We start from the raw sequence: 458208 nt of genomic DNA, 5'->3' as shown, positions 1-458208 counted from the left end.
CTGGAGGCGGGCTGAGGCTCGCGGCGCCGAGTGTTCAGTCCCAACGGTTGAGGTGTGGCCCAGGCGGCGTGCGCTGCGGGCGGACCACGCAGAAGCGGTGCCCGCTCGGCGCCTCCATCACCCACCACGCGTGGCGCTTTTCGATGCGGCGCGCGCCGAGCTTTTCCAGGCGCGCGACTTCGGCCTCGACGTCGTCGGCCTCGATGTCGAGATGGATGCGGCTGTCGTGGTCGACCTTCTGCAGCAGCAGGACCGGCTCGTCGGCTGCCGTGGCAAGCCTTGCATACCTGCCGTCGCCGTCCTCGTCGGCGCTGGCGACGGCCTTGCTCAGCGCCGCGCTCCAGAACGCGACATGCGGCGCCAGGTCGTCGACCCGGCAATCAAGGACCAAGGTGGAGAGGCGGCTGTGGTGGGCCATGGCGGCGCTCCGGGCGGAAGCGTTCGATGCTCGGCCCGGAGCGTGGGCGGCGGCAAGTGCCGCCGCCGGTACGTCAGTGCGCCAGCGCGAGGTCGTCCAGCAACGCCTTCAGGAAGCGCGCAGCCTCGCCACCGGTCGCGGCGCGGTGGTCGAAGGTCAGCGAGATCGGCATCCGGCGGTGCACTTCGATGCCGCCGATCACCGCGACCACGTCCTGGCTCAGCTTGCCCGCGCCGACGATGGCCACGCACGGCGGCACCACCACCGGGGTCGCGTAGCGGCCGGCGAACATGCCGAAGTTGGACAGGCTGATGGTGTAGCCCGAGAGCTCGCTGGCCGGGATGCTGCGATCCTCGACCTGCTGGCGCAGGCGCTGGATGGCCGAGCGCACGCCACCGGCATCGAGCACGTCGGCATTGCGCAGGGCCGGGACGAACAGGCCGTCGTCGGTGTCCACGGCGATGCCGATGTCGACCTGCGGGTGCATGGTGCGGGTCAGGCTCTCGCCGTCGAACCAGGCGTTGAGCGCGGGCACCGCCTTCGCCGCCACACAGATCGCGCGGATGAGGCGCGCGGTGATGTCCTGCTTGCCCACCCAACCGTGCAGGTCGGCATCGTCCACCAGCGTGGTCGGCACGACCTGCGCGTGCGCGGCGGCCATCACCCGGGCCATGTTGCGGCGCACGCCCTTGAGCTGCTCGGGCTGCCCGGTGGCGGTGACGCCCGGCGGCTGGGTGCGCATCGGCTTGCCGCTGGCGGACAGCGCCGTGCGGCTGGAGGCGTCGCGCGAGGCGGGCATCGGTGCGGCGCCACGGGCGGGAGCCGTTGCGGCTGCGTCGCGGGGCGCAGCGGCGGGCGCGGCCCCCATCACGGCGGAGCCGTCGGCCGCGGCACGCTTCACGTCGGCCATGGTCACCGTGCCGTCGGCGCCGCTGCCGCGCACGCGGCCGATGTCGACCTTGAGCTTGCGCGCCTGCGCGCGCACCGCCGGCATGGCGCGCACGCCACCCACGGCGAGCGCCTCTTCGCTGCGCACCGCGTCGGACGACTGCATGGCACCGACCACGGTGCCGCTGTCGCTGCGCTCGCCGTCGGACGTGACCTTGGGCGCGTCTTCGCCGGCGATGATCGCGCCGCCGTCATCGGACGCGACGACCTTGTGGTCGGGTGCCGGATCCTCGCTGCCCACGCCGTGCCCGCCGCCGTGGTGGTGGCCGGTGTCCTGGCCCTCGGCGCGCTGCGGCAGGCTGGGGTCGATCTCGAACTCGGCCAGCATCGCGCCGGTGATGACGATGTCGCCCGCGGCGCCGGCGAGCCGGAGCACCTTGCCCGACACCGGCGACGGCACCTCGACCACGGCCTTGGCGGTTTCCATCGACACCAGGTTGTCGTCGAGGCGGACCGTGTCGCCCTCCTTCACGAACCACTCGACGATGGTGGCGTCGGGCAGGCCCTCGCCCAGGTCGGGGAGGTGGAAGGTCTTCTTGTCAGCCATGTGATCCTCGTCTTTCCATGTGCCGCGCGTGGCGCGGCGTGCAATTGTTGGTGGCGCGGCGGCGCGTGGCGGCTCAGCCGGCGGCGAGCGCGCGCTTGGCCGCGGTGACGATCTTCTCGACGCTCGGCAGGTACTTCATTTCCAGCCGGAACAGCGGAATGTGCGTGTCGTAGCCGGTGACGCGCTGCACCGGGGCGAGCAGGTCGTACATCGACTCCTCGGCCAGGCGCGCGGCGATCTCGGCGCCGAAGCCCGCGGTCTTGGGGGCTTCGTGCACGATCACGCAGCGGCCGGTCTTGGCCACCGACTCGGCGATGGTCGCGAAGTCGAGCGGCTTGAGCGTGGCGACGTCGATCACCTCGGCACTGATGCCGTCCTTGGCCAGCCCCTCGGCGGCCTCGAGCGTTTCCTTCACCTGCGCGCCCCAGGTCACCAGGGTCACGTCGGTGCCGTCGCGCAGCACGAAGCACACGTCCAGCGGCAGCGCTTCGCCGTCATCCGGCACCACTTCCTTGTACTGGCGGTAGATGCGCTTGGGCTCCATGAAGATCACCGGATCCTCTTCGCGGATCGCGGCCAGCAGCAGGCCGTAGGCACGCGCCGGCGACGACGGCAGCACCACGCGCAGTCCGGGCACGTTGGTGAAGATGGATTCGTTGGCCTCGCTGTGGTGCTCGGGCGCGCGGATGCCGCCGCCCCACGGCACGCGAAGCACCATCGGGCAGGTCAGGCGGCCGCGGGTGCGGTACCGGAAGCGCGCGGCGTGGCAGATGATGTGGTCGACCATCGGGTACACGAAACCGTCGAACTGCGCTTCGGCCACCGGCCTCATGCCCTGCGCGGCCATGCCCACGGTGAGGCCGGCGATGGTGGTTTCATCCAGCGGGGTGTCGATCACGCGCAGGTCGCCGAACTCGGCGTGGAGCCCCGCGGTGGCGCGGAACACACCGCCGTTGACGCCGACGTCCTCGCCCAGCACCACGACGGTCTCGTCGTTGCGCATCTCGTAGGCGAGCGCCTGGGTGATCGCCTCGATCAGGGTGATGGCGGCCGGTGCCGCGTCCTTGGCCACGGCGCTCATGCGCGCTTCTCCAGGGCGATCGCATCGGCACGCTGGTCCAGCAGGTCCTGCGGCGGATCCGCGTAGAGGTAGTCGAACATCGCTTCCACGGGCTGCACCTTGCTCTCCAGGTAGGCGTTGATCTCGATGTCGATGGTGCGGCCGCACTCCTCCAGCCAGGCCTTTTCCTGCGCCTCGTCCCACGCGCCCTGGGCGGTGAGCCAGGTGCGCAGGCGGGTCATGGGCTCGCGGGTCCAGCCGTCCTTGACCTCCTGCTCGCCGCGGTAGCGGCGCGCGTCGTCGGCGGTGGTGTGGTCGTGCAGGCGGTAGGTCATGAACTCGATGACGCTGCCGCCCTTGCCTGCGCGCGCGCGCTCCATGGCGCGACGCATGCCCTCGAGCACGGCGAACAGGTCGTTGCCGTCCACCTGCAGGCAGTACAGGCCGCCGGCCAGGCCCTTCTGGGCCAGGGTCTCGGCGCCGGTCTGCGCGGAACGCGGCACCGAGATCGCCCAGCCGTTGTTGATGATGCACTGGATGAACGGCAGCGCGTAGGCGCCGGCCGAGTTGATGGCGGCGTAGGTGTCGGTCTTGGACGAGCCGCCGTCACCGCAGCAGGTCACGGCCACGCGGTCTTCGCCGCGCAGCTTGAACGCCAGGGCGGCGCCGGCGGCATGCAGGCACTGGGTGGCGATTGGGACGCACCACGGGAAATCGTGCTTCGGGCCGGCGAAATCGTTGCCGCGCTCGTCGCCGCCCCAGTACATCAGCACGTCGCGCGGCTGCACGCCGCGCATGAACTGCGCGCCGTACTCGCGATAGCTGGGGGCGAACACGTCCTCGGGGCGCATCGCCGCGCCGATGCCGACGTGCGTGGCCTCGTGGCCGAGGCAGGCGGCATAGGTGCCGAGCTTGCCGGTGCGCTGCAGGGCGATCGCCTTGGTGTCGAAGGTGCGCACCAGCAGCATCTGCTTGAACAGCGGGACCAGGTCGGCCGCCGAGGGGGCGTCGGGCGGAAGTTCGGCCACCAGGGTGCCATCAGGCCCCAGGTACTGGAGGTATTCGATTTCGAAGGTCGCGGCGACGCTCATGCGGTCACGTGCTCGGTCAACAACGGGGCCGGCCATGATACCCGGTGGCCCGTTTGCGGCCGTTGCGCGCTGCGGCAAGTGCGACGCTGATATGCCGCGGGCCGCGGGCCGCGGGGCGCGGGGCGCGGCGCGGGGCGCCGGGTGCCAATGCCCTTGAGGACTCATGTCCCCCGGCGCTGGCCTTGCGGCCATCACCTCCTCCTTGACTTCGCCCTCAAGGGCATTGGCACCCGGTCCGCCGCACTACGCGTTGGTTTGAGGGCAGAGCCACAGCCCGCAAGTTCGCGAGCGCAGAGCCCCCGAAGTGGGCGTGATGCCTTCGCGGGGAAGTCAAGGAGGAGGCATCCGCCGCCAAGCGGATGCCGGGGGACATGAGCCGCGAAGGCATCACGTCCACCACCGGGCGCTACAGCCGCCCAAAAAAAAGGAGCGCGGCCGAGGCCGCGCTCCCTGGTCACAGCAGGTCGATGGTGCGGATCAGGGCGCGCGCGCACCCTGGACCCGGACCGCCGCGGCGTTGTTGCCGGCAACCGGATCGGTCGCTGCCGACGACACGTCGGCCCGCACTTCGAACACGGGCGCCATGAGCTTGCCGCTGGTGTCCACGGTGAGCGTGAACTGTGCCGTCGCGCTGACCGGCATCGAACCGCCCGACGGGCTGCAGGTCACCGCGAACAGCGACGTCGGCCGGGCCTCGCAGGTCCAGCCCGGCGCCGGCAGCAGGGCAACGCGTGCCTTGGCCAGCGACACGCTGATGCCCACGGCCGCCCCGGCGGCGGGTGATGGCCCCTGGTTCGCCACGGCCACCGCGTACCCCGGGTTGCCCGCGCCACGGACGTAGGTCGCCGGGCCCGACACCTGGATACCGAGATCGGCCTGCGCTTCCACCGAAACCGCGCCGCTGGCGCTGTCGTTGGCGGCATCGGGGTCCTCGGTCTGCGAGGTGGCGGCGGCGGTCAGGGTGACCGCGCTGCCGCCGGTCGCCGGTGTGGCGGTGGCCGTCACCTCGAATGACGCCGACTGCGATGCCGCAAGGCTGTCGGCGCTGCAGGCACCGCTGGTCTGGTTGCCGATCACCGTGGCGGGATCGCAGGTCCACCCGCCTGGCGCGACGATGGCCAGGTCGGGCAATGCCGCATTGACGGCAAAGCCCACGCCCGGCGACTGCGCGGCATCCGGCCCCGCGTTCGACGCCGACACCACGTAGCGCAGCGTGCCGCCCACGGCGATCGCGGGCTGCGGCGTGGTGACCGCCGCCTGCATGTCGGCGAAGGTCAACGCGTTCAGGCGCAGCATCAGCACCGACGGATCGTGGTCGGACAGGCGCGCGGCGCTGTCGACGTCGTTGCGCGCGGTCTCCGGGAAGTCGGCGTTGAGGCGCGCGTGGCTGATGGTCCACGAGTTGATCGCCGAGCCGAGCGCGGCATGGTTCACCAGCACGTGGTCGAGCGACTGCGCGTTGTTGTCGAACACGAACGAGTAGCGCTCGGACGCCGGCAGCATGTGCGTGGCGTTGAACAGGTCCGGCTCGACCAGGTCGGCGCCGTCGCCGTTGACCGCGGTGGTGGCATCCGCCGAGGGCATGCCGATGACGGTGCCCATGATGTCGGCGTACCCGTCGTTGAACTCGAACGCATTGAAGTCGCCGAGCACCACGATGGCGCGCGCCGGATCCGCGGCCTGCATGTCCTGCAGCATGCCGGCGAGGAACTCCGCCTGCAGCTGGCGCTTCTGGCGCACGCGGTCGCCGAGGGTGCCCGTACCCGCCGCGTCCTCGCTGTCCACGTCGTTGAGCGAACGCTGGTGCACCGTGACCACGGTGACCGGCAGCGCGCGGCCATCGGCGAAGTTCACCACCGCGTCGAGCACCAGCGGCGGGCGGTCGTTGAGCAGGCTGGTGGCGCCGGTGCCGGCGTAGGTCCAGGTGGTGTCGGCACCCACCTGCTCGACCGCGAGCACGTCGACGCGCGGCAGCGCCGCGCCGATCTCGCCGGCCTTCACCAGGAAGCCGACGTCGATGCCGCCGACGTCGTTGCCTTCCTCGAGATAGGCGACGTAGCCCGGGTCCGGCTGGCCCAGCGCAACCGTGTCGGCGTTGACCTTGTCGGCCAGCGCCTGCAGCGCGCCGAGGTTCTCCACCTCGCTGACGCCGATCACGTCCGGCGCATGCATGTAGGCACGGATGCCGAGCGACGCCTTGTTGAGCCGGCCCGCGAACGCGCCGGCGGTGAGCACCGGCTCGCTGATGGCCGGGTCGTTCACCGTGTCGAAGAAGCGCTGCAGGTTGTAGGTGGCGAAGGTGGCGTGGTCCTCGCTGGGCACCACCGATCCGCGCGGCAGGTCGAAGCCGTCGCAGGCCGTGGCGAGCGCGCCTTCCGGGTAGATCGTGTAGCGGCGGAACGTGTAGTCCAGCGGGCCGGTCAGCGTGCCGTCGACGATCCGGCAGCCGGCGGCCAGGTCGGCCTGCGGCGCGCCGATCGTGTCGCTGTCGACGGCGATGATCTCGGGGTTGAAGTCCCAGCGCGGGATCGCGGTCGCGGTGGTGCCACTGGGGTCCGGGTCGGGGACCTGGATGCCGGACTCGCGCAGCGGGCGCGGGACGCCCGTGACCACCACCGCGAACTGGCCGTTGCCGGTCGCCGTGGCGTTGGCTTCGCTGGTGTTGCCGCGCGTGGGCGCGACCACCGTGGCGCTGGGGATGCTGACGCGCATGCCCTCGTAGGGCTCCAGCTGGTCGAGGCCGCCGTCGGGCAGCACGCTGTCGGTCGCCAGCACCACCGGCGCCGGCAGGGCATGGCCGGTGCCGAGCTGGGTGACGGTGGCGAAGGTGAGTTCGGTCATCGGCAGCTGCCAGGGATCGGCGGCGGGGATGTATTCCTCCACCGTGGCCTGCACGCGCACGCGGTTGCCGACGGTGGCCGCCGCGGACGGCGCGCCGGCGGTGAACACGAAGATGCCTTCCGAGGTGGCGTCGTCGCCGTCGTCCTGGCCGTCGGCGGTCTGCAGGAAGAAGCCGTTGTTCTTGCGCGCGGTGACGATGCCTTCGGTCACCACCACCTGGCCTGCGAGCGGCGACAGCGCGCCCGGGCCCTGGATCTCCGCGATCGGCACGATCACGAAATCGTCGTTCAGGATGGTGCCGGTGCCCTCGAGCGCGCCGGCCACGGCGCCGTCGAGGTTGGACAGCACCAGCGAGAAGGTCTCGTCAGGCTCCACCGTGGTGTCGCCGTTCACGCCCACCGACAGCGCCACCGAGCTCGCGCCCTCGGCGATCGTGGCGGTGCCGGACGACGCCACGTAGTCGCTGCCGGCGACGGCGCTGCCATCGGCGGTGGCGTAGTCGAACTCCACGCCGCCGGCGCCGGCCGGTGCCGACAGCGTGACCTGGAAGAACATCGGCGAAGTGCCTGCATCGCCTTCGGCCACCGAACCGTTGGAGACGCTGATCTCCGGGTCACCGCCGCCGCTGCCGGTGGCCGTCACGCTGATGTCGTCGATGCCGACCCACTCGTCGTTGCCGGTGGCGTTGGTGGTGATGATCCGCAGCTCGACCAGCGCCTGGTTGTCGACCGCCGCGGGCAGGGTCACCGACACCGGGGTCACCAGGCCCGCGAGGCTGGGGCCGGCGGTGGCGTCGGCCACGAAGGCTTCGGGCACGTTGGTGAAATCGCCGCTGCCACCGACCCGGTACTGGAGGGCGACCGGCTGGGCCGCGTTGTCCGTGGTGCCGTCGAGGTCGCGCAGGTTGTAGGCCACCTTGATGCCGGTGGCGCCCACGGTGGTGAGGTGGATGCGGATGTACGGCGCGTTGGCCGATCCGCTGCCCTGCAGCGCGACCGCCGGGTCCGCGATGTGGAACTCGGCCACGCCGCCGTTGCTGATGCTGGTGCTGGTCTGGTTGGCGATGACGTCGATGACGCCCGGCGCATCCGCGGCCAGGACCGTCTGCGGGTCGACGCTGTTGGCCGCGGTCAACCCCGTGCCCATGTACCCGACGATGCCGGGCACGCCCGACCAGTTGTCGTTCGCCGTGATCTGCGCGATATCAGTCCAGTCCTGGGCAAACGGCAGGGTCTGCGGCGTGGTGTCGGCATGGGCCGCGCCGATGGCGGCGGACAGAGCGATGGCGAGCGCCAGGCGGCGCGGCAGCGGTTGCATGTTGGTTGTTCCCCTGGAGTGGTGATGGCCGCGGCCCCCGCCGCGATCGGCGGATTGTGCACCAGCTCCGCTGCAGTCGAGTGACACGGTTTCCGTGCCGGACCGTACGGTCCGCCTGCGCTACCCTTCGCGCATGAGCATCGAAAAGAATGAACGCGCGCTTGAAGCCGGCATCCACACCGAGTTGGCCGGGCGCATGACCTACGGCGGCTACCTGCACCTGGAGCGCCTGCTGTCGGCGCAGCAGCCGCTGTCGGACCCGCCGCACCACGACGAAATGCTGTTCATCGTCCAGCACCAGGTGTCGGAGCTGTGGCTGAAGCTGATGATCCACGAGCTGCGCGCGGCGGTCGCGCACCTGCGCGCGGACCGGCTGGAGCCCTGCCAGAAGATCTTCGCGCGCTGCAAGGTGGTGCTGCGCCAGCTCACCGCGATGTGGTCGGTGCTGGAGACGCTCACGCCGTCCGAATACGCCGAGTTCCGCGACCTGCTTGGGCCGTCGTCGGGGTTCCAGTCGGCGCAGTACCGCACCATCGAGTTCCTGCTCGGCAACAAGAACGCCGGCATGCTCAAGGTGTTCGCGCATGACCCCGAAGCCCACGCCATGCTCGCCGGCGCGCTCGAGGCACCGGGCCTGTACGACGAGTTCCTGCGCTACCTTGCGCGCCACGGCCATGCCGTGCCGGCCGCGCACCTGGAGCGCGACTGGACCCGCCCGCACGTGGCCGATGAGGCGCTGGTACCGGTCTTCGAGCGCATTTACGCCGATACCGCCGCGCACTGGGAGGCCTACCACCTGTGCGAGGACCTGGTGGACCTGGAAAGCGAGTTCCAGCTGTGGCGCTTCCGCCACATGCGCACGGTGATGCGCATCATCGGCTTCAAGCGCGGCACTGGCGGGTCCAGCGGCGTCGGATTCCTGAAGCAGGCGCTGGAACTGACCTTCTTCCCCGAACTGTTCGAGGTCCGCACGCGCATCGGCGGCGCGCCGGCCGACGCCGCGTACTGAGCACGCGATGGACGCCGGCGCCGCGCTTCCCGCCTGGGCCGTGATCCTGGCGTGGGTGCTGGCGCTGGCAGTGCTGGCGGCCACCACCCGCGGCCTGGGCCTGGCGCGCTACCGGGACGACATGGAGGCACGTCGCGTGCTGCTGGCCGCGACCCTGGCCATCATGGCCATCCGCTGGTTCAACACCGCGGCGCTCGAGGGCGTGGTGCTGCACTTCCTCGGCGCCACCGTCGCCACGCTGCTGTTCGGCGGGCGCATCGCCTGCTGGATGCTGGCGCTGGCCAGCCTGGCCGGCGTGCTGCTGGGTGCGGCCTGGCAGGGCTGGGCCGGGGATTTCCTGGTCGCCGGCGCCTTGCCGGTGGCGGTGACCCTGCTGGTGGAATTCGCCGCGATGCGCTGGGTGCCGGCCAATGTCTTCACCTATGTCATGGCCAACGCCTTCGGCGCAGCCGCCTTGGCCATGGCGGCCTCGTCGCTGGCCAAGGCCGCGGTCATGGCCGCGATTGGCGGTCCGGCCGCCGCCTACCTGGCCGCCACCCCGCTGCTGATGTTCGGCGAAGCCTTTCTCAGCGGCGGGATCATGGTGCTGGTGGTCGTCTACCGGCCGCAGTGGTGCGTGAGCTTCGACGACCGCGTCTATCTGGGGCGTGGGCGGTCGATGTAGGCTTGGCCGCACATCGATCCATCCTTGGGGGAGCACACGTCATGGGTTCAAATCGCGTCGAGCCGGCAGGGCCGGGCATGCAGCCGCCATCCGGCGGCGGCATTCCGGAATTCGCCCAGGTCATGGGCCATCCGCGTCCGCTGTGGATGCTGTTCATGACCGAGTTCTGGGAGCGGTTCGCGTTCTACGGCATGCGCTGGGCGCTGGTGCTGTACATCGTGGCGCAGTTCTACAACGGCGACGCCACCGGCGAGGCACCGGCCAGCCAGCTGTACGGCGCCTACCTGGCGCTGGTGTACGCGGCGGCGATCTTCGGCGGCTACGTCGCCGACAAGCTGATCGGCTACCAGCGCGCGATCCTGCTGGGCGCGATCTTCATGGCCGCCGGCCTGTTCCTCATCACCACGCCCAGCGAACAGTGGCTCAAGCTCGGCCTGGCGACGGTGATCGTCGGCAACGGCCTGTTCAAGCCGATCATCTCGACCATGGTCGGCAAGCTCTACGCCACCGATGACCAGCGCCGCGATTCCGGCTTCACCATCTTCTACATGGGCATCAACATGGGTGCGTTCATCGCCCCCATCCTGACCGGCTGGCTGGCCGAGAAGGTGTTCGGCGCCGACGGCATGCCGGCGTACAAGGTGGTGTTCATCGCCTCCGCGGTGGGCATGCTGCTGAGCCTGGTGTGGTTCTGGTTCGGGCGCAGCCAGCTCAAGGGCATCGGCGCGGCACCGGCGCATGCGCCGGGCATCGGGCGGGTGCTGGTGGTGGCGGCGGGCGCGCTGGTCGCGATCCCGGTGTTCTACTCCCTGCTGACCATCGACGCCGGCGTGTTGAACTGGATCCTGCTCGCGCTGTTCGTGGTGCCGGCGGTCATGCTGCTGGTGGAGGGCATCCGCGAGGGCTCGCGGCAGCGCGACATGGTCATCGCCATGTTGATCATCTTCGGCTTCAACGTGCTGTTCTGGATGTTCTTCGAACAGGCCGGCAGCTCGTTCAACTTCCTGGCGCAGAACATCGTCGACCGCGACCTCAACGGCTGGATCTTCCCGGTCGGCTGGTTCCAGTCGGTGAACTCGATCGCGATCATCACCCTGGCGCCGGTCATGGCCTGGCTGTGGGTCGCGATGGGCCGCGCCAACCCGTCGATCCCGCGCAAGTTCGGCCTCGGCCTGATCTTCAACGGCCTGGCGTTCCTGTTGCTGGTGTTCGCGCTGTCGAGCCTGGTCGACCCGGCGTCGCTCAAGATCCCGTTCTGGACGCTGTTCATGGTCTACGTCATCCAGTCGGTGGGCGAGCTGTGCCTGTCGCCGATCGGCCTGTCGATGACCACCAAGCTGGCGCCCGCCAAGTTGACCGGCCTGGCGATGGGCGGCTGGTTCCTGTCGATCGCGATCGGCAACAACCTGTCGGGCATCTTCGCCTCGAGCGTCAGCGGCGAGGGCGGCATGACCGTCGCCTCCGCGCAGGCGGGCTACACGTTCGGGTTCTGGGCGCTGCTCGGCGCGGGCGTGGTGCTGCTGCTGATCGCGCCGCTCATCCAGAAGCTGATGCACGGCGTGAAGTAAGGGCACGCGCCCTGTTCAGCATGTGTCGGACGGCGGCCCCCGGGCCGCCGTTCGCATTTCCGCGGTGTTCCACGGCTTCCATTGCGGACCCGCATCGCGCTAAGTTCCCCGATTGGCCCGCGCACGTGCGGGCGCAATTGCGGAGTACCGAGTGACCCATCCTGCCCACGTTGCCGGCGCGGAGAAGACCTTCCTGGGTCATCCGCGCGGCCTGTACATGTTGTTCTTCGCCGAAATGTGGGAGCGCTTCTCCTACTACGGCATGCGCGCGCTGCTGGTGCTTTACCTCACCAAGCACTGGCTGTTCTCCGATGGCGACGCCTCGATGGTCTACGGCGCCTACACGGCGCTGGTGTACATCACGCCGGTGATCGGCGGCTATCTCGCCGACAAGTACCTGGGCCAGCGCAAGGCGGTGCTGTACGGCGCCATCCTGCTGACCATCGGCCACTTCCTGATGGGCTTCGAGGGCGAGGGCGGGCAGGGCACGCCGGCGCTCAACGCGTTCTGGCTGGCGCTGGCGTTCATCATCGTCGGCTCCGGCTTCCTGAAGGCCAACATCTCGGTGATGGTGGGCCAGCTGTATCCGCGCACCGACGTGCGCCGCGACGGCGCGTACACGATCTTCTACATGGGCATCAACCTGGGCGCGTTCCTTGGTTCGCTGCTGTGCGGCTACCTGGGCGAGACCTATGGCTGGAAGTACGGCTTCGGCGCCGCCGGCTTCGGCATGCTGCTGGGCCTGGTGGTGTTCGTGATCGGCAAGCCGCTGCTGCAGGGGCGTGGCGAATCGGTCGACCCTGCGCGCCTGCGCGCACGCACCGCCGGCATTCCGTTCGAGTGGCTGCTGTATGGCCTGGGCATCCTGATCGTGCTGGCCTGCTGGTGGATGGTGCAGAACCAGGACGTGGTCGGCTGGGCGCTGGGCATCACCGGCGTGCTGCTGCTGGCCTACGTGGTCTGGACGGCGGTGACCAAGCTCGACCGGCATTCGTCGCACCGCATCTTCGCCGCCATGATCCTGATGATCGGCTCGGTGCTGTTCTGGGCGCTGTTCGAGCAGGCCGGCTCCTCGCTCAACCTGTACACCGACCGCTACGTGGACCGGAACATGCTGGGCTGGGACGTGCCGGCGTCGATGTTCCAGTCGATCAACGCGATGTACATCATCCTGCTGGCGCCGCTGTTCGCGGGCCTGTGGACGTGGCTGGGCCGCCGCGGCCTGGAGCCGTCGGCACCGGCCAAGTTCGGCCTGGCGATGGTGCAGCTCGGCGCGGGCTTCCTGGTGCTGGTCGCCGGCGCGGCCGCGCTGGCCACGGGCAGCCTCACCCCGGTGCTGTTCATCTTCCTGATCTACCTGCTGCACACCACCGGCGAGCTGTGCCTGTCGCCGGTCGGGCTCTCGGCGATGAACCGCCTGTCGCCGGCGCACATGGCCAGCCTGGTCATGGGCTGCTGGTTCTTCGCCTCGGCTACCGGCAACTTCGTGGCCGGCATGATCGCCGCCGCCACGGGTTCGGAAGCGGCGTCGGGCGAGGGTGCCGCGCAGCAGGTCGTGCTCGATGTCTACAGCCAGATCGGCTGGATCGCGATCGCGGTGGGCGTCGGCTTCCTGGTCATCTCGCCGCTGATCAAGAAGCTGATGCACCTCGACACGCTGCGCGACGACGACCTGGCCGGGCAGAAGGAACTGGCCGAGCCGATCGCCACCGGCATCGATGTCACCGAGGAGCGCCGCTGAGCGACGCCCCACTCCCGGCATGCATGAATGACACGCCGCGCCCTTCGGGGCGCGGTTTTTTTTGCGCGACGTGGAGCATCCGGTAGTGGCCGGGAGGCCTTCGCGGCTCATGTCCCCCGCGGCGGACCGGGTGCCAATGCCCTTGAGGGCGAAGTCAAGGAGGAGGCGATGGCCGCCAGGCCATCACCGGGGGACATGAGTCCTCAAGGGCATTGGTACCCGGTGCCATAACCTGCCGAGCCCTTGCTCTGCAAGAAGATCCGCTGCCTGCGCGACGCTCAGTCCAGCTGGATGCCGAGGCCCGCCGCCAGCGGGCCGAGATGGGCGCGGTAGGGCCACCAGTCGGGCCGGCGCGGGGCGCGGATGCCGTCGCGCACCTGCGCCGCGCTTGCGGTGGCAACCGCGCCGCCGGCGCGCTGCGGCTGCAGTACGCCCGGCGCGAAGGCGAGGCCGCAATGCGCGAGCACGCGCCGCAACTCGTGTTCCGGCGCCCGCACCAGATCGGCGTGCGCGACGTCGAGCAGGCGCTCGCCGAGCACGGCGCGCCAATGCGCCATCAGCGCGGCATGGCCCCGGTGCCAGGCGGCAAGTTCCTGCTGCTCGTAGGACCACGGCGCGAAGCCGCCGTAGAGCATGCGCAGGTTGGAGAAGCAGACGTCCATCGGCGGCCGCCACGCGTGCACGAAGCGCGCATCCGGCAGCGCGCGTGCCACCAGACCCAGCAGCAGGGCGTTGGTCGGCAGCTTTTCGGTCCACCACGCACGCCCCTGGGCGCGCCAGGCGTTGCCGGCGATGAACGCGGCGCCCAGTGCGGGCCAGTCGACGCCACCGGTGCGGCGCAGCGTTTCGAGGTCGATGACGCCACGCGCGCGATGGTCCACGGCATGCCGCAGCGCGGCGGCGAAGCCCATGCTCTCGCCGCCTTCGGCGATCGACGCGTGGCCGCCCAGCATGCGTTCCAGCAGCGTGGTGCCGGAGCGGAACATGCCGACGATGAACAGCGGGCGCGGCGCACCGGCCGCATGGTGATGACCGGGTCCCGACACGAATGCGCCGTCGCAACGCGCGCGGATCGCCTCGAACAGGCGCGCGTCATCGGCGGCGTCGTAGCGCAGGCCGGCGCGTCTTGCGGCGGCGCCACGCGCCAGTGCCTGCCACGCGGCCTCGTGTTCGCCGAGGTCATGCAGTTCGTCGAACAGCGCGTGGCTGAAGTGGATGTCGTGCTCGCTGCCGGGCGCGACCCGCGAGCGCTCCTGTAGCAGTCGCTCGACGCGCGCAGCTGCGCCGTCGCGATCCGTGGCGCGCAGCTGCGACAGGCGGCGATGGGCATGGGCGAAATGCGGCGCCAGCGCGATCGCGCGTTCCAGGTCCCTGCGCGCACCGGGCATGTCGCCGAGGAACAGGCGCGTGCCGCCGCGCAGGTAGGCGGCCGGTGCGTGCGCGCGATCACGTGCGTTGGCGCGGTCCAGCCACTCCAGCGCCGCGCGGTGCAGGTCTTCGCCACCGAGCAGGTCGGCGAGCGCCACCATGTCATCGGTCGCGGCTTCGTGCGCGCGCGCTGCCAGCGCGGTGGCAAGCGCGTCGAGTGCGCGCGTTTCGTGCAGGTCGCGCAGCAGGCGTGCCAGTGCCAGCGCATGTGGCCAGGTGCGCGGGCCCGCGGCCGCCGCGCGCAGCGTCGCGGCGTGCATGGCGCGGTATTCGCCGTTGCGGCCGCGTGCCTTGGCCAGGCCGATCCAGGCTGCGGCATCGTCGGGCGTCGCGGCCGCGATGCGTGCGTAGCACGCCGCCGCCGCCGGCCAGTCTGCGGCGGCGGCCAGCGCGTTCGCCTGCTGCCACGCGCCACCGCCGCCGCGCACCGCGCCAGGCGCGGTGGTGGAACTGTCCGCGTTGGTGGGGGGAGGCGTGGTCATGGCGCGATCAGGCGATGGATCGGCCGATTGTGACCGATCGTGCCAGGGGCAGCGGTCGCGACGCGCCGGCGTCAGACGCCGTAGCGTTCGCCGAGGCGATCAAGCAGTTCGGAGAGAACGCGCCGCTCGGACGCGTCGAGCGGTGCCAGCAGGTCGCGCTCGTAGGCCAGCGCCTGCGGCGCGACATCCTCGTACACGCGACGCCCGGCCTCGCTCAGCTCCAGCACCGAGCGGCGGCGGTCGTCGTCGTGCGTTTCGCGATGCAGCAGGCCCCGCTCCAGCAGCCGCGCCACCGCGCGGCTCACCGCCACCTTGTCCATCGCGCTGCGCTCGGCCACGCCAACGGCGGACAGGCCGGGGAAGCGGCCGAGCACGGCGATGATCCGCCATTCGGTGACCGCCAGGCCGAAACGCTCGCCGTAGGCCTGCGCGATCTCCTGGCTGACCAGGTTGGAGAGCACGCTGAGCTGGTAAGGAATGAAGCGGTCGAGTTCGAGCAGCGCGGACTCGTCCGTGGCGTGCGGATCAGGGCGGGTGGGGCCGGTCATGCTGCGCTGCGCCTTGCAAGCGGTTTCACATGAAACTATAACAACAGCCCTCGCACGTCCACTTTTTGCTTTCCCAGGAGCCGCCATGAGCGCCCAGACCACGTCCGCCAGCACCACGCCCAACCTCGGCATGGAGGTCACCACCTTCGAGAACCCGATGGGCATCGACGGCTTCGAGTTCGTCGAGTTCGCCGCCCCGGAAGGGCAGGGCGCGCTGCTGCACGACTATTTCCGCAAGATGGGCTTCAGCCCGGTGCTGCGCCACCCCACGCGCAAGATCACGGTGTACCGCCAGGGCGGGGTGAACTTCCTGGTCAACGAGGATCCCGATTCGTTCGCCGCCGACTTCGCGCGCGCGCACGGGCCGTGCGCTGCCGGCTTCGCGATCCGCTTCCGCCAGCCGGCCGGCGAGGTATACGCCAAGGTGCTGGCCAACGGCGGCGAGGCGATCGACCACAAGGAGTCCACCAAGGCGGTCGACGCGCCGGTGGTCAAGGGCATCGGCGACTGCATGCTGTACCTGGTGGACCGCTATGGCGACGCCGGCAGCATGTACGACGGCTTCGTGCCGGTCGAAGGTGCCGACGCCAACCCGACGGGCTTCGGGCTGACCTTCATCGACCACCTGACCCACAACCTCTACTTCGGCAACATGCAGAAGTGGTCGGACTACTACGAGAAGCTGTTCAACTTCCGCGAGATCCGCTACTTCGACATCAAGGGCGCCAAGACCGGCCTGGTGTCCAAGGCGATGACCGCGCCGGACGGCATCGTGCGCATCCCGCTCAACGAGTCCAACGACCCGAAGAGCCAGATCAACGAATACCTCGACGCCTACAAGGGCGAGGGCATCCAGCACATCGCCTGCTTCACCGACGACATCTACAGCACGGTGGAGAAGATGCGCGACCAGGGCGTTGAATTCCTCGATACGCCGGAGTCCTATTTCGAAGTCATCGACCAGCGCATCCCGGACCATGGCGAGGACGTGGCGCGCCTTGCGCGCAACCGCATCCTGATCGACGCCGACCCGGAGACCAAGCAGCGCAAGCTGCTGCAGATCTTCACCCTGAACTGCTTCGGCCCGATCTTCTTCGAGATCATCCAGCGCAAGGGCAACGAAGGCTTCGGCGAAGGCAACTTCCAGGCGCTGTTCGAGAGCATCGAGCGCGACCAGATCAAGCGCGGGGTGCTCTAGGCGTTGCCGCGGATGGTGTGGGGTTTGGAGCAAGCTTCTCGCACGCAGGAGACATCCGTGGACGGATACATGTCGGGATTTGGCAACGAGTTCGCGACCGAGGCGTTGGCCGGTGCGCTGCCGGTGGGCCGCAACTCGCCGCAGAAGGTTGCGTTCGGGCTGTACGCCGAGCAGTTGACGGGTACGGCGTTCACCGCGCCGCGGCACGCCAACCGGCGCAGCTGGCTGTACCGGATCCGCCCGGCGGCGATGCACGGCAGTTTCGAGCCCTACGCGCAGCCGCGCTTCCACGATGATTTCGGGCACGGGCCGGTGACGCCCGACCAGCTGCGCTGGGACCCTCTACCGATGCCGGCGGAGGGCAGTGCGGTCGACTTCGTCGACGGGCTGTTCACCATGGCCGGAAACGGTGGTTCCTGGGCCGGCACCGGGGTGGGCATCCATCTGTACGCGGCCAATGCGCCGATGCGCGGCCGCTGGTTCTACAGCGCCGACGGCGAACTGTTGGTCGTGCCGCAGCAGGGCCGCCTGCGCATCGCCACGGAACTGGGCGTGCTCGATGTCGAGCCGCAGGAGATCGCGGTGATCCCGCGCGGCGTGCGCTTTGCCGTCGAGCTGCCGGACGGTGCCGCGCGCGGCTATGTCTGCGAGAACTTCGGCGCGCTGCTGCGCCTGCCCGACCTCGGCCCGATCGGGTCCAACGGCCTGGCCAACCCGCGTGATTTCCTCGCCCCGGTGGCGGCGTATGAAGTGGCCGAAGGCGACTTCGAACTCGTCGCCAAGTTCCAGGGCCACCTGTGGCGCGCGCCGATCGGCCATTCGCCGCTCGACGTGGTCGCCTGGCACGGCAACTACGCGCCGTACAAATACGACCTGCGCCGCTTCAACGCCATCGGTTCGATCAGTTTCGACCACCCGGATCCGTCGATCTTCCTGGTGCTGCATTCGCCCAGCGACACGCCCGGCACCAGCAACCTCGACTTCGCGATCTTCCCGCCGCGCTGGCTGGTGCAGCAGGACACGTTCCGCCCGCCGTGGTTCCACCGCAACGTGGCCAGCGAGTTCATGGGCCTGGTGCATGGCGCATACGACGCCAAGGCCGAGGGCTTCGCGCCCGGGGGGTGTTCGCTGCACAACTGCATGACCGGACACGGCCCGGATGCGGCGACGTTCGCCAAGGCATCCGCGGCGGACCTGTCGAAGCCGGACGTGATCACCGACACGATGGCCTTCATGTTCGAGACGCGTGCGGTGATCCGTCCTGCACAGCAGGCACTCGATGCCGCCCATCGCCAGCATGGCTACCAGGCCTGCTGGGCCGGGCTGGAGAAGCACTTCGCGATGGCCTGACGCATTTTGTCGTAGCCTTGGGCACTGCGTTTTTCTTGCCTCAGGAGCCTGCCTCATGCGTCGTGCCGCCCCGTTGATCGCCATCCTCAGCCTTGCCCTGTCCGCCTGCAGCGGGGAGCGTTCGCCGTCCACGCCCGATGTGACGGCCGCGCCCGGCGCCGACGCCGCGCCCGTGGCGGCGGTCGAAGGTCCGCGTGCGATCCCCGACGCCGGCGACGCGCGCATGAACGGCTATGGCGCGCTCGACCTTGGCCTGACCGCGGCGGAGGCGAGCGCGGAATGGACCGGTGGTGCACTGCAAGGCAAGCCCGACCCGCGTGACCCCGCGGCCTGCTTCCACATGAGCCCGGCGGGGCAATCCACACCGGCACAGCTCGCCTTCATGTTCGAGAACGACCTGCTGGTGCGGTACAGCGCCGAGTCGCCCGACATCGCCGCGCCCGGTGGCGGCAAGGTGGGCATGGACGAGGCCGCGCTCCAGGCGCTCTACGGCGGCACGCTGGAAACCATGCCGCACAAGTACGTGCAGGGGGGCAAGGTGCTGAAGTCCGCCGAGGACGGAGGCGGGCTGCCGTCGAAGCTGGTGTTCGAACTCGACGCCGGCGGCAAGGTCACCTCGTGGCGCGTCGGCATGGTGCCGCAGGTCGACTACGTCGAAGGTTGCAGCTGAGTCAGCCGCGTGGCCTGCGGCGCGGCGATGCCCGCTGCCGCGGTCAGATCGCTTCGTCGTCGCCGCCGTCGGGGCGTGGCGGCACGTGGGTGTCCTCGTCCGACTTGCCGGGAAGCTGCGGGCGCTCGTCCATGCGCAGCGAGAGCGCGGCCTTGGACATCAGGTGGGCGCTGATCGGCGCGGTGATGAACAGGAATGCGGCGATGAGCAGTTCGCGCGGCTGCGGGTCGCTGCCGATGAACAGGTGGTAGCCGACCGAGGCGGCGAGCACGCAGCCGACGCCGAGGGTGCTGGCCTTGGTGGGCCCGTGCAGGCGCTTGAAGAACTCCGACAAGCGCACCAGGCTGATGCCGCCCATCAGGATGAAGAAGCTGCCGACCAGCAGCAGCGCGACCAGCAGCAGTTCCCAGAAGACGCTCATTCGACGATGTCCCGGCGGATCACGTACTTGGACAGCACCACGGTACTCACGAAGCCGAGCATCGCGATGATCAGCGCGGCCTCGAAGTACACCGCGGACTTCAGGTACATGCCCAGCAGCATCAGTTCGGCGATGGCGGTGACGTTGAGGGTGTCGAGCGCGAGGATGCGGTCGGGAAGGGTGGGCCCGCGCAGCAGGCGCCACAGCGCGAGCAGCATCGAGGCGCCGACCGCGTACATCGACACGCCGATGGCCACGTCGATCAGGCCATGGCCGAACAGCTGCAGGCCGGCGAGCTCGGCCGTGTTCAAGGGAAGATCTCCATCAGCGGGCATTCGTAGCGGCGCTTGATGTCGGCCACCACCTGCGCCTCGTCGTCGAGGTCGAGCACGTGCACGAGCAGATAGCGGCGGTCATCGGACAGGGCCGCGGTCACCGTTCCGGGTGTCATCGTGATGCAGCAGGCCAGGGCGGTGATGCCGTGGATATTGTCCAGTTCCAGTGGATACCAGATGAACCCGGGGTGGATGTTCCGCTCGGCCCCCAGGACCTGGCGCGCCACGCGCAGGTTGCTCAGCACGATGTCCCACAGCAGCACGGCCATCAGTCGCGGCAGCGGCCGGACGCTGCCGATGCGCGCGAACTCGCGGTCCAGGCGGGTGGCGAACAGCGGGACCACCAGCCCCAGCAGCAGGGCCAGCACGAACTGGGCGAGGTCGAACTCGGACACCATGAGCATCCAGAACGCGACGATGCCGAGCGACAACGGCATGGACGGAAGCCAGCGGCGGCGGTTCATGGCCGCCTCCCCTGCGGCAACGTGGCGCGCAGCTGTTCGACGAGCGCGGCCGGCGCCAGCAGCTGGCCGGCGGCGGCCTGGGTGTAGCGGAGGATGGGGGCGGGTGCCAGCGCCATCGCCACGCCGTAGGACAGCAGCAGCATCGTGGCCAGCGTTTCCGGCAGGCGCGCGCGCCCCAGCCCGCCCGCGCTGGCGGCATGTTCGGCGGCCGCCGCGGCGATCGGCGCCGGTTTCCAGAAAATCCGCGTGCCGGCGCGGGTCATGCCCACCACCACCAGCATGCTGCTGCCGAGGATCACGGGCCAGGCCCATCGCACCGCGGCGTCGGGCACCGCCTGCAGCAGCAGGGTCTTGCCGATGAATCCGGACAGCGGCGGCAGGCCGGCGATCGACACGCCGGCGACGAGGAACATCACGCCAGCCATGGTGCGCACCCCCGGCGCGGGTGCGAACGCGCGCAGGGCGTCGCCGGCGTCACCGCGCCCGCGGCGCACCAGGTCCGCGATCAGGAACAACGCCGCGGCCACGAAGCTGCTGTGCACCAGGTAGTACAGCCCGGCGGCGATCGTGCCCGGCTCGCGCAGCCCGAAGGCGATGAACAGCGTGGTCGCCGACACCAGCACCAGGTACACCACCAGCACCCGCAGACGCGTCGCCGCCATCACGCCCAGCGCGCTCAGCACCAGTCCGGCGATGGCCGCCGGCAGCATCCAGCCCCAGCCGTAGCCGGCGAGCGCACCCGCGGGTTCGCCGAGCAGGAGCGAGCCGACGCGCAGCACCGCGTAGATGCCCACCTTGGTCATGATGACGAACAGCGCGGCCACCGCCGCGGGCGCACGGGTGTAGGTTTCCGGAAGCCACAGGTAAAGCGGCAGCAGCGCGGCCTTGGCGCAGAACACCACCAGCAGCAGGCCCAGCGTGGCCTTGGCGAGCGGCAGGTCGCGCGCCGGCAGCTCGGCCACGCGCACCGCGAGCTCGGCCATGTTCAGCGTGCCGAACAGGCCGTACACCAGGCCAAGCGCGATCAGGAACAGGGTGGCCGATGCCACGTTGAAGACCACGTAGTGCAGGCCCGCGCTCATGCGCACCCCGCGGCCGCCTGACAGCAGCAGCCCGTAGGACGCGATCAGCATCACCTCGAAGAACACGAACAGGTTGAAGATGTCGCCGGTCAGGAACGCCCCGTTGAGGCCCACCAGCTGGAACTGGAACAGCGCATGGAAATGCGGTGCGCGACGGTCCCATCCGGAGCAGGCGTGCAGCAGGCAGGCGGCGGCCAGCAGCGAGGTGGCGAGCACCATCAGCGCCGCCAGGCGGTCCACCACCAGCGCGATCCCGATCCGCGCGGGCCAGTCGCCGACCAGGTACACCATGACCTCGCCGTTGCCCGCGCGTGCCACCAGCATCACCGCGGCGGCGAAGGTCGCCAGCATCGAGATCCAGCCCACCGAACGCTGCACCACGGTGCCGACGCGGCGGTGCTCCACGAACAGCGACAGCGCGCCGCCGAGCAGCGGCAGCAGGATCGGCAGGATCGGGAGCTGGCTCACGCGTCCTTCCCCGGGCGGTCGATCATGTCGCCGGCGTCGACGTGGTCGCTGTCGTTGTCGGCGCGGCTGCGCATCGCCAGCACGATCATCACCGCGGTCATGGCGAACGAGATCACGATGGCGGTCAGCACCAGCGCCTGCGGCAGCGGGTCGGTGTAATTGGCCAGCGTGGCGTCGACGCCCTGGCGCAGCACCGGCGGCTTGCCCACCACCAGGCGACCGCTGGAGAAGATCAGCAGGTTGGTGGCGTACGACAGCATGGTCAGGCCGAGGATCACGTCGAACGAGCGCGCGCGCAGCATCAGGTACACGCCCACGGACACCAGCACGCCGATTCCGCTGGCAATCGCGAATTCCATCAGTTGGCCTCCCCGGTGACGGCCGAGCGCGTGGCCGGATCGATGGTGCCGCGGTGCGCGACCATGGTCTTGGATGGCTTCAGCGTGCCCATCATCGACAGGATCAGCATCGTGCTGCCGAACACCACCAGGTACACGCCGACATCGAACGCCGCCGCGCTCGCCAGCGGGATGACGCCCAGCAGCGGCAGTTCGAGGTCGTAGTGCCCGCTGGCGAGGAACGGCAGCCCGAACACCATGGAGCCCGCGCCCGCGGCCAGCGCCACCATCAGCCCGATGCCGATGGCGCGGATGTAGTCGAAGCCGAAGCGTGACTCCACCGACTCGGCACCCTGGATCACGTACTGGATGAGCAATGGCACCGCCAGCGTCAGGCCGGCGATGAAGCCGCCGCCGGGCGCGTTGTGGCCGCGCAGGAACAGGAAGATCGACACCACCAGCGTCAGCGGGAACATCATCTGCGCCAGGTCGGCCGGCACCGGCAGCTTGACCGGCGGGCCGGGCATGATCTTTTCCGGCGCCATCCGCGCGCGCCTGAGCAGCGCATGCACCACCAGGCCGGCGATGCCGAACACGGTGATCTCGCCGAAGGTGTCGAAGCCGCGGAAGTCGACCAGGATCACGTTGACGATGTTGCTGCCCCAGGCCTCGGGCAACGCGCGCGCGGTGAGCTCAGCGGCGACGCCGTTGGAAGGCGGCCGCACCATCATGGCCCAGGCCAGGCCGGCGGTGCCCGCGCCCGCCACCACCGCCACCAGGCCGTCGCGCACGCGGCGCGGCAGCGATCGCGTCGGCGGCGAATCCTTGGGGAGGTAATGCAGGCCCAGCAGCAGGAGCGCGACCGTCACCAGTTCAACCAGCAGTTGGGTGAGGGCCAGGTCGGGCGCGGACAGCGCCACGAAGGTCATGCTCACCGCCAGCCCGCAGCCACCCATCACCACCACCGCGAGCAGGCGCTGGCGGTACAGGGCCAGGGTGGCCAGCGCGCACCCGACCAGCATCAGCCACAGCACCCAGGCCAGGCGCACCATCGGTCGCGACTCGTACACCAGCGCTTCGCGCGGTTCGCCCCAGCCGGCGACGAACGGCGCGGCGCCCGCGGCGATCGCCACCAGCACCAGCCACAGCAGGCTGCGCTGCATGCTGCCGTTGGCGATGGTGTGGGTGAAACGCCGCGCCAGGCGGAACAGTGCCTCGATGTTGAGGTGGAACAGCCGCCGCCCCTGCGAACGCTGCACGATGGCGTGCAGGTCGAGCACCTTGCGCAGTCCCAGGTACAGCACGACACCGCAGGCCACGCCGCCAAGGCTCATCAGCAGCGGCATGTTGACGCCGTGCCACACCGACAGGCTGTACGCGGGGACCGCGTCGCCGAGCACGCCCCGCGCAGCGGTGGCCAGCAGCGGGCCGATGGTCCACTGCGGCGCCACGCCCACCGCCACGCAGGCCACCACCAGCACCGCGACCGGGACGCGCATGAAGGCCGGAGGCTCCTGGATGTCGTGCGACACGCCCCGCGGCCCGTTGCCGAGGAAGGTGTCATGCACGAAGCGCAGGCTGTAGGCGACGCCGAAGGTGGCGAACAGGAACGCGGCCACGGTGATGAACGTGCGCATCGCACCGTCGCCACCGATCTCCAGCGCCTGGGCGAAGAACATTTCCTTGGACAGGAAACCGTTGAGCAGCGGAATGCCGGCCATCGCCAGCGACGCGATGATCGCCAGCGCGCTGGTGTAGGGCATGAGCCGCCACAGCCCGCCCAGCCGGCGCATGTCACGGGTGCCGGTCTCGTGGTCGATGATGCCCGCGGCCATGAACAGCGACGCCTTGAACGTGGCGTGGTTGAGGATGTGGAACAGCGCCGCCACCACCGCCATCGGCGTCGACAGGCCGAGCAGCAGGGTGATCAGGCCGAGGTGCGAGATCGTGGAGTACGCCAGCACGCCCTTCATGTCGTGCTGGAAGATGGCGTTCCACGCACCGATCAGCAGCGTCAGCGCACCGATGCCGGACACCACGTAGAAGAACAGGTCGGTACCGGCGAGCGAGGGATGCAGCCGTGCGAGCAGGAACACGCCGGCCTTCACCATGGTCGCCGAGTGCAGGTAGGCGGACACCGGGGTCGGCGCGGCCATCGCGTGCGGCAGCCAGAAGTGGAACGGGAACTGCGCGCTCTTGGTGAACACCGCGGCCAGCACCAGGCCCAGGATCCACGGATAGAGCTCATGGGCACGGATCGCATCGCCCGACGCGAGCACGGCGTCCAGCTCGTAGCTGCCCACCACGCGGCCGATCAGCACCACGCCGCCCAGCAGCGCCAGGCCGCCGGCCGCGGTGATGGTCAGCGCCATGCGCGCGCCTTCGCGGGCGTCGTCGCGGTGGTACCAGAAGCCGATCAGCAGGAACGAGCTGATCGAGGTCAGCTCCCAGAACACCACCGTGAGCAGCAGGTTGCCGGACAGCACCATGCCCAGCATCGCGCCCATGAACAGCAGCAGGAAGCAGAAGAAACGCCGGGTCTTCTCCTGCGGCCCGAGGTAGTAGTGCGCATACATCACGACCAGGCCGCCGATGCCCAGCACCATCAGTGCGAACATCCAGGCCAGGCCGTCCAGGCGCAGGCTCAATGCCAGGCCCGCCTGCGGCAGCCAGTCATGCATCGCGCGCGGGATGTCGCCCGCCATCACCGCCGGGGTCATCCAGGCCAGGATCACCAGGCCCAGCAGGGGCGCGAGGCCAGCCAGCCATGCACACGCGCGGGCCGGCGCGTCGCGAAGGATCGCGAGCGCCAGCGCGAGCAGGAACGGCAGGGCCAGCATCAATTCCAGCATCGGGGTCCTTGTCGTCGGAGGATGGCCACGACGCACGCGGCAGCCGTCGATTCTAGCAGCGGGCGACGGCGGTTCCTTCCGCGCGCGCGGCTTCGCCTATGCTTCGGCGATGGAATCCGGAGCCCACGCAGGTGCGCGCGCGCTGCTGTTCGGCGGCAGCGGCCAGATCGGTGCGGCGCTGCTGCCGCGGCTGCTGGCGGCCGGCTGGCGCGTGGATGCGCTGTCGCGGTCGCCGCAGGCCGCGGGCGCCGGCGTGCGCTGGCTGCGCGGTGGTTTCGACGCCATGCCCGCGCTCGAGGCGTGCTACGACGTGGTGCTCGGTTGCGGCCCCCTCGACCACTTCGCGCGCTGGTTCGAAGACGCGCGCATCGACACATCGCGGCTGGTCGCATTCGGCTCCACCAGCCTCGCGGTGAAACAGGATTCGACCGACGCCGCCGAGCGCGCACTCGCGTCGCGCCTGGCGCTTGCCGAAGCCCGCCTGTTCGCCACCGCCGCGGCGCGCGGCACGGCGGCCACGCTGCTGCGCCCGACGCTGGTGTACGGCGCGGGGCGCGACCTCAGCCTCTCGCGGATCGCCGCGCTGGCGCGGCGGCGCGGCTGGTTCCCGCTGCCGCGCGGTGCGCACGGGCTGCGCCAGCCGGTACACGTGGACGATCTCGCGGCCACCGCGATGTGGGCCATCGCGGCCGGGCCGGCCAGTCATGGCCGCGGCTATGACCTCCCCGGGGGTGAAACCCTGGCCTATCGCGACATGGTGGCGCGCGTGCTTGCCGCACTGCGACCGCCGGCGCGGCTGGTCGAGCTGCCCGCGCCGGTCTTCGCCGCGCTCGTGGCGACGGCGCGCGCGGCGGGGCGCCTGCAGGGCTTCAGCGCGGCGGCCCAGGAACGCCTGCGCCACGACCTGGTGTTCGATGCCCGCCCCGCACGGGATGATCTGGGCCACGCGCCGCGCCCGTTCCGGCCGGACGCGGCGATGTTCGAGCCGCGCTGACTCAGATCTCGCGTGCCGGTGGCAGCGGCCGCGCGGTGGCCATCGCGCGCAGCGCGATCGCGACCACGCCGCCCAGCACCAGCGCACCGCCGATCCACAGCTGCGGGCCGGGCCGGTCGCCCCAGAACACGATGCCCAGCAGCACCGCCAGCAACGGCGTCAGCATCAGCCACGGCGTGAGCTGCGCCACCGGATGGCGCTGCAGCAGCAGGAAGTACACGCCGTGGCCGAGCAGCGAGGCCACCAGCGCCGAGTACGTCACCCCGATCCACGCACGCGGCGAGAACGCGGCCAGCGCCGCCACGCCACCGGGTTCGAGCAGCAGGCTGATTGCAAGCAACGGCAGCACCGCGATCAGCGCGCTCCAGCCCTGCTGGGTCAGCATGCCGATGCCGCCGAGGCGCCGCATCAGCACCGTGCCCAGCGCCAGGAAGCCCGCCGACACCAGCATCGCCACGATCGCGGCCGGCTTTTCGACGATCGAGGGATCGAAGCCGATCACCAGCACGCCGATGAAGCTCACCGCGATCGCGGTGCCGGTGCGCCAGGCGAAGCGCTCGCCCAGCACCGCCCAGGCCAGCAGCGCCGACATCGGAACGTAGCTCTGCATCACGATCGCCACCGCGGACAGCTCGCCGGCCAGGCGCAGCGCCCAGAAGCTCAGCCCGAAGTGCAGCACGTTCATGCACAGCGCCACGGCCAGGAAACGCGGCCACTGCGCGCGCGGCACGGGTTTGAGGAACGGCAGCAGCACCAGCGCCACGATGCCCATGCGCAGCGCGGTGTACAGGAATGCCGGCATCTCGAGCAGGGCATACGCCGAGAACAGGAAATTGCCCGCCCACGCCATGCAGATGACGAGGATCAGGACGAGGTCGCGAGGAGACATGCGCCATTGTCGCCCCTGCGGGCGGCCATCGCGCGTGCCGGCCGCCCCGCGTCATGGCATGCAGCGTTGCGCGTTGCCGCGCGGGGCAGGCGCTACCAGCGCCAGCCCAGGCGGCGGTAGAGCTTGGACAGCACCCAGGCCGGGCCGATCAGCAGGTACACCAGGTCGGTGAAGAAGCTGGGCTTGCGGCCTTCGATGCGGTGGCCGATGAACTGCGCGATCCACGCCACCACGAACACGCCCACCGCCAGCGCCAGCAGCCCGCGCGTGCCGAGCGCCGCGTGCAGCCACCAGCACAGCGTGGCCATGGCCACCAGCTGCACCGCCATGCCCACGCCGAGCGGGCGCGAGGCGCGCTGGTAGAACAGCCAGGCCGCGAACATCGCCAGCGCCGCCCACACGCCCTGGCGGAGCGCGGTACCCGGCGACGGGATGCACCACAGCAGGGCGATCACGCTCCACAGGATCGCCGGCACCGCGACCACGTGGATGGCCTGGTTGCGTGCGTTGCGGTGGTCGCCGGAATAGCTGGCGAACCAGCGGTCGATGGGACGGTCGGTCTGGCTTGCGATGTCCATGGCGTCACCGGTGCGCGGATGGGGCGAGGATAAGCCAAGCCGCATTGCCACGCGCCATCGTCAGGCGAGCCCGAGCCGCGCACGCACCTCGCAGGCGATGCGCGCGGTCTCGCGCAGCGGAATGGCGATGTAGGCGTCCAGTCGCTCGTCCACCGCGCGGATGCGCCCACGTGCCAGCAGCTCGTCGACGAAGCGCCTTGGCCGCCCGCGCATGCGTTCCGAGCCGGCAACGAACACCGGGACGGCGGTGGCACAGGCTTCGGACAGCATGTTCACCGAGTCGGCGGTGCACACGATGCGGTCCGCCCAGGCCAGCATGCCGGGGTAGGGGTTGCGGCCATCGGTGTCGTCCACCCAGGCCATCAGTGGCACGCGGCCGCGGTGCGCGCGCAGGGCATCGCGCAGTGCGGGCGGCGTGCGGCGCGAGGCGGTCACCAGCAGGCTGCCACCCTCGCGCGCGGCCACGGCATCGATCCGCGCCAGCAGGGCGTGCAAGGCCGCGAGGTCGAAGCCGGCGTGCGCGCTCGGGCCACCGAGCAGCAGCGTGGTGCGCGGCGACGGCAGCTCCGCGAAGTGGTTGAACGCGGCGCGCGCGCGCGCCAGCCAGGCGTCGTCGACCGGATGCAGGCTGCCCAGCGTGGTGATCACGTTGTCGCCGCGCAGGCCGTCATGCGCGGGCGCGATCACCAGGTCCCAGTGGCGCGGGTCGATGCGCGGATCGAGCACCTGCACCGCGCGTGCGCCGCGTGCGCGCAGCAGTCGCGTGGCCAGCGCCGCCTGCCGACCGCAGCCGACGGCGACCAGCGGTGGCGCGGCCAGGCTCGCCGCGAACGGCGCGCCGAAGGCCTGCGCCGCGCCCGGCAGGCGGCGGGGTGCCACCCACGACCACGGTGCACGCGCGGCCAGCGTCACATCGGCCATGGCGCCGATGGCCAGCGCGCCGGCGAGCGCGGTGGCCTGGCGCACGTTGCCGGCGCGGCCATCGCTCAGCGCCCAGGCGACGGCCGGGTGCGCGCGTTCTGCTGTCGTGACCATCCGTTCCGGGGCCGGGCCTGTGGTTTCTCCGGGCGGACTCTACACTTCCCCGTCCAGCCGAACCCGCGATCGAGAGGACACCTGATGACCGATGCACTGCCCGCCACCGCGCTTGCCCGCCTGTTCCGCGAGGCCCGCACCCACAACGCGATCGGCGGCGAGGTCGGCGACGACACCCTGCGCGCACTCTACGACCTGGTGAAGTTCGGGCCCACGGAGGCCAACGCCTGCCCGGCGCGCTTCGTGTTCGTGAGGTCGGCGGACGCCAAGGCGCGGCTGGCCCCGGCGCTCAGCGACGGCAATCGCGACAAGACCCTGGCCGCGCCGGTCACGGTGATCGTCGGCCACGACCTGGCGTTCTACGACAAGCTGCCGGTGCTGTTCCCGCATACCGATGCGCGCTCGTGGTTCGCCGGCTCCGACGAGGCGCGCCTGGAGCGCGTGGGCCTGCGCGGCTCCAGCATGCAGACCGCCTACCTGATCCTGGCCGCGCGCGCGCTGGGCCTGGACTGCGGGCCGATGACCGGCTTCGACAACGCGATGGTCGATGCGGCGTTCTTCCAGGGCACGGCGGTGCGTTCCAACATCCTGGTCAACCTCGGTTACGGCGACCCGGCGCAGCTGTTCCCGCGTTCGCCGCGGCTGTCGTTCGACGAGGCCGCGAGGATCGAGTGATGCTGCCTGTGGGCACGCTGCTCCGACCCGCCGCCGCACGCGGTCGCATCATTGCCGGCGGCGTGGACGCGTGGCACGCGTTCTCACGCGGCGACGCCATCGATCGCGACTGGATGGGCTGGGGCGCGCTGCGGGTGCTGTCGACCCAGGACTGGGCACCCGGCGCGGTGGCCGAGGCCGTGCGCGTCGCCAACATGGAGCTGGTGCTGCTGGTGCTGGACGGCCGCCTGCGCATCGCGTGCGCCGGCCTGGATCCGCGTGAGGTCACCGCCGGCGGCGTGGCGTGGATCGGCGCAGGCCACGGCATCGAGTGCCGGCTTGAAAATGCGTCGACCGCCGCGCCACTGCGCCTGCTGGAGGCCTGGATCCAGCCGGATCGGGTGAACGCGACGCCCGGCATCGCGGTTGCGCCGGCTCCGGCCGCGGCACGCAACGCGTGGCACACGCTCGCCGCCGGCGGGGTGTTCCACGGGGCCACGCGACGCGCCGGTTCCGCCGGAGCGAACCGTGCAGCACGCGATGGCGGTCCGCTCCTGCTGCGCCAGGACGCGCGCCTGCGTGTCGCACGCGTCGACGCCGGCGCATCGCGCGCGCTCGGCGTGTTGCCTGCACGCCGCGGCTGGCTGCAACTGCTCGAAGGCGCCGCAGTGGTCGATGGCCAGGCCATGTCCGCGGGCGACGGGCTCGCCTGGAACGCGGCCGCGCCCGCGCCTGCGACGCTTGTGGCCGCACCCGACACTGCCGCGCACGCGCTGCTGTTCGAACTGCCGGCCTGATCCCGGGCCGTGCCGCTGGCGGCGCGGTAAACTCCGGTCCCTGCTCTCCACCTGGCATCGCAACCATGTCCACCGCCCCGACGCAGTCCACCGTGGCCAACGCCCAGACGCAGTACGAGGTCCGGCGCGCCGACCTGCCGCTCAGCTGCCCGTTGCCGGCGATGGCGCTGTGGAACTCGCATCCGCGCGTCTACCTGCCGATCGAAGCCGACGGCGGCCAGGCTGACTGCCCGTACTGCAGCGCGCACTTCGTGCTGGTCGACTGAGGCCGGCACGGGCGGCCGCGGGCGCATGCACCGGCCGCTGACGGTCCTGCAGGTGTTGCCGGCGCTGGAGTCCGGCGGCGTCGAGCGATCCACCATCGAAATCGCCGCGGCGCTGGTGCGTGCCGGCCACCATGCCCTGGTCGCATCGGCGGGCGGGCGCCTGCTGCCGGCGCTGCGGGCCACCGGTGCGCTGCACGTGGACCTGGCGCTGGGCCGCAAGGCGCTGGCCACGCTGGGCCTGGTGCGGCCGCTGCGCCGGCTGTGCATCGAACACGGCGTGGATATCGTGCACGCACGCTCGCGGCTGCCGGCGTGGATCGCCTGGCGCGCGCTGCGCGGGATGCCCGAGTCGCATCGCCCGCGCTTGGTGACCACGGTCCACGGCCTGAACTCGCCTTCGCGATACAGCGCGATCATGACCCGCGGCGAACGCGTGATCTGCGTGTCCGACACCGTGCGCGCCTACGTGCTGCGCGCGTATCCCGGCATCGATCCATCGCGCCTGCGCGTGATCCCGCGTGGCATCGATCCCGCATCGTTCCCGCGCGCTCCGTGGCCGGACCCGGCCGCGCGCGCGCGCGCCGCCGCGGCCGACAGCCGCCTGGGCGGCGCCGGCCCGCTGCTGCTGCTGCCGGGTCGCGGTACGCGGCTCAAGGGGCATGGCGATGCGCTGGCGCTGCTGGCCGCGCTGCGCTCCGACGGCCTGGACGCACGCCTGTGGATGCCGGGCGCGCGCGACCCGGCGCGCGCGGCCTACGTGGCCGAGCTCGAGGCGTCCGCGACCACGCTCGGCATCGCCGGGGCGGTGGTGATCGCCGCGCCGACGTCGGCCATCGCCGATGCCTACGCCGCCAGCGACCTGGTGCTGCAGCTGTCGCGCAAGCCCGAAGCCTTCGGGCGCACCGTGGTCGAGGCATGGGCGGTCGGCCGTCCGGTGCTGGGCTGGGACCATGGCGGCGTGGGGGAACTGCTGCGCGAGCTGCAGCCGGAGGGCGCGGTGCCCGCGTTCGATGCCGCGGCGCTTCGCGCGCGCGCGCGCGCGCTGCTCGGACAGCCGTCACGGCGACCGGCTACGATGCCGGCCATTCCCGTGACCTACTTGCTCCGCACCATGCAGGACGCCACGCTCTCGGTCTATGACGAACTCCGCTGACACGCTGCCGGCAGGCGCGCCCGCAACCGCCGGATGGCGCTGGGCACCGCACTGGGTACTGGCTTTCGTCGCCCTCTGGCCTGCCCCGGGTTATGCCGAGGGCGTGATGGTGCTGGGTGCGCTGCTGGCGATCGTCAAACTGCTCGCCGCGCGTTTCCGCGGCGGCGCCGTGCTGCTCAGCGGGCCGGCGTGGGCGCTGACCAGCGTGTTGTTCTTCGCCTACTGGCTGCCGGAACTGCTGTCCGCCCCGGACGCGGTGGATCCGGCGCGCGCGCTGCGCGAAGCCGCGGTCGACCTGCGCTACCTGCCGTTCCTGTGGCTGGTGGCGATCGCCGTGGCCAGCGAGCGCGGGCGTCGGCTGACCTTCATCGGGCTCGCGGTGATCGTGGGCGTGTGGACGCTGGACGCGCTGGCCGAAGTCGCCTTCGGCACCAGCCCGCTGTTCTGGGGGATCGATGCCGCCAAGCAGGCAATCAGCGGGCGGCCGATGTGCAACCTCGACGAACTGGCGCGCGTCGACCGCCTGGGCGGCGTGCTCGGGCCCTGCAACCTCAAGCTCGGCGTGGTGCTGGCCAGCCTGTCGCCGTTTGCGCTGTACGCCGCCGGACGACGCTGGCGCACGGCGGGCTGGGTGGTGGCGGCCGCGGCGATCGGCATCGTGATCGTGTTCGCGGGCTCGCGCGCGTCGTGGCTGACCTACGCGCTGGTGCTGGTGCTGTCCGGCTGGCGCCTGCTCGGCTGGAAGCGCCTGCTGCTGGTGTTCGCGTTCGGCCTGGCCACGGTGCTGGCGCTCGGGCTCGCGTCGCCGGAGGTCCGCGACCGCATCGAACGCACCACCCATGCGCTGTCGGCGGACGAGACCGGCGTCGACAGCGCGCTGTCCGGACGCACGCGGATCTGGGGCGCGGCGCTGTGCATGGCGCGCGCGCACCCGGTCAACGGCGTCGGTGCGCGCGGCTTCCGCGAGGCGTTCCCGGCGTGCGATCCGCAGTCCGGCGAAGTGCCGGCCTGGGGTGAAGGGCCGGCGCTGCACGCCCACCAGATCGTGCTCGAGGTGCTGAGCGAAACCGGCGCCATCGGCCTGCTGCTGTGGCTGGCCGGCCTGGCGCTGGCACTGCGCGCCTGGCGCTTCGCCGACGTCGCCGCGCGCGAGCGCGCGCGGCCGGCGATGCTGGCCCTGCTGGTAACGGTGTTCCCGCTCAACACCCACCTGGCGTTCTATTCGACGTTCTGGGGTGGCCTGACGCTGATGCTCGCCGCGCTGTATGCCGGCAGCCTGCTGGCGCGCGTCAGTACACCGAGCCCCCGTCCGGACGCCGCTTGAAGCGGCGGTGGATCCACAGGTACTGCTCGGGCGCGGCGCGCGCCATGGTCTCGATCGCGGCCATGACCTCGGCGGTGTCGGCCACCGCGTCCGCGGTCGGATATCCGGCGGTCGCGGGGAACAGCCGCAGCGTGTAGCCGCCGTCGTCGCGGCGCGCGTGCTGGTAGAACACCACCGCCGCGCCCGACATCCGCGCCAGCTGGTGGGTGGATTTCAGGCTGTGCGCGGGCTGGCCGAAGAACGGCACGAACACGCTGTCGCCGCGGCTCGGGTCCTGGTCGGGCGCGTACCAGAGCAGCCCGCCGCGCTTGAGGTGGCGCACCGCGCCGCGCAGGTCCTGCTTGGGGAACATCGCCGCGGCATAGCGGGCGCGACCGCGGCGCACCGCCCATTCCATGGCCGCCTGCGCATGCGGCCGGTACATGCCGGCCAGCGGGATGTGGTCGCACATCAGCCGGCCGCAGACCTCGAGCGTGGTGAAGTGCCCGGAGACCACGATCACCCCGCGCCCGTCGGCGCGCGCCGCGTGCACGTGCTCGAGGCCTTCGACCACCAGCCTGCGGCGCAGCGGCGCCACCGAGCCCCACCAGGCGCGCGCGAATTCGAACAGGCCGATGCCGATGGCGGCGAAGTGCCGGCGCAGCAGCGCCTCGCGCGCGGTGGCGTCGAGCCCGGGGAAGCACAGCGCGATGTTGCGCGCGGCGATGTCGCGGCGCCGCGGCAGCGTGGTGCGCAGCAATGCGCCGAGCGCGCGACCCAGGGAACGCTGCAGTGGCCACGGCAGGCGCGCCAGCAGCGCCATCACGCCGATGCCGAGCCAGGTGGGCCAGTGGCGCGGCGCCAGCGGCGGCGAGTGATCGAGGTCGGCCATGCAGGGATTCTACCGGTCGGGGCCGACCGGCCCGCCGCAGGCGCGGCGGCTTCGCTATCCTTGCCGCATGAAGGCCGCCCCTAGCGAACGCGCCGTTGAACGCCTGCTGCGCGCGCTGTATTCGGCCGTGCTGTACCTGCTGGTGCCGGTCACGGTGTACCACCTGATCTGGCGCGGATTCCGCCAGGTCGGCTACCTGCAGCGCTGGGACGAGCGCTACGCGATCTATCGCGCACCACCCGCCGCGGGCGAGTGCGTGTGGGTGCACGCGGTATCGGTGGGCGAAGTGAATGCCGCGGCGCCGCTGGTGAACGCGCTGCTGGCCGCGCGGCCCGACCTTCGCCTGCTGGTGACCACCATCACGCCGACCGGCTCATCCCGGGTGCAGGCGCTGTGGGGCGACCGGGTCGACCACGTGTACCTGCCTTATGACCTGTCCGGTGCGGTGCGGCGGTTCCTCGACCACCACCGGCCGCGACTCGCGCTGGTGCTGGAGACGGAGTTGTGGCCGAACCTCCTGTTCTGCTGCCGCGACCACGGCATTCCGGCCTACCTGGTCAACGCTCGCCTGTCGGAGCGGTCGCTGCGTGGCTACCGCGTGCTGCGCCCGCTGGTGGCGCGGGCGCTGCGCACGCTGGCGCGCGTCGCCGCGCAGTCCGAGGCCGACGGCGAGCGCTTCGTGCGCCTGGGCGCCGAGCCCGCGGCGGTCACCGTGCTCGGCAACCTCAAGTTCGACATCACCGTGGACGACGCGGCGCGCCGCACCGCCGCCGCGTTCGCCGGGCACAGCGGTGGCCGCATGGCGTGGATCGCGGCCAGCACGCACCCCGAGGAGGAAGCGGCGATCATCGCCATCCACCGGCGCCTGCGCGAACGCTGGCCAACGCTGCTGCTGCTGTGGGCACCGCGCCATCCGGAACGCTTCCGCGCCGTCACCCAGGCCTGCGTGGAAGCAGGCTGGCGGGTGGCGACGCGCCAGTTCACGCACTGGCCTGACGGCAACGACGACGTGTTCGTGATCGACACGCTCGGGGAGCTGGCGCAGTTCTATGCCTGCGCGCGCGTGGCCTTCGTGGGCGGCAGCCTGCAGCCGGTCGGCGGACACAACCTGCTCGAGCCGGCGGCGCTGGGCGTGGCCGTGGTGACCGGGCCGCACCTGCACAATTTCAGCGACATCGCACGCCAGCTCGACGAAGCCGGTGCGCTGCGCATCGCCGCCGATGCCGACGCGGTCGGCCTGGCGGTGGCCGGGCTGCTCGCCGATGACCAGGCGCACGAGGCAATGGCCCAGGCGGGCCTGCAGCTGGTGAAGGCCGGGCGTGGCGCACTGGCGCGCACCATGGAGCTGATCGCGCCGAACCTGCCGCCGGCGCCCTGAACGCAACAGGGCGCCGAAGCGCCCTGTTTGCCTTGCCGCCAACTGCCGCGCTCAGCGGCCGTTGGTGCCTGGCGCCTGCAGGCGCGTCTCGGCGTCGACGGTCAGCAGGCGATTGACGTCCTGCACGCTTGCGATGTCGATGGTGCCGGCCGCCTGCTCCAGCAGCAGCCGGTTCTGCAGGAAGTTGTAGCGCGCCAGCGCGTACTCGCGCTCGGCGTTGAACAGCGTCTGCTGGTTGTTGAGAACGTCGAGCACCGTGCGCGTGCCGACTTCCAGTCCGACCTGCGAGGCGTCGTACGCGCTTCGTGCGGAGAACACCGCGGCCTTGCGCGCCTCGACCTCGCTGATGCCGGCCACCAGCGTCTGGTAGGCATTGCGCGTCTCGCGCACCAGCGCGCGGCGCTCGGCCTCGTACTGGTCCTGGCGCACGTCGCGGGTGGCGATGGCCTGGCGTACGCGGGACTGGGTGGCGCCGCCGGCGAAGATCGGCACGTCCAGCGTCAGGCCCACGCTGCGCGACTTCGACTCGGCGTCGAGCCGGGCGATGGCGCCGCCCGGCAACGCCGTGGGGTCGCCCCAGCGGTCGGTGTCGCCGTAGCTGCCGGACAGGTAGATCGTGGGCAGGTGGCCCGCCTTCGCGGTGCCGACATCGTGCCCGGCGGCCTGCAGCTGGTGTTCCAGCGCCTTGAGGCCCGGGTTGTTCTCGACCGCGCTGGAAACCCAGCCGTCGACGGCCTGCTCGGTGGGCAGCGCGGGGCGGAAGTCTTCCGGCAGGCCCTTGAGGTTGCGGACATCGGTACCGGTGATCTGGCGCAGCGCCTGGTAGGCGTCCTCGAGCGCGTTGCCGGTGACGATGGTGTTGGCGCGCGCGCTGTCGTACTGCGCGCGGGCTTCGTGCACGTCGGTGATCGGCGCCAGGCCGACTTCCAGGCGCTTGTCGGCGAAGTCGAACTGCTTCTTCAACGCCGCCTCCTGCGCCTGCGCCGCGGCCAGGGTCTCGATGGCGACCAGCACGTTGAAGTACGCCGCCGAGGTGCGGGTGATCAGCGAGTCGCCGGCCGAGTCGAGCGTGAAGTCGGCCGCGGTGGCCAGTTCGCGCTGCGAGCGAAGGTTGCTGATGCGGCCCAGGTCGAGCACCGCCTGGTTGAGATTCACGCCCAGCGAACGGGACGTCACTTCGGACTCGCTGCGGCCGACGAAGGACTGTCCGGTAAGTTCGTCGATGTCGCGGCCCGAGGTCTCGGTGCGCGAGCGCGACAGCGACGCGCTGCCGCCGATCTGGGGCAGCAGCGACGCGCGCGCCTGCACCGCGCCTTCGCGCGTCGCGAGCCGGCTGGATTCGGCGGCGGAAAAGGTCGGATCGCTGTTGCGGGCCTGCTCGTAGGCCTGCAGCAGGTCTTCGGCCGATGCCGCGGCGGGCAGCAGTGCCAGGAGGAGCGCGAGGACGAGGGGACGACGGGTCATGGAGGATCCTTGGTGTGGACTGGCGTTCAGAACGCGAATGCCGGCACGGGGGCCGCGCCGGCCAGGTAGGCCAGGTCGGTCTCGAACAACGATTCCGTGCGCGCACCGTTGACGTCGGCGTGCATCAGCACCGCCTCCATCACCGGCGCGCGGCCACGGACGATGAACATGCGGCCGCCGGGACGCAGCCAGCCGAGGAAGTGGGGCGGGACCACGTCGACGCCGCCGGTGACGCAGATCGCATCGAACTTGCGGTCGGTGTTCCAGGCGAAGGCATCGGCGTGCTCGACGTCGACATTGTCCAGGCCTTCGGCGTGCAGGGTGGCGAGGGCGGTGGCGGCGAGGTCGCCGTGGCGTTCGATGCTGAGCACCGAACGCGCGAGGCGGCCGAGGCACGCAGCCAGGTAGCCGCTGCCGGTGCCGATCTCGAGCACGTCCTCGCTGCCGTCGAGCGCCAGCGCCTGCAAGGCCCGGCCTTCGACCACCGGCTTCATCATCGACTCGCCTTGGGCAAGCGGGATCTCGAGGTCGGCATAGGCGAGCGCGCGGTGCGCGGCCGGAACGAAGGATTCGCGCGGCAGCCGCACGATCACGTCGAGGACGCGGGTGTCGAGCACCTCCCACGGACGAACCTGCTGTTCGACCATGGCTTCGCGGGCTTTGGCGTAATCAAGGGTCATTGGGAGCCTGGCGGTCTGGGTGACCGGCCATTTTAGGTGAAATCGCGGGAAGGCACGCTGACAGCATGGTGGCGCGGGCGGCGCGGCCTTGAGTGCCGGAAGTCACCGGGACCGCCGGCGGGGCGCTCAGCCGGCCTCGCGGCGGCCTGCGAAGGCGCGCAGGAACAGGTCGACGCAGGACGCGAGGTGCGCTTCCACGTCGGTTTTCGTCGCGGTATCGGGGTAGCCGATGACCAGGCGCGCATGCGCCTCGCCCTTGACCAGCGAGAAGAAATGCCCGGCGGCGCGCGCCGGATCGCCGACGTCGAGTTCGCCGGCGGTCTGCCGCCGCGCCAACAGCGCGGCAAATGCCTCGTGCAGCCGAGCCGGCCCGGCATTCCAGAACTTGCAGGCCAGCGTGGAGTCGACCCGGGGCACGCACAGCATGCGGTGGCTGGCCACCGCTTCCGGCGCCGTGGCCAGCGCGTGGTAGGCCCGACCGATGTCCATCAGCCGCTCGCGCAGCGGGGTATCGGGGGATGGCTCGAACAGCGCCGTGGGCAACTGCTGCTCGCAGGCGGCGTTCACCGCCGCGACGAACAGCGCGTCCTTGTCGCCGAAGTGGCTGTAGATGGTGAGCTTGGACACGCCGGCCAGCGTCGCGATCTGGTCCATGCTGGCGCCGTCGAACCCTTGGCGCGTGAACATCTGCTTGGCGGCATCCAGGATCGCGGCGCGCTTGGCCAGGTCCTTGGGCCTGCCAGGCGCGGGTCGGGGAGGGGGCTGGGCTGCGCAGGCGGACATGTCCAAATACTAGACCATGGAGTTTGATAATTATAGGATGACCGCCGTTTTCCCATGGCCACGCGGCCAACACGGAGAGGCCATGGCAAGGCGGTCCTGGTTGCTGGCGGGTGCCATTGTTTCCAGCCTGGCCGCCTGTGGCGAGCGCACGCCGGCCGAGCCGCCGCCGAGACCGGTGCTGGTGGCGCATCCCGCCGCGTCCGGCGCGGGCGTCGCCGCGTTCGCCGGCGAGGTGCGTGCCCGCGAAGAGAGCCCGCTGGCGTTCAGGGTGGGTGGCATGCTGGTGCGGCGCGCGGTCGATGTCGGCGCCCGCGTCGAGCGCGGCGTGCTGCTTGCCGAACTCGATCCCGGCGATTTCGCGCTTGAGGCCGGTGCCGCGCAGGCCCGGCTTGCCGCCGCCGAGGCCGAACTGGTCCGCGCCCGCGCCGACCGGGCGCGCTACGCCGCGCTTGCCGAGGACCAACTGGTCAGCCGCTCGACGCGCGACGCGCAGGAGGCCACCTACCAGGCCGCCGCCGGCCAGGCGCGTGCGGCGCGCGCGCAGCTGGACGTGGCACGCAACCAGTCCGGCTACGCCACGCTGCGCGCGCCCGCCGCGGGCGTCATCGCCAGCCGCCAGGCCGAAGCCGGCCAGGTGGTCGCGGCGGGGCAGACGGTGTTCACGCTCGCCGGCGACGGCGGCCGCGAGGTGGCGATCGCGCTGCCTGAATCGCGGATCCGCGATTTCACGATCGGCCAGCCGGTCAAGGTCGAGCTGTGGAGCGCGCCGGGCGTGCGCCTGGACGGCACGATCCGCGAGATCGCCCCGGCCGCCGATGCGCAGGCGCGCACCTATGCCGCGCGCGTGGCGCTGGACGCCGATGCCGCGGGCCGCGTCGACCTTGGCCAGAGCGCCCGCGTGTTCGTGCGCGCGGCCGGCGCCGTGCCGCTGTCGGTGCCGCTGCCTGCCGTGCAGCGCGGTGCCGACGGCACGGCCAGCGTGTGGGTGGTGGATGGCGACGCGCGCCTGAAGGCCGTGCCGGTGGAGCTGGGCCCGTTCGGATCGGAGCGCGTACCGGTGCTGGCCGGGCTGTCGGCCGATGACTGGGTGGTGGTGGCCGGCGGGCACCTGCTGCGCGAAGGCCAGGCCGTGGCCCCGGTTGACAGCGACAACCGCCCCGTCAACCCGTCGCCGTGAGCGGCATGCGCTTCAACCTGTCCGAGTGGGCGCTGCGCAACCGCACGCTGGTGCTGTACGCGATGCTGGTGGCGGCGGTGGTGGGCGCATGGTCGTACAGGCAGCTCGGCCAGTCCGAGGATCCACCGTTCACGTTCAAGGCGATGGTGGTGCGCACCGTGTGGCCGGGCGCCACCGCCGAGGATGTCGCCAGCCAGGTCACCGAGCGCATCGAGCGCACGCTGATGGCCACCGGCCGCTACGAGCTGATCCGCTCGTACTCGCGCCCGGGCGAGTCGCAGATCATTTTCATGGCGCGCGATTCGATGCGTTCCAGGGACGTGCCGGCACTCTGGTACGAGGTGCGCAAGAAGGTCGGCGACATGCGCGCCACGCTGCCGGAGGGCGTGGTGGGGCCATTCTTCAACGACGAGTTCGGCGACACCTTCGGCAACATCTATGCGCTGACCGGCGAAGGCTTCGACTACGCGGTGCTCAAGGACTACGCCGAGCGCATCGAACTCGAGCTGCAGCGCCTGCCCGACGTCGGCAAGGTGGAGCTGGTCGGCCTGCAGGACGAGAAGGTCTGGATCGAGGTCGCCAACGCCAAGCTGGCCACGCTCGGCATTCCGCTGGCGTCGCTGCAGCAGGCGCTGGCGGCGCAGAACGCGGTCACCGGAGCGGGCTTCTTCGAGACCGGCAGCGAGCGCGTGCAGCTGCGTGTCGATGGCGCGTTCCGATCGCTGGACGAGATCCGCGACTTCCCGGTGCGCGCCGGCGACCGCACGCTGCGCCTTGGCGACGTGGCCACGGTGAGCCGCGGGTTCGCCGATCCCGCCGCGCCGCGCATGCGCTTCATGGGCGAGGACGCGATCGGCATCGCGGTGGCGATGCGCGATGGCGGCGACATCCTGCGCCTCGGCGGCGCGCTGCATTCGGAGTTCTCGCGCCAGCAGGACGCGCTGCCGGCGGGCATGCAGCTCGCGCAGGTGTCCGACCAGCCACAGGCGGTGCGCGAATCGGTCGGCGAGTTCATGCGCGTGCTGGTGGAAGCGGTGGCGATCGTGCTGCTGGTGAGCTTCTTCTCGCTGGGCTTCCGCACCGGGCTGGTGGTGGCGGTGTCGATCCCGCTGGTGCTGGCGCTGACCTTCGCGGTGATGCAGTACTTCGGCATCGGCCTGCACAAGATCTCGCTCGGCGCGCTGGTGCTGGCGCTCGGCCTGATGGTGGATGACGCGATCATCGCGGTGGAGATGATGGCCATCAAGATGGAGCAGGGCTTCGACCGCTTCACCGCGGCCGGCTACGCCTGGTCGCACACGGCGTTCCCCATGCTCACCGGCACGCTGGTCACCGCGGCGGGGTTCCTGCCGATCGCGACCGCGGCGTCGTCGACCGGCGAGTACACGCGCTCGCTGTTCCAGGTCGTGGGCATCGCATTGATCGTGTCGTGGGTGGTGGCGGTGCTGTTCATCCCGCTGCTCGGCGAGCGCATGCTGCCCGACCTCGCGCATCCGGTCGCGCCGTCGCCGCGCTCCATCGCCGGGCGCTGGCGCGCGCGTCGCCTGCACTGGGCCGACCGCTGGCCGCAGTACGCCGTGCTGCTGGCGCCGCCGCCGCTGGGCGACGGCCATGCAGGCGATCCCTACCAGCGGCCGTTCTATCGCCGTTTCCGGCGCCTGCTGGAGTGGTGCCTGGAGCGTCGCTGGCTGGTGATCGGCAGCACCGTGGCCTTGCTGCTGGTGTCGGTGCTGATCTTCCGCTTCGTGCCGCAGCAGTTCTTCCCCGACTCGCAGCGCCCCGAGCTGATGGTCGACCTGGAGCTGGCGGAGGGCAGTTCGCTGCGCGCCACCGCGGACGAAGTCGCGCGCATGGAGGCGTTGCTTCAGGCGCAGGACGGCGTGGCCAGCTACGTGGCCTACGTGGGCACCGGCTCGCCGCGCTTCTACCTGCCGCTCGACCAGCAGCTGCCGGCGGCGAACTTCGCGCAGTTCGTGGTGCGCGGCGAAGACGTCGACGCCCGCGAACGCCTGCGCGGCTGGTTGCTCGACGAGGTCGCGCCTGCGTTCCCCGGCCTGCAACTGCGCGTGACGCGCCTGGAGAACGGGCCGCCGGTGGGTTATCCGCTGCAGTTCCGGGTATCGGGCGAGCACATCGAGCGCGTGCGCGCGATCGCCCTCGAGGTGGCCGCGCAGGTGCGCGCCAATCCGCACGCCGCCAATGTCAACCTCGACTGGGACGAGCCGAGCAAGGTGGTGCGGCTGGTGATCGACCAGGAGCGCGCGCGCGTGCTCGGCGTCAGCTCGCAGCAGCTCGCGCAGTTCCTCGCCGGATCGCTGTCCGGGCTGCAGGTGAGCGTGTACCGCGACGGCAACGAACTGGTCGGCATGCTGATGCGCGGGCCGGCGGACGAGCGCACGCGGCTCGACATGCTGGGCAGCCTGGCGGTCCCGACCGCCAGCGGCCAGTCGGTGCCGCTGGCGCAGGTCGCGCGCCTCGAGTACGCGTTCGAGGAAGGCATCATCTGGCACCGCAACCGCCTGCCCACGGTGACCGTGCGCGCCGACGTGCGCGGTGTGACCACGCCGCCGACCGTGGTCGCACAGATCCTGCCGACGCTCGACGCCATCCGCGCGGCGCTGCCGCAGGGCTACCTGCTCGAGACCGGCGGCACGGTCGAGGACGCCACGCGTGGGCAGGACTCGATCAAGGCGGGGTTGCCGCTGTTCCTGTTCGTGGTGGTGACACTGCTGATGCTGCAGCTGCGCAGCTTCTCGCGCAGCGCGCTGGTGCTGCTGACGGCGCCGCTGGGGCTGATCGGCGTGGTGCTGTTCCTGCTGGTGTTCCGCGTCGCGTTCGGCTTCGTGGCGATGCTCGGCACCATCGCGCTGGCCGGCATGATCATGCGCAACTCGATCATCCTGGTGGACCAGATCCAGCAGGACATCGACGCCGGCCACGCGCGCTGGGATGCGATCGTCGACGCCACCGTGCGCCGCTTCCGGCCGATCGTGCTGACCGCGCTGGCGGCGATCCTGGCGATGGTGCCGCTGTCGCGCTCGCTGTTCTTCGGGCCCATGGCGGTGGCGATCATGGGTGGCCTGACGGTCGCCACGGTGCTGACCCTGCTGTTCCTGCCGGCGCTGTACGCGGCGTGGTTCAAGGTGCGCCGCGACGAGCCGCTGGCGGTTCAGCTGTCGCCAAGCAACTCCGCGCGCGGACCGGCCACCGGCGAAACGTAGGCGCGCGCGTCGCAGCCCGCATCGAGGAACGCGGCGCGCATCGCCGGCGCCGCCCGCTCCGCGCCTGCGCGGCTGTCGAACCACGCGAAGCAGCTTGGCCCGCCACCGGAAATGCTCGCACCCAGCGCGCCATGGTCCATGGCCGCGGCCTGGACCGCATTGAATCCGCGGATCAGCGGCGCGCGGCGCGGCTCCACCAGCAGGTCGCGCAGTCCGTCGGCGATCAGCGACGCATCACCGCGTGCCAGCCCGGTGAGGAACAGCGCGAGATGGGTGGACTGCGCGACCACCTCGGCGAGCGCGTAGGGCGCGGACAGCACCGCGCGCGCGTCGCGGGTCTCCAGCACCAGGTCCGGATGCACCACCACGCAGTGCAGCCACGCGGGCACGGCGAGCGCCAGCAGACGCGTCGGCGTGGCCATCGCCACGCCGCCGATCAGCATCGGCCCGACGTTGTCGCCCTGGCGGCTGTGGGTGGACGCCCATTCGCCGTCGAGCGCGAACGGATACAGCGCCTCGCGCGGCAGCGGCGCATCGAGCAGCGCGTTGGCGGCGACCAGCGCGGCGACGCACGATGCCGCCGAGCCGCCAAGCCCGGAGCCGAGCGCGATGCCCTTGTCGAGCTCCACTGCGAAGCCGTAGGGCAGCGCCAGCGCCGAGCGCAGCGACTGCAGCGCGAGGCCGGCGGTGTTGGCGGCAGCGTCCAGCGGGATCGTCGCCACGCCGCGCACGTCGCCGCGCACGGCGTCGATGCGCACTTCGGGTGCGTCGATCCGGCGCACGTGGGCGACGTCGCGCGGCCCGTCGATGGTGTGCCCGAGCAGGTCGAAGCCCACGCCGATGTTGCCCACGCTGGCCGGGGCGAAGGCGGTGGCGGAAAGCGGGCGAGCGCGGGTGTCGGTCATGGCCGGCAATTATGCCGCGCGCGGCACGGGCTGGCCCGGGCGCGGGCAACGTGGTGCAATGCCCGTTGAAGCGGGGGTACCGCGGCCGGCACGGCGTGGTTGAGAAACACCCTTCGAACCTGATCCGGCTGATACCGGCGTAGGGAAGCTTCGCGGGAACCACGGGCACGCTCCGTGCGTCCGGCGCCGCCGCTTCGTCCAGCCATCAACCAGGACGAACGCCATGAATGCCGAGCCCGCCAGCCTGCAGCAGCAGGCCGCACAGCTTTCCGACACCGTCACCAGCCCGATCACCGGCTCGCGCAAGATCCATGTGCAGGGATCGCGCCCCGACCTTCGCGTGGCGATGCGCGAAATCCACCAGTCGCAGACGCCGACACTGTTCGGCGGCGAGGACAATCCGCCGATCGCGGTCTACGACGCGTCGGGCCCCTATACCGATCCCGACGCGCGTATCGACCTCTCGGCCGGCCTGGCGCCGCTGCGCGCGCAATGGATCGCAGAACGCGGCGACACCGTGTTGCTGCCGGCGATCAGCTCGGCGTTCGGCCGCAGCCGCGAGTCGGACGCCCGACTCGACGCGGTGCGCTTTCCCAACCGCCGCCTGCCGCGGATCGCCAGGGCCGGCGCCAACGTCACCCAGATGCATTACGCGCGCCAGGGCACCGTCACGCCGGAGATGGAATACGTCGCCATCCGCGAGAACCAGCGCCTCGACGCCGTGCGCGATGCCACGCTGCTGCTGCGACACCCCGGCGAGTCCTTCGGCGCCAGCATCCAGTCGTCCATCACCCCGGAGTTCGTGCGCGACGAGATTGCGCGTGGCCGCGCCATCCTGCCCTGCAACATCAACCACCCCGAGAGCGAGCCGATGATCATCGGCCGCAACTTCCTGACCAAGGTCAACGCCAATATCGGCAACAGCGCCGTGTCGTCCGGCATTGCCGAGGAAGTGGAAAAGCTGGTGTGGGCGACGCGCTGGGGTGCGGACAATGTCATGGACCTCAGCACCGGCAAGCACATCCACGAGACCCGCGAGTGGATCATCCGCAACTCGCCGGTGCCGATCGGCACGGTGCCGATCTACCAGGCACTGGAGAAGGTCGATGGCCGCGCCGAGGAACTGACCTGGGAGATCTTCCGCGACACGCTCGTCGAGCAGGCCGAGCAGGGCGTCGACTACTTCACCATCCACGCCGGCGTGCTGCTGCGCTACGTGCCGCTCACCGCGAAGCGGGTCACCGGCATCGTCTCGCGCGGCGGCAGCATCATGGCCAAGTGGTGCCTGGCGCACCACCGCGAGAGCTTCCTGTACACGCACTTCGAGGACATCTGCGAGATCATGAAGGCCTACGACGTGGCCTTCTCGCTCGGCGACGGCCTGCGCCCGGGCTGCATCGCCGACGCCAACGACGCGGCGCAGTTCGGTGAGCTTGAAACCCTTGGCGAGCTGACCAGGGTCGCCTGGAAGCACGACGTGCAGACCATGGTCGAAGGCCCCGGCCACGTGCCGATGCAGCTGATCAAGGAAAACATGGACAAGCAGCTGGCCGAGTGCGGCGAGGCGCCGTTCTACACGCTCGGGCCGCTGACCACCGACATCGCGCCCGGCTACGACCACATCACCAGCGCGATCGGCGCGGCGATGATCGGCTGGTTCGGCACCGCCATGCTCTGCTACGTGACGCCGAAGGAGCACCTCGGCCTGCCCAACCGCGCCGACGTGCGCGACGGCCTGATGGCGTACCGGATCGCCGCCCACGCCGCCGACCTCGCCAAGGGCCATCCAGGCGCGCAGGTGCGCGACAACGCGCTCAGCAAGGCGCGCTTCGAGTTCCGCTGGGACGACCAGTTCAACCTCGGGCTCGATCCCGACCGGGCCCGCGAGTACCACGACGAGACCATGCCGAAGGACGCGCACAAGCTGGCGCACTTCTGCAGCATGTGCGGCCCGCATTTCTGCTCGATGCGGATCACCCAGGACGTGCGCGAGTACGCGGCGGCCCAGGGCGTCGACGACGCCGCGGCACTCGAGACGGGCATGGCCGACAAGTCGGCCGAGTTCCTCGCCGCGGGGGCCGAGGTCTACCGGCGGGAGTAGGCGGGCGGACCGGCAGCGGGCGCGACCGCTGCCGGCTGTACCGTTAAGCAACGCGGGTGGAACGGACGGTCAGCGGCGGCCAAGGCTCACGCCGGGTCGGCGGACGGCATGCTAGTTTCAGGCCAGACCTGAACGGAGATCCGCCATGACCCGCAAGCGCCCGACGTCAACGCTGCGCTGGCTGCTGCTGGGCTGTGCCTTTGCCCTGCTGGCGGCCTGCGCCACGGGTCCGCGCATCAGCACGGACTCCGATCCCCGCGCCGACTTCTCCGCCTACCGCAGCTTCGCGTTCTATTCGCCGCTGGCGATCGAACGCGAGGGCTATGCCAGCCTGGTGAGCGGCCGCATGAAGGCGGCCGCCCGCGCGCAGATGGAATCGCGTGGCTACCGCTACAGCGAAAACGATCCCGACCTGTGGCTCAACATCAACGCCTACATGCAGCAACGCACCGACGTCAGCAGCATTCCCGACGTCGACTACGCGTACTACTACAGCTACCGCGCGCGTGGTTACGTCGCCATGCCGTACTGGCATGACCGCACCACGGTGCACCGCTACACCGAGGGCACGATGAACATCGACCTGGTGGACGCGCGGCGCAACGCGCTGGTGTGGGAAGGCATCGCGGTGGGGCGCGTATCGCGCAACCTCGACGCGGCAAAGCGGGACGCGGGCATCGACGCCACCATTGCCGACATCTTCGCCGCCTACCCGCATCGCGCGGGTTCGCGCACGCCTGTCGAGTAAGCGCGTCACCGCGATGGGCTCCTGAGACGCCGCATGCCACGACCGTCACTGGCGGGGTCGCGCTGGCCGGCCCTGGCCAGCCGCCATCCTTCAGCGCTCCTGCTCGCGGCGCAGCTGCTGAGCCTGCTGGTGTATCCGGCGATCGACGGCACCCGCGACGGGCGCCTCGCCTTCGGCGCGCTGGCGCTGGTGGTGGTGCCGCTGGCGGTCTGGGTGGTGCGCCGAAGCCATTCGGCCAACTGGATCGCATGGCTGCTCGCGATTCCGGCGATCGCCATGTCGGCGTTGGCGATCGCGCTGCAGCAACCGGGCTTCGCCACCGCCTCGGCGGTGCTGGAGTCACTGCTGTACTTCTATGCGGCCGGCAGCCTCATCCACTACATGCTGGAAGACCACGAGGTCAGCGCCGACGAGCTGTTCGCCGCGGCCGCCACGTTCACGCTGCTGGCGTGGGCCTTCGCCTACGCCTACATCGTCTGCCAGGCCCTGTTTCCCGGGAGCTTCACCGGCATGGTGGAGCCGGATCGCCCGCGCCGGTGGATCGAACTGCTGCACCTGAGCTTTTCCACGCTGTCCGGCGTGGGCAACGGCGACGTGCAAGCGATCGGTGCGCCGGCGCGCGCGCTGTCGATGCTGGAGCAGTTCGCCGGCGTGGGCTACATCGCCGCCGTGGTCGGGCGGGTGATCGCGCTCACCGTGGTCCGCCACCAGCGGCGCACGCGGTGAGCCGCCGGGCTCAGCCCTGCTGGTAGCGCGCCATCGCCTCGCGCAGGATCGCCTTGGCCTCGGCCGCGTCGCCCCACCCGTCGATCTTCACCCACTTGCCCTTCTCGAGATCCTTGTAGTGCTCGAAGAAGTGGCCGATGCGCTCCAGCCAGTGCTTGGAGACCTGGTCGAGGTCCTGGACGTGGGCATAGCCGGCGAACACCTTGGGGTCGGGCACCGCCAGGATCTTCTCGTCCTGGCCGGCCTCGTCGACCATCCGCAGCACGCCCACCGGACGGCAGCGGATCACCGAGCCCGGCACCAGCGGCAGCGGCAGGATCACCATCACGTCGGCGGGATCGCCGTCACCGCAGACCGTGTGCGGCACGTAGCCGTAATTGCAGGGGTAGCGCATCGGCGTGGACAGCACGCGATCGACGAAGATCGCACCGGACTCCTTGTCGACCTCGTACTTGACGGGCTCGGCGTCCTTCTGGATCTCGATGATGACGTTGATTTCGTCCGGCGGATTGTTGCCGGTCTTCACATGGTCCAGGCCCATGGTGGCTCCAGTGGTGGTCGGCGGGGCAGGCGCCCGGGCCGTGGCGGAAACCGTCGATTCTACGCGCCCCTGCTGCGATGCAGCAAAGGCGGCGCGTGCCTGAAGGGCGCCGGGCCGACCCGAGGTGGGGTACGCCCCAGCTTGGTCGCAGCGCCGCGGCGGCGAAACATACGCTCCCGTATCCCCAGCGAGCGAGTGCGTCCATGACCGTCCAGTCCGCCCAGTTTGATCCAGGCGCAAGTGCCGCCGCCCACCTCAACCGCGCGGGCTACTGGAACAACCCGTCGGACCCGGACGACGGACACGACCATGGTCCGGACGCGCTTGGCAGCGAGGCATCGGCGCCGCACGCGAGCGACCTCGACGGCAACGAACCGGTCTCCGAAGCTCCTGGCAATGCGGAGCAGCAGGCGGTCGAGGTCGACGGCACCGCCACCAACAGCGGCGAGCGCAGCCAGCGCAGCACGCCCGATGGCAAGCCGATCCTGGTCGATCCGCTGCACAGGGACGGCCAGGTGTCGATCGCACGCGAGCGCACGAATGCCGACGGCTACATCAGCAGCGACCAGCTGGTGTTCACCACCGGCGCCGGCGACGACAAGGTGGGCGTCAGGCAGCGCGACGACGGCACGCTCGACGTGCAGGTCAACGGTGAGAACTACGAGGTCCGCCTGGGCCAGGGCCAGGAGCTGACCATCCGCGCCGGTGCCGGCGACGACGTGATCGAAGTGGCGTCGAACGTGCAGGTCAACATCGTGATCGAAGGCGGCGACGGCGACGACGCCATCACCACCGGCGCCGGCGACGACCGCATCGATGGCGGCGCGGGCGATGACGTGATCAGCAGCGGTGCCGGCCGCGACGACGTGTTCGGCAACAGCGGCAACGACACCATCACCGGCGGCGACGGCGTGAACATCCTCCACGGCGGCGACGGCGACGACCAGGTCACCGCAGGCCGCGGCACCAACTTCATCGAGGGTGGCGCCGGCAACGACAGCATCAGGGGCGGGGGCGTGAGCGACATCCTGTCCGGTGGCACCGGCAACGATCGCATCACCGTCGGGGAGGACCCCAGCCGGGTGTATGCCGGCGCGGGCGATGATGTCATCGACAACGCGGGCGACAACACCGTGGTGCATGCCGAAATCGGCGACCTGGTGAACGCCGCCACCGGCGCCACGCCGAGCGTGCTCAATGTCGCCATCGACGCCAGCGCCGGCAGCACGATCCGCATCGAGGGCTCGGAAGCCTTCGTGCAGCGCATCCGGTCGGAAATCGACTTCCTGCGCGCGTCGCCCGTCGGCCAGCAGATGCTGGCCGAGTTCGACAAGGCCGCCGACGCCAAGGGCAACACCGTGACGATCAAGGAGCTGGCCAACGAGCAGAACGGCTATGCGCAGACCTTCAGCCGCGACGCCGACATCCGCAATGGACGTGCCGGCGCCGGTGGCGACGTCGACATCAGCTACAACCCCTCCTTCCACATGGATGCGTTCCCGGCACCGGTCGTCGTGCTGTACCACGAGATGTCGCACGCCTACAACGGCGTGAACGGCAGCTTCCAGCCGGGCACCTACCGTGGCGAGGGCCCCGACGGCGCCCCGCGTCGCAACGTGGCCAACGCGGAGCGCCAGGCTGTCGGCCTGGAGACAAGCGCTCCCGCCCATGACTTCGACGGCGATCCGGCTACCGCGCCGACCACCGCCAATCCCGACCACCTGACCGAGAACGGCTTCCGCGAGGAGCTCGGTCTCCCGGATCGCCTGGCCTACACGCTGGCCTGAGTGCGCTCCAGGGTCCATCCTCTCTCCTCCGCATGGTCACAGGTGATCCAGCATGGTGATGAGCGCCACCCCGCGAGCCGCTGCCGCGGTCTTGTGCACAGTCCTCTTCGCTCCGCATGCCGTGGGCGCCCAGGAGAAAACGGAGCCCAGGCAGATGCATGAGGAAGACCACGTCGCGCGTACCGTTGTTGAAGGGGAAGGGGCGCGCCTGGAGGTTGCCTTCGATCCGGAAGGCGACGCACTGGCCGTGCGCTATCGCGTCAGCAACACCGGGCAGGACGCGCTTGCGGTGTTCGATCGCGGTGACCGGCACGCTGTGATGACGAAGAAGCTGGTGGCGGGCGACATCCCCGCCCCGCGCTTCGAGCATGGCGAAGACGGACTGGTCCTGTTGCACGCGGCACGCGCCCTGCCCAGCCCGTCGCCCACGGTGCCCCCGGTGCCCCTGGCGTCGAAGCTTGCCGCTGGGGACAGCCGGGACGGCGCATTTGCCTTCGACCTGTCACTGGGCAGCGCGGGCGCGCGCGTGCGCTGGTGCCTGGGCGTGGAGCCGTTCGATGACGCGGCCTTCGAAGCTGCCGACTCCGCAGGCGATGTCGCCGTGTGGACCGCGTCGTTCGACATGGCCCAAACGCAGCAGATGCTGTGTACGCCGTGGTTCGATCCCGCGACGGGGACGTTCGAGGCCGGCTGACGCGCTGGCCCGGGCCACTGCGCCGGGCGCGCGCACTCAGAGCCAAAAAAAAAGCGGCCCGGAGGCCGCTTTTTTCGTGGTTTCGCCCGCCGTCCTTACAGCAGCGGCACCAGCAGCAGGGCGACGATGTTGGTCACCTTGATCAGCGGGTTGATGGCCGGGCCGGCGGTGTCCTTGTAGGGATCGCCGACGGTGTCGCCGGTGACCGCGGCCTTGTGCGCCTCGGAGCCCTTGCCGCCGTGGTGGCCTTCCTCGATGTACTTCTTGGCGTTGTCCCAGGCGCCGCCGCCGGTGCACATCGAGATCGCCAGGAACAGGCCGGTCACGATGGTGCCCATCAGCAGTCCGCCCAGCGCGTCGGCGCCGAGCGTCAGGCCGACGATCACCGGTATGGCCAGCGGCAGCAGCGAGGGAATGATCATCTCGCGGATGGCGGAGCGGGTCAGCAGGTCCACCGCGCGGTCGTACTGCGGCTTGCCGGTGCCTTCCATGATGCCGGGGATCTCGCGGAACTGGCGGCGCACTTCCTCCACCACCGCGCCCGCCGCGCGACCAACGGCCTGCATCGCCATCGCGCCGAACAGGTACGGGATCATGCCGCCGATCAACAGGCCGATGACCACGTTGGGGTTCTCGATGGAGAAGTTGGTGGCCGTGCCCGACAGCTGCAGCTTGTGCGCGTAGTCGGCGAACAGCACCAGCGCCGCAAGGCCCGCCGAACCGATCGCATAGCCCTTGGTGACCGCCTTGGTGGTGTTGCCCACCGCGTCGAGCGCGTCTGTGGTCTCGCGGATCTCCGGCGGCAGGCCGGCCATCTCGGCGATGCCGCCGGCGTTGTCGGTGATCGGGCCGTAGGCGTCCAGCGCCACGATCATGCCCGCCATCGACAGCATCGCGGTGGCGGCGACCGCCAGGCCGTACAGGCCGGCCAGCTGGTAGCAGGTCCAGATCGCGGCCGCGACCACGATCACCGGTGCCGCGGTCGACTTCATCGACACCGCAAGGCCCGCGATCACGTTGGTTCCGTGGCCGGTCTCGGAAGCCTTGGCGACACCGCGCACCGGCGCGTATTCGGTGGCGGTGTAGTACTCGGTGATCACCACCAGCAGCCCGGTGAGCACCAGTCCCACGATCGCGCACCAGAACAGCGGCAGCGCCAGCGATGCTTCGAACATGTCGGCGGTGATGAACCAGAACGCGATGGCCGCCAGCACGCCGGACACCGCAAGCCCGCGATACAGCGCGTTCATGATCTTGCCGCCGGCGCGCACCTTGACGAAGAACGTGCCGATGATCGAGGCGACGATGGACGCCGCGCCCAGCACCAGCGGATACACCACGCCGGCCCAGCCGTAGGTGGTGAAGGCGATGCCGGCGACCAGCATCGAGGCGATGATCGTGACCGCGTAGGTCTCGAACAGGTCGGCGGCCATGCCGGCGCAGTCGCCGACGTTGTCGCCGACGTTGTCGGCGATCACCGCCGGGTTGCGCGGGTCGTCCTCGGGAATGCCGGCTTCGACCTTGCCTACCAGGTCCGCGCCGACGTCGGCACCCTTGGTGAAGATGCCGCCGCCCAGACGCGCGAAGATCGAGATCAGCGAAGAGCCGAACGCCAGGCCGATCATCGGCTGCAGCGCGGCGACCACCGAACCTTCGTCGCGGCCCTGGCCGATGACGTACATGAAATAGCCGGCCACGCCGAGCAGGCCCAGGCCGACCACCAGCATGCCGGTCACCGCGCCGCCGCGGAAGCTCACCGCGAGCGCGTCATTGAGGCTCACCGTGGCGGCCTGCGTGGTGCGCACGTTGGCGCGCACCGAGACGAACATGCCGATGAAGCCGGCGAGGCCCGACAGCGCCGCGCCGATGGCGAAGCCGATCGCGGTCGGCCAGCCCAGTGCCGGCACGAAACCGATCACGAAGAACAGCACCACGCCCACCATCGCGATGGTGGCGTACTGGCGCCGAAGGTACGCACCGGCACCTTCCTGGATCGCGGCCGCGATCTGCTGCATGCGGTCGTTGCCCGCGGGCCGCGCCAGGATCCAGCGCGCGGAAAGGATGCCGTAGATGATCGCCAGGCCGGCACAGACCAGTGCCAGCCACAAAGCTTGCTGCTCGAGCATGAAACCCTCCCCAGGGTGTGGTCGCGAAACGCAACCGCCCGACTATGGCACAGGGTCATCACCGCGTATTGCCGCGCCGCAGCGCGGCATGTGGGCCGGCTGTGCGGCCGCTGGATCGGCGTGGAGGATCGATTCAGCCGCCGCGTGCCAGCCTGCGTTCCCCCGTTCCATCGGAGTGCGCCATGCGCATCGCCTTGACCGTGCTGCTCGCAGGTGCCGCCGTTGTCGCCGTCCCGGCGGCCGTGTCCGCCGCGCCCTCACGGGCCGCCGACCCGCTGCCCGAAATCACCCGCGGTGCGATTGCGCCGCAGGCGATCGGCGCGGCGCACACGCTGCGCCAGATCCCGGAAGCCTGCGCGCGCATCGAAGGCGTGTTCACTGGCGACGCCGCCAAGCCCTACCGCTTTGCCGTGGTGCGCACCAGCGCCAACTGCCAGCCACGCGCGCGCTTCGTCGACGCCGGGAAGGCGAAACCCTCGGTGGCCACCGGCTGGAAGTTCAACGACCTGATCCGGGTCGCCAGTTCCGCCTGCCCCACGCAACAGGCGGTGGTGCGCGTGTGGCGCAAGCCGGTCGACCAGACGCAGAAGCTCGACGGCCAGGGCCAGTCGCGGATCTACCTTGAAGAATCGAAGCAGGCCGCCGCCGCTGGCAGGATCGCGGCGGTGCCGATGTTCGCCGCCGCGATGTCGGTGGAAGGCAAGGCCTGCGGCGGCTGATCCTGGCGGGCGCTCAGCCCTCCCAGGCCGCCAGCTTCTTCGCCACCGCCACGTTCTTCAGCGTCACGTACTTCGGAATGCCGTCGCGCCCGTACGGCGGATACGCCTCGCCACGGATCAGTGGCTCCAGGTAGGCGCGCGCGGCGGCGGTGATGCCGTGGCCGTCGCGGCGGATGAAGCCCTTGGGCATGGTCTTCTCGCGGTTGGCGATGCGGTCCAGGGGCGCGGGCTCGATCTTCCAGCGATAGGGCGCGTCGGATGTGCGGATGATCGCCGGCATGGTCGCGTTGCGGCCTTCCAGGGCGTAGCGCACCGCCGCCTTGCCGACGGCCAGGGCCTGGTCGAGGTCGGTCTTCGAGGCGATGTGGCGCGCGGAGCGCTGCAGGTAGTCGGGCAGGGTCCAGTGCACCTTGAGTCCCAGGCTGTCCTTGACCCGGCCCGCCAGGTACGAGGCCACGCCGCCGAGCTGGGTGTGGCCGAAGGAATCCTTGCCGCCGCCGGCGTCGGCGACGAAACTGCCGTCGGCGGTGCGGATGCCTTCACTGGCCACCACCACGCAATGGCCGACGCGGTCGACCACCTTCTGCACGCGGGCCAGGAAATCGGCCTCGTCGTACGGGCGCTCCGGGAACAGGATCAGGTGCGGTGCCTCGTCGGGACCATTGCCGGCGAGGCCCGCGGCGGCCGCCAGCCAGCCGGCGTGGCGCCCCATGGCCTCGTACACGAACACCTTGGTGGAGGTGTCGGCCATCGCCGCCACGTCCAGCGCCGCCTCGCGCACCGAGACCGCGGTGTATTTCGCCGCCGAGCCGAACCCGGGGCAGCAGTCGGTCACCACCAGGTCGTTGTCTACGGTCTTGGGCACGCCGATGCAGGTCAGCGGATAGTCGAACTCGCGGGCCAGCTGAGAGACCTTGTTGGCGGTGTCGGCGGAATCGTTGCCGCCGTTGTAGAGGAACCAGCGCACGTCGTGGGCGCGCAGCACGTCGAGCAGGCGCTCGTACTTGGCGCGGTCGGCGTCGAGCGATTTCAGCTTGTAGCGGCAAGAGCCGAAGGCACCGCCCGGGGTATGCCCCAGGGCGCGGATTGCGGCCGCCGGCTCCTTCGCGGTGTCGATCAGCTCCTCGCGCAGGGCGCCGAGGATGCCGTTGCGGGCGGCCAGCACGCGCACCTTGCGTGCCCGGGCCTCGGTGATCACCGCGGAGGCGGTGGCGTTGATGACGGCGGTCACGCCACCGGACTGTGCGTAGAGCAGGGTACCTTTGGACATCGTGGATTCCGTTCTGGGGGTTCGGGCGCCGGGCCCGGATACGGTAAGCTGGCGCGGTCGTCGCCGCGGCTGCCGGATTCTACGCCGCGCCCGGTGCACGCCCTGTACGTTCATGGAGCAATCGATGCGACTGGTACTTCTTGGTGCGCCGGGTTCCGGCAAAGGGACGCAGGCCGCGCGCCTGAAGGACCACCTGCAGGTCCCCCACATTTCCACCGGCGACCTGCTGCGGGCCGAAGTGGCCGCGGGCAGCCCGTTGGGCATGCAGGCCAAGGAGGTCATGGCGCGCGGGGATCTGGTGTCCGACGAAATCCTGCTGGGCATGCTCGAGGACCGCTTCTCACGGGCCGACACCCATCACGGCTTCATCCTCGACGGTTACCCGCGCAACCTGGCGCAGGCCGCGGCCCTCGACGCGCTGCTGGTCCGCATGGGCCAGCCGATGGACGCGGCCGTGCAGCTCGAGGTCGACAACGAACTGCTGATCGAACGCCTTGCCGGCCGTGCCCAGGCCGAAGGCCGTTCCGACGACAACCCGGAGTCGGTGCGCAAGCGCCTGACGGTGTACGACCAGCAGACCGCGCCGGTGATCGGGTTCTACCGCCAGCACGGCAAGCTCACCGTGGTCGACGGCGTGGGCGGCCTGGACGAGGTCTTCAACCGCATCCTCGAGGCGATCGCGCCGTCGCATCCGGTCGGCTGAGCCACGTGAAGCTGCATATCCTCGGCATCGCCGGCACCTTCATGGGCGGCGTGGCTGCGTTGGCGCGCGAACTGGGCCATGAGGTGGAGGGCAGCGACCAGGCGGTGTATCCGCCCATGTCCACCCAGCTGGAGCAGCTCGGCATCGCGCTCAGCCAGGGCTATGCACCGGCCAACATCTCCGCCGGCTGCGACCAGGTGGTGATCGGCAACGCCCTGTCGCGCGGCAATCCGGCGGTCGAGCATGTCCTCGACGCCGGGCTGTCGTACACGTCCGGCGCCGAATGGCTGCGCGAGAACGTGCTGCCGGGCCGCGACACGCTTGCGGTCGCGGGCACCCACGGCAAGACCACCACCACCACGATCCTGGCGCACCTGCTGGAAGCGGCGGGCCGCGCGCCGGGGTTCCTGATCGGCGGCGTGGCCGAGGATTTCGGGGTGTCGGCGCGGCTTGGTGGCGCCGGGGCGGATGCCGCAGCTACGGGGGAGCGCCCGCTGTTCGTGGTCGAGGCCGACGAATACGACACCGCGTTCTTCGACAAGCGCTCGAAGTTCGTGCACTACCGCCCGCGGGTGGCGATCCTCAACAACCTCGAGTTCGACCACGCCGACATCTTCCCCGACGTGGCCGCCATCCAGCGCCAGTTCCACCACCTGGTGCGCACCGTGCCGGGGGGCGGGCGGCTGGTGGTCAACGGCGAGGACGCGCGCCTGGCCGAAGTGCTGGCGATGGGCTGCTGGACGCCGGTGGTGCGCTTCGGGCTGGACCCGGCGGCCGCGGTGGATGGCGCGCCGTTCGACTGGAGCGCGCGGCTGATCGCCGCCGACGGCAGCGCGTTCGCGGTCGTGCACCAGGGGCTCGAGGTCGGCGAAGTGCACTGGCCGCTGCTCGGCCGCCACAACGTGATGAACGCGCTGGCCGCGCTGGCCTGCTGCGATGCGGTGGGCGTGGACGTGGCCGGCGTGCTGCCGTCGCTTGCGGCGTTCCGCAGCGTGAAGCGGCGCATGGAGCTGCTGGGCGAGGCCGGCGGCGTGAGTGTGTACGACGACTTCGCGCACCACCCCACGGCCATCGCCACCACCCTGGCCGGCCTGCGCGCGCGCGTCGGCGGCGGGCGGATCGTGGTCGCCCTGGAGCCGCGCAGCAATTCGATGCGGCTGGGCGCGCACGCCGCGGCCCTGGCGCCGTCGCTGGACCAGGCCGACGTCGTGGTGTTCCTGCACCGGCCCGAGCTTGCCTGGGATGCCGGCGCGGTGGTCGCGGCGCTGCGCGGCAAAGGACACGCGGTGGCCGATGCCGATGCCTTGCTGTCATGCCTCGCCTCGCTGGCGCACCCGGGTGACCACCTGGTGTTCATGTCCAACGGCGGATTCGACGCCGCGCCGCGGCGCTTCCTCGACGTGCTCCGCGCGCGCTGAGCGTCGTGCGCGGCATGCACGCGGCGGCGGTTAGACTTGCCCCATGGACGGCTTGCACGTGCTTCCCTTGTTTCCGCTGCAGGCGGTGCTGGTTCCGGGCGCCGCGCTCGGGCTGCGCATCTTCGAGGCGCGCTACCTCGACCTGGTCCGCGATTGCGGGCGCAGCGGCGAGGGCTTCGGCATCTGCCTGGTCATGGCGGGCGGCGAAGCGGGCGCTCCGGCCACGCCCGCCACCCATGGCACCGAGGCACGGATCGAGGATTTCGGCACCGGTGACGACGGCCTGTTGACCCTCTCCGTCCGTGGCGCGCGCCGCTTTCGCGTGGCGCGCAGCCATGTGCGCGACAACGGCCTGGTGGTCGCCGACGTTGAATGGCTTGCCGATGCGCAAGTGTCCCCGCGGCTTCGTCCCGAACACGCGCTGCTGGCGACGCTGATCGAGCGGATCGTCGACAAGGTGGGCAATCCGGCGCCCGGCAACGCGCGCTTCGACGATGCGGCGTGGGTTGGCTGGCGCCTGGCCGAGATGTTGCCGATGGACGAAGTGCAGCGCCTGGCGCTGCTGCAACTCGACGACCCGCATGCGCGACTCGACGCGCTGCTGGCGGTGATCGGCTAGCGCGGTTCCGTCGCGGCGGCGCCGGGCATGCTGCGCAGCCGGAGCACCGGCTGCTGGGACTCTGCCCGGTCGGCCTCGCGCATGTCGAAGCCGGCCAGGTCGTCGCGCACGCGCTGGTAGGCCACGCCGTCGTACGCCTCGGGCAGCCACAGCCCGAACAGGTCGAACGGCCGCACGTAGGCCAGCGTCTGCGTGGTGCCGATCCAGAGCGGGGTGCCATCCACGAGCTGCCGCGGCGCGCGCCACAGGCGCAGCACCTGCAGGCGGTCGGGGCCGACCCTGCGCCGCATCAGCAGCGATTCGGCGAGCGCGTCGTAGGTGGCCGGCAGCACCTTCTGTGCGTGTGGCGCGGTGTCGTCGTCGAGCAGGCGCAGGGTGTCCTTCCAGTCGGCCTGCTCCTGCACCACCCAGCCGCGCGCGCGCAGGCGTGCCGCCACCGGGGCCAGCGGCCCGGCCAGCTGCACGTCCAGCGGCCAGCGAAGACTGGCGTCGCGTTCCTTGCGTTGCGACGGCAACGTGGCCCAGTCGTCCTGCCACCATGCCGCGGCATCGAGCGTGGCTGGCGCCTGCAGCGGTGCGAACTTGGCGAGCAGCGGGTCGACCGCGCGCGGCGCGTGCCACAGCGCCGCCACCATGAACGCGCCGTAGAACAGGGCCGCCAGCGGACGCATCCAGAACGACCGCGCCACGTGGCGCCGATAGGCGATGCCCAGCACCAGCAGCCACATGATGCCCAGCAGCATCCCGCCGACCAGGTCGGTCAGCCAGTGCGCACCGAGGTACAGGCGCGCGAAGCCAAGGACCGCGACCACCGCGCCGGAGACCAGGTACGGCCACACCCGCTGCCGCCCGGGCAGCTCGCGCGCGATCAGCACCGCGAAGAATCCGAAGGTGATGGTGACCATGGTCAGGCCCACCGAGGGAAACCCGAAGCCGCTGAGCGCGGTCGGCGGGCGCGGCATGTCGATCGCCGCCTCCAGCGCCGCGGTCAGGGCCAGGCCGAAGGCCAGCGCCGCCATCCAGTGGGTGGCGGCCATCCAGCGCCGCCGCCACAGCAGCCACAGCGTCACCAGCGCCACCGGCCACGCCAGCACCGACGGATCGCCGATCGACGCCAGCCCGGCCATGAGCCGGTCGGCCAGCGGATTGCGCAGCGCGTACATCGCGTCATGCACGCGCAGGTCGAGCAACAAGGGGCCGCCGCGCGCCAGCATCGTGGCCAGCAGCGCGAACCAGGCCACGCCGATCGCCAGCAGGCAGGCGGCGAGCAGCGCGAGCGATGCGGACTCCGGTCGCTGCGGCGAGATCAGTGCCACGGCATAGCGCCCGAGCCGCGGGTGCGCGCTGGTCCAGCGCAGCGCGCGCGCCAGCAGCGAATCCGCATGCCGGGCAAACCAGCGGTAGGTGTAGAGCACCCCCGCCCAGGCGGCGGCGATGGCCACCAGCAGGGCGCCGATCACGATCGCCAGGCGGTCGGCCACCGCGGCCACGGCGTCATAGGCCTCGCCCAGCAGCCAGCCCGGGATCAGGAACAGCAGCGCCCAGCTGGCCGCGGCGATCGCGCTCGCCGGGATGTAGCGCCGCAAGGCCATGTGCGCCATGCCCGCGATGGCGGGCACGAACGGCCGCACCGGGCCGACGTAGCGGGCGATGAAGATCGCCTTGATGGCATTGCGCCGGAACAGCTGTTCGCCGCGGTCGAGCAGCTGCGGGTACTTGCGGAACGGCCACACCGTGCGCAGCTGTGGGCCCCAGCGGCGTCCGATCCAGAAGCTGGTGCCGTCCCCGATGAAGGCGCCGAGGGCCGCGCAGGCCACCGCGTAGGGGCCGGAAATCTCGCCCAGGCCGATCAGCACGCCGATCGCGAACATCAGTGGCAGCGCCGGCACGATGGCGCCCAGCACGATCACCGCGTCGCAGAACGCGATGGCGAAGATCACCCAGCCCGCGGCCACCGGGTGGGCGCCGATCCAGGTCACGATGCTGTCGAACCAGGCAGTCACCGGCGGCATTATGGCAGCCGGTGGCGACGGTCGCGCCGCCTACAATGTGTCGATGGACCGCCGTGACGCCATCGAGATCCAGGCCCTCAAGGCCGACAGCTTCGGCCGCATCGCCTTGATGCGGGGCGCGGCCGGATGCTTCGTGCGCCGCGACCTGCGCCACGTGCCGGCGTGGCTGCGCTTGCCGGCGTGGTGGCTTGCGCGGCGCGAGGCGCGCGGGCTCGTCGCCGTGGCCGGGATGGACGCGGTGCCGCAGCTCCTGGGCTGGGACGGCCGCATGCTCGACCGCAGCTACATGGACGGTGCGGCGATGTACCAGCGCCCGCCGCATGGCGACATCGCGTATTTCCGCCGCGCGCGCCGCCTGCTGCAGACGCTGCATCGCCATGGCGTTGCCCACAACGACCTCGCCAAGGAAGCCAACTGGCTGGTGCGCGCCGACGGCACGCCCGCGGTCATCGACTTCCAGCTTGCCGTGCGTGGTGCGCCGCGCTCGCGCTGGATGCGCCTGCTCGCGCGCGAGGACCTGCGCCATCTCCTCAAGCACAAGCGCACCTATTGTCCCGCCCGGATCACGCCCGTCGAGCGGCGCCTACTGAAGCGCACCTCCTGGCTGCGCGACGCCTGGTTCGCCAGCGGCAAGCCGGTGTACCGCTTCGTCACCCGACGGCTCCTGAAGTGGGAAGACAACGAAGGCCAGGGCCCCAAGCCCTGATCCACACCCGCAGCAACGAGATCCCGCATGCACACCCTCGCCGGAAAAACCCTGTTCATCACTGGCGCCTCGCGCGGCATCGGCCTGGCCATCGCGCTGCGCGCCGCGCGCGACGGCGCCAACATCGCCATCGCCGCCAAGTCCGATGTCGCCAATCCACGTTTGCCCGGCACCATCCATACCGCGGCCACGGCGGTCACCGCTGCGGGCGGCCAGGCGCTGGCGCTGAAATGCGACATCCGCGAGGAGGACCAGGTGCGCGCCGCGGTAGCGGCCACGGTCGACACCTTCGGCGGCGTCGACATCCTGGTGAACAACGCCAGCGCGATCTGGTTGCGCGGCACGCTGGATACGCCGATGAAGCGCTTCGACCTCATGCAGCAGGTCAACGCGCGCGGCAGCTTCCTGTGCGCGCAGGCCTGCCTGCCGTACCTGCTCGAAGCGCCGAACCCGCACATCCTCACGCTCGCGCCGCCGCCGTCGCTGGATCCGAAGTGGTGGGGTCCGCACACCGGCTACACCCTGGCCAAGATGGGCATGAGCTTCGTGACCCTGGGCCTTGCCGCCGAATTCGGCCCGCAGGGCGTGGCGGTCAATGCGCTGTGGCCGCGCACCATCATCGCCACCGATGCGCTGAACATGATCCCGGGCGTGGAGCTGGCCAACGGCCGCAGCCCGGAGATCGTGGCCGACGCCGCGCATGCCGTGCTGGTGCGCGAGGCCCGCGGCTTCCACGGCGAGTTCCTGATCGACGAGGAGGTGCTGCGCGAGGCCGGCGCAACCGGCTTCGACCGCTACGCCTCCGATCCCTCCCAGCCGCTGCTGCCCGACCTGTTCCTGGACTGACCGCCATGGCACACACCTCCGACCCCGCCGCATCACACGACCTGATCGCGCTCGGCGAGCGCCACTACCTGCCGGTGTACCGCCAGCGGCAGGTGGTGCTGGAGTGTGGGCAGGGCGCGCGGCTGTGGGACCGCGACGGCCGCGACTACGTGGATTTCGCCGCCGGCATCGCCGTGTGTGGCCTGGGCCACAACGACCCCGACCTGGTCGCCGCGCTGGTCGAGCAGGCCGGCAAGCTCTGGCACACCAGCAACATCTTCCACAGCGAGCCGCCGCTGCGCCTGGCGCAGGAGCTGGTGGAGGCCTCGCGCTTCGCCGAACGGGTGTTCCTGTGCAACTCGGGTGCTGAGGCCAACGAGGCCGCGATCAAGCTGGTGCGCAAATGGGCCAGTGCGCAGGGGCGTGCGCCCGACCGGCGGGTGATCGTCAGCTTCCGCGGCAGTTTCCACGGGCGCACGCTGGCCGCGGTCACCGCCACCGCACAGCCGAAGTACCAGGCAGGCTATGAGCCGCTGCCGGGCGGGTTCCGCTACGTCGACTTCAACGACATCGCGCAGCTGGAATCGGCCATGGCCGGCGGCGACGTGGCCGCGGTCCTGCTCGAACCGATCCAGGGCGAGGGCGGGGTGATGCCGGCGGCGCCCGGCTTCCTGCAGGCGGTGCGCGCGCTGTGCGACCGCCACGACGCGCTGCTTGTGCTCGACGAGATCCAGTGCGGCATGGGCCGCACCGGCGCGCTGTTCGCGCATTGGCAGGACCATGTGGTGCCGGACATCGTCACCCTGGCCAAGGCGCTGGGCGGCGGATTTCCGATCGGCGCGATGCTGGCTGGCCACAGAGTGGCCGAAGCGATGCAGTTCGGCGACCACGGCACCACCTTTGGCGGCAATCCGCTGGCAGCAGCGGTGGCGCGCGTGGCGCTGCGCAAGCTGGCCTCGGCGGACATTGCAGCCAATGTCGAACGGCAGTCACTGGCGCTGCGTGCTGGTCTGGCCGCGCTCGACGACGGCCGCGGCCTGTTCGCTGCGATCCGCGGCCGCGGGCTGATGCTGGGCGCGGTGCTGGCGCCGGCCTTCGTCGGGCGTGCCGGCGAGATCCTTGACCGCGCCGCCGTACATGGCCTGCTGCTGCTGCAGGCGGGCCCGGATGTGTTGCGCTTCGTGCCGTCGCTGAACATCAACGACGAAGAGGTGGCGGACGGACTGCAGCGGCTGGGCGCGGCGCTGCGCGAGATCCACGCGGCCTGACGGAGCGGGTGCGCAGCTGCACCCGGGTGCGCGCCCGGCCCCGGCGCCCGCTGTGCGTCCTGGCCCCGGCGGTGCCGCTGCGTCGACTCAGCCCCTGGCGGCGGCGAACGCCTCGCGTGCGACGGCAATCGTCGCCGCGATCACCGCGTCGTCGTGCGCCGCGGACATGAAGCCGGCCTCGAACGCCGACGGCGCCAGGTACACGCCACGCTCCAGCATAGCGTGGAAGAAGCGGTTGAAGGCCTCGCGATCGCAGGCCATGGCCTGCGCGTAGGTGTCGACCTGTTCGCTGCTGAAGAACATCCCGAACATGCCGCCGACGCGCTGGGTGGTGAACGCCACGCCGGCATCGCGCGCCGCCTCTTCAAGGCCATCGCAGAGCAGGTTGGTGCGACGCTCGAGCGCGTCGTGGAAGCCCGGTGCCTGCACGAGCCCGAGCATCGCAAGGCCCGCGGCCATCGCCACCGGGTTTCCGCTCAGCGTCCCGGCCTGGTAGACGGGGCCGGCAGGCGCGATCAGCTCCATCAGGTCGCGGCGCCCGCCGTAGGCCCCCACCGGCATGCCGCCGCCGATCACCTTGCCGAAGGTGCTCAGATCCGCGGCGACTCCGTAACGCGCCTGCGCGCCGCCGAGGGCGACGCGGAACCCGGTCATCACCTCGTCGAAGATCAGCACCACGCCGTGGCGCGTGCACAGCCTGCGCAGGTGCTGCAGGAACCCCGGGCGCGGCGGCAGGCAGTTGGCATTGCCGACCACCGGCTCCACGATCAGGCCGGCGATGTCATCGCCGCAGGCGTCAAAGAGCGCGGTCGCGGCGTCGAAGTCGTTGTAGGGCAGGGTGAGGGTGAGGTCGGCCAGCGCCTTGGGTACGCCCGGCGAGTCCGGCACGCCGAGGGTCAGCGCGCCGCTGCCGGCCTTGACCAGGAACGAGTCACCGTGGCCGTGGTAGCAACCCTCGAACTTCACGATCCGGCTGCGGCCGGTGGCGCCGCGCGCCAGGCGTATCGCCGAAAGCGTCGCTTCGGTGCCCGAATTCACCATGCGCACCATGTCCATCGATGGCACCAGCCGGGTCAACGTTTCGGCCATGGTCACCTCGAGGGCATTGGGCACGCCGAACGACAGGCCGTCGCGCGCGGTGCGCACCACGGCCTCGAGGACCGCCGGATGGTTGTGGCCGACCACCATCGGGCCCCAGGAGCCGACATAGTCGATGTAGCGGTTGCCGTCGACGTCCTCGATATGCGCGCCCTCGGCACGCGCGGCGAAGAACGGTTCGCCCCCCACCGAGCGGAACGCGCGCACCGGCGAGTTCACGCCGCCGGGCATCAGTGCGCGCGCGCGGGTGAACAGGGCTTGGGAGCGGTCGGTCTTCATCATGGGGTCCTTGTCTGCAAATGTGGCGGTGCATGCGCGTGGCGGGTGCCGGACGCGGATGCGGGTTCAAAGCAGGCGCGCAGGCGCTGCGCGGCGCAAACGGGGTCGGCGGCGTCGAACACCGCGCCGATCACCGCCAGCAGGTCCGCGCCGGCGTCGACCAGCTGCCGCGCATTGTCGGGGGTGATGCCGCCGATCGCGGCACGCGGCAGGCCGAGTGCTGCCGCCTGGGCCAGGAGTGCGGGATCCGCACGGGGCGCACCCGGTTTGGTTGTCGACGGGAAGAAGGCGCCGAACGCGACGTAGCTGGCACCCGCTGTGGCCGCGGCCCCGGCGCGCGTGAGCTCGCCATAACAGGACGCACCGAGGATCGCCCCTGCGCCCAGCGCCGCGCGTGCCTCGCCGATCGCGCCGTCGCCACCGCCGAGGTGCGCGCCATCGGCGCCGATCTCGGCCGCGAGACGCCAGTCGTCGTTGACCAGCAGCGGAACGCCGAGCTGACGGCAAAGCTGCAGGAGTGCCATCGCCTGTTCGCGCCGCAATGGCGCGTCGGCCGCCTTGTTGCGGTACTGCAGCAGGGCGGCGCCGGGCAACACCGCGGCGACGCGCGCGACCAGCCGCGGTGTGTCGATGTCGTCGGGTGTGATGAGGTAAAGGCCTCGCAATGCGCTGCTCCGGTGCTCGGCAATGCGCCGTGGCGCGGCTTCCTGTCACAAGCCGCGGGTGGGACAATGCCGGATTCCTCCAGCCAAGCGCATTATCCGATGAACGACGTCGCCACGCAGACTGCCTACCGCACCTGGATGTGTGTCGTGTGCGGGTTCATCTATGACGAGGCCGTGGGGATTCCCGAGGAGGGCATCGCGCCGGGCACGCGCTGGGACGATGTTCCGGACACCTGGACATGCCCGGACTGCGGTGTGACCAAGGACGATTTCGAGATGATCGTCGCCTGACAGGAACTCAGGGCGCCTCGCCCACGCCGGGGCCCAGGCGCAGCAACGCGCCATCCTGCAGGTCCATGCGCCGTGCCTCGCCGGCATTGAGTTCGAGCACATAGCGCGCCGGCTTGCTGCTCGGATAGGGCGGGCAACGGTCGCCGGCGGAGCAGGGGGGGACATCGCGCTGCTGGGAGACGAGCCGCAGCGAGGCATCGAAGTACAGGATGTCCAGCGCGATCCGCGTGTTCTTCATCCAGTACGCCTGGCGCTCCTCGCGTTCATGGATGAACAGCATGCCGTGGCCGTCGGCCAGGGTGTCACGGAACATCAGGCCACGCGCGCGTTCCTCGTCGTCATCGGCAATTTCCACGGCAATCCGCTCGCCGGCAAGCTCCACCCAGGCGCTGGAGCTCGCGCAGGCAGTCGTGAGCAATGACATGAATGCGACAAGTGACGCTGTGAACAGCTGACGCATGGCGTCTTCGCCCTGAAAGCGGAGTGGAGGCCAACATCTGCCAGCGACGCGTGAGGGTCAAGTGCACCGCTTGCGAAAAACTTCGCTTTTGCCCCTTCCCAAAGCTTCCGCCGCGCTGCACAATGCGCGCCCCGCCAAGGAGCGGCCGGCACACGCCGGCACACCAGGGCGGGGACGAAAGAAACGGCTTCACACGGTGTTGACGTTCTTCGAAACCGCGCTAATATGTGCGGCTCCCCTGACGGAACGGCTTCCGGGCCACGAAGACAAGGGAGGCTGAAATCAACCCCTCACAGGGTGTTGACGGAAGCGGAAACCGCGCTAATATGTGCGGCTCGCTTGACGGAAAGGCCTCCGGGCCACGACGGCAAACGAGGTTGAAATCGGCACCTCACAGGGTGTTGACGGAAACGAAAAACGCGGTAAGATGTGCGGCTCGGTTGACGGAAAGGCCTTCGGGCCACGAAGACAGACGAGGTTGAAATCAACACCTCACACGGTGTTGACGGAAACGAAAAACACGCTACAATGTGCGGCTCACCTCGGCGGAAACGACGAGGCACGGGAAAAGGCGCTGAGGCCTCTCCCAGGATCTTTGAAAGTATGCGCAGGTGACTTGTGCGGGCGTCTGGCAAGTGGATGACTGTCCATTTGTAGATGTTCGTAACAAGAGCAAAGAATGATTCAAATGCAGAAATGCAAGCGAGTGATTTGAGCTCCGGTTCGACTTCTGCACTCAAAGCATTGGCGAGACCTTCGGGTCGGACCGAAAAACTTAAGTGAAGAGTTTGATCCTGGCTCAGAGTGAACGCTGGCGGCAGGCCTAACACATGCAAGTCGAACGGCAGCACAGTAAGAGCTTGCTCTTATGGGTGGCGAGTGGCGGACGGGTGAGGAATACATCGGAATCTGCCTATTTGTGGGGGATAACGTAGGGAAACTTACGCTAATACCGCATACGACCTACGGGTGAAAGCGGAGGACCTTCGGGCTTCGCGCAGATAGATGAGCCGATGTCGGATTAGCTAGTTGGTGGGGTAAAGGCCCACCAAGGCGACGATCCGTAGCTGGTCTGAGAGGATGATCAGCCACACTGGAACTGAGACACGGTCCAGACTCCTACGGGAGGCAGCAGTGGGGAATATTGGACAATGGGCGCAAGCCTGATCCAGCCATGCCGCGTGAGTGAAGAAGGCCCTTGGGTTGTAAAGCTCTTTTGTTGGGGAAGAAAAGCAATCGGTTAATACCCGGTTGTTCTGACGGTACCCAAAGAATAAGCACCGGCTAACTTCGTGCCAGCAGCCGCGGTAATACGAAGGGTGCAAGCGTTACTCGGAATTACTGGGCGTAAAGCGTGCGTAGGTGGTTTGTTAAGTCTGATGTGAAAGCCCTGGGCTCAACCTGGGAATTGCATTGGATACTGGCAGGCTAGAGTACGGTAGAGGATGGCGGAATTCCCGGTGTAGCAGTGAAATGCGTAGAGATCGGGAGGAACATCCGTGGCGAAGGCGGCCATCTGGACCTGTACTGACACTGAGGCACGAAAGCGTGGGGAGCAAACAGGATTAGATACCCTGGTAGTCCACGCCCTAAACGATGCGAACTGGATGTTGGGGACAATTGAGTCTTCAGTATCGAAGCTAACGCGTTAAGTTCGCCGCCTGGGGAGTACGGTCGCAAGACTGAAACTCAAAGGAATTGACGGGGGCCCGCACAAGCGGTGGAGTATGTGGTTTAATTCGATGCAACGCGAAGAACCTTACCTGGCCTTGACATCCACGGAACTTACCAGAGATGGTTTGGTGCCTTCGGGAACCGTGAGACAGGTGCTGCATGGCTGTCGTCAGCTCGTGTCGTGAGATGTTGGGTTAAGTCCCGCAACGAGCGCAACCCTTGTCCTTAGTTGCCAGCACGTAATGGTGGGAACTCTAAGGAGACCGCCGGTGACAAACCGGAGGAAGGTGGGGATGACGTCAAGTCATCATGGCCCTTACGGCCAGGGCTACACACGTACTACAATGGTTAGGACAGAGGGCTGCAAACCCGCGAGGGCAAGCCAATCCCAGAAACCTAATCTCAGTCCGGATCGGAGTCTGCAACTCGACTCCGTGAAGTCGGAATCGCTAGTAATCGCAGATCAGCATTGCTGCGGTGAATACGTTCCCGGGCCTTGTACACACCGCCCGTCACACCATGGGAGTTTGTTGCACCAGAAGCAGGTAGCTTAACCTTCGGGAGGGCGCTTGCCACGGTGTGGCAGATGACTGGGGTGAAGTCGTAACAAGGTAGCCGTATCGGAAGGTGCGGCTGGATCACCTCCTTTAGAGACATAAAGACAGGTAATTGCCTGTCAGGCGTCCGCACAAGTGACCTGCATCCAGGAGTTCCGGCCAATGGCCAGGAACCGACCCCGTTTCGGGGCCATAGCTCAGCTGGGAGAGCACCTGCTTTGCAAGCAGGGGGTCGTCGGTTCGATCCCGACTGGCTCCACCATCTGGCAGGAAACGAATCGGGTCTGTAGCTCAGGTGGTTAGAGCGCACCCCTGATAAGGGTGAGGCCGGTGGTTCGAGTCCTCCCAGACCCACCATTCCTGGATGTTTGATTGCGCATACTTATATAGATTTGAATCGGATCGGCATCGTGGCCGTTCCGTGTTCTTTTAAAACCAAGGACGTAGCGAGCGTTTGAGACGAATATCCAGACGTGTCGTAGAGGCTAAGGCGGGACCCTCGAGGTCCTAATAAATTGAGTGGTTATATTCATGTCCATGCTTTGTACGCATGGGCGTCATATGGCTCCGAGGCGACTTGGGGTTATATGGTCAAGTGAATAAGCGCACACGGTGGATGCCTTGGCGGTCAGAGGCGATGAAGGACGTGGTAGCCTGCGAAAAGTGTCGGGGAGCTGGCAACAAGCTTTGATCCGGCAATGTCCGAATGGGGAAACCCACTCCGCAAGGAGTATTGCATGGTGAATACATAGCCATGCAAGGCGAACCCGGGGAACTGAAATATCTAAGTACCCGGAGGAAAAGAAATCAACCGAGATTCCCCTAGTAGCGACGAGCGAACGGGGAGCAGCCCAAAAGTCGACTTGGTTCTAGAAAAACAGTCTGGAAAGACTGGCCATAGAAGGTGATAGCCCTGTATTCGAAAGGGCCTTGTCGATGAAAAATGAGTAGGGCGGGGCACGTGAAACCCTGTCTGAACATGGGGGGACCATCCTCCAAGGCTAAATACTCCTGACCGACCGATAGTGAACCAGTACCGTGAGGGAAAGGCGAAAAGAACCCTGGTGAAGGGAGTGAAATAGATCCTGAAACCGTGTGCGTACAAGCAGTAGGAGCCCTTCGGGGTGACTGCGTACCTTTTGTATAATGGGTCAGCGACTTACTGTTCGTGGCGAGCTTAACCGTATAGGGGAGGCGAAGGGAAACCGAGTCTGATAAGGGCGCATAGTCGCGGGCAGTAGACCCGAAACCGGGTGATCTAGTCATGGCCAGGGTGAAGGTTGAGTAACATCAACTGGAGGCCCGAACCCACGTCTGTTGCAAAAGACGGGGATGAGCTGTGATTAGGAGTGAAAAGCTAATCGAACCCGGAGATAGCTGGTTCTCCTCGAAAGCTATTTAGGTAGCGCCTCGCACGAATCTTCTTGGGGGTAGAGCACTGTTATGGCTAGGGGGTCATTGCGACTTACCAACCCATGGCAAACTCCGAATACCAAGACAGACTATGCGGGAGACACACGGCGGGTGCTAACGTTCGTCGTGAAAAGGGAAACAACCCAGACCCACAGCTAAGGTCCCAAATTCACTGCTAAGTGGAAAACCATGTGGAAAGGCACAGACAGCCAGGAGGTTGGCTTAGAAGCAGCCATCCTTTAAAGAAAGCGTAATAGCTCACTGGTCGAGTCGGTCTGCGGGGAAGATTTAACGGGGCTAAGCAGTGAACCGAAGCTTGGGGTGCATCACTTTGTGATGCGCGGTAGAGGAGCGTTCCGTAAGCCTGCGAAGGTGGATTGAAAAGTCTGCTGGAGGTATCGGAAGTGCGAATGCTGACATGAGTAACGATAATGGGGGTGAAAAGCCCCCACGCCGAAAGCCCAAGGTTTCCTTGCGCAACGTTAATCGACGCAGGGTGAGTCGGCCCCTAAGGCGAGGCAGAAATGCGTAGTCGATGGGAAGCAGGTTAATATTCCTGCACCTCGCACAAGTGCGATGGAGGGACGGAGAAGGCTAGGTCTACCGGGCGTTGGTTGTCCCGGGGAAAGCAGGTAGGTGGATCCCTTAGGCAAATCCGGGGGGTCATCAACACCGAGCAGCGAGACGAGTCCATTAGGACGAAGTGACTGATGCCACGCTTCCAGGAAAAGCTCCTAAGCTTCAGCTTGTGCAGACCGTACCGTAAACCGACACAGGTGGGTAGGATGAGAATTCTCAGGCGCTTGAGAGAACTCGGGTGAAGGAACTAGGCAAAATGGTACCGTAACTTCGGGAGAAGGTACGCCCTTGTTCGTGGCTGCATGCGCAGCTGAGCGAATGAGGGCCGCAGATACCAGGCCGCTGCGACTGTTTATCAAAAACACAGCACTCTGCAAACACGAAAGTGGACGTATAGGGTGTGACGCCTGCCCGGTGCTGGAAGGTTAATTGATGGGGTCAGCCGCAAGGCGAAGCTCTTGATCGAAGCCCCAGTAAACGGCGGCCGTAACTATAACGGTCCTAAGGTAGCGAAATTCCTTGTCGGGTAAGTTCCGACCTGCACGAATGGCGTAACGACAGCGGCGCTGTCTCCACCCGAGACTCAGTGAAATTGAAATCGCTGTGAAGATGCAGCGTTCCCGTGGCAAGACGGAAAGACCCCGTGAACCTTTACTATAGCTTTACACTGAACGTTGAGTTCGTCTGTGTAGGATAGGTGGGAGGCTGTGAAACCCTGGCGCTAGCTGGGGTGGAGCCAACCTTGAAATACCACCCTGTCGTGCTTGACGTTCTAACCTAGGTCCGTTATCCGGATCGGGGACCGTGTATGGTGGGTAGTTTGACTGGGGCGGTCTCCTCCCAAAGAGTAACGGAGGAGCTCGAAGGTACGCTCAGCGCGGTCGGACATCGCGCACTGTGTGCAAAGGCATAAGCGTGCTTGACTGCAAGATCGACGGATCAAGCAGGTACGAAAGTAGGACTTAGTGATCCGGTGGTTCTGTATGGAAGGGCCATCGCTCAACGGATAAAAGGTACTCCGGGGATAACAGGCTGATACCGCCCAAGAGTTCATATCGACGGCGGTGTTTGGCACCTCGATGTCGGCTCATCACATCCTGGGGCTGTAGTCGGTCCCAAGGGTATGGCTGTTCGCCATTTAAAGTGGTACGCGAGCTGGGTTCAGAACGTCGTGAGACAGTTCGGTCCCTATCTGCCATGGGCGTTGGAGATTTGAGAGGGGCTGCTCCTAGTACGAGAGGACCGGAGTGGACGAACCTCTGGTGTTCCGGTTGTCACGCCAGTGGCATTGCCGGGTAGCTATGTTCGGAAGCGATAACCGCTGAAAGCATCTAAGCGGGAAGCGCGCCTCAAGATGAGATCTCCCGGGGCACAAGCCCCCTAAAGGAACCATCAAGACTAGGTGGTTGATAGGCAGGGTGTGTAAGCACAGCAATGTGTTGAGCTAACCTGTACTAATGATCCGTGTGGCTTGACCATATAACCTCAAGTGGCCTTGGACTCGACGACGCGTCGATGTTCGGCACAAAAGTTCGCTACGTCCTTATTTATTCGCCAAAGGCGCACCTGCTTGCAGGTACGCTCGGAGGCAACCAACGAGAGCGTGTGCGCGTGAAGCCAATACACCGGCCCGCGACCCTCCACCCTCTCCCTGGTGACAATAGCTGTATGGAACCACCCGATCCCATTCCGAACTCGGAAGTGAAACGTACATGCGCCGATGGTAGTGTGCATCTAGCATGCGAGAGTAGGTCATCGCCAGGGTTTTTACCCCAAAACCCCGCAGCCCTCGGCTGCGGGGTTTTTCTTTGTGCGCCGGATGGTGTTTGCTCCTTGCCTGGCGTGCGTTGCTCGGTTAACGTGTGCGGCTCCCTGTTGATTGGACTTGATGCTCATGCGCCGTGCCCGCAACTTGTTGACCCCGGTGTTCCTCGCCCTTGTTGCCAGTGCGGCGGCGGCCGGTGCGGCCGAATTGCCTCGCGTGGATGTGCAGGGTGCCTCCGGCATGTGCAAGGCCGCGACCGCGGCGTTCGCCGCCGGGACCCGATACCGCCCGCTGGGCCTGGCCAACGAGTCCGAAGGCCAGATCTTCGTGACCTGCAACTGGCAGGGCGACGACCACCAGGACTCGGTCCGCGGCTCGAAGCGGCTGTACGTCGCGATCACCAACAACGGAACCACCGCCAAGGACTACACGTGCACGCTGGTGAACGGGCACCAGACGGGTGTTTCTATCTACGCGGTCTATGTGCCAAAGACCGTCAGCATCGCACCGGGTGCCGGCGCGGAGCTCACCTGGGTTCCTTCGGAAGTCTCGAATGCCAAGCCGTCGGGCATCGATCGCCCGTCGCTCAGCTGCATCCTGCCTCCGTCGTCCACCATCCAGTACACCGGTCGCGAGTACAACGAAGATGTCGGCGCCTGAGTCTTGCGGGCTGCGACCCGCCTTGATCGCCGCATCCCTCGCCCTCCTGGCCGCGGTTCCTGCATCCAACTCGCTGTCAGCCGCTGAGATCTACCGCTATGACATCCAGGGCGCGGCAGGAATCTGCCAACCCGCGCTGTCACAGCACGCAGAGTCGCTGCGCGCGCGGCCCCTCGGCCTCGTGAACGAAGGCGCGGGCCCGTCATTCGTGACGTGCACGTTCCGCGGTGATCCACGTGCCGGTGGGCGAGGCGCAACGAGGCTGGTGGCCCACGTGGGCAATGTCGGCTCGGCGACCGCCAACGTGAGCTGCACGTTCGTGGAAGGGAGTCAGCTGGGTGACCAGTCGGATGCGGTCTATCGAACCAAGTCGGTCAGCATGTTTGCCGGGACGGTCGGCACACCACTGCCGTGGGAGCCCAGCGAGATCGCAGGTGGTCCGGAGCTGATCTACCAGCCCGCGGTGCAGTGCATGCTCACCCCGGGTGCCGCGCTGCATTACATCACTGTGGCCTACGACGAGGATGTCGGGGCCTGAGAGGACGCTTTTCCGCAGTCCCCGGGCTGCGGCTAGCGGGAATACCTGTCAGCGAACCAGGACCGGGTCGCCGCCCACGATCACCACGTCGGCGGCGCGCCGGGCGAACAGCCCCACGCTGACCACGCCCGGAATCTGGTTGAGTTCGCGCTCGAGCGCCACCGGGTCGGTGATCGCCAGGCCATGGATGTCGAGCACCCAGTTGCCATTGTCTGTCCGCACATCCTGGCGCCAGACCGGATGGCCGCCAGTGCTCGCGACGATTTCCCGCGCTACCAGACTGCGTGCCATGGGGATCACTTCGATCGGGAGCGGAAAGCGCCCCAGCACATCGACTTCCTTCGACGGATCGATGATGCAGACGAATGTCTTCGCAGCTTCGGCGATGATCTTTTCACGCGTGAGCGCCGCGCCGCCGCCCTTGATCAGGTGCCTGTCCCGGTCGCATTCGTCGGCGCCGTCGACATACAGCGGGATCGGGCCGCAGGCATTGAGGTCGAGCACGTCGATCCCGTGGCCACGCAGCCGCTCGCTGCTCTGCTCCGAGCTTGAGACCGCACCGGCGATGCGATGCCTGATGCCGGCCAGCGCATCGATGAAGTACGCCACCGTGGATCCGGTGCCGACTCCGACGACCATGCCGTCTTCCACGAATTCAATGGCCTTCTCGCCGGCCCGGCGCTTGCCTTCGGACATCATGGTTCCAGGGACAGGATGATTTTCCATTGTGCCGCGGTCACGGGCAGTACCGACAGGCGGGTGCCCTTGCGGATCAGGGCGAAGTCCTCGCCCAGCCCCTCCGCCTGGCCGCGGATGGCGTCAAGCGAAACAGGGCCGGCAAGCTTGCGCACGAAACCGACGTCGACCAGCATCCAGCGCGGCTCTTCATGGCTGGCCTTGGGGTCGAAGTACTTCGACTTGCGCTCGAACTGGGTGGGATCCGGATACGGCGCACTGGTGACCTCGGCCACGCCATAGACCCCGGGCACGTCGCAGTTCGAATGGTAGAACAGCACGCCATCACCGGGTTTCATGCCATCACGCATGAAATTGCGCGCCTGGTAGTTGCGGACACCCGTCCAGGGCTCGGTGCGGACGCGCTCGAGGTCGTCGATCGAGAAGTCTTCGGGCTCGGACTTCATCAGCCAGTAGCGTTTGCGTGCAGTCACGATGCTTCCGCGGGACGGAGGTGGGTGGCGCGTTCGGTGCAGACGGCGTCGAGCTGCACGTCCCAGTCTTCGCGCGGCAGGTCGGCCGCCGACTGCTGGAACGCAAATGCGGCGCCCACCAGCCACGGAGGCGCGGGCGCCTGGTGGCGGAACGCGAAGCTGCGATCGTACCAGCCGCCGCCCATGCCCAGCCGATGGCAACGCGCGTCGAACGCCACCAGCGGCACCACGACCAGATCAAGCTGCGCGGGCATCAGCAGCGCATCCGCGGCGACGTCCGGCTCGGGAATGCCGTGGCGATTCGGCACCACCGGATCGCCCACGCGCCACGGCGCGAAACGCAGCCGGCCGTCTTCGTGAAGCAGAGGCAGGCAGTAGGTGCAATGCGCAGGCAGGCGCAACTGCCAGGAGTGCAGCGGGATCTCGCCGTCGCTGGCCCAGTAGCCGGCGACCACGCGCGCCGAAGTCGGCGTCATGGCGAGCAGCTGTTCCGCGAGACCCGATGCGGCGCCGATGCGCGCCGGCGGCGGTACGCCCCGTCGCGCGCCGCGCGCGTCGCGACGCAGGATCGCGCGGGTGTTGGTCACGGCGAGCGCGGCGCCGGTGCGCCGCGTGGGACCGGAGAAAGAGATACGTCCTCCACCATGCCGATGCGAGCCAAACGACCTTGAACCCGGGGTTCAAGTGGGGACGCTTGGCGGCCTTCGGGCTTTCCGCTCGTGGGCGGACATGCGCGCCAGGCTTCCGTCGCGCCCCCGTGGTCGTCATTAAGGGACAAGGCGTATGTTTGAGCGCGCCGTCGAACACGGCAGAGGACGCGAGCGCAGTATAGCGTGCCGATTTCGCGCCGCGAATCCGCCTGTCGGTTCGCGTTCATGCGCGGGCGCCGCACGATACCGGACACGCGAATTCAGGCATCCAGCAGGCTATCGAGCTTGAGTTGCAGCACCGACAGCACGCGCGCCAGTTCGTGCTCGCGATGTTCACTGGCGGCGCGCAGCTGTTCGAGTTCATGCGCGAGGTTGAGCGCGGCGAGTACGGCGACGCGGTCGACCGCGGCCATGCGGTTGGCGCCGCGCGCCTCGCGCATGCGCGTATCAAGCAGGCGCGCCGCGGACATCAGGCCCTCGACTTCGCCGCTGCCGACGCCGACGGTGTACTCGCGGTCGAGCACGCGCACGGTAACAGCCTCGTTGCTGCTCACGTGTGCTGCTCCAGCGACTTCAGGCGCGCGATCATCGCCTCGACGCGACTGCGCGCCTGCTCGTTCCGGGTCAACAGCTGGGACCGCTCGCCGGCGAGCTGCTCATGCTGCTGGCGCAGGCTGCGGTTCTCCTCGGCAAGCCGGCGCGCGCGCGTGGCGAGTTCGTCGAAGCGTTCGCCAAGCCGCTGCAACTGCGCGATCACGTCGGGGGTCTCCATCAGCGCACGATAGGCAGGCGCGGGTAGGTGGTCAAGGCGCGGCGCTGGAAAGGCGCACCACGTTGCCGCCCGGCGGCCGCCGGTTGCGGATGAAGGCCATGCAGGCGGTCGCCTCGAGCGGCGGCGACAACCAGAATCCCTGGATCTCGTCGCAGCTGTGGTGGGCGAGGAAGTCCGCCTGGGCGCGCGTCTCCACGCCCTCGGCGACCACGTTGAGCCCCAGCGAATGGGCCATCGCGATCACCGTGGTGGTGATGGCGGCGTCCTCCGGGTCTGTAGTCAGGTCGGCGATGAAGGTCTTGTCGATCTTGATGGTGGTGATCGGCAGCCGCTTGAGGTATGCCAGCGACGAGTAACCGGTGCCGAAATCGTCGATCGCCAGTGACACGCCCAGCTCGCGGAACGCCTGCAGCTTGACCACGGTCTGTGCGGCGTTGGCCATGAGCACGCTTTCGGTCAGCTCCAGCTCCAGCGCCGAAGGCGGCACGCCGGTGTCGTCGAGGACGCGGCGGACCACATCGGGGAAATCGCCACGCAACAGCTGCAGCACCGACACGTTCACCGCCACCGTGAGGTCGGTGAGGCCATGCTGGTGCCAGCGGCGCAACGCCAGGCAGGCCTCGCGCAGCACCCACTCGCCGATCTCGAGGATCATGCCGCTCTCCTCGGCCAGCGGGATGAAATCGGCCGGCTGCACTTCGCCGTGCTCGGGGCTGTACCAGCGCAGCAGCGCCTCGGCACCGGTGATCTGCGAGGTGACCAGTGACTGGCGCGGCTGGAACGCCACCCGCAGTTCGTTGCGGTCGAGGACCTTGCGCAACGCGCCGGCGAGCGTGGCGCGCTGCCGGATCGCCGCCTCCATCGTCTCGTCATAGCGCATGAACGTACGGCGCCCCGCGGCCTTGGCCTGGTACATCGCGGTGTCCGCGTGCTTGAGCAGCTCGGTCGGGACCTGGCCGTGGTCGGGGTACAGGCTGATGCCGATGGAAGGCGACACCGCGACTTCCTGGCGGTCGTCGAGGATCAGCGGCGCCTCGAACGACATGATGATCTCGCGCGCGACGCGGTCCGCCTCGTCGGCATCCTCCAGGTTCTCCAGCACCGCGGTGAATTCATCGCCGGCCAGGCGCGCCACGGTGTGGTGCTGGCCGACGGTCTGCTGCAGGCGCGCCGCGGCCGCGCGCAGGATGCGGTCTCCGGCGGCGTGCCCGAGCGAATCGTTGATGTCCTTGAAGCGGTCGAGGTCCAGGAACAGCACCGCGATCCGCGACGATTCGCGGCGCGCGCGCACGATCGCGCGCGACAGGCGCTCCGACAGCAGCGAGCGGTTGGGCAGGTTGGTCAGGGTGTCGAAATTGGCGAGGTAGCGCAGTTCCTGTTCGGCGCGCTTCTGCAGCGTGATGTCATTGAGCACGAACACGTACAGCCGTTCGCCGTCCGCTTCGCTGCCAAGGACCGTCGCCGCCTCTATGGCGCACAGGAACTCCTCGCCATCGCGGCGGCGCTGCCACATCTCGCCGGAATAGCGGCCGTCGCGGGCCACCAGGCTGCGGATGTGACGGTAGAACGCCGGATCGTGCTGCATGCTGTCGAGCAGGTCGGCGCCACGGCCGGCGACGTCGGCGGCCTGATAGCCGGTAATGCGGGTGAAGGCCGGATTGACCGAGATGAAGTTGAAGTCGCCGTCGAGTACGGTGACCGCTTCGTTCATGCTGCGCAGCACTTCGCTGGCGATCTGGCGTTCGCGCTCCACGTCGCGGCTCTTGCTGATGTTCAGCGCGGTGCCGGCGACGCGGACGATGGCACCGCCGGCGTCGTGTTCCACCGCGCGGCCGCGGGCGCGCACCCATACCCAGTCATCGCCGGGCCCATCGGAGCGGACGCGGTGCTCGGACACGAATTCCGCGGTTGCGCCGTCGACGTATGCGCGCATCAGTTCCTCGACACGCGGCAGGTCGTCGCCATGGATCACATCGGCGATGTCACGCGTCGTGCTCGAGACCTCCCGCGACTGGCCACCGGCTTCCTGTGCGAACAGCAGGCGCACCAGCTGCCTGGTCGGCAGGTGGATGTCCCAGTAGCGCTCGCCGGTCGCCCACAGGGCCATCTTGAAGCGCTCTTCGCGGTCGCGCAGCTGCGCGACATGGGCCTGGTTGCGCCGCTGGCGGAGCAGCAGGGCCACGCAGGCCACGGCAAGCGGCAACGCCACCAGCGCCGCGATCAAGAAGCCCGTGTCGGTGAGCATGGTCAAGCCGGTTTTCCCCTCGCGGCCCGCGCGGCAGCTTCGCAGTGTAGGCACGCAGGCGGGGAGGCAACAAGCTTGGCGACGGCGGTATAGTGCGGCGTCCCCCCGACCGTGCTTGCCATGTCCGCAACGCTTCCCACCCTGCCTGAAATCGAACAGGCCTGCCGCGACGCGTCGCTGGGCACCAGCGCACCCGAATTGCACGGCAGCCTCTGTGGCTGGCTTGCCGGTGGTGGTGACAGTGGCGGCCACTGGTTGGCCAAGGTCATGGTGGACGACGCGCTGCCGTCACCCCCACCCGGCGGCGTGCTGGACCGCATGCGCGAGGTCACCGCGGCACAGTTCGAGGACCGCGATTTCGGCCTGGCGCTGGTGTCCCCGGGCGAGGAGGCCACGCTCGCCGAGCGCAGCGGGGCGCTGTTCGACTGGTGCCGGGGTTTCGTCGGCGCGTTCGGGCTGGCGGCCGGGCAGGACCCCAGGCTGTCGGAGGAAGGTGCCGAAGCGCTGTCCGACATCGCCCGGCTGGCACGCGCAAGCGCGCAGGACGACGGCGACGAAGAGGACGAGCAGGCGCTGGCCGAGATCGAGGAGTTCGTGCGCGTGGCCGCGCTGCTGCTGCACGGTGACTGCGCGCTTGCCGCGCGCCACCGCAGTCGCCTCAACTGACCGGTCACGAACAAGCCCGCGCCCGGCAGCCCCGGTCGCCCCGGACGCTGCCGAACATGCCCTCCCCACCCCGGATCACTGCTGCGACCTACGCCCGGCGCCGTCGCCAGTTGATGCGCCTGGCGGGCGACGACGCGATCCTCGTGCTGCCGGCCGCGCCCGAGCGCGTGCGCAGTCGCGACACGCACTACCCGTACCGCCAGGATTCCGACGTCCTGTACCTGAGCGGTTTCGCCGAGCCCGAGGCGGTGCTGGTGATGGTGCCCGGGCGCAGCCACGGCGAGAGCCTGCTGTTCTGCCGCGAACGCCACCCGGAACGCGAAGCCTGGGATGGCCCGCGTGTCGGCCCCGAGGGCGCAGTAGATGCGCTTGGCGTCGATGACGCCTGGCCGATCGACGACATCGACGAGATCCTGCCCGGCCTCATCGAAGGGCGGCGCCGCGTCTATTACCACTTCGGGCGGGATACCGATTTCGACCTGAAGCTGATTGGCTGGGTCAACCAGGTGCGGGCGGAGGTACGCCACGGCGCGCAGCCGCCGCACGAGTTCCTCGAACTCGGCCACCTGCTCGACGAGATGCGCCTCGCCAAGACCGCCGAGGAACTGCGGCTGATGCGGCACGCGGCCGAGGTCAGCGTGCAAGCGCACCAGGCGGTGATGCGCGCCGTGCGCCCCGGCATGCGCGAGTACGAACTGCAGGCCGAGTTGGAGCGCGTGTTCCGCGCGGCGGGTGCCGAGCCGGCGTATTCCAGCATCGTCGGCGCCGGCGCAAACGCCTGCGTCCTGCACTACCGCGACAACAACGCGCCGATCCGCCGTGGCGACCTGGTGCTGGTCGACGCCGGCGCCGAGTACCGCGGCTACGCCGCCGACATCACCCGCACCTTCCCGGCCGATGGCCGCTTCAGTCGCGAGCAGCGCGCGTTGCATGACCTGGTCGGCGCGGCCCACGCGGCCGCACTGGCGCAGGCGCGCCCGGGCGTGCCATACGAGGCCGGACACAATGCCGCCGTCGATGTGCTCGCGGAGGGCATGCTGTCGCTCGGGCTGCTGCAGGGAACGCACGAGGATGTCGTGGCCGGCGGCGGCTACAAGCGCTTCTATCCGCACAAGACCGGCCACTGGCTCGGCCTCGACGTCCACGACGTCGGCGACTACCGCATCGAGGGCGCCTCGCGGCTGCTCGAGCCGGGGATGGTGTTCACCATCGAACCCGGCCTCTACATCCCGCCGGGCGACACCAGCGTCGAGGCGAGGTGGCGTGGCATCGGCATCCGCATCGAGGACGACGTGGCCATCACCCGCGACGGCCACGAGGTGCTGACCGCCGGGCTGGCACGCAGTGCCGACGAGATCGAAGCGTTCATGGCGCCCTGAGGCGCGCCGCTCAGGCGGCGAACGCCTCGCGGGTCAGGTTGCGCGGATCGCCGTCGGTGCAGACCACATTGTCCTCGATGCGGATGCCGCCATACGGGCGGAACGCATCGACGCGGTCCCAGTCGACGCTCCCGGCGTGCGCGCCAGCACGCAGGTCCTCGAGCAGCATGTCGACGAAGTACAGGCCCGGCTCGATGGTCACCACCATGCCGGGCTCCAGCACGCGCGTCAGCCGCAGGTAGGGGTGGCCTTCCGGCTTGTCGATGGTGCCGCCGGCATCGGATGCCGCGAACCCGGCGACGTCGTGCACCTGCAGGCCGAGCCCATGGCCGATGCCGTGCGGGAAGAACGTGCCGCTGACGCCGGTGGCGACAGCCTCCTCCGGGGACACCTTCAGGATGCCGAACTCGCCAAGCACCCCGGCCAGCGCCAGGTGCGCATCGAGGTGCAGCTGCCGGTAATCGAATCCGGCGCGCACCTGGGCGCACATCGCCTGCTGCGCCGTGTCCACGGCCATGACCATGGCGTGGAACTCGCTTTCGCCATCCGCGGCGTGGGTGCGCGTGACGTCGGCCGCGTAGCCGCCATGGCCGGCGCCGGCATCGAGCAGGAAACTGCGCACCGGCTTGGGCGGCAGGCGGTCGAGTTCGGTGTAGTGCAGCACCGCGCCGTTCCGGTTGAGCGCCACGATGTTGCCGTAGGGCAGTTCCGCCGCGTCCTGGCCCACCGCCTGGCAATAGGCGAGGTGGATGCCGAATTCGCTGGCACCGGCACGGAACGCGCGCTCGGCGGCGTGGTGGCCGCGCACGGCCAGGCGCGAAGCCTCGCGCAGCATCGCCAGTTCGTACGGCGTCTTGAAGGCGCGGTGGTAGTCCAGGTAATCCAGCACCGGCTGCGGATTGTTGGGTGCGAACGCACCGTAGCGTCCGAGCGCGCTCTGGGGCTCGCCGAGGATCGCGCAGCGGCTGGCGTTCCTCGGCAGGTGTTCGAGCGCCTCGTCCGGCGTGCGGATGACCACGATGTCGAAGTGTTCCGCCCAGTATCCGGACGGCGCCTCGGGGACCACGTGCCAGTAGTCGCGCGGCTGCAGGTACACCAGCTTCGGCCGCGCGCCGGGCGTGACCACGAGCCAGCTGCCGGGATTGCGCAGCAGCGGTACCCAGGCCTTGAACTGCGGGTTCACCGCGTACGGATAGTCGCGATCGTCGAACACCTGGTAATGCCGGGTACCACTGGGCACGACCAGGTGGTCGAAGCCGCCACGGCCGAGCGCTTCGGCGGTGCGTGCGAACAGGGTGTCGAGGTGGGCGGCGTACAGCGGGGCGAGGGCGACGGACATGGCGGGGGACGGCTCCGGGAAGAACCCGTATTCTGCCGCATCGACCGCGATGCCGCCCTGCGACCGCCCGGTCGACGGCTACTCGTAGTGGCTGCCCGGCGCCTCGATCCAGGCGCGCAGGCGACCGACCTGCGGCTCCGACATGCCGATGAAGCGGAAGCCGGTCCACGCCTGGCCGGGTGCGCTGGCCTGGTCGCGCCACAGCAGGTGCGCGCCCACCTCGACGCTGGCGTCGGCGCCCTCCGGCGTCGGCAGCGCGAAGCGGAACTGGTAGAGCGCGTCGTCCACCAGTGCCTCGTTGGCCAGCAGCAGCATGCCGGTTTCGGACAGGTTGCCGATGCGGCCGACCACGCGCTCGGTCATGGCATCCATGACCAGGATGGTGTCGGGCGCCTTGCGGCGCTTGGCGCGGCGGAACTCGTTGATCATGGCAATCCGTCCCCGGTGATCGCCGGGGCGTCGCCACGGCCGGCAAAGCTGCGCAGGGTACGCATCGCCGCCTGCCAGGCGCGGTCCACCAGGCGGCCGCGCTCGGCGGTGACGATGCGTGCCTGGTCGGCCACGATCATGCGCGCCAGCGCATCCAGCGAATGCTCGCCGACCCGCTGGCCGCGCTGGTTGACGAACAGGGCGTTGTCGGTGACCGGGCTGAACCACGACAGGCGGCGGCGGACCACGTCGCCCTGCTGGTTGGTCACGAACTCGATGAACGTGCCGAACGGCATCACCCGCAGCTGCTCGTAGCGCGCCTGTTCTTCCGGCGTGCGTGGCGGCAGATCCGGCCTGCGCGCGCGGGCGCTGTCCTCGCCCAGTCGCGTCCTGGCCTTCAGCTTCATGGCCAGCTCGGTGCGCGACGCCGGATCGTCCTCGTCGCTGCGGCTGCTGGTCAGGCGGTTGGCGATGATCGCCGCTTCCTCGGCGTGGTAGCCGACCTGCGAAAGCGCGCCCTCGACATGTGTCGCCAACGCGGGGTCGGCCGCGTCCGCGCCATGGCCGCAGGCCTGGATGATCCGCCGCGTGGCGTCCAGCTGGCCCTGCCACTCCTGCGAATCCTCGCCCTGGCGGAGCAGGGTGAGGGTCAGCACGTCAGCCCAGGCCTGGTTGAGCAGCGCGCGCGAGAACTTCGGGATGCGCTGGTCGCCGAGCATGTCGGCGAGCGCCTTGCCGGCGCGCAGCTTCGCGACTTCCAGCTTTTCCTTGCCGCGCGCCGCCTCGACGTGGCGACGCTCCAGCATCTCGGCGCGGCGCACCTGCGCCTGGAGATGCGCCTGCAGCGCGCGGTTGGAATCCTCGAACACCGCGTCGTCGCCATCGTACTTGTCGATGACGTGGCTGACCGCCTGTTGCAGCGGCGGCAACAGCTGTGGATCGAAATCGTCCTTGTCGAGCCATTTCGCCGCCGTCTCGGCGACGGTATTGAGCAGTTGCCGGGCCGGATGCGCGGCGCGCACGAAGAACGCCGGGTCCTGGAGCGCGACGCGCAGCAACGGGAGCTGGAGCCGGCGGAGCAGGGCGCTGGCGGGTGCGTCGCGGCTGATCTCGCCTTCCAGCTGCCCGTACAGCATGTGCAGCAGTTCAAAGGTGTCGTTGTCGCGCTGCGAAAGGCTGGCGCCCTTGCCGCGCTTCTGCCGGGCCTGCGCGAGCAGGGACTGGCGGATGTCCATCAGGTTGCGTGGCGACGCCTCGGGCGCGGCCTGCAGCGTGCCCAGCGCACGGAACACGTCGTCGGTGCTGAGTGGCGGCGCGGCGCTGGCGGCCTGCCCGGGCCGCAGCTTGCCGATCAACGCGCGGCGCCCGGCCATCAGCTGCTGCAGGGCCTGGTAGTCGGCCTGCTCGTCGGAGTTCTCGAAGGCGCTGCTGGTCTCGGCCATCCAGCCGGTATGCGGGCGCTGCAGGTCGGCGTGCGTCGCGCCTGTGCCGTGGCCGTGTGCCGCGCCCGCATCCGCATGGCCGGTGCTGCGGCCGTCGACAGCCGGGCTGCCGCGCTCGCCGTTGCCGGCGGGGCGGCCTGCGCCGGCAGCGGGGCCCGGAGCACCCTGGGCGGCCTCTCCCGTGCCGCGCGCCCGCGGGCGCGATGCCGCCTGTCCCGGGGCGGCGTTCGCCGCGGCCTCGTGCGCCTGCTCGCGTGCGGTTGCACGCACGCGCATCGGCACGTAGGTCAGGCCGGGCAGCACGCCCTCGCGGTCCAGTGCGGCGTCGAGCTTCTCCAGCACGGGCGCGTAGTGGCCCATCACCATGCGGTCGAACAGCCGGAACAGCAGTTCGCGCGATTCGACGCCGATATCGAGTGCCCGGCTGGCGGTGCGCAACGCGCGGCACACCGACTGCGGGCCCAGCGGCAAGCGCGCGGCGTCGATCGCGGGCGAACCCGCCAGCACACCGAAGCGCTGCCCGAGCAGGTGCATCGCCAGGGTGGCGCGGCCCTCCTGGCGGCTGGCGATTTCGCGCAGGATGCCGTCTTCGTCCATCGCCGCGTCTTCGACCAGGGTCAGCAGAAGATGGCTGCCGGCCTCGCGGACGGACGCCTTCCCCTGCGCCGCGGGCGGAGCGCGCAGGGTGGCCAGCGACGCTTCGAGCTCCAGCATCAGCTGCGGGACCAGGTCGGAGCGGTTCAGGCGGAACGTGCGCAGCGCCTGCACGAAGTTGGACTCGCTGCCCGGATTGCGTGCGCGGTCGGCGAGGCGGAACAGCTCCTGCTCGAATTCGTCGAGCATCGCGCCGAGGTAATTGTCCAGCTCCGCGGAGACCAGCGCCAACGCGCTTTCCAGCGCCTTGCGCACGCGTCGCGGCAGACCGGCGGCCGCCAGTGTCCGCGGAGCGGTGGCGTCATTGTTTGGCGTCGTCACTGACATGTTTGCGTCTGGCTCGCTTCCCCTGTGGGGATACTTAGCATGCAGGCATGCCCCGCGGCCAGCACGGGGTTTCCGCCGGCGTCAGGACACGGCGGCCGATGGGCGCTCATGTCAGGAAAAGCGCGACCACGTCGTTGCCCAGGCGCCGGCCCAGCGGGGTGGGCCTGACATGGCCCGCATCCTCGACAAGCCAGCCGCGCGCCGCGGCCTCCGCGAGTTGCGCGTCGATCGTGGCACGCGCCAGGCCGGTCCGGGCCTCGAAGTCGGCCAGCGCGAAGCCTTCGTGCAGGCGCAGCGCGTTGAGCATGTATTCGAACGGCCGCCGCGCGGGCTCGATGTCCTCGTCGCCGCCGAATGCCGCGTCGCTGCCCGCCGTGGCCAGCCACGCCGCCGGGTGCTTGAGCTTCCAGCGCCGGCGGATCGCCTGCCCGGCGCCCAACGTGATCTTGCCGTGCGCGCCTGCGCCAATGCCGAGGTAGTCGCCGAAGCGCCAGTAGTTGAGATTGTGGGCGCACTGGCGCCCGGGCCGCGCGTAGGCGCTGACCTCGTAATGCCCGTAGCCCGCCGCCTCGAGCAGCGCCTGGCCGTGTTCCTGCATGTCCCAGGCAGTGTCCTCGTCGGGCAAACCCGCGGGCGGCCTGGCGGCGAACAGCGTGTTCGGTTCGAGGGTGAGCTGGTAGTGCGAGATGTGCGCCGGCTGCAGCGCGAACGCGCGTTCCAGGTCGCGCGCGGCGCCATCGAGGTCCTGGCCGGGCAGGGCGTACATCAGGTCGAGGTTGATGTTGTCGAAGCCGGCGTCCTGGGCGAGCTTCACGGCCGCGTCCGCCTCGCGGCTGTCGTGGATGCGCCCGAGTCGCTGCAGGCAGGCGTCGTCGAAGCTCTGGATGCCGAAGCTCAGGCGGTTCACGCCGGCCGCGAGGTAGCCCTCGAAGCGTCCGTGCTCGGCGGTGCCGGGGTTGGTCTCCAGGGTGATCTCGCAACCCGGAGCGAACCGCAGCCTCGCGCTGGCCTGCTGCAGGAAGTCGTCGATCGCCGCCGCTGGAAACAGCGACGGCGTGCCGCCGCCGAAGAACACCGAATGCACGGTGCGGCCCCATGCCAGCGGCAGGTCGTGCTCGAGGTCGGCGACCAGTGCGCTGACGTACTCGGCGAACGGCAGCGCGCCGCGCTGCTCGTGCGAGTTGAAGTCGCAGTAGGGGCATTTGCGCACGCACCACGGCAGGTGCACGTACAGCGACAGCGGCGGCGGCAGCAGCATGGTCAGGCCAGTTCGGCGAGGCGTTCGCGCAGCACCGCGAGCGCGCGGCCGCGATGGCTGATGGTGTTCTTGAGTGCGGCGGGCAGCTCGGCGGCGGTCAGGCCGCTGCCCGGATCCAGGAACACCGGGTCGTAGCCGAAGCCTCCCGCGCCGCGCGGCGCGTGCAGGATGCGTCCGCGCCACTGGCCCTCGGCGATGATCGGCTGCGGGTCGTCCGCGCGGCGCAGCACCACGATCGCGCAGTGGAAGCTGGCACCCCGGGCCTCGTCGGCCACGCCGTCAAGCTCGCGCAGCAGGCGCGCGATATTGCGCCCGGCATCGCCGTGGGTTCCGCCGTAGCGCGCGGAATACAGCCCCGGGGCGCCGTCGAGCGCGTCCACGCACAGCCCCGAGTCGTCGGCCAGCGCCGGCAGGCCGGTCGCCAGCGCCGCGTGGCGCGCCTTGAGCAGCGCGTTCTCGATGAACGTCAGGCCGGTTTCGTCAACGTCGGCGACGCCGAACTCGGACTGCGCGCGCAGGTTGAAGCGCGAGCCGTCCAGCAGTGCGCGCAATTCCGCCAGCTTGCCCGCGTTGCCACTGGCCAGCACCAGGTCCATGGCTCAGCCTTCGGCCAGCGCCGCCTGCTGTGCCGCGAACAGTTCCCCGCAGCCCCGCGCGGCCAGGGCGAGCATGGCGTCCAGCTCCTCGCGGCGGAACGCGTGGCCCTCGGCGGTGCCTTGCAGCTCGATGAAGCCGCCGCCGTCGTTCATCACCACGTTCATGTCGGTGTCGCAGGCGCTGTCTTCGGCATAGTCGAGGTCGAGCACCGGGCGGCCGCCGTGGATGCCGACCGACACCGCGGCGATCGCGCCGTGGATGGGGTCGCGCTTGCCGAGCTCGCGGCGACCCTGCAGCCAGCGCACCGCGTCCACCAGCGCCACGTAGGCACCGGTGATGGCGGCGCAACGGGTGCCGCCGTCGGCCTGCAGCACGTCGCAGTCGAGGGTGATGGTGCGCTCGCCGAGTGCGTCGCGGTCCACGCAGGCGCGCAGCGAGCGGCCGATCATGCGCTGGATCTCCAGCGTGCGCCCGCCCTGCTTGCCGCGCGCGGCCTCGCGGTCGGAGCGGCTGTGGGTGGCGCGCGGCAGCATGCCGTATTCGGCGGTCACCCAGCCGGTGCCCTTGCCGCGCAGGAAGCCCGGCACGCGGTTCTCGACCGTGGCCGTGCACAGCACCCGCGTATCGCCAAAGGTCACCAGGACCGATCCCTCGGCATGGCGGGTGTAGCCGCGCTGGATACGCACGTCGCGCATCTGGGCAGGCGCGCGCCCGCTTGGACGGGGAGAATCGCTCATGGAGGGAATTACCGCAGGAATGGCGCGCGAGTTTACCATCGGCACCCCGAACCACCGGATGCACCGCATGATCCGCAGCATGACCGCCTTCGCTTCCGGCGAACGTGCCACCGCCTTCGGCACCCTTGGCTGCGAGCTCCGTGCGGTCAACCACCGCTACCTTGAGCTCGGGGTGCGTGCGCCGGACGAGCTGCGTGCGCTGGAAGCGGTGCTGCGCGAGCGCATCGGGGCCCGCGTCGCGCGCGGCAAGGTCGAGCTCACCCTGCGCCTGCGCGCGCCGGAGGACGCGGGCGCGTTCGTGGTCGACGATGCGCTGGTGGAGCGGCTGGGCGAACTGGCGCTGCGCCTGCAGCCGCGGTTCCCGGCGATGCAGGTCGGGTTCACCGAGCTCCTGCAGTACCCCGGCGTGCTGCGCACCCGGGCCACCGACGCCGACGCCCTGCAGGGCGAGGCGCTCGCGCTGCTGGACCAGGTGCTGGGCGAGTTCATCGCCGCGCGCGAGCGCGAGGGCGGCAAGCTGGTGGCGGTGATGCTGGAGCGCGTCGACGGCATCGCCGCGCGCGCCGCCGAGGTGCGTGGCGTGGTGCCGGCGATCCGCGCCGGGCAGCGCGCCAAGCTCGAGGCGCGCCTGGCCGACCTGGCGCAGCCCGCCGATCCCGGCCGGCTCGAGCAGGAGCTGGTGCTGTCGCTGCAGAAGCTCGACGTCGACGAGGAGCTTGACCGCCTCGACAGCCACGTGGCCGAGATCCGCCGCGTGCTCGGCCAGCGCGAGCCCGCCGGCCGCCGGCTCGATTTCCTGCTCCAGGAGTTCAATCGCGAGGCGAATACGCTGGGTTCGAAGTCGGTCGATCCGCGCACGTCCAACATCGCCGTCGAGCTCAAGGTGCTGATCGACCAGGTGCGCGAACAGGTGCAGAACATTGAATAAGCCCGACGTTCCAACGCGGGGCAGGCTGTTCATCGTCGCCGCGCCGTCGGGCGCCGGGAAGTCGAGCATCGTCAACGCCTGCCTGGCGCGCGACGCCAACATCTGCCTGTCGGTCTCGTTCACCTCGCGACCGCCGCGCCCGGGCGAGCGGCACGCCGAGCATTACCACTTCGTCGACGATGCGCGGTTCCAGGAGATGATCGCCGCCGGCGAGCTCTTCGAACATGCCCGCGTGCACGGCGACTGGAAGGGCACCGCGCGGCAGTCGGTGGAACCGCAGCTGGCGGCCGGCCGCGACGTGCTGCTGGAAATCGACTGGCAGGGGGCGCGCCAGGTGCGCAAGCTGGTGCCCGACGCCGTCGGCGTGTTCATCCTGCCGCCCTCGCGCGCGGCGCTCGACGAGCGCATGCGCAAGCGCGGCCAGGACAGCGAGGAGGTCATGGCCCGGCGCCTGGCCGCCGCGCGCGAGGAGATGTCGCACTATGCGGAATTCGACTACGTGATCGTGAACGAGGATTTCGCCACCGCGGTGGACGAGATGTGCGCGATCTTCGTCGCCAGCCGGCTGCGCCTGGACGCCCAGGCCTGGCGGCACCGCGCCCTGATCGGCGCGCTGCTGCAGGAAGACTGATCCGCCAAGGCTGGCATTACGCCCCAAGTGCCTGATTCGCAACAGCTCGGCTTGCGTGCCGGGCGCGGTATCGCTATCCTTTCCGGTCCCTCGCACTGCATCGACGGCCGGTCGGCCGCCAGGAGATTTATGGCCCGCATCACCGTTGAAGATTGCCTGAAAGTCGTCGACAACCGTTTCGAACTGGTCATGCTGGCCGCCAAGCGCGCCCGCCAGCTTGCCAATGGCGTCGAGCCGCAGATCGACAACAGCGAGAACGACGACAAGCCGACGGTGCTGGCGCTGCGCGAGATCGCCGCGCGCCGCATCAATCCCGAGTACATCGACGCCGTCGAGAAGTCGGAGCGCGAGCGCAAGGAGCGCGAGGCGCTGGAATGGGCGGCCGCCGAAGTCGTGGCCGACGACGACCTGGGCAAGGGCGACGACGCCTGATCCGCGGGCGCCTGCATGGCGCTTGCCAGCTTGACCATGACGGCCCCGGACATCCGGGGCCGTCTGCGTTCACGGCCCGCGTGCATCGACCGCCGCGCGTTGCCGGGCTGCGGGCGCACGCGTAGGCTCGACCCATGACATCCGCAGAGCTCGCGCTGGTGCAGGTACCGGTCCCCGGGGACGAAGACATCCCCGGCTACATGCGCGCGCTGGAGCGCGCGAGCGCGTACCTGCCCGAAGACCAGCGCCGCCAGGTGCGCCGTGCCTGGGCGGTGGGCGCGGCCGCGCACGCGGGGCAGGTGCGCAAGTCCGGCGAGCCCTACATCACCCACCCGGTCGCTGTGGCGCAGGTGCTGGCGGAGCAGAAGGTCGACCTCGAGACACTGGTCGCGGCCATCCTGCACGACACCATCGAGGACACGCCGCTGGGGCGCGACGCACTGGCCGGCGAGTTCGGCGAGGCGGTCGCGGAGCTGGTCGACGGCGTCACCAAGCTCGACAAGCTGCAGTTCGCCAACCGCCGCGAGGCGGACGCGGAGAGCTTCCGCAAGATGATGCTGGCGATGGCGCGCGACCTGCGCGTCATCCTGATCAAGCTGGCCGACCGCCTGCACAACATGCGCACGCTCGGCGCGCAGTCCCCCGAGGCGCGCCAGCGCATCGCCAGCGAGACGCTGGAGATCTACGCGCCGATCGCGCAGCGCCTGGGCATGAACCTGATCAAGGCCGAGCTGCAGGACCTCGGGTTTGCCGCCCTGCACCCGCTGCGCCACCGCATCCTCGAGAAGCGCATCCGCTCGCAGCCGCTGGTGCGGCGCGAGGCACTGGCCAAGATCGAGGCGCAGCTCGCGCAGCGGCTGACCAACGAGGGCGTGGACTACCGCCTGGTGAGCCGGGTGAAGTCGCCGTGGAGCATCTACAACAAGATGCGCGCGGAAGGAAAAACCTTCAGCCAGGTGATCGACGTGTTCGGCTTCCGGGTGATCGTCGGCTCGGTGCGCGACTGCTACCACGCGCTGGGCGTGGCGCATTCGGTGTACAAGCCGCTCGACGGCCGCTTCCGCGATTTCATCGCGATCCCCAAGGCCAACGGCTACCAGTCGCTGCACACGGTGCTGTTCGGCCCCTACGGCTCGCCCATCGAGGTGCAGATCCGCACCGAGGAGATGGACCTGATCGCCGAGCGTGGCATCGCCGCGCACTGGGCGTACAAGCACGGCGGTGGCGCGCCGAACAGCGCGCAGGCGCGCGCGCATTCGTGGATCTCCGCGCTGCTGGAATCGCAGAGCGGCACCGGGTCGTCGCTGGAGTTCCTCGAGAACGTCAAGGTCGACCTGTTCCCGGACGAGGTCTACCTGTTCACGCCCAAGGGCGACATCATGTCGCTGCCGCGCAACGCCACGGCGCTTGATTTCGCCTTCTCGGTGCACACCGACGTCGGCAACAGGGCGGTGGCCGCGCGCGTCGACCGCAAGCTGGTGCCGTTGCGCACCAAGCTGGCCACCGGCCAGTCGGTGGAAATCGTCACCGCGAAGTCGTCGCAGCCGCGGCCGCAGTGGCTGGAGTTCGTGGTCACCGGCAAGGCGCGCACCGCGATCCGCCAGCAGCTCAAGCAGCTCGAGCACGAAGACGCCGTGCAGCTTGGCCACCGCATGCTCGACAGTGCGCTCGAGGATCTCGACAGCTCGCTGGAACAGTTGCCGGCGGAGCATCTCGAAGCCTACCTGGCCGAGCATCGCTTCCCGCGGCTGGAAGCGCTGCTGGCCGAGGTCGCGCTGGGCAACCGCATGCCGTCGCAGGTCGCGCAGTCGCTGGCGCGCAAGACCCCGGGTGCCGACGGCGCGCCGCGCGTGCACCGCGGCGACGACCGCATCCTGATCACCGGCAGCGAACGCGGCGTGGTGACCTTCGCCAACTGCTGCATGCCGATCCCGGGCGACGAGATCATGGGTTACCACACCGCCGGCCGTGGCATCGTGGTGCACAGGATGGAATGCCCGAATGTCGCCGAATACCGCAAGTCGCCGGATCGCTGGGTCGACATCGGCTGGGATCGCGAGGTCGCCGGCGATTACGCAGTGGCGCTGCGCATCGAGGTCGAGAACCGGCCGGGCGTGCTGGCACAGGTGGCGGCGGCGATCGCGCAGGCGGACTCCAACATCGACGGCGTCGAATACCTGGAGCGCGACACCAATGTCGCCGCGATCCGATTCTCGATCGAAGTGCGCAACCGCACGCACCTGGCGCATGTCATCCGCCGCACCCGTCGGCTCGGCGTGGTCCACGGCGTGCAGCGGATCTGAAACCGCGCCGATAGAGAATCGGCGGGGTGGCGGTCATAATCGACCGCATCGCCTTCGAGGACTCGAAAATGCCCAGGACACCCATCACCACCGCCCACGCACCGGCGGCCATCGGTCCGTACTCGCAGGCCACCCGCGCCGGCAACACCGTGTTCGTGTCCGGGCAGATCCCGCTGGACCCGGCCACGGGCGAACTGGTCCCCGGTGATCTTGCCGCGCAGGCGCGGCGCGCATTCGACAACCTGCGCGCGGTCTGCGAGGCGGCCGGCGGGTCGCTCGATGACGTCACGCGCGTCGGCCTGTACCTCACCGACCTCGGCCAGTTCGCGGCCGTGAACGCGGTGATGGCGGAGTATTTCAATGCGCCGTATCCCGCGCGTGCGACCATCGAAGTGTCCGCGCTGCCCAAGGGCGCGCAGTTCGAGGTCGACGCCGTGATGGTCACCGACTGAGGCAGTGGCGGCACCCCGGCGCAAGGCGGGCGCAGCCGCGCCCTCGCTGGCACCCGCCGGCACCGATGTGCTGTCGGCGCTGGCCGGCGTCGGCCCGCGGGTTGCGGAGAAGCTCGCCGCGCGTGGCCTGACCGGCGTGCAGGACCTGTGGCTGCAGCTGCCGCGCGGCTACGAGGACCGCACCGCCATCACGCCGATCCGCATGCTGCAGCCGGGTGTTCCCGCGCAGGTCGAAGGTCGGGTCGAGGCGGTCGAGCGCGGCTTCCGCTACAAGCCGATGTTGCGGGTCGCGATCGTCGACGACTCGCACGGCACGCTGGTGCTGCGCTTCTTCCATTTCCGCGCCGCGCAGGCCGCGCAGTTCACGCCGGGCGCGCGCGTGCGCTGCTTCGGCACGCCGCGGCCCGGGCAGCGCGGGCTGGAGATCGTCCACCCGAGTTACAGCCTGGTCGGCGACGACTGCGTCGCCGGGCTTGGCGATCGCCTCGACCCTGTCTACCCGGCGATCGAGGGCGTCGGCCCGGCGGTGATGAAGCGGCTGATCGCGCAGGCGCTCGACCGCCTTCCCGATGGCGACGTGCTCGAACTCCTGCCGGCCGCGCTGCTGCGCGTACATGCGCTGCCCGGGCTGCGCGAGTCGCTGCTCACGATGCACCGCCCGCCTCGCGACGCCGATGTCGCCGCGTTGCTCGCCGGCACGCATCCCGCGCAGCGTCGGCTGGCGCTCGAAGAGCTGCTCGCGCACCACCTGAGCATGCGCCGCCAGCGCATCGCCCAGCAGTCGCACGCCGCGCGGCCGCTTGCCGACTCGGCACTCGCGCAACGGCTGCGCGAGGACCTGCCGTTCGCACTCACCGCGGCGCAGGCGCGCGTCTTCGACGAGATCCGCGGTGACATGGCGCGACCGGTGCCGATGCTGCGGCTGGTGCAGGGCGATGTCGGTTCCGGCAAGACCGTGGTGGCGGCGATGGCCGCGCTGATGGCGGTCGCCGAGGGCCGCCAGGCGGCGCTGATGGCACCCACCGAGCTGCTGGCCGAGCAGCATCTCGTCAACCTGCGGTCGTGGCTGGAACCGCTCGGCCTTCGCGTCGAGTGGCTGGCCGGCAAGGTCACAGGCCGCGCGCGCGCGCAGGCGATGGCGGCGGTCGCCAGCGGCCAGGCGCAGGTGGTGGTCGGCACGCATGCGCTGATGCAGCAGGGCGTGGTGTTCCACGACCTCGCGCTGGCGATCATCGACGAGCAGCATCGCTTCGGCGTGCACCAGCGCCTGGCGCTGCGCGACAAGGGCGGCGAGGGCGGGCGGGTGCCGCACCAGCTGGTGATGACCGCCACGCCGATCCCGCGCACCCTGGCCATGGCGGCCTACGCCGACCTCGATGTGTCGGCGATCGACGAGCTGCCGCCCGGACGCACGCCGGTGCAGACCGTCGTACTCGCCGCGGGCCGTCGCCCGGAACTCATCGAACGCATCCGTGCGGCTTGTGCCCAGGGTCGGCAGGCGTACTGGGTATGCACGATCATCGACGACTCCGACGAGATCGTGGCGCAGGCCGCGCAGGCGACGTTCGAGGCGCTTTCCGAAGCCCTGCCCGGGCTTCGCGTCGCGCTGGTGCATGGCCGCATGAAGGCCAACGAAAAGCAGGCGGCGATGCGCGCGTTCAAGGAGGGCGCGGCCGACCTGCTGGTCGCCACCACGGTGATCGAGGTCGGCGTGGACGTGCCCAATGCCTCGCTGATGGTGATCGAGAACGCCGAGCGCCTGGGCCTGGCGCAGCTGCATCAATTGCGCGGGCGGGTGGGGCGGGGCAGTGCCGCTTCGAGCTGCGTGTTGCTGTACCAGCCGCCGTTGTCGCGGATGGCGCGCGAACGCCTGGAGACGATGCGCGAGACCGGCGACGGGTTCGTCATCGCCGAGAAGGACCTGGAGCTGCGTGGACCGGGCGAACTGCTCGGCACCCGCCAGACCGGCCTTGCGGCGTTCCGCGTCGCCGACCTGGCGCGCGATGCCGACCTGCTGCCGCTGGTGCACGCGTTGGGCGAGCAGCTGCTGCGCGACCAGCCCGACATTGCCGAACGCCTGGTGGCGCGCTGGATCGGTGGCGCCGTGCGTTACGCGGCGGCCTGATGTCCGCGGCACGAACATGGATAATCGATCGATGACCAATGAACGCATCCCGCTGCTGATCGATACCGACCCGGGCGTCGACGACGCGCTCGCCCTGCTGATGGCGCTGCGCGACGCGCGCCATGACGTGGTCGGGTTGACCGTTGCCGCCGGCAACGTCGGCCTGCGCCATACCGTGGCCAACGCGCTCAAGCTTTGCGAGATCGCGGCGCGCGACGATGTGCCCGTGTTCCCCGGCTGCGACCGCCCGCTGCTTCACGCGGCGCCCGACGCGGCGCACGTGCACGGCGCGGACGGCTTCGGCGATGTCGGCCACGCGCCGGCCACCCGCGGCGCCCAATCCGAACACGCCGTGCAGGCGATCCTGCGCCTCTCCCACGAGCACGCCGGCCGGCTGCTGCTGGTCATGCTCGGTCCGCTCACCAACCTCGCGCTGGCGCTGCGCCTGGATCCCACCCTTCCGCAGCGCATTGGCCGGCTTGTGGTGATGGGCGGCGCGGTCACCGCGCGCGGCAACATCACGCCGTCGGCGGAGTTCAACGTCTATTTCGATCCCGAGGCGGCGCGGATCGTGTTCCAGTCATTCCCCGCTTTCGACCTCGCCGACTGGGAGGCTACCGTCGCCCACGGCATGCACCACCGCGATGTCGACCGGTGGCTGGCCGCCACCGGTCCCGTGGCCGGGTTCTACGAGGCCATCTCGCGGCATACGCGGCTGTGGTCGGAAGACGGTCGTGGCGAGCTCTGGCATGCCGCGGATGCGCTGGCGATGGCCATGGCGCTGGCCCCGCAGGGCGTGCTGCAGGCCGAGTCGCGGCCGATCGACGTGGTGCTGGCGGATCCGGTGGCGCGCGGCACCACGGTGGTCGACTGGCAGCGGCAGCTCGGGCGCCCGGACCAGGCGCGCATCCTGCTTCGCTACGACCAGTCGATGTTCGAGGCCCTGGTGCGCGGGGCGCTCGGCGCCTGAGGCGGCTTGCGGCGCGTATTGGGGCCGGCTATAATGCCGCTCTTTCCTCGCCCAGATACCGGTACCCGTCATGAAGGCCGACATCCATCCTGCTTACCGCGACGTCGTTTTCCAGGACGTGACCTCGGATTTCAAGATCCTCACGCGTTCCACCCTTTCCAGCAAGGAGACGGTGAAGTGGGAAGACGGCAACGAGTATCCGCTGATCAAGATCGAAGTCTCGTCGGCTTCGCATCCGTTCTACACGGGCCAGAACAAGCTCATGGACACCAGCGGCCGCGTCGACAAGTTCCGCAAGCGCTACTCCAAGTAAGCGCCCGGCACCACGCGCCCGAGCCGACGGCCGCCCACTGGGCGGCCGTTTTCGTTTGAGCCGCCGCGTTCCATCGTTGCGGCCGCTGGCGTATCCGTCGCGGCCGGGGCCTATGCGATAATTGCCCGATCGCGCACGCGCGCGACCCCGCCTCATCCGACCCGCCCCCGATGCGCGGGTCCACGCGATACGAAAGGAGTGCGTCTGTGTCCGCCACCCCGTCCAACGTCGGCTCGAACGCCGGCACCGTTGCAGTGCAGGCCGCCGGCAAGTCGGTCGAACTGCCGATCCTCAAGCCTACGCTCGGCAACGACTGCGTCGACATCGGCAGGCTGCCGAAGGAAACCGGCCTCTTCACCTACGATCCCGGTTTCACCGCCACCGCCAGCTGCAAGTCGGCGATCACCTACATCGACGGCGACGAGGGCGTGCTGCTGTATCGCGGCTACCCGATCGACCAGCTGGCAAAGCATTCCTCGTTCCTCGAGGTCGCCTACCTGCTGCTGAACGGCGAGCTGCCCGACGCCGCGCAGATGGGTGCGTTCGACCATGACGTCGCCCACCACACCATGCTGCACGAGGCGTTCAAGAACTTCCTCGGTGGCTTCCGCCACGACGCCCACCCGATGGCGATGCTGGTCGGCATGATCGGTTCGATGGCGAGTTTCTACCACAACGATCTCGACTACGACGACCCGGAAGAGCGCCGCATGGCGGCGATCCGCATGATCGCCAAGGTGCCGACCATCGCCGCCGCCTGCTACCGGCATTCAATGGGCTGGCCGCTTCGGTTCCCGCGCAACAACCTGCCCTACGTCGATCGCTTCCTGCACATGATGTTCGAGGTGCCGAGCGAGCCGCTGGTGCTCAACCCGGTCGCCGCGAAGGCGCTGGACCTGTTGTTCATCCTGCACGCCGACCATGAGCAGAACGCGTCGACCTCGACGGTGCGCCTGGTGGGTTCCACCGGTGCCAACCCCTACGCGTGCATCGCCTCGGGCGTCGCCGCGCTGTGGGGCCCGGCGCATGGCGGCGCCAACGAGGCGGTGCTGAAGATGCTGGCCGAGATCGGCACGGCGAAGAACGTGCAGTCGGCGATCGACCGTGCCAAGGACAAGGAATCCGGCTTCCGCCTCATGGGCTTTGGCCACCGCGTGTACAAGAACTTCGACCCGCGCGCCAAGATCATCCGGGAGATGTGCCACAAGGTGCTGGAGGAACTCGGCATCGACGACCCGCTGCTCGAGGTCGCGATGCGGCTCGAGGAGGCGGCGCTCAAGGACGACTACTTCGTGCAGCGCAAGCTCTACCCGAACGTCGATTTCTACAGCGGCATCATCTACAAGGCGCTGAAGATCCCGACCGAGATGTTCACGGTGATGTTCGCCATCGCGCGCACCGCCGGCTGGATGGCACACTGGCTCGAGCAGCAGACCGATCCGGAGTTCAAGATCGGCCGCCCGCGGCAGATCTATACCGGTTCCGGTGTGCGCGATTACCCGGCCGCCGACAAGCGCTGACGCCACATCAGGCCGCGCGATGCACAACGCCCCGCAATGCGGGGCGTTTTTCTTCTGGTGAGGCCTGCCGCGATGTTCGTCGCCCAGCAGGTACCGGGTCAGCGCGCGTCGGAAACTGGCCCATGCGCCTCGTCACCTTCAGCCAGCAGCCTGCGTAGTTGGTTGGCCGATGCGCGCGGCATCGGTTTTTCGTCCACCGCCGACAACGGCGCCTGGCGCAGGGCCGCGGCGGGCAGGACCGTGAGCTCGATGACGGTGTCGCCGGCGCTGAACAGCCACGCCGGGAACTCGCCGACGCGCGCGCGGTCCAGGCGCACCCGGCGGCTGTGCGATTCCGCGGGGATGCCGGCATCGCCGAGGAAGCGCGGCACGGCATCGGCGTCGTCGCAGTAGAGGTGGAGCGTCACGGGTGCGTGCGGGCCCGCCGTGCCTTCGAGCACCGGACCCACCAGGCGCGCATCGAAGGCAGCGAAGAATTCGAGCGCCTGCAGGGCGGCCTCGCGGCGCACCTGCAACTGGCCGGCGTGCGTGTCACCGAGGAACAGCCGCTGGTACTCGCGCAGCGCGTCCTCGATCTCGTGGTTGCGGGGCAGCGACGCGTCGTCGTGGATGCCGAGCCGCTCGGCGGCCTTGCGCTTGGCGTGGTGGAAGTCGCGGATCCCGCCTTCGGCGATCAACCGCGCCGCCTCGTGGGCGAGGCGGTGGCGGAGCTCACGGCTTCGGGTTCCTGCGTGCTGTCTGGCTCTGTGCATGCGGGCGCTCCATCCGGAGAAGGCCACCACAGACTACCGGATGACGCCTCAGAAGATGTCGAACGCTTCCTCGGTCGGGACCTCGTCGGCCACGTCCTCGTACGTCGACTCCATGCGCTCGAGGTCCTCGGCTTTCACCCACTCGACCAGGCCGCCATCGGAGGTGGTCGGCAGCAGCCGCCCGCTCGCGCTGACCGCAACCTTGACCATGCCGTCCGGTGGCTCGTTGGCCGCGATGGGCATGCCGTCCAGCGCAACGCGCATGAAGTCGATCCAGATCGGCAGCGCCGACTTGCCCCCGTATTCGCGGTAGCCGAGCGAGCGGTTGTCGTCGCGACCGACCCAGACCACCGTGGCCAGGTTGCCGCCGAAGCCGGAGAACCATGCGTCGCGGTGGTCGTTGGTGGAGCCGGTCTTGCCGCCGACGTCCTCGCGGCCAAGCACCTTGGCCGCGGTGCCGGTGCCGCGTTGCACGACGTCGCGCATCATCGACACCAGCTGGTACGCGACGCGCGCGTCGATGGCGCGCGGCGCCACGAGCCTGTCGGGGCCGGCGACCGGGGCCGCGGGTTCGGGCGTGGTGGCGGCAGGTGCGGCGGCGGTTGCCGGCTGGCTCGGGCCGAGGTTGAAGCCATCGACCACGTTCGCGGTCGCGACCGTCGTCCCGTCGGCGCCGCAGCTGCGGCACGCGACTGCCGGGTTCTCCTTGAAGACCACCTTGCCGTCGCGGTCCTTGACCTCGTCGATGAACCAGGGCGTGACGCGGAAGCCGCCGTTGGCGAACACCGCGTAACCGCGCGTGATGTCGAGCGGCGTCAATGACGGCGTGCCCAGCGCGATCGACAGGTTGGGCGGCAGCTCGGACTCGTCGAACCCCATGTGGCTGATGTAGCGGCGCGCGTAGTCGACGCCGATGGCGTCAAGCAGGCGCACCGACACCAGGTTGCGCGAACGCACCAGCGCTTCGCGCAGCCGCATCGGGCCGGCGAACTTGCCGTCGTCGTTCTGCGGGCGCCAGTCCTGGCCGCGGCGCATGCGGAACACCACCGGCGCGTCGACCACCACCGAGGCCGGGTTGAAGCCGCGCTCGAAGGCCGCGGCATAGATGAAGGGCTTGAAGCTCGAGCCCGGCTGGCGGCGCGCCTGGGTGGCGCGGTTGAACTTCTGGCCGGCGAAGCTGAAGCCACCGACCAGCGCGCGCAAGGCGCCATTGTCGGGCTCCAGCGACACCAGCGTGGATTGCGCGCGTGGCACCTGGTCGAGCTGCCACGTCGGCTTCGCCGCCGGGTCCGGGGCGGCTCCGTCCTTGCCCTTGGGCTCGATGCGGCGCACGCGGGTCACGTCGCCGCGCTTGAGCAGGGCCCCCGGATTGCGGCCGGTCCAGCGGCTGCTGGCGGCGTCGAGGGTCACCGTGGTGCCGTCGGTCAGCGCCACGTCGGCGGTACCGTCGCCGGCGCGCAGGACGATCGCCGGCAGCAGTCCGGACTGCGCAGGGATGCCGCGAAGGCGGGCGCCCGCGGTTGCCGCGTCCTCGTCGGCCGCGAGGTCGAAGGCCTGCTCGATCTTCGACCAGCCGTGGCGATGGTCGTATGCGGACAGGCCGCTGCGCACCGCGACATCGGCGGCCAGCTGCATCGTCGGATCGATCGTGGTGGTGACGTGGTAGCCGCGGGTCAGCACGTCGCCGCCATAGCGGGCGATCATCTCCTGGCGCACCATTTCGGCGACATACGGCGCGTACACCTCGACCGGGCGTTCGTGCGGGGTGGCGTGCATGGCCACCGCCTGCGCCGCGGTCGCTTCCGCCAGGCTGATGAAGCCCAGCTCATGCATGCGCTGCAGCACGTAGTCGCGGCGGATGCGCGCGCGCTCTGGGTTGGTGACGGGGTTGCCGCTGGACGGGAACTTGGGGATCGCGGCCAGCGTGGCCAGTTCGTCCAGGTCGAGCTGGTCGAGCTTCTTGCCGTAATAGAACTCGGCCGCGGCGGCGATGCCATAGGCGCGATTGCCGAAGAAGCTCTTGTTGAGGTAGAGCTCGAAGATCTCGTCCTTCGACAGCTCGCGCTCCATCTTCATCGCCAGCAGCATCTCCGACAGCTTGCGCGTGTAGCTGTACTCCGAGCTCAGGAAGAACTGGCGGGCCACCTGCTGGGTGATGGTGGACCCACCCGGCACGCGCTTGTCGTCGGTCGTCGCCAGCAGCCAGATCGCGCGGCTGACACCGCGGTAATCCACGCCGTGGTGCTCGTAGAAGCGGTTGTCCTCGATCGCGATGAACGCCTGCTTCAAGCGTTCCGGCACTTCGGCGATGTCCACCGGGTAGCGCCGCGTCTCGCCGAACAGCGCCATCAGGCGGCCGTCGCGCGCGTAGACATACAGCGGCTCCTGCAGCTCGACGTTGCGCAGGCTCTCCACGTCGGGCAATCGCGAGGACACGACGTAGTACAGTGTGCCCGCTGCGAGCAGGCCGATGACGAAGAAGCCGGCGAACAAGATCAACAGCCAGCGCAGCAGGCGACGGAAGCGGGGCATCGATGGGGTCCTGGGGCCCGGGAGCCGGACCGTTGTGAAGCGCGCAGTATATAGAGAGGGGACTGCGGGCTGATCCTGCCCGGGCACAAGTGCCGCACAGGGTCAGTACGTGACACAGCGCGCAATGCGGGAGGTCGCCGCATGCTGCTTGTTGCCATTCGGTGAAAACTCCGTTATCTAATGCGTCGGGGCACGAAGCGCACGTAAGCGCCCGTGACATGGGGAGAAAAGCGTGGGGCTGATCACAAAAAGCCAGGCACCGCTGGTCGGGGTCGACATCAGTTCGACTGCGGTCAAGCTGTTGCAGCTGTCGCGTTCGGGCGACCGATACCGGGTCGAGCACTACGCGGTTGAACCGCTGCCGCCCAATGCTGTCGTCGAGAAGAACATCGTCGAGGTCGAGGCTGTCGGCGAAGCCATCCGCCGCGCCATGACGCGGTCCGGCAGCAAGGCGAAGCACGCCGCGGCCGCGGTCGCCGGCTCGGCGGTGATCACCAAGGTGATCCCGATGCCGGCCGACCTCGACGAGGACGACCTCGAATCGCAGGTCGAACTCGAGGCGGTCAACTACATTCCGTATCCGATCGAGGAAGTGAACCTCGACTTCGAAGTGCTGGGTGCCATGCCAGGCAACGCCGAGATGGTGCAGGTGCTGCTGGCGGCGTCGCGTTCGGAGAACGTGGAGATGCGCGCGTCCGCGCTGGAGCTCGGCGGCCTCACCGCCAGGGTCATGGACGTCGAGGCCTTCGCGATCGAGAACGCCTTCGCGCTGCTCGCCAATACGCTCAACGTGCCGCGCGACGGCATCGTGGCGCTGGTCGACATCGGCGCCACCATGACCACGCTCAACATCCTCCGCAACGGCCGCAGTCTCTACACGCGCGAGCAGGTCTTCGGCGGCAAGCAGTTGACCGACGAGGTCATGCGCCGCTACGGCCTGTCCTACGAGGAAGCCGGCCTGGCCAAGCGCCAGGGCGGGCTGCCGGAAAGCTACGAGATCGAGGTGCTGGAGCCGTTCAAGGAAGCGCTGGTCCAGCAGATCAGCCGCCTGCTGCAGTTCTTCTACGCCGGCAGCGAGTTCAACCGTGTCGACCAGGTGGTGCTGGCCGGTGGCTGCGCCTCGATCGGCGGCGTGGCCGAGATGGTCGAGGAGCAGCTCGGCGTGCAGACCGTCATCGCCAACCCGCTGGCGCAGATGACCCTGGGGTCCCGCGTCCAGGCGCATGCTCTCGCGCAGGATGCCCCGGCGCTGATGATCGCCTGCGGCCTGGCCATGAGGAGCTTCGACTGATGGCGCGCATCAACCTCCTTCCGTGGCGCGCCGAGCGCCGCAAGCAGCGCCAGAAAGAGTTCGGCGTGATGCTGGCCTTCGCGGCGCTCGCCGGCGTGGTGCTGTGGTTCATGGTCAACAGCTATTACAACGCGCAGATCGACGGTCAGAACGCGCGCAACGCGTTCCTGCAGGAGCAGATCACGCAGGTCGAGACCAGCATCACCGAAATCGACGAACTCGACCGCCAGAAGGCGCGATTGCTGGCCCGCAAGGACGTCATCGAACAGTTGCAGGCCAACCGCTCGCAGATGGTCCACCTGTTCGACTCGCTGGTGCGCACGATCCCCGACGGCGTGGTGCTCACCGGCATCAAGCAGGAGGGCGAGAAGCTGTCGCTCGAGGGCCGTTCGCAGTCCAACGCGCGCGTCAGCACCTACATGCGCAACCTCGAGGGTTCCGGCTGGATGACCAAGCCCGACCTGTCGATCATCGAGGCACGTGACGGCGTCGCCGGCCTGCCATATGCCTTCAACCTGGCGGTGCAGCTGGCCAATCCCAACGCGCCGAAGGACGAGGACGGCGACGGCATTCCCGATGCCGTGCCGCCGGTGGACGCCGCGCCGGCCGCCGATGTCGCGCCTGCTGCCGCCGCACCCGCCGACACAGCCACGCCGCCACCGGCCGATGCCGCCGAAACGGCGCCCGCCGCCGCCCCGGCCGCTGAACAAGGAGCCGCGTCGTGAGCAAGCGCAAGATGTCGCTCAAGGAACTCGACTTCAACAACACCGGCTCCTGGCCGCGCGAATACAAGATCGCGTTCTGCGTGCTGCTTGGGCTGCTGATCTTTGGCCTGCTGTGGTGGGTGCTGACCCGCGACAAGGGCGACCAGCTGAAGGCGCTGGAGGCCACCGAGTCCGGCCTGCGCGCCGATTTCGAGACCAAGCAGGGCCGCGCCGCCAACCTCGAGCCGCTCAAGCTGCAGTTGGCGGAAATGGAGCAGCAGCTGCAGCAGATGCTGCGCCAGCTGCCCAGCCGCACCGAGATGCCCGACCTGATCGTCGACATCTCGCAGACGGCGCTGGCCACGGGCATCACCAGCGAGCTGTTCCAGCCGGGTCCGGAGTCGCCGAAGGAGTTCTACGCGGAGAAGCCGATCGCGCTGCGCATGCTCGGCAGCTACCACCAGTTCGGCGCCTTCGTCAGCGGCGTGGCCTCGCTGCCGCGCGTGGTCATCATGACGATGCACGACATCCAGCTGCGGCCCAAGGGCGGCGGCGACGGCAAGGTCGTCGGCATCCGGCCGAACTCCGCGCTGGAGCTTGCCGGCACGGTGAAGACCTACCGCTATCTGGATGACGAGGAGGCGGCCGAGCAGGAAAAGGTCGCCGCCGATGCCGCAAAGGGGAGCCCCTGACATGGGCACGATTGCCAACGCCAGCCGCGGGTTCGCGTACCTGGCCGTCCTCGTCGCGCTCGCCGGGTGCGGGCGGGGGATCACCAGCGAGCCGGGCACGGCGCCGAACCTCGAGGAGTGGGTCGCCAATGTCCGCGCCCGGCCGGCACCGCCGCTGGATCCGTTGCCGGTGATGCAGCAGTTCGAGAGTTTCGAGTACGCCGCGCAGGGCCTGCGCGACCCGTTCAGCGACGCGTTCGCGAACGAGGGCAACGGCAGCGGGCCGCGCCCGGACTCCAACCGCCGCAAGCAGACGCTCGAGCAGTTTCCGCTCGACAGCCTCGACATGGTGGGATCGCTCGGCGCGGGCAGCAGCCTGACCGCGCTGGTGATGGCACCGGACAAGGTCACGTACCGGGTCGGTCCTGGCGTGTACCTGGGCCAGAACGATGGCCGCGTGACCAGCGTCCAGGAAGATCGCATCGAACTCGTCGAACTCGTGCCTGACGGTGCGGGTGGCTGGCTTGAACGGCCGGCATCGATCGCGCTCGAAGACAATTGATTAGGGGAAGCCAGATGACCTTCACCAACGCGCCACGCCGTTCGCCGATCTCGCGCGCCATGCCCCTCAAGGCTGGTGCCTGCGGTCTCCTCGCCGGCCTCCTCGCGGCATTCAGTGCCGTCCACGCCGCTCCGTCACCGGGTGTCCCGGTCGCGAGCTTTGCGCAGGTCACGCCTGCGGTCGCGATCGACCCCGCCAAGCAGGTCCCGGCGGCGGTGGCGATCACCGGCATCGACTTCAAGCGCGGTGAGGGCGGCTCCGGCAAGCTGATCCTGAAGTTCAGCGGGGACGGCGCCGCGCCCGACCTGCGTACCCAGGGCGGCACGGTGATCCTGGACGTCGGCAACGCCGAGCTGCCGGTCGCACTGCAGCGACCGCTCAACGTCGCCGACTTCGCCACTCCGGTGCAGCGCATCAACGCCAACCAGGGGCCCAAGGGCACGCAGATCGTGCTGAGCACGGAAGGCGCCTTCGAGCCGCTCGCCTACCAGACCGGCCGCGACTACATCGTCGAGATCGTGCCGCGCGCGGCCAACGCCAGCCGCGCGGTGGGCGCCAGCACCGCGGCGGCTGTCGCCACCACGGCCCAGGCGTCGGCCCGACCGGGAACGGAGACACGCAGCTACGGTGGCCGCCCGGTCACGTTCAACTTCCAGGACGTGCCGGTGCGCACGGTGCTGCAGCTGATCGCCGAGCTGTCGGACCTCAACATCGTCGCCAGTGACAGCGTCACCGGCAACGTCACCCTGCGACTGATCAACGTGCCGTGGGACCAGGCGCTGGACATCGTCCTGCAGGCCAAGTCGCTCGACAAGCGCCGCAGCGGCAACGTGGTGTGGGTCGCCCCGCAGTCCGAGATCGCCAAGTTCGAGCAGGACATCGCCAATGCGCGCCTGGCGCTCGAAGAGCGCGCGGAGATGAGCACGGAGTACATCCCGATCTCCTACGGCAGCGCCGAGGACATTGCCAAGCTGCTCACCGATGAGAGCAAGAACAGCCAGGGTGGTGGCGGTGGCCAGGGGGCGTCTTCCAGCCGCGGCTTCCTGTCGTCGCGCGGAAGCCTGAGCTTTGACAGGCGCACCAACACGCTGCTGGTGATCGACATTCCGCAGCGCGTCGAAGAGATCAAGCGCCTCGTGGCCACGCTCGACAAGCCGGTCGACCAGGTGGTGATCGAGTCACGCATCGTGATCGCCAACGAGTCGTTCGCGCGCGACCTCGGTGCGCGGTTTGGCGTCCGCGGCACCAAGGACCGCCTGATCACTTCTGGCTCGCTTGACAGCAACACCGAGCTGATCAACTCCACGCTCGAGTCGATCCGTGACCCGGATGGCGATCTGCCAACTTGGGGCCCCTTGGGGCAGGCACTCAACAGCGATTTCAACATCAACAGCCTGAACCCTGCTTCGATCGCGTTCACCATCCTCGGCAACACCATCGACTGGGACTTCGAACTCCAGGCGCTGCAGGAAGAGCAGCGTGGCGAAGTGGTGTCCAATCCGCGCGTGGTCACCAGCAACCAGCGCGAGGCAATCATCCGCCAGGGTCGCGAGGTCGGTTACTTGACCGTCACCGGCGGGCAGAGCAACAACGTGCCCACCGTCCAGTTCAAGGAAGCGCTGCTGGAGCTGAAGGTCACGCCGACCATCACCGCCGACGGGCGGGTGTTCCTGAACCTCGCGGTCAAGAAGGACGAGATTCAGGACTTCACGACCATCGCGGGCTTCGGCTCGGTGCCCAACCTCGCCAAGCGCGAAGTGACGACGGCGGTGCTGATCGAAGACGGCCAGACCGTCGTCATCGGTGGCGTGTACGAGTTCAGCGATCGCAATTCGATCTCGAAGGTGCCGTTCCTGGGCGACCTGCCGATCCTGGGCAACCTGTTCAAGACCAAGAGCCGCAGCAAGTCCAAGGCCGAGCTGCTGATCTTCGTGACCCCGCGCGTGCTGCGCGTGGCGCCACGCCCGTACTGAGCGGCGATTCCAGACGCGTCAACGACGGGGCCTTCGGGCCCCGTCGGCGTTTCAGTGGGGGGGCGTGTCCACGCTTGAACCAAGTCGGGCCGGAGTGGTCAAACTGCACCCTGGCGCAGCCCGCGCCGTCCCCCGGTCGCCCATGGACACGCCCAACGACGAGATCCCCCGCCTGCATGGCGTCTTCACCGCCCTGCGCGATGCGCTCACGCACGAGATCATCGGCCAGGCGGCGCTGGTTGAACGCCTGCTGATCGCGCTCCTCGCCGATGGCCACCTGCTGGTCGAAGGCGCGCCGGGACTGGCCAAGACCAGCGCCATCCGAGCGCTGGCCGCGCGCATCGAGGCCGACTTCGCGCGCGTGCAGTTCACGCCCGACCTGCTCCCGGCGGACCTCACCGGTACCGAGGTGTGGCGACCGCAGGACGGCCGCTTCGAGTTCCAGCCCGGGCCGATCTTCCATTCGCTGCTGCTCGCCGACGAGGTCAACCGGGCGCCGGCCAAGGTGCAGTCGGCACTGCTCGAGGCGATGGGCGAGCGCCAGGTCACCGTGGGCCGGCAGACCTATGCGCTGCCGCCGCTGTTCCTGGTGATGGCCACGCAGAATCCGATCGAACAGGAGGGCACGTTCCCGCTGCCGGAAGCGCAGCTCGACCGGTTCCTGATGCACGTGCGCGTCGGCTATCCGGAAGTGCAGGCGGAGGCGGGCATCCTGCGCCTGGCGCGCGAACGCGCCCGCGCGACGCTGCAGCACGTGGCCCCCACGACGGGCCGCATACCCGCCGATGACATCTTCGCCGCCCGCAATGCCGTGCTCGACCTGCACATGGCGCCTGCGCTGGAGCGCTATCTGATCGAGCTGGTGCTCGCCTCGCGCAGCGCGGAGCGCTACGACGCGGCGCTGGCGCGGCGCATCGCCTGGGGCGCGAGCCCGCGCGGTTCGATCGCGCTGGAACGCTGTGCGCGTGCGCATGCCTGGCTGGCGGGGCGTGATTTCGTGACCCCCGACGACGTGCGCGCGGTCGCGCCCGACGTGCTGCGCCACCGCGTGCTGCCCAGCTACGAGGCGACGGCCGAGGGCTGGGACGGTGAGCGCCTGGTGCAGGAACTGCTGCAGCACGTGCCGCTGCCGTGAGCAACCAGGCCGCCACCGCAACCGGAGGCGATGGCATCACGCCGTCGTTGGCCGAGCTGATCGGCCTGCGCGGCATCGCGCAGGCGCGCGTCACCGCTCGGCGCGGCGCGGCCGGCGTGGCCGGTCCCGCGCCTTCGACGCTGCGCGGGCGCGGCATGGAATACGCCGAGTCGCGCGCCTACGCTGCAGGCGACGACGCCCGCCACATCGACTGGCGCCTGACCGCGCGCAGCGGCAAGCCGCATACCAAGCTGTTCCAGGCCGAACGCGAGCGGCTGACGCTGCTGGTCGCCGACACGTCGCCGGCGCTGTATTTCGGCACGCGGGTGCGCTTCAAGTCGGTGCAGGCGGCGCGCGCGGGGGCGTTGGCGGCGTGGCGCGCGGTGCGCGACGGCGATCGTGTGGCCGCGCTGCGCGGCAGCATGTCGGAACCTCCGGTGCCGCCCGCGTCCGGCCCGCGCGGCGCGCTGCGCGTCCTCGACGCGCTGGTGCGCTGGTATTCGACGCCACCACCGGATGACGCGGGGCTGGACGTCGCGCTCGACCACGCCCGGCGCCTGCTGCGTCCGGGCTCGCGACTGCTGGTGCTGGCCGATCCCGCCAGCGTGGCCGCCGTCCCGGAACAGCGCTGGCCTGCGCTCGCGGCGCACCACGAGGTGCTGGTGCTGCTGCTCACCGATCCGCTCGAGATGGAGCCGCCGCGCGGAATGCTCGCGTTCTCGGTGGCGTCGACGATCGCAGCGCAAGTCGGCGCCGCTGCGTCCGACAGCGCGCGCCGCGCCCGCATCGAGCTCGACCTCGGCAACAACGGCGAACGCGACCGCTGGCGCCTGGCCTTCGACGGCGGGGTCGAGCAGACCATCGCCACCCTGACCGGGCGCGGCGTGCGCGCCTTGCGCCTGTCCACCGCCGACGAAAGCGACGCCTGGCTGGCGTTGCCCGCCCGGGTGGCGAGGAGCGCGTGATGCAGGACGCACTGCCGCTGCGCGATATCCACCCCTCGTCCGCCCCCGCGTGGTGGCCGCCCGCACCCGGTTGGTGGATGGTCATGGCGGTCGTCGCACTGGCACTGCTCGCGCTCCTGGCCTGGCGCTGGCGGCGGATCCGTCGCCGCCGGCGTCACGAACAGGCGTTCGACCTGGCCGTGGCCGCCGCGGTCGGCCCGGCCCAGGAGATCGCAGCGATGTCAGAACTGTTGCGCCGCGCCGCACGCCTGCGTGACCCGGCCGCCGATCGCCTGCAGGGCGACGCCTGGCTCGCATTCCTCGATGCCGATGACGCCGCGCCGCGCTTCTCCGGCGATGACGCCGCGCTGCTGGTCGACGGCCCGTTCCGGCGCGATGCGGATCCGGTTGCCGTGGACACACTGCGACGCACTGCACGGGCGCGCTTTCTCGCATGGATGGAGGGTCGCAAGTGAACGCGCTGGCAAGCCTCTGGCCCGCGTTCGCCGGTTTCGACTGGCCGTGGATGCTGCTCGTGCTGCCGCTGCCCTGGCTCGTCCGCCGCCTGGTGCCGCCGCTGCCCGATGCCGGTCCGGCGCTGCGCGTGCCGTGGTCCGCGCGCGTGCGCGAGCTGGCCGGTGCTGCGACGCATGCGGGCGGAACCGGCACCCGCGTGCCCGCACTGGCCTGGCTGGGCTGGGCGCTGCTGTGCGTGGCCGCCGCGCGTCCAATGGCCTGGGGCGAGGCGGTGCAGCCGCCGGATGTGGGCCGCGAGCTGGTGCTCGCGGTCGACCTGTCGGCGAGCATGGGCGAGCGCGACATGCTGCTGGGTGGCGACGTTGTCGATCGCCTCACCGCCGCCAAGGCAGTGATCGCCGACTTCCTCGAGCGACGCCATGACGACCGCGTCGGCCTGCTGGTGTTCGGGCGCAGCGCCTATGCGCTGGCGCCGCCGACCACCGACCTCGCCAGCGTGCGCGAACAGCTCGCCGATACCGTGGTGGCGCTCGCCGGGCGCGAGACCGCCATCGGCGACGCCATCGGTCTGGGAGTGAAGCGCCTGCAGGCGCAGCGCGAAGGACAGCGCGTGCTGGTCCTGCTTACCGATGGGGTCAACACCGCCGGCATGCTCGACCCCCTGAAGGCCGCCGGCATCGCCGCCGACGAGGATGTGCGCATCCACACCATCGCCTTCGGGGGCGACGGTGAAGCGTTGTCGGTGTTCGGCTTTCGCCTGCCGTCCGGGGGCAACGAGATCGACGAGGCCACGCTGGTGCGGATCGCCGACATGACCGGGGGCCGCAGCTTTCGCGCCGCGGACACCGAGTCGTTGGCGCAGATCTACGCCGAGATCGACCAGCTGGAACCCATCGAACATCCGGGCGAGGCGCTGCGCCCGCGCCTGGAGCGCTACGTGTGGCCGCTGGCGGCCGCGTTGTGCTGCGGCCTGCTGGCCCTGCCGCTGGCGTGGCGGCGGAGGCGACCCGCGTGACGGCCCTGCTGTCACCGCTGCAGGCCGTGCAGTTCCTGCGCCCTGTGTGGCTGCTGGCACTGCTGCTGTTGCCACTGCTGGCATGGGCGTGGCGTGCGCGCCAGCGTCGGCGCAGCAGCTGGCGCACGGCCGTCGATCCGCACCTGCTGCCGCACCTGCTTGACGCGGGTGCGCGCGGCCGCGGCGCGTGGGGCGGGGGCTGGCTGGTGCTGGCCGGCTGCGCGCTGCTGGTGCTGGCGCTGGCCGGTCCGAGCTGGCGCAGCTCGGCGCAGCCGCTGCAGGCTGGCGGCGCGCCTCTGGTGATCGCCCTCGACCTCTCGAGCGCCACGCTGGCCAACGACCTGCCGCCGTCGCGGCTGCTGCAGGCGCGTGCGCGCATCGACGCACTGCTGCGCGCGCATGCCGGCGAGGTCGCGCTGGTGGCTTATGCGGACGACGCCTACACGATCGCGCCGATGACCCGCGATGCGGGCAACGTCGCGGTGTTCCTCGACGCGCTGGCACCGGATGTGATGCCGGTCGACGGCAGCAAGCCGGCGCGCGCCATCGCGCTGGCGCAGCGCCTGCTGGCGCAGTCCGGACACGCCCGCGGCGACATCCTGCTGCTGGCCGGCAGCGGCAGCCGCTCGGCGACATCCGCCGCGGCGGACGCGCGTGCCGCCGGCTATCGCGTATCCGTGCTCGGCATGGGCACCGCAGCCGGTGCGGCCTACCGCCGCCGCGACGGCGGCATCCACTCCGCGCGCCTGGACGTGGCTTCGTTGCGTGCGATCGCCGACGCCGGCGGGGGCCGTTACCACGCCTGGTCCGAGAGCGTGCCCGGCGTGCTGGCCGCGATCGGCGGCGGTGAGCACAGCGGCGATGCCGATCAGGCTGCAACACCGACGATTGGCGGCACCGGCACCGGCACCGGCGACGGCATGGCGCATGGGCCGCGCGACGCCGCACATGCCTTCGTGCGCGAGGACGGCGGCTTCTGGCTGCTGCCGCCCGCCATGCTGTTGCTGCTGCTCGCGTTCCGGCGCGGCGGCGTGTTCGTCGCGCTGCTGCTGTGCCTGGCGCTGCCGCCGCCACCACTGCTGGCGGCCGAGGACAGCGCCGGCGTCGAAGCCACTGTCTGGCGACGCGCGGACCAGGTCGCGCACGCGCGCAGCGCGGAGGCCGAAGCGGCATACCGTCGTGGCGACTACGAAGCCGCCGCGCGGGGATTCGCGCGCCTCCCCGGTGCGGACGCCGCCTACAACCGCGGCAACGCGCTGGCGCGCCTTGGCCGTTACGAGGATGCGCTCGCGGCCTACGATGCCGCGCTCAAGGCAGCGCCCGGCATGGCGGATGCGGCTGCAAACCGGGCGGCGGTGGAGGCTGCAATGCGCCGCAAGCCGCCACCGGGCGCCAAGGGCGACAGCCGCGGCGATGGCAAGGACACACCGGAACGCGGCAAGCCGCAGCCGGGCCAGGCGGGCGCCGGCCAGGGCGACGCCGATGATCCATCGGGGCAGGGCGCAGCGTCGCAAGAGCCGGCCGACAGCGCACCTGCGCGTCGCGACGGCGAGGCACCGCCGCCACCTTCGACCGGCACAGGCGAACAGCAGCGCAAGGCCGAGGCCGCCCAGCGCGAAGCCGATGCCGCGCAGCGCGAGGCCATGCAGCGCGCGCTCGAGGACGGGCGCCCCGCGACCTCCGGCGCCGACGCCAAGGGTGAACCCGAACAGGCGCGCGATGCCGGCGAAAGCGAGCAGGCGCAGGCCAACGCGGCGTGGCTGCAGCGTGTGCCCGACGACCCGGGTGGGTTGTTGCGCGCGCGCCTGCGCATCGAACACGAACGCCGCCGGGCGGAAGGAAAATGACCGCATGCACACGATGATCCGCGCGCGCTGGATGCTCGCCTTCCTGCTTGGCCTGCTGCCGGTGCTCGCACACGCCGAGGTGCGCGCGTGGCTCGACCGCGACCGCGTCGCGCTTGGCGAGACCGTCACCCTCAACATCGAGACCGACGGCGGCGGCCAGCCGGACTACGCGCCGCTGGCCGCCGACTTCGCGCTGAGCCAGCACGCCAGCAGGCAGCTGTTCGAACGCCGCGCCGGCCAACAGGTGTCGCGCATGCTGTTCGCCGTGGCGCTGGAACCGCAGCGCGCGGGCAGCCTGACCGTGCCGGCACTGCGCGTCGGCAGCGAACGCACCGTGCCGCTGGCGTTGTCGGTGGTGGCCGCTGCGGCCCCGGCGCGCGCGCGCGGCAACGTGTTCATCGAAGCCGAGGTCGATGCGCCCGCGCCGTACGTGCAGCAGGCGGTCGGCTACACCTTGCGCCTGTACTACGCCACGCAGCTGATTTCCGGCCAGCTCGACCTGCCACCGCCGGAGGGCGCTTCGCTGCAGCGCGTGGGCAGCGACGTGCAGTACAACCGCGATATCGGTGGCCGCCGCTACACCGTGGTCGAGCGCCGCTACCTGCTGCTGCCCGAGCGCAGCGGCGCACTGGTGCTGCCCGGCGCGCGCTTCGAAGGGCGCGGTGTCGGCAACCTGTTCGACGACATCTTCAGCGACGGCCAGCGCGCGCTGTCGGCGCGCGGCCCGGACATCACCCTCGATGTCCGCGCCATGCCGGCCACGGCGCCGCGGCCGTGGCTGCCGCTGCGTGCGCTGTCGATGCGCTGGGTGGATCCGCCACGCACCGCGCGCGTGGGCGATGCCACCACGGTCGAACTCGAGATCGTCGCCGACGGTGCGATGGCCGCACAGCTGGCGGCGCCTACCGTGGATGCCGACCAGGGCGCGCAGGTGTTCGCCGAGCCCGCGCAGGTGGATGAAACCGTGCGCGACGGCCGCCCGCACGTGCGCCTGCTGCGACGCTTCTCGGTGCTGCCCGCGCGCGACGGGCGCATGCGCGTGGTCGCCCCGACCATCGCCTGGTGGGACGTCGCATCCGGCCAGGCACGCGAAGCAGTGCTGCCCGACCTCACGCTCGACGTGGCGCCCGCGCCGGGCGCGCGCGCCGATGCGGACGGCGCAGCCGTCGCCGCCGCTCCGGCGCCGGGCGACGGCGACCCCTGGGTGCGCGTGCCGGGCGTCCAGGGCGAAGTGCGCGCCTGGGCCCTGGCCACGGTCGCGTTCGCGCTGCTGTGGCTGGTCACGCTGGGCTGGGCGCTGCAGCAGCGGCAGCGGGCGGCCGGCGTTGCGACGGACGCGTCGACGCGCGTTGCGGCAACCGCCGGGCACACGCCGTCCGCCACGCCGCGCGCCCTGCGCCGGGCACTCGACACCGGCGATCTCGGTGACGTGGCACATGCCCTGTGCGCGTTCGCCACGCCGCCGGCCGCGGACCTCGACGCACTTGCCGACCGCATCGAACCCGGTCCGCAACGCGCCGCCATCGCGCTGCTTCAGCAGGCGCGCTGGGGCGGCGGCGATGCCGCAAGTGCACGCACGGCGGTGCGAGCCGCATTCGCCGCCGGCGCGCGCTGGCAGACGGCATCGACGCCGGCCGATGCCGACTTGCCGCCGCTGTATCCCTCGTGATCCGGGCGTGCCGGGCGCGCTTTGTTAAGCTCGGACGGTCCAGCCACTCCGGAACCACCGCATGACCGAGTCGAACGCGCCTGCCAGGCAACGCATGCCGCTGCACTGGAAGATCGCCATCGGCTTTGTCGCCGGCCTGGGCGCCGGCCTCGTCGCCCACTACGGTTTCGGCGCCGACGCCGGCTGGGTGCAGGCGTTCACGCGCTACGTCACGCAGCCGTTCTCCACGCTGTTCCTCAGCCTGATCTTCATGATGATCGTGCCGTTGCTGTTCTCGGCGCTGGTGGTGGGCGTGTCGGAGATGGGCGACATCCGTTCGCTGGGTCGCATCGGCTGGCGCACGCTGGCCTGCACCGTGCTGCTGTCCGGCATCGCCGTAGTGCTCGGCCTGGTGATGGTCAACCTGTTCCGCCCCGGCGACGGCGTCGACCCGGAACTCGCGCAGCGCCTGCTCAGCGAGGGCGCCGAGCGGGCCGCTGCGATCGTGCGCGACAGCAGCGAGCAGCCCACCGGCGTGCAGATGCTGCTCGACATCGTGCCGCAGAACATCGTTGACGCGGCCTCCAGCAATGCCAGCATCCTGGCGCTGATGTTCTTCGCGCTGATGTTCGGCATCGGTATCGTCATGAGCCCCGACAGCCCCGCGATCCGCACGCTGCGACGCGGCATCGAGGGCATCTTCGAAGTCTCGATGACGCTGATCGGCCTGGTCATCCGGCTCGCGCCCTATGCGGTGTTCTGCTTCATGTTCAACCTCGCCGCGCTGTTCGGCTGGGACCTGCTGTTGCGCCTGGGCGCCTACGTGCTGGTGGTCGTGGGCGCGCTGGCCATCCACATGCTGGTGGTCTATTCGCTGGCGCTGAAGTTCGTCGGTGGCTATTCGCCGCTGCGCTTCTTCAAGGGCGTGCAGGAAGCGATGCTGATGGCCTTCAGCACCGCGTCCAGCAACGCGACGCTGCCGACCGCGCTGCACGTGGCCGATACCCAGCTCAAGCTGCCCAGGGCGGTGTCGCGCTTCGTGCTGACCATCGGCGCCACCGCCAACCAGAACGGCACCGCGCTGTTCGAAGGCGTGACCGTGATCTTCCTGGCGCAGTTCTTCGGCGTCGAGCTCGGCATCGGCCAGCAGGTGGTGGTGATGCTGGTGTGCATCCTCGGCGGCATCGGCACCGCGGGCGTGCCATCCGGCTCGCTGCCGGTGGTGGCGCTGATCTGCGCCATGGTCGGCGTGCCACCGGAAGGCATCGGCCTAGTGCTGGGCGTCAACCATTTCCTCGACATGTGCCGCACCACGGTGAATGTCACCGGCGACCTCGGCATCGCGGCGATGGTGGCGCGCGACATCGAGGACGTGCCTGGCGCGCCCGTGCTGGACGACGCCGCGGCCTGAACGGCGGGCCTGCGCCACAGTCCGGGCAGCGCGTCCGGGACACCGGTCGGCGGGGGTGGGACAATGGCGGCTTCGCCCGCCGCCGCCCCCGAGACATGACCAGCCCCAGCCGACGCGACCTTGCCAACGCCATCCGCTTCCTCGCCGCCGACGCCGTGCAGGCGGCCAACTCCGGCCATCCCGGCATGCCCATGGGCATGGCCGACATCGCCGAGGTGCTCTGGAACGACTACCTGAGCCACAACCCGGGCAACCCGAAGTGGTTCAACCGCGACCGTTTCGTGCTGTCCAACGGCCACGGCTCGATGCTGCTGTATTCGCTGTTGCACCTCTCGGGCTACGACCTGCCGATCGAGGAGCTGCGCAACTTCCGGCAGATGGGCCACCGCACTCCGGGCCATCCCGAAAACTTCGTCACCGACGGCGTCGAGACCACTACCGGGCCGCTGGGCCAGGGCTTCGCCAACGCGGTCGGTTTCGCGCTTGCCGAGAAGCTGCTCGCGCAGCGCTTCAACCGCCCCGAGTACGCCGTGGTCGACCACCGCACCTGGGTGTTCATGGGCGACGGCTGCCTGATGGAGGGCATCTCGCACGAGGCCGCGTCGCTGGCCGGCACCTGGGGCCTCGGCAAGCTGGTCGCGTTCTGGGACGACAACCACATCTCGATCGACGGCGACACCGCCGGCTGGTTCACCGACGACACCCCGGCGCGCTTCGAGGCCTACGGCTGGCGCGTGATCCGCGACGTCGACGGCCATGACGCCAAGGCGGTCAAGGACGCGATCGAGCTGGCCATGCGCCACGACGACCGCCCGGTGCTCATCTGCTGCCGCACCACGATCGGCTTCGGCTCGCCGGCCAAGGCCGGCAAGGAGTCCTCGCACGGCGCGCCGCTCGGCAAGGACGAGCTCGACGCCACGCGCAAGGCGCTGGGCTGGGAGCACGCGCCGTTCGATGTGCCGCAGGCCATCCAGGACGGTTGGCGCGCCACCGGCGCGGGCCTTGCGCGCGAGGCGCAGTGGAACACGATGTTCGACGCCTACGCCGAGCGCCATCCGGAGCTCGCCGCGGAGCTGGTGCGCCGTTCGCACGCGGAACTCCCGGAGGGCTTCGCCGCCGCGGCCGATGCCTACATCGCCAAGCTGCAGGCGGACGGCCCCACCGTCGCTTCGCGCAAGGCCTCGCAGATGGCGATCGAAGCCTTCGCGCCGCTGCTGCCCGAGCTGGTCGGCGGTTCGGCCGACCTGGCCGGCTCCAACCTGACCCTGTGGAGCGGCAGCAAGTCCGTCACCAGCGACGCGCCCGATGCCAACTACGTCTATTACGGCGTGCGCGAGTTCGCGATGACCGCGATCAGCAACGGCCTCGCCGTGCATGGCGGCTTCATCCCCTACGACGCCACGTTCCTGGTGTTCAGCGACTACGCCCGCAATGCGGTGCGCATGAGCGCGCTGATGGGCGCGCATGCGATCCACGTCTACACGCACGATTCCATCGGCCTTGGCGAGGACGGTCCCACGCACCAGCCGGTCGAGCACCTGGCCAGCCTGCGCCTGATTCCCGGCAACGATGTCTGGCGTCCGTGTGATGCGGTGGAGTCGGCGGTGTCGTGGCGTGCCGCCATCGAACGCCAGGACGGCCCCAGCTGCCTGGTGTTCTCGCGCCAGAACCTCGCCCACCAGGCGCGCGATGCCGCGCAGGTCGCCGCCATCGCGCGCGGCGGCTACGTGCTGCGCGACTCGGTCGGCGCACCGGAGCTGATCCTCATCGCCACCGGCTCCGAAGTCGGCCTGGCGATGGACGCCGCCGAGCGCCTGGGCGACGGCGTGCGCGTGGTGTCGATGCCGTCGACCGACGTGTTCGATCGCCAGGACGCCGCGTACCGCGAAGCCGTGCTGCCGCGCGCCTGCCGCAAGCGCGTCGCGGTCGAGGCTGGCGTGACCGACATCTGGCGCAAGTACGTGGGCCTGGACGGCGCGGTGGTCGGCATCGACCGTTTCGGCGCCAGCGCACCGGCCGAGGTGCTGTTTCCGCACTTCGGCTTCACCGTCGACAAGGTGGTCGAAGCGGCGCGCGCGCTGTAGCGCCGCCGGCCACGGCCTGGAGTTGCCATGCCCCAGCGTGACTGGGTGGCGCGTGCCATCCACATCATCGAAGCCGACTTCAACCGTTCGGCCGACACCCACCTGATCCCGCTGGACGTGCCCGGCTATCCGGGCATCGACGTGTACCTGAAGGACGAGTCGAGCCATCCCACCGGCAGCCTCAAGCACCGGCTGGCGCGCTCGCTGTTCCTGTACGCGCTGGCCAACGGCTGGCTGCGCGAAGGGCGGCCGGTGGTGGAGGCGTCGAGCGGATCGACCGCGGTGTCGGAAGCGTACTTCGCGCGGCTGCTGGGCCTGCCGTTCATTGCGGTGATCCCGGCGTCGACCTCGCCGGAAAAGATCGCCGCGATCGAATTCCATGGCGGCCGCTGCCACCTGGTGCAGACCGCCTGCGCATTGGATTCCGAATCGCAACGCGTGGCGGCCGAGACCGGCGGCCACTTCATGGACCAGTTCACCTACGCCGAGCGCGCCACCGACTGGCGCGCCAACAACAACATCGCCGAATCGATCTTCCGGCAGATGGCCGAGGAGCGGCACCCGGTGCCGGAGTGGATCGTGTGCAGCCCGGGCACCGGCGGCACCGCCGCCACCCTGGGGCGCTACGTGCGCTACCGCCGCCATGCCACGCGCGTGCTGTGCGCGGATCCGCAGGAGTCCGTGTTCCACGACGCCTACCGCGCGGCACTGGCGGGGCAGCCCTGGCGCGACTTCACCCATCCCTGCGGCTCGCGCGTGGAAGGCATCGGCCGGCCGCGCGTGGAAGCGAGCTTCATTCCCGGCTGCATCGACGCCATGGTCAAGGTGCCCGACGCGCTGGCGCTGGCGGCGATGCGCCATGTCAGCGCCACGCTCGGCCGTCGCGTCGGCGGCTCCACCGGCACCAACTTCGTCGGCGTGCTGCACGCGGCGCGGCGCATGCGCGAGGCCGGGCAGGGCGGCTCGATCGTCACCATCCTCTGCGACAGCGGGGATCGCTACGCGCACAGTTACTACGCGCCTGAGTGGTACGCGGCCAACAGGATCGACACCGAAGCCGCGGACGCGGTCATCACTTCGGCGGTGGCCGGCGGCCACATCGACGGCCTGGATCCTTTCGGCGACGCCTGACCTCGCCCGCCCGATCCTGCAGGCGGGGCTGCGGGCGCGACCGTTGTGTCAGCAGAAGATTTTCTCTCGCGAAGGCGCGAAGGCGCGAAGTTCTTTCCGGGGTGGGTTTGCTTCGCGCCTTCGCGCCTTCGCGAGAGATCGCTTTGCCTTGGTCGCGGCCCTGACTGGTCGCGTGAGGGGCATGCACAGCGCTTGACAGCGGGATCGTTTACGCATGTAATCGAGCCTTGGGTTTACAGGTGTAATCGACATGTCGATCAGTGATGCCGAAGCGGTGGTGATGGACGTGCTCTGGCGGCAGCAGCCGCTGGCGGCCGAGGACGTGGTGGCGCGGCTGGCCGCCAGCTCGGAGTGGGCGGAACCCACCATCAAGACCCTGCTCAACCGCCTGCTGAAGAAGGGCGCGGTGCGTGCCGAGCGCGACGGCCGGCGTTACCTGTATTCCCCGGTGCTGACCCGCGAGGCCTGGGTGGCGCAGCAGAGCGAAGGCGTGCTGGATCGCCTCTTCGGCGGGCGCGTCGCGCCGCTGGTGGCGCATTTCAGCGAACGCGGCAAGCTCAGCCCGGCCGACATCGCCGAGCTCCGCCGCCTGATCGAAGGCCTTGATGATGATCGCCGCTGAGACGCTGCTGCGCTGGCTGGTGGACGGCAGCCTCGCGGCGAGCGTGGCGCTGCTGCTGGTGCTTGCGCTGCGGCTTCCGCTGCGTCGCGCGTTCGGCGCGCGCGTGGCCTACGCAGCGTGGGCGCTGGTGCCGTTGGCGCTGTTCGCCGCCGCATTGCCGCGGCCCGGTCCCGGCCAGATCCTCGCGCCGACCCTCCTGGCGCTGCATCCCGGCGTGCTGGTGGTGGCGGCCACCGACGCGGCGCGCACCGCGTCGGTGGCCGGCGACGGTCCGCTGCTGCTGGTGGCGGCCTGGCTGCTCGGTGGCATGCTTGTCGCGTTGCGTTTCGGTGCACAACAGCGACGCTACGTCGCGGCGCTCGGCCACCTCGCGCAGGGCGCGGACGGCAGCTGGCGCGGCATCGGCGTCGAGGCGCCGGCGGTGGTGGGCGCGCTGCGGCCACGCATCGTGCTGCCCGTCGATTTCGAAGCCCGGCACGCCGCCGACGAGGCAGCGCTGGTGGTCGCGCACGAGCGTGCCCATCTCGCGCGCGGCGACACCCGCGCCAACCTGCTGGCGGTGGCCTTGCGCTGCCTGCACTGGTTCAACCCGCTCCTGCACCTGGCCGCGCGCGGATTCCGCCTCGACCAGGAGCTCGCCTGCGATGCCACCGTGCTCGCGCGCCATCCCCATGCGCGTCGCCGCTACGCGGACGCGATGTTGAACGTGCAACTGGCCGTCCCTGGACTGCCGGTCGGTTGCCATTGGCAGTCCAGCCAATTCCTCAAGGAGCGCATCCTCATGTTGAAACAACCGCAACCCGGCGCTGTCCGCCGCCGCACCGGCGCCGTGGCCCTGGGCGTCGTGCTCGCCGCCTGCAGTTACGCCGCCTGGGCGGTCCGCCCGGCCGCTGCACCGCCAGAAGCTCCCCTGCCACCGGTGCTCGCAGCGCCTGCGCCTCCGGCACCGCCCGCACCACCCGCACCTTCAAGTGCTCCGCTGCCGCCAAGCCCGTCAACGGCACCGTCGCCCCCGGCAGTGCCGGCGCCGCCCGCACCACCCGCGGCGCCGGTCACGCCCGCGCCGGCTTATCCAGCCGAGGCCCTCGCCGCGGGACAGGGCGGGCGGGTCGTGTTGAAGTTGCGGGTCGGCACCGACGGCAGCGTCATTGACGCGGTGGTGGAGCAGTCGACGCCGCAAGGCGTGTTCGACGCGGCAACGCTCCAGGCCGCGCGCAACTGGCGCTTCGATCCCGCGCAGTCCGACGGCAAGCCGGTCGAACGCTGGATCCGTGTTCCGGTCGACTTCGCGCCGGACTGACCCGCGCGGGAGGGGCCCCGCGGAATTCAGTCGAGGACATGCACCGCGCTGGTCATCCGCCGCACCTCGTCGGCAGCGTGGCTGACATGGACCATCGGCAGCCGCACCTCGTCGCGGACGCGCTGCAGCCACGGGATCAGCTCTTCGCGGCGCGCCAGGTCGAGCGCCGACAACGGCTCGTCGAGCAGCAGGATCGCCGGCTGCGAGAGCAGGGCGCGGCCGATGGCCACGCGCTGCGCCTCGCCGCCGGACAGGTTGCCGGTGCGGCGCGCCAGCAGTGCCTCGATGCCGAGCAGGGCGACGACGTCCTCGAGCCCGAAGCGCGCCGTGTCGCCGCGCCGCGCATGGCGGCCATACAGCAGGTTGCCGCGGACGTCGAGGTGCGGGAACAGCCGCGCATCCTGGAACACGTAGCCGACATGCCGCCGGTGTGGCGGCAGGTCGAGGCCGCGCGCGGCGTCGAACAGCACGCGGCCATCGACGGCGATGCGTCCCGACACCGGGCGCACCAGGCCTGCGATCGCATTGAGCACCGTGGTCTTGCCGGCACCGGATGGCCCGGTCAGGGCCACCACGCGCGCGTCGTCCTCGATGCGAACGTGGCGCGCGAAGCGGCCGCGCCGCAGCTCGACGTCCAGGCTCAGCATTGGCACGCCTCCGGACCCGGCGGGTTCATGCTTCGTCCCAGGCATCGCGGCGCCCGTGCTGGCGGCGCACCAGCCATTCCGACGCCAGCAGTGCCAGCAGCGAGATCGCCACCGCCACCGCTGCCAGGCGCCAGATACCCGTTTCGCCACCTGGCACCTGCATCAATCCGTAGATCGCCGTCGACAGCGTCTGCGTCTCCCCCGGGATGCTGGACACGAAGGTGATGGTGGCGCCGAACTCGCCCAGCGCCTTGGCGAAGCCGAGCACCGCGCCGGCCACGAGCCCGGGCCACGCCAGTGGCAGCGTGACCGTGGCGAACACGCGCCAGGGGTTGGCGCCAAGCGTCGCCGCGGCCTGCTCGAGGCGGCGGTCGACGTTTTCGATGGACAGGCGGATCGCGCGCACCATCAGTGGAAAGCCCATGATCGCGCTGGCCAGCGCGGCGCCGGTCCAGCGGAACGCGACGCCGATGCCGAACTGCTCGGCCAGGAATCCCCCGATCGCGCCCTGGCTGCCGAACAGCACCAGCAGCGCATAGCCCACCACCACCGGCGGCAGCACCAGCGGCAGGTGCACCAGCGCATCCAGCAGCGCCTTGCCCGGGAAGCGGCCGCGCGCCAGCAGCCAGGCGACCGCGACTCCGGCCGGCAGGCTCGCCAGCGCCGCGGTGCAGGCCACTTTCAGGCTCAGCGCGATGACGGTGAGTTCGGCGGCGGTGAAGAGAGGCATGCGCGCAGTGTCGCCGCGGATCAGCGCAGGCTGAAGCCGTGGCGCGCGAAGATCGCCCGCGCCGGCGGCGTGTGCAGCCAGCGCACGAACGCCGCGGCATGCGGGTGACGGCTGGCCGCGACGCGCGCCACCGGATACACGATCGGCGGATGCAAGGCGGCCGGAAAGGTGGCGAGCACGCGCACGCGTGGTTCGACGCGCGCATCGCTGGCGTACACCACGCCCAGTGGTGCTTCGCCACGCGCCACCAGCATCAGCGCCGCGCGCACGTTCACGGTGCCGGCCACGCGCGGCTGCAGCGCGTCCCACATGCCGAGCGACTGGAAGGCGGCGCGCGCGTACTTGCCGGCGGGCACGCTGTCCGGCAGGCCCAGCGCGATGCGGCCGCGTTCACCGAGCAACGGCAGCAGGTCGGTGCCCCGCCCCAGCGTGACGGGGCGTGCGGCGCCGCGCGCCGGCGCGATGAGCACCAGCGCGTTGCCCAGCAACGCACTGCGCGAGGTGGTGTCGACCAGGCCCTGTGCCTGCAGCACGTCCATCCAGTCGAGGTCGGCGGAGACGAACACGTCCGCCGGCGCGCCCCGTGCGATCTGCCGCGCCAGCGCCGGGCTGGCGGCGTAGGACACGCGGACCGGTTGCCCGGTCGCGCGCCGGTAGGCGTTGGCGGCGTCGTCGATCGACTCCTGCAGGCTGGACGCCGCAAACACGGTGAGCGGCATGGCCACCGCGTCGCCGGCGCGCGCGCTGGCCGCTGGCCAGCACGCGGCGAGCGCCAGCAGGGCAAGCACGCGGGCAGCGACGCGGGGCGTCATGCCGCTACAGCGCGTCCGTGGCCGCGACCACGCAGCTCCAGGTGCCGCTGCCGGCATGGTGGAACGGGTGGACGCGCGGTGCGGCGATTCTGTTCACGGTACGGGCGTCGGATCCACCGCAGGCACCACGGCGGGGCTCGCCCCGGGCAGCGCCCCGGGCACCGCGACCGGCGGCGCCAGCGCATGGTTCAGCATAGCCGCGAGCCGCGCGCCGGCCTTGCGCAGGCGCTCTTCGACGATCGGCAGGCGCGCGTCGAGGAAGGTGTCGCCGAGCACGCGCCGGCCCTCCGGCGGGTAGACATCGCCGGCTTCGATGATGCGGCAGGATTCCAGCGCCCAGTCGAGCGCGGGCGTCTGCGACTGCAGTGTCGGGTCCTGCGCCAGCGGCGCGCGTGCCAGCAGCTCCGCCGCGTAGGCGCGGGACTTCAGGCCGCGGCGCTCGAGGATCGTCCCGTCCCAGATGCGGTGCAGGTTGCTGCCGTCGCCCTTGTAGTTGACCTGGTGGCGGTTGCCGCCGGCGTCGTCGCGCAGGCCGGCGTGCAGCGGCTGGTGCGCATCGCCGACGAAATGCACGAGGAACTTCAGCGCATCGCGGCGCTCGCCGTCCGCGCGGCCGTGCTGCGCGAGAAGCAGGTAATTGCGGTTGATGGCGCCGATCACGCAGTCGTTGCCCGCGCAGTCGGTCGCCGCGTCGAACGCACAGCGGCCCTGGAAGTTCACGAAATGCCAGCGCGCACTCGCCTTGGCGGCTTCCGGGTCGGTGTCGCGGAGTTCGTCGGCCCAGGCGGCGATGCCGGCCAGTGTCGGATCGGCCTCGCCCTCGAGCAGGCGGTCGACCTCGACGCGCGCGGCCGGGCTGAGCCCGGCCTCGGCGATGCGGGCCACGATGCGGTGGCCCTCGGCGCTCCAGGCCAGCGCGTCGCCGGGGGCGAACGCGGCGGCGAAGGTGAGCAGTGCAGCGAAGAAAGGCAGGCGGGACGGGATGTGCGGGCGCATGCCGCGATTCTAGCGCGCGCCCGCCGCCACCCGCCCGCCGGTCAGAAGCGCATGACGTAGGCGGCGCCGTACACCAGCGGGTCGATGTTGGCGGTGCCGAGCTTGGCACCATCCAGCGTCACGTCGCTGTCGATGTCCATCCAGCGCACGTCGACGCGGATCGAACCCTTTTCGCCGACCTTGAAGTCCAGGCCTGCGTGCAGCGCGAGGCCCCACGAATCGTCGAGTTCGAGCTTGCTGCCGGCGAGCGCCCCGCGGGCGTCCTCGCTGAAGAAAGTGGTGTAGTTCACGCCCACGCCCAGCAGCGGCGAGACCTTGCCCTGGCCGTTGAAGTGGTACTGCAGGCTGACCGTCGGCGGCAGGTGCTTGGTGCTGCCCACGCGGCCCAGGCCGCTGATGGCGATGTCGTGCTGGAACGGCAGTGCGGCGAGCACTTCGAGGCCCAGATTGTCGCGCACGAAGTACTCCACCGCGATGGTCGGGCGCGTACTCGAGCCGATGTCCAGCGGCAGGGTGCCGGCAGCCAGCTTGCCGTTGTCGGAATCCGGGTTGACCTGGTGCGCGCCGAGCGCGACGGTCCAGTCGCCGGTGGATTGCGCCAGGGCCGCGGGGGCGGCGATTGCGCCACAAAGGGCCAGCGCGACCAGCGGAATTGTCTTGAAACGCATCGTTTGAACCTCGTCATGGGGGTGGATGCGTCCATGGTGCGTTGCGGCAGCGAATGTCACATTGACCTCGGTCAAGGCGGTCTTCGTGGCCGCGGGCTGCTAAAATCACGGGTTCGCGAGTTCCATCCACCCAGCGCCGCGCCGCGCGCGGCCGATCGGAGTCAGCATTCCCATGGCGATCAAGGTAGGCATCAACGGTTTCGGCCGCATCGGGCGCAACGTCCTGCGTTCGGCGCTGGAGAATTTCGGCAGCGACATCGAGATCGTCGCCATCAACGACCTGCTCGAGCCGGATTACCTGGCCTACATGCTGCAGTACGACTCGGTGCACGGCCGCTTCCAGGGCGAGGTGTCGGTGGACGGCGACACGCTGGTGGTCAACGGCAAGCGCATCCGCCTGACCCAGGAGCGCGATCCGGCCAACCTGAAGTGGGGCGAGGTGGGTGCCGACGTGGTCATCGAGTCCACCGGGCTGTTCCTGACCAAGGAATCCGCGCAGAAGCACATCGACGCGGGCGCGAAGAAGGTGATCCTGTCGGCGCCGTCGAAGGACGACACGCCGATGTTCGTGTTTGGCGTGAACGACGCCAAGTACGCCGGCGAGGCGATCATCTCCAACGCCTCCTGCACCACCAACTGCCTGGCGCCGATCGCCAAGGTCATGCACGACAAGTGGGGCATCAAGCGCGGCCTGATGACCACCGTGCACGCGGCTACCGCGAGCCAGAAGGTGGTTGATGGTCCTAGCAACAAGGACTGGCGTGGCGGCCGCGGCATCCTCGAGAACATCATTCCGTCGTCCACCGGCGCGGCCAAGGCGGTCGGCGTGGTCATCCCCGAGCTCAACAAGAAGCTCACCGGCATGAGCTTCCGGGTGCCGACCTCCGACGTGTCGGTGGTCGACCTGGTGGTCGAGCTGGAGAAGCCTGCGACGTACGCCGAGATTTGCGCGGAAATGAAGGCGCAGAGCGAAGGCGCGCTGAAGGGCATCCTCGGCTACACCGAGGACAAGGTGGTCGCCACCGACTTCCGCGGCGATACCCGCACCTCGATCTTCGACGCCGAGGCCGGCATCGCGCTTGACGACACCTTCGTCAAGCTGGTGGCCTGGTACGACAACGAGTGGGGCTATTCGAACAAGTGCCTGGAAATGGTGCGGGTGGTCGCGGCGAAGTAAGCCGCACCGATCACGCGTCCCACCTGAAGCCCCGCACATCGCGGGGCTTCCTGTTTCCGGCGCCGGCCGCTCAGGCGAGCTTGCGCAGCGCCTCGGCGAAGGCGTCCGGCGTCTGCGCACCCTGCATGCCGTGGCGGCCGTCGATGACGAAGGTCGGCACCGCACGGATGCCCAGCGCCTGCGCCTGGCCGATGCCGGCGCGCACCTCGGCAAGGCCCTCGTCGGACGCGAGCAGCGCATGGACCCGGGCTGCGTCGAGGCCGCCGCCGTCGCCGCCGGCGGCAACCAGTACGTCCGGATCGGCGAGGTTGCGGCCCTCGGCGAAATGGGCGCGGAACAGGGCTTCGACGACCGCATCCTGGTTGCCCTCGCGGCCGGCGAGCCAGATGAGGCGATGCGCCGGCAGGGTGGTCACGCGCACCTGGCCACGGCTGAAGTCCATCGGCAGGCCTTCGGCGCGCGCGGCGGTCTGCGTCTGCGCGAGCAGCGCCGCGGCGCGCTCGGCGCCGCCGAACTTGGCGGCGTAGGCCTCGCGCAGCGGCACCGGAGTGGCATCGGCATCGGGATCGAGCAGGTAGGGATGCCAGCGAACCTCGACGCCCGGGGCGTCATCGCCAAGCAGCGCCAGCGCACGCTGGAACCGGTGCTTGCCGATCCAGCACCAGGGACAGACCACGTCGGACCAGATGTCGATGCGCATTGCCATCACCTCGTCTTGGGATCGCGCCGCAGGCGCGTTTGGCTGGCACGGTCGTGCCAGGTGAGGCGGTCGCGGTCGATCCACGCCCACCAGAAGCCGCATCCCGCCGCCAGCAGCGACAGCGTGCCCACCGCATAGCGGAGCCACAGCGCCTGCCATGCTGGGGTGCCGCCGCTTTCCGCGACCACGCGCAGCCGCCAGGGACGCATGCCGAGCGTCTGCCCGCCGCGCTTCCAGCTGACCGTGGCGTAGGCGCCGGCGGCCAGCCAGCAGGCCAGCCACAACAGCCACTGCAGCAGGCTGAAGGGCGGGATGTTCTCGCGCGCGTCGTGGCCCGCCAGCATGTAGCCGTACGCGAACAGCGCCGACAGCGCGAACCACAGCGCCAGCGCCGGCCACAGGTCGTAGAACAGCGCCAACAGGCGCCAGCCGACCAGGGCATGCGGGCGCGAGGGCGTGGTGGCCGCAGCGTGTGCGGCGGCGGTGCGGGAAGCATCGGAAGGCATCGCCACAGGATAGCCGGCGCATCGCGGCGGCGGCTAAGCTGGTGGCGATGACCGCGTCGACACCCGCCGAACGCCGCATGCGCAGCATGCGCCTGCCGCCCCTGCACGACGCCGATGCGCGCGCGATCGCGGCATTCCTCGACGCCTGGTGGGCCGGCTCCGGCGCCGCGCGACAGACGCTGGACGCCTACCGCCGCGACCTGGAAGGCTTCGCCCGCTGGCGCGACCGCGGCGACCTCGCCAGCGCAGACCGCGCCGGTCTGTTCGACTACCTCGCCTGGCGCACCCGCGAGGGCTGGTCGCCGCGCAGCAACGCGCGCCTGCTGTCGGCCTTGCGCGGGTTCTACGGTTGGCGGCTGCTGCAGGGCCTGCGCGACGACGATCCGACTGCGCTGCTGGATCCGCCACGGCTGCCGCGGCTGCTGCCCAAGGCGCTGTCGGAGTCCGAGGTCGACCGCCTGCTGGAGGTACCCGACATCGACGACGCCACCGGCCTGCGCGATCGCGCGATGCTGGAGCTGATGTACGCCTGCGGCCTGCGCGTCAGCGAACTGGTCAACCTGCCGGCCACCGCCGTCAACCTGCGCCAGGGCGTGCTGCGGGTGCTGGGCAAGGGCGGCAAGGAGCGCCTGGTGCCACTGGGCGAGGAGGCCCAGCACTGGCTGCAGCGCTATCTGGCCACCGCCCGCCCGCAGCTCGCCGGTCGCCTTGCGCCCGCGGCGCTGTTCATCACCGCGGGCGGTGAAGCACCGTCCCGGCAGGCGTTCTGGGCGCTGGTGAAGCGGCATGCCGGCGCCGCCGGCATCGATCCGGCGCGCGTCAGTCCGCATGGCCTGCGCCACAGCTTCGCCACCCATCTGTTGAACCGCGGCGCCGACCTGCGCGCGCTGCAGATGCTGCTCGGCCACAGCTCGCTGTCGACCACCCAGATCTACACCCTGGTCGCGCGCGAGCAGCTCAAGCGCCTGCACGCCCGCCACCACCCCCGCGCCTGAGTCGCGTCTGAGCCACGGCGCCGGGCGCTGGCCTCGCGCGCCGGCACGCATGCGAGAATGCCGCCTCACGCGCCCGCCCCGAGCCCCGATGGCGCCCTCCTGCCGAGACCGCGAATGAAGTTCCTGCTGCCCCTGATGCTCTGTGCCGTCAGCCTCACCGCCTGTGCCGAGTCGCCGGCGCCCGGCTCCGGCGATGCGGGCGCGGCCGCCACCGAAGCGCCCGCGGCCGGCCAGGTTCCGAAGGTGGAAGCCGGCACCGCCGACGAGCGCGCGGTGGCCGCCATCCAGACCATCAACCCGCGGGTGCGCATCGACCACGTCGGCGCGGCGCCGCTGCCGGGCTTTCGCGAACTCATCGTCGGCGGCCAGGTGATCTACGTCAGCGATGACGGCCGCTACCTGCTGCAGGGCGCGCTGTTCGACGTCAAGGAGCAGAAGGACCTGAGCCAGGGCGGCCTGGCCACCGTGCGCCGTGACCTGCTGAAGACCATCCCGGCCAAGGACCGCATCATCTTCGCCGCCGACAAGCCGGACTACACGGTGGCGGTGTTCACCGACGTCGAATGCGGCTACTGCCGCAGGCTCCACCAGGACATCGCCGAGTACAACAAGCGCGGCATCTCCATCGAGTACCTGGCGTTCCCGCGCATGGGCCCGGCCAGCGAGGACTTCAAGAAGATGGTTTCGGTCTGGTGCGCCCCGGACCGCCGCCAGGCGCTGACCGATGCCAAGGCGGACAAGCGCGTGCCCACGCGCGACTGCACCAATCCGGTCGCGATGCACTACGACATCGGCCAGCGCGTCGGCCTGACCGGCACGCCGATGATCGTCACCGCCGAGGGCATGCAGATGCCCGGCTACATGCCGCCGGACGCGCTGCGCGCGGCGCTGGACAAGCTGGCCGCCGAGGCTGCGGGCCCCTGAGCCCCGAGGCCGGTCAGCGGCGGGGCGCCCGCGGGCGCCCGGCTTCGCTACAATGACCGGCCCGTTCCACGGTCAATCCCGGACATGATCGTCCTCGAGGGCCTGCCGGCCCTGTCGCCGTTCCGGCGTGAACGCCTCCAGGCCCGCCTGCAGGCCATTGCCCCCGCCGTCCGCGTCACCGGCGCCTGGCACGTCTATTGGGTCGAGCCCGTCGCGGGCGCCACGCCCGACCGCGCCATCCTGCATCGCATCCTCGAAGCCGGAGACGGCACTGCCGACGCCACTGCGGATGCCACCAGCCGCTACGTGGCACCGCGCCTGGGCACCATTTCGCCCTGGGCCAGCAAGGCCGGCGAACTGCTGCGCGACGTCGGCCAGCCGGTGCGCCGGGTGGAGCGCGGCACGCGCATCGACATCGCCGGCTGGCCCTCCGATCCCGTGGCCGCGCGCGCGCTGGCCCGCGTCCTGCACGACCCGATGACGCAGTCGCTGCTCGACAGCCACGACCAGGCCGCGGCGCTGTTCACCGCGCCGGCCCGCGGCAGCGTCGAAGTCATCCCGCTGGCCACGCTCGAGGACGCCAACCAGCGCCTCGGCCTGGCGCTGGCCGAGGACGAGATCGCCTACCTGCGCGAACGCTACACCGCGCTCGGCCGCGACCCGCACGACGTCGAGCTGATGATGTTCGCGCAGGCCAATTCCGAGCACTGCCGGCACAAGATCTTCAACGCCAGCTGGACCATCGACGGCCAGGACATGCGCATCGATGGCGGCGCGGCCAACGGCGGCGCGCAGACGCTGTTCAAGATGATCCGCCACACCCACGCGCAGACCCCGCAGCACACGCTGTCGGCGTACAGCGACAACGCCGCCGTGGTGGAAGGCTATCCGGCACAGCGCTTCCGCCCGGATCCCGGGACCGGGCGCTACCGCGCCGAGCCGCTGCGCGATTCGGCGTTCTGCATCAAGGTCGAGACCCACAACCATCCCACCGCGATCTCGCCGTTCGCGGGCGCCTCCACCGGCGCCGGAGGCGAGATCCGCGACGAGGGTGCCACCGGCCGCGGCGGCAAGCCCAAGGCCGGGCTGGCGGGCTTCAGCGTCTCGCACCTGCGCATCCCGTCGCTGCCGCAGCCCTGGGAGCAGCCGCGTGAACTCAATCCGCGCATGGCCTCGGCGCTCGAGATCATGACCGAGGGTCCGCTGGGCGCGGCGGCGTTCAACAACGAGTTCGGCCGGCCCAACCTCACCGGCTATTTCCGCAGTTTCGAGCTGGCGGAGGGCGATGGCCTGGTGCGCGCCTACGACAAGCCGATCATGCTCGCCGGCGGGCTGGGCGCGATCGACCGCGTCCAGGTGGCCAAGCGCCGGCTCGCGCCGGGCGATGCCGTGGTGGTGCTGGGCGGGCCATCGATGCTGATCGGCCTCGGCGGCGGCGCCGCGAGTTCGGTGGCCTCCGGCGAAAGCGCGGAAGACCTCGATTTCGCCAGCGTGCAGCGCGACAACCCGGAGATGGAACGCCGCTGCCAGGACGTCATCGACCGCTGCGTCGCGCTCGGCGAGGACGGCAACCCGATCAAGTGGTGCCACGACGTCGGCGCCGGTGGCCTGTCGAACGCCATCCCCGAGCTGCTGCACGATTCCGGCGTGGGCGGGGTGATCGACCTCGACCGCGTGCCGAGCGACGACCCCTCGCTGTCGCCGATGCAGCTGTGGTGCAACGAATCGCAGGAACGCTACGTGCTCGGCATCGCGCCGGACGCCATCGAGGCGTTTGCCGCCATCTGCGAGCGCGAGCGCTGTCCGTTCGCCGTGGTTGGTCACGCCACGCAAGAGGAGCGCCTGGTGGTGGGGTATGGCGCATCCCCATCCGCGCCCGCCGGAAACGCCACGCACGCCATCGACCTGCCGATGGACCTGATCTTCGGCAAGACGCCCAAGATGCATCGCGACACCGCGCGCACCGCCGGCGCGCGCTGGCCACAGCTCAACGCGCGTGCGTTGGCCGCGGGCCAGACGCCCGGCGAGGCGCTGCGCCAGGCCGGCCTGCGCGTGCTCGCGCATCCCACCGTTGCCGCCAAGCAGTTCCTGGTCACCATCGGCGACCGCAGCGTCGGCGGGCTCACCGCGCGCGACCAGATGATCGGCCCCTGGCAGCTGCCGCTGGCCGACTGCGCCATCACGCTGGCCGGATTCCACGGCCACGCGGGCGAGGCCATGGCGATCGGCGAGCGCACGCCGCTGGCGCTGATCGATGCCGCCGCCAGCGCGCGCATGGCCGTCGGCGAGGCGATCACCAACCTCTGCGCCGCGCCGGTCGAGTCGCTGGCGCGCACCAAGCTCTCGGCCAACTGGATGGCCGCCGCCGGGCATCCAGGCGAGGACGCGCGCCTGTATGACGCCGTGCACGCCGTGGGCATGGAGCTGTGCCCGGACATCGAGCTTTCGATCCCGGTCGGCAAGGACTCGCTGTCGATGCAGGCGCAGTGGCAGGCCGACGGCGAGACCCGTCGGACGGTGTCGCCGGTGTCGCTGGTGGTCACCGCGTTCGCGCCGGTGGCCGACGTGCGCCGGCAGCTCACGCCGCTGCTCTCGCGCGAGCCGGGCACCGAGCTGTGGCTGATCGGGTTGGGCGCGGGCAAGCAGCGCATGGGCGGTTCGATCCTGGCGCAGTGCCACGACGCCTTCGGCGGTGCCTGCCCGGATCTCGACGACCCGCAGCGCCTGCGCGAGTTCTTCGAACTGATCCGTGCCGCGCGCGAAGCCGGCCTGCTGCACGCCTACCACGACCGCTCCGACGGCGGCGTTTTCGCCACCCTCTGCGAAATGGCGTTCTGCTCGCGCGTCGGCCTCGACATCGATCTCGATGCCTGGGGCGACGACCGCACCGAGGACGTGTTCCGCACGCTGTTCAACGAGGAGCTGGGCGCGGTGGTGCAGATCGCCGCGGACGACCGCGTCGAGTTCGCCGACCTGGTCGCGCGCCACGGCCTGGTCGAATGCGCGCAGCGCATCGCGCGCCCGACCACCGCGTCCGCGGTGCGCGTGCTGGCCGACGGCGAAGTGCTGGCCGAGTGGAAGTGGGAAGAGCTCATCGAGGCCTGGTGGTCGGTGAGCCACGCCATGCAGCGCCAGCGCGACAATCCCGAATCCGCCGACGCCGAGCGCGAGGCCACGCTGCGCTTCGACGCGCCGGGCCTGCAGCCGAAGCTCGGCTTCGATCCCGTGCAGGACATCGCCGCGCCGTACATCACCACCGGTGCCGCGCCGCGCGTGGCGATCCTGCGCGAGCAGGGCGTCAACGGCCAGGTGGAGATGGCGGCCGCGTTCTCCCTGGCCGGCTTCGACGCGATCGACGTGCACATGAGCGACCTGGTCGAAGGCCGCGCCACGCTTGCCGATTTCGCCGGCTTCGCGGCCTGTGGCGGCTTCAGCTACGGCGACGTGCTGGGTGCCGGCCGCGGCTGGGCCACGTCGATCATGGAACGCGACACGCTGCGCGACATGTTCGAGCGCTTCTTCGCGCGCGGCGACAGCTTCGCGCTGGGCGTGTGCAATGGCTGCCAGATGCTGTCGCAGCTCAAGGACATCGTGCCGGGCGCCACGCACTGGCCGCGCTTTTTGCGCAACCGCAGCGAGCAGTTCGAGGCGCGCCTGTCGATGCTGGAAGTGGTCGAGTCACCGTCGCTGTTCCTGCGCGGCATGGCCGGCTCGCGGATCCCGGTGGTGGTGTCGCACGGTGAAGGACGCGCGGAATTCGCGGGCTCCGACGCCCAGTCGGCCGCGCGCGTCGCGCTGCGCTACGTCGACGGCGATGGCCGTCCGGCCATCGCGTATCCCGCCAACCCGAACGGCTCGGATGCCGCCGTCGCCGGACTCACCAGCGACGACGGCCGGGTGACGCTGATGATGCCGCACCCCGAACGCACGCTTGCCACGGCCAACTTCAGCTGGGCGCCGGCCGCGTGGCCTGGCGCATCGCCGTGGCTCAGGATGTTCCGCAACGCGCGGGCGGCGATCGGCTGACCGTCGCCCGCGGATCGCACGGCGTCAGGGCGCGGGCGCCAGGAACTCCTGGCCGACGGCCCTGATGCCGGTGCCGGGAGGCAGGGCGCAGCTGATCGCCGGGTACGTGAAGTTCTCGCCTTCGTTCTCGGCGCTCGACCAGACCAGTTCCGCGATCGGCTGGTTGGCGGCCAGCTCCACCGACTTGGGACGGTAGAGCGGATCCGTCATACCATTCCGGCCGTCGACGAGGGTGCAGTTCACCGTGGCCGGACTGCTGGAATTGTTGACCAGGGCGACGAACACGATCGCGCTTGACGCTTGGCCGTAGAACTTGCCCTCCATGCCGCAGGTGACGAACGTGGTGATGCTGCCCTCGTTCTGGACCGCGAGCGGGCGCTTGCGGACCACGCCGTCGAACACCGGCAGGGCGGTCTGGCAGGCGCCCGCGGCCATGGTGATGCGCGAATCCGGAGCCGGCAGGGTTCCGGCGTGGGCCGCGGTGGGCAGGGCGAGCATGGTCGCCAGGAGGAGCATCGTCTTCGTCATGTGTCGTATCCCGTTGCGGAAAGGTGGGCGTGGCGAGAGCCATGCACTGCGTGCAAACGGGCTATGGGGCGTGGTCCGGCCACTGCGGACCGGCAATCGGAACCATTGGGAGGCGTCTGCTAAAGTCGACGACCGCATGCAATCCCTCCGGAACACGTGAACAGCACCGTCACGATCCCCGCATCCGCCGATGAGCGCATCGTCGCCGCCCTGCTCGAGAAGGGCCGCCTGAAGGATGCCGATCTGGCGCGCGCGCGGCGCCTGCAGGAAGAAACCGGCGGCAGCCTGCTGTCGCTGCTCACCCGGCTCGGCCTGGTGTCGGAGCGCGACCACGCCGAAGCGTGTTCGGCGGTGCTCGGGCTGCCGCTGGCGAGCGCCAAGGACATGCCCGAACTGCCGCCCGAGGGCGTGCTGCTCACCGCGCGCTTCATGAAGCAGTTCCACGTGGTTCCGGTGGCGGAGGGCGATGCGCATGTCGAGGTGCTCGCGGCCGATCCGCAGGACCCGTACGCGTTGGACGCGGTGCGCCTGGCGACCGGCAAGGACGTGCATGCGCGCGTCGCGCTGCGCTCGGAGATCGCCGACCTGGTGGAGCGCTGGTACGGCCAGGGGCGCAGCGCGATGGGCGCGATCATCGAGACCGCGGAGGGTGGCGACGGCGACATGGACGACGTCGAGCACCTGCGCGACCTCGCCAGCGAGGCGCCGGTGATCCGCCTGGTGAACCTGGTGATCCAGCGCGCGGTGGAGCTGCGCGCGTCCGACATCCACGTGGAGCCGTTCGAGAACCGGCTGAAGGTGCGCTACCGCGTCGACGGCGTGCTGGAGGAGGGCGAAAGCCCGCCCACCAACCTCACCGCGGCGGTGATCAGCCGCATCAAGATCATGGCCAAGCTCAACATCGCCGAGCGCCGCCTGCCGCAGGACGGGCGCATCATGCTGCGCGTGCAGGGCAAGGAACTGGACCTGCGCGTGTCGACGGTGCCGACCGCGCACGGCGAGAGCGTGGTGATGCGCCTGCTGGACCGCGAGACTGTGGTGTTCGACTTCCACAAGCTCGGCTTCACCGACAACTTCCTGCCGCAGTTCGAGGCCGTGCTGCAGCAGCCGCACGGCATCCTGCTGGTCACCGGGCCCACCGGTTCCGGCAAGACCACGACGCTGTACACGGCGCTTTCCAAGCTCAACACCGCCGACGTCAAGATCATCACCGTCGAGGACCCGGTCGAATACCAGATCGAGGGCATCAACCAGATCCAGGCCAAGCCGCAGATCGGCCTGGACTTCTCGCACGCGCTGCGTTCCATCGTGCGCCAGGACCCGGACATCATCATGATCGGCGAGATGCGCGACCTCGAGACCGCGCGCATCGCGATCCAGTCGGCGCTCACCGGCCATCTGGTGCTGTCGACGCTGCACACCAACAACGCCGCCGGCGGCATCACCCGCATGCTGGACATGGGCGTCGAGGACTACCTGCTCACCTCCACCATCAACGGCATCCTTGCGCAGCGCCTGGTGCGCCGCCTGGAGCCGACGCACGCGGAGCGCTACCCGGCGTCCCCGGAGGAGATCGAGAAGTTCGCGCTGCGCAAGTACCAGCCCGACGGCGAGATCTTCCTGTACCGCCCGCGTGCCTCGGCCATCGCCCCCACCGGTTACCTCGGCCGCACCACGATCATGGAATTCCTGGTGATGAACGACGCCCTGCGGCGCGCGGTCATGCGCCATGCCGGCATGGGCGAGATCGAGCAGCTCGCGCGCGACGCCGGCATGCGCACCATGTACGAGGACGGCATCATCAAGGCGATGGCCGGCATGACCACCATCGAGGAAGTGCTGCGGGTCACCGAGGACGCCTGAGCATGCCCCTGTACCGCTACAAGGCGCTCAACAGCCGCGGCGAAACCCTGGACGGCCAGATGGAAGCCGCCAGCGATGCCGACGTGGCGCTGCGCCTGCAGGAGCAGGGGCACCTGCCGATCGAAGCGCGGCTGGCCGCCGAGGGCGGTGGCGATGGCGCGTGGAAGACCCTGTTCAAGCCCAAGCCGTTTTCCGGCGAACGCCTGGTGCAGTTCACCCAGCAGCTGGCCACGCTGCTCGGCGCCGGACAGCCCCTGGACCGTGCGCTGACGATCCTGCTGGAGCTGCCGGAGGACCCGGCGGCCAAGCGCGTGGTGACCGATATCCGCGACCAGGTGCGCGGCGGCACCGCGCTGTCGACCGCGCTCGAGCGCCAGCACGGCACGTTCTCGCGGCTGTACATCAACATGGTGCGTGCGGGCGAGGCGGGCGGCACCATGCAGGAGACGCTGCAGCGCCTGGCCGACTACATGGAGCGCAGCCGCGCGCTGCGTGGCAAGGTGATCAACGCGCTGATCTATCCGGCCATCCTGCTGGTGGTGGTGGGCTTCGCGCTGCTGTTCCTGCTGGGCTACGTGGTGCCGCAGTTCGCCGACATGTACGAAAGCCTCGACGCGGAGCTGTCCTGGTTCACCGTGCTGGTGCTCGCGGTCAGCAATTTCGTGCGCCAGTGGTGGATCGTGCTCATCGCGGCCCCGGCGCTGGCGGCGTGGTGGCTGGAGCGCAAGCTGCGCGTGCCGGCATTCCGCGCCTGGTTCGATGACTGGCTGCTGCGGCAGAAGCTGGTCGGCTCGCTGGTGGCGCGCCTGGAGACCGCGCGCCTGGCGCGCACCCTCGGCACCCTGCTGAAGAACGGCGTGCCGCTGATCATGGCGCTGGGCATCGGCCGCGCCGTGCTGGGCAACCGCGCGCTGGCCACCGACGTCGAGGCGGCCGCGGAGGAAGTGAAGAACGGCGTGGCGCTGTCCACCGCGCTGTCGCGCGGCAAGCGCTTCCCGCGCCTGGCGGTGCAGATGATCCAGGTGGGCGAGGAGTCAGGCGCGTTGGATACTATGCTGCTGAAGACCGCCGATACCTTCGAGCAGGAAACCAGCCAGGCGCTCGACCGGCTCATGGCTGCGCTGATCCCGGTCATCACCATGGTCCTGGCCACCGTCGTCGGCGTGGTCATCCTGGCCGTCCTGATCCCGATCTACGGGCTCACCAACACAATGGGTTGAAGATGACACTCCACCGTTCAAGCAAGCGTCCCCCCCGCCGCGCGGCCCAGGCCGGCTTCAGCCTCATCGAGATCATCATCGTCACGATCCTGATCGGCGGCATCGTCGCGTTCGCGGCCAGCCAGATCCTCGGCGGCGGCGACAACGCGCGGTTCCGGCTGGCGCAGTCGCAGGTACAGACCGTGGCGCAGAAGATCCAGCAGTTCGAGATGGACACCGGCGTGCTGCCGGCCACCCTCGGTGAACTGGTGAGCGCGCCCGGCAATGCCAGTGGCTGGCTCGGCCCGTATGCCAAGGCGGCCGACCTCAACGATCCGTGGAAGACGCCTCTCGAATACCGCGTTCCCGGCGAGAACGGCCGCTTCGACCTGGTGAGCTACGGCGCCGACCGCAAGCCCGGCGGCGAGAGCGTCGACGCCGACATCCGGTACGAGTAAGGGCCACGCCCATGTGCGCCGGTCGCGGCGGGACGCGCCGGGCGGCGGGGTTCTCGCTGCTGGAGGTGCTGTTGGTGGTGGCGCTGTTCGCCGCCATGGGCATGCTTGCCGCCGGCGTGCTCGGCGGCGGTTTCGAACGCATGCAGCTGAAGTCGGCGGTGAGCGACATCGCCGCGCAGCTGCGCTTCACCCGCGCGCGCGCGATCGCCACCGGCACGCCGCAGACCTTCAGCATCGATCCCGCCAGCCACGCCTGGCAGGGCGCCGATGGCCGCAGTGGCGAGGTGCCCGAGCGGCTCGGCATCCACTTCACCGGCGCACGCGAAGTGCAGCCGGCGGACGGCATCGGGGCGATAATGTTCTTCGGCGATGGCGCCTCCACCGGCGGCCGCGTGCAGCTGAGCCTGCGCGGCGCGGCGTGGGACATCGACGTCGCCTGGCTGACCGGCGAGGTCACCCTGCACCGCAGCGAGCCGGCGCCGTGAGCAGCCCGCGCCAGCAGTGCGGCTACACCCTGATCGAAGTGCTGGTCGCATTCGGCATCCTCGCGCTCGCGCTCACCCTGCTGCTGGGCACGCTGTCGGGTGCCACGCGCCAGGTGCGCTGGTCGGCCGACGCCGGGCGCGCCGCGCTGCATGCGCAGTCACTGCTCGCCAGCACCGGCGTCGGCGTGGCGCTCGAGCCCGGACGCGAGGAAGGCGAGCTGGAGGACGGCCGCTATCGCTGGCAGCTGGAGGTCGCGCCGTATGTCGATCCGCTGCAGCCCGCGCCGGTCGCCGACGATCCGTTCGCGCCACGCCTGCTGCAGCTGCGCCTGGAGCTGGGCTGGGGCAAGGACAGCCGCGCCGAGCGGCTGGTGGTGGAGTCGCTGCGGCTGGTGCAGCCCGACCCGGGGCAGGGCCAATGAGGCGTGCGCGCGCATCCGGCTTCACGCTGATCGAGGTGCTGCTGGCCACGGTGCTGCTCGCCATGGGCCTCGCGCTGGCATTCGCCACCCTGCGCGCCTCCATGGCCACCAGCGAACGCGGCGAGGCGATGGCCAGCCGCACCGACCGCATGCGCGCCGTCGAAGGCTTCCTGCGCCGGCGCCTGGCCTCGGCGCAGCCGATCGCGTTCGCCACCGATGAAAGCACCGGTGGCGCGCTGCGCTTCATCGGCGAAACCGACCGCATCCGCTTCGTCGCCGACCTGCCCGATTACCTGGGCCGCGGCGGCCCGCACCTGCACGACATCGGCGTCGACCCGGGCAGCCGCACGCCCGTGCTTGGCGCGTCGTTCGCCATGGTGCTGGCCGGCGAGACCATCGAGGAGGAGCGCCCGCGCGCGCCCGAACCGCTGGTCGAGGACCTGGTCGACCTGCGCTTCCGCTACCGCGGCCTCGACGACGAAGGCCTGACCGGCTGGCTGGACACCTGGGACAACCACGAGGAACTGCCGCTGCAGGTCGCGGTGGAGATCAGCAGCGAAGACGGCGGCGCATGGCCGTTGCTGGTGGTGGCGCTGCCGCAGTCGGCTTCGGGCGCCGCGCTTGGCCAGGGCCTGGGCAGCACGCGCATGCGCCGGCCGCCCGCTGTGCAGGGCAGCGACGGTGCCGGCAAGGGTGGGCGCGCACGCAACCGCCTGCGCGCGCTGCCGGGGCGGCGCTGATGGGTGCACAACGCGGCGTCGCCCTGGTGCTGGTGATGTGGCTGGTCGCCCTGCTGGCCGCGCTGGTGGGCGCGTATGCGACCACCGCCCGCATCGAATACATGCAGGGCCGCGTGCTGCACGGCGCGGTGGCCGCCGAATCGGCGGCGCGTGCCGGGCTGGAGTACGCGCTGGTGCGCCTGCAGGACCCGGAGCCGGGCCGCGCGTGGCTGGCCGACGGCCGCGCCTACCGCTGGCGCTTCGCCGGCGCCGACGTGGAGCTGCGCATCGTCGACGAGTCCGCCAAGATCGACCTCAACGCCGCCGACCTGACACTGCTGGCGGGGCTGTTCCGCGCGCTGGGGGCCGAACCGTCGCAGGCCGACGCGGTGGCCGCGGCGATCGTCGACTGGCGCGACGACGACGCGCTGACCCAGCCCGCGGGCGGTGCCGAAGACGGCCAGTATGCCGCCGCCGGATTGCCCTATGGCGCCAAGGACGCGCCGTTCGACACCATCGCGGAAGTGGAGCAGGTGCTGGGCATGACGCCGGCGCTGTACGCGCTGGCCGCGCCGCACCTGTCGGTGTTCAGCGGCCTCGAGCAGCCCGACCAGCGCTTCGCCAGCGCCGAGGTGCTCACGGCGCTGGGTGTCGACCCGGCGATGATGCTCGCCACGCGCGAATCCGGCGGCGCGGCACAGGCCGAAAGCCTGCTTGGCGGCGGCAGCGGCACGTATAGTATCGACAGCCGCGCACGGCTCGCAGATGGCCGCCAGGCCGTGCTGCGGGCGGTAATCCGTGTAGGTGGAAGCGGGGTGCCGGGATCGGCCTACACCCCATTGCGATGGGAAGAAGGAGCCACTCCGCGCTGATGTCTGCCGTCGAACCCACCGCTGACAGCACGCCAATCCGCCAGCGCCTCGGGCGCATGGGGGGATCGCTGCGCCCCGGCGTCGCCGGATTCTGGAGCTGGTGGACGCAGGCGCTTGCGACCTGGCTGCCGGCGCGCCTGCGCGAGCTGTTCGGGCTGGCGCACGAACGCCTGTTGCTGGCAGCCAGTGCCGATGGCCTGCGGCTGTCGATGGATCGCGGCGACGCGGTGCGTGCGGTCGCCGAGCTGCCGCCGTTCGCCGTCACCGGCAGTGGCGACGATCCGCTCGCCCCGCTGCTCGCGCAGCGTGTCGCCGAGCTGCCGCGCTGGCTGCTGCTGCCGGCCGGCGACGTGCTGCGCCGCCGCCTGCCGCTGCCCGCCGCCGCCGCCGAGCGCCTGCGCGAGGTGATGGGCTTCGAGGTGGAACGGCAGACGCCATTCCCGCTGGCGGATGTGGAATACGACGCGCGCGTGGTCGCGCGCCGCGGCGACGGCCAGCTGGAGACCGAGCTGGTGGTGGTGCCGAGGCACCTGCTGGAGGCACGGCTGGCCGCATTGGGTCCGCTCGCAGGCACCCTGACCGGTGTCGACGTTGCCGACGACCTCGGCGGCGGGCTGGGCGTCAACCTGTTGCCGGGCGCGCGCCGCGTGCGCCGCGCCGATCCGTGGATGGCCTGGAACCTGGCCCTGGGCGCGGTGGCGGTGATCGCGCTTGCCGCCGGCCTGTGGCAGGTGCTGGCCAACCGCCAGCTGGCGGCGGATGTCTTCGAGGCCGAAGTCGAACAGGCCGCGATCCGCGCCCGCGGCGCCGCGGCGCAAAAGAAGGAACTGGTCGACCTGGTCGAAGGCATGGCCTTCCTGTCATCCGCGCGCGCCGCCCGCCCGACCACGGTCGAAGTGCTGGACGAACTCTCGCGCCGCCTGCCCGACAGCACCTATATCGAGAAACTGTCGATCGAAGACACGCGGATCCTGCTGATCGGCTTGAGCAGCGAGGCCTCGTCGCTGGTGCAGCGCCTGGAAGGGTCGCCGCTGTGGCGTTCGCCGGCGCTCGCCGGCGCGCTGCAACCCGATCCGCGCAGCGGCCGCGACCGCTTCACGCTGACCGCCGAACTCGCCGTCGCCGACGTGCCGGCCGCCGCAGCCGCCGGTGACACGGAGGCTGCCAATGCGCGAAGCAATCCCTGACCGCGACCGCTGGCTGGCGCTCGCGATCCTTGCGGCGCTGCTGGCGCTGGCCTACCTGCTGCTGGTGCACCCGTGGTGGACGGCACCGATGCGGGAGGTGGGTGCGCGCATCGCCGCCCTGCAGGAACGCGACGTGCGCGTGCGCATGGAACTCGCACAGGCCCCCGACGTGCAGGCCAGGCTGGCCGAGGCGCAGGCGCTGGCCGGGCGCGTGCCCGGCTTCATGGCCGAGCGCAGCACCGAACTCGCCACCGCGGCGCTGGTGCAGCGACTGGAGACCGCGGTCGCCGAGGCGAGTCCGGGCAACCGCAGCTGCGCGATCAGCAACCGCTCGCCGATGACCGATCCGCGCCAGGGGCGTTTTCCGCGCGCGGTGGTGCAGGTGCGCCTGCGCTGCGGCAACCCCGAACTCGCCGCGGTGCTGCACTCGCTGGAAAGCGGCGCGCCGCGGCTGTTCGTCGACAACCTCAACGTGCTGGTGCAGCGGCAGTTCTTCGCCGCCGGCGGCAGCGGCGGGCAGGGCTCCGGCCTGGACGTGACCTTCGACCTCTACGGCTACCTGCGTGCGCAGGCCGCCGTGCCGGCACGCGCGGAGGTCGGCAATGCACGCTGAGAACGCCGGCGCACGCACCTGGCTGCTCGGCGGCGTGGCGCTGTGGGCGCTCACCCTGTGGGCGCTGGGACTGTTCGGCCTGGGCGGCCGCATCGAGCGCCTGCCGCCGGATCCGACGCTGGTGCAGGCGCTGCCGGCGGTGGTCGAGCCGGGCGAGGATCGTCTTGGCGAGCTGCCGCTGTATGCGGCGATCGGGGACCGGCCGCTGTTCACCACCGACCGCCGGCCACAGCCGTTCTTCATCAACCCCGAGGGTGAAGAGGAGCCGGTCGCGTTCGAGTTCGTGCTGACCAGCGTGCTGCTGACGCCGGGCCTGGAGATGGCCATCGTGCAGCCCGGTGGAGGCGGCGAGTCGGTGCGCCTGCGCGTCGGCGAAGCACCCGAGGCGGCGCCCGGCTGGCGCCTGGCCTCGGTGGCCGCGCGCAGCGCCGTGTTCAGCGGCCCCGAAGGCGACCGCAGCCTCGAGCTGCGGGTATTCGACGGTGTCGGTGGCCAGGCGCCCACGGTGTCAGCCGCGCCACAGCCGCCGGTCGCCGCGTCGCCGGCCTCGGGTGGGGCGGTGCCTCCCGTCGCCGGGCCGGGCCCCGGCAACCGCCCGGTGGTCGTGACCACCTCCAGCTCACCCGCGCCCACCGAGGTGACCGTGCCGCAGGCCGGCCAGCCCGCCGGGGCGGCACCGGCACCCGAACCCGGCGTGCAGACCCCGGATGCCCAGGTCGAGGCGATCCGCCAGCGCATCGAAGCCCGCCGCGCGCGCCTGCGCCAGCAGGCCCAGGACGGCACGCCGCCGGCCCAGACTCCCTAGAATGCAGCCGATGACCCCGATCCCGATGCTCAAGCCCGCGCTGGTGGCACTCCTCGCCACCGTCCTTGTCGCCTGCACCACGGTGCCGGCCCCGACCGTGCGCCGCGATGCCCAGCTGCCACGGCCGGTCATGCAGGTCGGCGGGGTGCCGCGCGATGCGGAGGCAGGCGTCGACGGCATCCAGGAGGAGGCGCTTGCCGACGGCCCGCGCGCGCAGCTCCACCGCGGCAGCGGCACCGTCATCAACCAGTCGGTGGCGCGCTCGGCGCCGCCCAACCTGGCGGGCAGCACCGGCGAGGCGACCTTCAATTTCGAAGGCGAGTCGCTGCATGCCGTGATCAAGGTGATCCTCGGCGACATGCTCGGCCAGAACTACGTGATCGCTCCGGGCGTGCAGGGCACCGTGACCCTGGCCACGCCGAAGACCGTGAGCCCGGCGCAGGCGCTCAGCCTGCTGGAGATGGTGCTGGGCTGGAACAACGCGCGCATGATCTACGCCGACGGCCGCTACAACATCGTCGGCGCCGACCAGGCCATGGCCAGCGGCGCGGTCGCGCCGCGCACCGGGTCGGCGGCGGCGGCGCGCGGCTTCGAGTCACGGGTCGTGCCGTTGCGCTACATCTCCGCGGCCGAAATGGAGAAGCTGCTCAAGCCGTACGCGCGCGCCAACGCGATCATCAGCGTCGATTCCGGCCGCAACGTGATCACCGTCGCCGGCACGCGCCAGGAACTCGAGAACTACCTGCGCACCATCGAGATCTTCGACGTCGACTGGCTGTCGGGCATGTCGGTGGGCGTGTTCCCGCTTGTCGCCGGCAAGGCGGCGCAGGTCGTCAGTGACCTGGAGAAGGTGTTCGGCGAGCAGAGCAAGTCGCCGGTGGCGGGCATGTTCCGCTTCATGCCGCTGGATGGGGCCAACTCGGTGCTGGTGATCACCTCGCAGCCGGAATACCTGGGCCAGATCGAGCAGTGGATCGAACGCATCGATGGCGCCGGTGGCGGCGTGCAGCTGTTCTCCTACGAGCTCAAGTACATCACCGCCAAGGACCTCGCCGAGCGCCTGTCGGAAGTCTATGGCAGCCGTGGCGGCAGCTCGGGCGGTCGCGCCGGCGCGTCGTTGATGCCCGGCCTGGAGTCGACCGAAATCCGCGATGGCGGCATGGATGGCGGCAGTTCCGCGCAGGTCGGCGGTGATCCGTTCAGCGGTGGCAGCGGCGGCGACAGCGGTAGCGGCAGCGGGCTGGGCAGCGGATCGCTGTCGCTCGGCGAGCGCACCGGTGGCAACGCTGCCGTCACCCTGGAAGTCGACGGCGACAAGGTCGGCGTGTCGGCGGTGGATGAGACCAACACCCTGCTGGTGCGCTCCACCGGGCAGGCCTGGCGCTCGATCCGCCAGGTCATCGACCGCCTGGACATCATGCCGCTGCAGGTGCACATCGAGGCGCAGGTGGTGGAGGTCACGCTCAGCGGCGACCTCAGCTACGGCGTGAACTGGTTCTTCGAGCGCGCGGTCACCGATGCCGGCCTGCCCAGCGCCGTGGGCCGCGAGACCTGGAGCGCGATCGCCGGCAACGTCACCGGTTCGCAGGCCGGCGGCGTCGCCCCCGGCCTGGCCTGGACCTTCCTCGGCCGCAACGCGGCGGCGATCATCAGCGCGCTCGACGAGGTCAGCGACGTGCAGATGCTGCAGACGCCGTCGGTGATGGTGCGCAACAACTACGAAGCCACGCTCAACGTCGGCAGCCGCATCCCGATCTCGTCGGTCACGGTCAACCCCGGCTTCGGCGGCGACAGCTCCTACAGCCAGGTGCAGTACCTCGACACCGGCACCATCCTCAAGGTGCGCCCGCGCGTCACCAGGGACGGCACCGTGTTCCTGGACATCGTCCAGGAGGTCAGCAGCCCCGGCAGCCAGCCCGACCAGAACGGCAACGTGCGCATCGACACGCGCCGCCTGAAGACCAACGCCATCGTGCAGAGCGGCGACACGGTGATGCTGGCAGGACTCATCCAGGACAGCACCACGCGCGGTTCGCTGGGCTTCCCGGGCCTGAGCCGCATCCCGGTGCTGGGCGGCCTGTTCGGCCGGCAGAGCTCCAACACCACGCGCAGCGAAGTCATCGTGCTGATGACGCCCACGCTGGTGCGCAACCAGCAGGACGCGCGCGACCTGACCGACGAGTACGGCCGTCGCTTCCGCGCGCTGGAGCCGCTCAACCGGTCACGCGACTGAGCATGGCCCGCGTCGGTGGCCGGCATGGCTGAACTCCCGGTCGTGCTGCTGCCGGTCGCGGTCGACGACGACGCGCTCGATGCCTGTCTTGCGGCACTCGAGGCGGGCACGCCCGCCGGCACGCGGGTGTGGCTGGCCGATGACGCGCAGGCCGGGCCGCGCGGCCTGGCCATCATCGAACGCTGGCTGGCGCGCACCCGCCTGCAGGCGGAATACACCCGCCGCCAGCGGCGCCTGGGCGAAGTGGCGCACATCGACCAGGCGCTGGCCGCGTGCGGCGACGACGACGTGATCGTGCTCGCCGCCGACGCCGTGCCGTCTCCCGGCTGGGCAAGGCAGCTTGCGGCCTGCGCCGCGCGCGATCCTTCCATCGCCACCGCCACGCCGTGGTGCAACGCGGGCGAGACCGCCGCCTGGCCGCGCAGCGGCGAGGTCGCCGCGCTTCCCGACGAGCGCGAGCTCGCGCGCCTGGCGCGCGCCGCCGAAGGCATGGCGCCGGCGCACGCGGAGCTTCCCGCCGCGGTCGACCACGCGGTCTATCTGCGTGGCCGCGCACGCAGCCGCGCCGGTGGGCTGGATGCGGCCAGCTACGCCTCGTGGTACGCCGCGTTGATCGACCTGTCGCTGCGCATGTCCGGCCTCGGCTGGCGCAATGCGCTGTGCGAGACCGCGTTTGTCGCGCGCGGCGGCGAGGGTGGTCCGGCCGATGGCGACCTCGACGCGCTGGCCGCGCGCTGGCCGCGCTGGCATTCGCGGCTTGCCGAATTCCTGATGCACGACCCGCTGCACGCCGAGCGCGCGGCGCTGGGCCGGCGGCTTGAAGGCCTGGAGCCTCCGGCGCAGCGCGAGCTGTTCGCGGCGGCGCAGGCCGTTGGCGCGGTGGACGCGTCGCCCGCTTCGGACGCCACGGGTCAGCGGGCGGAGGCGTGACCGTCGCCGTGATCGCCGCCATCGTCGTCAGCCACCAGAGCACCGGCACCATCGATGCCTGCCTGGCGCGCCTGCGCGCGGCGGCCGCGGTGGCCGAGATCCGCGTGGTCGACAACGCCTCCAGCGACGGCACCCTGGTCGTGGTGCAGCGCCACGCGCTCGCCGATCCGCGCGTGCGCTTCGTTGCCAACCCGGACAATCCCGGCTTCGCGGTGGCCTGCAACCAGGGCGCGGCGGACAGCACGGCGCCGTGGCTGGCGTTCGTCAATCCCGACTGCATGCTGGAGCCGGATTCGCTGGCGCGGCTGCTGGCGCACGCGCAGGCGCTGGCCGGCGACGACGCGTCCGTGGGCGCATCGGCAGGCGACGTGCTGCTCGGCGCCGACCTGGTCGACGAGGACGGGGTGCGCGACGGCGCCGCGCGCCGCAACGATCCCGACTTCCTGGCGATGCTGCGCGGCCCGCTGCATGCGCGCCACGGGCGGCCACTGGACGTCGTACCCGATTCCGCGCAGGTGCTGCAGCGGGTCGACGCCGTGTCCGGCGCTCTGATGCTGCTGCCGCGCCGGCTTTTCACGCGCATCGGCGGTTTCGACGCCGGCTATCGCCTGCACGTCGAGGACCTCGACCTGTGCCGGCGCGCGCGCGAGGCTGGCGCGACGGTCGCGGTCGCCAATGACGTGCGCGTGGTGCATGTGCGCGGCGTGTCCGCGCGTGCGCGGCCCGGCTTCGTGGAATGGCACAAGCACCGCGGCCTGTGGCGCTATTTCAGGCGCTTCGAGGCGCCGCGGCGCGGCCGGGTGGTGTGCGCGGCAGTGTGGGCGGCGGTCTGGCTGCACTGGGCCTCGCGCCTGCCGGCCGTGTTCCTGGCGGCCATGCGCGCGGACACGCCATGATCATCCGGTCGCTGCTCGACACCGACCTCTACAAGTTCACCATGATGCAGGCGGTGCTGCACCAGCATCCCGCCGCGCACGCCGAGTACCGCTTCAAATGCCGCACGCCGGACATCGACCTGGCGCGGCACATCGACGCCATCTCGGCGGAGATCGATGCGCTGTGCGCGCTGCGGCTGAGCCGGGAGGAGCTCGACTACATGCGCGGGCTGCGCTTCATCAAGCCGGATTTCGTGGAGTTCCTCGGGTTGTTCCAGCTCGACCGCAAGCACGTGCGGCTGCAGGCGTCGGACGCGGTGCCGGGCGAGATCGAACTCACCATCAGCGGCCCGTGGCTGCACACCATCCTGTTCGAAGTGCCGCTGCTGGCGATCGTCAACGAAGTCTGGTTCCGCGCCGCGCATGGACCGGCCGACACCGCCGAGGGCCTGCGCCGGCTCGATGCCAAGCTCGCGCGCATCAATGAGGACATCGGCTTCGAGGACTGCCGCATCACCGACTTCGGCACCCGGCGCCGCTATTCGCGCGACTGGCAGGACACCGTGGTGCCGCGCCTGGCGCGCGGCCTGGGCGTCAAATTCGCCGGCACCAGCAACGTCGACATCGCCCGCCGCCACGCGCTGGTGCCGCAGGGCACGATGGCGCACGAATGGCTGCAGGCGCACCAGGCGCTGGGTCCGCGGCTGCGCGACTCGCAGGTCGCCGCCTTTGACGGCTGGGCGCGCGAATACCGCGGCGACCTCGGCATCGCGCTCACCGATGTCATCGGGCTGGACGCGTTCCTGCGCGATTTCGACCTGTATTTCTGCAAGCTCTTCGACGGCGTGCGCCACGATTCCGGCGACCCGGTGGAGTGGGGCGAGCGCGTCATCGCCCATCTCAAGGCCATGCGCATCGACCCACGCACGCGCACGCTGGTGTTCAGCGACGGCCTCGACATCGACCTGGTCATGCAGCTGTACGCACACTTCCGCGGCCGCTGCCGGATGTCGTTCGGCATCGGCACCAACCTCACCAATGATGTCGGCCCGGTGCCACTGCAGATCGTGCTGAAAATGGTCCGCTGCAACGGCCAGCCGGTGGCCAAGCTCAGCGACTCGCCCGGCAAGACCATGTGCGACGACGCCGGCTACCTGCGCTACCTGCGCCAGGTGTTCGCGGTGCCGGAGGCCGCCAGCGACGGCTGACCGGGCCGCCGCGCTCAGCGGTGGCGGTTGATCGCGTCGCGCAGCGTGCGCGCGGCGCCCGCGGCTGCAGCCGCATAGTCGTCGCCGGCCGAGGCGTAGAGGATCGCCCGCGACGAGCTGACCAGCAGGCCCGTGCCATCGGCGCTGCGACCGTTGCGCACCACCGCTTCCACGTCGCCGCCCTGCGCACCCACGCCGGGCACCAGCAGCGGCATGTCGCTGACGATGGCGCGTACCTCGGCCAGCTGCTCCGGCCAGGTCGCCCCCACCACCAGCGCCACGTTGCCATGGCCGTTCCAGTCGCGCGCGGCCCTGGCGGCGACGTGCTGGTACAGCGGCTTGCCGTCGACCGGCAGGTCCTGCAGGTCGGCGGCGCCGGGGTTGGACGTGCGGCACAGGATCACCACGCCGCGATCGGCGTGGTCGAGGAAAGGCTGCAGCGAATCGCCACCGAGGTACGGGTTCACCGTGACCGCATCGGCGTCGTAGCGACCGAAGGCTTCCGTCGCATAGCGCTGTGCGGTCGAACCGATGTCGCCGCGCTTCGCGTCCAGGATCACCGGGATCCCGGGATGCACCGCGTGGATGTGCGCGACCAGCCGCTCCAGCGCGCCCTCTGCAGCGAGCGCCGAGAAATGCGCGACCTGCGGCTTGAACGCACAGGCGAACTCGGCGGTGGCGTCGACGATGTCGCGGCAGAACGCGAACACCGCATCGTCGTCATCGGCAAACCGCGCGGGAAACCTCGCCGGCTCCGGATCCAGCCCCACGCAGACCAGCGACCCCGACGTCGACCATCGCCCGCGCAGCTCCTGCATGAAACCCATCGGAAGTTTCCTTTCTTGCCACGGATCAGGTCAAAAGATTCCTTGGCCGCGGATCTGCGCGTCCATCCGCGCAGGTCCGTGGCAAAAACGCCCCTACTTCAGCGCCTTGAAGCGCAGACGCTTCGGGCCCGCGTCGTCGCCCATGCGGCGCTTCTTGTCTTCCTCGTACTCGCGGTAGTTGCCCTGGAAGAACTCGACGTGGCTGTCGCCCTCGAACGCCAGGATGTGCGTGGCGATGCGGTCGAGGAACCAGCGGTCATGGGAGATCACGAAGGTGTTGCCCGGGAACTCCAGCAGCGCGTCTTCGAGCGCGCGCAGGGTCTCGATGTCGAGGTCGTTGGACGGTTCGTCGAGCAGCAGCACGTTTCCGCCCTGCAGCAGCGTCTTGGCCAGGTGCAGGCGGCCGCGTTCACCGCCCGACAGCGTGCCGACCATCTTCTGCTGGTCCTGGCCCTTGAAGTTGAAGCGGCCGAGGTAGGCGCGCGACTGGATCTCGATGCCGTTGATGTTGAGGATGTCGAGGCCGCCGGAGACTTCCTGGAAGACGTTGTGGTTGCCTTCCAGCGCGTCACGGCTCTGGTCGACATAGGCGATGTTGACCGTCGAGCCCATCTCGATGCTGCCGGAGTCGGGCTTCTCCTGGCCGGTGATCATCTTGAACAGGGTCGACTTGCCGGCGCCGTTCGGGCCGATGATGCCGACGATCGCACCGGCCGGCACCATCAGGCTCAGGTCGTCGATCAGCAGTCGGTCGCCGAAGCGCTTGGAGACGTTCTTGAACTCGAGCACCTTGGCGCCCAGGCGCTCGCCCGGCGGGATGAAGATCTCGTTGGTCTCGTTGCGGCGCTGGTAGTCGACCGCCTGCAGCTCCTCGATGCGCGCCAGGCGCGCCTTGCCCTTGGAGCGGCCGCCCTTGGCGTTCTGCCGCGCCCACTCGAGTTCCTTCTGGATCGCCTTCTGGCGCGCCTTTTCCGACGACTCTTCCTGCTTCAGGCGGTCGCCCTTCTGGGTCAGCCAGTCGGTGTAGTTGCCCTTCCACGGGATGCCCTTGCCGCGGTCCAGTTCGAGGATCCACTCGGCGGCGTTGTCGAGGAAGTAGCGGTCATGCGTCACCGCCACCACGGTGCCGGTGTAGCGCGCCAGGAACTGCTCCAGCCATTCCACCGACTCGGCGTCGAGGTGGTTGGTGGGTTCGTCGAGCAGCAGCATGTCCGGCTTCTGCAGCAGCAGGCGGCAGAGCGCCACGCGGCGCTTCTCGCCACCCGACAGGTTGCCGATGGTGGCTTCCCACGGCGGCAGGCGCAGCGCATCGGCGGCCACTTCGAGCTGGTTTTCAAGCGTGTGCGCGTCGCCGGCGGCGAGGACCGCCTCCAGGCGCTCCTGTTCCTTGGCCAGTGCGTCAAAATCGGCGCCTTCCTCGGCGTAGGCGGCATATACCTCGTCGAGGCGCTTTTGCGCCTGCAGCACGTCGCCCACGCCCTCCTCGACCGCCTCGCGCACGGTCTGCGTGGGGTCGAGCTGCGGTTCCTGCGGCAGGTAACCCACCTTGATGCCGGCCTGCGGACGCGCCTCGCCGGAGAAATCGGTGTCCACGCCGGCCATGATGCGGAGCACGGTGGACTTGCCGGAGCCGTTCAGGCCGAGCAGGCCGATCTTGGCCCCCGGGAAGAACGACAGCGAGATGTCCTTGATGATCTGGCGCTTCGGCGGCACCGTCTTGCTGACGCCGTTCATGGTGTAGATGTATTGCGACATGGAAGCTCCGGTGCGACGCCGCCGCCGCCCATGCGGGTGCGCGGGCAGGATCGGTGGCTGGGGATGGCGCGATTATAGCGGGCCATGCGCGGACCCGCCGAGGCGGGCTTGCCGAATCTGAATGGTCCCGGGAGCGCGCCGCGCAGGTAGTGCATTCGTTCAGGACGGTTTGCCGATAGTCGCTGCACCACCACGGGAGACGGCGATGAAACACACCAGGACCCTTGCACTGGCCACCTTGTTGCTGGCCTTCGGCGCGGTTTTCGCCGCTCCGGCCATGGCGCGTGACGACGGCCGCCGCGGCAACGATCGCGGCCATGACCGCAGCTACGACCGGGGCTACGAGCGTGGCTACGGCAACGACCGCTATGCCCGTGACGACTACCGCCGAGACCGCGACCGCGATTCGCGCCGTGGCAAGGGCCACGGGAAGGGCCATGGCAAGGGGCATCGCGACCACGTGGTCTACGTGTCCCGCTCGCCGGTGGTGGTGCACCACAATCGTGGCCACCGCGGTCCGCCGCCGTGGGCCCGTGGCCGCCATTACCAGTACGCCGGCTACGCCCCCACCTACGTGGTCCAGGACTACCGCCACTACGGCCTGCGCCATCCCCCGCGCGGCCACCACTGGCGGCGCAGCGACGCCGGCGAATTCCTGCTGGTCGCGGTGGCCACCGGGATCATCGCGGACATCTTCCTCGGCCGCTGAGTCCGGCCAGGTTTGAACCAAGGGCGCGCCTCAGGGCGCGCTTTTTTTGGCTCTGGAGCCCGGTGGTGGCCGCGAGGCCGTCGCGGCTTCGCCCCCGGCATCCGCCTGGCGGCGGATGCCTCCTCCTTGACTTCCCCGCGACGGCCTCGCGGCCACTGCGGGGCTTTGCTCCGGCTGCCGGTACCGCGACCGTGCGCGAGCTTGCGGGCAGCGGCTTCGCTCCTCAAACCACCGCGAAGTGCGGCGGACCGGGTGCCAAGGCCCTTGAGGGCGAAGTCAAGGAGGAGGCGATGGCCGCAGGCCATCGCCGGGGGACATGAGTCCTCAAGGGCCTTGGTACCCGGCGCCGATACAAGCGCCGCGCTTCCACTCCATGGGGAGACGACACCGCTCCTGTGCGGCGGGGTCGTTGGCGGCCGCGGGCTACAATTGCCCGAACCCCATCTTCCGCCCGGAGTGACCATGTTCCCGCGAGACGCGCGCATCGAAGGCTACGACCCCGAACTGGCCCAGGCCATCGCCGACGAAGGCCGCCGCCAGGAGGACCATGTCGAGCTGATCGCATCGGAGAACTACGCCAGCCCGCGGGTGATGGAAGCGCAGGGCTCCAAGCTCACCAACAAGTATGCCGAGGGCTATCCGGGCAAACGCTATTACGGCGGCTGCGAGTACGTCGATGTCGCCGAAAAGCTCGCGCTCGACCGCGTCAGGCAGCTGTTCGCCGCCGGCTCCGCCGACGACATGTACGCCAACGTGCAGCCGCATTCCGGCTCGCAGGCCAACCAGGCGGTGTACCTGGCGCTGCTGCAGCCGGGCGACACCATCCTCGGCATGTCGCTGGCCCACGGCGGCCATCTCACCCACGGCGCCAAGGTCAACATCAGCGGCAAGCTGTTCAAGGCCGTGCAGTACGGCGTCGACGAGGCCGGCATGATCGACTATGACGAGGTCGAGCGCCTCGCCGTCGAACACAAGCCGAAGATGGTCATCGCCGGCTTCAGTGCCTATTCGCAGGTCGTCGACTGGGCGCGCTTCCGCGCCATCGCAGACAGGATCGGCGCGTACCTGTTCGTCGACATGGCGCATGTGGCCGGCCTGGTCGCGGCGGGCGTGTATCCCAACCCGGTGCCGCACGCGCACATCGTTACCTCGACCACGCACAAGACCCTGCGCGGCCCGCGCGGCGGCATCATCGTCGCCAGCCGCGCCGCCATGGGCGAGGCCGCCGACGAGATCACCAAGAAGCTGCAGTCGATCGTGTTCCCGGGCATCCAGGGTGGTCCGCTGATGCACGTGATCGCCGCCAAGGCGGTGGCGTTCAAGGAAGCGCTGGAGCCGGAATTCAAGGCCTACCAGCAGCAGGTGGTGAAGAACGCCCAGGCGATGGCCAAGGTGATCATCGACCGCGGCTACAAGATCGTCTCCGGCGGCACCGAGAACCACCTGATGTTGGTCGACATGATCGGCAAGGGTGTCACCGGCAAGGCTGCCGAGGAGGCGCTCGGCCGCGCGCACATCACCGTCAACAAGAATGCCGTACCCAACGACCCGCAGAAGCCGTTCGTGACCTCGGGCCTGCGCCTGGGCACGCCGGCGGTGACCACGCGCGGCTACCTCGAAGCCGACTGCGTGGAGCTGGCCAACTGGATCTGCGACGTGCTCGACCAGCCCGCCGACGAGGCCGTGATCGCCCGGGTCCGTGAAAACGTGACCCGCCAGTGCGCGCGTTTCCCCGTCTACGGATAAGGTGAGGCCGGACCGGCTCGACACCCCGCCACAGCACCAGAGCGCCCGCCGACGATGCATTGCCTCTTCTGCCAGCACCACGACACCCGCGTGATCGACTCGCGGGTGAGCGACGACGGCGCGACCATCCGCCGTCGCCGCGAGTGCGAGGCCTGTGGCGAGCGCTTCTCGACGCTGGAGACCATCGAGCTGAAACTGCCGGCGATCATCAAGTCCGATGGCCGCCGCGAGAATTTCGACGCGCGCAAGCTGCGCCTGGGCTTCGACCGCGCGCTGCACAAGCGCGCGGTTTCCGAGGAGCAGATCGAAGCCTCGGTGCGTGCGGTGGTGCACCAGCTGCGCATGACCACCGAGCGCGAGATCGCCTCGCGCCGGGTGGGCGAGTTCGTGATGGCCGAGCTGCGCAAGCTCGACCACATCGCCTTCGTGCGCTTCGCCTCGGTGTACCAGGCATTCGAGGACGTCGCCGATTTCCGCGAGCAGCTCGACCGCCTCGAACGCGAAGCCCCGGGCGATGGCCAACTGCCCCTGCTCGGCGGCGACGTGCTGCCGTTCGATGCGCGCTCGGGCAAGGGCCGCAAGCGCTGAGCCCGATGCAGCACCCCGGCGAAGCGGGCCTGCATCCACGCCCGGGCGCGCGCCACGTGCACGCGCGCGCGCTGGCCCTGGCCAGCATCGCCTGTCGCGCCGCCCTGGAGCAGGATCCGGGCGACCCGGAAGCGGAGGCGATGCACCTGCGCCTGCGGGCCTGGCTCGATGCCGCCCATCTGATGGCCGCCCTGGAGCCGGCGGAGGTCGAGCTCATCACCACGCCGCTCGGGCGACTCGCGGACAAGGCCGCGATCGACGCCAGCTGGCGCGCCGAGGGCCTGTACGTCCTGGGCTGGGCGATGGACCTGCAGCCGGGGCTGGCCCACGACCGCCTGGTCGATCCGGTGGCGGCCGCCGAGGCGGTGGGTTTCCTCCACGACACGCCCCTGGACCGCGATCCCGCGCCGCAGCTGCGCGGCGAACGCGCGCTCGACACGTTCGCCGCGCAACAGCTCGCGCTGCACTGGCGCCTCCGGGACTGGCAGCTGCATCCGCAGCCCATGGACTTCGCGGCCTTCGTGCGCGAGTGCAGCTGGGCCAGCCTGGACGTCGACGAAAGCGCGCTGCTCGACGGCGACCTGGCCATCGAAGGCGTGCGCATCGACCAGGCCGACGATGAGCAGCTGCAGCGCTGCCTGAGCATCGCCGGCGAGCGCCACCAGGCGGCCAACTGGCTGCTCGGCGGCGACCCCCTCTACTCCAACGTGGACACCAGCACCTGATGCAGGGATTTCCGGCTGTCGATCACGCCATGATGGCGCACGCACTGCGCCTCGCCGAGCGCGGCGCATGGACCACCAAACCCAATCCGATGGTCGGCTGCGTGCTGGCGCATGGCGACGAGGTGGTCGGCGAAGGCTGGCACCAGCGCGCCGGCGGTCCGCATGCCGAGGTCCATGCACTCGAGGCGGCCGGGGAGCGCGCGCGAGGCGCCACTGCCTACGTCACCCTTGAACCCTGCGCGCATACCGGCGCCACGGGACCCTGCGCGGACGCCCTGGTGGCCGCCGGCGTGGCGCGCGTGGTGGCGGCGATGCGCGACCCGTTCCCGGAAGTCGACGGCAGCGGCTTCGAGCGCCTGCGCGCGGCCGGCATCGCGGTCGAGTCGGGCCTGATGGAGGCGCAGGCCCGCGTGCTCAACCGCGGCTACCTGGCGCGCCTGGAGCGCGGCCGGCCATGGCTGCGCGTCAAGCTGGCAATGAGCCTGGACGGACGCACCGCGCTCGCCAACGGCGAGTCGAAGTGGATCAGCGGCGACGCCTCGCGCGAGGACGTGATGCGCTGGCGCGCGCGCAGCGGCGCGCTGCTCACGGGTTCGGGCACGGTGCTTGCCGACGATCCGCAGCTCACCGTGCGCATGGCCGACGGCGCGGACTTCGTGCCGCCGCTGCGCGTGGTCCTCGATCCCGGCCTGGCCACCGTGGCGCGCGGACGCGTGCGCGAGGGCGCCGCGCCCACGCTGTACCTGCACGCCGGCAACGCCAAGCCGCCGCGCCTGGCCGGCATCGACCGGGTGGCGGTGCCGTCGCAGGGCAATGCGCTGGACCTCGACGCCGTGCTGCGGCTGCTGGCCACGCGCGGCATCAATGAAGTCCAGCTCGAAGCCGGCGCCACGCTGGCCGGCGCGTTCCTGCACGCCGGGCTGGTCGACGAGATGCTGATCTACATGGCGCCGATCCTGCTCGGCGCGCACGCGCGGCCGTTGTTCGCAGGCCTTGGCATCGCCGACATGGCGCACCGCATGCAGATGCGGGTCGAGGAGACGGTGCAGGTGGGCGAGGACATGCGCATGCGCCTGTACCCGGTCCAGGCGGCCACGCGGGTCGACGCGCCGTCCGCCGCACCGGCCGCGTGAGCGCGGCGCGGCCCGCAACCCGCTGCGACGCCGCTGCCGGGACGCACCGTCCCCGGGGCCGCCCGCGACCCCGATGCTAGAATCCGCGCCGCCGGATGCCCCGGCACGCGGCAGCACCCGACGCCTGCGCCTGCCCCGTTCCGCGGGTGCCGGGCCGCGTGGCGCGCGGCGCACGCGGAGCCCAGACGGACGGCGGAAGGCCTGCATGTTCACCGGAATCATCGAAGCGGTCGGCACCCTCGACCGGCGTGAAGCACGCGGCGGCGACGCCCGCCTGCGCATCGCCGTCGGCCGCCTGCCGTTCGCCGATCCGGCCCTGGGCGAGAGCATCGCCGTCAACGGCACCTGCCTGACCGTGGTCGCGTTCGATGCCGGGCATTTCGAGGCGGATGCCTCCAACGAGACCCTCGCCCTGACCACGCTCGGCGCGCTCGCCGAAGGCGCGGCGGTGAACCTCGAGCGCGCCATGCGCGCCAGCGACCGCCTCGGCGGGCACCTGGTCAGCGGCCATGTCGACGGCGTCGGCCGCGTGCTCGCGGTCAGCGACGACGGCCGTGCCCAGCGCTGGCGCTTCCAGGCCCCGGCCGCGCTGATGAAGTACATCGCACGCAAGGGGTCGATCTGCGTCGACGGCGTGAGCCTCACGGTGAATGCCGTGGCGGATGACAGCTTCGATGTCGCGCTGGTGCCGCACACCGTCGCCAACACCGCCTTCGCCGACACCGCCGTCGGCGACCCCGTCAACCTCGAGATCGACCTTGTCGCCCGCTACGTCGAGCGCCTGCTGCAGGACCGCTGAACCATGCCTTTCGCCACCGTCCCCGAACTGCTCGAAGAACTCCGCGCCGGCCGCATGGTCGTCATCGTCGACGACGAGGATCGCGAGAACGAGGGCGACCTGATCATGGCCGCGGAGCTGGTGCGGCCGTCCGACATCAATTTCATGGTCACCCACGCGCGCGGCCTGGTGTGCCTGTCGCTGACCCGCGAGCGCTGCGCGCAGCTCGGCCTGCCGCCGATGGTGCAGTCCAACACCTCCTCGCACCACACCAACTTCACCGTCAGCATCGAGGCCGCCGAGGGCGTTACCACCGGCATTTCCGCCTACGACCGCGCGCACACCGTGCGCACCGCGGTGCGCCCGAACGCGACGCCCGCGGACCTCGCCCAGCCGGGCCACATCTTCCCGCTCGCCGCGCAGCCCGGCGGCGTGCTGGCGCGCGCCGGCCACACCGAAGCGGCCGCCGATCTGGCGATGCTCGCCGGCCTGGAGCCGGCCGGCGTGCTGGTCGAGATCCTCAACCCCGACGGCACCATGGCGCGCCGCCCGGAGCTGGAGGTGTTCGCGCGCGAGCACGGCCTGAAGATGGGGTCCATTGAAGCGCTGATCCGCCATCGCCTGGCCACCGAGCACACCGTCGAGCGCGTCGACGTGCGCCGGATCGACACTGCGCACGGCCCGTTCCAGCTCCACAGCTACCGCGACCGTCTTGGCCATGCCCTGCATTTCGCGCTGGTGCGTGGCGAGCCCGGCGCGGATCCCGAGACGCCCACGCTCGTGCGCGTGCAGGTGCGCAATGCGCTCGCCGATGCCGTGCACTGGAAAAGGGCGGATTTCGGCCCGGCGGTGGGCGACGTGCTGGCCGCGATCGCGCGTGAGGGTCGCGGCGCGCTGGTGCTGCTCGACGGTGCCCAGACCCCGGATGTGCTGCTGGCGCGCATCCGCGCCGCAGACGAAGCCGCTCCGGCGCCGGCCGAAGCACCGCGCGGCGGGGCGCTGCTGGAATGGCGGCGCAACGGCGCCGGCAGCCAGATCCTTGCCGACCTTGGCCTGCGCCGGCTGCGGGTGATGGGCACCGCGCGCAAGCAGGTCGGCCTGGCCGGTTTCGGCCTGGAAGTCGTCGGGTACGTCGACCCGCCCGCGTAATGCGGCTCGGCTAGAATGCCCGCCTACCCGAGGATGTCCCCCATGACCCACCACGAAGGCGACCTGCGCGCCCCCCAGGGCGCGCGCTTCGCCATCATCGCCAGCCGCTGGAACCCGCGCATCGTCGATGCGCTGGTCGCCGGCGCGCGCGCGACCTTCGATGGCCATGGCGTGGCCGCGGATGACGTCGACGTGGTCCGCGTGCCCGGCGCCTGGGAGATCCCGCTGGCCGCCGCGCGCCTGGCGCAGGGCGGGCGGCATGCCGCCATCGTCGCCCTGGGCTGCGTGGTGCGCGGCGACACCCGCCATTTCGAGCACGTCGCCGACCGCTGCGCCGACGGCCTGGCCCGCGTGCAGCTTGACCACGGCGTGCCGGTGGCCAACGGCGTGCTCGCGGTCGACGAGCAGGCCGATGCCGAGAACCGCGCCGGTGGCAGCCACGGCAACAAGGGCGAGGAGTGCGCACTGGTCGCGCTCGAGATGGCCAGCCTGCTGGCGGTGCTGGCATGAAGCCGTATCGCGGCGGTGGCGCGCGCCATGGCGGCATGGACCCGGTGGCGCGCTCGCGCTCGCGGCGCCGCGCGCTGCAGGCGGTGTATGCCATGCAGCTGTCGGGCGCCAACGCCCGCGACGCGATTTCGCAGCTCGCCCACGAGCAGGCCAAGGAAGTCGCCGACCTCGAATATTTCGAGGACCTGGTGCGCGGCGTGGAAAACCACCGCCGCGAGCTCGACGAGGCGCTGGCCCCGTTCCTCGACCGCGGCATCGCCGAGGTCGATCCCATCGAGCGCGCCATGCTGCGCATCGCCGCCTACGAACTGCGCCACCGCATCGACGTGCCGTACCGGGTGGTGATCGACGAGGCGTTGAAGACCGTCAAGCGCTTCGGCTCCGAGCACGGCCACACCTATGTCAACGGCGTGCTCGACCGCGCCGCCGCCGAATGGCGCGCGGCCGAAGTGCAGGCCCCGCGCGGCTGACCGCCGGCACGCGGCCGTGGCCGAGTTCGAACTGATCGACCTCATCCGCGCGCGGGCCGCCCACGGCCGCGACGACGTGCTGCTCGGCATCGGCGACGATGCCGCCGTGCTCCACGTGCCCGCCGGCCGCGAGCTGGTGGTGGCCATGGACACGCTCAACGCCGGCGTGCATTTCCCCGCCGGCACCGCGCCCGCCGACATCGGCTGGAAGGCGCTGGCGGTGAACCTGTCCGACCTGGCTGCGATGGGCGCCGAGCCGGCGTGGTGCACGCTGTCGCTGTCCCTGCCCGAAGGCGACGCCGCGTGGGTCGCGGCCTTCCTCGACGGTTTCATGGCGCTGGCCGCCGAACATCGCGTGGCGCTGGTGGGTGGCGACACCACGCGCGGGCCGCTGTCGATCTCGGTCACCGTGCACGGCTTCGTGGCGCCGGGCGCCGCCCTGCGCCGCGACGGCGCACGCGTCGGTGATGGCGTGTGGGTCAGCGGCACGCTCGGTGATGCCGCCGCGGCACTCGCGCAGTGGCGCGCGCGCGGCGCGATCGACCGCATCGACGCAGCGCTGCGCGCGCGCCTGGACCGTCCGCTGCCGCGCATCGCCTTGGGCCGTGCGCTGGCCGGGCTTGCGCATGCCTGCCTGGATGTCTCCGACGGCCTGCTCGCCGACCTCGGCCATGTCTGCGCCGCGAGCGGCGTGGGCGCGGAGATCGATGTCGACACCCTGCCGGCCAGTGCCGCGCTGCAGGCCGCGTTGGCAGGCGATGCGCTGCGTGCGCTGCAGGCCGGTGGCGGCGACGACTACGAACTGTGCTTCACCGCGCCGGCGTCAGTGGACAGCGCGATCGAGGCTGCGGGGCGCGCGGCGGACGTGGCGGTCACGCGCATCGGCACGACCGTGGAACCGCACGGCGTCCGCGCGCACCGCGCCGGCCAGCCGTGGCTCGTGCCACGCAGCGGGCACGTGCACTTCGGCGACTGAGCGTGGCCCGTCAGGCGTCGTCGAGCCGGAACGCGTCGCGGTGCCAGGTGAAGTCCGGCGCGGCCGGATCGCCGCTGGCGTCGATCACGTCGAAGCGGCAGTACGACTCGGCGAGGGCAGGGTGCTGCAGCAGGAACAGCTGCGCCGCGCGCACGATGCGCCGGCGCTTGCCGCGGTCGACCGATCCGCCACCGCCGCCGTAGTCGGCGCTGGCGCGGTAGCGCACTTCCACGAACACCAGGGTGTCGCCGTCGCGCATCACCAGGTCGAGCTCGCCGAGCCTGTAGCTGGCGTTGGCCGCCACGTCGCCGAGACCGGCGCGCAGGAGATGCGTGCGCGCCGCGGCCTCGACGTCGGCGCCGCGGCGCCGGGTCTCGTTCAACCGCCGGCGCCGGCCAGCGGCACCACGTTGCCGCCGCTGAAGGTCGACCACGCCGGCGAACGCAGCACGTTGCCATCGCCATCCATGCGCAGCGTGCCGCTGGCGCTTCCCACGCTGGCCTCGGGCGACATGGCCAGGTGCTCGAGGTAGGCGGTGAGCAGCCATGCGTCGTAGCCGAACGCGAACAGCCGTGCCGCCGGTCCGCGCGCGGTGGGCAGCGAGGAGGCCACGCTGTCGGCGGACGGCAGCCCCGGCACGCCGGTCACCGACCAGGCATCGGACGGGAATGCGATGCCGTCGAGCGCGGCATCCTCGCCGGCCTTGCCGGTGCCCGACATGATCTGCGAGGTCGCCACGCGCGGGCGCGTGGCCAGCCCGGCGGCGGCGACCTGGGGCGCGACCAGCCGCGCCTGCGGCCCGCGCAGCGCCATGAACACCGCATCCACGCCGCCCTCGCGCTGCAGCGCACCCTGCATGAGCGCGGTCATGTCGGCGGGTCCGTCGCCGACCACCGCCAGCAGCTGCACCACGCTGCCGCCATGCGCCTGCAGGCGGGTGGTGAAGGCATCGATGCTGCGCCGCGCGCTGTCATCGCCCGAGCTCAGCACCAGCACGCGCAGCGCGTTGCGCGCGGCCAGGAAATCCGCCGCGCCGCGGCCTTCGTCCTCGGGTGCCAGCGCGTAGCTGGCGGCGTTCAGCGGCGGCGTACCGGCGCGGTTGAGCGCGAGCAGCGGCACGGTCGGCGCCGTCTGCACGAACACCGCGTCCACCTCGTCGCGGCCGAGCGGGCCGACCACCTGGTCGGCGCCTTCGGCGATCGCGCGCTGGTAGGCGGCGACCGCGCCCTGCGCGGTGCCGGCGGTGTCGTAGAACTCGAGGTCCGGGCGGCGGCGGCGCTCGCCGTAGTAGCCGGCCAGCAGGCCGTCGCGCACCGGCGCGGACGCGGTGGCCAGGCTGCCGGTGAGTGGCAGCAGCACCGCCAGCTTGTTGGGCGGGCGGTAGCCGTCACGCTCCGCGGCTGGCCGCCCGCTGGCGTCGTATTGCCAGTGGCTGCTGCGCGGGGCGTCCTGCACGACCTCGACGGGCGCCGCCGGCGCGCTGACCTGCACCGCGGCGCAGCCGGCAAGCGCCACGCTGGCGATGGTGGCGGCGAGTCCCTGCTTCCAAGAATGACGCATCGTTGCTGCCCGGCTGCGAGAATGGCCGGATTCTACCGTCCCGCCCGCATGGACACGATGCAGACTTCCGCCGGAACCCTCCACATCGTCGCCACGCCGATCGGCAACCTCGCCGACATGTCGCCGCGCGCGCTGGACACGCTGCGCGCGGTGGACGCGATCTGCGCCGAGGACACCCGCCACACCCGCCACCTGCTCGCGCACTTCGGCATCGAGCGCCCGCTGCTGGCGGTGCACGAGCACAACGAGGACGAGCAGGCGACGCGCCTGGTGGCGCGCCTGCTGGCCGGCGATTCGCTGGCGCTGGTGTCCGATGCCGGCACGCCGCTGGTCAGCGACCCTGGGTACAGGCTGGTGCGCGCGGCACGGGCCGCCGGCATCCGCGTCAGCCCCGTGCCCGGCCCGAGCGCGCTGGTGGCCGCGCTGAGTGCCGCCGGGCTGCCCAGCGACCGCTTCGTGTTCGAAGGCTTCCTGCCAGCCAAGGTGGGCGCGCGCCGCGAGCACCTCGCGCAGCTGGCGGGCGAGCCGCGCACGCTGATCTTCTACGAGTCCTCGCACCGCATCGTGGAATCGCTGGCCGACCTGCGCGCGGTGTTCGGCGATGCGCGCCGCGCGGTGCTGGCGCGCGAGCTGACCAAGCTGTTCGAGACCATCCTCGATGGCTCCCTGGCCGAGCTGCATGCCACGGTCGAGGCCGACGCCAACCAGCGCAAGGGCGAGTTCGTGCTGGTGGTGGAGGGCGTCGGCGAGGACGCGGACGCCAAGGTGGCACAAGGCCGGATGCTGTACGCGAAGCTCGCCGCGCACCTGCCGCCCTCGACCGCCGCGAAAGTGGCTGCCGATATCAGCGGGGCGCCGAGGAAAAGCCTGTACGGCGGCTAGCACCGGAACCGGGCGTGCGGCGTGCGAGAATGCGCGCGGCGGAGTCGGCCAGACAGTCGCGTCATCCGGACCACTTCGGTGGACCCGGGTGCCGAGGAAAGTCCGGGCTCCACAGGGCACGGTGCCAGGTAACGCCTGGGCGGCGCGAGCCGACGGAAAGTGCAACAGAAAGATACCGCCGAACGGCGTCGCAAGACGCGCGTGGCAAGGGTGAAATGGTGCGGTAAGAGCGCACCGCGAGCCTGGCAACAGGCCGGCACGGCAAACCCCACCGGGAGCAAGACCAAATAGGGAGACAATGCCGTGGCCCGCGGTGTCTCCGGGTAGGTTGCTTGAGCGTATCGGTGACGATGCGCCTAGAGGAATGACTGTCCACGACAGAACCCGGCTTATCGGCCGGCTCCGCCACCTTTTCCCACCGACTGTCCGGAGCAGCGCTCCGGGGCACGTCCGTGCGCGCCCCCGGCGAGATGTAAAAACTCCGTGAAGACCGTCACGATTCTCAAAATTTGAGACTAAACAGGAGCTTGTGGATAAACCTTGAACAAGTCTCTGAAGTTCGCCGCAAGTCCTTGACCTGCTTAATGAAATTCGTCACTCCAGGCTGTTGACAAGGGTTGTGGCCGCTCCTAAGGTGGCCACACGTGGGAAGACATGGATATTCGTGGTTTTCCTGCGCATGAAGCCCGCCGCAGACGGGCATGGAGTGACAGGCAACGTGTTCCAGGGCGAGACCGCCATCACGATCGATGACAAGGGCCGGCTGGCGATCCCCACCAGCTACCGGGACCTTGTCGCGTCCGCGTGCGCGAACCGCCTGGTGGTCACGTACAACCCCTTCGAAAAGGGTTGCCTGTACCTGTATCCGTTCGCCCAGTGGGAGCGCGTGCGCGACCAGGTGAACGGGTTGTCCAAGGTCCGCAGGACCAACCGCGAGCTGCAGCTGAAGCTGGTCGGCGCCGCGGCGATCGTCGAGCCCGACGGCAACGGCCGGATTTCCATCCCGGCCAGCCACCGCAAGGCGATCGGGATTGAAAAACACGCCGTGCTGCTTGGCATGGGCGACAAGTTCGAGCTCTGGAGTGAGCAGGCGCATCGCGAGCAGATCGAACGGACCCTCGGGGACGGCGACCTCGGCGACGACCTGGTCGGGCTGCTGTTGTGACCGCGGGTGCCGCGGATCGCCGCTCCGCGCACCTTCCGGTTCTGTATTCGCAGGTCATGGAAGGGCTGCACGTGCGTGGGGACGGGACGTACCTGGATGGCACGTTCGGCCGCGGCGGGCACGCCCGGGGCGTGCTCGAGGCACTCGGACCGCAGGGCAGGCTGCTGCTGATGGACAAGGATCCCGACGCGATCACCGTCGCCGAACGCGAGTTCGGCGCGGACCCGCGCGTGGCGATCCGCCGCGGCAGCTTCGCGGACCTCGGCCGCTGGGACGCCGTGGCCGCCGGCCTGGACGGCGTGCTGTTCGACCTCGGCGTGTCCTCGCCGCAGCTCGACGTCGCCGAGCGCGGCTTCAGCTTCGGTCGTGACGGCCCGCTCGACATGCGCATGGATCCCGACAGCGGCGAGAGCGCGGCGCAGTGGCTGGCGCGCGCCACGGCCGACGAGATCGCCGACGTGCTGTGGACCTACGGCGACGAGCGCCTGAGCCGGCGCATCGCGCGCGCCATCGTCGAGCGTCGCGCCGATGCGCCGCTGCTGCGCACCGCGCAGCTGGCCGAACTGATCGCCTCGGTCATGCCGCGGCCCAAGCCCGGCCGGCACGAGATCCACCCGGCCACGCGCTCGTTCCAGGCGATCCGCATCCACATCAACCGCGAGCTCGGTGACCTGGAAGACGGCCTGGACGCCGCGTTCGCCGCGCTCAGGCCCGGCGGGCGTCTGGCGGTGATCAGCTTCCATTCGCTCGAAGACCGCATCGCCAAGCGCTTCATCGCGGGCCATGCCAGGGCGCCGGCGGGCAACCGTCGGCTGCCCGAGCCTGAAGCATTCGTGCCCGGGCTGCGCGAGATCGGTGGCGCCACCAAGGCGACGACGGCCGAGCTTGCCGCCAACCCGCGCGCACGCAGCGCGGTGCTGCGCGTGGCCGAGAAGCTGGAGGCGCGGCCGTGACCCGCTTCCTGGTGATCGTGCTGCTGGCGGCCTCGGTGGTGTCGGCGATCGGCGTGGTGCACGCGCGCCACCGCCACCGCCAGCTGTTCGTCGAGCTGACGCGCCTGGAGCGCGCGCGCGACGAACTCAACATCGACTTCGGCCGCCTGCAGCTCGAGCAGGCCACGTGGGCTGAAAGCAACCGCGTCGACCAGGTCGCGCGCACCCGCCTGGGCATGAAGTTCCCCGAGGCGGGCGAGATCGTGGTGGTGCGGCCATGAAGTTCGGCAAGGACCGCAACGGCGTCACCAAGCCCCGCGGCCGCGCACGCTTCGACCTGCGCGGCCGCCTGAAGATCGTCGCCGGTGGCCTGGGCCTGTGCGCGCTGGCGCTGGTGGCGCGCGCCGTCGATCTGCAGCTGGTCGACAACGCCTACTACCAGCAGAAGGCCGATTCGCGCTTCCTGCGCGAGATCCCGATCCCGACCTCGCGCGGCATGATCACCGACCGCAACGGCGAGCCGCTCGCGGTGTCGTCGCCGGTAGACACCGTGTGGGGCAACCCGCAGGAACTGCTGAAGTCGCCCGCGCGCCTGCCTGAATTGGCCGAAGCATTGGGCGTGCCGCTGGACGAGCTGGAGCGCAAACTGGCGCAGCGCGCCGACAAGGAATTCGTCTACCTGCAGCGCCGCATCAATCCGGCCGCCGCCGAAAAGATCCTCGCGCGCAAGATTCCCGGCGTGTTCTCGCAGCGCGAGTTCCGCCGCTTCTATCCGCAGGGCGAGGCGCTGGCACACGTGCTCGGCTTCACCAACATCGACGACCTCGGCCAGGAAGGCGTGGAGCTGGCGTTCGACGACTGGCTGCGTGGCACGCCGGGCGCGCAGAAGGTGATCCGCGACCGCCGCGGCCGCATCGTCGAGAACGTCGACCTGGTGCGCGCCGCGCAGCCGGGCAAGGACCTGGTGCTCAGCATCGACCGCCGCATCCAGTACCTCGCGCATCGCGAGCTGCGCCGCGCGCTGCTGGAAACCGGTGCCAGTGCCGGTTCGGTGGTGGTGCTGGACGTCGCCACCGGCGAGATCCTCGCCATGGCCAACCTGCCCACCTTCAACCCGAACGCGGTCACCGGCGAGCACCGCGATGCGCGCCGCAACCGCGCGGTGACCGACCTGATCGAGCCGGGCTCCACGATCAAGCCGCTGACCGTCGCCGCCGGCCTGGAGGCCGGTGTGATCAGCGTCGACACGCAGTTCGACACCAGCCCCGGCTGGATCCCGAATGGCCGCTACCGCACCAGCGACTTCCGCAACTACGGCGTGCTCGACACCACCGGCGTGCTCACCAAGAGCTCCAACGTGGGCGTGGCGCGGATCGTGCAGCGCATGCCCGACAAGGACTTCCACGCGTTCCTGTCGCGCATGGGCTATGGCAAGAGCACCGGCAGCGGCTTCCCGGGCGAGGCCGCCGGCCTGTTGCCGCCGCCGGGCGGCTGGAGCGGCACCAGCAAGCAGACCATGTCCTACGGCTACGGCCTGTCGGCCACGCCGCTGCAGATCGCGCATTCCTACGCCACGCTCGGCAACCACGGCCGCGCCATGACCCCGACCCTGGTCAAGGGGCAGGGCGGCGAGGCGGTGCAGGTACTGGATTCCGACATCGCCGACCAGGTGGTGCGCATGATGCAGACCGTCACCGAGCCCGGTGGCACCGCCACCCGCGCGGCGATCCTCGGCTACCACGTGGCCGGCAAGACCGGCACCGCGCGCAAGGCGTCGGGTGGCGGCTACGCGCGCCGCTACGTCGCCTTCTTCGCCGGCCTGGTGCCGGTGGACAACCCGCGCTTCTCGATGGCGGTGGTGATCGACGATCCCGACACCACGCGCGGCGTGTACGGCGGCGGCGCGGTCTCGGCGCCGGTGTTCCAGCGCGTCATGGACGGCGCGCTGCGCCTGATGGACGTCCCGCCGGATGACATCGACACCTGGCTGGCCGCGCAGGCCAAGGACCAGGCCAAGGCCCAGGCGGCGAACGCGCGGCGCCCGGGGGCTGTTGCCACCGTGCCCGCGGCCGCGGCGCCCGCAGTCGCGGCGCCCGCAGTCGCCACCGCGGCCACCGCGGGAGCACGCCCATGAGCCGGCGCATGCCACTCGCCGCGCTGCTGCCCGACATTGCCGCCGTGCCGGCGACGCTCGAGGTGTCGGGCCTGGTGCAGGACAGTCGCGCGCTGCGCGCCGGTGACGCCTTCGTCGCGATCGGCGGCTTCGGCACCCACGGCCTGCATTTCGCCGCCCAGGCGTTGGCCGATGGTGCGGCGGCGGTGCTGTTCGAGCCGCCGGTGCCGGCCGATGTGCCGGCGCCACCGGCCGCCGCCATCGCGGTGCCCGGCCTGCGTGCGCGCATGGGCGCGATGGCGCATGAATTCCACGGCCGACCGTCTGCGGCGATGACCACCGTCGGCGTGACCGGCACCAACGGCAAGACCTCCACCGTGCAGCTGCTGGCGCAGGCCTGGGAGCTGCTCGGCCGCCGCGCCGGCACCATCGGCACGCTCGGCGCCGGCCTGCACGGCGACGTGCGCGCCACCGGCTTCACCACGCCGCTGGTGCTGCAGACGCACGCGCTGCTGGCGGACCTGCGCGATGCCGGTGCGGACGCGGTGGCGATGGAAGTCAGCTCGCACGCGCTCGACCAGGGCCGCGTCGACGCCGTGCGGTTCCAGCTCGGCGTGTTCACCAACCTCACCCGCGACCACCTCGACTACCACGGCGACATGGCCAGCTACGGTGCCGCCAAGGCGCGCCTGTTCGCGACGCCGGGACTTGCCGCGGCGGTGGTCAACCTGGATGACGACCACGGGCGCGCGCTGTTCGCCACGCTGCCGGCCAGCCTGCAGCGCGTCGGCACCAGCGCGCGCGCTGCGGATGGCGCCACGGTGTCGGCCGCGCACACCGTGCTCGACGCCGCCGGGATCGGCTTCACGCTCACCATCGACGGCCACGCCGCCAAGGTGCGTTCGCCGCTGCTCGGCCGCTTCAATGTCGACAACCTGCTGGCGGTCGCAGGCGTGCTGCACGCGCAGCAGGTCGGCATCGCCGACATCGCGCGCGTGCTGGCACAGCTGCAGCCGATCGCCGGGCGCATGAACCGCCTCGGTGGCAGCGCCGGCCAGCCGCTGGTGGTGGTGGACTACGCACACACGCCCGACGCGCTGCAGCAGGCGCTGGCCAGCCTGCGCGCGCACGCCAGCGGCCGCATCGCCTGCGTGTTCGGCTGCGGCGGCGAGCGCGACCGCGGCAAGCGCCCGCAGATGGCGGCGATCGCGGAAGCCGGCGCCGAGATCGTGTTCGTCACCGACGACAACCCGCGCAACGAGGATGGCGACGTGATCGTCAAGGAGATCCTCGCCGGCCTGCGCAATCCGGCCGCGGCGACCGTGCTGCGCGACCGCGCCGCGGCGATCACGCGCGCCGTGGGCGCGGCGGGCGAGGGCGACATCGTGCTGGTCGCCGGCAAGGGCCACGAGCCCTGCCAGGAGATTGCCGGCGTGCGCCATCCCTTCGACGACAGCGACGTCGCGCGTCGCGCGCTGGAGGCCCGGGCATGAAGCCGCTGTCCCTGTCGCGCATCGCCCAGGCGTGCAACGGTCGCCTCGACGGCGAGGACATCGTGGTCGATGCCGTGGTCACCGATTCCCGCGGCCTGCGCGCCGACTCCGCTGCCACGCTGTTTGTCGCGATCGCCGGTGACACCTTCGACGGCCACGACCATGTCGCCGCCGCCGCCGCCGCGGGCGCACTCGCGGCGCTGGTGTCGCGCCGCGTGGACGCGCCGCTGCCGCAGGTGGTCGTGGCCGACACCGTGGCCGCGCTCGGGTCGCTGGCCGCCGCGCTGCAGGCGCAGCGCAGCACGCAGGTGGTCGCGATCACCGGCAGCAACGGCAAGACCAGCGTCAAGCAGCTGCTGCTGCCGATCCTGTCGCGCTGCGGACGCACGTACTGCAACCCGGGCAACCGCAACAACGAGATCGGCCTGCCACTGGCGGTGATCGATGCGCCCGACGACGCCGAGTTCGCCATCTACGAGATGGGCGCCGGCCAGCCCGGCGACATCGCCTACCTGACCGCCATCGCGCGGCCGCGGGTGGCGGTGGTGAACAACGTCGCGCCCGCGCACCTCGAGCGCATGGGCAGCCTGCTTGGCGTGGCCGACACCAAGGCCGCGATCTACGACGCGCTGCCCGATGACGGCACCGCGGTGCTCAATGCCGACGACGCGTTCGAACCCTATTTCGCCGAGCGCGCCCACGGCCGCCGCCTGCTGCGCTTCGGCTTCGACGCGCGCGCCGACGTGCGCGCACGCGACGTGGTGCTGCGCGAGGACGGCAGCGCGTTCGTGCTGGTGGCGCGCGAAGGCGAGATCGCCGTGTCGCTGCCGCTGCCGGGCCGCCACAACGTGGCCAACGCGCTCGCCGCCGCTGCGCTGGCGCTGGCGTGCGGCGCGGGGCTGGACGCGATCGCCGCCGGCCTTGCCGGCGTGGAGCCGGTCGCGGGGCGCCTGGTGCGCCATCGCTTGCCCGGCGGTGCCTGGCTGGTCGACGACAGCTACAACGCCAATCCAGGCTCGCTGGCCGCGGCCATCGACATCCTCGCTGCGGCGCCGGGCGAGGGCTGGCTGGTGCTGGGTGACATGCGCGAGCTTGGTGCCGACGCCATGGCGCTGCACGAGGCCGCCGGCCGCCGCGCGCGCGATGCCGGCGTGGCGCGGCTGTACGCGCACGGCGCGCTGAGCGCGGTCGCGGCCGAGGCGTTCGGCCCGGGCGCTGCGGTGTTCGGCTCACATGCCGAACTGGCCGCGGCACTGGCCACCGCGCTGGCCGCGGCCACGCCGGCGACGGCGGCGCCGACGATTCTGGTGAAAGGGTCGCGCGGCAGCGCGATGGATCGCGTGGTTGCCGCGCTGCTGACCAAGGACGACACCCATGCTGCTTGAACTCTCCCGCTGGCTGCAGCAGCTCGAAGGCCTGTTCGGGCTGTTCGGCTACCTGACCTTCCGCGGCATCCTGGCGGCGCTGACCTCGCTGCTGCTGTCGCTGTGGTGGGGCCCGGCGGTGATCCGCAAGCTCGCGCAGTACAAGGGTGGCCAGCCGATCCGCAGCGACGGCCCGCAGACGCACTTCTCCAAGGCCGGCACGCCGACCATGGGCGGGGCGCTGATCCTGGTCACGGTGCTGGCATCGGTGCTGCTGTGGGGCGACCTGCGCAACAAGTACGTGTGGGTGGTGCTGGGCGTGATGGTGGCCTTCGGCGCCATCGGCTGGTACGACGACTGGATCAAGATCGTCAGGCGCGACCCCAATGGCCTGAAGTCGCGCTGGAAGTATGCCGCGCAGTCGGTGTTCGGCCTGGCCGCGGCGCTGTACCTGTGGCTGTACGCCGACGTGCCGGCCGCCACCACGTTCTACGTGCCGTTCTTCAAGTCGATCGCGCTGCCGCTGGCCGGCGTGGGCTTCGTGGCGATCGCCTACTTCTGGATCGTCGGCTTTTCCAACGCGGTCAACCTGACCGACGGCCTCGACGGCCTGGCGATCATGCCGACGGTGCTGGTGGCCTGCGCGCTGGGCGTGTTCGCGTACGCGTCGGGCCATGCGCAGTTCTCCGAGTACCTGCAGATCCCGCGCGTGCCCGGTGCCGGCGAGCTGGTGATCATCTGCGCCGCGATCGCCGGGGCGGGGCTGGGCTTCCTGTGGTTCAACACCTATCCGGCCATGGTGTTCATGGGCGACATCGGCGCGCTGGCGCTGGGCGCGGTGCTCGGCTGCATCGCGGTGATCGTGCGCCAGGAGCTGGTGCTGGTGATCATGGGCGGCATCTTCGTCATCGAGACGCTGTCGGTGATGATCCAGGTGGCGTCGTTCAAGCTCACCGGCAAGCGCGTGTTCCGCATGGCGCCCATCCACCACCACTTCGAGCTCAAGGGCTGGCCCGAGCCGCGCGTGATCGTGCGTTTCTGGATCATCTCGGTGGTGCTGGTGCTTGTCGGCCTCGCCACGTTGAAGGTGCGCTGATGGACCGCGGCCACGACCATTCCGCGCAGGCCACCCGGCTGGATGCCATCGCCGGCCGCTTCGACCCGTGGCTGCTCGCCGCGGTGACCGGGCTGGCGGCGCTGGGCGTGGTGATGGTGGCGTCGAGCTCGATCGCCATCGGCGAGGACCTCGATGTCGGCCCGTTCTACTTCCTCACCCGCCACCTGGTGTTCCTGGCACTCGGCACCGGCCTCGCGTTCTGGGCCATGCGCACCGAACTCAAGACCATCGAGCGCTTCGACCGCCTGCTTCTGGTCGGCTGCTTCCTGCTGCTGCTGATGGTGTTCGTGCCCGGGCTGGGCAGCAGCGTCAACGGCGCGCAGCGCTGGCTGAACCTCGGCGTGTCCAAGTTCCAGGCGGTCGAGGCGGTCAAGCTGATGTACATCGTGTGGCTGGCGAGCTACCTGGTGCGCTTCCGCGACGAGGTCAACGCCACCTGGGGCGCGATGCTGAAGCCCATCGGCGTGGCGATCCTGCTGATGGCGCTGCTGGCGCTGCAGCCGGACTTCGGCTCGCTGGCGCTGGTGCTGGCGATCACCGCCGGCATGCTGGTGCTGGGCGGCGTGCACCTGCCGCGCATGGCCGCGCCGGTGTTGCTGCTGCTGCCGGTGCTGGCGCTGGTGGCGATCGCCGAGCCTTACCGCATGCGCCGCCTGACCTCGTTCATGGATCCCTTTGCCGATCCGTTCAACAGCGGCTACCAGCTGGCCAACGCGCTGATGGCGGTGGGCCGCGGCGAGCTGACGGGCGTGGGCCTGGGCGCGTCGATCCAGAAGCTGTCGTACCTGCCCGAGGCACACACCGACTTCATCCTCGCGGTGATCGCCGAGGAGCTCGGCTTCATCGGCGTATGCGCGGTGATCGGCCTGTACGCGCTGCTGGTCGGGCGCGCGTTCTGGATCGGCCTGAAGTGCGTGGAAATGCGTCGCCACTTCGCCGGCTACTGCGCGTTCGGCATCGCACTGTGGATCAGCCTGCAGAGCCTGGTGTCGATCGGCGTCAACCTCGGCCTGCTGCCCACCAAGGGCCTGACCCTGCCGCTGGTGTCGTCGGGCGGCTCGAGCGTGCTGATGACCTGCGCCGCCATGGGCGTGCTGCTGCGCGTCTCCTACGAACTCGACCGCGCCCAGCGCCAGGTTGCGCGCCTGCGCGGCGAGAACGCCAACCCCTCACAGGTCCCCATGCCACCGCCACCCGAAACCACCCAGCCGACGCCTTCACTGGCCGCGCGCGGCACCAGCCGCCTGCGCCAGCGCGTCGAACCCACGTTCTCGCCGAGGGCACGGGCATGATGCGCCGCCTTGATGAAAGCCACGGCATCGCGATGGCCGACTTCGCACGCCGCCATTCGCGCGTGCACTTCGTCGGCATCGGCGGCACCGGCATGAGCGGCATCGCCGAGGTGCTCGGCACGCTCGGTTACGACGTGTCCGGCTCCGACACCGCCGACAACGCGGTCACGCGCCGCCTCGCCGGCCTCGGCATCGCCATCCACCGCGGCCACACCGCGGCGAACGTGCTCGGCAAGGATGTCGTGGTCGCCTCGAGCGCGATCCGCGCCGACAACCCGGAACTGCTCGAGGCGCGTGCGCAGCGCATCCCGGTGGTGCCGCGCGCGGAGATGCTGGCCGAGCTGATGCGCTTCCGCCGCGGCGTGGCTGTCGCCGGCACGCACGGCAAGACCACCACCACATCGCTCCTGTCCAGCGTACTGGCGGAAGGCGGCCTGGACCCGACCTTCGTCATCGGCGGCAAGCTGCTCGCGGCCGGCGCCAACGCGCGCCTGGGCGGCGGCGAATGGCTGGTGGCCGAGGCCGACGAGAGCGACGGCAGCTTCCTGCGCCTGAATCCGCTGGTGGCCATCGTCACCAATATCGACGTCGACCATCTCGAGAACTACGGCGGCGACTTCAGCCGCGTGCTGCAGGCGTTCTCCGAGTTCCTGCATCGCCTGCCGTTCTACGGCCTCGCGGTGCTGTGCCTGGACGATCCCGAGGTCGCGGCGCTGGCGGGCACCGTGTCGCGCCATGTCATGACCTACGGCTTCCACGACGACGCCGACGTGCGCGCCATCGACGTCAGCCAGACCGGCCCGAGCATGCACTTCACGCTGTGCCTGCCCGACGGCTCGCGCACGGTGGTGGAGCTGGCGCTGCCCGGCCGCCACAACGTGCAGAACGCGCTGGCCGCGGCCACGGTGGGCTGGCAGCTCGGCGTGTCCACCGATGCCATCGCCACCGCGCTGCGCGGCTTCGAAGGCATCGGCCGGCGCTTCAACATGCTCGCCGAACTCACCACCGCGCGCGGCGCGAAGGTGCAGCTGGTCGACGACTACGGCCACCATCCCAACGAACTGGCCGCGGTGTTCGAAGCCGCGCGCGGCGGCTGGCCGGAGCGCCGCCTGGTGGTGGCGTTCCAGCCGCACCGCTACAGCCGCACGCGCGACCTGCTCGATGATTTCGCCGGCGTGCTCTCGGGTGTCGACGCGCTGGTGCTGACCGAGGTCTACCCGGCCGGCGAGGCACCGATCGCCAATGCCGACTCGCGTGCGCTGGCGCGTGCCATCCGCGCGCGTGGCCGCATCGATCCGGTGGTCGTGGGCGGGCCGTCCGAGCTGCGCGACGTGCTGCCCGACATCCTCCAGGACAACGATCTGCTGCTGGTGATGGGCGCCGGCGACATCGGTCACGTGGCGCAGCAGCTGGCCAGCGAAGGCTTCCCGGAGGAGGGCGCATGACCGCATCCGTCCTGCCTCCGCTGCGCATCACCCGCGCCGCCGACTTCGGCCGCGTCGCCGTGCTGATGGGCGGCGCCAGCGCCGAGCGCGAGGTGTCGCTGGATTCCGGACGCAACGTGCTCGCCGCGCTGCAGTCGCGCGGCGTGGACGTGGCGGCGGTGGACGGCGTGCCCAACCTGCTGCGCGAGCTGCAGGACCGCCAGTTCGACCGCGTGTTCAACATCCTGCACGGCGGCGACGGCGAGAACGGCGTGCTGCAGGGCGTGCTGCAGGCGCTGCGCGTGCCCGTCACGGGCTCCGGCGTGCTCGGCAGCGCGCTGACCATGGACAAGGTGCGCACCAAGCAGGTGTGGATCGCCGCCGGCCTGCCCACGCCGCGCTTCGAGCGCCTGCCGAAGGGCGCCGACCTGCGCGCCGCCGCCGAGGCGCTGGGCTACCCGGTATTCGTCAAGCCGTCGTGCGAAGGCTCCAGCGTCGGCGTATTCCGCGTGCTGGCGCCGGCCGACCTGGCGCCGGCCATCGAGTTCGCCGCCGGTTACGACGGCGAGCTGCTGATGGAGCAGATGGTGCAGGGCGACGAGCTCACCGTCGGCATCCTCGGCGACGTGGCGCTGCCGTCGATCCGCATCGTGCCGGCCGGCGAGTGGTACGACTACCACGCCAAGTACATCGCCGACGACACGCAGTACCTGTGCCCCGGCATGTCCGGCAGCGACGAGGACGCGATCCGCGCCCTGTCGCTGCAGGCGTTCACCGCCGCCGGCTGCAGCGGCTGGGGCCGCGTGGACGTGATGCGCGACAACGCGCGCGGCCTGCAGCTGATTGAAGTGAACACCGCACCCGGCATGACCAGTCATTCGCTGGTGCCCAAGGCCGCCGCCGCCTTGGGCTGCGACTACGCCGAGCTGTGCTGGCGCGTGCTGGAGCAGACGCTGTGAACGCGCTGGCGCGGATCCTGGCCTGGACCCTGGCGGTGGCGCTGATCGCGCTGCCGGTTGTCGCCGTGGTCAAGGGCTGGATCGGCGCCGAGCGCTGGCCGCTGCGCACGCTGCGCATCAACGACAACCTGCAGCAGGTCGATCCCGCGCAGGTGCGCGAAGCGGTGCTGCCGTACGCCACCCAGGGCTTCTTCGCGATCCGCCTCGACGAGGCCCGCTCCGCGGTCGCGGTGCTGCCGTGGGTCGAGCACGCCGAGGTCAGCAAGACCTGGCCCGACGTGCTGGACGTGCGCGTGCACGAGCACCGCCCGTTCGCACGCTGGGGCGCGGACAGCCTGCTCTCGCAGCAGGGCAAGGTGTTCCCGGCCGCGGGCGTCACCGTGCCCGACGGCCTGCCGATCCTGCACGGCCCGGCCGCGCGCACCGCCGACGTAGTGGCGCTGTACAACGAGTCGCGCACGCTGTTCGCGCCCACCGGCTACGGCGTGAGCGCGCTGCTGCTCGACACTCGCGGCAGCTGGACGCTGGTGCTCTCCAACAACACCGAAGTCGTGATCGGCAGCCACGAGGCGCGCCTGCGCCTGGCACGCTTCGCGCGGCTGCTGCCGCAGCTCATGGCCCAGACGCCCAGGCCGCTGGCCCGCGCCGACCTTCGCTACACCAATGGCTTCGCCCTGACATGGGCCGAGGAACAAAACGCATGAACCGCAAAGGCGACAAGGCCCTCATCGTCGGCCTCGACATCGGCACCTCCAAGGTCGTGGCCCTGGTCGGCGAGTACTCGCCGGGCAACCCGATCGAGGTGATCGGCATCGGCAGCCACGAATCACGGGGGCTGAAGCGCGGCGTGGTGGTCGACATCGAATCCACCGTGCAATCCATCCAGCGCGCCGTGGAAGAGGCCGAGCTGATGGCCGGCTGCGAGATCCGCTCGGTGTACGCCTCGATCTCCGGCAACCACGTGCAGTGCAAGAACTCGCCGGGCATCGTGCCCATCCGCGACGGCGAGGTCACCTGGGGCGACCTGGACCGCGTGCTCGACGCCGCGAAGGCCGTCGCCATCCCGGCCGACCAGAAGATCCTGCACGCCATCCCGCGCGAGTACGTGCTGGACGATTCGCAGGAAGGCATCCGCAACCCGGTCGGCATGACCGGCGTGCGCCTCGAGGTGCACGCGCACCTGGTGGTGTGCGCGCAGTCGGCCGCCGCCAACATCTCCAAGTGCGTGCAGCGCTGCGGCCTGCAGATCGACGACCTGGTGCTGTCGTCGCTGGCGTCGAGCACCGCGGTGCTGACCAGCGACGAGCGCGAGCTCGGCGTGGTGATGGTCGACATCGGCGCCGGCACCACGGACCTGGCGGTATTCGTGCAGGGCGCGATCTGCCACACCGCGAGCCTGCCGATCGCCGGCGACAAGGTCACCGAGGACATCGCGCACATGTTGCGCACGCCCACGCCGGAAGCCGAGCAGATCAAGGTGCGCTATGCCTGCGCGCTGGCGCAGCTGGCGACCAGCGAGGAGTCGATCCAGGTGCCGAGCGTCGGCGACCGTCCGCCGCGCCGGCTGCCGCGGCAGTCGCTCGCGCAGGCGGTGCAGGCGCGCTACGAGGAGATCTTCGAGATGGTGCAGGCCGAACTGCGCCGCTCGGGCTTCGAGCAGCACGTGCGCGCCGGCATGGTGCTCACCGGCGGCTCGGCAAAGATGGAAGGCGTGGTGGAACTTGCCGAGGAAATGCTGCAGATGCCGGTGCGCGTGGGCATCCCGCAGCACGTGACGGGACTTGGCGAAGTGGTCAACAACCCGGTGCACGCCACCGGCGTGGGGCTGCTGCTGATGGGCAGCCAGATCGAGCACCCGCGGCGCCCGGTGATCCCGAGCGGCCGCGCCGGCAGCCTGCTGAAGAAGATCAAGACCTGGTTCAACGGGGAGTTCTGAGATGGACGCGAACACACCGCGCGCCGGACCCCCGAGGGCGAGGCGACGACGAAAACGAAAACGCAGTTTGCAGCACCTGGCGGCACCGCGACACGACACCAGCAACACATAACTACATAAAGGACACGGACATGGCGCACTTCGAACTGGTTGAAAAAATGGCCCCCAACGCGGTCATCAAGGTCATTGGCGTGGGTGGCGGCGGCGGCAACGCGGTCGCGCACATGGTCAACGGCAGCGTGGACGGGGTGGAATTCATCACCGCCAACACCGACGCGCAGGCCATCCGCACCTGCGGCGCGCGGCTGCAGCTGCAGCTCGGCACCGGCGTCACCAAGGGCCTGGGCGCGGGCGCGAACCCGGAGGTCGGCCGCCAGGCCGCGCTCGAGGACCGCGACCAGATCATGGCGGCGCTGCAGGGCGCGGACATGGTGTTCATCACCGCCGGCATGGGCGGCGGCACCGGCACCGGTGCGGCACCCGTGGTGGCCCAGCTGGCCAAGGAGATGGGCATCCTGACCGTCGCCGTGGTCACCAAGCCGTTCCCGTTCGAAGGCCGCCGCCGCATGCAGGTCGCGCTCAAGGGCATCGAGGACCTGAGCCAGCACTGCGACTCGCTGATCACCATCCCCAACGAGAAGCTGATCACCGTGCTCGGCCGCAACGCCACCATGGTGCAGGCCTTCCGCGCGGCGAATGACGTGCTGCTCGGCGCCGTGCAGGGCATCGCCGACCTGATCGTGCGCCCGGGCCTGATCAACGTCGACTTCGCCGACGTGCGCACCGTGATGAGCGAGATGGGCCTGGCGATGATGGGCACCGGCACCGCACGCGGCGACGACCGCGCCCAGGCTGCCGCCGAGGCCGCGATCCAGAACCCGCTGCTCGACGACGTCAACCTGGCCGGCGCCAACGGCATCCTGGTCAACATCACCGCCGGCCCGGACTTCACCATGAGCGAGTTCGACGAAGTCGGCCGCACCGTGGAGAACTTCGCCAGCGAGGACGCGACCATCGTCATCGGCACCGTGCTCGACCCGGACATGCAGGACGAGGTCCGCGTCACCGTCGTGGCCACGGGTCTCAACCGCGGCCACGTGCGCCAGGCCGGCGGCCGCGACGCCGCCTTCGGCGAATCCCCGCGCCAGCGCCCGCACGTGCAGCTGATCAACACCCAGGGCCGTCGCGACGGCACCACCGGCATGTTCATCGAAGAGGATGACGGCCATGCGGTGGCACCGGCGTCCGCGGTGGGCGGCTTCGGCCTGCGCCGCGGCTCGGCGGAGCCGGCGGCGGCGACCCCGGCGGTGGCGGACTTCGGCAGCGACAGCTACCTGGATATTCCGGCGTTCCTGCGGCGCCAGGCGGATTGAGGGGGCTGGAGCGGTTTTTCTCGCGAAGGCGCGAAGGACGGGGGGGTGGCCTGGTGGGTTGGGCCGCCTTCCCCGGTTGCGGGGGAGGGGCTGCTTCCGTTCAGGTCGAGCGGCGCGCATGCTAGATTGCGAGCCGCTTTCATTTGCCGCGTTGCGACGCCGGCGTTCCCACCGAGCCCCCATGGTCCAGCAGCGCACCATCAAGAATGTCACCCGCGCCACCGGCGTGGGGCTGCACAGCGGCGAAAAGGTGTACCTGACCATGCGTCCGGCCGCGCCCGACGCCGGCATCGTGTTCCGCCGCGTGGACATGGAGCCGCCGGTCGAGATCCCGGCCGATGCCATGCTGGTCAGCGAGACCACGCTGTGCACCGGCCTGTCGCAGGGCGGGGCCAAGGTGCAGACGGTCGAGCACCTGATGTCGGCGCTCGCCGGCCTCGGCATCGACAACATCATGATCGAGCTGTCCGCGGCCGAGGTGCCGATCATGGACGGCTCGTCCGGCCCGTTCGTGTTCCTGCTGCAGTCGGCGGGCATCGTGGAGCAGGACGCGCCCAAGCGCTTCATCCGCATCAAGCGCCCGGTGGAGGTGCGCGACGGCGACAAGATCGCGCGCTTCGAGCCCTACGACGGCTTCCGCCTGGGCTTCACCATCGAGTTCAACCACCCGGCCATCCCGACCAGCCAGTCGCGCGCCGAAGTGGAATTTTCCACCGAGAACTACATCCGAGAGGTCAGCCGCGCGCGGACCTTCGGCTTCATGCACGACCTTGAATACATGCGCGACCGCAATCTCGGCCTGGGTGGCTCGATGGACAACGCGATCGTGCTCGACGACTTCCGGGTGCTCAACGACGACGGCCTGCGCTACGCCGATGAATTCGTGCGCCACAAGATCCTCGACGCGGTGGGCGACCTGTACCTCGCCGGGCATCCGGTGATCGGCGCCTTCGACGGTTTCAAGTCCGGGCATGCGCTGAACAACACCCTGGTGCGTGCGCTGCTGGCCGACCGTTCGGCCTGGGAAGAAGTGACGTTTCCCGAAACCGGCACCGGCCCGGTGGTCTACGGCGCCCTGCAACCGGCCTGAACCTGCGCAGCTGAACCGGGCAACCCGGGTCACAATTTCACGAAAAATTAACGAAATGAGACCGGAAACACCGGTTTCGTTAACTTTTCACGCTGCCTCGACGTTTAGGATGTCCCGTCGCGCAAGGATGCCAAGGCGGCCCGCAGCGATTCCGGGGCGGTCGCCGACAGGGGAAGTACGGTTGTTTCGACCCGCGCAGGCGGGAGGAGCGGCTGGGTGGTGGTCCTGACCTTGAGCTCGTCGACGTCGAGTCCGTTTGATCGGGCGGCATCGAGGAGCGCCGGAGCGGCAAGCCTCAGTTTGGCGTTCCAGATCGGCGAATCCACCAGATAGACCAGCTTCGCGCCATCCACATTTGCAAGCCGCGCGTGCGCGGCCAGTGAAGGTGGCAAGTGGGGACGGAGCAGGCGATCCAGAGCGTCGAGCCACAAGGCGCGCTGGATCGGACGGCCGGCGGTATCGGCCAGAAGCGCGTCGAGGGCAGCGCGTGGACCTCGGGGGATTGCCTGTTTGGACCTGGACCTGGACATCTGATGACTCTACACCGCTCACTTCAACATTCGCAGGACTGGCTCCTGCAGTACGCCCGCCGCAGCGCCCTTCGGGTCGCGCGCGTGGCCGGACGCAAGCCGCTCGCCGCCGCCGCCGCCATGCTGGTGGTCGGCGCCACCCTCGGTGCCGGGCTGCAGGCCGGGCACGTGAACACCCTGCAGGCGCAGGTGCAGGCGCAGGACGCCCGTCTCGACGACACCCGCCGCGCCGCGCAGCGCGAGGTGAATGCACTGGCCGCGCGACTGGGCGAGCTGCAGGCGCAGGCCAACCGCCTCAACGCGCTTGGCGACCGCCTGACCCGCGTGGCCCAGCTGGGCGACGGTGAATTCGATTTCAACCGCCCGGTGGGCGTGGGCGGCTACGGCCCGGTCGGCGACATGCCGGCGACCGAGCTGCGCGAGGGCATCGCGCAGGCGGATTCGGACCTCGCCGGCGCCGGCAGCCAGCTCTCGGTGCTGGAATCGCTCCTGTTCAACCGCGAACTCGACCGCAACGCCGTGCCCTCGCGTTCGCCGGTGGCCGCCAGCTACATCACCTCCGGCTTCGGCCGCCGTGCCGATCCGTTCGGCGGTGGCGCCGCATACCACAAGGGCATCGATTTCGACGCCAACACCGGCGACGCGGTGATGTCGGTGGCCGATGGCGTGGTCAGCTATTCCGGCGTGCGCTCGGGCTACGGCAACGTGGTCGAGGTGGACCACGGCAACGGCTACGTGACCCGCTACGCGCACAACTCGCGCAACGTGGTGAGGGTGGGCGACCTGGTGCGCGTGGGCCAGCAGATCGCGCGTGCCGGTTCCACCGGCCGCAGCACCGGCGCGCACGTGCATTTCGAGGTCTGGGAAAACGGCCGCGTCGCCAACCCGCGCCAGTTCCTCGGCGACCAGCAGATGGTCGCCAAGCGCGGCTGATCCTGCCCCGGGGGGCTTGATAGGCGGCCTGCAGACCCCCACGGTACAATGTCGCCGCCAGCAGAGAAGGGCGCCCCGCGCCCTTTTCCTGTTTCCGGAACCATGACATCCCGGTGTACTCCCCGGGCCACTCTTCACAGCAACGGTCAATCCATGCTCAATCGCCTGCTCACCAGCGTCTTCGGCAGCCGCAACGAACGCGTCGTCGGACAGTTCAACAAGGTTGTCGCCAAGGTCAATGCGTTCGAAGCGCAGATGCAGGCGCTCTCCGACGCCGAGTTGCAGGCCAAGACCCCGGAATTCCGCGAGCGCATCGCCAAGGGCGAGTCGCTCGACAAGCTGCTGCCGGAAGCCTTCGCCGTCTGCCGCGAGGCCTCGGTCCGCGTGCTCGGCATGCGCCACTACGACGTGCAGCTGGTCGGCGGCATGGTGCTGCACACCGGCAAGATCGCCGAGATGCGCACCGGCGAGGGCAAGACCCTGGTCGGCACGCTGCCTACCTACCTCAACGCGCTCGAGGGCAAGGGCGTGCACGTGGTCACCGTCAACGACTACCTGGCGCGCCGCGACTCGGCGTGGATGGGCCGCCTGTACAACTGGCTCGGCCTGTCGGTCGGCGTGGTGTACCCGGGCATGCCGCACGGCGACAAGGCCGCCGCGTATGCCGCCGACATCACCTACGGCACCAACAACGAATTCGGCTTCGACTACCTGCGCGACAACATGGCGTTGTCGAAGGACCAGCGCCACCAGCGCGGCCTGCACTACGCGATCATCGACGAGGTCGACTCGATCCTGATCGACGAGGCGCGCACGCCGCTGATCATCTCCGGGCCGTCCGACGACTCGCCCGAGCTGTACATCAAGGTCAACCGCATCGTGCCTTCGCTCAGCCGCCAGGAGAAGGAAGAGAGCGAGGGCGACTACTGGGTGGATGAAAAGGGCAAGCAGGTGCACCTGTCCGAGTCCGGCCAGGAACACGCCGAAAACCTGCTGCGCGTCGCCGGGATCCTCGGCGAGGACGACGGCCTGTACGCGCCGCAGAACATCCACGTGGTGCACCACCTCAATGCCGCGCTGCGCGCGCACGCCATCTACCAGCGTGACGTCGATTACATCGTGCGCGACGGCGAAGTGGTGATCGTGGACGAGTTCACCGGCCGCACCCTCACCGGGCGCCGCTGGTCCGATGGCCTGCACCAGGCGGTCGAGGCCAAGGAAGGCGTGCCGGTGCAGCGCGAGAACCAGACGCTCGCCAGCATCACCTTCCAGAACCTCTTCCGCATGTACGGCAAGCTCGCCGGCATGACCGGCACCGCCGATACCGAAGCGTTCGAGTTCCAGTCCATCTACAGCCTGGAAGTGGTGGTCATCCCCACCAACCGCGAGATGGTGCGCAAGGACCACCCGGACGCGGTGTTCCTCAACCGCGTCGGCAAGTACCGCGCGGTGATCAACGAGCTGAAGGACGCGCACGCGCGCCAGCAGCCGGTGCTGGTCGGCACCACCTCGATCGAGGTCTCCGAGATGCTCAGCCAGCAGCTCACCGAGGCCGGCATCCACCACGAGGTGCTCAACGCCAAGCAGCACGAGCGCGAGGCGCAGATCGTCGCCAACGCCGGTGCGCCGGGCGCGGTCACCATCGCCACCAACATGGCCGGCCGCGGCACCGACATCGTGCTCGGCGGCTCGCTCGAAGCGGAGATCGCCGCGCTCGAAGCCGAGCAGGGCGAGATCGACGACGCCACCCGCGCGCGCCTCAAGGCCGCCTGGCAGCTGCGCCACGACGCGGTGAAGGAAGCAGGCGGCCTGCACATCGTCGGCACCGAGCGCCACGAATCGCGCCGCATCGACAACCAGCTGCGTGGCCGCTCCGGTCGCCAGGGCGACCCGGGCTCCAGCCGCTTCTACCTGTCGCTCGAAGACAACCTGATGCGCATCTTCGCCGCCGACTGGGTGCAGAAGGTCATGGCGCGCATGGGGCTGAAGGAAGACGACATCATCGAGAGCCCGCTGGTCTCGAAGCAGATCGCCAACGCGCAGCGCAAGGTCGAGGCGCACAACTTCGACATCCGCAAGAACCTGCTCGACTTCGACGACGTCAACAACGACCAGCGCAAGGTGATCTACGCCCAGCGCGACGAGCTGCTGGATGCCGAGAGCATCCGCGACAATGTCGCCGGCATCCGCGGCGACGTGGTGGGCGAGCTGGTGGACAGGTTCGTGCCGCCGGACTCGATCGACGAGCAGTGGGACCTCGCCGGCCTGCAGGCCGCGCTCGACGCCGACTTCGGCCAGCAGCTGGACCTGGTGCAGTGGGCCAACGCGCAGTCCGAGCTCGACGCCGAGGGCATCCAGAACCATGTCCAGGACGTGATGGCCAAGGTGTTTGCCGACAAGGAAGCCTCGGTCGGCGACGAGACCATGCGCATGCTGGAGAAGCACATCATGCTCAGCGTGCTCGACGACAACTGGAAGCAGCACCTCGCGCGCATGGACTACCTGCGCCAGGGCATCCACCTGCGCGGCTACGCGCAGAAGCAGCCCAAGCAGGAGTACAAGAAGGAAGCCTTCGAGCTGTTCTCCGAGCTGCTCGACAAGGTGAAGCGCGAAGTCATCACCATGCTCGCCCGCGTGCGCGTGCGCAGCGAGGAAGAAGTGGCCGCGATGGAAGCGATGGAGCGCCAGCAGGCCGAAGCGCAAGCGCGCAACCTGCAGTTCCAGCACGCCGATGTTGGCGGCTACGGTGCCGACGAAGAAGCCGCCACCCCCGACTACCAGCTCGACGGCCCGCCCGACGTGCCGCGCGTTGGACGCAACGAAGCCTGTCCCTGTGGCAGCGGCAAGAAGTACAAGCATTGCCATGGGCAGCTCGCCTGACGGGATGTCACCGCGGGATCGCCCCCGTACGCACGCCGGGCATCTACCTCCGCTGATGCGGGGGACGAGGGCCGCGGCATGAAGGTGACCGAGGTGGTTGCCGGCGTGCTGAGCGACGCGCGCGGCCGGGTGCTGCTCACCCGCCGCACCGTGAACCGCGACTTCGCCGGCCTGTGGGAATTCCCTGGCGGCAAGCGCGAGCCCGGCGAGGAAGCCGACGCCGCGCTCGCGCGCGAATTGCACGAAGAACTCGGCATCAACGCCACCATCGGCGCGCCGCTGATCACCGTGCCGCAGGCGTATCCCGGCAAGCGCCTGCGCCTGGACGTGCGCCGCATCGCGCGCTGGCGGGGCGTGCCGCGCGGCCGCGAAGGCCAGGCGCTGGCCTGGGTGCCGCTGGAAAAGCTGCACACCTATGCCATGCCGCCCGCGGACATCCCGGTCGTGGCGGCGTTGCACCAGCCGGATCGCTATCTGGTCACCCCGCCGCCCGCCGCGGGCGTCGCCGCCCTTGTCGACGGCCCCTGGCTGGAGGCTCTGGACGCTTCGCTCGCCACCGGCATTGCACGCGTGCAGCTGCGCCTGCCCGGGCTGGAGCCGGCGCGCGTGCGCACGCTGGCTGCCGCCGCCCTTGAACGTTGCCAGCGGGCGGGCGCCGAACTGCTCGTCAACGGCGATGCCGAGCTTGCGCGTGAGCTGGGTGCCGGCCTGCACCTGCGCGCCGCGCAGCTGGCTGCGCTCGGCGAGCGCCCGCAACTGGCGGACGGTGCGGCGCTGGCCGCCTCCTGCCACGACGCGGGCGAGTTGCTGCACGCCGCGCGCCTCGGCTGTGATTTCTGCGTCGCAGGCCCGGTGATGGCGACTGAGAGCCACCCCGGCCAGAAGGGCATCGGCTGGGCGCGGTTCGCCGAACTTCGCGAGGGCGTGGCGTTGCCCATGTATGCCATTGGTGGCATGGGAGCGGGGGACATCGAGGTCGCCAGGCGCCACGGGGGGCAGGGTATCGCGGCTATCCGCGGGCTCTGGGCGCAGGCACCGCGCTGAAACTGTGACGCGCGGACAATCCCGACTTGACGCCCCCGCCGGGCCTCTCTAGCTTCGGGCGCAGACCATAAGGATATGGACGCATGCGCAGATGCCACCACCGGCGCGCAGGCTTGGCGGCCTTGCTCGCCGCCGTACTGACCGGCGCCACGCTGCTGCAGGGATGCAATGCCGTGGAACCCGAATTCGATCCGATGACACCGCCCCCGGGGCAGGGTCCGTTTACCGGAACCGTGGCGGATTGGCCGTTGTGGTTTGTTTGGCATCAGTTTGGGACGCATTGCTTCAGCGTCCAGAGCTGCAAGATCATCTATGCGGGTCACCCACACGGAGTCGAGCGCCCGGGACGTTCCTTGGAATCCATCGGGCGCCCGATCGAGCAGATAATAAGTGCCGACATGGGACCGATCAGGAACTTTCCGGCGCCCGCGGAAGTGACATGGACGGCACTGGATGGAACTCCATTGACCGCAAGCGTAAATGTCGCCGAGATCTTTGCGGATCGTCTCGTGCGCCACACGGTGGCACGAGAGGACATTCTCGAGGACAGCAATATTCCCTATCCTGGGATCATCCTTGTCGTTGATGACCGCACCATCACTGTGTATATGAGCACCTGGATGGCGTTGAAGACTCGGACGAATCCCGACAATCCTCACAGCAACCAGCACTCGGGAGTAGTGCTCGTTCATACCAAGACTTACTGACATCAATTGACTGCAATCATGGAGGATTGCATGGGCGACTACAGGCTGACGCCTGATGGCATCCAAGCCAGGCAGGCAACAAAGGAGGAGTTGGCGACCCTGCAGTTGGCAGAGAATCGCCTCGTACAGTTGCGCGCCCCGCTGCTGCTTGAAACACCCCGCGACCGTGTGTTCGTTGCCGCGATGGATGGCACTGGAAACAGTCTTTACAACGACTTGCCAACGGAGCGCACTATCGTTGGGCGCTTGCGAGACGACATCAGGGCGCTTGGGCATCCCTTCATTGCCACGGGATACGTGCCCGGTATCGGCACCCAGAGCGAGTACCTTTCCAGTCGTATAGATAGTCTCCTGGCCGTGACTTTCGAGCCCCGCGTCGAACAGGCTTACTACCAGTTCTGCGTCCAGGCCGCCAAATGGATCGATGAGGACCCCGGCGTCCGCATCCATCTGGTCGGCATCGGCTTCAGTCGCGGCGCGGAGCAGGTTCCCGCACTGCAGCGATTGATCCACGAAAGAGGGATCCGGGATCCGACCAATGCCGACATCGCCTACGGTTCCGAAGGCCTGCTCACCAGCATCAAGTACGCCGATCGCCCGGCGCTGGTGCCACCCGGCCGCACGGTGCAGGTCGCGATCATCCACGACCCCGTCGCCGCCTCCATCAAGGACCAACCGCGGGCATTCCCGAGTTCGAATATCAGCGCATTGGGGTTCACCGCCCTGCACGAAGCGCGCGGGTTGTTCGATGCCACCCGCCACCTGCCAGACGGACTGTCGGAGCGCGGCCGCGTCGCCAACTTCTTCGTGCCCGGCGCGCACGCCGACGTCGGCGGCGGGTACCTGATCGACGGCGCCTCCCGGCGCGTGCAGAACATGGACGTGGACTACCTCAACACCCTGTTCGGTGCGCCGCTGCTGCAAAAGGTACCTGTGCCGCTCGACCCGCGCATGTACGTCATCCACAGCTCCGACCAGCACCAGCTCGGCGTCATCGATACCGGCCACTACCGCCGCAACGGCGAGCGTCGCATCCACGACGACCTGTCGCCCGGGTGCGCGGTGTTGGCCCGCGATCCCTGCGCGAGGGATCCGGTCGACCATGCGCTCGCCGCCAGCCTGCCATGGCGCTACGTGGAGCGCGGGCGTACACCGGGCGGCACCGATCCCAAGATGGATGCCGCGCTGGCGGCCCTCGACCGGATGCACGCGCGCGAGCCGACCCTGCTCGACCACGTCGCGGCGCGTTCCACCCTGCCCATGCGGGCGGAGGTGCTGATGGCGCGCAACACCGTGGAGGTCCTGTTCGACCGGCTTGCCGACGCCGCGAAGCGCCAGGGGACGGCCAGCATGTCCGCGGTGGCCGACGCCTATCTGCAGACACCGGCGGGCCAGGCGTTCAGGTCGGGCCTGCGGCTCGGTCAAGCCTGGTCGGCCACATACGGGAGGGAGAACGACCACGCCAGCCTGGGCCTGCGGGCAGAACGGGAGCAGGAGCAGGCGCTTCAACCGCATCTGCCCGCCGCGCCAGGGCAGGGCGCGCCGGCGATGCTGCACCCGTGAGCCAATTGCCGTCCGATCTCGATCCGCGCGAGTTCGCGCTGCAACTGGCCGTCGTGGCCGGGCGTCTCGACGAGCGGAGCACGCGCGCAGTCGAGCACCTGGAACGCACGAGCGCAGAATTCCGACGCGAGGTCACCGCCGCTGCCAGCATGCTCGGAGCCGAGCGCAGGCGGGCAGCGGCTGCGCAGGCTGCCGCAGGCGTATCGGGCTACCGGCATCTCTGGATCGCGTCGGCCGCGCTGCTGTTCGGCGCACTGGTCGCCGTTGCCGGCGCAACGCTGGCCCTGTCTTCAGCCAGGCGCGAGATCGACGCCATGGGGCGCGACCTTGTCCTCCTCGAAGCGGTCAACGCCGCAGACCTCACGCTGTGCGGCGAGCGCCTGTGCGCCCGCGTGGAGCGTCCGCAGGGTCGCGATGACGACCGCGGGTACCAGGCAGTCGCCCTGCGACGCGGGACCAGCCCGTAGCGAAGGCCTCCTCAGCCAGCCACCGCGTGCAGATACACCTGCGCGCCCGCCTGCACCAGGATCCAGATCCAACCCGCCACGCCCAGCTGGAAGCGCGCGTGGGTGCTGAACGCCGGATTCCCGGCCAGCCAGACCAGGGTATTGGCGATGGCGAGCGAGATGGTGAGCATGACCAGGCCGCCACGCGGCTGCAGCAGGCCGAATCCCGGGTACAGCGGGATCAGCGCCACATGGCCAAGCATCACGCCCAGGCTCGCCAGCCCGGCGGGCAGCCGCATCCGCCTCACGGCGCCGGTACGCGTGCCAGTTCCAGATAGCGCCCGTGGAGTGCGGCCACTGCCGCGTCCAGCGCGTCCAATGGCCCGTCGTTGACGATCACATCGTCGGCGATCGCCAGGCGCTCCACGCGGCTGGCCTGTGCGCGAATCATCTTCCAGGCCAGCGCCTCGTCGATGCCATCGCGGCGCAGCAGGCGCGCCAGCTGCACGTCCACCGGCACGTCGACCACCAGCACGCGATGCAGCCAGGGGTACGCGCCGCGGCCGCCCTCGGCGAGCAGCGGGATGGCGGCGATGGCGTAGGGGCCGGGCGCGGCCGCACATGCAGCGTGCAGTGCCAGGCGCACGCGCGGGTGGATGATGGCTTCCAGGCGCTGGCGCGCGGCATCGTCGTTGAAGACCAGGCGGCGCATGGCGGGGCGGTCGAGGTTGCCTCCGGCATCCAGGGCGTTCGCGCCGAACGCCGCCACGATTTCAGCAAGACCGTCGGTGCCACGGGCGACGACGTCGCGGGACGCCTGGTCGGCGTCGGCGACGGTGATGCCCAAGGCGCCGAAGCGGCGCTCCACTTCCGATTTGCCGGAAGCGATGCCGCCAGTCAGGGCGATGGTGTAGTCGGCCATCTCAAAAGCCGGCGTACGCCCGGTAGCTGCCGATGATGTAATCGCCCCACATGAACACGATCCAGCCAGCGATGGCCAGGAACGGACCAAACGGAATCGGCGTGGCGCGGTCGCGGCCCTTCATGGCCAGCCACGCGCCGCCAACGATGGCGCCCACCAGCGACGACATCAGGATGGTCGGCAGCACGCCGGCCAGGCCGCACCACGCGCCCAGTGCGGCCAGCAGCTTGAAGTCGCCGTGACCCATGCCTTCCTTGCCGGTGACCTGCTTGAACACCCACCACACCGACCAGAGGCTCACGTAGCCGGCAATGGCGCCGAGCAGCGCCGCCTTGGGCGTGACATACAGGTTCTCCACCGCCGCGATCAGCCCCAGCCACATCAGCGGCAAGGTCAGCGAATCGGGCAGCAGCTGCGTGCGCAGGTCGATGCCCGACAGCGCGATCAGGAAACAGGTGAGCAGCGCGGCGCCAAAGCCCTGCCAGCCGAAGCCGAAGCGCCACACGCACAGCACCATCAGCAGCATCGTGAGCAGTTCGACCGCCGGGTACTGCGCGGAAATGGGCGCCTTGCAGCTGCGGCACTTGCCGCGCAGCGCCAGCCAGCTGAACACCGGGATGTTCTCGAACCAGCTGAGCTGGTGGCCGCAGTGCGGGCAGTGCGAGCGCTCCACCACGATCCCCGGCGGCGGCGGGTCGTACATCTCCGGCTCGCCGAGCATCTCGCGGCTGTCGCGCTTCCACTCCCACTCCATGCGCCGGGGCAGGCGCAGGATCACCACGTTGAGGAAGCTGCCGACCAGCAGGCCGAGGCCTGCGACAACCGGATAGCCCAGTTCGGGGTTGTCGCCGAGGAAAGACATCCGACTAGATAGCCGCCGCCAGCTTGAAGATCGGCAGGTACATGCCGATCACCATCGAGCCCACCACGCCGCCGATGATGATCATGATCATCGGCTCCAGCAGGCTGCTGAGCGCGTCCACGGCGTTGTTGACCTCTTCCTCGTAGAACTCCGCCACCTTGAACAGCATGGTGTCGAGGGCGCCGGCTTCTTCGCCAATGGCTGTCATCTGCACCACCATGTGCGGGAACAGGTTGACCTGTTTCATGGCCATGTTGAGCTGGAAGCCCACGGACACGTCATCCTTGATTTCGTGCACGGCCTTCTCGTAGACCTGGTTTCCGGTAGCGCCGGCGACGATGTCCAGCGCCTCCACCAGCGGTACGCCCGCCTTGAACGTGGTGGCCAAGGTGCGCGCGAAACGGGCAATCGATGCGTTGTGCAGGATCTGACCCACGACCGGGATCTTAAGCATCAGCCTGTCCGCGGTGTGCTGCATGGCGGGCGATCTCTTGTAGAGATACATGAAGAGAAATCCTCCACCAACGATCAATGCAAGGATGGCCCACCACCAGGCAATCATGAAGTCACTGGCTGCAATGATCATCATGGTGAACGCGGGCAAGTCAGCCCCGAAGCTCTGGAACACTTGCTGAAACTGCGGCACCACAAACACCAGCAGGATTGCACTGACCAGGATCGCAACGGCGATGACCGTGGCGGGATAGAACAGCGCCTTCTTGATCTTGCCCTTGAGGCTTTCGGTGTTCTCTTTATATGTGGCAATCGTGTCGAGCACCGTTTCCAGCACGCCGGCGCTTTCGCCCGCCCTGACCAAGTTGCGGTAAAGCTCGTCGAACTGCACAGGGTGCTTGCTCATCGATTCGTAGATCGACGAGCCGCCCTCGATGTCCAGGCGCACGCTGTTCACCATGACCCTCATGCGCTCGTTCTTGTGGCCGTTGCCGATGATCTCCATCGCCTGCACCACGGGCACGCCTGACTTGATCATCGTGGCCAGCTGTCGGCTGAACACCGCAATGTCCTTGGCCGTAATCTTCTGGCCGGTGCTGCCGAACAGTGGCTTGGACTTCGCCTTGACCACGGTGGGGGTGATGCCCTGGCGACGCAACTCTGCGCGCAGCAGGTTGGCGTTCTTTGCCGACTGCTCGCCCTTCATCTTCTTGCCGCGTTTGTCGGTGCCCTCCCAAAGGAAGGACGACAGGTCGACGCCCGCTCGCGTCGGGACAGTCGGTTTTTTCGCTGCGGACCGCGCAGCGGTACGGGACACGGCCATGCTCTAGCTCCCCAGAAGGCCCGTTACCCCGATCGGGCCACAAGTGCCCATCCTAAACGCTTGCAAGGCAAAGTGAAATTTGCGTTTGTGACGGCGGGCAGACTTCCACCCTCCCTTGGCCCGCAGAGCATCGGCCGCTGCCCCAAAGTCGGCGGGGCGGCGCCGTGGCGCGCCTAATCCACGGTGATGCGATTGATCTCCGCCAGGCTGGTCAGCCCGTTTTTCACCTTCAGCAGCGCCGATTGGCGCAGATCCCTGACGCCGGAGGCCTTGGCCACCTCGGCGATCTGGATGGCATTCCCGCCTTGAAGGACGATCGTCTGGATATCCTCACTCATCGGCAGCACCTGGTACACGCCAAGCCGGCCCTTGTAGCCGCCGGTGCACTCGTCGCAGCCCACCGCATCGTAGATGGTGAATCCCTGGTGGATCTCGTCGGCCGTGAAGCCTTCGGCCAAGAGCGCGTTGTCGGGCAACTCCTGCGGCTGCTTGCACTTGTTGCACAGGCGTCTCGCCAGGCGCTGCGCGATCACCAGGGTCACCGAACTGGTGATGTTGTAAGGGGCAATGCCCATGTTCATCAGACGGGCAATGGTCTGGGGCGCGTCGTTCGTGTGCAGGGTGGAAAGCACCATGTGGCCGGTTTGTGCTGCCTTGATGGCGATCTCCGCCGTCTCCAGATCGCGGATCTCGCCCACCATGATGATGTCCGGGTCCTGGCGGAGGAAGCTGCGGAGCGCTACGGCAAAGGTCATGCCGCGCTTTACGTTCTGCTGGACCTGGTTCACGCCCGGCAGGCGGATTTCCACCGGGTCCTCGGCGGTCGAGATATTGCGGGTCTCGTCGTTCAGGATGCCCAGCGCGGTGTACAGGCTCACCGTCTTGCCGGAGCCGGTGGGGCCAGTGACCAGCACCATGCCGTAGGGCTTGTGGATAGCGTCCAGGAACAGCTTCTGCTGTTCGGGCTCGTAGCCGAGCTTCTCCACGCCAAGCTTGGCGGCGCTGCCGTCCAGGATGCGCAGCACCACCTTTTCGCCGAACAGGGTCGGCAGGGTGCTGACGCGGAAGTCGATCTGCTTGGTCTTGGACAGGTTGAGCTTGATACGACCGTCCTGAGGGACCCGCTTCTCGGCGATATCGAGCTGGGCCATGACCTTGAGACGCGCAGTGACACGCTGGTTCAGCTTCACGGGCATCTTGGCTACCTGCTTCAGGATGCCGTCGATGCGCAGGCGAACCCGGTAATCGTTCTCATACGGCTCAAAGTGGATGTCCGAGGCGCCCTTCTTGATGGCGTCGATCAGCACCTTGTTGATGAACTTGACGACCGGGGTGTCGTCGCCCTTGGCCTCGACGGCTGAGTCTCCCCCTTCATCCTCGCCTCCCGAGATGTCAAGGTTTTCCAGGCCCTCGGAGTCGCCCAGCGTATCGCCGAAGGTATCGCCAGCGTCCTGCCAGAGCTCCACGCAGCGACGGATCTTGTCCTCGTCAATCAGGATTGGCTCGACCGCGAGGTTGGTATGGAACTTGACCTCATCCATCGCCGGCGTATTGGTGGGGTCTGAGATGCCGACGAACAACCGGCTGCCGCGTTTGAAGAGCGGCAGTACCGCATGCTTGGAGAGAAGCTCCTCGCTCACCAGCTTGATGGCGCTCAAGCTCCCGTCCATGGTGAGGGGGTCGAACACCGGCATGCCGAACTCAATCGAATTAGCCGCCGCCATCTGTGCCGAACTGACCAACTTGTGCTCGCGCAGGTAGAGCGCGATCGGCTTGCGCTCCTGGGTGGCCTTCTCGAGCGCATCGCGTGCGGCGGCGTCGTCGAGCACGCCGTCGAGTACGAGGCGGCGGGCGATACCGGTGATGCCGACGAGGTTGGCTGCCGAAACTGCGTTCATGGTTCTTGATCCCCTGGGATTCTGGCCCTAGCGTAAAGCCTGCCATGGGCCAAGGCACAACATCTTGTCCGCAACACGCGGTTCCGCTCGCCGTCCGATTCAGGATACCCTTTCCCACCAAAGGGGAATCCATGCGCATTTCGGTGATATTGCCTGCCAAGAACGAGGCGGAGGGCCTGCGGGTGACCCTGCCGCGGCTGCGTGCGGCGATGCCCGACGCCGAGATCATCGTCGTCGACGACGGGTCGACGGACGATACCGCCGCCGTCGCCGCCAGCCATGGCGCTCGCGTGCTGGGTAGCCCGTACTCGATGGGCAACGGCGCCGCGATCAAGCGCGGCGCGCGCGCGGCCGGCGGCGACCTCCTCGTGTTCATGGATGCGGACGGCCAGCACGACCCGGCCGAGATCCCGCGCCTGCTGGCCAGGCTGGACGAGGGCTACGACATGGTGGTGGGCGCGCGCGACACCACCGGCCAGGCCAGCGCCGGCCGCAGCGCCGCCAACGGCTTCTACAACCGCCTGGCCACGTGGATGACCGGCCACCGCATCGACGACCTCACGTCCGGATTCCGTGTCGCACGCGCCGACCGCTTCCGCGAGTTCCTGCACCTGCTGCCGAACGGGTTCTCCTATCCCACCACGTCGACGATGGCGTTCTTCCGCAGCGCTTACCCCGTGGCCTACGTCCCGGTCGAGGTCGCCCGCCGCGTCGGCAACAACAGCCATATCCGCCCGATCAAGGACGGCATCCGCTTCCTGCTGATCATCTTCAAGATCGCGACGCTGTATTCGCCGTTGAAGCTGTTCCTCCCCGCCGCACTGCTGGCCTTCTTCCTGGGGATCGGCTACTACGCGTATACCTTCGTCACGGAACACCGCTTCACCAACATGAGCATGTTGCTCTTCAGTGCGGGGGTGATCATCTTCTTCATCGGGCTGATTTCCGAGCAGATCACCAACCTGACGTATAGACGTGACTGAACGCAGTCTGCTCGTGATGGTGGGAACCAAGGCGCAGTTCATCAAGACGGCGCCCATCCTCCGCGAGCTCGATGCCCGGCGGATGCCGTATCGACTGGTCTACACGGGACAGCACAACGAGACGTTCGACCTGCTGGAGGTCGCGTTCGGGACCCGGGCGCCGGACGAAGTGCTGGTGCCGGATTTCGAGGCGTCGACCCAACGCAGCTTCCTGCAATGGTGCCTCCGCTACTGGTGGGCGGTTGCCCAGCGCATAGCGCGTGGAACATGGCGCGGCACGCGGATGGGCCTCGTACATGGCGACACCGCATCGACCCTGTTCGGCGCGTTGACCGTCCGCCTGGTCGGTGCTCGCGTCGGACACGTCGAGGCAGGCTTGCGCTCCCCACGACTGCTCGCGCCGTTTCCCGAGGAAATCGTCCGGCGCCTCGTCTCCAGGCTTTCCGCCGTGCACTACGTGCCCGACGCGCAGGCAGGGAAAAACCTTCGCAATGTCCGTGGCGCGGTTGTGCACACTGGCGGCAATACCCTTCGCGATGCCCTCCAGATGGCGCTTGCCAGGATGCGACCGCTTCCCGGGCAGGGGGGCGCGGGCGATTACGCGCTGGTCTCGATCCATCGCAGCGAAACCCTGTCCAGCCGCGCCGATTTCAACCTGCTCATGGAAGAAGTTCTGCATGCGGCCGACCAGATGCCGGTCAAGTTCGTCCTCCACCCGACGACCCGCGAGAAGATCAGGTCGAGCGGCTGGCTCCCCCGTCTGGCCGAGCATCCGCGGCTCGAACTTCTCAAGAGGGTCGACTACCCCGAGTTCGTGCACATGCTGATCGGAAGTTGCTGCCTGCTGACCGACGGTGGAAGCAATCAGGAGGAGGCTGCGATGCTGGGGCTGCCGACGTTGCTGTTGCGTCGTGCAACCGAGCGCATGGATGGCCTGGGCGACTGTGTCCTGCTCTCGGGACTGGAGACGGACGCGATCCGCAGCTTCGTCCGCGACAATGTAGGGAGCCGCTGGCGATTGAACCTGGTCGACGGCGACTCGCCGACACGGACCCTGGTCGACTCGCTCCATGGCGAGCTGCATGTCGGCGGCTGACCATGGGTGGTTCTGAGGCCCGGTTGTGCGCCCCGACTAGGACAAGCAGAATCAAGTCCCTGACCACTGGAACCTGCGATGTCGAACCGCCCGCAGGTTGAGATCAGCGACATGACGCAGCTCTCGCCCGCCCCGGTCGTGAGCGTTGCGATGGTCACCTACAACCACGAGTCCTGGATCCGGAACGCGATCGAAGGCGTCCTGATGCAGGAGGCCCCGTTCGATTATGAGCTTGTGATCGGTGAGGATTGCTCGAGCGACGCTACCCGTAGCATCGTCCTCGACTACCAGCGCCGCTTCCCAAGCCTCATTCGAGTCATCTGTTCCGAGCGGAACGTCGGACCCGCCGCGAACCACGGCCGTGTCATCGATGCCGCCCGAGGCGAATTCCTCGCCTTCTGCGAAGGTGACGACTACTGGTGCAACCCGCGAAAGCTCGCTGCGCAGGTTGCCTTGTTGCAAGCCGACCCCGGCGCAGGTGCGGCCCACTCGGACTGGATCAGGGCCAGGAACGACGGCGCGAACAGCTGGATCCTCGACCTTCGATCGGTGCACCACCGCATGCGCCGCAAGTACCTCGAAGGCGATCTTTTCCCGGTGTTCTACTTCGCAAAGGTGCTGCGCACGTGCACCCTCATGCTGAGGCGCTCTGCCCTCCAGGCCTACCAGGGTGACCGCATTTCCACGCCTGCGTACCGCTTTGGCGACACCGTGATCGCTTCGTATGTTACGTCCCGCTGGCGTGTCGCCTACTGGCCCGAGGTGTCAGCGGTCTACCGGGAAAGCCCGGGCTCGCTGTTGCGTTCGGGCCTGCAGTCCAAGATTGCGTTCCTGAAGTCATGCCTCGCCTTCGACGACGATGCCAGGCAGTACTTCGCCGATCGATCCGACTACCCGCAGGCCTATCGACTCGAGATCGGGCTTGGCCTGTTCCTGTGGGCGGTGAAGGCCCGCGATCGTGGTGCCGCTGTCCTCGCTCTCCGCGACCTGCGCGCGCATTTCGGCGTCCGCGGTTTCTTCGTCGCGTGCTGGCGCGCGTTGAGCATCCGGCTGCCCACCCTGCGGCGGCGTGGCGACGCGGGGGCCGCGTCCGCCGCGGCTTGGCGGTAGAAGCGCGCGTGGCAGCGAGCCTCCTCGACAAGCTCCTAGCCTGCCCCCGGATCGGGCGACTGGGCCTGAACACGCTCCTGTCGACCGCTGGGCTTGGCGTGCGTGCGCTCATCCAGGCCGGCTATCTGGTCCTGCTCTCGCGATGGATGGGTGCGGAAGGGTACGGTCTGTTCGCTGGCTCAGTTGCGGTTGCGATCCTGTTGGGACCGCTTTGCGGCTGGGGCGTCGCCTACCTCTTGTCGGATGCAGTGGGGCGCGACATGTCGGCGCTGGGCGCCCTGTGGGCGACCGCCCTGGTGCAGATCGCGTTGACCGGCACGGTGCTGGTCGCGTTGCTGCTCATTGCTTCGGTCGTCTTTCTCGACATGCGTCTGTCGATCGGGGCGATGCTTCTGCTCGGCATGGCAGAACTGCTTGCATTGCCGGTTTCGAACATGGCCATCAGCGCATCGCTGGCCGTAGGTCGCGGCGTGGCTGCCTCATGCGCCATGTGCGTCGTGCCTGCCGGACGACTGGTGTTCGTCTCAGGCTTCATGCTCGGCGGTTGGCGTGGCGAGCCCGACCACGTGGCCGCGATGCACTTTGCCGGATCCGTGGCTGGGGCGCTGGGCGCCATGGGCCTGGTCTGGCATCTCGGGGGACGGCCGGCCTGGCGCCGGCGCCGGTCTTTGGGTCGGACGACTCGGGATGGCACGCGCTATGCGCTCGGCTCCCTCGTCGGGAACGGCTACCACGAGATCGACAAGGTGCTGATGTTGCAGATGCTCGGCGCGACTGCGGTCGGAACATACACGGCCGCCTTTCGGGTCATTGGTGTATTCGTACTGCCAATCGCGGCACTCATGGGCGTGGCCCTCCCGCGCCTCTATGCACTTGGGACGAGCCACGAAGGAGCAGGCTTGCGCCGCGCCATCGCGATCGCAACGCTGGGTTACGCGGTGGTGGCAACGGTCGTCGCCGCAGCGCTGTCGCCCTTACTGCCGGTGCTCCTCGGCCCGGATTTCGCGGCGTCGAGCAGGTACATGCTGATGCTGGTGCCGTGGATCATCCCGTTCGCGCTGCACCAGTATTCCGCGATCGCGCTCACGACCCGTGGCCTCCAGGGCGCGCGCGTGGCCGTGGATGCCACCGGCCTGCTGCTGGTAGTGCTACTGAATCTGTGGCTTCTGCAGGTACTGGGGCGCGGGGGAGCGGTGGTGTCGCTCCTGGTCGCGGAGGTGCTCATGGCTGCCGGGTGCTGGGCCGTCCTGGCCGCATCGAACAGGCGCGCAGCCAAGGCGTGAGGGGGCCGTCTTACTCTCTGCGTGGCGCCCGGCCCAGCTTCAGCGTCCGCGGCAGACCAGGTAGATGCTGGCGGTCAGTTCGGGATACTGCATGCCGAGTGCATAGCAGCCTTCCAGATACGCGTCGTCGATCACCTTGTTCTGGATCATCCGGTCGAACTGGAAGTTCGCGAATGGCTTGAACATCACGCCGCCACGGGACTCCACCCGCAATCCGGCCGACAGGACATCGTGTTCGAGCGTGTCGAGGCTGTAGGTGCAGCGATGGCCATGGGCACGCTCGCCCTCGGTCACCGCGTGGTTGGTGTCGATCAGTCCCATGCGCACGGCGATCTGTCGCGACGCCGCCTGCGCGTTGGGCACGACGACGAAGAAGCGACCCGTGGGGCTGAGCCATTGACGGATGCGCGTCATGGCTTCGACCGGAGCGTCGAGATGTTCCAGCGTGTGGACCAGGAAGATGGCGTCGTAGACCGGGTCAAGGGTCGCTGTCTCGATGGTGCCGTGGACGAAGGAGACGTCGGGCACCTTGCGCCGGGCAACCGCGATCAAGTCGCCCGACGCTTCCAGGACCGTCAGGTCCTCGAAATGGTCGGCAAGCAGCCTGGTCGAGTCGCCTTCGAAGCAGCCGAGTTCCAGCGCCTTGCCGCCTGGCGAGAAGTAGGGCGACAGCGTGCGCATCAGGTAGCCGCGGACGACGGCGTCGAAATCGTACGCGTACTGGCGCTGCGCGTTGTCCTGGAACTCCGCGTTGTAGTCACGCATGGTGTACTCCTCAGCCCTGGTCGGGCCTGTACATCCGCCTTTCCGGCGGCTGGTACCACTCGTCGTGGCTGGATGGAACGCGTGCGTTGTAGCCGAGTAGTTGCCGCATGCGCGCGTCCTGCGTGTAGTCCTCGCCCAGCAGGCGCGGGTAGTCCATCTGCTGCTTGAAGAAGGGTCGGGTGAACGTCAAGGTCAACGCCATCCGTGGCCCTGCCGTCCGGTTTGGCGCCGCGGAGTGCCACAGGTTGGAATCGAACAGCAGAACGCTGCCGGCGCGCCCGACCGCCTGCACCGCATTGTCTTCCAAGAAGGCTTCGTCCGGACGCTGCAGCGCGCGGTGGCTGCCGGGTACGAGGCGGGTCGCTCCGTTCTTGATGGTGAAGTCGTCGACCATGACCAGCATGTTGAGCATCAGCCGGAAGTCGCCCGAGAACGTCCGGACGTCGCGATGGAACCGTTGGCCATGTTCATACGTGTCGGCAGAGATGGGCAGGTTGTTCAGGGCACCGTACGAATTGAGGATGTATGCACCGTCGAAGAAGTCGCGTATGTAGCCATCGAGGTCGGAGACCTTGAGGAACGCGTCCAGGCTGTCGCCGCGGCCGACCACGTGATGCGCGGCACCTTCCATGCCCTCGCCCAGCCCGTTCCTGCGTTGCTGTTCCCGACACGCTGCCACGTGCGCCGCGATGTCCCGGCGCAGGGACGCGAGGAAGGGTTCGGGGACGAGGTCCTCGAACAGGACGTAACCGTCGCGGGCGATTGCGTCGCGGAAGCGCGCGAGTTCCACGGATCAGCCCCAGTAACCCGAGGTGCGCGCGATTTCGTGGTACCGGTCACGGGTGATGCCGACGACCAGCTTGTCCCAGTAGCGTCCGCCACGGAAATAGGCATCAACCTTCCTGCCTTCCACGAGCCAGCCGCACTTCCCGACGTACACGCCGATCGACGGTTCGTTGTATTCGATGATGTCGGTGTCCAGGCGGGCCATTCCGAGTTCGTCGAAGGCATAGCGCATGACGGCCATGATGGTGTCGACGCCGAACCCTTTTCCACGCGCCTGCGCGTCGCCTAGGAGCATGCCGTGAAAGGCATTGCGGTTCTTCCAGTCGATCGACACGAGGTTGGCGGTGCCGATCAGCCCCATGCCCGCTGCCTCGATCGCGAAACGCTGGTCGCGTGCGTTGCAAGAGAGTCCGGACAGCCACTGCAGCTGGTCGCCATGGCTGGTGGGGAAGTGCCAGCCGCCGAGCATGCGCTGGATCGCGGGGTCGTTGGCCCAGGTCTGCAGCGACGGCAGGTCCGACGGCTCGATGGCCCGCAGGAGAACGCGCTTACCTTCGATGTTCATGTTGTTTCCCGATCTCGAGCAGGGCATCCACGACGTGCTCCATGTGAGCCTCGCCATACCGATGGTCGCACGGCAGGTAGAGCGTGCGATCGCGTAGTGCCAGGCCCACCGTGTCGTGGGAAGGGGGGACGGCATCCGGCCAGTACGCCGGCGCAAAGATGGCTCGCGATGCCAGCGCGCGCCGCAGGTCGGGTGCCTCGACGCCGAAGACCGGGCAACAAAGCGGTACTGCATCGCGGGGCAGCTCGGGCACGACGAAACCCCGGCTATGGAGCATCGCGGCGAGGCTGGTGAAGTTGGCACGGCGCTGGCGCCGCACGCGGTCGAAATCGATGATCGACAGCATGCCCGCCGTCGATGCCGACATTCCGCGCGGCGTGCAGTCGGCCAATGTGGCTTCTGCCTGCTGGAATTGCTGGTAGCCAGCTGCAACGTCGCCGGCCGCGCGCGTCGACAAGTACCTGCCGCGCTCGATCGAGCCAGCTTCGTCAGCTGGGTCGGCCAGGGGCAGGCGATGGGGCGTGACCAGCAGCCCCCCATCCGGGACGCCGACGAACTTGCGTGGCGAGTACACCGTCGAGACGTCGCTCCCAGGCGGGTGGAACAGCGCCTGCGACGCGTCGATCAGGATGCGGTGCCCGCCATGCCGCGCGACGGCGGCGGTGCAGCTGTTACCGGACATGCCGAAATAGTCGATGCAGACCAGCCAGTCCAGCGGACCGAGTGGCAGGTCGTCGGGCACCCCGCGCGTATCCGTCAGATGATAGCGGCGCACCTCGACGGCCACGGCGTCCAAGGCGTCGATGACGGCTCCACATACGTGGTGCGGCACCCAGGCGACAGTGGCACCGACCGCTCGGAACAGCGCGACGATGGCCGATCGTGCGGACTGGTAGCGCGCCGCGCCCCGCAGCGCCTCCAGCCCGCTGCCGGCGCCGCGTTCGGACGCGAAATAGCCGCCGATCGCCTGGTGGCCGTGGGTACTCACGGCGCGGGCCGAACGACGTCGTACCCGCCGAGCATGGCGGTCGCCTGCTCGGGCGAGTTGAACATGAGCACGTCGATGATCGACAGGAACGGAACGTGCGGCCGCCCGAGTTGCGGGTAGCTCGTCACCCGGGGATGGACGAAGCCCAGTTCAAGCCCGGCCCGCGCGAACGCGTCGGCATCGTACAGCCCTGAGCCGCCGGTGGCATTGAGGTAGGTCGAGGCACCGAGGCGCCGACAGAGGTCGATTACGCGTGACTGGGCATCCAGCTCGCGGTCGTAGTCCAGCTGCGAGGAGGGCACGAACGCGCAGTCGATCCCGAGCCCGCGGGCGATTCCTTCGAGGTGTGCCTGGTTGAAGGAGGAGACGGTGTCCGGGCCGCTCTCCAGGTAGTCGACGGCCATTGCCACGATCGGCCCGAAGAAGGGTGCGGCGCGGTAGGCACCGTCCAGCTTGGCGACAAGCGCGCTGGTCCGCGCGGCCGAGCGGGCATAGCGCCGCTCGCGGATGGGAAGGCGGTAGTCGTTTCTCTCGACGGGATGCGTCCACCAGGCGGGAGCGCCGTCATGCAGGATGCGATTGCGATTGACCCAGCCGCCCTTCATGTACTGCGCGTCGTCATAGAAGACGAAGCAATCCACTGCCTTCATCAGCTGGAAGTAGCCGATGTAGGGGAAAAAGTAGGGTTGCATTAGCGCGACGATCACTCACGCGATTCCGCACAGGCGGGTGATCACCGCGGCGATCACGTTGATGGCATCCCCGGGAAGCGTCGTGCCTGAAGGCAGCACGACGACCCGGCCTGCGACCCGCTGGGTCTCGGGCAGCATCATCCCGGCGTGGGGAAAGAGATCGCGGTACGGCTTCATCTGGTGGCAACCAGGCCAGAAGTACTTCCGTGCGAGTATGTTCTCGGCGTGCAGGGCGGCCACGATCGCATCACGACCAACAGGACACTCGTCACCGACCTCGAGCACGACGTAGTGGTAGTTGTTCTGCTCAGACTCGTCGTAAGACACCACCGCGAGCCCCGGCAGTCCAGCGAACGCGGCGCGGTACGCGAGGTAGTTGCGCCGGTTCGTCGCGATGGTCTCGTCGAACGATTCCAGGTTGGCCAGACCCATCGCCGCGCAGACCTCGACCATCTTGCCGTTCGTGCCGGGATGGATGACCTTGTCGAAGTCGACGAAGCCGAAGTTTCGCATCAGGCGCATTGCCTCGGCCAGTGCGTCGTCGTCGGTCACGACCGCCCCGCCCTCGAAGGTATTGAAGCACTTGGTGGCGTGGAAGCTGAGGACCTCGGCCCGCCCGAAGCCGCCGATGCTGCGCCCCTGGAGCGAGCAACCAAACGCATGCGCCGCATCGAACATGAGCTGGATGCCGTGCTCGTCGGCGACTACCTGCAAGGCGTCCACCGGGGCCGCGCGGCCCCAGAGGTGGACACCGATGATGCCGCTGGTCCGAGGCGTGATCATGCGGCGCACCGCCTCGGGGTCGAGGTTATGAGTCGCCGGGTCGATGTCGGCGAACACCGGCGTGATGCCCTGCCAATGCAGCGCGTGCGCCGTGGCGATGAAGGTGTACGACGGGATGATCACCTCCCCGGTGAGTCCGAGCGCCCGGATGGCGATCTCGAGCGCAATCGTCCCGTTGCACATCGCGACGCAGTGCTTCACGCCCAGTCTCGCGGCGATGCGCGACTCGAACTCGCGCACCAGCGGCCCGTTGTTGCTCAGCCAGTGGCGGTCGAACATCTCGCCCGCGAGCCGCAGGAACGTCCCGCGATCGCCGATGTTCGGGCGTCCCACGTGCAGCGGCTCGGCGTACGCGGGCGGCGCGCCGTTAATGGCCAGGTCCGCGGTGGTACGTATCGACTTCATATGTTCCAGGTATTCCGGCGAGTTGCTGGGGGGGGGGCACATGACTATCTGTTCACAGGCTTTGCATCCTCGACACTCTCGGCGAGCAGTCGATCAAGCGCGCGGGCGGATTCATTTTGACCTAAGCGCCCCAGTTGTCGCACTCTCTCGATGTGCGCAGCAGCCACTTCGAGTTGGTCGGTGGCAACAAGCATTCGGGCCACCGTCACCTAGTACTAGACTACGGTCGGCGTGCTCCGCGGCACCCTCCCACGGGGTCAGCGCAAGAGCCGGGTCATGCAGCACATGGAGCGCGTAGTTGCCGTAGATGTTCAGCACTTCTGCGCGCTCCCCGTTCGACATCGCGGCCAAGAGGGCGGCCATCATGAGCTCCCGCGGCAGGTCGCAGCGCCCGTCCATCTGGCACCGCACTACTGTGGCGAGTCTTATTTGATGGATTTCAAGCTGCTGGAGAGCGTTGGTCAAGTGGTTCGTGAGAGTTTTCAGAGCATCCCTAAAGCACCTCTATTCTTGAGCTACGAAGTTGCCCTCCGGTGGCGGCGCACCCGAACAGTAATAGCTCCGAATCGCGCAGTTTGTTCAGACTCAGGGCAAGCGCCGCTCTATCTCTTCCCGGTATTGATTGACCAGCCGCATACCGGTGACGTCATCGGCACGTACTTTGACTCGGGCCTTGTCCAGCATGGCTGCCGCCTCGGCCGTTTCTCCGCGTTGCAAAAGCAAAGCTGTGATCATTAATGGGACCGGTGCGTCTGCTGCACCATCCGCCCAAGCCATCTGCGCTTGTCGTAGCGCTTCGTCGCTGCGGCCGGCGGCAAGGTTGAGTTTGGCTGCCTTCAGGCGCAGGCGCCAAATGGCATGGTGGCGTCGGGACAAGGTTGAGCGATCGAGCATTGCCGCGAACTGTTCGGCAGCAGAGCGTGGAACGAGGCCAGTGCAAGGCTGGCTGATCAGTCCTTCGCTCAGGGATTCGAACGCGACCAGCAGGTCGGGTTCAATCGGCTTCGGGTCTCCCGCAAAGGTGGCGTGGACCAGGTCTAGCGGCGCATTGCCAATGGCTGCGCATTCCATCATCAGCTTGAGCACGCCGCCGAGACGATGCGTACTGGGATCCCTCGACGCTAGGAGGCGATCGGCACTATCGCGTGCGTCGTCGATCGCGGGCGGTGTTTGCGACATAGCCCGCTGAATCAGCGCGACACGCAGCCACCGTGAATCGGGATGGTATTGCTGTGCCTGTGCCAGCAGGGTGGACTGCGACTGCCAGACCAGGGCGCGTCCGGCGGTGGCGACAGACAGCGCCAGCACAAGGGCAATCGCGGCGATGGAAAAGATCCTTGTGGCCTGATCCACATGCGGGCGCAGGCGTTCGACGCAGTAAGCCGCGAGACTCAGCAGCGCCCAGATCACGCCAATGGCGGGCAAATAGTTGCGATGTTCGAAGTACATCAGCAGCGGGAACACCGAGGATTCCAGCGCATGACCAACGAGGAAGAAGCTCAGGCCAAGCAGCAAGCCGGGGATGCGCCGGCGCCAGCGCCACGCCAATAACAGGGCCAGCAGCCAGCCCGCGATTGCCAAAGCCGTGCTTGCTGGATCAAAGAGCCCGTGCGAGATCGGGTAGTCGTCGTGATACAGGCCCAGCCGCGGCCCATGCGGCATGAGCAAGCTTCCGATGTAGTCCCAAAGCACGCGTGGCTGCGTCAGCAGGCGCTCGATCAGGGTGAAGGGGCGATTGGCGTAGCCCACAGTGATCGCTGGATACTGGATGGCGGTCAAGACGACAGCGATCAATGCAGGTGCGAGGAGCCCGAGCGCGATGACCAGGCGTGACGGCCACGGGCGACGTATGCCAGCACGGGGCGCAAAAACACACAGCTCTATGACAGCGCACAGCGCTGGCGCGAGTACGCCGTTCTCTTTCGAGAGCGCAGCCAGGACGGTGCAGAGTGGCACGAGTGCGAGCAGGGTCCACGCCTTGCGGTACTGCCCGGCGGTCAGGGCTAACCGGGCCTGCACGTATGCCAGCATGGCCAGCAGAATGAATAGTGCGCTGAGCATTGCCATTCGCTGCACGACGTAGAGTACGGTGCTGGCCAACAGCGGGTGAAGTAGCCATATCGCGGCGCCGAGCACGGGCAGCCAGCGATTGTCGGCAAGGGGAGCGCGGGCCATCGCACGTTGGCTCAGCAGTGCCGCGAATAGCAAGTACACCAAGCTGCCATTGATCAGGTGCAACAACAGGTTGCCGAGCTTCAGGCTCCACACTTCAGGACCCAACACAGCGACGTTGAACACAAAGCTGGCCATAGAGATTGGCCGGCCAAACATGCCGGAGTCGTTGCCGAAGACTACGGACAACCACCCGCGCTCGCTTTCAAGCCACTGAGTGATCGGAAGCAGGTTCTGAATGTCGTCGAAGATCAGGGGGCCGCGCAGACCAGGCCAATAGACGGTTGCCGTCAGGAAGACGACCATAACCAGTATCAATCGCAGTTTCACGATGGTATCCCCGAAATAACAAGGCCCCGGCGCGGGCGCCGGGGCCTTGATTTCACAGACGGATCAGTCGGCGATCAACGGCACTGCGAAGGCAGATATTTGTCAGGGATGGTCGAGTTGGTGCACGCCCAGACAAGCTGTCCCGAGCCAGCAGCGGTCTCCGTCGGGGTCAGGACGAGATTGGCATTCGCGGCAGTGTTGCCAGTGTTCTTGGCAGTGACCGTAATTACACCCGTGGCATCGGTGATCACCACGTTGCTGACATAGCTGGTAGCACCCGGAAAGCTGTAACCGCTGTTGGCGGCGGTGACGGCGCCCAAGCTGCCCTTGGACGAAACGGTTTCGGCGACCGCAAGCTTGGCCGGTGCCGCCATCTGCATCGACTCGGAGACCTTCGCGCGGACGGTGTAGTCCTGGTAGGCCGGGATCGCGATGGCCATCAGGATGCCGAGGATCGCGATCACGATCATCAGCTCGATCAGGGTAAAGCCCTTCTGCATCTTCTTCATGGTGTATCCCCTAGGAGTGAATTGAACTTCACGTGCGGCGATGCCGGTTTGGGTTCCGGAACCGCTTGTGCCGTGCGACGTCGCACGTGCCGTAGGAGTGTATGCACAACGCGTGCCAATGCCAGCCACATCGGGGTTGATGAATGGTTCTGCAACCGCAATCACGAACAGGACTGTCGCGGGTGGGAATAACAAGACGTTCCGCGTCACATTTGGCCTTCGATGTGTCGCTAATTGACACCTTAATCACGAGGTCCGTGACGGGTATCGCGGAATGCAAGCTCGGGGGCTGGGCGGGCGCGCGGAGCGCTACGGATTTCTTGGGTGTTTTTTTTGTCGCCGGGTATGCCGCCATCCGCCCCGTTTGGGCACCTTCCCGCTGCTTTATCGTTCGAGCACGAACCCTGGCCGCTGCGGGCCCGCACGTCGCGGCCGTCGGCAAAGGTTCCGGCGGCGTCCGTGGACCCATGTCGAAGAGGTCAAAGCTTGAACCGGTATGATGCCGCCCTCCCTCCACCCCCGGAAGTCCCATGGTCCGCGCCTTCCTCATGATCCTCTTTGTCACCTGCACCACGATCAGCGGCCAGCTCCTGCTGAAGCGCGCGGTCACCGAAGTGGCGGAGCGGGTGCCAGGGGCCAGCGGCCTGGAATGGCTGATGGTGACGTTCATGTCGCCGCTGGTGTGGGCGGCGGTGGTGATCCAGGGCGTGGGGTTCATCGTCTGGGTGGTGGTGATCAGCAAGCTGAAGCTGGGCGTGGCCTTTGCGCTGGCTGGAGCATCGCTCTACATCCTGATGGCGCTGGTGGCCTGGCTGCTGCACGGTGAGCGCCTGGCGCCTGTCCAATGGGCCGGCCTGATGCTGATCTCCTGCGGGGTGTTGATGGTGTCCAAGCTCGGGCAAGCGGCCGCCTGATGGCCGGGCACTGCTTCGTGGTGCCGGCCTACGGCCATTCCCCTTATCTGGAGGATTGCCTGGCTTCGCTGGCGGGGCAGGCGCGGCCGTCCAGCCTGGTGGTCACCACGTCCACGCCGTTCGATGGGCTGGAGGCGATCGTGGCGCGCTACGGCGCACGCCTGGTGGTGCACGGACCCAACGCGGGCATCGGGCGCGACTGGAACGCGGCGCTCGAGCACGCGGACGGTGACTGGGTGACGCTCGCGCACCAGGACGATACGTATGCCCCTGGCTTCAGCGCTGCGGTGCTGGACGCGGCTGCGCGCCATCGCGACGCCCTGATCGTGTTCACCGGGTACGCCGAGCTGCTGGACGGCAAGCTGCGCCGCGGCGGCCTGCCGGCGATCAAGCGCGCCCTGCTGGAGCTCGGGTTCCTGGGCCGGGAGTGCGTGCGCTCGCGCCGCGCGCGGACCAACAGCCTGCGTTTCGGCAACGCCATCCCGTGCCCTGCGGTGACCATGCACCGTGCACGCACGGGGCTGCGCTTCGACGAGTCGATGCGCACCAACATGGACTGGGCGGCGTGGCTCGACCTCTGCCAGATGGACGGCAGCTTCGTGTACTTGCGCAAGCCGCTGATGACGCATCGCATCCATGCGGGCAGCGAGACCTCCAGCACCATCGGCAGCGGCCACCGCGCGGCCGAGGACCTGCAGCTGCTGCGCCGCCTGTGGCCGGCGTGGATTGCCCGCGGCATTGCCCGTGCCTATGCTCTGGCCTACGCCAGCAATGCCGCGGCCGAGCCTGGCCGCTCCGCGCGGTCCTAGGCGACCGGTCATGGCCATGAAGGAAAACTCGATGTCGATGCAGCTTGCCGAGGGTGTGCCCGGCACGGCGCGCCCCAATGCCGGGGCCTGGGTCGTGGTGCCGGCGTACAACGAGTCGACCAGCATCGGGCCCGTGGTGCGTGGTGCGCTGGCGCATGTGGACGGCGTGGTGGTGGTGGATGACGCGTCGGCTGACGACACCGGTGAGCAGGCGCGCCTGGCCGGGGCGGTCGTGTTGCGGCATCCGGTGAACCTGGGCCAGGGTGCGGCATTGCAGACCGGGATCAGCCATGCGCTGGCGGAGGGCGCGCGCTACATCGTGATGTTCGACGCCGACGGCCAGCACGAGGCGGCCGAGATCGACCGGATGCTGGCGGCGCTGCGCGACTCGAAGGTTGACGTGGCCCTGGGCAGCCGGTTCAAGGGCACGACCGTGGGCATGCCGCGCCTGCGCCGGGTGGTGCTCAAGCTGGCGATCGCCTTCACCCGGCTGACCACGGGGCTGAAGCTCAGCGACAGCCACAACGGATTCCGGGCGTTCACCGCCGATGCCGCGCGCCAGCTGCGCATCCGCCAGAACCGGATGGCGCACGCGTCGGAGATCCTCGAGCAGATCGGACAGCGCCGCCTGACCTTCGTGGAGGTGCCGGTGACCATCCGCTACACCGACTATTCAAAGCGGAAAGGGCAGGGCAACTCCGAGTCCCTGAACATCCTGCTTGATCTCATGACCCAGTGGATCCGCAAATGATCGAGATCATCCTGACCGCACTGCTTTCGGTGGGCATCGCGTTCGCGCTGCGCGAGTGGAAGCAGTCGCGGATCCTGTGCACCGCCATCGTGCTGCTGACCGCCACCGGCATCTACTTCGTGTGGGAGCAGGGCGCCTCGACACGGGTGGCCCATGCGCTCGGCGTCGGCCGCGGCGCGGACCTGGTGCTGTACATCTATGCCGCGATCAGCTTCGTGCTGATCATCAGCCTGGTGCTGCGCATCAAGGGGCTGCAGGAAACCCTGACCGACCTTGCCCGGGCGTTCGCGCTCGCGCATCCGGCCAGGCCGGCGATCGACGGCGACAAGGAAGAAGCGCGATGAAGATCGGTCCCGCGGTTCGCCGGCTGATGCCGGCAGGCCTGGAGCGCAAGGCAGCCGCGGCCTACCGCCGGGTCTTCGTGGACCTGCACAAGGTTGCGGCACTCGTGGCTGGCGCGCTGCCGGCCGACGCGCATCTGCTCGACATCGGCGGCGGCGACGGCGAACTGCTCAACCACTTGCTGGCCGCACGTCCGGATGTGCGGGTGACGATGGTCGATATCGCCGGCAGCGTCGGCAAGTTCGTCGAGCCGGTCCATTTCGACCGTGTCCGGCGGCTGCCGGGTACGTCCATCGAGGCGCATCTCGGGCAGCTGGACGCCCCCTACGATGCGGCGCTGGTCAGTGATGTCATGCACCACCTGCCGGTCGCGTACCGGGCGCAGTTCCTGCGATCGATCCGCGATGCATTGCGGCCGTCCGGTGCGCTTTTCGTCAAGGATATCGAGCCCGGGCACCCGGTCGCCTGGCTGAGCCTGGTCTGCGACAAGTACGTCAGCGGCGACCGCGGGGTGACGCTGGTGTCGCTGGCGGAGCTGCTCGCCCTCGCCGAGGCCGAGCTTGCGCCCCAGGCCGCAGGCGAGATTGGCCTGCACCGGGTGGACCGGCCCAACTACCTGGTTCGCCTGGACCTCCAGGGGCCGGAAGTGCCGGCATGACGGCGACCAGCCCGCTGCCCGCCCTGCACTACACGGCGCTGGAGCACGTTCGGGTGCCGCGGCCGGTGGACCGGCTGGCGACACTGGCGGCGCTGGTGCGCGGCAAGGGCGTATTCGACCTCGGCGCACTGGACGAGACCGCGATCGATGCCAAGCGCGGCGACGACAACTGGCTGCACGCGCGGCTGTGCCGCGAGGCGGCGTGGGTGGTCGGGATTGACAACTCCCAGCGCCTTCCGCCGGAAGGCATGGAGACGGCGCCCAGGGGGCGCATCATCCACGCCGACATCTTCGACCTGGCGCCGGTGGTCGAGGCGCATGGCCGGCCGGACCTGGTGGTGGCCGGCGAGCTGATCGAACACCTGCCCGACACCGAGGGTTTCCTGCGCAGCCTGCGCGCGAATACGGCGCTGCGTGGGGCGGACTTCGTGTTCTCGACGCCCAACGCATGCTGCTGGCACAACGGCATCGTTGGCCTGGCCGGCCGCGAGTCGATGCACCAGGACCACCTTCAGATCTATTCGTACAAGACGCTGCGGACGCTGTTTGCACGCGCCGACATCGCGCTGGTGTCGCTCACGCCCTACCACGCGCGGTTCCAGGAAATGATCAGCGGCAGCCGCGGCGTGGCAAAGCTGGGCGTGCGCGGATTCCAGGGACTGGTGAACGCGCTCGAGTTCGCCTGCCCCATGCTCTCGGGTGGCTGGATCGGCGTCGCGCGGCTCTAGGCACCGAGGGGACCCGGGCGTCTCCGGGGTTACTCGATGCCGAGCTTCTTGAGCTTGTACCGCAGCGCCCGGAACGTGATCCCCAGCGCCGCCGCCGCCTTGGTCTTGTTGTAGCGGCTCTCGGTCAGCGCCTGCTGGATCGCCGCCCGCTCGATCTCTTCGATGTACGAGGGAAGGGCGCTTGACGCGGTCTCGCGCGGATTGAGCGAACCAGGCGAAGCGCCGACCTGCGGCGGTGCCGCCACGGGCGCGCCGCGGCCCTGCGAGGCAAACCCGCCAGCCCCACCCGTCGGCAATCGCAGATCCGCCGCGGTGATGTGGTCGCTGTCCGCCAGGGCCATGGCGCGTTCCAGCACGTTCTCCAGCTCCCGCACGTTGCCCGGAAACGCGTACCCAGCCAGCGCCGCCAGCGCATCCGCACCCAGCACCGGCGCAGGCCGGTGCATCGCCTGCGCCAGCCGCGCGAAGATCGCATTCGACAGCAGCGGCAGGTCGCCATCGCGCTCGCGCAGCGCGGGCACGTGCAGCTCGATCACGTTGATCCGGTAGTACAGGTCATGCCGGAAGCTGCCGGCATTCACCAGTGCATTGAGGTCCTTGTGCGTGGCCGACAGGATGCGCACGTCGACATCGATCTCGGTGCTCGCCCCCACAGGGCGGATCTTCTTTTCCTGGATGGCGCGCAGCAGCTTGACCTGCATCGACAGCGGCAGCTCCGCCACTTCGTCCAGGAACAGGGTGCCGCCGTCGGCCGTCTGGAACAGGCCGGGCTTGTCGGCGTGGGCGCCGGTGAAGCTGCCCTTCTTGTGGCCGAAGAACTCGCTCTCCATCAGCTCCGTGGGAATCGCGCCGCAGTTGACCGGCACGAACGGCCCGCCGGCGCGCGCGCCCTGTGCGTGGATGGTGCGCGCCACCAGTTCCTTGCCGGTGCCGGACTCGCCGCTGATGTGCACCGGCGCCTGGCTGCGCGAGACCTTGGCGATGGTGTCGCGCAGGCCGACCATGGCCGGCGAGGTGCCGAGCAGGCGGCTGGCTTCCTCCGGGCGCGTGGTGCGCTTGGTGTTGAGCTCCAGCGCCTGGCGCACCAGGCCGCGCAGCACGTTGATGTCCACCGGCTTGTTGACGAAGTCGAAGGCGCCGGCCTTCAGCGCTTCCACCGCGGCTTCGACGTTGCCGTAGGCGGTGATCACCGCCACTGGCGTATTGGGGAAGCGCGTGGAGATGTCGCTCACCAGCTCAAGGCCCGAGCCGTCGGGCAGGCGCATGTCGGTCAGGCACAGGTCGTAGCTGGCGACGGCCAGCATCTCGCGGGCGACCGCCAGGTTGGCGGCGGTGTCGGTGCGCAGGCCCATGCGGCCCAGGGTGAGCACCAGCAGCTCGCGGATGTCGTGCTCGTCATCGACGATGAGGGCGCTGCGGGCTTCACTCATGGTGGTCATGGGGGTGTCTGGCGAAAGGTGACCAATTTTGGCACTTTTTTTCAGACTGTGACGAGTGTCAAAGGTTTCAAGCTGTGGCGAGCATCGCATTCCGGCCACGCAGCACGATCCGGAAGCAGGCGCCGCCCCCCGGAACGGGCACGTAATCCAGCGTGGCCTCGTTGGCGCGGCACAGTTCGTGGGCGATGTAGAGGCCGAGGCCCGTGCCGTGCTCGGAGGTGGTGAAGAACGGCCGGAACAGCTGTGCGGTGACGGCATCGGGGATGCCGGGGCCGCGGTCGCTGACCTCGATCACCGGGTGCTCGTCGTGCACGCCGACATGGAGGGTGATGCGCGCGGGCTCGCCGGGCTGGTGGCCGTGGCGCACGGCGTTGTTGACCAGCGCGGTGAGCGCCTGGTGCAGGTGGCGCGGGTCGACCATGGCCGGGAGCCGCGCCAGGCTGCCGGCAGCCTTGACGCTGGCGTTCTCCTCCGGGGTGGTCTCGCGGTAGTCGTCGATGAAGTTGCGCACCAGCGCGACCAGGTCGACGTGCTCCGGCTGGGCACGTTCGCGGCGGGCGAGACCCAGCACGCTTTCGACGATGCCGTTGGTGCGCATGCACTGCTGGTGGACGATCTGCAGCAGGCGGCGGTCGGCGTCACCGATGTCGCGCGACTCCTCCAGCAGCTGCGTGGCGTAGCTGATCGCGGCCAGCGGGTTGCGGATCTCGTGCGCGAGGCTTGCCGAGAACCGGCCCATCGCGGCGAGGGTGAGGGTTTCGGCGCGGCGCGACACCAGCGAGGTGTCGTCGAGGAAGATCAGGGTGGTGTCGTCGGTGGCCAGCAGGCGCGCGAAGCGCGGCAGGATGTCCAGGCCGTCGTCGCCGATCTTTAGCGGGGTGTCGTCGCTCTCGCCGCTGCGCCGCCATTCGGCCACGCGCATGGCCAGCGCCGGGGAGATCTGCGGCAGCGTGCGCGGCTGGCCGTCGGCACCGCTGGCGGTGTTGCCCAGCAGCACCATGGCGGCTTCGTTGGACATGCGGATGTGGCCGGCGCCGTCGACCATCATCACGCCCACGCGCATGCGGCGGATGATCAGTTCGTTGATCTCGGCAAGGTTGGCCGCCTCGGCGCCGCGCTGCTGCGCGATGGTGCGACTCTCGCGCGTCTGCAGGCCCAGGAGGTTGGTCAGCGTGGCCATGGCGAAGTAGCTGACGGAGAACATCAGCACTTCGGCCAGCGGCCGGTCGCGCATCAGGCTGCCGCTCGTGGACACCAGCATGAACTGCAGCACCAGCGCGCCGGAGGCCAGCGCCGCGGCCACCAGGCCCAGGCGCAGCGGCAGCAGCAGCGAGGCCGCGCCCACATTGAACAGCAGCATCATCGCGATGCCTGGCCCGGCACTGGGCATGGCGTGCGTGGCCAGCGTGGCGGCGCCGACGTCGCAGACGATGCCCACCAGCAGGTGCGGCAGCATCGGGTAGTCCTCGCGCCGCGAGAACAGCAGCAGCACCAGCGACATCAGCAGGTAGGCCACGGCCACCGTGGCGGCAAGCGCGGGGTCGCGCGGTTCGCCGAATAGCGCGCCGGCAGGGCTGAACACCATGGCCGCCAGCAGCGTGGCCTCGAGCACCCGGTAGAGGGCAAGCAGGTAGAGCTCGCGGCGCATGGCGCGGTCGGCGGCGGGACTGGGCAAGGACCGTGGCTCCCTCGGGGGTCGAGGCACTATATAGGGCCGGGGCGTGCTGTCCGCCGTGGCGGGGCTGGGGTTTTTTGGCGTGGGGCGGCCGGATCGGCGAGAATGCCGGGCGCTGTCCCACTTTCCCACGACGGATCCCCACATGAACTTCCACGAGTACCAGGCGAAGCAGTTGTTTGCCGATTACGGCATTGCAGTCCCGGCCGGGCGCGTCGCGCATACCGCCGAGGAGGCCGTCGACGCGGCCAAGGCCATCGGCGGCGACTTCTGGGTGGTCAAGGCCCAGATCCATGCGGGCGGCCGCGGCAAGGCCGGCGGCGTGAAGCTCGCCAAGACGCTCGAGCAGGTGAAGGAGTACGCCTCGGCGATGCTCGGCACGAAGATGGAGACCTACCAGACGGCCGGCATCAAGCTGCCGATCGACGCGGTGCTGGTCACCCAGGCCACCGACATCGCCAAGGAGCTCTACCTCTCCGTGCTGGTCGACCGCAGCACGCAGTCGGTGACCTTCATCGCCTCCAGCGAAGGCGGCGTGGACATCGAGCAGGTGGCCGCGGAAACGCCCGAGAAGATCCAGTCGCTCAACGTGAACTTCATCCAGGGCCTGCAGCCCTACCAGTGCCGCGACATGGGCTTCGGCCTGGGCCTGACCGCCAAGCAGGTCAACCAGCTCACCAAGATCATGATGGGCCTGTACAAGCTGTTCAACGAGAAGGACCTGGCGCTGGTGGAGCTCAATCCGCTGGCCATCCTCACCGACGGCAACCTCGCGGTGCTCGACGGCAAGGTCGACTCCGACGACAACGCCGGCTTCCGCCATCCCGAGCTGGTCGCCATGCGCGACATCCGCCAGGAAGACGAGACCGAGGTCAAGGCCAGCCAGCACGACCTCAACTACGTGACCATGGACGGCAACATCGGCTGCATGGTCAACGGCGCGGGCCTGGCCATGGCCACCATGGACGTCATCCAGCTCGAAGGCGGCTCGCCGGCCAACTTCCTGGACGTGGGCGGCGGCGCCACCAAGGCGCGCGTGACCGAGGCGTTCAAGCTGATCCTGTCGTCGGACGACGTGAAGGCGATCTTCGTCAACATCTTCGGCGGCATCGTGCGCTGCGACATGATTGCCGAGGGCATCATCGCCGCGGTCAAGGAAGTGGACGTCAAGGTGCCGGTGATCGTGCGCCTGGAAGGCACCAACGTGGAAGAAGGCAAGGCACTGCTGAAGTCGAGCGGCCTGGCCATCACCGCGGCCGACAACATCAACGACGGCGCGCGCAAGGCCGTCCAAGCCGCCAAGGCCGCCTGACGCGCAGCGCGCGGCAGCCCCCACTTCCAACTTTCCAGGATCCAATTCGAATGAGCGTTCTGATCAACAAGGACACCAAGGTCATCGTGCAGGGCTTCACCGGCACGCAGGGCACCTTCCACGCCGAGCAGATGCTCGACTACGGCACCAAGGTCGTCGGCGGCGTGACCCCCGGCAAGGGCGGCAGCGAGCACCTCGGCCTGCCGGTGTTCAACACGGTGGCCGATGCCGTCGCCGAGACCGGCGCCAACGCGTCGGTGATCTACGTGCCGCCACCGTTCGCGGCCGACGCGATCCTCGAGGCCGCCGATGCCGGCATCGCGGTGATCGTGTGCATCACCGAGGGCATCCCGGTGCTGGACATGCTGCGCGTCAAGAAGACCCTGGTCACCACTTATCCGGAGACCGTGCTGGTGGGCCCCAACTGCCCGGGCATCATCACCCCCGGCGAGTGCAAGATCGGCATCATGCCGGGCCACATCCACATGCCGGGCAAGATCGCGATCGTGTCGCGCTCGGGCACGCTGACGTATGAGGCGGTCAAGCAGACCACCGACGCCGGCCTCGGCCAGTCGACGGTGATCGGCATCGGCGGCGACCCGATCAACGGGCTCAACTTCATCGACTGCCTGAAGCTGTTCCAGGACGATGCGCAGACCGAGGGCATCATCATGGTCGGCGAGATCGGCGGTTCGGCCGAGGAAGAAGCGGCGGAGTTCATCGCCGAGTACGTGACCAAGCCGGTGGTGGGCTTCATCGCCGGCGCCAGCGCCCCGAAGGGCAAGCGCATGGGCCACGCGGGTGCCATCGCCTCGGGCGGCTCGGGCACCGCCGAGGGCAAGTTCGCGGCCATGGAGAAGGCGGGCGTGACCACGGTGAAGTCGCCGGGTGACCTGGGTGCGGCGATTGCCAAGCGTCTGGCTGGGTAAGGCAGAAGCAAGGGCTTTTTTCTCGCGAAGCCTGGAAGACGGGTAAAGGGCAGGTGGGGGTGGTTGCGCCGCACTCTGCTTGATGAGGACCCCGCATTCGTGCGGGGTTTTTCTTTGGCCGCAGTCAGCGCAGAGCCGCGAAGGCCTCCCGGCGATCACAGGGGCCTTCGACTGACTGATTGACTGTGCGCGTCTTTAGTGCGCATCATCAATGCGCACACTCATGGAGAGCCATCATGCGCATTCGCGAAGGCTATGCCGGCTTCGGCAAGCGTGCCACCAACGTCAGCATCAACCAGGGGCTCCTGGCAGACGCCAAGGCCCTGGACATCAATCTGTCCGCAACGCTAGAGCGCGCGCTGGAGGTCGAGGTCGGGGCACGCAAGCGCGAGAAGTGGCTGGAGGAAAACCGGGAGGCGATCGCCGCATACAACGAGCGCGTCGCGCGCGATGGCCTTGCCGGAGATCATGTCCGGGCATTCAAGGCATCGCTCAAGGCATGAGCCAGTTCTGCGTCTATTTGAATGCCGACGTCGCGTCGCGGCGTTCCATACCCTGCTGGCTGAACGTCCAGAGCGATTTGATCGATACTGCCGAATCACGCGTGGTCGTGCCTTTGATCGCGCCCGAGCGCGGGCGGCCGTCGGTCGCCAGCCTGATGCCAACCCTGACCGTCGCCGGCAGGCCGCTCGTGATGGACACCGCACAGATCACGAACGTGCCGATGCAGATGCTCGGCAGGCGGCTGGCTGACCTGTCCGCCGATCGTCTGATCATCATCGGTGCACTGGACTTCCTGACGCATGGAATCTGACATGACCCCAACGCTCCGCATTGCACTCGCCCAGTTCGACTTCCCCGTCGGCGACGTCGAAGGCAACGCCACGCGCATCGCCGCGATGATCGCCGAGGCGCGCGACGAATACGCCGCCGACATCGTGGTGTTCCCGGAACTCGCCATCAGCGGCTATCCGCCGGAGGACCTGCTGCTGCGGCCGTCGTTCCTGGCCGACTGCGCGCGCGCGCTGCAGCAGGTGGCCGCGGCGGCGACCGGCATCGTGGCGGTCGTCGGCTGGCCGGAGTCCGCCGGCAGCATCCTCTACAACGCGGCCAGTGTGCTGCGCGACGGCCGCGTCGAGCGCACGTACCGCAAGCGCGAGCTGCCCAACTACAACGTGTTCGACGAGCGCCGCTACTTCCACGTCGATCCCGACGGCGGCTCCTGCGTGTTCGAGGTCAAGGGCGTGCCGGTGGGCGTGCTGGTCTGCGAGGACCTGTGGTACCTGGAGCCGATCGCCGACACCGTGGCGCAGGGCGCCGAGCTGGTGCTGGTGCCCAATGCCTCGCCGTTCGAGCGCGGCAAGCACGCGCAGCGCGACGCCATGCTGGCCGCGCTCACGCGCGCCAACGGCGCGGCCATCGCCTACCTCAACCTGGTGGGCGGGCAGGACGCGCTGGTGTTCGACGGCGCTTCGGTGGTGGCCGACGGCGACGGCACGGTGCACCCGGCCGCGGCGGCGTTCACCGACCAGTGGCTGGTGGTCGATTACGACGCCGCGCGCCGCGCGTTCACGCCCATGCTGTGGATGGACGACGGCGACGAGAGCATGGATGCGCTGGCCTGGCGCGCGGTGGTGCGCGGCATCCGCGACTACTTTGGCAAGAACGGGTTCACGCGCGCGTGGCTGGGCCTGTCCGGCGGGATCGACTCGTCGATCGTGCTGGCGATGGCGGTGGATGCGCTGGGTGCGGCCAACGTGACCGCGGTGCGCATGCCGTCGCGCTACACCGCCAACCTCAGCAACGACCTGGCCGAGGAGCAGTGCCGGGCGCTGGGCGTGGAGCTGATGACGGTGCCGATCGAGGCGCCCTTCGAGGGCTACCTGTCGGCACTGCGCGAGGCCTTCGACGGCCACGAGGTCGATACCGCCGAGGAGAACCTGCAGTCACGCGCGCGCGGCGCGATCCTGATGGCGCTGTCCAACAAGCTCGGCGGGCTGGTGCTGACCACCGGCAACAAGAGCGAGTACGCGGTCGGCTACGCCACCATCTACGGCGACATGTGCGGCGCCTACGCGCCCATCAAGGATCTCTACAAGACCGAGGTCTACGGCCTGTCGAAGTGGCGCAACACGGTGGGCGGCGCGCCGGTCATCCCGCCCGCGGTGATCGCGCGGGCGCCGTCGGCGGAGCTGCGCGACAACCAGCTCGACCAGGACTCGCTGCCGCCCTACGACGTGCTGGATGCGATCCTGCGCCGCTTCGTCGACCTGGAACAGTCACGCGAGGAGATCACCGCCGCCGGCTTCGACATGGCGGTCGTGGACCGCGTGGTGAAGCTGGTGCGCACCAGCGAGTGGAAGCGCCAGCAGTCGGCGCCAGGGCCGAAGATCTCGCGCCGCGCCTTCGGCCGCGAGCGCCGCTACCCGATCAGCAACAAGTACACCCACTAGCCGAATCCTCACGGCCACCCCGGGAGCGCCGTCACTCCAGCGCGGATTTTTCCGAAGCAAACGGGTTGAGCTTGCGGATGGTCCACGGATACGTGGGCCACTTGCCGGTCAGGTAGGGATGCGCCGGCTCGTTGAGTTCCAGCACGCGCCGCGCGTCGGCGGCCAGGGTGGTGTTGCCCAGCTTGGTGTAGGCGGCCGCCAGCACGGCGACGGCGTCGTTCTGGTATTCGCTCTGCGGGTAGGTTTCCAGCAGGTAGGTGGCGCGCTCGCTGGCGCCCACCCAGGCTTGGCGGCGCATGTAGTACAGCGCCGTCTCGATCTCGTGGCGGGCGAACAGGTTGCGCAGCGCCACCATGCGCTGGCGCGCGTCGGCGGCGTAGCGGCTGTTGGGATAGCGGTCGGCGACGATGGAGAAGTCGTTGAAGCCCTGGGTCGGCGTGGCCAGGTCGCGACGGCTGGCATCGAGCGACCAGACGCGCTGCAGGAAGACGGTGTCGCGGTTGGAGTTCACCAGGCCGCGCAGGTAATACATGTACGCCACGTTGCGGTGCGTGGGGTAGGTGCGGATGAAGCGGTCGATGGACGAGATGGCTTCCTCGTTGTTGCCCATCTTGTACTGCGCGTAGGCGGTTTCCATCAGCGCCTGCTCGGTGTGCGCGCCGTAGGGGTATTGCGCCACCAGCCGCCTGTAGGTGGTGGTCGCTCCGCTCCAGTTGCCGCGGCGCAGCTGCAGGTGGCCCTTGTCGTAGAGGGTCTCGGCCGGGATGCCTTCGTTGGCATCCTCGTCCTTGAACATGCCCTTCATCCGGGCACATCCGGAGGTGGCGAGCACCGCCAGCAGCACGAGCAGCAGGGCACGGCGGAACAGGGTCGGGCGAGCGGTCATGGGCATCTGGGGCAGCGGAGGCGTGAACCGGGGATAATAGCAGCCAGTCCCGGCCTGCCGCCGGGCGCGCCTGAACCCGAGCCCCGCCCCCATGTCCGACCACGAACCCGATGCAGGCGCCGCCGACGGCGCCGCCGAAGCCCCGCTCACCGCGCGCGTCCCCGACGCGCTGTCCGGGCGCCGCTTCGACGCGGTGCTGGCCGAGCTGTTCCCCGAATTCTCGCGCTCCAAGCTGACCACCTGGATCAAGTCCGGCGACGCGCTGCTGGATGGTGCCGTGGTGCGCCCGCGCGACCCGGTGCGCGGCGGCGAGGAGGTGGTGCTGGCCGCCACGCTCGACACCCAGGTGACCGCCGAGCCGGAGGACATCCCGCTGTCGGTGCTGTACGAGGACGCCGACGTGCTGGTGGTCGACAAGCCCGCGGGCCTCGTCGTCCACCCCGGCGCCGGCAATCCCGACGGCACCCTGGTCAACGCGCTGCTGTTCCGCGACCCGGCGCTGGCGCTGGTGCCGCGCGCCGGCATCGTGCACCGCCTCGACAAGGACACGTCCGGCGTCATGGTGATCGCACGCACCGTGCAGGCGCAGACCGCCCTGGTGGCGCAGCTGTCGGCGCGCGAAGTGCACCGCCAGTACCTGGCCGTGGTGGTCGGCGCGCTGGTGTCGGGCGGCACGGTCAACGCGGCGATCGACCGCCACCCGCGCGACCGCATCCGCATGGCGGTGCGCGAGGACGGCCGCGAGGCGACCACGCATTACCGCCTGCAGGAGCGCTTCCGCGCGCACACCGCGCTCGATTGCCGCCTGGAAACAGGGCGCACCCACCAGATCCGCGTGCACATGACGCACATGAAGCACCCGATCCTCGGCGACCCGATGTACGGCGGTCCGCTGAAGCTGCCGCGCGGTGCGTCCGACGAACTGGTCACGGTGCTGCGCGGATTCCGCCGCCAGGCATTGCATGCGCAGGTGCTGGAGTTCGTGCATCCGACGACCGGCGAATCCATCCGCTGCGAAGCGCCGCTGCCCGCGGACATGCAGGCCCTGCTGCGCGCGCTGCGCGACGACAGCCGCGCCTACGCGCAGGCACAGCCTCAGTCGCGGCGATGAGCAGGGCGCCATGGCTGGACGCCAACTGGCCCGCGCCACCCGGCGTGCGTGCGCTGGTGACCTTGCGCCACGGCGCGGGCGCGTCGAGCGCGCCGTTCGACAGCTTCAACCTCGGCAACGCGCGCGCTGACACCGGCGACGATCCCGCCATCGTGGCGACCAATCGCGCCGGACTCGCGGCGCTCGCGGACCTGCCCTCGGCGCCGCGCTGGTTGCGCCAGGTGCACGGCACGGGCGTGCTGCGCGTGGACGCGGCCCTGCCACCCGGCGACGCGACCGCGGAGCGCGCGCGCATGGCCGCGGAGCCGGAAGCGGACGCCGCGGTGACCGCAAGCGCGGGCACCGTGCTTGCCATCCTCACCGCCGACTGCCTGCCGGTGGTGCTGGCGGCGCGCACTGGTGGAGAGATTGGCGCCGCGCATGCCGGCTGGCGCGGACTGGCGGCCGGCGTGCTGGAGCGCACGGTCGCGGCGATGCAGGCGGCGCCGGGCGATCTCGTCGCCTGGCTGGGCCCCGCGGCGGGACCGCAGGCGTATGAAGTCGGTGCCGAAGTCCGCGATGCCTTCGTGTCGATCGATGCGGGTGCCGCCGCGGCATTCGCGGCCACCCGCCCCGGGCACTGGCGCGTCGATCTTTACGCGCTCGCGCGCCGCCGGCTTCAGGTTGCCGGGCTTGCCGCGCACGACATTCACGGCGGCGACCTGTGCACCATCAGCGATCCGGCGCGCTTCTATTCGCATCGCCGCGATGCGCGCACCGGGCGCATGGCCACGCTGGCGTGGCTGGAACGCTGAAGCCCGGCCGCGCTCCGCGCCGCGCCGGGGGCAGGGCCGCCGACGCGCGATAATGGCCGGCACTTCCCCCACAGGATGCCGACCATGACCGACACCCCTACCGCGCCTGGCGTCGCCGCCGCGCGCGACGCCGCGACCGCCGGCTTCGTCTTCAACCACACCATGCTGCGCATCAAGGATGCACGCGCCTCGCTGGATTTCTACACGCGCGTGCTCGGCTTCAGCCTGCTGCGCAGCAACGAGTTCCCGGAGGCCGCGTTCTCGCTGTACTTCCTGGCGCTGGTCGATGACCTGTCGGCGATGCCCGAGGACGCCCAGGCACGCCAGCACTGGATCGCCGGCCTGCAGGGCGTGCTGGAGCTGACCCACAACCACGGCACCGAGGACCAGGACGGGCCCGTGTACCACGACGGCAACAGCGAGCCGCGCGGCTTCGGCCACATCTGCCTGAGCGTGCCCGACCTGCGCGCCACCTGCGCGCGCCTGGAGGCGCTGGGCGTGCCGTTCCAGAAGCGGCTGGAGGACGGGCGCATGAAGCACCTCGCCTTCGTCAAGGATCCGGACGGCTACTGGATCGAGCTGATCCAGCAGTCGGCGCTGGCATAGCGTCCGCTCAGCGCGCGGCGAGCCTGGCCAGGAAATCGCGCCGCCAGGCGTGGATGTCGTAGCCCTCGATGGTGTCCATCATCGCGCGCCAGCGTTCGCGGCGTTCCGGCAGCGGCATGGCGACCGCCTGCGCGAGCGCGTCGGCCACGCCGTCCAGGTCGTAGGGATTGACCTGCAGCGCGGTCTCGAGCTCGCGCGCGGCACCGGCGAAACGCGACAGCACCAGCACGCCGGGGTCCTCGGGGTCCTGGGCCGCCACGTACTCCTTGGCCACCAGGTTCATGCCGTCGCGCATCGGCGTGACCACGCCGACGTCGGCGGTGCGGTAGAAGCCGGTCAGCACTTCGTGCGCGAAGTTGCGGTTGACGTAGCGCACCGGCGTCCAGTCGGGCGTGGCGTGGCCGCTGTTGATGTGGCCGGCCAGTGTTTCAAGTTCGCGGCGCAGCTGCCGGTACTCGGGCACGTCGCTGCGCGAGGGCGGCGCGATCTGCAGGAAGGTGAGCTGGCCGCTCTGTTCGGGGTGCCGTTCCAAGTGGCGCTCGAACGCGCGGAAGCGCTCCGGAAGCCCCTTTGAATAGTCCAGGCGGTCGACGCCGATCGCCAGCCGGCGCCCGCTGAGGCTTTCGCGCAGGCGCTTCACCGGCAGGCGCTTCATGGCGCGCGCGGCCTGGCTGGCGATGGTGGCCACGTCGATGCCGATCGGGAACGCGCCGCCGTGGAACTGGCGGCCGTCGGGCGAAGCCAGTACGCCGCTGCCCATCACGCCGCCGCCGCCGTACAGGCGCACGTAGTCCTGGAAGCGTTCGAGGTCGCGTCCGGTCTGGAATCCGACCAGGTCGTACGACGACAGCGCGGCGAACACTTCGCGATGCTCGGGCAGCGCCGCCAGCAGGTCCGACGACGGCATCGGCACATGCAGGAAGAAGCCGATGCGGTTGCCCACGCCGCGCTCGCGCAGGCGCTGGGCCAGCGGGATCAGGTGGTAGTCGTGGATCCAGATCAGGTCGTCTTCGCGCAGTTCCGGCACCAGCCGGTCGGCGAACAGCTCGTTGACGCGGCGGTAGCCGGCGTAGGTCTGGCGCGTGTAATCCACCAGGTCCATGCGGAAGTGCAGCAGCGGCCACAGCGTGCGGTTGGCGAAGCCGTTGTAGTAGTCGTCGAAATCTCGCTTCGACAGGTCCATCAACAGGTAGCGGGTGTCGCCTTCGCGCTCTTCGTGCATCTCGCCGGACGCTCCGGCCACCGTGCGCCCGCTCCAGCCGAACCACAGCCCGCCACGTTCGGCGAGCGCCGCACGCAGCGCCACCGCCAGCCCGCCGGCCCGGGTTTCGCCGGGGAGCGAGACGCGGTTGGAGACCACGACCAGACGACCCATGTCAGACCGCCGAGGACCAGGGCTTCGACAGGCACATCGCCGCCATCACCACGCCCACGTGCGAATACGTCTGCGGGAAATTGCCCCAGGCCTCGCCGTCCTCGAACGCCATGTCCTCCGACAGCAGGCCCAGCGGGTTGCGCCGCGCCAGCAGCTGCTCGAACTGGCGGCGCGCCTCGTCGGTGCGGCCGATCGCGGCCAGCGCCTCGATGTACCAGAAGCTGCAGATCGTGAAGCTGGTTTCCGGGTGCCCGAAATCATCCGGCGCGATGTAGCGGTACAGGCCGTCGCCGCGGCGCAGGTGCACGCCGATGGCATCCACCGTGGCGACGAAGCGCGGATCGTCGGCGGCGACGAAGCCGAGTTCGGCAAGCAGCAGCAGGCTGGCGTCCAGGCGCCGGCTTTCCGCGGATTCGACGAAGTGACCGAGTTCGGCGTCCCAGGCGCGTTCGATGATGGCCGCATGCATGGCGTCGGCGCGCGTGCGCCAGCATTCCGCGCGCGGCGCCAGGCCGAGGTGGGCGGCAATACGCGCCAGGCGGTCGCAGGCCGCCCAGCACATCACGCTGGAATAGGTGTGCACCTCGGCGCGGCCGCGGAATTCCCAGATTCCCGCGTCAGGCTGGTCGTACAACGCCCAGGCGCGCGCTCCGAGGGCCTCGAGGCGGTGGAACGTGTCTTCGTCACCGGGATGATCCAGGCGCTGGTCGAAGAACAGCTGCGTGGACGCCAGCACCACGCTGCCGTAGACGTCGTGCTGCACCTGCTTCCACGCCAGGTTGCCGCGCCGCACCGGGCCCATGCCGCGGTAGCCGGCGAGCGCCGGCACCTCCTCCTCGGTGAGCTCGGACTCGAAGCCCACGCCGTAGAGCGGCTGCAGGTCGTCGTCGCCGGTGGCGAGATTGAACACGTACGAGAGGTAGCCCTCCATGGTGCGCGTGGCGCCCAGGCGGTTCAGCGCACGCACCACGAACGCCGAGTCGCGCAGCCAGCAGTAGCGGTAGTCCCAGTTGCGCACCGTGTCCGGGGCTTCGGGGATGGACGTGGTGAGCGCGGCCACGATGGCGCCGGTTTCCTCGTACTGGCACAGCTTGAGCGTGATCGCGCTGCGGATCACCGCGTCCTGCCATTCCAGCGGGATCGACAGGTAGCGCACCCACTCGCGCCAGTAGTGGATGGTGCGCTCCTCGGCCTGGCGGGCGAAATCGTCGACCGGCTCGGTCAGCGTTTCATCGGGGCCGAGCACCAGGTTGCGTTCGCCGTCGAGCACGAACGGCAGCGACTCGCGCACCATGCGCACCGGCACGTCGCTGGTCAGGCGCAGCGTGAAGCCCGGCACCAGGTAACGCACGTGATTGCTGCCCCAGGTGGTGTCGGGGACGGTGGCGCCGTAGTCGCCGAGCGGCCGCAGCACGATGCGCACGCGCGGTTTGCCGGCCAGCGGACGCAGCCTGCGTACCAGCATCACCGGCCGGTAGAAGCGCCCGTGCTGGCGCCAGCGCGGGGCGAAATCGGTGATCTCCACGGCGCCGCCGTGGCGGTCGCGCAGCACGGTGCGCAGCACGGCGGTGTTCTGCACGTAGTGCTGCTCGGCGCTCACCATGTCCTCGAGTTCGATCGCGAAATCGCCGCCGCCGATCTTCGGCGACAGCAGTGCGCAGAACGTGGGATCGCCATCGATCGCCGGTACGCAGCCCCAGACCACGCGCGCATGCGCATCGATCAGCGCGGCCGAGCCGCCGTTGCCAACCAGGCCCAGGTCCAGGCTTGTCTGCCTGCTGTTCATGCCGCCATCCCCAGCCATGCCAGCACCTCAGCCGGGCCGGGCAGGGCGAAATGTGCGGCCGAGTCGCGTGGCCGTCCAACCAGCACGCTGATGCCGCCGCGCGCATTGACCGCGGCAAATCCCGCTTCATCGGTGAGGTCGTCGCCGGCGAACACGGGCACCCGTCCGGTGAACGGCGGTTCGTCCATGAAGTCGATGATCGACGCGCCCTTGTCGGCGCGGTGCTGGCCGTGGGCGGCGGGGCGGATCTCCACGACCTGGCTGCCGTGCTGCAGGCGATAGCCGGGGAGCCGCGGCAGCACCGCCGTGGCGAATGCGGCGAGCGCCGGGCCTGACGCGGGGGCGGCGCGCCAGTGCAGCGCCAGCGCCGGGCCCTTGTATTCCACCAGGGTGCCCGGATGGCGCGCTACCAGTGCTTCGGCCGCCGTTGTCACGGAAGCCAGTGCAGCCGGTGCGGACGGCGGCCCGTGGCCACGTCCGCCCGCGTGGCGACGCTCCAGGCCGTGCAGCCCGGCGGCGGGCAATTGTGGCAGGTCGAGGAGCGCATCGACCGCCGCCAGGCTGCGGCCACTGACCAGCGCGAGGGCGCCGTCCAGTTGCGCGGCCAGCGCCGCAAGGCCTGGGCGGAGCGATGGCGGGACACGGACGGCGTCCGGCGTTTCGGCGATTTCGAGCAGGCAACCGTCCACATCGAGGAACAGGGCCCAGTTGTCGGCAGGCGGCGGGGGCTGCGGCCTGCCGAAGGAACGTGGCTGAGGCATGTCCGGCAGTGTGGCCATCCGGCCGTTAGGAGGGGGTGTAAGGCGGGGGCACGGACGCTGGCGACGGCGCATCGGCGCTTGTTTCCGGGCGCGCCGACCGCATGTGCATCTACATTGCCGGCCAGGGCCGGCCACACCTGATGGAGACCGACGCCATGCGTCAAGACAAGCTCACCTCGCGTTTCCAGCAAGCGCTGGCGGACGCGCAGTCGCTGGCCGTGGGCCGCGACCACAACCTGATCGAACCCGCGCACCTGCTGCTGGCGCTCATCGACCAGCAGGGCGGCGGCACCCGTCCGCTGCTGGCGCAGGCCGGCGTGAACGTGCCGGTGCTGCGTGAGGCGCTGGCCGAGGCGCTGGGCAAGCTGCCCGCCGTGTCCGGCCAGGACGGCGCGGTGTCGATCGGCAACGACCTCGCGCGCCTGCTCAACGTCACCGACAAGCTCGCGCAGCAGCGCGGCGACGGCTTCATCGCCTCCGAGCTGTTCGTGCTCGCCGCGCTCGACGACCGCGGCGACACCGGGCGCGCGCTGAAGGCCGCAGGCGCCGACAAGGCGCGCCTGGAAGCCGCGATCGACGCGATGCGCGGTGGCGAGACGGTCTCCGACGCCAGTGCGGAGGAAGCGCGGCAGGCCCTGGAGAAGTACACCGTCGACCTCACCGAGCGCGCCGAGCGCGGCAAGCTCGACCCGGTGATCGGCCGCGACGAAGAGATCCGCCGCACCATCCAGGTGCTGCAGCGGCGCACCAAGAACAACCCGGTGCTGATCGGCGAGCCGGGCGTCGGCAAGACCGCGATCGTCGAAGGCCTGGCGCAGCGCATCATCAACAACGAGGTACCCGAGGGCCTGCGCGGCCGCCGCGTGCTGTCGCTGGACATGGGCGCGCTGATCGCCGGCGCCAAGTTCCGCGGCGAGTTCGAGGAGCGGCTGAAGGCCGTGCTGAACGACCTCGCCAAGCAGGAAGGCAACGTCATCCTGTTCATCGACGAACTGCACACCATGGTCGGCGCCGGCAAGGCCGAGGGCTCGATGGATGCAGGCAACATGCTCAAGCCCGCGCTCGCGCGCGGCGAGCTGCACTGCATCGGCGCGACCACGCTCGACGAATACCGCAAGTACGTGGAGAAGGATGCCGCGCTGGAGCGCCGCTTCCAGAAGGTGTTCGTCGGCGAACCCAGCGTCGAGGACACCATCGCCATCCTGCGCGGCCTCAAGGAGCGTTACGCGGTGCATCACGGTGTGGAGATCACCGACCCCGCGATCGTCGCCGCAGCCACGCTCTCGCACCGCTACATCGCCGACCGCCAGCTGCCGGACAAGGCCATCGACCTGATGGACGAAGCCGCATCGCGCATCCGCATGGAGATCGACTCCAAGCCCGAGGAGCTCGACCGCAAGGAGCGGCGGCTGATCCAGCTGAAGATCCAGCGCGAGGCGCTGAAGAAGGAGAAGGACGCCGAGTCGAAGAAGCGCCTGGCCGACCTGGAAGCCGAGATTGGCACGCTCGAGCGCGAGTACAACGACCTCGAGGAAGTGTGGAAGGCCGAGAAGGCAATGCTGCAGGGCGCGACCAGGGTCAAGGAGCAGATCGAGCAGGCGCGCCTGGACCTGGAGGCGGCGCAGCGCAGGCAGGACTACGCGCGCATGAGCGAGATCCAGTACGGCCAGTTGCCGGAGCTGGAAAAGCAGCTGAAGGCTGCGCAGGAAGTGGAGACGCAGGGCTTCACCCTGCTGCAGGACAAGGTGACCGCGGAAGAGATCGCCCAGGTGGTCGCGCGCTGGACCGGCATCCCGGTGAGCAAGATGCTGGAAGGCGAGCGCGAGAAACTGCTGGCGATGGAATCGCAGCTGCATACGCGCGTGGTCGGCCAGCACGAAGCGATCAAGGTGGTGTCGGATTCCATCCGCCGGTCGCGCGCGGGTCTGTCCGATCCCGGCCGGCCGACTGGATCGTTCCTGTTCCTCGGCCCCACCGGCGTCGGCAAGACCGAGCTGTGCAAGGCACTGGCGGAATTCCTGTTCGACTCCAGCGACGCCATGGTGCGCATCGACATGAGCGAGTTCATGGAGAAGCATTCGGTGGCCCGGCTGATCGGCGCGCCCCCGGGCTATGTCGGCTACGAGGAGGGCGGTTACCTGACCGAAGCGGTGCGCCGCCGGCCGTACAGCGTGATCCTGCTCGACGAGGTGGAGAAGGCGCATCCGGACGTGTTCAACATCCTGCTGCAGGTGCTCGACGACGGCCGCCTGACCGACGGCCAGGGGCGCACGGTGGATTTCCGCAACGCGGTGATCGTGATGACCTCCAACCTCGGCTCGCACCAGATCCAGGAACTCGGAGGCGACGATTCGGCCGAGGCCTACACGCAGATGAAGGCGGGCGTGATGGCGGTGGTGCAGGCGCACTTCCGGCCGGAGTTCATCAACCGGCTCGACGACATCGTGGTCTTCCACGCGCTCGACAAGGTGCAGATCAAGGAGATCGCGCGCATCCAGATGCGCGGGCTGGAGAAGCGGCTGGCAGAGCGCGGCATGCGCATCGAGGTGAGCGACAAGGCCTTCGACCTGCTGGCCAACGTGGGCTTCGATCCGGTCTACGGCGCGCGACCGCTGAAGCGCGCGATCCAGCAGCAGCTGGAGAACCCGCTGGCGACGCGGATCCTCTCCGGCGGCTTCGCCGGCGGCGACACGGTGCGCGTGGATGCCGAGGGTGGGCACCTGGTGTTCGCGAAGGACTGACATCGCCGGCCCGGCCACGCCCGGTTGGGCGGCGCGCTGGGCCTCAGGTGGCGACGCGCGCCGGCCGGTACGGCGGCGTGGCCATCACCATCTCCGCCAGCGAGTAGGCCAGCTCGCGTTCGGCCAGCACCGCGCCATCGGCGCCATGCTGCAGCAGGTGCTTCACTTCCGCGTCGCTGTGCGCCCGCGCGAGCACGGTGATGGCCGGGCTGAGCGCCTTGAGCCGGGCGATGGTTTCGCCGGCTTCAAGCGCGTTGGGAATGGCGAACACGGCGAGCTTGGCGCGCCCGGGTGCGGCTTCCAGCATCACCGGTTCGGAGGCGGCATTGCCGCGCACCGCGTGCACGCCGGCCTCGCGTGCCAGTGCGACCAGGTCGGCATCGTCCTCGATCACCACCACCGGCACGCCGCGCTGGTGCAGCAGCGTGGCGAGCTGGCGGCCCACGCGGCCGTAGCCGACGACGATGGTGTGGTCGTTGACCGATTCGGGCAGGTGGTGGCTGGCGGCGTCTTCCGCCGACACGCGCGCGGCGTGGCTCGCGCTTTCGGCGGCCTGGTTCGCGTCCTGGCGCGCCTGCCAGCGGTCGACCAGGCCGAACACGAGCGGGTTGAGCATGATCGACAGCAGCGCCGCGGCCAGCACCAGGTCCTGGCCCTGCTCGGGCAGGATGCCCAGCGTCACGCCGAGCGCGGCGATGATGAAGGCGAACTCGCCGATCTGCGCCAGGCTGGCGGAAATGGTCAGCGCGGTGGCCTTGGGTCGCCCGAAGGCGCGCACGATCAGGTAGGCCGCGGCGGACTTGCCGAACATGACGATGAGCGTGGTGGCCAGCACCAGCTGCGGCTGCTCGACGAGGATCGCGGGGTCGAACAGCATGCCCACCGACACGAAGAACAGCACGGCGAACGCATCGCGCATCGGCAGTGAATCCTGCGCGGCCTTCTGGCTGAGCTCGGATTCGTTGAGCAGCATGCCGGCGAAGAACGCGCCGAGCGCGAACGACACTCCGAACAGTTCCGCAGAGCCCAGCGCGATGCCGAGCGCGATCGACAGCACCGCGAGCGTGAACAGCTCGCGCGAGCCGGTGCCGGCGGTGCGCTCGAGCATCCACGGGATCACCCGCCGCCCGACCAGCAGCATCACCGCCACGAACAGGCCCACCTGGAGCAGGGTCTTGCCGATCGCCAACACCACCGCGCCGAGGCTGATGGGGTCGTCGCCGGCGCTGGCCATCAACTTCGCCAGCACCGGCATCAGCACCAGCGCCAGCACGCAGGCCAGGTCCTCCACGATCAGCCAGCCCACGGCGATCCGGCCGCGCTGGCTCTCCAGCAGGCGGCGCTGTTCCATGGCGCGCAGCAGCACCACCGTGCTGGCCGTGGCCAGCGCGAAGCCGAACACCACGCCCTGCAGGGTGGGCCAGCCCAGCATGGTCGCAAGCCCCCAGCCGAGCAGGGTGGCGACCGTGATCTGCACCACCGCGCCCGGGATGGCGATGGCCTTCACCGCCATCAGGTCCTTCAGCGAGAAATGCAGGCCGACGCCGAACATCAGCAGGATCACGCCGATCTCGGCGAGCTGCGGGGCGAGCGACTGGTCGCCGACGAAGCCGGGCGTGAACGGCCCGGCGATGATGCCGGCGACCAGGTAGCCCACCAGCGGCGACAGCCGCAGGCGATGCGCCGCCAGCCCGAGCACGTACGCCAGCACGAACCCCATGGTGAGGATGGCGATGAGTTCGGTGTGGTGGGGCATCGGGAGATCCACTGGAGTCACGACAGCATAGTGGACGCCCCGGGGGCCGCGGCTTCGTCCTTGCCAGCCGCGGCCGTCAGCTGTGCGGCAATCTCACCACTGGTAGCCGATCTTGCCGTACACGAACGCACCGTTGAACCCGAAGGGCGCCGCGGAACTGGCATACGGGAACTGGCCGCCGGTGGAGTTGGCGAACACGTTCTCGTCCGGATACTCGTTCAGCACGTTGTCGCCGCCCAGGGTGAAGCTCCACCGGTCCAGCTTGAGCGTCGCGGCCAGCGCGAGCGTCCACTTGGGGTCGAAGGTCTGGTCCTGGGCCGGGTTGGCGTTGCGCACGGTGATCTCGCCATAACGCACCGCGTTGGCGGAAAAGTTCCAGAGGTCCGAGCTCCACTCGCCGCCGAGCAGGAACTTGTCACGTGGCGCGCCGACCTCGAAGCGGCCGATCTCGACCCTGCCGAAACGCAGCGCGGTGGGGTCGATGGCATTGAGCGACGCCGGATTGGGCGCGATGCGGTCGATGCTGGTCTTGTTGTGGTTGTAGCCCACCGTCAGGTCCAGGTCGCCGTTGCCGAGCTGCCAGCCGTAGGTGCCGATCACGTCGATGCCGTCGGTGGTGGTATCGATGGCGTTGGTGAAGTAGCGCCCGCCGCCAACGCCCGGGAAGCCGTTGGCGTTGAGGAACTCGCGGATCTCAGGACGTGCCGGGTTGGTGCCGAGGTTCTCCGACAGGGTGATGCGGTCCTCGAGCTTGATCCGGTAGGCATCGATGGTGATGTACAGGCGGTCGATCGGCTGCAGCACCAGTCCCAGGCTGAAGTTGGTGGACTCTTCCGCCCGCAGCGGCTCCGCGCCGAGCGCGATGCCGGCCGGGTTGGTGACGCGGAAGGTGACGATGTCGAACGGGGTGTTGCCCTGCGGTGGTGGCAGCACGATGAAGTTGGTGGCCGTCGACTGGAAGTACTGCTGCTGCAGCGATGGCGCGTGGAAGCCGGTCGACAGCGTGCCGCGCAGGGCCACCGTCGGCGTGAAGTCGTAGCGCGCGGTCAGCTTGCCGGTGGAGGTGTCGCCGAAGTCGCTGTAATCCTCGTAGCGTGCCGCGATACCCGCCGACAGCTTGTCCGTCACGTCGCCTTCCAGCGACACGTAGAGCGAGATGTTGTCGCGCTTGAACTGCCCGCCGTCGCTGGGCTTGAAGCCGGCGAACACCTGCGAGCCCGGGATGTTTGCGAACGGGCCCAGCGCGTACGAATCCGGCTCGCCCGGCGATTGCTCGAACTCGTCTTCGCGGTACTCCGCGCCGTACGCCAGGACCAGGGGCGACGACAGACCCAGGTCGAGCGGCGTGCTCATGTCGAGGTTCAGGATGTGCTGCCTGACCTCCAGCGCACCGGCGTAGAACCGGGTGGGCGACGTCGGCCCCAGGCTGCGGTTGAGCGTGTTCTTGATGTCGAACGTCAACTCGTTGGAGCCGTAGGTGTAGCTGGCGTCGAGCGCGGTGCCGCCGCTGAACAGCTTGCGCAGCCCGCCGACGAAACTGTAGTCGGTCGAATTGTTGTTGATCTGCGGCAGGAAGCCGTCGGGGTAGATCGACGGGATGTTGCGCGAATCGCCCGCCGGCCGGAAGAAGCCGTTGGACAGGATGTCGCGCTTGGTATGCAGGCCATGGGAATAGAGCGTCAGGCTGTCGCTGGCGGCGAGTTCGGCGTTGTAGCTGCCCGAATAGCTGTCGACCTCGGGATCGCCCTGCCGCTGCACCACGCGGCCAAGCGGCGCGGAGGTGGGCGTTGCGGGGCCAAGGAAGGGACGTGCGCGATCGGTCTGGTCCTGCCGGTCGGCCTGGACGGCCAGATGCACGAAGCCGCCTTCCGCCCCCAGCGGGAAACCGGCATCGGCCAGCAGGTTGGTCTGCGCACCATCGCCCGCACTGGTCTGGCCGTGGCGCAGGCTGACGCTGCCGCCATCGGGGCTGCCCTTCAGCACGATGTTGATGACGCCGGCAATGGCGTCGGAGCCGTACTGCGCCGAGGCGCCGTCACGCAGCACTTCCACGCGCGCGATCGCGGCGATCGGGATGGTGTTGAGGTCGACCGGCGACGAGCTCCGGCCCTGGGTTCCGTTGACGTTGACCAGAGCGCCGGTGTGGTAGCGCTTGCCGTTGACCAGCACCAGGGTGTGGTCCGGGGAGAGTCCACGCAGCTGCGCAGGGCGCACGGCATCGGTGCCGTCGGAGACCGCGGGCCGCGGGAAGTTGAGCGACGGCAGCAGCCGTGACAGCGCGGTGGCGAGTTCGGTGGTGCCCGACGACTGCAGCGCCTCGGGTGTGATGAGGTCGATGGGTGCCGTGGATTCGGCCGCGGTGCGGTCGCTGGCCCGCGTGCCGGTGACGATCACCGTGTCGAGGCTGGTGGCCTTGCGCTCGGCCGGCGTGGCGGTCTGGGCGTGTGCGGGGAGGGCCGTGGCGGCCAGGGTGGCGATCAGTGCGACAGCGAGCGGGTGTGGCGTCATGACGGGCGACCTCGTGGCGATGGGCGGCGGGCACGCGTGTTCAGCTGCAACTCCGCTTTAACATCCGCTGAACGACCGCGTCAATGCTCACGAATCCGTCACCTGGGCATTCCAGGCGTGGAACGATGCAGGCACTTACCGGGCAGCCCCCACACCGGCTCAGGTGAACTCCCGCTCGCGCATCCAGCGCGTGGCGATCCATTTCTCGCCGCGCAGCACCGGTGCGCCGGCATGGAACGAGAGCGGGTCGCAGCGCGACTGCGCATCGGTATAGGCGAAATAGACCGCGCTGCCCTTGGCTGGCGCCACCGACAGGCCGACGTCCGGGAACACGGTCTCGCCACCGGCCTCCACGTCGTTGAGGTAGATCACCAGGCTGGCGATGCGCTGTCCGCCGTTGGCAAGGTGCAGGGCCTGACCGGGGCGCTCGAGGTCGAAATAGTCGAAGTGGGGCGTGTATTCGGCACCCACGCCGTAGCGCATCACTTGCAGGTCCTCGCCCTGCGCCACCGGCACGCCGGTGATGCGGGTGATGCGCGCGTCGACCTTCGCCAGCAGCGGCGTGGTGCCGCGCAGGAGCATGGTCAGTTCGCTGGTGCGGCGGTCGTCGACCTTGGCGCCGCCGCGGTCGGAGTCGACTACCTTGGCGCGCTCCAGCGTCGGCGTGGCCTCGGCGATGAGCTGGTCGCATTCGGCGTGGGTAAGCACGTTGTTGAACAGCACCACGTAGGGGCGCACGTTGTGGAAGGCCACGCGCACGTCGCCGTGCTCGCAGCGGATCGCGTGGCCGGCGGCGAGCGCGATCGGCGCCACCGGCGAAAAGCCGCCGCCCGCGCGTGCACCGGCTGCCACCTCCGCCAGAGCCTGCGCGCGCTGGGCGCGGGCGTCGGCGGCCTTGGGCAGGGTGTGCGCGACCTTCGGCTGGTTCGGGCTGAGCCGCGAGAATCCCGCTTTGAACCCGTCCGGGTCGCGCAGCGCGGCATCGTAGATGCGCCGGATCTGGAATTCGTCGTAGCCGCGGAGGCCGAGTGCCGCGTGGATCTCGCTGAACGGCGCCTGCGCCACCACCCGCGCGTGCACCCAGGCGGCCGTTTCGAGATTGATCGAGATCGCCATCACTGCCCTGCGCCGTCAATTTCCCGGCTGCAGACACTACCGCATCGCGGCTGCAGCGGCGCGGCCGCTACAATGGCGGATGATTTCATTCCGCAATTTCGCCCTCCGCCGCGGCGAACGCCTGCTGTTGTCCGACCTCGACCTGTCCCTGCATGCCGGCTGGCGGGTGGGCGTGGTGGGCCGCAACGGCACCGGCAAATCCTCGCTGTTCGCCGCCGTGCGCGGCGAAGTCGAACCCGACCGTGGCGACCTCGACCTGCCGTCGCGCCTGCGCATCGCCAGCATCGCCCAGGAAATGCCTTCGCTGCCGGATCCGGCGGTCGACTTCGTGCTCGCCGGCGACGCCGCGGTGCACGATGCCCTGCAGGCCGAGGCCAATGCCTTCGCCAACGAGGACTGGGAGGCGGTGGCCATGGCCCACCACCGGCTGGAAGAAGTGGGCGGCTACGACGGCGCCGCACGCGCGGCCAAGCTGCTGCACGGGCTGGGGTTTCCGGCCGAGACCCAGCAGCGCCCGGTGGCCACGTTCTCCGGCGGCTGGCGCGTGCGCCTGAACCTGGCGCGCGCGCTGATGACACCGTCCGACGTGCTGCTGCTCGACGAGCCCACCAACCACCTCGACCTCGACGCGGTGCTGTGGCTCGAGCAGTGGCTGCTGAAGTACCCCGGCACGCTGCTGCTGATCTCGCATGACCGCGAGTTCCTCGACAACGTCAACACCCACACCCTGCACCTGCACGGCGGCAAGGCCAAGCTGTACACCGGCAACTACACCGCCTTCGAACGCCAGCGCTCCGAACAGCTGCGCCTGCAGCAGATCACCCACGAAAAGGCCCAGGCCGAGCGCGCCCACCTGCAGAGCTTCATCGACCGTTTCAGCGCCAGCGCCGCCAAGGCCAAGCAGGCGCAGTCGCGGGTCAAGCGCCTGGCCAAGATGGCCAACACCGAGGCGGTGCGCGCCGAGCGCGAGGTGCGCATCGACTTCCCGGCGCCGCTGAAGCTGCCGCACGCCTTGTTGCGGTTGAACCACGCCGATTGCGGCTACGACACCGCGACCATCCTCCACGACGCCAACTTCGGCCTCGAGGCCGGCGACCGCATCGGCCTGCTCGGCCCGAACGGCGCCGGCAAGTCGACGCTGGTCAAGACCCTGGTCGGCGAGCTGCCGCTGCTCACCGGCGAGCGCTACGCACACCCGGACCTGCGCATCGGCTACTTCGCCCAGCACACGGTGGAGGCGCTGGTCGCCGGCACCTCGCCGATCGACCACCTGCGCGAGATCTCGCCGGAAGCGTCCATCCAGGATTTCCGCAACTTCCTCGGCAAGTGGAGCTTCCCCGGCGACCGCGCGTTCGAATCCATCGACGGCTTCTCCGGCGGCGAGCGCGCGCGCCTGGCGCTGTCGCTGATCGCCTGGCGCCAGCCCAACGTGCTGCTGCTCGACGAACCCACCAACCACCTCGACCTCGAGATGCGCGAGGCGCTGGCCGAGGCGCTGAGCGATTTCCCCGGTGCGATCGTGCTGGTTTCGCATGACCGCCACCTGATCGGCCTGGTCAGCGACACCTTCTGGCGCGTCGCCGAAGGCGTGGTCACGCCGTTCGACGGCGACCTCGACGAATACGCGGCATGGCTGCGCTCGCGGCCGCAGGATGTGCGGCCCGGCATCGGTGCCGCCGCTGAAACGACCGTGGCACCGCCGCCGCCGACCGCACCCGCGCCTGCGAAGGCCAAGGTCAACCCGCACAAGCTGGCGCAGGCCGAAGCGCAGGTGGCGTCGCTGGAGGCCGACATCGCCGCGATCGACGCAAGCCTGGCCGATCCCGGCTTCCACGCCGGTGCCGACGCTTCCGCCCGTGTCGCCGACGCCGCGCAGCGCCGCGCCTCGCTGGCCGGCCGGCTGGCCGATGCCGAGTCCGCGCTGCTCGCCCTGTACGAAGCCGCCTGAGCAGGACCGTCAAGACGCACCGCGGCGTTTGCCGTGGGTGGGGCGCGGCGGTACGGTGAGGGCATGACGATCATCCGACTCTCCGCACTTTCCGCCGCGCTGGTGGCCGTTGCCGCCTGCACTCCGTCCACTCCGCAGGCGACGGCCGACGTCGCCGCGGGCAACACATCCGCCCCGGCGACCGCCGCGCCCGCCACCGATGCCGCACCCGCCGACGCCTTCCTCGCCGCCCTCGCCAGCCACTGCGGCCAGGCGTTCGCGGGGCGCATCGTCGCCAACGAGCCGGCGTCGCCGGAACCTGATGCGTTCGAAGGCAAGGCGCTGGTGATGCACGTGCGTGGCTGCGACGACCCGACCCGCGAGCTGCGCGTGCCGTTCCACGTCGGCGACGACCATTCGCGTACCTGGGTGCTCACCCGCACCGGCACCGGCCTGCGCCTGAAGCACGACCATCGCCACGAAGACGGCAGCTCCGACGTGCAGACCATGTACGGCGGCGAAAGCACCACCGCCGGCACCGCCGTCCGCCAGGAGTTCCCGGTGGACGCGGAGTCGATCGCGCTGTTCGGCCACACCGGCGCAGATGTCTCCACCACCAACACCTGGGCGATGGAAGTGGAGCCGGGCTCGCGCTTCCTGTACGAGCTTTCGCGCCCGGGCGGGCGCATGTTCCAGGTCGAGTTCGACTTGACCACGCCGGTGGCGGAACCGCCGGCGCCGTGGGGCAGCAGCGACTGACCTGAAGGTTGCCGTTCGCATGCCGGCTGAGTAGCATCCCGCGCTGCCGCAGGGGGCGGCAGCAAGAGGGGAAACAGATGAGACTCGGATTCACGGTCGCCGTCGCGGCGCTTGTCGCGGGCGGTGTCTTTGCGTGGGATGCATCGAATGCATCGGCGTCGCGGACGCCACGCGTCGTCCCGCCCGTGGCGCCGGTCACGCCGTCGGCACGCCTCCGGTTGCCCGGTGCGGCGACGGGCCTGCGCATCGACGCGCAGGTCGCGATAGCGGGCGTGGAAAGCGGGCCGGCGATGGTGACGCTGCGCGTTGGCAATGCCGTCAGCACAGTGCCTGTCAGCCTGCCGGCGTTCTCCGTGCAAGTCCCCGGTGGTCGCCCCGAAGCCATGGTCTCGATCGAAATCGATTCGCACCAAGGCAAGCACGCGGCCATCCTGGGCAGTTACGCGCGCCTGGCGCGCAACGCAGGTGCGGATGCCATCCTGACGCCGGGTGAACTCGACCGCGTCCGCGTCACCGCGATGGGGACCTCGCTGCACCATCACGTCAGCCGCGTACTGGGTGGCCGCCTGCCGCTCTCGGACCAGGAACACCAGCAGGCGATCCGTTCGATCGGCCTTGAAGCCGCGGTCGGCGGCAATGTGCTGCAGGCACTCGCCTCGGGCGCCGCGCCGCTGCCGGCCGGCTATGCGCACGGCTACGCGCTGCTGCAGGACGATGCCGGATTGCGCACGTTCCTGGCAGCCCAGCCGGACGTTGCCGCGTCGCTGGAAGCATTCGTCCAGCAGCCGACGGGAATTCCGTTGCCGCTCGCCGTGCTGGGAACCCGGACGGCGATCCTGCCAGCCCTTGCCTACGGTGAGGCGACGCTCCAGAGCGCGGCGCAGCTGCTCCTGCGTGGCAATGGCGGCTTCGAATACCACGGCCGCAGCGGCACCGATCCGGTCGCAACCGTCACGGCGCTCGATGCCGGAACGCTGCGCATGACCCCGCGCGCGTCGGCGCCGGTCTTCTCCTACGACTTCGTGCAGCTTGCACCGGGTCAGCCGACGGTGCAGGTGCTGACAAGGCGTGACACCGTGCACGAAACCTGGCGACGCCACTTCGTCGGGGATCGCTACAGCCTGTGGTCGGTGACCGGGGCCGTGCGGGTGTCCTATCCCGACTATCCCCATCTCTCGCCGACTGACGCGAGCAGCACTCGGATCGCGCATGCCTTCAGCCTGGACGGAATGTCCCAGCGCATCTGGCCGGCCGACGTGGCCGGGCGCCGCGCGTTGCCGCACTTCTGCCTGGAGCCGGATCCGGTCAGCACGATGGACGTGCTCTCGGGTTGCGAATACGCGCAGACCACGTTCCTTCCCGATGGCAGCGGACTCATCCAGGACACCGGGTCCAAGGTGGACCCGGACATGCAGCCGCGGATTGGCGGGTTTGGCAGCGGATCATTCGAGTGGAACCTCGGCCCGCGCGGCACCCTGCAGCTGCGGTATCCGCAGACGGAGGTCACCTACTGGCGGCTTGAAGGCGGTGAGTCGATGGCCGTGCCGGTGCTCTACCTGGCGCGCACGCAGGCGGCCGATGGTCTGGCGCACAGCCTGGTGGGCACGTCGGTGCTGATGGACGCGCGCGTCGGCCCGGCCTTGGACGCGTTGTCGGTGCTCGGGAGCTGGGAGTACGGCACGTTCACCCAGAACGCGAATGCCAACCCGTGGCAGTCACCGCGTGCCGACACGACGTTCGTGCGCGACGCGGACGGCGTTACCCGGCAGGTGACGCGCTATCAGGGGGCGGAGTACCCGACCTCGACCTCCCGCGCCTCCTGGCAGCTGTTCGACACCGTCATTGGCGGCCAGACGCATACCCGGCTTTACGAGAGCCGCTACCGCGGAAACATCGGCGGCCCGGTCGCGGCCTGTTCCGAGGCATACGCGGTCGGCGCCACCGAATGCATCCCGCTGCAGGTCCGCTACTTCCGTCCGATGGGGCAGCGTGGCAACCGCATCTACGGAATCGACGAGCTGTACTTGAACACTGCCTGGTTCGGCGAGGCACCGATCATCCAGCGCCACGTGCGTCCGACGTACCACGACCGCGTGGCGGACGGCATCGATGCGATGCCGCCGCGGGTGGCCGAGCGGAAAGTCTCCCGCGCGCGGTAACCGAAGCCGGGCAACTCGCGGGGGCACGCCGGCCAGCCGGTGGCCGTGGGCGTGGGCGTGGGTTGTGCCTTGATTCGCACGCCCACGCCCCCAGAATGCCCGCAGCCCACGTCACCGAGCCAATGCCACCGCCATGCCGATCTACGCCTACCGCTGCGCCCAGTGCGAGCACGATTTCGACCGCCTGCAGAAGCTCTCCGATCCGGATCCCGATGCCTGTCCGGAGTGCGGTGCGGTGGGCGAGGTGCGCCGGCAGCTGACGGCGCCCTCGTTCCGCCTTGCGGGCAGCGGCTGGTACGAGACCGACTTCAAGAAGGATGGCGACAAGAAGCGCAACCTGGCCGAAGGCGGCGAGGGCGCGGGCAAGCCCGAGGCAAAGCCGGCGGCCGCCACGCCGGCAAAGAGCGAGCCCGCCCCGGCGCCGGCAAGCCCCGCGCCCAAGGCGGAGCCCAAGCCCGCTGCGTGACGGGCCGCCATGGCCACCGTGGCCGCCAGCCGCGGGCTGGACATCACGGATCGGGCGGCATCGGCGACGGGACGCTTTAAACTAGCGGGCTCCGCCGTCCGGCGGCCCGTTTCCCGCGTCCGGAGTTTCCATGCGTACCCATTTCTGCGGCCTGATCGACGCCTCCCTGGTCGGCCAGACCGTCACCCTCTGCGGCTGGGCCGATGTGGCCCGCGACCTCGGCGGCCTGTGCTTCATCGACTTGCGCGACCACGAAGGCATCGTGCAGGTGGTGGCCGAGCCCGACGCCGCCACCGCGGGCAACGCCGAGGTCATCGCCACCGCGGCCAAAGTGGGCTACGAGGACTGCCTGCGCGTCACCGGCACCGTGCGCCGCCGCGAGAGCGTCAACGCCAAGATCGCCACTGGTGAGCTCGAAGTGGTCGCGACCACGATCGAGGTGCTGAACAAGGCCGAGCCGCTGCCGTTCCATGCGCACGAGAACCCGGGCGAGGACATCCGCCTCAAATACCGTTACCTGGACCTGCGCACGCCGGAGATGCAGCGCAAGATGCGCACGCGCTCGAAGCTTGTGGTCGCGCTGCGCCGCTGGCTGGACGCGCGTGATTTCCAGGACATCGAGACGCCGATCCTCACCAAGGCCACGCCCGAGGGCGCGCGCGATTTCCTGGTGCCGGCGCGCATGCATGCCGGCGAGTTCTACGCGCTGCCGCAGTCGCCGCAGCTGTTCAAGCAGCTGCTGATGATGGCCGGCTTCGACAGGTACTACCAGATCGCGCGCTGCTTCCGTGACGAGGCGCTGCGCGCCGACCGCCAGCTGGAATTCACCCAGCTGGACATGGAGTTCGCGTGGGTGGACGAGGCGATCGTGCAGGACACCGTCGAGGCGATGATGCGTGACGTGTTCCGCGAGGTGATCGGCGTGGAGCTCGGCGAATTCCCGCGCATGACCTGGGCCGAGGCCATGCGCCGCTACGGCTCCGACAAGCCCGACCTGCGCATCGCGCTGGAGCTGGTGGACGTGGATGCGCTGGTGAAGGACTCGCAGTTCAAGGTGTTCACCGACTTTGCCGGCATGGAGGGCGGCCGGGTCTGCGCCCTGCGCATTCCCGGTGGCGCGGCGCTCAGCCGCAAGCAGATCGACGACTACGCGGCGCACGCCGCCAAGTACGGCGCCAAGGGCCTGGCCTACGCCAAGATCGCCGACGACGGCGCGGTCAATTCGCCGGTGGCGAAGTTCTTCGATGAAGCGGGGTTCGCCGCGCTGCTGCAGCACGTGGGGGCCGGCAATGGCGACCTGGTGTTCTTCGGCGCGGGTGCATACAACACGGTCAGCGACTTCATGGGCGCGGTGCGGCTCAAGGCAGGCAAGGATTTCAACCTGGTCGCCGCGGGCTGGGCGCCGCTGTGGGTCACCGACTTCCCGATGTTCGAGTTCGACGACGAGGCGCAGCGCTACGTGGCGCTGCACCACCCGTTCACCGCGCCCGCGGTCGACGACGAGGCCGCGCTGCGCGCCAATGCGCGCAGCGCGACCAGCCGCGGCTACGACATGGTGCTCAACGGCAACGAGATCGGCGGTGGTTCCATCCGAATCCACCGCTCGGGCATGCAGTCGGCGGTGTTCGAACTGCTCGGCATCGGCGCGGACGAGGCCGAGGCCAAGTTCGGCTTCCTGCTCGACGCGCTGAAGTACGGCGCGCCGCCGCACGGTGGCATCGCCTTCGGCATCGACCGCATCGCCGCGTTGATGGCCGGCAGCGAATCGATCCGCGACGTGATCGCGTTCCCCAAGACCACCGGCGCGCAGTGCCTGATGACCGGCGCGCCTTCGCCGATCCCGGACGCGCAGCTGGCCGAGGTGCACGTGGCCGTGCGGTCGAGGCCTGCGGCCTGATCGCGGCGCGCCCGGGAGCGGCTGCGTGACCGTCACCATCCGTCGCGCGACGCCCGACGATGCCGCGACCCTGTCGCGGCTCGCGGCGCGCACGTTCACCGAGACCTTCGGCCACCTGTATCCGCCCGAAGATCTCGAGGCGTTCCTCGCCGACGCCTACGCGGTCGCAAAGCAACACCTGATCCTGTCCCATCCCGACTACGCGGTCTGGCTGCTGGAGGACGACGGTGAAGCCGTCGGTCACGCCGCGGTCGGCCCCTGCGGCCTGCCGCATCCGGAGGTCGCCCCCGGCGATGGCGAACTCAAGCGCCTGTACCTGATGGCGTCGCACCAGCGCGGCGGCTGGGGCGGCCGGCTGTTCGACACCGCGATGGGCTGGCTGGAGCGCGATGGCCCGCGCACGCTGTGGATCGGCGTGTGGTCGGGCAATGCCGGCGCGCAGCGCTTCTATGCGCGGCGCGGTTACGAGCCGGTGGGCGAATACCTGTTCCCGGTGGGGCGCGTGCAGGACCTGGAGTTCATCCTGCGCCGCCCCGCACCCGGCGCAGGCTGACATGGCCGCCGCGCGCCGCGCACTGCTGCTGCACGGGCTGTGGATGCCGCCGCTGGCGATGCGGCGTTTCGCGGCGCGCCTGCGGACAGCGGGCTTCACCACCGGGATCATCGGCTACCGGAGCATCTTCGGCAGTACCGATGCCGCGGTCGACGCGCTGCGCGCGCGGCTGCGCGGCGGCGAGCCGACGCATCTCGTCGGCCACAGCCTCGGGGGGCTGATGGCCCTGCAGGCGCTGCAGGCCGAGCCCGCGCTGCCGGTGGCGCGCGTGGTCTGCCTCGGCACGCCGCTGTGCGGCAGCGGCGCGGCCCGCGTGCTGTCGCGCCGCGCACTGACCGCGCTGTACCTGGGGCGCAGCGCGGCCCTGCTGCGGCAGGGCTGTGTCGCCCTGCCGGAAGGCGTGGAGGTCGGCATGGTCGCCGGCTCCCGGCCACGCGGCCTGGGTGCGCTGGTGGCGCGTTTCGACGAGCCGCACGACGGCACCGTGGCGGTCGCCGAGACCCGCCTGCCGGGCCTGGCCGACCACGTGGTCATCGACGCCTCGCACAGCGGGCTGCTGGTGTCGGCCGAGGCCGCGCGCCTGGCGATCGGGTTCCTGCGCGACGGGCGTTTCGCGCGCTGACCGGCCGCTTGCGGGAGTGCATTTGCCGGAGCGGTTACCATCCCCTATCGCCACCAGGGTTGACGGGAATACGCATGGGCAGAGGCCCCTCCATCGAAGGCCGCAAGAACGCCGAAGACGCGCGTCGCGGCAAGATCTTCACCAAGCTGATCCGCGAGATCTCGGTCGCCGCACGCGCCGGCGGGGGAGACCTCGGCAGCAATCCGCGCCTGCGCAGCGGCGTGGACAAGGCGCTCGCTGCGAACATGACCAAGGACGTGATCGAGCGCGCCATCAAGAAGGCGACCGGCGAGCTCGAGGGCGTGGACTATGAAGAGATCCGCTACGAGGGCTACGCCCCCGGCGGCGTGGCGGTGATCGTCGACTGCCTGACCGACAACAAGGTGCGCACCGTGGCCGACGTGCGCCATGCGTTCGGCAAGTTCGGCGGCAACCTGGGCACCGACGGCTCGGTGGCCTTCATGTTCCACAAGCAGGGCGTGCTGCGTTACGCGCCGGGTGCCAGCGAGGACGCGGTGACCAACGCCGCCATCGAGGCCGGCGCCGACGACGTGGTGGTGTACCCGGAGGATGGCGCGATCGACGTGGTCACCTCGCCCGAGGATTTCGGCGCTGTGCGCGACGCGATGGCTGCCGTGGGGCTCCCCGCCGACCATGCCGAAATCACCATGCGCGCCGACAACGACATTGCCGTCGAAGGCGACACCGCGCAGCAGGTGGTCAAGCTGCTGCGCTGGCTGGAGGACATCGACGACGTCCAGGCCGTGTATTCCAACGCCGAACTCGGCGACGACGCGTACGCGTAAGAAGCACGACGTGACCAGGATCCTCGGCATCGACCCGGGCTCGCAGCGCACCGGCGTCGGCATCATCGACGTCGATGCCACCGGGCGCGTGAAACACGTGTTCCACGCGCCGCTCAACCTGATGGCCGGCGTGGCCGCGTGCAAGGGCGACCTGCCGCAGCGCCTGCGCCGGCTGCTGGACGGCCTGCGCGCGATCGTCGAGGAGCACCGCCCGGACGAGGTCGCCATCGAGCAGGTGTTCATGTCCAAGAACGCCGACTCCGCGCTCAAGCTCGGCCAGGCCCGCGGTGCGGCGATCTGCGCGGTGGTCATGCACGACCTGCCGGTGCACGAATACGGCGCGCGCCAGGTCAAGCTGGCGCTGGTGGGCAAGGGCGCGGCCGACAAGGCGCAGGTGCAGCACATGGTCGGCGCGATGCTCGGCCTCACCGGCCGCCTGCAGGCCGACGCCGCCGATGCCCTGGCCATCGCCATCACCCACGCCCACGTCAGCGCCAGCGCGCGGCGCCTGGGCATCGACGAACGCCTGGCCTGGAGCCGCAAATGATCGGACGCCTGCGCGGCAAGCTCGCGCACAAATCCCCGCCGTGGCTGGTGATCGACGTCAACGGCGTCGGCTACGAGCTGGAAGCACCGATGAGCACGTTCTACGACCTGCCGGTGCTGGGGACCGAAGTCTCGCTGTTCACGCACTACGCGCAGAAGGAAGACTCGGTGTCGCTGTACGGCTTTGCCAGCGAGGCGGAGCGGCGCCTGTTCCGCGACGTGCAGCGGGTCACCGGCATCGGCGCGAAGATCGCGCTGGCGATCCTGTCCGGCGCCAGCGTCCAGGAGTTCGCACGCCTGGTGTCGGGCGGCGACGTGGCCGCGCTGACGCGCATCCCGGGCATCGGCAAGAAGACCGCCGAGCGCATCGTGGTGGAACTGCGCGACCGCGCCGAGGCGATCATGGGCGGCGCGACGGCGATGCCGATGGCGGGCACGCCGGCCGATCCGCTGTCGGAGGCGACCGAGGCCCTGCAGCAGCTGGGCTACAAGCCGGCCGAGGCGCAACGCATGGCGCGCCAGGCGCACGTGGATGGCGATCCTGCGGAAACCATCATCCGAAAGGCGCTACAGTCCGCGCTTCGTTGACCGCAGGCACCCGGAAACCAATGTTCGCAGGTACTCCACGGCGCGCCGCCGCGACCCACGGCGCGCCAGGCAAGGCCAAGCCCAGGACCGGCCTTCCCGCGCTGGTGGTCGGCGCCGTCGGCGTGGTGTTCGGCGACATCGGCACCAGTCCGCTGTACACCCTGCGCGAGGCGTTCTCGCCGCACTACGGCCTGGTCGCCAACCATGACACCGTGCTCGGCATCCTGTCGCTGGTGTTCTGGGCGCTGACTGTCGTGGTGACGCTGAAGTACGTCACCATCATCATGCGCGCCGACAACGAGGGCGAAGGCGGGATCATGGCGCTGATGGCGCTGGCACAGCGAAGCCTGAAGCCCGGCTCCAAATCGGTTTACCTGGTCGGGCTGCTCGGCGTGTTCGGTGCCTCGCTGTTCTTCGGCGACGGCGTGATCACCCCGGCGATCTCGGTGCTGTCGGCGGTCGAGGGCCTGGAGGTGGTGGCGCCCGGCATGCACGACTGGATCGTGCCGATCACGGTACTGGTGCTGGCGGGGCTGTTCGCCACCCAGCGCTTCGGCACGGACAAGGTGGGCCGGGTATTCGGTCCGATCACCATCATGTGGTTCCTGGCGCTCGCCGCGCTGGGCGTGTTGAACATCGTCGGCGAACCCGAAGTACTGCACGCCATCAATCCCTGGTGGGGGGCGAAGTTCTTCATGGAGCACAGCTGGGGCGGGGTGTTCATCCTCGGCGCGGTGGTGCTGGCGGTGACCGGCGGCGAGGCGATCTACACCGACATGGGCCACTTCGGCCCGCGGCCGATCCGTTTCGGCTGGTACTGGTTCGTGCTGCCGGCCTTGATGCTCAACTACCTGGGCCAGGGCGCGCTGGTGCTCCAGGACCCGGAGGCGATCCGCAACCCGTTCTACATCGGCGTGCCCGAGTGGGGCCGCTGGCCGATGATCGTGCTGGCCACCGCGGCCACGGTGATCGCTTCGCAGGCGGTGATCACCGGCGGCTTCTCGGTGGCGCGCCAGGCCATGCAGCTGGGCTACATCCCGCGCATGCGCATCAAGCACACCTCCAGCGAGACCATCGGCCAGATCTACATCCCGGCGATCAACTGGTCGATGGCAGTGATCGTGATCGCCCTGGTGCTGAGCTTCCGCACCTCGTCCGCGCTGGCCGCGGCCTACGGCATCTCGGTGTCGATGACGATGCTGATCGACACGCTGCTGCTGGCGATCGTGGCCCGCGCGCTGTGGCCGAAGGCGCGGCGCTGGGTGTTGGCGTGTTGCCTTGGCTTCGTGGTGATCGACCTGGCGTTCGTGGTCGCCAACGGCGCCAAGGTCCTGCAGGGCGCCTGGTTCCCGCTGGTGCTGGGCACCGTGCTGTTCACCATGCTGCGCACGTGGCGCCATGGCCGCGAGCTGCTGCGTTCAGCGGTGCAGAAGGAGGGCATCCGCCTGGACACCTTCATCCCCGGGCTGATGCTGGCGCCGCCCGTGCGCGTGCCGGGGACGGCGATCTTCCTGACCAGCGATCCGGGCGTGGTGCCGCACGCACTGATGCACAACCTCAAGCACAACAAGGTGCTGCACGAGCGCAACGTGTTCCTGACCGCGGAGACGCTGAAGGTGCCGCATGCGCCCCGCGAGCGGCGCCTGGAAGTGAAGGAAATCGGCGACGACTTCTACCGGGTCACCGCGCGCTTCGGCTTCATGGAGACGCCCGACCTGCCGCTGGCGCTGATGCGCTCCTGCGACGTCGAAGGCATGGACTTCGATCCGATGGACACCACGTACTTCGTCAGCCGCGAGACCATCGTCGCCAGCCGCCACGTCGGCATGCCGGTGTGGCGCGACAAGCTGTTCGCGTACATGCACCGCAACGCGGCGCCGGCCAACAACTTCTTCCGCATTCCGGGCAACCGCCTGGTGGAGCTGGGCGCGCAGGTCGAGATCTGAGCGGGCAAGGGCGGCGGGTGCGCCAGGGCCGCGGCGCCCATGCGAACATGTCGGCATGAGCGAAGACCGCATCATTGCCCCTTCCGCCTCGCGCGAGGACGCCGCCCTCGAGGCGTCGATCCGCCCGCAGCGGCTGGACGAATACCTCGGCCAGCAGCCCGTGCGCGAGCAGCTGTCGATCTACATCGAGGCGGCCAAGGGCCGCGGCGAAGCGCTCGACCACGTGCTGATCTTCGGCCCGCCCGGGCTGGGCAAGACCACCCTCAGCCACGTGATCGCCAACGAGCTGGGGGTGAATTTGCGGGTGACGTCCGGCCCGGTGATCGAGAAGGCCGGCGACCTGGCGGCGCTGCTGACCAACCTGCAGCCGCACGACGTGCTGTTCATCGACGAGATCCATCGCCTGTCGCCCGTCGTCGAGGAAGTGCTGTACCCGGCGATGGAGGATTTCCAGATCGACATCATGATCGGAGAGGGCCCCGCCGCGCGCTCGATCAAGCTCGACCTGCCGCCGTTCACGCTGATCGGCGCCACCACCCGCGCGGGCCTGCTGACCGCGCCACTGCGTGACCGTTTCGGCATCGTCCAGCGGCTCGAGTTCTACAACGTCGAGGAGCTGACGCGGATCGTGCGCCGCTCGGCGCGGATCCTCGGCATCGACTGCGCGCCGGAGGGTGCCGACGAGATCGCGCGCCGCGCGCGCGGCACGCCGCGCATCGCCAACCGCCTGCTGCGCCGCGTGCGCGACTTCGCGCAGGTGCGCGCCGGGGGCCATATCGACCACGAGGTCGCCAACGCCGCGATGCTGCTGTTGAAGGTCGACCCGGAAGGCTTCGACGACCTCGACCGGCGCCTGCTCAACCTGATCATCGGCAGCTTCGATGGCGGCCCGGTGGGCGTGGAATCGCTGGCCGCGGCGCTCAGCGAGGAGCGCGGAACGCTGGAGGACGTGATCGAACCGTTCCTGATCCAGCAGGGTTTCCTGGTGCGCAGCGCGCGCGGGCGCATGGCCACCGACAAGGCCTACCGTCACCTCGGCCTGCTTCCACGCGGCACGGGCAGGGAATTGCTGCCGTGACGCACACGGTTTGCCACCCGTTCAGCTTGGCGACAAGGGTGTATTGGGAAGATACCGACGCCGGCGGCGTGGTGTACCACGCGCGGTACGTCGCCTACCTCGAACGCGCACGCAGCGACTGGATGCGCGCGCTCGGGCACGGGCAACGGGTACTGCGCGAGCAGCACGACCTGGTGTTCGCCGTCCGCGACATGCAGCTCGACTTCCATCGGCCTGCACGCCTGGACGACGCGCTGCAGGTCACCGTGGCGCTCGCTTCCCTGCGCCGCGCCAGCGTGGTGTTCGCACAGGACGTGCGGCGCGACGGCGAACTGCTGGTGGCGGCGCGGGTGCGGGTCGCGGCGCTCGACGCCGGCGGCTTCCGGCCGCGCGCCATCCCGGACCCGCTGTACCTGCAACTCAAACCCCTCGAATCGAACGCGGAGCAACACAGATGACAGTACTGGCCACCCTGCTGCAGGCGACCACGGCGGAACCGTTGCCCGACGAAGCCGCGGCGCAGTCCGTCGAGCTCGCGGCCGACGCCGCGCAGGCCGCCGCGGCACCGGCCGCCGGCGCCAACCTCGACCTGCTGCACCTGGTGCTGCATGCCTCCATCCCGGTGCAGCTGGTGATGCTGGTGCTGCTGTTCGCGTCGATCGCGTCGTGGGTGATCATCTTCCGCAAGAAGCGCATGCTCGACCGCGCCGCCAAGGAGGCCGACCGCTTCGAGGAGAAGTTCTGGTCCGGCGTCGACCTCGGCAAGCTCTACAGCTCGGCCAGCGAGCGCAACCGCGAGGTGGAAGGCCTGGAGTCGATCTTCGAGGCCGGCTTCCGCGAATACTCGCGCGGCCGCCAGCGGGTGGGTGGCGACGGCCGCGCGCAGCTCGAGGGCGCGCAGCGCGGCATGCGCGTGGCCAGCTCGCGCGAACTGGATGGTCTGGAGCACAACCTCGAGTTCCTCGCCAACGTCGGCTCCATCGCGCCGTACGTGGGCCTGCTGGGCACGGTGTGGGGGATCATGATCGCCTTCCAGGGTTTGGCCAACGTCAAGGAAGCCACCATCGCCAGCGTTGCACCGGGCATTTCCGAAGCGCTGATCGCCACCGCCATGGGCCTGTTCGCCGCGATCCCGGCGGTGTGGGCGTACAACCGCTTCGCGACCCGGGTCGAGCGCATCGCCGGCCGCTACGACGCATTCTCCGACGAGTTCTCCTCGATCCTGGAACGGCAGGCGACCACCGGGGAGGCCTGACCCATGTCCGTCCGAAGCCGGCGCGCGCGCCGCCGCAAGCTCAAGAACGAGATCAACGTCGTGCCGTACATCGACGTGATGCTGGTGCTGCTGATCATCTTCATGGTGACCGCGCCGCTGATGAACCTCGGCGTCGACGTGCAGCTGCCGGAATCCAACGCAAAGTCGATCCAGGAGAAGAAGGACCCGGTGGTGGTCAGCGTGGACGCCGACGGCCACTATTTCCTGGCGGTGGAGGCGGGCAGCAATGAAGCGGTCGATGCCGCCTCGCTCAACGCGCGCGTGCGCGCCATCGTGGCCAGCAACCCGCAGGTCGCGGTGTTCATCGCCGCCGACGGCAACGGCAGCTACCAGAACGTCATGGACGCGATGGCGCTGCTGCAGAACGCCGGCGTCGAGCGGGTCGGGCTGATGAGCAATCCCAGGCAGGACGGTCCGCGCTGATGCGTGAAAGCCGTGCCGATACCGCGCGGGCGTTCGGGCTGGCGCTGCTGCTCCACGTCGCCCTGTTTGCCCTGATGTTCGCCGGCCTGTGGTGGACGCGCACGGCCGCGCCGCAATCGGCCGCCGGCTCGCCGATCAGCGCCGAGATGATGGACGCCGGCGACCTGTCGCCGGCCATGCAGCGCACGCTGCGCGACCGCCCCGAGCCGGTGCCGGAACCGGAGCCCGAACCCGATCCGGAGCCGCTGCCCCAGCCCGTGGAAGAAGCCGCGGTGCCGCCACCACAGCCGCTGCCCGAGCCGCGCCCGGAAGATTCCCCGGTCACGCCGCAGCCGCAGGCCCAGGAGCAGGTGCCGGAGCCGGACACGGTCGACCAGGATGCCGCGCGCCGCGATGCGATCTCGCGCGAGACCGCCGAGCGCGAGCAGGAAGCGCGGCGTCGCCAGGAACAGATCGACCTCACCGAGCGCCAGCGCCAGGAGGAGGCCGAGAAGCAGCGCCGCCTGGCCGCGCAGCAGCGCGAGCGCGAGGAGAAGCTCGCCGAGCTGCGCAAGCAGCAGGCGCAGGCGCGCCGCGAAGCCGAGCTCGCCGAACAGAAGCTCAAGCAGATCGCCGACCAGCGCGCGCAGCAGGCGTCCGCGCAAGCCGCCACCGCGGGTACGCCGCCGCCGGGCAACGACGGCGTGGATGCCGGCCTGAGCGCGCGCTATGCCGCGGCGATCCAGGAAGCGATCCTGCGCAACTGGACCCGTCCGGAGAACGTGCCGCAGGGGCAGAAGTGCGTCATCCACATCACCCAGGTGCGCGGCGGCACCGTCATCAAGGCCGAAGTGGCGCCGTCGTGCCCGTTCGACGAACTCGGCCGCCGGTCGGTGGAAGCCGCCGTGCTGAAGGCGCAGCCGCTGCCGTATGCCGGATTCGAGTCTGTGTTCAACCGTACGATCAACCTCAATTTCACCGCAGCGGACCGCTGATCGCGCCGCGCTGGCCGTCGGGTCCGCCCGCGTTCATCCTTGAGCATGCTTTCACCGCCACCCTGTCACGCTCACCGCATCGCCCCCCCGGAGCCTGGAATGACCCGAACCCAACGCCGCCTGGCCACGCCCAGCGCGTGGCTTGCCGCCTGCCTCGCCCTGCTGCTGCCGTTTGCCGCCGCGGCGCAGCAGGCGCTCGAGATCGACATCGTCGGCGGCAACGCCCAGGCGCTGCCGATCGCCGTCGTACCGATGCCCTACCAGGGTGGCGGCGCGGCGCCTGATACCGACGTCGCCCGCGTGGTCCGCGAGGACCTGGCGCGATCGGGTCAGTTCCGCGGCCTGCCCGAGCAGGACATCACCGAGCGCCCGACGCGTGGCAGCGAGGTGAACTACCCGACCTGGCGCCTGCTGAAGCAGGATTTCCTGGTCGTGGGCCGCGTGGTCGATGCCGGCGGCGGCGCGTTCCGGGTGGAGTACGAACTGTTCGACGTCGCCAAGCAGGAGCGGCTGCTCGGCATGGCGATGACCGGGCGCGCGAACGCCATGCGCGACGTTGCCCACCAGATGGCCGACGCCATCTACGAGAAGATCCTCGGCGTGCGTGGCGCGTTCTGGACGCGCATCGCCTACGTTACCGCCACCGGCACCGGCACCAACACGCGCTACGCGCTGATGGTGGCCGACGCCGATGGCCACGCCCCGCAGGTGGTGGTGCGCTCGACCGAGCCGCTGATGTCGCCCAGCTGGAGCCCGGATGGCCGCCGCCTGGCCTATGTGTCGTTCGAGCACAACAACAACTCGGCGATCTACATCCAGGACCTCGGCACCGGCGCGCGCGAGCGCGTGGCCAGCTTCCGCGGCATCAACAGCTCGCCCGCGTTCTCGCCCGACGGCAACCGCCTGGCGCTCACGCTGTCGCGCAGCGGCAGCCCCGAGATCTACGTGATGGACCTGGGCAGCAAGGCGCTGACCCAGCTGACCAGCCAGATCGGCATCGATACCGAGCCCACCTGGAGCAGCGATGGCAGGAGCGTGTACTTCACGTCCGACCGCGGCGGCCCGCCGCAGGTCTACCAGGTGCCGGCGTCCGGCGGCAGCGCCACGCGCGTGACATTCCAGGGCAATTACAACGCCAGCCCGACGGTGTCGTTCGACGACAAGAAGATCGCCGTGGCACAAGGTTCAGGAAACGTATACCGTATCGCGTTGCTGGATCGCAGCCTCGGTTCGCCGCGGTGGTCCACGCTGTCTCCGGGGTCGCTCGATGAATCACCGAGCTTCGCACCGAACGCCAGCATGGTGCTGTACGCGGCGAGGGAAGGCACCAGGGGAGTCCTGTACGCCGTCTCCGCCGATGGCCGCGTCCGGCAAAGACTGGTGCTCGCCGACGGCAACGTCCGCGAACCCGCATGGGGACCGTTCCGGCAGCGCTGACGCTGCCTGCACAACCCCGCTTGCAAGCTGAATGCACAACCCCTTTGCAGAGGATCGACGAGAGATGAAGACCCCAACCCGCGTTCTGCTCACCGCCCTGCTCTGCATGGCCGCTGTTGCATGTACCAAGAAGGTCAAGGAAGAGGCGCCGGTCGACACCGGCCCGTCCACCCCGACCACCACCCAGCCGGCCACCACCGCCGGTGCCTACGGTCCCGAAGACCTTGATACCGATGCATGCCTGCGCCAGCGCGTGGTGTACTTCGATCTCGACCAGGATTCGCTGCGCCCGGAGTTCCAGGCCGCCATGGCCTGCCACGCCAAGTACCTGCGTGACCGTCCGTCCGCGCGCCTGACCCTCGAAGGCCATGCCGACGAGCGCGGCAGCCGCGACTACAACCTGGGCCTCGGCGAGCGTCGCGGCAATGCGGTGTCGTCGGCGCTGCAGGCCAACGGCGGCAACGGCAGCCAGGTCTCGGTGACCAGCTACGGTGAAGAGCGTCCGACCTGCACCGCCTCGAACGAGGATTGCTGGGCCAAGAACCGCCGCGCCGAGATCGTCTATACCGCCCGCTGAGCGGCGCACGCGTGACCACCGTCGGCAGCTGTCGGGGAACCCCGCCAGCTGCCGATTGTCTTTCCAGAGTCCGAACAACAGCAGCCGATGCCATGACCCGCAGCCACGTCCTGTCCCGCCTTGTCCTCGCCAGCGCGCTTGCCGCGGCGCTGTTCGCCCCGCCTGCTTCGGCGCAACGTGCCAGCCTCGGCGAGCGCGTCTCGGCGCTCGAAACACAAGCCGCCAACAACCAGGGCAACATCGACCTGCTCAACCAGCTCACCGCGCTGCGCAATGAAGTGCAGGCGCTGCGTGGCCAGATCGAGGAGCTGCAGCAGCAGAACGACCAGCTGCAGACCAGCGCCCGCAACCAGTATCTCGATCTCGATGACCGCATGAACCGCCTGGAAGGCGGCAGCGGTGCAGCGTCGTCCCCCGGCGCGGCGGCACCTGCGGCAGCGCCGAGGCCCGTCGCCGGCCCGGCAGCGCGCCCCGCGGCGGGCCCCGTGGACAGCGCGCCCACCGTGTTCGGCGATGCCGGCCTGCTGGCCAATGCCGCCGACGAGCGCAGCGCCTACGAGCTGGCGTTCTCGGCCATGAAGGAAGGCCGCTACGCGGAGTCCGCCAACCTGTTCCAGGCCTTCCTGCGGGCGTATCCCACGGGGTCGTACGCACCCAACGCGCTGTACTGGCTGGGCGAGAGCTATTACGTCACCAGCAACTACGCGCTGGCCATGGAGCAGTTCCAGGCGGTGTTGCAGCGCTATCCCACGCATGACAAGAGCGCGGGCGCATTGCTGAAGGTGGGCCTGTCGCAGTACGGCCTGCGCGACCTGCCGGCGGCCGAGGCCACCCTGGGCCGGGTGGTGGCGCAGTACCCGGGTACCGACGCCGCCCGCACCGCCGACGACCGCCTGCGCTCGATCCAGCTCAACAGCCTGCGCTGAGGCCTGTTTTCCGCCGCCCCGCACAGGGGAGCGCGGCGACCGGCGCGGTAGAATGACGCCCATGGACACCCTTTCCGCCGAGTCCGGCGTGGCCACCGCCGCGGCCCCGGACCGGCTGCGCATCACTGAAATCTTCCTCTCGCTGCAGGGCGAGGCGCGCGACGCCGGCTGGCCCACGGTGTTCGTGCGCCTGACCGGCTGCCCGCTGCGCTGCACCTACTGCGATACCGCCTACGCCTTCCATGGCGGCGAGTGGCGCGACATCGCCGCCATCGTCGACGAAGTCGCCGGCCACGGCGTGCGCCACGTGTGCGTCACCGGCGGCGAGCCGCTGGCGCAGAAGCGCTGCATCGGCCTGCTGCGCGCACTGTGCGACGCCGGCTTCATCGTGTCGCTGGAAACCTCGGGCGCGATCGACATCGCCGACGTCGATCCGCGCGTGTCGCGCGTGCTCGACATCAAGACCCCGGGTTCCGGCGAAGTGCACCGCAACCTGTGGTCCAACATCGACCTGCTCACCGCGCACGACCAGGTCAAGTTCGTGATCTGCGGCCGCGCCGACTACGAGTGGGCGCGTGCGACCCTGGCCGAGCACGCGCTCGACGCGCGCTGCGACGTGCTGTTCTCGCCCAGCAAGTCGGAGCTCCAGCCGCGCGACCTGGCCGACTGGATCGTCGCCGACCGCCTGCCGGTGAGGTTCCAGCTGCAGCTGCACAAGATCCTCTGGAACGACGAGCCGGGGCGCTGACATGCAGACCAACGATCCCGGGCTGCCCGCCATCGTGAGGAATGCCGTCGTGCTCGTGTCCGGCGGGATGGATTCCGCGGTGGTGCTCGCCATCGCGCGCGAGCAGGGCTTCGCCGTGCATGCGCTGAGCGTCGCCTATGGCCAGCGCCACACCTCCGAACTCGAGGCCGCGGCTGCGCTGGCCGCGTCGGCCGGCGTGGCCGCGCACAAGGTGGTGGGCGTGGACTTGCGCGCGATCGGCGGCTCGGCGCTCACTGCCGACATCGACGTGCCGGACGCGGGCGATGCCGGCGGTGGCGTTCCCGCAACTTACGTGCCGGCCCGCAACACCATCATGCTGTCGGTGGCCCTGGGTTGGGCCGAGGTGGTGGGCGCGGCGGACATTTTCTGCGGCGTCAACGCCGTGGACTATTCCGGCTATCCGGACTGCCGGCCCGAGTTCATCGCCGCGTTCGAGCGCCTCGCCAACCTGGCCACGCAGGCGGGCGTGGAGGGCGCGGGGATTCGCGTGCACGCGCCGCTGCAGCACATGTCCAAGGGCGACATCGTGCGCGAAGGCCTGCGCCTCGGCGTCGACTTCGCGCAGACGGTGTCCTGCTACAGCGCCGATGCCCAGGGCCGCGCCTGCGGCCGTTGCGACGCCTGTGCGCTGCGTGCCGAAGGCTTTGCGGGCGCCGGCGTGGCCGATCCGACGCGCTACGTGCGCTGAGGCTTCGCGCCCGCCTCACGGCAACGCCCGTCCCGTGCACGGTGCCCCGCGGGACGTGTGACATAATTCCGCCCCTGCCGGGCCGTTAGCTCAGTCGGTAGAGCATCGGACTTTTAATCCGCTGGTCGATGGTTCGAATCCATCACGGCCCACCAGCTTCACAGCATAAAACACGCCTGGAGCGGGGAGCCGAAAGCCCCGCAGGCATGATCCTGCGGGGCGCTCCTCAACCGGCCGCTCAGGCGGCTCGTCTGGCCTTCTGGCCGCCGCCTTCGGCGATCATCGTCAGCTTCTCGTCGGTCGCCTTCTCTTCCTTCAGCGTGGCCTCCAGCAGCGGCAGCGCGTCGTTGTAGCCGAGCTGCCTGGCCAGCGCACAGATCGTGCCATAGGCCGCGATCTCGTAATGCTCGGCCTTCTGCGCGCCGCCGATCAGCGCGGCATCGCGCACCGGGCCCGCTTCGACCTCTTCGATCGTTTCCTTGCTCTCTTCCACAAGGCCTTCCATCGCCACGCACTTCATGCGCTTCAGCTTGATGCCCAGGATCTGGACAACCTGGTCGATGCGTTCGATCTGGCCGAGCGTCTCTTCCAGATGGGTCTCGAATGCGGCTGCAAGCTTCTCGGACTCTGAGTTCTTGGCCAGCCGTGGCAGCGCCTTGCTCATCTGCTTTTCGGCGCTGTAGATGTCGGAAAGCTCATGGACGAACAGTTCTTCCATCGTTTTGACAGACATGGGGATATACCTCGTTCGGGGGATTGTCGAATCTACGGAGCAGGGCGGGGGCCCTGGTGAAAAATCGCGCCGCGCGGGTTCAGCCGGCGTGAACTTGCGCGCGCACTTCAGGGCGTCAGCACCACCTTCCTGCAGTCGTCTTCCTGGGCGTTGAACATCTCGTAGCCCTTGGCCGCGTCGGCCAGCTTCATCCGGTGTGAAATAATCACCTCGGGTACAAGCCGGCCCTCGGCGATCGCGTCCAGCAGCTCCGGCATGAAGCGTTGTACGTGCGTCTGGCCCATCCTGAAGGTCAGGCCCTTGTCGAATGCATCGCCGAACAGGAAGCCGTGGATGAAACCCGCATACACGCCCGGCACGCTGATCGTGCCGCCGCGGCGCGTTGCCGCGATGCACTGGCGGATCGCCTTGCCGCTGGAGCCTTCCAGCTTGAGCGTGGTCAGCACGGTCTCGGTGGGGCTGCCCTTGGCCTCGAAGCCCACCGCCTCCACGCTCGCGTCCACCCCGCGCCCGGCGGTCGCATCCACGATGGCCTCGGCGGGATCGTCCACTTCGGAAAAGTCGATCGGGATGATTCCGTACGTGGCGCGTGCGAACTCCAGCCTGTGTGCGTTCTCGTCCACCATGAAGATGGTCTCGGCGCCGAGCATGCGCGCGCACGCCGCGGTCATCAGGCCTACCGGGCCGGCTCCGAAGATCGCCAGCGACGACCCCGGTTCCACGCCGGCATTCAACACCGCCTGGTAACCGGTGGGCAGGATGTCGGACAGGAAAAGCACCTGCTCGTCCGCCAGAACCTCCGGGACCACCAGCGGACCCACGTTGGCGTTGGGCACGCGCACCAGCTCGGCCTGCCCGCCCGGCACGCCGCCATACAGGCGGCTGTAGCCGAACAGCGCCGCCGGCGGTTTGCTGCCCTTGGCATTCATGATGGCGCCGCGCCCGGTGTTGGTGGTCTCGCACGCCGCGAACTCGTCGAGCATGCAGTGGAAGCACTTGCCGCAGGCGATCACGAACGGGATCACCACGCGGTCACCCACCTTGACGCGGGTCACGCCGGCACCGGCATCTTCCACGATGCCCATGAACTCATGGCCGAGGATGTCGCCGTCTTCCATCGTCGGGATCTTGCCGCGGTAGATGTGCAGGTCCGAGCCGCAGATCGCGGTGGCGGTGACGCGCAGGATGATGTCGTCGGCGGCGACAAGCATGGGGTCCGGCATGGTCTCGACCCGCACGTCGTGCTTGCCCTGGTAGGTGAGTGCTTGCATGGCATGATTCCGGTGAGTGAGGGGTGGTGCCGTTTCCTAGAGCTGCTTGCCCGAGGTTGCGCCCGCGCCCGGGCCCGCGCCCAGATCAGCGCCGGTGATCGGGTCCGCCGACGGATCCGACAGCGTGCGCGCCGCAAGCTTGTCCAGCGTTGCCTGCTGCTTCTTGGTCACGCCGACACTCGCGCTGCCGTCGCCGCCGTCCACTGCCGCCTGTGCATCACGGTCTTCCACGCGCTCCCACAGTTCGCCGCTGTTCCAGGGGCCGAGTTCGTCACCGGTGCCCTGCGACATGTCGTAGTAGACGTCGGTGAAAGCCGGATCGCCCGGCAGCTTGCCCGGCGGGAAGTTGGGCGTGATCGCGTACAGCGCTTTCTCGAACGATTTCTGGTGCGCCACCTCGCGCGTCATGAGGAACGTCAGCGCATCCTTGATGCCCGGATCGTTGGTGACATTGATCAGGCGCTCGTACACAAGCTTGGCGCGCGACTCCGCGGCGATGTTGGAGCGCAGGTCGGCGGTGGGGTCGCCGATGGTATCGATGTACGCCGCCGTCCACGGCACGCCGCTGGAGTTCACCAGCGCGGGGCCGTTGCCGTACAGGATCGCTTCGGTCTGGCTGGTGCTGTTGCCGGTCAGTACGCGCATCTCGGCCATCTCTTCCACACCCTCGGCAAGTTCGCCCTTGGCGCCCTTGTTGAGCATGGCGATGATCGATCCGATGATCTCGAGGTGGCTCAATTCCTCGGTGGCGATGTCGTACAACATGTCCTTGCGCCCGGCGTCATCTTCGGCGAGCGCCTGGGTGAAGTAGCGCATCGCGGCTGCCAGTTCGCCCTGCGGACCGCCGAACTGCTCAAGCATCAGCGTCGCCAGAATAGGGTCGCCTTTCTCGACGCGGACGGTGTACTGCAGCCGCTTGTTGTGCATGAACATCTGGTTTCTCCGTCTGGACCGCCTTCGCCGCGAGGATGCGCCAATGGTGCGGAGGCCAAAAACTAGGCGTCACGCGGTGATGCCACCATGAAAAACAAGGCTGAATTCGCCTTCCACGCTCGCCTCATGAGAAGTCATAAACCTGAACCCGCTCTGAGCAAATCTTCACTCTCCCGTCGACACTCGAGGCGAAGACTCGACGTCCACACTCAGTTGGGATCGACATGGCCAGCGGATTCGATGGATCGCATAGCAGCGCGATCGACACGCAGGAGGAGACAAGCGGCCAGCTCGCGCACCCGCACATGGGCAGCGTGGTGACGCACGCGCAATCCGCATCGCGCGAGCGACAGGTGGCGGCCTCCGACGACCGGCGCTTCCCCTTGATCGTCCATTGCCACCTGCGCTGGGATTTCGTCTGGCAACGCCCGCAACAGCTGTTCACGCGCCTCGCCGCACATCACCCTGTGCTGTTCATCGAAGACCCGCTGCCTTGCGACGGTCCGCCCGCGCTCGAGGTGTCGGAGCCGTTCGCGAACGTGGTGCGGCTGGTGCCGCGCCTGCCGCAGGATGCGCCGGCCGACGCGGACGGCCAGTGGACACTGCTGCTGCCAATCATCCAACAGGCGCTGCGCAGCCATCCGCTGCTTGGCGGGCGTTTCACCGATGCGGTGCAGTGGTTCTATTCGCCGATGAGCGCGCCGGTGCTGCTGGGGCAGTTCGGGACGCGCGGCACGGTGTACGACTGCATGGACGAGCTGGCGAACTTCCGCTTTGCGCCGACAGACATCGCCGAGCGCGAACGCTTCCTCCTGTCGCGTGCGGATGTGGTGTTCACCGGCGGCTACCAGCTCTACGAGGCGAAGTCGCGGCTGCACTCCAAGGTGCACTTCCATGGCTGCGGCGTTGACGTAGGCCACTACGGGCGCGCGCGGCTGGCGTCGACGGAGGTGCCCGCGGCGGTGGCCCACCTGCCCGGGCCGGTGTTCGGCTACATCGGCGTGATTGACGAGCGATTGGATTACGGCTTGATCGAAGCACTGGCGACGCAGTTCCCCGAAGGATCGGTCGTGATGGCCGGACCGCTCGCCAAGGTGGAGCGTGCCGAACTGCCGGACCGGCCCAACATCCACTGGCTGGGCCAGCAGGACTACATGGCGCTGCCAGCCCTGGTGAAGGGATTCGACGTGTGCCTGATGCCGTTTGCGCTCAACCAAGCCACGCGGTTCATCAACCCGACCAAGACGCTCGAGTACATGGCGGCCGGCAAGCCGGTGGTGTCCACCGCGATCGCCGACGTTGTGCGCAACTTCACCCCGGTGGTGGCCGTGGGTGACACCGCGGCGGACTTCCTGGATGCCGCGGCGCAGGCAGCGCACGCGCCGGATCCCGTGCTGCTTCGCCAGGGCATCGCGCGGGCGACGGACGCGTCATGGGATGCGACGGTGGCGGCGATGCGCGGCGAACTGCTCGACGCCGTACGGCCGGTACGCATCACCGCGTCGGCGGGTGCAGCGTGAAAACCGATGTGCTGGTGGTAGGCGCCGGTTTTTCGGGTGCCGTGGTGGCGAGGCAATTGGCCGACGAAGGCCTGCAGGTGCTGGTCATCGACAAGCGCGACCATATCGGAGGCAACGCGCACGATCGAAGTGACGCCCATGGCGTGCTCGTTCACCCCTACGGGCCGCACATATTCCACACCAACAGCGCGCGCATCTTCGATTACCTCTCGCAGTTCACCGAGTGGCGTCCCTACGAGCACCGCGTGCTGGCAAGCGTGGATGGCCAGCTGGTGCCGCTGCCGATCAATATCGATACGGTCAACCGGCTGTACGGGATGTCCCTGGACGAACACACGATCCAGGCGTTCTATGACCACGTCCGCGAACCACGCGACACCATCGCCACCAGCGAGGACGTGGTGGTGGATGCGGTAGGGCGCGACCTGTACGCCAAGTTCTTCCAGGGCTATACCCGCAAGCAGTGGGGGCTGGATCCGTCGGAGTTGTCCGCATCGGTGGCGGCCCGGGTACCGGCGCGCACCAACCACGACGACCGCTACTTCACCGATCGCTACCAGGCGATGCCACGCGATGGGTACACGGCGATGTTCGAGCGCCTGCTCAAGCATCCCGGGATCCACGTCGAGGCTGGCGTCGACTACTTCGAGCAGCGCGCACGACTGCTGGCAAGGCACGTGGTGTACACCGGACCGATCGATGCGTACTTCGACCATTGCTACGGTCGGCTGCCATATCGCTCGCTGCGCTTCGAGCACCAGCACCTGGCGGCTACCGCGCGCTACCAGGCGGTGGGCACCGTGAATTACCCCAACGACCACGCCTATACGCGCATCACCGAGTTCAGGCATATCACCGGGCAGGAACACGCGGGCACGTCGATTGTGCGCGAGTACCCGCAGGACGAAGGCGAGCCGTATTACCCGGTACCGCGCCCGGAAAACGAGCGCCTGTTCAAACGTTACGAGGCGCTGGCACGCAATGAAGCGGGCACCACGTTCGTCGGCCGGCTGGCGCAGTACCGTTACTACAACATGGACCAGTGCGTGGGCGCGGCCCTGAAAGCCGCCGAGTACGTCCTGGCCAGGCTTGACTACCGCTCCGCGTCGTCGGAACCGACGGCGGGCAGGCTGCAGGCCGCCAGCAGGCAGGGCGCCTGAAGCGATGGAGCGCAACCACGCCATCGCTGTGCGCGATGGGTCGTTGCCGGCCCTGTGGGGCGGCGTGGAATGCACCATCAATCGGGTGGGTGATCACTGGTTCAGCCAGCTTGAACGCAGTGGCCACCTGGGGCGCTCGTCCGATCTGGACGCCATTGCCGGACTCGGGTTGCGCGCGGTACGACAGCCGGTGCTGTGGGAGCAGGTCGCGCCTGATGGACTGGCAGCGGCGGACTGGTCGTGGGTCGACCAGCAGCTGCCGCGGATCCGGCACCTCGGCATGGAGCCGATCGTCGGGTTGCTGCACCACGGCAGCGGCCCACGCCACACCAGCCTGGTTTCACCCTGCTTTGCCGCCAAACTGGCCGCGTATGCCGGCGCGGTGGCCGCACGTTATCCGTGGGTGACGCACTACACGCCGGTCAACGAGCCGTTGACCACGGCACGGTTCAGTGGCCTCTATGGGCACTGGTATCCGCATGGCCGCGACAGCGCGACATTCTGGCGCGCGCTGCAGGCGCAGTGCCGCGCGACGGTGCTGGCGATGGCGGCGATCCGGGAGGTGCAGCCGGCCGCACGCCTGGTGCAGACCGACGACCTGGGCCGCACCTGGTCCACGCCGAGGCTGGCCTACCAGGCCGATTTCAACAACGACCTGCGCTGGTTGGCCTGGGACCTCCTGTGCGGTCGCGTGGATGCGTCGCACGCGCTATGGAGCTGGCTGAGCCACTGCTGCCACGCCGCGCCGGCGGACGTCCTCTGGTTTGCCGCCAATGCGTGCCCTCCGGACATCATCGGCGTCAACCATTACGTCACCAGTGAGCGCTTCCTCGATGAGCGCGTGGAGCGCTATCCCCCGCCCACGCACGGGGGCAACGGACGCGAGCGGTACGCCGACGTCGAGGCCGTGCGCGTGCTCGCCGCGCCGACCGGTGGCATCGGTCCGCTGTTGGAGGAAGCCTGGGCGCGTTACGGTCTGCCGCTCGCAGTGACCGAGGTGCACCTGCATGCGCCGCGCGAAGACCAGCTGCGCTGGCTCGCCGAAACGTGGAATGCGGCCTGCCAGGCGCGGCATGCGGGCATCGATGTACAGGCGGTCACGGTGTGGGCGCTGTCCGGCAGCCGCGACTGGGACTGTCTGCTGACCCGCTGCGACGACCACTACGAACCGGGCGCGTTCGAGGTTTGCGGCGACACGCTGCGCCCGACCGCCATCGCGCGGCTGGCGACGCAGCTGGCCACGGGGGTGATGTCGCAACACCCTGTCCTGTCGGGCCCGGGCTGGTGGCGACGCCCCTCGCGGCTGCTGCATCCGCCGGTGACGCTGGCACAGGAGTTTCCCGAGCGTCCAGCCGTAGGCGAGGGCCGCGCGCCGGTGCTGATCACCGGCGCCACCGGCACGCTCGGGCGCGCGTTCGCGCGGATCTGCGTGGAGCGGGGACTCGACCACCAACTGCTTGATCGCGCCCAGCTCGACATCGCCGATCCGGGCGCGGTACGTCGCGTGCTCGAGCGCTATCGGCCGTGGGCGCTGGTGAATGCCGCCGGCTACGTGCGGGTGGATGACGCCGAAGCCGATGCGACGCGCTGCTATCGCGAGAACACCGAGGGTCCTGGCCACCTGGCGGCCGAATGCGCGCGCGCCGGCATCGCGCTGCTCACCTTCTCCACGGACCTGGTATTCGACGGCGCGCGCTGCGAGCCCTACATGGAGGATGCGCAGGTCGCGCCGTTGAACGTGTACGGGCTGAGCAAGGCGCGCGCGGAGCGGCTGGTGCTGGAGCGCCATCCGGAAGCGCTGGTGGTCCGCACCAGCGCCTTTTTCGGCCCCTGGGATGGCCACAACTTCATCACCACCGCACTGCGGGCCCTGCGCGCCGGCCTGCCTTTCGACGCGGCGAGCGACCAGACCATCTCGCCGACGTACGTGCCGGACCTGGTCCACGCCTGCCTGGACCTGCTGGTGGACGGCGAGGCGGGAATCTGGCACCTCAGCAACGGTCACGCGCTCACCTGGGCTGACCTGGCACGCCGTGCGGCCGCTGTGGTCCGCACCGACACCGCCACTCTCCGCCCCTGCACCTCCGGGCACCTCGCGCTGGCGGCCCGCAGGCCGCGCTACAGCGCGCTTGGCAGTCAGCGCGCCTGCAGCCTGCCGACGCTTGACGATGCCCTGGCCCGTTGGCTGGCGGGCAGCGACCACCACCTGCTCGATGCCGCCTGAAATCGGGCCGTGTCGCCCGGTGGATTACCGGGCTGGCATGCCCGCCAGCAGGAAGCGCGACTCGAACTCGCTGACCGGCAGGGGCCGGCCATGCAGATAGCCTTGCGCTTCTTCACAGCGCAGCAGCTTGAGCAGGCTGGACTGCTCCTCGGTTTCCACGCCCTCGGCAACCACCCGGAGCTTGAACGAGTGGGCCAGTGAGATCATCGTGGACACGAGCGAAAGGCCTTGCGCGGAGCGGCCCATGTCATCGATGAATGAGCGGTCGATCTTCAAGGTGTCGACCGGCAGCTTCGCGAGGTAGCCGAGGGAGGAAAAGCCGGTACCGAAGTCGTCGATGGCGATTCGCACCCCCATCCCGCGCAGCGCGTGCAGGGTCTCGATGCTCTGCTCGATATCCGACATGAGCATGCTCTCGGTGATTTCAAGCTCCAGTCCCGCGGGTGCCAGCGGGTCGACCGAGATCAGCTCACGTACGTCATCGACGAAGGCGGGGTCGCGCAACTGGAGCGGCGAGACGTTGACGGCGATGCGAACCGCAGGCAACCCCGCGCGAAGCCAGCGCAGGTAGTCATCGATGGCGGTGCGCATGGCCCAGCGGCCGACTTCGATGATCAGGCCGGTTTGCTCCAGGATCGGGATGAACTGCGCCGGCTGCGTCATGGTCAGGGTGCGCGGGTCGTTCCAGCGGATGAGCGCCTCGGCGCCGACAACCCTGCCGCTGTCCACGTTGACCTTGGGCTGGTAGTGCAGCACGAACTCGCGATTGTCCAGCGCATGTCGCAGCTGGTTCTCCTGGACAAGCTGGCGCGCGATCGAGTCGGTCATTTTCTGGGTGTAGAACAGATACCGCTTGCCGGCGGCCTTGGCGTTCTTGAGCGCCGACTCGGCCTTCTGCAGCAGTCCGCCCGCGGTCCCGGAATCCTCCGGGAACGTGGCGATGCCGAATTTGGCGGCGATGCGGAACGGCGCACCATCGAGCAGGAAGGCATGCTCGTGGAACGCCTTGATCAGGCGCCCCAGGCCGGGTGCGGCGTCGCCGGGCCGATCGCCATCGGTCAACACGAAGGCGAAGTGGTCCGGGCCGACGCGCGCGAGCAGGGTCGGATCGCCCAGCTGCCGGCCCAGCCAGGTGGCGATCTGTCGCAACAGGTCGTCGCCGGCATGCACGCCGAGACTGTCGTTGATGCTCTTGAAGCGCTCGAGGTCGACCAGCGCCAGCACCCCGGCGGTCGTGCCGCGCAGGCATTGCGCCGCGCGTTCCAGGAACAGGCTGCGGTTGGCCAGCCCGGTCAATGCGTCGAAGTAGGCCAGGTAGTTGATGGTTTCCGACTTGCCGATGTGGTCGATGGCGAAGCCGATGTCGTTGGCGACTTCGGTAAGCAGGGCGATCTCGGCGTCGTCGAAATAATCCACGTCGCTGGCGTGCAGGCTCATCACCGCCACCACTTCGCCACCGACAATGATCGGCAGGAAGACGAGGGACAGGATGCCGTTCGCAGGCTCGATCCCGGGCCGCATGAAACGGACATCGCTCGCCAGGTCGTTGACGATCACTGCTTCACGGGTGTGCACGGTCAGCGTGCAGGGCTGCGCGAGGTCGTCCAGCGGAAACCCGCGCTCCACCGGAAGCGCGGCCGCGGGGCAGTTGCCCGCCGAGGCGACCGGCACGACGCTGGCACCAACCACATCCACGCGCCCGATCCACGCCAGCAGGAAGCCGCCGGATTCGACCGCGATGCGGCAGGCACCCTGGAAGAGCTCGTCGCGGTCGCGCACGCGCACGATCAGTCCATTGACCTGGCTCAAAACCAGGTAGCCGCGGTTCAGGCGCTTGATCCGCTCCTCGTCCAGGCAGCGGGCGGTGATGTCCTGGCATGTGCCGATCAGTCGGAGCGGACGCCCGTCCTCGTCAAAGTCCACCTGCCAGCGCTTTTCGAGGAACTTGACGCGGCCGCCGGGCAGCAACAGGCGATGGCGCATCACCTTGGGTTCGCGCGACGACAGCAACGCCCGCAGCTCGATGTCCACCCGCGCCTTGTCCGCCGGGTGGACCAGTTCGAGCAGGTCGTTGCGCGTGACCGCGACCTCCGGATCCACCTCGTGGATCCGATAGCTTTCCGCCGACCAGAGCACGGCCATCGTCGCCAGATCGGTCTCCCAGCTGCCCACCTTGGCCACGCGCTGTGCCGCGACCAGCCGCGCCCGCTCCAGGCTCAGCTGGCGGGTGGACTCGCGTTGCTCGGCCTCGCTGGCCTGCAGCGCGATTTCATGAAGCTTTCGATCGGTGATGTCGACGTGCATGACCACCACGCCGCTTGCCTGGTCGTCGCTCACGGGGGTGGCCGTCATCTGGAACCACCGGTCGATGTCCGGCGAATGGCAGGGGTAGATCGCGTCGAAGCCCGTCGCCGCACGTTCGAGTACCGACAACAGGCCGTCGGCAATTCCTGTGGCGCCGTCGGAACGGTCGCCGTGGGCGTCCTGGCAGGCATCCAGGTAGTTGGCCCCCACGTCGGCCGATGACCCCTTCAGTCCATTGCTGCGCCCGAACTGCCGCCACGACTCGTTGACCGCCACGATGAAACCGCTGCCATCAAGCAGCGCGATGTTCGCCGGCAAGCTGTTGAGGATGGCCGTGCGCCGCGCGGCATCGACGCGGCGCACGTCTTCCTGCGCACGTTGCAGCAGGATGGTGCGGCCACCGGCATCGGTGATGGCATCGATCTGTCCGGCGGTGAGTTCCTGCAGGCGGTCCTCGGCGTGCCGGAGCGTGGCCAGCAACGCCTGCACCTCGTCTTCGAGCGCGGGGCTCTCGTGGGGGAAGTCGGTCACGCCGACGACTCGAGCCCCAGTGTCTGCAGCACGGTTGCCGTCTCGCTGAGGTTGCCCACCACCCGGCGGACCGCTCCCGGCTGCAGGATGACCAGGGTCGGGGTCATGAAAATCCGTTCGGCCAGGGCGCGGGTGGGTTGGACGAACACGTCGACCACTTCGATCTCGTGCCGGCCTGGCAGGTGCGCCCGGCAGATGGCGCGCAGGTTGGCCAACGCCTGCACCGAATTGGCCGCATTCTCGGCGACGAAGAGCTGGAACTTGAAGTGGGCAGTGTCCATGACGGCCGACTCAGGAGGGCTCGACCGCAGCGTCGGCGCCACGCAGCTCGCGCAGCATCGTGTGGCCGCCCTTGAGTTCGCTCTCGCGGGTTTCGGTGGTCCGCGTCAGCAACGCTTTTTCGGCCTGCTTGGCCGCGAGTACGGTCTGCAGGGACCGCAGGCGGACTTCCAGCTCCGCTTCCTCGGCGTCGAGCTGGACGCGCTTGAGCCGGCCCTGGACATCGGCCAGTTCCCGGGCGGCCCGCGCCGCGCTCTCCTTTTCCCAGCGCATGGTGCCCATCAGCACTTCGCCGCCTGCGGTGTAGATGTCGGCCAGGGTCACGCCCGTGCTGCTGAGGATCAGTTCGCGCACCTGGTTGGAGTGCGACGTGCCACGCGACTTGATGATCGACAAGCCGCGATTGCGTTCACCGGCCTGGACCAGGTAGCTCAGGTGGATCCATGTGTCGGCCAGGGTCGAGACCTGCAACGGCGTACCGCCGTTGTGCGGGCCGGCCATCTCGTCGAGCAGCGAGGTGCACACCATGGTGATGCCATCAGACTTGGTCCAGTCGATCAGCCGTTCGGCGACGCCGTGCGCGGTCATCTCGTTGCCGGCCCTGGACAGCGTCGAGACCGGATCGATCACCAGGCAACGCGCCTTGTGCTCCTTGGCGATCGCCTTGATGCGCACCAGGAGGCTTTCCGCGCTGCCGTTGATGGTGCGCGCCGACACCATGCGCAGCACGCCGCTGTGCACGTGTGGCCCGAGCTGGATGCCGACCGACTCGAGGTTGCGCACGACTTCGGTGCCGTCGGAATCGAAGCTGACGAACAGGGTCTGCTCGCCGCGCTCGCAGGCTGCTTCGGCGAACGAGCCGCTCAGGGTGGTCTTGGCCGTACCGGGAAAACCGGTGATCAGCACGCTGGCCCCGCGGTAATAGCCACCGTCGAGCATCGTGTCGAGCCGTTCGATGCCGGTGGTCACCCGTTCGTTGGTGTGATCGGCGTCGCTGCCGCCCAGCAGCCGGGATATGGCCACGTCGAAGCCATCGGCGCCGATCACGAACGGCGACTCGTTCTCGTTGAAGGCCGAGCCGCGATACTTGAGCACGCGCAGGTTGCGCTGCGACACGCCATGCTCGACCGAGTGGTTGAGCACGACCGTGCAGTCGACCATGAACTGCATGAAGCCGAAGCTGTTCCCGTCGACGGCACCGGCGTGGTCGCCGGAGGCCTTGGCGGTGATCAGCGCGGTCAGGCCACGCGCGATCAGCCATTCGTGCACCCGATAGACTTCCCGGCGCCGGCTGGCGTCGTCGGGCAGCAGGTCCAGCAGGATGTCCAGCGCATCGAACACGATCCGCCGTGCGCCCATCGCCGAAGCCTGCGCGCCCAGCCCGGCGAGCATGCCGGTCAGGTCGAAGGCGCCCGCGTGCACGGCATCCGCGCTGGGAACGCGGTCGAGGAAATAGAGCTGCTCCGGTGGCAATGCACCCAGGTCCCAGCCGAAGCCGCGTGCGTTGGCCACGATGCGATCCGCGGTTTCCTCGAACGCGACGAAGATCCCCGGCTCCCCGCACTGCCGGCACCCATGGGCAAGGAACCCCAGCGAGAAGATGGTCTTGCCCGAGCCAGGTCCGCCCAGAAGCAGGGTGGTCCGGCCAACCGGAAGTCCCCCACCGGTCAACTCGTCGAATCCGGCAATGCCGGTCTGTGCCTTGCACAGCAGGGGGGGGATGGATCGGGATTCAGCAGACATGTGCTCGCCGGAAGTCAGGTGCGGGCTGCACAGGTACACAGGATGCTGCAGGCGTGAAAAAACGCCCACAAGGGTCGAAAGGCCCCCATGGCCGCGTTTAACGTGACACCGCCCACAGTTCCTGGCATCGCCGTGGGTCTCAGTTCAATGAATACGCAGTTCGCATCCGGGCCTGGGCAAGCATCGCTTCAGCGTGGAGGGTGCCGTTCTGCGGTCACCGGGCATTCGCTGCGCTTGATCGGTTGCGACGAAATGCAGGGCGGCTACTTCTGCGAGCCGGTCCCGTTTGCGACCTGCGTCGCCAGCTTCCCCGGCTGACGAGCACCTGAGCACGCGGGCAGCGGTCCGCTGGACGGCATCCACGAGCTTCTTCTGCCGGCAGCGGGTGACGCGGCCCTCGGGTTGCAGCAGGGCGAACCGTCAGGCGGCCTCAACCTCGGCCACGGCGTCCAGCACCTCGTCGCCGTAGCGCTCGATCTTGCCGGCGCCGATGCCGCCGATGAGCGACAGGTCGCCCGGCGTGCGCGGTCTCAGGCGCGCGATCTCACGCAGGGTGGCGTCGTGGAAGATCACGTACGGCGGCACGCCCTGCTCACGCGACAGCCGCGTGCGCAGCGCGCGCAAGGCCTCGAACAGCGGCTGGTCGGCGCGCGCCACTTCCACCGTGGCGGGGCGCTCGCGCCGCTCGCCGCCGCGGCTGCGCGGGGCCTCCTTGCGCAACAGCACCTGGCGCCGGCCCTGCAGCACATCGCGGCTTTCCGCGGTGAGCCGCAGGCCACCAAAGCCCGCGCTGTCGACCTCCAGGAGGCCCGCGGCGACCAGTTGCCGGAACACGCCGCGCCAGCTGCGCGCGTCGAGGTCGGCGCCGATGCCATGGGTGCTGAGCGCGTCGTGGCCGAACTGGCGGATCTTCTCGGAGTCCGAACCGCGCAGGATGTCGATCAGGTGCGCGGCGCCGAAGCGCTGGCCGCTGCGGTAGACGCAGGACAGCGCCTTCTGCGCCGCCACGGTCGCATCCCACGATTCCGCCGGGTGCAGGCAGTTGTCGCAGTTGCCGCAGGGCTCGCCGGGGCCGTTGGCGGCGTAGTCCTCGCCGAAGTTGGCCAGCAGCACCTGCCGCCGGCAGCGCATCGATTCGCAGTAGCCGACCAGCGCATCGAGCTTGCGGTGCTCCAGCCGCTTGCGCTGGTCGCCGGACTCGGACTGGTCGATCATCTGCCGCAGCAGCACCACGTCGCCCAGGCCGTGGCACATCCAGGCGTCGGCCGGGTCGCCATCGCGGCCGGCGCGCCCGGTTTCCTGGTAGTAGCCCTCGATCGACTTGGGCAGGTCCAAGTGCGCCACGAAGCGCACGTCGGGCTTGTCGATGCCCATGCCGAAGGCGATGGTGGCCACCATCACCACGCCGTCCTCGAGCAGGAAGCGGCGCTGGTTGGCGGCGCGCACCGAAGCGTCCAGGCCGGCGTGGTAGGGCAGGGCGTCGATGCCCGCCTCCTGCAGCAGCTCCGCGGTCTTGCCGACCTTGTTGCGCGACAGGCAATACACGATGCCGGCCTCGCCGCGATGGCCGGCCATGAAGTCGAGCAGCTGGCGGCGGCCGTTGTCCTTGTTGACCACGGTGTAGCGGATGTTCGGCCGGTCGAAGGAGCTGGTGAAGTGGCGCGCGTCCTCGAGCTGCAGGCGCTCGGCGATCTCGCGCTGGGTAGGCGGATCGGCGGTGGCGGTGAGCGCGATGCGCGGCACCTGCGGCCAGCGCTCGTGGAGCACGGTCAGCTCGCGGTACTCGCGGCGGAAGTCGTGGCCCCACTGCGACACGCAGTGCGCCTCGTCGATCGCGAACAGCGCGATGCGGCTGGCGTCGAGCAGTGCCATGAAGCGCGGCGTCAGCAGGCGCTCGGGGGCGACATACAGCAGGTCCAGCGTGCCCTCGCGCAGCTGGCGCTCGACGGCCGCGGCTTCGGCGCCATCGAGGGTGGAGTTGAGGAAGGCCGCCTTGACGCCCAGCTGGCGCAGCGCCTCCACCTGGTCCTGCATCAGCGCGATCAGCGGCGATATGACCACCGCGGTGCCTTCGCGCAGCAGCGCGGGCACCTGGTAGCACAGCGACTTGCCGCCGCCGGTGGGCATCAGGACCAGCGCATCGCCGCCGCCGGCGACGTGCTCGATGATGGCGGCCTGCTGGCCGCGGAAGGCGTCGTGGCCAAAAACCGCGCGCAGCACCTGGTGGGCGTTGTCACTCATGCGACAAGGATACCCGGCCACCGTCCCGCGGCCTGATACGGAGACGCCCGACACGGGGGTCGGGCGTCTCCGGTCCGCGCCGCCGGAAAGCTTCCGGCCGCGGCAGGACTACTGCAGCAGCGAGCGCAGCATCCAGGCGTTCTTCTCGTGCACCACCAGGCGCTGGGTCAGCAGGTCGACGGTCGGGTCGTCGCCCGCGTCGTCGGCATGCGCCAGGGCGCGGCGCGCGGTGCGGCACACGGCCTCGTTGCCGACCACCAGCTGGCGCACCATCTCGCGCCAGTCCGGGGCTTCGGTCAGGCCCGGCTCCTCGGTGATCGAGCTCAGGCGGATGAACTCCGCGTACGAGCCCGGGGCGTTGTAGCCCAGCGCGCGGATGCGCTCGGCGGTCTCGTCCAGCGCATTCCATTGCTCGGTGTACTGGTCCATGAACATCGTGTGCAGCGAATTGAACATCGCGCCCGTGACATTCCAGTGGAAATTGTGGGTCTTCAGGTACAGCGTGAAGCTGTCGGACAGGAACTGCGACAGGTCCTGGGAGATCGTCTTGCGGTCCTTGTCGGAAATGCCGATGTCGACATTGGGCGCCATCGAGGTCGGACCGGGCGACGCGGCCGGGTCGGCGGCCCGGGCGCGGGATGCGGCGGTCTTCTTGGTGGTCTTGGTCTTGGTCTTGGCCATCGGGGTTTCCTCTCGTTGATTGCACGCGACAATGGGCACGATGGACACACGTGATCGGCCCGGGCCGCGAATCGGAACTGCATGAAACAGAAGGAGTCTAGCCACGCGGTTGCAAGCACCGTGTCAATGCGCGCGGCGCGCGCCGCGGTGGATGGCGCATTGACCCGTGACCGTGGCCGCCTGCTCGGCCTGCTGTCGCGCTGGCGCGCGGCGCCGGCGGATGCCGCGCGCGAGGCGGCGTTTGCCGAAGCCCTGGCGCGCTCGCTGGCGTCGCGCGAGGCGCGCGCCAAGGCCCTGCCGCAGGCCGAGGTCGATCCGGGCCTGCCGATCGCGGCCGAAGGCGACAACATCGTGGCGCTGCTGCGCAGGCACCAGGTGGTGGTGGTGGCCGGCGAGACCGGCTCCGGCAAGACCACCCAGCTGCCCAAGCTGTGCCTGGCCGCGGGGCGCGGCGCGGCCGGGATGATCGGCTGCACCCAGCCGCGGCGGATCGCCGCGCGCGCCGTGGCGCGGCGCGTGGCCGAGGAGCTGCAGGTGCCGTTGGGCGGCGCGGTCGGCTACCAGGTGCGCTTCACCGAGAACGTCGGCGAGCAGACCGCGATCAAGTTCATGACCGACGGCATCCTGCTGGCCGAGATCCAGTCGGACCGCTGGCTGTCGCGCTACGACACGCTGATCATCGACGAGGCGCACGAGCGCAGCCTCAACATCGACTTCCTGCTCGGCTACCTGAAGCAGCTGCTCGCCAAACGCCCCGACCTGAAACTGGTGGTGACCTCGGCCACCATCGACACCGCGCGCTTCTCCGCGCACTTCAACGATGCGCCGGTGGTCAACGTGGAAGGCCGCGGCTATCCGGTCGAGGTGCGCTACCGGCCCGACGCGCCCACGGTGACCGACGGCATCGTGGCCGCCTGCGACGAGATCCTGCAGGGCGGCCGCGGCATGGGCGGCGACGTGCTGGTGTTCCTGCCCGGCGAGCGCGAGATCCGCGACGCCCATCGCGCGCTGGAAGGCCGCAAGTACCGCCACACCGAAGTGCTGCCGCTGTACGCGCGGCTGTCGGTGCGCGACCAGGACCGGGTGTTCAACCCCGGCCCGCAGCGGCGCATCGTGCTGGCGACCAACGTCGCCGAAACTTCGCTCACCGTGCCGCGCACGCACTACGTGGTCGATCCCGGGCTGGCGCGCGTCAAGCGCTACAGCCCGCGGCAGAAGCTCGACCGCCTGCACATCGAGCCGATCAGCCAGGCCAGCGCCAACCAGCGCGCGGGCCGCTGCGGCCGCATCGCGCCCGGCACCTGCTACCGGCTGTACGCCGAGGAGGATTTCGCGGCGCGGCCGGCATTCACCGACCCGGAGATCCGCCGCGCGGCGCTGGCCGGGGTGATCCTGCGCATGCTGTCGCTGGGCCTTGGCACCATCGAGGATTTTCCGTTCCTTGAGCCGCCCGATCCGCGCGCCATCGCCGACGGCTGGCAGCAGCTGACCGAGCTCGGCGCGGTGGATGCGCGCCGCGAGCTCACCGCCATCGGCAAGCTGATGGCGCGGCTGCCGGTCGACGTGAAGCTGGCGCGCATGCTGGTCGCCGCGCACGGCCACGGCTGCCTGCGCGAGATGCTGGCGATCACCAGCTTCCTCGGCATCCAGGACCCGCGCGAACGCCCGGCCGACCAGCGCGCGGCGGCCGACACCGCGCACGCGCTGTTCCGCGACCCGAAGTCCGAGTTCGTCGCCATCCTCAACCTCTGGCGTGCCTATCGCGACGCGCACGAGGAGATGACCCAGTCGCAGCTTCGCAAGTGGTGCGAGCGCCATTTCCTCGGTTTCCTGCGCATGCGCGAATGGCGCGAACTGCACCGCCAGCTCAAGCTGCAGTGCGAAGGCCTCGGCTGGGAGGAAGAATCCGACACCGGCGACGTCCCTGCGCCCGCGGAAAGGCCCACCGCACCTGCACCCGCCGCGAAGCAGCAGCCCGACCCCTTCGTACTGCTGCACCGCTCGCTGCTGGCCGGCCTGCCGACGCAGGTCGGGCATGCGCTGCAGGAACGCGACAAGCGCCGCGCGGTGACCTATGAAGGCCCGCGCGGGCGGCGCTTCCAGCTGTTCCCGGGCTCGGCGCTGGCGTCGAAGCCGCCGCCGTGGGTGTTGTCGGCCACGCTGCTGGATACCGAAAAGGTCTGGTCGCTCACCAACGCCGCGATCGAACCGGACTGGGTGGTGGCCGAACTCGACCACCTGCTCTCCAGGCGGCACTTCGACCCGCGCTGGTCGCGCCGCCAGGGGCGGGTGACCGGCAGCGAGCAGCTCGGCCTGTTCGGGCTGGTGCTGGTGGCCGCCAGGCCCATCCACTACGGCGGGCTGTACCCGGAGGAGTCGCGCGAACTGTTCCTGCGCGATGGCCTGGTGGCTGGCGAGATCAACCTGCGCGCCGATTTCGTCACCCGCAACCGCCGTGCGCTGGCCGCCGCCGAAGAAGAGGAAGCCAAGCAGCGCCGCTCCGGCCTGGTGGTCGATGACGACTGGATGCTGCGCTGGTACCGCGACCGCATTCCCGCGGAGATCACCAGCGCGCAGGCGCTCGACGCCTGGTACGCACGGCTGTCGCGCGAGGAGCGGCGCGCGCTGCAGTGGTCAAGCGAGGACCTGCTGGTCGGCGATGGCAGCGATGCCGACCGCTACCCGGCCTTCCTCGCGCTCGGCGATGCGCGCCTTGCCGTGCACTACCGCTTCGAGCCCGGCGCCGTGGACGACGGCATGACCGTGGTCGTGCCGCTGCACCTGCTCAACGCCCTCGACGCGCCCCGGCTGACCTGGCTGGCGCCGGGCTTCGTGCTCGAGAAGGCGACCGCGCTGCTGCGCGGCCTGCCGAAGGCGCTGCGCCGCAACTTCGTGCCGGCGCCGGATTTCGCGCGCGCCTTCGCGGAAGCACACGGCAGCGCCGATGCCGCCACCGACACCCTGCATGGCGCGCTCGCACGCTTCCTGAAGCGCATGACCGGCGTCGACATCGCACCGACCGATTTCGAAGACGCCGCGCTCGAGCCGCACCTGCGCGCCAACCTGCGCCTGCTCGATGCCGACGCCCGCAGCGTGCTGGCCGAATCGCGCGACCTCGATGCGCTGCGCGCGCGCTTCGGTGGACGCGCCGCCGACGCCTTCGCCGCGCAGGCCTCGCAAGGACTCGCGCGCGAGGCGCTGACCGGCTTCCCCGATACGCCGATCCCCGAATCCGTGCCCGGCGCCGGCGGCGTGCCTGCGTATCCCGCGCTGCACGACCAGGGCGACAGCGCGTCGCTCGAGGTCCACGCCGACCGCGCCGCGGCGCTGCGCCAGCATCCCGGGGGCGTGCGCCGCCTGTTGGCCATCGCGCTTGCCGAACGCATGCGCCAGGCGCGCCGGCAGCTGCCGGTGTCGCCGAAGACCGGGCTGCTGTACGCCGCCATCGAATCCGCCGCACCGCGTGCCAACGGCGGCCGTCCGGCCGAATACCTGCGCAACGACCTCGTCGACGGCGCGTTCGCCGCGCTCGCGGCCGACGGGCTCGAATCGATCCGCGACCCGGCGGTCTTCGCTGTGCGCAGCGAGGCCGTTGGCAGGGAGCTGTTCGGCGAAGCCATGCGCCGCCTGCAGCTGGCCGAGCAGATCCTGGGCCTGGTGGCCGATGTGCGCGCCGCGCTCGACAGCCGCCTGGTCGGCTGGGCGCGCGGCAATCTCGACGACATGCAGGCGCAGCTCGCGGCGCTGGTGCCGCCGGGGTTCCTGCGTGATGTGCCGGGCACGGCGCTGGCCGACTATCCGCGCTACCTGAAGGCGTTGGCCACGCGCGCGGCGCGCGCGCTCAACGATCCCACCCGCGACCAGCAGCGCATGCTTGAACTGAAGCCCTTCGCGGACGCGCTGGCGCAGGCGGTGCAGGCTGGGCGCGCGGCCGAACCGGGCTGGCAAGCGTTGCGCTGGGACCTGGAAGAGCTGCGCGTGCAGCTCTTCGCACAGGAACTCGGCACCCGCGGCGGTGTGTCGCCGAAGAAACTGGCGACCAGGCTGGCCGCGCTTACTTGATGCGCTCTACCTTGGCGCGGGTGTTGTACTTGCCGACCTGCATGTACCAGGCCGTGCCCAGCAGGCTCGGGCTGATGGTGACCTCGGCGTCGGTCAGGCGTGCACCAGCCAGGCGCGCGCCATCGACTTGCCGCCACACCTGGCCATTGTCGAGCGTGTAGTCGCGCCCCTGCTGGAAGCCGCGGAACTCGCCCGGGATGTGACCCTTGACCGGCTCGTCGGACCCGAACGATGCGAAGCCCCGGTGCTCCTTCTTCACCCGTTCCTCGGCGACGGCGGCGGCCTTGCCGGTCTCGTCGATGATGGTGCGATCGAGCCAGGCATCCAGCCGCGCCAGCTCGTCCGCGCTGAGCTTGTCGAGGCCGGCGGCCTTGAATTCATCGGCGCTCATCTGCGCCTGGATCGACTGTTGCGCGAGCGCCGGCGTTGCGACGAGGAGCAGGGCGGCGAGGAAGATGCTGCGTACCGACATCATGTCTGTTCCAGGGGGCGTGGTGCGGCTAGTGTAGACCGTCCCCCGCCGTGGATCGCCGCCCGCCATGGCCGAAGCCGTGGACATCGAAACCCTGCTGGCATGGCCGGCGCTTGGCACCCTCGCCGAGCCGTTGCGCGCGCTGCTGCGCGATGCCGCCGAGGCCGGACCCTGTGCCGGCGGCGAGCCGCCGCAGGTGCTGGCCGACACGCTGGACGCCCTGGCCCTGCTCGACGCCGATGGCGAGGTGCTGGTGGCCGCCGTCCTGCATGCCTGCCCGGCCTGGGCGGAACGCCATGCCCGCGCCGACACACCCGCCAGCCCTGCGATCTCGGCGTTGCTGGAAGGCCAGCACGCCGCCGGGCAGGTCTGGGCACTGCACGCCGAACAGGAGCGCGGGCGCAACCACGAAGGCCTGCGCCGGCTGCTGCTGGCGATCGTCCGCGACCTGCGCGTGGTGCCGATCCTGCTCGCCCGCCAGCTGGCGCGGATGCGCGCCGCGGCCATGCTGCCTGACGCCGAACGCCTGGCGCTGGCGCGGCTGACCCGCGACATCCATGCGCCGCTGGCGAACCGGCTCGGCATCTGGCAGCTGAAATGGGAGCTCGAGGACCTGGCGTTCCGGCACCTCGAGCCGGCCACCTACCGGCAGATCGCGACCCTGCTCGACGACAAGCGCGCCGGCCGCGAGCGCTACATCGAGGACGTCAAGGCGCGGCTGGGCGAAGCGCTGGCCGCGGCGGGCATCGCCGCCGACATCGCCGGCCGGCCGAAGCACATCTACAGCATCTGGAAGAAGATGCAGAAGAAGAACGCGCCGATCGGCGAGCTCTACGACCTGCGCGCGGTGCGCGTGCTGGTCGATGACGTGCAGGGCTGCTACGCGGCGCTCGGCGCGGTGCATGCGCTGTGGGCGCCGGTGCCGGGCGAGTTCGACGACTACATCGCGCGCCCCAAGCACAACGACTACCGCTCGCTGCATACCGCCGTGGTCGGCCCGGAAGGCAAGACGCTCGAGGTGCAGATCCGCACCCGCGAGATGCACGACCAGGCCGAGCTCGGCGTCGCCGCGCACTGGCGCTACAAGGAACATGCCTACCAGGGCCGCGCCGGCACGCAGCGCTCGGCCGCCGGCGAGGCGGCGGTGAACCGCAAGATCGAATGGATGCGCCGCCTGCTGGATGCGCCGGCGGAAGCCGGTGACGGCGCGCTCGCCGGCGCCTTCGACACGGAACTGGTCGAGGACCGGGTCTACGCGCTGACGCCGAAGGGCGAGGTGGTCGACCTGCCGCTGGGCGCCACGCCGCTCGACTTCGCCTACCGCGTGCACACCGAGGTCGGCCACCGCTGCCGCGGCGCCAAGGTGGACGGCCGCATCGTGACCCTCGACCACGTGCTGCACACCGGCGACCGCGTCGAGATCCTGACCGGCAAGGTGTCGGAGCCCCGCCGCGACTGGCTGCTGGCGTCCAACGGCTTCCTGGCCAGCGCGCGCTCGCGCGAGAAGGTGCGCAGCTGGTTCCACAAGCTCGACCGCGCGCGCAACCTGCAGGCCGGCCGCGAGCTGCTCGACCGCGAGCTGAAGCGCGTCGGCATGCAGCACGCCGACCCGACACCGGCATTGCGCCGCTTCAATGTCGACACGGTGGAGGACCTGCAGGTGCTGGTGGCACTGGGCGACGTGGGGCCACACCAGGTGGTGCGCGCGCTGGCCGACCATGAGCGCGAGCAGCGCGAGGCCGAGGCCACGGGCGAGGACCCGGAGGTGATCGCGCTGCGTGCGCCCAAGCGGCTGCGTCCCGGCGGCAAGCCGGCCTTCACCGTGGTCGGCGTGGACAACCTGCTGGTGCAGGTGGCGCGTTGCTGCCAGCCGCTGCCGGGAGAGGCGGTCGCCGGCTACCTGACGCGCGCGCGCGGGGTGAGCGTGCACCGCGGCGACTGCGCGTCGTTCCTGCGCCTGGCCGCGCGCGAGCCGCAGCGCGTGCTGCCGGTGGAGTGGGGCGCATCCGCCGGTGCCCACCAGGCGGAGCTGGTGCTGCAGGCAGTCGACCGCAAACACCTGTTGAAGGACGTCACCAACCTGATCGCGCAGGAGGATGCGCACGTGCTGGCCATCGACGGCGATGCCGGCGGCGCGCGCGGACGCGGACGCGTGCAGCTGCGGCTGTCGCTGCGCGTCGCGGACTTCGGCCAACTGTCGCGGCTGCTCGGCAAGCTCGAGGCGCTGCCGGGCGTCGAGCGCGCCTACCGCACCTGACCGCGGCGCGCGCAGGCGGCGGCTGGCCGTGCGCGTCACGCGCGCGCATTCACCCGGTGCCGCTTATGCTCCCGGCGTGATTTCCCCCCTGCCTCCCGACGTCCATCCTTCCAGCGCCGCCGCAGCGCCCGCACGTCCGGGCGGCGGCACGCGGCTGCGTGACCGCGTGGTCGACCGCCTCGGGCTGGCGCGCCACTGGCAGTGGTGGCTGATCGCATCGATGCTGCTGGTGGTCTTGCTGGCGGTGCTGCGTGAGCCGATCGGCGGCCTGCTGTGGCCCGAGACCCGCAGCGAGGCGCTGCGTGCCGAGGCCGAACGCGCCCTCGCCGAAGGCCGCCTCAGCGCTGCCGACGGCAGCGGGGCACGCGAGCTGTTCGAAGCCGCGCTGGCCATGGATCCCGACCGCCGCGAGGCCAGTCGCGGGCTGGCGCAGGTCGCGGCCGCGGCGCTGGTGCAGGCGCGCGTCGCGCTTGCCGAGGATCGCCTGGACGACGCCCGCGCCGGGCTGGCCCTGGCGCGTGCGCTCTCGGTGCCCAAGGCCGAGGCCGAGGCGCTGGAAGACGCGTTGCGGCGCCGCGAGGCCGGTCACGCCGGACTCGATGAACTGCTGGCGGCGGCGGAGGCCGCGCGCCAGCGCGGACACCTCGACGGCGACGCCAACGCCGCGCTGCCGTTGTACGCGCGCGCCCTGGCCATCGAACCCACGCACGCCGGCGCGCTGCGCGGCCGCGAAGACGCACTGGCGGAGCTGCTCGGCGGGGCGCGCGAGGCGCTGCGCCGCGGCGACCTCGGGGCGGCGGCGCAGCGCATCGAACTGGCGCGCCGGCACGACGGAGGCCACGTCGATCTGCCTGACACGCTGGCGCGCATGACCGAAGAAACCGACGCGGTGCGCCGCCGCGCGCATGCCGCCCTGGCGCGGGGCCAGCTCGAACGCGCGCTGGACGGCTACAACGCGCTGCTGGCGCTGGATGCGGCGGATGCCGCGGCGCAGGACGGCGTGCAGGCAGTGGCCAGTGCCTACGCCGGGCGGGCATCGCGCCTGGCGGCGGACTTCGACTTCGCGCGCGCCCAGGTCGCCCTGGCGCGCGCGCAGGAGATTGCACCCGATGCCGTGGGGGTTCTCGCGGCCGAAGCACGCATGACGCGCGCGCGCCGCAACAGCGCCCGGCTTGCGACGCCGCTGCCCGCCGCCGAACGCGACCGCCGCGTGCGCCAGCTGCTGGATGCGGCCGAGGCCGCGCGCGCGCGCGGCAACCTGCTGTCGCCGCCGGGCGAGAGCGCCTTCGACAGCATCGCGCGCGCCCGCGCGCTGGCGCCGCAGTCGCGCGCGGTGCGTGCCGCCAGCGCACGCCTGCTGCCGGACGCGCGTGACTGCTACGAGCGCGAACTGCGCGCCAACAGCCTGGGCCGGGCGCGCGCCTGCCTGGACGCGCGCGCGGCGCTGGGCGAGGACCCGGGCGAACTCGCCGCGGCCCGCACGCGGCTGGCGCAGCGCTGGCTGGCGGTCGGCAACGAGCGCCTGGGGGCAGGTGAGATCGAGCGCGCGCAGCGCGCGCTGGTGCTGGCGCGTGCCATCGATCCCGGCGTGCCCGGGCTCGACGATTTCAGGCAGCGCCTGCGCGCGGCGGGCGCTGCCGGGGACTGAGGCGGCTCAGGCCATGAACACGCGGTGCACCACCGCGCGTGCGGCGTTGGCGGAGAAATGCCGGGCCACGTTCTCCAGCCCGTGCGTCGCCAGCGCCTGCCAGAGCGTGGCATCGCCGCAGGCGCGCACCACCGCCGAAGCGAACGCCGCGGCGTCGTCGGCCACCAGCACGTCGTGGCCGTCGACCAGATGCATGCCTTCGACCGCGCACGACGTCGCGACCACCGGCTGGCCGTGCGCCATGCTCAGGTTGATCTTGCCCTTGACCCCGGCGCCGAAGCGCAGCGGCGCGACGGCGAGAAGGCCACCGTCCATGTGCGGCGCGATGTCGGGCACGTGGCCGTGCACCACCACGCCGGGCAGCGCGGCGAGCGCGGCGACCTCGGGGGTGACATCGCCGCCAATGACGTGGAACGCGATCTCGGGCAGCTGCCGGCGGACAAGCGGGAAGACCTCGGCGGCGAACCAGCGAACGGCATCGACGTTGGGCGGATGGCGGAAGCCACCGACGAACACCAGGTCGCGGCGCTCGGCGAACGGCCTGCCGGGGCCGGCCACGCTGTGCAGGTTGGACAGCACCTCGACCGTCGCGTCGGGCGCATCGCGCTGCAGCACCACGCGCTCGGCCTCGCTGACCACCAGGGTGATGTCGCATGCGGCGATGACGCCCAGTTCGCGCCCGCGCGTGCGCAACGCGGCGCTGGCGATCGCGGCGTCGCCTGTGACTTCCGCGGCGCGCTGCTCGCGCAGGTAGTGCAGGTCGATGCTGTCGAACACCAGCCGCGCCTGCGGCGCATGTTGGCGCAGCAGCGGGATGAACTCGCTGGCCACGTAATGGCGGCAGGCCACGACCACGTCGAAGCGCGGCCCGTGCTCGGCCAGCCACGCCGGCGCGCGCGCGGCGTGCGGCGCGCACCAGGCTTCCACGCCCAGCTGGCGCAGGGTGTCGGTGTAGTGGCCGTCGTAGCTGCGGTTGGCGGGCAGGAACACGACATGCGCGCCTTCCTCGCGCAGCAGGCGCATCAGGTTGACCAGCCGCAGCGAGCCGGAGTCGCGGTCGGGCTGCGGGGTGAGTGCGTCGATCACCAGCACCTGGCGCTGGCCGGCGTGCAGGGTGGCGGGCGTGGGTTCGTGCGGCGCGCGGTGGTGTGCGAGCGCCCCGGCGCGATGCGCCCGGAACACCTCGCGATTGCGCACCTGGTAGGCCTTTGGCCCGGCGCCGGTGTCGGTGCCGGATGTGGCGCCCTCGTCGTGCACCACCTTGGCCGCGGGCTGGTACAGCACGCGCCGGCCGGCCGAGCGCACCGCGAAGGCGAGGTCGGTGTCTTCGTAGTAGGCCGGCGCGTAGCGGGTGTCGAAGCCGCCGAGCTCGGCGAACAGCGCGCGCGGGATCGCGATCGCCGCGCCGCTGACATAGTCGGCATCGCGCAGGTAGGCGTAGCGTGGATGCGACGGATCCCCGAGCCGGCCGTAGTTCCAGGCATTGCCGTCGTTGAATACCACGCCGCCGGCCTCCTGCAGGCGGCCATCTGGATACAGCAGCTGCGCGCCGACCAGTCCGGCGTCGGGCTCGGCGTCGAAGGTCGCCAGCAGCGCGTCCAGCCAGCCCGGCTGCGGCACGGTGTCGTTGTTGAGGAACACCAGCACCGCGCCGCGGGCGAGGGCCGCGCCGTCATTGCAGGCGGCGATGAAACCGCCGTTGGCCGCGCGCCGGTGGTAGCGCAGGCCGGCCACCTGCGGCAGGGTTTCGGCGGTTTTGTCGGCCGAGCCGTCGTCGACCACGATCACCTCGAACGCCGCCGCCGGCGGATGCGTCGCCAGCGCGCGCAGGCAGGCCAGCGTATGCGCGAGCTCGCCATACACCGGGATCACCACGCTCGCCCGCGGCGCGGCGCTGGTCGGCAGCGTGAACGGCGCGAACGCGGTGCGCGGCGGCAGGTACAGCGCGGCGCGCAGGGCCGGGGAGCTGGGCCGCAGCTGCGCACGCACGCGCTCCCAGCTGGAGGCCATGCCGCGGGTGCGCAGGCTCAGCAGGCCGCGGTGCAGCAGGCCGGTGGCGCGGGCGAGGAGAAAGCGCGCGTCGGCGATCGAGAACGGCATCCAGCGACAACTCCGGCTGACTGGGGGGTGGCGGCGTGACCGGGGACGCGTTGGCGCTGGGCTAGACTCGGCACGCTTTTTTCCATTCTCGCATTCCCGCAACGCGCCGACCCGGCGCCACCTGGCCCCCGGGCCGTCGAGCCCACATGGCACGCATCGATTACGACGAAGACGACCACGACGACCACAGCCCGCGCCTCGACTGGCGCCGCCGGCTGCTGACCTGGACCCTGGCCGCGGCCGGCCTCGGCCTCGGCTTCCTCATCCCGTACACGCTGTACCTCAACCACCAGGTCGGAAAAAGCTTCGGGCAGTTGCAGTGGCAGATCCCGACGCGCGTCTACGCGCGTCCGCTGGCGCTGGCGCCGGGACTGGCGATGGATGCCGGCACGCTCAAGACCGAGCTGGCGGCTGCCGGTTATCGCGAAGGCGACGGCCGCAAGGCCGGCACCTGGGCGGCGGGCGAGGGCGGCCGGTTCACCATCGCCAGCCGCGGCTTCCAGGACGTCGGCGGTGCAGTGGCGCCGGGTCGCGTTGAAGTGCAGCTGGCCTCGGGGCGGGTCGCGAAGGTCCGCGACCTGGCGGCCGGGCGCGACGCCAGGTCCGCGCGCCTGGACCCGGCGCGCATCGCCACGCTGTATGGCAAGCAGCAGGAGGAGCGCCGGCTGGTGCGCGTGCAGGACGTGCCGCAGCAGCTCACCGATGCCCTGCAGGCGGTCGAGGACCGCGACTTCGCCAGCCACTTCGGCATCGACCTGGGCGGCATGCTGCGCGCGGCGTTCGTCAACCTGAAGGCCGGCGACACGAAACAGGGCGCCAGCACGCTGACCCAGCAGCTCGCGCGCAGCGGCCTGCTCGGCATCGGCCGCGAGCAGACCTGGAGCCGCAAGTTCAACGAGATCCTGTACGCGCTGCTGATCGAGGCGCGCTACGACAAGGGCGTGATCCTCGAGGCCTACCTCAACCAGGTGTACCTGGGCCAGCGCGGCGCGCAGGCGATCCGCGGCGTGGCCGCCGGCTCCGAACACTGGTTCGGCCGCCACCTCGACGATCTCTCCACCGAGCAGGTCGCGCTGCTGGTCGGCATCATCCGCGGGCCCTCGGACTACGATCCGCGCCGCCACCCCGAGCGCGCGCGCGCGCGCCGCGATTTCGTGCTCGGCAAGATGCTCGAGACCGGGCTGATCGAGCAGGCCGAACACGACCGCGCGGTGGCCGCGCCGCTGGGCGTGAGCGAGCGCCCGGGCAGCGCCGCCGCCAACCGCTTCCCGGCCTACGTGGACCTGGTGCGCCGCCACCTCGCCGCCGACTACTCGGCCGAGGAATTGCAGGGCGCCGGGCTTGCCGTGATGACGAGCATGTCGCCCTCGGCGCAGGCCTACGCCGAAGCGGCGGTGAAACGCACCATGAAGGCGCTCGACAACGCGCGCCGCCCGGCGCTGGAAACCGGCCTGGTGGTCACCGACGTGCACAACGGCGAAGTGGTCGCGGTGGTCGGCAGTCGCGACGTGTCCACGCCCGGCTTCAACCGCGCGGTCGAGGCGCAGCGGCCGGTCGGCTCGCTGCTGAAGCCGTTCGTGTACCTGCTGGCGCTCGCCCTGCCTGACCGCTGGTCGCTGGCGACCTGGGTGGACGATTCGCCGGTGACGGTTACCCTCGACACGGGCAAGCGCTGGAATCCCGGCAATTCCGACGGCAAGAGCCATGGCAGCGTGCGCCTGGTGGACGCGCTGGCGCGCTCCTACAACCAGGCGACGGTGCGCGTGGGCATGGCGGTGCGCCCCGAGCGCCTGGCCAACCTGATCAAGCAGCTGGCCGGCATCGAGGCGGCGGCCAATCCGGCGCTGATCCTCGGCTCGGTCGACCAGAGCCCGTATGCCATGGCGCAGCTCTACCAGTTCCTGGCGTCCGACGGCGAGATCCAGCCGCTGTACACCGTGCGCGGCGTGCTCGGCGAAGACGGCCGCGTGCTCAAGCGCTACGACAAGGCGCCGCCACAGCCGGACGACGGCGACCGCACCGCGGCGCGGCTGGTGACGCTGGCCCTGCAGCACGCGGTGTCGTCCGGCACCGGCCGCCAGCTGGTCAACGACGGCCTGGGCAAGCTCAACGCCGCCGGCAAGACCGGCACCAGCAATGACGGCCGCGACAGCTGGTTTGCCGGCTACACCGGCGACCACCTCGCGGTGGTGTGGGTGGGCAACGACAAGAACGGGCAGACCGGCCTGTACGGCGCCACCGGCGCCATGCGGATCTGGTCGGGCCTGTTCAAGGCGATGCCGAGCGCGGCGCTGAAGGTCGGCGACAAGGGACTCGACTGGCAGTGGGTGGTGGGCGGCACCAGCACCGATGCCAGCTGTCCGGCGGCGCGCCGCTTCGCGTTTGCCGAAGGCTTCGCGCCGCCATGGCAGCCCTGCGCGCCACCGGCCTACGTCGATGACCCAGGTGCCGTCGCCGGCGCGGGCGCCGAACCTGGCGGCGGCTGGCGCGAGTGGCTGGGCTTCGGCCGCGACCGCGACGCTGCAGCGGAGCCGACGGAACCGCCACCCCCTCCACCTCCTTCCGAACCGCAGCCGTGACCATGACATCCCGCACGTTCCGCGAAACCTCCCTGCGCATCGCCCTGCCGTGCGCGCTGCTTGTCGCGCTGGCGGCCTGCGCGTCGGCGCCGCCGGCGGCGCCGACGACCGCACTCACCTCCGCCACGCCGGTGCAGATGGTCGCGACCATCCGCGCTTCGGCCGGCGATGGCGAAGGCGAACTGTCGGTGCAACCACTGCGCGACAACGAGGTCGAGGACCTTCGCGACCAGGCGCATCGCCTCGAGGCGCAGGGCCACGTGGCCGACGCCGCCAAGGCGCTGGACCATGCGATCGAGATCGTGCCCGGTGATCCCGCGTTGCTGCAGGAGCGGGCCGAAGTCGCGCTGCTGCTGGGCGACCGCGCCGCGGCTGCAAGCCTCGCGGAGCGCGCGTTCGCGCTCGGCTCGCAGGTCGGGCCGCTGTGCCGGCGCCACTGGACCACGCTCGAGCAGGTGCGCCTGCTGGAGGGCGATGCCGCCGGTGCCGCGGCGGCCAGGGCTGCCGTCGACGCCTGCCGGATCGGCCCGCCGGCGCGCTACTGAGCAGGCGATCGCGGCGGGTGCGCAGTTCGCCGACGTCGCCGACGGTCAGCGGATGACGCCCGCGGCCGCGCTTTGCGGCGATCATGGCGCCCAGATGAGCCATATCGAACCCGATGTCGCCGCGCCGCAGGTCGAAGGCGAACTGGCGGCACGCAGCCGCGCCACCCTCGTCGAGGGTGGCCTGCTGGCCGACCGCCTGCCCGGATTCCGCCCACGCCCGGCGCAGCAGGACCTGGCCGCCGCCGTCGCCGGGGCGTTCGGCAGCCGCGACGTGCTGCTGGCCGAGGCCGGCACCGGCACCGGCAAGACCTTCGCCTACCTGGTGCCGGCCATCCTGTCGCGGCGCAAGACCATCATCTCCACCGGCACGCGCGCGCTGCAGGACCAGCTGTACCACCGCGACCTGCCGCGGGTGCGCGACGCGCTCGGCATCGGCCTGCGCACCGCGCTGCTGAAAGGGCGCGCCAATTACCTGTGCCGCCATCGCGTGGAGCGCGCGCGGGGCGAGGCGCGCTTCACCAGCGCGGCGCAGGTGTCGCAGTTCGAGCGCATCGTCGCCTGGGGCGGGCGCACGCGCATGGGCGACGTGGCGGAAATGGAGTCGCTGGCCGAGGACTCGCCGCTGCTGCCGATGGTCACGTCCACCGCCGACAACTGCCTGGGCAACGAATGCCCGTTCTGGAGCGAGTGCTTCGTCGTGCAGGCAAGGCAGCGCGCGCAGGACGCCGACATCGTGGTGGTCAACCACCACCTGCTGCTGGCCGACCTGGCACTGAAGCAGGAGGGCTTCGGCGAGATCCTGCCCGGCGCCGAGGCCTTCGTGGTCGACGAAGCGCACCAGCTGCCGGAGCTCGCCGCACAGTTCTTCGGCGAGGGCCTGTCGGCGCGCCCGCTGGTCGAACTGGCGCGCGATGCGGTCGCCGAATGCCGCGACGTCGACGGCGCGCTGGCGGTGCTGCAGGAGCCGGCGCGCGCACTGGAGCAGGCCACGCGCGGCCTGCGCGCGGAGATGGAGGTGGTGCCGGTGCGCGGCACCCAGGCGCAGGCGCTGCTGCACGCCAACGTGGCGGACGCGCTGGACGCGCTGTCGGCATCGCTGGGCGCGCTGGCCGGGGCGCTGGCGCCGCTGCGCGAGGCCGCGCCAGGCCTGGAGGCCTGCCACATGCGTGCGCTCGACCAGCAGGCGCGCCTCGCGCGCTGGTGCGTGCCGCGCGGCCTTGACGACGGCATGGCCGAGGCCGACGACGACATCCGCTGGTACGAGCTGTCGCCGCGCGGCTTCCGCCTGCAGCGCACGCCGCTGGACGTGTCCGGGCCGTTGCGTGCGCACCGCGAACGTTCGGGCGCGGCCTGGGTGTTCACCTCGGCCACGCTGGCGGTGGACGGCAGCTTCGACCACATCGCGACGCGGCTTGGCCTGGTCGAGCCGCGCACGCTGCTGGCGCCAAGCCCGTTCGACTGGGCCACCCAGGCGCTGGCCTACCTGCCGCCGTCGCTGCCCGAGCCGTCGTCGCGCGATTACAGCGCGGCGATCACCGCCGCGGTGCGGCCGGTGCTCGAGGCCTCGGGTGGCCGCGCGTTCCTGCTGTTCGCTTCGCACCGCGCGCTGCGCGAGACCGCCGAAGGCCTCCGCGACGGGCCGTGGCCGCTGTTCGTGCAGGGCGAGGCACCGCGGCACGTCCTGCTGCAGCGTTTCCGCGAGTCCGGCAACGGCGTGCTGCTGGGCGCGGCCAGCTTCCGCGAAGGGGTGGACGTGGCCGGCGGCGCGCTGAGCGTGGTGGTGATCGACAAGCTGCCGTTCGCCGCGCCCGACGATCCGGTGTTCGAGGCGCGGCTGGATGCCATCCGCCGCGCCGGCGGCAACCCGTTCCGCGACGAGCAGGTGCCGCAGGCGGTGATCGCGCTCAAGCAGGGCGTGGGGCGACTGATCCGCAGCGAGACCGACCGCGGCGTGCTGGTGCTGTGCGATCCGCGCCTGCTCGGCAAGGGCTACGGCAAGCGCTTCCTCGCTTCGCTGCCGCCATTTCCGCGCACCCGCGACATCGCCGACGTCGCCGCGTTCTTCGCCCGGGGCTGAGGCCGGCGCCGGCGCGGGTTACGCTGTCGCGCCCCGTCGCCCGGTCCACCCTCCATGCGCCTGCTCGCCCTCGAAACCTCCACCGAAGCCTGTTCGGTCGCGCTCTGGCTGGATGGCGAGGTGCGCGAGCGCTTCCAGGTCGCGCCGCGCCGCCACGCCGAGCTGGTGCTGCCGTGGGCGGATGCGTTGCTGGCCGAGGCCGGCATCGCCCGCGCCAGCCTGGACGGCATTGCCGTCAGCCGCGGGCCGGGTGCGTTCACCGGGGTGCGCCTGGGGATTTCGCTGGCGCAGGGCATCGCGCTGGCGCTGGACCTGCCGGCGCTGGCGGTGTCCACGCTGGCGGTGCTGGCGCAGGGCGCGCGCGTTCCCGAAGCAGGCCTGGCGGATACGCGTGTGCTCGCCGCGATCGACGCGCGCATGGGCGAGGTCTACCTGGGCGGATTCGCGCGCGTTGGCGACGGCTGGCGGGCGCTGGTGCCCGAGGCGGTCGTGGCACCGGATGCGGCCACGCTGCCGGGCGATGCCACGGACGGCGGCTGGATCGGCGTCGGCACCGGCTTCGCGGCACTCGACGGCGCGTTGCGCACGCGCCTGGGCGCACGCCTGGGCGTGGTCGACGACGCGGCCCTGCCACGCGCCGGCGACCTGGCCCGGATGGCCGCGGCGGCGTTCGCGCGCGGCGAAGCGGTCGCCCCCGACCTGCTGGAACCCGCCTACCTGCGCAACAACGTGGCGCTCACCGTGGCCGAGCAGGCCGCATCGCGCCAGCGCGATTGAGGCAGGGGTGCCACGGCATCAATCGTCGACCAGCTCGCCGCCCGGCAGGAAGTTCCAGGTGCGCGTGACGTGGAGGACGTCGATCTCCTCTTCCGTTCGCGGCAGCGGCGGGTAAGGCTCGGCGAGCCGGGCGATGCGCAGCGCGGCATCGTCGAGCAGGCGCACGCCACTGGACTGGATCACCTCGGCGCGCTCCACCGAGCCGTCGCGGCGGATCGCCACGCTGATCACCAGCGTTCCGGACAGCTGCCGGCGGCGCGCTTCGTCCGGATAGTTGAGGTTGCCGACCCGCTCGACGCGATCCACCCAACTGCGCAGGTAGGTCGCGTAGGCCCATTCCTGGGTGCTGGCGGACACGAACTTGCGCTTGGGCCGCTTGGCGTAACGCTCGGACTGCAGGTGGATCTCGGCGGCCAGGCGCGCCATCGCCAGGTCGCGTTCGATGCGTTCCTCGCCGCGCGGCAGCGGCGCGTCGTCGGCAAGCGGCGTGTCCTCCGGCGCGATGACGCGCGATTCGCCGTTGCGGCTGGCGACCACGCGTGTTTCCGGCGGCACGCTGGCGTCGGGTGACTGCGCGCGCATCGCCTGCTGCGCCACGCCGGACTCGTCCTGCGGCAGCTGGCCGACCTGGGCATCGCGCGGGCGCTTGCTGAGCTCGTCCTCGCCACCGCCCTGGTTGCTGGCCTGCGCCAGGAAGTCGGCCTGCGACTGCGTCAGTGGGCTGGTGGTCTCGGTGAGGATGACGTCCAGCGTGGGCAGCACCGGCGCCGCATCGTCGAGCGCGAAGCCGACGCCCAGCACCAGCATGCCGTGCACCAGCAGCGACAGCACCAGGGTGGCGCCGAGCCGGTCGCGGTCGCCGATCACCGATTGCGCAGGCAGTGCCGCCACGTCAGCCGCCGCGCCTCACTGCTCGATGGCGTCGAACAGCAGTCCCGCGATGTTGAGCCCGAACTGGGCGTCAAGCTCGCGGATGCAGGTCGGGCTGGTGACGTTGACCTCGGTGAGGTAATCGCCGATCACGTCGAGGCCGACGAAGCGCATGCCGCGCTTGACCATCTCCGGGCCGACCTGCGCCGCGATCCAGCGGTCACGCTCGCTGAGCGGGCGACCTTCGCCGCGGCCGCCGGCGGCCAGGTTGCCGCGGAACTCGTCGCCCTGCGGGATGCGCGCCAGGCACCAGTCCACCGGCACGCCGTCGACCAGCAGGATGCGCTTGTCGCCTTCGGTGATCTCCGGCAGGTAGCGCTGCGCCATGGCCAGGTGCCGGCCACTGTCGGTGAGCGTCTCCAGGATCACGTTGAGGTTCGAATCGCCCTTGCTCGCGCGGAAGATCGAGCGGCCACCCATGCCGTCCAGCGGCTTCAGCACCGCCTCGCCATGAAGGGCGACGAACGCCTTCAGCGCGGCGGCATTGCGGCTGACCAGGGTCGGCGGGCAGCACTGCGGGAACAGCAGGGCGGCAAGCTTCTCGTTCAGGTCGCGCAGGCCGCGCGGATCGTTGACCACGTTGGCGCCGGCCATGCGCGCGGCGTCGAGGATCAGCGTGTCGTGCAGGTAGTCGGCGTCGACAGGCGGGTCGCGGCGCATCAGCACGACGTCGCGCACCCGGAACGCACGCTGTGACGCAGTTCCCAGTTTGAACCAGCCCGCAGCATCGTCGGACACCTGCAGCGGTGCGACGAGGGCCTGGGCGACGCCGCCGTCCATCGACAGTCCACCCGGGAGCACGTAGTGCAGGCGATGACCGCGCCGTTGCGCCTCGAGCAGCATGGCGAACGTCGAATCCTTGGCGATGGTGATCGATTCGATCGGGTCCATCACGACGATGACTTCGAGTGACATGTGGGCCTTCCACGGCAGTAACTGACAAATGTTAGCAGCTGCATGCGGCACGATTGCCGCGATTGCCGATCGTGCACGCACAACGCCATATTCTTGCTTGACAGTGTGGCGCCCGACTGGGATATAAGACTGCTTGCAGCGACGCCGGCGTTTACGAGCGACGCGCACCGGGGAGACATGATGACGCAGGACGAGAATCGCGCCGGCAGCCTTGATGGCCTGCGCGTGATGGTGATCGACGATTCGAAGACCATTCGCCGCACGGCAGAAACCCTGCTGCGTCGCGAAGGCGCCGACGTTGTGACCGCGACCGACGGGTTCGAGGCGCTGGCCAAGATCGCCGACCAGCGGCCGCAGATCATCTTCGTCGACATCATGATGCCGCGCCTGGACGGCTACCAGACCTGCGCACTGATCAAGAACAACCAGCTGTTCAAGCACACGCCGGTGATCATGCTGTCCTCCAAGGATGGCCTGTTCGACAAGGCCCGCGGCCGCATCGTGGGCTCCGAGCAGTACGTCACCAAGCCATTCACGCGCGAGGAACTCCTCGACGCCATCCGCAAGCACGTCAACGCCTGACCGGGGGGACAGGTACACCATGGCAAAGATCCTGTTGATCGAGGATTCGCCGACCGATACGGCGGTGCTCACCCAGTTGCTTGAACGCAACGGCCACGAGGTGCTGGCTTCCGCCAACGCCGAAGACGGCATCGAAATGTGCAAGCGCGAGCTGCCGGCACTGGTGCTGATGGACCTGGTGCTGCCGGGCATGAACGGTTTCCAGGCCACGCGTGCGCTGTCGCGCGACGCGGCGACCAGCGCCATCCCGGTGCTGATCGTCAGCACCAAGGGCATGGAAACCGACAAGGCCTGGGGCATGCGCCAGGGCGCCAAGGGCTACATCGTCAAGCCGCCGGTCGAACGCGACCTGGTCGAGCAGATCAACAGCCTGCTGGGTGCCTGAAGTGGCCAAGCGCCCCGCCCGCCCGGTGGCGATGGATCCGTTCGAGATCCTCGCCGTCTACGAGCAGCGCAGCCTGGCGCACATTGCCGGCCTGCCGGAGCAGCTCGACGCGCCCGGCCTGTGGCGCGGTGTCGGCTATCGCGTCGGCCGCCGCTCGCTGGCCTCCGGCTTCGACGAGGTGGTCGAGATCCTGCCCATGCCGCAGCTGACGCCGGTGCCCGGCTCGCAGCCATGGATGCTCGGCGTCGCCAACATCCGCGGCAACCTGCTGCCGGTGGTCGACCTGCGCATGTTCCTGGAAGGCGAGCGCACCGTGCTGCACGAAAGCCAGCGCGTGCTGCTGGTGCGCCAGCCCGGCGGCGACGTGGCCGTGACGATCGACGAGTTGTACGGCCAGCGCAGCTTCCTGGTCGAGCAGGAAACCGATGCCACCGGCCTTGCCGATGGCCGCTATGCGAACTTCATCGACCGCGCCTACGAAGTGGGCGGTCATCCATGGGCGGTCTTCAGCCTCGACAGGCTGTCCCGCACCCCCGAATTCCGACACGCCGCGGCATGACCGCCGCCCCAGCAAGGCCAGAGGTAACACCATGAGCAATGTCATCGACAGCGTAGCCGGCAAGGGTCGCAACATCGGCACCAACGTCTGGATCTGGTTGCTGGTCGTGTCGCTGCTGGTATTCGCCGGCAACACCATCTACGCGATGACCAAGGCGGCGCGGCTTGGTGGCGCCAGCACGGCGGCGTCGAGCCTGCAGGTGAACTCGCAGCGCCTGGCCAACCAGGGCCGGGAGGCGGTCGAAGGCAATGCCGCGTCGTTCGTGGCGTTCCGCGCCACCAAGGCCGCGATCGACGGCGACATCTCGCGCCTCGACAGCAACTTCGGCAGCACCACCGGCGTCAGCGGTCCGATCCGCGCGGTCGGCGAAACCTGGGCGCCCCTGGCGATGAACGCCGACCAGGTGCTGGCCAGCGAGGCCGCGGTGGTCGCCTTCGCCGGCAACGCCGAACGCTTCAGCCAGGCGGTGCCGCAGCTGCAGGCGCAGCTCGATGAAGTGGTGCGCGCGATGTCGGCCAGCGGCTCGCCGTCGTCGCAGATCTACATCGCCCTGCGTGAAGTGGTGCTCGCCTCCACGATGGCGCGCCGCGTCACCGAAATCCGCGCCGGTGGCGCCGGCGCCTCCAACGCGGGTGACGCGCTGGCCCGCGACGCGGGCGTGTTCGAGCAGGTGCTCACCGGCCTGCGTTCGGGCGACGACGCCATGAACGTGCAGCCGCTGGGCAATGCCGCCGCGCTGGCCGCGCTGGCGCAGGCGACCACGCAGTGGACGGAGATGAAGAAGGACCTCGACGCGATCCTCGCCAGCTCCGAGAACCTGTTCGCCGCGCAGAACGCCGCCGCCGCGCTGACCACCGGGTCGGACAAGCTGCTCGGCAACAGCGAGTCGCTGTTCCAGGCGCTGACCGCGTTCGGCTCGCTGCGCGACACCAGCCTGCTCGGCAACATCTGGATCTCGATCATCGCCGGTGGCCTGGCGCTGTTCGCGCTGGCCGGCCTGCTGTGGGCACTCGGCCGCGCGCAGCGCGAGCGCTTCGAGACCACGATGGAGCTCAACAACCGCAACCAGGAGGCGATCATGCGCCTGCTGGACGAAATGGGCTCGCTCGCCGAAGGCGACCTGACGGTCAAGGCCACGGTCACCGAGGACATGACCGGCGCGATCGCCGACTCCATCAACTTCGCGGTCGAACAGCTGCGCAGCCTGGTGCAGACCATCAACGACACCTCGGTGCAGGTGGCGTCCAGCGCCCAGGAGACACAGGCCACCGCCATGCACCTGGCCGAGGCCGCCGAGCACCAGGCGCAGGAGATCAACTCCGCGTCCGACCGCATCAACGAGATGGCGCAGAGCATCAACCAGGTGTCGCGCAACTCGGCCGAGTCGGCCGACGTGGCGCAGCGCTCGGTGCAGATCGCCACCAAGGGCGCGGGCGTGGTGCGCGAGACGATCGCCGGCATGGACTCGATCCGCGACCAGATCCAGGAAACTTCCAAGCGCATCAAGCGCCTGGGCGAGAGCTCGCAGGAAATCGGCTCGATCGTCGAACTGATCAACGACATCTCCGAGCAGACCAACATCCTGGCGCTCAACGCGGCCATCCAGGCGGCGTCGGCCGGTGAGGCGGGCCGTGGGTTCGCGGTCGTGGCCGACGAAGTGCAGCGGCTCGCCGAGCGCTCGTCCAACGCCACCAAGCGCATCGAATCGCTGGTCCAGACCATCCAGTCCGATACCAACGAGGCGGTCAGCTCGATGGAGCAGACGACCTCCGAGGTGGTTGCCGGTGCGCGCCTGGCCGAGGACGCCGGTACCGCGCTGGGCGAGATCGAAAGCGTCTCGACCAGCCTCGCGTCGCTCATCGAGGGCATCTCCAGCGCCTCGCAGCAGCAGTCCGCGGCCGCGACCAACATCACCGCGACCATGAACACGATCCAGTCGATCACCGCGCAGACCTCGCAGGGCGCGAACCAGACCGCCGAGTCCATCGGCAACCTGGCGCAGCTTGCCGCCGACCTGCGCCGCTCGGTCGCCGACTTCAAGCTGCCGGCCTGAAGCACAGACCGATGACCGCCCTGCGCGACGCGATCGACTACACCACGCTCGGCTGGGTCAAGCCGGAGCTCGACGAGACCCTGCGCCAGGCGCGGATCGAAATCGAGGACTTCGCCGCCGACCCCGCCGACACCAGCCGCATGCGCTTTTGCGCCAGCTACCTGCACCAGGTGCAGGGCACGCTGCGCATGGTCGAGCTGTATGCGCCGGCGATGGTGGCCGAGGAGATGGAGCGCCTCGCCCAGGCGCTGCAGGAAGGGCGCAGCGTCGACCGCGACGGCGCCTGCGCCACCCTGATGCGTGGCGTGGTGCTGCTCCCGGATTACCTGGAGCGCCTGCAGAGCGGGCACAAGGACATTCCAATCGTGCTGCTGCCGCTGCTCAACGAGCTGCGCGCGGCGCGCGGCGAGGCGGGGCTGTCGGAGAGCGTGCTGTTCGCGCCCGACCTGCAGCGTCCGCTGCCGGGCTCGATCGCGCCGGCGCCGACCACGGTCGAGCCGGCACCGGTGCGCAATGCGCGCGCCCAGCCGCTGCTTGCCGGGCTGCGCGACGCCATGGCCGCGTGGCCCGAATCCGGCACGCCGCACAACGCGGGCGTGCTGGCCGCGTCGCTCGACGACCTGCTGGCGCATACCCGCCAGGAACCCGCGCGGCGGATGCTGTGGGTCGCCTCTTCAGTGGCCAAGGCCATGTCCGATGGCGCGCTGCAGGCCGGCCCCGGCCTGCGCCAGGTGTTCGCCAGCGTCGAGCGCGAGTCGCGGCGCATGTTCGAGGACGACGGTTTCGGCATCCCGCGTGCCGAGGCCGTGCTCGAGCCCACCCGCCAGCTGCTCTACCACGTGGCCCACGGCAGCGGCGACCATGCGCAGCTGCGCGCGCTGCACGACACCTTCGAACTCTCCGGACAGCTGCCCTCGGCTTCCGAGATCAGCCACGCGCAGGGCAGCCTCAGCGGCCGCAACCGCGCGCTGCTCGACACCGTGTCCGCCGCCGTCAAGGAAGACCTGCTGCGCGTCAAGGATGCGCTCGACCTGCACCTGCGCACCGGCGAAAGCGAGCTTTCGCGCCTGGCGCCGCAGGTCGACGCGCTCGGCGGCGTCGCCGATACCCTCGGCATGCTTGGCCTGGGCGTGGCGCGCGGCGTGATCCAGCAGCAGCGCGATGCGATGGCGGCGATCGTCCGTGGCGACCGCAGCGCCGACGAGGGCGCGCTGCTCGATGTCGCCGGCGCGCTGCTCTATGTCGAAGCCACGCTCGACGACCAGGTGTCGCGCCTCGGCGCGGGCGACGAGGATGGCGGCGACGAGGACGACCTGTTCTCCACCGAGTCGCGCAAGGTGCTGGAGGTGCTGGTCCGCGAGGCCATCGCCAACTTCGCCGATGCGCGCCAGGCATTCGTCGCCTTCATCGAGACCAGCTGGGACCACGCCGAACTGGCCGAGGTGCCGCGCCTGCTGCAGGAAGTCTCGGGCGCGCTGCAGATGCTCGAGCTGCCGGTGCCGGCCGCGTACCTCACCGGGGTGCGCCGTTACACCGAGGCCGAACTGATCGGCTCCCGCCGCGTGCCCAATGGCCGCCAGCTGGACACGTTCGCCGATGCGCTGGCAAGCCTCGAGTACTACCTCGAGGCGCTGCGCGAGAACAGGTTCAACCGCGACGAGATCCTCGACGTCACCCGCCAGAGCCTGGAAACGCTGGGTTACTGGCCGCTGCCGGCTGAACGCGAGACCGACGCCGCCGTATCGTCCGATGCGTCCGGCGACGACGCGCAGGCGGTCTTCAGCGAAGCGGACATCGAGCGCACGGTCGCGGCGCTCATCGACCGTGACCGCGACGACGACGGCGCGCGGGCCACCTTGCCCGCGCCCGTGGAGACACCCGCGGCCATGCCCGCAGCGGCGCCAGCGCCCGCGATCGCACGCGCCGAAGGCGGCTTCGAAGCCACCGGCGACGAGATCGACGACGAGATCCGCGAGGTGTTCCTCGAGGAGTTCGCCGAGGAAATCGACAACCTCGACCAGCTGCTGCCGCTGTGGCGCGCACAGCCGGACGACATGGAGCGCCTGCGCCCCATCCGCCGCGTGTTCCACACCCTCAAGGGCAGCGGGCGCCTGGTAGGCGCGCGCACGCTGGGTGAATTCAGCTGGAAGGTCGAGCACATGCTCAATCGCGTGCTCGAGGGCACGCGCGTCGCCAGCCCCGCCGTGGTGGCGATGGTCGACCAGGCCTTCTACACCCTCCCGCAGCTGCAGGCCGCGCTGCGCGGCGACGGCCCGGTGCAGGTCGACCTGGCCCGCATGCAGGCGTCCGCCGAGCGCATCGCCGCCGGCGACGAAGGCATGCCCGAGCACGCGGTGGCGGTGGAAGTGGCCGGCGATGATGTGCCTGCCGAAGACACGGTCGCCGCCGAGGCTGGACTGGCCGATGCCGATGCCGATGCCGGGCGCGACGCGATCGCCCCGCTGGCCGATGCGCCGCGTGCCGAGATCGAAATGATGCCGGCGTCGGTCGACGCCCTGCTGCTGGAAATCCTCGACGCCGAGGTGGCCGGACACCTGGTGACGGTCGATGCCTGGGTGGCTCGTGCCGCCGACGCGCCGACCGTGGCCAGCGAAGAACTGCTGCGCGCGCTGCACACCATGAACGGTGCCTTCGCGATGACCGAAGTGCCGTCGGTCGCGCAGGTCGTGGCGCCCGCCGAAGGCTATATCCGTCGCCTGCTCGCAGGCGGCACTCCGGCTTCCGTGGAAGGCGTGGCCGCGATCGGCGAGCTCACCGAGGTGGCCCGCGCCGCCCTGGTTGGCCTGCACGCGCCCGCGCCGCAGGTGCCGGTGGCGTTGGCCCTGGCCGCGCGCCTGGTGGGCCTGCGCGACGCCCTGCCGGACATCAGGCTGGCCCCGCAGGATGCGCAGGCCACCGAGACCGACGCCGGCGCGGACGACAGCGGAATGCCGGCCTGGATCGGCCAGTCGCCGGATCTGGTCGCGCTCGACCTGAGCCCATATGCGAGCTTCCAGGCCAGGCATGACGATGCCACCGCGATCGTCAAAGACGACGTGGATGCGGACGCAGAGCGCCTGGAGGCCGAACGCCTGGAGGCAGAACGCCTCGAAGCCGAACGCCTCGAAGCCGAGCGTCTCGAAGCCGAGCGTCTCGAAGCAGAGCGTCTCGAAGCAGAGCGTCTCGAAGCCGAGCGCCTCGAAGCCGAACGCCTCGAAGCCGAACGCCTCGAAGCCGAACGCCTCGAAGCAGAGCGCCTCGAAGCAGAGCGCCTCGAAGCCGAGCGGCTCGAAGCCGAACGCGTCGAAGCCGAACGTATCGAAGCCGAACGCCTTGAACTCGAGCAGCTTGAAGCCGACATCGCCGCGGAAGAGCGCGCCGAAGCCGAGCGCCTCGAAGCCGAACGCCTCGAAGTCGAACGCCTTGAAGCCGAGCGTGTCGAAGCGGACCGCCTCGAGGCCGAGCGCCTTGAAGTGGAGCGTGTCGAGGCAGAGCGCCTGGAAGCAGAGCGCAGTGAAGCCGAGCGCATCGAGGCCGACCGCACTGACGCGGAGCGCCTCGAAGTCGCGTCCGCCGAAGCCGGCATCGCGGGCGTCGACCTGCTGGCGGATGGCGCTCTGGCGGCCGATCCGGCGTCCCTCGAGGCCGAGCGCACCGCACTCGATGCGCTCGAAGCCGGACTTCTCGAGTCCGGCCGGATCGAAGCGGAGCGCCTGGAAGCCGAACGCGTCGAGCTCGAGCAGCTGGAAGCCGAGATCGCCGCCGAAGAACGTGCCGAAGCCGAGCGCATCGCCGCGGAGCGCCAGGAGGCGGAGCGCCTGGAGCTCGAGCAGCGCGAAGCCGCGATGGCCGCCGAAGAAGTCGCCCAGGCGGAGCACGCCGAAGCCGAGCGCGCGGAAACCGAACGCCTCGAACTCGAGCAGCTGGAAGCCGAGCTTGCCGAAGCGCAACGCGCCGACGCCGAGCGCATCGACGCCGAACGTGCCGAGGCCGAACGCCTCGAAGCCGAGCGCCTCGACGCCGAAGCCTTCGAGGCCGAGGAACTCGCGGCCGCGATCGACGGCCGCCACGACATCGACCCCGCGGTGGCCAGCCTGCTGGCGGCGATCGCGCTCGACCAGGATCCGGATGCGGCGTTCGACTTCACCGGCCTGGACCCGGAACTCATCGACATCTTTGTCGAGGAGAGTCGCGACCTGCTCGACCACTCCGACAGCCTGCTGGCCCGCCTGCGCGAAACGCCCGGCGACCGCGAGCCGGTGGTCGGCATGCAGCGAGACCTGCACACCCTGAAGGGTGGCGCGCGCATGGCCGGTGTGTTCGCCATCGGCGAGCTGGGCCACGCGATGGAATCGCTGCTGGAAGCCGTGGCGGAGCAGCGCTTCGACCTCGGCCGCGGTGACGTGCCGCTGCTCGAGCGCGGTTTCGACCGCCTGCATGCCATGGTCCTGCGGGTGGGCGAAGGCCGTGCCATCAGCGCCTCGCAGGCCTTGATCGACGCGTTCGATTCACGTGCCCGCGGCGACGACCTGGCGGCGCATGCGGCGGGTGTCGATGCCGCGCGCGTGCCGGCGCCCAAGGTTGAACTGAAGCCGCTGTCGGCGCCGATGAGCACCGGCCCGCTTGCCGGCGACGACGACGACATCGCCGTCCGCGCGCCGCAGGAACAGGTGCGCATCCGCGCCGACCTGCTCGACCGCCTGGTCAACTACGCCGGCGAGGTGGCGATTTACCGCGCCCGCCTGGAACAGCAGCTGGGCGCGTTCCGTGGTGCGATGGGCGAGATGGAGCAGACCAACATGCGTCTGCGCGACCAGCTGCGCCGCCTCGACATCGAGACCGAAGCGCAGATCGTCGCCCGCTACCAGCGCGAGCAGGACACCGGCGACGCGACCTTCGATCCACTCGAGCTCGACCGCTTCTCCACGCTGCAGCAGCTGTCGCGCGCGCTCGGCGAGTCCGCGGCCGACCTGACCAGCCTGCAGGGCACGCTGGACGACCTGACGCGCCAGTACGAAACCCTGTTGCTGCAGCAGTCGCGCGTGAGCTCGGAACTGCAGGAAGGCCTCATGCGCACGCGCATGGTGCCGTTCGACGGACTGGTGCCGCGCCTGCGCCGCGTGGTCCGCCAGGCCGCCGGCGATACCGGCAAGCACGTGCAGCTCAAGCTGGACGGCGCGCATGGCGAGCTCGACCGCAACGTGCTGGAACGCATGACCGCGCCACTCGAGCACATGCTGCGCAACGCGGTGGCGCACGGACTCGAGCTGCCCAAGCAGCGTCGCAAGGCGCGCAAGCCCGAAGAAGGCACCGTGCACATCGCGGTGCGCCGCGAGGGTTCGGAAGTGGTGCTCGAGGTCGGCGACGACGGCGCCGGCCTGGACCGCGCCGCGATCCGCCGGCGTGGCGAGGAGCGCGGCCTGCTGCGCGCGGACGCCGTGATGGCCGATGCCGACCTCGACATGCTGATCTTCGAGCCGGGCTTCTCCACGGTCGATGAGGTCAGCCGCCTGGCCGGCCGCGGCGTCGGCATGGACGTGGTGGCCAGCGAAGTGCGCCAGCTCGGCGGCACGCTGGACATCCGCACCCGCAAGGGCGAGGGCACGACCTTCATCCTGCGCCTGCCGCAGACGCTGGCGGTGACCCAGGCGGTGTTCGTCAAGATCGCCGACACCAGCTTCGCGGTGCCGATCGCGTCGGTGCGCGGCGTCGGGCGCATCGCCCGCGACGAGTTCGAGAAGCCCGGCGCCAGCTACTCCTACGGTGGCGAGGACTACGTCGTCCACGACCTCGGCGGACTGGTCGGCCATGGCGCGGCGAAGGCCGAGGGCCAGATGCAGATGCCGGTGCTGCTGGTGCGCTCGGGCGAGTTGCGCGCGGCGGTCGCGGTCGACCAGATCATCGGCAGCCGCGAGATCGTGGTGAAGCCGGTGGGGCCGCAGGTCGCCTCGATTCCGGGCATCTTCGGCGCCACCATCATGGGCGACGGCGGCGTGGTGGTGATCCTCGACGTGGCGCCGCTGGTGCGCCGCCAGGCCACCATGCCGCGCGATGTCGAGCCGGTGGTGGTGCAGGAGCAGCGCCCGGTGCCGCTGGTGATGGTGGTCGACGACTCGATCACCATGCGCAAGGTCACCGGCCGCGTGCTCGAGCGCCACAACTTCGAGGTCGCGACGGCGAAGGACGGCGTGGACGCGCTCGAGCGGATGGCGGATCGGGTCCCGGACCTGATGCTGCTGGACATCGAGATGCCGCGGATGGATGGCTACGAACTTGCCACCATCATGAAGGCCGACCCGCGCCTGCGGAACGTGCCGATCGTGATGATCACCTCGCGTACCAGCGAGAAGCATCGCCAGCGCGCGTTCGAGATCGGCGTGGATCGCTACCTCGGCAAGCCGTACCAGGAGAACGAACTGGTCCGCAACGTCTACGACCTGCTGAAGCTGAAACGCGAAGATGCCTGACGCCGCGAGCGACAAGATCCGCGTCCTGCTGCTGGCGCGTCCCGGCGAGGCGCGCACGCGCCTGGAAGCCGCGGTCGCCGACGCCGGCGCGGAGCTCGCGCTGGCGGCCGACCCGGTCACCGCCGATCCGGCCGAGGCCCTGGCGCTCGCGCCGCAGGCGGTGCTGGTGGCGCTGGAGCCGGCGATCGAGGACGCGCTGGAACGCTATGACGCGCTGCTCATGGACCCCGCGGTCGTGGTGGTGTTCGACGAGGCCGAGCTTGCCGCGCAGCGCGACGGTTGGGACGCGGCGCGCTGGGTGCGCCATCTCGCCGCCAAGCTCAACCGCCACCACGACGTGCTGCCACCCGGCGCGGAAGACGAACACACCCTCCACCCGCATCCGGGACCGCTGCCGGCACGCGAGTTCGACGGCGCCACGCTCGACCTCGAGGCGATGGCGGACACGGCGCATGAACTTGCCGCCGACGTTCCCCGCGCGGACGTGTTCGCCGACGAGGCGACGGACCCTGGCTTGTCCGGTCTGCTGTCCGTCGAAGACATGGACTGGTCCTCGTCGGCCGCCGGCGGCGATTACGACATCTCGCTTGCCGACGACCCGGCGCTTGCCGCGCTGCTGGCCGAGCAGGCGCAAGCCACGTCCGGCGACGTGCCGTCGCCGGCGGACGTCGATGACGGGTCCGGGTTCAGCCTGGTCGACCCCGAGGCGCCAGCAGCGGACGGCGTCGATATGGCTGGCCCCGACGGCATCGACGCCAGCGCCGAGGGCGGCACGGCCGACATGCTCGCGCTTGGCGATGGCCTGTCGCTGGCCAATGACGATGCGCCGCTGGCCAGCCGGCCTGCCGTGCAGCCGGTCGATCTCGATGCCCTGGAAAGCCGCCTCGGCGGGTTGTCGCTGGCGGAATTCGACAGCTACGGCCATGGCACGCTGCGCGGCGCGGTGCTGGTCGAGGGAGGGCTCGGCGGACCGGATGCGGTGCGCCAGCTGCTTGGCAACCTGCCCGAAGGATTCCCGCGTGCCGTGCTGGTGCGCCTGCAGCTCGATGGTGGCCGTTACGACCGCCTGGTGAAGCAGATGGAGCGCGCGACGCCGCTGCCGGTGGCGCTGGCGGAGGACGGCCAGGCCGCCGAGGCCGCCACGATCTACTTCCTGCCGCCGGAACTGGTGGTTGTCGCCGACCGTGCGCGCCTGGTGTTCGCGGCAGTCGATGAGCACGACGCGCGCGACCCCGTGGCGGCGCTGCCTGCCGGCGACAGCGCACTGCTGTTCCTGAGTGGCAGTGATCCGGTCCGCGCCGAACGTGCCATGGCGCTGGCCATGGAGGGCGCGCTGGTGATGGCCCAGTCCCCGGGGACCTGCTACGACGCGGCTGCCGCCGACGCGCTGATTGCGCGTGGCGCCGCGGCCGCCGATCCCGCCGACCTCGCGCAGCAGCTGCGCGACCGCTGGCCAAGTTGAGGACCGACATGAACGCCCACGCCAATGCCGAGATCCGCGGTGTCCTGATCCAGGTCGCAGGCGCGCGCCTGCTGCTGCCCAACGCCACGATCGCCGAGGTCCTGTCGTTCGCCGAGCCCGAGCCGGTCGAGGGTGCCCCGCAGTGGCTGCTGGGCCGCATCCGCTGGCGTGGCTGGCAGCTGCCGCTGGTGTCGTTCTCGCGCCTGTCCGGCCTCGCCGATGAAGTCGGTGGGCTTGGCAGCAAGGTCGTCGTGCTCAAGGCCCTCGGCGACGACCCCAAGCTTCCGCATGTCGCGCTGCTGACCCAGGGCTTCCCGCGCCTGGTGACGGTGGCGCGCGACGCGCTGGTGGAAGAGACCGCCGATGACGAAGGCGACCAGGCACTGCCGACCGCCGTGCGCATGCGCGTGCTGCTCAACAACGAGCCGGCACTGCTGCCTGACGTGGACGCGCTGGAAGGCGCGATCCGCGACGCGCTTGCCGCCTGAGCCCAAGGCGGCCCGCTCGCGTCCGCGCTGTCCGGCTAGCGAAGATCCCCGAACGTCGCCTGCAACACGCTGACCGCGGCGATGCCGGCGGTTTCGGTACGCAGGATCCGCGGCCCCAGCCGCACCCCGGAGAAGCCGGCTGCAAGGAGTTGCTCGCGGTCGCGCGGCGACCAGCCGCCTTCCGGGCCAACACCGACCACCACCGTGGCCGATGGCGGCAAGGACAGTGCGTGGATGCCAGTTGCCGCGCCGGGGTCGAGCGTCAGCCGCAGGCCGTCGCCAGGCAGTGACAGCAGGGCTTCGGCGAGGCCCAGCGGAGCCGCAACGGAAGGCAGCCGCGCGCGCCCGCTCTGTTCACACGCGGAGGCCACCACACCCTGCCAGTGCTGCACGCGTTTTGCGGACCGCGCGGCATCGAGCCGCACCTCGCTGCGCTCGCTGTTGACAGGTACAAACCCGGCTACGCCGAGTTCGGTAGCCTTCTGCAGTATCAGATCCATCTTTTCGCCGCGCGCCACGCCCTGCAGCAGCATGATGCGCAGCGGCGACTCGGCCTCCACCACGCGCGATGCCAGGACCTCGACCTCGCCACCGCGCTTGCCGGCCGCGACCACGCGCGCGTCATAGTCGTGGCCGTCGCCGTTGAACAGCACGCACGCGTCGCCCACGTCAAGCCGCAGCGCGCGGAGCAGGTGGGCCGCGGCGTCCTCCGGCAGCGCCAGCCGCTGGCCCGGCGCGAGCGGGGCGTCGACCCAGGCGCGCGTCAGGCGCATGTGCCTGCCGCGATCGCCGCCGCCGTGGTCTCGGCGAGTAGCGCCAGCTGGTCGTCGTCGATGCAGTAGGGAGGCATCCAGTAGAGGATGTCGCCGAGCGGGCGCAGCAGTACGCCGCGCTCGATGGCCTCGCGGTGCGCGCGCAGGCCGACCTTGTCGGACGCGGCGAACGGTGTCGCACGGTTGCCGTCGCGCGCCAGTTCGAAGGCCACCACCATGCCGGCCTGGCGGACGTCGGCGACGTGCGGCAGCGACGCGAACGGCGCGGCCAGCGCAGCCATCTTCGCGGCAGTGGCCTGGGTGCGGGCGATGACATCGTCGCTGGCGAAGATGTCGAGCGATGCCAGCGCCGCGGCGCAGGCCAGCGGGTTGCCGGTGTAGCTGTGCGAATGCAGGAACGCGCGTTCGCGCGTGTCGTCGAGGAAGCCGTCGTAGATCGCCTGCGTGGCCAGCACCGCCGCCAGCGGCAGGAAGCCGCCGGTCAGGCCCTTCGACAGGCACATGAGGTCGGGCATGATGCCGGCCTGCTCGCAGGCGAACATCGTGCCGGTGCGCCCGAAGCCGGTGGCGATCTCGTCGGCGATCAGGAACACGCCGTGCACGTCGCACAGCTCGCGCGCGCGCTTCAGGTACACCGGGTCGTGCATGCGCATGCCGCCGGCGCACTGCAGGCGCGGCTCCAGGATCAGCGCGCAGAACTCTCCGGGATGGTCATCGAACAGGCGCGCCAGCGCGTCGGCCGCGTCTTCGGCGCAGCTTGCCGCGGACTGGCCCGGTCGTGCGAGGTAGGCATCCGGCGACGGCGTGAACATCGCCTCCAGCAGCAGCGGCGCGTAGACGCGGCGGTACAGCGGGATGTCGCCCACCGAGAGCGCGCCGATGGTCTCACCGTGGTAGCCGTTGGACAGCGCGGCGAACTTCGTGCGCCGCGGCTCGTCGCCGCGGTTGCGGAACCACTGGAACGCCATCTTCAGCGCGACTTCCACGCCCGCCGAGCCGTTGTCGGCATAGAACACCTTGGCCAGCGGCGCGCGGCCGGCCTGGCGCGGCGCCAGCGCGAGCAGGCGCTCGGCCAGCTCGACCGCGCCCGGGTGCGTGGCACCGGCCAGGATCACATGCTCCAGCGTGCGCGCCTGGCGCGCCACCGCTTCGGCGATGCGCGGTTCGGCGTGGCCATGGATGTTGGTCCACCAGCTGCTGACCGCGTCCAGCGTGCGCCGGCCGTCGTGGCCGACCAGCCAGGCACCGTCGCCGCGCGCGACCTCGAGCATCGGCAGCTCGCCGGCCTGCTCGCGCATCTGCGTGCACGGGTGCCAGACCACGGCCAGGTCGCGGGAACGCCAGCTGCCGGGCTCGGCTAGAATGGCGGGATCGTGGATCGCCTTGTCGGACATCGCTGCATTATCGCCCGAGTGGCCGCGCGGGCGTGGCGATGAGCCGCCGGCTGCCGATCATCCACGGCATCACCGAGAGCGATGCCGGCCCCTACCGCCTCGAGCACCTGGACATCGAGTTCGGCAACGGCGAGCGCCGCCGCTACGAGCGCCTGCATGGCCGCGGCCATGGCGCGGTGGTGGTGGTGCCGATGCTCGACGCCGACACCGTGCTGCTGGTGCGCGAGTACGCCGCCGGCGTACACCGCTACGAGCTGGGCCTGGTCAAGGGCCGCATCGACGCCGGTGAGACGCCGGTCGAGGCCGCGAACCGCGAGCTCAAGGAAGAGGCCGGCTACGGCGCGCACCGGATCGACGTGCTCCGCGTGCTGACCCTTGCGCCCACCTACATGAGCCATCAGACCCATCTGGTGCTGGCGCGCGACCTGTATCCCGAACGCCTGCCCGGCGACGAGCCGGAAGAGCTCGAAGTGGTGCCGTGGCGCATCGACCGCCTGCACGAGCTGATCCTGCGCGAGGACTTCTCGGAAGGCCGCTCGATCGCCGCGCTGTTCATCGTCCGTGACTGGCTGGCGCACCATGCCGCTGGCTGAGGGCGTGCGCGCCGCCGTGCAGGCGATCGCGCGCGACGCCGCGGCCGCGATCATGGCGGTGTACGCCGGCGAGTTCGCGGTCGAACACAAGGCCGACGCCAGCCCGCTGACCGCCGCCGACATGGCCGCGCACCGCTGCATCGTCGCGGGCCTCGCCGCGCTCACGCCCGACATCCCGGTGCTGTCGGAGGAGTCGGCGCAGGTGCCACCCGCCACGCGCCACGCCTGGCGCCGCTTCTGGCTGGTCGACCCGCTCGACGGCACCCGCGAGTTCATCAAGCGCAACGGCGAGTTCACCGTCAACATCGCGCTGGTGGACGACGGCGTGCCGGTCTTCGGCGTGATCCAGGCGCCGGTGACCGGCACGCTCTGGCATGGCACGCCCGGCGCAGGCGCCTGGCGCTGCGATGCCGATGGCGAATCCGCCATCCGCACCCGGCGCCCCGCGACCGCGCCCCTGCGCGTCGCCGCCAGCCGCTCGCACCTCGACACCCGCACCGCCGCGCTGATGGCGCGCATCGGCGAACACGACACCATCGGCCTCGGCTCGTCGCTCAAGTTCTGCCTGCTGGCCGAGGGCGGCATGGACGCCTATCCCCGCTTCGGCCCGACCAGCGAGTGGGATACCGCCGCAGGCCAGGCGATCCTCGAAGCCGCCGGCGGCTGCGTCCTCGATCCGCGGGGCCGTCCGTTCCGCTACAACCAGCGCGACACCCTGCTCAACGGCGACTTCATCGCCCTGGGCGATCCGCAGCTGCCGTGGCGGGACTGGATTTAGGGCAATCCGCGCAAATCAGCGGCAAGAAAAGTTTTCCAGGGAGCAACACGTGTCCGGACAGCGCGACCCCATGCAGCGGTTGTTGGCGATCATGGCGCGGCTGCGCGACCCCGATGGCGGCTGCCCCTGGGATCTCGAGCAGGACTTCGCGAGCATCGCGCCGTATACGATCGAAGAGGCCTACGAAGTCGCCGACGCGATCGACCGCGGCGACCTGCCTGCGCTGTGCGAGGAGCTGGGCGACCTGCTGCTGCAGGTGGTGTTCCATGCGCAGATGGCGTCGGAGCAGGGCGCGTTCGGCTTCGACGACGTCGCCAACGCGATCTCGGAAAAGATGGAGCGCCGCCACCCGCACGTGTTCGGCGACGCCACCCACGACGACGCCGAGGGCGTGCTGCGCGAGTGGGACGCCATCAAGCGCGCCGAACGCGCGGCCGCCGGCGACGCCGACACCTCCGCGCTTGCCGGCATCGCCCGCGGCCTGCCGGAGTGGCAGCGCGCCACCAAGCTGCAGCACCGCGCGGCGCGGGTCGGGTTCGACTGGCCCGGCCCCGCGCCGGTGATCGCCAAGCTCGAGGAGGAGCTGGAGGAGGTGCGCGTCGAGTTCGCCGCGGTGGCGCGCGAGCCCGGCGACGCGGCGGCGCGTGACCGCATCGAGGCGGAGATCGGTGACCTGCTGTTTGTCGCGGCCAATCTGGCGCGGCACGCCAGGGTCGATGTCGGATCGGCGCTGCGCCGCGCCAACCAGAAGTTCGAGCGCCGCTTCCGCAGCATGGAGGCGCTGGCCGCATCGGACGGCACCGGCTTGCAGGGGCTGTCGCTGGAAGAGCAGGATCGCTACTGGGATCTCGCCAAGGCGCGCGAGGACAACTGAGAACGAGGGACGGGATGTCGCGTTTCGCCAGCTTCCGCGAGTTCTATCCGTTCTACCTGTCCGAGCACGCCAACCGCACCTCGCGACGGCTGCATTTCGCCGGCAGTTGCGGTGCGCTGGCCTGCGTCCTCATCGCCATCCTGCGCGGCAATGGCCTGTGGCTGCTGGGGGCGCTGGCCTGCGGCTACGGGTTCGCCTGGGTCGGGCATTACGTCTTCGAGAAGAACCGCCCGGCCACGTTCCGGCATCCGCTGTACTCGTTCGCCGGCGACTGGGTCATGTTCAAGGACATCCTGACCCGCCGCATCCCGTTCTGACCTCCCGCGCCGACGATGTCCGGTGCCGTCTTCACGGCGCGTAGACCTGCCGCACGGCAGCCTTTCACAAAGCTGAAGACTGCCTTGGAATGGAGCACATATGCGCGGATCGCAGGAGCCGGGTGGGCTTGTCCTGATCGTCGAGGACAACCGCAATATTTCGGAAATGGTCGGTGAGTACCTGGAGGGGAAGGGGTTCGAGGTGGATTACGCCGCCGATGGCCTCGACGGGTACCGGCTGGCCGCGGAGAACAACTACGACGTGATCGTGCTGGACCTCATGCTGCCGCGGCTGGACGGCATTGAAGTCTGCAAGCGGCTGCGTGAGGAAGCGCGCAAGTCCACGCCGGTGCTGATGCTGACCGCGCGCGACACGCTCGACGAGAAGCTCACCGGCCTGGGTGCCGGCGCCGACGACTACCTCACCAAGCCGTTCGCGATCCAGGAGCTCGAGGCGCGCCTTCGCGCCCTGATCCGCCGCGAGCGTCGCCAGGTGGGGTCGGAGGTGTTGAAGGTCGCGGACCTGGTCCTGGACCCGGCCAGCCTTCGCGCCACGCGCGGCGGCAGCGAGCTGCAGCTGTCCCCGATCGGGTTGAAGCTGCTCACGATCCTCATGCGCGAGTCGCCGCGGGTGGTCAACCGCCAGGAAATCGAGCGCGAGATCTGGGGCAACAGCCTGCCCGACTCCGACACCCTGCGCAGCCATCTCTACAACCTGCGCAAGACCATCGACAAGCCGTTCGACAAGCCGCTGCTGCATACCGTGCAGAGCGCCGGCTATCGCATCGCGGACATCGAACAGCCGCCAGCCTGACGGTCTTCTTCGTCGATGCCACAGGGGTTGCCCCACAAGCTGCGGCGCGTGTTCATCGTCCAGGCGGTACTCGCGGTGGTCGCCGTGGCGGTCGTGCTGTACGCGTCGGGATCGCTGGCACGCGACTGGCTGACCGCCGAACGCATCCGCGCCGAGGCGCGCGCGTTCGAGGACGGGCGCGCCAGGGATCCCGCGCATCCGGTCCCCGGGACCGCGACCGTGCATGCCTGGTTCGTCCCCTCCAGCGGAGGCGGGGACGCGGCCGTGCCCGCCGGTTATGCACGCCTGGCACCCGGCCTGCACAACCTGCGCATCGCCGGGGTGCGGCATCGCCTGCTGGTCGAGGAGCAGCGGGGCGGGCGGCTGTACATCAACATGTCGTTCGCGCTCGTCGACCGGGTGGCCACCTGGACGCTGTTCATCGCGGTGCTGCTGGCGTCGATCGCGATCGCCGCGGTCAGCTGGCTCAGTTACCGCATTGCCAGGCAGATGGTGCTGCCGGTCACGCAGATGGCCGGCGAGGTGGCGCGGTGGGATCCGCGCGCGCCGGATCTCGACGCCATCGATCCCGGACGCCTTCCCGGCGAGGTCGGGCGCGAGGTGCGGCTGCTCAATGAAGCGCTGCGCGGCCTGACGGAGCGCACCCAGGCCTTCATGCGCCGCGAGCGCGACTTCACCCGCGAGGCCAGCCACGAGCTGCGCACGCCGCTGGCCGTGGTCCGCGTGGCGGCCGACATGCTGCGCGGCGATCCCGAAACGCCGCCGCGCATGCAGCGTTCGCTGGGCCGCATCCAGCTTGCCGCGCGCGAGATGGAAGGCGTGCTGGATGCCTTCCTGATCCTCGCGCGGGAAGACGTTCCGGGTCCCGAGGAAGAGTTCGAGCTGCTCGCCCTGGCCGCCAACGCGGTCGAGGATGCGCGCGAGATGCTGGCCGACAAGCCGGGCGTGGTGCTGGCCCTGCACGAGGAAGCGGCACCGCGCCTGCGTGGGTCGTCGCGCGCGATGGCGGTGATGCTCAGCAACCTGCTCAACAATGCCTGTTTCTTCACCGAGTCCGGGCGCATCGACGTGGTGGTGCGGCGCAACCGCATCGAGATCCGCGACACCGGCATCGGCATGGACGACCAGGTCCTTGAGCGGGTGTTCGAGCCCTTTTTCCGCGCCAACCAGTACGTGGGCGGCAAGGGCATGGGCCTGGCCATCGCGCGCCAGTTGAGCGAGCGCGCCGGCTGGCCGCTGCGAATCGACAGCGTTGCCGGGCAGGGCACCACCGTCACCATTGAATTCGCGGCGGCGCGCGTGCAGCACTGAACCGTGCGTCGTGCGTGGCGGTGCGCGGTCAACGCCGGCCGCGCTGATGCGTTAGCCTCCCGACCCCAGCCAGCAGCCGCAGACCGCATGAGCACACGATCCAAGCCCACCAGGCGTCGCGCCCGGCCATACCTCCTTGTCGCCGTTGCGATCGCCGCGCTCGCCGTGGCTGGCGCCTGGTGGAACGGCTCGCGCGGTGCCAGCCAGGAAAGCGCGTACCGCACTGCCGAAGTACAGCGGGGCGACATCCGCATGGCGATCTCCGCCACCGGCACGCTGAGCGCGATCTCCACCGTGGTGGTGGGCAGCCAGATCTCCGGCCAGGTCACGGAGGTGCTGGTCGATTTCAACGACAAGGTGGAAAGCGGGCAGGTGTTGGCGCGCATCGATCCCAGCAGCTACCAGGCGCAGATCGAGCAGGGCTCGGCGCAGATCGCCAGCGCGCAGGCCTCGCTCAGCCAGGCGCAGGCGACGCTGCGCAACGCCGAGCTCGACTATCGCCGCAAGGCCGAACTCGGCGACCGCCAACTGGTGGCACGCAGCGACATCGACCTGGCGCGCGCGGCCCGCGAGCAGGCGCAGGCCCAGGTGCGCGCGGCGCAGGCGCAGATCCAGCAGCAGAGCGCCGCCACGCGCACCACGCGCATCAACCTTGATCGCACGGTGATCCGTTCGCCGGTGGACGGCGTGGTGCTGACGCGGACCATCGAGGCCGGCCAGACCGTGGCCGCCAGCCTGCAGGCGCCGGAGCTGTTCACGATCGCCGAAGACCTGTCGAAGATGAAGATCGAGCTGGCCGTCGACGAGGCCGACATCGGCCAGGTCAAGGCCGGGCAAAGCGTGAGCTTCACCGCCGACGCCTTCGCCGATCGCCAGTTCCGCGGCGTCGTGGACCAGGTGCGCCTGGCCGCCACCAACACCAGCAACGTGGTCACCTATCCGGTGGTGGTCACGGTGGACAACAGCGACGGCACCCTGCTGCCGGGCCTGACCGTGAATGCCGAGATCGAGGTCAGCCGCCGCGACGACGTGCTCAAGGTGTCCAACGCCGCACTGCGCTACAAACCCACCGGCGCCGAAGGGGCGGCGGCGGCGATGCCGCCGGGCGGCGCGCGCAACGGGGTCGCGTCGGACCTTGCCGGCGTGTCCGGAGGCCTGGACCTCACGCCCCCGCAGCAGGCGGCGTTCGACGCCGCATTGGCGGCGGTGCAGGCGCGCCAGGCGGCACGCCAGGCCGCACCGCGTGCCGGTGGCGCGGGCGGTGGCCCGGGGGGCGGTCCGCGGACGGTGGCGATGTCCGGCGGTGGCGGCGGCGGCGCGGGTGCGGCCGCGCAGGTGCGCCAGCGCATGCTGCAGCGCTTCCGCGAGGATTTCGCCGCCTTCCGCGGCAGCCTCGATGACAGCCAGGCCGCCAGGTGGGATGCGGCGCTGACGGCGCTGGTCGGCGCCACGCGCGCCACCGTGTACAAGCTGGTCGACGGCAGCCCGCAGCCGGTACTGGTGCGGGTCGGCGCCAGCGACGGCACCGACACCGAACTGTCGGGCGCGCTCGACGCCGGCGACCTGCTGGTGACCGGCGAGCGCCCCGCGAAATGACCGGCGGCGTGCCGGTGATCGAGACCCGCGGCCTGGGCAAGGTGTACTCGCCCGGCAGCGAGGCCGAAGTGGTCGCGCTTCGCGACGTGGACCTGCGTATCGAACGCGGTGATTTCATCGCGATCATGGGACCGTCGGGCTCGGGCAAGTCGACGCTGATGAACCTGATCGGCTGCCTCGACAAGCCCAGCTCGGGCAGCTACCGCTGCGACGGCGAGGACGTGTCCACGCTGGATGCCGAGGAGCTTGCGATCCTGCGCCGCGACAAGATCGGCTTCGTGTTCCAGGGCTTCCACCTGTTGCCGCGGATGACGGCGCTGGAGAACGTGGAAATGCCGCTCGGCTATGCCCGTATCCCGCCTGCGGAACGCCAGGAGCGCGCGCGCGAGGCGCTGGCCGCGGTGGGCCTGGGCGAGCGCGGCGGGCACCGGCCCAACGAGCTGTCGGGTGGCCAGCAGCAGCGCGTGGCGATCGCGCGCGCGCTCATCAACAGGCCGCCGATCCTGCTGGCCGACGAACCCACCGGCGCGCTCGATTCGAAGACCGGCGAGGAGATCCTGGCGCTGTTCAAGCGCCTGCGCGACGACGGTCACACCGTCATCCTGATCACCCACGACGCCGAAGTGGCCGCCCACGCCGACCGCATCTGCGTGATGCGCGACGGCGAACTGCACACCGAGCACGCCGGGGCAGCGCCATGAAGTTCAGCGACATCCTGCGCACCGCCATCCACGCCCTGCGCGGCAACTGGATGCGCAGCGTGCTGACCTCGCTGGGCGTGATCATCGGCATCGCGGCAGTGATCGTGATGGTCTCGGTCGGCCAGGGCACGCAGGCCGAGATCGACAAGATGGTCGCAGGCCTCGGCTCGCAGCGGCTTGACATCTCGCCGGGTGCGGGCCGTGGCCAGGGTGGCGCGCGCATGAGCGGCAGCAGTTTCTACACGCTCACCGAAGGCGACGTCGACGCGATCCGCGACGAGATCCCCGAGGTGCAGTACGTCGCGGGCGCGCTGCGCGGCAGCACGCAGGTGGTGTATGCCGAGAACAACTGGTCGACCAGCTGGCAGGGCGTGCAGCCGGACTTCTTCGACATCAACGGCTGGACCATCGCCGAGGGCGAGGCGTTCGACGCGCAGGACTACAGCGCCGCCGCGAAGGGTGTGATCCTCGGCGACACCGTGCGCCGCGAACTGTTCGGCGAGGATTCCGGCGTCGGCCAGACCATCCGCATCGGCCGCGTGCCTTTCGTCGTCACCGGCACGCTGGCGGCGAAGGGGCAGGGCGGCTTCGGCCAGGACCAGGACGACGTGATGATGGTGCCGTTGCAGACCGCGCGGCGCCGCCTGCTCGGCGCCATGGGCCTGCCGCCGGGGGCGGTGATGCAGGTCGCGCTCACCGTGGCCGACGCCGACGACATCGGCTACGCCCAGGGCGAAGTGGAAGCACTGTTGCGCCAGCGTCACCGCATCGGCCCCGGCAAGGAGGACGACTTCAGCGTGCGCAACATCAGCGAGATCGTCGCCACGCGCACCGCCACGACGGGGCTGATGTCGCTGCTGCTGGGCGCGGTGGCCAGCATCTCGCTGATCGTCGGCGGCATCGGCATCATGAACATCATGCTGGTGTCGGTCACCGAGCGCATCCGCGAGATCGGGCTGCGCATGGCGGTCGGCGCCGGGCCCACCGACGTGCGCCGGCAGTTCCTGGCGGAGGCGATGCTGCTGTCGCTGATCGGCGGCGCGCTCGGCATCGTGATCGGCATCGCCGGTGCGCTGCTGGTGGCCAGGTTCGGCGACCTCCCGGTGGCGCTCAACGGCCAGGTGATTGCGCTGGCCGCGGGCTTCTCGATCGCGACCGGCCTGTTCTTCGGGTACTACCCCGCGCGCAAGGCATCGCAGCTCGATCCGATCGAGGCCCTGCGCTCGCAGTAGCCGGCGCTGGCGTCGGCTATCCTTGCGGTCCATCCACGGGGATCCGCCATGCGCCTGATCGCCCTCCTGCTGACGACCACGCTCGCCATGACCAGCCCTGCCCATGCCAATGACCGTCCGACCGCCCTGGTGATCCACGGCGGTGCGGGGGTCATCGAGCGCGACGCGCTGGATGCCGGCGAGGAACGGGCGATCCGCGCCGACCTGGACCGTGCGCTCGATGCCGGACACGCCGTGCTCGCCCGCGGCGGCAGCGCGCTGGATGCCGCCGAGGCGGCGGTGCGCGCGCTGGAGGAGTCGCCGCGCTTCAACGCCGGCAAGGGCGCGGTGTTCAACGCCGAAGGGCGCCATGAACTGGACGCCTCGGTAATGGAGGGCCACACCCGCCGCGCGGGCGCGGTGGCCGGGGTGACCACGATCCGCAACCCGGTGCGCCTGGCGCGCGCGGTGATGGAGCATTCGCCGCACGTCATGCTGATCGGCGACGGCGCCGAGGCGTTCGCCGACACCCGGCCGGAACTCGAGCGCGTCGCCAACCGCTGGTTCGATACCGACCACCGCCGCGAGCAGCTCGAGCAGGCGCAGGCGCGCGAAGCGGCGGCGCGCCAGTCCGGCGCCGCCGATCCGGCGGACCTGAAGGGCACGTACTTCGGCACGGTTGGCGCAGTGGCACTCGACGCGCAGGGCCACATCGCCGCCGCCACCTCGACCGGCGGCATGACCAACAAGCGCTGGGGGCGCGTCGGCGACTCGCCGGTGATCGGCGCCGGTACCTGGGCCGACGACCGCTGCGGCGTGTCCGGCACCGGCTGGGGCGAGTTCTTCCTGCGCGCCGCGGTGGCGCATGACATCTGCGCGCGCGTCGCCTACCGCGGCGACAGCCTGCAGGCGGCGGCCGACGAGGTGCTGATGAACGTGGTGCCCGGCCTGGGAGGCGATGGCGGCGCGATCGCGCTTGATGCCGACGGCAACATCGCCATGCCGTTCAACACCTCCGGCATGTACCGCGGCTGGGTGAAGCCGGACGGCTCGCGCGGCACGGCGATCTTCCGCGAGGAGTAGGCCGCGGCACCGGCCCGTCCGGCGGGCGTGGGCGACCTGGGGTAAACCCGATAGGGGCCGGCCCCGGGTTGTGGCCTCCAGCTCCCGCGCCGAGACTCCGTTGCGTAGACCACGCAGCCGCGCAGCCCGCGGCACGGAGAGCTCGATGACCGCCATCGGCAGCAGCCACCACATCGTCAGCGGCGATACCCTGTCGCATATCGCGCAGCGCTACGGCACCAGCGTCGACGCGCTGATGGCGAACAACGCGCAGATCAAGGATGCCGACCTGATCTACGCCGGCGATACGCTGAACATCCCGGGCGCCATGGGTGATGCGGGCGGGAGCGGAGGCTCGGGTGGGGTGGCCGGTACGCAGGGCGTGAGCGGGTCTTCCATCGTCGGTGGCAACAACGCCGCCGCAATCGCCGAACAGTTCATCGGCCGCAATGCCGGCGAGCTCAAGCACAGCAGCGAGCTGCCGATGCAGAGCTGGGTGCCGAACAACGTCAACTGCGCAAATTTCGTTTCCGCCTGCCTGCAGAAGGCGGGCCTGATTGACGCCAGCCAGGCCAGTGCTTCGGTCGACACGCTGGCCGGCAACCTGAAGGGCGACGGCTGGCAGACGGTCGCGCTGGCCGATGCGCGCCCCGGCGACGTGGTGCTGATGCAGCGCAACGGCCAGTCGCATGTTGTGCTGTTCGCCGGCATGGAAAACGGCAGGCCGACCTTCATCGGCTCCAACAACGTCAATGCCGACGGCTCGCAGCGCATCAGCTGGGGCGGCGCGTCCGGCAACTACGAGATCATCAGCCCGCGCGGCTGATCGCGCCTGGCGTGCCACGGAAAAGGCCGGGCATTGCCCGGCCTTTTCCGTTGCCGCGGAGGCGTGTTCAGAAGCCGAACAGGGCGCGCGGCGCGGCGTGTTCCTGCGGCCAGCCGAGCCAGGCCACGTCACCCGGGCCGATCGCGAAATCGAGCACCGTCCAGCGGCCACCGGGGGGGAAACCGCCGTCATCGGCGCCTTCGACACCGGCCTGGTCGCGCGCGGCGGCCTCGGCGGGTGCCGCCGCCGCGGCCTGGTCGGCGTCGCCGGCATCCGGCTCGCGGCGCAGGAGCGCGACGTAGACATCGGACATGCCGCCCTGCGCGGCGGCCGCGGCGAACGGCGTGCCCTGGTAATCGAAGCGTCCGCCGCCCGCGGCGCGCAGCGTGCCGAGCACGAAGGCCCAGTTGCCGAGGCGGTCGAGGCGCTCGACGTCCAGTGACACGGCATGGCCCAGGCGAGCCTGCAGCGGCGCTCCGGCCGTCTCGAGCAGCAGCGCATAGCCGTCATCGCCCGCCTGCATCTGGCGGGGTGTGGCCTGTGCGAACGCTGGGTTCATGAGGGCTCCCATGGCGAGTGCGAAGAACGGTCCGAGGATAGCAGCGTGCCGGTGCATGCGGATCTCCCGTGCGGTGTGCGCGCATGCTGCCAGGCGGGGCCGTTGCGCCCGGTGAAGCGGGACCTGGACCGGGCCTGCGGCGCCCCCGGCGCGCCAAACGGTAGCCGATCGGGTCCCGACACCGCCCTTGTGGCAAAATTGGCAGCTTCCGGTCGGACGCGGCAGCCAAACCAGCATGCAGTTCCAGTTCCCGCCGCGCAGCGACCGAGCGCGTTGAGCGATACCTTCGCAATGGCCGACGAAACCGGACACATGCCCAGGGGACCCGCGCGCATCCTGAAGGCCGCGGGCTGGTCGATGCAGGGCCTGCGCGCGGCGTGGCTGCACGAGTCCTCGTTCCGGCTCGAAGTCTGCCTGTTCGCCGTGCTGGCACCGCTCGGCCTGTGGCTCGGGCAGGGCGGGGTGGAGCGCGCGCTGCTGGTCGGCTCGCTGCTGCTGGTGCTGTCGGCGGAGTTGCTGAACTCCGCGATCGAGGCGGTCATCGCCCGCTATGGCGATGAACACCACGAACTGGCCGGGCGCGCCAAGGACATGGGCTCCGCCGCCGTGTTCGTGCTGATGCTCAACGTGCTGCTGGTCTGGGGCGCACTGCTGTGGCCGCGCCTGGCGTGACACGGCTGGAAACGACTTTCCCAAGGATATGCAAGCGATGATGGAATTGATCTCCGACCCGCAGGTCTGGATCCTGCTGGTCACGCTGGCCACGATCGAGATCGTGCTCGGCATCGACAACCTGGTGTTCATCTCGATCGCCGTGAGCCGGCTGCCGGCCGAGAAGCGCGAGTTCGCCCGCAAGTTCGGCATCGCCGTGGCCTGCATCACCCGCATCGGCCTGCTGCTGACGCTGGCGTGGCTGGCGGGGCTCACCAGCGACCTGTTCTCGGTGTTCGGCCAGGGTATCTCGGTGCGTGACCTGGTGCTGATCCTGGGCGGCGTGTTCCTGGTGGTGAAGGGCGCGCTGGAGATCAAGGAACTCGTCGCCGGTGCGCACGAGGACGCCGGCGGTGCCGGCAAGGCGGCGACGTCGTTCGCGATGGTGATCGCGCAGATCGCGGTCATCGACATCGTGTTCTCGCTGGATTCGGTGATCGCCGCGGTGGGCATGGCCGGCGACTACGTGCCGGTGATGGTGATCGCGATCCTGATCGCGGTGGGCGTGATGCTGCTGGCCGCGCGCCCGTTGGGCACGTTCATCGACAACAATCCGACGATCAAGATGCTGGCGCTCGCGTTCATCGTGCTGATCGGCGCATACCTGATGGCCGAGGGCTTCGAGCTGCACATCCCGCGGGGCTACATCTACGGTGCAATGGGCTTCTCGGCATTCGTGGAGCTGCTGAACCTGTGGGCCAAGCGTCGCGCGCTGCGCCACGTGGCACCGGGCTGAGGACGGCATGGCCTACCTGCACCTGATCGACCCGATCGCGCTCCAGTCCCCGGCATTCGCGCTGCTCGGGCGGACGTTCCAGCCGGCGGTGCACTGGTACGGCGTGATGTACCTGCTGGCGTTCGCCAGCGCGTGGTGGCTCGGGCGCTCACGGATCCGCGCGGGGCGCCTGCCCGGCGTGGACGACGCGGGCTTCGGCGACCTGATGTTCTACGGCATGCTCGGCGTGGTGCTGGGCGGCCGCATCGGCTACGTGCTGTTCTATGCCTTCGGCGACCTGCTGGCCGACCCGCTGATGCTGTTCAAGGTCTGGGACGGCGGCATGAGCTTCCACGGCGGCCTGCTCGGCGTGCTGGTGGCGATCTGGCTGTGGTCGCGCGCGCGCCGCCTGCACGTGTTCGACACGATGGACTTCGTCGCACCCCTGGTGCCGCTGGGGCTGGGCTTCGGCCGCATCGGCAACTGGATCGGCGGCGAGCTGTGGGGCAAGCCGACCGACGCCGGCTGGGGCGTGGTGTTCCGCAACGCCCTGCCGCCGGAGCTGGCCAGCCTGCCCGAGGCCGCGCTGCGCGCGCAGTTCCAGGCGGGCGAGCTGGCACAGTTCGCGCGCCATCCGTCGCAGCTGTACCAGGCGTTCCTCGAGGGCGTGGTGATGTTCGCGGCGCTGTGGTGGTTCTCGCGCCGTCCGCGTCCGCGCTATGCGGTTGCCGGCATGTTCGCGCTGCTGTACGGCGCGTTCCGCTTCCTGGTGGAGTTCGTGCGCGAGCCTGACGCCCATCTTGGCTACCTGGCTTTCGGCTGGCTGACCATGGGCCAGGTATTGAGCCTGCCGCTGGTCCTGGTCGGGTTGTACTGGCTGTGGCTGGCGCGGCGCTCGCCGACCCTGCAGCCCGTGCTCCCGACCGCTTCCGGCCCCCGCACCACCGACTGAGGAGCCCGACGCCATGCGCCAGTACCTCGACCTCCTGCGCCACGTCCTCGAGAACGGCACCGACAAGGCCGACCGCACCGGCACCGGCACGCGCAGCGTGTTCGGCTGGCAGATGCGCTTCGACCTGAACGACGGGTTCCCGCTGGTCACCACCAAGAAGCTGCACCTGCGCTCGATCATCCACGAGCTGCTCTGGTTCCTGCGCGGCGAGACCAACATCGCCTACCTGCGCGAGCACAAGGTCGGCATCTGGGACGAGTGGGCCGACGCCGACGGCGAACTGGGCCCGGTGTACGGCAAGCAGTGGCGGCACTGGGCAGGTGCCGACGGCGTGGAGGTCGACCAGATCTGCTGGGTCATCGACGAGATCCGCCGCAACCCGGACTCGCGGCGCCTGGTGGTGTCGGCCTGGAACGTGGCCGAGCTCCCGGCGATGAAGCTGCAGCCCTGCCACGCGCTGTTCCAGTTCTACGTGGTCAACGGCCGCCTGAGCTGCCAGCTCTACCAGCGCAGCGGCGACATCTTTCTCGGCGTGCCGTTCAACATCGCGAGCTACGCGCTGCTGACGCACATGGTGGCGCAGGCCTGCGGGCTGGGCGTGGGCGACTTCGTGCACACGCTCGGCGACGCGCACCTGTACAGCAACCATTTCGAGCAGGCGCGCCAGCAACTCGAACGCGCGCCCGGCGCACTGCCGCGGCTGGTGCTGGATCCGTCGATACGCGATGTGTTCGCCTTCACTCACGAGCACATCAGCATCGAAGGATACGATCCGCTGCCGGCCATCAAGGCCCCGGTCGCGGTCTGAGCACGACGCGATGATGCAGCAGCAGACCACCCCCGCGTTGTCGCTGGTGGCCGCCCTGGACCGCCGGCGCGCGATCGGCCGCGACAATGGCCTGCCGTGGCACCTGCCGGCGGATCTCGCGCACTTCAAGGCACTGACGCTCGGCAAGCCGGTGCTGATGGGGCGCAGGACGGCCGAGTCGCTGGGCCGCGCGCTGCCGAAGCGGCGCAACCTGGTGCTCACGCGCAGCGGGCGGGTGCCGTTCGCCGGCATGGACGCGGTGGCCTCGCTCGACGAGGCCTGCGCGCTGGCATCAGGGGCCGCCGAGCTGTGCGTCATCGGCGGCGCCGAGGTCTACGCGCTGGCCCTGCCACGCGCCGCGGTGCTGTACCTCACGCATGTCGAGACCGCGGTCGAAGGCGCGGATGCGTTCTTCCCGGCGTTCGACGCGGCGGCATGGCGGGAGGTGTCGCGCGAGCGCCATCCGGCCGACGCGCGCCACGCCTTCGCCTTCGATTTCGTCGAGTACCGACCCCGCTGACCACGTCCAGGCGCCAATTGGCGCCTTTACACATGGTGCCATGGCAAATTCGGGCCCGCGGAGCAAGATGCTGCTGTCGCAGTCCGCGACCTCCCGGGAGTCCCGTCATGCCGATTCCACTCACACCCCTTGCCGCAGCCGCGGCGCCGGCGCCCAAGGTCGCGTCCGGCACGGTCGCCGCCCCCCAGCTCCACGCCGCCATGCGCGAGTTGTGGCACGGCCACATCGTGCATGCGCGCGACTACGCGCTCGCCGTGCATGTCGGCAAGACCGCCGACGCCCAGGCCGCGGCCGACGCGGTGGTGGAGAACGCCAGGCAGATCAGCACGGCGGTGGCGGGCTTCTACGGGGATCCTGCTGGCCAGCAGATGCTGGCTCTGCTCGGCGGTCACTGGGCTGCGGTGAAGTCGCTCACCGACGCGCGCGCCTCTGGCGGCGGAGCAACGGCGGAGGCGGCCATGGCCGACCTCACCGCCAATGCCGGCGAGATCGCGAAGTTCCTGGCGGGTGCCAATCCCAACCTGCCCGAAGACACCGTGCACGGCCTGATGCTGGCCCACGGCGCGCACCATTCGCGGCAGGTCGACCTGATCCTCGCCGACGACACCGCGGGCGAAGCGGCCGAATGGAAAGCGATGCAGATGCACATGGACATGATCGCCGACGCGCTGGCGGGCGCCATCGCCAGGCAGTTCCCCGACACGGCGACCTAGGCCAGGGATGGCGCCCGGGCTCGCACAGTTCAGCGGGACGCGCCAGCGGTTGCTGCGGCAACTGCTGGCGGCGGTCGATGGCCTCGGGACCGAGGAGCTCTGCCAGCGGCTCCGCGTCAGCCACAACGCGGTGCGGCAGCACATCACCGCGCTCGCCGCGCGCGGGCTGGTAGGCCACGGGCAGCCGCGCGCCACGGGCGGCAGGCCGCAGTCGCGCTACGTGATCACCGCCGAAGGGCGCGCACTGTTCCCGCGCAACTACGGCGCGTTCACGGCCGCGCTGCTCACCGAGCTGCACGTTCGCATGGGCGATGACGGGGTCGGGGCGCTGCTCCAGGCGCTTGGCCGCGGCATCGCGGCCACACAGCCATCGCTCGATGGTGAAAGCGGCGAAGGCCTGGCGCGCGCCCTGGCACAGCGCCTGGATGCGCTCGGCTACGAGGCGGTGCCCGCGCGCCACGGCGAGGACTGGCAGGTCGAAGCCTTCAACTGCGTGTTCCACGACCTCGCACGCCAGCATCCCCAGGTCTGCAGCTTCGACCTTGCCTACATTGAAGCGAGCACCGGGCGCCGCGTGCACCATGTCGAGTGCATGGCCCGCGGCGGGCACGCCTGTCGCTTCAGGCTGGGGCCGGAGGCTGCTGCGGTCGCCCCGGAACCTGCACCACCTGCAGTTCCTCGGAGTCCAGGCGCAGCGCGGTGAGCGTGCCCCCCCACACCGCGCCGGTATCGATGGCATGCACGCCGTGGCCGATGAACAGGCCCAGCGACGACCAGTGCCCGCAGACCAGCTTGAGTCCGCGCTCGACGCGGCCCGGCACCGCGTACCAGGGATACAGGCCCGGCTGCTGCGTGCCCGGCGCGCCCTTTTCCTCGAAGGCGATGCGGCCACGCGGGCTGCAGTAGCGCATGCGCGTGAAGGTGTTGATGATCGCGCGCTCGCGGTCGGTGCCGCGCAGGCCCGGCGACCACGCCGGGCGGTCGCCGTACATCTGCTTGAACAGGCGCCGGCGGTCCTTGCCCTGGATGCTGGCTTCGACTTCACGCGCGAGCGCCTCGGCGTCGGCGACCGTCCACTTCGGCGCGAGGCCGGCGTGCACCATCATCCAGCCGAGGTCGTGGTCGGCGTGCACCAGCGGCTGCATGCGCAGCCAGTCGAGGAGTTCGTCGCGGTCGGGCGCGAACAGCACGCGCTGCAGGTCGGCGTTGACCTTGCGCTGCTCGTCTTCGCGGCGGTCGGCGATCGCCAGCAGCGACAGGTCGTGGTTGCCGAGCACGGTGACCGCATTCGCGCGCAGCGAGTGCACCAGGCGCAGCGTTTCCAGCGACTCGCCGCCGCGGTTGACCAGGTCGCCGCAGAACCAGAGGCGGTCGCGTGCCGGATCGAAACGGATCCGCTCGAGCAGGCGCTCGGTCGGGCCCAGGCAACCCTGGAGATCACCAATCGCCCAGATGGCCATCAGTGCAGCGTTCGCGGCACGGCGAGCGTGAACGGCGGGATCGGCGCATCGAACTGCGTGCCGTCATCGCCGAGCATGCCGTAGCTGCCTTCCATCGTGCCCACGGCGGTCTGCAGCACCGCGCCCGAGGTGTAGGTGAACTGTTCGCCAGGTTCCAGGCGCGGCTGTTCGCCGACCACGCCTTCGCCTCGCACTTCCTCGACGCGGCCGTTGCCATCGGTGATCACCCAGTGCCGGTCCAGCAGCTGCGCTGCGCACTTGCCGAGGTTGCGGATGCGGATCGTGTACGCGAATACATAACGGTCTTCCTCGGGTGCCGACTCGTCGGCGAGGAAGCGCGTGGCGATCTGGATCTCGAGGGTGTAGTCCGGCGTGTCGTCCATGCCGGCAGTTTAAGCGGTCGGTGTGAATCCAGGGGCTACGTGGTGACCGGCAGGTTGGCGATACGGATGAAATCCGCGACCGCGAGCTGCTCCGCGCGCTGCGACGGATCCACGCCCGCGGTGCCGATCGCGTCGGCCGAACACAGCGGTTGCAGCGCGTTGCGCAGGGTCTTGCGGCGCTGGCCGAACGCCGCGCGCACGATCGCGGCGAACCGCGCCGGGTTGTCGATGCCGATCTCGGCCGGCGGGCGCGGCACCAGGCGCACCACCGCGGAATCGACCTTCGGCGGCGGCTTGAACGCGCCCGGACCGACGGTGAACAGCGCGGTCACCCGGCAGTAGGCCTGCAGCATGACGCTCAGCCGCCCGTACACCTTGCTGCCCGGGCCGGCCGCCATGCGGTCCACGACTTCCTTCTGCAGCATGAAGTGCATGTCGCGCACGACCGCGGCGTGGTCGAGGGCATGGAACAGGATCGGCGACGACAGGTTGTACGGCAGGTTGCCGACCAGGCGGATCGGCGTGCCCGCGGCCAGCGCGGTGAAGTCGACGTCGAGCACGTTGGCGTGCACCAGCTCGAGTTCGCCATGGGCGCGCGCGCGCGCCGCCAGGGGCGCGAGCAGGTCGCGGTCGAACTCGATCGCGGTCAGCCGGCCGTGGCGGTCGAGCAGCGGCCAGGTCATCGCGCCCTGGCCGGGGCCGATCTCGACGATGTGGTCACCCGGGCGCGGGTCGACCGCCAGCACGATCTTGTCGACCACGCCGCGCTCGTGCAGGAAGTGCTGGCCGAGCGACTTCTTCGCCGGATCGCGGAACGCGCCGTCGTGGCCGGTGGTGGTCATGGCACCCGGTCCGGGTGCAGGGCGTCGCGGGTGCCGGGCCGCGCGGCGAGGCGCACGCGTGCCAGCCGCGTGCAGGTCTCGATCGCCGCGAACAGGCTGGAAGGATCGGCGTGGCCGCTGCCGGCGAGGTCGAACGCGGTGCCGTGGTCGACCGCCACGCGCGGGTAGGGCAGGCCCAGGCTGATGTTCACCGCCTGTTCGAAACCACTGTATTTCAGCACCGGAAGCCCCTGGTCGTGGTACATGGCCAGCACGGCGTCGACACCGGCCAGTTTGCGCGGCAGGAAGGCGGTGTCGGCCGGCAGCGGGCCCTCGAGCCGCAGGCCCTCGCCGCGCAGGCGCGCGAGCACCGGGATGATCACATCGATCTCCTCGCGGCCCAGGTGGCCATCCTCGCCGGCGTGGGGGTTGAGGCCGAGCACCGCGATCACCGGGTCGCCGATGCCGAAATCGCCGCGCAGGGCGTCGTGGACGATGCGCAGGCTGCGTTCGAGCAGGGCGGGGGTGAGCGCGTCGGCCACCGCGCGCAGCGGCAGGTGCACCGTGGCGAGGGCGACGCGCATGTGGTCATTGGCCAGCATCATCACCACCTCGCGCCCGGCATGGGCGGCCAGCAGGCCGGTGGTGCCGGTGTAGGCGATGCCGCCGTCGTTGATCGTGGCCTTGTGCACCGGGCCGGTGACCATGCCATCGCACTCGCCGCGCAGGCAGGCATCGGCGGCACGCACGAGTGCGGCGACCACGGCCGGTGCATTGGCCGCGGCGGGCCGTCCGGGTGCAACCACCTGGGTGCCCGGCAGGTCGACGAGGCGGACAGGGCCACCCTCGGCGGCGAGGGTGTCGGGCGCGGGGCGATCGAGCGCGATGCCGAGCCGCCGGGCGGCGGCGATCAGGACCGCGGCGTCGCCGTGCACGACGAGGTCGGCATCCCAGGTGCGTTGCAGGGCGCGCACGCACAGCTCCGGCCCGACGCCGGCCGGTTCTCCCGGGACCAGCGCGAGCCGTGGACGCTGCAAATCAGTCGCCGTTGGCGCCGGCGACGCCGGCCGCGCTGCGGATGTCGACGTAGGCCTCGCCGCGCAGTTCGCGCAGGTAGCGGTTCCATTCATCTTCCAGCTTGCGCTGGCCGATGGTCTCGCGGACCTGGGCACGACGGTTCTCGTCACCCACGTTCGCCTGGCGCGTCGCCTGGCGCTGCACGACATGCCAGCCCGCCTGGGTACGGAACGGGGCCGAGACTTCGCCATCGGCCAGTCCACCGATCTGGGCGCCGAATTCGGGACCGAACTGGTCCTGCACGAACCAGCCGAGGTCGCCACCCTTGTCGCCGCTGAAGCGGTCCTGGGAATCCTCGCGCGCGACGGTGGCGAAATCCGCACCGCCGGCGATGCGCGCGCGCAGGGTGTCGATGCGCGCCTTGGCGGCGGCGTCGTCGCCACGCACCAGCACATGGCGCGCCTGGTACTGGGTCACGGTCTGCGTGGCCGCGGCCGAGGCGTCGCGGGTTTCCATCAACTGCAGCAACTGGAAACCGCTGGGGCCGCGGAACGGGCCCAGCACCTGGCCGGGCTGCATGGTGCTGATCGAGCCGGTGAAGGCGGTCGGGATCTCGTCGGTGCTGCGCCAGCCGAGGTCACCGCCCTCCAGCGCGTTGGGGCTGTCGGAATAGCGCACGGCGGCGGCCTGGAAATCCATCTCGCCGCGGTCCAGCAGGCTCTTCACGCCATCGGCCTTCTGCTGCGCGGTGGCGATCTGCTCCGGGGTGGCTCCGCTGGGGAGCGCGACCAGGATGTGGGCCAGGCGGTACTGGGTGCCGGTGGCCTGGTTGGCGAGCGCGGCGTCGACTTCGCCTTCCGTGACCGTGACCCGCGTCTGCGCGAAACGCTGGCGCATGCGCTGGATCATCAGCTCCTCGCCGAGCGAGCGGCGGAAGTCGGCGAAGTTCAGGCCGTCGCGTGCCAGCTGCTGGCGGAGCTGGTCCGGGGTCATGCTGTTCTGCTGCGCGATGCCGCCGATCGCGGCGTCGACTTCCTCGTCGGTCACGCGCACGCCGGTCTCCTGCGCGCGCGCGGTCTGCAGGCGCACCAGGATCAGGCGCTCCAGCAGCTGGCGGCGCAGCACCTCGGCTGGCGGCAGCTGGCCGGGGCGGTCACCGTACTGCGCCACGATGTTGGCGGTCGCGCGGTCGAGTTCGCTCTCGAGGATCACGTCCTCGTTGACCACCGCGGCGATGCCGTCCAGCGGCTGGGCGTCCTGCGCCATGGAAGGCAGGCCGAAGGCCGCCACGGCGAGGGCGAGGCACGGAATCAGGATGTTTTTCATGGGGTCGCGTCGAGGGATGGGTCGTTGCCTGGGCCGCTGCGGACTTCGGCAGGAGGCACCAGGTACAGGTCCTCGCGGTAGTAACCGAGGATAGCACGGCGCAGGCGGCTGGCCGTGTCGGGTCCGGCCGAGCCGAGGCCCTTGAATTCGAGCTCGAACTGGATCGCGTCGTTCATCTCGCCGGTGCGGTTGCGGACGTAGCGGCGGGCGACCAGGCGCGCCGCCATGCAGCAGCTGTCCCACTGCACCCCGGCGATGCCCTCGAGCAGCTGGTTGTCGAGCAGCGAGTAGTAGTAACGGCCTACCAGGCTCCAGGACGTGTTGATCGGGTACAGGAACGACAGGTCCACCTGCTCGAGCAGGTCGCGCTGGTCGGCGGCGTTGCGGCGGTAGCGATAGGCCAGGTTGACCACGCCGTCGTCGCCCATCAGGTAACGGGTGCGGACGCTGGCAAGGTCCTCCTGCCGCGTGGCCGGGTTCCAGTGGTAGGTGGCGCCGATGCTCCAGCGGTCGTTGATGGCGTAGTTGCCATCCGCGATCCACGCCGACTTGCCTTCGCCTATGACCGGCGACGTCGCATCGAGGCCGACGCGCGAGTCCTCGAAATAGCGGATCTGGCCGATGCTCGCGGAGAGCTTCTCCGCGCCGGATTCGGACTCGATCAGCCGGGTGGTCAGGGCCAGGGTGAGCTGGTTGGCGTCGGCCTGGCGGTCGGCACCGGTGAAGCGGTTGTCGCGGAACAGCTGCCCCCACCCGAACGACATGAACTGGGTATCGAACAGCGGCAGGTTGGACTGGTCGCGGTAGGGCGCGTTGACGTAATACAGGCGCGGCTCGAGGGTGTTCAGGTAGCTCTCGCCGCGGAACATGGTGTCGCGGTCGAAGAACATCCCGGCGTCGATGGTGGTGATCGGCAGGCTGCGCGATGGCGAGTCATCGGCGCTGGTGCCGTTTGCGGCGGCGATCCGCTGCGCCAGCACGTCCTCGAGCGCGTAGCCGGTATAGCGCCAGGCGAGCGTGGGCTTGACGAACCAGCTGGCGCCTTCGAGCGGCATGGACACATAGGGCCGCACGTCGATGCGGCTGCCTCCGGGCTGCGCCGCGCTGTCGGCATGCGCGAAACGGGTGGCATCGGCGTTCACGCCGGCCACCAGCCAGTCGCCGACGCCGCGTTCCCAGTTGACGTACGCACGCGGCAGGCGGTGGAAGGGGAGGTTGGCGTCGGCCAGCGTCCAGTCGCCGAGTTGCCAGTAGTCGGCCATCACGCCGGCGTCCCAGTCGCGGCCACGGCCGTACAGCCCGAGGTCGCTCTTGATCGAGAAGTTGGTCAGGCCGTTCAACGCGTTGCTCGAGTCTTCCAGGTAGCGCGGATCGCTGGCCCAAGCCAGGTTGGTCCGCGCCTGCCAGTGCGGGCCCATGTTCTGGTAGGCGTTGAACCGGAACATGCCGCGGTCTTCCTTGCGGTAGTTCTCTGCCGGGTACGGCGACGCGATCTCGTCGGCGCGCCCGTCACGGGCCAGATTGTCGGAGGGAAGCACGTCGAGCTCCAGCACGCCGCCGCCGCCATTGACGAGGTAGCGGAATTCGGTGCCGAGCTGCAGACCGCGGTTGGTCATCAGCCGCGGCTCGAGCGTCATGTCGTAATTGGGCGCGAGGTTGAGGTAGATCGGCTGCCGCCAGTCGAAGCCGTTGCGGCTGGAATATGAAATGGCCGGATACAGCAGGCCGGTGTGCCGGCGGTTGTCGGTGGGGAAGGCGAAGATCGGCACGTACAGCACCGGCACCTTGCCGACCCGCAGGGTGGCGTTGCGCGCGATACCCTGGCCCCGCTCGTTGTCGATGTCGATGCGACCCGCGCGCAATTCCCACCAGCGGTCGTCGGGCGGGCAGGTGGAATAGGTGGAGCCGTACAGCGCGCCCTGCGAGCCCTTCATCTCGATGCGCTCTGCGCCGCCGTTGCCGCGGCGGTCTGTCAGCTGGTAACGCACGTTCTCGACACGGTGGGTGTCGGCCTCCTGGTCGCCCTCGAGGCGTTCGGCGACCATGCGCATGCCGGAGTCCTGGTAGCGCACGCTGCCGGTGGCGACGTAGGTCGACGTCTCGTTCTCGAACTCCAGCCCGTCCGCGCCGAGGAACTGGTCGCCGCGGCGCAGCGTGACGTTGCCCTTGCAGGCGACGTTCTCGCCGTCGACGCCGCTCATGTCGTCGCAGGCGATGTCGGTGGGCTGCGAGGCACGCTCCTCGATCGAACCCACCGCGGGCTGCGCATCGGCGAACGCCGGCACCGAATCGTCGACCGGGCACAGGCCCCAGTCGGGTTCCGGTTCATCCGCTGCCCGCGCATCCGGGATGTGCGTCGCCAGTGCGCAGGCGATGCACAGCGACAACGGGAGCAGTCGGAGGGGTTTGTGCACGCGTTCATCCGGTCGGTGGGGCGGCGGCTAGCTTGCCGCATCGCCCGTGCAGCGGCAATGCGCGCCGGGTGAACGCCGGCCTCGCCAGCGGCCGCGGACCCCTGGCGTGCACGCGGCGTTCAGCGCGCGGAGCCCGCCGCGAGCGCAGCAACGTGGGCGACACTGCATTCGGCGAGCGCCGGAAGGTCATAGCCTCCTTCGAGCACCGACACCATGCGCCCATCGGCGTGACGCGCGGCGATCGCGCCCAGTTCGGCGGTGATCCACGTGTAGTCGTCGGCTTCCAGCTGGATGTGCGCCATCGGGTCGGCGCGATGGCCGTCGAAGCCGGCCGACAGCAGCAGCAGCTGCGGCGCGAACGCATCCACCGCGGGCAGCAGCTGCTCGCGCCAGGCTTCGCGGAAGCGGTGGCTGCCGGTCCCTGCCCGCAGCGCCGCGTTGCGCACGTTGCCGGCCCCGCGTTCGCGCGGATCGCCGGTGTCGGGGAACAGCGGCATTTCGTGCGCACTGCTGTAGTGCACGCGCGCTTCGGCGGCAAAGATCGCCTGCGTGCCATTGCCGTGGTGCACGTCGAAATCGACGATCGCCACGCGCGACAGGCCGTGGCGCTCCAGCGCATGCGCGGCACCGACGGCCACGTTGTTGAACAGGCAGAAGCCCATCGCATGCAGGTCGGTGGCGTGGTGGCCCGGCGGGCGCACCGCGCAGAATGCCGTGCGCGACAGGCCGCCCATCACATGGTCGACGGCAGCGACCACCGCGCCCGCCGCGCGCAGCGCGGCTTCGGGCGAGCCCGGCGACAGCACCGTGTCGGGATCGAGCTGGACCAGCCGGTCGGGTGCCTCGAGGACCGTCTGCAGCAGGATCGGATCGTGCACGCGCAGCAGCTGTCCGCGCGTGGCGCGGGGTGCTTCCAGCCATTCCAAGCCGGGGACATGGTCGCGCAGCGCGGTGACCACGGCGCCCAGGCGCTGCGGGCTTTCGGCGTGGCCGGAGCCGGTGTCGTGCGCGAAGCACGCGGCGTGGGTGAAGACCGGCACGCCGGTCGCGCTCAAGGCGCGGACTCCAGCACGGGCGCGCGGTCGCTCATGTGTCAGCCGTTGCGGCGCTCGTGCCGCCAGATCACCTCGCCGTGGCCGCTCTCGCGCGCCAGCACGCGGGCCAGCACGAACAGCAGGTCGGAGAGGCGGTTGAGGTAGCGCACCGGCTGCGGGCGGATATCCTCGGCGCGCGACAGCGCCACCGTGCAGCGTTCGGCGCGGCGCACCACGGTGCGCGCGATGTGGCAGCGCGCCGCCGCGTCGCCGCCGCCGGGGAGGATGAAATCCTTGAGCGGCGGCAGGGGCGCGTTGTACTGGTCCAGGTGCTGCTCGAGGCGGGTCACGTCGTCATCGCTGATGGCCGAGTGCCCCGGGATGCACAGTTCGCCACCAAGGTCGAACAGCTGGTGCTGCACAGACGTCAGCAGCTCGCGCATCGCCTCCGGGATGTCGCTGGCCAGCAGCAGGCCGAGCGTGGAGTTGGCCTCGTCGACCGTGCCGTAGGCCTCCACGCGCAGCGAGTCCTTGCCGGTGCGGCTGCCGTCGCCAAGCCCGGTGCTGCCGTCGTCGCCGGTGCGGGTATAGATCTTGGACAGGCGGTTGCCCATGGCGTCAGCGCTGGCTGTCGCGCGCCTGCGCGCTGGCCCCGGCGTGGCGCGCGACGGCTTCGGCCACCACCTGCGCGATCGCCGCCAGCGCGACGAACATCGCCGTGGCGCTCAGGTAGGGCAGGAACCAGTGGCCGTAGTTGCGCGCCCAGCCGGCGAACGTCGGCTCGGCGACGGTGTTCGACAGCCAGTAGAAACCGCCCTGCGCCAGCAGGTGGCAGGTTGCGGTGGCCAGCACCACCGCGGCCGCGAGGCGGCCGAGCGCGGACACGCCGGCACCGGTATAGCCACGGCGCAGCCACGCCCCGGCGGCCCACATCGCCGCGTGCGCCGGCAGCAGCATCCAGTAGCCCGCGGACACGCAGTAGTGGCTCCAGAACGACATGCCCTGGCCGGTGATCACCGCCCAGTCGATGGCCACGGCCAGCGCCAGCAGCCCCGGCAGCACCAGCCGCGACCAGCTGCGCAGATGGAAGCCGGCGATCAGGAACACCGCCCAGGACGCGTCCGGCAGCGGCGTGAAGTGGTTGAACACATGGCTGCGGGTCGCCGCCATCAGCAGCACGAGCAGTGACAGGACGATGGCGCGTTGCAGGGTGGTGTTCATGGCGCTGGGAGCTCCGGCACGGACTTCGAGGTGGCGGCCATTCTAGCGAACTGGCGGCACCAGGGGCCGTATCATGGCGCGCATGAGCGCAACCCACGATGTGGTGATCATTGGCGGCGGCCTGGTGGGCGCCAGCCTGGCGATCGCCCTGGAGTCGACCGGACTCGATGTGGCACTGGTCGAGGCAGCCCCCGCGGCGGCGATGCCGGCGGTGTTCGACGAGCGCAACCTGAGCTTCGCCGAGGCCACGGTGAACGCGCTGTCCAGCCTTGGCGTGATGGCGCGCCTGCGCGCGCCGACCGGTGCCATCGAGCGCATCCACGTCAGCCGGCGCGGCGATTTCGGCCGCATCCGCCTTGCAGCGAGCGATTACGGTCGCCGGAATTTCGGCCAGGTCGTCGTGGCAAAGGACTTCGGCGAGGCGCTGGAAGCGCGGCTGGCCGACGTGGTGGCGCTCACGCGCCATCGCGGCACGCGCTTCACCGCACTCGCGGTCGCGGCCGACGGCATGCGCGAGGTACATCTGCAAGGCGGCAGTACGCCGCTGCTGCGCGCGCGCCTGGTCGTCGCCGCCGACGGCATGCGCAGCGGCGTGCGCACCGCGCTCGGGATCGCCGCGTCGGAGCATGACTACGGGCAGGTGCTGCTGGTGGCCAGGCTGCGCGCGGCGCGGGCGCCAGACGGCACCGCCTACGAACGCCTCGGTGACGACGGCCCGACCGCCCTGCTGCCGCGCGGCGACCGCGCCTGGGGCCTCGTGCACGGCGTGGCCACGGCCGATGCCGCGCGCGTGCAGGCACTGGACGAACAGGCGTTCCTCGCACACGTCCAGGATGCGTTCGGCTGGCGGGTCGGCCGCCTGCTGGAGGCCGGCCCCCGCAGCGCCTATCCGGCGGTCGCGGTGACCGCCACCGACACGGTGGCGGCGCGCGCGGTGCTGGTCGGCAACGCCGCGCAAAGCCTGCACCCGGTCGGTGCGCAGGGCTTCAACCTCGGCCTGCGTGATGCGATGACGCTGGCCGAGCTGCTTGCCGCGCAGGTGGCGGTCGGTGGGGATCCAGGCGACCCCGCGTTGCTGGCCGCGTACGCCGCGCGCCGTACGGAGGATCGCAGCCGGACGCTGGCGTTCTCGCACGGCTTCGCGCGGCTGACGGCCAACCCGCTGCCGGGAGTGACGCTGCTGCGCAGCCTCGGCCTGATGGCGCTCGATGCCGTGCCGGCGCTGCAGGCCGGGCTGGTCGGCGGTGCCATGGGCTATCGCGGCGACGTGCCCGCCGCCTGCCGCGCGCAGGCCGGCTGATGCGCCGCGGGCAGGTCGATGCGGTGGTCGTCGGCGGCGGTGTGGTCGGCGCGGCCACCGCGCTCGCGCTGGCGCGACAGGACCTGTCGGTGGTGCTGGTCGAGGGCCGCGCGCCCGCGCCCTGGTCGCCCGACGCGCCGGACCTGCGCGTCTACGCGTTCGCGCCCGACAACGCCGCGCTGTTCCAGGCGCTGGGCGCCTGGGACGCGGTGGCCGGCCGCAACGGTGCGCCTGCGACGCGCCTGCAGCCGTACCGGCGCATGCGCGTCTGGGACGCAGCGGGCGGCGGTGAACTGATATTCGACGCCGACGCCTACGGGCGCCGCGAGCTCGGCTGGATCGTCGAGAATGCACTGCTGGTCGACCGGCTCTGGGCGCGGCTGGCGGGCGCCGGTGTCGAACTGCGCTGCCCCGCGCGGGTGGAGGGGCTCGAGCAGGACGAAGCCGGCGTGCAGTTGCGGCTGGACGACGGGCGCCGCGTGTCCGCGCGCGTGGCGATCGCCGCTGACGGCGCCGCGTCCACCCTGCGCGCGCTGGCCGGCATCGCCGTCGACGGCCGTGACTACGGACAATCCGGCGTGGTCGGCTACGTGCGCACGGAAGAGGCCCATGAAGCCACCGCCTGGCAACGCTTCCTGCCGGGCGGGCCGCTGGCGTTCCTGCCCTGCGCCGACGGCAGCAGTTCGATCGTCTGGTCGCAGCCCACCGCGGCCGCGCAGGCGGTGCTGGCGATGGATGACGACACGTTCGGCAACGCGCTCACGCAAGCCTTCGACGCCCGTCTCGGCCGCACCCTGCCGTGTTCGCCACGGGCCGCATTCCCGCTGCGCATGCAGCTGGCGCGCAGCTACGTCGCCGGCCGCGTGCTGCTGCTCGGGGATGCCGCGCATGCCGTGCATCCGCTGGCCGGGCAGGGTGTCAACCTCGGCCTGCGCGATGTGGCGGCGTTGCACGCGTCGATCGCCGGCGCGCGGGCGCGCAAGCAGGACTGGGCCACGCCACAGCGCCTCGCGCGCTGGGGGCGCGCGCGCCGCAGCGAAGACACGCTGGCGGCCCACGCCTTCGACGGCATCAACCGGGCATTCACCAGTCCGTCGCTCGCGGCAACCCTGCTGCGCGGACCGCTGCTGGGGCTGGCCGGTCGCGTGCCGTCGTTGTCGGCCGCGCTCTGGCGCCAGGCGGCGGGCATCTAGACGTCCACCTGCGCGGCTCCGAAGGAGCCGGCGCCTTCAGCTCCCGGCAGGCATCGCGATGACCGTGATCTCTTCGCGGTCGTGGTAGAGCTGGCGCGCGCGCACGGTCAACGGCCGACCAGCCTCGCGCGTGAACAGGTCCAGGCACAGCGTGGTCTCGAGCCAGCGTTTCTTCATCGGCAGCTTCAGGTTGAACACCGCCTGCCGGCACCAGCCCTCGCGGAACCAGGTCGCCATCCGCGAGGCGACCCGGCGCGGCTGCTCGACCATGTCGCACACCATCCAGTCCAGCGGGCGCGGCGGCTGCCAGCGGAAGCCGTCCTCGCGCAGGTGGGTCACGCGTCCGGTATCCATCACATGCTCGCGCAGCGGGCCATTGTCGATCGCCATCACCTGCAGGCCTTCGCGCAGCAGCACCCAGGTCCAGCCGCCGGGCGCGGCGCCGAGGTCGGCGGCGTGCATGCCGGGGCGCAGCAGGCGCTCGCGTTCGCCGTCGTCGAGCATGGACATGAAGGCTTCCTCGAGCTTCAACGCCGAGCGCGAGGGTGCATCGCGATGCAGGCGCAGGCGCGGCACGCCGTTGGGCCACGGCGACGAGTCTCGGCTGTCGCTGCAGGCGAGCAGCAGGTGGTCGCCGGCGAGCAGGCAGATGTGCAGGCGCGGGCGGCGCGGGTCCTCGCTTGCGGCCAGCAGGCCGGCCTTGCGCAGGGCCGGGCGCAGGGCATTGCCAAGCGCACGCGCCAGGCCCGAGAGCGGCCCCGCGGCATCGCTGTCGGGATGCTCGACCAGCAGGGTCCCGTACGGCGCCTGGCCCGCGGCCGCGGGTGGCCCCGCCAGGGACGCGGACTGCAGCAGCGCGATGATCGGCGAGATGCGGTCCCTGGGGTCGAGCGCCGGCAGGTCGGCCAGCAGCTGCAGTTTCTGCCGCGCGAACACCAGGTCGCGCCACGGCAGCGCGCGCGACAGCGCATGCGCATCGCCACCCGGCACGAGGAAGCGCACGTAGCCGCTGTCGCGGTCGGTGACGGCATAGCCGGCATGGCCGGCGGCCGCCGCGCGTTCGCCGAGTTCGGCGGCGAGCTCCGGCTCGAAGCCCGCGCGGCAATAGCAGAGCAGGCCGCTCATGCCGCCACGGTCCATGGCAGGGGCGCTGACGGCATCAGTAGCGCCGGCCGCCGGTCTGGCCGTAGGCGGCCAGCACGGCGCGGGCGTCGTCGCGGCGCAGGTCGCGCGCGACTTCGATGCCGCGGCGCCCGAGTTCACCGATCCAGTCGGCGGGCAGCGGGCCTTCGTCGAATTCGGTGAGTTCGTGCACGTCCTCGGCGCGCGCGCCGATCAGCAGGCGGTCCACGCCCGCCCATACCGTCGCGCCATAGCACTGGCAGCAGGGCTGCGCCGAGGTGGCGAGCGTGTAGGGGCCATCATGGCGACCGTCCTCGTCCTGGTTGAGGCGCGGGCGCTGCAGCCGCTGCTGGGCCAGCATGTAGGCCATGTTCTCGGCATGCGCCAGCGACGTGCTCTGCGGCAGCACCACGTTGACGCCCGCGGCGACCACGCGGTCGGAAGGGCCGAACACCGCCGCCCCGAACGGGCCACCGGTCTGCGCGGCGGCGTTGCGGCCCGCCAGTTCGATGGCCAGCGCGACCTTGTCCTCGTCGCTGGCATAGGCGCGGGTGGTGTCGACGACGTCATGGACCCATGCCGGCAGCGTGAGGTGGACCTGGGCGTAGAGCATCAGCGCGCCACCGCCGCGGAGGCCGAGGCCTCGCACGTGTTGGCGACGCAGCTGCAGGCTTCGATCTCGCGGAAGCCGCAGGTGCCCATCACGCCGTTGGCGGCGCAGGCGGCCTGGACCGCGGCCGGATCAGGCTTGGCGTCCTTGTTGACGCAGGCCGGACGGTAGCCGCAGCAGCTGCCGACGTCCTTCACCGCACAGTCGCTGTCGACCTTGCAGCTGCGGTCGAGCACCGGCACCCCGGCCACGGTGCCCGGGCGCTGGCGTGGCACGGACTCGCGTGGCTGTTCCGATGCCGTCGGCGGTCCGACGCCGTTGCCGGCACTCGACTGCGGTGCGGCACAGGCGGCCAGCAGCAGCGGAGCGAGCAGCAGGGAAAGCAGGGAAAGCAGGGACAGCAGCGTGCGGGGTTCGATCCGGCGCATGTGGGGCTCCTTGGCGGAAAGATGCGCGGGCAATGCTAGCCGCGCGGCGGTGGCGCCGACGTGCAGGCCGGCGCGCGGGTCGGCTCAGGCCTTGGCGGCCCAGGTATCGCGCAGGGTCACGCTGCGGTTGAACACCGGGCCGTCGGTGCGATGGTCGCGGCGGTCGGCGACGAAGTAGCCGATGCGCTCGAACTGCAGCGACTGCTCGGGCTCGGCGGCAGCGGCGGCCGGTTCCACCCAGCCCTGCACGGTGCGCCGCGAGGCCGGGTTGATGCGGTCGCGATAGCCCAGGCCGTCGCTCTCGTCATCGGGGTCGGCCACCGCGAACAGGCGGTCGTAGAGGCGGATCTCGGCGGCAACCGCGCGGCTGGCGTCGACCCAGTGGATCGTGCCCTTGACCTTGCGGTTGGCGCCTTCCATGCCGGGGCGCGACTCCGGGTCAAGCGTGCACAGCAGTTCGACGATGTTGCCGTCGGCATCCTTGCGCACCTCGTCGCAGCGGATGATGCCCGCGCCGCGCAGCCGCACTTCGCCACCCGGCACCAGGCGCTTCCAGCCTTTGGGCGGCACTTCGGCGAAGTCGTCCTGCTCGATCCACAGCGTGCGCGAGAACGGCACCTGGCGCGTGCCGAGCGCTTCGTCCTTGGGATGGTTCGGGAACAGCAACTGCTCGGCGTGGCCATCGGGCAGGTTGGTGAGCGTCAGCTTCAGCGGTTCCACCACGGCCATGCGCCGCTCGGCGCCGGTGTCCAGGTCGTCGCGCAGGCAGCCTTCGAGCACCGAGTAGTCGATCACCGAGTTCTGCTTGCTGATGCCGACGCGGTCCACCAGCAGGCGCAGCGCGGCCGGCGTGTAGCCGCGGCGGCGCAGGCCCTGCAGGGTCGGCATGCGCGGGTCGTCCCAGCCGTCCACCAGGCCGTCGGCGACCAGCTGCGTCAGCTTGCGCTTGCTCATCACCGTGTAGTTGATGTTGAGGCGCGAGAACTCGATCTGGCGTGGCTTGGCGGCCTCGACCGGCAGGCCCTTGGCGGCCAGCGGTGCCAGCAGCTCCGGGTTGCCCGCGAGGTCCACGCGGTCCACGCACCAGTCGTACAGCGGGCGGTGGTCCTCGAATTCCAGCGTGCACAGCGAATGGGTGATGCCTTCGACGGCGTCGCCAAGGGCGTGCGCGAAGTCGTACATCGGATAGATCGGCCAGTCGGCGCCGGTGTTCTGGTGCTCGACGTGCTTGATGCGGTACAGCGCCGGGTCGCGCAGGTTGATGTTGCCGCTGGCCATGTCGATCTTCGCGCGCAGCGTGCGCGCGCCGTCGGCGAACTCGCCCGCGCGCATGCGCCGGAACAGGTCCAGGTTCTCGTCCACGCCGCGCCCGCGGAACGGCGAGTCGCGGCCGCCTTCGGTGAGCGAGCCGCGCCAGGCGCGCACATCGTCGGCGCTGAGGTCGCAAACGAAGGCATCGCCCTGGCGGATGAGCTTTTCGGCGGCCAGGTAGAAGACCTCGAAGTAGTCGGAGGCATGTCGCAGGCTGGCCCACTCGAAGCCAAGCCAGCGCACGTCGTCCTGGATCGCCTGCACGAACTCGGGGTCTTCCTTCGCCGGATTGGTGTCGTCGAAGCGCAGGTTGCAGGTGCCGCCGAACTCGCCGGCGATGCCGAAGTCCAGGCAGATCGCCTTGGCGTGGCCGATGTGCAGGTAGCCGTTGGGCTCCGGCGGGAAACGGGTGCGGATCGCCCGGTGGCGGCCGGCCGCGAGGTCCTGGCGCACGATCTGGCGGATGAAGTCCTGCTTCTCGGCGGGCGCTGCGGGCGCGGTGGCGGTCGGGTCTGCGGGTAGGCTCATGTGGCGATGGACGCTGCCGGCGCGGGCTGCGCCACGGGCCGCGAAGTGTAGCCGAGCGGCGCCGCGGGGCGCAGTGGCATGTTGCTTGCTTGCGTGTTTGCCATCGGTTGGGGGGCGGCTATGGACAGGGACATCCCGGATCGCGCTTGGCCACCATGTGCCGCTCCGCGGGCGCGTCGCCCCGGCCGAGGTGCCTGATGACGCCCCGCTGGTGGATGGCGCTTCGCCAGGAGTGGCCGCTCGCCGCGGGGGTCGCGCTGCTGCTGGCCTTGCTGGTGACCGCCAGTTCCGGCGCGTTCCGCGGTGACCTGGACGGGCTGCCCCTGGCACTCGGCGAACCCCAGGGCGCAGGCCAGGCGGGTGCGGCCGCGGACACCCTGGTCCTGCCGGTGCGGCCCACAGGATTGACCGTGCTTCCCGTCCGCGTCTCCTTGCCCGACGAGGCCGACGGGGGCCCACCTTGGGTCGCGTGGGTCAGCCGCGGCGCCGTGGACGAGGTCTGGCTTGAAGGCGCGGGCTGGCGAAGTGGGCGCGGCGACTTCTTCGCCCCGCCGGCCGACGACGGCATGCTGCCGTCCGGCTATCTGTTTCCCCTGCCAGGGGACCTGCGGGGCGACGCCACCATCGACCTGCATGTGATCGGCAGCGAGCGCGAGGTGCTGCGCGTGCGGGTGGTGCGCGCGGACGCGGCGATGCGCATCGCGCAGCTCGGGTCGGCCATCAGTGCCTCGGTATACGCCGCGCTGTTCGTGCTGGCCCTGTTGTCGCTGTCGCTGTACGGCGCCGTCCGCGATCGCGCCTTCCTGCGGTTTTTCGCCGCCGCCGTGCTTGCCCTGCTGGCCACGGCGGCCGACAACGGGCACCTGTACGCGCTGCCCGTGTTCGGGATCGCCTCGGCCTGGCGCGGGGACGGAATCCGCGTGCTCGGGCTGCTGTTCCTGGCCGCCGTGCTCCCCCTGCTGCAACGTTACGCAGGAACCGCGCTGGCGATGCCGCGACTGTCGCGCCTCGCCGATCGCCATGTCTGGGCGCTCGGCATCCTGGCCGCGGTCTGCCTGCTGCGCGTGGAGGCGTTGCGCGCCGTGTTGCCCGGCGTGGCGCTGGCCATGCAACTGGTCGCGGCCGCACTGGGCGTGGCGATGCTGGTCGACGCCGGCCGCCGCCGGGTGCCGATGGCCTGGTCGCTGGTGCTGCTGTTCGCACTGGTCGCGGTGGTGTCGCTGGTGATCGAGTTCGTGGCTGCCGGCCGCTGGCTGGACCCGGTGTGGCTGCGCTACGGCGGGCAGCTGGTGCTCGCGTTCGCGGCCGCGGTGCTGGCGGTCGGGCTGGTGAGCCGCGTGGGCCAGTACCGCGACCAGCGCGACCAGGATCGCATTGCACGCGCCGAGTCGGAGACGCGCATGCGGCGCGAGGCGGCGCGCGCCGACCTCAATGCGGCGCTGCAGACCGCGTTGCGCGGAGTGCCGGAAACCGACCTGGCCTGGACCGCCTACCGGCTGATGCTCGACCACCTCGTGCCGCAGGTGCCGGTGGCGTTCGCGGCGTTGCTGACGCGTAGCCAGGACGGGCGTGACATCGACCTGGTGGTGCCCCAGGCCAGCAAGACGGCGGTGGACGCGATTGTCGCCAGCCGCCTGCTGCCGCTCAAGCGCCACGCGGCCAATGGCATCCCCCTGCAGCAGCCGGTCACGGCTGCCGGTGACCGCGGCGTGGTGGCCATGGAAGCCGTGCTGCCACTCGCCATCCGCGCGCCGGCCTGGGGCGTGCTGCTCTTGCAGCGCACCGGCGGCGAGGCCTTCACTCCGGCGGAGCTGGCGCTGGCAGGCGAATTCTCGCGCGCGACCCAGGTCGGCATCGAGCACGCGCGGTCGGCGGTGGCCCTGCAGCGCTCGGCCGAGCTGGACGCGCTGACGGGTACCTTCAACCGGCGCACGATCGACCAGTGGCTGGGTCGCGGCTTCGCCGAGTCGGTGCGCAGCGGGCAGCCGATCTCGGTGCTGTTCATCGATCTCGACCGTTTCAAGGCGATCAACGACCGCCTCGGCCATGGCTGCGGCGATGCCTGCCTGCGCGCGGTGTCCAAGGCGCTGCACTCCGCGCTGAGCGAAGGCGACCTGCTCGGACGCTACGGTGGCGAGGAATTCATCGCCGTGCTGCCAGGTCGTGGCGGGGCCGCCGCGCGCGCGATCGGCGAGCACATGCGCCTCGCGGTCGAGTGCCTGGCGTTCGAATGGGAAGGGCAACCGGTGCCGCTGAGCGCGAGCGTCGGCGTGGCCACCCGCCTGTCCGGCGACGACCTGCCCGCGGCCCTGGTCGAGCGCGCCGACAAGGCGCTGTACGCGGCCAAGCACGCCGGCCGCAACTGCGTGCACGTCGCGCCTGCGGTGTTCAGCTGAGCGACGACCGCGCCTTGATCGGGTGGCGCGGCGCGCGGATCATGGTCGCGACGTCAAGAGGGAGTGCGGACATGCTGGGAGTCGGATCGTGGAAGCAGCGCATGCCGACGGCGGAGCAGGCCTTGCCGGGTCGCAGCACGCCGTTGCCGCTGCACAACATCCACCACGTGCATGGCCGACCGCTGCGGGGCGGGTTCGAGGGCTTTGAGCGGGTCGCCTTCGGGATGGGCTGCTTCTGGGGTGCCGAGCGCCTGTTCTGGGGGCTGCCCGGCGTGGAGACCACGGCGGTGGGCTATGCCGGCGGGCTGACGCCCAATCCGACCTATCGCGAGGTCTGCAGTGGCGAGACCGGGCATGCCGAAGTCGTGCTGGTGGTCCACGACCCCGCGGTGCTGCCGTTCGCGCAGCTGCTGGCACGCTTCTGGGAAGGCCACGACCCCACCCAGGGCATGCGCCAGGGCAACGACATCGGCACCCAGTACCGCTCGGTGATCCATTGCGCGACGCAGGCGCAGCAGGCGCAGGCCCTGGCCAGCCGGGATGCCTACCAGCAGCGGCTCACCGGGGCCGGGCTCGGCGCCATCACCACCGACATCGTGCATCCTGCGCCGGCGTTCCATTACGCCGAGGACGAGCACCAGCAATACCTCGCCAAGAACCCGGGGGGCTATTGCGGCATCGGCGGCACCGGCGTGTCCTGCCCCGTGGGCGTCGGCGCCTGACGCCGGCGCGCGCGCTCAGGCGCCCGAGGCGCCCGGGGCATGCAGCGGCACGGCGGTCGCGCCGGCGGCGGGTGCAAGCAGGCCCGGCGGGAGGTCGCGCAGCACCTCGGCCAGCGCCAGCAGGAATTCGTGCATCGCCGAGCTCTTGCGCCAGACCATCGCCACGCGGCGACTCGGCGGCGGATCGCGGAAGCCGACCAGCTGGATGCTCTGCGAACGCGCCACCGGTGGCTTGACCGCCAGCGTCGGCAGCAGGGTGATGCCCACACCGGCCGCGACCATCTGTCGCAGCGTCTCGAGGCTGGTGGCCTGGAACTCGTCCTTCTCGCTGGCACCGGACAGGTGGCAGACATCCAGCGCCTGGTCACGCAGGCAGTGCCCGTCGGCGAGCAGCAGCAGGCGCTCGCCGGCGATGTCCTTCATCGCCAGTGCGTCGCGCCCGGCCAGCGCATGCGTGTCGGGCACCGCCAGCACGAACGGCTCCTCGAACAGGAATTCGACGTGCAGCTGCTCCTCATTCACCGGCAGCGCCAGCAGGGCGGCATCGAGGCGGCCCTCCTGCAGGCGCGACAGCAGCACGTCGCTCTTTTCCTCGACCAGCAGCAGCTCGAGCTGCGGGAAGCGGGCTCGGATCCCGGGCACCACGTGCGGCAGCAGGTAAGGACCCAGCGTGGGGAACAAGCCGAGGCGCACCGTGCCGGCCTCGGGGTCGCGGCTGCGCCGCGCCGACTCGCGCATCTGCTCCACGTCGGCGACGATGCGCCGCGCGCGGATGGCCACGTCGCGGCCCGCCGGGGTCAGCATGACCTTGCGCGGCGCCCGCTCCACCAGCACCACGCCCAGCTCTTCCTCGAGCTTGCGCACCTGGGTGGACAGCGTCGGCTGGCTGACGAAGCTGGCCGCCGCCGCGCGCCCGAAGTGCAGGTGTTCGGCGAGGGCGATGAAATACGTCAGGTCGCGCAGGTTCATGCTGTCCCCTCGTGGCGCGGCCGCGGCCGCGTGGCCGTGGCCGGATGTGCCCTTACGCGGCGGCGGTCTCGGCGACCGGGCTGCTGCTGCGGATCAGGTGGTCGAACGCGCCGAGCGCGGCCTTGGCGCCTTCACCCATGGCGATCACGATCTGCTTGTACGGCACCGTGGTGGCATCGCCCGCGGCGAACACGCCGGGGAGCGATGTGCGGCCCGCGGCGTCCACTTCGATCTCGCCGCGCGGCGACAGCGCCAGCGTGCCCTTGAGCCATTCGGTGTTGGGCAGCAGGCCGATCTGCACGAACACGCCCTCCAGCTCCACGCGATGGGAATCGCCGCCGGCGCGGTCGCGATAGACCAGGCCATTGACACGGCTGCCGTCGCCGAGCACCTCGGTGGTCTGCGCGGACGTGATGATGCGGACGTTCGCCAGGCTGCGCAGCTTGCGCTGCAGCACTTCGTCCGCGCGCAGCTTGTCGTCGTATTCGATCAGCGTGACGTGGGCGACCAGGCCCGCCAGGTCGATGGCGGCTTCCACGCCCGAGTTGCCGCCGCCCACCACCGCGACGCGCTTGCCCTTGAACAGCGGGCCATCGCAGTGCGGGCAATAGGCCACGCCCTTGTTGCGGTACTGGTCCTCGCCGGGCACGCCCATCTGCCGCCAGCGCGCGCCGGTGGACAGCACCACGGTGCGGCCGCGCACCGAGGCGCCGCTGGCCAGGCGGACGGTGGTGATGCCGTCGGCGTCCTGCTCCAGCGCTTCGGCACGCTGCAGGTTCATGATGTCGACGTCGTACTGGCGCACGTGCGCCTCCAGCTGCGCCGCCAGGCGCGGGCCCTCGGTCTCCTGCACGGAGATGAAGTTCTCGATCGCCATGGTGTCCAGGACCTGGCCGCCGAAGCGTTCGGCGACCACGCCGGTGTTGATGCCCTTGCGCGCGGCGTAGACCGCCGCCGCGGCGCCGGCCGGGCCACCGCCCACCACCAGCACATCGAACAGGTCCTTGCCGGCGATCCCGGCGGCGGCGCGCTGGGCGGCACCGGTGTCGAGCCGCGCCACGATCTGCTCCAGGCTCATGCGGCCCTGGTCGAACAGCGCGCCGTTGAGGAACACGGTCGGCACCGACATGACCTCGCGCGCGTCGACTTCCTCCTGGAACAGGGCGCCATCGATGGCGACGTGATGGATGCCCGGATTCAGCACCGCCGCCAGGTTGAGCGCCTGCACCACGTCGGGGCAGTTCTGGCAGGACTGCGAGAAGTAGGTCTCGAAGCGGTACTCGCCCTCCAGGTTGGCAACCTGTTCGAGCAGCGCCGGGGCCGCCTTGGACGGGTGGCCGCCGGCCTGCAGCAGGGCGAGGACCAGCGAGGTGAACTCGTGGCCCATCGGCAGGCCGGCGAAGCGCAGGTCGATGTCATGCCCGGGGGAGGTCACGGCGAACGAGGGCTTGCGCTGGTCGTCGTCGCGGCGGATCTCGACCGAGACCTTGTCGGACTGGGTGCGGATGTCCTCGAGCAGTTCCAGCAGCTCGGCGGACTTCGTGCCGTCGTCGACGCTGGCGACGAGCACCACCGGGCGCTGCAGGCGCTCCAGGTAGCCCTTGAGCTGGGTCTTGAGATCGTCTTCGAGCATGTCGGACTCCTGATGTTCGGCAATGCGGGGCCAGCACCCCGTCACGGACGGGGCACCACCGGCGTGGGGATGGACCGCAGGCCGCGCAGCGCACGGACTCCGGTCCAGCCCCACCCCCGCTCGCGCGGGGATGGAGTGGAGTAGTGCGGGTACTTAGATCTTGCCGACCAGGTCGAGCGACGGCTTCAGCGTCTTCTCGCCCTCCTTCCACTTGGCCGGGCACACCTCGCCCGGATGGGCGGCAACGTACTGGGCAGCCTTGACCTTGCGCAGCACTTCCAGCGCGTCACGGCCGATCCCCTCGGCGGTGATCTCGACGGACTGGATCACGCCCTGCGGGTCGATGATGAACGTGCCGCGGTCGGCCAGGCCGACGCCGGGGCGCATCACGTCGAAGTTGTTGGTGATGGTGCCGGTCGGGTCGCCGATCATCGGGTACTGGATCTTGCCGATCGCGTCCGAGGTGTCGTGCCAGGCCTTGTGCGAGAAGTGGGTGTCGGTCGACACGCTGTACACGTTCACGCCGAGCTTCTGGAACGCGTCGTAGTTGATCGCCAGGTCTTCAAGCTCGGTCGGGCAGACGAAGGTGAAGTCGGCCGGGTAGAACACCACCACCGACCACTTGCCCTTGAGATCGGTGTCGGAGACTTCGATGAACTCGCCGTTGTGGTAGGCGGTAGCCTTGAACGGCTTGATTTCTGTATTGATGACGGACATGGAATCCTCGGGGTCGGTGGGGAAGAAACCGGCGCGTGCCGGATGCGGTTAACTTTAGGCAAAACCTATCGAAAAGTTAAACTGATTGATTCTATGTAATCGATAGGTCTACGCTATCGATATGGCGCCACTCCGCGTAATTCACAAGGCAACTCATTGAAAGCGATCCAATTTTTGGTCTTCGGGGGCGGTTGCGTGGCGTGCGGGGGTCAGATTTGGGCCGGTGGCGGCGCATGACCGGCAGCCGCACCGCCGACGAGGCGCTCCGCGCGTCGCGCACCCGGATCGACCCCGATGACGCACTGACGCTGCTGCTGCACGTGCTGGGCCGCAGCCATGGCTGGCTCTACGCGCACGGCGACACACCGCTGGCGGGCGATGACGCGGCGCGCCTTGACGCGCTGGTCGCGCGCCGCGCGGCCGGTGAGCCGGTCGCCTACCTGGTGGGCCGGCGCGGATTCTGGTCGCTCGACCTCGTCGTGACCCCGGACACGCTGATCCCGCGCCCGGAGACCGAACTGCTGGTCGAACAGGCGCTGGCGCGGATACCGCCGGCCACGGCCACGCGCGTGGCGGACCTGGGCACCGGCAGCGGCGCGATCGCGTTGGCGATTGCCAGCGAGCGCCCGCAAGCCCGCGTGCTGGCCACCGATCGCAGCGCCGCGGCACTGGCGGTCGCCGGCGCCAACGCGCGCGCGCTGGGCATCGGCAACGTCGAGTTCCGCGAAGGCGACTGGTTCGCGCCATTGGCCGGCGCGTGCTTCGACCTGATCGCAAGCAATCCGCCGTATATCGCCGAGGGCGACGCGCACCTCGGCCGCGGTGACCTCCGCCACGAGCCGGCCGAGGCGCTCGCGTCCGGGCGCGACGGCCTGGATGCGATCCGCGTGATCGCCGCTGCGGCGCCCCGGCACCTCGCCAGCGGCGGCTGGCTGCTGATCGAGCACGGCTGGGACCAGGGGGCGGCGGTGGCGGCGCTGCTGCGGGCGGCGGGCTTCGCCGCGGTCGCCACGATCCCCGACCTCGAAGGCCGCGACCGCGTCACGCTGGGCCGCCGCGGCGGGGGTGACGGGGCCGCCTGCTAGACTCGGGGGCGGATTTCCAAGAGGTTTCCGCTGCATGCGCACCCTGTATCCAGAGCTCGAGCCCTACGACACCGGTCGCCTCCAGGTGGATGATCGCCACTCGCTGCATTACGAGCAGTGCGGCAACCCGGACGGCAAGCCGGTGGTGCTGCTGCACGGCGGACCCGGCGGCGGCTGCACCGACAAGATGCGCCGCTTCCACGATCCGGCGAAGTACCGCATCGTGCTCTTTGACCAGCGCGGCTCCGGGCGGTCGACGCCGCATGCCGACCTCGTCGACAACACCACCTGGCACCTCGTCGCCGACATCGAACGCCTGCGCGAGACGCTCGGCATCGAACGCTGGCAGGTCTTCGGCGGTTCCTGGGGCTCGACGCTGGCGCTGGCCTACGCACAGGCGCACTGCAAGCGGGTCACCGAGCTGGTGCTGCGCGGCATCTTCATGCTGCGCCGCTGGGAGCTGGAGTGGTTCTACCAGGAAGGCGCCTCGCGCCTGTTCCCGGAAGCCTGGCAGCGCTACATCGCCGCGATCCCCGAAAACGAGCGGGGCGATCTGATCGCCGCGTTCCACCGCCGGCTGACGTCCGATGACGCGCCCACGCGCCTGGCCGCCGCACGCGCGTGGAGCATGTGGGAAGGTGCCACCAGCTTCCTGCACGTCGACGACCGCTTCGTCGCCGACCACGAGGACGCGGAGTTCGCGCTGGCGTTCGCGCGCATCGAGAACCATTACTTCAGCAACCGCGGCTTCTTCGAGGTCGACGACCAGCTGCTGCGCGATGCCTACCGCATCGTCGACATCCGCGGCGTCATCGTGCACGGCCGCTATGACGTGGTCTGCCCGGTGCAGAACGCCTGGGACCTGCACCAGGTCTGGCCCAAGGCGGAGCTGGTGGTGACCCCGGGGTCGGGGCATTCGGCGTTCGAGGCCGAGAACGTCGACGCGCTGGTGCGCGCCACCGACCGCTTCGCACAGGGCTGACGCGCGCGGCGGTCAGCGGGCCGGCGATCCGTCCGGCTCGTGGTCGATCATCCACAGCCCGGCCCAGAGCTTGAGGTCGAGCTCGTAGCCCTCGGCGTACTTCCGCATCAGCCAGGCCGGCGCGGTCTCGCGCGGGATCGCGTGCACGGTGATGTCCTCGTCGGCCACGCCGCCGCCTTCGCCGACCTTGCGCAGGTCGCGGGCGCGGGCGAAGGCGATGCGCTCGTTGCTCATGCCCGACGAGGTCGGCCCGACCAGCAGCACGTCGATGCGGCCGGCCTCCCAGCCGGTCTCCTCGATGAGTTCGCGGCGCGCGGCCGACTCGAGGGTGTCGCCCTCGAGATCGTCGCCGACCAGGCCGGCCGGCATCTCGATGGTGCGCGCGCCCAACGGCACCCGGTACTGCTCCACGAACAGCACGTCGTCGTCGGGCGTCACCGCGATCACCAGCACCGCCAGGCCGTCCTTGCCGTGGGTGCGCTCGCAGGATTCCCAGTGGCCACGCCTGACCATGCGCAGCCAGTCGCCCTGGTAGAGGATTTCAGGGTGTTCATCGCTTCGGGTGTCGGTCATGGCACCGATCCTACGTGCTGCGGCGCGTCCTGCGCGTCGGCCAGCCCGGCCGCGGCATGCAGCCGGCGGCGTGTCATCGGCCCGAAGCCCACGGCGTCGCCCAGCGCCACGAGGGTGCCGGCGTCGCCGTTGCCGCGCACGAACGGCGCGGTGGCGTCGTCGATCGGCGCGTCCAGCACGACCGTCGACAGCTGGCGGCACAGCAGCGCCTGTTCGCGATGCTCGCGCAGCCGGACGGCAGCCTGCGCGGCGCCGCGGAAGCGCAGGAACGCGACCTCGTCGATGCGTTCCAGCAGCGCATCGAGACTGCCGAAGTGCGCCAGCAGCACCGCCGCGGTCTTGCTGCCAATGCCGGGGACCCCGGGGATGTTGTCGACCGCGTCGCCGCTCAGCGCCAGGAAATCGGCCACCTGGTGGGCATGCACGCCCTGGCGCGCCTTCACCCCGGCCGCGCCCCAGCGCACGCCGCGCGCGAAGTCCCACTGCTCGTCGTGCGTCGCGAGCAGCTGCGAGAGGTCCTTGTCGGCGGACACGATCACGCCGCGGAAGCCCAGCGCGCGCACCTGCACCAGCGCGCTGCCGATCAGGTCGTCCGCCTCGTACTCGCGGTGCGCGAGCACCGGCAGGCCGAGCGCCACGCACAGCGACTTGCAGTAGGCGAACTGTCGCTTCAGCTCCGCCGGGGCAGGGTCGCGGTTGGCCTTGTAGGCCGGGTACAGCGCGTTGCGGAAGCAGCTGTCGAGGGCTTCGTCGAAGGCGATGGCGATGTGCCGCGGGCGCTCGCGCTCGAGCAGGTCGAGCAGGAAGCGGGCGAAGCCGTGCACGGCGTTGGTCGGCCAGCCGTCGGCGTCATGGAAGCCGTCAGCCGGCATCGAATGCCAGGCACGGAACACATACAGGCTGGCGTCCACCAGGTGCAGCGTGGGCAGTGGCGCCGGCAGCGGCGCGCTCACGCCGGCGGCGACCAGTCGCCGAGCAGTGCGGCGGGGTCCGGGCGATCCCGCTCGTTGGGCTCCTGGATCGGCGTGCCGATGTGGATGAAGCCGGCGATGCGCTCCTGCACGCCCAGGCCGAGCAAGCGCAGCACGTCGGCGTCGTAGGCCGGCCACCCGGTCAGCCAGCAGGCGCCGAAGCCGAATGCCTGCGCGGCCTGCAGCAGCGCGAAGCACACGCTGCCCGCGGTCAGCAGGCGTTCCTGTGCCGGGATCGCGGGGTCGGCATCGTCGAACACGGCGACCACGGCCACCACCAGCGGTGCACGGGTGAAGCGCAGGCGGTCCTTTTCGACCGCGCCATCGCCGGCATCCGGACGCAATGCGAGGCCGCGCGCCGCGACCGCGTCGCCAAGCGCGATGCGCGCATCGCCGGCTATGCGAATGAAGCGGAACGGCACGCGCTTGCCGTGGTCGGGAACGCGCACGGCCGAACGCAGCATGCGCAGCAGGGTGGCGTCGTCGGGCGCCGGTTCGGCCAGGTGCCTGGACGAAACCGAGCGGCGTGCGTCGATTGCCTCGAGCATCGCGGGGATGCGTGGACTAACTGGGATTGCAGTCACAGACCTCGGGTGCTCCATTCAGGGATGGTATGCACGGGTGTCCCCCGAACACCGGCAGTGCCCCCATGATCGCAGAAGAACCCCGTCAGTTTTCCCCTCCACGCAGCCGCGCTGGCGCCTTGCGCGAGCCGGCGCGCGTGTTCGAGGCGATCAAGCGCGAGGCGGTGACCACGCTCGGTGGCGTGCTGTCCGGGTTCTGGGGCACGATCGAGGAGCAGGTGCGCCTGGAGGCGCTGGCCGGCCACGACTACAGCGGCGCGCAGGACGACCGCATGGCGGTGATGGCGCTCGGCCATCGTGCCCTGGAGCTCGCCACGCGCTATCGCGACTCGCTCGAGCGCGAGTTCGATGCATGGCGCAAGCCGCCGGTCGAGCGCGGCGGCGACAAGTCGCTGAGCCTGATGTCGGAAGGCGAGCTGGAGATCCACCTCGCCGGCCAGCACACCACCGAACTCCTCGACCACCAGTTCCTGCACCCGCTGGAACTGATGGACGAGCGCCTGCAGGCGCTGGCGACTGCGCTCGGCGTGGAGGGCAAGCGCGCGAACCCGGTGCGCCCCGAGGCCACCGTGGCGGCGTTCGTGAACCTGTTCGGCGCGGAGGACCTCACCCGCGGGCTGCGGCCGCTGGTGTTCAACCAGTTCGACAAGCGCCTGCCGGAAGTGCTGGGCGAACTGTACGAAAAACTGAACTCGATGCTCGAGGCGGCCGGCTTCGGCTATGCGCTGGCATCCGATGCGCCGGCGCGCGGTCGCGGGCGGGACACCGTGCATTCGGGCGGAAGCGCACCCGCTGCGCCCGCCGCAAGTGGGATGGACGGCGGCGGCCAATGGGTGCCCGACGGCGGCATGGTCGAGCACATGGGCAGCGCGCAGGCAGGCGGGCCGGCCGGCGGAATGGCCGCCCCGCAGCAGGGCTTTGCCGGCGGCGCGGCGGATGGTGGGGCTCACGGCGGTGGGGGATACGCGGGCGGCGGCATCGGTGCCGCGATCGCCGCCGGCGGAGGCATGCATGCGGCGATGGCCGAAGGGCGTGCGCCGCGTTATCGCGACGTGGTCCGCGAGCAGCTCCGCCACTGGCGCGCTGCCGGAAACGATTCCGACGCCTGGAGCCCCGCTGCCGGCGGTCTCGCCGAAGGCGCCGCGGCGATGGCCGCCGGCGTGCAGGTACTGCGCACCGAGGACCTGCTCAGCGTGGCGCAGATCCTGCAGGGCGACGATGCCAGCCTGTACACCGAGGCACTGGCCGCCAGCGATTCGCGCGAATTGTCGCGGGTGATCCGCGAGGCGATCCTCGGTGGCGTGCGCCAGCTCGGTTTCGATCCCGACGCCACCCATTTCAGCGTCGACGAAGAAGACGCCATCGACCTCGTCGGCATGCTGTTCAGTTCGTTGAGCGACTCCACCGAACTGGCCCAGCGCGCGCGCGACTTCTACGGCCGGCTGGTGGTGCCCTACCTGAAGGTCGCGCTGACCGACGATTCCATGTTCAACCGCCGCAGCCATCCGGCGCGGCGCCTGCTAGACGTGCTCACCGAAGCCTGCGACGGCAACGCCGGCGAGACGCCCCACGACCGCGAGACGCTGGACCGCGCCGAGCGCGCCGTCGACCGCGTGGTGGAGGAATACGACGACGACCAGGCGATCTTCGAGCTGGCCGCCAGCGAGCTGCGTGACCAGCTGGAGCAGCAGCGCCGCCGCACCGACCTGGCGGAGAAGCGCGCCGGCGAAGCCATCCACGGGCGCGAGCGGCTGCAGCAGGCGCGCGCCCATGCCGCAGACATGGTCGCGTCACGGTTGGCCGGGCGCAGGCTGACCACGCCCGTCGCGCATTTCCTCGACCGCCACTGGCGCCACCATCTCACCCAGGCCTGGCTGCGCGAAGGCCACGGCACCGATCGCCACCACCAGGCCATCGCGGTCGGTGACGCGATGGTCCAGGTCGATGCCGACGCCGCCCAGGCGCGCGGACGCGTGGTCGCCGAGCAACTGCTCGCCCTGCAGGTCCCGCTGGGCGAGTGCTATGGCAGCTGCGGCATGGATGCGACCGCCGCGCGCGATGCCATGGCGCGGATCATCGCCGCGCTGGGACTGCCGGATGCGCCGCGCAAGGTGCACCACCCGGAGCAGGCGGTCGACGAGGTCGAAGCGGCCGACGACGCGTCGCCGCTGTCCGCGCTGCACCTTGCGGGCGGCACCGACACGCTGGCCTTCGACCCCGACATCGCCGCGCGCATGCGTCGCCTGCGCGTGGGCCAGGGGCTGCGGCTGATCGAAGAGGACGGCCACGAGACCGCCGCGCGCATCGCCTGGATCAGCCCGCTGACCGGCCGTTTCCTGGTGGTCAACCGCCGCGGCGTGCGCAGGATGGTGGTGTCGCCGGAAGAACTCACCGTGCTGGTCGCGCGCGGGCGCGCCGTGATCCGTTCGGTGGACGCGCCCTTCGACCAGGCGATGAAGCAGGTCTGGCAACACCTCAACCCGCGGCAGGTGGCTCAAGCCGGCGGCTGAGTCCGGAGGTCGGCGTACGTTTCCGGTGTTGAAGCGTGTCGCAGGTCACGTTGTATCGGCTATCGTGTACGTCTCCACGCCGACCCGTGACCACCACGTATGCGAACGCCCCAAGGATCCGGCGGCGAAGCGGTTGCCGGAGCGCAGCGCGCAGCGGCCCCGCCGGCGCAACAGCTCGACGCGCTCCGCCAGGAGTTTCGCGCGCGCCTGCAGCCGTTGCTGGCCGAGGCGCAACTCGCGGCGGAAAAGGACCTCCAGCAGATGTACGCCGAGGCGCCCGACGTGGCGGTCGGCGATGCGCTGGCCAACGTGGCCATGCTGCGGCGCGATGCGCTGCGCCATGAGCGGCGCTGGCAGGCGCGGATCGACGCGGCATTCGCCGGATGGCCTGCGCGCGCGCCGACCGCCGATGGCGATCCCGCGGCCTATGCGTTGTTGTCCGAAGGTGAACTGAGTACCCAGCTGATCGGCCAGCCGGCGATCGAGGCGCTGCAACGCCGGTTCGCCGATGCGCTGTCGGTCGTCGAAAGCCGGCTGGTGTCGCTGGCCGCGCGCATGGGCGGCGATGGCCTGCCGGCCAATCCGTTCGCGCCGCCGGTGGTGGTCGATGCGTTCCTCTTGGCATTTCCGCCGATCGACTGCGAGCCGCTGCTGCGCCAGTCGCTGCTGCGCCATTACGAGCGGCTGTGCGGCACCCACCTCGGGCCGGCCTACGCCTGGCTCAACGGCGCGCTGGCCGCTGGCGGCTTCGCCATGCTCGGCGGCAGCGTGCACGCGGCCATGGTCTCGCAGCCGGTGGGTACCGCCGAAGGGGCGTCATGGCGCGGGCGCGATGGCCTGGCGCCACGCGGACCCGATGACGGCACCGCCACGCCGGCCAGCCGTGGCGGCGACGCCATTGCGATGCGCGGAACCCTGTTGCGCGCGCTGGTGCGCGCGCGACGACCGGCGCGGGCGGCCGACGACACCCGCCGCGCGTTCGGCGACCGCGAGTTCCTGGCGGTGCTGTCCCTGTTGCAGGGCAGCGAGACGCCGACGCGCTGGCCACCCGCCGATCCGGCGCCGTTCGCGCTGCAGCTGCGCCGCGCCATGCTGGCCGGTGCCTCCGGCCTGGGCATGGGCGTGGACGCGGCGCTGCCGTCGGCGGCGCAGGACGACGCGCTCGACATCACCGCGCTGCTGTTCGACGCGCTGCGCGCATCGGCGTGCCTCGCTCCCGGCGCCGAGGCGCGCCTCACGCGCCTGGCCTGGCCGTGGATACGGCTGGTGCTGGACGATCCGCAGCTGTTCGACACCGAGGCGCATCCGGCAGTGTGCGCGCTGGCCACCATTGTGACGCTGTGGGATGGCAACCCGGGCAGCGGCGACGACGCGGTGTTGCATGCGCTGGCGGATGCCGCGGCGGACGCGATCGCCAACGGCTACCAGGGCGAAGCCGCCGTCATTGAGCGCGCGCTGGGCGAGCTCGATGCCGGCAGCGCGCCGATGCTGCGCCGCGCCGCCATCAGCGAGCGGCGCGCATGGCAGGCGCTCGACGGCAGCGAACGCCTCGAGGCCGCGCGCCGCTTCGCCGACGCGACGCTGGTGGCACGCATCGGTGATCGTGCCGTGCTGCCGGTGGTCGGGGCGTTCCTCGCCGGGCCGTGGCGTGGCGCGCTGGTCCAGGTGCGGCTGCGCGAAGGCACCGGGTCGGCCCGCCACCAGGAACTGCTGGAACTGGCCGATGGCATGCTCCGGCTCGACGCCGATGCCGCGCGTGCGCGCGGTGCCGCCGTGGCTGACGGCCTGCTCGCCCTGGAAGCGCCGCTGCGCGCCTGCCTGGGCACCCTGGGCGAGGACGGCGGGGCCATCGACATGCTGCTGGTGTCGCTTGCCGCGGGGCTCGCGCTTCCGGATGCACCACGCGCCAGGCCCGAAGCCGCCCCGCTGGTCGCCGACAGCGACGCCGATGCCGGACAGGCGGATGACGCGGCGCCCGGGTCCGCACCTGGATCCCTGACCGGCGCGGCTCCGGAGGTCGGCGCCGTGCTGGTCGCGCGCGACCAGCACGGCGCGACGCGTCACCTGCGCCTGGCGTGGCGCAGCCCGCTCACCGGCCGCTGCCTGCTGGTCACCCGCCAGGGCGCGCGCCACGCCGTGCTTTCGCCATCGAGCATGGCGGCGGCGCTTGCCAGCGGCGAACTCGTTGCACGCGCCGGCCCCGATCCGGTCGAAGCCGCCCTCCGCGGCATCCTCGGGGCGTAAGCGCGCCAGGCCTCCTGCGCGACTCCACGCGCGTCCGCCGCGCGTCGCACGGCAGCGGTGCATTCGCTAGGATGGCCGCTGCGCATCCGGGGGAGCAGGCATGGCAGTCAAGATCGGCATTGCACGCGAGTCCGCGCCTGCTGAACGGCGCGTGGCGCTTACTCCAGAGACCTGCAGGAAGCTGGTCGCCGCCGGCGCGGGCGTGCTCGTCGAACGCGGGCTGGGCACGCGCGCGCATTTCAGCGATGCCGCGTACGCCGACGCGGGCGCGACCCTGGTCGACGACGGCGCCGCGGCGCTGGCCGATGCCGACCTGGTGTTGTGCGTGCAGGCGCCGCCACCCGCGGTGCTGGCGACGCTGAAGCGGGGAGCCGCGATCATCGGCCAGCTGCAACCCGAGGCCGAACCGGCGCGCGCCGAGGCGATCCGCGCCGCCGGCCTGCTGGCATTTCCACTCGAGCGCCTGCCGCGCACCACCCGCGCCCAGGCGATGGACGTGCTCAGCTCGCAGGCCGGCATGGCCGGCTACAAGGCCGTGCTGCTGGGCGCGCAGCTGGCGCCACGCTTCTTCCCGATGCTGACCACCGCCGCCGGCACCATCCGCCCCTCGAAGGTGCTGGTGGTCGGTGCCGGCGTGGCCGGCCTGCAGGCAGTCGCCACCGCACGGCGCCTGGGCGCGCAGGTCGAGTGTTTCGACGTACGCCCGGAAACCCGCGAGCAGATCGAATCGCTCGGCGGCCGCTTCCTCGATCTTGGCGTGAGCGCGGCGGGCGAGGGCGGCTACGCGCGCCAGCTCACCGAAGACGAGCGCGCTGAACAGCAGCGCAGGCTCGGCGAACACCTGAAGACCATCGACGTGGTGGTCTGCACCGCGGCGGTGCCCGGGCGACCGGCACCGCGGATCATCAGCGCGGTGATGGTGGCCGGCATGCGCGCCGGCAGCGTGATCGTCGACCTGGCGGCCGAGACGGGTGGCAACTGCGAGGCGACCCAGCCGGGCCGGACGGTCGACGTCGATGGCGTGACCGTCGCGGGCCCGCTGGACCTGGCCAGCAGCGGCGCAGTGCACGCCAGCGAGATGTTCGCGCGCAACGTCTTCAATTTCGCCTCGCTGCTGCTGCGCGACGGCGCGCTGGTGTTCGACTGGAGCGACGAGCTGCTGGCAAAGACTGCCTGGCCGCCGCGCGATGCCTGAGCGCGGCGCGCGCCGGAGCGCACGCGCGCTGGCCCGCGACGCTCAGCGCCGGGGGGCGGGCGACCGCTCGGCCGGCGGGTTCTCGGCGACCCAGGCGCGGCGCTGCTCCGCCGTCATTGCCTTCCAGCGCTCGCGCAGGGCGCGACGCTCGGCCTCGGGCAACGTGCGCAGCTTGCCGTACAGCGCCCGCGTTTCGGCCTGTTCCGCCGGGCTCATGCCGTGCCAGCGATCGGCGCCGTGGCGCGCGCGCTCGCGCTGCTCCGGGGTCATCTGCTGCCAGCGCCGCGCGTGGGCCAGCATCCTGGCGCGGCGTTCCGGCTTGTCGTCCCAGCGCTGCCTCAACGGTGCCAGCAGGGTTTCGCGCTGTTCGCTGTCGAGCTGGTCCCAGGCCGGGAGCGGTTCGCTCCTTGGCGGTGCCTGCGCGGCCACGGGCAGGGCGAGCGCCAGCACGAGCGGCAGCAGCAGGGCGGTAAGGCGTCGGATGTGCATGTGGTCTTACTCCATCGCCAGCGGCAGGGCGTCCTGGGACGCCAGCCACAGGAACAGGTCGGGGTCTTCGTCGAGGGTGGCGAAGGCTTCATACGGTTCGCCGCCGGCGTCGGCGCCAGCGGTCGTGGCAAGGGTCGCGGCGCCGGTCACGGCCTGCTCGCTTCCCGGCTGGCGCAGGCCGACGGCGAGCGCGAACACCGCCGTGCAGGCCGCCGCCAGCGACCAGCCTGCGATCCGCGCGCCGCGCGCGGGCGCCGGCGACAGGCCGCGGGCACGGCGGATGCGCAGCTGTTCCAGGGTGCGCGTCGGCACCTGTCGCACGGCCTGCGCATGCAGCGTGCGCACCTTGCGGTCGAAATCGTCTTGGGTGGTCATCGGAAATCCTCCAGTCGCTTCTGCAGCGCGCCACGTGCGCGCGACAGGTGTGTCTTGACCGAGCCCTCGCCGCAGCCCATGACGCGCGCGGTCGTCGCGACGTCGAGCTCCTCCAGCACGCGCAGGGTGAACGCCTCGCGCTGGCGCCGCGGGAGTTCGCGCAACGCCGCCGCGAACACCCCGTAGGCCTCGCGGCCATCGTGGCTGCGCGACGGGCCGGGGCCGTCGTCGGCCCATTCCACGCCGGCGTCCTGGCGCTCGTCCGCCGAGGTCAGCCAGCCCAGCCGGAACGTGCGCCGACGCTGCGCGTCGACGATCCGGCTGCGCAGGATGGTCCAGAACAGCGGCGTCCATTCCGCCGCCGGACGCTCGCGGTAGCCGAGCATCTTCACCATGGCGTCCTGCAGCACGTCCATGGCGTCGTCGCGGTGGCGCAGGCCGGCCTCGGCGAAGCGGAACGCGCGCGGGGCGATGGCGTCGAGGAACTGCTCGAGCGTCTCCGCCGGCGGCACGGGCGCGGCAACGGCGGCGTGCGCGGCGGCGGCAGGCATGTCGGCGGGATGGCCCATGCCGTCCAGCATAGCCAGCACGCCAGGCGCGCGGTGTTGCTGCATGCCGCCATCCATTCCACGCCTCCCGGTTCGGGTCCGGGGTGGTCAACGCGTCGCGACGCCCGCGGTTGACAGCGGCGTCGCGCCCGCCGCCACGGCGGTTATGATCGGGCGCAGGGCAGCCTGGGGAAAAAGCGGATGAGCGACGGTTTCGTGGCCTTGTACATCTTCATGCTGGCGGCGATCGCCGGCAACGTGATCATCTCGCGGGTGCCGGTGATCCTGCACACGCCGCTGATGTCCGGCAGCAACTTCATCCACGGCATCGTGCTGATCGGCGCCATGCTGGTGCTGGGCCATGCCGACACCACGCTGGAAAAGGCGATCGGGTTCGTCGCGGTGCTGCTGGGCGCCGGCAACGCGGCCGGCGGCTACATCGTCACCGAGCGCATGCTGGACATGTTCAAGCCGAGCGCCAAGCCTGCCGCCAAGCCAGGCGCCGCGCCGTGACCTGGGACCTCGCGGATGTGCTGATGCTGCTGGTCAAGGCCAGCTACCTGGTGGCCGCCACCCTGTTCCTGCTCGGTCTGCAGCGCATGGCGTCGCCGCGCACCGCGCGCAGCGGCATCCGCTGGGCCGGGCTGGGCATGGTGATCGCGACCGTCGCCACGCTGTTCATGCCGGGGCTGCAGAACATCGGCCTGATCGTGCTGGCCACGGTCATCGGCATCGCGTCGACCTGGGTGTGGGGCAAGAAGGTGGCGATCACCGACATGCCGCAGATGGTCGCCCTGTTCAACGGCATGGGTGGCGGTTCGGCCGCGGCCATCGGCGCCGTCGAATTGCTGCGCTTCTCCGGAGCGGGTCCTGACGCCACGCCGCCGATGACCGCGCTGGTACTCGGCACGCTGGGCGCGCTGATCGGCGCGGTGTCGCTGTCGGGCTCGGTCATCGCCTGGGCCAAGCTCGACGGGCGCATGGACCGGCGCTTCACGTTCCCGGGCCAGCAGGTGTTCAACGCGCTCGTGTTCCTGGCTGCCGTGGTGCTGGGCGCGATGGCCATCCACACCCTCGACGTGCCGGTGATCGTCGCGTTCTTCATCGTCGCGCTGGCCCTGGGCGTGCTGATGACGCTGCCCATCGGTGGCGCCGACATGCCGGTGGTGATCTCGCTGTACAACGCGCTGACCGGCCTTGCGGTGGCCTTCGAAGGCTATGTGCTCGGCAACGAGGCGCTGATCATCGCCGGCATGATGGTCGGCGCCGCCGGCCTGCTGCTGACGCGGCTGATGGCCAAGGCCATGAACCGCTCGATCGCCAGCGTCCTGTTCTCGAGCTTTGGTGCCACGGGCGAGGCGCAGGAGATCACCGGCGCGCAGAAGCCGATCGAGGCCGCGGACGTCGCGGCGATGATGGCCTACGCCGAACGCGTGGTGATCGTGCCGGGTTACGGCATGGCCGTGGCGCAGGCGCAGCACAAGATCTGGGAGCTCAGCCAGCGGCTGATCGAGCGCGGGGTGAAGGTGCGCTTCGCCATCCACCCCGTCGCCGGGCGCATGCCGGGGCACATGAACGTGCTGCTGGCCGAAGCCGGCGTGCCCTACGACCTGATCGTCGACATGGACGACATCAATCCCGAGTTCCCCAACACCGACGTCTCGCTGGTGATCGGCGCCAACGACGTGGTCAACCCGGTGGCCCGGACCGATCCGGCCAGCCCGATCTACGGCATGCCGGTGCTCGACGTGGTCGACTCGAAGAACACCATCGTGATCAAGCGCGGCAAGGGCACGGGCTTTGCCGGCATCGAGAACGCGCTGTTCTACGCCGACAACACGCGCATGCTCTATGGCGATGGCGCGGAAGTGGCCAGCGCGCTGGTCGCGGAGCTCAAGGCGCTCGACGGCGGGCACTGAAGCGCGCCTCCGCCACCTGGCGGGCGCGCCGCGCGCGGACTCAGCGGCAGGTCACCGCGGCCACCACGACCCCCGCGCCCAGCCACGCCAGGTCGACGGCGCCGTTGGCCAGCCGCGCCAGCAGCCAGCCGTGCTCGAATCCGAGGCGGCCGAGCGACGTCCATGGCGCGAGGCCGGTGACCTTGCCGAGTTCGGCGGCGACGATGCCCCAGTTGGCCAGCACGATCGCCAGCGCCGTTGCCAGCACGCCCCAGGCGGCACGTGCCATGCCGGGCTGCATGCGCGCCATGCGCAGCAGCAGGGCGGCGTCGAGCGCGGCCAGCACCGCCATCCAGCTGCACTGCCGGCCGGTGGCCTGCGCCAGCAGCACCCAGGCACAGGCAAAACCGATGCCGCCAGCCAGCGCCAGCGTGGGCGCCAGCCGGGATCGCATTGGGGTCATGGAACGCTGCACCGCTCGGGGCGGCACAGGATAGCGCCCTCGCGGCGCTAGAATGGGCGCCTTGCATCATGCCGTCCTCGGCCACACATCCCCGACATGTACTCCCGCAGCAGCGAACCCGTGCGCCTCGAGCGCGACTGTGCCGCCGTGCTCGTCCCCCAGGGCGACGAGGTGACGTTGCCGGCCGGCAGCATCGGCTACATCACCCAGGCGCTGGGCGGCAGCTATACCGTCTACATCGAGGGCAACCTGTTCCGCATCGCCGGGCCCGATGGCGACGCGATCGGCAAGGAACCGCCGGAACCGCTCGAACTCGAGGAAGGTGCCGACGATGCCGCGGTCGAGCGGCTGGTATGGCAGCAGTTGCGCACCTGTTTCGACCCCGAGATCCCGATCAACGTCGTCGACCTCGGGCTCGTCTACGAAGCCGTGGTCACCCATCGCGACGATGGCCAGCGCGAGGTCGCCGTCAAGATGACGCTGACCGCACCCGGCTGCGGCATGGGCGACATCCTGGTGGACGACGTGCGCAGCAAGCTGGAGATGATCCCGACCGTGGCCGAGGCCGACGTCGAGCTGGTGTTCGACCCGCCGTGGGGCCGCAACATGATGTCCGAGGCCGCGCGCCTGGAAACCGGGATGCTCTGAGCGGGGCCCGCCGGGCTGCGGCGGGTCGCTCGCGGCCCCGAAATTCGCGTTTTGAGACGTCGTCCACATTTCCGGTGTGGCCGCGGCGCGTGCCTGCGCTTGTGTGAACGCCAGGCTGTCGCGTAGCGTCACTTCGCGGACAATCTGGTCAGTCCGTTTCGCATCCGGCAGGATCGTGAACGGGGAGGGGTCCCGGACAGCCGTCCTGCCGGCAACAGCCGCCAAGCGGCAACGCCACATCTCCCGGGACCATCCAACATGACCGATCACTCGAACCGCCGCGTGCGCCTGCATGCGCTTGCCGTTGCCACCACCATTGCGCTGTCGTCGCTCGCGGCCACGGCCGCCGACCGCATCAACGTGACTGGCCTGCAGGCCTCCGAGTTGCACGATCGCTTCATCGTCAAGTATCGCGACGGCAGTGCCGAACACGCCCAGGCCGCGGTCCGCGATGCCGCGCTCAAGTCCGCGGCGGTCGCGGTGCCCGATGCAAGCCGCCTGCGCGCGGGCGCGCCGCTCGCGCTGCGCCATGAGCGCCGCATGGCGGTCGGTGCCGAAGTCGTGCGCAGCAGCCGCAAGCTGGACCGCGTCGAAGCCGAAGTGCTGATGCGCCAGATCGCGGCGAACCCGAACGTCGAGTACGTCGAGGTCGACAAGCTCAACAAGGCGGCCCTGACCCCCAACGACACCAATTTCAGCCAGCAGTGGGGCTTCGGCACCACGCCGGCCGGCATCCGCGCCACCCAGGCCTGGGATGTCACCACCGGCACCGGTGCCGTGGTCGCGGTGCTCGATACCGGCATCACAAACCACAGCGACCTCAACGCGAACATGCTGCCGGGCTACGACTTCATCATCGACACCGCCGTCGCCGGCGACGGCAACGGCCGCGACGGCGACGCCAGCGATCCCGGCGACTACTCCGGCGGCTATTCCTCGAGTTGGCACGGCACGCACGTCGCCGGAACGGTGGCCGCGGTGACCAACAACGGCAAGGGCGTCGCCGGCACCGCGTTCGGTGCCAAGGTGGTCCCGGTGCGCGTGCTTGGACGCGGCGGCGGCTACGACTCCGATATCGCCGACGCGGTGATCTGGGCGTCCGGCGGCACCGTCAGCGGCGTGCCCGCCAACGCCAATCCGGCGGAGGTGATCAACCTCAGCCTCGGCGGCACCGGCACCTGCGGCAGCGCAATGCAGACCGCGATCAACGGCGCGGTCGGCCGCGGCACGACCCTCGTGATCGCCGCGGGCAACAGCAATGCCAACACGTCCGGGTTCTCGCCGGCCAACTGCAACAACGTGATCGCGGTGGGCTCGATCACCAGCACCGGCGCGCGCTCCAGCTTCTCCAACTACGGCGCGCTGGTCGACATCGCAGCCCCCGGCTCCAGCATCATGTCCACGCTCAATTCGGGCACCCAGGGCCCCGGCAGCGAGAGCTACGCCAGCTACAGCGGCACCTCCATGGCGGCGCCGCACGTGGCCGGCGTGGTCGCGCTGATCCAGTCGGTGTCCAACCCGGCCAAGACGCCCGCGCAGATCGAGGCGCTCATCAAGAGCACCGCCAGCGCATTCCCGAGCACGCCCTCGCAGACCATCGGCGCGGGCATCGTCAACGCCAAGGCCGCCGTGGACGCCGCCGGTGGCGGCACCGCCAACACGCCGCCGACCGCGAACTTCAGTGTCAGCACCAGCGGCCTGGTGGCCAGTTTCACCGACAGTTCGTCGGACAGCGACGGCAGCATCGCCGCGCGCAGCTGGAACTTCGGCGATGGCAGCAGCTCCACCGCGACCAATCCCAGCAAGACCTACGCGGCGGCGGGCACCTACAGCGTGACCCTGACCGTGACCGACAACGGCGGCGCGACCAGCAGCCGCACCCAGTCGGTGACGGTCAGCAGCGGCGGCGGTGGGGGCAGCGTGCTGCAGAACGGCGTGCCCGTGAGCGGCATCGCCGGCGCGGCGTCGAGCACGCAGTCGTGGACGATCAGCGTACCGGCCGGCGCCAGCAACCTCACCATTGCCAGCAGCGGCGGCACCGGTGATGCCGACCTGTACGTGCGGTTCGGTTCCGCACCGACCACGACGGCGTACGACTGCCGCCCGTACCGCGCCGGAAACGCCGAGAGCTGCAGCTTCGCCACCCCGCAGGCGGGGACCTACCACGTGATGCTGCGCGGTTACTCGGCGTTCTCCGGCGTCACCCTCACCGGCAGCTACACGGCGGGCGGCGGCGGCGGTTCGACGCAGACCTATACCAATGGCACCGACTACGCGATCAACAACAACGCCACGGTGGAGAGTCCGATCACGGTCTCCGGCCGCAGCGGCAACGCGCCGGCGTCGACGCCGGTCGCGGTCAACATCGTCCACACCTACCGCGGCGACCTGAAGGTCGACCTGGTGGCGCCGGACGGCAGCGTCTACGTGCTGCACAACCGCAGCGGCGGGAGTGCCGACAACATCAACTCGACCTACAACGTGAACCTGTCCAGCGAGGCGCGCAACGGCACGTGGAAGCTGCGCGTGAACGACAACTCGGCCGGTGACACGGGCTACATCAACAGCTGGAGCGTCACGTTCTGATCGATCGCTTGATCTGACCGGCCCCTGTCCGGTTACAGTCTGTTGCCCCGGCCCCGTGCCGGGGCAGCATTCCGTCAACGGTCGGCCAGACCCACTGCGGGGAAGCAGCAATGAGAAGAATGAATCGGGTCTGCCTGGCGGTGTGCGCGCTGCTGGTGGCAGGCAGCGCCATGGCGGCGGGGAACAAGGCGGCACCAAGGGGCCTGCCGGCCGAACACACGGTCGAGGTGCTGCGCATGCCCGCCGTCGACGCGGCCAGGCTGCGTGCCGAGGACCGCGCCACCGCCCGTGGCGACGCGCCGGCGCGGTTCGCGTTCGCGCACGCGGTCGACATCACGCCTGACAGCGCGGGTGACTGGGACGCGGTGGGCAAGGACCGGATGGTCTGGCGCCTGCGCATCGAGTCGCCCGGCGCGTTGTCGCTGAATTTCGGATTCAAGGCCTACCGCATGCCGGAGGGTGGCGAGCTGCGCGTCTATCCCGCGGGCCTGCCCAACGCGCATCCAGCGGAACTGGTGAGCGTGTTCACCGCCGCCGACAACAAGCCGCACGGCCAGCTGTGGACCCCGGTCGTGCCGGGCGACCATGCGGTGATCGAGGTCTCGGTGCCGGCCGCGCGGGTCGGCGAGCTGAAGCTGGCACTGGCGAGCGTCAACCATGACTACGTCGGCTTCGGCCGCATCGCGCGCGAGGCGGCGCACGAGGTCAGCGCCATGGGCGTGTCCGGTGCCTGCAACATCGACGTGGCCTGCCCGCAGGGCGATGCCCATCGCCCGCAGATCCGCTCGGTCGGCGCGTACTCGCGCTTCGGCACGTTCTACTGCACCGGCTCGCTGCTCAACAACACCGCCAACGACCGGCGCATGCTGTTCCTGACCGCGCACCACTGCAGCATGGGCACGCCGGCGGCCGCGGCCAGCATCGTCGTGTACTGGAACTACCAGAATTCCACCTGCCGGATCCCCGGCAGCGCGGCCAGCGGCCAGAACGGCGATGGCTCGCTCGCCTGGAACCAGACCGGCGCGCAGGTGCGTGCGACCCACTCCGCGTCCGACTTCACCCTGCTGGAACTCGATACCGCGGCCAATCCGGCGTTCAACCTGTACTGGGCCGGCTGGGACCGCCGTGACGTGGTGCATGCCAACGCCGCAGGCATCCACCACCCGCGCGTGGCCGAGAAGCGCATCACCCATTCGGTCGCGCCGCTGGCGGTAAGCGGCTACTTTGGCGCAGGCAGCAGCCACTACCAGGTGTTCTGGGAGCCGGGTGGCATCGGCACCACCGAAGGCGGCTCCTCGGGATCGCCGTTGTACAGCCCGGAAAAGCGCGTCGTTGGCCAACTGCACGGCGGCCTCGCCAGCTGCAGCACCACCGGCGCCAACCACAGCGACTACTACGGTCGGATCTTCACCTCGTGGACCGGCGGGGGAACCGCGGCGACCCGGCTTGGCGACTGGCTGGATCCGACCGGCAGCGGCGCGGGCGTCCTCGATGGCGTGGACGGCAGCGCCACACCCAACCAGGACCCGACCGCGTGGTTCGCATTCCAGCGTGACGGCGGCCTGGCCATCCGCTTCGAGGATCGCTCCAGCGATGCGGACGGCAGCATCGTGGCCTGGCACTGGGACTTCGGCGACGGCACGACCTCCACCGCCGCCAACCCGACCCGCACCTATGCGGCCAAGGTCTTCCATCGGGTCACCCTGACGGTCACCGACGACCGCGGCGCCACGTCCAGCGCGACGCGGAACGTGCGCCCCGGGACGCGGCTGTGAGGCGCGCGCTTGCCAGCGGGATGGCGGCTGCGGCGATGCTCCTTGCGACGGATGCCGCGGCGGCACACGGGCATGGCGCAACTGCCGTGGACCCGATGGCGCCGGTGCACGTGGTCGCCGAGCGCGCCACGTTCGAGGCCGCGCTTGGCGACTTCAGCGGCCGGCTCGTCGCGCGCCGCGATGTGCTGGGCAACGCGCTGGTGCTGGCCGAGCTGCGCGAGCACCAGATCCAGGACCTGGCCCGCCACGTGCACGAGGTCGAACGCCGCTGTGGCGGCTATTTCGCGTTCGCGACCCGCGCCGAGGCCGAGGCCTTCGTCGCCAGCCGGGCGCCAATGCAGGGCCTGCGCGGCACCGCGCTGCCGGCCTACACCATCAGCAACCAGGCGGTGGTCGGACGCTGGCTGCCGCAGGTGTCCGCGGCCAACCTCGCCGCCACCATCAGCCACCTGTCCACGGCGTGGCCAAACCGCTATTTCGCCAGCAGCCACGGGCAGGCGTCCGCGCTGTGGATCCGCGACCACTGGCTGTCGCTGGCCGCCGGCCGCAGCGATGTCAGCGCCGAGCTGTTCACCGCCTGCACCAACTGCGGTGGCCAGCCGTCGGTGATCCTGACCATCCAGGGCAGCGACCTGGCCGACGAGATCGTGGTGCTCGGCGGCCATCTCGATTCGATCTCCGGAACCGGTAGCGGCAACGCCATGGTCGCGCCCGGGGCCGATGACGACGCCTCGGGCATCGCCACGCTGACCGAGGTGCTGCGCGTGGCGATGGCGGACGGCTACCGTCCACGGCGCACGGTGAAGCTGATGGCGTACGCGGCCGAGGAAGTCGGCCTGCGCGGCTCGCGCGCGATCGCGCAGTCCTTTGCCGCCCAGGGCCGCACCGTGGTCGGCGTGCTGCAGATGGACATGACCAACTACCGCGCGCCCGGCGGCGGCAGCGACATCCGGGTGATGACCGACAATTCCAACCTGGCGCTGGTGCAGTTCCTGCGCGCGCTGTTCGACGAGTACATGGCGCCGCAGGGCTATACGCGCAGCGATTCGTCCTGCGGTTACGCCTGCTCCGACCATGCCTCGTGGACCCAGAACGGGTTTCCGGCGGCGATGTACGACGAAGGCCCGTTCTTCCCGCTCCTGCACACGCCGGGCGACACCCTGGCCAACATGGGCGGGAACGCGCAGCACGCGACGATCATCGCGCGCCTGGGCCTGGCGTTCATGGGCGAGCTGGCCAAGTCGAGCAAGAACCGGCTTGTCGTGCCGCCGCCGGCGCCGCCCGGACAGGTGCCACGCAACCGCCCGCACCCGGCGCTGCCGGATCCGCTGCCGGGCGACGGCCCGGGGCGCTCGCGGATCAGCCCGCCCTGACGCCGCGCGCCACGCCCGCGGGTTGCGCCGGCGTGGCGCTCAGGTCGCCTCGAAGCGGTTCGCGGCGACGTTCTTGCGCACCTTGAGCGGGTCCCAGATGCGGCCGTTCATCGCGATGTAGACCCCGGGCGCGAGCGACTGCACCGCGCCAACCGCCGTGCCGATGTTGAACTCGGCGTCCGAGCCGCGGAAGCGCGCCGGATTCAGCGCGCCCGTCAGCACGATCGTGCGGTCGGTGAGCGACGCCAGCGCCTGCGCGGTCTCCACCATGGTGTCGGTGCCGTGGGTGATCAGCACGTGGCGCGCCGGCTGCGCGGCGATGGTCGCGCGCACCAGTTCGCGGTCGGCGTTGTCGATGTGCAGCGAATCCTTGCGGATGATCGGAATCACGCGGAAGCGGAACGCCACGCCGAGTTCCTCGAGGATCCGGCCGATCTGCGGTTCGCCGACCTGGAAGTCCGACTTGTCGTCGAAATAGACCTTGTCGATCGTGCCGCCGGTGGTGACGACCAGGAGTTCATCCATCGCGTGTTCCTCGAATGCCGTGCGCGGTGGCGGGCGTGTCGCCGGCCGGGTGCGCATTCTAGTCCGTCGCGCCGCGCGCACCGCGACGGCCGAAGCGCGCCTGCAGGCCCGGCCAGCTCGCCGCCACGATGATGGCCAGCGCCAGTGCCACCTCGCCCAGCGCGTAGCCACGCCCGGCCGCGCGCTCCCAGCCGACCATCACGCCGTGGCAGAACCAGCCGAGGCCAAGCACGCCGGACCAGAACACCGCGACCCGGCTGCCGGCGAGCACGCCGGCCATCAGCAGCAACGGCGGCAGTGCGAACACCGCCAGCGCCTGCAGGTAGCGCGGGTCGGCGCTGAACCAGGCCGCGAACAGCGCGGCGAGCGCCGCGAGCAACGCCGCGAGCACGTACCGCGAGCCGGGTGCCGCCATCAGCCGAGCCTCGCGGCAAGCATGGCGATGCGCCGCCCGAGCGCGCGTGCCAGCCGCGCTTCCTCGTCGGTCGGCTGCGGATCGTTGTCGCCGCCGGCGACGTGGCTGGCGCCGTAGGGCGTGCCGCCGCTGCGGGTGGCCGAGAGGCCCGGTTCGGTGAATGGAATGCCGGCCAGCACGCAGCCGTGGTGCAGCAGCGGCAGCATCATGGTCAGCAGCGTCGACTCCTGGCCGCCGTGCTGGGTGGCGGTCGACGTGAACACGCCCGCCGGCTTGCCGACCAGCGTGCCGCTGGCCCATTCGCTGCCCAGCCCGTCGAGGAAATGCTTGAGCGGCGCGGCCATGTTGCCGAAGCGCGTGGGGCTGCCCAGCAGCAGGCCGCTGCATTCGTCGAGGTCGGCGCGTTCAACGTACGGAGCACCCTCTTCGGGCACCGGTGGCGCGGCCGCCTGCGTGACCGCCGCCACCGGCGGCACCGTGCGCAGCCGCGCGGCCATGCCGTCCACTTCGCCCACGCCGCGCGCGACCTGGCGCGCAAGCGCCGCGACCGAACCGCCGCGGCTGTAGTACAGGACCAGGATATCGGGCATGCGGCTTCCTCCGGGCGGCAAAGCATAGCCGCATGCGCCGGGCCCCGTGCCGCGGCGGTGGTTCGTGATCGGTTACCCTCGCCGCGATGGAGCCACTGGATTCCCTTTACCGCTGGAAGGAACGCATGCGCGACCGCGCGCGCGCGACCTCGTTCGGCCGCTTCCTGTGGCGGCGCTTCCTCGACGACCGCCTGTTCGAGGCCGCCGGCGCGCTGTCGTTCACTACCACCTTCGCGCTGGTGCCGCTGTCGATGGTGGTGTTCGGCGTGCTCTCGGCGTTCCCGGTTTTCGAGGAGTGGAGCGCGCGCCTGAGCACGTACATCTTCTCCAACTTCGTGCCGAGCTCCGCGCAGGCCATCGAGGGCTACCTGCGGTCGTTCTCGGAAAACACCGGGCAGCTGACCGCGGTCGGCGTGGTGGCGCTGGTGGTGTCGGTGCTGGTGACCCTGTTCGGCATCGAAGGCGCGTTCAACCGCATCTGGCGCGTGCACACCGCGCGGCCACGGTTCGGGCGGTTCCTGGTGTACTGGACGGTGCTGACCCTCGGCACGCTGGTCGCCGCGGCCAGCCTGTCGGTATCGGCCAGGTTCTTCGCGCTGGACGTGTTCAGCAGCATCGCCGGGCAGTGGCTGCAACACCTGATGCTGGGGGTCGCGCCGGTGCTGATCGAGCTGTTCGCCTTCGCCACCATCTACCGCGTGGTGCCGCACCGCACCGTGCAGTGGCGGCATGCATTCGCCGGCGGCGTGCTGGCGGTGGTGCTGCTGGAGATCGGCCGGCGCCTGCTCGGGCTCTACCTCGGCAGCTTCAACGCCTACCAGAACATCTACGGGCCGCTGGCGTTCGTGCCGATCTTCCTGCTGTGGCTGTATTTTGGCTGGATCTCGATCCTGCTCGGCGCATCGTTCGCCGCCTCGATCTCCGCGTTCCGCTACCAGCCGGCGCACATGCGCCTGCCGCAGGGCTACGAGCTGTACGGCATCCTGCGCCTGCTGGGCCGCTTCGCCGAGGCACGCCGCGAAGGCCGCGGCCTGCACAGCGACGACATCCTGGCCTGCGAGCCGATGCTGACCGACGCGCTGGTGCAGGAGATCCTCGGCCAGCTGCAGGACATCGACGTGGTGCGCCGCGCCGAGAGCGGCGAGTGGCTGCTGGCGCGCGACCTCGACGGCCTGTCGCTCGCCGAACTCTATGAAGCCGGCCAGCTGCGCATCCCGATCGCCGAGGCGGTGCTGCCCTGTCGCGACGACGCCCTCGGCGCGAATGCGATCGCGGCGCTGGACGAGTTGCGCCTGCCGTTGCGCGACCTGCTGCGCCGCCGCGTCGGCGACCTCCATGACCCCGCCAGGACCTGACCCATGCGTTTTCGCCCGCTGTACGTCCCCTGCCTTGCATTGACCGCGCTGCTGGCGCTTGCCGCCTGCCGGCCGGACGGCGGCGATGCGCCGGCCACCACGGGCGACACGGCGCCGGTCGCCGCGCCACCGGGCGATGCAACCGCGCCTCCCGCGGCAGTGGCGACCGACGAGGCGGGTGCCGGCGACTCCGCCGATGCCGCGTTCCCGACGCTTGAAGTGACCACGCTCGACGGTGGCCGCTACACCCTCGCCGAGCGCCGCGGCCGGTGGGTGGTGGTCAACTTCTGGGCTACGTGGTGCGCGCCGTGCATCAAGGAAATGCCCGAGCTGTCGGCACTCGACGCGATGCGCGAGCACATCGAGGTGGTGGGTCTGGCGTACGAGGACATCGCGGTCGAGGACATGCGCGTGTTCCTCGACAGGCATCCGGTGGTGTATCCGGTCGCGATCCTGGACGTCTACGACCCGCCGAAGGACTTCGCCACCCCGCGCGGGCTGCCGCTGACCTACCTGATCGCGCCGGACGGCCGGGTCGCGGAAAAATTCCTCGGCCCGGTCACCGCGGCGGAACTCGAGGCGGCGATCACCGCGGCTGGCGGGCCGGGCACACCGGCCGCACCGGCCGCACCGGCCGCCTGACGCGCGGCGGCTTCAGCCGTCCCAGGGCGGGATGGGCTTGAGCTTGCCGAAGCGTTCCTTCTTCGGCTTGCCGTCGAGTGGCGGGAACTCCGGCGCCGTGCGCGGCACGTGCACGTCCGGCAGGCGGTCGAGCAGGTGGCGGATGAGCGTCAGCCGGCCGCGTTTCTGGTCGTCGAAGTCGACCAGCGTCCACGGCGCGTTCTTCGTATGCGTGGCCTCGAGCATGGTTTCGCGGGCACGGGTGTAATCGGCATAGCGGGTGCGCGCCTCGACGTCGATCGGCGACAGCTTCCAGGACTTCAACGGATCGGCCAGGCGTTCGGCGAAGCGCGCCTCCTGCTGTTCCTGGTCGCAGCACAGCCAGTACTTGAAGAGCAGGATGCCGTCGTCGGTAAGCAGCTTTTCGAATGTGGGCGCCTGGCGCAGGAAGGCGGCGACCTGGTGGTCCGTGGCGAAGCCCATCACCTGTTCGACGCCGGCGCGGTTGTACCAGCTGCGGTCGAACAGCACGATCTCGCCGGCCGTGGGCAGATGGCGCACGTAGCGCTGGAAATACCACTCGCCCAGTTCGCGCTCACTCGGCCTGGGCAGGGCGGCCACGCGGTACTGGCGGGTGTCGAGGTGCTCGGTGATGGCCTTGATCGCGCCGCCCTTGCCGGCGGTGTCGCGCCCTTCCATCAGTACGGCGATGCGCTGCCCGGTGTGGCGCGCCCAGCGGGCCATCGCCACCAGTTCGTGCTGCAGCGGTTCCAGCAGCGACTCGTACTGCTTGCGCTTGAGTTCTTTCACGTGCCGCTCCGGTGCGGTGGTGGTGGGCCTGCGCCCCGCGTCATTCCTTCAGGCGTGGCCTCAGGGTGGCCAGGTTGCAGGGGCGGGTGCGTGAATCCAGTTGCGCGCGGATGATCCGTTCCCACGCGGTGCGGCAGGCCGAGGTCGAGCCCGGCACGCAGAACAGGAAGGTACCGTTGGCCAGGCCCGCGAAGGCCCGCGACTGCAACGAGGACGTGCCGATCTCCTCGACGCTGATCGCGCGGAACAGCTCGCCGAAGCCCGCCATCTCCTTGTCCAGCAGCGGCAGCAGCGCTTCCGGCGTGGCGTCGCGCCCGGTGAAGCCGGTGCCGCCGGTGACCAGGATGCCGTCGACCGCGGGGTCGGCGATCCACTGCGAGACCAGCGCGCGCAGGCGGTAGCGGTCGTCGGGCAGCAGGCCGCGCGCCGCCAGGCGGTGCCCGGCCTTCTCGAGCGCGGCGACGAGGTAATCGCCGGAACTGTCCTCGGCCGCCGTCCGCGAATCGGACACCGTGAGGACACACAGGTGCAGCTGGATGGATGCATCGGACTGGGTCATGCGGCGAGCCTACCGTGCCTGGAGCGTCGCCGGAGGCAGTCCGCGGCGCTGGCGGTCGGCCATGGCCTGCGCCATGGCGGCGAAGTCACGCGCGAACGCCGCCATGTCGAACAGTCCCGACGCCTGCCGCAGGCCGTGCAGCCGTGCGCGCAGCGCCTGCAGGCGCGCGCGATCGCTGCCGAGCGCGGTGGCCAGCGCGACGAAGGCCGCGTCGTCGGCGGCATTGAGTTCGCCCAGCCCGAGGTGGTGGTTGAGGCTGCCGGCGACGCGCGCGGCGAAGGTGTGACCCGGCCGGGTGAGCACCGGGCAACCGGCCCACAGCGCGTCCGAGGCCGTGGTGTGGGCGCCGTAGGGGTTGCTGTCGAGGAACAGGTCGGCGAGCTGCAGCCGCGCGAGATAGATGGCCTGCGGCTGCTTGGCCATGAACACCAGCCGCGCCGGGTCCACGCCGGCAGCCTGCGCGGCGGCGCGCAGGCGCCCGTCGCCGCGGCCGGGCGCCGACAGCAGCCAGAGCACGCTGCCGGGGACGTTGCGCAACACCGCCATCGCGCGCGCGAAGCTGGACGGATTGAGCTTGTAGCTGTTGTTGAAGGAGCAGAACACCACGCCGTCGGCCGGCAGGCCGCACTCCGCGCGCGACGGCGGCGGGGCCGGCGCGCGTCGGGTGTCGGACGGCTGGAAGCAGCGCGGCAGCCGCGCGACCGCCTCGGAGAAGCCCGCCTCCAGCGCCGGCGGCAGCACGAAGCCGTCGGCGAGCACGTAGTCGATCCACGGCGCGCCCGAGCTGCCCGGATAGGCGAGCCAGTTGACCTGCAGCGGCGCCGGGCGCATCGCCAGCACGGCCGGCGTGCCGCCGCCGCCCCAGCCGCGCAGGTCGTGCAGCACGTCGATGCCGACGCCCCGGATGCGCATCGCGATCTCCGCATGGGGCAGGGCGGCAACGTCATGCAGGGTGGTCGCGGCCTCGAGCCGTTGGCGCACCGCGCTGCCGTCATCGGGGTTGAGCGCGAACAGGTGCGCCTCGACGCCCACCTCCGCGCGCAGCGCTTCGAGGAAGGCCACGGTCAGCAGTCCCGTGGGATGCGCGCCGAATCCGTTGGACAGGAAGCCGATCCGCAGCGGGCCATCGCCGGCGATCGCGCGCGGCGGCAGCGGGCGCACGCTGCGGGCCACCTGCGCCGCGCTCAGCCGCGCACAGCGCAGCTGCTCGAGCGCGTCAGCGTCCTCGCTCAGGAAGGCGAACGGTTCGACCGCCGCTTCGCTGCGCGTCACCGCCGATCGCACCTGCGCCGACAGCGCGTCCAGCCCGCGCCAGTCGCACAGGCGACGGCGCAGGGCCAGCAGGTGGGCCGCGATCTGCGCCGCGCCCGGCACCAGCACATGCGCGCGCGCATAGGCGTCGGCCGCGGCTTCCGCCTCGCCCACGTCCTCCAGCGCGTGTCCGTGCCACAGCGCGATGCCGGGGTGCCCCGGTGCCGCGCGGGCGGCCTGCCCGAGGCTGTCGGCGGCCTCGCGGCGGCGGCCGAGCAGCCACTGCGCGCGGCCCAGCCGCGCCAGGGCTTCCGGGTGCCCGGGCGCCAGGGCGAGGGCGCGTTGCGCGGCTGCCTCGCCGGCCACGCCGTCGCCGGCATCGAGCTCCGCATCCGACAGCAGGATCCAGGCCATGGCGTCGCGTGGGGCCAGCGTCGTGGCGCGGCGCGCTTCGCCGCGGGGGTCACCTGCTGCGCTCACGCGCCGGATCCGCCTGTCACGCCGAGTGCTCCGTCAGGCGTGCCAGTTCGTCGGCCTGGTGTTCCTGCAGCAGGCGGTCGACCAGCGGGTCGAGCGCGCCTTCCATCACCGCTGGCAGGTCATACAGGGTCAGGCCGTCGACGCGATGGTCGGTGATGCGGCCCTGCGGGAAGTTGTAGGTGCGGATGCGCTGGCTGCGGTCGCCACTGCCCACCTGCAGCTTGCGCGACTGGGCGGTGGCGGCGGCGCGGCGCGCGGCTTCGGCATCGGCCAGCATCGCCTTCAGCCGCTTCATGGCCTTGTCGCGGTTGGCGTGCTGCGAGCGTTCGGTCTGCGACTCCACCACCACGCCGGAAGGCAGGTGGGTGATGCGGATCGCCGAGTCGGTCTTGTTGACGTGCTGGCCGCCGGCGCCGGAGGAGCGGAAGGTGTCCACGCGGAGGTCGGCGGGGTTGATCTCGATCGGCTCGCTTTCGTCCTCCACCGGGATGATCGCGACGGTCGCCGCCGAGGTGTGGATGCGACCCTGCGACTCTGTTTCGGGCACGCGCTGCACGCGGTGTGTGCCGGACTCGAACTTCAGGCGCGCGTAGGCGCCGGCGCCCTCGATGCGCGCCACCACTTCGCGGAAGCCGCCGTGCTCGCCGGCGTTGGCGGATTCAACTTCGACCCGCCAGCCTTGGCGCTCGGCGTAGCGGCTGTACAGGCGGAACAGGTCGCCGGCGAAGATCGCCGCCTCGTCGCCGCCGGTGCCGGCGCGGACCTCCAGGTAGATGCCGCCGTCGTCGCGCGCGTCGCGCGGCACCAGCAGCGCCATCAGCGCCGCGTCCAGTTCGGCGAGGCGCGCGCTGGCGGCGGTGACTTCCTCGTCGGCCATCTCGCGCAGCTCGGGGTCGTCGCGCAGCGCCTGTGCGGCGGCGAGGTCGGCGCGGGCGCGGGCTTCATCGGCAAGCGCGCTGGACAGCGGCGCCAGGCTCGCGAACTCGCGCGACCACGCGCGGTAGCGCGCCTGGTCGCTGGCGGCGGCCGGATCGGACAGCAGGCGTTCGAGTTCGTCGCGACGCTCGGCCAGCGCCTCGAGCTTACGGCGCAGGGATGGGAGCATCGTCGTCGTCATGTGCGCGGGCGCTGCCGGGGACGGGCAGCGCGCCGTCGCCGGCGGGATGGTCAGGCAGCATGCGTTCCACCGCGCGCAGCAGCACGTCGTCGCCGCTGGCGGCCGCTTCGCGCAGCGCGGCCGTGGGTGCATGCAGCAGGCGGTTGGTCAGCGCATGGGCCAGGAATTCGAGCGTGGCCTCGGGCGACTGGCCGGCCGCGAGCTGCTGCCGCGCCCTGGCCAGCGCTTCGCTGCGCGCCGCTTCGCCATGCGCGCGCAGGCGCCGCAGCGGCGCGCTGCGCGCGTTGGTGGCCAGCAGTTCGGCATAACGCGACACCTGCAGGTCGATGATCGACTCGGCGGCATCGGCGGCCTCGCGGCGGCTGCGCCGGTTGTCCTCGACCGCGCGCTCCAGGTCGTCCACGGTGTACAGGTAGGTGTCGCGGAGCTCGGCGACGGACGGCTCGATGTCGCGCGGCACGGCAAGGTCGACCAGCAGCATCGGCCGGTTCCTGCGCGCAGCCAGGGCCGCTGCGACATGCTCGCGGCGGATCACCGGGGTGCGGCTGGCGGTGGCCGAGAACACGATGTCGGCGAGGAACAGGTGGCGGTCGAGTTCGTCCAGCGGCAGGGCCACGCCGCCGTGGCGCGCGGCCAGCTCCTCGGCGTGGCGGAAGGTGCGGTTGGCGACCAGCAGCTGCTTCACGTTGGCCTGGGCGAGGTGGCGCGCCGCCAGTTCGATGGTTTCGCCGGCGCCGACCAGCAGCACCACGGAATCCTCCGGCCGCGCGAAGCTCTCCTGGGCCAGGCGCACCGCCATCGAGGCCATCGACACCGGGCTGTTGCCGATGCGGGTCTCGGTGCGCGCGCGCTTGGCGGTCACGAACGCGTGCTGGAACAGGCGGTCGAGGTGGCCGCCGAGCGTGCCGGCGCTGCGCGCGCTGGACCAGGCCTGCTTCACCTGGCCGAGGATCTGCGGCTCGCCGAGCACCATCGAGTCCAGGCCGGTGGCGACGCGGAACAGGTGGCGCGCCGCGGCGTCGCCAGCGTGGTGGTACAGGTAGGCGTGCAGGCCGGCGGCATCGCCCATGGCGTCGTCGGGGTGGTTGGCCAGCCAGTTCACCAGCGCGCGGCCTTCGTCATCGGTCACCGCGTAAAGCTCGGTGCGGTTGCAGGTGGAGAGCAGCGCCACCTCCTTCACGGCCGGCAGCCTGCGCAGTTCCGCCAGCGCGCCGTCCAGCCGATCGCCGGCAAAGGCCACCCGTTCGCGCAGCTGGAGCGGCGCGGTCTGGTGGTTGAGACCGACGGCAATCAGCCTCATCGGTTCATGTGCTTGCGATAAGCTGCTGGCATGACAGGTCGCTATTTTACGTCGCCGGCAGCCTCCGCGTCCGACAACGGCGTTCGCCACCTCGCGCGCGGTCGCCCGCGGCGGTCCGGCACGCTGCTCGCGGCCGTGCTGTTGCTGGCCGGCGCCATGGCCGCGCAGGCGCGCGACACCACGGCGCGCGATCCGCTCGAGGCGGTGCTGGCGGCGGAATTCGCCGTTTCGGCCGGGCGCCTGGATGAAGGCACGGCCTGGTACCTGGAGGCGGCTCGCGCGCTGCCCGACGATGCCGAACTCGCCGCGCGCGCCACCCGCTACGCGTTGATGGGGCGCGACAACGCCGCGCTGGCCGATGCGCTGGGCCTGTGGCGCCAGCGCGCCCCGGAATCGGCGGGCATGAAGGGCGCCGCCGCCACCCTGGCGTTGCGCACCGGCAAGAGCCGGGCCGCCCGCCGCGAGCTCGAGTCGCTGCTGCGCGAGGATGGCCGCGAAGGCCTGCTCACCGCGATGTCGGTGCTGGGCACCGGCAGCAGTGACCAGGCCCTGTCGGCCGAGGTGCTCGGCGAGCTGTTCGATCGCGGCGCGATCCCGCGTGAGTCGCTGGCCCTCGCCGGTGCCGGCGAACTGGCGCTCGGGCTGGGCGACCAGGCCCTGTTCGAGCGCATCGACGGTGTCGCGCGCGTCGCGTTCCCCGACGACCCGCTCACCGCCCTGGTCCGCAGCCGCCACCTGCACCAGACCGGCCGCAGCGTGGAGGCGAAGGCGGTGCTCGACGAGATCGCGGCGCAGCCCGGTGTCACCGCGCACCCGCGCATGCGCGAGAACATCGCCCTGGCCTATGCCGAAGTGGGTGCGCCCGCCGACGGTGCGCGGTTGCTGGAAAGCGGGCCACCGGAACTGCGCTGGCTCGCGCTGCGTGCGTCCCTGCTGGCGCAGGCCGAGGACAAGGACGGGCTGGGCCGGCTGTATGACGTCCTCAAGGCCGACGCCGAGGCCCCGAACCCGCCGCGACGCCTGCTGCTTGGCCAACTGGCCGAATACCTGGAGCTTCCGGCCGAGGCGCTCGACTGGTACCGCAGCGTGCCCGGCGGCGAGCAGCGCTGGCTGGCGCAGTTGCGGATCCCGAAGGTGCTCCACGACCTGGGCAAGGCCGACGAGGCCTACGCCGAGCTCTCGCGCCTGCAGCAGGATGGCGTCGCCGATGCCGACTACCGCCGCGATGCCTACGTGATGGAGGCCGAGCTGCGCCGCGAGGATGGCGGCGGGGATGCCGAACTCGACGCCTATGCCCGGGGGCTGGCGGCATTCGTCGACGATGCCGCGCTGCTCTACGCGCGCGCGCTGATGTGGGAGCGGCGCGACGATATCGCCCGCGCCGAGGCCGACCTGCGCCGCATCCTGCTGGCCGATCCGGACAGCACGGCCGCGCTCAACGCCCTGGGCTACACGCTTGCCGACCGCACCGCGCGCTACGACGAGGCGCTGGAGCTGATCGAGCGCGCGCGCGTCGCCGAGCCGGGCAATGCCGCCATCATCGACAGCTACGGCTGGGTGCTCTACCGGCTTGGCCGCAACGAGGAGGCGGTGGTCGAGCTGCGCCGCGCCTACGTGCTGGAAAAGGACGCCGAGATCGCCGCGCACCTCGGCGAAGTGCTGTGGGTCCTGGGCCGCCGTGACGAGGCGCGCCGCTACCTGGAGGAGGCGCGCGCCATCGATCCGGACAACCGCGCCCTCAAGCGGGCGCTGGAGAAGACCGCGTCATGAGTCCGGCGAGGGTGCTGCTGGTGCTGGCCGCCATGGCCTTGCTGGGCGCGTGCGCGACGCGCGGGCCGGCGTCCGCGCCCCTCCCGGTGCTGGCCCCGGCTGCCGTTGCGGCGGCCATGGACGGGCAGGTGGCCCGCGAGGCGCGACTGGCCGGCACTCCGGCCTGGACCCTGAGCGGCCGCGCCGCCATCACCCGCGATGGCAAGGGAGGCAACGGCCGCATCGACTGGCAGCAGGATGGTGCCGGTTACCGCGTCGAGCTGTCTGCCCCGGTCACCCGCCAAGGCTGGCGGCTGTCATCCAGCGGGTCCGGCGCGCGCCTGGAGGGGCTGGACGGCGGCCCGCGCGAGGGGCCGGATGGCAGCCAGCTGCTGTACGAAGCCACCGGGCTCGAGGTGCCGATGGCCGCCCTTGGTGCCTGGCTGCGCGGTGCCCGCGCCGACGAGGCCCGCCACGGGCCGGCCACGCTCGCCTTCGGTGCCGACCTGCTTCCCGCGCGGCTGCAGCAGGACGGCTGGGTCATCGAATTCCGCGCCTGGCACGAGGGCGACACCATCACGCCGCCGCTGCCGCGGCGCATCGAGGCGCGCCGCGGTGGTGCCGACGTGCGGCTGGTCATCGACCAGTGGGGCGGGATCGCACCGTGACCGCCGCGTACGGCTGGTCGGCGTGGCCGGCGCCGGCCAAGCTGAACCTGTTCCTGCGCATCACCGGGCGCCGCACCGACGGTTACCACGAGTTGCAGACCGTGTTCCGCCTGCTGGACTGGGGCGACACCGTCCACCTGCGGCCCCGCGCCGACGGCCGGATCGTCCGCTGCGGAATGGATCTGGCTGCGGTCCCCGAATCCGCGGACCTCAGCCTGCGCGCCGCAGAACTTCTGCAAAAGTCGGCGAAATGCGAGCTTGGAGCAGATATCCGCGTCGAAAAACACATTCCGGCTGGCGGTGGCTTCGGCGGCGGGTCATCCGACGCGGCGACCGTGCTGGTCGCCCTGGACCGGCTCTGGGGGCTTGGCCTCGGCCGCGACGCGCTGGCGGCACTCGGGGTTGGCATGGGTGCCGACGTGCCCGTGTTCGTGCACGGCGCGAACGCCTGGGCGGAAGGCGTCGGCGAACGCCTCGTGCCGCTGGCGCTGCCGCCGGCCTGGTACCTGCTGGTCGACCCCGGCGTGCACGTGGCCACCGCCGCGCTGTTCCAGGCCCCTGAATTGACGAGGGATGCCCGCGCCGCGACAATGGCCGACTTCGCTTCAAGTGTTCCGCTCGGCAATGCGTTCGAGCCGGTGCTGCGTCGCCTCGAACCGGCCGTTGAAGCCGCGTTCCAGGCGCTTTCGCGCGTCGGCACGCCACGGCTTACCGGGACGGGCAGCGGCTGTTTCGTCGAGTTCGCCGAGCGCGCACTCGCCGAGGCTGCGCTCGCCGGATTGCCGCCATGCCTCAAGGCCTGGGTGGTTCCCGGCGCCGCGCGGTCGCCGCTGCTGGATGCACTTGCGGCGTGGCCTCTGCAGGGGCGTCGCCAAGAGGCCCAAGGCACCAGGTTTTGATCCTGGCATTCGTAGGTTCGAATCCTACCGCCCCTGCCATTCCCCAGTCGAAACCAGCGTGCAGCGGAGACGTCCCGTGAAAAAGGAAGATGGCAACCTGCTGATCTTCTCAGGCAATGCCAACCGCCCGCTCGCCCAGGCCGTGTGCCGCGAGCTCGGGGTGCGTCCGGGCAAGGCCCTGGTGTCGACCTTCTCGGATGGCGAGGTGCAGGTCGAGATCGAGGAAAACGTGCGCCGCCAGGACGTGTTCGTGGTGCAGTCCACCTGCGCCCCGACCGCCGAGCACTTCATGGAGCTGATGGCGCTGATCGACGCGCTCAAGCGCGCATCCACCGCCAGCATCACCGCCGTGGTGCCGTACTTCGGCTACGCGCGCCAGGACCGCCGCATGCGCTCCTCGCGGGTGCCGATCACCGCCAAGCTCGCCGCCAAGATGTTCACCGTGGCGGGTGCCGACGGCCTGCTCACGATCGACCTGCACGCCGACCAGATCCAGGGCTTCTTCGACATCCCGGTCGACAACGTCTATGCCTCGCCGCTGCTGCTGGCCGACATCTGGCGCGCGCACGGCACCGACAACATGGTGGTGGTCAGCCCCGACGTCGGCGGCGTGGTGCGTGCCCGCGCGCTGGCCAAGCGCCTCGATGACGCGGATCTCGCGATCATCGACAAGCGCCGTCCGAAGGCCAACGTCGCCACGGTGATGAACATCATCGGCGACGTGCAGGGCAAGACCTGCGTGCTGGTGGACGACATCGTCGACACCGCGGGCACCCTGTGCGCCGCCGCCGCCGCGCTGAAGGCGCAGGGCGCCACCAAGGTGGTCGCGTACTGCACGCATCCGGTGCTCTCGGGGGCGGCGATCGACAACCTGAACCGGTCCCAGCTCGACGAGCTGGTGGTCACTGATACCATTCCGCTTTCCGATGCCGCCCGCGGCTGTGGGCGCATCCGCCAGCTCAGCGTGGCCGAGCTGCTGGCCGAGACCATCCGCCGCATCGCCTTCGGCGAGTCGGTGAGTTCCCTCTACGTGGACTGAGGCGGCACTGCCGCCCCGGCCCCGGTCGTGTTCCAACCGGCTCCCCTGGTCGCGGGGGAGTCAACATTTCCGCCGCGAGGCGGGCCAACCATGCAAACGAGTAGACATCCAATGACACAGCACACGATTTCGGCAACCGGCCGCAAGGACGAGGGGAAGGGTGCGAGCCGCCGCCTGCGTCGCGCGGGCAGCCTGCCGGCCATCATCTACGGCGGCGATGCCGCCCCGCGGAGCATCCAGCTCCAGCAGGAAAAGACCTGGGTTGCCAGCCAGCACGACTGGTTCTACTCGTCGATCCTCGACCTCGAGGTCGACGGCAAGGTCGAGCGCGTGCTGTTGCGTGACATGCAGCGCCACCCGTTCAAGCAGCAGATCATGCACATCGACTTCCAGCGCGTGAACGAGAACGAGGCGATCCGCTTCAACGTGCCGCTGCACCTGATCAACGCCGACACCTCGGTGGCCGGCAAGACCGCGGGCGTGGTGCTGACCCAGGAACTCAACGAGATCGAAGTCAGCTGCCTGCCGGGCAAGCTCCCCGAGTTCATCGAGGTCGACCTGGCCAGCATGGAGGTCGGCGACACCGTGCACCTGTCGGACGTCACGTTCCCCGAGGGCGTCACGCCCGCGCAGAAGATCGACGAAGGCCATAACCCGGCCGTCGCCGTCGCACGCCACGTCCGCGAGGAAGTGGAAGCCGACGTCGAGCCGACCGCCGAGGTTCCCGCCGCCAAGCAGGAACTGCCGGGCAAGGAAGGCTGACCCCGCTCCACCGGCGCAGCCCTTGCGGGTGCGCCGGTGGGCGGCCCCGCGATGGACGGGCTTCGACTCATCGTCGGGCTGGGCAACCCCGGCCCGGAGCATGCGCGGGACCGGCACAATGCCGGGTTCCGTCTTGTCGACCGGCTCGCCGGGCGGGCCGGCGAGCGCTTCAGGGTCGACGGCAAGCTCTTTGGCGAGACCGCCAGGGTGCAGGTCGGCGGCCGCGACGTGTGGCTGCTGAAGCCCGCCACCTTCATGAACCTGAGTGGCAAGTCGGTACTGGCCGCGCTGCAGTTCTGGAAGATCGAGCCGGAGCAGGCGCTGCTGGCGCACGATGAGCTGGACCTGCCGCCGGGCACCGCGCGGCTGAAGTTCGATGGCGGCCACGGCGGCCAGAACGGGCTGCGCGACACCATGCGCCTGCTCGGGCACGGACGGTTCCACCGCCTGCGCATCGGCATCGGCCACCCCGGCCACAAGGACCGCGTGACCGGCTGGGTCCTGGGCCGCGCCACCGCGGTCGACGATATCCTCATCGAACGCGCGCTCGACGACGCCATCGACGTGCTGCCGCTGGCGGTCGCCGGCGATGTCAACGAAGCCATGAAGCGGCTGCATACCGCGGCGCCGGCAGGCGCGGACGGCTGACGGCCGGCCACAAGGCGCATTGCCGAGACGCGATGCGGGAGCCGCCGGGCCATCCGACGGCTCCCGCCTCCCGTTTCACGAGTCCCGGACCCATGGGCATCAAATGCGGCATCGTCGGCCTGCCCAACGTCGGCAAGTCGACCCTGTTCAATGCGCTGACCAAGGCGGGTATCGCCGCGGCCAATTTTCCGTTCTGCACCATCGAGCCCAACGTCGGCGTGGTGCCGGTGCCGGATCCGCGCCTGAATGCGTTGTCGGAGATCGTCAAGCCGCAGAAGTGCATTCCGACCGCGGTCGAGTTCGTCGACATCGCGGGCCTGGTGGCGGGCGCGGCCAGCGGCGAGGGCCTGGGCAACAAGTTCCTGGCGCACATCCGCGAGGTCGACGCGATCTGCCACGTGGTGCGCTGCTTCGAGAACACGGACGTCATCCACGTCAACAACAAGGTGGACCCGATCGCCGACATCGAGACCATCGACACCGAGCTGGCGCTGGCCGACCTGGAATCGGTGGAAAAGGCCCTGCAGCGGGCCGAGCGCTCGGCCAAGACCGGTGACAAGGACGCCAAGGTGCGCGTCGAGGTGCTGGCGCGGGTGCGCGAGGCGCTCGACAGCGGCAAGCCGGCACGCGCGCTGGACCTGTCCGAGGATGACCACGCTGCCGTACGCGATCTGTTCCTGCTGACGCTCAAGCCGGTGATGTACGTGGCCAACGTGCTCGAGGACGGCTTTACCGACAACCACCACCTGGATGCGGTGCGCGCGCGCGCGGCCGGGGAGGGTGCCGAGGTGGTGCCGGTCTCGGCGGCGATCGAGGAGGAGCTGTCGCAGCTCGAGGACGAGGACCGCGATGCGTTCCTCACCGACCTGGGGCTCGAGGAGCCGGGCCTGAACCGCGTGATCCGCGCGGCGTACACGCTGCTGGGCCTGCAGACCTACTTCACCGCGGGCGTCAAGGAAGTGCGCGCCTGGACCGTGAAGGGTGGCTCGACTGCCCCGCAGGCCGCCGCGGTCATCCACACCGATTTCGAGAAGGGGTTCATCCGCGCCGAGACCATCGGCTACGACGACTTCATCAAGTACAAGGGCGAAGCCGGGGCCCGCGAGGCCGGCCGCCTGCGCCTGGAAGGCAAGGAATACCGCGTCCGCGAAGGCGACGTGCTGCATTTCCGCTTCAACGTCTGACCGCGAAAGGCGGCTTCGGCTATTCTTGTTGCGGGAAAACGCGCACAGGCGTTGACAGCAGGAGTGGGGGGCGTCAAAATCGCGGGCTGTTTTCACCGGTTCATTACTTGCCGGAGGGATACCCAAGCGGCCAACGGGGGCAGACTGTAAATCTGCTGGCTTACGCCTTCGGTGGTTCGAATCCACCTCCCTCCACCAAGTGCGGTTCCCGGCGCGGGAGTAGTTCAACGGTAGAACCTCAGCCTTCCAAGCTGATGGTGCGGGTTCGATTCCCGTCTCCCGCTCCATCGCGGGCCTGCCATTGCACTCCAGGCGCCAGGACACAATTTACGCTCACGTAGCTCAGTCGGTAGAGCACCTCCTTGGTAAGGAGGAGGTCGATGGTTCGATTCCATTCGTGAGCACCATGTTCAAGGCCGCGGCCACCGCGCGGCACTCCATCCAACAGTTCAGCGAGATACGCAATCATGGCCAAGGGTAAGTTCGAGCGCACCAAGCCCCACGTGAACGTGGGCACGATCGGTCACGTCGACCACGGCAAGACGACGCTGACGGCGGCGCTGACGAAGATCGGTGCGGAACGCTTCGGCGGCGAATTCCACGCCTACGACGCGATCGACAAGGCGCCGGAAGAGAAGGCGCGCGGCATCACCATTTCGACCTCGCACGTCGAGTACGAATCGCCGAACCGCCACTACGCGCACGTCGATTGCCCGGGTCACGCCGACTACGTCAAGAACATGATCACCGGTGCCGCGCAGATGGACGGCGCGATCCTGGTGTGTTCGGCCGCCGACGGCCCGATGCCGCAGACGCGCGAGCACATCCTGCTGGCGCGCCAGGTGGGCGTGCCGTACATCGTGGTGTTCCTGAACAAGGCCGACATGGTCGACGACGCCGAGCTGATGGAGCTCGTCGAGATGGAAGTGCGCGAGCTGCTGTCGAAGTACGACTTCCCCGGCGACGACACCCCGATCATCCAGGGTTCGGCGCTGAAGGCGCTGGAAGGCGACCAGTCGGACATCGGCGTGCCGGCGATCGTGAAGCTGGTCGAGGCGCTGGACACCTGGATCCCGGAGCCCGAGCGCGACGTGGACAAGCCGTTCCTGATGCCGGTCGAGGACGTGTTCTCGATCTCGGGCCGCGGCACGGTGGTGACCGGCCGCATCGAGCGCGGCATCATCAAGGTGGGCGAGGAAATCGAGATCGTCGGCATCCGTCCGACCGTCAAGACCACCGTCACCGGCGTCGAGATGTTCCGCAAGCTGCTCGACCAGGGCCAGGCGGGCGACAACGCGGGCCTCTTGCTGCGCGGCACCAAGCGTGACGACGTGGAGCGCGGCCAGGTGCTGTGCAAGCCGGGTTCGATCAAGCCGCACACCGAGTTCGAGGCCGAGGTGTACGTGCTGTCCAAGGACGAGGGTGGCCGTCATACGCCGTTCTTCAAGGGCTACCGCCCGCAGTTCTACTTCCGCACCACCGACATCACCGGCGCCTGCGAGCTGCCGGAGGGTGTCGAGATGGTGATGCCGGGCGACAACGTGAAGATGGTGGTCACGCTGATCAACCCGGTGGCGATGGACGACGGCCTGCGCTTCGCGATCCGCGAAGGTGGCCGTACGGTCGGCGCCGGCGTGGTCGCCAAGATCATCAAGTAGTCGTATCCCGGCGGCCAAGGCCGCCGTGGTACGTGCCGGGGCGAGTCGGTAACGGCTCGCCGTTGGCGTCTCAGGAAGGCCAATTTTTCGATTTACACGCCAGTAGCTCAATTGGCAGAGCAGCGGTCTCCAAAACCGCAGGTTGGGGGTTCGAGTCCCTCCTGGCGTGCCATGCCGCAACGAGGGCAGTAACGACTTGAACAGCAGGGTCGATCATTCGCGGAACCAGTCTTCGGCTGGCGATGTGGCCAAGTACGTCATAGCTGGACTGCTGGTTGTCGCCGGTCTGGTGGCGTTCTATTGGTTCGATGGGCAGTGGCCCACGCCGCTGCGCGTGCTGGCGGTTGTCGCTGGCGTCGCCTCCGGCCTGGTGGTGTTCCTGACCAGCGCCAAGGGCCTGCAGTTGCGGGAGTTCCTGTCCGAGGCCCGCTTCGAGCTGCGCAAGGTGGTCTGGCCGACGCGCCAGGAGGCCATGCGCATGACGTGGGTGGTCATGCTGGTGGTGGTCATCATCAGCCTGCTGCTCGCCGGCTTCGACCTGGTCATCCAGTGGGTGATCCGCCTGCTGCTCGGCAATTGATAAAGGCTGTCTAAGTCATATGGAAACCGAAGTCATCAAGCGCTGGTACGTGGTCCACGCCTATTCCGGCTTCGAGAAGGCGGTGGCCCAGGCGCTGCGCGACCGCATTGCCCGCCTTGAGATGGAAGACAAGTTCGGCGACGTGATGGTGCCCACCGAGGAAGTGATCGAGATGCGCGCCGGGCAGAAGCGCCGCTCCGAGCGCAAGTTCTTCCCGGGTTACGTGCTGGTGCAGATCGCCACCCACGACGAGGGCGGCATCCCGCGCATCGACAGCGAGAGCTGGCACCTGGTGAAGGAAACGCCCAAGGTCATGGGTTTCATCGGCGGAACCGCCGCCAACCCGCTGCCGATCCGCGACGACGAGGCCGATGCCATCCTCGCCCGCGTCCAGGAAGGCGTGGAGAAGCCGCGCCCGAAGGTGCTGTTCGAGGCCGGCCAGATGGTCCGCGTCACCGACGGCCCGTTCAACGACTTCAATGGCGTGGTCGAGGAAGTCAATTACGAGAAGAGCCGCCTGCGCGTGGCGGTGCTGATCTTCGGCCGGTCCACCCCGGTGGAGCTCGAGTTCGGGCAGGTCGAAAAGGCCTGATCGCCGGCCCTGTGCCGGCGCCCCGGAAGCTGCTATAGTACGCGGCTTCCTGCCCGCCACTGGCGGGCAAACGCACTGGCCGCCGGATGGGCGGCCTTTCGCGCACCAGACAACGCGATGCCGGGACGCGTGCGTATTCCCGGCCCGATGGGGAGCCTGAACGGCGTTCGCACCCGGAGAGCAACATGGCAAAGAAAGTAGTCGGTTACATCAAACTGCAGGTCAAGGCAGGCCAGGCGAATCCGTCGCCGCCCGTCGGCCCGGCCCTGGGCCAGCGCGGCCTGAACATCATGGAATTCTGCAAGGCGTTCAATGCCGCCACGCAGAAGCTCGAGCCGGGTCTCCCGACTCCCGTGATCATCACCGCGTACTCGGATCGCACGTTCACCTTCATCACCAAGAGCACCCCGGCTGCCGTGCTGCTCAAGAAGGCGGCGGGCGTGACCTCGGGTTCCAAGCGCCCGAACACCGAGAAGGTGGGCAAGGTGACCCGCGCGCAGATCGAAGAGATCGCCAAGGCGAAGGAAGCCGACCTGACGGCGGCCGATCTGGAAGCTGCAGTACGCACCATCACGGGCTCCGCCCGTTCGATGGGCTTGTCGGTGGAGGGCTGAGACCATGGCAGAGACCAAGCGACAGAAGGCGGCCAAGGCGGCAGTCGTCCCGGGCAAGATCTACCCGATCGATGAAGCGCTGAAGATCGTCAAGGACAACAGCAAGTCCAAGTTCGTCGAGGCCGTGGACGTTGCCGTCCGCCTCGGCGTGGACGCGCGCAAGTCGGACCAGCAGGTGCGCGGTTCCACCGTGCTGCCGGGCGGTACCGGCAAGAGCGTGCGCGTGGCGGTGTTTGCCCCGGCGGGCGCCAAGGCCGAAGAAGCCCTGGCCGCCGGTGCGGACGCGGTTGGCATGGACGACCTGGCCGAGAAGATGCAGGCGGGCGACCTCAGCTATGACGTCGTCATCGCCACCCCGGATGCGATGCGCGTGGTCGGCAAGCTCGGCACGCTGCTCGGTCCGCGTGGCCTGATGCCCAACCCCAAGGTCGGCACGGTGTCCCCGAATCCGGGCGAAGCCGTGAAGAACGCCAAGGGCGGCCAGGTGCGCTACCGCACCGACAAGGCCGGCATCATCCACTGCACCATCGGCAAGGCCGATTTCGACGCGGACCGCCTGAAGGAAAACCTGCAGGCGCTGCTGGCCGACCTGGTGAAGGCCAAGCCGGCCACCGCCAAGGGCCAGTACCTGCAGAAGATTTCGGTGAGCTCCACCATGGGCCCGGGCGTCGCGGTCGACGCGTCGTCGCTCTCGCTCAAGTAATCAGCAAGTTTTGAGGGCGTCGCCCAGGGCCCAGGCCCGGGGCGGAGCCGTCAAAGACCGCAGGCGCGGCCTGCGCGGCAATGACGACGGGCATGGATGCTCGAACTGGCATGGAATCGCCGTCGTTGCCCGCACAGGGCGCTTAATCCTCGAACCGCGCGAGCGGGGACGGGCCTGCGCAGATGGTTGCCGACCCTCCTCAAGATCAATGCTTCACGATCTGCTGGAAAACGGCCACCACCGGAACGCCGCTCGCGGCGTTCCCGGCGCCAAGGGACTGGCGTCGCCCCAGTACCGTCCCGGCGAGGATTCGCCAGGACGGAATTCGATGTACGGAGGAGTGCAATGGCTCTCAATCTGAACCAGAAGAAGGAAGTCGTTGCCGAACTGGCCGAGGTCGCCTCCAAGGCGCACTCGCTGGTTGCCGCGGAGTACGCGGGTCTGACGGTCGAGCAATTGACCAACATGCGGAAGAAAGCGCGCCTGGAAGGCGTGTTCTTGAAAGTTGCCAAGAACACGCTGGTCTCGCGCGCGGTGGAGGATACCGATTACGCCGTCGTCAAGGACGAGCTGACCGGTCCGCTGCTGTTTGCCTTCTCGCAGGAAGACCCCGGCGCCGCAGGACGCCTGATCAAGGAGTTCGCCAAGGCGAACGACAAGCTGAAGCCGCGCCTGGTGGCGATGGGCGGACAGATGTACCCGGGGTCCCACGTGGACGTCCTGGCTGCACTGCCCACCCGCGACCAGGCCCTGTCGATGCTGCTCAGCGTCATGGTCCAGCCCGCCACCATGCTGGTGCGCGTACTGGCCGAGCCGGCCACGCAGGTTGCCCGCGCCACGAGCGCGGTCGGCCAGCAAAAGGCGGCTTGAGGCACCCAATCGTTCGGTCACGACAACTGACCCCAGACGTTTTCCAACTTAGATAACAGAGGTATAGAGATGTCCCTTTCCAACGAGCAGATCATCGAAGCGATCAGCAGCAAGACCCTCATCGAGGTGATGGAGCTGGTCAAGGCGATGGAAGAGAAGTTCGGCGTGTCCGCCGCCGCCCCGGTGGCGGCTGCCGCCGGTCCGGCCGCCGCCGCCGCCCCGGTCGAAGAGCAGACCGAGTTCACCGTGACCCTCAAGTCGCCCGGCGAGAAGAAGGTCGAAGTGATCAAGGTGGTCCGCGCGATCACCGGCCTCGGCCTGAAGGAAGCGAAGGACCTGACCGAAGCCGGTGGCGTGGTCAAGGACAGCGCTTCGAAGGACGAAGCCGCGAAGATCAAGAAGGACCTGGAAACGGCCGGCGCCACGGTCGAAGTCAAGTAAGCGTTGTTGCGTCGCCTGCGTGATGGGCGACCACCGGGGCTGGGGGCGAAAGCCCCCGGCCTTCGGCCGTTGTAGCAAGTAAAAAACCCCGACATCGAGTCGGTAGTTGGAAGTAGCAGCAGAAGGCGTGCTGGTGCCGGCAATACCAGCGACTTCCAACTGGCGATTCACTTCGATTCCCCCAGGGGCGCGGACGCGCGCCCCGCAGATGCCCAAGGCGGTAGCCCCATGACGACGTATTCGTTCACCGAGAAGAAGCGCATCCGCAAGGACTTCGGCAAGCGCCGTTCGATCCTCGAGGTCCCGTTCCTGCTCGCGATCCAGGTCGATTCGTACCGCGAATTCCTGCAGGCCGACGTGGATCCGGCCCGCCGCGACGACCGCGGCCTCCATGCCGCGCTGAAGTCGGTGTTCCCGATCGTCAGCTACAACGGTTATGCAGCGCTGGAGTATGTCGGCTACAAGCTCGGCAGCCCGGTGTTCGACGAGCGCGAGTGCCGCAACCGCGGCCTCAGCTACGGCGCCCCGCTGCGCGTGACCGTGCGCCTGGTGATCTACGACCGCGAGTCGTCGAACAAGGCCATCAAGTACGTGAAGGAGCAGGAGGTCTACATGGGCGAGATCCCGCTCATGACCGACAACGGCACCTTCATCGTCAACGGCACCGAGCGCGTCATCGTCTCCCAGCTCCACCGTTCGCCGGGCGTGTTCTTCGACCACGACCGTGGCAAGACCCACAGCTCGGGCAAGCTGCTGTACAGCGCCCGCATCATCCCGTACCGCGGTTCCTGGCTCGACTTCGAGTTCGACCCGAAGGACGCGCTGTTCACCCGCATCGACCGCCGCCGAAAGCTGCCGGTGTCCGTGCTGCTGCGCGCGCTCGGCTACAACAACGAAGAAATGCTCAACGAGTTCTTCGAGATCGACACGTTCCACATCGATCCCGAGGAAGGCGTGCAGCTGGCGCTGGTCGCCGACCGCCTGCGCGGCGAGACGCTCGATTTCGACCTGGCCGATGGCGACCGCGTCATCGTCGAGGCGGGCAAGCGCATCACCGCGCGCCACGTCAAGCAGCTCACCGATTCGGGCATCGAAGCCCTGGCCGTGCCGGACAGCTACCTGGTCGGCCGCATCCTGTCGCATGACGTGATCGATGCCGCCACCGGCGAGCTGATCGCCAGCGCCAACGACGAGATCACCGACGAGATGCTGGAAGGCCTGCGCAAGGCCGGCGTCGAGGCGGTGGGCACCATCTGGGTCAACGACCTGGACCGTGGCCCGTACATGTCCAACACGCTGCGCATCGACGGCACCAAGACGCAGCTCGAGGCACTGGTCGAGATCTACCGCATGATGCGTCCCGGCGAGCCGCCGACCAAGGATGCCGCGCAGAACCTCTTCCACAACCTGTTCTTCACCTTCGAGCGCTACGACCTGTCGTCGGTCGGCCGCATGAAGTTCAACCGCCGCATCGGCCGCAAGGAAACCATCGGCGCGCCGGTGCTGTACGACGCGCGTTACTTCGCCGAGCGCAAGGACGAAGACTCCGTGCGCCTGCGCGAACAGTTCGGCGACATGTCCGACATCCTCGACGTGGTCAAGGTGCTCACCGAGATCCGCAACGGCCGCGGCACCGTCGATGACATCGACCACCTCGGCAACCGTCGCGTGCGCTCGGTCGGCGAAATGGCCGAGAACGTGTTCCGCGTCGGCCTGGTGCGCGTGGAACGCGCCGTGCGCGAGCGCCTGACGATGGCCGAGAACGACGGCCTGACCCCGCAGGAACTGATCAACGCCAAGCCGGTCGCGGCGGCGGTGAAGGAGTTCTTCGGTTCGTCGCAGCTGTCGCAGTTCATGGACCAGAACAACCCGCTTTCGGAAGTCACCCACAAGCGCCGCGTGTCGGCGCTTGGCCCGGGCGGCCTGACCCGCGAGCGCGCCGGCTTCGAGGTGCGCGACGTGCACCCCACGCATTACGGCCGCGTCTGCACCATCGAAACGCCCGAAGGCCCCAACATCGGCCTGATCAACTCGCTGGCCGTGTTCGCCCGCACCAACCATTACGGCTTCCTCGAGACGCCGTACCGCAAGGTGGTGGATGGCAAGGTCACCGACGACGTCGAGTACCTGTCGGCGATCGAGGAAAACGAGTACGTCATTGCCCAGGTGAGCGCGCCGCAGGACGAGAACGGCGTGCTGACCGCGCAGTTCGTCGCCTGCCGCTTCCAGGGCGAGAACCTGCTCAAGCCGCCGAGCGAGATCCACTACATGGACGTCTCGCCGATGCAGACCGTGTCGGTCGCGGCGGCGCTGGTGCCGTTCCTCGAGCACGACGACGCGAACCGCGCGTTGATGGGCGCCAACATGCAGCGCCAGGCCGTGCCCACGCTGCGCAGCCAGAAGCCGCTGGTCGGCACCGGCATCGAGCGCGCCGTGGCGCGCGACTCGGGCGTGACGGTGAACGCGCGCCGTGGCGGCGTGATCGAGCAGATCGATGCCGGCCGCATCGTGGTCAAGGTCAACGAGGACGAGATTTCCGGCGAGACCGATGCCGGCGTCGACATCTACAACCTGATCAAGTACACGCGCTCCAACCAGAACACCTGCATCAACCAGACTCCGCTGGTCAACGTCGGCGACGTGGTCGCCCGCGGCGACGTGCTGGCCGACGGTCCCTCGACCGACATCGGCGAGCTCGCGCTCGGCCAGAACATGCTGGTCGCGTTCATGCCGTGGAACGGCTACAACTTCGAGGACTCGATCCTGCTCTCCGAGCGCGTGGTCGAGGAGGATCGCTACACCACGATCCACATCGAAGAGCTCACCGCGGTCGCGCGTGACACCAAGCTCGGGCCGGAGGAGATCTCCGCCGACATCCCGAACGTCTCCGAGCAGGCGCTGAACCGCCTCGACGAGTCGGGCGTGGTGTACATCGGCGCCGAGGTGCGTGCCGGCGACATCCTGGTGGGCAAGGTCACGCCGAAGGGCGAGAGCCAGCTCACCCCGGAAGAGAAGCTGCTGCGCGCGATCTTCGGCGAGAAGGCCTCCGACGTTAAGGACAGCTCGCTGCGCGTGCCGCCCGGCATGGACGGCACCGTCATCGATGTGCAGGTCTTCACCCGTGACGGCATCGAGAAGGACAAGCGCGCGCGCCAGATCGAGGAAAACGAGATCAAGAGCGTCAAGAAGGACTTTGACGACCAGTTCCGCATCCTTGAAGGCGCGATCTACGCGCGCCTGCGCGACCAGCTGCTCGGCAAGGTCGCCAACGGCGGCCCCGGCGTGAAGAAGGGCGACACGGTCTCCTCGCTGGTGCTCGACGGCATCCGCAAGGCCGAGTGGCTGCAGCTGCGCATGAAGGACGACGATGCGGCCGACGCGATCGAGCGCGCGCAGAAGCAGCTCGAGGTCCACGAGAAGGAGTTCGAGCGCCGCTTCCAGGACAAGCGCGGCAAGATCACCCAGGGTGACGACCTCGCCCCGGGCGTGCTGAAGATGGTCAAGGTCTACCTGGCCGTGAAGCGCCGCATCCAGCCGGGCGACAAGATGGCCGGCCGCCACGGCAACAAGGGCGTGGTGTCCACCATCGTCCCGGTGCAGGACATGCCGTACATGGCCGATGGCCAGACCGTCGACATCGTGCTGAACCCGCTGGGCGTGCCGAGCCGCATGAACATCGGCCAGATCCTCGAAGTCCACCTCGGCTGGGCCGCGAAGGGCCTGGGCCAGAAGATCGACCGCATGCTGCAGGCGCAGGCCAAGATCACCGAGCTGCGCAAGTTCCTCGACCAGATCTACAACCACGACGACAAGCTGCACGGCCAGCGCGTCGACCTCACGCAGTTCAGCGACGAAGAACTGCTGGTGCTGGCGCAGAACCTGACCGACGGTGTGCCGATGGCCACCCCGGTGTTCGATGGCGCGGACGAGTCCGAGATCAAGGCGATGCTGACGCTTGCCGACCTGCCAACCAACGGCCAGGCGCAGCTGTACGACGGCCGCACGGGCGACGCCTTCGAGCGCAAGGTGACCGTGGGCTACATGCACATGCTGAAGCTCAACCATCTGGTCGACGACAAGATGCACGCGCGTTCGACCGGTCCGTACTCGCTCGTCACCCAGCAGCCGCTTGGCGGCAAGGCGCAGTTCGGCGGCCAGCGCTTCGGCGAGATGGAGGTCTGGGCGCTGGAAGCCTACGGCGCGGCATACACGCTGCAGGAAATGCTGACGGTCAAGTCGGACGACGTGCAGGGCCGCAACCAGATGTACAAGAACATCGTCGACGGCGAACACGAGATGGTCGCGGGCATGCCCGAGTCCTTCAACGTGCTGGTCAAGGAAATCCGCTCGCTCGCGATCAACATGGAGCTGGAAGAGAACTGAGGACGCAGCCGGGGCAGGGCGCGCCTGACGCGCCCCGCACCCGCAAGCACCGCAGCCCCGTCCTCGATTCCCGATCCCGGAGAAACACATGAAAGACCTTCTGAACCTGTTCAACCAGCAGCGCCCGGCGCTCGACTTCGACGCGATCAAGATCGCGCTGGCCTCTCCCGACCTGATCCGTTCGTGGTCGTTCGGCGAGGTCAAGAAGCCCGAGACCATCAACTACCGCACCTTCAAGCCGGAGCGTGACGGCCTGTTCTGTTCGGCCATCTTCGGCCCGATCAAGGACTACGAGTGCCTGTGCGGCAAGTACAAGCGCATGAAGCACCGCGGCGTGGTGTGCGAGAAGTGCGGCACCGAAGTGACGCTGGCCAAGGTGCGCCGCGAGCGCATGGGCCACATCGACCTGGCCAGCCCGACCGCGCACATCTGGTTCCTCAAGTCGCTGCCCTCGCGCATCGGCCTGATGCTGGACATGACCCTGCGTGACATCGAACGCATCCTGTATTTCGAGGCGTTCGTGGTCACCGAGCCGGGCCTGACCCCGATGGAGCGTGGCCAGCTGCTCAACGAAGAGCAGTACATGCAGATGCGCCAGGAGCACGGCGACGACTTCGACGCCGCCATGGGCGCCGAGGCCGTGTTCGACCTGCTGCGCACGATCGACCTTCAGGCGCAGATGGTCCAGCTGCGCGAGGACATCGCCGCCACCGGTTCCGAGACCAAGCTCAAGCGCCTCACCAAGCGCATCAAGCTGGTCGAGGCTTTCCTCGAGTCGGGCAACCGCCCCGAGTGGATGGTCATGACCGTGCTGCCGGTGCTGCCGCCGGACCTGCGTCCGCTCGTTCCCCTGGATGGCGGCCGCTTCGCGACCTCCGACCTCAACGACCTGTATCGCCGCGTCATCAACCGCAACAACCGCCTGCGCCGCCTGCTGGAGCTCAACGCGCCCGACATCATCGTGCGCAACGAGAAGCGCATGCTGCAGGAGTCGGTTGACGCGCTGATGGACAACGGCCGTCGCGGCCGCGCCATCACCGGCACCAACAAGCGCCCGCTCAAGTCGCTGGCCGACATGATCAAGGGCAAGCAGGGTCGCTTCCGCCAGAACCTGCTCGGCAAGCGCGTCGACTACTCGGGCCGTTCGGTCATCGTGGTCGGCCCGTACCTGAAGCTGCACCAGTGCGGCCTGCCGAAGAAGATGGCGCTCGAGCTGTTCAAGCCCTTCATCTTCGCCAAGCTGCAGCGCCGTGGCCTGGCCACCACCATCAAGGCCGCCAAGAAGCTCGTCGAGCGCGAAGAGGCCGAGGTGTGGGACATCCTCGAAGAGGTGATCCGCGAGCATCCGGTGCTGCTGAACCGCGCGCCGACCCTGCACCGCCTGGGCATCCAGGCGTTCGAGCCGGTGCTGATCGAGGGCAAGGCCATCCAGCTGCACCCGCTGGTCTGCACCGCGTTCAACGCCGACTTCGACGGTGACCAGATGGCCGTCCACGTGCCGCTCTCGCTGGAAGCCCAGCTGGAAGCGCGCGCGCTGATGATGTCGTCCAACAACATCCTGTCGCCGGCCAACGGCGAGCCGATCATCGTGCCGTCGCAGGACGTCGTGCTCGGTCTGTACTACATGACCCGCGCGCTGGAAAACACCCCGGGCGAAGGCATGGCGTTCGCCAACGTCTCCGAGGTCAAGCGCGCCTACGACGCCAAGGTCGCCGGCCTGCATGCCAAGGTGAAGGTGCGCATCTCCGAAACCGTGATCGACGAAGAAGGTGGCCGCACGACCGGCGCGTCGATCGTGGAGACCACGGTCGGTCGCGCCTTGCTGGCGGAAATCCTGCCGGAAGGCCTGCCGTTCGCGCTGGCCAACACCGAGCTGAACAAGAAGAACATCAGCCGCCTGATCAACACCTGCTACCGCATGCTGGGCCTGAAGGACACGGTGGTGTTCGCCGACCGCCTGATGTACACCGGCTTTGCGTACGCCACGCGCGCCGGCGTCTCCATCGGCATCGACGACATGATCATCCCGCCCGAGAAGAAGGGCATCCTCGACGAGGCCGAGGGCGAGGTGCTGGAAATCCAGCAGCAGTACCAGTCCGGCCTGGTCACCGCGGGCGAACGCTACAACAAGGTCGTCGACATCTGGTCGCGCACGAACGAGCGCGTCGCCAAGGCGATGATGGAGGCCATCGGCACCGAGACCGTGACCAACGCCAAGGGCGAGCAGGTCCCGCAGAAGTCGATGAACTCCGTCTACATCATGGCCGACTCCGGCGCGCGTGGTTCGCAGGCGCAGATCCGCCAACTGGCCGGCATGCGCGGCCTGATGGCCAAGCCCGACGGCTCGATTATCGAGACCCCGATCACCTCGAACTTCCGCGAGGGCCTGAACGTCCAGCAGTACTTCATCTCGACCCACGGTGCCCGCAAGGGCCTCGCGGATACCGCGCTGAAGACCGCGAACTCCGGTTACCTGACCCGTCGCCTGGTCGACGTGGCACAGGACGTGGTGATCACCGAAACCGACTGCGGCACCCGCGACGGCCTGACCATGACCCCGATCGTGGAAGGCGGCGACGTGGTCGAGCCGCTGAAGGATCGGGTGCTGGGTCGCGTGGTTGCCGAGGATGTGTTCCTGCCGGGCAACGACGACGAGCCGGTGGTGACCCGCAACACGCTGCTCGACGAAGCCTGGGTGCAGAAGCTCGAGGACGACGGCGTGCAGACCATCCAGGTCCGCTCCACCATCACCTGCGAGTCCTCGTTCGGTGTCTGCGCGCTGTGCTACGGCCGCGACCTTGGCCGCGGCCACCAGGTGAACCACGGTGAGGCGGTCGGCGTGGTCGCCGCGCAGTCCATCGGCGAGCCCGGCACCCAGCTGACCATGCGTACGTTCCACATCGGTGGCGCCGCGTCGCGTGCCGCGGCGATCGACAACGTGACGGTCAAGACCACCGGCTCGGTCAAGTTCAACAACATCAAGTCGGTCCAGCACGACAAGGGCCACCTGGTGGCGGTGTCGCGCTCCGGCGAGCTGTCGATCCTCGACGCCCACGGCCGCGAGCGCGAGCGTTACAAGCTCCCGTACGGCGCGACCATCCACGTCAAGGACACGCAGGCTGTCAAGGCTGGGCAGACGGTCGCCAACTGGGACCCGCATAACCACCCGATCGTGTCGGAAGTGAAGGGCGTGATGCGCTTCGTCGACTTCATCGACGGCGTCACCGTGATCGAGAAGACCGACGACCTGACCGGCCTCGCCTCGCGCGAGATCACCGATCCGAAGCGTCGCGGCTCGCAGGGCAAGGACCTGCGCCCGATCATCCGCATCGTCGACGAGAAGACCGGCAAGGACCTCAGCATCCCGAACACCGACCTGCCGGCGCAGTACATGCTCCCGCCGCGCTCGATCGTCAACATGCAGGACGGCGCGTCCGTCGGCGTGGGCGACGTGGTGGCGAAGATCCCGCAGGAAGCGTCCAAGACCCGCGACATCACCGGCGGCCTGCCGCGCGTGGCCGACCTGTTCGAAGCCCGCAAGCCCAAGGACCCGGCGATCCTCGCCGAGAAGTCGGGCGTGGTGAGCTTCGGCAAGGACACCAAGGGCAAGCAGCGCCTGATCATCAAGGGCGCCGACGGTGACGATCACGAGGAGCTGATCCCGAAGTACCGCCAGATCATCGTGTTCGAAGGCGAGCACGTCGAGAAGGGCGAGACCGTGGTGGACGGCGAGCCGAGCCCGCAGGACATCCTGCGCCTCAAGGGCGTCGAGGAACTTGCGTCGTACCTGACCAAGGAAATCCAGGACGTCTATCGCTTGCAGGGCGTGAAGATCAACGACAAGCACATCGAGGTGATCGTCCGCCAGATGCTGCGCAAGGTCGAGATCACCGACGCCGGTGACAGCCGTTTCCTCAATGGCGAGCAGGCCGAGCGCCAGCGCGTGATCGAGGACAACATCAAGCTCAATGCCAAGGGCCAGTTGCCGGTGCGCTACGATCCGGTGCTGCTCGGCATCACCAAGGCGTCGCTGGCGACCGAGTCGTTCATCTCCGCGGCGTCCTTCCAGGAAACCACCCGCGTGCTGACCGAGGCTGCCGTCCGCGGTACCCGCGACAGCCTGCGCGGCCTGAAGGAAAACGTCATCGTCGGCCGCCTGATCCCGGCGGGCACCGGCCTGGCGTACCATACGCAGCGCCGCAAGAACGCCTCCGGCCTGACCGACTCCGAAATGGAAGCGCTGTCCGGGGGGACCGTGGCCGAGGTTGCCGCGGAACCCGCAGTGATGATCGAGGCTCCGGCCGCCGCGGAAGCGGCGGGCGAGGGCGACGAAGGCTGATACCAAGTTAGTGACGGCCCCTCGGGGCCGTCCCAGATCCCGAAATGAGGTGCCATGGAGGCGCTTCGTGTTCGGCCCAGGATGGGCGGGAAAGAGATCGCGGCCATGGTCGCGCCCGAGTCGGGGCGCGCATGGCGGGTCGTATGCTGCGTTGACGCTGGCCGTCGGCGCACGCTATACTTTTCCGTCTGGCAGGCTGGATCATTCCGCCTGCCTTTGTTTTCGCGCACGGAACCTGGACCGTGCGGCCGGCAAGGGCCCAAGGTCCTTGTCACCAGAGCCGGGCCCAGGCCCGCCACACACACCGCGGGCCCCGTGCCCAGAGCAAAGACCCGAGACCGATGGCAACAATCAACCAGCTCGTGCGCAAGTCGCGCAGCCCGGAAACCTACAAGAGCAACTCGCCCGCCCTGGAGAACTGTCCCCAGCGTCGCGGCGTGTGCACGCGTGTCTACACCACCACGCCGAAGAAGCCGAACTCGGCCCTGCGCAAGGTCGCCAAGGTGCGCCTGACCAACGGCTACGAGGTGATCTCCTACATTGGTGGCGAAGGCCACAACCTGCAGGAGCACTCGGTGGTGCTGATCCGCGGCGGTCGCGTCAAGGACCTCCCCGGCGTGCGTTACCACACCGTGCGTGGCTCGCTCGACGCCGCCGGCGTCACCAAGCGCAAGCAGGCGCGTTCGAAGTACGGCGCGAAGCGTCCGAAGGCCTGAGCCTCCGGCTGTTGACGCTCCGTCGAACCAGATACTGACAAAGGCACAAGAACAATGTCGCGTAAAGGAAACACCCCGCAGCGCTCGGTGCTGCCCGACCCGAAGCACGGGAGCGAGACCATCGCCCGCTTCATCAACATGGTCATGTACAGCGGCAAGAAGTCCGTCGCCGAGAAAATCGTCTACGGCGCCATGGACGTGATCGGCGAAAAGACCCCGAACCCGCTTGAAGTCGTCGAGAAGGCGCTTGGCAACATCTCGCCTTCGGTCGAGGTCAAGTCCCGTCGCGTCGGCGGTGCCACCTACCAGGTGCCGGTCGAAGTGCGCCAGTCGCGGCGCATGGCGCTGGCGATGCGCTGGCTGATCGACTCCGCGCGCAAGCGTGGCGAGAACACCATGCCGCGCAAGCTTGCGGCCGAACTGATCGACGCCTCCGAGAACCGTGGCGGCGCAATCAAGAAGCGCGAGGAAACCCATCGCATGGCGGAGGCGAACAAGGCGTTCGCGCACTACCGCTGGTAATGGCACCCGGGCGGCGCGCAACACGCGCCGCCGGCGACGGCCCCGCCGGCGCCAGTACATCGCAGTAGCCGGGTGCCGCCTTCTGGCGGCATTCGGCCATCCGGAAACTTCTCCGCTCAGCGGACAAAAAATAGAGAGACCGCCGTGGCTCGCACCACTCCCATCGAACGCTACCGCAACTTCGGCATCATGGCCCACATCGATGCCGGCAAGACCACCACGTCCGAGCGCATCCTGTTCTACACCGGTGTCAGCCACAAGCTGGGCGAAGTTCACGACGGCGCCGCCACCATGGACTGGATGGAGCAGGAGCAGGAGCGCGGCATCACGATCCAGTCGGCGGCCACCACCGCGTTCTGGTCGGGAATGGACAAGTCGCTGCCGCAGCACCGCTTCAACATCATCGATACCCCCGGGCACGTCGACTTCACGATCGAAGTCGAACGCAGCCTGCGCGTGCTCGATGGCGCGGTGTTCGTGCTGTGTGCCGTCGGCGGCGTGCAGCCGCAGTCGGAGACCGTGTGGCGCCAGGCCAACAAGTACCACGTGCCGCGCATGGCGTTCGTCAACAAGATGGACCGCACCGGCGCCAACTTCGACAAGGTCGTAGAGCAGCTGAAGTCGCGCCTGGGCGCGAGCCCGGTGCCGATGCAGGTGCCGGTCGGCGCCGAGGACGGCTTCGAAGGCGTCATCGACCTGCTGAAGATGAAGGCGGTCCATTGGGATACCGCGTCGCAGGGCATGGTGTTCGAGTACAAGGAGATTCCCGCGCACCTTGCCGACAAGGCCACCGAGGCGCGTGCGTTCATGGTGGAATCGGCGGCAGAGGCCACCGAGGAGCTGATGAACAAGTATCTCGAGGGCGGCGAGCTCACCGAGGACGAGATCGTTGCCGGCCTGCGCCTGCGTACCCTGAACGTCGAGATCGTGCCGGTGTACTGCGGCACCGCGTTCAAGAACAAGGGCGTGCAGGCGATGCTTGACGGCGTGATCCAGCTGCTGCCGTCGCCGGTCGACCGTCCGCCGGTCCAGGGCGTCGACGACCGCGAGCAGGTGGCCACGCGCGTCGCTGACGACAAGGCGCCGTTCTCGGCGCTGGCGTTCAAGATCATGACCGACCCGTTCGTCGGTTCGCTGACGTTCTTCCGCGTGTACTCGGGCGTCCTCAACGCCGGCGACCAGGTGTACAACCCGATCAAGAGCCGCAAGGAACGCATCGGCCGCCTGTTGCAGATGCACTCCAACGACCGCCAGGAAATCAAGCAGGTGTGCGCCGGCGACATCGCCGCGGCCGTCGGCCTGAAGGACGTCACCACCGGTGACACGCTGTGCGCGCAGGACCACATCATCACGCTGGAACGGATGGTCTTCCCGGAGCCCGTCATCTCGATGGCGGTCGAGCCCAAGACCAAGTCGGACCAGGAGAAGATGGGCCTCGCGCTCGGTCGCCTTGCGCAGGAGGATCCGTCGTTCCGCGTGCGTACCGACGAGGAGTCCGGCCAGACCATCATTGCCGGCATGGGCGAGCTGCACCTGGACATCCTCGTGGACCGCATGAAGCGCGAGTTCAACGTCGAAGCCAACGTCGGCAAGCCGCAGGTTGCCTACCGCGAGACCATCCGCAAGACGGTCAAGTCGGAAGGCAAGTTCGTGCGCCAGTCGGGCGGCAAGGGCCAGTTCGGCCACGTGTGGCTCGAGATTTCGCCGCAGGAAGCCGGCGCCGGCTACGTGTTCGAGAACTCGATCGTCGGTGGAACGGTGCCGAAGGAATACATCCCGGCGGTCGACAAGGGCATCCAGGAAGCGATGGCCAACGGCCTGCTTGCCGGCTACCCGATCGTCGACATCAAGGTGAAGCTGATCGACGGCTCCTACCACGAGGTCGACTCCTCGGAAATGGCGTTCAAGATCGCCGGCTCCATGGGCTTCAAGGAAGGTTTCCACAAGGCCGGTCCGGTCCTGCTGGAGCCGATCATGAAGGTCGAGATCGTGTCGCCCGAGGATTACATCGGTGACGTGATGGGCGACGTCAGCCGTCGTCGCGGCATCCTGCAGGGCCAGGACGACAGCCCGTCGGGCAAGATCGTCAACGCGATGATCCCGCTGGGCGAAATGTTCGGCTACGCGACCAGCCTGCGTTCGATGTCCCAGGGCCGCGCGACGTTCACGATGGAGTTCGACCATTACGCCGACGCGCCGACCAACATCGTCGACGAAGTCGTCAAGAAGAAGTAAGCGGCCGCGGCAACGCGGTCCCTTCCAACAACTTTCTGAGAGTGAAGAATCATGGCCAAGGGTAAGTTCGAGCGCACCAAGCCCCACGTGAACGTGGGCACGATCGGTCACGTCGACCACGGCAAGACGACGCTGACGGCGGCGCTGACGAAGATCGGTGCGGAACGCTTCGGCGGCGAGTTCCACGCCTACGACGCGATCGACAAGGCGCCGGAAGAGAAGGCGCGCGGCATCACCATTTCGACCTCGCACGTCGAGTACGAATCGCCGAACCGCCACTACGCGCACGTCGATTGCCCGGGTCACGCCGACTACGTCAAGAACATGATCACCGGTGCCGCGCAGATGGACGGCGCGATCCTGGTGTGTTCGGCCGCCGACGGCCCGATGCCGCAGACGCGCGAGCACATCCTGCTGGCGCGCCAGGTGGGCGTGCCGTACATCGTGGTGTTCCTGAACAAGGCCGACATGGTCGACGACGCCGAGCTGATGGAGCTCGTCGAGATGGAGGTGCGCGAGCTGCTGTCGAAGTACGACTTCCCCGGCGACGACACCCCGATCATCCAGGGTTCGGCGCTGAAGGCGTTGGAAGGCGACCAGTCCGACATCGGCGTGCCGGCGATCGTGAAGCTGGTCGAGGCGCTGGACACCTGGATCCCGGAGCCCCAGCGCGACGTGGACAAGCCGTTCCTGATGCCGGTCGAGGACGTGTTCTCGATCTCGGGCCGCGGCACGGTGGTGACCGGCCGCATCGAGCGCGGCATCATCAAGGTGGGCGAGGAAATCGAGATCGTCGGCATCCGTCCGACCGTCAAGACCACCGTCACCGGCGTCGAGATGTTCCGCAAGCTGCTCGACCAGGGCCAGGCGGGCGACAACGCGGGCCTCTTGCTGCGCGGCACCAAGCGTGACGACGTGGAGCGCGGCCAGGTGCTGTGCAAGCCGGGTTCGATCAAGCCGCACACCGAGTTCGAAGCCGAAGTCTACGTGCTGTCGAAGGACGAGGGTGGCCGTCATACGCCGTTCTTCAAGGGCTACCGCCCGCAGTTCTACTTCCGCACCACCGACATCACCGGCGCTTGCGAGCTGCCGGAGGGTGTCGAGATGGTGATGCCGGGCGACAACGTGAAGATGGTGGTCACGCTGATCAACCCGGTGGCGATGGACGACGGCCTGCGCTTCGCGATCCGCGAAGGTGGCCGTACGGTCGGCGCCGGCGTGGTGGCCAAGATCATCAAGTAGTCGTATCCCGGCGGCCAAGGCCGCCGCGATACGTGCGGGTGTTGATCCGGATCGCCGAGGGTGATCCAGATAGCACCGGCGGGGGCCATCGGCTTTGCGCCGACGGCCTCTGGACACGCGGGATGTGGTTTCCTGCAGATTCGTCGGCGAGGGTGTTGCGCGTCCGGCGGGTACGTGTCTATAATGTTCGACTACTTCGGCAAGACCCCTTCGGGGACTCGCCGGAACCGCGAAATGAGGTGCAGGATGCGCCTCGTTTTCGCCAGACAGGGAACACGTCGCGCGGCAGTACCCCGGTTCGTCCCGAAGCTCTTCGGGACAAAGTGACCAGGGGAATCGTCGCGTCCGCATCTCCGTCTGGGCGGGCCGGGTAACTGGCCTGCCTTGTTTTTTGCAGGGACGGTCGCCAGGCGGGTATCCAGCCCTGGCATCCATTGATTTCACGGGGTTCCGCGCATCCAGCCGCGGGCCTGTCGCTCTTTAAAGAAGGAATTCCGTCATGGCGGACCAGAAAATCCGGATCCGGCTGAAAGCGTTCGATCATCGACTGATCGACCGTTCGGCCAGCGAGATCGTAGAAACGGCCAAGCGGACGGGCGCCCAGGTGCGCGGCCCGATCCCCCTGCCGACCAAGATCGAGCGTTACACCATCCTGACCTCGCCGCACGTCGACAAGGACGCGCGCGACCAGTATGAAACCCGCACGCACAAGCGCGTGCTCGACATCGTCGACCCCAACGACAAGACCGTGGACGCGCTGATGAAGCTCGAGCTCGCGGCTGGCGTCGACGTCCAGATCAAGCTGACCTGAGGACGCCACCATGACCGCGAAGCGATATTCGTTGGGCATTGTCGGTCGCAAGGCCGGCATGACCCGGGTGTTCACCGAGGATGGCCAGTCCATCCCGGTCACCCTGATCGAAGCCACCCCCAACCGCATCACCCAGATCAAGACCCAGGAGACCGACGGCTACAGCGCCGTGCAGGTCGCCGTCGGCACCAAGCGTGCCGTGCTGGTCAACAAGCCCGAGACGGGTCACCTGGCCAAGGCCAAGGTCGAAGCCGGTCGTGGCCTGTGGGAGCTGCGCGTCGGTGACGACCAGATCGGCGGGTTCGAAGTGGGCGGCGAGATCCGCGCCGACATCTTCGAAGTCGGCCAGATCGTCGACGTCGAGGGCGTGACCAAGGGCAAGGGCTTCCAGGGCACGATCAAGCGCTGGAACTTCAAGATGGGCGACGCGACGCACGGCAACTCGCTGTCGCACCGTTCGCCGGGCTCCATCGGCCAGCGCCAGACGCCGGGCCGCGTGTTCCCGGGCAAGAAGATGTCCGGTCACATGGGTGCGGTGCGCCAGAGCACGCAGAACCTCGAAGTGGTCCGGGTCGACGCAGAGCGCGGCCTGATCGCCGTCAAGGGCGCGGTTCCGGGCGCCCCGGGTGGCGACGTGATCGTGCGTCCCACGAGCAAGGCATAAGGAGAGATGACGATGGAACTCTCCATCAACGGTAGCAGCGACAAGATGTCGGTTTCCGAAGGCGTGTTCGGCCGCGAATTCAACATGGACCTGGTCCACCAGGTCGTGGTTGCGTACCGCAATGCCGGCCGTTCGGGCACCAAGGCGCAGAAGACGCGCTCGGAAGTCAGCGGCACGACCAAGAAGTCGAAGAAGCAGAAGGGCGGCGGCGCGCGTCATGGCGCCCTGACGGCCCCGATCTTCGTCGGCGGCGGCGTGACGTTCGCGGCCAAGCCGCGCAGCTTCGAGCAAAAGGTCAACCGCAAGATGTACCGCGCGGCGATGTCGACCATCCTGTCCGAGCTGGCCCGCCAGGGTCGCCTCCAGGTCGTCGAGTCCTTCGACGTCGCGGAGACCAACACCAGCGCGTTCGCCGAAAAGCTCAAGGGCCTCGATCTGGGCAAGCGCCCGCTGATCGTGACCGAGGACGCCTCGGACCACCTGTACCTGTCGGCGCGCAACCTGCCGTACGTGCAGATCCGTGACGTGCAGGGCCTGGACCCGGTTTCGCTGGTCGGCGCCGACAGCGTGCTGGTCACCGCCGACGCCATCAAGAAGATCGAGGAGTGGCTGGCATGAATGACGCCAAGCTCTACGCACTGATCCGTGCGCCGCGCGTGTCCGAGAAGACCGCGCGCCTGCAGGAAGTGTCCAACCAGTACGCGTTCGAAGTGGCGACCGATGCCACCAAGGCCGACATCAAGATCGCGATCGAGAAGCTGTTCGCCGTCAAGGTCGAGGCCGTCAACGTGCTCAACGTGAAAGGCAAGCAGAAAGCCTTCCGCAACCGCAATGGTCGCCGCGGCGACTGGCGCAAGGCGTACGTGACGCTGGCCGAAGGCCAGTCGATCGACGTCATGAACACCAAGGCCTGAGGAAGACCCCATGCCATTGATGAAATTCAAGCCCACCTCGCCCGGCCGCCGTTCAGCGGTCCGCGTGGTCACGCCGGACCTGCACAAGGGTGCGCCGCACGCCGCCCTCGTCGAGCCGCAGAGCAAGACCGGTGGTCGCAACCACCATGGCCGCATCACCACGCGGCACATGGGTGGCGGACACAAGCAGCACTACCGCATCATCGACTTCAAGCGCGACAAGGAAGGCATCCCGGCGCGCGTGGAGCGCATCGAGTACGACCCGAACCGCACCGCGCACATCGCGCTGCTGTGCTACGTCGACGGTGAGCGCCGCTACATCATCGCGCCGAAGGGCCTCAAGGCCGGCGACCAGGTGATCGCGGGCAATGACGCGCCGATCAAGGCGGGCAACACGCTGCCGCTGCGCAACATCCCGGTCGGTTCCACCGTGCATTGCGTCGAGATGAAGCCGGGCAAGGGCGCGCAGCTCGCCCGCGCCGCGGGTGCCGGCGTGCAGCTCGTCTCCCGCGACGGCATCTACGCCACCGTCCGCCTGCGTTCGGGCGAGATGCGCCGCGTGCCTGCCGAGTGCCGCGCCACCATCGGTGAAGTGGGCAACGTCGAGCACAACCTCGAGAAGCTGGGCAAGGCCGGTGCGTCGCGCTGGCGCGGCATCAAGCCGACCGTCCGTGGTGCCGCCATGAACCCCGTCGACCACCCGCATGGTGGTGGCGAGGCCAAGGCCGGCCAGGGCAACCCGCATCCGGTCACCCCGTGGGGCGTGCCGACCAAGGGTTACAAGACCCGCCACAACAAGCGGACGCAGCAGTTCATCGTGCGCGATCGCAGGAGCTAACCGACCATGGCACGTTCACTGAAAAAGGGTCCGTTCGTCGACCACCACCTGATCAAGAAGGTGGAGACCGCGGGCAACACAAAGCGCCCGATCAAGACCTGGTCGCGCCGCTCGATGATCCTGCCGGAGATGGTGGGTTTCACCATCGCCGTGCACAACGGCCGCAACCACGTCCCGGTGCTCGTCAACGAGAACATGGTGGGCCACAAGCTCGGCGAGTTCGCCCTGACCAGGACCTTCAAGGGTCATGGCGGCGACAAGAAGTCGCGCTAAGGAGATGACAATGGAAGCCAAGGCAATCCTGCGCAGTGCGCGCATCTCCCCGCAGAAGGCACGCCTAGTCGCCGACCAGATCCGCGGCCTCTCCGCAGCCCGTGCGCTCGACCTCTTGAAGTTCAGCGACAAGAAGGCCGCGCACATGATCTACAAGGTCGTGTACTCGGCCACGTCGAACGCCGAGAACAACCTGGGCGCCGACGTCGACGAGCTCAAGGTCAGTGCGATCACGGTCGACGAGGGTCCCACCCTGAAGCGCTTCATGGCACGCGCCAAGGGTCGCGGCAGCCGCATCCTCAAGCGCACCAGCCACATCACCGTCGTCGTCGGCGAGGGGAAGTAACTCATGGGTCATAAAGTCCACCCCACCGGTATCCGCCTTGGCATCGCCAAGGACTGGAATTCCAAGTGGTACGCCGGCAAGAAGGAATTCGCCGGTTACCTGATCGCCGACATCAAGGTCCGCGAGATGCTTCGCAAGAAGCTCGCCGCGGCCGGCATCAGCAAGATCCTGATCGAGCGTCCCTCGAAGTCCGCGCGCGTCACGATCCACACCGCCCGCCCGGGCGTGGTGATCGGAAAGCGCGGCGAGGACATCGAGAAGCTGCGCAAGGAAGTCTCCGCGCTGATGGGCGTCCCGGCGCACATCAACGTGACCGAGGTCCGCAAGCCGGAGCTCGACGCGCAGCTGGTCGCCGAGTCGATCGCGCAGCAGCTCGAGCGCCGGATCATGTTCCGTCGCGCGATGAAGCGCGCCGTGGGCAACGCGATGCGCCTTGGCTCGCTGGGCATCAAGGTCAACGTGGCCGGCCGCCTCAACGGCGCCGAGATCGCGCGTTCGGAGTGGTACCGCGAAGGTCGCGTGCCGCTGCACACGCTGCGCGCCGACGTCGACTACGGCTTCGCCGAGGCGAAGACCCAGTACGGCATCATTGGAATCAAGACCTGGATCTACAAGGGCGAGATCTTCGACTTCGCCCAGGTCGGCCAGGAAAAGCAGGACGATTCGCCGCGCGGCGAGCGTGGTGATCGCGGTGACCGCGAGCGCCCGCGTGGCCCGCGTCGCGACCGCGAGGCGAGGGAGTAATCAACCATGCTGCAACCCAAGCGAACCAAGTACCGCAAGATGCACAAGGGCCGCAATGACGGCCTGGCCTGGAACGGCAATGCCGTCAGCTTCGGCGAGTATGGCCTCAAGGCCACGCAGACCGGCCAGCTGACCGCGCGCCAGATCGAGTCCGCGCGTCGTGCCATCAGCCGCTATGTGAAGCGCGGCGGCAAGATGTGGATCCGCGTGTTCCCGGACAAGCCGATCACCAAGAAGCCCATCGAAGTCCGCATGGGCTCGGGCAAGGGTGCGGTTGAATTCTGGGTCGCCCAGATCCAGCCGGGCCGCATGATCTATGAGATCGAGGGCGTCGACGAGGTGACCGCACGCGAGGCGTTCCGCCTGGCGGCCGCCAAGCTCTCGGTCACCACCACTTTCGTGACGCGGACGGTGCGCTGATGGAAATCAAGGAACTCCGCCAGAAGTCGACGGACGAGCTGAAGGCACATTTGCTTGAACTGCAGAAGGAGTCGTTCTCGCTCCGCATGCAGAAGGCAACCGGCCAGCTCGCCAAGACCCACGACGCCCGCCGGGTTCGCCGCGAGATCGCTCGCGTCAACACCCTCCTCGGCGCCAAGCAGTAAGGACCGGGCAGACATGACCGAAAACACTGAAAAGAAGCTGCGCACGGTCGAAGGCCGCGTTGTCAGCAACAAGATGGACAAGACCGTGACGGTGCTCGTCGAGCGCCAGGTGAAGCACGCGCTGTACGGCAAGTACATCCGCCGTTCGACGAAGCTCCACGCCCACGACGCCGAGAATTCCTGCAACGAGGGCGATACCGTCCGCGTGGTGGAAATCGCGCCGATGTCCAAGACCAAGAACTGGCGCGTCGTTGAAATCGTCACGCGCGCGGCCGACTAAGGAGGCTCTCCAATGATCCAGATGCAGAGCCACCTCGATGTGGCCGACAACTCGGGTGCCAAGGAAGTGATGTGCATCAAGGTGCTGGGCGGCTCAAAGCGCCGCTATGCAGGCATCGGTGACATCATCAAGGTGTCCATCAAGGACGCCATCCCGCGCGGCAAGGTCAAGAAGGGCGAAGTCTACGACGCGGTCGTCGTGCGCACCCGCAAGGGCGTCCGCCGCCCCGACGGTTCGCTGATCCGCTTCGACGGCAACGCCGCCGTGCTGCTCAACAACAAGCAGGAGCCGATCGGCACCCGCATCTTCGGGCCCGTGACCCGTGAGCTTCGTACCGAGAAGTTCATGAAGATCGTCTCGCTCGCGCCCGAAGTGCTCTGAGCCGGACGGAGAGGAAACCGACATGAATCGCATCAAGAAGGGTGACCGCGTGATGGTCACCGCCGGCAAGGACAAGGGCAAGCAGGGTGAAGTCGTTCGCGTGCTCGGCGACAAGGTCGTCGTCGCGAACATCAACGTCATCAAGCGCCACACCAAGCCGAACCCGCAGGCCAACCAGCCTGGCGGCGTGATCGAGCGCGAAGCGCCGATCCACGCGTCGAACGTGATGGTGTTCAACCCTGCCTCCGGCAAGGGCGAGCGCATTGGTACCAAGGTCCTCGAGGATGGACGGCGCATCCGCGTCTTCCGCTCGAGCGGTGAGGCGATTGACGCCTGAGGAATGTGAAATGAATACCCGTCTCGAAAAGTTCTACAAGGAAGAAGTGGTGCCGAAGCTGACAAAGCAGTTCGGCTACACCAATCCCATGCAGGTTCCGCGCCTGAGCAAGATCACGCTCAACATGGGCGTGGGCGAAGCCGCCGCGAACAAGAAGGTCCTGGAGAACGCGACCGCCGACATGGCCAAGCTCTCCGGCCAGAAGCCGATCGTGACCAAGTCCCGCGTGTCGGTGGCTTCGTTCAAGATCCGCGACGGCTGGCCGATCGGCTGCAAGGTGACCCTGCGCCGCGCCAAGATGTTCGAGTTCCTCGATCGCCTGGTGAACGTGTCGCTGCCGCGCGTCCGTGACTTCCGCGGCGTGTCCGCGCGGTCGTTCGATGGCCGTGGCAACTACAACATGGGCATCAAGGAACAGATCATCTTCCCGGAGATCGATTTCGACCAGGTCGACGCGATCCGCGGCATGGACATCGCGATCACCACGACCGCCAAGACCAACGAGGAAGCCAAGGCACTGCTCGAAGCCTTCCGTTTCCCGTTCCGCACCTGATCGGACAAAGAAGACCATGGCCAAGACCTCAATGATCAACCGCGAGACGAAGCGCACCAAGCTGGCGAAGAAGTTCGCCGCGAAGCGCGAGGCGTTGAAGAAGGTTGTCAGCAGCCAGGACGCCAGCTTCGAAGAGAAGATGGACGCCGCCACCAGGTTGCAGAAGCTTCCGCGTGACTCCTCCACCTCGCGCCAGACCACGCGTTGCGCGTTGACCGGCCGTCCGCGCGCCGTGTACAGCAAGTTCGGCCTCGGCCGCAACAAGCTGCGCGAGGCGACCATGCGCGGCGACGTCCCCGGCCTGCGCAAGGCAAGCTGGTAAGCAACTCCATTTACGAATTCGCATTCCTGCGGATATCGGTGCACTCAGAAGGTAACAACGATGAGCATGACTGATCCCATCGCCGATATGCTGACCCGCATGCGCAATGCGGCGGCCGTCGGCAAGCCGGTGGTGAAAATGCCGTCGTCCAAGACCAAGGTGGCTATCGCCAGGGTCCTGAAGGACGAGGGTTACATCTCCGGTTCGCGCGTGACCGAGGACGGCGCCAAGGCCGAACTCGAAATCGAGCTCAAGTATTACGAAGGTCGTCCCGTGATCGAGCGCATGCAGCGCTTCTCGCGTTCCGGCCTGCGCCAGTACCGCGGCAAGGACGCGATCCCGAAGGTCCTCAACGGCCTCGGCATCGCCATCATTTCCACCTCGAAGGGCATCATGACCGATGCGCAGGCGCGCCAGTTGGGCGTCGGCGGCGAGGTTCTGTGCTTCGTGGCTTAAGGGAGTAACCGCAATGTCCCGAGTTGCCAAGAAGCCGATCGCCCTCCCGAAGGGCGTCGAGCTGAACATCCAGGCCGGCAGTGTCAGCGTCAAGGGCCCGAAGGGCACCCTGTCGATGGCCAAGCCGTCCGACGTGGACGTCACGATCGAAGACGGCCATGCCGTGCTGTCGTCGCAGAATGCCGACAACATCGCCATGACCGGCACCATGCGCGCGATCATCGCGAACATGGTCCACGGCGTGTCCGAAGGCTTCGTGCGCAAGCTCGAGCTGGTGGGCGTCGGCTACCGCGCCGCCATGCAGGGCCCGGACCTCAACCTGTCGCTGGGCTTTTCGCACCCGGTGCTGTTCAAGGCCCCGGCCGGCATCAGCATCGCGACACCCACGCAGACTGAAATCGTGGTGACCGGTGCCGACAAGCAGCAGGTCGGCGAGGTTGCAGCGAAGATCCGCGGGTTCCGCCCGCCGGAGCCGTACAAGGGCAAGGGCGTCAAGTACGCCGGCGAGAACATCATCCGCAAGGAAGCCAAGAAGGCCTAAGCGGGCCTTCAGCTTTCGGAGAACGACATCATGCTCAAGAAAATTGCCCGCCTGCGCCGCGCCAAGTCGACGCGTTCGCACATCCGCGTGCTCGGCGTGCCGCGCCTGTCGGTGCTGCGCACCGGCCAGCACCTCTACGCCCAGCTGTTCACCGCAGATGGCTCCAAGGTCCTGGCTTCGGCCAGCACCACCCAGTCCGATGTCCGCGAGGGCCTGAAGGGCGCCAAGAACATCGAGGCTGCCGCCAAGGTCGGCCGCGTGATCGCGGAACGTGCCAAGGCTGCCGGTATTGAAAAAGTCGCGTTCGACCGCTCCGGTTACAGGTATCATGGCCGGATCAAGGCCCTGGCCGACGCCGCGCGCGAAGGTGGCCTGCAGTTCTAGGCATCAAGACAATGTGTTGAAAGGTGGGGCTCCGTCCCCACCATTGCCCCCTGCCGATGCGGGCTGCATCGGACGCCCTCCGCCTTTTGCGCGGTCCGGTGGTCCACCGACCCGACCAACAACTCCAAGCGGCATGAAGCCGTACATCCCTTTCGTACGACAGAGGCAATACAGAGATGGCAGAGGAACGTGCTCCGCGCGGTCGTGACCGCGACCGCAACCGGGAAGAGATCGACGACGGCATGATCGAGAAGCTGATCGCGGTCAACCGCGTCAGCAAGACCGTCAAGGGTGGCCGCCAGTTCACCTTCACCGCGCTGACCGTGGTCGGCGACGGCGCCGGCAAGGTCGGCTTCGGCTACGGCAAGGCCCGCGAGGTCCCGATGGCAATCCAGAAGTCGATGGAATATGCGCGTCGCAGCATGTCCACCGTTGATCTGAACGGCGGTACGTTGTGGCACACGGTCAAGGCCGGCCACGGCGCTGCGCGCGTGTTCATGATGCCCGCTTCCGAGGGTACCGGCGTCATCGCCGGTGGCGCGATGCGCGCCGTCCTCGAGGCCGTCGGCGTCAAGGACGTGCTGGCCAAGGCCGTCGGTTCGCGCAATCCCATCAACCTGGTGCGCGCGACCGTCCGCGGTCTCGAGAGCATGCACTCGCCGGCGAACATTGCCGCCAAGCGCGGCAAGAAGGTCGAGGAGATCGTCAATGGTTAAGAAGGAAGCGACCGGCGGCACGCTCAAGGTGCGCCTGGTCAAGGGCCTTCGTGGCTCGCAGGGCATCCACCGCCTCTCGGTCCAGGCCCTGGGCCTGCGCAAGATCAACGACGTCCGTGAACTGAAGGACAGCCCGCAGGTCCGTGGACTGATCAACAAAGTCCATTACCTTGTCCGGGTCGAGGAATAATCCAATGAAGCTCAATACTCTGCACCCCACGCCCGGCGCGCGCACCGATCGCAAGCGCGTCGGTCGCGGCATCGGGTCCGGCCTCGGCAAGACCGCCGGCCGCGGCCACAAGGGTTCCTTTGCCCGTTCGGGCAAGGGAAAGATCAAGGCCGGCTTCGAAGGCGGCCAGATGCCGCTGCGCAAGCGCCTGCCCAAGGTCGGCTTCCGCTCGCGCATCGCCGGCGACACCGCCGAGGTCATGCTGTACCAGCTCGAGCGCCTGGAAGGCGACATCGACTTCAAGGCGCTGCGCGCCGCGAAGCTGGTGCCGGCCACCGCCAAGCGCGCCAAGATCGTGCTGAAGGGCGACGTCACCAAGGCCCTCGTGCTGAAGGGCGTCCTGGCCACGGCCGGTGCGCGCGCCGCGATCGAAGCGGCCGGCGGCAAGGTCGAGGAGTAAGAAGGGCATGGCACGTAGCGGCAACGCGATGGCCGGGGTCGGCGGGCTCGGCAAGTTCACCGAGCTCCGCCAGCGCCTGCTGTTCGTCGCCGGGGCACTGATCGTCTACCGCATCGGCTGCTACATCCCGGTGCCCGGCGTGAATCCCGACGCCATGCTGCGCCTCATGGAGCAGCAGGAAGGCACCATCGTGGACATGTTCAACATGTTCTCCGGTGGCGCCCTCTCGCGCTTCAGCCTGTTCGCGCTGAACGTCATTCCCTACATTTCCGCGTCGATCATCATCCAGCTGCTGGTGCAGATCCTGCCCAGCCTCAAGGCGATCTCGAAGGAAGGCGAATCCGGACGTCGCAGGATCACCCAGTGGTCGCGCATCGGCGCGATCCCGCTCGCGATCTTCCAGTCGGCCGGCATCGCCGTCGCCCTGCAGAGTTCCGGCGCCAGCAATGGCATCCCGGTGGTCTATGCGCCCGGCATGGGCTTCGTGGTCACCGCGATCATCGCGCTTACGGCCGGCACCATGTTCCTGGTGTGGCTGGGTGAGCAGGTGACCGAGCGCGGCATCGGCAACGGCGTGTCGCTGATCATCTTCGCCGGCATCGTGGCGGGTCTTCCGAGTGCGGTCATCACGACGTTCGAAGCCGCGCGCAACGGCGACATGAGCCCGATCGCGGTGATCCTGATCGCGCTGATCGTGGCCATGTTCACCTACTTCGTGGTGTTCGTGGAGCGTGGCCAGCGCCGGATCACGGTCAACTACGCGCGCCGCCAGGGTGGCCGCAACGCGTACATGAACCAGAGTTCGTTCCTGCCGCTGAAGCTCAACATGGCGGGCGTGATCCCGGCGATCTTCGCCTCGTCGATCATCATGTTCCCGGCCACCGCGTCCACCTGGTTCAGCCAGGCGGGTTCGGCAACGTGGCTGCAGCGGGTCAGCCAGGCACTGTCGCCAGGCGAGCCGCTGTACATCCTGCTCTATGCGGGGCTGATCGCGGGCTTCACCTTCTTCTACACCGCGCTGGTCTTCAATTCGCAGGAAACCGCCGACAACCTGAAGAAGTCGGGCGCGCTGATCCCGGGCATCCGCCCGGGCAAGGCGACCGCGGACTACATCGATGGCGTGCTGACGCGGCTGACCGCGGCCGGCGCGACCTACCTGGTGCTGGTCTGCCTGCTTCCGGAGTTCATGCGCACCGAGCTGAATGCGTCGTTCTATTTCGGCGGCACGTCGCTGCTGATCGTGGTGGTCGTGGTCATGGACTTCATTGCCCAGATCCAGGCCCACCTGATGTCGCACCAGTACGAAAGCCTGCTCAAGAAGGCCAATCTCAAGGGAGGCCAGCGCGGCCTGCCGCGCGGCTGACGATATTCAAGCGGATGCCCCCGCGGCCGGCTGGCCGGGGAGGGGATCCTGGTCCCGCCGCTTCGCGGTCGGACCGTGATGAGCGACTCGCGCGGCGGTCCCGCGTGCGAGTGGTTCGAAGCCTGTCCTGGCGCCAGAGTAGCGCCGGGCGGACCCGGTCCCGCAAGGGGCAGGGTTGCAGCATCGGACCTTCGCCGGAGCATGGGCACACTCCCCATGCCGGGCTTGCTGGACGCCATTGGCGGCCACGGGCTTTCTTGTACCTCGGGATCCTGATAGAATTTCGTGTTCACTGCGTCGGATGAACCCATCCGTGCGCCAAACCAGTTGGAGATCCGCGCATGGCGCGTATTGCAGGTGTCAACCTGCCTGCCCAGAAACACGTCTGGGTCGGGCTGCAAAGCATCTACGGCATTGGCCGTACCCGTTCGAAGCTCGTCTGCCAGGCGGCAGGCGTCGATTCGTCCATCAAGATCCGCGACCTGTCCGAGCCTGACGTCGAGCGCCTGCGTTCGGAAGTCGGCAAGTACGTGGTCGAGGGCGACCTGCGCCGCGAGATCGGCATGGCAATCAAGCGCCTGATGGACCTCGCCTGCTACCGCGGGCTCCGCCATCGTCGCGGCCTGCCGCTGCGCGGCCAGCGCACCCGGACCAATGCCCGCACCCGCAAGGGTCCGCGCAAGGCCATCAGGAAATAAGGGAACAAGACCATGGCCAAGCCGGCAGCCAAACCGAAGAAGAAGATCAAGCGCGTCGTCACCGACGGCGTTGCCCACGTCCACGCTTCGTTCAACAACACCATCATCACGATCACCGACCGCCAGGGCAATGCGCTCTCGTGGGCGACTTCGGGCGGCGCGGGTTTCCGCGGTTCGCGCAAGTCGACCCCGTTCGCTGCCCAGGTCGCCGCAGAGAAGGCCGGCAAGGCCGCCCTCGACTACGGCGTCAAGTCGCTGGAAGTGCGCATCAAGGGACCCGGTCCGGGCCGTGAATCTGCCGTTCGTTCGCTGAACAACGTCGGCTACAAGATCACCAACATCATCGACGTGACGCCAATCCCGCACAACGGGTGCCGTCCGCCGAAGAAGCGTCGCGTCTAAGGGGCGATAAGAAATGGCTCGATATATCGGTCCCACCTGTAAGCTCGCGCGCCGCGAAGGCGCCGACCTGTCGCTCAAGTCGCCCGCCCGCGCTCTTGATTCCAAGTGCAAGCTGGAGCAGAAGCCCGGCCAGCACGGTGCCGGCACCGGCGCCCGCCGGAGCAAGCTCTCCAACTACGCCATCCAGCTGCGTGAAAAGCAGAAGGTCAAGCGTATCTACGGCCTGCTCGAGCGCCAGTTCCGCAACTACTACAAGAAGGCCTCGACCAAGAAGGGCAACACGGGCGAGAACCTCCTGCAGCTGCTGGAAACCCGCCTCGACAACGTGATCTACCGCATGGGCTTCGCGGTCACCCGCCCGGCGGCCCGCCAGCTGGTCTCGCACCGCGGCGTCACGGTCAACGGCAAGCCCGTCAACCTGCCGTCTTACCTGGTCAAGGCTGGCGACGCGATTGCACTGTCCGAGAAGGCACAGAAGCAGCTCCGCGTGCAGGAGGCCCTGACGGTCTCTTCCACGATGGACCTGTCGCCCTCCTGGGTCGAGGTTGATTCGAAGAAGTTCAGCGGCGTGTTCAAGGCGGTCCCTGACCGCGGCGACCTGCCGGCTGACATCAACGAAGCGCTGATCGTCGAGCTGTATTCGAAGTAATTCACTTGGCCCGCCGGCGTCAGTCGACGGGCCCCAGGAGACACCAAACATGACGGTTACCGCCAACCAGGTCCTGCGCCCGCGTGGTCCCCAGATCGAGCGCATTACCGGCAATCGCGCGAAGGTCGTGATCGAGCCGCTCGAGCGCGGCTACGGCCACACGCTCGGCAATGCCCTGCGCCGCGTGCTGCTGTCCTCGATTCCCGGCTTCGCCATCACCGAAGTGGAGATGGACGGCGTGCTGCACGAGTACAGCACGATCGAAGGCCTGCAGGAGGACGTGCTCGAGGTGCTGTTGAACCTCAAGGACGTCGCCATCCGCATGGGCACCGGCGAAAGCGCCACCCTCACCCTGGCCAAGTCCGGCCCGGGCGTGGTGACCGCCGCCGACATCAAGACCGACCACAACGTCGAGATCCTCAACGGCGAGCATGTGATCTGCCATCTGACCAAGGATGCGTCGGTCAACATGCGCCTGAAGATCGAGCGTGGCTTCGGCTACCAGCCGGCCGCCGCGCGTCGTCGCCCGGACGACGAGACCCGCGTCATCGGCAGGCTCATGCTGGATGCGTCGTTCTCGCCGGTCCGCCGCGTGGCGTATGAAGTGGAAGCCGCACGCGTCGAGCAGCGCACCGACCTCGACAAGCTGGTTCTCGACATCGAGACCAATGGCACCATCGATGCCGAGGAAGCCGTGCGCACCGCCGCGGACATCCTCACCGACCAGTTGAGCGTGTTCGGCGATTTCACCCGCCGCACCGCCGGCCCCACGCAGCCGACCGCGCCTGGCGTCGACCCGATGCTGCTGCGTCCGATCGACGACCTCGAGCTGACGGTGCGTTCGGCCAATTGCCTCAAGGCCGAGAGCATCTACTACGTGGGCGACCTGATCCAGAAGACCGAGGTCGAGCTGCTCAAGACCCCGAACCTCGGCAAGAAGTCGCTGACCGAGATCAAGGAAGTCCTGGCCCAGCGTGGCCTTTCGCTCGGCATGAAGCTCGAGAACTGGCCGCCGGCCGGCGTCTCGGCGCACGGCATGCTCGGCTAAGACAGACAAACAGGAACCAAGACCATGCGCCACCAGAAATCCGGACGCAAGTTCAGCCGCACCAGCGCACACCGCGATGCCATGTTCACCAACATGGCGGCGTCGCTGATCAAGCATGAGCTGATCAAGACCACGCTTCCGAAAGCCAAGGAGCTGCGCCGCGTCGCAGAGCCGCTGATCACGATGTCGAAGACCGACGGCGTTGCCAATCGTCGCCTCGCCTTCTCGCGCCTGCGCGACAAGGAAGCGGTGGGCAAGCTGTTCGTCGAGCTTGGCCCGCGCTACCAGACGCGCCCGGGTGGCTACCTGCGCATCCTGAAGTGCGGTTTCCGCGACGGTGACAACGCGCCGATGGCGTACGTCGAGCTCGTGGATCGCCCGGAAGCGTCGGCCGAGTAACATCGCGGCATGCGCCACCTGTGAGAACCCCGGACCTGTTCCGGGGTTTTTGCTATGTTGACCGCCGTTTTCGGGAAGCCCTTGCCATGGTCCTCAATCCATTTCGCTGGTCGTTTCGCGCCCAGTGCCTGTCCGGTTTTGTCGCCTGCATCGCGCTGATCGGTTTTGCGATCTTCTCGCAGTTTGCGTGGGGGCTGGAGCCGTGCCCGCTGTGCATCTTCCAGCGCATCGCGTTCGCGGCGCTTGGCGTGGTGTTCCTGGTGGCGGCCGTGCATTCGCCGCGGGCATCGTCGACCCGGGCGTTCTACGGCGCGCTGGGCTTCCTCGCCGCGGCGGTGGGGATGGCGATTGCCGGGCGCCACGTCTGGATGCAGTTCAATCCGCCGGAGATCCCCGGCTGCGGGCCACCGTTGTCGTTCCTGCGCGAGACCATGTCGACCGGGAACGTGATCCGCAAGGTGCTGACCGGTACCGGCGACTGCGGCGCCGTGGACTGGACGTTCCTCGGGCTGTCGATGCCCGCGTGGAGCCTCGTGTGGTTCGTGCTGCTGGCCGCGCTGGTCGTGGTCGCGGGCTTCCGCAGCCGTCGCTCGCGCTGGGCGTGATCCGCCATTGCGGCGCGCGCCCAAGCGGCGGATGATGGTGTCGCTGCAGTGCAACAAAGACCGATACCCATGCCCGCCAACGACCGTGCCCTCCATTCCGTGAACCTGCCCGAGCAGTGGAGCCCGGGAAGCTGGCGCCAGCGCCGTGCCCTGCAGCTGCCGACGTATCCCGACGCGGACGAACTCGGCCGCGTGCAGGACGAGCTGCGCGCGCTGCCGCCGCTGGTCACGTCGTGGGAGATCCAGGCGCTCAAGCAACAGCTGGCCGAAGCGCAGGAAGGTCGACGCTTCCTGCTGCAGGGCGGCGACTGTGCCGAGAACTTCAGCGACTGCACATCGCAGGTGGTGTCCAACCGCCTCAAGGTGCTGCTGCAGATGAGCCTCGTGCTGGTGCATGGCCTGCGGTTGCCGGTGGTGCGCGTGGGGCGATTCGCCGGCCAGTACGCAAAGCCGCGCTCCGCCGATACCGAGACGCGTGGCGACCTCACCTTGCCCAGCTATCGCGGCGACATGGTCAACGGACCGGAGTTCACCGCTTCGGCGCGCATCCCTGACCCGCGGCGCATGGTGAAGGCGCATGCGCGTTCGGCGATGACCATGAATTTCGTGCGTTCGCTGATCGACGGCGGATTTGCCGACCTGCACCACCCGGAATACTGGGACCTGGGCTGGGTGACGCATTCGCCGCTGGCCGACGACTACCACCGCATGGTCGCCAACATCGGTGACGCGGTGCGCTTCATGGAGACGCTGTCCGGGAGCGAGGTGCACAACCTCAACCGGGTCGACTTCTACACCTCGCACGAGGCGCTGCTGCTGCCGTACGAGGAGGCGCAGACGCGCCAGGTGCCGCGGCAGTGGGGCTGGTTCAACCTCAGCACCCACTTCCCGTGGATCGGCATGCGCACTGCGGCGCTCGATGGCGCGCACGCCGAATACTTCCGCGGCATCCGCAACCCGGTGGCGGTGAAGATCGGCCCGTCCGTGGAACCCGACGACCTGCTGCGCCTGGTCGACCTGCTGAACCCCGACGACGAACCCGGCCGGCTGAGCCTCATCTGCAGGATGGGCGCCGCCCACGTTGCCGACCGTCTGCCGCGCCTGCTGGACGCGGTCAAGCGAGACGGCCGCCGCGTGCTGTGGATCTGCGATCCGATGCACGGCAACACCGAAGCGACCAGCAACGGTTACAAGACCCGGCGCTTCGACAACATCCGCAGCGAGATCGAGCAGAGCTACGACCTGCACGCGGCGGCCGGCACGCGCCTCGGCGGCGTGCACCTCGAACTCACCGGCGAGGACGTCACCGAGTGCACCGGCGGTGCGCGCGACCTGGGCGAGATCGACCTCGAACGCGCCTACCGGTCATCGGTGGACCCGCGGCTCAACTACGAGCAGTCGCTTGAGATCGCGATGGCGATCGTGCGCAAGCAGGCGCAGCTGGCCACGCCCGCGCCGGCGTAAAGCTGCCACATCACGAAAGAGGTCTGGACCGCCGTGGTGGCCGGCAGGCCTTCGCGGCTCATGTCCCCCGGCATCCGCCTCACGGCGGGCGCCTCCTCCTTTACTTCCCCGCGAAGGCCTTCCGGCCACTTCGGGGCGGGGCGTGGTGCTGCAGGTTTCGGGGAAGCCAACGCGCGAGGTCGCGAGGTGTGCTCCTGGGCCACCGCGCAAGGCGGCGCCCCAGGCACCCGTGTCAGCAAAAAAAAGGCCCGGCATTGCCGGGCCTTTCCAGATCACGCCGCGCGGCTGGCGCGCTTGCGATCGGTTTCGCTGAGGTGCTTCTTGCGCAGGCGGATTTCCTTCGGGGTGACTTCGACCAGCTCGTCGTCCTCGATGAAGTCCAGCGCCTGCTCCAGCGTGTACTTGATCGCCGGCGTCAGCTTGATGGCGTCATCCTTGCCCGACGCACGCATGTTGGTCAGCGGCTTGGTCTTGATGGCATTGACGGTGAGGTCGTTGTCCTTCGAGTGGATGCCGATCAGCTGGCCCTCGTACACGTTGTCGCCCTCGGCCGCGAACAGCTTGCCGCGTTCTTCCAGCGGTCCCAGCGAGTAGGCGGGGGTGACGCCCGGCGCATTGGCGATCATCACGCCATTGGTGCGCTTGGCGATCGCGCCCTGTTCCTTCGGGCCGTAATGGTCGAACACATGGAACAGCAGGCCGGTGCCCTGGGTCAGCGTCTTGAACTCGTTCTGGAAGCCGATCAGGCCGCGGGCCGGGATCATGTAGTCCAGGCGCACGCGTCCCTTGCCGTCGGACTCCATGTTCTTCAGCTGGCCCTTGCGGATGCCGAGCTTCTCCATCACGCCGCCCTGGTGCACTTCCTCGATGTCGACCACCAGCTGCTCGACCGGCTCCATCTGCTGGCCGTCGATGGTCTTGATGATCACTTCGGGGCGCGACACGGCAAGCTCGAAGCCTTCGCGGCGCATGGTTTCGATCAGCACCGAGAGGTGCAGCTCGCCGCGGCCTGAGACCAGGAACTTGTCCGGGTCCGAGCCTTCCTCGACCTTGAGCGCGACGTTGTGCAGCGTCTCGCGTTCCAGGCGCTCGCGGATCTGGCGGCTGGTGATGAACTTGCCGCCGCTGCGGTCCTTGTTGCCGGCGAACGGCGAATTGTTGACCTGGAACGTCATGCTGATGGTCGGCTCGTCGACCGTCAGCGCAGGCAGCGCCTCGGGCGTGTCGAGCGCGCAGACGGTGTCGGAGATCGACAGGTCGGCGATGCCGGAGAGGGCGAGGATGTCGCCTGCCTTGCCTTCATCGACTTCGACGCGCTCCAGGCCGAGGAAGCCCAGCACCTGCATCACCTTGGCCTGGCGCTTCTTGCCGTGGCGGTCGACCACGCTCACCGGCATGTTGGTGCGCACCGTGCCGCGCTGGATGCGGCCGATGCCGATCAGGCCGACGAAGTTGTTGTAGTCCAGCTGGCTGATGCGCATCTGGAACGGGCCGTCCGGATCCACGGTGGGCGGCGGCACGTGCTTCATGATCGCTTCGTACAGCGGGGTCATGTCGCCGTCGCGGGCCGTGTCTTCCAGGCTCGCGTAGCCGTGCAGCGCCGACGCGTAGACGATCGGGAAGTCGAGCTGTTCGTTGGTGGCGCCGAGCTTGTCGAACAGGTCGAACACCTGGTCGATCACCCAGTCCGGGCGCGCGCCCGGGCGGTCGATCTTGTTGACCACGACGATCGGGTTGAATCCCATCGCGAACGCCTTCTGGGTCACGAAGCGCGTCTGCGGCATCGGTCCGTCCATGGCGTCGACGAGGATCAGCACCGAGTCGACCATCGACAGCACGCGCTCGACCTCGCCACCGAAGTCGGCGTGTCCAGGGGTGTCGACGATGTTGATGCGGTTGCCATTCCAGTTGATGGCGGTGTTCTTGGAGAGGATCGTGATGCCACGTTCCTTTTCCTGGTCGTTGCTGTCCATCATCCGCTCGGCCGTGACCGTGCGTTCGTTGAACGTACCGGATTGCTTGAGCAGGCAATCGACGAGGGTGGTCTTGCCGTGGTCGACGTGGGCGACGATGGCGATATTGCGGAGGCGTTCGATGGACATCGGGAAAGCCGCACCTGGGTGCCGTTGTCGGGCAGGGCGCGCGGGACCTTGTTTTGGGAAGCCCGGTAGTATACAGCCCCATCCGCTGGCGTCATCTAGTGTTGGAATCCGCCCCGGCGGCTCCATATCGTCGCCACGGTGCCGTCGCCCCGACGAGGTCCGTCAGCCGCGCCCGGGCCGGCCCTTCCAGCATCCCTCCACCAGGAATCCACCATGTCCCTGAATGCCGTTTTCGACACCGCCCGTGGCCAGATCAAGGTCGAGCTCTACCCCGACAAGGCCCCGCTCACGGTCGCCAGCTTCGTCAACCTCGCCAGGCACGGCTTCTACGACGGCCTGAGCTTCCACCGGGTGATTCCGGACTTCATGGTCCAGGGCGGCTGCCCCCAGGGCACCGGTACCGGCGGCCCCGGCTACAAGTTCGAGGACGAGACCGGCAACGGCGTGAAGCATGAGCGCGGCGTGCTGTCGATGGCCAACGCCGGCCCCAACACCAATGGCAGCCAGTTCTTCATCACCCACATCAAGACCGACTGGCTCGACGGCAAGCACACCGTCTTCGGCAAGGTCGTGGAAGGCCTGGACGTGGTCGATGCGATCAAGCAGGGCGACGCCATTACCTCGGTGACCGTGCAGGGTGACGTCGACGCCGCGCTGGCGGCCAAGCCGGAGCGCGTCGCCGAGTGGAACCGCATCCTCTCCGCGTGACCCGTGCCGCCCTGCGACGCGCCGCCGCGTGCGGCCGCGCAGGGCCCCGGCGATGCCCGGGCTGTTAGAATAACCGGCTGAAATACGCGCGGCGCGGCCACCGGCCCGCCGCCCAGCCCACCCAACTCCCGAGGTTCCGCGATGCTGCAGCTCGCCAAGCGAATGGGCCGCGCCAAGCCCAGCGCGATCATGGTCGTGGCCGAAAAGGCCAAGCGTCTCAAGGCCGAAGGCCGCGACATCATCAGTTTCTCGATCGGTGTTCCCAACTTCCTGCCCGGCGAGCATGTCTACGCCGCCGCGCGCCAGGCGCTGGAGCACGATTCCGGCCAGTACGGCAGCAACCGCGGCGCCAACGAGCTGCTGGATGCCTTCCTGGCGCACATGCAGGCGCTCGGCCTCGACGGCTACACCCGTGCCAACTGCGCCACCGGCGTGGGCGCCAAGCACGTGCTCTACAACCTGGCGGAAGCGCTGCTGGACGAGGGCGACGGGTTCGCCTTCGCTACCCCGTACTGGACCAGCTACCTGGACATCGGCGAGATCGTCGGCGCGGACATCCAGCTGCTGCCGTGCCCGCCCGAGCAGGACTACAAGCTCAGCCCCGCGCAGCTCGACGCCGCGCTGGCGAAGAAGCCGAAGGTGTTCCTGTTCAACAACCCGTCCAACCCGACGGGCATGGTCTACACCCGGGACGAGATCAGCGCGCTGGCCGACGTGTTCGCCCGCCATCCGGACACCTGGATCATCACCGACGACATCTACAACACCATGGTGTTCGACGGTGTCGGCTACCACAACTTCGTGCAGGCGCGCCCCGAGCTGCGCGACCGGGTGATCTTCGTGGACTCGCTGTCCAAGACCTACGGCATGCCGGGCTGGCGCGCAGGCTTCATGGCCGGTCCGGAGGTCGTGGCCCAGGCCGTGACCACCATGAACTCCAACCACATCACCAACCTGCCGGAGATCGTCACTGCGGCCGCCGTCGCCGCGCTGTCGGGCCCGCAGGACGTGCCGGCGGCGCGTTGTGCCGAGTTCCAGGCCAAGCGCGACCAGGTGGTGGCGGCGCTGCGCGCGATCCCGGGCGTGGTCTGCCCGGTGCCGCAGGGCGCGTTCTATGCCTTCCCGGACATCAGCGTGGCCTACGGCAAGTCGCACGCCGGCAAAGTGATCGCCAACGACGTCGACTTCTGCGCGGCGCTGCTTGAAGCCAAGGGCGTCGCTTGCGTGCCGGGCTCCGCCTTCGGCGAGCCGCGCGGCATGCGCATCAGCTACACCTGCCCGACACCGCAGCTGGCGCCCGGGCTCGAGCGCATCCAGGCGTTCTTCGCCGAACTCCAGTAATTCCCCACGACAACCCCCACACCCCGGAGTCCCCGCACTGATGAACGCCCCCGTCCGAGTTGCCGTCACCGGCGCCGCCGGCCAGATCGGCTATGCGCTCCTGTTCCGCATCGCCTCCGGCGAAATGCTGGGTCGTGACCAGCCCGTGATCCTGCAGATGCTCGAGCTGCCGATGGAGAAGGCCCAGGCCGCGCTCAAGGGCGTGATGATGGAGCTGGAAGACTGCGCGTTCCCGCTGCTGGCCGGCATGGTCGGCACCGACGACCCCGAGGTCGCGTTCAAGGACGCCGACGTCGCCGTACTGGTCGGCGCGCGCCCGCGTGGCCCCGGCATGGAGCGCAAGGACCTGCTGCTCGAGAACGCAAAGATCTTCACCGCACAGGGCGCGGCGCTGAACAAGGTCGCCAGCCGCGACGTCAAGGTGCTGGTGGTCGGCAACCCGGCCAACACCAACGCCTACATCGCGATGAAGTCGGCGCCGGACCTTCCGGCCGCCAACTTCACCGCCATGCTGCGCCTCGACCACAACCGCGCGCTCAGCCAGTTGGCCAACAAGGCCGGCGTGGCCGTGGGTGACATCGAGAAGCTGGTCGTCTGGGGCAACCACAGCCCGACCATGTATCCCGACTACCGCTTCGCCACCGTCAACGGTGCGTCGCTGAAGGACAAGGTCAACGACGCCGACTGGAATGCCAACGCCTTCATCCCGCAGGTCGGCAAGCGCGGTGCGGCGATCATCGAGGCGCGCGGGCTGTCCTCGGCGGCGTCGGCGGCGAATGCGGCCATCGACCACATCCGCGACTGGGTGCTGGGCAGCAAGGGCAAGTGGGTGACCATGGGCGTGCCGTCGGACGGCAGCTACGGCATTCCCGAGGGCATCATCTACGGAGTGCCGGTGACCACCCAGGACGGCGTGTACACGCGCGTCGAGGGCCTCGAGGTGGACGCATTCAGCCGCGCCGCCATGGACAGGACCCTCGCCGAGCTCGAAGAGGAACGCGCCGGCGTGGCGCACCTGCTCGGTTGAGGCCAGGCGCCAGGCGATACTGGGAAAACCGGGCGCGTGCCCGGTTTTTTCGTTTCCGGGCCGCGACGGCCACCACCCGCCGCTGCCGCGCGGCGCTTGCCATCGGGCGCAGGCATGGACCATCGTCGTAGTGCGCGGGTACGGCCGACCGCCCAGGCTGTTCGAACCCACGGGAGGCAGACATGCGCTACGAAGACTTCCACCGCCGTTCGATCGAGGAGCCGGAAGCGTTCTGGGCCGAACAGGCCCGTGCGATCCATTGGCACAGGCAGCCCCAGTCGATCCTCGACTACGCCAACCCGCCGTTCCGCAGCTGGTTCGCCGGCGGCGAGACCAACCTCTGCCACAACGCCATCGATCGCCACCTCGCCGCGCGTGGCGACCAGCTTGCGCTGGTGGCGGTCTCGAGCGAGACCGGCGGCACGCGCGAATACTCCTATCGCGAACTGCACCGCGAGGTGAGCACCTTCGCCGCTGTGCTCAAGTCGCTCGACGTGGGCCGGGGCGACCGCGTGGTGGTCTACATGCCCAACATTGCGGAGGCCGTGTTCGCCATGCTCGCCTGCGCGCGGATCGGCGCAGTGCATTCGGTGGTGTTCGGCGGGTTTGCCGCGCACAACCTCGCGGTGCGCATCGACGATGCCGAGCCGAAGCTCCTGATCGCAGCCGACGCAGGCAGCCGCGGCGGCAAGGTCATTCCCTACAAGCCACTGGTGGATGCCGCCTGCGAGCAGGCGAAGTCGCCACCGGCACGCGTGCTGATGGTCGACCGCGGCCTCGCGCCATACGCCCGCACCGACGGCCGCGACGTCGACTACGACGAGGCGCGCCGCCAGTACGCGCATGCCGAGGTGCCGGTGCAATGGCTGGAATCCAACGAACCCAGCTACCTGCTGTACACGTCCGGCACCACCGGCAAGCCCAAGGGCGTGCAGCGCGACGTCGGTGGCTACGCCGTCGCCATGGCGCTCTCGATGTGGTCGATCTACGACGTGCGCGCCGGCCAGGTGATGTTCTCCACCTCCGACGTGGGGTGGGCCGTGGGCCACTCGTACAACGTCTACGGCCCGTTGATCGCCGGCGCCACGACCATCCTGTACGAAGGACTGCCCACGACGCCCGATGCCGGCATCTGGTGGCGCATCTGCGAGCAATACGGCGTGCGCACCATGTTCTCCTCGCCGACCGCGGTGCGCGTGCTGAAGAAGCAGGACCCGGCCTGGCTCACGAAGTACGACCTCTCCGCGCTGAAGTACCTGTTCCTTGCCGGCGAGCCGCTCGACGAGCCCACCGCGCACTGGATCAACGAAGGCCTGGGCAAGACCATCATCGACAACTACTGGCAGACCGAGACCGGCTGGCCGGTGCTGTCGCTGATGCCCGGCGTGGAACTGAAGCCGGTGAAGTTCGGCTCGCCCGGGCTGCCGACGCCGGGCTACGACTTGCGCGTGATTGACGAGGCCACCGGCGAGGAAGCCGCGCCCGGGCAGAAGGGCGTGCTGGTGATCAGGCCGCCGCTGCCACCAGGCTGCATGACCACCGTGTGGCGCGACGACGAGCGCTTCCTGTCCAGCTATTTCTCGCACTTCAAGGAGCTGCTCTACAGCTCGCTGGACTGGGCGATCCGCGACGAGGACGGCTACACGTTCATCCTGGGCCGCACCGATGACGTCATCAATGTCGCGGGCCATCGCCTGGGCACGCGCGAGATCGAGGAATCGGTCTCCAGCCACCCCGGCGTTGCCGAGGTCGCGGTGATCGGCGTGCACGACGAGCTCAAGGGCCAGGTGCCGGTGGTGTTCGCCACGCTCAAGCGGGCCGCGGATTCGGCGATGGCGGCGCAGGAGATGCAGGGCAGGGTGGTGGAGCAGCTCGGTGCGATCGCGCGCCCGGCGCGGGTATACGTGGTGGGTGCGCTGCCCAAGACCCGCTCCGGCAAGCTGCTGCGGCGCTCGATCCAGGCGCTCGCCGAGTCCCGCGATCCCGGCGACCTGTCGACGCTCGACGACCCCGGCTCGCTGGAGGAGATCCGCGATGCGCTGGAGCGCGGGGCGGATGCCGGCAGCTGAGCCCGCGAAGCGCGCCCGCGGCAGGACCGCGCCGCGCGCTCGGATAGAATGACGGTCCCGCAACACGCAGGTTCGCCATGTCCCAGTCGACCTCATCGGGCGCGCGTTTCCGCGCCGCCGTCGCCGCCGAATCCCCGCTGCAGGTGATGGGCGCCATCACCGCCTATGCCGGCCTCATGGCCCGGCGCGTGGGCTACAAGGCGCTGTATCTCTCCGGCGGGGGCGTGGCCGCCAACTCGCTGGGCGTGCCGGACCTCGGCATCAGCACCATGGAAGACGTGCTGGTCGACGCGCGCCGCATCGTCGACGCCACCGGCCTGCCGCTGCTGGTCGACATCGACACCGGCTGGGGTGGCGCGTTCAACATCGCGCGCACCGTCCGCTCGTTCGAGCGCGCCGGCGTGGCCGCGGTGCACATGGAAGACCAGGTGGGGCAGAAGCGCTGCGGCCACCGCCCCAACAAGGAAGTCGTGCCGAAGGCGGAGATGGTGGACCGGGTGAAGGCCGCGGTCGATGGCCGCAGCGATGCCGGCTTCGTGATCATGGCGCGCACCGATGCCGCCGCGGTCGAAGGCATCGACGCCGCGATCGAACGCGCGGTCGCCTACGTCGAGGCCGGCGCAGACATGATTTTCCCGGAGGCGATGAACTCGCTCGCCGACTACGCGCGCTTCAAGGATGCGGTGAAGGTGCCGATCCTCGCCAACCTCACCGAGTTCGGCTCCACGCCGTTCTTCACCACCGACGAGCTGCGCGGCGCCGGCGTCGACATCGCGCTGTACTGCTGTGGCGCGTATCGCGCCATGAACAAGGCCGCGCTGAACTTCTACGAGACCGTGCGTCGCGAGGGCACGCAGAAGGGCATCGTCGACACCCTGCAGACGCGCGCCGAGCTGTACGACTACCTCGGCTACCACGCCTACGAGGACAAGCTGGACGCGTTGTTCGCCAGCGAAGAGTGACGCGTCGCGGGCCGCCGCGTCTGCGCGCGCGCCTACCACCCCGATACCAGATCCGGAGCATGCACATGAGCAATACCGCACCCACCCCGCCGAAGCCGAAGAAGTCGGTGGCGTTGTCCGGCACGCCCGCCGGCAACACCGCGCTGTGCACGGTGGGCCGCAGCGGCAACGACCTGCATTACCGCGGTTACGACATCCTCGATTTCGCGACCACCGCCGAGTTCGAGGAGATCGCCTACCTGCTGGTGCACGGCAAGCTGCCGTCCAAGCCGGAGCTTGCCGGCTACAAGGCCAAGCTGAAGTCGCTGCGCGGCATCCCGGCGTCGGTCAAGGCCGCGCTCGAGGAGCTGCCGCCGTCGGCGCACCCGATGGACGTCATGCGCACCGCGGTCTCCGTCCTCGGCTGTGTGCAGCCGGAAAAGGACGACCACAACCATCCCGGCGCGCGCGACATCGCCGACAAGCTGATGGCGTCGCTGGGTTCGATGCTGCTGTACTGGTACCACTACAGCCACAACGGCCGGGTCATCGATGTCGAGACCGACGACGACACCATCGGCGGGCATTTCCTGCACCTGCTGCACGGCGAGCCGCCACCGGAGTCGTGGGTGCGCGCCATGCACACCTCGCTGATCCTCTACGCCGAGCACGAGTTCAACGCGTCCACGTTCACCGCGCGCGTCATCGCCGGCACCGGCAGCGACATGCATTCGTGCATCAGCGGCGCGATCGGCGCGCTGCGCGGGCCGAAGCACGGTGGTGCAAACGAGGTCGCGTTCGAGGTGCAGAAGCGCTACGACAGCGCCGACGAGGCCGAGGCCGACATCAGGGAGCGCGTGGGCCGCAAGGAAGTGGTGATCGGCTTCGGCCACCCGGTCTACACCGTCGGCGATCCGCGCAACGACGTGATCAAGCAGGTCGCCAAGGACCTGTCCGCCGAACGCGAGGACATGCGCATGTACGACATCGCCGAGCGCCTGGAGACGGTGATGTGGGACATCAAGAAGATGTTCCCCAACCTCGACTGGTTCAGCGCGGTGAGCTACCACATGATGGGCGTGCCGACGGCGATGTTCACGCCGTTGTTCGTGCTGGCGCGCACCAGTGGCTGGAGCGCGCATGTCATCGAGCAGCGCATCGACGGCAAGATCATCCGCCCCAGCGCCAACTACACCGGTCCTGAAGACCGCGCCTGGGTGCCGCTCGCCGCGCGCGACTGACGGATCCGGGTCCGTGAAATGAAAACGGCGCCCAGGGGGCGCCGTTTTCGTGTCTGGCGTTGCGGAGTGCCTCAGGCCAGGCCTTCCGCCTTCAGCGTTGCCTGCACGCCGGGGTCGGCGTCCATGCGCGCCTTGAAGGCGGCGATGTTGTCGAGGCCGGTCATGTCCACGCCGGTGCCATGTGCCCAGCGCACGGTCATGTAGAAATAAGGGTCGGCAAAACTGCGGAATCCCGCCAGCCACGTGTTGTCGGCGAGCTGCCTGTCGGCGGATTCCATCAGTCCGCGCACGAGCGTCCGTGCCGCCGCCTTGACCGCATCGTGCTCCGACTCCTCACCGATGTAGCGGGCCGGCGAGAACATCGGCTTGAACGCCGGATGCACATCGGAGTTGCCGAAGGCCAGCCAGCGGGTGGCCTCGGCACGCTCGCGCGCCGATCCGTCGCCGCCCAGTCCCGCCTGCGGATGGGTGTCGGCGATGTAGCCCATGATCGCGGCGTTCTGGGTGAGCACGAAGTCGCCGTCGACCAGTGCCGGCACGGCGCCCGCGGGATTGATGGCGAGGTAGGCCGGCGCCTTCATCGACGGGCCGTCGAGGATCTCGGCCTGGAACGGGCCGCCGGCCCACTGCAGGGCGATGTGGACGGCCGTCGAGCAGGCGCCCGGCTTGGTGTACAGCTTCATGTGCGGCTCCAGTTGGAAGACCCCGCCATCATCGGCGCTTGCCGCCGCCCGCTCAATGCGGGGGCTTCGCCCGCATCAGGTCTTCGGCTTCAGGCTCTGCACTTTCAGGAACGTGTGGTCGCCGATCGTGGCGACCTGGTAGGCGTTGCGCCAGCTCGGGCTGGCGATCGCATGCGCCAGGAAGTGGCTGGCACCGGGTACGACTTCCTTGCGCTCGCCCGCGGGCAACGCCCAGTTGTGCTGGGACTCCAGCGCGATCGTCACCGCCTGCGACCAGGCTTCGGTGTTGGTCAGGCGCGTCCGCGGCGACACGATGGTCGGCGCGAACTGTTTGCGCGCGGTGACCACGTCGCACACGGAATCGCCCCACAGGCCGCTGTCGGTGCGGCGCAGGGCCACTTCGGCCACGGCGCGCTGGCCAAGGACGGACTGGTCCCGGGCTTCGAGGTAAAGCGTGGTGCTCAGGCAGAGTGAATCCGCGGCCTGTGGTGGCAGCACTGAGGCCAGCCACAGGATCCAGGCGAGTTTCATGACGACTCCTTGCTCCGTTGCGTCGGCCGCTACGGCGCAACCCGTCCAAATGGATTCGGGAAGCCGCTGTCGCGGACCGGCATGGCGTGTTGGGGAGGGCGGCGGCACTCTGTGGCGCATTTGCTGCCCGGGCGCGAACCCGCAGGGTTGCGTGTCGCGCCGGTTCCGCCGAAGAAGCGGCGGGAAAGTGGGCGCACCTTAATGCGCGTTTTAGAAACCTCACCTGAACGCGTGGCGAGCGCGGCACTTGCCGCGCTCACGGCATCCGGCTAGAACGCGGCCGCGAGACGGGAGCCCTGGTCGATGGCGCGCTTGGCGTCGAGTTCGGCCGCCACATCCGCGCCACCGATGACATGCATCTCGATTCCCGCATCGCGCAGCGGCCCGGCCAGGTCGCGTCGCGACTCCTGCCCGGCGCAGACCACGACATGGTCCACCGGCAGCAAGCGGGCTTCGTCGCCGACCCGCAGGTGCAGGCCGTCATCGTCGATGCGCTCGTACGCGATGCCACCCAGCATCTGCACGCGCTTGCTCTTGAGCGTCGCGCGATGGATCCATCCGGTGGTCTTGCCAAGGCGCGCGCCGGGCCGGCCCGGACTGCGTTGCAGCAACCAGACTTCTCGCGCCGGTGCCTCGGGCCGGGCAGCCACCAGGCCGCCGCTCGTGGCGAAGCGGGGGTCCACGCCCCATTCGGCCATCCATCGCGCCGGATCGAGACTGGGCGAGGGGCCTTCCTGCACCAGAAATTCGGCCACGTCGAAGCCGATCCCGCCCGCGCCGATGATCGCCACGCGGCGGCCGGGGACGACCTCACCGCGCAGGACTTCGGCGTAGCCGAGGACCTTGGGATGGTCGTGACCCGGCAGGTCCACCCCGCGCGGCGTCACGCCCGTTGCCAGCACCACGGCATCGAAGCCGGCCAGCAGCGCAGGCGTGGCGGTGGTGCAAAGGTGCAGCGCTACCCCGGTCTCGGCGATGCGCTCGCGGAAGTAGCGCACGGTCTCGTCGAACTCTTCCTTGCCCGGCACGCGCCGCGCAAGGTTGAACTGCCCGCCGATCTCAGCGGCGGCGTCGAACAGCGTGACCGCGTGCCCGCGCTGCGCCGCGACCGTGGCGCAGGCCAGCCCGGCCGGTCCCGCGCCCACGACCGCGATGCGTCGAGGCGACGCAGTCGCGGCGTAGTTGAGTTCGGTCTCGTGGCAGGCACGGGGATTGACCAGGCAGCTTGCGCGACGGTTCTGGAAGACATGGTCCAGGCAGGCCTGGTTGCAGGCGATGCAGGTGTTGATGGCCTGCGGCCGGCCGGCGCGCGCCTTGGCCACCCACTGCGGATCGGCGAGCAGCGGGCGTGCCATCGACACCATGTCGGCGGCGCCCGTGGCCAGGATGCGCTCGGCCACGTCCGGCATGTTGATGCGGTTGGTCGCCACCACCGGCAGCGACACCAGCGGACGCAGCTTGGCGGTCACGCCTGCGAAGACGCCGCGTGGCACCGATGTGGCGATCGTCGGCACGCGCGCCTCGTGCCAGCCGATGCCGGTATTGAGGATGGTGGCGCCGGCGGCCTCGACCGCGCGGGCCTGCGCCACGATCGCGTCCCAGTCATTGCCGCCGTCGACCAGGTCGAGCATCGACAGGCGGTAGATGATGATGAAGTCGGGTCCGCAGGCCTCGCGCACCCGGCGCACGATCTCCACCGCGAAGCGCATGCGGTTTTCGACGCTGCCGCCCCAACGGTCGTCGCGCTGGTTGGTCCGCGCCACCGTGAACTGGTTCAGCAGGTAGCCTTCGGAACCCATGATCTCCACGCCGTCGTAGCCGCCGTCGCGGGCGAGCCGGGCGGCGATGGCGAATGCCGTGATCTGCCGCTCGACGGCGCGCGCCGAGAGCGCACGTGGCGTGAACGGATTGATCGGCGCCTTCAGCCGCGATGCCGACACCGACAGCGGGTGGTACGCGTAGCGCCCCGCGTGCAGCAGCTGCACGCAGATCCGTGCGCCGTGGGCGTGCACGGCCGACGTCACCTGGCGATGCTTGGCCGATTCCCAGGGCCAGCTCAGCTTGCCGGCAAAGGGCTTCAGCCAGCCGACCACGTTGGGTGCAAACCCGCCGGTGACGATCAGCCCGACGCCGCCTTCGGCGCGCTCCGCGAAATAGGCGGCAAGCTTCGGGAAATCGCGGCGATGGTCCTCGAGGCCGGTATGCATCGACCCCATCAGCACCCGGTTGCGCAGGGTGGTGAAGCCGAGGTCCAGCGGCGCGAACAGATGCGGATACAAGGGTGCGTCGGGCATGCCGCTGGCGCGAGGTGAGGATCGCGCACAGTGCCGGGAATGCGCCGGGGCGGCAAGGCGGCGCGCGACGGCGCGCAGCTAATTGTTATCTGGGTGTTAACGCCGTCTTCACGGGCCCGAACCTAACCTGCCTCGCGATGGTGGCCAGCGTGGCGGCCATCTTTCCCCCAACACGATAGCGACCGCTGACTTCCGCCTGGTCCGTCGAAGCGACCCAAGGAGCCCTAACGACATGAACAAGAAACTGCTTTGCACGGCCATCCTGATTGGTGGACTGGGCGTTGCGCAGGCTGCCTCCGCGCAGGATTTCGATGATCGCTGGTACATCACCGGCAGCGCCGGTTTCAACTTGCAGGACAATGACCGCGGTACCAATAACGCGCCGTTCGGAACCCTGGGCGTGGGCAAGTTCCTGAACCCGAACTGGTCGTTTGACGCCGAACTGAACTATCAGAACCCGAATCACGAAGACAATCAGGATCTGAACTGGAGCCAGTACGGCATTTCGTTCGATGCCCGCCGCCACTTCGTGACCGAAGGCCGCTCGTGGAACCCATACCTGCTGATGGGGCTGGGTTATCAGCGCGAAGAGATTGAAACGGACAACTTCCCCAATCCGGACTCGCCGTTCCACGAAGAGGAAGGCGCGATCGCCGGCAAGTTCGGCGTCGGCCTGCAGGGTGGTACCGGACGCGTGAAGGTCCGCACCGAGCTCGCCTATCGTGCCGTGGCCATTGACGACACCCGCGCCCAGTTTCTGAACGACGATCCGCCGCCGGAGCGCAACGACGGTGAAGACTGGTTCGGCGACGTGCTGGCCTCGGTCGGCGTCGTGATCCCGCTCGGCCCGGAGCCGACCGCGCCGGTCGCCCCGGCCCCGGTGGCCCCGAGCTGCGCCGACATGGACAGCGACGGCGACGGCGTGAACGATTGCGACGACAAGTGCCCCGGTTCGCAGGCTGGCCAGACCATCGGTCCGGACGGCTGCCCGGTGCCCGTGTCGATCGACCTGAAGGGCGTCAACTTCGACTTCGACAAGGCGACCCTGCGTCCTGACGCGGTGGCGATCCTCAACGAGGCGATCGAGATCCTGAAGCGTTACCCGCAGCTGAAGGTCGAAGTGGCTGGCCACACCGACTCGAAGGGCACCGACGCGTACAACCAGTCGCTGTCCGAGCGTCGTGCCACCACGGTCTATGACTACCTGACCAGCAACGGCATCGACTCCGGCCGCATGGTGGGCCCGAACGGTTACGGCGAGAGCCGCCCGATCGCGCCGAACACCAACGATGACGGTTCGGACAATCCGGAAGGCCGCGCGCGCAACCGCCGCACGGAGCTGAACGTCCAGAACTGAGTCGTCCCTGAATAGGTATACCGACGCCCGGGTACATCCCGGGCGTTGCTTTAATTAATTGTTAACATTCACCTGAATGTGTACTATCGGCGGCGCCACTGGCAGGCGACAGGGTGCCCGAGTGGTCGATCCCCCCAGTAGTCCCGCCGCCCCGATTTCGTTCCTGACTAGGAGTACGTATATGAAGATTAAGTTGTTGAGCACCGCCCTGCTGGCCGGTCTCGCTGTGTCGCAGGCTGCGGTCGCGCAGGATTTCGACGATCGCTGGTACATCACCGGTAGCGCAGGCTTCAACCTGCAGGACAACGACCGCGGAACGCGCAATGCGCCGTTCGGCACCTTGGGCCTCGGCAAGTTCATCAGCCCGGACTGGTCTCTGGACGGCGAGCTGAACTACCAGAACCCCAACAATGACGCCAACCAGAACCTCAACTGGAGCCAGTACGGCGTGTCGCTCGATGCCCGTCGCCACTTCATCACCGAGGGGCGCAGCTGGAACCCCTACGCGCTGTTTGGCGTCGGTTACCAGCGCTCCGAGGAAGAGTACAACAACTTCCCGAACCCGAATTCCCCCGGTCAGCGTGAAGACGGCAACTTCGCCGCCAAGGTCGGCGTGGGCCTGCAGGGCGACCTGGGCCGCGTCGGTATCCGTACCGAGCTTGCCTACCGTGCAGACTTCGACGACACCAGCGTTGCCGCACCGGACGAGAGCTGGTTCGGCGACGTGCTGGCCTCGGTCGGCGTCGTGATCCCGCTCGGCCCGGAGCCGACCGCGCCGGTCGCCCCGGCCCCGGTGGCCCCGAGCTGCGCCGACATGGACAGCGACGGCGACGGCGTGAACGATTGCGACGACAAGTGCCCCGGTTCGCAGGCTGGCCAGACCATCGGTCCGGACGGCTGCCCGGTGCCCGTGTCGATCGACCTGAAGGGCGTCAACTTCGACTTCGACAAGGCGACCCTGCGTCCTGACGCGGTGGCGATCCTCAACGAGGCGATCGAGATCCTGAAGCGTTACCCGCAGCTGAAGGTCGAAGTGGCTGGCCACACCGACTCGAAGGGCACCGACGCGTACAACCAGTCGCTGTCCGAGCGTCGTGCCACCACGGTCTATGACTACCTGACCAGCAACGGCATCGACTCCGGCCGCATGGTGGGCCCGAACGGTTACGGCGAGAGCCGCCCGATCGCGCCGAACACCAACGATGACGGTTCGGACAATCCGGAAGGCCGCGCGCGCAACCGCCGCACGGAGCTGAACGTCCAGAACTGAGGACGTCGGCACCAGTAGTCCCACGAAGCCCGGCCCAGTGCCGGGCTTCGTGCTTTCAGGGACTGCTACACTTCGCGTCGCAGCAGGAGGAAAGCCCACATGAAGCGTGCAGCAATGTTGTTGGTGGCCGGCCTGGCCGTCCCCGGGATGGCCCATGCGGCGATCGATTGCGCCAGCCTGGCGGCGTCGAACCCGTCCACGTCGCGCATCACCGTACTCGCGCCGCTCGCGCAGGAACTGGTCGCGCCGTCCTATCTCCTCGGAGGCAACAGCGGCGTGCTGTCCTATGCCTACGACGAATCGCAGACAGTCGAGGAAGTGCTGCTCCGCCAGCGCATCGAGGGCTGCCGGAACGTGGCCATCGCGGTGCCCGCGCCCAGCGTCGCCAACCCCGATGATCCCGGCGCGTACAAGCCGAAGACCGAATTCGACAACACGCCGTGGCGGTTCGACATGAACCAGAACGGCAAGCGCATGACCGCCGATGAGTTCGACGCCTGGATGAAGTCGCGTGGCGTGCGCGTTGCGCGCGGTGGCGCGGCGGCTCCCGTGGTCGAACCGCCTCCGCCCGAAGCGGCCGAAGGCAGCGCTACCCCCGACTGATCGCGGGCGTCGCCCGCGGCGGCGTTCAGGTCTTCAGAACGCCAAGCTCGCGCCCGATGCGGGTGAACGCGTCGATTGCACGATCAAGGTGCTCGCGCGTGTGCGCCGCGGAGATCTGCGTGCGGATGCGCGCCTGGTCCTTGGGCACCACCGGGAAGAAAAAGCCGATCGCGTAGATGCCTTCCTCCAGCAGCCGCTCGGCGAAGCGTTGCGCAAGCTTGGCGTCGTACAGCATCACCGGGCTGATCGGGTGCGTCCCCGGCCGCACGTCGAAACCCGCGGCGATCATCTTTTCGCGGAAGTAGCACGTGTTGTCGACCAGGCGTTCGCGCAGGTCGCCGGCCGCTGCCAGCATGTCGAACGCCTTGGTGCCGGCCGCGACCACGTGCGGCGGCAGCGAGTTGGAGAACAGGTAGGGCCGCGAGCGCTGGCGCAGCATCTCCACCACTTCGGCCTTCGCGGTGGTGAAGCCACCCAGAGCGCCGCCCATCGCCTTGCCCAGCGTGCCGGTGATGATGTCGATCCGGTCCAGCACGCCCTTGACCTCGGCGGAGCCGCGGCCGGTCGCACCCAGGAAGCCGGTCGCATGGCACTCGTCGATGTGCACCAGTGCGTCGTACTTCGCCGCCAGTGCGGTGATCTGGTCGAGCGGCGCGATGAAGCCGTCCATCGAGAACACGCCGTCGGTGGTGATCATGATGGTGCGCGCGCCATCGGCGCGGGCCTGCTTCAGCTGGGTTTCAAGATCGCCCATGTCGCAGTTGGCGAAGCGGTAGCGCTTCGCCTTGCACAGGCGCACGCCGTCGATGATCGAGGCGTGGTTGAGCGCATCGGAGATGACCGCGTCCTCCTCGCCCAGCAGCGGCTCGAACAGACCGCCATTGGCGTCGAAGCAGGCTGCATAGAGGATCGTGTCCTCCTTGCCGAAGAAGTCCGCGATCGTCTTCTCGAGCTGCTTGTGCAGGTCCTGCGTGCCGCAGATGAAGCGCACCGAGGCCATGCCGAAGCCGTGCGTGTCGAGCGCATCCTTGGCCACGGCGATGATGTCCGGGTGGTCGGCCAGGCCCAGGTAGTTGTTGGCGCAGAAGTTCAGCACAGTGCGGCCGTCTTCGAGTTCGATCTCGGCCGACTGCGGGCTTGTGATGATGCGCTCGGCCTTGAACAGGCCCTGCTCGCGGATCTCGGCCAGGGTTTCGCTGTAGCGTGCGGTGAGTGACACGGGACACTCCTCGATGTTGGGGATGCAGGTCGCGCTGGCGCGGCAGTGCCGCCTGTCTCGCGCGACACAATGCCGGTTACCAGCTCAGTACGACCTTGCCCGACTTGCCCGATTCCATCAGGTCGAAGCCCTTCTGGAACTCGTCGACCGGCAGCTGGTGGCTGAGCACCTTGTGCAGCGGGAACCCCGACAGCACGAGCTGCGTCATCTTGTACCAGGTCTCGTACATCTTCCGGCCGTAGATGCCCTGCACGGTGAGCCCCTTGAAGATGATGCGGTCCCAGTCGATGCCCGCGCCCTGCGGCAGGATGCCGAGCAGGGCGACCTTGCCGCCGTGGTACATGCAGTCGAGCATGTCGTTGAAAGCACGTGGATTGCCACTCATTTCCAGGCCTACGTCGAAGCCTTCGAGGTGCAGGTCGGCCATGACCTCCTTGAGCGACTGCTGGGCCACGTTCACGACGCGCGTGGCGCCCATGTCGGCGGCGAGCTTCAGGCGGTAGTCGTTGACGTCGGTGACCACCACGTTGCGCGCGCCGATGTGCTTGCAGATGCCGGCCGCCATGACCCCGATCGGGCCGGCGCCGGTGATCAGCACGTCCTCGCCGACCACGTCGAACTCGAGCGCGCAGTGCGCGGCGTTGCCGTAGGGGTCGAAGAACGCAGCGAGTTCGCTGGGCACCTGGTCGGGGATCGGCCACAGGTTGGTGGCCGGCATGACGATGTATTCGGCGAACGCGCCGTCGCGGGTCACGCCGATGCCGACGGTGTTCGGGCACAGGTGCTGCTTTCCGGCCCGGCAGTTGCGGCAGTGTCCACAGACGATGTGGCCCTCGGCCGACACCCGCTGGCCGAGGGTGTAGCCGCCCACGCCCGGACCGATCTGCACGATGCGGCCGACGAACTCGTGGCCGATCACCAGGCCGGGCTTGATGGTGCGCTGGCTCCACTCGTCCCACAGGTAGATGTGCAGGTCGGTGCCGCAGATCGCGGTCTTCTCGAGCTTGATCAGCACCTCGTTCGCGCCCGGGACGGGCACGGGCACCTCGTCCATCCAGATGCCCTTGCCGGCTTCGCGCTTGACCAGCGCCTTCATGGTGGTGGGGATGACGGCGGGTGCGGTCTGCGACATGTCGGGCCTGTGGCGTGCGATCGAAAGCGCGATTGTACCGCCGGCACATGCAGCGACGCGTGTGCGGGATTTGCCACCGCGGGTGCCAGCGCCTAAGGTCGCGGGCTTTATGCCTGCTCCGAGGAATGCCCGTGATCCTGCGCCTGCTGCCCGTCGCACTTGCCGCCGCCCTGTTTCCCGCCGCCGCCCTGGCCGACGAAGGCATGTGGATGCCGTCGCAGCTGCCGCAGGTGGCCGCGCAGATGGAGGCCGCCGGCTTCAAGGGCGATCCAAGGGACCTCGCCGACCTCGGCAAGCATCCGATGAGCGCGGTGGTGTCGCTGGGCGGCTGCACCGCGAGCTTCGTGTCGCCGCGTGGCCTGGTGGTCACCAACCACCATTGCGCGCACGGCGCCATCCAGCTGAATTCGACGCCGGAGAACAACCTCATCGTCAACGGTTTCAACGCCGCGACGCCCGCCGACGAGGTGTCCGCCGGCCCGGGCGCGCGGGTGCTGGTGACCGACCGCTTCGAGCCGGTCACCGAGCGGATCCTGGGCGCGGCCAGCGGCCTGCGCGGACGCGCGTACTACGATGCCATCGACGCCGCCAGCAAGGCCGTTGTCGCCGAGTGCGAGGCCGAGCCCGGCTACCGCTGCAGCGTGGCCAACATGTACAACGGCAGCGAGTTCCACCTGGTGCGCCAGCTGGAACTGAAGGACATCCGCCTTGCGTATGCACCGCCGGACGCGATCGGCAGCTACGGCGACGAGATCGACAACTTCATGTGGCCGCGCCACAGCGGTGATTTCGCCTTCTACCGCGCCTATGTCGGCCGGGACGGCAAGCCCGCGCCGTACGCGGTGGACAACGTGCCGTACACGCCGGCCGCGTGGCTGGAGGTGTCCACCGATCCGATCGCCGAGGGCGATTTCGCCATGCTCGCCGGCTACCCGGGTCGGACGTTCCGCCACCGCACCGCCGCCGAGTTCGCCGACCAGGTGGAGTGGCAGCTTCCTTCGCGGGTCGCCCTCAACGCGGCCCTGCTGGAGACCATCGAACGCGCCAGCGCGGGCAACGCCGAGGCCACCGTACGCTACGCCGCGCATGTTGCCGGCATCAAGAACACGCTGAAGCGCGCGCAGGGTGAACTCGACGGCCTGCAGCGCAGCGACGCCGTCGCGGTGCGGCGCGCGGAGGAGGCGGCGGTACTCGGTTGGCTGGCGCAGCAGCCGGATGCCAAGTCCAGCCGCGACGACATCGAAGCGGCCATTCAGGTCATCGCGCAGGCGCGCGCCACCCGCGAGCGCGACCAGCTGTTCGCCATGCTGCGCGGCCAGACCCAGCTGCTGAAGTCGGCGCTGCAGCTGCAACGCCTGGCACTGGAGCGCGCCAAGCCCGACCCGGAGCGCGAGAGCGGTTACCAGCAGCGCGACGAAGCGCTGGTCGAGGCCGCGTTGAAGCAGGCGCAGCGGCGCTACGACCCGGCGGTGGAGCGCGCCATCCTGGCCACCTTGCTGGCGCGCTATCACGCGCTGCCGGCTGACCAGCGCATTGTCGAGGTGGATACGGTGTTCGGTGGCAACGATGCCGCCGCGGCGAAGGCCCTCGACGCGCTGTACACAGGCACCACGCTCGGCGACGAAGCCGTGCGCCTGCAGCTGCTGGCGGCGCCGTCGGCCGAGGTGCAGGCATCGACCGATGCGCTGATGCAGGCCGCGGCCACCTTGCTCGCGGCCGAGCTGCGTTTGGAAGACGAAACCAAGGCGCGCGACGGCGAGCTGCTGCGCCTGCGCCCGGCGTACATGCGTGCGCTGGCCGGCCATGCCGCGGCGCAGGGCAGGGCGCTGTACCCGGACGCCAACTCCACGCTGCGCGTGAGCTACGGGCAGGTCAGCGCGCTGGCGCCGCGCGACGCGGTGCACTACACGCCGCTCACCACGGTGGACGGCATCGTCGAGAAGCACACCGGCGAGGCGCCGTTCGACGCGCCCGCGCCGCTGCTGGCCGCCATTGCGCGGCGTGACTTCGGCGCCACCGTCGATCCGGTGCTGGGCACGCAGACCGTCAATTTCCTGACCAACCTCGACACCACCGGCGGCAACTCGGGGTCGCCGGTGATGGACGCCAAGGGCCGCCTGATCGGCCTGAACTTCGACAGCAACTGGGAGGCGGTCAGCGCCAGCTGGATGTTCGATCCACGCTACAAGCGCGCGATCCACGTGGATGCGCGCTACATGCGCTGGCTGATGGCGCGCGTCTACCCGGCGCCGCAGCTGTTGCGTGAGATGGGGCTTCCACTCGACCAGGCGGACTGAGCGGGCCGGCCGGGCCGCCATCGACCCGGCGCGGGCAACCGGGCCAACCGGCAGGGTCCAGGCCGCGGCGGGGGAGGCTAAACTCCCCCCTTCACTGGCTATCCGGGATCCATCCATGCGCAAGACCTTCCTCGCGGCCGCCGCCGCAGCCGCCACGGCCGCCGTCGCCTTCCCCGTGCACTCGGGCGAGGGCATGTGGGTGCCGCAGCAACTGCCGGAGATCGCCGGACCGCTGAAGAAGGCCGGGCTGAAGCTCAATGCCAACCAGCTCGCCGACCTGACCGGTGACCCGCTGGGCGCGGTGGTCTCGCTGGGCGGTTGCACCGCGAGCTTCGTTTCGCCGCAGGGCCTGGTCGCCACCAACCATCACTGCGCCTACGGCGCGATCCAGCTCAACTCGACGCCCGAGAACAACCTGATGCGCGACGGCTTCTACGCCGCGGCCCTCGGTGACGAGCTGAGCGCGGGCCCGACCTCGCGCATCTACGCGCTGGAGGCGATCGAGGACGTCACCGACCGCGTCCAGGCTGCCGTGGCCGCCGCGCCGGACGCCATCGGCCGCACCAGGGCGCTGGATGCGATCGAAAAGTCGCTGGTCGCCGCCTGCGAAGCCGACGCCGGCTACCGCTGCCGCCTCTACAGCTTTGCCGGCGGCAATACCTACCGCCTGTTCAAGAACCTCGAGATCCGCGACGTGCGCCTGGTGTACGCGCCGCAGGGCAGCATCGGCGCCTACGGCGGCGAGATCGACAACTGGATGTGGCCGCGCCACACCGGCGACTTCGCGTTCTATCGCGCCTACGTCGGCAAGGACGGCAAGCCGGCGGCCTACGCCGAGGACAACGTGCCGTTCCAGCCCAAGCGCTGGCTGAAGTTCGCGGACAAGCCGCTGGGCGCGGGTGATTTCGTGATGGTGGCCGGCTACCCGGGCCGCACCGCGCGCTATGCGCTGGCCAGCGAGTTCCAGGCCACGCAGGACTGGACGTACCCGACCATCAGCCGCCACTACAAGGCGCTGCAGGCGCTGGTGGCCAAGGCCGGCGAGTCGGACCCGGACATCGAGGTGAAGTACGCCAGCACCATGCGCGGCTGGGAAAACGTCTACAAGAATTACGACGGCCAGCTGGCCGGCTTCGAGCGCACCGGCGCGCTGGCCACCAAGCAGGCGGCCGAGGCCGGGGTACTGGCATGGGCCGCCGCACAGGGCGAGGCCGGCAAGCCGGCCATCGACGCCCACGCGCGCCTGCTCGAGCTCGAGGCCGCAAGCAATGCCACGCGCGAGCGCGACCTGGTGTTCGGCCAGTTCAACGGCACCGGCCTGCTGTCGGCGGCGATCCGCAGCTACCGCCTGGCGATCGAGCGCGAGAAGCCCGACGCCGAGCGCGAGCAGGGCTACCAGGAGCGTGACCTGCCGACGCTGGAGGGCGCCATCCGGCAGATGGATCGCCGCTACGTGACCAGCATGGATCGTGCTTTGCAGCAGTACTGGCTGGACGCATACGTGAAGCTGCCGGCCGACCAGCACGTCGAGGCGCTCGATACCTGGCTGGGCGGCACCGACGCCAAGGCGATCACGCGCACGCTGGACCGTGTCAACCGCAGCGAGCTGACCAATGCCGATGCGCGCATGACCTGGCTGAAGGCCGATCGCAAGACCTTCGAGCGCAGCAAGGATCCGGCGATCCGCTACGCGGTGGCGGTCATGCCCACGCTGCTCGCGCTCGAGGCCGAGCGCAAGACGCAGGCCGGCGACGCCCTGCAGGCGCGCCCGGTGTTCCTGCAGGCGATCGCCGACTACAAGGCCAGCAAGGGCGAGTTTGTCTATCCCGATGCCAACTCCTCGCTGCGCATCACGTTCGGCAACGTCAAGCCATACACCAAGCTTGACGGCACGCCGCAGCAGCCCTTCACGAAGCTGGAAGAAGTGGCCGCCAAGGCGACCGGCGAGGAGCCCTTCGACGCGCCCCCCGCGCTGCTCGAGGCGATCGCGGAGAAGCGCTATGGCGGCTTGGCCGACCGTCGCCTGAAGACCGTCCCGGTGAATTTCCTCTCCGACCTCGACATCACCGGTGGCAACTCCGGGTCGCCGGTGCTGGATGCACGCGGCCAGCTGGTGGGTTTGGCGTTCGACGGCAACTGGGAGTCGGTGGCGTCCAACTGGGTGTTCGATCCGGTGATGACGCGGATGATCTCGGTGGACCAGCGCTACATGCGCTGGGTGATGCAGGAGGTCTATCCGGCGCCGCGCGTGCTGGCGGAACTCGGCCTGACGCCCAAGCCGTGAGGATCCTGCTCGCCCGCCACGGCGAAACCACCTGGAACCGGGAAGGCCGCTACCAGGGCCAGGAAGACATCCCGCTGTCCGATGCCGGCGCCAAGCAGGCGCTGCGCCTGGGCGAGCGCCTGCACGACGTGCGCATCGCGCGCGCCGTGGCGTCGCCGCTCGGGCGCGCCTACGACACCGCGCGCCTCGCGCTCGGCGACGCGCGCGCGGACATGCTGGAGGTCGACAACGACCTGATGGAAATCGCCCACGGCAGCTGGGAAGGCAAGCTGGCAAGCGAGATCCGCGAGTCCGATCCCGAACGCCTCGCTGCCTGGCGTGACACCCCCGACAAGGTGCAGATGCCGGGCGGCGAGTCGCTCAAGCAGGTGCTGGCGCGCGCCTGGCCGGCGCTGGCGAATGCCTGCGAGGGCCTCGGCCCGGAGGACACGCTGCTGGTGGTGTCGCACGACGCGGTGAACCGCGTGCTGCTGTGCCGCGTGCTCGGCCTGCCGCTGTTCCGGCTGTGGACGTTCCGCCAGGCGCCGGCCACGCTCAACCTCCTCGAAGGCCCGGACGTCGAGCATCTCGACGTGGTGCGCCTGAACGACTGCGCGCATCACACGCTGCTGTTCGGCGAAGCGGTGCACCGCGCCCTCTGAGCACCCCGCGATGACCACTACGCGCAGCCTGGGCGACTGGCTCCGGTATATCGAGGGCCAGCACCCGCAGGCCGTCGACATGGGACTGGACCGCGTGCGCGCGGTCGCGGCACATATGCAGCTGGGGCGTCCGGCCACGCACGTCGTCACCGTCGCCGGCAGCAACGGCAAGGGCTCCACGGTGGCGTTCATCGAGGCCATCGCGCGCGCCGGCGGCCTGCGCGTCGGCGCCTACACGTCGCCGCACCTGCTCGCCTACAACGAACGCGTGCGCATCGACGGTGCCGATGCCGGCGATGCCGCGCTGGTGCGGGCGTTCGAGGCGGTCGAGGCCGCGCGCCACGACACCACGCTGACCTATTTCGAGTACGGCACCCTGGCGGCGCTGTGGCTGTTCGAGCGCGCCGGCCTGGACCTCGCGGTGCTCGAGGTCGGCCTGGGTGGCCGGCTCGACGCGGTCAATATCGTCGACCCCGACGTGGCCGTGGTCACCACCGTCGATCTCGACCACCAGGATTGGCTGGGCGCCGACCGCGAGGCGATCGGGCGCGAGAAGGCCGGCATCGCGCGCGCATGGAAGCCCCTGGTGCTGGGCGAGGACGATCCGCCGTCCAGTGTGCTCGGCCATGCCTACGCCATCGGCGCCTCGGCGATCCGCGGCGGCAGCGACTTCCGCTTCGGCCTGCACGACGACGGCAGCCCGGGCTGGTGGTGGCGCGAGCCCGGCTTCGAGCTCGCGCTGCCGATGCCGCGGCTGGCGGCGCCGACACAGCTGCGCAATGCCGCGACCGCGATCGCGGCACTGCGCGCGCTGGACGTGGACATCGACGATGACGCCTGGGCACGTGGCGTCGCAGCGGCCGATATTCCCGGGCGGCTGCAGCGGTTCGGACGCGGCGGCGTGACGGTGCTGGTGGACGTGGGCCACAACCCGCAGGCGGCGCGCGCGCTGGGCGACTGGCTGCGCACGCAGGCCGGGCAGGGTGGGCGCACGCACGCGGTATATGGCGCGCTCGTCGACAAGGACGCCGCCGGGGTGGTGGATGCGCTGGCGTCGCAGGTCGATGCCTGGTACCTCGCCGGACTTGCCGAGGCCGGCCCTCGCGGTGGCGATGCGGATGCGCTCGCCGCGCGCCTGGTCGGCACCGCGGCCATCGACGGCACGCACCATGCCGATGTCGCCGCCGCATTGTCCGCCGCAATCGCCCAGGCCTCCCCCGGCGATCGCGTGCTGGCCTTCGGCTCGTTCCATGTCGCCGCGGCCGCGCTGGCATGGCTGGCGGGCACGGGTTCAGAAGCCCGCGCGGGTGGCGGCGTATAATTCGCACGCCCCCTTGTCGCTTCGAGCGCATATGGATTCCGGACTGAAACAGCGCCTGATCGGCGCCGCGGTGCTGATCGCGCTTGCGGTGATCTTCCTGCCGATGCTTGTCCAGGGCCCGGCCCCGGACAGCGGCGTGTCCGACCTGTCGCTGCAGGTGCCGTCGGCGCCCGGCGGCCAGTACGCAACGCGCGACCTGCCGCTGGTGGTGCCCAATGCCACCAGCAGCGCAGGCCTGCTCGCCGATGACGGCAGCCTGGCGACGGTCGACACCGCCACTGCGCCGACGCCCGCGGGCGCACGCTCCGACGACGCCGCCGACCTGTCCAGCGCGCAGCCGCTGGTCGAGGAAGACGGCGTGGTGGCAACGCCGCTGCCGCCCGATCCCGCGGCCGCTGCCGCAGCGCCAGCCGCGGCTGTGGTTCCCACGCCGGCTGTAACCCCTGCAGTCGCGGCAGCGAAGCCCGTGGATGCGCCAAAGCCCGTCGCCGCCGCGCCCGCGCAGCGCCTGCCGGCCGCCACTGCCGGTGGCGACTACGTGGTGAGCTTCGGCGCCTACGCCACGCGCGCCGACGCCGGCGCGGTCGTCGATCGCCTGCGCAAGGCCAGCCTGCCGGGCTACGTGGAGGAAACCACGGTCAACGGTCGCGACGCCTGGCGCGTGCGCATCGGTCCCTACGCCTCGCGCGCGGACGCCGAATCGGCGCGCATCACCGCCGGCGGCATCGGTTCGCGTGCGCAGGCGCAGGTGGTCGCGCTCGACGCGCGCCCGTCCGCCACGCCCGCGGCCAGGCCAGTCGCCACGGCTCCGGCACCGGCGAAGCCGGCGGCCAGCACGCCCTCCACAGTTTCCGCGGTGCCCGCGCCCGCCGCCACGCCACCCGCCGCCGCCGCCGGCACCGGTTTCGCCGTGCAGCTCGGCGCGTTCGGCAACGCCGCGGATGCGCAGGCGCTGCGTGACCGCCTTCGGGCTGCCGGCATCGGTGCATTCACCGACACCGTGCAGACCGACAAGGGCGCACTCACGCGCGTCAAGGCCGGTCCGGTGCTCACCCGCGCCGAAGCGGACCAGCTCAAGGCGCGGATCAAGTCTTCGCAGGGCATCGACGGCCTGGTGCGCGCGCATCCCTGAGTCCTGCGGTCGACCCTTCGGCTGATCCTTTCCATCGCTCCATTCCAGACCTTGGCAGGACCCCATGTGCGGCATCGTCGGCATCGTTGGCACCACTGAAGTCGCACCCGCGCTGTACGACGGCCTGACCGTGCTCCAGCACCGCGGCCAGGACGCCGCGGGCATTGCCACCGCGGTTGGCACCCAGCTGCGCGTGCACAAGGGCAACGGCCTGGTGCGCGATGTCTTCGATGCGCGCGCCATGGCGCTGCTGGATGGCCGCGTGGGCATCGGCCACTGCCGCTACCCGACCGCGGGCTCGGAGGGCAGCGACGAGGCGCAGCCGTTCTACGTCAATTCGCCATTCGGCATCGCGCTGGCGCACAACGGGAACCTGGTCAACACCGACGCGCTGCGCCGCGAAGTGTTCGAGACCGACCGCCGCAACGTCAACACCCAGTCCGATTCCGAGGTCCTGCTCAACGTGTTCGCGCATGAGCTCGACCGCAGCCGCGCGCTGTCGCCGGAGACCGCGTTCGATGCCGTGGAAGGCGTGATGCGCCGTGCGAAGGGCGGGTTTTCCGTGGTGGCGGTGGTGCTCGGGCTGGGCCTGGTCGCGTTCCGCGACCGCAACGGCATCCGCCCGCTGGTGCTCGGCAAGCGGGAGACCGCGGAAGGCACCGAATACTGCGTGGCCTCGGAATCCGTGGCGCTCGACATCCTTGGCTTCGAGCACCTGCGCGACGTGGCGCCGGGCGAGGGCATCGTGATCACCGCGCGCGGCGAGCTGCATGCGCGGCAGTGCGCGGAGCCGGCCGAGCATGCGCCGTGCATCTTCGAATACGTGTATTTCGCGCGCCCGGACTCGATGATCGAGAACATCTCGGTGCACAAGGCGCGCATGCGCATGGGCGTGACGCTGGGCGAGAAGATCCTGCGCGAGCGGCCCGACCACGACATCGACGTGGTGATCCCGATCCCCGACACCTCGCGCGATTCCGCGCTCGAGCTCGCCAACGTGCTCAACGTGAAGTACCGCGAGGGCTTCATCAAGAACCGCTACGTGGGCCGCACCTTCATCATGCCGGGGCAGGTGGAGCGGGCGAAATCCGTGCGCCGCAAGCTCAATCCCATCCCGCTCGAGTTCCGCAACCGCGTGGTGCTGCTGGTGGACGATTCCATCGTGCGCGGCACCACGTCCAGGCAGATCGTGCAGATGGCGCGCGATGCCGGCGCGCGCAAGGTCTACCTGGCCTCCGCGGCGCCGCCGGTGCGCTATCCGAACATCTACGGCATCGACATGCCGTCGGTCGAGGAGCTGGTGGCGAATGGCCGCAGCGAGAAGGAGATCGAGGAATTGCTGGGCTGCGACTGGCTGGTCTACCAGGACCTCGCCGACCTCGAATCCGCGGTGGCCGGGCACAAGTTCCCCGGCAAGAAGTTCGACAGCTCCTGTTTCAGCGGCGAGTACGTGACCGGCATCGAGCCGGGCTACTTCGAGCGCCTGCGCCAGCTGCGCTCCGACGAGGCGAAGAAGAAGCGCCGCGTCGGCGCCTGAGCGTGGGCGCCTCGCTGTTCGACCACGCGCGCGACTGCCTCGCCGCGGCCTCCCCGGAGGACAAGGTGGCCGCGACGCACGCGGCTGCCGACGCGTTCCGGATCGGCGGGTTCGCGATCGATGCCGACGCGCCAGCGCCACGGCCCATCGCGATGCCCGGCCGCCCGCCGCGCCCGCGCCTGGTGCACCCGCGCGAGTTGCCGCGCAGGGGCTTCGGCAGCGATGAGGGGCGCGCGGCGTTCATCCACGCGATCGCGCACATCGAGTTCAACGCCATCGACCTCGGCTGGGACGCGGTCTATCGCTTCCGCGGCATGCCGGCGCAGTACTACGCCGACTGGGTGATGGTGGCCGACGACGAGGCGCGGCACTTCACGATGCTGCGCACGCGCCTGCAGGCGATGGGCTTCGACTACGGCGATTTCGGCGCGCACAACGGGCTGTGGGAAATGGCCGAGAAGACCGCGCACGACGTGCTGGCGCGCATGGCGCTGGTGCCGCGGGTGCTCGAGGCGCGCGGGCTGGACGTGACGCCTGGGATGATCGTGAAGCTGCGCGCGCTGGGCGACCATGCGACGGCCGACATCCTGGAGGTGATCCTGCGCGAGGAGATCGCGCACGTGGCCGCCGGCAGCCGCTGGTTCCGCTGGTGCTGCGAGCGCGAGGGCATCGATCCGGAGCCGCGCTTCCGCGCATTGCTGGTCGAGTACGCGCGCGCGGTGCTGCACGGGCCGTTCAACGTCGATGCGCGCAGCGCGGCGGGTTTCAGCGAGAACGAGCTGGCGGCGCTGGTACAGATTTCGGGCTGATCGCTGGCGGTCGCGCGGTCAGGCCTCCAGGCTGTCCAGGCGCATGCCATCGGCATCCACGCGCAACACCGATCCCTGCTCGTACCAGTCGCCGAGCACCACGCGCGTGCAGGCGCGGGCGTCGACATCCAGCACGTGGACCGCGGGGCGGTGGGTGTGGCCGTGGATCAGCAGGTCCACGCCATGCTCGCGGAATGCGGCCTCGACGGCGCTTGGTGCGGCGTCGGTGATCGCTTCCATGGTGCCGGCGTCGCGCAGTTCGCCCTGGCGCGCCTGGCTGGCGGCGCGCGCCTGGTGGGCGAAGGCGAGCCTCGCCGCGAGCGGTTGCGCGAGGAACTGCGCCTGCCACGCCGGGTTGCGGGTCTGCGCGCGGAACTGCTGGTAGGCGAGGTCATCGATGCACAGCGTGTCGCCGTGCATCAGGAGTGCGCGCCGTCCGTGCAGGGCGATGACGGTCGGGTCGTCCAGCAGGTGCATGCCGGCACGGCGCGCGTAGGCGGCACCCAGCAGAAAATCGCGGTTGCCGTGCATGAAATGCACCGGCACGCCCGACGCGGCGAGCGCGGCGAGGCGCTCGGCCACGAACGCGCCGGTCTCCGACGGGTCGTCATCGCCCACCCAGGCTTCGAACAGGTCGCCGAGGATGTAAAGGGCGTCGGCGCTGCGGGCTTCGCCGTCAAGGAACGCGCCGAACAGGCGGGTGATGTCCGGGCGCGCCGGATCGAGGTGCAGGTCGGAGACGAAGAGGGTGGCCATGCGGCGGATTGTAGGGTGAGACATCGCGACGCCGGCCATGGCACGGCGCGTCGGCGGCCTACGAGGCTAAAATCCCCGTTCTCCTGGATCACAGCAAACACCATGACCGTCCGCACCCGCTTCGCCCCCAGCCCCACCGGCTACCTGCACATCGGCGGCGCCCGCACCGCGCTGTACTGCTGGCTGGAGGCGCGCCGCCGCGGCGGGCAGTTCATCCTTCGCATCGAGGACACCGACCGCGAGCGCAGCACCCAGGGTGCGATCGACGCGATCCTCGAGGCAATGGAGTGGCTAGGCCTGGATTACGACGAGGGCCCGATCTACCAGACCGCGCGCGTCGACCGCTATCGCGAGGTGGCCGAACAGCTGGTCGCGGCCGGGCAGGCGTACTACGCCTACGAGTCCAAGGACGAGCTCGACGCCATGCGCGAAGTGGCGATGTCAAAGGGCGAGAAGCCGCGCTACAACGGCGCCTACCGCGAGCAGGGCGCGCCGTACCGCGACGATCCCAACCGCGTCATCCGCCTGAAGAACCCGCTGGATGGCGTGGTCGCGTGGGAGGACAAGGTCAAGGGCCGCATCGAGATCAGCAACACCGAACTCGACGACCTGGTGATCTTCCGCCCCGACGGCTACCCGACCTACAACTTCGCGGTGGTCGTCGACGACCTCGACATGCGCATCAGCGACGTGGTGCGCGGAGACGACCATGTCAACAACACTCCGCGCCAGATCAACATCTACCGCGCGCTGGGTGCCGAGGTGCCGGCGTTCTCGCACCTGCCGATGATCCTCGACGAACAGGGCGCCAAGCTTTCCAAGCGCACCGGCGCGGCCGACGTCATGCAGTACCGCGACGCCGGCTACCTGCCGCACGCACTGCTCAACTACCTGGCGCGCCTGGGCTGGTCGCACGGCGACCAGGAGATCTTCTCCATCGACGAGCTGAAGGCGCTGTTCGACCTCAAGGACGTCAACGCCAAGGCCGCGCGCCTGGACATGGCCAAGCTCGGCTGGCTCAACCAGCAGTACCTGAAGAGCGATGCGCCGGCGGACATCGCGAAACATCTCGAGTGGCACCTGCGGGCCGCGGGTTACGACCTCGCGGCCGGACCCGCGCCGGCCGACGTGGTGCTGGCGCTGCGCGACCGCGTGCAGACGCTCAAGGACATGGCCGAGCGCGCCGCCGTCTGGTACCAGCCGCTGACGGAATACGATGCCGCGGCCGTGGCCAAGCACCTGACCGCCGCCGCCGGCATGCCGCTGGCCGAAGCACGCGTGCGCTTCGAAGCGCTGCCGGAGTGGAGCGCCGAGGCGATCCATGGCGCGCTGCAGGCGGTGGCCGAGGCGCTCGGCATCGGCATGGGCAAGGTGGCGCAGCCGCTGCGCGTGGCGATCACCGGCACGCAGGTGAGCCCGGACATCGCGCACACCGTGTACCTGGCGGGGCGCGACGAAGCGCTGAAGCGCATCGACGCCGCCATCGCACGCACCGGCTGAAAGCGCGTTCTCGGTGCGCCGGCTTGAGTCGGTGCGCCATGGCCACCATCATGGGGTCATGTCCGAGCACGTTCACGCCTGTACGCATCCCACGCACCACGTCCACGATGGCAAGGCCTTCGTGGCCGCGGTCGAAGATGCGTGCCGTGAGCGCGGCCTGCGCCTGACGCCGATCCGCGCCCACGTGCTTGGCCTGATCGCCGAGGCCGGGCAGCCCATCAAGGCCTACGACCTGCTTGATCGCGTGCGCGACGGCAAGGGCCCGGGTGCCGCCGCGCCGCCCACCGTTTACCGCGCGCTGGATTTCCTGCTCGCCAACGGCTTCATCCACAAGCTGCAGTCGGTGAACGCGTTCGTGGCCTGCCACCATCCCAGCACGGCGCAGCACTCGGTGCCGTTCCTGATCTGCGACAGCTGCCATGCCGCGATCGAGCTCGAAGACCTGCAGGTGGTCGGCGCACTGCGTGATCGCGCGCTGGCGCTCGGCTTCCGGCCGCGCGCGCAGACGCTGGAAGTGCATGGCACCTGTGCGCAGTGCCTGGCCAGCGGTGACGCGGCGGGCGAGACCTGACGGCGCGCTCCCGCGCTGCCCGTTGCCGGCCGTGACCGCCTAGAAGAACACGCGCACGCCCGCGGTCACGCCGCGGCCGGCCAGCGGCGCGAGGTCCTTGAGCACCGAGGTATGCACGCGCGCTTCTTCGTTCAGCAGGTTGCGGCCGTCGACGAAGAGTTCCATCGCGTTGCCGTTGGCGCCGTCGCGGTGCCAGGCGACGCTGGCATGCACCAGCGTGTAACCGGGCGACGTGGTCTCGAACTGCGCAACGTGGTCCTGGCGCGCGTAACGCACCGCGCCCAGCGATGCCCGCCACTGCGCGCCCTGCCAGCGCAGTTCGCTGCCGAGGCGGCGCGGCGCGATGCGCGGCAGGTTGCCTTCGGGCACCAGTTCGGCGGTGTATTCGTGGGCGTGGTCGCCGTGCGCGATGCTGGCGTTGAACATGTGGCTGGCGCCGCCGTCGAGGCGTCCGCGCACCACGTCGGCGAACGTCCGCAGGCTCCATGCGCCGTGGTCGCGCTCGGCGAAATCCCACTGCGCCTCGACTTCGCCGCCGTGGAAGCGCGCGTCGCCCTGGTGCCAGGCGCGCAGCGCGAGGCCGTCGTCTTCCAGGCCTGTGTCGGCCAGGTAGATGAAATCGTCATAGCGCACCTGGAACAGCGACGCGCCCAGGCGCAGCGGGCCGTGGTGCCAGTGGAGGCCGATCTCCGCGCGGTTCGCGGTCTCCGGATCGAGGTCCGGGTTGCCGAACTCGAAGCTCTGCGTGGCGACGTGCATGCCGTTCGAGTACAGCTCCTCGGCGGTCGGGGTGCGCTGCGCGCTGTCCAGTCCGAACGAGAGATGCAGGTCCGGCGAGACGTCCCAGCGCATGGCGAGCGAGGCGCTGGTGGCGTCGAAATCACGCGAGGGGCCGATCGCGTCCACCGGCGCCACATCGATCCTGTTGCGGTCGTGGCGCAGGCCGAGTTCGACGCCGAATGCGCCGAAATTGCGCTCGCCGATCCAGAACAGGCCGCCGTCGCGCGCCTTGGAATCGGGCACGAAGGCCTCGTCGCCGAGCGCGCTGAAATCGCGTTGCGACCACTGCAGTCCGAACGCGCCCTGCCAGCCGCCCAGCGGGCGGTGCACGAGCTCGACACGGCCCTCCAGCGTGGTGTTGTCGAACACCGTGCCCACCGCATCCCCTTCGTACTCGGTGTGCGTGTAGTCGGTGTGGGCGAGCTTGACGCGCAGGCTCTCGAACGCGCCGATGTCGTCCAGCCCGCCGCGGACCTCGTTGCGGCGCTGGTCCATCACGACGTGCACGGCGCCGTCGGCGTCGGCGTCCGCGTGCGCACCGGCTTCTTCGTGGGCATGTCCGTCGCCATCCGCGCTTGCATGGCTGTGGCCCGGTACCCCATAGCGCGTGTTGAACAGGCTGTGGCCAATACCCAGGAAACCACCGTCGCCGATGTACGACACGCCCAGCGCGCCACTGTCGGTGCGCACGAAGCTGTTGGGCAGGTAGCCACGGACGGCCTCGTCTTCCTCGTGGTGGTCGTGATCGTCATGATCGTCGTGGTGCAGGTCTGCGCGCTCGGCATACCCGGGGATGTCGTAGTTGCCGGTCTCGCGATGCAGCGCGTCGAAATGGAACACCACACGCCCGGACGCCGAGGTGCCGTCGAGGCGCACCATGCCGGTGCGCTCGTCGTTGACGCTGCCGGCGCGCAGCTCGGCACGGCCCTCGAGCGGCGACGACGTGGCCGTTTCCGGGATGCGGCCGTCGATCACGTTGACCGCGCCGCCGATGGCACCGCTGCCGTACAGCAGCGTCGCCGGGCCCTTGAGCACTTCGATCTGGTTGGCGAGGAACGGCTCGATGCTGACCGCATGGTCCGCGCTGACGGTCGACACGTCGCCGGCGGACAGCCCGTCGCTCAGCACCTGCACGCGCGCGCCCTCGAGGCCGCGGATGACCGGGCGGCCGACGCCGGCGCCGAAGAACGAAGACTGCACGCCCGGCAGGCGCGACACGGTTTCGCCCAGCGAGGCGGCCTTGGCCTCGTCCAGCTGCTCTCCGGCCAGCACCGCCACCGGGCGCGCCAGGTCCTCGGCCGTGCGGGCCAGGGGGTTGGCGCGCACCACGATGCCGCTGAGGTCGGCGATCCCGTCGTCGTGCCGGGGATCGTCCTGGGCGGCGGTGGCCACGGTGGGCAGGCCGCCGAGAGCGAAAGCCAGGGCGAGGCGGAGTGGGGTCGGGCGGAAGCGCTGGGGGGACATGAACAACCTGGGCTTGGATGGCGGCGGGAAGTGTTATAACATTTCATCACTGACGCAACCCTTACGGAAGTCATGGCTTCACCGTCCGCCATCCGCAACGCAGACCGCGTCGGCTTTGCCGCATCGTTCCTGTGCGCGATCCACTGCGCGCTGCTGCCGGTCGCGCTGGCGCTGTTGCCGGCGCTTGGCTTCACGGCCGTGGGCTGGGTGGACATCGACCAGGCATTCGTGGTGTTCGCCACGCTGCTCGGTGCCACCACGTTGTCGCTGGGCTACCGCCGGCATCGCGCGTTCCGGGCGTGGGCGTTGCTGCTGCCGGGGCTGGGCCTGGTCTGGGCGGGCGCGTTCACGGCGCTGCACACGCACGGTGTGGCCCATGCGGCGGTGATGGTCTCCGGCGGGCTGTTGCTGGCAACGGCCCACCTCGTCAACCTGCGCCTGACACACGCCGCGGCCAGCACCGTTCCAGCGCCGTAAACCCGCATGCGTGCTAGGATTCGCGCCCTGCGGCGTGCATGCGCGCGCCGGATCGAACAACCTCCAGGAGCATCACATGGGCAAGGGCGACCGCAAGACCGCCAAGGGCAAGCGCTTCAACTCCAGCTACGGCAATTCCCGTAGCCAGGTGACCACCAAGGCCGCGGGCACCGCTGCCGCGCCGGTCGCGAAGAAGGCTGCCAGCAAGACCGTTGCCAAGGCGCCGGCCAAAAAGGCCGTGGCCAAGAAGACCGTCGCCAAGGAATAACGCGCCCTGTCAGCGCGATCGAGAGAAGCCCCGCCTGCGCGGGGCTTTCTTCGTTTCGGGCCGGCCGCCTGTCAGCGCGACGCCGCCCCCGCCTCCACCAGCGCCCACGCGCGCAGCAGGTTGCCCCCGAGGATCGCGCGGATGTCATCGTCCGAGTGCCCGCGCGCCTGCAGGCCGGCGATCAGGTTTGGGTAGTCGGCCACGGTACGCAGGCCTTCGGGCAGTTCGCCGCTGACGCCGTCGAAATCCGAGCCGATGCCGACGTGTTCGACGCCAAGCAGTTTCACCGCGTAGTCGATCTGGTCGAGCACGTCGGTGATCGGCGCCTCCACCGGCGGATTGGCGGCCTCCCAGTCCTTTTCGAACGCGGCGCGGTCTGCCGGCGGCTGCCCGGCGGCCACGCGTTCGGCGTTGGCGCGGTTGAAGGCGTCGGATGCGCGGAAGTACGCCTGGGTCTTCGCCGCCGCTTTCGGGGTGACGAAGGCGATGCCGAACGGGATCTGCACCACGCCGCCCTTCGCGGCAATGGCGAGCGCCAGTTCGTCACTGAGGTTGCGTTCGAAACCCGGGGTGAAGTGGCGCAGCGCCGAATGGCTGGCGATCACCGGTACGCTGCTCAACGCCACCGCCTGTGCGACCGCGGCATCGGACAGGTGCGAGACGTCGACCATCATGCCGAGACGGTTCATCTCGGCCACCACGTCGCGGCCGAACGGGCTCAGGCCGTCCCACTTCTTTTCGATGGTGTACGACGAATCGCTGATGCGGTTGTTGGCGCTGTGCGCGAGGGTGATGTAGCGCACGCCGCGGTCGTGGAAAAAGGCGACCTGCGCGAGGTCGTCGCCGATCGGTGCGCCGTTCTCCATGCCCAGCGGCAGCAGCACGCGACCGCCCTGGCGGAGCCGGTCGACATCGCGCGGCGAGGTGACGATGGCAAAGCGGTCCGGGTGCCGCGCCACCAGCGCCTCCACGGCATCGATCTGCGCATTGGCCGACTGCCAGGCGCTGCCGGCGTCGTCCTCGCGCGCCGAGGTATAGATGGACATGAAGGCGACGTCCAGGCCGCCTGCGCGGGCGCGCGGGTAGTCGAACTCGCGGTCCGGCGCGCTGACGCCGAGGTCGGCCCAGGTGTCGACGAGGATCCCGGGCGCATCGATGTGGGTGTCGACGATCACCGCGTCCTGCGCAAGCGCGCGTGCGGCGTCGGTGGCCTGGGCCAGCGCCAGCGTGGGCGCGGCAAGTGCGATGGCGAGCAGGCAGCGGGGCAGGGCGCGGTTCAACACGTGCTTCATTCGGATCTCCAGGATCAGGCGACGCGGCGGCCGCCGCAGTGGACGGAGGCGGCAAGATCGCCGCCCAGCCAGTAACAGAGTGCCGCGGGCTCGCGCACGCGCCAGCGCACGAAGTCCGCGCGCAGCCCGGCGCGCAGCGTGCCGCGGTCGTCGAGGCCCAGCGCCTTTGCGCCATTGACCGTGGCGCCGCGCAGCGCGTCCTCGGGCGACAGCCGGAAGTGCGTGCAGGCCAGCTGCATCGCCTGGCGCAGCGACTGCAGCGGCGAGGTGCCGGGATTGCAGTCGGTGGCCACGGCCATCGCCACGTGCGAAGCGCGGAAGGCCTCGATCGGCGGCAGCCTGGTTTCGCGCAGCACGTGGAACGCGCCGGGCAGCAGCACCGCGACGGTGCCGGCCGCGGCCATCGCCGCCACGCCTTCGGGCGAGGTGTGCTCCACATGGTCGGCCGACAGGCCACCGAACTCCGCCACCAGCGCCGCACCGTCGCCGTCGCTCAGCTGGTCGGCGTGCAGCTTCACCCGCAGGCCGAGCGCGCGCGCCGCTTCGAACACGCGCCGCGTCTGCGCGCCGGTGAACGCGATGCGTTCGCAGAACGCGTCCACCGCGTCCACCAGGCCCTCGGCGTGCAGGCGCGGCAGCCAGTCGAGCACCGCGTCGATATAGCCGTCGGGATTGCCGGCGAACTCCGGCGGCAGCGCGTGCGCGCCAAGGAAGGTGGTGCGCACACCGATGCCGAGCGTGTCGCCGATGCGTCGCGCCACGCGCAGCATCTTGCGTTCGTTGTCGAAGTCCAGGCCGTAGCCCGACTTGATCTCCAGCGTCGCCACGCCGTCGCGCAGCAGCGCGCGGGCGCGCGGCAGCGACTCGGCAAGCAGCGCGTCCTCGTCGGCGGCGCGGGTGGCGCGCACCGTGGACACGATGCCGCCGCCGGCGCGCGCGATCTCCTCGTAACTCGCGCCCATCAGGCGTTGCTCGAACTCCGCGGCGCGGTCGCCGGCGAACACCAGATGGGTGTGGCAGTCGACCAGCGCGGGAGTGACCAGGTCGCCGCCGACATCGATGACGTCGTCGGCCAGGGTGTCCAGCGCGGCGGGCAGGGACAAGGCCGGCCCAGCGAAGACGATGCGGCCGTCGCGCCAGGCCAGCGCGCCGTCGCGCACCAGGCCGTAGCCGGCGTCGCTGTCCAAGGTCGCCAGCGTGGCGTTGTGCAGCAGCCCGTCCCAGCGCTCAGGCATGTTGGACATCCGGACGGTGTTCTGGAGCGCGAGGCATGGCGGGCCTGTCGGCAGGGTGGCGACGCGGTAGCCTAGCGCACTCCCGACGCAAGCCCCCCGCCATGCCTGCCACCGCGACTCCACTTCCGCCGCTCGTCCAGCCGGTTGCCGGTGGCTGGCGCGTGCCCGCGATCGCCAACCTGCATTCGCACGCCTTCCAGCGCGCGATGGCCGGCATGGCCGAGCGCCAGACGCATCCCGAGGATTCGTTCTGGACCTGGCGCGAAACCATGTACCGGATGGCCGCGCGCTTCGATCCCGACCTGCTGCACGCCGTCGCCTCGCAGCTGTACGTCGAGATGCTGGAGGCCGGCTACGGCAGCGTCTGCGAGTTCCACTACGTGCACCACCAGCCTGACGGCCGGCCGTACGCGGTGCACACGGCGATGGCCGATGCGCTGCTCGCCGCCGCGCGCGATACCGGCATCCGCATCACCCTGCTGCCGGTGCTGTACATGACCGGTGGCTTCGACGGCCACGCGCTGGGCGAGCGGCAGAAGCGCTTCGGGCACGACGTCGACAGTTACCTGCGCCTGTTCGACGCCCTGCGCGCGCACACAGGCGACGGCGTGCGGATCGGCTGCGCGCTGCACAGCCTGCGCGCGGTGCCCGAGGTGGCGATGCGCGAGGTGCTGGCCGCGCTGCCGGCCGATGCGCGTATCCACATCCACGTCGCCGAGCAGATCGGCGAGGTGCAGGACTGCCTGGCGCTGCGCGACGCGCGGCCGGTGGAATGGCTGCTCGGCCACGCCGATGTCGATGAGCGCTGGACGCTTGTGCATGCCACCCACTTGGACAACGCGGAACTCGCCGGCATTGCCGCCAGCGGCGCCACGGTCGCGATCTGCCCGACCACCGAGGCCAATCTCGGCGACGGCCTGTTCCGGCTGCGCGACTACCTGGATGCCGGCGGCAGCTGGGGCATCGGTTCCGATTCGCACATCTCGGTGTCGCCGGTGGAGGAGCTGCGCTGGCTCGAATATGGGCAGCGCCTGGATACGCGCCATCGCAACATCGCGGTGTCCGCGGCTTCGACCAGTGTCGGCGAGACCTTGCTGCATGGGGTGATGGCAAGTGCCGCCAGGTCCACCGGGTTCGAGCCTGGCGACGATCATGTGCTGCTGGACGGCGAGGCCGCGGTCTTCGCCGGTGCCACGGCGTCGGATGTCGCCGACCGCTGGATCTTCAGCGGCAACGTGCCCTGCGTGCGCGAGGTCGAAGTGGCGGGCGTGACGCTGGTGAGCGAAGGCCGCCACCGCGACCGCGATGCGGTGGCCGGCCGCTATCGCCAGGCGCTGGTGCGGCTGCTGGCCTGAGCCTCAGCGCGACAGCGTGGCCGCCCGCGATGCCTGCGCGGCGGTGGCGAACAGGTCGTCATCGCCCGGCGGCAGGGCACCTTCCAGCCGCAGCAGGAACGCCTTGGTCGGCAGGCCGCCGCCGAAGCCGGTGAGCGAGCCGTCGGCGCCGATCACGCGATGGCAGGGCAGCACGATCGGCAACGGATTGCGGCCGTTCGCGGCGCCCACCGCGCGCATTGCGCTGGGCTTGCCGATGCGCTGCGCGAGGTCGCGGTAGCTCCAGGTGCGTCCGTAGGGAATCGCGGCGAGTTCGGTCCACACGCTGCGCTGGAATTCGGTGCCCTGCGGCGCCAGCGGCAGGTCGAACGAGCGCCGACGGCCGTTGAAGTATTCCTCCAGCTGTCGGCGGGTCTCCGCGATCACCGCGTTGCTGCCCTCGCGCCATGCGGAGCCGGCGGGCGGCAGCCTGGGGGGCGGAAAGTCGATTCGCTGCAGGCCGCTGTCGTCCGCGGCTAGGGTGAGTACGCCGATCGGTGTGTCGACGTGCTGGTAGACGAGGGTCATGGGCGTGGTGCCTCTGCGGTGGAGGGACGCGCGCGGCGGCGCGCTGGCACGGGCGCGGAGACCCGCGTCCTGGTCGGGGGTGCCGTGGCGGCCGCATCGCGCCAGAGATGGATGACGGCGTAGGCACGCCATGGTCGCCACGCTTCGGCGCGCAGGCCCAGGGCCTTCGCGGTGAGCCGGCCGTCGTCGGGCGCCGCGGCCTTCTGCAGCACCAGGTCTTCGGCCGGGAACGCATCGGGATGGCCGAGCGCACGCATGGCGATGTACTGCGCGGTCCACGGGCCGATGCCCGGCAGCGCGACCCAGCGTTCGGTGAAGTCCGCAAGCGTGCGCTCGGGGCGGAAATCCACGCGGCGGTCGAGCAGCGCGCGCGCCACGCCGCGCACCGTATCGGCGCGCGCGCGGGTCAGGCCGATGGCGGCGAGGTCGGCATCGGCGAGGGCTTCGGGCGTCGGGAACAGGTGTTCGAGGCCGCTTGCGAACGGCGTGGCCAGCGTGGTGCCGAACTGCCGCGCCATGCGCGTGGCGAGCGTGCGTGCCGCGGCCACGCTCACCTGCTGGCCAAGCACCGCGCGCACCGCGATCTCGAACCCGTCCCAGCCGCTCGGCAGGCGCAGCCCGGGATGCGCGCGCAGCAGCGGCCGCAGGCGCGGGTCGCCCGACAGCGTGCTGGTGATGGCCTGCGGGTCGGCGTCGAGGTCGAACATGCGCCGCAGGCGCTGCACGATATCGAGCAGGCGCGCGGCCAGCGGCGCGTGCAGCTCCAGCTTCAGCGCGTGTTCGCCGCCCGGCCAGGCGCTGACGCGCAGCCAGCCGTCCGGGCCGCCGTTGCTGCCGGCGATCACGCGCGCATAGCCGGACGCGTCCACCACTTCCACGCCCGGCAGCGCGCGCCCGCGCAGGAACGCAAGCATCGCCGCGAAGTCGTACGGCGGCCGGTAGCCGAGGCGCAGCACCAGCGCCTCGGCCCCGGTGTTGCGCGCCGCGCCGGGCTGCCGGCGCAAGTCGCGCGGCGCCATCCGGTAGGCGTCCTTGAACGTCGTGTTGAAGCGCCGCAGGCTGCCGAAGCCGGCCGCAAGCGCTACATCGGTGATCGGCAGCGCGGTCTCGGTCAGCAGCTGCTTGGCGAACAGCAGCCGGCGCGTGCCGTGCACGCCCACCGGCGGCGCGCCGAGGCGCTCCACGAACAGCCGCCGCAGCTGCCGCTCGCCGATGCCGACCCGCGCGGCCAAGGCCGCCAGCGGCGCGTCGGCCAGCGCGCCCTGGTCGATCAGCGTGAGCGCGCGCGCCAGCGCCGCATCGCCGCGTCGCCACGCGCCGTCGTGCGGCGACAGCTCGGGCCGGCAGCGCAGGCAGGGGCGGAAGCCCGCCGCCTCGGCGGCCGCGGCGTTGGCGAAGTACGAGACACGCGTTGCGAACGGCGCCGGGCACACCGGCCGGCAATAGATGCGCGTGCTGTGCACGGCGGTGAAGAACAGTCCGTCGAAGCGTGGGTCGCGGCTGCGTCGCGCCTGTTCGCAGACCTGCGGATCGGGGAGGACGGGGGAGGCCATGGACGCAGGCTAGCACCGCCCGGCGCGTCGGACTCGCCGCTTTCGGACATCAGGGCCCGAGCCTTCCGGGCGCGGTTCAGGGCCTTGCGACGGCTGGCACCAGCGCCGGCAGCAGCGCCTCGGGATCGCCGTCGTTGTCGGCGGGCGCGATGCCCAGGAGCCGCGCCAGCAACGGATACACGTCGACGTTGTCGATCGCATCGATGACCGCGCCACGGCGGAACGCCGGGCCGCTGGCGATGAACACCGCGCGCATCGACGGCAGCGCCGGGTCGTAGCCGTGCGAGCCGCGCATGCCGCCCTGTGCACGGGCTTCAATAATCCGCGGCAGCACCGCGTCCCAGCCCTCGTCCATCTGGCAGACGATCGCCGGCACGCGCGGGTGCGTGCCGTAGTGCCAGCGTGCCGGCAGGTCCTCGCGGCGCCAGCATTCGTGGTGCGCATGCTGCCCCAGCAGGCGCGTGGCCACTTCGGATTCATGGCCCGCGTTCGGTTGCACCTGGAGTACCTGGCCGATGCTCACCACGCGCGCCTGCTCCATGGTCACCAGGTCGTCGATGGACAGCTGGTGGCCGGGCGGCACCTCGGCCATGCCGTGGTCGGAGACCAGCACGATGTTGGTGTGCTCCAGGCGCCCCTCGCGCTGCAACGCGTCCAGCAGGCTGCCGAACGCGGCGTCGACGCCCACGAGCGCCGCGCGCGCCTCCGCCGAGCCCGGGCCGTAGGTGTGGGCCGCGGTGTCGACATCGTGGAAGTACAGCGTGGCCAGGCGCGGGCGCGTGGCGTCCGGCTCCAGCAGCCAGCCGGCTACGGTGGCCGCGCGCTGGGCGGCGGATGCGGATTCGTCATACACATGCCAGCGCGTGGGCCGCACGCCGGCCACCTCGGCCTCGGAGCCCGGCCAGAACATGGTGGCGGTGCGCAGGCCGGCGTTTTCGGCGCCTACCCAGATCGGCTCGCCGCCCCACCAGCCGCTGGTGCCCACCGCGTCGCGGTCGGACAGGCGGAACGTGCCGAGTTCCGCGTCGTGCATGGAGTTGTGGACGATGCCGTGGCGGTCGGGCCGCAGCCCGGTGGCGATGGTGTAGTGGTTGGGGAAGGTGAGCGACGGGTAGGAGGGCGTCATCCAGCGCGCCTGCACGCCGTTGGCGGCGAGGCGGACGAGATTCGGCGAGTCGTCTGCGTTGATGCGGTCCGGGTGCAGGCCGTCGATGGAGATCAGCAGCAGCGTATCGGACGCAGTTGCGGGGGCAGTCCCCCCGGCATCGACGACAGGCTGCAGCGCCGTCGGCGTCGAGCAGGCGGATGCCAGCAGAGCGAAGGCGAGTGCGGCAAACAGGGAGGCGGTTCTTGTGGCTGCATGCATGCGTCCATGGTAATGCGCCTGTATTGCATTCCGGACTGCACCGGAGATATCCGAAGTCCCTATGAGACTTGTCCATTTTCTGGACGCGATCACAGAAATGCTCGCTTGCGTGTATTGACCGGTCACCGATCGACCCGTAGCGTCAGCTCATGGCGCATGTAGTCCACCGCAGCGCTCGCGTCGTAGCCAGGGGGCCACGACACACACGGAGTTCCACGGCCGAGGACAAGGATCGTTCCGGCCTCTAATTCAAGCTTGTCGCCGGGGAGGGGGACATGGACGTCAAGGATGACGTGGTCGGGTGCTGCAGTGCCGCCCTCGTGGCGTTGATGCTCAGTGCCTGCGCAACGCGCGATGCGCCGGACGTCCGCGGTCGCTGGCAGCCGGTCAACCGATACGCCGATACGACGCACGCCATCCCGCTGCGCGGGGCGTACGTGTTCCAGGCCTCTCCGCTCGATCGCACCCTGCGCAGCCTGCTGGCGCGCTGGGCACGCGATACCCAGATGACGCTCGATTATCGCCACCATGCCGATTTCACGCTGCACCTGCCGGTGCAGGCGCTCCGTGCGCAGCGCCTCGAAGACGCCGCCGCGCAGTTGAGCGAGGTCTATGCCGCGCATGATGTCCTGGTGGCGGTCGATGGGGACCGGCTGGTGGTGACGAGACGGGAGGCGGACCCGGGCTGACCGCGGGCGACAGAACCAACCAACACGAACCTTGCACGGATTGCATCATGTTCGGAAGGAAACTGGCGTCGCCGGCGATCGAGGAAGCGATCGCCAAGGCGACAGACTACGAAATCACCATCGTCGACCTCGCGCGTCGCAGCGAACGCCGCGCGTGGCTGGTCGCGCTCGTCGCCGCGGTGACCGCGCTCCTGCTGGGCGCCGGCTACTTCCGCATCCTGCCCTTGAAGGAACGCGTGCCGTTCCTGGTGATGGCCGATGCCTACAGTGGCAATGCCACCATCGCCCGCCTCGATGAAGACTTCCGTCATCGCGCGCTGACCGCCAGCGAAGCCATCAACCGCGCGAACGTCGCGCGCTTCGTGGGGCTGCGTGAATCCTATGACGTCGCGATGATGAACCTGCGCGACTGGCGCGCGGTGCATGCGATGACGGTGCCGGAGGTCGGACGCGAGTACGCGGCGCTCCACGCCGCCAACAATCCCCGCAGCCCGTTCAACACGCTTGGACGGATGCGCGCGATCCGTGTGCGCATCCTCAGCATCCAGCTTCTCGATGGGCCAGACGGACAGCCCGGCGGGGCCACGGTGCGCTTCCAGCGCAGCGTCTACGAAAAATCATCCGGTGCGACCCGTCCATTGGACAGCCGCATTGCAACGCTCGGCTTCACATACAACCTGGCCCTGAAGATGGATGAGCCTGATCGCCTCGAAAACCCGCTTGGATTCCAGGTGACGAGTTACCGGGCCGACAACGACTACGCCGCGTTGCCGCCCGCTGAATCGGAGGCGGCGGACGCAGCGCTCGAGCCCGTGTCCGATGACGCGGTGGCGGACAACAGCGATCCCCAGGCCGCGCCGGGCGAACAACGGGAGGCTGGCCCGTGACCAGAAGCCTGGCCACCGCACTGGTCGTCATGTCACTGGCCTGCTGGCTTGTCGCGGGACCCGTGCACGCCCAGCAAGTCGACGTCTACGAGTACGAGCCAGACCAGGTCTACCCGGTGCATACCGCACTCGGCATCGCCACCCAGATCGAGCTCGATCCCGCCGAGGAGATCCTCGACTACAGCACCGGCTTCAGCAGCGGCTGGGACCTGACCCGGCGCGGTACCGTGTTCTATCTCCGGCCGCGGGATGCCGACGTCGACACCAACATGCTGGTGCGCACGCAGTCGCACGCCTACATTTTCGAGCTCAAGGTCGTGGCAAGTGACTGGACCTCCCTCGAGCAGGCACGGCGTGCTGGCGTGCAGTACAAGATCGCGTTCCGTTACCCGCCCGACGAAAGCTTCAAGGCGCCCGCCGAGGAATCGCCTACCGCGGGCCTGAGCATTACTCTCGACAGGACGCGGCAGTACAACTACGACTACGACTATGCCGTGCGGCGCGGGCAGGCGTGGCTGGTGCCCGCCAATGTGTACGACGACGGCAGCTTCACCTACGTGCGAATGGGCGATCAGGCGAGGTTGCCAACCGGGGGTTTCCCGGTGGTGTTCGGCCGCGAGCGCGAGGATGGTGAGGACTTCGTCGTCAATACGACCGTCGAAGGCAGCACGGTGGTGGTGCATGGCACCTATCCGTATCTCGTGGTCCGCCACGGGCGCAACGTCGTCGGCCTGAGGAGGAACCCCCGATGAGCGAGCGTGACATCCGGTCGCCGGACGGCCGCGCCGGCCACTATGCGGCGCGCCAGGCAAGCCCCGACCTGGACGCCTCCGCGCCAGTCCTGCGCACCGAGGACATGCGCCGCCTGAATCGCAAGGCGCTGGTGTTCCTGGCCGGGATCGTGCTGCTGCTGGTGCTTGCCGTCGTATGGACGCTGCGCGCCGTGAGTGGCGAAGCGGCCACGCCTGCCGGACCGCGTGAGCAGGCACTCGTCATTCCCGAACTGCCACGGACGGCAGCACCACGCGAGCCGAACGTCGAGACGATACCGCCAATGCCCGCCATGCCGATCCCGGTGATGCCCAGCACTGGCCAGCAAGCGGCGCCGGCATTGCCCACCTTCGCCATCCCCCGTGCTCCCGCAGGTCCGTCGCTGCGCGAACGGAGGATGCAGTCGGGCGATGGCGACAGGCTGCCGAAGGGACCGGACGCATACATGCAGGCCATGCTCGCCGGCCTTCCAGCGGCAGAGTCCGCCCAGGTCGAGGCTGAGCCGACCACCACCTCGCGTGCGCGACACATCACGCGGCCGGACGCGCTGCTGGTCCGTGGCACCTACATCCGCTGCGTGCTTGAGACGCGCATCATCACTGACATCCCCGGATTCACCTCCTGCGTTGTCACCGAACCTGTGTATTCGATCAACGGCCGGCAACTGCTGCTGCCACGCGGTTCAAAGGTGCTTGGGCGCTACGACACGGAGCCGACGGGTCCGCGCGTGGCAGTCGTCTGGGACCGCATCTCGACGCCTGGCGGGCTGGACGTCGCGATGGCGAGTCCTGGCGTCGACAACCTCGGCGGGGCCGGGCATCCGGGCGATTACAGCGCGCATTGGGGCAGCCGGGTCGCCTCGGCGCTCCTGATCAGCCTGCTGAGTGACGCCTTCAAATACGCGGCTGCAGAGGAAGGGCCGACATCGTCGACCATCGGCCCGGCAGGCGTGGTTGTCCAGTCGCCTTACGAGAGCGCGACCGGAAGGACCATGGAGCGACTCGCAAACCAGGCACTGGACAGCCGCAGGCCGCCGACGGTGACGATCCAGCATGGCACCGTGGTGAACGTGTACGTCGCCCGCGACGTCGATTTCTCCGCCGTGGTGGCGAAGCTGTGATGGCCGATGGCAGCTCCGTGCCAGCGATGCCGCACGAGCCCCCGCGCGGTGGCGCGCCTGGCGGCTTCCTCGAGTACCAGTACGAAGTGCTGGGCATCATCGGCTACATGACCTCCCCCGACGTCACGGAAATCTGCATCAACCGTCCGGGCGAGGTCTGGCTCGAGCTGCGCGGCAAATGGCAGCGCGTCCAGGTTCCCGGCCTCACGTTCGAGCGCGCCCGCCAGTTCTGCACGGCGGTGGTCAACGAAAGCGGTACCGGCCAGCGCATTACCGATGCCGATCCCGTGGTCTCGCTGACCTTCCCGACCGGCCAGCGCGCACAGTTCGTGATGCCCCCCGCCTGTGACGCCGGCAAGGTGTCGATCACCATCCGCCTGCCGTCCCGGGGCACCCGCAGCCTCGACGCGTACCGGTCCGACGGATTCTTCGATGCGGTGCAGCCGGTGACCGGCGCGCTCGATGCCGGCGACCGCGAGCTCCTGTCGCTGCGCGCCGCGGGCAGGTACGTCGATTTCTTCCGGTGCGCCGTCCAGCAGCGCAGGAACATCGTGGTCGCAGGCGCGACGGGGAGTGGCAAGACCACCTTCATGAAGTCGCTGGTCGAGCACATTGACCCCGATGAGCGCCTGGTGACCATCGAGGATGCCCGCGAACTGTTCATCAGCCAGCCGAACGTCGTCCACCTGCTGTATTCCAAGGGGGGGCAAGGCACGGCCAATATCACCGCAAAGGGCTGCATGGAAGCCTGCCTGCGGATGAAGCCGGACCGGATCATCCTCGCCGAACTGCGCGGCGACGAAGCCTTCTACTTCATACGAAATTGCGCATCCGGACACCCCGGCTCGATCACCAGCTGTCATGCCGGAAGCACCGCGCAGGCCTGGGACCAGCTCGCACTCATGGTCAAGGGCTCCCCCGAAGGCGCGGGGCTGGAGTTCGCCACCATCCAGCGCCTGCTCATGTCGACGATCGACATCCTCGTCCACATCAGCGCACGCGGCGGGCGGCGGCATGTCACCGGTATCGACTTCGAGCCGATGCGCATGACGGCCGGACAAGCCGGGGGCGGACCATGATCCCGGGCATCGAGGCACTCGCCTGCCAGGACCTGGCCGTGCCGGCTGAGGTGATGCACCACATCGTGCGCGTCGAGTCGTCGTACAACCCGTATGCGATTGGCGTGGTCGGCACGCGCCTGGCCCGCCAGCCCCGCAACCTGGCCGAGGCGATAGCGACCGCCAGGCAGCTGGAACGCGACGGCTTCAACTTCTCACTCGGCCTGGCGCAGGTGAACCTGCACAACCTCGCGAAGCAGGGGCTTGCGGACTACGCGCTGGCATTCGACCCGTGCCCCAACCTGGTCGCCGGCTCCCGCATCCTCGCCGACTGCCATGTGCGCGCCGGGGGGGACTGGGACAAGGCGTTCAGCTGCTACTACTCCGGAAACTTCAGCACCGGCTTCCGCGACGGCTACGTGCGGAAGATCCGCGCGTCGATCGCGCGGGACGCCGCTGCGCCCGCCGCGCTCGCGATTGCCGTGGCGGCCCCCCCCTCGCCACCACGCAGGCCAGGAAACGACAGTCCCGCCCAGCCCCATCGCCAGAGTCTCGCGGGTCGCAGGGGGGCATCAGCACCTGGCGCAGTGGAGCCGGGTGCGCAAGCCGTTCCGCCACCGCCGGTTTCGACTTCGCAGCCGGCGGTTGCAACGGCCGCTGACCTATCCGTGGCGGCGCCTGCCGGGCGCGACACCGCACTCGTCTTCTGAGAATCGCCCCCGCCGGGATGGCGGGCATCCATCACCCACGCAAGGACGCACCATGAACGCACGCAAGCAAGGCAGGGGACACCAGCGGCATTTCGGCATGCGCCGGCGGGTTTCTGCCGCCACGATCGTGGCGCTGGCTCCAGCGCCGTACCTGGCGCTCGCCCAGGGGTTTGGCGGGGCGGACACCAAGGTCTGCGGCTTCTTCGAAAACGTCAATGGCCTGTTGAACATGGCGTCGATCGCCGTGGTCACGATCGCCATCATCTTCGCCGGCTACCAGATCGCGTTCGCGCACAAGCGCATTGCAGACGTCGCGCCAATCCTGATCGGTGGCCTGCTGATCGGCGCGGCCGCGCAGATCGCGAGGATGCTGCTCGGCCCGGAAGCGGGCGAGTGCACGGCCATGCTGGGAGCGATGCTTCCGGTGTCGCATGCATAGGGATGTGCTCTTTCGCGGCTGCACGCGCCCTGCCATGTTCCTGGGCGTGCCGTACGTGCCGTTCTTCATCGGTGCCGGCGCGTGCCTGCTGCTGGCGGTCTACGTGAACCTGCTGCTGCTTGTCCTGCTGCCGCCAGCGGTGTTGGCAATGCGACAGATGGCGCGTCGCGACGAGATGGTGTTCCGCCTGCTGGGATTGCGCTGGCGCATGCGCCTGGGCGTGCGCAACCTCCAGCTGCGCGGTGGGGCGTGGTCGTTCGCGCCGAGCAACTGTCGTGTGCGTGGAGCCTCGTGATGGGCGCCGCCGCCGATGCGACAGTGGCGGAGTTCGTGCCGCTGTCGTCGCACGTGTCACCCACGGTGGTGAAGACCACGGGTGGCGATTTCCTGGTGGCATGGCGCCTGGCCGGCCTGCCATTCGTCGGTCGCGAGGCGTGGGACCTGGAACACCGCCATGCCACGTTCAATCGGCTGTTGCAGTCGCTGCGCGCGCCGGATTCCAGCAATGTGGCCTTCTGGGCGCACGACATCCGACGCAGGCGTGCCATCAAGGGTGGCGGACGGTTCGCACAGGCGTTCAACCAGGCCTTGTCGGATGCCTACTTCGCGCGTCTTTCGGAGCACGATGCGCTGCAGAACGAGCTGTACCTCGGCATGCTGTACCGACCGGTCGTGTCGGGAAGACGGATGTCGGAGCACAGTTCCGACCTGCGGCGCCTGCGCGCGGAACAGGAACAGGCGGTGGCGCGCCTGCAGGAGCTGGCAGGCAACGTCGAGGCGGTGCTGGCCGACTACGCCCCGCAGCGCCTCGGGATGTACGAAGCCGACAACGGCGTCCTGTTTTCCGAAGTCCTGGAGTTTTACGGCTACATCCTCAACCGCCTCGACGAGCCGGTGCCGGTGCTGGCGGCACCGATCGCCGACTACCTGCCGGTCAGTCGGCACACGTTCTCCGCACGGACGGGCGATTTCGTGGTGGCCACCCCGTGCGGGCGACACGAGTACGGCGCCATCCTCAACATCAAGGAGTATTGCGACGCCACCTGGCCCGGGATCCTGAACGGCCTGAAATACCTGGATTTCGAATATGTCATGACCCAGTCGTTCAGCCCGATGGGTCGCCAGGACGCACTCCGGGTGCTGGAGCGCACCAAAGGCATGATGGTGTCTTCGGGAGACAAGGCGGTCAGCCAGATCGCCGAACTGGACCATGCAATGGACCAGTTGGCGTCCGGCAACTTCGTGCTCGGCGAGTTCCATTTCTCGCTCGCCGTGCATGCCGCAAACCAGCAGGCGCTGTCGCACAACATCGCGGCGGCGCGGGCGGAGCTTTCAAACGCAGGATTCGTGTCCGCCAAGGAGGACTTGGCGGTGGCTTCGGCATTCTATGCCCAGCTTCCCGGCAACTGGCGGTATCGCACTCGACTGGCCAACGTCAGCTCGTTGAACTTCCTGGGCCTCTCGCCGCTGCACAACTTCGCCAGTGGGAAGCGGGCCAGGAATCCTTGGGGAGAGTGCGTGACCACCCTGCAGGCCACCAACGGTCAGCCGTACTTCTTCAACTTCCACGCAACCCTCGCCGCAGAGGATTCGCGTGGCGAGAAGGCCCTCGGAAACACCATGGTCATCGGCAAGTCCGGGACCGGGAAGACGGCGCTCGTGAACTTCCTTCTCAGCCAGGTGCAGAAACTTGAGCCGGCACCGACGATCTTCTTTTTCGACAAGGACCGTGGCGCCGAGATCTTCGTGAGGGCGTGCGGCGGCAACTACCTGGCGCTGGAAAACGGCCGCGCAACCGGGTTCAATCCCTTCCAGTGCGAGCGCACGGAGGCCAACGTGCAGTTCCTCGCCGAACTGACCCGGATCCTCGCCGGGAAAGCCTCGTACACCGCGCGCGAGGACGATGACATCCACCGGGCCGTGGAGGGCATCCTCGACACGCCGCCGCCACTGCGCAGCATGGCCAACTTCCAGAAGAGCCTGCCCAACATGGGTGACGACGGCCTCTATGCGCGCCTGCGCAAGTGGACCACCGGCCACAGCCTTGGCTGGGTGTTCGACAATCCGGTCGACACGGTCGATCTTTCGCGCGCCAACATCATCGGTTTCGATTACACCGACGTCGTCGACAACGCGGAGGTGCGGGTCCCGGTGGTGCGCTACCTGCTGCATCGCCTCGAGGGGTTGATCGACGGGCGCCGGCTGATCTACGTGATGGACGAGTTCTGGAAGATCCTCGATGGCGGCGGTGCGCTCAAGGATTTCGCGCGCAACAAGCAGAAGACCATCCGCAAGCAAAATGGCTTGGGCATCTTTGCGACACAGAGCCCGGAGGATGCGCTGTCCAGCGACATCGCCGCGGCACTTGTGGAGCAGACAGCGACCCTGGTCCTGTTGCCCAACCCGAACGCCAACCGCGCCGATTACGTGGATGGCTTGAAGCTGACCGAGGCCGAGTTTCGCGTGGTGCTGTCGCTCGACGAGCGGTCACGGTGCTTCCTTGTCAAACAGGGGCATGCCTCCAGCGTCTGCCGGCTCGACCTGGATGGCCTGGACGACGCACTCGCCGTGATATCTGCATCGACCGACAACATCGAAGTGATGCATCGGGTCCTGGCCGAGCAGGCGCGCATCCACGGCATCCCGGCGGACGATCTGCGTCCGGTGCAATGGCTGGAGGCTTTCCAGGCTGCGCGACGTGGCACCGGCAGGCATGGCGACAGCACGCCGCACGACAGTAGCGGGGACGTGCGTGCGAATTGAAGCACAGGGAATAGAAGACTCAACCAAGGAGCGGGACATGGACGACAAGGAAGTCGGCGGGCGTGGAGGCGGGGTGGCAGCGAGCCCCTCGCGGGTGGCGGCGGGCATGCTGCTTGCGACGGTGCTGGTGGCTGGCCCGGCCAACGCCCAGGTCGCGGTGGTGGACATGCCACACACGATCAAGACGATCCTCGGCTGGATCGCGCAGTACCAGCAGATGTGGCAGGACTACCAGAGCCAGATCGACCAGCTGAGCAGCCTGGAAAAGCAGTACCAGCAGGCGCTGGTGGCGGGGGCAGCCTACGACGGCAGTCCCGGACACCGCGAACAGTTCGCCGAGCGTGGCCTGGATGATGGCCTGGCTGACCGCTGTGGCACTGAGCCCCGCAACAATCCTGCCGGCGTAGAGCAGCACATGTATTGCAGCGCCATCGTCAACACAGAGAACCGCAGGTTCAATGCGATGGTGGCGATGCTCGAGGATGTCGAGGCGCGCGACGGCGAGTTGCGGGCCACGTACGCCGAGCGCGCTGGCATCGGCGCGGACGAGCAGGGCAAGCTGGCCTCGAATACAAACCGCATCCTTGCGATCCAGGGGCAACTGCAGAACGACGTGCAGAACGCAGAGACCTTGCTCGGCGCATACGACGCCACCTTGCGGACCCTGCAGGCCGACCAGGTGCGCGCGGCCAACAAGACTTTCAGGAGCTCGGGCGCCGATGAGCTCGTGCAAGGCGTCGCCTTGAAGCTCGCGCTACGTACCGCACGCGTGCGCGAGCGCTGAAGGCGCCCCGACCATGGCCATCGATGACGCGCTGCGGATTGGCATGGGGATGATCGACTGGATGCAAGGCCAGGCGGCCCTCCCCAACATGGTCTTTTTCCATGAGATCAGCAGCTTCCTTGACGACGAGATCAGCGAATTCGCCGGCAACCTGCTGGGTCGCGTGTTGCGGGTGGTGGGTACGGCCGCACTGAGCCTGCTGACGCTGTGGATACTCGTGCATGGTTACCGGATCGCCACCGGTCAGTCGCGCGAGCCGATGATGGCGCTGGTCACCGACGCACTCAAGGCGGTGCTGGTCATCGGGATCGCCACCGGGGCTGCCGCCGGCTCCGGGTCGATCTACCGCACGCTCACGCAGGGCCTCAGTGAAGTTGTCGCGGAGACAATCACGGGCGAGGGTGATGGCGGGCCCTATGCGGATATCGACCGGACGCTGGCGATCATGCAGGTGGCGTTGGCGGCGATCGACTCGGTGGATTCGGGCGACGACCTGCTGACTGACAAGCGGAAGGACCGGGCGTTGTGGTTCACGGGCGTCGGCCTCGGCGGCCCTGCGATCATGGCGGCGGCAACCCTGCTGCTCAACAAGGTGGCCGTCGCGCTGGTGGTCGGACTCGGGCCCATCTTCATCCTGTGCCTGCTGTTCCGCGCAACGCAGCAGCTGTTCACCAAATGGCTCTACTACGGCATCGGCACGCTGTTTTCGCTGGCGCTGCTCACGGTGATGGTTACGCTGGCACTCGACATGGTGATCGCGGTTGGCATTGCATTCTGGGTTGCAGGCTGGACCACGGGTGCCAGCCAAGAGAGCCTGACCGCGATGGCGATGCAGCAGGGCGGCATGGGATTGATCCTGACCATGCTCATCATCGGCGCGCCGCCGATGGCCGCCGTTTTCTTCAACGGCGTGCTCGGGCAGTTCTCCGCCTACAACGCGCTCAACGCCCTGTCGCCAGGGTCGGGGCAGGGCGCGCCACCCGGGTCCGGACTGCCTCCCGGCGTCGCCGCAGCCCATGCCCCGGTCGCCGCAGGGCATGGCGCCGCGTCCGCGATGGAGGCCAGCGACCCGGCGGGGGCGATGCGACTTGCGGGACAGCGGTCCGCGAAGGTCGATGTCGATGTCATCCGCCCCGCCGGACATTCCGGGTAGCCCGGCGCCGCCGCGGACGATTTGTTCTAGAATCGGGCGCTCCACCCTTGGCGCAAAGGTGGCCCGCGGCAACGCCGGCCGAGCGTGCGACATGAGCACTACCACCGCCCACCGCTGATTCCCGCCCGCGGCCGATTACGGAAGGCGCCCGCGTGGCGCTTTTTTCTTGTCCGCGGCCTGCAGCCCTTGCCGACCGCCCAGCCAGCAGCCCATACATGATCACGATCACGCTCCCCGACGGCAGCCGCCGCGAGTTCGACCACCCCGTCTCCGTCATGGAGGTCGCGCAGTCCATCGGCCCCGGCCTGGCCAAGGCCACCGTGGCCGGCAAGGTCGACGGCCGCCAGGTCGACGCCTCCGACCTCATCGACCACGACGCCAGCCTGCAGATCCTGACCCCCAAGGATGCCGAGGGCGTGGAGATCATCCGCCACTCCTGCGCGCACCTGGTGGGCCACGCGGTCAAGCAGCTGTACCCGGACGCCATGATGGTGATCGGGCCGGTGATCGAGGACGGGTTCTACTACGACGTCTGGCGCGCGCAGCCCTTCACGCCGGACGACATGGCCGCGATCGAAGCCCGCATGCGCGAGCTGATCGATACCGAGTACGACGTCATCAAGCGCATGACCCCGCGCGAGGAGGTCATCGGTGTCTTCCAGACGCGCGGCGAGGACTACAAGCTGCGCCTCATCAAGGACATGGGGCCGGACGTCACCGAGATGGGCCTGTACCACCACCAGGAGTACGTGGACATGTGCCGCGGCCCGCACGTGCCCAACACGCGCTTCCTGAAGGCGTTCAAGCTGACGCGTGTGTCCGGCGCCTACTGGCGCGGCGACTCCAAGAACGAGCAGCTGCAGCGCATCTACGGCACCGCCTGGGCCGATGCCAAGCAGCTCAAGGCCTACGTGCAGCGCATCGAGGAAGCCGAGAAGCGCGACCACCGCCGCATCGGCAAGCAGCAGGAGCTGTTCCACCTGCAGGAAGAGGCACCGGGCCTGGTGTTCTGGCACCCCAAGGGCTGGGCCATCTGGCAGGTGGTGGAGCAGTACATGCGCGGCGTGTACCGCACGAGCGGCTACGGCGAGGTGCGCTGCCCGCAGGTGCTGGACGTGAGCCTGTGGCAGAAGTCCGGCCATTGGGACAACTACAAGGAGAACATGTTCTTCACCGAGTCCGAGAAGCGGACCTACGCGGTGAAGCCCATGAACTGCCCGGGCCACGTGCAGGTGTTCAACCAGGGCCTGCACAGCTACCGCGACCTGCCGATCCGCTACGGCGAGTTCGGCGCCTGCCACCGCAACGAGCCCTCGGGCGCGCTGCACGGCATCCTGCGCGTGCGCGGCTTCACCCAGGACGACGGCCACGTGTTCTGCACCGAGGGCCAGATCGAGTCCGAGGTGACCGCGTTCCACGCCCAGGCCATGAAGGTCTACGCCGACTTCGGCTTCGAGGAGGTGCAGGTGAAGCTCGCCCTGCGCCCGGATTCGCGGCTCGGCGACGACGCCACCTGGGACAAGGCCGAGACAGCCCTGCGCTCGGCGCTGCGGTCGGCCGGCGTGGAGTGGACCGAGCTTCCGGGCGAGGGCGCGTTCTACGGCCCGAAGATCGAGTACCACCTGAAGGACGCCATCGGCCGCACCTGGCAGCTGGGCACGATGCAGGTCGATTTCATGATGCCGGGCCGCCTGGGCGCCGAATACGTCGACGAAAACAGCCAGAAACAGATCCCGGTCATGCTGCACCGCGCCATCGTGGGCTCCATGGAGCGCTTCATCGGCATCCTGATCGAGCACCACGCCGGCAGCTTCCCGGCCTGGCTGGCCCCGGTGCAGGCGGTGGTGATGAACATCACCGACGCCCAGGCCGACTGGGTCGAAGAAGTGCGGAATATCCTTGTCAATCAAGGGCTTCGGGTCGAATCCGACCTGCGCAACGAGAAGGTTGGCTACAAGATCCGCGAGCACACGATGCAGCGGGTGCCCTACCTGCTGGTGGTGGGCGACCGCGAGAAGGAGACCCGG

The 458208-nt window shown here is 69.6% G+C and carries 414 protein-coding genes, 8 tRNA genes, 3 rRNA genes, 2 other RNA genes, 5 pseudogenes and 1 riboswitch (2 of these 433 running past the window's edge); of the genes and pseudogenes, 295 read left to right on the top strand and 137 right to left on the bottom strand.

The window, feature by feature from the left end:
• Positions 1–15, top strand: the end of a protein-coding gene (locus tag IDM46_RS11640) for an MBL fold metallo-hydrolase (protein ID WP_182824625.1). Its footprint begins 939 nt before the window's first position; the window shows 15 of its 954 coding nt (coding positions 940–954); the start codon falls outside the window, past its left edge; the stop codon is at positions 13–15.
• 19 nt (positions 16–34) lie between these two features.
• On the opposite strand, the gene IDM46_RS11635 is transcribed toward IDM46_RS11640, so the two are convergent.
• The 5 genes from IDM46_RS11635 to IDM46_RS11615 all read right to left on the bottom strand — a co-directional run bounded on the left by IDM46_RS11635 (position 35) and on the right by IDM46_RS11615 (position 8222).
• Complete coding sequence (locus IDM46_RS11635) at positions 35–418, bottom strand: VOC family protein (RefSeq protein ID WP_185115800.1); 384 nt, start codon at positions 416–418, stop codon at positions 35–37.
• Between the two features lie 73 nt (positions 419–491).
• The gene (locus IDM46_RS11630; RefSeq protein WP_182824629.1) at positions 492–1913 is read right to left on the bottom strand and encodes a dihydrolipoamide acetyltransferase family protein; all 1422 of its coding nucleotides are present in this window, start codon (positions 1911–1913) and stop codon (positions 492–494) included.
• A gap of 73 nt (positions 1914–1986) precedes the next feature.
• Positions 1987–2994, bottom strand: coding sequence for an alpha-ketoacid dehydrogenase subunit beta (locus tag IDM46_RS11625; RefSeq protein ID WP_185115799.1), 1008 nt, complete (start codon positions 2992–2994; stop codon positions 1987–1989).
• Positions 2991–4064, bottom strand: coding sequence for a pyruvate dehydrogenase (acetyl-transferring) E1 component subunit alpha (gene pdhA / locus IDM46_RS11620; RefSeq protein WP_182824633.1), 1074 nt, complete (start codon positions 4062–4064; stop codon positions 2991–2993). The genes IDM46_RS11625 and pdhA overlap by 4 nt, the downstream gene beginning before the upstream one ends.
• A gap of 477 nt (positions 4065–4541) precedes the next feature.
• A complete protein-coding gene (locus IDM46_RS11615) occupies positions 4542–8222 on the bottom strand; it encodes a Calx-beta domain-containing protein (RefSeq protein ID WP_185115798.1) in 3681 nt (1226 codons plus the stop codon).
• Positions 8223–8355: 133 nt separating this feature from the next.
• Between IDM46_RS11615 and IDM46_RS11610 the strand changes: the two genes are divergently transcribed.
• The 4 genes from IDM46_RS11610 (at position 8356) to IDM46_RS11595 (ending at position 13204) form a co-directional block, all read left to right on the top strand.
• Complete coding sequence (locus IDM46_RS11610; RefSeq protein WP_182824637.1) at positions 8356–9231, top strand: tryptophan 2,3-dioxygenase family protein; 876 nt, start codon at positions 8356–8358, stop codon at positions 9229–9231.
• A gap of 7 nt (positions 9232–9238) precedes the next feature.
• Complete coding sequence (locus IDM46_RS11605; RefSeq protein WP_185115797.1) at positions 9239–9895, top strand: hypothetical protein; 657 nt, start codon at positions 9239–9241, stop codon at positions 9893–9895.
• Positions 9896–9972: 77 nt separating this feature from the next.
• On the top strand, positions 9973–11463 hold the full coding sequence (locus tag IDM46_RS11600) for an oligopeptide:H+ symporter (RefSeq protein WP_223878079.1): 1491 nt from the start codon (positions 9973–9975) through the stop codon (positions 11461–11463).
• A gap of 151 nt (positions 11464–11614) precedes the next feature.
• On the top strand, positions 11615–13204 hold the full coding sequence (locus IDM46_RS11595) for a peptide MFS transporter (RefSeq protein WP_223877967.1): 1590 nt from the start codon (positions 11615–11617) through the stop codon (positions 13202–13204).
• A 278-nt stretch (positions 13205–13482) separates the two neighbouring features.
• Here IDM46_RS11595 and IDM46_RS11590 read toward each other — a convergent pair whose 3' ends face one another.
• A complete protein-coding gene (locus tag IDM46_RS11590) occupies positions 13483–15114 on the bottom strand; it encodes a sulfotransferase (RefSeq protein ID WP_185115795.1) in 1632 nt (543 codons plus the stop codon).
• A 71-nt stretch (positions 15115–15185) separates the two neighbouring features.
• On the bottom strand, positions 15186–15662 hold the full coding sequence (locus tag IDM46_RS11585; protein ID WP_182824645.1) for a MarR family transcriptional regulator: 477 nt from the start codon (positions 15660–15662) through the stop codon (positions 15186–15188).
• Between the two features lie 85 nt (positions 15663–15747).
• Here IDM46_RS11585 and hppD point away from each other — a divergent pair, with 85 nt between their 5' ends.
• The 3 genes from hppD (at position 15748) to IDM46_RS11570 (ending at position 18880) form a co-directional block, all read left to right on the top strand.
• Positions 15748–16860 (top strand): 4-hydroxyphenylpyruvate dioxygenase, encoded by a 1113-nt coding sequence (hppD, locus tag IDM46_RS11580; protein ID WP_185115794.1) that lies wholly within the window; start codon positions 15748–15750, stop codon positions 16858–16860.
• A 69-nt stretch (positions 16861–16929) separates the two neighbouring features.
• Positions 16930–18210 carry a homogentisate 1,2-dioxygenase gene (gene hmgA / locus IDM46_RS11575; protein ID WP_182825278.1) on the top strand — a complete coding sequence of 427 codons (1281 nt, stop codon included), beginning with the start codon at positions 16930–16932 and terminating at the stop codon, positions 18208–18210.
• A 55-nt stretch (positions 18211–18265) separates the two neighbouring features.
• On the top strand, positions 18266–18880 hold the full coding sequence (locus IDM46_RS11570) for a lectin (protein WP_185115793.1): 615 nt from the start codon (positions 18266–18268) through the stop codon (positions 18878–18880).
• A 43-nt stretch (positions 18881–18923) separates the two neighbouring features.
• Here IDM46_RS11570 and IDM46_RS11565 read toward each other — a convergent pair whose 3' ends face one another.
• The 6 genes from IDM46_RS11565 to IDM46_RS11540 all read right to left on the bottom strand — a co-directional run bounded on the left by IDM46_RS11565 (position 18924) and on the right by IDM46_RS11540 (position 24840).
• Positions 18924–19301 (bottom strand): Na+/H+ antiporter subunit G, encoded by a 378-nt coding sequence (locus IDM46_RS11565; protein ID WP_182824655.1) that lies wholly within the window; start codon positions 19299–19301, stop codon positions 18924–18926.
• Complete coding sequence (locus tag IDM46_RS11560; protein ID WP_255492303.1) at positions 19298–19540, bottom strand: K+/H+ antiporter subunit F; 243 nt, start codon at positions 19538–19540, stop codon at positions 19298–19300. Before IDM46_RS11560 ends, IDM46_RS11565 begins: the two co-directional genes overlap by 4 nt.
• A 68-nt stretch (positions 19541–19608) precedes the next feature.
• Positions 19609–20100, bottom strand: coding sequence for a Na+/H+ antiporter subunit E (locus tag IDM46_RS11555; RefSeq protein WP_182824657.1), 492 nt, complete (start codon positions 20098–20100; stop codon positions 19609–19611).
• The gene (locus IDM46_RS11550; RefSeq protein WP_185115791.1) at positions 20097–21650 is read right to left on the bottom strand and encodes a monovalent cation/H+ antiporter subunit D; all 1554 of its coding nucleotides are present in this window, start codon (positions 21648–21650) and stop codon (positions 20097–20099) included. Before IDM46_RS11550 ends, IDM46_RS11555 begins: the two co-directional genes overlap by 4 nt.
• Positions 21647–22009, bottom strand: coding sequence for a Na+/H+ antiporter subunit C (locus IDM46_RS11545; protein WP_185115790.1), 363 nt, complete (start codon positions 22007–22009; stop codon positions 21647–21649). Before IDM46_RS11545 ends, IDM46_RS11550 begins: the two co-directional genes overlap by 4 nt.
• Positions 22009–24840 carry a monovalent cation/H+ antiporter subunit A gene (locus IDM46_RS11540; protein WP_182824663.1) on the bottom strand — a complete coding sequence of 944 codons (2832 nt, stop codon included), beginning with the start codon at positions 24838–24840 and terminating at the stop codon, positions 22009–22011. The genes IDM46_RS11545 and IDM46_RS11540 overlap by 1 nt, the downstream gene beginning before the upstream one ends.
• 109 nt (positions 24841–24949) lie before the next feature.
• On the opposite strand from IDM46_RS11540, the gene IDM46_RS11535 reads away from it, so the two are divergent.
• Complete coding sequence (locus tag IDM46_RS11535; RefSeq protein ID WP_182824665.1) at positions 24950–25834, top strand: nucleoside-diphosphate sugar epimerase; 885 nt, start codon at positions 24950–24952, stop codon at positions 25832–25834.
• A gap of 1 nt (position 25835) precedes the next feature.
• On the opposite strand, the gene IDM46_RS11530 is transcribed toward IDM46_RS11535, so the two are convergent.
• The 3 genes from IDM46_RS11530 to IDM46_RS11520 all read right to left on the bottom strand — a co-directional run bounded on the left by IDM46_RS11530 (position 25836) and on the right by IDM46_RS11520 (position 28336).
• Positions 25836–26723, bottom strand: a complete 888-nt coding sequence (locus IDM46_RS11530; RefSeq protein ID WP_182824667.1) for a DMT family transporter — start codon at positions 26721–26723, stop codon at positions 25836–25838.
• Between the two features lie 92 nt (positions 26724–26815).
• Positions 26816–27301, bottom strand: coding sequence for an Mpo1-like protein (locus tag IDM46_RS11525; RefSeq protein ID WP_185115789.1), 486 nt, complete (start codon positions 27299–27301; stop codon positions 26816–26818).
• 60 nt (positions 27302–27361) lie between these two features.
• Positions 27362–28336: a mitochondrial fission ELM1 family protein gene (locus IDM46_RS11520; protein WP_185115788.1), complete on the bottom strand. Its 975-nt coding sequence runs from the start codon at positions 28334–28336 to the stop codon at positions 27362–27364.
• Between the two features lie 84 nt (positions 28337–28420).
• On the opposite strand from IDM46_RS11520, the gene IDM46_RS11515 reads away from it, so the two are divergent.
• The 5 genes from IDM46_RS11515 to IDM46_RS11495 all read left to right on the top strand — a co-directional run bounded on the left by IDM46_RS11515 (position 28421) and on the right by IDM46_RS11495 (position 32530).
• Positions 28421–29011: a malonic semialdehyde reductase gene (locus IDM46_RS11515; protein WP_185115787.1), complete on the top strand. Its 591-nt coding sequence runs from the start codon at positions 28421–28423 to the stop codon at positions 29009–29011.
• Complete coding sequence (locus IDM46_RS11510) at positions 29011–29787, top strand: hypothetical protein (protein ID WP_185115786.1); 777 nt, start codon at positions 29011–29013, stop codon at positions 29785–29787. Before IDM46_RS11515 ends, IDM46_RS11510 begins: the two co-directional genes overlap by 1 nt.
• 65 nt (positions 29788–29852) lie before the next feature.
• On the top strand, positions 29853–30053 hold the full coding sequence (locus IDM46_RS11505; RefSeq protein WP_182824677.1) for a zinc-finger domain-containing protein: 201 nt from the start codon (positions 29853–29855) through the stop codon (positions 30051–30053).
• Between the two features lie 25 nt (positions 30054–30078).
• Positions 30079–31206: a glycosyltransferase gene (locus IDM46_RS11500; protein ID WP_185115785.1), complete on the top strand. Its 1128-nt coding sequence runs from the start codon at positions 30079–30081 to the stop codon at positions 31204–31206.
• Positions 31190–32530 carry an O-antigen ligase family protein gene (locus IDM46_RS11495; protein ID WP_185115784.1) on the top strand — a complete coding sequence of 447 codons (1341 nt, stop codon included), beginning with the start codon at positions 31190–31192 and terminating at the stop codon, positions 32528–32530. Before IDM46_RS11500 ends, IDM46_RS11495 begins: the two co-directional genes overlap by 17 nt.
• Here the strand turns inward: IDM46_RS11495 and lpxL are convergent.
• Positions 32496–33401, bottom strand: a complete 906-nt coding sequence (lpxL, locus tag IDM46_RS11490; RefSeq protein ID WP_185115783.1) for an LpxL/LpxP family Kdo(2)-lipid IV(A) lauroyl/palmitoleoyl acyltransferase — start codon at positions 33399–33401, stop codon at positions 32496–32498. The genes IDM46_RS11495 and lpxL overlap by 35 nt on opposite strands.
• A 67-nt stretch (positions 33402–33468) precedes the next feature.
• Between lpxL and waaA the strand changes: the two genes are divergently transcribed.
• Complete coding sequence (gene waaA, locus IDM46_RS11485; protein ID WP_185115782.1) at positions 33469–34779, top strand: lipid IV(A) 3-deoxy-D-manno-octulosonic acid transferase; 1311 nt, start codon at positions 33469–33471, stop codon at positions 34777–34779.
• Between the two features lie 51 nt (positions 34780–34830).
• Here the strand turns inward: waaA and IDM46_RS11480 are convergent, their stop codons facing one another.
• The 3 genes from IDM46_RS11480 to IDM46_RS11470 form a co-directional block, all read right to left on the bottom strand.
• Complete coding sequence (locus IDM46_RS11480) at positions 34831–36243, bottom strand: TolC family outer membrane protein (RefSeq protein ID WP_185115781.1); 1413 nt, start codon at positions 36241–36243, stop codon at positions 34831–34833.
• A gap of 26 nt (positions 36244–36269) precedes the next feature.
• On the bottom strand, positions 36270–36923 hold the full coding sequence (locus tag IDM46_RS11475) for a protein-L-isoaspartate O-methyltransferase (protein WP_182824690.1): 654 nt from the start codon (positions 36921–36923) through the stop codon (positions 36270–36272).
• A 126-nt stretch (positions 36924–37049) separates the two neighbouring features.
• Complete coding sequence (locus tag IDM46_RS11470; RefSeq protein WP_185115780.1) at positions 37050–37706, bottom strand: TetR/AcrR family transcriptional regulator; 657 nt, start codon at positions 37704–37706, stop codon at positions 37050–37052.
• Positions 37707–37788: 82 nt separating this feature from the next.
• On the opposite strand from IDM46_RS11470, the gene IDM46_RS11465 reads away from it, so the two are divergent.
• Positions 37789–38883, top strand: coding sequence for an efflux RND transporter periplasmic adaptor subunit (locus IDM46_RS11465; protein ID WP_182824694.1), 1095 nt, complete (start codon positions 37789–37791; stop codon positions 38881–38883).
• Between the two features lie 5 nt (positions 38884–38888).
• Positions 38889–42104, top strand: coding sequence for an efflux RND transporter permease subunit (locus tag IDM46_RS11460; RefSeq protein ID WP_185116090.1), 3216 nt, complete (start codon positions 38889–38891; stop codon positions 42102–42104).
• Here IDM46_RS11460 and IDM46_RS11455 read toward each other — a convergent pair.
• On the bottom strand, positions 42053–43009 hold the full coding sequence (locus IDM46_RS11455) for a homoserine kinase (RefSeq protein WP_185115779.1): 957 nt from the start codon (positions 43007–43009) through the stop codon (positions 42053–42055). The genes IDM46_RS11460 and IDM46_RS11455 overlap by 52 nt on opposite strands.
• A gap of 62 nt (positions 43010–43071) precedes the next feature.
• Positions 43072–43173: riboswitch (TPP riboswitch) on the top strand.
• 59 nt (positions 43174–43232) lie between these two features.
• On the opposite strand from IDM46_RS11455, the gene thiC reads away from it, so the two are divergent.
• From thiC to IDM46_RS11440, 3 genes are all read left to right on the top strand, one after another.
• A complete protein-coding gene (thiC, locus tag IDM46_RS11450) occupies positions 43233–45110 on the top strand; it encodes a phosphomethylpyrimidine synthase ThiC (RefSeq protein ID WP_185115778.1) in 1878 nt (625 codons plus the stop codon).
• Positions 45111–45255: 145 nt separating this feature from the next.
• Positions 45256–45858, top strand: a complete 603-nt coding sequence (locus IDM46_RS11445) for a DUF4136 domain-containing protein (RefSeq protein ID WP_185115777.1) — start codon at positions 45256–45258, stop codon at positions 45856–45858.
• A gap of 33 nt (positions 45859–45891) precedes the next feature.
• Positions 45892–46584: a two pore domain potassium channel family protein gene (locus IDM46_RS11440; RefSeq protein ID WP_185115776.1), complete on the top strand. Its 693-nt coding sequence runs from the start codon at positions 45892–45894 to the stop codon at positions 46582–46584.
• Positions 46585–46594: 10 nt separating this feature from the next.
• Here the strand turns inward: IDM46_RS11440 and ppa are convergent, their stop codons facing one another.
• Positions 46595–47125 carry an inorganic diphosphatase gene (ppa, locus tag IDM46_RS11435; RefSeq protein WP_182824704.1) on the bottom strand — a complete coding sequence of 177 codons (531 nt, stop codon included), beginning with the start codon at positions 47123–47125 and terminating at the stop codon, positions 46595–46597.
• 203 nt (positions 47126–47328) lie between these two features.
• Here ppa and IDM46_RS11430 point away from each other — a divergent pair, with 203 nt between their 5' ends.
• Complete coding sequence (locus tag IDM46_RS11430) at positions 47329–48912, top strand: M91 family zinc metallopeptidase (protein WP_185115775.1); 1584 nt, start codon at positions 47329–47331, stop codon at positions 48910–48912.
• A 58-nt stretch (positions 48913–48970) separates the two neighbouring features.
• Positions 48971–49606 carry a hypothetical protein gene (locus IDM46_RS11425; RefSeq protein ID WP_185115774.1) on the top strand — a complete coding sequence of 212 codons (636 nt, stop codon included), beginning with the start codon at positions 48971–48973 and terminating at the stop codon, positions 49604–49606.
• 95 nt (positions 49607–49701) lie between these two features.
• On the opposite strand, the gene IDM46_RS11420 is transcribed toward IDM46_RS11425, so the two are convergent.
• Positions 49702–51732: a sodium-translocating pyrophosphatase gene (locus IDM46_RS11420; RefSeq protein WP_185115773.1), complete on the bottom strand. Its 2031-nt coding sequence runs from the start codon at positions 51730–51732 to the stop codon at positions 49702–49704.
• Positions 51733–51920: 188 nt separating this feature from the next.
• On the opposite strand from IDM46_RS11420, the gene IDM46_RS11415 reads away from it, so the two are divergent.
• Entirely contained in the window at positions 51921–52451 is a 531-nt protein-coding gene (locus tag IDM46_RS11415) for a hypothetical protein (protein WP_182825284.1), read from the top strand.
• A gap of 13 nt (positions 52452–52464) precedes the next feature.
• On the opposite strand, the gene IDM46_RS11410 is transcribed toward IDM46_RS11415, so the two are convergent.
• Positions 52465–53721 carry a 6-phosphofructokinase gene (locus IDM46_RS11410; protein ID WP_185115772.1) on the bottom strand — a complete coding sequence of 419 codons (1257 nt, stop codon included), beginning with the start codon at positions 53719–53721 and terminating at the stop codon, positions 52465–52467.
• A 124-nt stretch (positions 53722–53845) separates the two neighbouring features.
• On the opposite strand from IDM46_RS11410, the gene IDM46_RS11405 reads away from it, so the two are divergent.
• The 3 genes from IDM46_RS11405 to IDM46_RS11395 are packed head-to-tail and all read left to right on the top strand — an operon-like array spanning position 53846 to position 56461.
• Entirely contained in the window at positions 53846–54424 is a 579-nt protein-coding gene (locus IDM46_RS11405; RefSeq protein ID WP_182824715.1) for an adenylate kinase, read from the top strand.
• Positions 54421–55842, top strand: a complete 1422-nt coding sequence (gene mpl, locus IDM46_RS11400) for a UDP-N-acetylmuramate:L-alanyl-gamma-D-glutamyl-meso-diaminopimelate ligase (protein WP_255486539.1) — start codon at positions 54421–54423, stop codon at positions 55840–55842. The genes IDM46_RS11405 and mpl overlap by 4 nt, the downstream gene beginning before the upstream one ends.
• Before the next feature lie 43 nt (positions 55843–55885).
• The gene (locus IDM46_RS11395; RefSeq protein WP_182824717.1) at positions 55886–56461 is read left to right on the top strand and encodes an LON peptidase substrate-binding domain-containing protein; all 576 of its coding nucleotides are present in this window, start codon (positions 55886–55888) and stop codon (positions 56459–56461) included.
• Here the strand turns inward: IDM46_RS11395 and IDM46_RS11390 are convergent.
• Positions 56458–58464 carry a bifunctional DedA family/phosphatase PAP2 family protein gene (locus IDM46_RS11390; protein ID WP_223877965.1) on the bottom strand — a complete coding sequence of 669 codons (2007 nt, stop codon included), beginning with the start codon at positions 58462–58464 and terminating at the stop codon, positions 56458–56460. The two genes, IDM46_RS11395 and IDM46_RS11390, sit on opposite strands and share 4 nt — an antisense overlap.
• A gap of 52 nt (positions 58465–58516) precedes the next feature.
• Between IDM46_RS11390 and IDM46_RS11385 the strand changes: the two genes are divergently transcribed.
• The 3 genes from IDM46_RS11385 to IDM46_RS11375 are packed head-to-tail and all read left to right on the top strand — an operon-like array spanning position 58517 to position 61272.
• Positions 58517–59179: a serine/threonine protein kinase gene (locus tag IDM46_RS11385; protein WP_182824721.1), complete on the top strand. Its 663-nt coding sequence runs from the start codon at positions 58517–58519 to the stop codon at positions 59177–59179.
• A 27-nt stretch (positions 59180–59206) separates the two neighbouring features.
• The gene (locus IDM46_RS11380) at positions 59207–60025 is read left to right on the top strand and encodes an NAD(P)-dependent oxidoreductase (RefSeq protein ID WP_182824723.1); all 819 of its coding nucleotides are present in this window, start codon (positions 59207–59209) and stop codon (positions 60023–60025) included.
• Positions 60026–60030: 5 nt separating this feature from the next.
• Complete coding sequence (locus IDM46_RS11375) at positions 60031–61272, top strand: acetylornithine transaminase (protein ID WP_185115770.1); 1242 nt, start codon at positions 60031–60033, stop codon at positions 61270–61272.
• A gap of 87 nt (positions 61273–61359) precedes the next feature.
• Here the strand turns inward: IDM46_RS11375 and hemL are convergent, their stop codons facing one another.
• Both hemL and thiE read right to left on the bottom strand, forming a co-directional pair.
• Complete coding sequence (gene hemL / locus IDM46_RS11370; RefSeq protein ID WP_185115769.1) at positions 61360–62649, bottom strand: glutamate-1-semialdehyde 2,1-aminomutase; 1290 nt, start codon at positions 62647–62649, stop codon at positions 61360–61362.
• Positions 62649–63314: a thiamine phosphate synthase gene (gene thiE, locus IDM46_RS11365; RefSeq protein WP_221441883.1), complete on the bottom strand. Its 666-nt coding sequence runs from the start codon at positions 63312–63314 to the stop codon at positions 62649–62651. Before thiE ends, hemL begins: the two co-directional genes overlap by 1 nt.
• 99 nt (positions 63315–63413) lie before the next feature.
• On the opposite strand from thiE, the gene IDM46_RS11360 reads away from it, so the two are divergent.
• Positions 63414–63605 carry a rubredoxin gene (locus IDM46_RS11360; RefSeq protein WP_182824729.1) on the top strand — a complete coding sequence of 64 codons (192 nt, stop codon included), beginning with the start codon at positions 63414–63416 and terminating at the stop codon, positions 63603–63605.
• Positions 63606–63612: 7 nt separating this feature from the next.
• Here the strand turns inward: IDM46_RS11360 and IDM46_RS11355 are convergent, their stop codons facing one another.
• Complete coding sequence (locus tag IDM46_RS11355; protein ID WP_182824731.1) at positions 63613–64029, bottom strand: DUF192 domain-containing protein; 417 nt, start codon at positions 64027–64029, stop codon at positions 63613–63615.
• Positions 64030–64841: 812 nt separating this feature from the next.
• Between IDM46_RS11355 and IDM46_RS11350 the strand changes: the two genes are divergently transcribed.
• The 7 genes from IDM46_RS11350 to IDM46_RS11320 all read left to right on the top strand — a co-directional run bounded on the left by IDM46_RS11350 (position 64842) and on the right by IDM46_RS11320 (position 71251).
• Positions 64842–66388: ribosomal RNA gene (locus IDM46_RS11350) — 16S ribosomal RNA — on the top strand.
• Between the two features lie 94 nt (positions 66389–66482).
• Positions 66483–66558, top strand: a tRNA-Ala gene (locus IDM46_RS11345).
• 18 nt (positions 66559–66576) lie between these two features.
• Positions 66577–66653, top strand: a tRNA-Ile gene (locus IDM46_RS11340).
• Between the two features lie 232 nt (positions 66654–66885).
• A 23S ribosomal RNA gene (locus IDM46_RS11335) occupies positions 66886–69767 on the top strand.
• A gap of 171 nt (positions 69768–69938) precedes the next feature.
• Positions 69939–70052: ribosomal RNA gene (gene rrf / locus IDM46_RS11330) — 5S ribosomal RNA — on the top strand.
• Together the 16S, 23S and 5S rRNA genes with 2 tRNA genes alongside form the textbook arrangement of a ribosomal RNA operon.
• A 124-nt stretch (positions 70053–70176) precedes the next feature.
• Entirely contained in the window at positions 70177–70713 is a 537-nt protein-coding gene (locus IDM46_RS11325) for a hypothetical protein (RefSeq protein WP_185115768.1), read from the top strand.
• A 22-nt stretch (positions 70714–70735) separates the two neighbouring features.
• Positions 70736–71251, top strand: coding sequence for a hypothetical protein (locus IDM46_RS11320; protein ID WP_185115767.1), 516 nt, complete (start codon positions 70736–70738; stop codon positions 71249–71251).
• Positions 71252–71299: 48 nt separating this feature from the next.
• On the opposite strand, the gene rpiA is transcribed toward IDM46_RS11320, so the two are convergent.
• The 7 genes from rpiA to IDM46_RS11285 all read right to left on the bottom strand — a co-directional run bounded on the left by rpiA (position 71300) and on the right by IDM46_RS11285 (position 76087).
• Positions 71300–71947, bottom strand: coding sequence for a ribose-5-phosphate isomerase RpiA (gene rpiA, locus IDM46_RS11315; RefSeq protein WP_185115766.1), 648 nt, complete (start codon positions 71945–71947; stop codon positions 71300–71302).
• On the bottom strand, positions 71947–72420 hold the full coding sequence (locus tag IDM46_RS11310; protein ID WP_185115765.1) for an EVE domain-containing protein: 474 nt from the start codon (positions 72418–72420) through the stop codon (positions 71947–71949). The genes rpiA and IDM46_RS11310 overlap by 1 nt, the downstream gene beginning before the upstream one ends.
• The gene (locus IDM46_RS11305; RefSeq protein ID WP_185115764.1) at positions 72417–73007 is read right to left on the bottom strand and encodes a 5-formyltetrahydrofolate cyclo-ligase; all 591 of its coding nucleotides are present in this window, start codon (positions 73005–73007) and stop codon (positions 72417–72419) included. Before IDM46_RS11305 ends, IDM46_RS11310 begins: the two co-directional genes overlap by 4 nt.
• 45 nt (positions 73008–73052) lie before the next feature.
• Positions 73053–73238, bottom strand: a non-coding RNA gene (gene ssrS, locus IDM46_RS11300) — 6S RNA.
• 92 nt (positions 73239–73330) lie between these two features.
• A complete protein-coding gene (locus IDM46_RS11295) occupies positions 73331–73624 on the bottom strand; it encodes a cell division protein ZapA (protein WP_185115763.1) in 294 nt (97 codons plus the stop codon).
• Positions 73621–73842 (bottom strand): TIGR02449 family protein, encoded by a 222-nt coding sequence (locus IDM46_RS11290; RefSeq protein WP_182824744.1) that lies wholly within the window; start codon positions 73840–73842, stop codon positions 73621–73623. The genes IDM46_RS11295 and IDM46_RS11290 overlap by 4 nt, the downstream gene beginning before the upstream one ends.
• A 31-nt stretch (positions 73843–73873) precedes the next feature.
• A complete protein-coding gene (locus tag IDM46_RS11285) occupies positions 73874–76087 on the bottom strand; it encodes a GGDEF domain-containing phosphodiesterase (protein ID WP_223878077.1) in 2214 nt (737 codons plus the stop codon).
• Positions 76088–76207: 120 nt separating this feature from the next.
• Between IDM46_RS11285 and IDM46_RS11280 the strand changes: the two genes are divergently transcribed.
• Together IDM46_RS11280 and IDM46_RS11275 are read left to right on the top strand one after the other, a co-directional pair.
• Complete coding sequence (locus tag IDM46_RS11280) at positions 76208–76753, top strand: UPF0149 family protein (protein ID WP_182824748.1); 546 nt, start codon at positions 76208–76210, stop codon at positions 76751–76753.
• A gap of 56 nt (positions 76754–76809) precedes the next feature.
• Positions 76810–78132 carry an aminopeptidase P N-terminal domain-containing protein gene (locus IDM46_RS11275; RefSeq protein ID WP_185115761.1) on the top strand — a complete coding sequence of 441 codons (1323 nt, stop codon included), beginning with the start codon at positions 76810–76812 and terminating at the stop codon, positions 78130–78132.
• A gap of 10 nt (positions 78133–78142) precedes the next feature.
• On the opposite strand, the gene pepQ is transcribed toward IDM46_RS11275, so the two are convergent.
• The 6 genes from pepQ to rph all read right to left on the bottom strand — a co-directional run bounded on the left by pepQ (position 78143) and on the right by rph (position 84915).
• On the bottom strand, positions 78143–79471 hold the full coding sequence (gene pepQ, locus IDM46_RS11270; RefSeq protein ID WP_185115760.1) for a Xaa-Pro dipeptidase: 1329 nt from the start codon (positions 79469–79471) through the stop codon (positions 78143–78145).
• 78 nt (positions 79472–79549) lie between these two features.
• Entirely contained in the window at positions 79550–79900 is a 351-nt protein-coding gene (locus IDM46_RS11265) for a PilZ domain-containing protein (RefSeq protein WP_182824753.1), read from the bottom strand.
• Entirely contained in the window at positions 79897–82317 is a 2421-nt protein-coding gene (locus IDM46_RS11260) for a DUF1631 family protein (protein WP_191073335.1), read from the bottom strand. The genes IDM46_RS11265 and IDM46_RS11260 overlap by 4 nt, the downstream gene beginning before the upstream one ends.
• Positions 82318–82429: 112 nt before the next feature.
• On the bottom strand, positions 82430–83587 hold the full coding sequence (gene hemW / locus IDM46_RS11255; RefSeq protein ID WP_185116088.1) for a radical SAM family heme chaperone HemW: 1158 nt from the start codon (positions 83585–83587) through the stop codon (positions 82430–82432).
• Positions 83584–84177 (bottom strand): RdgB/HAM1 family non-canonical purine NTP pyrophosphatase, encoded by a 594-nt coding sequence (rdgB, locus tag IDM46_RS11250; protein WP_185115758.1) that lies wholly within the window; start codon positions 84175–84177, stop codon positions 83584–83586. The genes hemW and rdgB overlap by 4 nt, the downstream gene beginning before the upstream one ends.
• Before the next feature lie 3 nt (positions 84178–84180).
• Complete coding sequence (gene rph / locus IDM46_RS11245; RefSeq protein WP_185115757.1) at positions 84181–84915, bottom strand: ribonuclease PH; 735 nt, start codon at positions 84913–84915, stop codon at positions 84181–84183.
• A 67-nt stretch (positions 84916–84982) separates the two neighbouring features.
• On the opposite strand from rph, the gene IDM46_RS11240 reads away from it, so the two are divergent.
• From IDM46_RS11240 to IDM46_RS11200, 9 genes are all read left to right on the top strand, one after another.
• Positions 84983–85843: a YicC/YloC family endoribonuclease gene (locus IDM46_RS11240; RefSeq protein WP_185115756.1), complete on the top strand. Its 861-nt coding sequence runs from the start codon at positions 84983–84985 to the stop codon at positions 85841–85843.
• The gene (gene gmk / locus IDM46_RS11235; protein WP_185115755.1) at positions 85836–86474 is read left to right on the top strand and encodes a guanylate kinase; all 639 of its coding nucleotides are present in this window, start codon (positions 85836–85838) and stop codon (positions 86472–86474) included. Before IDM46_RS11240 ends, gmk begins: the two co-directional genes overlap by 8 nt.
• Before the next feature lie 129 nt (positions 86475–86603).
• A complete protein-coding gene (gene rpoZ / locus IDM46_RS11230; protein WP_182824766.1) occupies positions 86604–86906 on the top strand; it encodes a DNA-directed RNA polymerase subunit omega in 303 nt (100 codons plus the stop codon).
• A gap of 134 nt (positions 86907–87040) precedes the next feature.
• Complete coding sequence (locus IDM46_RS11225; RefSeq protein ID WP_182824769.1) at positions 87041–89209, top strand: bifunctional (p)ppGpp synthetase/guanosine-3',5'-bis(diphosphate) 3'-pyrophosphohydrolase; 2169 nt, start codon at positions 87041–87043, stop codon at positions 89207–89209.
• Between the two features lie 68 nt (positions 89210–89277).
• Positions 89278–89661, top strand: coding sequence for a RidA family protein (locus IDM46_RS11220; RefSeq protein ID WP_185116087.1), 384 nt, complete (start codon positions 89278–89280; stop codon positions 89659–89661).
• A gap of 4 nt (positions 89662–89665) precedes the next feature.
• Positions 89666–91786 carry an ATP-dependent DNA helicase RecG gene (gene recG / locus IDM46_RS11215; RefSeq protein WP_223877964.1) on the top strand — a complete coding sequence of 707 codons (2121 nt, stop codon included), beginning with the start codon at positions 89666–89668 and terminating at the stop codon, positions 91784–91786.
• Between the two features lie 31 nt (positions 91787–91817).
• On the top strand, positions 91818–92756 hold the full coding sequence (locus tag IDM46_RS11210) for a nucleoside hydrolase (RefSeq protein WP_185115754.1): 939 nt from the start codon (positions 91818–91820) through the stop codon (positions 92754–92756).
• 70 nt (positions 92757–92826) lie between these two features.
• The gene (locus IDM46_RS11205; protein WP_182824775.1) at positions 92827–93069 is read left to right on the top strand and encodes a type B 50S ribosomal protein L31; all 243 of its coding nucleotides are present in this window, start codon (positions 92827–92829) and stop codon (positions 93067–93069) included.
• Positions 93070–93323: 254 nt separating this feature from the next.
• Positions 93324–94589, top strand: coding sequence for a citrate synthase (locus tag IDM46_RS11200; protein WP_223878076.1), 1266 nt, complete (start codon positions 93324–93326; stop codon positions 94587–94589).
• A 98-nt stretch (positions 94590–94687) separates the two neighbouring features.
• Here IDM46_RS11200 and IDM46_RS11195 read toward each other — a convergent pair whose 3' ends face one another.
• Positions 94688–95341: a hypothetical protein gene (locus tag IDM46_RS11195; protein WP_185115752.1), complete on the bottom strand. Its 654-nt coding sequence runs from the start codon at positions 95339–95341 to the stop codon at positions 94688–94690.
• Between the two features lie 48 nt (positions 95342–95389).
• Positions 95390–97873, bottom strand: a complete 2484-nt coding sequence (locus tag IDM46_RS11190) for a penicillin-binding protein 1A (RefSeq protein ID WP_185115751.1) — start codon at positions 97871–97873, stop codon at positions 95390–95392.
• 232 nt (positions 97874–98105) lie between these two features.
• Here IDM46_RS11190 and IDM46_RS11185 point away from each other — a divergent pair, with 232 nt between their 5' ends.
• From IDM46_RS11185 to IDM46_RS11110, 16 genes are all read left to right on the top strand, one after another.
• Positions 98106–99164, top strand: a complete 1059-nt coding sequence (locus IDM46_RS11185) for a pilus assembly protein PilM (RefSeq protein WP_182824784.1) — start codon at positions 98106–98108, stop codon at positions 99162–99164.
• Positions 99164–99889, top strand: a complete 726-nt coding sequence (locus IDM46_RS11180) for a PilN domain-containing protein (RefSeq protein WP_182824786.1) — start codon at positions 99164–99166, stop codon at positions 99887–99889. Before IDM46_RS11185 ends, IDM46_RS11180 begins: the two co-directional genes overlap by 1 nt.
• Positions 99886–100560, top strand: a complete 675-nt coding sequence (gene pilO / locus IDM46_RS11175) for a type 4a pilus biogenesis protein PilO (RefSeq protein WP_182824788.1) — start codon at positions 99886–99888, stop codon at positions 100558–100560. The genes IDM46_RS11180 and pilO overlap by 4 nt, the downstream gene beginning before the upstream one ends.
• A 1-nt stretch (position 100561) precedes the next feature.
• The gene (locus IDM46_RS11170) at positions 100562–101101 is read left to right on the top strand and encodes a pilus assembly protein PilP (RefSeq protein ID WP_185115750.1); all 540 of its coding nucleotides are present in this window, start codon (positions 100562–100564) and stop codon (positions 101099–101101) included.
• A gap of 14 nt (positions 101102–101115) precedes the next feature.
• The gene (gene pilQ / locus IDM46_RS11165) at positions 101116–103074 is read left to right on the top strand and encodes a type IV pilus secretin PilQ (RefSeq protein ID WP_185115749.1); all 1959 of its coding nucleotides are present in this window, start codon (positions 101116–101118) and stop codon (positions 103072–103074) included.
• Positions 103075–103216: 142 nt separating this feature from the next.
• Complete coding sequence (locus tag IDM46_RS11160; RefSeq protein ID WP_185115748.1) at positions 103217–104209, top strand: MoxR family ATPase; 993 nt, start codon at positions 103217–103219, stop codon at positions 104207–104209.
• The gene (locus tag IDM46_RS11155) at positions 104206–105174 is read left to right on the top strand and encodes a DUF58 domain-containing protein (protein WP_223877963.1); all 969 of its coding nucleotides are present in this window, start codon (positions 104206–104208) and stop codon (positions 105172–105174) included. The genes IDM46_RS11160 and IDM46_RS11155 overlap by 4 nt, the downstream gene beginning before the upstream one ends.
• On the top strand, positions 105174–105629 hold the full coding sequence (locus IDM46_RS11150) for a DUF4381 domain-containing protein (RefSeq protein WP_185115747.1): 456 nt from the start codon (positions 105174–105176) through the stop codon (positions 105627–105629). Before IDM46_RS11155 ends, IDM46_RS11150 begins: the two co-directional genes overlap by 1 nt.
• A gap of 50 nt (positions 105630–105679) precedes the next feature.
• On the top strand, positions 105680–106645 hold the full coding sequence (locus IDM46_RS11145; protein WP_223878075.1) for a VWA domain-containing protein: 966 nt from the start codon (positions 105680–105682) through the stop codon (positions 106643–106645).
• A complete protein-coding gene (locus tag IDM46_RS11140; RefSeq protein WP_185115745.1) occupies positions 106642–108492 on the top strand; it encodes a VWA domain-containing protein in 1851 nt (616 codons plus the stop codon). The genes IDM46_RS11145 and IDM46_RS11140 overlap by 4 nt, the downstream gene beginning before the upstream one ends.
• A gap of 4 nt (positions 108493–108496) precedes the next feature.
• Positions 108497–110161, top strand: coding sequence for a BatD family protein (locus IDM46_RS11135; RefSeq protein WP_223877962.1), 1665 nt, complete (start codon positions 108497–108499; stop codon positions 110159–110161).
• A 61-nt stretch (positions 110162–110222) separates the two neighbouring features.
• Complete coding sequence (locus IDM46_RS11130) at positions 110223–111551, top strand: dicarboxylate/amino acid:cation symporter (protein ID WP_185115744.1); 1329 nt, start codon at positions 110223–110225, stop codon at positions 111549–111551.
• A 95-nt stretch (positions 111552–111646) separates the two neighbouring features.
• Positions 111647–113635 (top strand): transketolase, encoded by a 1989-nt coding sequence (tkt, locus tag IDM46_RS11125; protein WP_182824812.1) that lies wholly within the window; start codon positions 111647–111649, stop codon positions 113633–113635.
• 27 nt (positions 113636–113662) lie between these two features.
• Complete coding sequence (locus IDM46_RS11120) at positions 113663–114766, top strand: PLP-dependent cysteine synthase family protein (protein WP_185115743.1); 1104 nt, start codon at positions 113663–113665, stop codon at positions 114764–114766.
• Between the two features lie 250 nt (positions 114767–115016).
• Positions 115017–115388 (top strand): BlaI/MecI/CopY family transcriptional regulator, encoded by a 372-nt coding sequence (locus IDM46_RS11115; RefSeq protein ID WP_185115742.1) that lies wholly within the window; start codon positions 115017–115019, stop codon positions 115386–115388.
• Positions 115372–116688, top strand: a complete 1317-nt coding sequence (locus IDM46_RS11110) for a TonB family protein (RefSeq protein ID WP_185115741.1) — start codon at positions 115372–115374, stop codon at positions 116686–116688. Before IDM46_RS11115 ends, IDM46_RS11110 begins: the two co-directional genes overlap by 17 nt.
• 26 nt (positions 116689–116714) lie before the next feature.
• Here the strand turns inward: IDM46_RS11110 and IDM46_RS11105 are convergent, their stop codons facing one another.
• From IDM46_RS11105 to IDM46_RS11085, 5 genes are all read right to left on the bottom strand, one after another.
• Entirely contained in the window at positions 116715–117335 is a 621-nt protein-coding gene (locus IDM46_RS11105) for an ATP-binding cassette domain-containing protein (RefSeq protein ID WP_185115740.1), read from the bottom strand.
• Between the two features lie 25 nt (positions 117336–117360).
• Positions 117361–118065, bottom strand: coding sequence for a molybdate ABC transporter permease subunit (modB, locus tag IDM46_RS11100; RefSeq protein ID WP_182824822.1), 705 nt, complete (start codon positions 118063–118065; stop codon positions 117361–117363).
• Between the two features lie 20 nt (positions 118066–118085).
• Positions 118086–118877, bottom strand: coding sequence for a molybdate ABC transporter substrate-binding protein (modA, locus tag IDM46_RS11095; RefSeq protein WP_185115739.1), 792 nt, complete (start codon positions 118875–118877; stop codon positions 118086–118088).
• Between the two features lie 93 nt (positions 118878–118970).
• Positions 118971–119873, bottom strand: coding sequence for a S1/P1 nuclease (locus IDM46_RS11090; RefSeq protein WP_182824826.1), 903 nt, complete (start codon positions 119871–119873; stop codon positions 118971–118973).
• Between the two features lie 41 nt (positions 119874–119914).
• Positions 119915–120541: an OmpW family outer membrane protein gene (locus IDM46_RS11085; RefSeq protein ID WP_182824828.1), complete on the bottom strand. Its 627-nt coding sequence runs from the start codon at positions 120539–120541 to the stop codon at positions 119915–119917.
• A gap of 172 nt (positions 120542–120713) precedes the next feature.
• On the opposite strand from IDM46_RS11085, the gene gap reads away from it, so the two are divergent.
• On the top strand, positions 120714–121718 hold the full coding sequence (gene gap / locus IDM46_RS11080) for a type I glyceraldehyde-3-phosphate dehydrogenase (RefSeq protein ID WP_185115738.1): 1005 nt from the start codon (positions 120714–120716) through the stop codon (positions 121716–121718).
• Between the two features lie 70 nt (positions 121719–121788).
• Here gap and IDM46_RS11075 read toward each other — a convergent pair whose 3' ends face one another.
• Positions 121789–122418: a DsbA family oxidoreductase gene (locus tag IDM46_RS11075; RefSeq protein WP_185115737.1), complete on the bottom strand. Its 630-nt coding sequence runs from the start codon at positions 122416–122418 to the stop codon at positions 121789–121791.
• A 5-nt stretch (positions 122419–122423) separates the two neighbouring features.
• Entirely contained in the window at positions 122424–122924 is a 501-nt protein-coding gene (locus IDM46_RS11070; protein WP_182824834.1) for an RDD family protein, read from the bottom strand.
• Between the two features lie 47 nt (positions 122925–122971).
• On the opposite strand from IDM46_RS11070, the gene xerD reads away from it, so the two are divergent.
• The 3 genes from xerD to purL all read left to right on the top strand — a co-directional run bounded on the left by xerD (position 122972) and on the right by purL (position 128869).
• On the top strand, positions 122972–123919 hold the full coding sequence (gene xerD / locus IDM46_RS11065) for a site-specific tyrosine recombinase XerD (protein WP_185115736.1): 948 nt from the start codon (positions 122972–122974) through the stop codon (positions 123917–123919).
• Between the two features lie 114 nt (positions 123920–124033).
• The gene (locus tag IDM46_RS11060; RefSeq protein ID WP_185115735.1) at positions 124034–124843 is read left to right on the top strand and encodes a DsbC family protein; all 810 of its coding nucleotides are present in this window, start codon (positions 124034–124036) and stop codon (positions 124841–124843) included.
• An 84-nt stretch (positions 124844–124927) separates the two neighbouring features.
• Complete coding sequence (purL, locus tag IDM46_RS11055; RefSeq protein WP_185115734.1) at positions 124928–128869, top strand: phosphoribosylformylglycinamidine synthase; 3942 nt, start codon at positions 124928–124930, stop codon at positions 128867–128869.
• A gap of 24 nt (positions 128870–128893) precedes the next feature.
• On the opposite strand, the gene IDM46_RS11050 is transcribed toward purL, so the two are convergent.
• Positions 128894–129397, bottom strand: a complete 504-nt coding sequence (locus IDM46_RS11050; protein WP_185115733.1) for a hypothetical protein — start codon at positions 129395–129397, stop codon at positions 128894–128896.
• 156 nt (positions 129398–129553) lie between these two features.
• Between IDM46_RS11050 and gspE the strand changes: the two genes are divergently transcribed.
• The 14 genes and pseudogenes from gspE (at position 129554) to pncB (ending at position 143266) form a co-directional block, all read left to right on the top strand.
• Entirely contained in the window at positions 129554–131260 is a 1707-nt protein-coding gene (gene gspE / locus IDM46_RS11045) for a type II secretion system ATPase GspE (protein WP_185115732.1), read from the top strand.
• A 2-nt stretch (positions 131261–131262) separates the two neighbouring features.
• Complete coding sequence (locus IDM46_RS11040) at positions 131263–132480, top strand: type II secretion system F family protein (protein ID WP_185115731.1); 1218 nt, start codon at positions 131263–131265, stop codon at positions 132478–132480.
• Between the two features lie 2 nt (positions 132481–132482).
• Positions 132483–132917, top strand: a complete 435-nt coding sequence (locus tag IDM46_RS11035) for a type II secretion system protein GspG (RefSeq protein ID WP_185115730.1) — start codon at positions 132483–132485, stop codon at positions 132915–132917.
• Between the two features lie 11 nt (positions 132918–132928).
• Positions 132929–133402, top strand: a complete 474-nt coding sequence (locus IDM46_RS11030) for a GspH/FimT family pseudopilin (RefSeq protein WP_182824852.1) — start codon at positions 132929–132931, stop codon at positions 133400–133402.
• Entirely contained in the window at positions 133399–133824 is a 426-nt protein-coding gene (locus IDM46_RS11025; RefSeq protein ID WP_185115729.1) for a prepilin-type N-terminal cleavage/methylation domain-containing protein, read from the top strand. Before IDM46_RS11030 ends, IDM46_RS11025 begins: the two co-directional genes overlap by 4 nt.
• Positions 133821–134453, top strand: a pseudogene (locus tag IDM46_RS11020) (prepilin-type N-terminal cleavage/methylation domain-containing protein); the annotation flags it as partial. The gene IDM46_RS11025 and the pseudogene IDM46_RS11020, both read left to right, overlap by 4 nt.
• A gap of 110 nt (positions 134454–134563) precedes the next feature.
• The gene (locus IDM46_RS11015; RefSeq protein ID WP_185115727.1) at positions 134564–135415 is read left to right on the top strand and encodes a type II secretion system protein GspK; all 852 of its coding nucleotides are present in this window, start codon (positions 134564–134566) and stop codon (positions 135413–135415) included.
• On the top strand, positions 135415–136602 hold the full coding sequence (locus IDM46_RS11010) for a PilN domain-containing protein (protein WP_185115726.1): 1188 nt from the start codon (positions 135415–135417) through the stop codon (positions 136600–136602). Before IDM46_RS11015 ends, IDM46_RS11010 begins: the two co-directional genes overlap by 1 nt.
• Positions 136583–137215: a type II secretion system protein GspM gene (gspM, locus tag IDM46_RS11005; RefSeq protein WP_182824862.1), complete on the top strand. Its 633-nt coding sequence runs from the start codon at positions 136583–136585 to the stop codon at positions 137213–137215. The genes IDM46_RS11010 and gspM overlap by 20 nt, the downstream gene beginning before the upstream one ends.
• Positions 137205–138020, top strand: a complete 816-nt coding sequence (locus tag IDM46_RS11000) for a general secretion pathway protein GspN (RefSeq protein ID WP_185115725.1) — start codon at positions 137205–137207, stop codon at positions 138018–138020. Before gspM ends, IDM46_RS11000 begins: the two co-directional genes overlap by 11 nt.
• Positions 138021–138030: 10 nt before the next feature.
• Positions 138031–140253: a type II secretion system secretin GspD gene (gene gspD / locus IDM46_RS10995; RefSeq protein ID WP_185115724.1), complete on the top strand. Its 2223-nt coding sequence runs from the start codon at positions 138031–138033 to the stop codon at positions 140251–140253.
• A 24-nt stretch (positions 140254–140277) separates the two neighbouring features.
• The gene (locus tag IDM46_RS10990) at positions 140278–141183 is read left to right on the top strand and encodes a glycosyltransferase (protein WP_185115723.1); all 906 of its coding nucleotides are present in this window, start codon (positions 140278–140280) and stop codon (positions 141181–141183) included.
• Positions 141180–142079 carry a glycosyltransferase family 2 protein gene (locus tag IDM46_RS10985; protein WP_185115722.1) on the top strand — a complete coding sequence of 300 codons (900 nt, stop codon included), beginning with the start codon at positions 141180–141182 and terminating at the stop codon, positions 142077–142079. Before IDM46_RS10990 ends, IDM46_RS10985 begins: the two co-directional genes overlap by 4 nt.
• Complete coding sequence (gene pncB, locus IDM46_RS10980) at positions 142076–143266, top strand: nicotinate phosphoribosyltransferase (protein WP_182824872.1); 1191 nt, start codon at positions 142076–142078, stop codon at positions 143264–143266. The genes IDM46_RS10985 and pncB overlap by 4 nt, the downstream gene beginning before the upstream one ends.
• Before the next feature lie 14 nt (positions 143267–143280).
• Here the strand turns inward: pncB and pyrF are convergent, their stop codons facing one another.
• The gene (gene pyrF / locus IDM46_RS10975) at positions 143281–144093 is read right to left on the bottom strand and encodes an orotidine-5'-phosphate decarboxylase (RefSeq protein ID WP_185115721.1); all 813 of its coding nucleotides are present in this window, start codon (positions 144091–144093) and stop codon (positions 143281–143283) included.
• A gap of 93 nt (positions 144094–144186) precedes the next feature.
• Positions 144187–145848 carry an energy-dependent translational throttle protein EttA gene (ettA, locus tag IDM46_RS10970; protein ID WP_182824876.1) on the bottom strand — a complete coding sequence of 554 codons (1662 nt, stop codon included), beginning with the start codon at positions 145846–145848 and terminating at the stop codon, positions 144187–144189.
• A gap of 205 nt (positions 145849–146053) precedes the next feature.
• Between ettA and IDM46_RS10965 the strand changes: the two genes are divergently transcribed.
• From IDM46_RS10965 to thiL, 10 genes are all read left to right on the top strand, one after another.
• Positions 146054–146557: an RcnB family protein gene (locus tag IDM46_RS10965; RefSeq protein WP_185115720.1), complete on the top strand. Its 504-nt coding sequence runs from the start codon at positions 146054–146056 to the stop codon at positions 146555–146557.
• 462 nt (positions 146558–147019) lie between these two features.
• Positions 147020–148303 carry a serine hydroxymethyltransferase gene (gene glyA, locus IDM46_RS10960; RefSeq protein WP_185115719.1) on the top strand — a complete coding sequence of 428 codons (1284 nt, stop codon included), beginning with the start codon at positions 147020–147022 and terminating at the stop codon, positions 148301–148303.
• 54 nt (positions 148304–148357) lie between these two features.
• Positions 148358–148891, top strand: a complete 534-nt coding sequence (nrdR, locus tag IDM46_RS10955) for a transcriptional regulator NrdR (protein WP_182824880.1) — start codon at positions 148358–148360, stop codon at positions 148889–148891.
• 5 nt (positions 148892–148896) lie between these two features.
• Positions 148897–149616, top strand: a complete 720-nt coding sequence (locus IDM46_RS10950; protein ID WP_185115718.1) for a DUF4272 domain-containing protein — start codon at positions 148897–148899, stop codon at positions 149614–149616.
• Positions 149616–150749: a bifunctional diaminohydroxyphosphoribosylaminopyrimidine deaminase/5-amino-6-(5-phosphoribosylamino)uracil reductase RibD gene (gene ribD / locus IDM46_RS10945; protein WP_182824884.1), complete on the top strand. Its 1134-nt coding sequence runs from the start codon at positions 149616–149618 to the stop codon at positions 150747–150749. The genes IDM46_RS10950 and ribD overlap by 1 nt, the downstream gene beginning before the upstream one ends.
• 205 nt (positions 150750–150954) lie before the next feature.
• Positions 150955–151548 carry a riboflavin synthase gene (locus IDM46_RS10940; RefSeq protein ID WP_182824886.1) on the top strand — a complete coding sequence of 198 codons (594 nt, stop codon included), beginning with the start codon at positions 150955–150957 and terminating at the stop codon, positions 151546–151548.
• Positions 151549–151551: 3 nt separating this feature from the next.
• Entirely contained in the window at positions 151552–152676 is a 1125-nt protein-coding gene (gene ribB, locus IDM46_RS10935; RefSeq protein WP_182824889.1) for a 3,4-dihydroxy-2-butanone-4-phosphate synthase, read from the top strand.
• Positions 152677–152718: 42 nt separating this feature from the next.
• A complete protein-coding gene (gene ribH, locus IDM46_RS10930; protein ID WP_182824891.1) occupies positions 152719–153186 on the top strand; it encodes a 6,7-dimethyl-8-ribityllumazine synthase in 468 nt (155 codons plus the stop codon).
• Positions 153183–153656 carry a transcription antitermination factor NusB gene (nusB, locus tag IDM46_RS10925; protein ID WP_182824893.1) on the top strand — a complete coding sequence of 158 codons (474 nt, stop codon included), beginning with the start codon at positions 153183–153185 and terminating at the stop codon, positions 153654–153656. The genes ribH and nusB overlap by 4 nt, the downstream gene beginning before the upstream one ends.
• Positions 153657–153672: 16 nt before the next feature.
• Positions 153673–154632 carry a thiamine-phosphate kinase gene (gene thiL, locus IDM46_RS10920; RefSeq protein WP_185115717.1) on the top strand — a complete coding sequence of 320 codons (960 nt, stop codon included), beginning with the start codon at positions 153673–153675 and terminating at the stop codon, positions 154630–154632.
• A 10-nt stretch (positions 154633–154642) separates the two neighbouring features.
• Here thiL and IDM46_RS10915 read toward each other — a convergent pair whose 3' ends face one another.
• Positions 154643–155014 (bottom strand): YraN family protein, encoded by a 372-nt coding sequence (locus tag IDM46_RS10915; protein WP_223877961.1) that lies wholly within the window; start codon positions 155012–155014, stop codon positions 154643–154645.
• The gene (locus IDM46_RS13600) at positions 155011–156192 is read right to left on the bottom strand and encodes a penicillin-binding protein activator (protein WP_223877960.1); all 1182 of its coding nucleotides are present in this window, start codon (positions 156190–156192) and stop codon (positions 155011–155013) included. Before IDM46_RS13600 ends, IDM46_RS10915 begins: the two co-directional genes overlap by 4 nt.
• Positions 156193–156249: 57 nt before the next feature.
• Here IDM46_RS13600 and rsmI point away from each other — a divergent pair, with 57 nt between their 5' ends.
• The 16 genes from rsmI to lpxC all read left to right on the top strand — a co-directional run bounded on the left by rsmI (position 156250) and on the right by lpxC (position 173332).
• Positions 156250–157074 carry a 16S rRNA (cytidine(1402)-2'-O)-methyltransferase gene (gene rsmI, locus IDM46_RS10910; protein ID WP_185116083.1) on the top strand — a complete coding sequence of 275 codons (825 nt, stop codon included), beginning with the start codon at positions 156250–156252 and terminating at the stop codon, positions 157072–157074.
• A 40-nt stretch (positions 157075–157114) separates the two neighbouring features.
• Positions 157115–157482: RNase P RNA component class A (gene rnpB / locus IDM46_RS10905), an RNA gene on the top strand.
• A gap of 271 nt (positions 157483–157753) precedes the next feature.
• Positions 157754–158239 carry a division/cell wall cluster transcriptional repressor MraZ gene (gene mraZ, locus IDM46_RS10900; RefSeq protein WP_182824900.1) on the top strand — a complete coding sequence of 162 codons (486 nt, stop codon included), beginning with the start codon at positions 157754–157756 and terminating at the stop codon, positions 158237–158239.
• A gap of 56 nt (positions 158240–158295) precedes the next feature.
• A complete protein-coding gene (gene rsmH / locus IDM46_RS10895; protein ID WP_221441880.1) occupies positions 158296–159192 on the top strand; it encodes a 16S rRNA (cytosine(1402)-N(4))-methyltransferase RsmH in 897 nt (298 codons plus the stop codon).
• Entirely contained in the window at positions 159189–159452 is a 264-nt protein-coding gene (gene ftsL, locus IDM46_RS10890; RefSeq protein ID WP_182824904.1) for a cell division protein FtsL, read from the top strand. Before rsmH ends, ftsL begins: the two co-directional genes overlap by 4 nt.
• Positions 159449–161305, top strand: coding sequence for a penicillin-binding protein 2 (locus tag IDM46_RS10885; protein ID WP_182824906.1), 1857 nt, complete (start codon positions 159449–159451; stop codon positions 161303–161305). The genes ftsL and IDM46_RS10885 overlap by 4 nt, the downstream gene beginning before the upstream one ends.
• A complete protein-coding gene (locus IDM46_RS10880; RefSeq protein WP_185115714.1) occupies positions 161302–162777 on the top strand; it encodes a UDP-N-acetylmuramoyl-L-alanyl-D-glutamate--2,6-diaminopimelate ligase in 1476 nt (491 codons plus the stop codon). The genes IDM46_RS10885 and IDM46_RS10880 overlap by 4 nt, the downstream gene beginning before the upstream one ends.
• On the top strand, positions 162774–164162 hold the full coding sequence (gene murF / locus IDM46_RS10875; RefSeq protein WP_185115713.1) for a UDP-N-acetylmuramoyl-tripeptide--D-alanyl-D-alanine ligase: 1389 nt from the start codon (positions 162774–162776) through the stop codon (positions 164160–164162). The genes IDM46_RS10880 and murF overlap by 4 nt, the downstream gene beginning before the upstream one ends.
• Complete coding sequence (gene mraY, locus IDM46_RS10870) at positions 164152–165237, top strand: phospho-N-acetylmuramoyl-pentapeptide-transferase (protein WP_182824912.1); 1086 nt, start codon at positions 164152–164154, stop codon at positions 165235–165237. The genes murF and mraY overlap by 11 nt, the downstream gene beginning before the upstream one ends.
• Entirely contained in the window at positions 165237–166550 is a 1314-nt protein-coding gene (gene ftsW / locus IDM46_RS10865; RefSeq protein ID WP_182824914.1) for a putative lipid II flippase FtsW, read from the top strand. The genes mraY and ftsW overlap by 1 nt, the downstream gene beginning before the upstream one ends.
• Complete coding sequence (gene murC / locus IDM46_RS10860) at positions 166547–167995, top strand: UDP-N-acetylmuramate--L-alanine ligase (protein WP_185115712.1); 1449 nt, start codon at positions 166547–166549, stop codon at positions 167993–167995. Before ftsW ends, murC begins: the two co-directional genes overlap by 4 nt.
• Positions 167992–168933 (top strand): D-alanine--D-alanine ligase, encoded by a 942-nt coding sequence (locus IDM46_RS10855; RefSeq protein ID WP_185115711.1) that lies wholly within the window; start codon positions 167992–167994, stop codon positions 168931–168933. Before murC ends, IDM46_RS10855 begins: the two co-directional genes overlap by 4 nt.
• Complete coding sequence (locus IDM46_RS10850; RefSeq protein WP_185115710.1) at positions 168930–169637, top strand: cell division protein FtsQ/DivIB; 708 nt, start codon at positions 168930–168932, stop codon at positions 169635–169637. The genes IDM46_RS10855 and IDM46_RS10850 overlap by 4 nt, the downstream gene beginning before the upstream one ends.
• Positions 169634–170869 (top strand): cell division protein FtsA, encoded by a 1236-nt coding sequence (gene ftsA / locus IDM46_RS10845; protein ID WP_182824922.1) that lies wholly within the window; start codon positions 169634–169636, stop codon positions 170867–170869. The genes IDM46_RS10850 and ftsA overlap by 4 nt, the downstream gene beginning before the upstream one ends.
• Positions 170870–171000: 131 nt before the next feature.
• Entirely contained in the window at positions 171001–172242 is a 1242-nt protein-coding gene (ftsZ, locus tag IDM46_RS10840) for a cell division protein FtsZ (RefSeq protein WP_182824924.1), read from the top strand.
• Between the two features lie 181 nt (positions 172243–172423).
• Complete coding sequence (lpxC, locus tag IDM46_RS10835) at positions 172424–173332, top strand: UDP-3-O-acyl-N-acetylglucosamine deacetylase (protein ID WP_185115709.1); 909 nt, start codon at positions 172424–172426, stop codon at positions 173330–173332.
• Between the two features lie 104 nt (positions 173333–173436).
• On the opposite strand, the gene IDM46_RS10830 is transcribed toward lpxC, so the two are convergent.
• A complete protein-coding gene (locus IDM46_RS10830; protein WP_182824928.1) occupies positions 173437–173862 on the bottom strand; it encodes a DciA family protein in 426 nt (141 codons plus the stop codon).
• Between the two features lie 120 nt (positions 173863–173982).
• Between IDM46_RS10830 and IDM46_RS10825 the strand changes: the two genes are divergently transcribed.
• The 6 genes from IDM46_RS10825 (at position 173983) to IDM46_RS10800 (ending at position 181456) form a co-directional block, all read left to right on the top strand.
• Positions 173983–174795, top strand: a complete 813-nt coding sequence (locus IDM46_RS10825) for a M23 family metallopeptidase (RefSeq protein ID WP_182825301.1) — start codon at positions 173983–173985, stop codon at positions 174793–174795.
• 153 nt (positions 174796–174948) lie between these two features.
• On the top strand, positions 174949–177675 hold the full coding sequence (gene secA, locus IDM46_RS10820) for a preprotein translocase subunit SecA (RefSeq protein ID WP_185115708.1): 2727 nt from the start codon (positions 174949–174951) through the stop codon (positions 177673–177675).
• Between the two features lie 78 nt (positions 177676–177753).
• Entirely contained in the window at positions 177754–178719 is a 966-nt protein-coding gene (locus IDM46_RS10815) for a Nudix family hydrolase (protein WP_185115707.1), read from the top strand.
• Positions 178720–178832: 113 nt separating this feature from the next.
• Positions 178833–179426 carry a hypothetical protein gene (locus IDM46_RS10810; RefSeq protein WP_185115706.1) on the top strand — a complete coding sequence of 198 codons (594 nt, stop codon included), beginning with the start codon at positions 178833–178835 and terminating at the stop codon, positions 179424–179426.
• A 30-nt stretch (positions 179427–179456) separates the two neighbouring features.
• Positions 179457–180989, top strand: coding sequence for a DUF2235 domain-containing protein (locus tag IDM46_RS10805; protein ID WP_185115705.1), 1533 nt, complete (start codon positions 179457–179459; stop codon positions 180987–180989).
• Entirely contained in the window at positions 180986–181456 is a 471-nt protein-coding gene (locus tag IDM46_RS10800) for a hypothetical protein (RefSeq protein ID WP_185115704.1), read from the top strand. Before IDM46_RS10805 ends, IDM46_RS10800 begins: the two co-directional genes overlap by 4 nt.
• Before the next feature lie 11 nt (positions 181457–181467).
• On the opposite strand, the gene IDM46_RS10795 is transcribed toward IDM46_RS10800, so the two are convergent.
• From IDM46_RS10795 to pilB, 5 genes are all read right to left on the bottom strand, one after another.
• Complete coding sequence (locus tag IDM46_RS10795; RefSeq protein ID WP_185115703.1) at positions 181468–181734, bottom strand: hypothetical protein; 267 nt, start codon at positions 181732–181734, stop codon at positions 181468–181470.
• Positions 181735–181739: 5 nt separating this feature from the next.
• On the bottom strand, positions 181740–182357 hold the full coding sequence (gene coaE, locus IDM46_RS10790) for a dephospho-CoA kinase (protein WP_185115702.1): 618 nt from the start codon (positions 182355–182357) through the stop codon (positions 181740–181742).
• A 1-nt stretch (position 182358) separates the two neighbouring features.
• A complete protein-coding gene (locus tag IDM46_RS10785) occupies positions 182359–183219 on the bottom strand; it encodes an A24 family peptidase (protein ID WP_185115701.1) in 861 nt (286 codons plus the stop codon).
• Between the two features lie 4 nt (positions 183220–183223).
• Positions 183224–184378, bottom strand: a complete 1155-nt coding sequence (locus IDM46_RS10780) for a type II secretion system F family protein (protein WP_223878074.1) — start codon at positions 184376–184378, stop codon at positions 183224–183226.
• Between the two features lie 290 nt (positions 184379–184668).
• Complete coding sequence (gene pilB / locus IDM46_RS10775) at positions 184669–186393, bottom strand: type IV-A pilus assembly ATPase PilB (RefSeq protein WP_185115699.1); 1725 nt, start codon at positions 186391–186393, stop codon at positions 184669–184671.
• Between the two features lie 131 nt (positions 186394–186524).
• Between pilB and IDM46_RS10770 the strand changes: the two genes are divergently transcribed.
• From IDM46_RS10770 to IDM46_RS10755, 4 genes are all read left to right on the top strand, one after another.
• Positions 186525–187376: a glycosyltransferase family 2 protein gene (locus tag IDM46_RS10770; RefSeq protein WP_185115698.1), complete on the top strand. Its 852-nt coding sequence runs from the start codon at positions 186525–186527 to the stop codon at positions 187374–187376.
• Positions 187369–188472: a UDP-N-acetylglucosamine 2-epimerase gene (locus IDM46_RS10765; protein WP_185115697.1), complete on the top strand. Its 1104-nt coding sequence runs from the start codon at positions 187369–187371 to the stop codon at positions 188470–188472. The genes IDM46_RS10770 and IDM46_RS10765 overlap by 8 nt, the downstream gene beginning before the upstream one ends.
• Positions 188473–188550: 78 nt before the next feature.
• Complete coding sequence (locus tag IDM46_RS10760) at positions 188551–189582, top strand: glycosyltransferase (protein WP_185115696.1); 1032 nt, start codon at positions 188551–188553, stop codon at positions 189580–189582.
• Complete coding sequence (locus IDM46_RS10755; RefSeq protein ID WP_223877959.1) at positions 189498–190865, top strand: oligosaccharide flippase family protein; 1368 nt, start codon at positions 189498–189500, stop codon at positions 190863–190865. The genes IDM46_RS10760 and IDM46_RS10755 overlap by 85 nt, the downstream gene beginning before the upstream one ends.
• A 39-nt stretch (positions 190866–190904) precedes the next feature.
• On the opposite strand, the gene IDM46_RS10750 is transcribed toward IDM46_RS10755, so the two are convergent.
• From IDM46_RS10750 to IDM46_RS10715, 8 genes are all read right to left on the bottom strand, one after another.
• Entirely contained in the window at positions 190905–191630 is a 726-nt protein-coding gene (locus IDM46_RS10750) for a class I SAM-dependent methyltransferase (protein ID WP_185115694.1), read from the bottom strand.
• 10 nt (positions 191631–191640) lie between these two features.
• The gene (locus IDM46_RS10745; protein ID WP_185115693.1) at positions 191641–192420 is read right to left on the bottom strand and encodes a phytanoyl-CoA dioxygenase family protein; all 780 of its coding nucleotides are present in this window, start codon (positions 192418–192420) and stop codon (positions 191641–191643) included.
• A 3-nt stretch (positions 192421–192423) separates the two neighbouring features.
• Positions 192424–192981, bottom strand: a complete 558-nt coding sequence (locus tag IDM46_RS10740) for a GNAT family protein (RefSeq protein ID WP_185115692.1) — start codon at positions 192979–192981, stop codon at positions 192424–192426.
• The gene (locus IDM46_RS10735) at positions 192965–193969 is read right to left on the bottom strand and encodes a hypothetical protein (RefSeq protein ID WP_185115691.1); all 1005 of its coding nucleotides are present in this window, start codon (positions 193967–193969) and stop codon (positions 192965–192967) included. Before IDM46_RS10735 ends, IDM46_RS10740 begins: the two co-directional genes overlap by 17 nt.
• The gene (locus IDM46_RS10730; protein WP_185115690.1) at positions 193966–194676 is read right to left on the bottom strand and encodes a WbqC family protein; all 711 of its coding nucleotides are present in this window, start codon (positions 194674–194676) and stop codon (positions 193966–193968) included. Before IDM46_RS10730 ends, IDM46_RS10735 begins: the two co-directional genes overlap by 4 nt.
• The gene (locus IDM46_RS10725; protein WP_185115689.1) at positions 194677–195849 is read right to left on the bottom strand and encodes an aminotransferase class I/II-fold pyridoxal phosphate-dependent enzyme; all 1173 of its coding nucleotides are present in this window, start codon (positions 195847–195849) and stop codon (positions 194677–194679) included.
• Between the two features lie 585 nt (positions 195850–196434).
• On the bottom strand, positions 196435–198351 hold the full coding sequence (locus IDM46_RS10720; RefSeq protein ID WP_185115688.1) for a hypothetical protein: 1917 nt from the start codon (positions 198349–198351) through the stop codon (positions 196435–196437).
• 74 nt (positions 198352–198425) lie between these two features.
• A complete protein-coding gene (locus IDM46_RS10715) occupies positions 198426–198860 on the bottom strand; it encodes a pilin (RefSeq protein ID WP_185115687.1) in 435 nt (144 codons plus the stop codon).
• Between the two features lie 530 nt (positions 198861–199390).
• Between IDM46_RS10715 and IDM46_RS10710 the strand changes: the two genes are divergently transcribed.
• From IDM46_RS10710 to IDM46_RS10685, 6 genes are read left to right on the top strand one after another with little or no spacing between them, the layout of a single operon-like run.
• Complete coding sequence (locus IDM46_RS10710) at positions 199391–199774, top strand: hypothetical protein (protein WP_185115686.1); 384 nt, start codon at positions 199391–199393, stop codon at positions 199772–199774.
• Positions 199774–200583 (top strand): glycosyltransferase family A protein, encoded by an 810-nt coding sequence (locus tag IDM46_RS10705; RefSeq protein ID WP_185115685.1) that lies wholly within the window; start codon positions 199774–199776, stop codon positions 200581–200583. The genes IDM46_RS10710 and IDM46_RS10705 overlap by 1 nt, the downstream gene beginning before the upstream one ends.
• Positions 200584–200593: 10 nt before the next feature.
• Positions 200594–201334, top strand: a complete 741-nt coding sequence (locus IDM46_RS10700; RefSeq protein ID WP_221441878.1) for a glycosyltransferase family 2 protein — start codon at positions 200594–200596, stop codon at positions 201332–201334.
• Positions 201331–201678: a DUF2304 domain-containing protein gene (locus IDM46_RS10695; protein ID WP_185115684.1), complete on the top strand. Its 348-nt coding sequence runs from the start codon at positions 201331–201333 to the stop codon at positions 201676–201678. Before IDM46_RS10700 ends, IDM46_RS10695 begins: the two co-directional genes overlap by 4 nt.
• On the top strand, positions 201675–202334 hold the full coding sequence (locus tag IDM46_RS10690; RefSeq protein WP_185115683.1) for a class I SAM-dependent methyltransferase: 660 nt from the start codon (positions 201675–201677) through the stop codon (positions 202332–202334). The genes IDM46_RS10695 and IDM46_RS10690 overlap by 4 nt, the downstream gene beginning before the upstream one ends.
• Complete coding sequence (locus IDM46_RS10685) at positions 202331–203062, top strand: methyltransferase domain-containing protein (protein WP_185115682.1); 732 nt, start codon at positions 202331–202333, stop codon at positions 203060–203062. Before IDM46_RS10690 ends, IDM46_RS10685 begins: the two co-directional genes overlap by 4 nt.
• Before the next feature lie 29 nt (positions 203063–203091).
• On the opposite strand, the gene IDM46_RS10680 is transcribed toward IDM46_RS10685, so the two are convergent.
• On the bottom strand, positions 203092–204492 hold the full coding sequence (locus IDM46_RS10680) for a sigma-54 dependent transcriptional regulator (protein WP_185116081.1): 1401 nt from the start codon (positions 204490–204492) through the stop codon (positions 203092–203094).
• A gap of 76 nt (positions 204493–204568) precedes the next feature.
• Positions 204569–206149: an ATP-binding protein gene (locus IDM46_RS10675; protein WP_185116080.1), complete on the bottom strand. Its 1581-nt coding sequence runs from the start codon at positions 206147–206149 to the stop codon at positions 204569–204571.
• A 172-nt stretch (positions 206150–206321) separates the two neighbouring features.
• On the opposite strand from IDM46_RS10675, the gene sucC reads away from it, so the two are divergent.
• The 5 genes from sucC to IDM46_RS10650 all read left to right on the top strand — a co-directional run bounded on the left by sucC (position 206322) and on the right by IDM46_RS10650 (position 210870).
• Positions 206322–207488 carry an ADP-forming succinate--CoA ligase subunit beta gene (gene sucC, locus IDM46_RS10670; RefSeq protein ID WP_185115681.1) on the top strand — a complete coding sequence of 389 codons (1167 nt, stop codon included), beginning with the start codon at positions 206322–206324 and terminating at the stop codon, positions 207486–207488.
• Between the two features lie 50 nt (positions 207489–207538).
• Complete coding sequence (gene sucD, locus IDM46_RS10665) at positions 207539–208417, top strand: succinate--CoA ligase subunit alpha (protein WP_185115680.1); 879 nt, start codon at positions 207539–207541, stop codon at positions 208415–208417.
• 236 nt (positions 208418–208653) lie between these two features.
• Positions 208654–208920 (top strand): type II toxin-antitoxin system CcdA family antitoxin, encoded by a 267-nt coding sequence (locus IDM46_RS10660; RefSeq protein ID WP_185115679.1) that lies wholly within the window; start codon positions 208654–208656, stop codon positions 208918–208920.
• Positions 208917–209231: a CcdB family protein gene (locus IDM46_RS10655; protein WP_185115678.1), complete on the top strand. Its 315-nt coding sequence runs from the start codon at positions 208917–208919 to the stop codon at positions 209229–209231. Before IDM46_RS10660 ends, IDM46_RS10655 begins: the two co-directional genes overlap by 4 nt.
• A gap of 1 nt (position 209232) precedes the next feature.
• Positions 209233–210870 (top strand): NAD+ synthase, encoded by a 1638-nt coding sequence (locus tag IDM46_RS10650; protein WP_185115677.1) that lies wholly within the window; start codon positions 209233–209235, stop codon positions 210868–210870.
• A 31-nt stretch (positions 210871–210901) separates the two neighbouring features.
• Here the strand turns inward: IDM46_RS10650 and IDM46_RS10645 are convergent, their stop codons facing one another.
• Positions 210902–211756, bottom strand: a complete 855-nt coding sequence (locus tag IDM46_RS10645) for an outer membrane protein assembly factor BamD (RefSeq protein WP_185115676.1) — start codon at positions 211754–211756, stop codon at positions 210902–210904.
• Between the two features lie 91 nt (positions 211757–211847).
• Between IDM46_RS10645 and rluD the strand changes: the two genes are divergently transcribed.
• The 3 genes from rluD to gloA all read left to right on the top strand — a co-directional run bounded on the left by rluD (position 211848) and on the right by gloA (position 214267).
• Positions 211848–212867: a 23S rRNA pseudouridine(1911/1915/1917) synthase RluD gene (gene rluD / locus IDM46_RS10640; protein WP_185115675.1), complete on the top strand. Its 1020-nt coding sequence runs from the start codon at positions 211848–211850 to the stop codon at positions 212865–212867.
• Positions 212864–213661 (top strand): peptidoglycan editing factor PgeF, encoded by a 798-nt coding sequence (pgeF, locus tag IDM46_RS10635; protein WP_185115674.1) that lies wholly within the window; start codon positions 212864–212866, stop codon positions 213659–213661. Before rluD ends, pgeF begins: the two co-directional genes overlap by 4 nt.
• A 75-nt stretch (positions 213662–213736) precedes the next feature.
• Positions 213737–214267, top strand: a complete 531-nt coding sequence (gene gloA / locus IDM46_RS10630) for a lactoylglutathione lyase (RefSeq protein ID WP_182824969.1) — start codon at positions 213737–213739, stop codon at positions 214265–214267.
• A gap of 7 nt (positions 214268–214274) precedes the next feature.
• Here gloA and otsA read toward each other — a convergent pair whose 3' ends face one another.
• Genes otsA through otsB form a run of 3 tightly spaced genes read right to left on the bottom strand, consistent with a single transcriptional unit; the run spans position 214275 to position 218189 of the window.
• Positions 214275–215642 (bottom strand): alpha,alpha-trehalose-phosphate synthase (UDP-forming), encoded by a 1368-nt coding sequence (gene otsA, locus IDM46_RS10625; RefSeq protein ID WP_185115673.1) that lies wholly within the window; start codon positions 215640–215642, stop codon positions 214275–214277.
• Position 215643: 1 nt separating this feature from the next.
• Positions 215644–217428 carry a glycoside hydrolase family 15 protein gene (locus IDM46_RS10620; RefSeq protein WP_185115672.1) on the bottom strand — a complete coding sequence of 595 codons (1785 nt, stop codon included), beginning with the start codon at positions 217426–217428 and terminating at the stop codon, positions 215644–215646.
• Positions 217425–218189 carry a trehalose-phosphatase gene (gene otsB / locus IDM46_RS10615; RefSeq protein ID WP_185115671.1) on the bottom strand — a complete coding sequence of 255 codons (765 nt, stop codon included), beginning with the start codon at positions 218187–218189 and terminating at the stop codon, positions 217425–217427. The genes IDM46_RS10620 and otsB overlap by 4 nt, the downstream gene beginning before the upstream one ends.
• Positions 218190–218344: 155 nt before the next feature.
• On the opposite strand from otsB, the gene clpB reads away from it, so the two are divergent.
• A complete protein-coding gene (gene clpB / locus IDM46_RS10610) occupies positions 218345–220930 on the top strand; it encodes an ATP-dependent chaperone ClpB (protein WP_182825307.1) in 2586 nt (861 codons plus the stop codon).
• A gap of 43 nt (positions 220931–220973) precedes the next feature.
• Here the strand turns inward: clpB and ybaL are convergent, their stop codons facing one another.
• The 3 genes from ybaL to IDM46_RS10595 all read right to left on the bottom strand — a co-directional run bounded on the left by ybaL (position 220974) and on the right by IDM46_RS10595 (position 226310).
• Positions 220974–222686: a YbaL family putative K(+) efflux transporter gene (ybaL, locus tag IDM46_RS10605; RefSeq protein ID WP_185115670.1), complete on the bottom strand. Its 1713-nt coding sequence runs from the start codon at positions 222684–222686 to the stop codon at positions 220974–220976.
• A gap of 93 nt (positions 222687–222779) precedes the next feature.
• Complete coding sequence (locus IDM46_RS10600; protein ID WP_185115669.1) at positions 222780–225194, bottom strand: TonB-dependent receptor; 2415 nt, start codon at positions 225192–225194, stop codon at positions 222780–222782.
• 159 nt (positions 225195–225353) lie between these two features.
• Positions 225354–226310 (bottom strand): 2OG-Fe(II) oxygenase, encoded by a 957-nt coding sequence (locus tag IDM46_RS10595; RefSeq protein ID WP_185115668.1) that lies wholly within the window; start codon positions 226308–226310, stop codon positions 225354–225356.
• 79 nt (positions 226311–226389) lie between these two features.
• Here IDM46_RS10595 and IDM46_RS10590 point away from each other — a divergent pair, with 79 nt between their 5' ends.
• From IDM46_RS10590 to IDM46_RS10485, 22 genes are all read left to right on the top strand, one after another.
• The gene (locus IDM46_RS10590; RefSeq protein WP_185115667.1) at positions 226390–228258 is read left to right on the top strand and encodes an ABC-F family ATP-binding cassette domain-containing protein; all 1869 of its coding nucleotides are present in this window, start codon (positions 226390–226392) and stop codon (positions 228256–228258) included.
• Between the two features lie 63 nt (positions 228259–228321).
• Positions 228322–228996, top strand: coding sequence for a hypothetical protein (locus IDM46_RS10585; RefSeq protein WP_185115666.1), 675 nt, complete (start codon positions 228322–228324; stop codon positions 228994–228996).
• A gap of 185 nt (positions 228997–229181) precedes the next feature.
• The gene (locus IDM46_RS10580; RefSeq protein WP_191073333.1) at positions 229182–231155 is read left to right on the top strand and encodes a hypothetical protein; all 1974 of its coding nucleotides are present in this window, start codon (positions 229182–229184) and stop codon (positions 231153–231155) included.
• Positions 231156–231288: 133 nt separating this feature from the next.
• Positions 231289–231621, top strand: coding sequence for a zinc ribbon domain-containing protein (locus IDM46_RS10575; protein ID WP_185115664.1), 333 nt, complete (start codon positions 231289–231291; stop codon positions 231619–231621).
• 130 nt (positions 231622–231751) lie between these two features.
• Complete coding sequence (gene aspS, locus IDM46_RS10570; RefSeq protein ID WP_185115663.1) at positions 231752–233518, top strand: aspartate--tRNA ligase; 1767 nt, start codon at positions 231752–231754, stop codon at positions 233516–233518.
• A gap of 25 nt (positions 233519–233543) precedes the next feature.
• Positions 233544–234071, top strand: coding sequence for a GNAT family N-acetyltransferase (locus IDM46_RS10565; RefSeq protein ID WP_185115662.1), 528 nt, complete (start codon positions 233544–233546; stop codon positions 234069–234071).
• A 1-nt stretch (position 234072) separates the two neighbouring features.
• Positions 234073–234693 (top strand): alpha/beta fold hydrolase, encoded by a 621-nt coding sequence (locus IDM46_RS10560; protein ID WP_185115661.1) that lies wholly within the window; start codon positions 234073–234075, stop codon positions 234691–234693.
• A 74-nt stretch (positions 234694–234767) separates the two neighbouring features.
• Positions 234768–235499 (top strand): YebC/PmpR family DNA-binding transcriptional regulator, encoded by a 732-nt coding sequence (locus IDM46_RS10555; protein WP_185115660.1) that lies wholly within the window; start codon positions 234768–234770, stop codon positions 235497–235499.
• 10 nt (positions 235500–235509) lie between these two features.
• Positions 235510–236046: a crossover junction endodeoxyribonuclease RuvC gene (gene ruvC, locus IDM46_RS10550; protein WP_185115659.1), complete on the top strand. Its 537-nt coding sequence runs from the start codon at positions 235510–235512 to the stop codon at positions 236044–236046.
• On the top strand, positions 236043–236633 hold the full coding sequence (ruvA, locus tag IDM46_RS10545) for a Holliday junction branch migration protein RuvA (RefSeq protein ID WP_185115658.1): 591 nt from the start codon (positions 236043–236045) through the stop codon (positions 236631–236633). Before ruvC ends, ruvA begins: the two co-directional genes overlap by 4 nt.
• 20 nt (positions 236634–236653) lie before the next feature.
• Positions 236654–238579: a potassium transporter Kup gene (locus IDM46_RS10540; RefSeq protein WP_182825003.1), complete on the top strand. Its 1926-nt coding sequence runs from the start codon at positions 236654–236656 to the stop codon at positions 238577–238579.
• A gap of 55 nt (positions 238580–238634) precedes the next feature.
• Positions 238635–239657 carry a Holliday junction branch migration DNA helicase RuvB gene (gene ruvB, locus IDM46_RS10535; RefSeq protein ID WP_185115657.1) on the top strand — a complete coding sequence of 341 codons (1023 nt, stop codon included), beginning with the start codon at positions 238635–238637 and terminating at the stop codon, positions 239655–239657.
• Positions 239645–240094, top strand: coding sequence for a tol-pal system-associated acyl-CoA thioesterase (gene ybgC, locus IDM46_RS10530; RefSeq protein ID WP_185116079.1), 450 nt, complete (start codon positions 239645–239647; stop codon positions 240092–240094). Before ruvB ends, ybgC begins: the two co-directional genes overlap by 13 nt.
• Entirely contained in the window at positions 240091–240891 is an 801-nt protein-coding gene (gene tolQ, locus IDM46_RS10525) for a protein TolQ (protein ID WP_182825007.1), read from the top strand. The genes ybgC and tolQ overlap by 4 nt, the downstream gene beginning before the upstream one ends.
• Before the next feature lie 3 nt (positions 240892–240894).
• Positions 240895–241335, top strand: coding sequence for a protein TolR (gene tolR / locus IDM46_RS10520; RefSeq protein WP_182825009.1), 441 nt, complete (start codon positions 240895–240897; stop codon positions 241333–241335).
• Positions 241335–242309, top strand: a complete 975-nt coding sequence (locus IDM46_RS10515; protein ID WP_185115656.1) for a cell envelope integrity protein TolA — start codon at positions 241335–241337, stop codon at positions 242307–242309. Before tolR ends, IDM46_RS10515 begins: the two co-directional genes overlap by 1 nt.
• Before the next feature lie 99 nt (positions 242310–242408).
• A complete protein-coding gene (gene tolB, locus IDM46_RS10510) occupies positions 242409–243746 on the top strand; it encodes a Tol-Pal system beta propeller repeat protein TolB (protein ID WP_185115655.1) in 1338 nt (445 codons plus the stop codon).
• A gap of 64 nt (positions 243747–243810) precedes the next feature.
• A complete protein-coding gene (gene pal, locus IDM46_RS10505; protein WP_182825015.1) occupies positions 243811–244323 on the top strand; it encodes a peptidoglycan-associated lipoprotein Pal in 513 nt (170 codons plus the stop codon).
• Positions 244324–244415: 92 nt separating this feature from the next.
• Positions 244416–245249 carry a tol-pal system protein YbgF gene (gene ybgF, locus IDM46_RS10500; RefSeq protein WP_185115654.1) on the top strand — a complete coding sequence of 278 codons (834 nt, stop codon included), beginning with the start codon at positions 244416–244418 and terminating at the stop codon, positions 245247–245249.
• A gap of 61 nt (positions 245250–245310) precedes the next feature.
• The gene (queE, locus tag IDM46_RS10495) at positions 245311–245997 is read left to right on the top strand and encodes a 7-carboxy-7-deazaguanine synthase QueE (protein ID WP_223877958.1); all 687 of its coding nucleotides are present in this window, start codon (positions 245311–245313) and stop codon (positions 245995–245997) included.
• Positions 245998–246031: 34 nt separating this feature from the next.
• A complete protein-coding gene (queC, locus tag IDM46_RS10490; RefSeq protein ID WP_182825311.1) occupies positions 246032–246706 on the top strand; it encodes a 7-cyano-7-deazaguanine synthase QueC in 675 nt (224 codons plus the stop codon).
• A 79-nt stretch (positions 246707–246785) separates the two neighbouring features.
• Positions 246786–246861, top strand: a tRNA-Lys gene (locus tag IDM46_RS10485).
• A gap of 83 nt (positions 246862–246944) precedes the next feature.
• Here IDM46_RS10485 and IDM46_RS10480 read toward each other — a convergent pair.
• The 3 genes from IDM46_RS10480 to IDM46_RS10470 all read right to left on the bottom strand — a co-directional run bounded on the left by IDM46_RS10480 (position 246945) and on the right by IDM46_RS10470 (position 249643).
• Positions 246945–247439, bottom strand: coding sequence for a ferritin-like domain-containing protein (locus tag IDM46_RS10480; protein WP_185115652.1), 495 nt, complete (start codon positions 247437–247439; stop codon positions 246945–246947).
• A gap of 107 nt (positions 247440–247546) precedes the next feature.
• Positions 247547–248710, bottom strand: a complete 1164-nt coding sequence (locus IDM46_RS10475) for a zinc-dependent alcohol dehydrogenase (protein ID WP_185115651.1) — start codon at positions 248708–248710, stop codon at positions 247547–247549.
• A 36-nt stretch (positions 248711–248746) separates the two neighbouring features.
• Entirely contained in the window at positions 248747–249643 is an 897-nt protein-coding gene (locus IDM46_RS10470) for a manganese catalase family protein (protein ID WP_182825025.1), read from the bottom strand.
• A 224-nt stretch (positions 249644–249867) separates the two neighbouring features.
• Here IDM46_RS10470 and IDM46_RS10465 point away from each other — a divergent pair, with 224 nt between their 5' ends.
• From IDM46_RS10465 to rfbD, 3 genes are read left to right on the top strand one after another with little or no spacing between them, the layout of a single operon-like run.
• Positions 249868–251163: a glycosyltransferase gene (locus IDM46_RS10465; RefSeq protein WP_185115650.1), complete on the top strand. Its 1296-nt coding sequence runs from the start codon at positions 249868–249870 to the stop codon at positions 251161–251163.
• On the top strand, positions 251160–252323 hold the full coding sequence (glf, locus tag IDM46_RS10460) for a UDP-galactopyranose mutase (protein WP_223877957.1): 1164 nt from the start codon (positions 251160–251162) through the stop codon (positions 252321–252323). Before IDM46_RS10465 ends, glf begins: the two co-directional genes overlap by 4 nt.
• Before the next feature lie 4 nt (positions 252324–252327).
• Positions 252328–254547: a dTDP-4-dehydrorhamnose reductase gene (gene rfbD / locus IDM46_RS10455; protein WP_185115648.1), complete on the top strand. Its 2220-nt coding sequence runs from the start codon at positions 252328–252330 to the stop codon at positions 254545–254547.
• A gap of 24 nt (positions 254548–254571) precedes the next feature.
• Here rfbD and IDM46_RS10450 read toward each other — a convergent pair whose 3' ends face one another.
• From IDM46_RS10450 to IDM46_RS10430, 5 genes and pseudogenes are all read right to left on the bottom strand, one after another.
• Entirely contained in the window at positions 254572–257382 is a 2811-nt protein-coding gene (locus IDM46_RS10450) for an EAL domain-containing protein (protein ID WP_185115647.1), read from the bottom strand.
• Entirely contained in the window at positions 257379–257663 is a 285-nt protein-coding gene (locus tag IDM46_RS10445; RefSeq protein ID WP_182825035.1) for a circadian clock KaiB family protein, read from the bottom strand. Before IDM46_RS10445 ends, IDM46_RS10450 begins: the two co-directional genes overlap by 4 nt.
• 10 nt (positions 257664–257673) lie before the next feature.
• Positions 257674–259404, bottom strand: a complete 1731-nt coding sequence (gene kaiC, locus IDM46_RS10440) for a circadian clock protein KaiC (protein WP_185115646.1) — start codon at positions 259402–259404, stop codon at positions 257674–257676.
• A gap of 420 nt (positions 259405–259824) precedes the next feature.
• Positions 259825–261645 carry a DNA helicase RecQ gene (recQ, locus tag IDM46_RS10435; RefSeq protein WP_185115645.1) on the bottom strand — a complete coding sequence of 607 codons (1821 nt, stop codon included), beginning with the start codon at positions 261643–261645 and terminating at the stop codon, positions 259825–259827.
• 108 nt (positions 261646–261753) lie between these two features.
• Positions 261754–262233 (bottom strand): annotated as a pseudogene (locus IDM46_RS10430) (Dps family protein); the annotation flags it as partial.
• 219 nt (positions 262234–262452) lie between these two features.
• Between IDM46_RS10430 and hrpA the strand changes: the two are divergent.
• On the top strand, positions 262453–266388 hold the full coding sequence (hrpA, locus tag IDM46_RS10425) for an ATP-dependent RNA helicase HrpA (RefSeq protein ID WP_223878072.1): 3936 nt from the start codon (positions 262453–262455) through the stop codon (positions 266386–266388).
• Here hrpA and IDM46_RS10420 read toward each other — a convergent pair.
• On the bottom strand, positions 266381–266863 hold the full coding sequence (locus tag IDM46_RS10420) for a hypothetical protein (protein WP_185115642.1): 483 nt from the start codon (positions 266861–266863) through the stop codon (positions 266381–266383). The genes hrpA and IDM46_RS10420 overlap by 8 nt on opposite strands.
• Before the next feature lie 64 nt (positions 266864–266927).
• Here IDM46_RS10420 and IDM46_RS10415 point away from each other — a divergent pair, with 64 nt between their 5' ends.
• Both IDM46_RS10415 and IDM46_RS10410 read left to right on the top strand, forming a co-directional pair.
• Positions 266928–269117 carry a bifunctional (p)ppGpp synthetase/guanosine-3',5'-bis(diphosphate) 3'-pyrophosphohydrolase gene (locus IDM46_RS10415; protein ID WP_185115641.1) on the top strand — a complete coding sequence of 730 codons (2190 nt, stop codon included), beginning with the start codon at positions 266928–266930 and terminating at the stop codon, positions 269115–269117.
• Between the two features lie 76 nt (positions 269118–269193).
• The gene (locus IDM46_RS10410) at positions 269194–270765 is read left to right on the top strand and encodes a hypothetical protein (RefSeq protein WP_185115640.1); all 1572 of its coding nucleotides are present in this window, start codon (positions 269194–269196) and stop codon (positions 270763–270765) included.
• A gap of 6 nt (positions 270766–270771) precedes the next feature.
• Here the strand turns inward: IDM46_RS10410 and IDM46_RS10405 are convergent, their stop codons facing one another.
• Positions 270772–272865 (bottom strand): glycosyltransferase, encoded by a 2094-nt coding sequence (locus tag IDM46_RS10405; RefSeq protein ID WP_185115639.1) that lies wholly within the window; start codon positions 272863–272865, stop codon positions 270772–270774.
• 146 nt (positions 272866–273011) lie between these two features.
• Here IDM46_RS10405 and mrcB point away from each other — a divergent pair, with 146 nt between their 5' ends.
• The 4 genes from mrcB to tsaB all read left to right on the top strand — a co-directional run bounded on the left by mrcB (position 273012) and on the right by tsaB (position 278843).
• Positions 273012–275444, top strand: coding sequence for a penicillin-binding protein 1B (mrcB, locus tag IDM46_RS10400; protein WP_185115638.1), 2433 nt, complete (start codon positions 273012–273014; stop codon positions 275442–275444).
• Positions 275445–275446: 2 nt separating this feature from the next.
• On the top strand, positions 275447–275989 hold the full coding sequence (locus tag IDM46_RS10395; RefSeq protein ID WP_185116078.1) for a hypothetical protein: 543 nt from the start codon (positions 275447–275449) through the stop codon (positions 275987–275989).
• A gap of 94 nt (positions 275990–276083) precedes the next feature.
• A complete protein-coding gene (locus IDM46_RS10390) occupies positions 276084–278066 on the top strand; it encodes an ATP-dependent DNA helicase (protein WP_185115637.1) in 1983 nt (660 codons plus the stop codon).
• Positions 278067–278120: 54 nt separating this feature from the next.
• Positions 278121–278843, top strand: a complete 723-nt coding sequence (gene tsaB / locus IDM46_RS10385; RefSeq protein ID WP_185115636.1) for a tRNA (adenosine(37)-N6)-threonylcarbamoyltransferase complex dimerization subunit type 1 TsaB — start codon at positions 278121–278123, stop codon at positions 278841–278843.
• Between the two features lie 18 nt (positions 278844–278861).
• Here tsaB and IDM46_RS10380 read toward each other — a convergent pair whose 3' ends face one another.
• On the bottom strand, positions 278862–279650 hold the full coding sequence (locus tag IDM46_RS10380; protein WP_185116077.1) for an energy transducer TonB: 789 nt from the start codon (positions 279648–279650) through the stop codon (positions 278862–278864).
• A 99-nt stretch (positions 279651–279749) separates the two neighbouring features.
• Positions 279750–280688, bottom strand: a complete 939-nt coding sequence (gene gshB / locus IDM46_RS10375) for a glutathione synthase (protein ID WP_185115635.1) — start codon at positions 280686–280688, stop codon at positions 279750–279752.
• A 180-nt stretch (positions 280689–280868) separates the two neighbouring features.
• Here gshB and pilG point away from each other — a divergent pair, with 180 nt between their 5' ends.
• From pilG to IDM46_RS10320, 7 genes are read left to right on the top strand one after another with little or no spacing between them, the layout of a single operon-like run.
• A complete protein-coding gene (pilG, locus tag IDM46_RS10370; RefSeq protein ID WP_182825315.1) occupies positions 280869–281270 on the top strand; it encodes a twitching motility response regulator PilG in 402 nt (133 codons plus the stop codon).
• 19 nt (positions 281271–281289) lie between these two features.
• Positions 281290–281655 carry a response regulator gene (locus IDM46_RS10365; protein ID WP_182825065.1) on the top strand — a complete coding sequence of 122 codons (366 nt, stop codon included), beginning with the start codon at positions 281290–281292 and terminating at the stop codon, positions 281653–281655.
• A 31-nt stretch (positions 281656–281686) separates the two neighbouring features.
• Entirely contained in the window at positions 281687–282214 is a 528-nt protein-coding gene (locus tag IDM46_RS10360) for a chemotaxis protein CheW (RefSeq protein ID WP_182825317.1), read from the top strand.
• A gap of 31 nt (positions 282215–282245) precedes the next feature.
• On the top strand, positions 282246–284267 hold the full coding sequence (locus IDM46_RS10355) for a methyl-accepting chemotaxis protein (protein WP_182825067.1): 2022 nt from the start codon (positions 282246–282248) through the stop codon (positions 284265–284267).
• An 11-nt stretch (positions 284268–284278) separates the two neighbouring features.
• Entirely contained in the window at positions 284279–290734 is a 6456-nt protein-coding gene (locus IDM46_RS13630; RefSeq protein ID WP_221441874.1) for an Hpt domain-containing protein, read from the top strand.
• Complete coding sequence (locus tag IDM46_RS10325; protein ID WP_182825069.1) at positions 290727–292196, top strand: chemotaxis protein CheB; 1470 nt, start codon at positions 290727–290729, stop codon at positions 292194–292196. Before IDM46_RS13630 ends, IDM46_RS10325 begins: the two co-directional genes overlap by 8 nt.
• A gap of 8 nt (positions 292197–292204) precedes the next feature.
• Positions 292205–292684, top strand: coding sequence for a chemotaxis protein CheW (locus tag IDM46_RS10320; RefSeq protein WP_182825071.1), 480 nt, complete (start codon positions 292205–292207; stop codon positions 292682–292684).
• Between the two features lie 35 nt (positions 292685–292719).
• Here the strand turns inward: IDM46_RS10320 and IDM46_RS10315 are convergent, their stop codons facing one another.
• Both IDM46_RS10315 and bioA read right to left on the bottom strand, forming a co-directional pair.
• Positions 292720–293457 (bottom strand): 16S rRNA (uracil(1498)-N(3))-methyltransferase, encoded by a 738-nt coding sequence (locus IDM46_RS10315; RefSeq protein WP_185115633.1) that lies wholly within the window; start codon positions 293455–293457, stop codon positions 292720–292722.
• Positions 293448–294851 carry an adenosylmethionine--8-amino-7-oxononanoate transaminase gene (bioA, locus tag IDM46_RS10310; RefSeq protein WP_182825075.1) on the bottom strand — a complete coding sequence of 468 codons (1404 nt, stop codon included), beginning with the start codon at positions 294849–294851 and terminating at the stop codon, positions 293448–293450. Before bioA ends, IDM46_RS10315 begins: the two co-directional genes overlap by 10 nt.
• A gap of 38 nt (positions 294852–294889) precedes the next feature.
• On the opposite strand from bioA, the gene nudE reads away from it, so the two are divergent.
• From nudE to IDM46_RS10255, 11 genes are all read left to right on the top strand, one after another.
• Positions 294890–295444, top strand: coding sequence for an ADP compounds hydrolase NudE (gene nudE, locus IDM46_RS10305; protein WP_182825077.1), 555 nt, complete (start codon positions 294890–294892; stop codon positions 295442–295444).
• Complete coding sequence (gene cysQ / locus IDM46_RS10300) at positions 295431–296222, top strand: 3'(2'),5'-bisphosphate nucleotidase CysQ (protein WP_182825079.1); 792 nt, start codon at positions 295431–295433, stop codon at positions 296220–296222. Before nudE ends, cysQ begins: the two co-directional genes overlap by 14 nt.
• Before the next feature lie 70 nt (positions 296223–296292).
• Positions 296293–297096, top strand: coding sequence for a nucleoside triphosphate pyrophosphohydrolase (gene mazG, locus IDM46_RS10295; protein ID WP_185116076.1), 804 nt, complete (start codon positions 296293–296295; stop codon positions 297094–297096).
• A gap of 14 nt (positions 297097–297110) precedes the next feature.
• Complete coding sequence (locus IDM46_RS10290; RefSeq protein ID WP_182825081.1) at positions 297111–297413, top strand: DUF962 domain-containing protein; 303 nt, start codon at positions 297111–297113, stop codon at positions 297411–297413.
• Between the two features lie 100 nt (positions 297414–297513).
• Entirely contained in the window at positions 297514–298227 is a 714-nt protein-coding gene (locus IDM46_RS10285) for a response regulator transcription factor (protein WP_182825083.1), read from the top strand.
• A gap of 48 nt (positions 298228–298275) precedes the next feature.
• The gene (locus tag IDM46_RS10280) at positions 298276–299538 is read left to right on the top strand and encodes a HAMP domain-containing sensor histidine kinase (RefSeq protein WP_185115632.1); all 1263 of its coding nucleotides are present in this window, start codon (positions 298276–298278) and stop codon (positions 299536–299538) included.
• An 87-nt stretch (positions 299539–299625) separates the two neighbouring features.
• Positions 299626–301134, top strand: coding sequence for an efflux RND transporter periplasmic adaptor subunit (locus IDM46_RS10275; protein ID WP_185115631.1), 1509 nt, complete (start codon positions 299626–299628; stop codon positions 301132–301134).
• Positions 301131–301835, top strand: coding sequence for an ABC transporter ATP-binding protein (locus IDM46_RS10270; RefSeq protein WP_182825089.1), 705 nt, complete (start codon positions 301131–301133; stop codon positions 301833–301835). The genes IDM46_RS10275 and IDM46_RS10270 overlap by 4 nt, the downstream gene beginning before the upstream one ends.
• A complete protein-coding gene (locus IDM46_RS10265; RefSeq protein WP_185115630.1) occupies positions 301832–303067 on the top strand; it encodes an ABC transporter permease in 1236 nt (411 codons plus the stop codon). Before IDM46_RS10270 ends, IDM46_RS10265 begins: the two co-directional genes overlap by 4 nt.
• A 48-nt stretch (positions 303068–303115) precedes the next feature.
• Positions 303116–304129: an isoaspartyl peptidase/L-asparaginase gene (locus tag IDM46_RS10260; RefSeq protein ID WP_182825093.1), complete on the top strand. Its 1014-nt coding sequence runs from the start codon at positions 303116–303118 to the stop codon at positions 304127–304129.
• Between the two features lie 145 nt (positions 304130–304274).
• Positions 304275–304934, top strand: coding sequence for a LysM peptidoglycan-binding domain-containing protein (locus tag IDM46_RS10255; protein ID WP_185115629.1), 660 nt, complete (start codon positions 304275–304277; stop codon positions 304932–304934).
• Positions 304935–305001: 67 nt separating this feature from the next.
• Here IDM46_RS10255 and IDM46_RS10250 read toward each other — a convergent pair whose 3' ends face one another.
• Positions 305002–305493 carry a hypothetical protein gene (locus IDM46_RS10250; protein ID WP_185115628.1) on the bottom strand — a complete coding sequence of 164 codons (492 nt, stop codon included), beginning with the start codon at positions 305491–305493 and terminating at the stop codon, positions 305002–305004.
• Between the two features lie 291 nt (positions 305494–305784).
• On the opposite strand from IDM46_RS10250, the gene IDM46_RS10245 reads away from it, so the two are divergent.
• From IDM46_RS10245 to IDM46_RS10215, 7 genes are all read left to right on the top strand, one after another.
• Entirely contained in the window at positions 305785–306165 is a 381-nt protein-coding gene (locus tag IDM46_RS10245; RefSeq protein WP_182825099.1) for a diacylglycerol kinase, read from the top strand.
• A 37-nt stretch (positions 306166–306202) separates the two neighbouring features.
• Positions 306203–306940: a TerC family protein gene (locus tag IDM46_RS10240; RefSeq protein WP_185115627.1), complete on the top strand. Its 738-nt coding sequence runs from the start codon at positions 306203–306205 to the stop codon at positions 306938–306940.
• 7 nt (positions 306941–306947) lie between these two features.
• Positions 306948–307871, top strand: a complete 924-nt coding sequence (gene lgt, locus IDM46_RS10235; RefSeq protein ID WP_185115626.1) for a prolipoprotein diacylglyceryl transferase — start codon at positions 306948–306950, stop codon at positions 307869–307871.
• Positions 307872–307884: 13 nt separating this feature from the next.
• Positions 307885–308679: a thymidylate synthase gene (locus IDM46_RS10230; RefSeq protein ID WP_182825106.1), complete on the top strand. Its 795-nt coding sequence runs from the start codon at positions 307885–307887 to the stop codon at positions 308677–308679.
• A 10-nt stretch (positions 308680–308689) separates the two neighbouring features.
• A complete protein-coding gene (locus IDM46_RS10225) occupies positions 308690–309199 on the top strand; it encodes a dihydrofolate reductase (RefSeq protein ID WP_223877956.1) in 510 nt (169 codons plus the stop codon).
• A gap of 107 nt (positions 309200–309306) precedes the next feature.
• Positions 309307–309912, top strand: a complete 606-nt coding sequence (locus tag IDM46_RS10220; RefSeq protein ID WP_185115624.1) for a hypothetical protein — start codon at positions 309307–309309, stop codon at positions 309910–309912.
• Between the two features lie 7 nt (positions 309913–309919).
• Complete coding sequence (locus IDM46_RS10215) at positions 309920–310615, top strand: transcriptional regulator (protein ID WP_185115623.1); 696 nt, start codon at positions 309920–309922, stop codon at positions 310613–310615.
• On the opposite strand, the pseudogene IDM46_RS10210 reads toward IDM46_RS10215, so the two are convergent.
• The 9 genes and pseudogenes from IDM46_RS10210 to IDM46_RS10170 form a co-directional block, all read right to left on the bottom strand.
• Positions 310560–311372, bottom strand: a pseudogene (locus IDM46_RS10210) (symmetrical bis(5'-nucleosyl)-tetraphosphatase); the annotation flags it as partial. The gene IDM46_RS10215 and the pseudogene IDM46_RS10210 overlap by 56 nt on opposite strands.
• Complete coding sequence (apaG, locus tag IDM46_RS10205) at positions 311372–311755, bottom strand: Co2+/Mg2+ efflux protein ApaG (protein ID WP_185115621.1); 384 nt, start codon at positions 311753–311755, stop codon at positions 311372–311374. The gene apaG and the pseudogene IDM46_RS10210, both read right to left, overlap by 1 nt.
• A 35-nt stretch (positions 311756–311790) precedes the next feature.
• The gene (gene rsmA, locus IDM46_RS10200) at positions 311791–312597 is read right to left on the bottom strand and encodes a 16S rRNA (adenine(1518)-N(6)/adenine(1519)-N(6))-dimethyltransferase RsmA (protein WP_185115620.1); all 807 of its coding nucleotides are present in this window, start codon (positions 312595–312597) and stop codon (positions 311791–311793) included.
• A complete protein-coding gene (gene pdxA, locus IDM46_RS10195; protein ID WP_185115619.1) occupies positions 312594–313613 on the bottom strand; it encodes a 4-hydroxythreonine-4-phosphate dehydrogenase PdxA in 1020 nt (339 codons plus the stop codon). Before pdxA ends, rsmA begins: the two co-directional genes overlap by 4 nt.
• 1 nt (position 313614) lies before the next feature.
• A complete protein-coding gene (locus tag IDM46_RS10190; RefSeq protein WP_182825122.1) occupies positions 313615–314919 on the bottom strand; it encodes a peptidylprolyl isomerase in 1305 nt (434 codons plus the stop codon).
• Entirely contained in the window at positions 314916–317333 is a 2418-nt protein-coding gene (gene lptD / locus IDM46_RS10185; protein ID WP_182825124.1) for an LPS assembly protein LptD, read from the bottom strand. The genes IDM46_RS10190 and lptD overlap by 4 nt, the downstream gene beginning before the upstream one ends.
• Before the next feature lie 119 nt (positions 317334–317452).
• Complete coding sequence (locus tag IDM46_RS10180; protein ID WP_185116075.1) at positions 317453–318373, bottom strand: histone deacetylase family protein; 921 nt, start codon at positions 318371–318373, stop codon at positions 317453–317455.
• Positions 318374–318426: 53 nt separating this feature from the next.
• On the bottom strand, positions 318427–318981 hold the full coding sequence (locus IDM46_RS10175) for a cob(I)yrinic acid a,c-diamide adenosyltransferase (protein ID WP_182825126.1): 555 nt from the start codon (positions 318979–318981) through the stop codon (positions 318427–318429).
• A 4-nt stretch (positions 318982–318985) separates the two neighbouring features.
• On the bottom strand, positions 318986–319588 hold the full coding sequence (locus IDM46_RS10170) for a hypothetical protein (protein WP_182825128.1): 603 nt from the start codon (positions 319586–319588) through the stop codon (positions 318986–318988).
• A gap of 82 nt (positions 319589–319670) precedes the next feature.
• Between IDM46_RS10170 and ubiH the strand changes: the two genes are divergently transcribed.
• Together ubiH and IDM46_RS10160 are read left to right on the top strand one after the other, a co-directional pair.
• Complete coding sequence (ubiH, locus tag IDM46_RS10165) at positions 319671–320888, top strand: 2-octaprenyl-6-methoxyphenyl hydroxylase (RefSeq protein WP_185115618.1); 1218 nt, start codon at positions 319671–319673, stop codon at positions 320886–320888.
• Positions 320888–322081, top strand: coding sequence for an FAD-dependent oxidoreductase (locus IDM46_RS10160; protein ID WP_185115617.1), 1194 nt, complete (start codon positions 320888–320890; stop codon positions 322079–322081). The genes ubiH and IDM46_RS10160 overlap by 1 nt, the downstream gene beginning before the upstream one ends.
• Positions 322082–322117: 36 nt before the next feature.
• On the opposite strand, the gene rlmM is transcribed toward IDM46_RS10160, so the two are convergent.
• The 4 genes from rlmM to IDM46_RS10140 all read right to left on the bottom strand — a co-directional run bounded on the left by rlmM (position 322118) and on the right by IDM46_RS10140 (position 326080).
• A complete protein-coding gene (gene rlmM / locus IDM46_RS10155; RefSeq protein WP_185115616.1) occupies positions 322118–323206 on the bottom strand; it encodes a 23S rRNA (cytidine(2498)-2'-O)-methyltransferase RlmM in 1089 nt (362 codons plus the stop codon).
• A gap of 34 nt (positions 323207–323240) precedes the next feature.
• Positions 323241–323816 carry a nucleoside deaminase gene (locus tag IDM46_RS10150; protein ID WP_185115615.1) on the bottom strand — a complete coding sequence of 192 codons (576 nt, stop codon included), beginning with the start codon at positions 323814–323816 and terminating at the stop codon, positions 323241–323243.
• On the bottom strand, positions 323816–324241 hold the full coding sequence (locus IDM46_RS10145) for a hypothetical protein (RefSeq protein WP_182825141.1): 426 nt from the start codon (positions 324239–324241) through the stop codon (positions 323816–323818). Before IDM46_RS10145 ends, IDM46_RS10150 begins: the two co-directional genes overlap by 1 nt.
• Positions 324242–324325: 84 nt before the next feature.
• Complete coding sequence (locus IDM46_RS10140) at positions 324326–326080, bottom strand: glutamine--tRNA ligase/YqeY domain fusion protein (protein ID WP_182825143.1); 1755 nt, start codon at positions 326078–326080, stop codon at positions 324326–324328.
• 197 nt (positions 326081–326277) lie between these two features.
• Between IDM46_RS10140 and IDM46_RS10135 the strand changes: the two genes are divergently transcribed.
• Positions 326278–328476 (top strand): diguanylate cyclase, encoded by a 2199-nt coding sequence (locus tag IDM46_RS10135; RefSeq protein WP_182825145.1) that lies wholly within the window; start codon positions 326278–326280, stop codon positions 328474–328476.
• Positions 328477–328547: 71 nt separating this feature from the next.
• On the top strand, positions 328548–329198 hold the full coding sequence (msrA, locus tag IDM46_RS10130; protein ID WP_182825147.1) for a peptide-methionine (S)-S-oxide reductase MsrA: 651 nt from the start codon (positions 328548–328550) through the stop codon (positions 329196–329198).
• Between the two features lie 15 nt (positions 329199–329213).
• On the opposite strand, the gene IDM46_RS10125 is transcribed toward msrA, so the two are convergent.
• The 3 genes from IDM46_RS10125 to ahpC form a co-directional block, all read right to left on the bottom strand.
• Positions 329214–330167, bottom strand: coding sequence for a LysR substrate-binding domain-containing protein (locus IDM46_RS10125; protein ID WP_182825149.1), 954 nt, complete (start codon positions 330165–330167; stop codon positions 329214–329216).
• Between the two features lie 52 nt (positions 330168–330219).
• A complete protein-coding gene (ahpF, locus tag IDM46_RS10120; RefSeq protein WP_185115614.1) occupies positions 330220–331800 on the bottom strand; it encodes an alkyl hydroperoxide reductase subunit F in 1581 nt (526 codons plus the stop codon).
• A 153-nt stretch (positions 331801–331953) separates the two neighbouring features.
• On the bottom strand, positions 331954–332517 hold the full coding sequence (gene ahpC / locus IDM46_RS10115) for an alkyl hydroperoxide reductase subunit C (RefSeq protein ID WP_182825153.1): 564 nt from the start codon (positions 332515–332517) through the stop codon (positions 331954–331956).
• A gap of 233 nt (positions 332518–332750) precedes the next feature.
• Between ahpC and prmC the strand changes: the two genes are divergently transcribed.
• Positions 332751–333602 carry a peptide chain release factor N(5)-glutamine methyltransferase gene (gene prmC, locus IDM46_RS10110; RefSeq protein WP_185115613.1) on the top strand — a complete coding sequence of 284 codons (852 nt, stop codon included), beginning with the start codon at positions 332751–332753 and terminating at the stop codon, positions 333600–333602.
• A gap of 34 nt (positions 333603–333636) precedes the next feature.
• Positions 333637–334584 carry a prolyl aminopeptidase gene (pip, locus tag IDM46_RS10105; protein ID WP_185115612.1) on the top strand — a complete coding sequence of 316 codons (948 nt, stop codon included), beginning with the start codon at positions 333637–333639 and terminating at the stop codon, positions 334582–334584.
• Positions 334585–334596: 12 nt separating this feature from the next.
• On the opposite strand, the gene IDM46_RS10100 is transcribed toward pip, so the two are convergent.
• Genes IDM46_RS10100 through IDM46_RS10090 form a run of 3 tightly spaced genes read right to left on the bottom strand, consistent with a single transcriptional unit; the run spans position 334597 to position 336676 of the window.
• Positions 334597–335157 (bottom strand): NUDIX hydrolase, encoded by a 561-nt coding sequence (locus IDM46_RS10100; RefSeq protein WP_185115611.1) that lies wholly within the window; start codon positions 335155–335157, stop codon positions 334597–334599.
• Entirely contained in the window at positions 335154–336110 is a 957-nt protein-coding gene (locus IDM46_RS10095; protein ID WP_223877955.1) for a 5'-3' exonuclease H3TH domain-containing protein, read from the bottom strand. Before IDM46_RS10095 ends, IDM46_RS10100 begins: the two co-directional genes overlap by 4 nt.
• Entirely contained in the window at positions 336107–336676 is a 570-nt protein-coding gene (locus tag IDM46_RS10090; RefSeq protein ID WP_185115610.1) for a nitroreductase, read from the bottom strand. The genes IDM46_RS10095 and IDM46_RS10090 overlap by 4 nt, the downstream gene beginning before the upstream one ends.
• A 155-nt stretch (positions 336677–336831) precedes the next feature.
• On the opposite strand from IDM46_RS10090, the gene IDM46_RS10085 reads away from it, so the two are divergent.
• The 3 genes from IDM46_RS10085 (at position 336832) to IDM46_RS10075 (ending at position 342661) form a co-directional block, all read left to right on the top strand.
• Entirely contained in the window at positions 336832–339222 is a 2391-nt protein-coding gene (locus IDM46_RS10085) for a DUF1631 family protein (RefSeq protein ID WP_221441872.1), read from the top strand.
• Between the two features lie 99 nt (positions 339223–339321).
• A complete protein-coding gene (locus IDM46_RS10080; protein ID WP_185115608.1) occupies positions 339322–341466 on the top strand; it encodes a DUF1631 family protein in 2145 nt (714 codons plus the stop codon).
• Between the two features lie 100 nt (positions 341467–341566).
• Positions 341567–342661 (top strand): NAD(P) transhydrogenase subunit alpha, encoded by a 1095-nt coding sequence (locus IDM46_RS10075; RefSeq protein WP_185115607.1) that lies wholly within the window; start codon positions 341567–341569, stop codon positions 342659–342661.
• 42 nt (positions 342662–342703) lie between these two features.
• Here the strand turns inward: IDM46_RS10075 and IDM46_RS10070 are convergent, their stop codons facing one another.
• Genes IDM46_RS10070 through IDM46_RS10060 form a run of 3 tightly spaced genes read right to left on the bottom strand, consistent with a single transcriptional unit; the run spans position 342704 to position 344106 of the window.
• A complete protein-coding gene (locus tag IDM46_RS10070; RefSeq protein ID WP_185115606.1) occupies positions 342704–343150 on the bottom strand; it encodes a DUF3106 domain-containing protein in 447 nt (148 codons plus the stop codon).
• A gap of 6 nt (positions 343151–343156) precedes the next feature.
• Positions 343157–343525, bottom strand: a complete 369-nt coding sequence (locus IDM46_RS10065; RefSeq protein ID WP_185115605.1) for a hypothetical protein — start codon at positions 343523–343525, stop codon at positions 343157–343159.
• Positions 343522–344106 carry an RNA polymerase sigma factor gene (locus IDM46_RS10060; protein ID WP_185116073.1) on the bottom strand — a complete coding sequence of 195 codons (585 nt, stop codon included), beginning with the start codon at positions 344104–344106 and terminating at the stop codon, positions 343522–343524. The genes IDM46_RS10065 and IDM46_RS10060 overlap by 4 nt, the downstream gene beginning before the upstream one ends.
• Before the next feature lie 168 nt (positions 344107–344274).
• Here IDM46_RS10060 and IDM46_RS10055 point away from each other — a divergent pair, with 168 nt between their 5' ends.
• Complete coding sequence (locus tag IDM46_RS10055) at positions 344275–344586, top strand: NAD(P) transhydrogenase subunit alpha (protein ID WP_182825173.1); 312 nt, start codon at positions 344275–344277, stop codon at positions 344584–344586.
• Between the two features lie 23 nt (positions 344587–344609).
• Complete coding sequence (locus IDM46_RS10050) at positions 344610–345992, top strand: NAD(P)(+) transhydrogenase (Re/Si-specific) subunit beta (protein ID WP_182825331.1); 1383 nt, start codon at positions 344610–344612, stop codon at positions 345990–345992.
• 40 nt (positions 345993–346032) lie between these two features.
• Here the strand turns inward: IDM46_RS10050 and IDM46_RS10045 are convergent, their stop codons facing one another.
• A complete protein-coding gene (locus IDM46_RS10045; protein WP_182825175.1) occupies positions 346033–346434 on the bottom strand; it encodes a hypothetical protein in 402 nt (133 codons plus the stop codon).
• Between the two features lie 96 nt (positions 346435–346530).
• Here IDM46_RS10045 and sufT point away from each other — a divergent pair, with 96 nt between their 5' ends.
• From sufT to IDM46_RS10025, 5 genes and pseudogenes are all read left to right on the top strand, one after another.
• Positions 346531–347082 carry a putative Fe-S cluster assembly protein SufT gene (gene sufT, locus IDM46_RS10040; protein WP_185115604.1) on the top strand — a complete coding sequence of 184 codons (552 nt, stop codon included), beginning with the start codon at positions 346531–346533 and terminating at the stop codon, positions 347080–347082.
• A 258-nt stretch (positions 347083–347340) separates the two neighbouring features.
• A pseudogene (locus tag IDM46_RS10035) lies at positions 347341–348966 on the top strand (S8 family serine peptidase); the annotation flags it as partial.
• Positions 348967–348969: 3 nt separating this feature from the next.
• Positions 348970–349668, top strand: a complete 699-nt coding sequence (locus tag IDM46_RS13585; protein WP_223878070.1) for a proprotein convertase P-domain-containing protein — start codon at positions 348970–348972, stop codon at positions 349666–349668.
• Positions 349669–349787: 119 nt separating this feature from the next.
• Complete coding sequence (locus IDM46_RS10030; RefSeq protein WP_185115602.1) at positions 349788–351443, top strand: PKD domain-containing protein; 1656 nt, start codon at positions 349788–349790, stop codon at positions 351441–351443.
• 35 nt (positions 351444–351478) lie between these two features.
• Positions 351479–352816 carry a M20/M25/M40 family metallo-hydrolase gene (locus IDM46_RS10025; protein ID WP_185115601.1) on the top strand — a complete coding sequence of 446 codons (1338 nt, stop codon included), beginning with the start codon at positions 351479–351481 and terminating at the stop codon, positions 352814–352816.
• A gap of 39 nt (positions 352817–352855) precedes the next feature.
• Here the strand turns inward: IDM46_RS10025 and IDM46_RS10020 are convergent, their stop codons facing one another.
• The 3 genes from IDM46_RS10020 to wrbA are packed head-to-tail and all read right to left on the bottom strand — an operon-like array spanning position 352856 to position 354346.
• Positions 352856–353341, bottom strand: coding sequence for an asparaginase domain-containing protein (locus IDM46_RS10020; RefSeq protein ID WP_182825186.1), 486 nt, complete (start codon positions 353339–353341; stop codon positions 352856–352858).
• Positions 353342–353399: 58 nt separating this feature from the next.
• The gene (locus IDM46_RS10015) at positions 353400–353756 is read right to left on the bottom strand and encodes a DUF2069 domain-containing protein (protein WP_182825188.1); all 357 of its coding nucleotides are present in this window, start codon (positions 353754–353756) and stop codon (positions 353400–353402) included.
• Complete coding sequence (gene wrbA / locus IDM46_RS10010) at positions 353756–354346, bottom strand: NAD(P)H:quinone oxidoreductase (RefSeq protein WP_182825190.1); 591 nt, start codon at positions 354344–354346, stop codon at positions 353756–353758. The genes IDM46_RS10015 and wrbA overlap by 1 nt, the downstream gene beginning before the upstream one ends.
• Positions 354347–354432: 86 nt before the next feature.
• Between wrbA and IDM46_RS10005 the strand changes: the two genes are divergently transcribed.
• Both IDM46_RS10005 and IDM46_RS10000 read left to right on the top strand, forming a co-directional pair.
• Positions 354433–355701 (top strand): YihY family inner membrane protein, encoded by a 1269-nt coding sequence (locus IDM46_RS10005; protein ID WP_182825193.1) that lies wholly within the window; start codon positions 354433–354435, stop codon positions 355699–355701.
• 3 nt (positions 355702–355704) lie between these two features.
• Entirely contained in the window at positions 355705–356343 is a 639-nt protein-coding gene (locus IDM46_RS10000; protein WP_185115600.1) for a TlpA disulfide reductase family protein, read from the top strand.
• Between the two features lie 12 nt (positions 356344–356355).
• On the opposite strand, the gene ppk2 is transcribed toward IDM46_RS10000, so the two are convergent.
• From ppk2 to hemA, 5 genes are read right to left on the bottom strand one after another with little or no spacing between them, the layout of a single operon-like run.
• Complete coding sequence (ppk2, locus tag IDM46_RS09995) at positions 356356–357132, bottom strand: polyphosphate kinase 2 (protein WP_185115599.1); 777 nt, start codon at positions 357130–357132, stop codon at positions 356356–356358.
• Positions 357133–357172: 40 nt separating this feature from the next.
• On the bottom strand, positions 357173–357691 hold the full coding sequence (gene moaB / locus IDM46_RS09990; RefSeq protein WP_182825199.1) for a molybdenum cofactor biosynthesis protein B: 519 nt from the start codon (positions 357689–357691) through the stop codon (positions 357173–357175).
• Positions 357692–357700: 9 nt separating this feature from the next.
• Complete coding sequence (locus IDM46_RS09985) at positions 357701–359422, bottom strand: UDP-N-acetylglucosamine-peptide N-acetylglucosaminyltransferase (RefSeq protein WP_223877954.1); 1722 nt, start codon at positions 359420–359422, stop codon at positions 357701–357703.
• A 16-nt stretch (positions 359423–359438) separates the two neighbouring features.
• Positions 359439–360527 (bottom strand): peptide chain release factor 1, encoded by a 1089-nt coding sequence (gene prfA / locus IDM46_RS09980; protein ID WP_185115598.1) that lies wholly within the window; start codon positions 360525–360527, stop codon positions 359439–359441.
• On the bottom strand, positions 360505–361839 hold the full coding sequence (gene hemA / locus IDM46_RS09975; RefSeq protein ID WP_182825203.1) for a glutamyl-tRNA reductase: 1335 nt from the start codon (positions 361837–361839) through the stop codon (positions 360505–360507). The genes prfA and hemA overlap by 23 nt, the downstream gene beginning before the upstream one ends.
• 156 nt (positions 361840–361995) lie before the next feature.
• Between hemA and IDM46_RS09970 the strand changes: the two genes are divergently transcribed.
• From IDM46_RS09970 to IDM46_RS09705, 54 genes are all read left to right on the top strand, one after another.
• Positions 361996–363609: a tetratricopeptide repeat protein gene (locus IDM46_RS09970; RefSeq protein ID WP_185116071.1), complete on the top strand. Its 1614-nt coding sequence runs from the start codon at positions 361996–361998 to the stop codon at positions 363607–363609.
• Positions 363606–364256, top strand: coding sequence for a lipoprotein insertase outer membrane protein LolB (gene lolB, locus IDM46_RS09965; protein ID WP_182825206.1), 651 nt, complete (start codon positions 363606–363608; stop codon positions 364254–364256). The genes IDM46_RS09970 and lolB overlap by 4 nt, the downstream gene beginning before the upstream one ends.
• A complete protein-coding gene (ispE, locus tag IDM46_RS09960) occupies positions 364253–365155 on the top strand; it encodes a 4-(cytidine 5'-diphospho)-2-C-methyl-D-erythritol kinase (protein WP_223877952.1) in 903 nt (300 codons plus the stop codon). Before lolB ends, ispE begins: the two co-directional genes overlap by 4 nt.
• A tRNA-Gln gene (locus IDM46_RS09955) sits at positions 365118–365194 on the top strand. Before ispE ends, IDM46_RS09955 begins: the two co-directional genes overlap by 38 nt.
• A gap of 37 nt (positions 365195–365231) precedes the next feature.
• Positions 365232–366194: a ribose-phosphate diphosphokinase gene (locus IDM46_RS09950; protein ID WP_182825210.1), complete on the top strand. Its 963-nt coding sequence runs from the start codon at positions 365232–365234 to the stop codon at positions 366192–366194.
• Between the two features lie 111 nt (positions 366195–366305).
• Positions 366306–366956, top strand: a complete 651-nt coding sequence (locus IDM46_RS09945; protein WP_182825212.1) for a 50S ribosomal protein L25/general stress protein Ctc — start codon at positions 366306–366308, stop codon at positions 366954–366956.
• A 51-nt stretch (positions 366957–367007) separates the two neighbouring features.
• The gene (gene pth, locus IDM46_RS09940) at positions 367008–367604 is read left to right on the top strand and encodes an aminoacyl-tRNA hydrolase (RefSeq protein ID WP_182825214.1); all 597 of its coding nucleotides are present in this window, start codon (positions 367008–367010) and stop codon (positions 367602–367604) included.
• A gap of 92 nt (positions 367605–367696) precedes the next feature.
• Entirely contained in the window at positions 367697–368788 is a 1092-nt protein-coding gene (gene ychF / locus IDM46_RS09935; RefSeq protein ID WP_182825216.1) for a redox-regulated ATPase YchF, read from the top strand.
• 112 nt (positions 368789–368900) lie between these two features.
• Positions 368901–368986 (top strand) — tRNA-Tyr (locus tag IDM46_RS09930).
• 15 nt (positions 368987–369001) lie between these two features.
• A tRNA-Gly gene (locus IDM46_RS09925) sits at positions 369002–369075 on the top strand.
• A 44-nt stretch (positions 369076–369119) separates the two neighbouring features.
• Positions 369120–369195 (top strand) — tRNA-Thr (locus IDM46_RS09920).
• Positions 369196–369255: 60 nt separating this feature from the next.
• Complete coding sequence (tuf, locus tag IDM46_RS09915) at positions 369256–370446, top strand: elongation factor Tu (RefSeq protein ID WP_182825364.1); 1191 nt, start codon at positions 369256–369258, stop codon at positions 370444–370446.
• A gap of 96 nt (positions 370447–370542) precedes the next feature.
• A tRNA-Trp gene (locus tag IDM46_RS09910) sits at positions 370543–370618 on the top strand.
• A 24-nt stretch (positions 370619–370642) separates the two neighbouring features.
• Positions 370643–371026, top strand: a complete 384-nt coding sequence (secE, locus tag IDM46_RS09905) for a preprotein translocase subunit SecE (RefSeq protein ID WP_182825344.1) — start codon at positions 370643–370645, stop codon at positions 371024–371026.
• 34 nt (positions 371027–371060) lie between these two features.
• Positions 371061–371618, top strand: coding sequence for a transcription termination/antitermination protein NusG (nusG, locus tag IDM46_RS09900; RefSeq protein ID WP_185116121.1), 558 nt, complete (start codon positions 371061–371063; stop codon positions 371616–371618).
• Positions 371619–371803: 185 nt separating this feature from the next.
• The gene (gene rplK / locus IDM46_RS09895) at positions 371804–372232 is read left to right on the top strand and encodes a 50S ribosomal protein L11 (protein WP_182825346.1); all 429 of its coding nucleotides are present in this window, start codon (positions 371804–371806) and stop codon (positions 372230–372232) included.
• A 4-nt stretch (positions 372233–372236) separates the two neighbouring features.
• A complete protein-coding gene (gene rplA / locus IDM46_RS09890) occupies positions 372237–372935 on the top strand; it encodes a 50S ribosomal protein L1 (protein ID WP_182825348.1) in 699 nt (232 codons plus the stop codon).
• 345 nt (positions 372936–373280) lie between these two features.
• A complete protein-coding gene (gene rplJ / locus IDM46_RS09885) occupies positions 373281–373805 on the top strand; it encodes a 50S ribosomal protein L10 (protein ID WP_182825350.1) in 525 nt (174 codons plus the stop codon).
• A 69-nt stretch (positions 373806–373874) separates the two neighbouring features.
• A complete protein-coding gene (gene rplL / locus IDM46_RS09880; RefSeq protein WP_182825352.1) occupies positions 373875–374246 on the top strand; it encodes a 50S ribosomal protein L7/L12 in 372 nt (123 codons plus the stop codon).
• A 228-nt stretch (positions 374247–374474) separates the two neighbouring features.
• Positions 374475–378629 (top strand): DNA-directed RNA polymerase subunit beta, encoded by a 4155-nt coding sequence (rpoB, locus tag IDM46_RS09875; RefSeq protein ID WP_185116120.1) that lies wholly within the window; start codon positions 374475–374477, stop codon positions 378627–378629.
• 88 nt (positions 378630–378717) lie between these two features.
• Positions 378718–382968, top strand: coding sequence for a DNA-directed RNA polymerase subunit beta' (gene rpoC / locus IDM46_RS09870; RefSeq protein WP_182825356.1), 4251 nt, complete (start codon positions 378718–378720; stop codon positions 382966–382968).
• A gap of 341 nt (positions 382969–383309) precedes the next feature.
• On the top strand, positions 383310–383684 hold the full coding sequence (gene rpsL, locus IDM46_RS09865; protein WP_182825358.1) for a 30S ribosomal protein S12: 375 nt from the start codon (positions 383310–383312) through the stop codon (positions 383682–383684).
• A 54-nt stretch (positions 383685–383738) separates the two neighbouring features.
• Positions 383739–384206 carry a 30S ribosomal protein S7 gene (rpsG, locus tag IDM46_RS09860; RefSeq protein ID WP_182825360.1) on the top strand — a complete coding sequence of 156 codons (468 nt, stop codon included), beginning with the start codon at positions 383739–383741 and terminating at the stop codon, positions 384204–384206.
• 144 nt (positions 384207–384350) lie between these two features.
• Positions 384351–386441 (top strand): elongation factor G, encoded by a 2091-nt coding sequence (gene fusA / locus IDM46_RS09855; protein WP_185116119.1) that lies wholly within the window; start codon positions 384351–384353, stop codon positions 386439–386441.
• A gap of 51 nt (positions 386442–386492) precedes the next feature.
• Entirely contained in the window at positions 386493–387683 is a 1191-nt protein-coding gene (tuf, locus tag IDM46_RS09850) for an elongation factor Tu (RefSeq protein WP_191073332.1), read from the top strand.
• A 499-nt stretch (positions 387684–388182) separates the two neighbouring features.
• On the top strand, positions 388183–388494 hold the full coding sequence (rpsJ, locus tag IDM46_RS09845) for a 30S ribosomal protein S10 (RefSeq protein WP_024891232.1): 312 nt from the start codon (positions 388183–388185) through the stop codon (positions 388492–388494).
• A gap of 10 nt (positions 388495–388504) precedes the next feature.
• Positions 388505–389158 carry a 50S ribosomal protein L3 gene (gene rplC / locus IDM46_RS09840; protein WP_182825366.1) on the top strand — a complete coding sequence of 218 codons (654 nt, stop codon included), beginning with the start codon at positions 388505–388507 and terminating at the stop codon, positions 389156–389158.
• A 12-nt stretch (positions 389159–389170) separates the two neighbouring features.
• Positions 389171–389776 (top strand): 50S ribosomal protein L4, encoded by a 606-nt coding sequence (rplD, locus tag IDM46_RS09835; RefSeq protein WP_182825368.1) that lies wholly within the window; start codon positions 389171–389173, stop codon positions 389774–389776.
• Positions 389773–390072 carry a 50S ribosomal protein L23 gene (gene rplW, locus IDM46_RS09830; RefSeq protein ID WP_182825370.1) on the top strand — a complete coding sequence of 100 codons (300 nt, stop codon included), beginning with the start codon at positions 389773–389775 and terminating at the stop codon, positions 390070–390072. Before rplD ends, rplW begins: the two co-directional genes overlap by 4 nt.
• 10 nt (positions 390073–390082) lie before the next feature.
• Positions 390083–390910, top strand: coding sequence for a 50S ribosomal protein L2 (rplB, locus tag IDM46_RS09825; RefSeq protein WP_182825372.1), 828 nt, complete (start codon positions 390083–390085; stop codon positions 390908–390910).
• Positions 390911–390916: 6 nt separating this feature from the next.
• Entirely contained in the window at positions 390917–391183 is a 267-nt protein-coding gene (rpsS, locus tag IDM46_RS09820) for a 30S ribosomal protein S19 (RefSeq protein WP_182825374.1), read from the top strand.
• 10 nt (positions 391184–391193) lie between these two features.
• Positions 391194–391529 (top strand): 50S ribosomal protein L22, encoded by a 336-nt coding sequence (gene rplV / locus IDM46_RS09815; protein WP_182825376.1) that lies wholly within the window; start codon positions 391194–391196, stop codon positions 391527–391529.
• 3 nt (positions 391530–391532) lie between these two features.
• Positions 391533–392273: a 30S ribosomal protein S3 gene (gene rpsC, locus IDM46_RS09810; protein WP_182825378.1), complete on the top strand. Its 741-nt coding sequence runs from the start codon at positions 391533–391535 to the stop codon at positions 392271–392273.
• A gap of 6 nt (positions 392274–392279) precedes the next feature.
• Positions 392280–392693: a 50S ribosomal protein L16 gene (gene rplP / locus IDM46_RS09805; protein ID WP_182825380.1), complete on the top strand. Its 414-nt coding sequence runs from the start codon at positions 392280–392282 to the stop codon at positions 392691–392693.
• The gene (gene rpmC / locus IDM46_RS09800; protein WP_182825382.1) at positions 392693–392878 is read left to right on the top strand and encodes a 50S ribosomal protein L29; all 186 of its coding nucleotides are present in this window, start codon (positions 392693–392695) and stop codon (positions 392876–392878) included. The genes rplP and rpmC overlap by 1 nt, the downstream gene beginning before the upstream one ends.
• Positions 392879–392891: 13 nt before the next feature.
• Complete coding sequence (gene rpsQ, locus IDM46_RS09795; RefSeq protein ID WP_182825384.1) at positions 392892–393158, top strand: 30S ribosomal protein S17; 267 nt, start codon at positions 392892–392894, stop codon at positions 393156–393158.
• Between the two features lie 12 nt (positions 393159–393170).
• Positions 393171–393539, top strand: coding sequence for a 50S ribosomal protein L14 (gene rplN, locus IDM46_RS09790; RefSeq protein ID WP_182825386.1), 369 nt, complete (start codon positions 393171–393173; stop codon positions 393537–393539).
• Positions 393540–393561: 22 nt separating this feature from the next.
• Positions 393562–393876, top strand: coding sequence for a 50S ribosomal protein L24 (gene rplX, locus IDM46_RS09785; protein ID WP_182825388.1), 315 nt, complete (start codon positions 393562–393564; stop codon positions 393874–393876).
• Between the two features lie 10 nt (positions 393877–393886).
• Positions 393887–394429, top strand: coding sequence for a 50S ribosomal protein L5 (rplE, locus tag IDM46_RS09780; RefSeq protein ID WP_182825390.1), 543 nt, complete (start codon positions 393887–393889; stop codon positions 394427–394429).
• Between the two features lie 16 nt (positions 394430–394445).
• Positions 394446–394751 carry a 30S ribosomal protein S14 gene (rpsN, locus tag IDM46_RS09775; RefSeq protein WP_182825392.1) on the top strand — a complete coding sequence of 102 codons (306 nt, stop codon included), beginning with the start codon at positions 394446–394448 and terminating at the stop codon, positions 394749–394751.
• A gap of 60 nt (positions 394752–394811) precedes the next feature.
• Positions 394812–395207 carry a 30S ribosomal protein S8 gene (gene rpsH / locus IDM46_RS09770; RefSeq protein WP_182825394.1) on the top strand — a complete coding sequence of 132 codons (396 nt, stop codon included), beginning with the start codon at positions 394812–394814 and terminating at the stop codon, positions 395205–395207.
• 13 nt (positions 395208–395220) lie between these two features.
• On the top strand, positions 395221–395748 hold the full coding sequence (rplF, locus tag IDM46_RS09765) for a 50S ribosomal protein L6 (protein WP_182825396.1): 528 nt from the start codon (positions 395221–395223) through the stop codon (positions 395746–395748).
• A gap of 30 nt (positions 395749–395778) precedes the next feature.
• On the top strand, positions 395779–396132 hold the full coding sequence (gene rplR, locus IDM46_RS09760; protein ID WP_182825398.1) for a 50S ribosomal protein L18: 354 nt from the start codon (positions 395779–395781) through the stop codon (positions 396130–396132).
• Between the two features lie 176 nt (positions 396133–396308).
• The gene (gene rpsE / locus IDM46_RS09755; RefSeq protein ID WP_182825400.1) at positions 396309–396848 is read left to right on the top strand and encodes a 30S ribosomal protein S5; all 540 of its coding nucleotides are present in this window, start codon (positions 396309–396311) and stop codon (positions 396846–396848) included.
• Positions 396841–397038 (top strand): 50S ribosomal protein L30, encoded by a 198-nt coding sequence (gene rpmD, locus IDM46_RS09750; protein ID WP_182825402.1) that lies wholly within the window; start codon positions 396841–396843, stop codon positions 397036–397038. Before rpsE ends, rpmD begins: the two co-directional genes overlap by 8 nt.
• 4 nt (positions 397039–397042) lie before the next feature.
• Complete coding sequence (gene rplO, locus IDM46_RS09745) at positions 397043–397477, top strand: 50S ribosomal protein L15 (RefSeq protein WP_185116118.1); 435 nt, start codon at positions 397043–397045, stop codon at positions 397475–397477.
• 7 nt (positions 397478–397484) lie between these two features.
• On the top strand, positions 397485–398840 hold the full coding sequence (secY, locus tag IDM46_RS09740; RefSeq protein ID WP_182825406.1) for a preprotein translocase subunit SecY: 1356 nt from the start codon (positions 397485–397487) through the stop codon (positions 398838–398840).
• A 341-nt stretch (positions 398841–399181) separates the two neighbouring features.
• Positions 399182–399538, top strand: a complete 357-nt coding sequence (rpsM, locus tag IDM46_RS09735; RefSeq protein WP_182825408.1) for a 30S ribosomal protein S13 — start codon at positions 399182–399184, stop codon at positions 399536–399538.
• A 12-nt stretch (positions 399539–399550) separates the two neighbouring features.
• On the top strand, positions 399551–399940 hold the full coding sequence (gene rpsK, locus IDM46_RS09730) for a 30S ribosomal protein S11 (protein ID WP_132985250.1): 390 nt from the start codon (positions 399551–399553) through the stop codon (positions 399938–399940).
• Between the two features lie 13 nt (positions 399941–399953).
• Positions 399954–400589, top strand: a complete 636-nt coding sequence (gene rpsD / locus IDM46_RS09725; RefSeq protein WP_182825410.1) for a 30S ribosomal protein S4 — start codon at positions 399954–399956, stop codon at positions 400587–400589.
• 49 nt (positions 400590–400638) lie between these two features.
• Entirely contained in the window at positions 400639–401637 is a 999-nt protein-coding gene (rpoA, locus tag IDM46_RS09720; RefSeq protein WP_182825412.1) for a DNA-directed RNA polymerase subunit alpha, read from the top strand.
• 24 nt (positions 401638–401661) lie between these two features.
• Entirely contained in the window at positions 401662–402036 is a 375-nt protein-coding gene (rplQ, locus tag IDM46_RS09715; protein WP_182825414.1) for a 50S ribosomal protein L17, read from the top strand.
• Positions 402037–402122: 86 nt separating this feature from the next.
• Entirely contained in the window at positions 402123–402641 is a 519-nt protein-coding gene (locus IDM46_RS09710; protein ID WP_182825416.1) for a disulfide bond formation protein B, read from the top strand.
• A gap of 69 nt (positions 402642–402710) precedes the next feature.
• Positions 402711–404105 (top strand): 3-deoxy-7-phosphoheptulonate synthase class II, encoded by a 1395-nt coding sequence (locus IDM46_RS09705; protein ID WP_185116117.1) that lies wholly within the window; start codon positions 402711–402713, stop codon positions 404103–404105.
• A gap of 272 nt (positions 404106–404377) precedes the next feature.
• Here IDM46_RS09705 and typA read toward each other — a convergent pair whose 3' ends face one another.
• Positions 404378–406207 carry a translational GTPase TypA gene (gene typA, locus IDM46_RS09700; RefSeq protein ID WP_182825420.1) on the bottom strand — a complete coding sequence of 610 codons (1830 nt, stop codon included), beginning with the start codon at positions 406205–406207 and terminating at the stop codon, positions 404378–404380.
• Positions 406208–406420: 213 nt separating this feature from the next.
• Between typA and IDM46_RS09695 the strand changes: the two genes are divergently transcribed.
• The 6 genes from IDM46_RS09695 to prpC all read left to right on the top strand — a co-directional run bounded on the left by IDM46_RS09695 (position 406421) and on the right by prpC (position 413534).
• Entirely contained in the window at positions 406421–406915 is a 495-nt protein-coding gene (locus tag IDM46_RS09695) for a peptidylprolyl isomerase (protein ID WP_182825423.1), read from the top strand.
• A 141-nt stretch (positions 406916–407056) separates the two neighbouring features.
• Positions 407057–408256, top strand: a complete 1200-nt coding sequence (locus IDM46_RS09690) for an aminotransferase class I/II-fold pyridoxal phosphate-dependent enzyme (RefSeq protein WP_182825425.1) — start codon at positions 407057–407059, stop codon at positions 408254–408256.
• A 40-nt stretch (positions 408257–408296) separates the two neighbouring features.
• The gene (locus tag IDM46_RS09685) at positions 408297–409283 is read left to right on the top strand and encodes a malate dehydrogenase (protein WP_185116116.1); all 987 of its coding nucleotides are present in this window, start codon (positions 408297–408299) and stop codon (positions 409281–409283) included.
• 182 nt (positions 409284–409465) lie between these two features.
• On the top strand, positions 409466–411352 hold the full coding sequence (prpE, locus tag IDM46_RS09680) for a propionate--CoA ligase (protein WP_182825429.1): 1887 nt from the start codon (positions 409466–409468) through the stop codon (positions 411350–411352).
• A 77-nt stretch (positions 411353–411429) separates the two neighbouring features.
• A complete protein-coding gene (gene prpB, locus IDM46_RS09675; RefSeq protein ID WP_185116115.1) occupies positions 411430–412314 on the top strand; it encodes a methylisocitrate lyase in 885 nt (294 codons plus the stop codon).
• 65 nt (positions 412315–412379) lie between these two features.
• Positions 412380–413534, top strand: a complete 1155-nt coding sequence (prpC, locus tag IDM46_RS09670; protein ID WP_182825433.1) for a 2-methylcitrate synthase — start codon at positions 412380–412382, stop codon at positions 413532–413534.
• A 71-nt stretch (positions 413535–413605) separates the two neighbouring features.
• Here prpC and IDM46_RS09665 read toward each other — a convergent pair whose 3' ends face one another.
• The 3 genes from IDM46_RS09665 to IDM46_RS09655 all read right to left on the bottom strand — a co-directional run bounded on the left by IDM46_RS09665 (position 413606) and on the right by IDM46_RS09655 (position 417042).
• Positions 413606–414217, bottom strand: coding sequence for a glutathione S-transferase N-terminal domain-containing protein (locus IDM46_RS09665; RefSeq protein WP_185116114.1), 612 nt, complete (start codon positions 414215–414217; stop codon positions 413606–413608).
• A gap of 75 nt (positions 414218–414292) precedes the next feature.
• The gene (locus IDM46_RS09660) at positions 414293–414748 is read right to left on the bottom strand and encodes a cell wall hydrolase (RefSeq protein WP_182825437.1); all 456 of its coding nucleotides are present in this window, start codon (positions 414746–414748) and stop codon (positions 414293–414295) included.
• 269 nt (positions 414749–415017) lie between these two features.
• Positions 415018–417042, bottom strand: a complete 2025-nt coding sequence (locus IDM46_RS09655) for an NADPH-dependent 2,4-dienoyl-CoA reductase (protein WP_182825439.1) — start codon at positions 417040–417042, stop codon at positions 415018–415020.
• Between the two features lie 232 nt (positions 417043–417274).
• On the opposite strand from IDM46_RS09655, the gene IDM46_RS09650 reads away from it, so the two are divergent.
• From IDM46_RS09650 to IDM46_RS09640, 3 genes are all read left to right on the top strand, one after another.
• On the top strand, positions 417275–418399 hold the full coding sequence (locus IDM46_RS09650) for an OmpA family protein (RefSeq protein ID WP_191073331.1): 1125 nt from the start codon (positions 417275–417277) through the stop codon (positions 418397–418399).
• 181 nt (positions 418400–418580) lie between these two features.
• Positions 418581–419669: an OmpA family protein gene (locus IDM46_RS09645; protein ID WP_182820390.1), complete on the top strand. Its 1089-nt coding sequence runs from the start codon at positions 418581–418583 to the stop codon at positions 419667–419669.
• 99 nt (positions 419670–419768) lie between these two features.
• On the top strand, positions 419769–420272 hold the full coding sequence (locus IDM46_RS09640; protein WP_182820391.1) for a hypothetical protein: 504 nt from the start codon (positions 419769–419771) through the stop codon (positions 420270–420272).
• A 25-nt stretch (positions 420273–420297) separates the two neighbouring features.
• On the opposite strand, the gene kbl is transcribed toward IDM46_RS09640, so the two are convergent.
• Entirely contained in the window at positions 420298–421491 is a 1194-nt protein-coding gene (kbl, locus tag IDM46_RS09635; protein ID WP_223877951.1) for a glycine C-acetyltransferase, read from the bottom strand.
• A 76-nt stretch (positions 421492–421567) separates the two neighbouring features.
• On the bottom strand, positions 421568–422599 hold the full coding sequence (gene tdh / locus IDM46_RS09630; protein ID WP_182823600.1) for an L-threonine 3-dehydrogenase: 1032 nt from the start codon (positions 422597–422599) through the stop codon (positions 421568–421570).
• A gap of 227 nt (positions 422600–422826) precedes the next feature.
• Between tdh and IDM46_RS09625 the strand changes: the two genes are divergently transcribed.
• The 7 genes from IDM46_RS09625 (at position 422827) to IDM46_RS09595 (ending at position 432644) form a co-directional block, all read left to right on the top strand.
• Entirely contained in the window at positions 422827–424920 is a 2094-nt protein-coding gene (locus tag IDM46_RS09625; RefSeq protein WP_185115596.1) for a S46 family peptidase, read from the top strand.
• Positions 424921–425113: 193 nt separating this feature from the next.
• The gene (locus tag IDM46_RS09620; RefSeq protein WP_223878069.1) at positions 425114–427204 is read left to right on the top strand and encodes a S46 family peptidase; all 2091 of its coding nucleotides are present in this window, start codon (positions 425114–425116) and stop codon (positions 427202–427204) included.
• Entirely contained in the window at positions 427201–427845 is a 645-nt protein-coding gene (locus IDM46_RS09615) for a histidine phosphatase family protein (protein WP_182820393.1), read from the top strand. The genes IDM46_RS09620 and IDM46_RS09615 overlap by 4 nt, the downstream gene beginning before the upstream one ends.
• Positions 427846–427855: 10 nt before the next feature.
• Positions 427856–429166 (top strand): bifunctional tetrahydrofolate synthase/dihydrofolate synthase, encoded by a 1311-nt coding sequence (folC, locus tag IDM46_RS09610; RefSeq protein ID WP_185115571.1) that lies wholly within the window; start codon positions 427856–427858, stop codon positions 429164–429166.
• 31 nt (positions 429167–429197) lie between these two features.
• Complete coding sequence (locus tag IDM46_RS09605; RefSeq protein ID WP_185115570.1) at positions 429198–430298, top strand: SPOR domain-containing protein; 1101 nt, start codon at positions 429198–429200, stop codon at positions 430296–430298.
• A 64-nt stretch (positions 430299–430362) separates the two neighbouring features.
• Positions 430363–431835: an amidophosphoribosyltransferase gene (gene purF / locus IDM46_RS09600; RefSeq protein ID WP_185115569.1), complete on the top strand. Its 1473-nt coding sequence runs from the start codon at positions 430363–430365 to the stop codon at positions 431833–431835.
• Positions 431832–432644: a ferritin-like domain-containing protein gene (locus IDM46_RS09595; RefSeq protein ID WP_185115595.1), complete on the top strand. Its 813-nt coding sequence runs from the start codon at positions 431832–431834 to the stop codon at positions 432642–432644. Before purF ends, IDM46_RS09595 begins: the two co-directional genes overlap by 4 nt.
• Before the next feature lie 18 nt (positions 432645–432662).
• On the opposite strand, the gene lpxH is transcribed toward IDM46_RS09595, so the two are convergent.
• Positions 432663–433400 carry a UDP-2,3-diacylglucosamine diphosphatase gene (gene lpxH, locus IDM46_RS09590; RefSeq protein ID WP_185115568.1) on the bottom strand — a complete coding sequence of 246 codons (738 nt, stop codon included), beginning with the start codon at positions 433398–433400 and terminating at the stop codon, positions 432663–432665.
• A gap of 102 nt (positions 433401–433502) precedes the next feature.
• Here lpxH and gltX point away from each other — a divergent pair, with 102 nt between their 5' ends.
• Together gltX and IDM46_RS09580 are read left to right on the top strand one after the other, a co-directional pair.
• Positions 433503–434900 carry a glutamate--tRNA ligase gene (gene gltX, locus IDM46_RS09585; protein ID WP_185115567.1) on the top strand — a complete coding sequence of 466 codons (1398 nt, stop codon included), beginning with the start codon at positions 433503–433505 and terminating at the stop codon, positions 434898–434900.
• Positions 434901–434958: 58 nt separating this feature from the next.
• On the top strand, positions 434959–435471 hold the full coding sequence (locus tag IDM46_RS09580) for a transcriptional repressor (RefSeq protein WP_185115566.1): 513 nt from the start codon (positions 434959–434961) through the stop codon (positions 435469–435471).
• A gap of 39 nt (positions 435472–435510) precedes the next feature.
• On the opposite strand, the gene IDM46_RS09575 is transcribed toward IDM46_RS09580, so the two are convergent.
• Positions 435511–437715 (bottom strand): TonB-dependent receptor, encoded by a 2205-nt coding sequence (locus IDM46_RS09575; protein WP_185115565.1) that lies wholly within the window; start codon positions 437713–437715, stop codon positions 435511–435513.
• 72 nt (positions 437716–437787) lie between these two features.
• Here IDM46_RS09575 and IDM46_RS09570 point away from each other — a divergent pair, with 72 nt between their 5' ends.
• Positions 437788–438192 carry a MerC domain-containing protein gene (locus tag IDM46_RS09570; protein WP_185115564.1) on the top strand — a complete coding sequence of 135 codons (405 nt, stop codon included), beginning with the start codon at positions 437788–437790 and terminating at the stop codon, positions 438190–438192.
• A gap of 34 nt (positions 438193–438226) precedes the next feature.
• On the top strand, positions 438227–438460 hold the full coding sequence (locus IDM46_RS09565; protein ID WP_223877950.1) for a 30S ribosomal protein THX: 234 nt from the start codon (positions 438227–438229) through the stop codon (positions 438458–438460).
• Positions 438461–438531: 71 nt separating this feature from the next.
• Here the strand turns inward: IDM46_RS09565 and IDM46_RS09560 are convergent, their stop codons facing one another.
• Together IDM46_RS09560 and hutI are read right to left on the bottom strand one after the other, a co-directional pair.
• Positions 438532–439752 carry a dipeptidase gene (locus tag IDM46_RS09560; RefSeq protein ID WP_185115563.1) on the bottom strand — a complete coding sequence of 407 codons (1221 nt, stop codon included), beginning with the start codon at positions 439750–439752 and terminating at the stop codon, positions 438532–438534.
• Positions 439753–439766: 14 nt separating this feature from the next.
• Positions 439767–440987 carry an imidazolonepropionase gene (hutI, locus tag IDM46_RS09555; RefSeq protein WP_185115562.1) on the bottom strand — a complete coding sequence of 407 codons (1221 nt, stop codon included), beginning with the start codon at positions 440985–440987 and terminating at the stop codon, positions 439767–439769.
• A 101-nt stretch (positions 440988–441088) separates the two neighbouring features.
• Here hutI and IDM46_RS09550 point away from each other — a divergent pair, with 101 nt between their 5' ends.
• A complete protein-coding gene (locus IDM46_RS09550; protein WP_223877949.1) occupies positions 441089–442342 on the top strand; it encodes a formimidoylglutamate deiminase in 1254 nt (417 codons plus the stop codon).
• A gap of 3 nt (positions 442343–442345) precedes the next feature.
• Here IDM46_RS09550 and IDM46_RS09545 read toward each other — a convergent pair whose 3' ends face one another.
• The 3 genes from IDM46_RS09545 to IDM46_RS09535 all read right to left on the bottom strand — a co-directional run bounded on the left by IDM46_RS09545 (position 442346) and on the right by IDM46_RS09535 (position 445807).
• Positions 442346–442888, bottom strand: a complete 543-nt coding sequence (locus tag IDM46_RS09545; protein WP_185115560.1) for a methylated-DNA--[protein]-cysteine S-methyltransferase — start codon at positions 442886–442888, stop codon at positions 442346–442348.
• A complete protein-coding gene (locus IDM46_RS09540) occupies positions 442885–444441 on the bottom strand; it encodes a DNA-3-methyladenine glycosylase 2 (protein ID WP_185115559.1) in 1557 nt (518 codons plus the stop codon). Before IDM46_RS09540 ends, IDM46_RS09545 begins: the two co-directional genes overlap by 4 nt.
• 76 nt (positions 444442–444517) lie before the next feature.
• Positions 444518–445807 carry an ectonucleotide pyrophosphatase/phosphodiesterase gene (locus IDM46_RS09535; protein WP_185115558.1) on the bottom strand — a complete coding sequence of 430 codons (1290 nt, stop codon included), beginning with the start codon at positions 445805–445807 and terminating at the stop codon, positions 444518–444520.
• Between the two features lie 275 nt (positions 445808–446082).
• On the opposite strand from IDM46_RS09535, the gene IDM46_RS09530 reads away from it, so the two are divergent.
• From IDM46_RS09530 to thrS, 12 genes and pseudogenes are all read left to right on the top strand, one after another.
• The gene (locus IDM46_RS09530; protein WP_182820409.1) at positions 446083–446496 is read left to right on the top strand and encodes a hypothetical protein; all 414 of its coding nucleotides are present in this window, start codon (positions 446083–446085) and stop codon (positions 446494–446496) included.
• A 47-nt stretch (positions 446497–446543) separates the two neighbouring features.
• Positions 446544–447383 (top strand): type IV secretion system protein, encoded by an 840-nt coding sequence (locus tag IDM46_RS09525; protein ID WP_182820410.1) that lies wholly within the window; start codon positions 446544–446546, stop codon positions 447381–447383.
• 29 nt (positions 447384–447412) lie between these two features.
• Complete coding sequence (locus IDM46_RS09520) at positions 447413–448135, top strand: TrbG/VirB9 family P-type conjugative transfer protein (RefSeq protein WP_182823606.1); 723 nt, start codon at positions 447413–447415, stop codon at positions 448133–448135.
• Entirely contained in the window at positions 448132–449274 is a 1143-nt protein-coding gene (locus tag IDM46_RS09515; protein WP_182820411.1) for a TrbI/VirB10 family protein, read from the top strand. The genes IDM46_RS09520 and IDM46_RS09515 overlap by 4 nt, the downstream gene beginning before the upstream one ends.
• Before the next feature lie 26 nt (positions 449275–449300).
• Complete coding sequence (gene virB11 / locus IDM46_RS09510) at positions 449301–450353, top strand: P-type DNA transfer ATPase VirB11 (RefSeq protein ID WP_182820412.1); 1053 nt, start codon at positions 449301–449303, stop codon at positions 450351–450353.
• Between the two features lie 8 nt (positions 450354–450361).
• Positions 450362–450817: pseudogene (locus IDM46_RS09505) on the top strand (lytic transglycosylase domain-containing protein); the annotation flags it as partial.
• 322 nt (positions 450818–451139) lie between these two features.
• On the top strand, positions 451140–451481 hold the full coding sequence (locus IDM46_RS09500; RefSeq protein WP_223878068.1) for a TrbC/VirB2 family protein: 342 nt from the start codon (positions 451140–451142) through the stop codon (positions 451479–451481).
• A complete protein-coding gene (locus tag IDM46_RS09495; protein WP_182820414.1) occupies positions 451474–451776 on the top strand; it encodes a VirB3 family type IV secretion system protein in 303 nt (100 codons plus the stop codon). Before IDM46_RS09500 ends, IDM46_RS09495 begins: the two co-directional genes overlap by 8 nt.
• Positions 451776–454244 carry a VirB4 family type IV secretion/conjugal transfer ATPase gene (locus IDM46_RS09490; RefSeq protein ID WP_182823610.1) on the top strand — a complete coding sequence of 823 codons (2469 nt, stop codon included), beginning with the start codon at positions 451776–451778 and terminating at the stop codon, positions 454242–454244. Before IDM46_RS09495 ends, IDM46_RS09490 begins: the two co-directional genes overlap by 1 nt.
• 37 nt (positions 454245–454281) lie before the next feature.
• Positions 454282–455028: a hypothetical protein gene (locus IDM46_RS09485; RefSeq protein ID WP_182820415.1), complete on the top strand. Its 747-nt coding sequence runs from the start codon at positions 454282–454284 to the stop codon at positions 455026–455028.
• A 13-nt stretch (positions 455029–455041) separates the two neighbouring features.
• Positions 455042–456181, top strand: coding sequence for a type IV secretion system protein (locus IDM46_RS09480; protein WP_182820416.1), 1140 nt, complete (start codon positions 455042–455044; stop codon positions 456179–456181).
• 215 nt (positions 456182–456396) lie between these two features.
• Positions 456397–458208, top strand: the 5' portion of a protein-coding gene (gene thrS / locus IDM46_RS09475; RefSeq protein WP_185115557.1) for a threonine--tRNA ligase. 96 nt of this gene lie beyond the right edge of the window; the window shows 1812 of its 1908 coding nt (coding positions 1–1812); it begins with the start codon at positions 456397–456399; its stop codon lies off the right edge, out of view.

Origin of the sequence: Luteimonas sp. MC1825, assembly GCF_014764385.1 — a bacterium.
GTDB lineage: Bacteria > Pseudomonadota > Gammaproteobacteria > Xanthomonadales > Xanthomonadaceae > Luteimonas.
The sequence above is the reverse complement of the archived record's forward strand: the minus strand, read 5'-3'. Positions and strand labels throughout refer to the sequence as shown.

Coding starts and splice junctions, on each gene's coding strand:
- IDM46_RS09580 (WP_185115566.1), top strand. CDS start 434,959: ATGTCCGAGCACGTTCACGCCTGTACGCATCCCACGCACCACGTCCAC.
- IDM46_RS11380 (WP_182824723.1), top strand. CDS start 59,207: ATGCACACCCTCGCCGGAAAAACCCTGTTCATCACTGGCGCCTCGCGC.
- IDM46_RS11355 (WP_182824731.1), bottom strand. CDS start 64,029: ATGTCATTGCTCACGACTGCCTGCGCGAGCTCCAGCGCCTGGGTGGAG.
- modA (WP_185115739.1), bottom strand. CDS start 118,877: ATGACGCCCCGCGTCGCTGCCCGCGTGCTTGCCCTGCTGGCGCTCGCC.
- IDM46_RS10815 (WP_185115707.1), top strand. CDS start 177,754: ATGAAGGTGACCGAGGTGGTTGCCGGCGTGCTGAGCGACGCGCGCGGC.
- pilG (WP_182825315.1), top strand. CDS start 280,869: ATGACGCAGGACGAGAATCGCGCCGGCAGCCTTGATGGCCTGCGCGTG.
- sucC (WP_185115681.1), top strand. CDS start 206,322: ATGAACTTCCACGAGTACCAGGCGAAGCAGTTGTTTGCCGATTACGGC.
- lolB (WP_182825206.1), top strand. CDS start 363,606: ATGAGTCCGGCGAGGGTGCTGCTGGTGCTGGCCGCCATGGCCTTGCTG.
- mraY (WP_182824912.1), top strand. CDS start 164,152: ATGCTGCTTGAACTCTCCCGCTGGCTGCAGCAGCTCGAAGGCCTGTTC.
- IDM46_RS10575 (WP_185115664.1), top strand. CDS start 231,289: ATGCCGATCTACGCCTACCGCTGCGCCCAGTGCGAGCACGATTTCGAC.
- IDM46_RS10825 (WP_182825301.1), top strand. CDS start 173,983: ATGCTGGTGGTCGGCGCCACCCTCGGTGCCGGGCTGCAGGCCGGGCAC.
- IDM46_RS13600 (WP_223877960.1), bottom strand. CDS start 156,192: ATGCGTCATTCTTGGAAGCAGGGACTCGCCGCCACCATCGCCAGCGTG.
- IDM46_RS11220 (WP_185116087.1), top strand. CDS start 89,278: ATGCCCAGGACACCCATCACCACCGCCCACGCACCGGCGGCCATCGGT.
- IDM46_RS10390 (WP_185115637.1), top strand. CDS start 276,084: ATGAGCCATATCGAACCCGATGTCGCCGCGCCGCAGGTCGAAGGCGAA.
- mazG (WP_185116076.1), top strand. CDS start 296,293: ATGCAGCGGTTGTTGGCGATCATGGCGCGGCTGCGCGACCCCGATGGC.
- sucD (WP_185115680.1), top strand. CDS start 207,539: ATGAGCGTTCTGATCAACAAGGACACCAAGGTCATCGTGCAGGGCTTC.
- IDM46_RS10380 (WP_185116077.1), bottom strand. CDS start 279,650: ATGCTGGTGCTGGGCGTCGGCTTCGCGCTCGACGATGCGGCGCCGGTG.
- IDM46_RS09695 (WP_182825423.1), top strand. CDS start 406,421: ATGTCCCTGAATGCCGTTTTCGACACCGCCCGTGGCCAGATCAAGGTC.
- IDM46_RS11515 (WP_185115787.1), top strand. CDS start 28,421: ATGACCGATGCACTGCCCGCCACCGCGCTTGCCCGCCTGTTCCGCGAG.
- IDM46_RS11565 (WP_182824655.1), bottom strand. CDS start 19,301: ATGAGCGTCTTCTGGGAACTGCTGCTGGTCGCGCTGCTGCTGGTCGGC.
- IDM46_RS09485 (WP_182820415.1), top strand. CDS start 454,282: ATGGACGACAAGGAAGTCGGCGGGCGTGGAGGCGGGGTGGCAGCGAGC.
- IDM46_RS09620 (WP_223878069.1), top strand. CDS start 425,114: ATGTGGGTGCCGCAGCAACTGCCGGAGATCGCCGGACCGCTGAAGAAG.
- queE (WP_223877958.1), top strand. CDS start 245,311: ATGGACACCCTTTCCGCCGAGTCCGGCGTGGCCACCGCCGCGGCCCCG.
- IDM46_RS11440 (WP_185115776.1), top strand. CDS start 45,892: ATGCCACGACCGTCACTGGCGGGGTCGCGCTGGCCGGCCCTGGCCAGC.
- IDM46_RS11210 (WP_185115754.1), top strand. CDS start 91,818: ATGACCAATGAACGCATCCCGCTGCTGATCGATACCGACCCGGGCGTC.
- rpsN (WP_182825392.1), top strand. CDS start 394,446: ATGGCCAAGACCTCAATGATCAACCGCGAGACGAAGCGCACCAAGCTG.
- sufT (WP_185115604.1), top strand. CDS start 346,531: ATGTACTCCCGCAGCAGCGAACCCGTGCGCCTCGAGCGCGACTGTGCC.
- IDM46_RS09605 (WP_185115570.1), top strand. CDS start 429,198: ATGGATTCCGGACTGAAACAGCGCCTGATCGGCGCCGCGGTGCTGATC.
- IDM46_RS11225 (WP_182824769.1), top strand. CDS start 87,041: ATGACATCCGCAGAGCTCGCGCTGGTGCAGGTACCGGTCCCCGGGGAC.
- IDM46_RS10065 (WP_185115605.1), bottom strand. CDS start 343,525: ATGACCACCCAAGACGATTTCGACCGCAAGGTGCGCACGCTGCATGCG.
- ruvB (WP_185115657.1), top strand. CDS start 238,635: ATGAGCGAAGACCGCATCATTGCCCCTTCCGCCTCGCGCGAGGACGCC.
- IDM46_RS10965 (WP_185115720.1), top strand. CDS start 146,054: ATGAAACACACCAGGACCCTTGCACTGGCCACCTTGTTGCTGGCCTTC.
- nudE (WP_182825077.1), top strand. CDS start 294,890: ATGAGCCGCCGGCTGCCGATCATCCACGGCATCACCGAGAGCGATGCC.
- IDM46_RS09640 (WP_182820391.1), top strand. CDS start 419,769: ATGAAGCGTGCAGCAATGTTGTTGGTGGCCGGCCTGGCCGTCCCCGGG.
- IDM46_RS10050 (WP_182825331.1), top strand. CDS start 344,610: ATGCTGCTGGTCAAGGCCAGCTACCTGGTGGCCGCCACCCTGTTCCTG.
- IDM46_RS10140 (WP_182825143.1), bottom strand. CDS start 326,080: ATGAGCCTACCCGCAGACCCGACCGCCACCGCGCCCGCAGCGCCCGCC.
- IDM46_RS10215 (WP_185115623.1), top strand. CDS start 309,920: ATGGCGCCCGGGCTCGCACAGTTCAGCGGGACGCGCCAGCGGTTGCTG.
- tuf (WP_182825364.1), top strand. CDS start 369,256: ATGGCCAAGGGTAAGTTCGAGCGCACCAAGCCCCACGTGAACGTGGGC.
- IDM46_RS11625 (WP_185115799.1), bottom strand. CDS start 2,994: ATGAGCGCCGTGGCCAAGGACGCGGCACCGGCCGCCATCACCCTGATC.
- rplW (WP_182825370.1), top strand. CDS start 389,773: ATGAATGACGCCAAGCTCTACGCACTGATCCGTGCGCCGCGCGTGTCC.
- IDM46_RS10270 (WP_182825089.1), top strand. CDS start 301,131: ATGACCGGCGGCGTGCCGGTGATCGAGACCCGCGGCCTGGGCAAGGTG.
- IDM46_RS10070 (WP_185115606.1), bottom strand. CDS start 343,150: ATGCACATCCGACGCCTTACCGCCCTGCTGCTGCCGCTCGTGCTGGCG.
- IDM46_RS10405 (WP_185115639.1), bottom strand. CDS start 272,865: ATGCCGTTCTCGATCGCCGACGCGCGCTTTCTCCTCGCCCGCGCCACC.
- IDM46_RS11360 (WP_182824729.1), top strand. CDS start 63,414: ATGAACGACGTCGCCACGCAGACTGCCTACCGCACCTGGATGTGTGTC.
- rplA (WP_182825348.1), top strand. CDS start 372,237: ATGGCAGAGACCAAGCGACAGAAGGCGGCCAAGGCGGCAGTCGTCCCG.
- IDM46_RS10885 (WP_182824906.1), top strand. CDS start 159,449: ATGAAGTTCGGCAAGGACCGCAACGGCGTCACCAAGCCCCGCGGCCGC.
- IDM46_RS11090 (WP_182824826.1), bottom strand. CDS start 119,873: ATGCGCCCGCACATCCCGTCCCGCCTGCCTTTCTTCGCTGCACTGCTC.
- rplL (WP_182825352.1), top strand. CDS start 373,875: ATGTCCCTTTCCAACGAGCAGATCATCGAAGCGATCAGCAGCAAGACC.
- IDM46_RS10100 (WP_185115611.1), bottom strand. CDS start 335,157: ATGACCGACACCCGAAGCGATGAACACCCTGAAATCCTCTACCAGGGC.
- IDM46_RS11635 (WP_185115800.1), bottom strand. CDS start 418: ATGGCCCACCACAGCCGCCTCTCCACCTTGGTCCTTGATTGCCGGGTC.
- IDM46_RS11110 (WP_185115741.1), top strand. CDS start 115,372: ATGATGATCGCCGCTGAGACGCTGCTGCGCTGGCTGGTGGACGGCAGC.
- IDM46_RS11465 (WP_182824694.1), top strand. CDS start 37,789: ATGGCAAGGCGGTCCTGGTTGCTGGCGGGTGCCATTGTTTCCAGCCTG.
- gspM (WP_182824862.1), top strand. CDS start 136,583: ATGCGCGAAGCAATCCCTGACCGCGACCGCTGGCTGGCGCTCGCGATC.
- IDM46_RS10705 (WP_185115685.1), top strand. CDS start 199,774: ATGGCCGGGCACTGCTTCGTGGTGCCGGCCTACGGCCATTCCCCTTAT.
- rplC (WP_182825366.1), top strand. CDS start 388,505: ATGACCGCGAAGCGATATTCGTTGGGCATTGTCGGTCGCAAGGCCGGC.
- IDM46_RS10795 (WP_185115703.1), bottom strand. CDS start 181,734: ATGCGGCTGCCCGCCGGGCTGGCGAGCCTGGGCGTGATGCTTGGCCAT.
- IDM46_RS10595 (WP_185115668.1), bottom strand. CDS start 226,310: ATGGCGATCTCGATCAATCTCGAAACGGCCGCCTGGGTGCACGCGCGG.
- ychF (WP_182825216.1), top strand. CDS start 367,697: ATGGGCATCAAATGCGGCATCGTCGGCCTGCCCAACGTCGGCAAGTCG.
- IDM46_RS11410 (WP_185115772.1), bottom strand. CDS start 53,721: ATGTCCAAAGGTACCCTGCTCTACGCACAGTCCGGTGGCGTGACCGCC.
- IDM46_RS10125 (WP_182825149.1), bottom strand. CDS start 330,167: ATGAACCTGCGCGACCTGACGTATTTCATCGCCCTCGCCGAACACCTG.
- rpoC (WP_182825356.1), top strand. CDS start 378,718: ATGAAAGACCTTCTGAACCTGTTCAACCAGCAGCGCCCGGCGCTCGAC.
- rfbD (WP_185115648.1), top strand. CDS start 252,328: ATGGAGCGCAACCACGCCATCGCTGTGCGCGATGGGTCGTTGCCGGCC.
- IDM46_RS09660 (WP_182825437.1), bottom strand. CDS start 414,748: ATGAAACTCGCCTGGATCCTGTGGCTGGCCTCAGTGCTGCCACCACAG.
- IDM46_RS11010 (WP_185115726.1), top strand. CDS start 135,415: ATGTCTGCCGTCGAACCCACCGCTGACAGCACGCCAATCCGCCAGCGC.
- pth (WP_182825214.1), top strand. CDS start 367,008: ATGGACGGGCTTCGACTCATCGTCGGGCTGGGCAACCCCGGCCCGGAG.
- IDM46_RS11105 (WP_185115740.1), bottom strand. CDS start 117,335: ATGCTGAGCCTGGACGTCGAGCTGCGGCGCGGCCGCTTCGCGCGCCAC.
- IDM46_RS13630 (WP_221441874.1), top strand. CDS start 284,279: ATGACCGCCCTGCGCGACGCGATCGACTACACCACGCTCGGCTGGGTC.
- IDM46_RS11000 (WP_185115725.1), top strand. CDS start 137,205: ATGCACGCTGAGAACGCCGGCGCACGCACCTGGCTGCTCGGCGGCGTG.
- otsB (WP_185115671.1), bottom strand. CDS start 218,189: ATGCCTCAGCCACGTTCCTTCGGCAGGCCGCAGCCCCCGCCGCCTGCC.
- IDM46_RS10265 (WP_185115630.1), top strand. CDS start 301,832: ATGAAGTTCAGCGACATCCTGCGCACCGCCATCCACGCCCTGCGCGGC.
- IDM46_RS09480 (WP_182820416.1), top strand. CDS start 455,042: ATGGCCATCGATGACGCGCTGCGGATTGGCATGGGGATGATCGACTGG.
- rpsS (WP_182825374.1), top strand. CDS start 390,917: ATGGCACGTTCACTGAAAAAGGGTCCGTTCGTCGACCACCACCTGATC.
- pilQ (WP_185115749.1), top strand. CDS start 101,116: ATGACCTTCACCAACGCGCCACGCCGTTCGCCGATCTCGCGCGCCATG.
- wrbA (WP_182825190.1), bottom strand. CDS start 354,346: ATGCCCGATATCCTGGTCCTGTACTACAGCCGCGGCGGTTCGGTCGCG.
- IDM46_RS11420 (WP_185115773.1), bottom strand. CDS start 51,732: ATGCTCGAGCAGCAAGCTTTGTGGCTGGCACTGGTCTGTGCCGGCCTG.
- IDM46_RS11455 (WP_185115779.1), bottom strand. CDS start 43,009: ATGACCGACACCCGCGCTCGCCCGCTTTCCGCCACCGCCTTCGCCCCG.
- IDM46_RS09710 (WP_182825416.1), top strand. CDS start 402,123: ATGGTCCTCAATCCATTTCGCTGGTCGTTTCGCGCCCAGTGCCTGTCC.
- IDM46_RS10555 (WP_185115660.1), top strand. CDS start 234,768: ATGGGCAGAGGCCCCTCCATCGAAGGCCGCAAGAACGCCGAAGACGCG.
- IDM46_RS11445 (WP_185115777.1), top strand. CDS start 45,256: ATGACCCGCAAGCGCCCGACGTCAACGCTGCGCTGGCTGCTGCTGGGC.
- IDM46_RS11525 (WP_185115789.1), bottom strand. CDS start 27,301: ATGGACATCGCAAGCCAGACCGACCGTCCCATCGACCGCTGGTTCGCC.
- IDM46_RS09540 (WP_185115559.1), bottom strand. CDS start 444,441: ATGGCCTCCCCCGTCCTCCCCGATCCGCAGGTCTGCGAACAGGCGCGA.
- bioA (WP_182825075.1), bottom strand. CDS start 294,851: ATGTCCGACAAGGCGATCCACGATCCCGCCATTCTAGCCGAGCCCGGC.
- IDM46_RS10675 (WP_185116080.1), bottom strand. CDS start 206,149: ATGCGCCGCGAGCTCTACCTGCTTGCCCTCTACCGGGTGCTCGAGGCC.
- IDM46_RS11060 (WP_185115735.1), top strand. CDS start 124,034: ATGAAGTTCCTGCTGCCCCTGATGCTCTGTGCCGTCAGCCTCACCGCC.
- aspS (WP_185115663.1), top strand. CDS start 231,752: ATGCGTACCCATTTCTGCGGCCTGATCGACGCCTCCCTGGTCGGCCAG.
- IDM46_RS10090 (WP_185115610.1), bottom strand. CDS start 336,676: ATGCTCGAGGCAATCGACGCACGCCGCTCGGTTTCGTCCAGGCACCTG.
- IDM46_RS11540 (WP_182824663.1), bottom strand. CDS start 24,840: ATGCTGGAATTGATGCTGGCCCTGCCGTTCCTGCTCGCGCTGGCGCTC.
- IDM46_RS09970 (WP_185116071.1), top strand. CDS start 361,996: ATGGCCGCGCAGGCGCGCGACACCACGGCGCGCGATCCGCTCGAGGCG.
- IDM46_RS09645 (WP_182820390.1), top strand. CDS start 418,581: ATGAAGATTAAGTTGTTGAGCACCGCCCTGCTGGCCGGTCTCGCTGTG.
- rpsL (WP_182825358.1), top strand. CDS start 383,310: ATGGCAACAATCAACCAGCTCGTGCGCAAGTCGCGCAGCCCGGAAACC.
- IDM46_RS10470 (WP_182825025.1), bottom strand. CDS start 249,643: ATGTTCATGCACAACAAGCGGCTGCAGTACACCGTCCGCGTCGAGAAA.
- IDM46_RS10805 (WP_185115705.1), top strand. CDS start 179,457: ATGGGCGACTACAGGCTGACGCCTGATGGCATCCAAGCCAGGCAGGCA.
- IDM46_RS11130 (WP_185115744.1), top strand. CDS start 110,223: ATGACCGAGTCGAACGCGCCTGCCAGGCAACGCATGCCGCTGCACTGG.
- IDM46_RS10225 (WP_223877956.1), top strand. CDS start 308,690: ATGATGCAGCAGCAGACCACCCCCGCGTTGTCGCTGGTGGCCGCCCTG.
- rplD (WP_182825368.1), top strand. CDS start 389,171: ATGGAACTCTCCATCAACGGTAGCAGCGACAAGATGTCGGTTTCCGAA.
- IDM46_RS11460 (WP_185116090.1), top strand. CDS start 38,889: ATGCGCTTCAACCTGTCCGAGTGGGCGCTGCGCAACCGCACGCTGGTG.
- pal (WP_182825015.1), top strand. CDS start 243,811: ATGAAGACCCCAACCCGCGTTCTGCTCACCGCCCTGCTCTGCATGGCC.
- glyA (WP_185115719.1), top strand. CDS start 147,020: ATGTTCCCGCGAGACGCGCGCATCGAAGGCTACGACCCCGAACTGGCC.
- rpmD (WP_182825402.1), top strand. CDS start 396,841: ATGGTTAAGAAGGAAGCGACCGGCGGCACGCTCAAGGTGCGCCTGGTC.
- ribH (WP_182824891.1), top strand. CDS start 152,719: ATGACCCACCACGAAGGCGACCTGCGCGCCCCCCAGGGCGCGCGCTTC.
- rpsG (WP_182825360.1), top strand. CDS start 383,739: ATGTCGCGTAAAGGAAACACCCCGCAGCGCTCGGTGCTGCCCGACCCG.
- recQ (WP_185115645.1), bottom strand. CDS start 261,645: ATGAGTGACAACGCCCACCAGGTGCTGCGCGCGGTTTTTGGCCACGAC.
- moaB (WP_182825199.1), bottom strand. CDS start 357,691: ATGACCCAGTCCGATGCATCCATCCAGCTGCACCTGTGTGTCCTCACG.
- IDM46_RS10355 (WP_182825067.1), top strand. CDS start 282,246: ATGAGCAATGTCATCGACAGCGTAGCCGGCAAGGGTCGCAACATCGGC.
- IDM46_RS10700 (WP_221441878.1), top strand. CDS start 200,594: ATGGCCATGAAGGAAAACTCGATGTCGATGCAGCTTGCCGAGGGTGTG.
- ftsW (WP_182824914.1), top strand. CDS start 165,237: ATGGACCGCGGCCACGACCATTCCGCGCAGGCCACCCGGCTGGATGCC.
- IDM46_RS10245 (WP_182825099.1), top strand. CDS start 305,785: ATGGCCGACGAAACCGGACACATGCCCAGGGGACCCGCGCGCATCCTG.
- nusB (WP_182824893.1), top strand. CDS start 153,183: ATGAAGCCGTATCGCGGCGGTGGCGCGCGCCATGGCGGCATGGACCCG.
- mrcB (WP_185115638.1), top strand. CDS start 273,012: ATGGCACGCATCGATTACGACGAAGACGACCACGACGACCACAGCCCG.
- IDM46_RS11190 (WP_185115751.1), bottom strand. CDS start 97,873: ATGCCCCGCTTCCGTCGCCTGCTGCGCTGGCTGTTGATCTTGTTCGCC.
- ftsA (WP_182824922.1), top strand. CDS start 169,634: ATGAACCGCAAAGGCGACAAGGCCCTCATCGTCGGCCTCGACATCGGC.
- rpmC (WP_182825382.1), top strand. CDS start 392,693: ATGGAAATCAAGGAACTCCGCCAGAAGTCGACGGACGAGCTGAAGGCA.
- pdhA (WP_182824633.1), bottom strand. CDS start 4,064: ATGAGCGTCGCCGCGACCTTCGAAATCGAATACCTCCAGTACCTGGGG.
- IDM46_RS09705 (WP_185116117.1), top strand. CDS start 402,711: ATGCCCGCCAACGACCGTGCCCTCCATTCCGTGAACCTGCCCGAGCAG.
- IDM46_RS10395 (WP_185116078.1), top strand. CDS start 275,447: ATGACATCCCGCACGTTCCGCGAAACCTCCCTGCGCATCGCCCTGCCG.
- IDM46_RS11480 (WP_185115781.1), bottom strand. CDS start 36,243: ATGACCCGTCGTCCCCTCGTCCTCGCGCTCCTCCTGGCACTGCTGCCC.
- IDM46_RS10480 (WP_185115652.1), bottom strand. CDS start 247,439: ATGTCTGTCAAAACGATGGAAGAACTGTTCGTCCATGAGCTTTCCGAC.
- IDM46_RS10240 (WP_185115627.1), top strand. CDS start 306,203: ATGATGGAATTGATCTCCGACCCGCAGGTCTGGATCCTGCTGGTCACG.
- IDM46_RS10255 (WP_185115629.1), top strand. CDS start 304,275: ATGACCGCCATCGGCAGCAGCCACCACATCGTCAGCGGCGATACCCTG.
- IDM46_RS10650 (WP_185115677.1), top strand. CDS start 209,233: ATGACCCCAACGCTCCGCATTGCACTCGCCCAGTTCGACTTCCCCGTC.
- otsA (WP_185115673.1), bottom strand. CDS start 215,642: ATGGGTCGTCTGGTCGTGGTCTCCAACCGCGTCTCGCTCCCCGGCGAA.
- IDM46_RS10750 (WP_185115694.1), bottom strand. CDS start 191,630: ATGCGTGACTACAACGCGGAGTTCCAGGACAACGCGCAGCGCCAGTAC.
- IDM46_RS11275 (WP_185115761.1), top strand. CDS start 76,810: ATGCCCTCCCCACCCCGGATCACTGCTGCGACCTACGCCCGGCGCCGT.
- IDM46_RS09575 (WP_185115565.1), bottom strand. CDS start 437,715: ATGTCCCCCCAGCGCTTCCGCCCGACCCCACTCCGCCTCGCCCTGGCT.
- IDM46_RS10600 (WP_185115669.1), bottom strand. CDS start 225,194: ATGACGCCACACCCGCTCGCTGTCGCACTGATCGCCACCCTGGCCGCC.
- rplR (WP_182825398.1), top strand. CDS start 395,779: ATGCTCAAGAAAATTGCCCGCCTGCGCCGCGCCAAGTCGACGCGTTCG.
- IDM46_RS10715 (WP_185115687.1), bottom strand. CDS start 198,860: ATGAAGAAGATGCAGAAGGGCTTTACCCTGATCGAGCTGATGATCGTG.
- IDM46_RS11535 (WP_182824665.1), top strand. CDS start 24,950: ATGGAATCCGGAGCCCACGCAGGTGCGCGCGCGCTGCTGTTCGGCGGC.
- IDM46_RS11395 (WP_182824717.1), top strand. CDS start 55,886: ATGGACGGCTTGCACGTGCTTCCCTTGTTTCCGCTGCAGGCGGTGCTG.
- IDM46_RS10695 (WP_185115684.1), top strand. CDS start 201,331: ATGATCGAGATCATCCTGACCGCACTGCTTTCGGTGGGCATCGCGTTC.
- lgt (WP_185115626.1), top strand. CDS start 306,948: ATGGCCTACCTGCACCTGATCGACCCGATCGCGCTCCAGTCCCCGGCA.
- IDM46_RS11630 (WP_182824629.1), bottom strand. CDS start 1,913: ATGGCTGACAAGAAGACCTTCCACCTCCCCGACCTGGGCGAGGGCCTG.
- ruvA (WP_185115658.1), top strand. CDS start 236,043: ATGATCGGACGCCTGCGCGGCAAGCTCGCGCACAAATCCCCGCCGTGG.
- rplQ (WP_182825414.1), top strand. CDS start 401,662: ATGCGCCACCAGAAATCCGGACGCAAGTTCAGCCGCACCAGCGCACAC.
- IDM46_RS10540 (WP_182825003.1), top strand. CDS start 236,654: ATGTTCGCAGGTACTCCACGGCGCGCCGCCGCGACCCACGGCGCGCCA.
- IDM46_RS10585 (WP_185115666.1), top strand. CDS start 228,322: ATGACGATCATCCGACTCTCCGCACTTTCCGCCGCGCTGGTGGCCGTT.
- rplB (WP_182825372.1), top strand. CDS start 390,083: ATGCCATTGATGAAATTCAAGCCCACCTCGCCCGGCCGCCGTTCAGCG.
- rpiA (WP_185115766.1), bottom strand. CDS start 71,947: ATGTCCGAAGGCAAGCGCCGGGCCGGCGAGAAGGCCATTGAATTCGTG.
- IDM46_RS10025 (WP_185115601.1), top strand. CDS start 351,479: ATGCTCCTTGCGACGGATGCCGCGGCGGCACACGGGCATGGCGCAACT.
- IDM46_RS11290 (WP_182824744.1), bottom strand. CDS start 73,842: ATGGAGACCCCCGACGTGATCGCGCAGTTGCAGCGGCTTGGCGAACGC.
- IDM46_RS09530 (WP_182820409.1), top strand. CDS start 446,083: ATGGACGTCAAGGATGACGTGGTCGGGTGCTGCAGTGCCGCCCTCGTG.
- IDM46_RS10075 (WP_185115607.1), top strand. CDS start 341,567: ATGGCAGTCAAGATCGGCATTGCACGCGAGTCCGCGCCTGCTGAACGG.
- IDM46_RS10420 (WP_185115642.1), bottom strand. CDS start 266,863: ATGATGTCGGTACGCAGCATCTTCCTCGCCGCCCTGCTCCTCGTCGCA.
- tolR (WP_182825009.1), top strand. CDS start 240,895: ATGTCCGTCCGAAGCCGGCGCGCGCGCCGCCGCAAGCTCAAGAACGAG.
- gshB (WP_185115635.1), bottom strand. CDS start 280,688: ATGTCACTCGAAGTCATCGTCGTGATGGACCCGATCGAATCGATCACC.
- rsmA (WP_185115620.1), bottom strand. CDS start 312,597: ATGACCACCACCGGCCACGACGGCGCGTTCCGCGATCCGGCGAAGAAG.
- IDM46_RS11545 (WP_185115790.1), bottom strand. CDS start 22,009: ATGGAATTCGCGATTGCCAGCGGAATCGGCGTGCTGGTGTCCGTGGGC.
- IDM46_RS11425 (WP_185115774.1), top strand. CDS start 48,971: ATGAGCGCCACCCCGCGAGCCGCTGCCGCGGTCTTGTGCACAGTCCTC.
- IDM46_RS10830 (WP_182824928.1), bottom strand. CDS start 173,862: ATGTCCAGGTCCAGGTCCAAACAGGCAATCCCCCGAGGTCCACGCGCT.
- IDM46_RS11195 (WP_185115752.1), bottom strand. CDS start 95,341: ATGCACAGAGCCAGACAGCACGCAGGAACCCGAAGCCGTGAGCTCCGC.
- rpoA (WP_182825412.1), top strand. CDS start 400,639: ATGACGGTTACCGCCAACCAGGTCCTGCGCCCGCGTGGTCCCCAGATC.
- pncB (WP_182824872.1), top strand. CDS start 142,076: ATGATCATCCGGTCGCTGCTCGACACCGACCTCTACAAGTTCACCATG.
- IDM46_RS10785 (WP_185115701.1), bottom strand. CDS start 183,219: ATGTCTTTCCTCGGCGACAACCCCGAACTGGGCTATCCGGTTGTCGCA.
- IDM46_RS11050 (WP_185115733.1), bottom strand. CDS start 129,397: ATGACGAAGACGATGCTCCTCCTGGCGACCATGCTCGCCCTGCCCACC.
- ppa (WP_182824704.1), bottom strand. CDS start 47,125: ATGGGCCTGGACCATGTGAAGACCGGCAACAATCCGCCGGACGAAATC.
- rplO (WP_185116118.1), top strand. CDS start 397,043: ATGAAGCTCAATACTCTGCACCCCACGCCCGGCGCGCGCACCGATCGC.
- pip (WP_185115612.1), top strand. CDS start 333,637: ATGCGCACCCTGTATCCAGAGCTCGAGCCCTACGACACCGGTCGCCTC.
- IDM46_RS10005 (WP_182825193.1), top strand. CDS start 354,433: ATGGAGCCACTGGATTCCCTTTACCGCTGGAAGGAACGCATGCGCGAC.
- IDM46_RS11280 (WP_182824748.1), top strand. CDS start 76,208: ATGTCCGCAACGCTTCCCACCCTGCCTGAAATCGAACAGGCCTGCCGC.
- IDM46_RS10220 (WP_185115624.1), top strand. CDS start 309,307: ATGCCGATTCCACTCACACCCCTTGCCGCAGCCGCGGCGCCGGCGCCC.
- purF (WP_185115569.1), top strand. CDS start 430,363: ATGTGCGGCATCGTCGGCATCGTTGGCACCACTGAAGTCGCACCCGCG.
- IDM46_RS10015 (WP_182825188.1), bottom strand. CDS start 353,756: ATGGCGGCACCCGGCTCGCGGTACGTGCTCGCGGCGTTGCTCGCGGCG.
- IDM46_RS09520 (WP_182823606.1), top strand. CDS start 447,413: ATGTCACTGGCCTGCTGGCTTGTCGCGGGACCCGTGCACGCCCAGCAA.
- IDM46_RS11590 (WP_185115795.1), bottom strand. CDS start 15,114: ATGACCACGCCTCCCCCCACCAACGCGGACAGTTCCACCACCGCGCCT.
- IDM46_RS10285 (WP_182825083.1), top strand. CDS start 297,514: ATGCGCGGATCGCAGGAGCCGGGTGGGCTTGTCCTGATCGTCGAGGAC.
- IDM46_RS10250 (WP_185115628.1), bottom strand. CDS start 305,493: ATGAACCCAGCGTTCGCACAGGCCACACCCCGCCAGATGCAGGCGGGC.
- rplX (WP_182825388.1), top strand. CDS start 393,562: ATGAATCGCATCAAGAAGGGTGACCGCGTGATGGTCACCGCCGGCAAG.
- IDM46_RS10175 (WP_182825126.1), bottom strand. CDS start 318,981: ATGGGCAACCGCCTGTCCAAGATCTATACCCGCACCGGCGACGACGGC.
- IDM46_RS10275 (WP_185115631.1), top strand. CDS start 299,626: ATGAGCACACGATCCAAGCCCACCAGGCGTCGCGCCCGGCCATACCTC.
- IDM46_RS11600 (WP_223878079.1), top strand. CDS start 9,973: ATGCAGCCGCCATCCGGCGGCGGCATTCCGGAATTCGCCCAGGTCATG.
- lpxH (WP_185115568.1), bottom strand. CDS start 433,400: ATGGCCACCCTCTTCGTCTCCGACCTGCACCTCGATCCGGCGCGCCCG.
- secY (WP_182825406.1), top strand. CDS start 397,485: ATGGCACGTAGCGGCAACGCGATGGCCGGGGTCGGCGGGCTCGGCAAG.
- rplN (WP_182825386.1), top strand. CDS start 393,171: ATGATCCAGATGCAGAGCCACCTCGATGTGGCCGACAACTCGGGTGCC.
- apaG (WP_185115621.1), bottom strand. CDS start 311,755: ATGGACGACACGCCGGACTACACCCTCGAGATCCAGATCGCCACGCGC.
- IDM46_RS11530 (WP_182824667.1), bottom strand. CDS start 26,723: ATGTCTCCTCGCGACCTCGTCCTGATCCTCGTCATCTGCATGGCGTGG.
- IDM46_RS10880 (WP_185115714.1), top strand. CDS start 161,302: ATGAGCCGGCGCATGCCACTCGCCGCGCTGCTGCCCGACATTGCCGCC.
- IDM46_RS11475 (WP_182824690.1), bottom strand. CDS start 36,923: ATGACCCTTGATTACGCCAAAGCCCGCGAAGCCATGGTCGAACAGCAG.
- IDM46_RS11015 (WP_185115727.1), top strand. CDS start 134,564: ATGGGTGCACAACGCGGCGTCGCCCTGGTGCTGGTGATGTGGCTGGTC.
- rplP (WP_182825380.1), top strand. CDS start 392,280: ATGCTGCAACCCAAGCGAACCAAGTACCGCAAGATGCACAAGGGCCGC.
- murC (WP_185115712.1), top strand. CDS start 166,547: ATGATGCGCCGCCTTGATGAAAGCCACGGCATCGCGATGGCCGACTTC.
- IDM46_RS10445 (WP_182825035.1), bottom strand. CDS start 257,663: ATGGACACTGCCCACTTCAAGTTCCAGCTCTTCGTCGCCGAGAATGCG.
- tkt (WP_182824812.1), top strand. CDS start 111,647: ATGACCAGCCCCAGCCGACGCGACCTTGCCAACGCCATCCGCTTCCTC.
- lpxC (WP_185115709.1), top strand. CDS start 172,424: ATGGTCCAGCAGCGCACCATCAAGAATGTCACCCGCGCCACCGGCGTG.
- IDM46_RS10990 (WP_185115723.1), top strand. CDS start 140,278: ATGGCTGAACTCCCGGTCGTGCTGCTGCCGGTCGCGGTCGACGACGAC.
- secA (WP_185115708.1), top strand. CDS start 174,949: ATGCTCAATCGCCTGCTCACCAGCGTCTTCGGCAGCCGCAACGAACGC.
- IDM46_RS11555 (WP_182824657.1), bottom strand. CDS start 20,100: ATGAACCGCCGCCGCTGGCTTCCGTCCATGCCGTTGTCGCTCGGCATC.
- rsmI (WP_185116083.1), top strand. CDS start 156,250: ATGCAGACTTCCGCCGGAACCCTCCACATCGTCGCCACGCCGATCGGC.
- ybgF (WP_185115654.1), top strand. CDS start 244,416: ATGACCCGCAGCCACGTCCTGTCCCGCCTTGTCCTCGCCAGCGCGCTT.
- rpsM (WP_182825408.1), top strand. CDS start 399,182: ATGGCGCGTATTGCAGGTGTCAACCTGCCTGCCCAGAAACACGTCTGG.
- xerD (WP_185115736.1), top strand. CDS start 122,972: ATGACCGCGTCGACACCCGCCGAACGCCGCATGCGCAGCATGCGCCTG.
- msrA (WP_182825147.1), top strand. CDS start 328,548: ATGCTGGGAGTCGGATCGTGGAAGCAGCGCATGCCGACGGCGGAGCAG.
- ribB (WP_182824889.1), top strand. CDS start 151,552: ATGCCTTTCGCCACCGTCCCCGAACTGCTCGAAGAACTCCGCGCCGGC.
- IDM46_RS10320 (WP_182825071.1), top strand. CDS start 292,205: ATGAACGCCCACGCCAATGCCGAGATCCGCGGTGTCCTGATCCAGGTC.
- clpB (WP_182825307.1), top strand. CDS start 218,345: ATGCGTCAAGACAAGCTCACCTCGCGTTTCCAGCAAGCGCTGGCGGAC.
- IDM46_RS10415 (WP_185115641.1), top strand. CDS start 266,928: ATGGCCGAAGCCGTGGACATCGAAACCCTGCTGGCATGGCCGGCGCTT.
- IDM46_RS10710 (WP_185115686.1), top strand. CDS start 199,391: ATGGTCCGCGCCTTCCTCATGATCCTCTTTGTCACCTGCACCACGATC.
- rpsH (WP_182825394.1), top strand. CDS start 394,812: ATGAGCATGACTGATCCCATCGCCGATATGCTGACCCGCATGCGCAAT.
- IDM46_RS11160 (WP_185115748.1), top strand. CDS start 103,217: ATGGACACGCCCAACGACGAGATCCCCCGCCTGCATGGCGTCTTCACC.
- rplK (WP_182825346.1), top strand. CDS start 371,804: ATGGCAAAGAAAGTAGTCGGTTACATCAAACTGCAGGTCAAGGCAGGC.
- IDM46_RS10055 (WP_182825173.1), top strand. CDS start 344,275: ATGAGCGACGGTTTCGTGGCCTTGTACATCTTCATGCTGGCGGCGATC.
- rpoB (WP_185116120.1), top strand. CDS start 374,475: ATGACGACGTATTCGTTCACCGAGAAGAAGCGCATCCGCAAGGACTTC.
- IDM46_RS11505 (WP_182824677.1), top strand. CDS start 29,853: ATGTCCACCGCCCCGACGCAGTCCACCGTGGCCAACGCCCAGACGCAG.
- rpsQ (WP_182825384.1), top strand. CDS start 392,892: ATGACCGAAAACACTGAAAAGAAGCTGCGCACGGTCGAAGGCCGCGTT.
- IDM46_RS10045 (WP_182825175.1), bottom strand. CDS start 346,434: ATGACCCCAATGCGATCCCGGCTGGCGCCCACGCTGGCGCTGGCTGGC.
- pilB (WP_185115699.1), bottom strand. CDS start 186,393: ATGAACGCAGTTTCGGCAGCCAACCTCGTCGGCATCACCGGTATCGCC.
- hmgA (WP_182825278.1), top strand. CDS start 16,930: ATGTCGGGATTTGGCAACGAGTTCGCGACCGAGGCGTTGGCCGGTGCG.
- IDM46_RS10360 (WP_182825317.1), top strand. CDS start 281,687: ATGGATCCGTTCGAGATCCTCGCCGTCTACGAGCAGCGCAGCCTGGCG.
- waaA (WP_185115782.1), top strand. CDS start 33,469: ATGAAGGCCGCCCCTAGCGAACGCGCCGTTGAACGCCTGCTGCGCGCG.
- IDM46_RS09550 (WP_223877949.1), top strand. CDS start 441,089: ATGCCTGCCACCGCGACTCCACTTCCGCCGCTCGTCCAGCCGGTTGCC.
- IDM46_RS10030 (WP_185115602.1), top strand. CDS start 349,788: ATGAATCGGGTCTGCCTGGCGGTGTGCGCGCTGCTGGTGGCAGGCAGC.
- IDM46_RS11470 (WP_185115780.1), bottom strand. CDS start 37,706: ATGTCCGCCTGCGCAGCCCAGCCCCCTCCCCGACCCGCGCCTGGCAGG.
- IDM46_RS09495 (WP_182820414.1), top strand. CDS start 451,474: ATGCATAGGGATGTGCTCTTTCGCGGCTGCACGCGCCCTGCCATGTTC.
- tuf (WP_191073332.1), top strand. CDS start 386,493: ATGGCCAAGGGTAAGTTCGAGCGCACCAAGCCCCACGTGAACGTGGGC.
- IDM46_RS10855 (WP_185115711.1), top strand. CDS start 167,992: ATGACCGCATCCGTCCTGCCTCCGCTGCGCATCACCCGCGCCGCCGAC.
- prmC (WP_185115613.1), top strand. CDS start 332,751: ATGACCGGCAGCCGCACCGCCGACGAGGCGCTCCGCGCGTCGCGCACC.
- IDM46_RS11385 (WP_182824721.1), top strand. CDS start 58,517: ATGGACCGCCGTGACGCCATCGAGATCCAGGCCCTCAAGGCCGACAGC.
- IDM46_RS10020 (WP_182825186.1), bottom strand. CDS start 353,341: ATGGATGAACTCCTGGTCGTCACCACCGGCGGCACGATCGACAAGGTC.
- IDM46_RS11145 (WP_223878075.1), top strand. CDS start 105,680: ATGCTGCTCGTGCTGCCGCTGCCCTGGCTCGTCCGCCGCCTGGTGCCG.
- ribD (WP_182824884.1), top strand. CDS start 149,616: ATGCAGGGATTTCCGGCTGTCGATCACGCCATGATGGCGCACGCACTG.
- nrdR (WP_182824880.1), top strand. CDS start 148,358: ATGCATTGCCTCTTCTGCCAGCACCACGACACCCGCGTGATCGACTCG.
- IDM46_RS11570 (WP_185115793.1), top strand. CDS start 18,266: ATGCGTCGTGCCGCCCCGTTGATCGCCATCCTCAGCCTTGCCCTGTCC.
- rplJ (WP_182825350.1), top strand. CDS start 373,281: ATGGCTCTCAATCTGAACCAGAAGAAGGAAGTCGTTGCCGAACTGGCC.
- rdgB (WP_185115758.1), bottom strand. CDS start 84,177: ATGGACCTGGTGCTGGCCAGTGGCAACGCGGGCAAGCTGGCGGAATTG.
- IDM46_RS10170 (WP_182825128.1), bottom strand. CDS start 319,588: ATGAACACCACCCTGCAACGCGCCATCGTCCTGTCACTGCTCGTGCTG.
- IDM46_RS09625 (WP_185115596.1), top strand. CDS start 422,827: ATGTGGATGCCGTCGCAGCTGCCGCAGGTGGCCGCGCAGATGGAGGCC.
- murF (WP_185115713.1), top strand. CDS start 162,774: ATGAAGCCGCTGTCCCTGTCGCGCATCGCCCAGGCGTGCAACGGTCGC.
- rph (WP_185115757.1), bottom strand. CDS start 84,915: ATGAGCGATTCTCCCCGTCCAAGCGGGCGCGCGCCTGCCCAGATGCGC.
- prfA (WP_185115598.1), bottom strand. CDS start 360,527: ATGCTCCCATCCCTGCGCCGTAAGCTCGAGGCGCTGGCCGAGCGTCGC.
- ettA (WP_182824876.1), bottom strand. CDS start 145,848: ATGTCGCAATACATCTACACCATGAACGGCGTCAGCAAGACGGTGCCG.
- IDM46_RS09945 (WP_182825212.1), top strand. CDS start 366,306: ATGACACAGCACACGATTTCGGCAACCGGCCGCAAGGACGAGGGGAAG.
- hemL (WP_185115769.1), bottom strand. CDS start 62,649: ATGAAGACCGACCGCTCCCAAGCCCTGTTCACCCGCGCGCGCGCACTG.
- IDM46_RS11150 (WP_185115747.1), top strand. CDS start 105,174: ATGCAGGACGCACTGCCGCTGCGCGATATCCACCCCTCGTCCGCCCCC.
- gloA (WP_182824969.1), top strand. CDS start 213,737: ATGCCGACCATGACCGACACCCCTACCGCGCCTGGCGTCGCCGCCGCG.
- virB11 (WP_182820412.1), top strand. CDS start 449,301: ATGCCGCACGAGCCCCCGCGCGGTGGCGCGCCTGGCGGCTTCCTCGAG.
- IDM46_RS10740 (WP_185115692.1), bottom strand. CDS start 192,981: ATGAACATCGAAGGTAAGCGCGTTCTCCTGCGGGCCATCGAGCCGTCG.
- IDM46_RS09490 (WP_182823610.1), top strand. CDS start 451,776: ATGGGCGCCGCCGCCGATGCGACAGTGGCGGAGTTCGTGCCGCTGTCG.
- IDM46_RS10365 (WP_182825065.1), top strand. CDS start 281,290: ATGGCAAAGATCCTGTTGATCGAGGATTCGCCGACCGATACGGCGGTG.
- IDM46_RS10940 (WP_182824886.1), top strand. CDS start 150,955: ATGTTCACCGGAATCATCGAAGCGGTCGGCACCCTCGACCGGCGTGAA.
- IDM46_RS10680 (WP_185116081.1), bottom strand. CDS start 204,492: ATGAGTGAAGCCCGCAGCGCCCTCATCGTCGATGACGAGCACGACATC.
- modB (WP_182824822.1), bottom strand. CDS start 118,065: ATGCCTCTCTTCACCGCCGCCGAACTCACCGTCATCGCGCTGAGCCTG.
- IDM46_RS11500 (WP_185115785.1), top strand. CDS start 30,079: ATGCACCGGCCGCTGACGGTCCTGCAGGTGTTGCCGGCGCTGGAGTCC.
- tolB (WP_185115655.1), top strand. CDS start 242,409: ATGACCCGAACCCAACGCCGCCTGGCCACGCCCAGCGCGTGGCTTGCC.
- IDM46_RS10950 (WP_185115718.1), top strand. CDS start 148,897: ATGCAGCACCCCGGCGAAGCGGGCCTGCATCCACGCCCGGGCGCGCGC.
- ahpC (WP_182825153.1), bottom strand. CDS start 332,517: ATGTCCGTCATCAATACAGAAATCAAGCCGTTCAAGGCTACCGCCTAC.
- pgeF (WP_185115674.1), top strand. CDS start 212,864: ATGAGCAGGGCGCCATGGCTGGACGCCAACTGGCCCGCGCCACCCGGC.
- IDM46_RS09685 (WP_185116116.1), top strand. CDS start 408,297: ATGAACGCCCCCGTCCGAGTTGCCGTCACCGGCGCCGCCGGCCAGATC.
- IDM46_RS11030 (WP_182824852.1), top strand. CDS start 132,929: ATGTGCGCCGGTCGCGGCGGGACGCGCCGGGCGGCGGGGTTCTCGCTG.
- rlmM (WP_185115616.1), bottom strand. CDS start 323,206: ATGAGCGGCCTGCTCTGCTATTGCCGCGCGGGCTTCGAGCCGGAGCTC.
- IDM46_RS10660 (WP_185115679.1), top strand. CDS start 208,654: ATGCGCATTCGCGAAGGCTATGCCGGCTTCGGCAAGCGTGCCACCAAC.
- IDM46_RS10475 (WP_185115651.1), bottom strand. CDS start 248,710: ATGCAAGCACTCACCTACCAGGGCAAGCACGACGTGCGGGTCGAGACC.
- IDM46_RS11120 (WP_185115743.1), top strand. CDS start 113,663: ATGCCCCAGCGTGACTGGGTGGCGCGTGCCATCCACATCATCGAAGCC.
- IDM46_RS10560 (WP_185115661.1), top strand. CDS start 234,073: ATGGCCGCCGCGCGCCGCGCACTGCTGCTGCACGGGCTGTGGATGCCG.
- rpsE (WP_182825400.1), top strand. CDS start 396,309: ATGGCAGAGGAACGTGCTCCGCGCGGTCGTGACCGCGACCGCAACCGG.
- rplV (WP_182825376.1), top strand. CDS start 391,194: ATGGAAGCCAAGGCAATCCTGCGCAGTGCGCGCATCTCCCCGCAGAAG.
- IDM46_RS10325 (WP_182825069.1), top strand. CDS start 290,727: ATGCCTGACGCCGCGAGCGACAAGATCCGCGTCCTGCTGCTGGCGCGT.
- IDM46_RS10315 (WP_185115633.1), bottom strand. CDS start 293,457: ATGCGCCTGACGCGCGCCTGGGTCGACGCCCCGCTCGCGCCGGGCCAG.
- IDM46_RS11265 (WP_182824753.1), bottom strand. CDS start 79,900: ATGATCAACGAGTTCCGCCGCGCCAAGCGCCGCAAGGCGCCCGACACC.
- IDM46_RS11610 (WP_182824637.1), top strand. CDS start 8,356: ATGAGCATCGAAAAGAATGAACGCGCGCTTGAAGCCGGCATCCACACC.
- ybaL (WP_185115670.1), bottom strand. CDS start 222,686: ATGCCCCACCACACCGAACTCATCGCCATCCTCACCATGGGGTTCGTG.
- IDM46_RS10590 (WP_185115667.1), top strand. CDS start 226,390: ATGATTTCATTCCGCAATTTCGCCCTCCGCCGCGGCGAACGCCTGCTG.
- IDM46_RS11075 (WP_185115737.1), bottom strand. CDS start 122,418: ATGCGCATCGACATCTGGTCCGACGTGGTCTGTCCCTGGTGCTGGATC.
- ubiH (WP_185115618.1), top strand. CDS start 319,671: ATGAGCGCAACCCACGATGTGGTGATCATTGGCGGCGGCCTGGTGGGC.
- IDM46_RS10135 (WP_182825145.1), top strand. CDS start 326,278: ATGACGCCCCGCTGGTGGATGGCGCTTCGCCAGGAGTGGCCGCTCGCC.
- rplE (WP_182825390.1), top strand. CDS start 393,887: ATGAATACCCGTCTCGAAAAGTTCTACAAGGAAGAAGTGGTGCCGAAG.
- IDM46_RS09690 (WP_182825425.1), top strand. CDS start 407,057: ATGCTGCAGCTCGCCAAGCGAATGGGCCGCGCCAAGCCCAGCGCGATC.
- IDM46_RS11205 (WP_182824775.1), top strand. CDS start 92,827: ATGAAGGCCGACATCCATCCTGCTTACCGCGACGTCGTTTTCCAGGAC.
- rpoZ (WP_182824766.1), top strand. CDS start 86,604: ATGGCCCGCATCACCGTTGAAGATTGCCTGAAAGTCGTCGACAACCGT.
- cysQ (WP_182825079.1), top strand. CDS start 295,431: ATGCCGCTGGCTGAGGGCGTGCGCGCCGCCGTGCAGGCGATCGCGCGC.
- IDM46_RS10260 (WP_182825093.1), top strand. CDS start 303,116: ATGCGCCTGATCGCCCTCCTGCTGACGACCACGCTCGCCATGACCAGC.
- IDM46_RS10515 (WP_185115656.1), top strand. CDS start 241,335: ATGCGTGAAAGCCGTGCCGATACCGCGCGGGCGTTCGGGCTGGCGCTG.
- IDM46_RS10655 (WP_185115678.1), top strand. CDS start 208,917: ATGAGCCAGTTCTGCGTCTATTTGAATGCCGACGTCGCGTCGCGGCGT.
- prpC (WP_182825433.1), top strand. CDS start 412,380: ATGAGCAATACCGCACCCACCCCGCCGAAGCCGAAGAAGTCGGTGGCG.
- IDM46_RS11520 (WP_185115788.1), bottom strand. CDS start 28,336: ATGGTCACGACAGCAGAACGCGCGCACCCGGCCGTCGCCTGGGCGCTG.
- prpE (WP_182825429.1), top strand. CDS start 409,466: ATGCGCTACGAAGACTTCCACCGCCGTTCGATCGAGGAGCCGGAAGCG.
- pyrF (WP_185115721.1), bottom strand. CDS start 144,093: ATGGGTTTCATGCAGGAGCTGCGCGGGCGATGGTCGACGTCGGGGTCG.
- IDM46_RS11605 (WP_185115797.1), top strand. CDS start 9,239: ATGGACGCCGGCGCCGCGCTTCCCGCCTGGGCCGTGATCCTGGCGTGG.
- IDM46_RS09545 (WP_185115560.1), bottom strand. CDS start 442,888: ATGACCCTCGTCTACCAGCACGTCGACACACCGATCGGCGTACTCACC.
- rpsJ (WP_024891232.1), top strand. CDS start 388,183: ATGGCGGACCAGAAAATCCGGATCCGGCTGAAAGCGTTCGATCATCGA.
- IDM46_RS09525 (WP_182820410.1), top strand. CDS start 446,544: ATGTTCGGAAGGAAACTGGCGTCGCCGGCGATCGAGGAAGCGATCGCC.
- IDM46_RS10060 (WP_185116073.1), bottom strand. CDS start 344,106: ATGCTGGACGGCATGGGCCATCCCGCCGACATGCCTGCCGCCGCCGCG.
- folC (WP_185115571.1), top strand. CDS start 427,856: ATGACCACTACGCGCAGCCTGGGCGACTGGCTCCGGTATATCGAGGGC.
- gspD (WP_185115724.1), top strand. CDS start 138,031: ATGACCCCGATCCCGATGCTCAAGCCCGCGCTGGTGGCACTCCTCGCC.
- IDM46_RS10190 (WP_182825122.1), bottom strand. CDS start 314,919: ATGAAAAACATCCTGATTCCGTGCCTCGCCCTCGCCGTGGCGGCCTTC.
- prpB (WP_185116115.1), top strand. CDS start 411,430: ATGTCCCAGTCGACCTCATCGGGCGCGCGTTTCCGCGCCGCCGTCGCC.
- IDM46_RS11285 (WP_223878077.1), bottom strand. CDS start 76,087: ATGCTCACCGACACGGGCTTCTTGATCGCGGCGCTGGTGGCGTTGCCG.
- gap (WP_185115738.1), top strand. CDS start 120,714: ATGGCGATCAAGGTAGGCATCAACGGTTTCGGCCGCATCGGGCGCAAC.
- hemA (WP_182825203.1), bottom strand. CDS start 361,839: ATGAGGCTGATTGCCGTCGGTCTCAACCACCAGACCGCGCCGCTCCAG.
- IDM46_RS10080 (WP_185115608.1), top strand. CDS start 339,322: ATGCGAACGCCCCAAGGATCCGGCGGCGAAGCGGTTGCCGGAGCGCAG.
- IDM46_RS09560 (WP_185115563.1), bottom strand. CDS start 439,752: ATGAAGCACGTGTTGAACCGCGCCCTGCCCCGCTGCCTGCTCGCCATC.
- ahpF (WP_185115614.1), bottom strand. CDS start 331,800: ATGCTCGAAGACGATCTCAAGACCCAGCTCAAGGGCTACCTGGAGCGC.
- IDM46_RS09665 (WP_185116114.1), bottom strand. CDS start 414,217: ATGAAGCTGTACACCAAGCCGGGCGCCTGCTCGACGGCCGTCCACATC.
- typA (WP_182825420.1), bottom strand. CDS start 406,207: ATGTCCATCGAACGCCTCCGCAATATCGCCATCGTCGCCCACGTCGAC.
- IDM46_RS10780 (WP_223878074.1), bottom strand. CDS start 184,378: ATGAAGGGCGAGCAGTCGGCAAAGAACGCCAACCTGCTGCGCGCAGAG.
- IDM46_RS11560 (WP_255492303.1), bottom strand. CDS start 19,540: ATGTACGCGGTCGGCGCCTCGATGCTGCTCGCGCTGTGGCGCCTGCTG.
- IDM46_RS09650 (WP_191073331.1), top strand. CDS start 417,275: ATGAACAAGAAACTGCTTTGCACGGCCATCCTGATTGGTGGACTGGGC.
- IDM46_RS09515 (WP_182820411.1), top strand. CDS start 448,132: ATGAGCGAGCGTGACATCCGGTCGCCGGACGGCCGCGCCGGCCACTAT.
- tolQ (WP_182825007.1), top strand. CDS start 240,091: ATGACAGTACTGGCCACCCTGCTGCAGGCGACCACGGCGGAACCGTTG.
- rpsK (WP_132985250.1), top strand. CDS start 399,551: ATGGCCAAGCCGGCAGCCAAACCGAAGAAGAAGATCAAGCGCGTCGTC.
- IDM46_RS09655 (WP_182825439.1), bottom strand. CDS start 417,042: ATGCCCGACGCACCCTTGTATCCGCATCTGTTCGCGCCGCTGGACCTC.
- IDM46_RS10290 (WP_182825081.1), top strand. CDS start 297,111: ATGTCGCGTTTCGCCAGCTTCCGCGAGTTCTATCCGTTCTACCTGTCC.
- IDM46_RS10725 (WP_185115689.1), bottom strand. CDS start 195,849: ATGAAGTCGATACGTACCACCGCGGACCTGGCCATTAACGGCGCGCCG.
- IDM46_RS11325 (WP_185115768.1), top strand. CDS start 70,177: ATGCTCATGCGCCGTGCCCGCAACTTGTTGACCCCGGTGTTCCTCGCC.
- IDM46_RS11585 (WP_182824645.1), bottom strand. CDS start 15,662: ATGACCGGCCCCACCCGCCCTGATCCGCACGCCACGGACGAGTCCGCG.
- kaiC (WP_185115646.1), bottom strand. CDS start 259,404: ATGTCTGCTGAATCCCGATCCATCCCCCCCCTGCTGTGCAAGGCACAG.
- rsmH (WP_221441880.1), top strand. CDS start 158,296: ATGGAAGGGCTGCACGTGCGTGGGGACGGGACGTACCTGGATGGCACG.
- gltX (WP_185115567.1), top strand. CDS start 433,503: ATGACCGTCCGCACCCGCTTCGCCCCCAGCCCCACCGGCTACCTGCAC.
- IDM46_RS10645 (WP_185115676.1), bottom strand. CDS start 211,756: ATGACCGCTCGCCCGACCCTGTTCCGCCGTGCCCTGCTGCTCGTGCTG.
- IDM46_RS10770 (WP_185115698.1), top strand. CDS start 186,525: ATGCGCATTTCGGTGATATTGCCTGCCAAGAACGAGGCGGAGGGCCTG.
- tsaB (WP_185115636.1), top strand. CDS start 278,121: ATGCGCCTGCTCGCCCTCGAAACCTCCACCGAAGCCTGTTCGGTCGCG.
- IDM46_RS09500 (WP_223878068.1), top strand. CDS start 451,140: ATGCGCCGGCGGGTTTCTGCCGCCACGATCGTGGCGCTGGCTCCAGCG.
- IDM46_RS11170 (WP_185115750.1), top strand. CDS start 100,562: ATGGGCACGATTGCCAACGCCAGCCGCGGGTTCGCGTACCTGGCCGTC.
- thiC (WP_185115778.1), top strand. CDS start 43,233: ATGAATGCCGAGCCCGCCAGCCTGCAGCAGCAGGCCGCACAGCTTTCC.
- IDM46_RS10690 (WP_185115683.1), top strand. CDS start 201,675: ATGAAGATCGGTCCCGCGGTTCGCCGGCTGATGCCGGCAGGCCTGGAG.
- IDM46_RS09570 (WP_185115564.1), top strand. CDS start 437,788: ATGGCTTCACCGTCCGCCATCCGCAACGCAGACCGCGTCGGCTTTGCC.
- IDM46_RS11070 (WP_182824834.1), bottom strand. CDS start 122,924: ATGCCTTCCGATGCTTCCCGCACCGCCGCCGCACACGCTGCGGCCACC.
- IDM46_RS11495 (WP_185115784.1), top strand. CDS start 31,190: ATGACGAACTCCGCTGACACGCTGCCGGCAGGCGCGCCCGCAACCGCC.
- IDM46_RS10160 (WP_185115617.1), top strand. CDS start 320,888: ATGCGCCGCGGGCAGGTCGATGCGGTGGTCGTCGGCGGCGGTGTGGTC.
- lpxL (WP_185115783.1), bottom strand. CDS start 33,401: ATGGCCGACCTCGATCACTCGCCGCCGCTGGCGCCGCGCCACTGGCCC.
- mraZ (WP_182824900.1), top strand. CDS start 157,754: ATGAAGCCCGCCGCAGACGGGCATGGAGTGACAGGCAACGTGTTCCAG.
- IDM46_RS11615 (WP_185115798.1), bottom strand. CDS start 8,222: ATGCAACCGCTGCCGCGCCGCCTGGCGCTCGCCATCGCTCTGTCCGCC.
- IDM46_RS10230 (WP_182825106.1), top strand. CDS start 307,885: ATGCGCCAGTACCTCGACCTCCTGCGCCACGTCCTCGAGAACGGCACC.
- pepQ (WP_185115760.1), bottom strand. CDS start 79,471: ATGTCCGTCGCCCTCGCCCCGCTGTACGCCGCCCACCTCGACACCCTG.
- rpsC (WP_182825378.1), top strand. CDS start 391,533: ATGGGTCATAAAGTCCACCCCACCGGTATCCGCCTTGGCATCGCCAAG.
- IDM46_RS11430 (WP_185115775.1), top strand. CDS start 47,329: ATGACCGTCCAGTCCGCCCAGTTTGATCCAGGCGCAAGTGCCGCCGCC.
- IDM46_RS10685 (WP_185115682.1), top strand. CDS start 202,331: ATGACGGCGACCAGCCCGCTGCCCGCCCTGCACTACACGGCGCTGGAG.
- IDM46_RS10760 (WP_185115696.1), top strand. CDS start 188,551: ATGTCGAACCGCCCGCAGGTTGAGATCAGCGACATGACGCAGCTCTCG.
- IDM46_RS11040 (WP_185115731.1), top strand. CDS start 131,263: ATGCCCCTGTACCGCTACAAGGCGCTCAACAGCCGCGGCGAAACCCTG.
- IDM46_RS11510 (WP_185115786.1), top strand. CDS start 29,011: ATGCTGCCTGTGGGCACGCTGCTCCGACCCGCCGCCGCACGCGGTCGC.
- IDM46_RS11085 (WP_182824828.1), bottom strand. CDS start 120,541: ATGCGTTTCAAGACAATTCCGCTGGTCGCGCTGGCCCTTTGTGGCGCA.
- hutI (WP_185115562.1), bottom strand. CDS start 440,987: ATGCCTGAGCGCTGGGACGGGCTGCTGCACAACGCCACGCTGGCGACC.
- IDM46_RS10620 (WP_185115672.1), bottom strand. CDS start 217,428: ATGAACAGCAGGCAGACAAGCCTGGACCTGGGCCTGGTTGGCAACGGC.
- IDM46_RS11405 (WP_182824715.1), top strand. CDS start 53,846: ATGCGACTGGTACTTCTTGGTGCGCCGGGTTCCGGCAAAGGGACGCAG.
- rplF (WP_182825396.1), top strand. CDS start 395,221: ATGTCCCGAGTTGCCAAGAAGCCGATCGCCCTCCCGAAGGGCGTCGAG.
- IDM46_RS10000 (WP_185115600.1), top strand. CDS start 355,705: ATGCGTTTTCGCCCGCTGTACGTCCCCTGCCTTGCATTGACCGCGCTG.
- purL (WP_185115734.1), top strand. CDS start 124,928: ATGATCGTCCTCGAGGGCCTGCCGGCCCTGTCGCCGTTCCGGCGTGAA.
- IDM46_RS11180 (WP_182824786.1), top strand. CDS start 99,164: ATGGCGCGCATCAACCTCCTTCCGTGGCGCGCCGAGCGCCGCAAGCAG.
- ftsZ (WP_182824924.1), top strand. CDS start 171,001: ATGGCGCACTTCGAACTGGTTGAAAAAATGGCCCCCAACGCGGTCATC.
- hppD (WP_185115794.1), top strand. CDS start 15,748: ATGAGCGCCCAGACCACGTCCGCCAGCACCACGCCCAACCTCGGCATG.
- IDM46_RS11240 (WP_185115756.1), top strand. CDS start 84,983: ATGATCCGCAGCATGACCGCCTTCGCTTCCGGCGAACGTGCCACCGCC.
- hrpA (WP_223878072.1), top strand. CDS start 262,453: ATGCGCGCGGCGCGCGCCGCGGTGGATGGCGCATTGACCCGTGACCGT.
- IDM46_RS11135 (WP_223877962.1), top strand. CDS start 108,497: ATGCACACGATGATCCGCGCGCGCTGGATGCTCGCCTTCCTGCTTGGC.
- rluD (WP_185115675.1), top strand. CDS start 211,848: ATGTCCGACCACGAACCCGATGCAGGCGCCGCCGACGGCGCCGCCGAA.
- coaE (WP_185115702.1), bottom strand. CDS start 182,357: ATGGCCGACTACACCATCGCCCTGACTGGCGGCATCGCTTCCGGCAAA.
- IDM46_RS11035 (WP_185115730.1), top strand. CDS start 132,483: ATGACACTCCACCGTTCAAGCAAGCGTCCCCCCCGCCGCGCGGCCCAG.
- IDM46_RS10465 (WP_185115650.1), top strand. CDS start 249,868: ATGGCCAGCGGATTCGATGGATCGCATAGCAGCGCGATCGACACGCAG.
- IDM46_RS09535 (WP_185115558.1), bottom strand. CDS start 445,807: ATGCATGCAGCCACAAGAACCGCCTCCCTGTTTGCCGCACTCGCCTTC.
- IDM46_RS11115 (WP_185115742.1), top strand. CDS start 115,017: ATGTCGATCAGTGATGCCGAAGCGGTGGTGATGGACGTGCTCTGGCGG.
- IDM46_RS10145 (WP_182825141.1), bottom strand. CDS start 324,241: ATGCGCCGGATCGAACCCCGCACGCTGCTGTCCCTGCTTTCCCTGCTT.
- IDM46_RS10150 (WP_185115615.1), bottom strand. CDS start 323,816: ATGCTCTACGCCCAGGTCCACCTCACGCTGCCGGCATGGGTCCATGAC.
- rpsD (WP_182825410.1), top strand. CDS start 399,954: ATGGCTCGATATATCGGTCCCACCTGTAAGCTCGCGCGCCGCGAAGGC.
- IDM46_RS11375 (WP_185115770.1), top strand. CDS start 60,031: ATGGCACACACCTCCGACCCCGCCGCATCACACGACCTGATCGCGCTC.